Source organism: Streptomyces sp. NBC_00273 (assembly GCF_036178145.1).
In the GTDB taxonomy this organism is placed as follows: domain Bacteria; phylum Actinomycetota; class Actinomycetes; order Streptomycetales; family Streptomycetaceae; genus Streptomyces.
On the sequence record NZ_CP108067.1, the window covers coordinates 8,728,701 to 9,180,039 of the forward strand.

Genomic DNA, 451,339 nt, shown 5'->3' on the forward strand with positions numbered 1-451,339 from the left:
TCTCCTTGGTGGGGTCGGCTTCCACGCGTTCGAAGGAGAAGAGCAGCACCTTGCCCGTCGGCAGCTGGGCCACGTGGACGCCGAAATCGGGCGAGGGGAAGAACTGGGTGAACCGGCCGAACCGGGCCGCGTCGAACGTCGCGTTGACCTTGCGCTGGGACTCCTCCAGGGAGGCCAGGCTCGACGTGCGCTTCGACTGCGGATAGCCCTGATTTCCCTGGGCCGCCTCGCGCAGCCGCGCGTGCGCGCGGGCGTGCTCCTCGCCGAGCACCCCGGCCTCGTCGCCCGCGTGGTGGGCCGCGGCGAAGGCCGGGGCGGCTGCGGTCAGGGCGATGGCCAGGGCGGTGGCGAGCGCCAGCGCGGACATGGCGGTGGGACGCGGTCGTGGTGCGCGGGACGGGCGTGGTGCGCGGGACATGGGACTCCTCACCGCAGGAGGGCCCGGCGCCCCGGCCGGCTCCAGAACCCGCTGATTGCCTCAAGGACCTCGCCGATCTTAGGAAGAACCGCAACGATTGACCGGTGCGACTCGGCGCTGCGCGCCACCTGGGGCCATCCGGCGCAGGGGTTTGAGTAGATTTATCGTTTCTGCGGTGACGGTCCTCGGCCATCGAGGTGAGACCGCGTGCCCGTCGGCCGGCCGGGGCCGCCGCCGACCGCTATTCATGGCGACGTGATCAAGTCCCTCCGCACCGGATTCACCGCAGCCGCCGTGACCGCGACGTTCATCGCGCTCACCCCCGCCGCCGGGGCCTCGTCCTCGGCGCCCTCCGCCCCCACCGACCAGGTCACCGTGGACGTCGCCTCCGTGAACGGATCGGGCTGCCGTCCAGGCAGTGCCGCCGTCTCCGTGTCCCCGGACAACTCGGCCTTCACCGTCACCTACAGCGAATACCTGGCTCAGGCCGGCGGCGGCGTCTCCGCCGTCGAGGGCCGCAAGAACTGCCTCCTCTCCCTCGACGTCCACGTCCCCCAGGGGTACACCTACGCCGTGGCCAAGGTCGACTACCGCGGCTTCGGCAGCCTCGCACCGGGCGCGGTCGGCACGCAGAAGGCCAGCTACTACTTCCAGGGCATGAGCCAGACCGCGTACCGGACCCACAAGTTCAACGGCGAGCTCGTCGACAACTGGCAGGCGACCGACACCACCGGCGTCGAGGCCCTGGTCTTCGCGCCCTGCGGTGAGCAGCGCAACTTCAACATCAACACCGAGCTGCGCGCCGAGGTGGGCACCTCGGACCCGGCGCACACCAGCTTCATGGCGCTCGACTCGACGGACGGCAGCATCAACAGCGTGTACCACTTCTCCTGGAAGAAGTGCCCGGCCCGGCGCTGATCCGGGAACGCCCGCTCCCCGTTCGCAGGGGCCCTCCGTCCCGCGGGCCCCTGCGACGTGTCCGGTGCCGGTCCGGTGCCGGCTCAAGCCGAAGCGCGCCGCACCAGTGCCGTGGCGGTGATCACCGGATCGGGCGCGGTCAGCCGCCCGTCCGGACCGCCGTTCAGGCGGCGCATCAGCAGCCGTGCCATCAGACGGCCCATGCCCTCGATGTCCTGGCGCACGGTCGTCAGCGGCGGGTCGGCGCTCTCGGCCACCGGTTCGGCGTCGTCGAAGCCGACCAGCGCCACGTCCCCGGGCACCGTCCGGCCGCTCTCCCGCAGCACGCGCAGGGCGCCGGTCGCCATCAGGTCGTTCCCGGCGAAGACGGCGTCGATACCGGCGTCCCGGTCCAGCAGTTCCGTCATCGCGCGGGCCCCGCCCGCCGGGGTGAAGTCCCCTTCGGCGAACAGCTCCGGGCCGGCGGCCGCCAGTGCGTCCCGGTAGCCGCTCAGTCGGTCGGCGGCCGAGGTCTGGTCGAGCGGGCCGGCGATGTGCGCGATCCGCCTCCGGCCCTGCGCCAGCAGGTAGCGCACGGCCTCCCGCGCGCCCCCGCGGTTGTCGGCGTCGACGTAGACCACGCCCTCGCCGTCGTCCTCCCCGGTCCCGGTGGTCCAGCCGGGCCGGCCGCCGTAGACCGTGGGCATGCCGATGCGGCGGGTGATGGCGGGCAGCGGGTCGTCGGTGTGCAGGGAGAAGGCCAGGGCCCCGTCGACGTGGCCACCGGCCAGGTAGCGCTCGATCCGGTCGTAGTCGCCGCGGTCCTCGACCAGGAGGAGGACGAGCTGTGCGTCGTGCGCGGTCAACTCCTTGGCGATGCCGCGGACCTGGCGCGAGAAGAAGGGGTCCGAGAAGATCCGGACCTCCGGCTCGGCGATGATCACCGCGACGGCCCCGGTGCGCCGGGTGACCAGGGTGCGGGCCGCGTGGTTGGGGACGTACCCGAGCACGCGGATCGCGGTGCGCACCCGGTCCACCAGATGTGCGCGGACCCCGTCGCCGCCGTTGACCACGCGGGACGCGGTGGCCCGGGACACCCCGGCGTGCGCCGCGACGGCCTCCAGGGTGGGGCGGCTGTCGGGACGCGGCTCGGTCACGGATGCTCCTCCACGGTGTCCACGGGCGGTGGTCTCGACGGGCAGGTTAACCGGTGACCGCCCCCGGTCGCTGCCCCGCAGTCGGGTTACGGCCGCGCGGCGGCCCGCTCCAGCAGCCCCCGCAGGACGCCCTGTTCCTCCGGGGTGAGGCCGGACAGCGGCGAGTCCACGGCGAGCAGCGCGAGGAGGCGCTCGCGCAGCGCGATCCCCCCGGCGGTGAGGACGAGCTGCTTCGCGCGGCGGTCGGTGGGGTGCGGATGGCGCTCGATCAGGCTCTGCTTCTCCAGCTTGTCGACGACGAAGGTGGTGTTGGAGGGCTCGCAGCTCATGCGTTCGGCGAGCTCCCGCATGGTCATCGGCCCGCTCATCTCCCGCAGCGCGGTCGCCTGCGACGCGGTGAGGCCCAGGGCCGCGGCGCGCTCGCGCACGTGCTCGGAGATCCGCTGGGCCAGTCCGTTCACCAGGCCGCACAGCTGTCGCTCGGCGATGGCCTGAAGCTCCGGGGGCGTCGTCATGCCATCACCCTAGCAAGTCCGTGAAGCCGAAATATTTACAGCTTGAATGATTCGAACTTGATGCTTATGGTGATCGTCGCCGCGGCGGACCGCGGCGACCTGATGGCAACTCACGGGAGATGACCCATGGCTGACATGACGATGGCTCAGGGCGAGCGACTGCGCCGTCCGGCGGGAATCCGCTCGATACGGCTGGGCGACACCACGGTGTCCTACGTGCCGGACGGCGACGTACGGCTCCGGCCGCTGTCGCTGCTCCAGGACAGCACCGACGAGGTGTGGGCCGCGCATCCGCAGTACCTGGACCCCGCGGGCCACCTGGTGGGGAGCGTCGGCGGACTGCTCGTGGAGCACGGCGGCCGCGCCCTGCTGATCGACGCGGGCTTCGGCCCGCAGTCGCACGAGGCCCCGGAGGGCCCGCTCGCCACGATCCGGGGCGGCGCGCTCGTGCGCAGCTTGGCCGAACTCGGTCGCAGCCCCGAGGACGTGGCGGCAGTGGCCTTCACCCACCTCCACGCGGACCACCTGGGCTGGGCCTGCCACCCCGCGCCCGGCGCTGACCGGCCGGTGTTCGCCCACGCCGAGTACCTGGTGTCCGAGCCCGAATGGGAGCGGCGCGACCTCCTTGAGGCCCAGGGCATGGCCGAGCAGGTCGCGGCCCTGGCACCGCGCGTACGTACGATCACGGACGGTCAGGAGGTCTTCCCCGGCGTGCGCGTACGGATCACCCCCGGCCACACCGTCGGACACGCCGAGTACGTCATCAGCGGCGGCGGGCGCCGCCTGATCGCCTTCGGGGACGCCGTGCACTCGCCCCTCCAGATCGACCACCCCGCATGGTCCTCGGGCTTCGACCACGACGGCGCCCGCACCGCCGGCCACCGCCGGCGCCTCGTCGCCGAGCTGGCGGAGCCCGGCACCATCGGCTTCGGCGTCCACTTCGCCGACGTGGTGTTCGGACACGTCGTGCAGGACGGGGACGGCCCGGCCTGGCGTCCCCTGGACGCGTGACCCGCAGGTCAGGGGGCGGTCAGAACTCGGGGACGAAGGGGAGGTAGTCCGTTTCGGGCCCGGAGGGGATCACCACGTAACTGCTCTCGGGGAGTTCGTTCCACACGCCGGGCAGGTCTCCGAGCGGTTCGGACACCACGAGGCGGGTCTCGTCCGAGACCTCCCTCAGGTAGGGCACCTCCGGGTGCAGGTGCCGGACGGTCTCGGCCCGGGAACTGTAGAAGAGCGAGCGGGACCTTCCCTGGCTGGAGTAGCGGAAGGCCCACACGTGCACGCCGTCACTCACCGCCACCGTCATCTGGAGCGGTTCCGGTACGCCGTGCTCCTTGCCGAGGCGCTCCACGAACCCCGCCATCCTGGCCACCGCACCCGGGGCGTCCTGGTCGAGACCGAAAGTGACCGCCAGGTAGAACATCACCTCGGAATCGGTGGACCCCTCGATGGACGGGAAGAGCGCCGGGTCGACGGCCATGCACAGGTCGCGCTGGAGCCGGTGGAAGTCCGCGATCGCGCCGTTGTGCATCCACAGCCAGCGTCCGTGGCGGAAGGGGTGACAGTTGGACTGCTGGACGGCCGACCCCGTCGAGGCCCGGACGTGCGCGAAGAACAGCGGCGAACGGACGTGCGCGGCGAGCTCCTGCAGGTTGCGGCTGTTCCAGGCCGGGCCGACGTCCCGGAAGACCGCCGGGGTGCCGTTGCCGTCCGCGCTGTACCAGCCGATGCCGAAACCGTCGCCGTTGGTCGGTTCGGCGCCCATCTTGGCCCGCAGGCTCTGGTTGATCAGGGAGTGCTCGGGGCGGTAGAGCACGGTGTCGAGGAGCATGGGCGAACCCGAGTAGGCGAGCCAGCGACACATGCGCACCATCCCCTTCGCGACCTGCTCCGAGCCTAACCCCGCTCACGTCGGGGTTCTCGCGGGACGGGCCGTCCGCGGCGGCCGCGGGTCACGAGAAGAGCCAGCGCGTCTGGCTGTAGCCGCCCTTGCCGAAACCGAAGGCGGTGCCTGGGCGGACCGCGTAGACCACGGCCTCGCCCGCGTCGGGATTCACGAACACGCCGTCCCCGACCTCGAAATGCCACTCGGCGCCGTACTTGGCCTCCCAGGCGGCGGCGAGCCGGCGCAGCCGGTCGGGATCCGTGACCCGGGCCGCCTCACCCTCGACGACCAGGTCGAATCCCTCGTGGAGGGTATTGGTCCCGGTGGTGAGGACGACGTGCGGGTTGGCGCGGAGGTTCTTGGCCTTGCGCTCCTGGGGCCCGGTGCAGAAGTGCAGCGCGCCGTCCGCCCAGACCCCGATCAGCGGGGTGACGTGCGGCCGTGCGTCGGGGCGTACGGTCGTCAGCCAGTACAGTTCCGCCGCGGCCAGTCGGGTGACGGCTTCCCGCCAGGGCACGGCCGTCGCCCGCTCGTCGCTGTACCGCGCGTCCAGCTCGGCGCGGGGTTCCTCGTCGGGCACGGTCGTCCTCCTGGTGCGGCCTCCGGCTGCGGTCGTTCACCAGCCTGTCCCGGGGCGCGCCGGCCGTCCACCGGAGGCCGCGCCCCACCCCGCTCCCGAGCGCGCCCGGCTCCCGGCGGTCCGGTACGGAGGCCCCCCCACCATCCGTCCTGGCCGTCCGCCCACGGCCGTCACCGCCATCGGTATACCGTGCGATCTCCTGGAAGGAGTCGGCATGGCTGAGCATCAGGGTCCGGACTGGGCGAGAGGCCTCCTGGCCGTAGGTCTGTTGCTGTTGATCGTGGGATTCTTCGTCGGCTTGTGGCTGTCCGTGGTGGGCGGGCTGATGATCCTGTTCGTCGGCGCAGCCACGGCCAGCCAACGGCGCGCGAGCGGCCGGCCGCCGGAGACGCTCCTGCGGCCCGGTGACAGGCCGTGGCGCAAGGGGGAGGAGGACGGCCGCTGACGGCCCTTGGACGTGCAGCCTCACCATCACCGACGCGTCGATCCCCACGGAGCGCACGGGAGCTGCCCACCGATGCGGGAGCGAGCCCGTGGGTGGACGACGAACTGTTCGATGGCTCCCCCCGACGCCCTGTCCGACGGTCAGTCATGATGCCGGGCCCGTCACCGCTGCTGCCGGCGGGTGCGGGTAGTTCGAGGGGACGGGGCCGGAGGACCTTCCGTGCAGCCGACAGACCGAGCGCGATACTTGTGCCCCGGTGGGCAACCGGACCGAGGCGTCGTCGATGCGGGCCGTCCGGAGCGGCGCAAGCGCAGCACCTCGTGTGGTTCGGTCAGGAGGCGTGGCCGGTCAGCGTTTCGTACGGTCCTTCATCGGTGATCGAGCAGCTCCCCGAGGCGATCGACAGCCTGCGGTCGGACCGTTCCGCCGAGATCGACTTCTACGGGCAGGGGATCGAGCGACGCCTGACCTTCGTGCCGGCGGGGGACACCACGGAGAGCCGGTGCAGCTCGGGCACCGCAAGGCGTCCGGATCCGGACGGGACGTCCTGTCGCGTACGGCAGCGCCGGACCTGTTGACCGGCTTGGCCGGTGACGTCGGGGCCGCGCTGCGACGGGCTGCTCCCGAGCTTGCGGTGCGCACGCCATTCGGGACGTGGCGGGCGAGACGGACAGTCGCCGGTGTGCCGTCCCCGCGGAGTCCGCGGGGACGGCGCCGCCGCGCATCAATGGCCGAAGTCGAACCAGTTGACGTTCACGAAGTCGGCCGGCTGGCCGCTGGCGAAGGTCAGGTAGACGTCGTGCGTGCCCGTGACCGCGGTGATGTTCGCCGGCACCGTGCGCCAACTCTGCCAGCCGCCGGTGGAGGCGATCGAGAAGCTGCCGACCGGGGCCGAGGCCGGGTCGTCGAGCCGCACCTCGACCAGTCCGCTGACCCCGCCGGCCGCACCGCTGGCCACGCGCCCGTAGAACTGCTTGGCCGGGGTGGAGCCGAAGTCGACGCCCCGGAACAGTGCCCAGTCGCCGTTCCCGATCGCCGCGAGGTCCTGGCCGCCTCCGCTGTCCGTGCTGCTCTCCTTGATCATGCCCGACTGGCCGTCGTACGACTCGGCCTGGATCGCCGAGTACGCGTCGCGCTGACCGGGCGGCGTGGTGGGCGGTGTCGTCGGGGGAGTGGTGGGCGGGGTGGTGGGAGGCGTGGTGCCGCCGGTGGAGCGCAGGACGGACACGTAGTCCACGACCATCGCGTGTCCGGGCTGGGTACCCGAATCGGGGCCGCCGCCGAAGGCGTCCGGGAAGCCGCCGCCCATGGCGACGTTCAGGATGATGAAGTAGCCGTGGTTCGTGGCGTTGGTCCAGGTTGCCGCGTCGACCTGATTGGCCCGTACCGTATGGAAGTTGAACTCGTCGACGTAGAAGCGCATCTCCTCGACCGCCGTCGAGCGGTCCCACTCGACGGCGTACGTGTGGAAGCCGGCCTGGCAACTGGAGCCGGGGCAGACGCGCTGGCCGCCGATTCCGGACGTCTCGTTGCAGGGGCCGCCCGGACTCGTGCCGCAATGCAGGGTGGCCCAGACGTTGTTGAGGCCCTGGACGTTCTCCAGGATGTCGATCTCGCCGATGCCCGGCCAGTTCCACCAGTTGCCGCGGTAGGGGGCACCGAGCATCCAGAAGGCCGGCCAGTAGCCCTTGGCGGCCGGGCCCGTCACGTTCGGCATCTGGATGCGGGCCTCCGACCGGAGCTTGCCGCCCGCCGGGGGCTCGAAGTCGGCCCGCCGGGTCTCGACGCGGCCGGACGTCCAGTTGCCGGCGGCGTCCCGGCGCGGGGTGATGCGCAGGTTGCCCGTGCCGTCCAGGGAGACGTTGGCGGGGTCGGCGGTCATCGTCTCGATCTCGCCGGTTCCGAAGTTGGCGGGTCCGCCGGGGTAGGAGGTGCCGGTGGTGTACTGCCAGTCGGCCGTGTTCACCCCGGATCCCGCGGGTCCGTCGAAGTCGTCGAGGAACACCCGGGACCAGCCGGCCGGTGCGGGGGGAGCCGCGGCGTTCGCGGGTAGGACCACGGCCGCGGCGGCCGCCGCGACCACGGCGATCGTGCTGAGCGCGGCTAAGACGGCCCGCCGGGCCGTCGGCCGCTTCCTGCCGGATATCTCGTGCATGGGTGCCCTCTCAGAAGCGCGTCGAAGCGCGGTGCGGGGGGAAGGGTCAGTGGGTCGGGCGCCTTGAGAGCGCTCTCAAGCGGTGCCGCTGGACACTGTCCTCCGCGCCCTCACGGGCCGTCAAGAGATTGAACCGGCACGGCATTTGCGGGCAGGGCGAGTTCAATCAGTGAACGCGAGGCAGCCCGGGCCGAGGCGCGGCCGCCGCCGACCGGGGCCCCACCGCCGACCGGGCCGTTCCGCCGCCGGTCGACGGTCGGCGGCGGGACGCTCACCCGTAAGGACCAACTCGCCGTACGTCACACCGGCGGACCGAGCACCTCCTCGGCGCCGGGCAGGTCATGGACGGAGGCCGCCGTCCCGGTCAGCGGCAGCAGGCCGGACAGGGGGCACGGTACGGGCATCTCGTGGTCGACCTCCCACTGCCCGACCGCGGTGCCGGCCGACTTCCCGCCCGCCTTTCCGCCCGCTTTCCCGCCCGCGTGGTCCATGGTGCAGACGGCGTACAGGTTGCCGGCGCAGCCCCGGCACAGCAGCGGCCGGTGGCCGGTCACCACGGCCGGCCCAAAGTGCCGCGCACGGCGCACTCTTGTAGCGTCGGTCGCGACAGGGCTCCCGGTGATCCCACCGGAGTCCGCAGGCCGGTTCGCTCACGCGGAACACGTCCCGTCGGCGCGCCGAGCCACCCGTGTGCCGCCCGCGCCGGAGTCGAGCCGGTCCGCCCCTCGCGATGCGACCGGGCGCACGCGCAGCCCCCGTGAGAGAGGCCGTGCCGATGTCGAAGGATGTCCCGATAGCGAGCCTGCTGCGTGTCGAGAGGGGCGTCGCCGCCCCTGAGGAACTGGCCGCGATCGCGGTCGTCGTCGCGTGTTACGCCGGGCGGACCTCCGGCGGCGGTGACCCGGCCGCCGGCGCCGGACCCGGCCGCCGGCGCACCGCCGTACCGGCCTCCGGCTGCTGGGCAGGTTGCTGGGCCTGCCGCTGAACCGCTTCCGCCGGCCGCACGCACGGCCGGCGGAAACGGGGACGAGGTGGTCACGCCCGGTGCAGCACCGTCGAGAGGACCTCGCGCAGCGTCGCCGGGGCATCGGCCACGGCTCCCTCCGAGCGCCAGGCCACGAACCCGTCCGGCCGTACGAGCACGGCGCCCTCGGCGCTCATCGCGTGCGCCTCCGTCCAGTCCGAGCGCCCCTCCTGGACCAGATCCACACCCGGCCCGGAGCCGATCGTGTAGGCCTCCAGCCGCACCGACAGCCGCTGCGCCACCTGCTGCGCGGCCGCCTGCCACGGCGTCCCCGCGCCGCTGAGCAGCACGAAGGAACGCTCGTAGAGGTCCAGGGTGGAGATCCGCTCACCCGACCGGGTCACCCACATGTGCGGGGCCCGGGTTCCGGTGTCGCCGACCAGCCGCAGGGTCTCCGGGATGACGGGCCGTGCGGGCTCGCCGCCGACGAGCGCGCCCTTCGGGTAGCAGTAGCCCATGGCGGTGGTGAGGACCCCGCTGCCCGGCCCGCCGCCCATGGTGGGCGGCGGCGCGTACCCCGGGTGGCTGTGTTCCGCCGAACGGGCCGACGCCCGCTCGCTGGTGGCCCTGGCCACCGGCAGCCGCTCGGCCTCGTAGGTGTCGAGCAGCTCGATGCCGGCCGAGCCGTCCAGCACCGCGGAGATCTTCCACGCCAGGTTGTGCGCGTCCTGGATCCCCGTGTTGGACCCGAACGCCCCGGTGGGGGACATCTCGTGGGCCGCGTCCCCGGCCAGGAACACCCGACCGGACGAATACCGCTGCGCCACCCGTTCGGCCGCGTGCCACGGGGCCTTGCCGCCGATCTGCACGTCCAGGTCGGGTACGCCGATCGCGTCGCGGATCTGGTCCACGCACCGCTCGTCGGTGAAGTCCTCCAGGGTTTCGCCCTGCTCCGGGTGCCACGGGGCGTGGAAGACCCACTGCGTCTTGTTGTCCACGGGCAGCAGCGCTCCGTCGGCCCCCGGGCGGATCAGGTAGCAGACGATGAAGCGCAGGTCGCCCAGCACCTCGACGAGCTTCTCCGAGCGGAACGTGACGCTCACGTTGTGGAACAGCTCCCCGTTACCCGTCTGGGGGATCCGCAGCTGCTCCCTGACGGGACTGCGCGGCCCGTCCGCGGCGATCAGGAAGTCGGCGCGCACGGAGATGTGCTCGCCCGTCTCCCGGTCCTTCACCACGGCGTTCACCCCCGTGGCGTCCTGGTCGAAGCTCATCAGCTCGGTGGAGAACCGCACGTCGGCGCCCATGCCGCGGCTCTGTTCGGCCAGTACCGGCTCGACGTTGTTCTGGCTGCACAGACACCAGCCGGTCGGGCTGAACCGGGCCAGGGCCCCGGCCGGATCGATCGACTTGACCAGCCAGTTGTGGTCGCCGTCGGTCAGCGAGCGGGCCTGCAGAATGCCCTGGTTTCCCTCCAGTACGGACGCCGCCCGGCGGATCGCGCGCTCCGCCCCTGCCGTGCGGAACAGCTCCATCGTCCGGGCGTTGATGCCACGGCCCCGCGGGTGCGCGGAGGTACCGGAGTGCTTCTCGACCAGCAGGTGCCTCACTCCGTGGCGGCTCAGGAAAAGCGAGGTGGACAGGCCCACGAGGGAGCCGCCCACGACGAGAACCGGTACGCGAACATCGGCGTTGTCTTCCATCAGCTGCGGGCTCCTGTTTTCTGTGTGGGGGAGTGGAGTCTTTATGCCCGCGATCCGGGATCAGGCCCAGTTGATTCGCCGGTTGTCACCCGCTTGATCCGGACATGTAGCGGTACGTCCCTACCCGGATGACGATGAGCGACAGCGGCTCCCCCTGAGACGCGCCGGCCTGCCGTTGCCCCACCGAGGCGGCCGCCGGCCCGGGCGGACGCCACCGGTGACGGACGAGGGGTCCGTACGCGATGGATCTCCACCCCCTCATGAAGGAGTGAGTAGATGACAACCACCCTGTCCGAACGGGTGTCGCAGTCAGCCTTCGACGGCTCCATGCTCCGGGTCGTCCTGCTGATGGACCTCCACGAGGGGACCCAGCAGCAGTTCTTCGAGGCGTACGAACAGCTCCGCCACGACATCGCGTCGGTTCCGGGCCACATCAGCGACCAGCTGTGCCAGTCCTTCGAGAATCCCTCCCAATGGCTCATCACCAGCGAGTGGGAAAGCGCCCCGCAATACCTCGCATGGGTCAACAGCGACCATCACGCCGAACAGGTGAAGCCGCTCGGCGCGTGCGCCCGCGCCATGCGCCCGCTCAAGTTCACCGTCCTGCGGGAGACCGGCCGCGGCTACGGCCAGGAGGCCCGGCCGGCCACGGCGCGCCTGCAACAGACCCCCCGGTTGGGTGCCGGCATCGTGCGCCACGCCCTCACCTTCACCGTCAAGCCGGGAAGCGAGCAGGACGTCGCGTCCATCCTCTCCAGCTACGCCTCCCCGGCGGCCCGGGTCGACGACCACACCCGCTTGTGCCGCACCTCCCTGTTCATGCACGGCAACCGGGTCGTACGGACGGTGGAGGTCCAGGGCGACCTGATGGCGGCCCTGCGGCACGTCTCCGAGCAGCCCGAGGTGCGCGCCGTCGAGGAGGCCATCAACCCCTACCTCGAACAGGACCGGAACCTGAACGACCCGGAGTCCGCGCGCATGTTCTTCATGCGCGCGGCGCTCCCGGCGGTCCACCACATCGCCGCACCCGAGCCCGAGTCCGCCGAGGTCCAGCGGCACGCGCTCTTCTACCCGGCCAAGCCCGGCTGCGGCGTCGCGCTCGCCAAGTTCCTGGCCCGCCAGGACGAGGCGGCCGCACGCCATCCGGGCAGCCCCGTTCGGAGCAGCAGCATCTTCCAGCGTGACGACATCGTCGTCCGGCTCATCGACGTCCGCGGCCCGCTCGACGCCGAGCCCGACACCACCTTCGGCGTCTCGGGACCGCGCAAGGCGGCGGTGCTCGACCGGCTGACGGCCCGGGCCGGCAGGCGGATCCGCACCGCCGGCCACACCATGAACCTGATCACGGACCGCCGGGCACCCGCCGATTCCTGATCCTCCCCGGCCGTCCGGCCCACCCCCCCGTTCCACCCCCGATCCCGACCCATCCGCACCCAGGCTCTCCCCACACGCAGGAGGAACCCGCCATGACCCAACAGCGCCCACGCATCGTGGACCTCAGCGAGACGCCCCCCAACCGCCGGCGCGGCGGAGACCTCAGGGCGGTGCTCACCCCGACCTCCGTGGGTTCCACCAGCGGCTTCATGGGCCTGGCGATCATGGCCCCCGGGGAGTCGATCGCGGAGCACTACCACCCGTACTCCGAGGAGTTCGTGTACGTGGTCAGCGGCCGCCTCGAGGTCGACCTCGACGGCGAGGCCCACCCGCTGCGCACCGACCAGGGACTCCTGGTCCCGCTCAACACGCGCCACCGCTTCCGGAACGTCGGGGACACCGAGGCCCGCATGGTCTTCCACCTCGGCCCGCTGGCCCCGCGCCCCGAACTCGGCCACGTGGACACCGAGCAGGCCCCGCACCCGGAGAGCACCGCGTGGGAGCAGCCGCCGGACCGCACGGGAGCGGTCTCGTGACCCGCCGGCGGGTGGCCGTCACCGGAGTCGGTGTCGTCGCGCCCGGCGGGATCGGCGTCCGCGACTTCTGGGACCTGCTCTCCAACGGCCGTACGGCGACGCGCGGGATCAGCCTCTTCGACCCGGCCGGGTTCCGTTCCCGGATAGCCGCCGAGGTCGACTTCGACCCCGCCGCGCACGGCCTCGAACCGGGCGAGGCGGACCGGGCGGACCGCTACATCCAGTTCGCCCTGGTGGCCGCCCGGGAGGCGGTGAAGGACGCGGGGCTCGACCTCACCACGGACGAGGCCTGGCGGACCGGGGTCTCCCTCGGCACGGCCGTCGGCGGCACCACCCGGCTGGAGCACGACTACGTGGCCGTCAGCCAGTCCGGCTCCTGGTGGGACGTGGACCACAAGCGGGCCGGCCCGTTCCTGCACCGGGCGTTCACCCCCGCCACCCTCGCCTCCGCCGTGGCGGAGCAGACGGGTGCGCGGGGCCCGGTCCAGACGGTCTCCACCGGCTGCACCTCGGGACTCGACGCCATCGGGTACGCCGTGCACTCCATCGCGGAGGGCCGGATGGACGTGTGCATCGCGGGCGCGTCCGACTCACCCATATCGCCCATCACCGTGGCCTGCTTCGACGCCATCAAGGCGACCTCGCCGAACAACGACGACCCGGCCCACGCCTCCCGGCCGTTCGACGCCGACCGGGACGGGTTCGTCCTCGGCGAGGGCGGCGCCGTCCTCGTACTCGAAGAGCTGGAACACGCCCGCGCCCGCGGTGCGACCGTCTACTGCGAGATCGGCGGCTACGCCACCTTCGGCAACGCCCACCACATGACCGGGCTGACCGCAGAGGGCCTGGAGATGGCCCGGGCCATCGAAACGGCCCTCGCCGAGGCCGGCGTCGCCGCCGACGAGATCGACTACGTCAACGCGCACGGCTCCGGCACCAAGCAGAACGACCGTCACGAGACCGCGGCGGTCAAGCGGGTCCTGGGCGACCACGCCTACAAGACGCCGATGACCTCCATCAAATCCATGGTGGGGCACTCCCTCGGCGCGATCGGCGCCATCGAACTGGCGGCCTGCGTACTCGCCATGACCCACCAGGTGGTACCGCCGACGGCGAACTACGAGACGCCCGACCCCGAGTGCGACCTGGACTACGTACCCCGCGTCGCCCGCGGCCGGAAGCTGCGCAGCGTGCTCTCGGTCGGCAGCGGCTTCGGCGGATTCCAGTCCGCCGTGGTCATGACCCGGCCGAAGGAGGAGGTCTCGTGACCAGCCGTACGGTCATCACGGGCATCGGAGTCGTCGCGCCCAACGGCGTGGGCGCCGACGCCTTCTGGAAGGCGACCCAGTCCGGACTCAACGTACTGGACCGGGTCACCAGGGCGGGCTGCGAGCACCTGCCGCTGCGCGTCGCGGGCGAGGTCCGGGGCTTCGACCCGGGCGCCATGGTCGAGGACCGCTTCCTCGTCCAGACCGACCGCTTCACCCACCACGCCCTCGCCGCCGCCGACCTCGCCCTGGAGGACGCCCGGCTCGGCCGGGCCGACTACGAGGGCGACCCCTTCTCCGTGGGCGTCGTCACCGCCGCCGGATCCGGCGGCGGCGAGTTCGGCCAGCGCGAGCTCCAGCACCTCTGGGAGCAGGGGCCGCGCTTCGTGGGCCCGTACCAGTCGATCGCCTGGTTCTACGCCGCGAGCACCGGACAGATCTCCATCCGGCGCGGACTGAAGGGCCCCTGCGGGGTCGTGGCCAGTGACGAGGCGGGCGGACTGGACGCCTTCGCGCACGCCGTCCGCGGGATCCGCCAGGGCAGCCGGGCCATGCTGGTCGGGGCGACGGAGGCACCGCTGGCGCCCTACTCCATCGTCTGCCAACTGGAGTACGAGGGGCTGAGCACGGGGGAGGACCCCGATCGCGCCTACCGGCCGTTCACCGACAAGGCCTGCGGATTCGTCCCCGCCGAGGGCGGCGCGATGTTCGTCGTCGAGGACGAGGACGAGGCCCGCGGCCGCGGCGCCACCGTACGGGCCGTCCTGGCCGGCCACGGCGCGACCTTCACCGGCACCCGGCGACGGGACACGTCCGGCGAGGGACTCGCCCACGCCATCCGCGGCGCCCTGCGGGAAGCCGACTGCGCGCCCGAGGAGATCGACGTGGTCTTCGCCGACGCCATCGGGACCCCGGAGGCCGACGCGGCCGAGGTGGCCGCCCTCGCCGCCGCCCTCGGCGCGTACGGACGGAAGGTGCCGGTCACGGCGCCCAAGTCCGGTACCGGCAGGGCGTACTGCGCGGCTCCCGCCCTCGACACCGCGGCCGCGGTCCTGGCCCTGGAACACGGCATCGTCCCGCCGACCCCGAACGTCTACGACGTGTGCCACGACCTCGACGTGGTGACCGGCAGCGCCCGCGCCGCGGAGTTGCGCACCGCGCTGGTGCTCAGCCGCGGCCGGATGGGGTCGAACTCCGCGCTCGTCGTCCGCAAGGGCTCGTAGGAGGAAGGGAGCACAGAGATGTCCGACCGGCTGACCCTGGAGGAACTGGCGGCCCTCATGAAGAAGGCCGGCATCACCGTCGATCCCACGGAGTTGGCGAGCCGTCCGCACTCGGCCTTCGACGAGTACGGCCTCGATTCGCTGGGCCTGCTCGGGATCGTCGGCGAACTGGAGAACCGGCGGGGGCGGGCCCTGCCCACCCACGCCGACCGCTGCAAGACCCCCGGGGAATTCCTCGACCTCGTCAACCACAGTCTGATGACAGGAGCCTGACATGCCAGGACACACCGAGAACGAGATCACCGTCAACGCGCCCGTGGACCTCGTCTGGGAGATGACCAACGATCTCCCCAGCTGGCCGCAGCTGTTCAGCGAGTACGCCTCCCTTGAGGTCATCGAGGAGCAGGGCGACACCACCCGGTTCCGCCTGACCATGCACCCCGACGAGAACGGCAAGGTGTGGAGCTGGGTTTCGGAGCGGACCGTCGACCGCAAGGGCCTCACCGTCCGTGCCCGACGGGTGGAGACCGGCCCGTTCGCCCACATGGACATCCACTGGCAGTACTTCAAGGTGCCCGGCGGCACCCGGATGAAGTGGACCCAGGACTTCGCGATGAAGCCGGACGCCCCCGTCGACGACGCGTGGATGACCGACAACATCAACCGCAACTCCCCGATCCAGCTGGCGCTCATCCGGGACAAGATCGAGAAGCGTCAGCGCGAGGGCCGCGCCCCCGCCGTCAGCCGAGTCTGAGACGAAAGGCGAACACCCGGATGAACCAGACGCACCGCGCCCTCATCGTCGCCCGGATGGCGCCGGGATCGGCGCCGGACATCGCCGAACTCTTCACGGGTTCGGACGCGGGTGAACTCCCGCACCTGGTGGGGGTCACGCGCCGCAGCCTGTTCCAGTTCGGCGACGTCTACCTGCACCTGATCGAGTCGGACCGGCCGCCCGGCCCGGCCATCGCGAAGGTCACCGAGCACCCGGAATTCCGGGACCTCAGCGAGCGGCTGACCGCCTACATCAGCCCGCACAACCCGGACACCTGGCGCAGCCCGAAGGACGCCATGGCCCACGAGTTCTACCGCTGGGAGAACCCCGGCGCGAAGTGACCCGCGGCCCGGACGGGACCCGCACACCGAAGTGTGCGGGTCCCGCCGCATGTGGCCGATCACCGCAGAGCGCAGGAAGAGAGCAGGAGCAGACGGCATGAACCCGAGCGACACCGACCACTTCCCGGCGGATCCGGCCCGTCCGCACGACGGCGAGCACGCCCGTACCTCCCTGCACGTGCTCGTCCTGTCCGGTTCCTCCCGCACCGGATCGGTCAACGCCCGCCTCGGCTCCCTGGTCGCCGCCCTGGTGTCCCGGGCCGGCGCCACCGCACGGGCCGCCACGCTCGGCGACTTCCCGATGCCGCCGTACGACGGCGACGTGGAGGCCGACGAGGGACTGCCCGAAGGGGCCCTGGCCCTGTGCGCGCGGATCGAGGCCGCGCAGGCGCTGATCATCGCCTCCCCCGAGTACAACGCCTCCGTCCCGGGCGTGCTCAAGAACGCCATCGACTGGGTCTCCCGCTACCGTCCGCAGCCCTTCAAGGACAAGCAGACCCTGCTGGTGTCGGCCTCGCCCTCGATGGTCGGCGGCAACCGCGGGCTGTGGGCCCTGCGGGTGCCGCTGGAGCACCTCGGCGCGCGCGTCTACCCGGACATGTTCAGCCTGGCGGGCGCCCACCAGGCGTTCACCGAGGACGGCGCCCTCACCGACCCGGGCCTCGGCGAGCGCCTCACCAGTACGATCGGCTCCTTCCTCGACCTCGTCGAGGCCGACACCCGTTACCTGTGCCTGCAGCGCCGCTGGTACGAGTTCCTGGGCGACCGCACCGACGCTCCCGTGACCTCACGCGCCCAGGACTGATCATCATCGGCCACAGGGGGTGAGCTATGTTGGAGCGCGAGTGACATCAGTTAGGGAGGCCCTCGAGTGTCATCGGGGCAGCAGGCACGCGCACAAGCGGCTGCGATCACACCAGGGGGTCAGTCGTCCGAAGAGGTCCGTCCTCCGGCCGACCGGCTCCTCGCGCTCTTCGACGGACGCCGCCTGTCACCGGGCCAGCGCCGCATCGCCCAGTACTTGATCGACCACCTCACCGAGGCCGCGTTCCTCTCGATCACCGAACTGGCCGAGCGGGTGGGCGTGAGCCAGCCCTCCGTGACCCGGTTCGCCGCCTCCCTCGGCTTCAGCGGCTACCCCGCCCTGCGGGACGTGCTGCAGCCGATCGCGCTCAGCGCCGTCGCCGGTGCCCCGGACACCCGCGCGCAGATCCGCCGCAACGAGCTGCAGGAAGCCGTCGACGCCGAGATCGAGAACCTGGAGAACGTGCGCAGGCTGCTCGCCGACACCGACCAGGTGCTGGACATCGGCCGCGAGCTGGCCGCCTCCGTGCCGCTGACCGTCCTCGGCCTGCGCATCTCGGTCTCGCTCGCGGAGTACTTCGCCTACGCGGCCCGGCGCATCCACCCCGACGTGCGCCTGGTGACCCGCGGCGGCAGCGTCGCCTTCGACGCGCTGCTGCAGTCCAGGGCGGCCGGCGGGACCTGGGTGCTGGCCTTCGCCATGCCGCGGCACGCCAAGGAGACCCTGGCCGCCATCCGCGCCGCCCGCAGTACGGGGCTGCGCGTGGTCCTGATCACGGACCCCACCCTGGGGCCGCTGGTGGACGAGGCGGACGTGTCCCTGACCGCGGGCACCGGGTCCCGGCTGGTTTTCGACTCGTACGCGGCGCCCGGAATGCTGTCCGCGGCCCTGTTGCAGGCGATGGCCGACGCGGACCCGGAGCGGACCCAGGCCCGACTGGAGGGCTACGAGCACGTGGCCGACCAGCACGGCTTCTTCCTGTAGCCCGTGCCGGCCTGCTTCACCAGGCGATATTCAGCCCTCGACGTGCATGAAATTTTTCATACTCTTGCTTACTCGACGGTATATATGTTTACTGACGAAGGCGCTCCGGATCCACCAGATGCCAAGGAGGACCCCCATGTCCTCCCGAACGTACTCGCGGTACGACGAACCTCCTCAGGTCGCGACCGCGTGTCGGATCCAGGCTTTGGATCCCCGCAGAGCGCCCATGGCGGCCTCGGTCAACCCCTGGGCCGAGGCCGCCCCCCAAGAACGTCTCGATCAGAGTTCGACTCCACTCGGAAGTGACGAGAATGCCTCAGACGGCCACGTACACCCTCAGCCCTGACTGGCCCATGCAGGTCAAGGCACCCGGGACGCACGACTGGGAGCGCAGCGCCGCGCGCTGGCTGCGGGATCTTCTCCCGGCCCGCTACGGCGGCTACCTGACCCTCACTCGCCACCACGCCCTCCTGGCCCGGCACGTCCAGCTCCAGCTGCAGCACGAGATGCGCGCGGTGCGGACGGCCCTGCAGACCAGCCGCGCCGAGCTGCCCACCATGGGCATCGCCGAGTCGGTCATCGAGAACTCGATCAGGATGTACGCCGTCGAGCTGGAGCAGCTGGGCCGGCTCGCCCGCGGCGCACGCCTCGTGTCCGACGCGCTCCTCGTCGGCACCCCCGCCCAGCGCCGGCGCTGACCGCGACGTCCGCAACGTCCTTGGGCCCGCCACGTTCGCTGCGGCCTCCGCGTCGGTCACACCGGTTGCGCCGGCTGCCAGGAGCGGAGCCGGGCGGCCACGTCGAAGACGGTGGCACGCAACATGCGGATGTCGGTGATGAGGTCGCGCCACTGCTCGTAGCTGGCGTCCACCGCCTCGCCGCAGGCCTCGATGTACGCGACGGCGACCCCGTAGGCGAAGTATTCGTTGGAGTCGGGGAGCGGTCGGAGCAGCACGATCGCGTCGAGCAGCGCGGCCGCGCGCCAGTAGGCGTCGGGGTCGTCCACGTCCAGGCTGGGCGTGTTCACCCGGTGCCGGGCCACGGCGGCGACCAGGGCGGAATGGTCGGCCACCGCCACGTCCTTGAACAGCGCCTCCTGCCGCTCCAGCAGCCAGCGGTGATCGATGTGCAGTTCCACGCCTCCGAGTATCCCCGCCCGGGGCCCGGCCGTGGGGCTTTTCCGGTCGGGCGGGGACGCGCGCGGGATTAAGGCTTGGGCAGCACGCAGCCGGGGCGGTTCAGATCGATCTTGTTGCCGGGTGCTATGCAGGGGACGACGATGTACGTCTGCTGTGCGTAGTTGATGCCCTGGCGGACCGTCACGTTGCCGTTCTGGTCGACCTCGCACGGGTTGTTCTCCGTGCAGCGGGCGCCGTCCTCATTGCCCGTGTTGTTGACGGCGACGACCTTGCCGGTCGCCGTGTCGACCACCGGTGACCCGGAAGTGCCGCCGATGGTGTTGCAGGCGGAGGTGTAACGGACCGAGTCCTTCCAGGTCCAGTCGCCCTCCTTGAGGCGGTAGGCGAAGCCGTCCACCTTGCAGCTGTAGATCCGCTTCCAGTAGCCGGAGACCACCTTGATGGCCGAGCCCTGGGTCGGGCGTGCGCCGTCGAGGGTGAGCGCGGTGATGCCGTACTGGCTCTGGATCTGGGCGTAGGTGCGGGTGAGCTGGTAGATCGAGATGTCGGTGTCGGTCATCGTCGCGTACGCGATCTTGCTCGCGCGGAGCGTTCCGACCTTCGATCCCGCCGAGTTGAGCAGCGAGAACGAGCGGCTGGACGGGCGGTCCTTGACGACCTCGCCGGCCGCGGGGAAGCCCGACTCCAGGCAGTGCCCGTTGGACAGGACCAGCGCGAGGTCGTTCGGCTGGGAGCCGGGCGCGCGGACGACGGAACCGGAACAGTTGCTGAGGGCCACGGTGCCCGCGAAGTCGACCGCGACGGCGGTGGCCTCGGGGGCGGTGGGGGCGTTGGCGGTGGGCGAGGCGGGTGCGGGTGTGGTGGTGGGCGCGGCCACGGCGGGGGTGACCGCCGCTCCCAGGAGGAGCAGGGAGAGTAAGGCGCCGGTGAGAGGCTTGTTCATGTGGGGGTTCCCCTCTGCTGACAATGCGACCGAAGATCCTCCGGTTGTCATGCGCATTGTTGGTATCCCGGCTTCAAGTCGCAAGACCGCATGGCGAGTTGACGCCGGTACCGGGAGAGGGGTCCCGGGCGGCACCGAGTGCACATATAACGGACTGCGCACAGGTGTTCCGCACCGGTGGCTTTGCCTCCTACGGTCGGGGCAGCACAGTTCCGGACCAGGAGGCAATGTGAAGCGCGAGATCGACATCGACCAGCTGGTGACGGCGATGAAGGCGGTCGACGAGGCGGGGCGGCTCTTCGAGGAGGCGCGCGCCGTGTACGAGGCGCGCGGCCTCAAGCGGATCAGTGACGACTTCAAAGTGGCGGGCGGCTCCGTCCAGACCCTGCAGGGCGCCGAGGAGATGGCCCTCGGGGCCCGCAAGTACCTCGCCGAACTCGCGCTGATCGCCGGCTACGCGGCCGCCGGTCTCGACGAGCGCGCGGGAGAGAGACCGGAGACCGCCCGGGCCGGCTTCCCCGGCATCTCGGGCGGCGGTGCCCGCATGGGCCGCCCGCTGCTGGATCCGACCCTGGAAGGACTGCGGCTCCTGCTGGCCGTCGACTTCTTCGAGCCCGCCTTCAAGACCGCGATCGAGGAAGTCGTGCAGGCCGAGAAGGCCACCTATCCCGACCCCTCCACGTTCCGCATCCCCAAGCGCGCCGACCGCGCCGCCGGTGTCGGCCGTACCCCCTGAGGTGCCGGGCCGGGCCGACGGGGCGAGGCTGGGGGTATGCATCATGCACCCGTCGTCGTGCACCGGATCTTCCCGTCGGGGGGCCGGCAGGTGACCCTGCGGACCTCGAACGGAGAGGAGGCCCTGGGCCTGGCCCGCTCCGACGAGGACGTCATCGAGTTCCTGCGCCGCGCCGGCATGCCGGACCCCGACGAAGTGGTCCTCGGCGGCACCGAACTACTGGACTGGGAGTGGGACACCCCCCACGTGTACGAGGCCGACCCGCCGACCGACGACCTCTGAGCGGTCTCCGTCGGCCGGTCCGGTCAGCCGTGGTGCACGGCCTCCAGGACGGCCAGATCCTCCTCGGACAGGCGCAGGGCCCCCGCGGCCACGTTCGCGTCGAGGTGAGCCGGGTCACCGGTGCCGGGAATGGCCAGAACGTGCCGCCCCCGCCCGAGCGTCCACGCCAGCCGTACCTGCGCCGGGCTCGCGCCGTGCGCCCGGGCGACGGCCCGCACCGCCTCGTGCTCGGCACCGCTCGCGCCGGCCTGCCGTCCGGTCCCGGCGATGGAGTAGAAGGGGACGAACGCGATGCCCTGCTCACCGCAGGTGCGCACGAACCCGTCGTGCTCGGGCCGCACCCCGATCCCGTACATGTTCTGTACGCAGACCACCGGCGCGATGGCCCGGGCCTCGGCGAGGTGCTCGGGCGTGACGTTGGAGATGCCGAGGTGGCGGACGAGGCCCGCCTCGCGGAGCTCGGCCAGCGCGCCGAAGCGCTCGGCGATGGAACCGGTCCCGACGATGCGCAGGTTCACCACGTCGAGGTGGTCGCGCCCGAGCTGGCGCAGGTTCTCCTCGACCTGGCCGCGCAGCCGCTCCGGGGTGGCGTGGCTCCACACCCCGGAGGGGTCCCGGCCCGGGCCGACCTTGGTGGTGATCACGAGGTCCTCCGGGTAGGGGGACAGCGCGGCGTTGATCAGCTCGTTGGCGGAGCGCAGCGGCGAGAAGTAGAACGCGGCGGTGTCGATGTGGTTAACCCCGAGCTCGACCGCCCGGCGCAGTACGCCGATCGCCCGGCCGCGGTCCCGGGGTACGGCGTCGTCCGCGAACGCCTCGCCGGTCTGGGGCAGGCGCATCGCGCCGAAGCCGATCCGATTGATCTTCAGGTCGCCGAGGTTCCAGGTGCCCGCCGCGTCCGCGGTCGTCGTCTGTGATGTCATGCCCGGATGATCGCCACCCGGTAGGCTGCCAGGCCATTGATTAAGGCATGACTGAATCCTTGGAGTGGCGGTGCGGGCCGAGCTGGCGTTCTCCGTGAGCGACCTCGCGCAGATGCGGTTCGCCGTCTCACCGATGTGGGAGGTCGGGCCCAGCTACCGGCTGCTGGCTTCCGGGACCGCGTCCCCCGTGCACCGGCCCTGGACCCAGCAGGTGCGGCCACGGTTGGCGGCCGCCGGCCTCGACCGGGGCTGGTTGGCCGAACTGATCCCGCCCGCGGGGTACGTACCCGACTTCCTCAATCCGGCGCCCACCGGGCCGGCGCCCTCCCTGGCGGAGGAACTCGTCAGGATCCGGGCCACGCCCACCTCCCGGGTCCGCAAGGACCTCGACCGCCTGCGACAGGAACGAGGAGGCCTCGGCCCGCGCACGCGGACCCTGTACGCCGACCCGCGGGCCCGCCTGGTCCGGGTCGCGGAAGAGATCGGGACCTACTGGGAGCTGGCCCTGGCACCCTACTGGGCACGGATCCGCGCGGTACTCGACGCCGATGTCTTCCACCGGGCCCGGCAGGCCGCCGAGCACGGAGCGGGCCGCCTCTTCAACGACCTCCACCCCTCGGTGAGCTGGGGCGACGACGCGCTCCGGCTCTCCCGCCGGCATCGGCCCCTGTCCCGCGGGACGGCGGGCGCCGGGCTGCTGCTGATCCCCTCGGTCTTCACCGGACCGGTCCCCTTCACCCGTGTGACGCCCCCGGAACCGCCGCAACTCGCCTATCCGGCGCGCGGCACCGGCTCACTGTGGGAACCCCGGCCCGCCGGCCGGACCGAGGCCCTGGCCGCCGTGCTCGGCCGCTCCCGCACCCGGCTGCTGACCGAACTGGAAACCCCGGCCTCCACCACCGAACTGGCCCGCCGTACCGGGCTCTCGGCCGCCGGAGTGTCCCAGTACCTGACCGCGCTGCGCGCAGCGGGCCTGGTCAGCGCCCACCGGGCCGGCCGCTCCGTGCTCTATGCCCGCACCGCCGTCGCCGAGGCCCTCCTCGTTGCCTACACTCCAGGCGTGGAGCGGGGACGATCACAGGGAGGGGCATCGTGAGCGAGCGCCGGTGGAGCCTGGAAGAGCACGTCGTGGTGGACGCCGCCCCCGCGGACGTCCACCGGATGGTGTCCGACCTGCGGAACATGGGCCGTTGGAGCCCCGAATGCCGCCGCGTCTGGGTGCTCCGGCCGCCGGCCCGCTCCGGCACCCGCTTCGTAGGGCTCAACCGGAGAGGCCCGTTCCTCTGGTTCACGGTGGGCCGGATCAAGGCCCTGCGCGCACCGGCGCAGACGCCGGACGGGTCCGGTGAGTTCACCTTCGACGTCGGCATCTTCGGTCTGCCGATCGCACGGTGGGGATACCGGTTCGAGCCGGAGGGCGAGCGCACGCGCGTCACGGAGACCTGGCAGGACCTGCGCACCGGTCGGGGCTCCCGGCTGACCGAGCTGCTCGGCACGGTGTTCGCCGGCACCAGCCCGGACCGGCGCATCGCGGTCAACCGCGCCGGGATGCGCACGACCCTGGCCCGTCTCGCGGCCGCCTTCGGCGGGGTCACGCAGCCCCGTCCTTGAGGGACCGGCCGAACTGCTCGTCCAGGACGGACAGCCGCCGCCAGTACTCCTCCTCGTCGATCTCCCCGGCGGCGAAGCGCCGCCCCAGGATCGCGATCGGCGACCGCTCACCGTAGGCCGGTGCCCCGCGGTGCCCGCGCCGGACGGTACGGCGCAGCACGGTGACTACACCGGCGATGACCGCCGCCCAGATCAGCGGAAGGAACAGGATCCACGGGCCGGGCCCGTCGTAGGCGAGGGTGGTGAAGGTGTCCATCTCGATTCGTCTCCTCGGAAGCACGGACGTTTCGTCTCATCCCGAGACTCCTCTGAAAGCTCCCTCCGGTCGTCGTACGGCCGGCTGCACCCCGGGTACTTCCACGGGAGTACCCGGGGTGCAGCCGTGCGGGCCGGGACGCGCGGGACAGTAGGGGGTAATACGCACATTTCGCGCAATTCCCCGTTCCCCGTACGCAGCCGCGCACGCTCGGTAACGTCTGGATCACAAGCAGTCCGGTGTCGCCAGGAACTGAGCACCGGGCGGAGTCCGTAGAAGGCAAGGGAGCGAATACCGATGGCGAACGTTGAGGTCTCTTTGAAGGAGACGATGACGTCGATCGAGGGCGCGATGGGAGCCGCGTTGGTGGACTACACCAGCGGTATGGCGCTGGGGACCCTCGGCGGTGGCAAGGATCTCGACCTCACGGTCGCCGCCGCGGGCAACACGGACGTGATCCGGGCCAAGGTCCGCACGATGGAGATGCTGGGCCTCAAGGACGAGATCGAGGACGTCCTGATCACCCTCGGCGGCCAGTACCACCTGATCCGGCTGCTCAAGGGTCGGGGGCACAGCGGCCTGTTCCTGTACGTCGTACTGGACAAGTCCCAGTCCAACCTGGCCATGGCCCGTCACCAGCTCAAGCGAGTCGAGGCTGCCCTGGAGCTCTGAGTCCGGCATTTTTGCGCCCACGCATGCCCACGAGTTGAAGAATTCTTCAATCCGGCACATCTGAAACAGGTAATCCCCGGGCGTGCGTGGGCCCGTCCGTACGAATGTATGGGTGGTCGGTCGACTGGAAGCCCCGCGCCCCCAAGCAAGGTCTGAAGCAACAGCAGGAGCAGTCATGGGAATGCAGGTACCCCTCTACCAGGCGAAGGCCGAGTTCTTCCGCATGCTCGGACACCCCGTCCGCATCCGCGTCCTGGAACTCCTGCAGAACGGCCCCGTACCCGTGCGCGACCTCCTCGCCGCGATCGACGTCGAGGCATCGAACCTCTCCCAGCAGTTGGCGGTCCTGCGCCGGTCCGGCATCGTCGTTTCCATCCGCGACGGAGCGACCGTCAGTTACGCCCTGGCCGGCGGCGACGTGGCCGACCTCCTGCGCGCGGCGCGCCGCATCCTGACCGAGCTCCTGACGGGTCAGAGCGAACTCCTGGCCGAACTCAAGCAGTTGGGGCCCCAGTCGGACCGAGCGGACAAGGTCATCGGCCGCTGACCACCCGTACCGGTGCCCCGCCGTCATGGCTTCCGCGCCCCCTCCGGTGGGTACGCATCCTTCTCGGCCGATGCAAATGAAGTCCTCGGCGGATCCGAGAGGTTGAGGCTGGCCGTGCCTGAAGGCACCGGTCATCGGGAAGGGACGAGCCGGATGAAACGCGTTCTGTCACTGATCAGCTCCATGGTTCTGGGCACCTGTCTGGCGGTCGCGGGTGCCACGCCTGCCGCCGCCGATCCGTACGACTGCAGCACTTGGTACAAGTCCAGTACGACCGCTGCGGGAACCTGCACCAACGGAACCGGAGAGTTCCGCGTCTACACGCGGTGCGACAGGTTCCTGGCAAGGGACTACACGGTGTACGACCCGACGTGGCGGCGCGTCGGCACCACGAGCACGGCGATCTGCCACAGTGGTGGCAAGCCGTACGGCGCCGGCATCCAAGTGCGCTGACGAAGGCCCCCTACCCGGTCGCCGCACCGCTTGGTACCTTCCGCGCGCACCCGCGGGACGCCGAACCAGGGGGAATCATGGCCGAGTTGCTGACCAGCGAGGATCCGGAACGGATCGCGGGGTACTGGCTCGCCGCCCGGCTCGGCGCGGGTGGCCGAGGGACGGTGTACGAGGCCTACGACGAGGCCGGGCAGCGCGTCGCCGTCAAGGTACTGCGCCCGGAACTCGTCGCCCGCCCCGACACCGCGGGCCGGTTCGCCAAGGAAGTGCTCGCCGCGCAGCGCGTGGAGTCCTTCTGTACTGCACGGGTCCTGGAGAGCGGAACCGATGGCGAACGACCCTACATCGTCAGCGAGTTCGTCCCCGGCCGGGATCTGCGCAAGGCCGTCCGCGACTCGGGCCCGCTCACCGGCGAAGCGCTGGTGCGGCTGGCCACCGGGGCCGCCACCGCCCTGGCCGCCGTCCACCGCGCGGGTGTCGTCCACCGCGACCTCAAACCGGACAACGTCCTCCTCGGCCCCGACGGCCCCCGCGTCATCGACTTCGGCATCGCCCGCACCACGGACATGTCGCTCACCGACACCGGACGCCTGATGGGCACACCGGGCTACATGGCCCCCGAGGTGCTCACCGGGCGCCGCGCCGACGGCGCCGCCGACGTCTTCGCCTGGGGAGCGGTGATGCTGTTCGCGGCCACCGGACGCGATCCCTTCCGCGGCGAGAACATCGGCGCGGTCGTCGTACGGGTCACCGAACACCATCCGGACCTCACCCCCTTGCCGCCCGCGCTGCGCGAGCTGGTGGGCGAGGCACTGGCCAAGGCCCCGGCGGACCGTCCCACCGCCACCGGGCTCCTGCTGAGGATGCCGGGCGGACCCGCCGATGCGGCCGATCCGGCCCTGCTCGCCGCCGGTCGGGAGAACGCCGGGCGCCTGCGCGACGCCACCGCCGACACGGCCGAGCCGGCTCTGGGCGCCGCCGCGGAGACGACGTACCAGCGCTCGTCGAAGCCGGTCCAGCAGGCCGTACGGGAGATCGCGCTCCGCCTGATCGTCCCCGGCGCCGCCGCCGACGGCTCCCAGGACGCCCTCCGTACCGCCGCCACAGCGGAATGGCTCGACGGCCGCCCGTACGAGGAACGCGGCGCGCTGCGCCACGCGTTCGGCTCCCTCGCCGGGGCCCGGCTCCTCGTCCTCGAGGACGACGCCGCACGCCTCGCCTCCCTCGGCCTGCTGCGCGCCTGGCCGCGGTTGCGCGGCTGGGTGGACCACGACCGCGAAGTCCTGCTCCTGCTGCGCTGGCTCACCGCGGCCGCCGGGCACTGGGACGGGCAGGGCCGGCGGGCCGAGGACCTCCCGGCCGGCAACGCCCCGGCGGCGGCACGCGCCTGCGCGGCCGGGGCGCCGGTCTGGCACCGTGCGAGTCGGTTGGAGGGTGCGTTCCTCGAGGCGTGCCGCCAAGCGGCCGCAGCGCGCCGGAGGCGTACCCGGCGGCTGCGCGCGGGCGCGTCGGCCCTGCCGTCCCTCGCGCTCGTGGCGGGCCTGGTCTCCTGGCAGCAGAAGGGCGTCAGCGACGAACGGGCCCGTCAGGCGTCCGCCCGTACCCCCGAAATGGCCGCCCTGCTCAGCGTCGCGGCCTGGCGGATCGCCCCCGTCGACGACGCGCGGGCCGCCCTGTACGGATCCCCGGGCCAGGCGCGGAGGTCCGGGACGTGGTCAGCGGCAAGCGCACGGGCCGGGCCGACCTGCCCGAGCCCACCCCCCGGCATGCCGCCCGCCGTGGACCCCAGGGGGGCCGTCGTGGCGCCACCCAAGGTCGTTGCGATCGCCCGGGAGGCCGCCTGGGTCGCGGTCACCACCACCGCTCCCGACAAGGGGGTCCTCGTCGACGGCCGTTCCGGCCGGCCGGTGCAGCGCACACCGGGGAACGGCGCCGTCGCCCTGTCCCAGGACGGCGCGACCTACGCCCACGGTCCGCCGGGCAGGCCCGTGCAGCTGTAACGCCTGATCCACACCGGAACCGGCAGCACCTCCTCGCTGTGGGGCGCGTCCTCGCGCACCGCCGTAAGCGAGTTCGACGCGGACAGCCGGCTGCTGCGGTACGCGGCCCGGGACCGTCAGGTCCGTTCGCTGGACCTGACGTACGGACTCTCACGCTCTGGGACGGCGACGGACACCGCCGCTTGGGAGGTCTGTCGAGTACGGCGGCTCCCCGCGGCGACGACTTCGGCGGGCGGGTGGCGGGGCTGCGGTTCTCCCGCGACGGCAAGACCCTGGCCGCGGTCGTCGGCGACGGCCGGATCCAGCTGCGGGTCGTACCCGCCCGGTGCCGTCTCGGCGATCCGTGGCGCGGGTGCTGTGCGAGCGGGTCGGCCGGGACCTCACCCGCGCGCAGTGGGAGCAGAACGCTTCCGACACTGCGGAGCTGCGTTCGCTACGGCCGCGTCGGCCGCGATCTGCCGCACCGGGCGAGTACAAGGGAGGGCGAACCGCAAACCTCAGCGTTCCGACACGAGGAGCACGATGTCGCACGCCCGGCCCGCTCTGCGCCGCCCGGAAGGCAGGCTCGCTCTGGTACTGGCGTTCGCGGCTGCCGCCGCGGTCTTCGTCGCCGTCTTCCTGTTCGGCCGGGCGAACACGCCGGACTACACCGCGACGCTGTTCGGCCAGGCGGACACCGATGCCGTGCGCCTCAAGGCACAGCTCGCCACCGGCGTCCTGGGGCTGGCCGCTCTCCAGCTGCTGCTGGCGCTGTGGATGTACGGCCGGCTGCCCGGGGTGCGCCGGGTGCCGGGCCCGGTGCCGCTCACCCACCGGATCGTCGGTGCGGTCCTGTTCGTTCTCACCGTCCCGATCACGGTGCACTGCATCCAGGCGTACGGCGTGCAGCTGAACGGCTCGCGCGTGGCAGTGCACTCGATCGCGGGCTGCTTCTTCTACGGGGCCTTCGCCGCCAAGGTCCTGCTGGTACGGAGCCGGCACCTGCCGGGCTGGGCCCTGCCGCTGGCGGGGGGCGCGCTGGTGGTCGCGGTGGTGGTCCTCTGGTACACGAGTGCGCTGTGGTACTTCAACGGAAACGACGTGCCACTGCTGTCGCTCGGACACCACCACCTGCCACCGGGGCAGGTGTGATGCGGCCACTGGAGCCTGATCCCGAGGCCGGAGGGCCTGCTCTACGTACCGGCGCCCTCACCGGGCCGCACCGTCCCTGACGCGCCCTCCGCCAACGAAGGCGCCCCGTTCCAGCCCCGGCGCCGGACCGACAGGTGTCCGAGGCCCGTACGGCGGCCGAGCGGGGGCTGTACGACGCGGTTGCGACCGCTCCGGCCCATGATCAGGGCGGTCGCGTGTCCCCGCCTTACCGAATGTGGCGAACTGTCATAATCCGTCCCGTTCTATCAGCCCGGTCGGGAGGATTGCTGTGACTATCTGTCAAAGCGTGAGGGGGGCGGGCGCGCAAGAGGCCCTCCCGTCGTCGGCGCCGCCTGGTCTTCGAGTGCGTCGTTCGTGGTGGGGTGGGTTGCTGCGGGCGCTGGTGGCAGGTCTCGTTCTAGTGGCCGGCCTGGCCCTGCCCGTGGTGGCCCCGCAGCCCGCCCAGGCCGTGCCGCCCGGCACCTACGCCTACGTCGCCAACTTCAACTCTGACACGGTGTCGGTGATCGACACGGCGACGAACACGGTGGTGGTCACGGTTCCCGTCGGCGATGCGCCGTGGGGAGTGGCGGTGTCGCCGGACGGCACCCGCGCCTACGTCACCAACCGCGCCGATGGCACGGTGTCCGTGATCAACACCGCGACCGACGCCGTCGTCGCCACCGTCCCCGTCGGCCTCGAGCCCCTCGGGGTGGCGGTGTCGCCGAACGGCACCCGCGCCTACGTCACCAACTACGGCGCCGACACGGTGTCCGTGATCAACACGAGCACCAACTCGGTGGTCGCCACCATCCCCGTCGGCGATGCTCCCCTCGGGGTGGCGGTGTCGCCGAACGGCACCCGCGCCTACGTCACCAACTCCGACGCCGACACGGTGTCCGTGATCAAAACCGCCACCAACACCGTCGTGGCGACCGTCCCCGTCGGCGACTTCCCGTTCGGGGTGGCGGTGTCGCCGGACAGCACCCGCGCCTACGTCACCAACTACGGCGCCGACACGGTGTCCGTGATCAACACGGCGACGAACACGGTCGTCGCCACCGTCTCCGTCGGCGATGCGCCCCAGGGGGTGGCGGTGTCGCGGGACGGCACCCGCGCCTACGTCGTCAACGCCAACGCCAACACGGTGTCCGTGATCAACACGGCGACGAACACGGTCGTCGCCACCGTCTCCGTCGGCGCTGCGCCCCGAGAGGTGGCGCTGTCGCCGGACGGCACCCGCGCCTACGTCACCAACGCCAACGACGGCACGGTGTCCGTGATTAGAACCGACACCAATATCGTCGTGGCCACCGTCCCCGTCGACTACCTCCCGTTCGGGGTGGCGATCGGGGTCGTGCCCAGGCCGGCTCCGGCGCTGACGCTGATCAAGCTCACCGCCGGCGGGACGTTCACCCAGGGTGGGCAGGGCACCTACACCCTCACCGCCACCAACACCGGCAACCTGCCCACCGACGGCAGCACCGTCACCCTCACGGACACCCTCCCCACCGGCCTGACCCCGGTCAGCTTCTCCGGCACCGGATGGACCTGCACCCTCACCCCGCTGTCCTGCACCCGCAGCGACATCCTCGCCCCCGGCGCCAGTTACCCGCCCCTCACCCTCACCGTCCGGATCGCCCCCCACGCGCCGAAGCAGGTCACCAACACCGCCACCGTCACCGGCGGCGGCGCCGCCGGCACCAGCACCGCCACCTCGACCACCACCGTCGACAGGAAGCAGCAGCCCAAGCCCCCGCACCACGGCCGCCCAGGCCACGGCAAGCCGGGTCACGGCAAGCCGGGCCACGGGAAGCCGGGCCACGACCGGCCCAACCACGGCCACCGCCCCGGCCCCCGGTAACCGCACACCGGCACGGCGAACGCCCCGGCGCCGGCCGCCCACCCTCGGGCCGGCGGCGCCGGGGCATCCCGTGACCGGGCAACGACTGAACCGGCCCGCGACGTACGGTGGAGACGTGGCACGTACCGGTCCGGGCTGCCAGAACGGTGGTTCGGTGGAGTAGGCGCCGCCCGGGCGGGTGTGGTCGGTTCGGTCCTCGGCTGCTGGAGGACTCGTACGGCGTCTTCGATGCGGCCGACGTCGATGAGGCGCCAAGCTCCTCGCCGGTGCCACCCGCACCCTGCAGAAGAGCTAGGTCCTGTCGTCGAAGGGGGGCCGCGACGCATCCAGGTCGCGCCAAGGACCGTCCGGCAGCAGGGCGGCGAGTACGGACAGCAACGTCGGCGGCTCGACCCGATCCAGCAGCGTGTTCAGGTCGGACCAGTCGATCCACGCGTGTGCGTGGAAGTTGACCTGCTCATCCGGGAGGAGGCCGGTCGTGCTCAACGTCGGCCGATCCTCGGCGAACCGGGCCACGAAGAAGTGCTCCGACCCGACGTACCGCTTCCCGTTCCACCGGACGTCCCGTTCGACCGGCACGGACCGGTCAAGGACCGCAGCGGGGTCCAGGCCCGTCTCCTCCGCCAGCTCTCGCCGGGCCGCGATCAGCGGTGTCTCGCCCGGCTCGATGCCGCCACCAGGCGGCTCCCAGAGCATCACGCCGTCGAACGGATCGCGCCAGTGCAGCAGGAGCAGGCGCTGGGCGCCGTCCAGGCAGATCACCCGCACGGCGGGCCGATGTGTCGTCTCCACGGCCCCGACCCTACTGGACCACGCCATGCCCCCCTCAGCCGAGCCAGCCGGGGCGGACCAGGCCGGATTCGTAGGCCAGGACGACCAGCTGGGCGCGATCGCGGGCGCCCAACTTCACCATGGTGCGGCTGACGTGCGTCTTCGCGGTGAGGGGGCTGACGACCAAGCGGCGGGCGATCTCCTCGTTGGACAGGCCCATGCCCACCAGGGCCATCACCTCCCGTTCCCGGTCGGTGAGTCGGCCCAGCCCGGCTGCCGTGGCGGGTTGCTTCGAGCGGGCCGCGAATTCCGCGATCAGGCGGCGGGTGACGCCGGGGGACAGGAGGGCGTCGCCCGCGACCACCGCCCGGACCGCCCGCAGCAGTTCCTCGGGCTCGGTGTCCTTGACGAGGAAGCCGGAGGCGCCCGACCGGATCGCCTCGAAGACGTACTCGTCGAGTTCGAAGGTGGTGAGCATGACCACCCGCACGGCGGCCAGGGATCCGTCCTCGCCGATCCGGCGGGTCGCGGCGAGTCCGTCGAGCACCGGCATCCTGATATCCATCAGCACGACGTCGGGGTGCAGCTCCCGGACCAGCCGAACGGCCTCCTCGCCGTCGGCGGCCTCGCCCGCCACCTCGATGTCGGGCTGGGCGTCGAGCAGGGCCCGGAACCCGGCCCGGACGAGCAGTTGGTCGTCGGCGAGCAGTACGCGGATCACGGGTCCTCCTTGAACGCGTCGGCCTTCGGCGGGAGCACGGCGATCACTCGGAAGCCGCCGTCCGGTCGCGGGCCGGCCTCGACGGTGCCGCCCAGGGCCGAGGCCCGCTCGCGCATCCCGACGAGGCCGTTGCCGCCGCCCGGGGTGCCGCCCGCGGCCGGGCCGTCGTCGTCCACCCGTAGTTCCAGGACGTTCGGCCGCCAGGTGAGGCGGATACGGGCGGCGCGCGACCCGGAGTGGCGCATCACGTTGGTCAGAGCCTCCTGCAGGATGCGGAAGGCGGCGAGGTCCACGCCGGGAGGCAGCGCCCTGGGCTTCCCCTCGACCGAGACCTCCACGGTCAGCCCGGCCGCCGCGGCCTGCCCCACGAGCTCGGGGAGGCGGTCCAGACCGGGCGCGGGGGAGCGCGGCGCCTCGCCGGGGGAGCGCAGGGTGTCGAGGACCTGCCGGACCTCGCCCAGCGCCTCTTTGCTCGCCGCCTTGATGGTGGCGAGCGCCGTACGGGCCTGCTCCGGATCGGAGTCGAGCAGGGCCAGCCCGACCCCCGCCTGGACATTGATCACCGAGATGCTGTGGGCGAGGACGTCGTGCAGTTCCCGCGCGATCCGCAGCCGCTCCTCGTCCACCCGGCGCCTCTCGGCCGCCGCCCGCTCGACCCCTTCCCGGACCCACTGCTCCCGGCGTACGCGCACCAGTTCTGCGACGGCGAGCACCGCGAGCACCCATGCGGTGACGCCGGCTTCCTGCGTCCAGGGCGCCGGGCCGTCCCCGGCGGGCGGGAGCCAGCGGTAGAGCCAGTGCCCGATGAGCAGGTGTCCGGCCCAGAACAGGCCGACGGCGCCCCAGGCGGCCCGGCGGTGGCCGGCGACGACGGCTGCGAAGCAGGCCAGGGCGAGACTGAGGAACACCGGCCCGTACGGGTAGCCGGCACCCACGTAGACCAGGGTGACGACGCTGACCCCGTACGCCACGGCCACCGGGTACCGGTGCCGCACCACGAGCAGAGCGGGCCCGATCAGCAGCAGGAGCCGGGCGAAGCCGTCCAGTGCCAGGTGCCCGCTCTGGGCGTGCGCGGCCCACCCAGCGCCGATCTGCGTGAAGACGGCCACGAGCAGCGCCGAGCGCCAGGCCGGGCTCCGCCCGGTCCGCTCCACCCACCGCCGCCACGGGGGACCCGGGCGCTCGCGCAGCTCTTCCATACGGCCACGCTAGACGGCGTCCGCCGTCACCCGCGTCACCCCGGCGTAGCGTTTCAGGCGTACTCCCCACGTAGTACCTGTACCCGGCTTTTCGGCCTCTCGGACGACGCTACGACCTGCGGCGAAGGGCGACCGGCACCTGCTGGTGAAGGCGGGCGGATCAGGCTAGGTTGCACGGAAGCGGAGGCTGTCGTGGACATCCGCCCCCGGCACCCGCCGGTTGCCCCTCTGCCGTAAATTGTCGAACGGTCCGCCGGGAAGGCGGGGCAAAAGGTACGAGTTTGGGCAGGTGTGGGCAGGACATGGCACGACGCGGACGTATGGAAGCGGACCGAGGTGCCACCCCCGCCGCGCCCGCTGTGCCCGGCTCCGAGATAGCCGCGGCAGCCGACGGCGGGAGCGCGGCCCGGGGCTGGCTCCGACTGGGACGGGACGGGCGGCTCACCGCCTATGCGAGCTGCGCCGAAGGCCTGGTGCGCTGGACCGAGTCCGCGCCCGGCTCCGACGTCTGGCAGGGCCCCGAGCTGTTCCCCGTCGAGGGATGGGCGGGCCGGTTCACACTGGCCCAGGACTCCAACGGGTTCGTCTGGTTCGCCGGCACCCGCTTGCGGGAAGGGGCGCCGGGCGGCCGCGAGCTGATCATCGCCACCCAGTACCAGACCGGTCGCCCGCTCGGCGATTGGCGCGCGGTGGGCAACCCGTTCCCGGAACGCAAGCGGGAGCAGGGACGCGGTTCGGAGCAGCCCCAGGGGCAGGAACAGCCCGAGCCGGGGGCGGAGTCGGGGGCGGATCCGGGGGCGCCCCTGCCCCCGCCCGGAGACCCGATCGTGCTTCCCGACGGCACCGGCGCGCTCCACGTCCTCACCACCCGGTTCGGTGTGGGAGTGCGCGGCCGGACCCGGAGGGCCGATGGCGTATGGGGCAAATGGGCCGACTATCAGGGCAAATGGGTGCGCGGGTCCGTCGTCCCCCTGGTGACCGCCCAGGGCCGGGCCGAATTCCTGGTCACCTTCCGGGGCGGGGCCTCGTACTGGGGCCAGGACGCGCCGGGAAGCGACTTCAGATGGCTCGGGCGCATGAAGGCCGATGCCGTGGAGGGGACCTACAGCTCCCATGAGACGGGTCCCGGCACCGGCACGTACTTCTGGCGTCACCCGGCGGACGGCGGCGTCATCGCCTACCGCCCCCAGGCTCCCGCCGGTCCGTTGCCCGCGCTCATGCCGCTGGGGGGCGCGGGCGGCGTCGGTCCGGTGGGTGTCGCCCGTACGCGCATCGGCGGGTACGACTGCACCGTCCTGCTGCAGCGGGGGGCCGAGGGTTACCCGGAGATCGCCGCCTACCCGACCGAGGGCGAGCAGTACGGCACGTGGTGGGCCCCTGTGGGGGACCGGTGCGCGGGGCTGCCGGCCATCTCGCCCGATGCCCGCGGCTCGGTCACGATCGCGATGATTGACATGGACGGTGGGCTGCTGGTCGCCCGGCAGGATCCGACGGACCCCGGACTCGCCTTCGGCCCGTGGTGTCGGGTGGGGTGATCCACCTCACCCGAATGCCCGTCCTGCGGCGACCGGAGCAATGCTTCCACGTCCCGCACCCTGGGCCTACCGGGAGTTGACCTGCGCCGCGGGTGCGGGAAGTCGCCGCTCATTCGCAAACGTGAAGCTTCGGGCGTGTGAGGCGCTCATGAATACTTGCTCGCCATTAAGTGATTGGCCTACGCTGCGCAGACGCTGTCAAGGTCGTATAAGTGTGCGGTCGACTGCGGTGGGGCTGGTCGAGTGTTCGGGGAGCGGTGGGTGACCAGATTCAGGGGCGGGTCTGGCGGTGCGTCCCGGCAACTTCCGGTGCGCCGTGAGAAGTGTGTCTATCGAGGAGCTTTCTGAGTGGCAGGTATGCCCCGCCTGAGTGTTGTCGTGCCCTTCCAGGACGTTGAGATATACCTCCAGGAATGTCTGGAATCGATAGCCCGGCAGACGTTCTCGGCACTCGAAGTGATCATGGTCGATGACGGCTCGACCGACTCCTCGACGGCCATAGCCGCCGACTTCGCCCGCCGCGACCCCAGGTTCAAGCTCCTGCGCCAGGATTCGATGGGGCCGGGGCATGCCCGTAATGTCGGCATTCGAGCCGCTCATCCGCAGGCCGAATTCCTCGCGTTCGTCGACGGCGACGACGTCATACCCGAGTACGCCTACGAGCTGCTCGTGCAGACCCTCGAAAGCTCCGGTTCCGATTTCGTGTCGGGCAACGTGCAGATGATGAACTCCACCAAGAGGTGGCAGTCCCCCCTGCACAAGGCGCCCATGCAGAAGAGCCGGCGCGGCACGCACATCACCAAGCTGCCGGACCTCATCTACGACCGCACCGTGTGGAACAAGGTGTTCCGCCGGTCCTTCTGGGACTACCACTACATCGCGTTCCCCGAGGGCGTCATGTACGAGGACTCCTGGGTCAACATGTTCGCCCACTTCCGGGCCGCCAAGGTCGACATCCTCACGGACATCGTCTACTTCTGGCGGCGGCGCGAGGGTGGCGCGGCCCCCTCCATCACCCAGCGGCACACCGAGTTCAGCAACCTCCAGGACCGCGTCTCCGCGGTCCAGTCGGTCAGCCGCTTCCTCGCCGGCCACCGTGCCCGGTCCTACTCGGACCACAAGCGCAAGTACGACCTGGCCTGCCTGAAGTCGGACCTGATGCTGCACCTGAAGGTGCTGCCGGACGCCGACGAGGAGTACCAGGACGCCTTCATGCAGTGGGCGAACGAGTTCCTGGACGAGGCCGACGCCGACATCATCCAGGACCTTCCCGCCGACGCCCGGGTCAAGTGGCTCCTGGTGCGCGAGGGGCGCCTGAAGGAACTGCTCGACGTCGTCGAGTTCGAGCGCAAGGGCGGGCCCCTGCCCGTCCAGCGACGCTTCCACCGCTACCTCAACTACCCCTACCTCGGCGACCGTTCGATCGGCCTCGACAAGAGCGCCTACCGGCTCGACAAGGAACTCTCGCTCCACGGCTCGCTGATCCGGGCGGCCTGGGACGACAACGACCACCTGACCCTGGAGGGGTCCGCGTACGTCCGCTTCATCAACGTGCACAAGCGGCACATGTCGATGAAGGCGATCGCGCTGCGCAACAAGAAGCAGGGCCGCGTGGTCGTCGCCAAGGCGAAGACCACCTATTACCCGCAGGCCACCGAGTACTCGAACCAGAACCGCTATTGCTACGACTGGTCCGGCTTCCAGGTCAGCTTCGACACCAGCCGCCTCAAGCGCAAGGGCGAGTGGGTCGAGGGGACCTGGGACGTCGCGGCGGGCGTCCTGAGCCGCGGCCTGTTCCGCTACAAGGGCATAGCCCGGGGCGGCGCCGGCAGCGCCGCCAACCCGCCCTACCGGTACGTGGACAAGAACGTCCGCGTCGTGCCCCTCTTCCTCCAGGGCAAGCTCAAGCTCCGCGTCGAGACGGTCCGTTGCCGCATCACCCGGCACCGCATGGTCGGTGACCACATCGAGCTCGGCGGTGTCTACCTCGGTCCCAAGCTCCCCGAGTGGGCCAAGTTCCGGGTGACCAGCATGAGCGGCGCCGGCCGCCACGACTCGTGGGTCAACTTCACGCCCGGCGGCGAGGGATGGTACCTCTTCGTCACCCGCATCCCGGTCAAGGCGCTCGTTCCCGGACACCGCACCAATTCCTCGGACGGGGTCCCGGAGACCTGGAACACCGGTGCCAACGGCTGGAAGACCACCTTCCACGTCGAGGGACGCAAGGCGGCCATCTACCCCGTCATGGCGGAGGACGCCACCGACGGCCACTACCGGATGCCGGCCGGGCTGCAGACCGAGGGCGGGGACCGCGAGGTCTTCGTGCACCGCAACGGCTCCGGCTACGTGGTGCTGTTCGAACGGGACACCCTGCCGCTGGCCAAGTCCGCCACCTGGCGCGACGACGGCTCGCTGGAGGTCGTCGTCGGCTACGCCGCGCAGGACATGCTCGACGCGTCCGAGTACGCCATGGCGCACGTCGTCGTACGCTCCCGCGCGCACGGCGCCGAACGCGTCGCCCCGATCACCTGGTACGGCGACGAGTTCCGCTTCGTCGTCACCCCCGCCGCGATGCGCACGCTGGCCGGCGACATCCCGCTGGCCTCCGGCCGCTGGGACTTCTTCCTGCGCCGCCAGGACCCCTCCGCGGTCACCCCGGAGAACCGCACCGGCGACCTCATGATCAAGATGACGCAGGATCTGATCCCCACCCTGCCCCGGGACATGGCCAGCAACGAGCGCCGCTACGAGCTGCAGTCGGAGGCCTACGACCGGCTCTCGCTGCTGGTCCACTCGGCGATGCCGGACGAGGCCCGCGGCCCCTACCGGCAGAAGCTGATGCGCACCAAGACGTATCCGGCGGCCCGCCGCAAGCCCGTGATGCAGGCCGTGCTCTTCGACGCCTTCAAGGGGACCCAGTACTCCGACAGCCCGCGCGCGCTGCACGAGGAGATGGTCCGCCGGGGCCTGGACCTCGAACACCTGTGGGTGGTGCGCGACGACCAGGTGGACGTTCCCCCCACCGCACGGCCCGTGCGCATGTGGTCCCCCGACTGGTACGAGGCCATGGCCCGGGCGAAGTACGTCGTGGCCAACAACCACCTGCCGGACTGGTTCGAGAAGCGCGAGGGACAGGTCGTCGTGCAGACCTGGCACGGCACCCCGCTCAAGCGCATCGGACACGACATCGAAGCCGTGCACTTCGCGGACAAGCGGTACCTGGAGCGCGTGGAGAAGGAGGTGCAGAACTGGGACATGCTGGTGTCCCCGAACAGCTTCAGCACCCCGATCCTCAAGCGGGCCTTCCAGTTCCCCGGCGAGATGGTCGAGAGCGGCTACCCGCGCAACGACGTCCTGCGCCGCGCGGACTCCGGGCAGCGGGCGGCCGAAGTGCGCCGCCGCATCGGCCTGCCGCCCGGCAAGAAGGCCATCATGTACGCGCCGACCTGGCGCGACGACCAGTTCTACGCACCCGGAAAGTACAAGCTCGACTTCCGCATCGACCTCGACGAGGCCAAGGCGCAGCTGGGCCACGACCACGTCCTGCTGGTGCGGCGCCACCCCAACGTGGTGGACCCCGTACCGGGCGCCGGCGACGGCTTCGTCTTCGACGTGTCCGACTACCCGGACATGGCGGACCTCTCGCTCATCGCGGACGTGATGATCACGGACTACTCCTCCCTGATGTTCGACTTCGTCAACACCGGGCGGCCGATCCTCTTCTTCACCTACGACCTGGACCACTACCGCGACACCCTGCGCGGCTTCTACTTCGACTTCGAGCAGTCCGCGCCCGGGCCGCTCGTGTACTCCTCCCCGGAGCTGATCGGGGCGATCCGCAACATCGACCGCATCCAGCACGGCTACGCCGCCCGCTACCGCTGGTTCCAGCAGGAGTTCTGCGACCTCGACGACGGCTACGCCTCGGCCAGGCTCACCGACCGCATCCTGATCGCCGGAGGGGACCTCGACCCCGCCCGGGCGCAGGCCCCCGCCGTCGGAGCCGTCCGCGGCCGCGCGACGGGTCCGGCGGGTCCGCAGGGCGGGGCGGGGCAGACGGGTCAGGCAGGTCAGGCAGGTCCCTGGAACGGAGGCACCCTCGGTCAGGTGCCGCGCCAGCCGGCGAGAAGAATGGATTCCGAGCATGTCTAAGACAGCCCAGAGCGCGCGCCGCGTCTTCACCGGCGTGGACTCCTCCGGGGCGGTGCCCATCGAGTACCGGTTCTCCCACGCGCGCAACGGCAACCGCCATCTGGTCGTCGTCTTCGCGAACCGTTACGCGACCAACGAGTACGGCTGGGCCAACGGCAAGCTCGACCTGCTCCGCTCCAACATCCTGTGGGTCCGCGACCTGTTCGACGGCGCCAACACCTACTACCTGTGCAAGGGGATGGACTTCTCCCTGGAGCAGTCCGTCGCCGGGCTCATCTCGCGCGTCATGGGCGCCCTGTCCCTCTCGCCGGACCAAGTGACCATGTTCGGCAGCTCCAAGGGCGGCAGCGCGGCCCTGTTCTTCGGCCTCAAGTACGGCTTCAGGAACATCGTGGCCAGCGTGCCCCAGTTCCAGATCGGCACCCGCGTCGCAGAGGGCAACCCCGAGGCGGTCCGAGTGATGATGGGCGAGGCGACGGAGCACAACGTACGGGTCCTCGACTCGGTCCTCCCCGACCTGGTGCACAGCGGAGCGAACCGCTCCGCCAACATCTACCTGGTCACCTCGCCCCAGGACGAGCAGTACGCGAGCCAGGTGGAGCCGTACGTCAGGCTGTTCCAGGCGCACGAGAACTTCAACTTCGTCTACAACGACTCTCCCCTCATCACCGACCACGGGAAAGTCACCCTGCGCAACCTCCCCACCCTGATAGGGCTGTTGAACCTCCTCGTCGAGGGCATCGCCCCCCGGTTCGGCATGGTCCGCAACGGCTACGAGGAGCCCAAGCGCGACACGTCGGCCATCGACGCGTTCCTGACCCAGACCTCCCTGGTGCAGAAGGACGAGTCCTTCCCCCGGCCGGTGGTGCTCACGCCGACGACGGAGGAGCGGGTCCCCGCGAACATGGTCCGTTTCACCGGCACCGCCGTGGGCGCCGTCCGCGTCAGCTTCTGGCAGGACGGCAAGCACAAGGGCTCCGCGCCCGTCGCCGCGGACGGCACGTGGGTCTGGGAACGCAGCAGCCCCTGGCCCAAGGGGAGGCACGTCGTCAGGCTGTTCGCCGCCGACGCGAACAACTACCAGACCGAGCGCACCGAAGCGGTCTTCACGGCCGTCGAGAACGCGTCCGCGTCCCTGCCCGAGTACGACCCCGCGCCCGCGCCGATGCCCAGGCCGGCGCAGCGCCTCGTGCTGTCGGTGACCGCCCCGGCCGCCCACCAGCAGCTTCCGGGCCCCGCCGTCGGCTTCGCGGGCTACGCCCCGGGCGCCGTCCGCGTGGACTTCCAGGAGGGCGGAGCGGCCCTGGGGACGTGCGAGGTACGGGCCGACGGCAGCTGGATGTGGGAGCCCGGCTGGGCCTGGAACCAGGGCGACCACTTCGTCGAAGCCATCGCGGTGGACGCCGTCGGCAACGCCTCCCCCTGGACGGCCGTCCCCTTCACCCTGATCATGAACTCCTACCCCGTGCCCGCCCAGGGGGCCTTCTTCAGCCCACGGTACTGATCGTGGCCGGGTCCTCGGGACGGGTCACCCGCATCACCAGCGGCCGGTGGTCGGACGCCTTGGTGTCCACCACCTCGCAGGCGGTGCGGGTGAGCTGGGTGAACAAGTAGTCGATCTTCGTGCCGTCCTTGAGGGTGGCGCGTCCCTTCTTCGAGCCGCCCTTCTGGTCGCACTCGCGGTACGTGGTGTACGCCTCCGAGGGCCAGATCCAGGCGGAGGCGTTCCGGTCGCTCACCGGCGGCGGGGTGTTGAAGTCCCCGCCGAAGACCGTGGCGGCGTCCGTCGACGCGGCGGCGACCAGCGAGCTCAGCTGGTCGTCTCGGAAGTCCCAGTCCGGGTGGTCGGCGTCGCTCTCCCGCAGCGAGAGGTGCGCGTTGCACACCCGCAGCCGCTGGGCCGGGACCCGCGCGCACAGGATCCCGCGGTGCAGGCCCACCGTCGGCTGCTCGCTCGGTATCGCCTCCACGTCGGCGAGCGGGGAGCCGGCCAGCAGACCGTAGCCCGCCTGGCCCCGGCCCTGCCCGGTGCAGCCGACGGGCGTACGGCCGCCCGCCGAGTCGACCTCGGCGTACGGCTCGAAGGCCGAGTGCCACTGCGGGCCGAGGCTGCGGGCGAAGGACTGCAGGTCCTCGGAGCACACCTCCTGCAGGAGCAGGACCTGGACGCCGGAATCGCCGATCAGGTCGCGCAGTTGCTGGAGCTTCTCCTTCGGGCCCCCGGTCTTCTCACAGCTCCACTGCCGCACCCCGCACATGTTCCAGGTGGCCACGGAGACCTCGTCGGCCTTCCCGGCACCCATACCGGAGCCCGTGGCCGAATCCGGTGCCTGCGCCGACGTGCACGCCACCGCGGTCAACAGGCTCAGGGTCGCCGCCGTGCGGCCGAACCGGCGGCGGAGCGACCGCCGCCGCGACCACCGCCCGGTCTCCGTGTGTCTCTGCATTCGGACATCATTGGGTATGAGCCGGTCAGACCGTGCATCGGGCCCGGCATGACTCCTTCCGCATCCCTCCGCACGCCGTGCGCTACACGTCGTAGGACCAGGCCAAACGCGCGTGACGCGGAGCGATCGACTGGCGTAGGTTCCTTCCTGGCCCGCCGGTCCGGCGCGTCACCTCGTGTTCTGTTCCCCTGGGGGGTTTCTTCAGCATGTCCGCAGTTCCGGTCGGCCCGCCGCCGCCTTCCCCGTACGTCGCACCCCTTGTGAAGGCCGTACGGCCGCGCCCGCCCGTGGGCCTGGCCATCGCACTGACCGCGCTGTTCGCCCTGGTCATCGGGTTCGACGTCTTCGCCGCGTACGTCGACTGGAACTCCCGCTCGATCTTGGAAAGGCTGTTGGCGGATTCCGCCGCGGTCAGCGATGCCGAGCTGGACCAGGCCGACCGTCTGGCGGCCAGAGCCGGCATGTTCCAGGGCCAAGTCGCCATCGTGACCGGCATCGTCTTCATCATCTGGTTCCACCGGGTCCGCACGAACGCCGAGGCCTTCGCCCCGGGCGCGGACAAGCTCCCGCGGGGCTGGGCCATCGGCGCCTGGTTCATACCGCTCGCCAACCTCGTGCTGCCGTACCGGATCGCCGTCACCACCTGGATGTCGAGCACGCCCTTCGGCGCTGACGGACAGCGCCCGTGGTTCCGGTTGACACTGGTCAACCTCTGGTGGGGCACCTTCGTGCTCTCCAAGGTCCTGGGATGGTACGGAGGCCGCTCCTACGCCAGCGCCGAGACCACCGAGGCCGTGCGCAACGCCGCCACGACGATGCTGGCCGGTGACGTCCTCGACATCGTGGCCGCCGTCCTCGCCCTGCTCTTCGTCCGCAGGCTGACGGCCATGCAGCACGCGAGGGCCGCGCGGGGCCCGGTCGTCGCAGCGGTGTAGCCGCACGTGGGCAGGGCCCGACCCCTACCGCTCCGGCGCGGTCGGGGTCTCGGGCGGGGTCTGCTGGGGCTGTTCCCGCCGGGGGCGGTGGTGCCAGGCGGCGTAGGGCCCGACGGGACTCTGACGACAGGGCCTAGGGTGGGGTGGTGACGAACGCGAGTACGAGACCGAGCGGTGACCGGGTGCTGTACGGGTGCATGGGCCTGGGCGGGAGCTGGGACCCCGACCCGTACGGGCCCGCGGACATCGACGCCGCCGAGGCGGCCGTAGCCGCCGCCCTCGACAGCGGGATCACCACCTTCGACCACGCCGACATCTACCGGCACGGGAAGGCCGAGGCCGTCTTCGGCGAGGTGCTCGCGCGCACGCCCGGGCTGCGCGAGCGCATCACGCTCCAGACCAAGTGCGGGATCCGGCTGGGCGACAAGGACCGCCCGGGGACGTACGACCTGCGCGGGGAGAGCATCGCGCGGCGCGTCGAGGAGAGCCTGATCCGGCTGCGGACCGATGTGATCGACGTCCTCCTGCTGCACCGCCCCGATCCGCTGGCGGACGTGGACTCGATCGCCTCCGCGCTGACCTCCCTGCACCGCCAGGGCCTCGTACGGGGCTTCGGCGTGTCCAACATGGGCGCCGCGCAGATCGCCCACCTCCAGGCCCGGCTCGACGTGCCGTTGGTGGCGAACCAGCTGGAGATGAGCCTGCACAGCCGTGCCTGGGTCGAGGCCGGAGTCCTGCTCAACACACCGGAATCCGCGCAGAACGGGTTCCCGTTCGGCACGCTGGAGCACTGCCGCGACCACGGCATCCGCCTCCAGGCCTGGGGCGCTCTGGCGCAGGGCCGCTTCACCGGACGCGAGGAGACGCCCGCCGAGCGGGCCACCGCGCAACTGCTGGCCGAGCTGGCCCGGCAGAAGGACACCACGCCGGAGTCGGTCCTGCTGTGGTGGCTGATGCGGCACCCCGCCGCCATCGCGCCGGTCATCGGCAGTGCGCGCCCCGAGCGGATCCGTGCCTGCCGCGACGCGGCGCTACGGGAGCCCGAGCTCACGCACGAGGAGTGGTACGAGCTCTGGATCACGGCCCGGGGCGTGCCGCTGCCCTGAGGTGCCGGGGCGCGGGACCGGGGGGTTAGCCCCAGCGCAGCCGACCGGGAAGCCGGATGGGACCCCGCGGTGAGATCAACAAGGCTTGTGCCATGACGACTTACCCGCACAAGGCCCTGCTCCTCGCCCTCGCCACGGCCACCGTGGCGGCCTCTCTGACCGCCACCGCCGCCCCGGCCGTGGCCCGGCCCGCCCCCGCCGCCCCGCAGCTCGACTGGCACCGCTGTACCCATCCGGACGCGCCCGCCGCCCAGGAGTGCGCCGAGCTGCCCGTCCCGCTCGACTACGACGATCCCGACGGCCGGCAGCTCACCGTCGCCGTCTCCCGGATCCGCAGCGACCGCCCCGAGGCGCGGCGCGGCACGCTCGTCGTGATACCCGGCGGACCGGGCGGATCCGGAGTGCAGCGCCTGACGCAGAAGGCCGACGCGCTGCGGCGGGAGCTCGCCGGGGCCTACGACCTCGTCGCCTTCGATCCGCGCGGAGTGGGCGCCAGTACCACCGCGAGCTGCGACCTCGCCCCCGAAGACCGGTACTTGACCAGCCTGCGCTCCTGGCCGGGCCCGAACGGCGAGATCACCGAGAACATCGCCCGGTCCCGGCGCATCGCCGAGGCCTGCGCCCGCAGCGGTGGCCCCGAGCTGCGCAGTTTCACCACGGCCAACCAGGTCCGCGACATGGACCGCTTCCGCGAGGCGCTCGGCGAGCGGAAGCTCTCCGCCTGGGGCACCTCGTACGGGACCTACGTGGGAGCCGTGTACGCGCAGAAGTATCCCCGGCACACCGACCGTTGGGTCCTCGACAGCAGCGGCGACCCCGACCCGAAGCGGGTCGCCCGCGGCTGGCTGGCGAACATGTCGCAGGGCGCGGCGGACCGCTTCCCCGACTTCGCGGCCTGGGCGACCCACCCCGACCGGGACCGGGACGGCCTGCGACTGGCCGCGGCGGCGCAGGAGGTGGAGCCGCTCGTCGTCTCGCTCGCGGCCCGGCTGGACCGCGAACCGAGGACGACGACGACCCCCGGAGTGCCGCTGACCGGCAACGGCCTGCGCCAGGCCCTGCAGAACGCGCTCTACGCCGACGCCGCCTTCGCCCCCTTCGCCCGGCTCGTGCAGGCGGCGCAGGACCCGGCGGGGACCCCGGTGCTCCCCAAGGAGCTCGCCGCGCCCATCCGGAACGAGGACGCCGCGCTCATGGTCAGCGTCATCTGCAACGACGTGGCGTGGCCGGACGCGTCCGTGGGCGCGTACCGGCGGGCGGTCGACGCGGACCGCGCCCGGTACCCGCTGACGGCCGGCATGCCGGTGAACGTACTGCCCTGTTCCTTCTGGCAGACCCCCGTGCAGAAGCCGACCCGGATCACCGACGACGGCCCGTCCAACATCCTCATGCTCCAGAGCCGCCGGGATCCTGCCACCCCGCTCTCCGGGGGCCTGAAGATGCGCGAGGCGCTGGGCGACCGGGCCCGGCTGGTGACCGTCGAGCAGGGCGGCCACGGGCTGTACCTCGGCAACGGCAACGCGTGCGGCGACCGCGCCGTCACCGAGTTCCTCACGAGCGGCCGCCGTCCGGCCCGGGACACGGACTGCGCGAACTGAGCAGGCCGCGCCCGTACCGCTACCGGCTCCCGCGCGCGGGCGCAAGCGGGGGCGCAAGCGAGGGCGCCACGATGGGGCCGCCTGCGGCACCCCCTGGACCAGCTCCTGGGGGGAGGGGCGAGCGCGTTCCCGAGCCGGACCGGAAAGGTTTCGGTCCGCGCCCGTCACCGCCCCGGTCCCGCGCAACCCGTACGACGTCACCCGCCACGCCGGGGTGACGGCGGGACCGGCCGCTCCGCCCCCGCTCCGAGGGCGAACTCCGGTCCGCCGCAAGGGTCCTCGCCGACCGGGGCGGCCGCCCGCGGATGCCTCCCGCTTCCCGTCCCACCGCACTTTCCGTGCGGTCATGGCCCCAGATATCCATCCGTACTTGTGGGTACTGCGGCCGAATGGCGCCGGATTTGATAGTTCTGGACTGGTCCGGTGTGAGAAAGCTGCGGGAAGGACACGGCATGTTCGATCTACTGCGCCCGGAGACCGTCATGTGCCCCTTCTGCAAGGCCACCGCCGCCGACGGAGTGGTGCGGACCCTGCGGACCGGAGCGGGGTCACTGTCCGTGACCTGGCACGCCCTCAACTGCCCGCACTTCGCGGCCGACCGGATCCTCGCCGAGAACGAGGGCTGACCGGAGCCGTCCCGGACCGCTCCGGGGACGGCGACATGCGGGACCGGACCCGTGCGGCGAGGATGAGGAGGGACCGGCGAGGAGGAGCGGCGCATGACCAGTCCAGCTGAGCGGCTCCGGCGCGGACGGGCCGTCCGCAAGATCACCGGCCGTGCCGCGCACGGGCGGTGGACCGCCTCGCCGGACCGGCCCGATCCCGTCGGGGTACTGCAGCGGCAGGCCACCGACCGGGTGCCCGAACTGTTGCCGATCCGCTACGGCCGGATGGCGGCCTCGCCCCTCGCCTTCCTGCGGGGCGCGGCCTCCGTCATGGCCGCCGACCTGGCCACCGCACCGCAGACCGGCCTGACCGTCCAGCTGTGCGGGGACGCACACCTGCTGAACTTCGGCATGTTCGCCTCGCCGGAACGCGCCCTGCTCTTCGATCTCAACGACTTCGACGAGACCTTCCCCGGCCCCTTCGAATGGGACGTCAAACGGCTCGCCGCGAGCGTCGCGGTGGCCGCCCGCGACAACGGGCACGGCGACGACCGCGCCGCGCGAGCGGCCCTCGGCGCTGCCCGGGCCTACCGGGAGACGATCCGGGAGCTCGCCGGACACCGCGAGCTGGACGTCTGGTACCACCGGACCGACACCGCCGACCTGCTGCCCCTCATCCGCAAGCGCGAACTGCGCGACCGGGTGGAGGCCAACCTGGCGCGCGCCCGCCGCCGCACCAGCCTGCGCGCGCTCGGCAAACTCACCGAGGTCCAGGGCGGACGCCGGCGGATCATCCACGACCCGCCGCTGCTGGAGCCCCTCGCCCGGGCGGACTCACGGGAGGTCGACGAGATCTTCGACAAGTACCGCAGCACCCTCCCCGAGGAACGCCGCCTCCTGCTGGACCGCTTCCGGTTCGCCGACGTGGCGCGCAAGGTGGTCGGCGTCGGCAGCGTGGGGACCCGCTGCTTCATCGTGCTGCTCCTCGGACGCGACGCCGACGACCCGCTCTTCCTACAGATCAAGGAAGCCGTGCCGTCCGTCCTGCAGGGCCACCTCCCGGACGACGGGCACGAGCACCAAGGGCACCGGGTGGTCGCGGGCCAGCGCCGCATGCAGGCCGCGGGCGACATCTTCCTCGGCTGGACGACCGGACCCGCCGGGCGCCACTTCTACGGCCGGCAGCTGCGCGACATGAAGGGGTCGGCCGATCTCACCGGCATGCCCCCGGGCCTGCTCGCCCGGTACGCCGAGCTGTGCGCCAGGGCCCTGGCCCGCGCCCACGCCCGCACCGGCGACCGCATCGCCATCGCGGGCTACCTCGGGGGCGCCGACACCTTCGACCGCGCCGTGGCCGGCTTCGCGCTCCGCTACGCGGACCGCACCCGCGCCGATCACGCGCTGCTGACCGCCGCCGTCGCCGACGGGAGGATCACCGCGACCCGCGGTGTCTGAGCCGGTCCCGGCCTCAGGCGGGCGCGCCGGACCGCTCCGCCTCCCGGGCCGCCCGGCGGCGCAGCGCGTCCTCATCGGTGTCGGCGTCGTAGGAGATCAGCTTCGGCAGCAGGGCGGCCAGCACCGCCACCGACGCCACACAGGCCAGCCCGCCGCCCCAGAAGGCCGATCGGGTACCGGTCCAGCCGGCCATCGTGCCCGCCCGGACCTGCCCGAGCTGCGGTCCCACGCTGTACGAGAGCACCTCGATGCCCGCGAGCCGGCCCCGCAGCTCTTCCGGGATCGTCTGGTTCCAGATCGTCGCCCGGCCCAGCCCGCTCGCCATGTCGCCCGCACCCGCCACCGCCAGGCACAGCAGCACGAGCCAGATGCCGGAGGACGCGCCGGCCCCTGCGATCGCCAGGCCCCACACCGCCGCACCGAACACCACCAGCAGCCCGTGCCGGCGTACCCGGGACATCCAGCCGCTGGTCATGCCGAGCACCAGTGAGCCCACCGCCCCGGCCGCGTACATCAGCCCCAGCGCCCAGACCGCGTCGAGCTCGTCCGCGAGGAAGGGGTAGATGGCGTTCGGGAAGGCGAAGAACATCGCCGCCAGGTCGACCGCGTACGTCCCCAGCAGGACGGGCCGGCTCCACGCGTAGCGCGCGCCCTCGGCGATCCCGCGCAACGACGGGCGTTCGGCCCCCTTCACCGGCGGCGCCGGACTGAGCCGCAGGCACAGCAGCACCGAGGCGAGGAAACCGAGCACGGTGACGGCGTACGCCGCGGCGTGACCGGCGAAGGCGACGACCACACCGGCCAGCGCCGGACCGGCGATCGCCCCGAACTGGTAACGCAGCCCGTTGAGCGCCGCGGCGGCCGTCAGCTGCTCGTGCGGCACGATCCGCGCCATCAGCGAGTCCAGGGCCGGCCGCTGGAGCCCGCTCAGCGCGGAGACCCCCGCCGCGACCACGTACAGCGGCCACAGCAGCGGATCCGGCAGCAGCGCGTTGACCAGGAGCACCAGGGCGAGCACCCCGAGCCCGGCCTCGGTCAGCAGGATCATCCGCCGCCGGTCGACCGCGTCGGCGAGGGCGCCCCCGTACAGCCCGAAGACCACCAGCGGAACGAGCTCCACCGCACCCATCGCACCGACCGCCATGGGCGAGTCCGTCAGGTGCTTGATCTGCAGCGGCAGCGCGATCATCGCCATGAACGAACCGAAGTACGTCACCGTGCCCTGGTAGAACAGCAGCCTGAAGTCCCGACCGGAACGGAACGGGGCGAAATCGGGCAGCAGGGCGGTCCATCGGGAAGTGCTCACGAGATGCCATCGTCCGTGGACGTCCCGGCCGGGGCAACGGATTTTCTACGCATCGGCCCCGTACCGATCACGGACGGGCGAATCCGGAGCCCTGCGCGTGGCATCACCGGCCCGGTGTGGCACCCATGGGTCATGCCGCCGGTGTCAGCGTTCCTGCGTACGGCAGCGTCGTACGCCTGGCGCCTGCTGGTGGTCGGCGCCGCCGTCTACGCGGTCTTCGCCGTGCTCGGCCGCTTCCACGAGATCACCGTGGCACTCTTCCTCGCGCTCGTCGTCACCGCCCTGCTGTGGTGGCCCACCCGGCGCCTCGCGCGCGTCCTGCCCCGGTCGGTCGCCGTCGCCGTCACCCTCCTCGGCAGCGCGCTGCTCCTGCTGGGCGTGCTGGCCCTGGTCGGCACGGCGGTGGCCGGGGAGAGCACCACCTTGGCCCGGGAGTTCCGGGAGGGACTCGACAGCATCGAGGAGTACCTGGAGCGACCACCCTTCCGGCTGAACCCGAACGCGCTCACCGACCTCCAGTCCCGCCTCGGCGAGTACCTCTCGAGCCACCGCTCCACGCTGCTCAGCCAGGCGCTCAGCGGAGCCGGGCGCCTGGTGCAGGTCCTGACCGTGCTCGTCCTCGCGGCCTTCTCCTCCTTCTTCTTCCTGCACGGCGGTGACCGGCAGTGGTCCTGGTTCTGCGCGCAGCTGCCCCCGTCGGTGCGCGCCCGCGTGGGCATCGCCGGCGGCGCGGCCTGGCGCACGTTCACCGGCTACACCCGCGGGATCGTCCTCGTCGCGGCGACGAACGCGGTCCTGGTCGGGCTGGCGCTCTACTTCCTCGGGGTCCCGCTGGCCGTGCCGCTGGCCCTGCTGGAGTTCTTCGCCGCGTTCATCCCGCTCGTCGGATCGCCGGTCGCGCTGGCGGTCGCCGCGGTGGTCGCGCTGGCCGCGAAGGGGCCGTTCGTCGCGGGCCTGGTGGTCGCGCTGATCGTGGTCATCGGCCAGATCGAGGGTCATCTGCTGCATCCGCTGGTGATGAGCCGGGCGGTGAGTCTGCACCCGCTGGTGGTGGCGATCTCGGTGGTCGCGGGGGCCATCGCCGCCGGTGTCGTCGGCGCGGTGGTAGCGGTCCCGCTGGTCTCGGTGACCTGGTCGGTGCACACGGCGCTGCGCGACGCCCGCCTCCCGGCCGACCGCCTGACGGCCGACGAGGACGGAGAGGCCGACGAGGGGGGAGGGGCCGACCGCGGCTGAGAGGGGCCGGACGGCGGACACCCGCCCCCGCTTCCTGCACAATCGCCTGATGAGCGATGTAGATCCCTACCTGTGGCTGGAAGACGTATCCGGCGACGCCGCCCTCGCCTGGGTGCGGGAGCGCAATGCCGAGACCGTGGACGAGCTGACCGGTTCACCCGGGTTCAAGGTCCTCGAGCAGGAGCTGCGCGAGGTGCTGGACGACGACGGCCGGATCCCCTACACCGTCCGCCGGGGCGGCCACCTCTACAACTTCTGGCAGGACGCCGACCACGTGCGCGGCCTGTGGCGGAGGACCACGCTGGAGGAGTACCGGACGGACCGGCCGGCCTGGGAGGTGCTCCTGGACCTCGACGCGCTCGCCGAGGCCGAGGGCGAGAAGTGGGCCTGGGCGGGCAGCCGGGTCCTGGCTCCCGAGCACCGGCACGCCCTCGTCCTGCTGTCCCGGGACGGCGCGGACGCCTGCGTGGTGCGCGAGTTCGACCTGGAGACCCTGGAGTTCGTCGAGGACGGGTTCGCCGTCGCCGAGGCCAAGACCCGGATCGGATGGATCGACCACGACCGGGTCTGGATCGGAACGGACTTCGGTGCCGGCTCGATGTCCACGTCCGGCTACCCGCTCCAGGTACGCCGCTGGCGGCGCGGCACGCCCCTCGCGGACGCCGAGCTGGTCTACGAGGGCCGGCCGACGGACCTGTCCGCCTCCGGATGGCACGACGACACCCCCGGCTTCGCACGGGACTTCGTCCACCGGCAGATCGACTTCTGGAACCAGGAGCTCTTCCTGCTCCAGGAGGACGCCGCCGGCCCGCCGCTGAAGATCGACGTCCCGGACGACGCGGGCGCCTCCGTCCACCGCCGGTGGCTGACCGTCACCACCAAGTCCCCGTGGCTCGGCCATGGCGCGGGCAGTCTGCTCGCCTTCGACCTCGACGCCTTCCTGGCGGGGGAGCGCGAGGCCGAGGTGCTGTTCACACCGGACGAGCGCACCGCGCTCGCCGGGTACAGCTGGACCCGCAACCACCTCATCCTCAGCACCCGCGCCGACGTCTCCTCCCGGATGGAGCTCCTCACTCCGGGCGAGGGCGGCTGGCACCGCGCACCGCTGCCGGGGCTGCCGCCGCTGTCCACCGCCTCGGTCACTGACACGGACCCCGACGTCGGCGACGAGTACTTCCACCACGTCACGGGCTTCCTCCAGCCCACCACCCTCTACCGGGGCACGGCCGGCGACGGCAGCGAGAGCGAGGGCCTCAAGCAGGGTCCGGCGCTCTTCGACACCGCCGGTCTCGCCGTGCGCCAGTACTTCGCGACCTCCGCGGACGGCACGAGGGTGCCGTACTTCGTCGTCGGACCCGAAGACCGCCCGGGCCCCGGCCCCACCCTGCTCTACGGGTACGGCGGCTTCGAGATCTCCATGGTCCCGCAGTACAGCGCGGTCACCGGCCGGGCCTGGCTCGCGCGCGGCGGCACGTACGTCGTCGCGGGCATCCGGGGCGGGCACGAGTACGGGCCCGGCTGGCACAAGGCGGCCCTCGGCGCGAACCGGGTCCGGGCCTACGAGGACTTCGCCGCGGTCGCCCGGGACCTCACCGCCCGGGACATCACCACCCCCGCGCAGCTGGGCATCGAGGGCGGCAGCAACGGCGGGCTGCTCATGGGCGCCATGCTCACCCGCGACCCGGAACTGTTCGGCGCGGTCGTCGCGCACGTGCCGCTGCTGGACATGCTGCGCTTCCACAAGCTGCTGGCCGGGGCCAGCTGGATCGCCGAGTACGGGGATCCCGACAGCCCGGCCGACCGGCCGCACCTGGAGCGGATCTCCCCGTACCACCAGATCCGGGCGGACGGGCCCGCGTACCCGCCGCTGCTGCTGCTCACCTCGACCCGCGACGACCGGGTGCATCCCGGCCATGCCCGCAAGATGGCCGCACGGCTGCGCGAGCACGGGCATCCCGTCCTCTTCCACGAGCACCTCGGGGGCGGCCACGCGGGCGCCACCGACCACCGGCAGACGGCCTTCAACGAGGCCCTCGTCCACACCTTCCTGTGGGAGCGGCTGACCCCGCAGAAGTGATCCGACACCGGGCGTAGGTGAACGGCAGGCATCCGTACGGGGGATTTGCGGGGCCAGACGCTGCCGAGGGCCGGGTTGTGCTCCACCATCGGCGGATGCAGCCCCGGCCAGGGAGGACCCCATGAGCACCCCGTACGCGTCCGCCGCCCCGTACTACGCCCGCTACCGGCCCCCGTACCCGGCGGAGCTCCACGCGCTCCTCGCGGACCGGTTCGCGCTCGACGGCTCCCAGACCGTACTGGACCTCGGCGCCGGACCGGGCACGATCAGCCTGCCGCTGGCGCCGCTGGCCGAGCACGTCTACGCCGTCGACCCGGAGCCGGCCATGCTCGCCGAAGGGTGCAGGCTCGCCGAGGAGCAGGGCCGCAGGAACATCTCCTGGCTGCGCGGCGACGCCGCCGGCATCGGCCGGCTGTGCCTGCCCCGGATCGACCTGTGCGTCATCGGCGGGGCGTTCCACCGGATGGACCGGGTACGGGTGCCGGTCGACCTGGACGCCATGCTCGCGCCACGCGGCGGGATCGCCGTCGTCACCTCCGTGGCGGCGGCCTGGCCGGCCGTCGTCGACGAGGTGCGCGCCCGCTTCCTCGGACCCGACCACGGCACGGCGCACGGAGCGGCGACGCGGCCAGCGGCCTCCGAACCGGCGGCCGAACCGAGCGACGAACCGGCGGACATGGAGGAAGTGCGGGACGTGGAGGACCACCTGGCGAAGTCGGCGTTCTCCCGCGTCGAGACCACCACGTGGGAGCGGTCCACGCGCTGCACGGTGGACCAGGTGATCGGCCTGCAGTTCTCCCGCGCCTGCTCCAGTCCGGCCCTGTTCGGCGCACGCAAGGGCGCCTTCGAGTCCGAGCTGCGCCACGCCCTGCTGGACCATTACCCCAGCGGCACCTGTACCCGGACCGTCACCGTCGCGGTCACCGTCGCGACCAGGCCGCGGCGGTGACCACGGTGACGTCCGTGACGGCGGCGACGGTGACGGCGCCGAGGCCACGGTCACCGCGCGCACCGAGGTCGACCCGCTGCTACGGATGCCGGGCTGGTCCACCGCACGGGAGTTGGCGGAACTCTCCCCGGTCCACCGTTCGCTCGTGGCGGCGACCCTCCTGGGCCAGCCGGTGCTGAAGGCGCTGCACCGGCTGGCCCAGGAGGAGGAGTCGGTCCGGCGGTACGGACTGGAGTGAGCCGCCGCCGGTGTCGCGACCTCCGTGGGGAGCGGCGGCCGGCCGCCCCGGTCGATGCGCAGCCGGCTCGCTCGCACCGAAGGCCCGGTGGTCCGCCCGGGCCCCGCGCGGCGTCACTCCGGTGCGTCGGCGAGTGCGGTGAGCAGCTCCCGCTCGCGGGCGGTGCTCAGACCCGCCCGGCGGGGGCGTTCCAGGCCCTCGGCGCGCTCCCACCGCAGGACGTCCTCCAGCATCTCCGTGCGCGGGCGGTCGCGCAGCCCGGCCGCGTGCGCCGCGGCTCCGCTGCGGGCGCAGAAACCGGCCCACTTCGGATCCGGCATCCACATGGCCATCGACTCCGGGCCCATGAACGGCCCGACGCCCTGGTCGAAGAGCCACTGCGGGTCCGCCTCCGCCACCGGTCCGGTGTACCCGGCCACGCCGGCCGACAGGCCGACCCAGTCGTCGAAGGGGACGACGGGACCGACGGCGTCGAAGGTCCCGGTGGTCCCCTCCTGCGCCAGGTCCAGCAGCCAGCCCGCCAGATCGCGCACGTCGATCGCCTGGGTCGGCACCTGGGGGGACCGGGGGAGGAGCACGGGCTGGTCCACGTCCCGCGCGAAGCGTGCCGCCCAGTACCCCGACCGCCCGCTCGCGTCGCCCGGGCCGCCGATCAGGCCGGCCCGGGCGATGACGAGCCGGTCTCCCACCGCGGTGCGCGAAGCCTCCTCGCAGGCGACCTTGGCCTCCCCGTACTCCTCCCGCTCCACGTGGTCGCCCTCGGCCGGCGCGAGCAGCGCGGCCGACTCGTCGGCTCCGACCGTGCTGTGGTCGGCGTAGGCGCTGATGGAGGAGACGTAGGTCCAGTGCCGGGCCCGCCCCGCGAGGGCCGCGAGCGCGCCGCGGACGAAGGCCGGCTGCCAGGACACCTCGATCACGGCGTCCCAGTCGCGGTCGAGGAGTTCCGCGTAGGCGGACTCCTCGTTCCGGTCCGCCGCCACCAGCCGCGCACCGGGCGCGACGGCTCCGCTCTCGCCGCGCGCCAGGCAGGTCACCGCGTGCCCCCGCGCCAGCGCCTGCCGCGTGATCTCACGGCCCAGCCATGCCGTCCCGCCCAGTACAAGAAGATCCATCCGGCAACCTCAGCACATCGCGGGCACCTCCGCGACGCCGGTTCGCGCTCGGCGAAGGCGCGCGGGTGCGTACGCGCACGGATCCGGCCATGACCGTACGGGCGCCGTTGACCGCGTGCGGGGGGCCGTGGAAATCTCGACGCCCGGTCCTGGGAGGGGACTTCCGGCAACGCGGGAGGGGCGGACACATGGCGGTACGTTCGAGCAGGCTTTCGGCGGTCGCGCTGATCGCGGCGGGGGCTCTGCTGGGGGTGGGCGCCGCGGGGCCCGCGCAGGCGGCCGCTGCATTCGGCGGCCACCCGGTCAGCGCAGCCGCCTCCGTCGCTCCCAGCGACCCGACCCCGGAGGAACAGGAGCGGCTGCGGGAGATCGCCGGCTCCATCTGGACCCCGCAACTGGCCGCGGGCTGGAACATGAACGCCGATGTGGCGGACCTCCTGTCGGAGGTGACCGGTGGCATCCTGAAGTGCTCCGAAGCCTTCGCCCTGGTGCCCAGGCCCCCGGGCTTCGTGCCGGGCCTCGGCTACCTGCGCCAGTACTGGAAGCAGATCAGGGACTACTTCCTGGTGGTCAGGGACAACCGCACCTACCGCGCGTGCGTGGTGTCCGCCGCCGCCCACTACCGGTCGATCATCGAAATGGCCTCGGCCGGCGTCTAGAGCGGCGTCGTGGGCGGTCCCGCAAGACCGGCCGACCAACGAAGCGCTACCCCCGTCAGACGGTGCGAGGAACGCCCAGATCGACCCGGGCCTGTTCGTGATAGCGGTTCATCAGGGCTATCAGATCCCCTTCCGCAGGGGTGGCGCCGTCGTTCCTGGTCGCGATTTCCTCCTGCCACAGGGCGAGGTTGACCTCGTGGGCGGCCTCGATCGCTGCTGGCGACGCCAGGAGGACGAGGGTCTCGAACAGCACGGACCGCCTCAGCTCGGCCGTCTCCATCGCGGCGAGGTGCTCCCGCCGGACGTCCGTTCCTGCTGCCGCCTGGCGGGCTCGTTTGGCCGTGCTCGAGATCTCCTTCACGCACGCGGCGTACTCGATGTACGTGTCGAGCTTGCGCTCGTCCCAGCGCGTCGCCATGGACCGTTGGTGTCGGGTGCGCTCGGCCATGGTCGTCGCCAGGAACGAGGTCAGGGCGCCGACGAGGACACCGATGAGCGTCACTATCTGTGTGATCATGACAGCGAACCTTGGCCCGTGCGCGTCATGCTGGCAAGAGCGGTCGCCGGGCCTGAACGATCACGCGCTCATGCGGCGTCCGCCCACTCTTCCCGAAGCATCCCGAAGAGCACGCGGTCGTAGCGCTTGCCTTCCACCAGCGCGGCCGACCGGCGGCGGCCTTCCTCGCGGAAGCCCAAGCCGGCGAAGGCGCGCACGGCACGCTCGTTGCCGCTCCAGGTGTCCAGTTCCAGGCGGCTCAGGCCGTACGCGCCGAACAGGTGGTCCACGAGCAGCCGTGCTGCGTCCCTGCCGTGGCCGCAACCCCAGAACTCCCATTCGCCGATGGTGACCCCCAGCGTGGCCACTCCGGCGTAGGGGTCCAGGTCCCGGTAGTCGGCCATGCCTATCACCCTTCCGGTCGCGAGGTCCTCGACCGTGAACACGGCCGACTCCCTCGGGACCAGGCGCAGCATGGTGTCGAAGCCGAGCCCGACGGCCTCCGCCGTGACCGGGCCGAAGCACGGGTCACCTGCCGCGGCCCAGCGCACCACCTCCGGGTCGTTGCGCCACCGGAGATGGTGCTCCGCGTCCTCCGAGCGCAGCGCACGCAGCCTGACCAACTTTCCTTCGAACATCACGTATCCCCCGTCGAATTGACAACCTTTCCAAGCCTAACGGAACCGATCGTCTGGCCGGTTCCGGGCGGTGTCACAGGTCCCGCCGCATGCAGACGCGGGGCCACCGGTCCAGGCCGTGCGCCGCCTCGCGCTCGCGGATCTCCCGCAGGCCGGGAGCGAGCCCCGCGTCCGCCAGCGGCCGGAAGCCGCAGCGCGCGTAGTACGGGGCGTTCCACGGGACCTCGGTGAAGGTGGTGAGCGTCAGGGCGGGCACGCCCCCGCGCTTCGCGAACTCCGCCAGGTGCTCCAGCAGGCTCCGGCCGAGCCCGCGGCGCGCCCGGTCGGGATGGACGGACACCTGCTCGACGTGCAGGTTGCCGTCGACGTGCTCCGCGATCAGATAGGCGCCGGGGACATCGGCCCCGTCCACCGCCACCCACGCCAGCCCGGCCCGTCGGTAGGCGTCGAGCTCGTCGAGCGCCAGCGGTTCGTCGTCGGCGATCTCCGGCATGCCGATGTCCCGGAAGGAGCGCCCAGCGGCCCTCTCGATGTCCTGGAGGAGGGTCAGCTCGTCCCGTCGTACCGTGCGGATGGTCATGACCGCATTGTCGCGGGAGTGCCGCCCGGAGGCACGCGAGTATCGGGTACGCGTCCGGTCCCCGCTCGTCCGGGGCCGGTTCTGTGCTCCGTACGAGTTCTCTTCGGTGCCGGTTCGGCCGCAGCGCCGCAGGCATGATCATCATTCTGGCGCCACATCGGTTTGATACGGCTATGCCACGAATGCGACGGAGACAACCGACCAAGGCGTGGGGCGCCGTGGCTGTGACGGGGGCCATGCTGGTCGTCGCCGCAGCGCCGGGCCGGGCGCCCGATGCGGACACCTCGGCGCCCGCCCTCGCGGGAGTGCCCCGCGAGGCCGCGGTCACCCTGCTGGTCGGACGGGTGCTGGACGAGGGCCGGGAATCCGACGACGGGCCCTGCACGGTGCGCATGTTCCGGCCCGGACTGTGCAGCGGCTGGCAGGAGCAGCGGGTACGGGCCACCGCGCGCGGCATGGGATCCGTACTGAAGGAACCCTCCCTCGGCGACCCGGCGCGGGACGCGCGGGTGGAGGTCCTCCCGACGGACTCCGGCGGGCCGCTCCAGATCGCCCTCGCGGACGCGGGCCGCCTCACGGACGTGACCGTGCGCGACGGGCGCGGCCGGCACCTGGCCGGCGCCCTCGCCCCGGACAACGGGCGCTGGCTCAACAGCGAGCCGCTGCGGGCGGGGGAGAGCTACACCGTGCAGGTCGGAGCCCTGGACGGGGACGGGACCCCGGTCGGCGTGACCATGGCGTTCCGGACCGCGCCGCCCTCGGACGGGGGCAGGCTGACGGTCGAGTTCGGGCCGGAACCCGGCACGTACGGAGCGGGGGAGATCGTGACGGCGAGCCTCAGCCGTCCGGTGCCCGCCGACGACCTCCCGGCCCGCGCCCGGCTGGAACGGGCCCTACAGGTGACCTCGGAGCCCCAGGTCGAGGGCGCGTGGCACTGGGTCGACGAATCGACCCTGCACTTCCGGCCGCGTACGTACTGGCCCGCCCACGCCGTCGTCCGCGTCCGCAGCGGTCTCGACGGGGTCGAGGTCGGGGACCACGACTACGGCGGCCCCTCCGACGCGGTGCAGTTCACCATCGCGGACCGGATCGAGGCCGTCACCGACTCCGCCACCCACCGGATGACCGTGCGCCGCAACGGGCGGGTCATCAGGACGATCCCGGTCACCACCGGCAAGGAGGGCTTCCGGACCCGCAGCGGCATCAAGGTCGTGCTGCGCAAGGAGTCCAAGGTCCGGATGCGCGGTGACACGGTCGGCATCCAGCGCGGCACCAGCGAGTTCTACGACCTGCCCGTCTCCTACGCGACGCGGGTGACCTGGAGCGGCGAGTACATCCACGCCGCGCCCTGGTCGGTCGAGGCGCAGGGCGAGGAGAACGTGAGCCACGGCTGTACGGGCATGAGCACCGAGGACGCCGCCTGGTTCTTCGAGACCGTCCGCGAAGGGGACATCGTGGAGGTGGTCAACAGCGGCGGTGCGAGGATGGCCCCCTTCGACAACGGGTTCGGCGACTGGAACGTGGACTGGCGGACCTGGCTGGCGGGCAGCGCCCTGGCCGCCATCGACGGGGGTCCGCAGGACTCGCCGACCACCCCCGTCGCAGCCAGGCTGCACCCGACCACCTGAGCGCGCGCCGGCTGCCCCCCGGCGTGCCCGGCCGTCAGACGGCGCCCGCGCCCGGTCGGCGGCGGCTCCGCTCGGACCGGACACGGCCGGACACGACCGGACTACGATCACCACATGATCAAAGGAGTGATGTTCGACTTCTCCGGCACACTGCTGCGCGTCGAGTCGACCGAGGAATGGCTCACCGCCACCCTCGCGGAGACCGGCATTCCGCTGGCCGAGGAGGAGTTCGGCGAGACGGCGCGGCGGCTGACCGAGTACGGCGCACTGCCCGGCGGGCCGTCGCCCCGGCACATGCCGGCGCACCTCGACGCCCTGTGGGGCCAGCGGGACATCAGCGCCGAGCAGCACCGGGCCGCCTACGGCGGCTTGACCCGAGCTGCCGGGATCACGGACCCGGAGCTGGAGCAGGCGCTCTACGACCGCCACAAGACCCCCGCCGCCTGGCGCCCCTACCCGGACACCGTGCCCACCCTGCGCGCACTGCGCCGCCGGGGGCTCCCGGTGGCCGTGGTCAGCAACATCGGATGGGATCTGCGGCCGGTCTTCCGCGCGCACGGGCTCGACGAACTGGTCGACGCCTACGTGCTCTCCTTCGAGCTGGGCGCCCAGAAGCCCGACCCGGTGATCTTCCGAACCGCATGCGACCGGCTGGGCCTGGCCCCCGCCGATGTGCTGATGGTCGGCGACAGCCTCGAGGCGGACGGCGGCGCGCGGGCGCTCGGCTGCCCGTTGCACCTCGTCGAGCACCTCCCGGTCGACCAGCGGCCCGGCGGACTGGCCCCGCTGCTGGACCTGCTCGGGCCCGCGTAGCGGTCGGCTCCCCGAGGGCGGGCGGGGCGTGCCGCCACGGTGGGCGGATCCGGCAGCGGTACCGGGCTGCGCGCACCCGGCCGCGGCGGTCAGGAGCCGGGCCGGGAGCCCGTGGCGCGGTCCCACGCGGAGCGGGTGGCTCCGAAGCCGCTCTCGTGCACCCAGACGTGGGTGCACCCGGGGCATTGGAGGTGGAGCATGCTGCCGGTGTTGGTGAGCAGGTAGCGCCAGTGGGTGGAGCAGGTGCGCCGCTGCTCGCAGGGTTCGCAGCCGCGCGCGTCCGCACACTTCGGGCAGGCCACCCAGGCGCGGCGCCCGGGGTCGGCCTGCGGGTCAAGCGGCAGCACGGCCGTCTCCGCGCGAGGGCAGCACACCGGCCGCCACCAGGTCGTCGTAGAGGCGCTGCTGTTCCGTGTCGAGCCCGGAATAGAGCAGGTCGTAGGCGGCCTCCTCGCCGAGGAGCACCTCCATCGGATCCCAGTCCGGGCCGAGGGCCGCCATCACCTGGGCGCGCCGGAGCACCTCCTGCGAGGTGAGGTCGACGGCGAAATCGACCAGCTCGGACGCGTCGGGGGCACCGGAGGCACCGGAGGCGTCGGACGGCGGGGTGCGGTCGTGGGGGGCCATGACATCGAAGTTAGGTAGCCCTTCCTTCTCTGGTCAAGGGAGGGTGGGCGGAGTCACATTCCGCTGGTCAGGCGGTGTGCGGGCCCGGGTGTGGCGCGCCGGGCGGGGCGGCGGGCCCAGGAGCGGGGCGTGACAAATGTAATGGCCTGTCAAGGTGCTTCTCCTTCTGGAGGTTGATGCCCGGTTCGTCCTGGCGGAGGAGGAAGCGGCGCGGGTCCGGAGCGAAGAATTGAAGGGACCAAGATCGCCGGGCCCCACCGGGCCACCGACGAGGAGCCGCCGTGCCCCACACCCGCCCCGCCGACCGACCCGCACCGCGCCTGCGCCGCGCCGCCTCGGCCACCGCCGTCGCCTTAGCCCTGCTGGCGGGCCTCGCACCGGCCGCGAGCGCCGCCGTCCAGGAAACGCCGAACGCCTACGGCCAGGACGCCGGCCGGCGCCTCGACCGGCCCCAGCTGCAGGCGGGGCTGGACGCGATCCGGGAGGCGGGCGTGTACGGCGTCTACTCCGGGGTCCGCGACGGCCGCGAGCGCTTCGACGGCGCCGCCGGCCTCGCCGACGTCGCCACCGGGCGCAAGGTCCGCCCCGACCTCCGGCACCGCGTCGGCAGCGTCACCAAGACGTTCACCGCCGTGGCCGTCCTCCAGCAGTCCGCGAAGGGCCGGGTGGACCTGGACCGGCCGGTCGGCGACTACGTGCCCGAGCTGCTGCCCGGCGAGCGCGGCCGCAAGGTGACCGTACGCATGCTCCTCAACCACACCAGCGGCATCTACGACTACGTCGGCGATGCCTTCCCCTCCCTCCTGAAGGGGACCACGGAGAGCCTGGACGAGCACCGGTACCGCACGATCAAGCCCGCCGAGCTGATCGGCTACGGGGTGGCCCGGCCGCAGCTGTTCGAGCCCGGCACCGACTGGTCCTACTCCAACACCAACTACGTGCTGCTCGGCGAGGTGCTCCGCAAGGTGACCGGCCAGGACCCGGAGCAGGTGATCACGCGGGACGTGATCCGGCGCGTGGGGCTGCGCGACACCTACTTCCCCGGTACCGACCCGCGCATCCGCGGGGCTCACGCCCGCATGTACGAGAGCTTCTACGGGCTCATCGACCCGCCGCGCGACTACAGCGACTACAACATGACCTGGGCCGGCACCGCCGGGGCCCTCGTCTCCACCCCGCAGGACCTCAACACCTTCTACCGCGCCCTGCTGGGCGGTGACGTCCTGCCGCGCCGCCAGCTGGACCAGATGCGCACCACCGTCGACGTCAAGGACGAGACGGGCGCCGTTGCCATGCGCTACGGCCTCGGCATCTACTCCTTGGACACGCCGTGCGGCCCGGCCTGGGGCCACGACGGCGGAGTCTTCGGCGCCGGCACCTGGGCCCTGTCCAGCCCGGACGGCCGCCGCCAGTTCGCCATCGGGTACAACCTGATGAAGTACCAGCGCCTCAACGCGGCCGGCACGGCCTTCGACCCGCACCCGGCCGACGCCGCGCTGCGGGACTACCGCGACCGGTCCCTGTGCGGCACCACCGCACCGCACACCCCGGACCCGGCCGCGAAGGACCGCTCCGCCGAGCCCCCGTCGGCCCAGGCCCCGTCGGCCGAGGCCCCGGCCGCTCCGCGCGTACTGCCCCCGAGCATGCCGGCGCTCCCCGGACCGCTGTCGGGTCCCGTCCGCTGATCGGACGCGGGTGCGGCGCCGTCCGGGTTCTTACGGATCCGTGACGTGCGGCCCGGTACGCGTCGCGCAGGACCGTGCGCGGCTTAGCGTCGGGGCATGCGCGTACTTGTGACTGGAGGCGCGGGCTTCATCGGCTCGCACATCGTCGCCGAGCTGATCGGCCGCGGCCATGAGCCGGTGGTCTTCGACCTGGCGGAGGACGGGCGGGACGTACGGGACCCGGATGCCGTGGCGCAGGCGCTGGCAGGCGTGGACGCGGTCTGTCACCAGGCGGCCAAAGTGGGGCTCGGGAAGGACTTCGGGGACGCACCCGGCTACGTGTCGGCCAATGACCTGGGCACCGCGGTGCTGCTGGCCGAGATGGCACGGGCACGCGTGCCGCGGCTGCTGCTCGCCGGGTCGATGGTCGTCTACGGGGAGGGACGCTACGAGTGCCCCGCCCACGGCACGGTCCGGCCCGGCCCGCGCGCCGAGAGCGATCTGCGGGCCGGGCGGTTCGAGCCGCGCTGCCCGGTCTGCGGCGCCGACCTGGCGCCGGGGCTGGTCACGGAGGACGCTCCGACGGACCCCCGGAACGTCTACGCCACGACCAAGCTCGCCCAGGAACACCTCGCGTCCTCCTGGGCCAGGGCCACCGGCGGACGCGTCATCTCGCTGCGTTACCACAACGTCTACGGGCCGGGGATGCCCCGCGACACCCCGTACGCGGGGGTGGCCGCGCTGTTCAGGTCCTCGCTCGCGCGGGGCGGGGCGCCGCGCGTCTTCGAGGACGGCGGACAGCGCCGGGACTTCGTCCACGTGCGGGACGTGGCCGCGGCCAACGCGGTGGCGCTGGAGCACCTGGTCCGGGCGGACGCGGACGCCGGAGCCGCGGGCTTCACGGCGTACAACGTCGGCAGCGGCGACCCGCGGACCGTCGGCGACATGGCCGCGGCACTGGCCGCCGCCTGCGGTGGCCCGGCCCCGGTCGTCACCGGCGAGTACCGGCTCGGCGACGTCCGGCACATCACCGCCGACTCGGCGCGCCTGCGCCACGAACTGGGCTGGCGCCCGGCCGTCCCCTTCGCCGCGGGCATGGCCGAACTGGCCACGGGCCAGGCCGTTTTCCTTGCGACGGGACCGTGACACAGGCGTAGCAGACCTTGATCATCCGAGGGGATAGAGTCGCCCTGCCCGGCGGCGCCGAGGGCGCCGCCGGACACCGGAAACAGAGAACCTCGGGGGATTCGCATCGTGTTGACCAATCGTCTGCTCCGCACTGCCGTGCCGATAGCACTGACGGCCCTGGCGCTCACCGCCTGCGGGCCGGAGGACGACGCCGGCCCCGCGGCCACGCAGAAGGGGACGTTCGCCGAGCCGCTCGCCCTGAAGACGTCGGCGGAGGTGTCCGAGACCCACTTCCCGGACCAGGCCAAGACCCAGCTGAGCGTCACCCCGGTCTCGGTCGTCAAGGGGGACAAGGCCGCGGTGGAGAAGCTCGGCGTCGGGCTGCTGGAGGGCAAGACGCCCTACTACGTCACGACCACCTACGCGCACAAGGGCGGTGCACCGGACAGCGGCAGCTTCAACTTCAAGCTGCTCCTGCACGGCACCGACCAGCAGCGCGCGTACTTCTTCGCCCCCGCCTGGGGGGCCACGTTCGAGCCCTGCCAGGAGGTTGCCGAGGTCGAGCTGCCCCTGGCCGCCGGCAAGTCCGTCACCACCTGCGAGATCTACCTGGTCCCGGAGAACGTGCAGCCCACGTTCGTGGGCTTCCAGGGCGACCGCGACAACCGCTCCCCGAGCCACGAGACCGGCACCGCGGCCGAAGTCGTCTGGAAGGTGGGCTGACGGTCCGGGCCCGCCGCACCCGCGCAGGCCCCGGACCGCCGGCCGGGGTCAGCGGAACGAGCCGATGTTCTCGCTCACCCATGCGTCGTACGTGCGCGGGGGGCGGCCGATGACGTCCTGTACGGACGGCCGCTGGTCGAGCGTCCACCGGAGGAGCTCGGCGTACCGGGCGCCGTACACCTCGAGCGCGTGCAGCGTCACGTCGATCGCGCCTTCGGGCCAGCCGAGGGCGCGCCAGGCCGCGCGGCCGTCGTCGGGCGCCAGATCGACCGTGGCGATGTCACGGCCGAGGGCCGCGGCGATGCTCCGTATCCGTGCACGGGTGCTCAGTGGCGGGCCCACCGCCTCCACGACCGTCCCGACGTGGTCGTCGCCGGTCAGGGCAGCGGCCGCCACTGCGGCGAGGTCCTCCTCGTGGATGAAGGGGTAGTGCCCCTCACTGAGGAGGGCCTCCCGGACCACCCCGTCGGCCCGGACGGTGTCGGGCCAGTCCGACCCCGTGGCCGGGTAGGTGCCCTCGATGACGGCGCCCATCACGGCCGACGGCCGGATGTGCGTCCAGGCCATGCCCGAACCCTCCACCGCCCGCTCGATCGCCAGCCAGTACCAGGTCTCCGGCGGGTTGGCCTCCTCGTACTCCGGCCCGTGGGACGACAGCAGGACGACCTTCGCGGCTCCGGCGTCCCGCGCGAGGGCGAGCGCTTCTCGGACCGTCGACGGACGGGCACCGGCGAGGAACACGGACCCGACGCCGTCGAACGCCCGGGCGTACTCCAGCGGTCGGGTGATCGACCCCTCCACGACTTCGACCGCATCGGGCCAGCCGTCGCACTGGTCGGGCTCGGCCAGCACCCGCACGTGCCGGCCCGTGGCGAGCAACTGCCGCGCCAGGCACCGGCCGACGATCCCGGTCGGGCTGTTGCCCTCGTCCTTGCGGGGGCCGACGACGGTCAGCAGACAGCTGCGTTCGCCGGGCGGCGCCTTCTCGTCGTGCTCGAACCTGTCCATGGCAAGACCCTTCCACGCGTTGGCGAAGATCTTGCACCTGGCCCGGACACCGGCCGACCGTAGCCGTATCCCGTGCCGGGGGGACCACGGCTGCGGATCGAGGTCGAGCAGCGTAACAGGCGGCAATGGCCCGGCAACAGGGTGCGGGGTGCCGCTCCGGCAGCCGACGCCGATCGGCCGATGCGGTAGACCTTGCGCGCCTCCGGCCGACACGCCGACCTCGGGGCTAGCACATCGGTGCGGTTGGATACATTCTGCAATCGTCCCGCTACGCTCGGCTATCAAAGCAGGAGGAATGGTATGGCCGACCAGAACGGTGAAATCGCTGCGGATCGAGTCCTTTCCGTGGAGGAAGGGGTGGCGATCAAGCAGCGCATCACCGCGAAGAAGGCACTCAAGACCTGGCGCTGGATGGGCAACTACGGCGACCCCACCCAGGCCGCAGCCGTCGCGAACCAAGACCCACCGTGTCTGGCCGGGGAGGTCATGTTCACCATCAACGGCAGCCTTACCCCGGCCTGGATGTTCTTCTGACCTCGACCTGAAGGGCGGCAGTCCCTAGCCGGTCGCGGCCGGCAGGGTCAGTTCGAAGCGGCAGCCGCCGGACACGTTGTGGACGTCCGCGCGGCCGGCGTGGGCCTCGACGATCCCCCTGACGATCGCGAGGCCCAGGCCCGCGCCCGAGGGAGGAGTACGGGCCGGGGTGCCGCGCCAGCCCGTGTCGAAGACGCGCGGCAGGTCCTCCTCGGGGATGCCTCCGCAGGCGTCGGTGACCGAGAGCACCACGGAGCCCGCGCGGCGTTCGGCGGCGATCGCGACCGTCCCGTCGGCCGGGGTGTGGCGGATGGCGTTGACCAGGAGGTTGGACAGCACCCGGGTCATCTCCTTGCCGTCCACCTCCACCGGGAGCGAGGCGACCCCCTCGCCGACCAGCCGTACGCCGTGCTCGCGGGCGAGCGCGTCGGTGCCGGCCAGGGCGTCGCCCACCAGGTCGTGGAGGGACATCCGGGTCAGGGTGAGGGACAGTGCGCCCGCGTGGATGCGGGAGAGCTCGAACAGGTCACCGACCATGGAGTTGAGGCGGTCGACCTCGGTACGGATCTGCCGGTGGTACCGGGCGGGATCGGCCGCCATGCCGTCCTCCAGCGCCTCCGACATGGCGCGCAGCCCGGCCAGCGGGGTGCGCAGATCGTGCGAGATCCAGGCCACGAGCTCGCGCCGCGAGGCCTCCAGGGCCCGCTCGCGCTCGCGGGAGGCGGCCAACCGTTCGCTGGTGAGGGCCAGCTCGCGGCTCAGCGCCGCGAACTCGGCGGGAGCGGGCACGGCCGGTGCCACGAACGTACCCTCCTCCCCGAAGACCCGGGCCGCGCCGACGAGTTCCCGGCAGCGCCGGACGACCTGACGGCCCAGCAGCAGCGCGGTGGCCATCGAGACGACCGCGGCCGTCGCGACGACCGTGGTCACGACCGCCAGGTCGTGGGAGGACAGGAACATCGCCCAGGCCACGGTGAGCGTCCCGGCGAGCATCGCGGACACCGCGACCGCGGCGACGATCGTGAGGGACACGGCGACGCTGCGCCGGCGCAGCATCCGCAGCGCCGCGGCCCCGAGCAGTCCGGCGGCGCCCGCGCCGAGGAGCGCGTACAGGGCGATCAGCAGAAAGTCATGCATGGCCGTCCTCCGTCCGGAAGGCGTGCTCGACCGCGGTGTCCGGGGCGGGCTCGAAGCGGTAACCGGCGCCCCAGACGGTCCGGATCAGCTGCGGGTTCCCCGGATCGTCCTCGATCTTGCCGCGGAGCCGCCGGACGTGCACGGTGACCGTCGACAGGTCGCCGAAGTCCCAGCCCCAGACCTCGCGCATCAGCCGCTCCCGGTCGCAGACCTGGCCGGGGTGGCGCAGGAAGTAGGCGAGGAGATCGAACTCCCGCAGGGTGAGCGCGAGCTCCCGGCCCTCCTTGTGGACCCGCCGGGCCGCCGGGTCCAGCACCAGGCCGGCCACCGCGAGACGCGGACCGCCCTCCGGACCGCCCTGCGCGGTACCGGCCGGGGCACCGGCCTGCGCCCGGCGCAGTACGGAGCGCACCCGCAGCACGAGCTCCCGCGGGCTGAAGGGCTTGGTCACGTAGTCGTCCGCGCCCACCTCCAGGCCCAGGATCCGGTCGTCCTCGTCGCCGCGCGCGGTGAGCATGATGACGGGGACGGGCCGGCCGCCGTTCTCCCCGGCGCGCAGCCGGCGGCAGACCTCAAGACCGTCCATCCCGGGGAGCATCAGGTCGAGGACCATCAGGTCGGGGCGGAGCTCCTCGGCGGCGCGCAGACCGGCCGGGCCGTCCGCCGCCAGGCGCACCGCGAATCCGGCCCGCTCCAGGTACCCGGCCACGACCTCCGAGACGGTCGGATCGTCGTCGACGACCAGAACGCTGCCCAGGGCACCGGCCCGGGCGGTCCCTTCCGCGCCGATCCGGGCGGTCCCTTCGGTGCCGGGTCCCTCGTTCGTACGGTCCACATCGCTCACTGCCATGACCCCAGGCTGTCACCCGCCCGGGCCCAAGTGTGGAGCGGACCCCCTCCTGCGGGACGGCGTCCGCGTTTCGTAAGGTCTGCGGGCCCCTTTTCCCCGGACCTGATTCCTACGGTGTGGAGGGTGACTTCATCAGCTTGTGCTCCGCCCCGCGCGGACCTCGTACTGCCGTGCCTCGACGAGGCACAGGCCCTGCCCTGGGTGCTGGCACGCGTACCGGCCGGGTGGCGCGCCATCGTCGTCGACAACGGTTCGACCGACGGCTCGGCGGAGATCGCCCGGAGCCTGGGCGCCACCGTCGTGCAAGAGGACCGGCGCGGTTTCGGCGCCGCCTGCCACGCCGGGCTCCTCGCGGCCCGCGCCGACCTGGTCTGCTTCTGCGACTGCGACGCCTCCATGGACCCCGGGCTGCTCGCCGCCATGGCGGCGAGCGTCGCCGCGGGCGAGGCCGACCTGCTGCTCGGCCGCCGCCGCCCGCAGGGGCGCGGCGCCTGGCCGGTACACGCCCGCGCCGGGAACCTCGCGCTCGCCCGCATGCTGCGCCGCCGCACCGGACTGCGACTGCACGACCTCGGACCGATGCGGGTCGCGCGCCGCGAGGCACTGCTCGGCCTGGAACTGACCGACCGGCGCAGCGGCTACCCGCTCCAAATGGTCGTACGGGCCGCCGACGCCGGCTGGCGCGTCGCCGAGACCGACGTCCCGTACCTGCCCCGCTCCGGGAAGTCCAAGGTGACCGGCACCTGGCGGGGCACCTGGCAGGCGGTACGGGACATGCGCAAGGTGCTCGCCGAGCCCCCGGGCATCCGGTCCGATCCCGCCGAGGGGGTGTCGGCATGAGCACCCTGCTCGTCATCGCCAAGGCCCCCGTCGCCGGCCGGGTCAAGACCCGCCTCACCCCGCACTTCACCCCCGAGCAGGCCGCCCGCCTGGCGCGCGCCGCGCTCCAGGACACCCTGGCCGCCGTACTCGACACCCCGGCCCGGCGGCGCGTCCTCGTACTCGACGGAACGCCCGGTCCGTGGCTGCCCCACGGCATCGAGGTCGTGCCGCAGTGCGCCGGCGGGCTCGACGCCAGGCTGGCCGCAGCCTTCGCCCGGGCCGCCGGACCGGCCCTGCTCATCGGCATGGACACCCCGCAGGTCACCCCGGACCTCCTTGCCCGCGGACTCGACTTCGGCGAGGCGGACGCCTGGTTCGGCCCCGCCGACGACGGCGGGTTCTGGGCGCTCGGCCTGGCCGAGCCCGACCCGGCCCTGCTCCTCGGGGTGCCGATGTCCCTGCCGACCACGGGCCAGCTGCAGCGCGCCCGACTGACCGCCTCCGGGCGGGCGGTACGGGACCTGCCCGAGCTGTGCGACGTGGACACCCCGGCCGACGCGGCGCGGGTCGCCGCCGCCGTGCCCGGTACCCGCTTCGCCGCCCTGCACTCGGGCCTGCGCACGGTGACACGATGACGGCCCAGCTCGTCGAACCCGCCCTCGCCTGGCGGGCCGACCCCTACGCCGACGCGCTGCGCGCCGGCCAGGGCCCCCTCTACCTGCGGCGCTCGGACGGCTGGCTCCTGCCGCTGGACGTGGAGCGGTGGTGCGCCGAACCGGACGAGGCCGACGAGGGCGTCCTCGCCCGCTGCACCGGGCCCGTCCTGGACATCGGCTGCGGCCCCGGGCGCCTCGTCGCCACCCTGGCCGCACGCGGGCACCGGGCGCTGGGTGTGGACGTCACCCCCGAGGCCGTGGCCCGTACGACGCGGGCCGGCGGCAGCGCCCTGTGCCGGTCGGTCTTCGATCCGCTGCCCGGCGAGGGACGCTGGGGCACGGTCCTGCTCATCGACGGCAACATCGGCATCGGCGGCGACCCGGCCGCACTGCTCCGCCGCGCTGCCCAACTCGCCGCACCGGACGGCTCCTTGCTGGTCGAGGTGACCACCGCCGACGTCGACGAACGGGTGGAGGTCCACGTCGACGACGGCCGCGGCGGCCACGGGGCGCCCTTCTGGTGGGCCCGGCTCGGCGCCCGCGCCCTCTGCGGCGAAGCCGCGGACGCAGGCTGGACCCGGTCCGCCGGTTGGCAGGCCGCGGGCCGCAGTTTCGTGGACCTGCGGCGCTGACAGGCAAAGGGAAAGGGGGAGTTGGTGCCGCACGGGCTTCAACTCCCCCTTCGTCGTGCCCCTCGTCAGCGCCGCAGGGCCGCGCACCGCCGTCGCGCCCGCGCCCACGCGCGTGCTCCCGCGTACGCGGCCGTGAGCACGCCGATCGCGGCCATCGCCAGCAGCCAGTTCCGTGGATAGTCCAACGGCAGCACCGACGCGTTGGCCACGCCCCCGGGGCGCAGGAGCGGCGGCAGGGCGATCACGGTCAGGGACCCCGCGACGACCAATGCGGCGCGCGGCACCCCGCACAGGCGCAGACCCGCCGCCGCGCACAGCGCCCCGACCGCGATGACCAGCGGGGCGACCAGGCCGTCGTGCACGAGGACCCCGCCCACGAGCCACAGGGCGATCCGCCACGGCTCGGGCTCGCGCACCAGCAGGAAGCCGCCGAAGGCCATGACGGCCAGGCCGAAGCCGCCGATCGCATACCGGAACGCCATCACACCACCTCCAGTCGTCCGACCCATTTGGTCTGGAGCACGCCCGGCCGGTTCGGGGCGATGATCCGCGCAGGGTAGCCGTGGTCCAGGGACAGCACCTCACCGTTCAGGCGCAGCGCCAGCAGGGTGAGCGGGTCCTGCGCGTACAGGTGCCCCATCTCCATCACCCGGTACGCGCCCGCCACTTCCAGCGACACCACCCGGCAGCGTGCGTCCGGGCCCCCGCCGGCCCGCTCCAGCAGGTCCCGTACCCGCACCCCCGTCCACCGGGCGGACTTGCTCCAGCCCTCCACACAGGCGATGGGCAAGGTCACCTCGTGCTGCGGGAGCGCGCGCAGCTCCGCCAGGGTGAGGACGGCCGGGCGCGGCCCGGCCAGGGTCAGCCGCCAGCCGTCCAGCGAGGCCTCGGTGACGCCCGCCGCGGCGGCCGTACGGTTCACCGGAAGCCCCTGCGGACCGTGGGCCGGGCTGCGCGGAGCGAACAGCTCCAGCGGGCCGAGCGCGGTGACGGACTGCCCGACCGTGGTCAGCGTGACCGCGCCGACCCCCGCCGCGACGGCCGCCAGCAGCTGCCGCCGGTCCGGCCCGTCGGCCTCGGGAAGGGCCAGGGTGCCCGCGGAGCGGCGGGTGAAGTGGTCGCGGATCCGCGGCCATTGAACGGCGACGTGCAGCAGCAGCGCCCCCAGCAGGAGCCAGGCGACGGCGTAGTGCACGGGCACGAACGAGAACGGCCAGGGGTACCACTGGAAGGTGTTCAGCAGCCCGGTGAACAGCTGGAAGACCGCGGCGGCGACGAGCACGGCCACCGAGAGGCGTTCCAGCGCGTGCCGCACGGACCGTACCGGCGGCCAGACGAAGAGCCGCGGGTAGACCGTCCACAGCTTGGCGAGCAGCAGCGGGATGGCGGCGACGCCCGAGGCCACGTGCAGGCCCTGGGTGAGCCGGTAGCCCCAGTACGGGCGGCTCGGCAGCCGGTCGGCGAGCCAGACCGGCGGGTGCTGGAGGAAGTGGCTGAGCACACCGGTGGCGAAACAGACGACGACGGCGAGCCCGAGCAGGCGGCCGATCGCCGTTGCGGTACGGGCGTCGTGCAGCCGCGCCGTGAAGGTGATCGGCGGGTTCGGGGGCGGAGTGAAGCGCATGGGCCCATGACACCCCGCCGACGTCCCGATGGGCGGGTGGAACACCTTACGGAATGCGGACGTGCGGGACGGCGCACGCCACGTGCGGCCCCGTTGCTGGGACGCTGCGGGGGTGAAACCGCGCACCGTCCCGCCCGTCCCGACCGCAGTCGCGGCCCTCGTCGCCCTGACCGCCGTCCTCGTCCTCACCATCCGCCACGACGGCTACTTCACCGACGCCGCAGGACTGTTCCTCCGGTACGCGGCCTGCTGGGCGCTGTTCGCCCTCGCCGTGCTCGCACTGCGCCGGGTCCCGGCCGACCGGGCCCGGCCCCTGCTCCTCGCCGGGGCCCTCGCCGTCGCCGCGACCGGGCTGGTGGCCCCGCCCCGTACCAGCACCGACTCCTACCGCTACGCCTGGGACGGGCGGGTCCAGTCGGCCGGCATCTCCCCGTACGACCACGCCCCGCAGGACCCGGGACCGGCCCGGCTGCGCGACCCCTGGCTCTTTCCCACGGGCGCCGACTGCGCGGGCCCGGACCGTGCCCCGCTTCCCGGCGGCGGCCCCGTCCCGCACTGCACCCGCATCAACCGGCCCGCCGTGCACACCATCTACCCGCCCGTCGCCGAGGCGTACTTCCTGGCGGTGGACCGGCTCTCCCCGGCCGGAGCCCGGCACAAGCCGCTCCAGATCGGCGCCGGCCTCCTCTCCCTCGGCGTGACGGGCGCGCTGCTGCTGATCCTGCGCCGCCGGGGCCTGGACCCGCGCAGGGCCGCGTACTGGGCGTGGTGTCCCGCCGTACCGATCGAAGCCGTGAACAACGCCCACGTGGACGTCCTCGGCGTACTGCTCGCGGTGACCGGCCTCGGCCTCGTCGCGGAGCGCGGCCTTCCCCGCCGGGCAGCGGGAGGCCTGGTCCTCGGCGCCGCCGTCGCCACCAAACTCATGCCCGCCGTCGTCCTACCGGGCGCGCTCTCCGGGGTGCGCCGGGTCCGCGACGCGGCCGCCGTCCTGGTCCCGGCCGCCGCCTTCGTCCTGCTCTCCTACCTGCCCTACGTCCTCCTCTCACACGGCTCCGTCCTCGGCTACCTCGGCGGCTACGTGGACGAGGAGGGCTACGACGACCCCTCCGCCGGCTCCCGCTACGCCCTGCTCCGCCTCGTGCTGCCCGACAGCTGGACGTTCCCGGTGCTCCTCGCCGCCATGACGGGCGTGTCCCTGTACGTGATGCGGCGCGGCGACCCCCGGCAGCCGTGGAGCGGCGCCCTCCTGGTCACCGGGTGCGCCTTCGCGCTCCTCACCCCCGGCTACTCCTGGTACGCCCTGCTCCTGATCGCCCTCGTGGCCCTGGACGGACGCTGGGAGTGGCTCGGCCTCGCCCTCGCGGGCGCGGCCGTCTACCTCCTCGCACCGGTCTTCGGCCACCGGCCGGCGCTCGGCGCGAGCGCCTACGGCGCCGCGGTCCTCGTGATCCTGGTGGCCGCGGTGCTCCGGCGGCGGCGGGGGCCCGGCCGGCCGGGCGCCGGGTCCCGCCCCGAGATCGCCGGAGGCGGGCAGCGGCCGTTCGACGGCCGGGTCAGGAACTCGTGAGGATGACGAGCTGCTGCGTCGCCCGGGTCATGGCGACGTAGCGGTCGACCGCTCCTTCGATCCCCGTGCCGAAGGTCTGCGGGTCGACGAGGACGACGAGGTCGAACTCCAGCCCCTTCGACAACCCCGGGGTCAGCGACCGGACCCGGGAGGTCTCCCGGAAGGCGCCGGCCCCGATGTCCTCGGCGCCGATGACACAGGCGACCCCGTCGGCGTGCGCGTCCAGCCAGGCGTCGAGGACCGCGTCCAGATCCGCGACGGAGCCGTGCACGACGGGAACGCCGCTGCTGCGGACCGAGGTCGGCACGTTCGCGTCCGGGAGCGCTTCCCGGACGGCCGGCTCCGCCACCGCCATCACCTCCTCGGGCGTCCGGTAGTTGATGCTCAGGGAAGCCACGTCGATCCGGTCCAACCCGATCCGCTCCAGCCGCTCCCGCCACGACTCCGTGAACCCCTGCCGGGCCTGGGCGCGGTCCCCGACGATGGTGAAGCTGCGGGACGGGCAGCGCAGCAGCAGCATCTGCCACTCCGCGTCGGTCAGTTCCTGGGCCTCGTCGACGACGACGTGCGCGAACGGTCCGGCGAGCAGGTCCGGGTCGGCCCCGGGCAGCGCGCCCTCGTCGATCAGGCTGTCCTGCAGGTCCTTGCCGCGCAGCATCGTCACCGCGCCCTCACCGTCGTCGTCGGCCGCGAGCAGGTCGTCGATGACCCCGGACATGCGCTCGCGTTCGGCCGCCACCGCGGCGCTCCGCCGCCGCAGCCGCCGTGCCGACTCCGGGTCGCCGAGCCGTTGCCGCGCCGCGTCCAGGAGCGGCAGGTCGGACACCGTCCAGGCCCGGGCGTCCGCGCGCTGCAACGCCGCCACGTCCTCGCGGCTGAGCCACGGAGCACACATCCGCAGGTAGGACGGCACCGACCACAGGTCCCCGACGAGGTCGGCCGCATCGATCGTCGGCCACGCGCGGTCGAGCGCCGCGACCAGCTCCTCGTCGTACCGCAGAGATCTGCCCAACAGGTCGGGCGAGAGGTCCTCGTCGTCGAACTTGTCGAGCAGGATCGTCACCAGCTCCTCCCAGATCTGCTCGCGCGCTTCGTTGTGCGCAGTGCCCGCGACGGCCTCGAACGCCTCGGCCCAGTCGTCCGGGCTCAGCCAGACGTCGGACCAGGGGGTCGTGACCGTCATCCCCTCGGTGGGCGGCTCCTCGTAGATCCGGACGGCCTTCTCGATCGCCTTCACCATGTCCGCGGACGACTTCAGGAACGCCACCCGCGGATCGGCCTCGGCCCCGGCCCCCTCGGCGACGAGGTCCCGCACCGTGCAGGTCTGCACGCCCTCTTCGCCGAGGCTGGGCAGCACATCGGCGACGTAGGTCAGGTAGGGCTGGTGCGGACCGACGAACAGCACGCCGCCCCGACGGTGACCGAGGCGGGGGTCGGAGTAGAGGAGGTGCGCGGTGCGGTGCAGCGCCACGACGGTCTTGCCCGTGCCCGGACCGCCGTCGACGACGAGGGCGCCGCGCGAACCGGCGCGGATGATGGCGTCCTGGTCGGACTGGATGGTGGCGAGCACGTCACGCATCCGCGGGGACCGGCTGCCGTCCAGTCCGGCGATGAAGGCGGACTGGTCGTCGAGCGCGGCGTGTCCCTCGAACCCGTCGGCGGTGAACACCTCGTCCCAGTAGTCACCGATCCGGCCGCGGGTCCAGCGGTACCTGCGGCGGCTCGCCAGGCCCATCGGGTCGGCGTGGGTCGCGGCGAAGAACGGCTCGGCCGCGGGCGAGCGCCAGTCGATCAGCAGTCGGCCCCCCGCGCCGTCGGTGAGGCCGAGCCGCCCGACGTACACGGGCTCGGGGTCGTCCTCGCCGACCATCCGTCCGAGGCACAGGTCCAACCCGAAGCGCCGCAGGGCCCGCAGACGACCCGTCAGCCGGTGGATCTCCACGTCCCGGTCCATCGCTTCGCGGCCCAGGCGGCCGGGGGCCCGGCGCAGTGCTTCCAGACGGTCGGACAGCTCGGTGATCGTCTGCTCCAGGCTCTCCGCGACGGCCGCGAAGTGCTTCTCGTCGCGGCCGATCAGCGCCGGATCGGCCTTGGGGGAGAGGCGGGCGGGAAGGTCGAACGCACTGGTGGTGGTAGGGGAAGTCAAATCAGCAGCTCCGATCTGCGGTGGTACACCCGCGAACTCATCGAACGACCCGTCAACCGACAACAGCGCACGCACTATGGGGATCTCCCGTTTTCGCAGGTCCTGGCTTCGAGGAGCGATTCTGCGGTACGAGCGGGGCCTTGCCGCAAGCCCCCCTGTGCGTTATAACTTGAGAGTGGAAAGGAGTGGGTACTCCTCCTTCCCCCGATCGTCCGGTCCCTACGGACGTCCTCCCCGCCGCCTGGCAGCACTCAGCGAGCCCGCGGCCGTTCACCTTCACCGCCCCCCGGCCGTGCCGCGTCGCCCGCCGCATTGATGTCGCCCGCCGCGTTCATTCGTACGGCCGAACTGCAGATGCCGTCCCCGGCGCGCCGGGGCAGGCTGTGGGGCAATGGGGAGCCGCCACCGCCTGCTCCGGTGCAGGTACAGCGTCATCCACCGATCCTCCGGGATCCACGGCTCCCGACCCCGTAGGAGGTCAGCCATGCAGGGTGACGAGAGCGCGGGCGAACTCGCGGCACTGCGGGCCAGGGTCGCCGCCCTGGAATCGGAGGCCGCGCAGCGGACTCCGCCGAAGCACCGGATGAAGTCGCTGTTGTCCGCCCTCCTGATCATCATCGGCTGCGTGCTGGCCCCCCTGGGCATCGTCGCGTCCTGGACGTCCAGCATCGTCGGGAACACCGACCGCTACGTCGCCACGGTCGCCCCGCTGGCTTCCGACCCGGACGTCCAGGCGGCCGCCGCGAACCGCGTCACCGCCGCCCTGATGGAGCACCTCGACCTCGCAACCCTGCTGGAGGACGTGGCCCCCGACCAACGGCCGCTGCTCCAGAAGGCACTGGGCAAGCTCGGCGGTTCGCTGGAGGGCGCGGTCAGCAGCTTCGTGAAGGAGAAGGCGCAGGACGTCATCGCCTCGGACCAGTTCGAGACGATCTGGACCAATGCCAACCGCACCATCCACACCTCGCTCGTCAAAGCCCTGACCGGCAGCGGCGACGGTGCGGTGAAGATCAAGAACGACGCGGTGAGCATCGACCTCGCGCCGGTGATCGAACAGGTGAAGACACGGCTCGTGGACGCCGGCATGGGCGTCGCGGCCAAGATCCCCGAGATCCACACCGACTTCACCGTCGTGCAGTCCAATGACATCGGCCGGGTCAAGACGGGCTTCCGGCTCCTGCAGATCCTCGGCGTGTGGCTGCCGATCATCGCCGTGCTGCTCGTCGCAGCGGGCGTGCTGCTCTCCGCCCACCGGCGCCGCATCCTGGTGACCGCGGCCCTCGCGGTGGCGTTCTCCGTCGCCGTCCTCGGGCTCGGCCTGACCGTCTTCCGCACCGTCTACCTCAACGCGCTCCCGGACACCGTCTCCCAGGCCGCGGCCGGCTCCGTCTACGACGCGATGATCCGCCTGCTGCGCACGACGATCCGCATGGTCGTGGTCCTCGGCATCGTGATCGCCCTCGCCGCCTGGCTCTCCGGTCCCGGCAAGTACGCCACGGCGGCCCGCCAGATCTGGCACTCCGGCATCGTCGCCACGCGTGCCACCGCCGATCGGCTGGGCCTGCGTACCGGCCCGGTCGGCCCGTTCATCCGGCGCCACCGCTCCTGGTTCACCTGGGTCCTGGTGGCCATCGCCGTCCTCGTGTACGTCCTGTGGTCCTACCCCACCGGCTGGGTGGTCGTGGGACTCGCCCTCGCCCTCCTCTTCGCGCTCGCGGTCACGGACTTCCTCGCCGAGGACACGTCCGCCCCCGCCGACGGGACGACCCCTAGCCCGCACCCGTCATGACGGGGCGTCGGCCGGGCCGCGCCCCGCGGCCGGCTGGGCCGCGGGGATGCGCTGGGTGAAGAAGAGGGCGAGCAGGGCCGCCAGAGCGAGGAGGGCGAGTGCGGCCCGCAGACCCTCGATCCGCGCCTTCTCGTTCGCGTCGAGTGCGGCCTGGGCCACCACCGGATCCGTACCCGCGGCTTCGAGGGCTTCACTGAGCTGCTCGTCCGACAGGAAAGGGGCAGTGCCGGCGAGGGCGGTGTGCGCCTGGGTCTTGACGTCGGCCGGGATCGCCGGGTTCTGGTCGATGGAGGTGAGGAACGAGGTCGTCAGCACGGCGATCATGATCGACCCGGCGAGGGCGGTGCCGATCGAGGCGCCGAGGTTGGTGACGGTGTTCTGGATGCCGCCGACCTCGGCGCTCTTCTCGTCCGGTACGGCCGACACGGTGACGGCCCCGAGCTGTGAGGCGAGCAGCCCGATCCCGAGCCCGATGAGCAGCATGGGGACGGTGACGACCTCCGGGCCGGAATCCGGGGTGAGGGCGGCCATGAGAATGACGGCGCCGGCGAACATCGCCAGGATGCCCCGCCGCACGACGCGCCGGGGTGAGGCGTTGGGGCTGAACTTGGGGACCCCGATCGCGGCGGCCAGCAGGGTGATGGAGAGCGGCAGGATCAGCGCGCCCGTGTGGAGGGCGGACAGGCCGAGCGCCACCGACAGGTAGAGCGGGACGACGAAGAACACGCCCATCTGTACGAGGTACTGGAAGAGGAACATCGTCAGCCCGCCGGAGAGCTGCCGGTTCTTCAACAGCTCCGGGTCGACGAGCGGTTCAGCGCCCCGCGTCGCCAGGCGCGCCTCCCAGCGGAAGAACAGCCAGACCAGCATCAGCCCGGCCAGCACCAGCCAGACGACGGGCGAGACGCCGAACCACGAGGGGCCCCCGGCCTTGGGCCGGAACCAGCCCCATTCGCTGGTCCGCAGGATGCCGAACACGAACAGCCCGATGCCCGCCGCGGACAGGACCGCACCGACCACGTCGATCCGCGGCCGGTGCTCCGGGGGCGCGTCGGCGATCCGCCGGGCCAGCAGCAGGATGACGAGGACCATCACGACCTCCCCGGCGAACACCCAACGCCAGGAGAAGAAGGTGGTCGCGAAGCCGCCGATGAGCGGTCCGACCGCGATCGCCACCGCTGCCGCCGCCGCGACCAGGCCGTAGGCGGCGGGCCGTTGCGCCTTGTCGAAGTTCGAGGCGACGAGCGCCACGATCGCGGGCAGGATCAGCGCCGCTCCTACACCCTCCAGGAACGACCAGCCCAACAGCAGGACCGTCAGGTTCGGGGCGAGCGAGGTCGTCAGGGAACCCAGTCCGTAGATGACGCAGCCGATCATGAACGCCCGCTTGCGGCCGATGAGCGCGCCGACCTTGCCACCGCTGATCATGAGCATCGCCATTACCAGCGTGTAGGCCGTGATCGCGCCCTGCATACCGCTCACCGTGGTGCCGATGTCCTCCGCCACCGTGGCGATCGAGACGTTCATCACCGAGCTGTCCAGGGCCATCAGGAACTGCCCGGCCGCAAGGGTCAGCAGGATGAGCTTCGTGTTCCCCGCGTTCCCGGCCGTCCCGGCCGGGCCCGCCTGCGCCGCTGTCATGCGCGCAGAGTGCCACGGCCGCGGGAGGCGGCCGGGCACCTCGCCCACCGTGTCAGCCGACTGGCCGAAGCGCCGGCCCGGTCCGGCTCAGGCCGCGACGGCGGTCACCCGCCCGGAGGCGATGGCGTCCACCAAACGCTGGTGGTCGCGCTCGTTGAGGTCGGCGTAGCTCTCCGCGAACCGCACGAGCGCCTGGTCGAAGACGCCGCTACGGCCCAGGTACGCCGCGATGGCGATCCGGTCGCCGGACCGGGCGTGCGCCCGCGCCAGGGTCACGCCGCACAAGCCGGCGAAGACCCGCATGCCGCGCGGTACCATCCGGGCGGGTTCGGCGATGCCCTTCCAGTCGCGCAGCTGGCGTACGTAGAAGCTCCGTTCGAGGCCGTCGAGCCCGTGCGTCTGCTGCCAGCCGAGGAAGATGTCGCTCGCGGCCTGCATCAGCCGCTGGCCGGCCACGACCCGCTCGCCCCCGGTGGCGTACTCGCTGGGGCCCGCGTACGCGGCGAGCACCGAATCACCGGCCTCCTTGGCCTGCAGGATCAGCGGGTCATCGCCGTCGCGGCCCAGCATCAGGACGATCCAGCAGCGCGTGCCGACACTGCCGACGCCCACCACCTTGCGGGCCATGTCGACGATGGAGTACTGCTGCAGGAGGTGTTTGCGGTCCGTCTGGAGACTGAGCTTGTACCGTCCGACGACCTCCCGGATCTGGTCCTCGACCGAATCCTGGTCCTGACCCGGCAGCAGTTCGGAAGCCGGTGTGATCAGCTGCGGCACGGCGGCGAAGCGGCGCCGGCCGTCGACCACCTCGGTCAGCTTCTCGAACGCCTGCAGGCTGTCGCGACCGCGCGCCTTGCTCAGCGCCTCGGACACGTTCTTGCGGCCGCGGGTGTGGAGCGAGCCCTCCGCCAGCGCCTGGAGGTGCGTCTCGTCCACCCTCGCGTACCAGACGTCGAGGGTGCGCATCCCGGCGAAAGCGCGCATCTGCTCGCGGTAGCTGCGCACCGCCGCCGTCACGATCGACGCGCGCTCGCCGTCGGAGTAGCCGTTCTCCCGGCCGGCGATGACCAGACTGGTCGCCAGCCGCTTGACGTCCCATTCCCACGGCCCGGGCAGCGTCTCGTCGAAGTCGTTGATGTCGAACAGCAGGTTCCGTTCAGGGGAGCCGAGCAGCCGGAAGTTCAGCATGTGCGCGTCGCCGCACAGCTGGGCGCGGATACCCGAGTCGGGTGTGCCGGCCAGGTCACCGGCCATGATCGCGGCGGCGCCCCGATAGAAGCGGAACGGTGATTCAGCCATTCGGCCGTAGCGGATCGGCACCAGCTCCTGCAGCCGGGTGGCGGACTGCCGCTCGATGACGTCCATCGGGTCCGCCCGGTCGGACGACGGCTCGAAGTCCCCGTGGGCGGATCGGGGAGTCGCCGCCCGGGCGGCCCGGCCGTTCACGGCCCGGTCCTCGGCCGAGAGCCCGGGACCCTCTTCCGCCGCGGTCGGGGCCGCGGTCGCCGTCGTGTCGCGCATCGTCATCGTCGGACCTCCCGGCCACCAGGACCCCTGTCTCCCAGCATGGCACTCACCCCACACCGCTGCCCCGCGGGCGCCCGCAGGGTCCCTCAGGGGCTCTCCTGCCGCAGCCCGCCCGGCACCGGGCTGCCCAGCCGCCGTGCCAGGTACGGCTCCTGCGCCAGCGCGGCGCCCAGGGTGATGCCGATGGCGACCGCCACGCACAGCACGATCAGCCACGACAGGACGACGAACACCGAGCCGGTGGACCCGTACGTGGCGAGCGACCGGTTGAGGGCGATCGGCATGTAAAACCGCGCTCCGAGCGACAGCGCGGTCACGGCGGCGGCCGTGATGAGCGCGCCGGGCAGCAGCGGGGGCCACTCGATCACCCCGCCCAGCAGCAGGTGCTGGCTCCACCACCAGGCCGCCGTCTGGAGGAGGAGCGTGAGGGGGATCCCGAGCCACAGGCCGAGTCCGAATCCGTCACGGACCGGCCCCTGGAAGATCAGCAGGACCATCCAGGCGAGGATCCAGGCGAACCAGCGCCAGATCGCGACCCTCGTCCCGCCCCGCGGGATCTGCCAGGCACGCTTGCACAGCCGCTGCATGGCACGGCTCACCGCGGTCGCCGACAGCAGCACGATCACGGCGCCGACCGCTCCGACGGCGTTGCGGATGTCCTCCTCACCGGAGCCGTCCAACATGTCGCCGAGTTGGGCGCTCGCCTGTCCGGTGAGGCCGAACATCGTGCGCACGGAGGAGACCAGCTGGTCGCGCACCCCCTCCGGGGCGAACGAGGCGACGACGAAGAGCAGCGGCACGGCGGTCAGGAAGCACTGGGCGGCCAGTCGGGTGGCCGAGTCGAAGATGTTCACGCCGATCATGCGCTCCGTGACATGGGTGATCACGGGGAACCGGGTCTCGGCCCGCTCCTGCGTCCGTTTGGCGGCCGCGGCCAGCTCCCGGGAGCGCTCGCGCCACCGTGCCTTCCGCTCCGACCACATCAGCGGCCCGCAGCGGCGTACGGCACGGACGGCGGATGCCGGGTCGTCGTCATGGCGGGCCTCCTTCGTCTTGGTCCAGGTTGGTGGACGAAGACGAGGGCGGCATCTCGATGGGCAAAAGGTGTCGGAGCCCGGTCCGGTGCGTAGTGTCGTATGTCGTCGCACGATTGGGGCGCCATGGTCCTCGACCTCATGCTCATCGCGTTGGCCATCGCCCTCTACCCGCTGCCCATGATGGCGTTCATCCTCGTGGTGTCTTCGCCCAGAGGCGTGTGGAAGGGGCTGGCCTTCATCCTGGCGTGGCTGGCCAACCTCGTCGTGGTGATCGCGATCGTGCTGGCGCTGACCGGCGGCCAGCCCCCGTCGCCGCGTTCCCCGCCCGGCGTGGCGGCGCTCGCGCTCAAGCTGGCCATCGGGGTGGGACTGGTGGTCTACGGGGTGCGCCGCTACCGCCGCAGGAAGGAGAAGGCGGCCCGGGCCGCCGCCCCGAAGCCCTCCCACGTGGACGTGGGCTCGGTGTGGGCCGCGGCGGGCCTGGCCGTGCTGATCCAGCCGTGGGGCATGGTCGCGGCGGGCGCGACGACCGTGATCGAGGCCGACACCTCGCACGCGACCACCTTCATCGCACTCTTCGGCTTCTGTCTGCTGGCCAGCTCCAGCCTGCTGGCCGCGGAGCTGTACATGGTGTTCGCACCGGAGGCCGCCCAGGCCCGGCTGCTGCGGATGCGTGCCTGGATGGAGGGCCACAAGGACGAGGCCATCGTGTTCCTCTGCCTGCTGCTCGGCCTGTGGCTGACCGCGCAAAGCATCTACGAGCTGACCAGCTGACCAGCTGACCTGCTGACCGTGCCGGCGGGACCGGCCAGACGTGCGGGGGAGCGGGCAGCGTGCTGGAATGAAAAGACCTTCCCCCCTCTCCGACAGGAGCTGCCATGAGCAGCGAGACCGAGCCGCGAGCCGATTTCGGCGACATCGACGAACTCGGCCCGGTCGACTACATCGTGGTCGAGTTCCCGGGCAACCGTATGACGGGCGAGGGGTTCCCGATCCTCGTCGACCTCGTCGACCGGGGCATCATCCGCATCTTCGACTTCGCCTTCATCCGTAAGGAGGAGGACGGCACGGTGACCGCGCTGGAGCTCCAGGACCTCGGTGGCGGCGAGGTCGACCTCACCGTGTTCGAAGGGGCGTCGTCCGGTCTGCTCGACGGCGGCGACATCCAGGAGGCCGCCGCCGCCCTGGAACCCGGGAGCTCGGCCGGGGTCATCGTGTACGAGAACACCTGGGCGGCCCCTTTCGCCCGTGCCCTGCGGCGCGGCGGAGCGCAGCTCGTGGCCGCCGGACGGATTCCCGTACAGGCCCTGCTGGCGTCGCTGGACGCACTGGAGGAACCGCCCGCCGGAGAGTGAAGCCCACACAGCCTGGAGATGAGCACCATGCCCGGACTCCTTCGCGGGGTCGCCCGCACCGCCGTCATTGCGGGCACCGCCACCGCCGTGTCCAACCGCGTGTCCCGCCGCCAGGGCGGCCGCTGGGCGCAACAGGACGCCCAGCAGCAGGCCGAGATGGAGGCCCAGCAGCAGGCGGCGGCACCGCCGCCCCCGCCGCCCGCCGCGGCACCGCCGGCCGACGACATGACCACCAAGATCGAGCAACTGAAGCAGCTCAGCACCCTCAAGGAACAGGGCGTGCTGACCGAGACGGAGTTCGCCGAGCAGAAGCGCCGACTGCTCGGCTAGACGCCGGAGCGGAGGAGGGGGGTACGGACCGCGGTCCGTACCCCCCTCCTCCGTGGTCTCCGTGGTTCGCCCTTCAGCGGGGCGTGCGGGTCAGGAGCCGGCGTTGACGTTCGCCGAGGCGACCGCCCCCGTGCCCGCACCCCACTTGTCGAGTGCCTTCTTGTACGAACCGTCCTCGATGATCGCCGCCAGTGCCGCTTTGAGGGCGTCGCGCAGTTCGGTCCTGTCTTTGGCCACGGCCATTCCGAAGGGGCCGGCCTCGATCTGGTTGCCGACGATCTCGAAGGCGTTTCCGCCGTCGGTCTTGAGGGCCAGGTAGGCGGCCACCGGGTAGTCGTTGACCCCGGCGACGGCGCCGCCCGCCCGGACGCGGGTCTGGGCCTCGGCGTCGGTCGGGAAGGACTCGATCGAGACGGCCGGCTTCCCGGCCGCCTCGCACTCCTTCGACCGGGTCTTGACCACGTCCTCGAAGGTGGTGCCCCGCTGGACGGCGGTCTTCCTTCCGCACAGGTCGGCGATGGACCTGATCTGCTGGGGGTTGCCCTTCTGGACGTACACCACGGAGCCCGCGACGAAGTAGTCGACGAAATCGACACCGTTGCCGGTCTTCTGGCCCTTGTCGTCCAGGCCCTGCTGGCGGGCCACCGTATCGCTCATCGACGACATCACGATGTCCTGCCGACCCGAGTTGAGGGAGGTGATGAGGCTGTCGAAGGTGCCGCTGGTGAAGACGAACTTCACGCCGAGCTGCTTGCCGAGCGCTTCGGCGACGTCCGGGTCGACGCCGACGATCCTTCCGTTCTCGGTGAACTCCATCGGGGCGTACGTGGCGTCCGTGCCGACCTTGATGACACCGGCCTGCTGGACGTCCGCGGGCAGCTCGGCGAAGAGCGGGGCGTCGCTCTTCGCGCCACCGCCGCTACCGGCACCGCCGGCGGCGGCGCTCCGGCCGGCTTCGGTCTGGTCCCCGCAGGCGCCCAGCAGCAAGGTGGCGGTGGTGGTGGCGAGGACGGCGGCGATCGTCCGTCGGGTCGGTATGCGTGCGGCCATGGCTGTGCTCTCTCTTGGGGACGGTGTGCAGGGGAGAACGTGGGGGCGCTGGGTGGAACGCCGGGCGTGCCCGGTCTCAGGCGACGACGCGCAGGCGCGTCACGCCCGGGTCGAGCGCGCCGCGGACGTGGCCGTTCGGCGCCGCCGCGGTCCGCTGGAGGAACCGGACGGCCTCGGCGGTGATGACTTCGCCCGGCAGGACGTTGGGGATGCCCGGCGGGTACGCCGCCAGGGTGTCCGCGGAGATCCGACCGACGGCCTCCTCCGCGGCCACGACCACGGCCGGGCTCAGGAACGCCCCGCGGGCGGTGAGCTTCGTGGCACCGGGCGCCGGCAGCCGCAGCATGCCGCCGGCCGAGTCGGCCGAGTCGGCCGAGTCGGTGGTGAGCGGGGAGGGCAGGGTGTGCAGCGCTTCCACGAACCGGTCCGTGTCGGGGACGGACCCCGCGCCGATCACGGCGACGATCGCCGCGTCGGTCGCCACTTCGACCATGACCTGATGGTCCCGGAAGAGCCGGCGCCTGGCCTCGTGGCCCGTGATCCCGCCGGCGCGGGTGTCGATCGCGATGCGCAGCGGGTCCGCCCGGACGATGTCGGGGAAGGCGTGGAACCCGTCGCTCACCACCGTGAAGCGGCCCAGCGCGCGAACGGCGCCCCGCACCCGGTCCGCGGCCTCGACCGAGCTGCCCGTCGCGTCGGCGTCGGTGACCAGGTTCCTCCGGGCGAGATCGAGCGACGCGGTCAGCAGCGCACTCGCGCTGGTGGACTGCACGAGCCGGAACGCCCGGTCCACGAGCGGTTCGAGCAGGTCCGCGAAGGGGCCCTCCGCCAGGTGGAGCATCGCCGACTGCGTCAGGCTGCCCGCCAGCTTGTGCGTACTCGAGGTCACCAGGTCGGCGCCCAGGGAGAGGGCGTTCGCGGGGAGGCCGGGGTGGAAGCCGAAGTGCGATCCCCACGCCTCGTCGACGATCAGCGGTACCCCTGCGGCGTGGGCGGCGTCCGCGACGGCGCGTACGTCGGCCACCGCGCCGAAGTAGCTCGGGGACACGACGTACACGGCGGCCGCGTCCGGTGTCCGTTCGAGCGCCGCCGCCACGTCCGCGGCCGTCACACCGTGGGCGATGCCCTGCTCGGGGTCGACGGACGGCTGGACGAAGACGGCGTCCATGCCCGACAGCACCAGCCCGTCGATCACGCTGGAGTGCACGCTGCGCTGCACGACCAGCGTGCGTCCCAGGGCGGGGGCGACCATCGAGGCGATCTGATTGCCCTGCGAGGCGCCGTTCGTCAGGAACCAGGTGCGCCGCGCGCCCCAGGCCTCGGCGGCCAGCGCCAGCGCCCCGTCGAGCGGGGTGTCCCGGCCGAGGTCGATGCTGTCGAGCAGCGGCGGGAAGTCCAGCGCCGTGATCCGCGGGCCGAAGAAGGCGGCGAGGTCCGATCCGGGGGCCGCGGCGTGGCCGGGGACGTTCAGCCTCAGCCAATCCCGTCCCGCATGGCCCAGCACCGCCTCGGCGTACGGGGCACGCAGCTGGCCGACGCCAGGACGGGAGGGCGCGGGGACCGCAGCGGCGAGGACGGAAGCGGGGACGGAAGCGGGGAAGGGGGCGGAGGATGGGGTGGGGGAGGGGGTGCGGTGTTCGGTCGTTCTGATGTTCACCCCCGGAGCGTGACAGCCGTCCAGCCATTGAGGAACGATGGACTTTTCGTTACCCCTCCATACGATGTCTATATGCTCGACGTCAGGCAGCTCCAGGTGCTCCGCTCCATTGCGCAGGAGGGTTCGCTCGCCGCAGCCGGCCGCGCACTGCACTACAGCCAGCCCACGATCACCCACCACCTCGCCGCCCTGGAAGCCCACTTCAACGCCCGGCTCGTCCAGCGCGGACCGCGCGGCGCCACGCTGACCGAGCTCGGCGAAGCCCTGCTGCCGCACGCCGAAGCCGTGCTCGATCGGCTGCGCCACGCGGAGCTGGAGGTGCGCAACCTCGCCGAGCGCGGCACGCGCACCCTGCACATCGGCACGTTCCCCACGGCGGGCGCCCTGCTGCTGGCCCCCGCGGTCAAGCGCCTCCACCGGCAAGGGGTCCACATCTCGCTCACCGAGGGCGAGCTCCCCCTGTTGCTGCGCGGGTTGCGGGCCAGGGAGCTCGACGCCGCCCTCGTCTTCTCACAGCCGGGCGACAGCCTCGACCTCGACGAGGACTTCGAAGTGCACCCGCTGCTGTCCGACCCGCTGCTCCTGGTCATGCCGGAGGACCACCCCTGCGCATCGCGGGACGAGGTGTCACTCGGGGAACTGCGGGACACCGCGTGGGTGGGCGCCGCCGACCCGCACGACCCCTGCGACCGCGTGCTGGCATGGGCGTGCGGCCAGGAGGGGTACGAGCCCCTGCACGTGATGCGCACCGACGACTACGCGGTGGTCCAGGGCCTCGTCGCCGCGGGGACGGGCGTGGCCCTCGTTCCGCGGCTCGCGCTGGGACAGTCCAGGCCCGACCTGGTGGTCCGCCCCCTGGCCCGACCCGATCTCGCCCGGGAGATCAGCGTCGCCGTACTGCGGTCCACCTCGGCCGGCGCTGCCCAGGAACTGATCGAGGCGCTACGGGAGCAGGCCGCGCTGATCGCGGACCGCTGGGCCGCGGCCTGACCGCGCGACGCCCACCCGATGTCGGCTCCGTGCGGCCCTCGGCCACGACGCCGGCCGACCTCACGAAGGCGCCGGCGCCCGCGGGGGCGGGCGGTCATTCTCCGGCGGACGGCTCCCGCCCCGAACGGGCGTCGAGGACCGCGGCGGTGAAGGCCGCCAGCTGGGCCCGGAGCTCCTCGCGGGGTACGCCCTTCTCGCCGGCCAGGTACGCGACCAGGTCGGCCCGGGTGGCCGCGAGCAGGGCGTGGGCGGGGAAGTCGGTGTCGGCCGGACCGGGGACGAGCCGCAGCAGGTCGCGGAGCAGGGTGTGCCACTGCTCGTAGTGCTCCGTCCGGTAGGGGCTGTCCGCGCCGCTCCCCTCCAACGCCAGGGCGAGGTGGCGGTTGTCGAGTTTGAAGCACAGGAGGGCGTCGAGCAGGGCCGGTACGCGCCTGGCCGCCGGTGTGGCCGGCCCCAGGGGCTCAGGGCCCCGTTCGACCGCTTCCCTGATGGGTTCGAGCCGTGCTTCGTAGAGCGCGCGGATCAGTCCGCCCCGGTCACCGAAGGCGCGGAAGAGCGTCGCCTTGCCGACGCCGGCCGCTGCCGCGATGTCGGCCATGGTCACTTCTTCGGGACTCCCGCACCGGGCGAAGAGGGTGTCGGCGGCGGCGAAGACGGCCGCCCGGTTGCGGACCGCGTCCTTGCGCGGCTTGCGTTCGACGGTCATCGGGTTCCCTCCGGTTGCGAAACGGACCAGCGGTCCGTATCTTTCGGGGAGAGAAGCGGACCGACGGTCCGTATCGTACTGGACGGAGAACCGTCGTGCCCGCGACCACCACACCCCCGGATCTGTACCGCCACAGCCTCCGCCTGCTCCTGGACAAGGACATCGCCTCCTGGGTCGGCCTGTGGGCCGAGCACGGCGCCATGGAGTTCCCCTTCGCCCCTCCGGGCTGGCCCAGGAGGCTGGAGGGGCGGGAGGACATCGCCGCCTACATGCGCGACTATCCCGATCACATCGACCTGCACGACTTCCCCGACCTGCGGATCCACGAGACCACCGACCCGGGCACCCTCGTGGTCGAGATGCGCGGAGTGGGCCGGCTGGTCGCCACGGGGAGCCCATTCGACATGACCTACATCGCCGTCGTGACCGTCCAGGACGGGCAGTTCACCTCCTACCGCGACTACTGGAACCCCCTTGCCGTCCACGAACCAGGGGCGGCCTTCATGACGGATCCCACGAGGAGCAGCGCCCGATGACCGCCACCGCCCCCACCGCCCGCACCGCCCCGACCGGCACCACCCTGGTCATCGGCGCCACCGGCACCACCGGCTGCCGCACCACGGCGCACCTCGTCGCCGCCGGTCAGCGCGTCAAGGCCGGCAGCCGCCGGGCCACGCCGCTCCCGGGCGCCGATCCGGTCCGCTTCGACTGGTACGACCCCTCCTGCTTCGGCGACGCCGTCGCCGGGGCCGACCGCGTCTACCTCGTCCCGCCCGTCGGCGACCCGGACCCGGCAGCGGTCATGCTGCCCTTCCTCGAACGGGCCCGCGCCGCCGGTGTGCGCCGCGCCGTACTGCTGAGCTCCTCGGCGATCACCGAGGGCGGTCCGGCGGTCGGACAGGTGCACCGGGCCCTGCCCGGCCTGTTCGACGAATGGGCGGTACTGCGCCCCTCGTGGTTCATGCAGAACTTCACCGGCACGCACGCCCACGCCGACGGCATCCGCGCCGACGGCGTCATCCGGACCGCGGCCGGAACGGGCCGCGTCGGGTTCGTCGACGCCGACGACATCGCTGCCGTCGCGGCCCGCGCCCTCACCGACGACCGCGCGCCCGACACCGACCTGGTCCTCACCGGGCCGCAGGCACTGAGTCACGACGACATCGCCGTACTCCTCACCGAGGTTACCGGCCGCACGGTGGTGCACCACCAGCTCGCCTACGAGGACATGCGCGACCGCCTGGCCGCGGTCGTGCCGTCGGAGTTCGCCACGATGCTGGCCGCGATGGACCGGTCCATCGCCGAAGGCGCCGAGGACCGCACCACGGACACCGTCCACCGGCTCACCGGCCGCCCGCCGCACGACTTCCGTACGGTCGCCGTACGGGAGCTCTTCGGCGGGGCCGCCCCGGCGGGCGCGACCCCGCCGAGCAGCGCCGTCTAGGAACGGCCCGCGGCGGTGTGTTCGAGGACCGCCGCGACGATCGTCGACCAATCGGCTCGCTCGACCCCGTGCCCGGCATCCTCCAGGGCCAACAGCCGTCCCCCGGGGATCCGTTCCGCGAGCACCTGGCCGTGCCGGAGCGGGAACATCGGATCGGCGGTCCCGTGGATCACCAGCGTGGGCACGGCGATCGAGGACAGCGGAGCCTGCGCGATCGTGCCGTCCGTGAGCGCGTCGTGGTTGCGGGCCGCGCCGACATCGTGGGCGCGCTCGACGTCGCGGCGGACCAGGTCGCGGGCGGCGGCCTCGTCGAACGGGCGCCGCCCGCCCGCGAGCACCCGTGCGTAGGCGACCTGGTGCTCCACCACCGCGTCGGCATCCAGCTCCTCGTCGTCGGCTGCCGAGACGAACCGTACGAACTCCTCGGTCGGCGGGGGTAGCTCACGGTCGTCCGGCACGGCGCAGGACGTGCTGATCAGGACGAGCGACCGGACGCGGCCGGCATGACCGAGCGCCAGCAGCTGCGCGAGCGCCCCTCCGGCCGAGACGCCCACGACGTGCGCGGCCGGGACCTCATGGGCGCGCAGCACGCGGACGGCGTCGGCGACCAGGTCCGCGGTCGTGTATCCGGGGCGGCCCGGCGGGTAGGTGACCGACCGGCCGGTGTCGCGGTGGTCGTAGCGGATCACGAAGCGCCCGCCCGCGGCGAGCATCCGGCAGAAGCCCTCCTCCCACCAGAGCATCGAAGCCCCCAGGCCCATGACGAGCAGGACGGGCGGATCCGACGGATCGCCGAACGACTCGGTGCACAGCTCGATGCCGTCCACCTCGATCATGCGCTCAGCCATCGTCGCTCCTCCTCGCCCGTCCCATGATGCCCACGCGTGCGGGTCCGGAAGGCCGGTCGGCGCACGGCCCGGGCGGCCGGTGTTCGCCCGGACGGTCCAACGGGCGCGGGCTCCGGGGGACGCCTACGCTGAAACGGCAACCCGCCGATACGCCCCTGGTCCCGCGGTCGGGGACGGCGCGTCCGGCTCAGTTCAGCACCGAAAGGCGGTTCCGACATGGCCACCAGGTCTGACGCTCCCGTTCTCGACACGCTCGCCGCGATGACCATCGACTCCATCGAACACTGCAGCATGGACGAGAAGACGCTCATCACCACCCGCATCGCCGCCCTCGTCGCCATGGACGCCCCGGCCATCTCCTACTTGGCGCACATCAGCCCCGCGGTCAAGGCCGACTTCACCGTCGAGCAGCTGCAGGACGTGCTCGTCGCGATCGCCCCCGTCGTGGGCACCGCGCGCGTCATGTCGGCCGCGGGCCACATAGCCCAGGCGTTCGGCGTCGCCATAGCCATGCTCGAAAGCGAAGCCGAAGCCATGGCCGCCGCCGAAGAAGAAAGCCGCCACAAGTCCTGATTCGATCCCGACCTGACGTGCGCGCCTGCCGCCCCTGACGCGCCTGCCGCGCCCGGCACCGGGAGACGGCAGGCGCGTCAGTCGGGCGGGGAAGTCCGCGAGTTGCGCATCGTCCTTCGCCGTCCTACGGGGACGTACGGACCTGCCGGCAGCCGGCAGCCAGCACGGCGCGGCGCGCTGCCGGCAGGTCCGCCACGCCCGCCGGTTCCTCCGGACGGCCGATCCCGGCTGGCCCCCCGCGCGGGCCCGGGTGAGTCTTGGCAGGATCGACCCTGTCGACCCGGAGGCCCACTTGAGCGCGATGGATGTTCCCCTTCCGGAGGATCGCCCGCAGGGCGCGCCGACCGAGGCCGCGGCGACCAGGACCGGCACCTCCACCCTCACCTGGGTGACCCTCGCGATGATGACGACGGCCTCCGTCGCCAGCCTCCGCGCGGCGCCCACCATGGCCGTGTACGGCCTGGCCTGCGTGTTCCTCTACCTCGTACCCGCGATCGTGTTCCTGCTGCCGACCTCGCTGGTTTCGGCGGAGCTCGCGTCGGGGTGGTCGGGCGGCGTGTACCGGTGGGTGAGCGAGGGACTGTCGAAGCCGCTCGGGTTCCTCGCCGTGTGGTGCCAGTTCGCCATGACGATCTTCTACTACCCCAGCCTGCTGGCCTTCGTCGCGAGTACGTTGGCGTACGTCATCGATCCGGCCCTGGCCTCCAACGGCGTCTACACGGCCATCGTGATCGTCGTCCTCTACTGGACGGGCGTCTGGGTGTCCGCGCAGGGCACGAAGGCGTTGTCGGGGCTCGCCTCCTGGGGCCTGATCATCGGCACGCTCATCCCGGGCTCCCTGCTGGTGATCCTCGGCATCGTGTTCCTCGGCCAGGGCAACCCGTCCGCGGCCCCGATGGGCCCCGCCAACATCCTCCCCGTCTGGACGGGCCTCGCCAGCCTGGTGCTCATCGTCAACAACTTCCTGAGCTACTCGGGCATGGAGATGAACGCCGTCCACGTCTCGTCGCTGAAGGACCCACCGCGCGAGTTCCCCAAGACGATGTTCCTCGCGATGGGGATGGTGCTGCTGATCTTCATCCTGCCGGCCCTCGCCATCAGCTGGGTGGTCCCGGCCGACCAGCTGTCGCTGACCGCGGGCGTCATGCAGGCCTTCGACGCGTTCTTCTCCTACTTCCACATCGGCTGGCTGACCCCGATCGCCGCGGTGGCCCTGGTGGCCGCCTCCCTGGGCGGGATGCTCACCTGGCTGGCCGGCCCGTCCAAGGGCCTGCTGCTGATCTCGCGTCAAGAGGGCTACCTGCCGCCGTTCCTGCAACAGCTCAACAGCCACGGCGTCCAGCAGAACATCCTCGTCACCCAGGGCATCGTCACCACCGTGATCGCGCTGATGTACGCGCTGATCCCCAACGTGTCCAGCGTCTACTGGATCTTCTCGGTGATCACCACTCAGGTGTACTTGATCATGTACCTGCTGATGTTCCTGGCGGCCATGCGGCTGCGCAAGCTCCAGCCCGACCATCCGCGCGGATACCGCGCCCCGGCCCTGAGCCTGATCTGCGTGGTGGGCTTCCTCGCCTCCGCCGCGGCCATGATCATCGGATTCGTGCCCTCCTCGCAGTTCGGCGGCGGCAGCGTCTGGAGCTACGTCGCCATCGTCGGCGGCGGCCTGCTGCTCCTCGGGGTGGTCATCCCCTGGCTCTGCCTGCGGATGCGCAAGCCCAGCTGGCGCACCGTGGCCGCGGAGTCGACGGGAGAGGTTGCATGAGCCCCACCCGCTTCGCCTCCCAGCACCGGTGGATCTACATCGGCGCGATCGTCCTGCTCGTCGCCTTCGTCGTGGTGGGGCTGATCCAGTACAAGGCCGTACGGTCCACCAACCAGGCCCTGGACAAGGCCAACCAGCTCACGGACGAGCTGGTCGCCGCCGGATTCGCCCGGCCCGATCCCCACACCCTGGCCCGCGCGCTCGGCGAGGACGGGGGCATCGTCTGCCAGGACCCTGCGTCCGCCCTCAAGTCGGCCCTGTGGAAGATCAACCTTTCCAACGGCGCCACCGGACCCGGCCAGCGCCCGGTCATCGCCGACCGCCGGGCCGTCCAGGCGGAGGCGCTCGTGCTGAAGGTCTACTGCCCCGACACCCTGCACCGCATCCAGGACGAGATCGACGACCTGAAGACCGAGCAGACGGTGAGGCGCGACGATGGCTGACCCCGCCCGCGACATGGCCGGCGCCGACCCCGACGCCCGCGCCCTCGCCGAGCGCATCGACGCGTTGATGCCCCGCGCCAAGTCCGACCTGGCCGAACTGGTCGCCATCCGCTCGGTGGCCGACCCCCGGCAGTTCCCTCCCGAGGAATGCGAGCGGGCCGCCCGGTGGGTGGCCGACGCGTTCACCGAGGCGGGCCTGATCGACGTACGCCTGGAGGAGACCCCCGACGGCAGCCACGCCGTACTCGGCCACCGGCCGGGCCCGGAGGGCTCCCCGACCGTGCTGCTGTACTGCCACTACGACGTGCAGCCCCCGCTCGGCGAAGCCGCCTGGACCTCTCCGCCGTTCACGCTCACCGAGCGCGACGGACGCTGGTACGGACGCGGCACCGCCGACTGCAAGGGCAACATCGTCATGCACCTCACCGCACTACGGGCCCTGGGCGACACGCTGCCCGTGGGGCTGAAGTTCGTCGCCGAAGGGTCCGAGGAGCAGGGCACCGGCGGGCTGGAAGAGTACGTGACCGCGCACCCGGGCGAGATCTGCGCCGACGCGCTCCTCATCTGCGACACCGGCAACGCCGCCGTCGGCCGCCCCACCGCCACCACCGCGCTGCGCGGCCTCGCCAACGTCGTCGTCACCGTCACCACCCTCCGCGGCGACCTGCACTCGGGCATGTTCGGCGGTCCCGCCCCCGACGCCCTGGCGGCCCTGATCCAGATGCTCTCCACGCTGCGCGACGCCGACGGAGGCACCCGCATCGACGGCCTGGACTGCACCGGCACCTGGACCGGGGTGCCGTACGAGGAGGAGCAGTTCCGGGCCGACGCCTCCGTCCTGGACGGGGTCCGCCTCACCGGCTCGGGCTCGGTGGCGGACCGGCTCTGGGCGCGTCCGGCCGTGACGGTGCTCGGGATCGACTGCCCGCCCGTGGTCGGCTCCGCCGCCGCCGTACCGGCGAAGGCACGGGCCCGGGTGAGCCTGCGCGTGCCACCGGGGACGGCCTCCGAAGCCGCGCTGGCCGCCCTCACCGCGCACCTGACGGCCGCCGCGCCCTGGGGTGCCCGCGTCTCGGTCGAGAAGGAGGGCACCGGATCGCCGTTCCGCCCGGCCACCGACGGGCCGGCCTACCGGGCCATGGGACGGGCCATGGAGCAGGCGTACGGCCGCCCGATGGAGTTCCTCGGTCAGGGGGGTTCCATCCCCTTGTGCAACGTACTCGCCGGAACCTGCCCGGATGCGGAGATCATCCTCATGGGGGTGGAGGAGCCCCGCTGCCTGATCCACGCGCCCGACGAGAGCGTCGATCCCGGCGAGATCCGCACCATGGCCCTCGTCGAGGCGCTCTTCCTCCTCGGCTACGCGTCGGCGCGCTGACACGGCGGAAGGCCGGAGCCGCGACGTCTCGCGGCTCCGGCAACCGGCCCCGGGGGAAGGGCCGTTCTGGGAGGGCGGTGGGGGATGCTGCAGAGCACGACCGCATCCACGCCCAGGGTCAGCCCGCAGAGCCCTCCAGGGTGGTGTCGGGGATCCAGGAGCCGTGGACGCCGGCGGTGACGCGGTGGGGGAGGTGGACGGTGGCGATGCGATCGAGGCCGGCGGCGTCCAGGACGAGGAGCTGCGAGGCGTTCTGCTTGAGGTCGGAGACGACGGTGAGGAGGTAGCCGTCGTCCTCGCGGGTGGTGCCGCTGGCGGGGACGAAGACCGCTTCGCTGGGCATGCGGGCGTCGCCGATCTGGTGGACGCGGCGGGCGCCGGTGGTGCGGTCGTACTTGACGACGCCGTAGCCGCCGAAGCCCTTCTCGTCGGGGAAGGAGACGGCGTACTGGTAACGGTGTTCGGCGCCGAGGTAGTCCTCGTTGATGGTGGGGAACTCGACGGGGAGGTCGTCGATGATCTGTTCGTCGACGGTGCCGGCGGTCAGGTCGAGGACCCAGCGGCGGGTGTAGGAGTGGGCGAGGGGCTCGCTGCCGCGTCCGGGTGCGCCGACCCACCAGTTCCAGGAGAGTTGGAAACCCTCGCGGTCGACGGTGGGGCCTTCCAGGACGATGCGGCCCTGGCCGTCCTCGTAGGCGTTGGCGACGTGGAGCATGTTGCCGGGCTCGATGGAGAACCAGCGGGTGTGGCGGGCGCCGTCCTCGCCGCGGGGCATGACGCCGATCCGGGAGGGCTGGTCGTCGCTCCAGCTGTAGGGGATGCCGGACTCCTCGGTGTGGTCGAAGGTGACGTTGCCCTCGACGAAGACGACGTGGCGGCGGGTGACGGCGAAGTCGTGCTTGAGGGCGGCGGTCGCTCCGGGTACCTCGGCGCTGTGGGTGATCGCGCCCTTCGCGTCGGAGACGTAGTAGGTCAGGAACGGCGGGAAGGGCGAGGAGGCGAAGAAGTGGAGTTCCCCGGTCACGGGGTCCTCCTTGGGGTGCGCGGTCATGGCGGTGCGCAGTTTGCCGTCGAAGTCGTAGGCGCCGACGGTGTCGAGGTCCGGGGTGAGCTCGAAGGGGAGGTTGGCCTCGCACAGGGCGAGGAGGCGGCCGCCGTGCTCGATGACGTGGGTGCCGGCGACGCTGGCGGTCAGGTCGGGGCCGTGCTCGGTCATGTAGGGGGCGCCGTCGAGGGCGGGGGTGTGGACCCAGCGGTTGCGGTACCACTCGGCGCGCCCGTCCCGCAGCCGGATGCCGTGGACCATGCCGCTGCCCTTGAACCAGTGGGTGGGGGTGACACCGGGCTTCGGGTTGTGCCCGTTGCGCAGCAGCCGGCCCGTCAGCTCGGGCGGCAGCGTGCCCTCGACGGTGAGGCCGGAGGCGGAGACCTCCTCGGCGACGGGGGTGTAGTGGCCGGTCAGGTACGGCGGGGTGGTCGTCATGGCAGAAGTCCCTTTCGTGGATGCGTGGATCTGCAGGTGCACGTGGATGCGTGGACGTGGTGCTCGGTCAGGCGGCCCGCTCGGCACGGTTCTTGAGGTGGGCGAGCCAGCCCTGCAGAGAGTCGTGGAGGGCCTTGCCGAGTTCGTCGGTCTCGGCGTCGACCGGGGCGCCGCTCCAGGACTCCTCGGTGTGGACGACGACACCGGCTTCGGACTCTTCGAAGGCCCATACGTGGATGCCGACGATGCCCTGGACGGTCCCGCCCCAGACGATCCGCTTCCCGGGATCGAGCTCCTGCACGGTGGAGGTGATGTCCAGGCCGTGGGTGAGCCAGCTGAAGGACCTGCCGGGCAGCAGCGGTCCGTCGACCTCCGTCCGATCGATGTCCGTGTTCCATGCGGGCCAGGCCGCGACGTCGGTGTGCAGCGCCCACACGGTCGTGAGCGGCGCGTCGATCACGGTGCTCAGGCGGACGATCACGGGGGCGGTCTCGTCGATGGTGACCATGGCTGTACTTCCTGTCTGGATGAGGTGTGTCGGTGGTGCGGTGGTGGTCTAGCGGTTCGGCCGGGCGGGGGAGAGCGGGGAGGTTCCCGGGTCGGTGGCCGGGCGGGCGGTGCCGGCGGCCGGGGCGGGCGCACCGGTCCGGCGGGTGAGGAACAGTGCGAGGAGTGCGGTGGTGGCGAGGACCGCGGCGGAGGCGGTGAAGGCGGCCCGGTATCCGGCGGTGAGTGCTTGTAGTGGGGGCTGGGTGGTGGCCGTGTGGGTGGTGATGGAGCCGGCCAGGGTGGCGAGGGCGGCGAGTCCGATTGCGCCGCCGATCTGGCGGGTGGTGTTCACCAGTCCGCCGGCGAGTCCGGTGTCCTGCCGGGGTACGCCGTCCACGGCGAGCGCGGTGAGTTGGACGAAGGCGATGCTCAGGCCCAGTCCGACCAGGACGCTCGGTCCGAGGACGTCGACGAGGTAGCTTCCGTCCGCCCGCATCCACGACAACCACAACAGGCCGGCGGCCTCGGTCAGCAGGGCGGCGGTGACGGTCGCCGTGGCACCGATGGCCCGGGCGATGCGCGGGGCGAGAGCGGATCCGATCATGTGGGCTATGGCGAGCGGGAGTTGTCCCACCCCTGTGACCAAGGGGCCTGCTCCGAGGACCTGTTGTTGATAGAGCGGCAGGAAGAAGAACAGGGCGATCCATACGGACCCCAGCAGCGCCATCAGCAGGTTGCCCGCGGCGACGCGGCCGGTCGTGAACAGCCTGGGGGGTACGAGCGCGTTCGGCCGGCGGCGCTCGATCACGCAGAAGGCCGCGAGCAGCACGGCGGCGGCGCCGAGAGAACCCAGCACCCGGGCGTCGGTCCATCCGGCGCCGCGGGCGGTGGTCAGCCCCCACACCAGACAGGTCAGGGCGAGGGTGACGGTGACAGTGCCTAGCAGGTCGAACCGCCCGCGCTGCCGCCCGCCCTGCCGCTCGTCCTTGCGTGCGGCCCCCACCGACGCGTCCCGTGGCACGAGCGCCACCACGGCGGCCAGCACCGCCGCCGCTCCGAGCGCCACCGAGTGGAAGATCCAGGGCCAGCCCCAGGCCTGGGTGAGCGCGCCGCCCAGCAGCACGCCACCCGCCGCTCCGGCGCCGGAGACCGCTCCCCACACGCCCAGGGCCCTGCCGCGCCCCGGGCCGGGCGGGAACCGGTCCATCACCAGGGCGAGCGCGGCCGGGGCGATCGCGGCGGCCCCGACACCCTGCACCGCACGGGCCGTGATCAGCACGCCGGCGGAGGCGGTCAGTCCCGCCGCCACCGAAGCCAGCGCGAACAGCGCGAGCCCGGCGACCAGCACCCGGCGGCGGCCGAGCAGATCGGCGACCCGTCCGCCCGCCAGGAGCAGTGCCCCGAACGCCAGGCCGTAGGCGTTGACCACCCAGGTGGTCCCGCCGTCCGAGAGGCCGGCCCCCGCACGGATCTGCGGCAGCGCCACGTTCACGATCGAGGTGGCGAGCATGACGGTGAACTGGGCCGCGGCGAGCGCGGCGAGCACCGCTCCCGGCCCGGGGGCCCGGCCCGCTGCCCGGCCCGTCTGCGTGAGTGCAACGTTCATGCCGCACAGACTCGGCGCGGACGCTGTCCACTATCCAGGGCTGACAGGGGCGGCCACTGTCCACTCCTGTCCGCACCTGTCCACCTGCTCGAGCCGGGGGCGCGCGTCCGTCACCGCTAACGAGGGTCGTGCAACTCCTGCTGCCACAACGCCTCACAGAGCAGGTCCAGGCCCTGGCGCAGGTGGCGACGGTAGGTTCCGTACGGAAGGCCGAGGCGCCGGGCGGCGGCCTCCTGGGTCGGCGCACCGGAGAAGTGGCCCGCCGTCAGGGCCTCGCGGGCGCGCACCCCGCGCGGGTCGAGCCCGAGGTCGTCGACGGCCCGGCGCAGCAGGGCGCGCAACTCCCCGACAGGATCACCGAAGTCCGCCGCGAGCCGGGTGCGCATCAGGGAGCAGGCGGCGAACGCGTCCGCATCGCGCCAGTGGGCCAGCGCCTCGCGTACGGCCCGGTCGAACGAGCTGCGCGAAACGGGCGACGGGCCGGCCGGGGCCGCGGGCGCCTCGGTGGCCGATATGAAGTGCATGAGCCATGACTCCACCGGCAGTTGACGCCAGTCGACCCCGAACAGCCCGTACGTGTGCTCACCGACCCGCGGCCGCGCCCCCGTGTCCGCCAGGGTGCCCTTGACGCGCTCGGCCCAGGTCTCGGCGTCGCGGAAGACGGCGAAGCCGTACGCGCGCCCGCGGGCGCGGGCCGCCTCCGCCTGGGCCCGGGAACTGCTCAGGTCGATGACGCGCGAGGGCACCTGGTACCGCTCGGGGTAGATCGAGAACCGGCTGACGCCGATGTGCTCACCGGGGCTCACCGGCGCGGTGGCCTCCGTGTACCGCCATGCGGCGGCCACGACGGGATCGGTGGCCAGGTCCTGGGCGTCGGGAGGGGACGACAGGGCCAGCCGCGCCGTGAACGCCACGATCCGGCCCGTGCTCACGAGCCGGTACACGCTGAAGGCCTGCGGCTGGCGCTCGGCCCAGTAGCGGACCAGGTCCGCGGAGGCGGCCCCTTCCGTCTCGGTGGCCATGCGCAGGATGACATCGATGTCGTCCGGGTGCAGCGGACGGTCGTGGACCTCGTCCTCGCGGGACCAGGAGCGCAGCCGGGCCAGCGTCGCACCCTCCCGGAACAGGTAGAAGAGGTCGTCGGTGACGGTCCACACCCGCTCCTCGGGCGCCTCGCGCAGGATGCGCAGGTACTCGTCCGCCAGGCGCTGGCGCATCGCTTCGAAGGCGTTGGGCGCCCGCCAGCGCAGGTCGGCGGCGAGCGTCTCGCGCGCCGCGTCGTGCGGGTACACACCCCGCAGGGTGGACTCCATGAAGGGCAGGTCCCGCAGCCAGGAGAAGAGCGGATGGACGTCCTCCCCGGGGAGGACCGCGGCCAGCAGTTCCTCGGACGTCGAGTGGGCCTGCGCCGCCACCTCCAGCGCGCGGCGGTGGGCCGCCGTGGGCACCTCCCCGATCAGCCCCGCCAGCAGGGTGCGCAGGACGTCCGCCGTCGGCGCCCAGATCTCCTCCCGACCGCAGCCCTCCGATCCGGCCGCGGCCGCCAGCGACAGCGCCAGCGGGTTGCCCCCGGCGAAGCGCAGCACCCGGTCGCGCAGTTCGGGTCGGATCTGCGCCGCCACCAGCAGGCTCCGGGCCTGCTCCGCGGAGAACGGCTCCAGCTCGCTCACGTGCAGGAGTCGGGACCAGGCGGGATCGGCGGCCCACTGCGGCTGCGGAGCCCGCCGGCCGCCCAGGACGACGAGGGTGTCGTCCGCGGCACGCGGCAGGAAGTGGTGCCACAGCCAGCTCTCCAGCCACTGGCAGTGTTCGAAGGAGTCCACGAACAGGACCGTCCCCGGAACGTCCAGGAACGGTCCGGCGGCGTGCTCGAAATCGGCCGGGTCCCGGCTGACGAACCGGCCGTCGAGCTCGACGAGCAGCCGCCCGGCCGCCCGGGCGTGGTCCGCCAGTCGCCGCAGCAGCGTCGACTTCCCGATGCCGCCCGGCCCGTACACGTAGAACGCGAACGGCGCCTGCGGATCACCTGCCAATGCCTCCCCGAAGCGGCCGAGTTCCTCGTCCCGGCCGACGAAGGCCCCTACGCGCGCTCTGCTCAGTCTTTCCCCCACGGACACCATGGCGGGCTCCATCCCTTTGTTCCGGCAGCGGATTGTGATCGCGGTGGTCCGGGACCTTGCGCGGACCACCTGGCTCCGATGTGGCGGAGCCTTCCATGTCACCTGACGAGACCGAGGTTCCCGTCGTCGGCGTGGCCGGCGACCAGGAGGGTGGTCTCTTCGACGCGCTGGAAGCGGCCGTCGGGAGCCAGCTCGGCGAAGAGGTAGACCTCGGTGCGGGAGGTGTGGCCGTCGTGGTGGAGGAGGGTGACGGTGTGCCGGTCTGCGTAGCGCGGTCCGTCGCGCAGTTCGTCGTGGACTTCGACGTGCCCGCTGCGGATCAGGGAGCGCAGGCGCGTCATGTGCCGGACGAAGGAGGCCCGGTCGCTCCACACGCCGTTCGTGCGCTGGCGGTAGTCGGGGCTGAAGTGCCGGTCGACGGCTTCGGTGAGGTCGAGGCCCGGGGTGAACAGCAGATCGTCGATGGCGCGGGTGATGTCGGTCGATGTCATGGTCGTCTTCGCCTGGGGGGAGTGGGGGGTGTACGGAAGGAGTCCGGGCTCCTGGAGCCGCGGAGGACGGTGCCCGGGAGGGCGGGGGAGGGACGGACGCCGCTCATGCACGCCGGCCACGGCCGGTGTGCGTCAGCGGACGGGGGTGAAGTCCAGTGGCAGCGCGAGCGGGCCCCGCGTGTACAGGCCGGCCTCCTGGTACCGGAAGCCGGGGCTGTGGCGGACCTGGTCGAGCAGGGGCAGGAGGACGGCGGCGACGGTTTCGATCTCGGCGCGCGCGAAGGCCGTGCCGACGCACTGGTGGAGTCCGGTACCGAAGGACAGGTGCTCGGCGGCCGCGGTGAAGGAGCGGGCGGTGCCCAGGTCCGGCCGGTGGATGTCGAAGGTGTCCGGAGCGGTGAAGGCGTCCGGGTCCCGGTTGGCCGCGCCGATCATGCAGAAGACGGTGGCACCCGCCGGGACGGTGGTGCCGGCGAACACGGTGTCCTGCTCCACCTGGCGGGGAACGAGTTGGACCGGCGGGGTGTAGCGCAGGGTCTCGGCGATCGCGGCGGCCATCAGGTCCGGGTCCCGACGGACCTGTGCCAGCTGCTCGGGATGGTCGATCAGGTGCTTGAAGAGCAGGGCCAGCGTCTTGTCCGCGGGCTCGGTGGCGGCGGCCAGGACGTTGATGATCAGCGCGGTGACGTCGCGATCGCTCATGGCGATGCCGTCGAACTCGGCGGTGCACAGCTTCGATATCAAGTCCTCGCCGGGGTCGCGGCGCCGCTGTTGGATCACGGGGAGGAGGTGCGCCTCCAACTGCTCGGCGCAATCCGTGCAGTGGCGGCGGCGTTCGGGGGTGAGGGCCAGGCTGGTGATGAACTCGGCCACCCCGCTGTGCCAGGCGGCCACCTGCTGCCAGTCCCTTCGGTCCAGGCCGAGGACGTCGAGCGTCACCTGGATGGCGAAGGGCTTGCCGAAGTCGTTGACCAGGTCCATCCGGCCCAGGGGGAGGAAGGGGGCCACGAGTTCGGCGGCGGTGGCGTGGATGACGCGCATCTGGTCCTGGAGGGCCCGGCCGGTGAAGGCCCGGACCACGATTCTTCGCTTGGCGGTGTGCTCGGCCCCGGTCATCTGGGCGAGGACCGGCCCGCGCATCACCGGCTCCGCACGTACCTGCAGCGTCTCGGTGCTGAACGCCTCGTGGTCGCTCAGCACCCGCTTCACGTCCTCGTAGCGGGAGATGAAGTAGCTGTCGATCGCCGGTTCGTAGTGCACCGGAGCCTGCTCCCGCAGCCGTGCGAAGGACCGGTAGGGGGCGGCGGCGAAGTCCTCGGACAGGACGCTGAAACCGGTATCGAACACGGCCATGGTGAAGACCTCTCGAACTGCGCGACGCGTGGAAGGAACAAGGGACGGGTCGGGGGAGCCCGCGCCCTGGTCCTGGCCGAAGGGGGTTCCGGCCGGGACGCCGCCTGCGCCCCCTCGTGTTCGCGAGAGGGCGAGCAGGCAGGCCGTCCGGCCTGCAAGACGAGGGAACGGCGGCACAGGTTGCGCCAGTTGGGGCGGCTTCACACCCGACCATTGGGCGGAAACCGATGCAAGACACGTAGTTCTCGGCGCCAGGTCGGTCGTGCCGTGGACAGGGCGGGACTCGCCGGCACCAACCCGATCGGGGCTGATCGACCGACGGTTAAGGTGAACTCCGTTCGAACGGAGGGGCGTGCGGCAGCCGCGGCCGCAGCGCCCCCTGTGGCCCTGGCTCCAGTGAACCCGAGAGGACCTGCCTACCGTGAACGCCCCGTCAGGATCGCCGTCCGCCGTCAAGGAGGAGGAGAAGCCGGGATGGGGCCTGCCGTGGACGTTGTTCACGGTGTTGGCCCTCGTGCTCCGCCTGATCGACGTCTGGTCCTGGTGGGCCGTCCTATGGGCGCCGTTGTTCGTGCTCGCCGTCGGCTCCGTGGCGTACGCATGGCGACTGACGGCCCGCACCCGGTGGCGCATGGGCCCCATGGAGTGGGTGCTCCTGGCCGTCACCCACCTCAGTCTGGTCGCCGCACTGGCGAGGATCTTCGGTTTCCTGCCCCGGTGAGGTGACGTCGGAGGGGAACTTCAGTACCGGTCCAGGCGGTGCGCGTACGGCATCGGCAACGACGGTGAGCCCCCTCCGGGGAACCAGACCGCACTCGCCCTCGATGCCGTCGGAGACGAAGGCGGTGTCCACCCGCCGCCCCGGGTACCCCGGGCGCCGGAACTCGGGCAGGCTCTCCACGCCACCGATGCCCGCCGCGGCGACGGCCACCGCACCGAAACGCTGCCGGAAGGACACCGCCGCCAACCCGGCGACCGGTTCGCCCCCGCCCGCGCTCACCAGCACGCCGCCCGCGCCCGTACCGCCCGTCCCCACCGGGCCCCGGGAGCGCGGCCGCTACCACCAGCGGACGGGGTACCGGGCTGCTCCCCGGCGTACGCGGGACGCTGCGAAACCTGCGAGGACGAGGACCACGGTGGCGCCGAGCAACAGGGGGACGAACCGGGCGGGTGCCGGGGTCTGCAGCACGACGACGACGGCGGTGGCGCAGGCGGGCGAGTGCGGGGTCCGGGCGAGGGTCGTCGCGGCGAACGTCAACCCCCCGGCCAGCGCCGCACTCCAGGGGTTGCTCTGCGCCAGCGCGAGGACCAGGTACCCGGCTCCGGCACCCAGCAGGTGCGCGACGACGATGCTCCGGGGCTGGGCCACGGGCAGGGTGGGGGTGCTGTGCAGGACTCCGGCACTGGCGGCGAGGGACGGTATGAGCACCGGTTCGCTGATCACCGCCCCGATGGCCGCGAGCACGAGCAGGGCGGCGGTCACCGCGCCGACGCCGTGGAGGGCCGCGGCCGCGCCGTGCCAGGCGGAGTTCCGGCGCCCGCCCCGCCCCGGGAGCGGTACGTCCTCGCGAGGCGCCCCGGGGCGGGGCGCGCGCAGGTCGGGCAGCACGGAGTCAGCGTTCACGGGGGCGGCTCCTGGAACGGCGGTGCACGGGTCGGCGGAACGACGGGAGGGGTCGCACCGTCAGCCACCCTGCACAGCTGATCTGTCACCGGCCTACAACGCCCGCGTGCGACGGGCGCCGCGCCACCGGGTACGGGCCCGATCGGTTCTCCGAGCAGACCCTGCGGGCCGTCCACGCCTTCCCCGCAGTCCCCGCGGTCCGCGTGTCCCCGCACGGAGCCGCCGGGGAGTCGCGCGGCGTACGGCTGCCGCGTGCCCTTGGATGGGGCCGTACGCGGACGGACCGACCACCAGCTCCCGGAGACCGGTATGAGGAAGATCAAGGCGCAGCTGTTCATCTCGCTCGACGGTGTCGTGGAGGCGCCCGATCAGTGGCACTTCCCCTACTTCAACGAGGAGATGGGGGCCGCCGTCGACGCGACCCTCGGCCAGGCCGACACCCTGCTGCTCGGGCGCCGGACCTACGACAGCTTCGCGGGCGCCTGGCCGGACCGGGAAGCGGCCGGCGGGGAGGACGCGCCGTTCGCCAAGGTGCTCGGTGACGCCCGCAAGATCGTGGTGTCGAACGGTCCGTACGACTTCACCTGGCGGAACTCCGAACCGCTCGTCGGAGACCTTCCCTCCGCGGTTGCCGCACTGAAGAACGAGCCGGGTGCGGACACCCCCGTCTGGATCAGCGGCTCGGTCTCCGTCGTACGTCAGCTGCTGGCCGCCGGGCTCCTGGACGAACTGAACCTCCTGGTGCACCCGATCGCCGTGCGGGGCGGCATGCGCCTGTTCGAGGAGGACGCGCCGTCGATCCCGCTGGAACTGCTGTCCGCCGAGACCTTCCGGACCGGCGTGCTGAACCTCTTCTACGCCGTGGCCACCGCACCCGGAGAAGGGACGTACGAGGACGCCAAGACCTACCTGCCCCAGCACCAGGAATGAGCGGGACCCCGTGCGGCATCCGGTCCGGGCGGCGGGTTCCGGTGGTGCCTGGAACACGCCGACAGGCTGCGCGGTTCGGTCCTCGAGGCGGCCGCCGGGCTGGGGGCGGCGGGCCGACTGGTCCCGGTCCTTCGCCGAGACCCTGACCGCGGACCGGCTGGGGAGCGAACCCATCTACGACACCCTGCGCCGCCGGATGCTGGAACGTGCCGGACGCGAAGGCGTGCCGTGAGGACGTACGGCGGTGTACCCCGGCGGGTCGGCGGCGACCGCAAGGTGGCCGAACCCGCCCCAGGAGGACCGCCGTGGCGAGCACCGTGATCGCGCAGACGCTGGCGTGGGTGGTGAAGGAAACCCCGGCTCCGGTTCGGGCTCCGGGTCGAGCGTCGCGTCGGCGACGCCCCCACCCCGGCGACGTCCCACCCCTGCTGCCAGCGCGAAATACCCGAGCACCGGCGGCAGGCTCGCACTATGGTTGGCCCCATGAACGTCACCGGCCCCAGCACCACCGCGACCGCGCGAGCGACCAGCTCGCCGGTTGCCGCCGCCTGACCTTCCCCCTCTCCCCGGCGACCGGACAACGGTCCGTCGGCTGTGCCGTGGCGCGATTGCCCCCGGTCGGAGACTGAACGGTTCCGTTCTCCGGTGCCCCTTGCGCTCGATGCGAAGGAGTCACCCCGTGAATACCGAGCAGCTGACCAGAACGTTCGTCGAGTACTTCGAAGAGCGCGAGCACCGCCGCATCGTCGGCTCGACGCTGCTGCCACCGCCCGGCGACCCCGTCCTCTTCACCACCTCCGGCATGCACCCCCTCACTCCGTACCTGGAGGGCCGCCCCCACCCGCTGGGCAGGCGGCTGGTCAACGTCCAGCGCTGTCTGCGCACCACGGACCTGGAGGAGGTCGGCGACGCCACCCACCTGACGGTCTTCGAGATGCTCGGCACCTGGTCGCTGGGCGACTACGACGGCCCGCTCAGTCTCGACTGGGGGTACGGGCTCCTCACCGAGGGGCTGGGCGTGGACCGCGACCGGCTGTACGCCACCGTCCACGCCGGCGACGACCGGACCGGGCAGGACACCGCTTCCCTGGAGCTGTGGCAGGGGCTCGGAGTCCCCGTCGAACCCACCGTGGAGGACAACTGGTGGTCCAACGGGCCCGTCGGACCGTGCGGTCCCGACTCGGAGATCTTCCTGTGGAGCGGCGACGGCCCGCCCGAGTCGACGCCCACCCGCGACGGCCGTTGGGTGGAGGTGTGGAACCACGTGACGATGACCCACCGCCGACTCGACGACGGTTCCCTGGTGCCCCTTCCCCAGCGCAACGTGGACACCGGCCTCGGCCTGGAACGGCTCGCCTCCCTGCTCCAGGGCAGGTCGTCCGTGTTCGAGTGCGACGTCTTCGACCCCTGGCGCAGCCTCGTACCGGCCCTGTGGCCCCTGGACGAACGGTCGCTGCGCGTGGTCTGCGACCACCTGCGCTCGGCCATCGTGGTGCTCGGCGACGGCGTGCGCCCGGCCAACACGGGGCGGGGCTACGTGCTGCGGCGCCTGGTGCGCCGGATGCTCACCCTGCTGTGGCGGGAGGACGCCTCGCGGAGCATCGAGGACCTGCCGGACGAACTGGTCCGGCACACCCTGGACCACTTCCGGCAGGACATGGGCCCGGGCGACGTACGCCGGATCCTGAGCGACGAGGAGCGGCGCTTTCGCCGGCTCCTGGAACGCGGGCGGCAGGTGCTCGCCCGCCCCCGGTTCCGGGGTCCGCTGACCCAGGAGGACTTCCACTACCTCCACGACACCCATGGGCTGCCGCGCGAGCTGGTGACGAGTCTGCTGAACGAGTGACGATACGTCAGTTCCGTTGCGGGAGCGCGTGTTCGCCGCCCCCCCGGCGGCGTGCTGGTGGGCCCACCAGCACGCCGCTGACCACGCTGCGGGTCGCCCCTGTCCCGGTGATCGCCAGGCAGGGAAGGCGTGCGTGCTGGCGCGAGGGTGCGAGGCCGCGAGGGGTACGAGGGTGCGGGCGGGCGTCGGAACGGCCGCGCCCGGCTAACGGCGCGAGCGCTGGGCCTCGACGATCTGTCGTACGGACCCGTCGAGGTCCATGCGGCCCTGGATGCGCTCGGCGAACCCGGGGAACTGCCCGGCGACGGCGCTCAGCAGCCGCAGTTCCAGCGGCGCGACGTTGACCTCGCAGCGGTCGCGGCGGACGGCTCGTACGACGCCGTCGGCGACCTGGCCGGGTGTGACGGTCCTGATGCCGTTCGGCGTCGTGGCACCGGTGGCCGCGAACATTCCGGCGTCGCGGACGAAGCCGGGCTGGACCAGGGACACCCCCACCCCCGTGCCCCTGAGCTCCTGGCGCAGGGCGAGCGCGAATCCGCGCAGCCCGAACTTCGTCGCGTTGTACAGGGAGGTCGACTTGGTGGCCGCCTTGCCGGAAATGGAGCCGACCAGCACGATGTGGCCGCGGCCGCGGCCCACCATGTGCTCCGCGAGCAACCGGGAGAGGACGACGGGCGCGCGGAGGTTGACGTCGAGGGCGCGGTCGAGCTGGTCCTCGGCGTAGTCCAGGAGGTCGCCGCTGGCGGGCAGCGCGGCGTTCGCGACGAGGATGTCCGTCTCCGCGCAGCTCTCGGCGAGGTGTACGACATCGGCCCGTACGGCCAGATCGGCGACCACGGTACGGGCGCCGCAGGCGTCGGCGGTGGTCTTGAGGGCATCTTCCCGCCGCCCGGTGACCGTGAGGCGGGCCCCCTGCGCGGTCAGGCGCGCGGCCAGGGCAGAGCCGATGCCCCCGGTGGCGCCCGTGAGGAGAACGTTCGATCCGGATATGTCCACGACCACTCCCGTGCGGCTGGCGAAGTCCTTCAACTGTTCGTTCGAACGAACAGTATGGACGGGCCCGCTCCCTGTCCACACCTCGTCGTCGCCAACTCCCCTGTCCCGCCCGGGCGGTCGAGCCGGCCGATGGGGCAGAATTACGCCATGCCCCATGCTTCCGACACCCGCCAGCGCATCATCGACGCCGTACTGCGGATCATCGGGCAGGACGGCATCGCCGCCGTCACCAACCGGCGGATCGCGAAGGAGGCCGGAGTCTCCCTCGGCTCCGTCACCTACCACTTCGCCACGCAGCACGAGTTGCTGCGCGAGAGCCTGCTGCACTTCGTGGCCGAGGAGACCCGGCACTTCACGGCGCTCGCCGACGACTGCTCCGACGAGCAGTTCGACATCGGGCAGGCGGCCGAGGTGGTGGCGCAGGTGGCGGGCGGCAACGCCTTCGACAGCCGCCACATCGCGCCGTTCGAGCTGTACGTCCAGGCCGGCCGGGACGAACGGCTGCGCGCCGCCGCGGCCGAGTGCTTCGCCGCCTACGACCTGTTGGCCACCCGGATCCTGACCCACCTCGGTGTCCCGGACCCCGAACGCCTGGCCGGCGTGGCCGTGGCCCTGGTCTTCGGCCAGCAGCTGCGCCGCCTGGCGACCGGCGCCCCCGCCGAGGACCTCGTCGACACCCTGCTGGTCCTCACGCAGTTCACCCCGGCGCAGAGCCCGTAGCCGGGGGAGGCCCGCCGGGACCGGGGGAGTGCGGGTCGGGGACCGCCCGTCTCGCCGAGTCCGGTCCGGTCGCTGCCGCTACCGATGTTGACAGCGACCGGAGTCGGGCGTGGAACGTCGCGCGGGGTGCGCGCGGCGACTTCAGTACGTGTACCCCACATGCGCGAGCGCCTGCTTCAGCAGCGCCGCGTGGCCGCCCGGCATCTCGCCCTGGACGGCTGCCGAGAGTGCTTCCTGCGGGCTGAACCAGACCAGGTCCAGGGCGTCTTGACGGGGGCGGCAATCACCCGTGACCGGCACGACGTAGGCGAGCGACACCGCGTGTTGGCGGGGGTCGTGGTAGGGGGTGACGCCCGCCGTGGGGAAGTACTCGGCGACGGTGAAGGGCTGGAGGGAAGCGGGGATGCGGGGCAGGGCCACGGGGCCCAGGTCCTTCTCCAGGTGGCGGAGCAGCGCGTCACGGATCCGCTCGTGGTGCATGACACGGCCGGACACCAGGGCCCGACTGATCGCCCCGTCCGTGCCGATCCGCAGGAGCAGTCCGATGGTGGTGACTTCGCCGGTGTCGTCCACGCGGACGGGGACGGCCTCGACGTAGAGGATCGGCATCTGGGCCCGGGCCATTTCCAGCTCGTCGTTGCTCAGCCAGCCGGGCGTAGTTTCGGTCGTGTCAGACATTCCTTGATCCTACTTTCCAGGGCGGGTTCCGGCCCAGATCACGCGTCCGCCCGGCCCGGAGAGAATGGACCCCGGGGGCGGCCGCGCGACCACGGACGGCCGGAACTCTACGGTGCGCGGGGCTGACGTAACGTTTGAGCATGAGCACGCCGCCCCAGCAATCCCCCGGCCCGTACGGGCCCCCGCAGCCCCCGAATCCCTACGGTGGACAGCCGTACGCCGCACAACCCCCCGCGCACCACCAGCCGTACCCGGGGCAGGCGCATCCGGGGCAGCCGTACCCGGGGCAGCCCGGTCCGCCGCATGCGTACCCCGGTCAGGGGGCGTGGGGGCACCACCCGATGGGCACGCCGCCGCGCAAGAACCGGATCGGCATGGTGATCGGGATCATCGCGGGAGCAGTGCTGTTGCTCAGCGCCATCGGCGCGATCGGAATCAGGTTGAGCGGATCCGGCTTCCCCGAGGCCCGCTACCGGCTCACCGTCCCCAAGACCCTCGTGGACGGCAAGTACGAGCTGGTCCAGGACCATTCGGCCACCGCGGGCAAGGAAGCCCTGGAGGGCGCCTACGACTCGAAGGTCCGCGATCCGAAGCCGGCTGCGGGTCAGTACGCCACCGAGTCCCCCAAGGAGACGGGCGCCCTGGTCGTCTCGGGGATGTACGGGCAGTTCAAGGACACTGCGGGAGCCCGCAAGAAGATGCTGCGCGGCGCCGCGGGCGCCGAAAGCGCGTCCCTGGCGGTCCCCGCGCGGGACATCACGCCCGCCGGCTCCGACATCACCCTGTCCTGCCAGGTGTTGACGGTGCGGCAGAACGGGGTCGAGAGCACCCTGCCGATGTGCGCCTGGGTCGACGAGAACACCGGCGCCACGGTCGGCATCCTCAGCGAGGAGACCGCGCAGCAGAAGCCCGGGTCCGTCGACCTCGCCAAGACCGCCGAGACGACCCTCAAGGTGCGTTCCGAGATGCGCCAACCGATCGGCTGACCGCGGCTTGGGCACCGGCTGCCGCGGCGGCTCTAAACCGTCGCTGAGGTATGCCCAAAAGGTGACTTTCTGGAGTCTGAACCGGTCGGATAGCAATGACCCGGTGCCCGGTACGCCTGCCGATGGTCGGCAGCGATTCCAGGGCGCCCAGGAAGGAACGTCCCGTGATCCGCATCCGTCACGCCGCCGCTCTGGCCACCATGGCCGTCACCGCCCTCGCCATCGCCGTGAGCCCCGCCTCGGCGGCACCCGGCGACACGCTCACCATGTGCTCCAGCACGCTCACCCCGGACGGCTGGGTGGACGCCCAGTGGTGGAACAGCGGCGGGTGCGGCTCCGGCTTCACGCCCAACACCAAGCAGATCAAGGACCTCAGAGGCTACCCGGTCGGCACCGAGGTCGCCGCCTGTGCGTCCACGTGGCCGCCCGCCGGCTGGACCATCACCAACACCTACTACTCGAGCGGCTGTCGCTACTCCGCCGTTCCCAGCTTCAACCCCAACACCTGGACCCTGAAGCGCACCTCCTGACCTCGGGGCGCGGGCGCCGTGGTCGGCCGATGGCACCGGTCGGGTCGGGCGGCGCCGGTCGGGTCGGGCGGGTGGTCCCTACGGCGTGTCCCTCGCCGTAGGGCCGGTCCGGCCCGCCCCGGCTGCCTACCGTGGTCCCATGAGCGCACGTCCAGCAGCGCAGTTGGCCGGGTACGGGATCCGGTTCGCCCGGCCCTCCGAGTCGGGGGCGGTCGCCGCGCTCCTGGCCCGCGCCTTCGCCGACGACCCGGTCATGGCATGGATGATCCCCACCGCCGACCGGGAACGCGGGCTCGCCCGCTACTTCCGGCTGGCCCAGCGGCAGCAACGACCCCGCACCGGTGCCGTCCGGGTCGCCGCGACGGGCGAGGGGCGGCTGCTGGCGGCCGCGCTGTGGTCCGGGCCCGGGCGCTGGAAGCCCTCCGCGGTAGCGGAGTTGGCGGCGTTCCCCCGGTACGCGAGCATCTTCGGCCTTCGCGGCATGCCGCGGGCCGGGGAGGTCCAGAACGCCATGCACGAGGCCCATCCGCAGCCGCCGCACTGGTACCTGCCGTCCGTGGGGACGGACCGGGGCCTCCAGGGGATGGGAGTCGGGTCGGCGCTGCTCGGCCAGCAGCTGGCCGACTGCGACCGGCTCGGGCAACCCGCCTACCTGGAATCCAGCAACGTCACCAACCTTCCCTTCTACGAGAAGCTGGGCTTCCGCATCACCGCAGAGATCCGGCTTCCGGAAGGCGGGCCGACCCTCTGGCCGATGTGGCGGGACCCCGGCCCCACCGCCGCAAGCGCGACCCGCAAGGACGCTTCCCGCGGGTCGTCCGAGCGGCGCGGGCCGACGCGTTGAACTCAGATGCGCTGCGCGGTCAGCCTCTTTCCGTCCGCCCCGAGAACCAGCACGTTCCTGGCGGTACCCTTCCGGCCGTGATCGCCGTCCCACCACTCGAGGAAGCTCCGGGCCAGCGATTCGGATTCGGGCATTCCGGAGCCTGTCGAGTAGTCCGTGCTCAACTCGACGTCGTAGTCGTGTTCGGTGAGTTGGGCTACGGCCAGTCCGCGGGCGTGGTCGACTTGCGGCGCTTCACCCTTGGCGCGGGCCCAGGCGCGGAACCGCTCCAGCATCTCCGCATCCGGGGTCCGCTTGATCACGGGGCCGGTGGGCAACTGCTCGGGGACGTTGGCGACGCCGTGGAGGCAGCCGCGCACCCAAGCGCCACGATCCGTCTCGGCATCGCCGCCCGCCTGCAGGGCCCGGCGCGTACAGCCACCCCATACGGTCTCGCGCACTGCCGCCCCCTTGCCCGAGGAGTCGTAGACGGCCTTGCCCGCGGTGTGTCCGGCACGATAGGCGACCACGTACGCGGGTGCGGCGGACGAGCGGGACTCGGGCGCAGGCCCGTCGGAGGGCTCACTGCTCCCGCAACCGACCAGGCCGGCCAACGCGGCGACAGTCATCACGAGTAACCGGCCTGAGCGCTGATTCACTGTTCCCCCTCGATGCGGACCCGTACCCGATGAGACGGCCGCCCGGGCCCATTGGTCGCACCTGTCGGACATCGTTTCGCTCGCCCCGTGAACCGGCGACCCACAAGAACCCTGACGATCCGGATGGAACGGACACCGCCGCCCGCGATGTCTCACGTACGGCATCTGGTCAGTCACCCGGCGTCAGATCTATCGTGAGGCAATGACGGCACACAGTCCGGGGGCGCCCGGCGGCGTGGAGCGGGGCGAGTCGGGGACGACGGACGTGGTGCTGCGGGCGGGCGGCGCCTCCTGGCTCACCGTGCCGCGCTCGCTGGGGAGCGCCGCGCTGACCGCGCTCGGTACGGGCCTTCTCGGACTCGCCCTCGTCCTGCCGGTGGCGGTGTTCGTGCTCTTCTCCGGCGCCGGCTGGGCCGCGGTGGGGGTGGTGGCCCTCTGGATGGTGTCCGCAGCCGTCGTGGCGGGCTTCGCGGGCGCACTGGCCGTGGCCTGCTTCCGGGTGTACCGGATCAGGTTCTCCGCCGTCGGCGATCCCCCCGCAGTGCGCCTGGTGCGCGGCTTGGGGAGCGGTCCGTGGCGGCCGATGGAGGAGCCGGACCGCCTGCGCCTGGAGCAGGAGATCGAGGAGCCGTACGCCGGGGACCCCCTCCCCGCCACCCGCGTCCTCACGCTGCGCCTGATCCGGGACGACTCCGACGTCTGCAGGGCCGTCCTCCTGCCGGACACCGACGCCCGCCAGCTCCTCGCCGCCTTGGAACAGGCCCTGGGGCCGGCCGTCCTGCTCGAACTCCACGTCAAGCGCACCACCCGCCCCGCACCCCGGCGCCGCCCCCGCAATCGCGGCCGGGGCGGGCCCTCCGGCATCGGCATCAGCGGTGCCGGGGGCTACAGCTGCGGCGGCAGCAGCGGCTGCGGCGGAGGCGGGGGCGGCTAGTTGGCACGGTGTTCCCTCCAGCGGTTTCCATGCGTGCCCACTGGGCGTCAGTCAGAGACACTCCGGTCCAACGATCCGGTGATCCGAAAGGAGCGCCCTAGCGGATACCGGAGCGTACGCGGACCCCGGGGACCGCGGGGGCCTTCGGGACCTCGCGGACCTCAGGGGCCGTCGGGGCCTTGGGGGCCTCGGCAACCGTGCTCGGCAGCGCCCCGGGGCGGTCCTGCTCGAAGGTCCGGAGCAGGTCCGCCGCCACGCTCACCGCGATCGTGGCCGGCTCCTTGCCGGTGATCTCGGTCATACCGATCGGGGTCTTGATCCGGTCGATCGTGGCGGCGTCGTGGCCGCCCTCGGTGGCCAGGCGCTTGCGGAACCGAACCCACTTGGCGGCCGACCCGATCAACCCGATCGAGCCGAGACCGGCAGTGCGCAGGGCGGCGTCGCACAGCGCGGCGTCCTCGGCGTGATCGTGGGTCATGATCAGGACGTGGGCGCCGGGCGGCAGCTCCGCGAGCACCTCCTCCGGAAGCAGCGGCGTGTGGTGCACGTGGATCTGCGCCACCGCATCCGCGAGCACACCGAGTCGTTCCTCGGTGAGCATGTCGGAGCGGGTGTCGATCAGGTGCAGATCGAGGTTGTGGCGGGCCAGGATGCGGGCCAGCTCCAGTCCGACGTGTCCGACGCCGAAGACGGCCACCGCCTGGACCACCGGCAGGGGCTCGAGGAGCAGGCTGACGGCGCCGCCGCAGCACTGCACGCCGTGGGGCCCGATGACCTTGTCGTTGAGGGCGAACTCCATCAGTTCCGGCTCGGGATCGGGCTCGACGTTCAGCTGGCGGGCCCGGTCGATGGCGACGGCCTCGATGTTGCCGCCGCCGATCGACCCCCAGGTCTCGGTCTGTCCCACGACGAGTTTGGCACCGGCCCCACGGGGCGCGTGGCCGCGCACGGTCGCGACGGTCACGAGCACGCCGGGCTCCCGGCGTGCTCGCAACCGCGTGACCGCGGCGATCCAGGTCATGTCAGGCATTGCTCAAAGCACTTGTGTCGCTACGGATCTCGCTGCCGCCCAGAGCGTGGCCGTTGCCGCCCCGCACGTCGTCGTTCTTCTCGCGGGCCGCTTCGATCGCCCAGTAGACCGCTTCCGGGGTCGCGGGGGCGGCGAGCTCCACACTGACCCCGGCGGGCCCGAACGCCGCGGCGGCCTGCCGCAGCGCCTCGCGGACGCAGAACGCCAGCATCAGCGGAGGCTCACCGACCGCCTTGGACCCGTACACCGCGCCCTCTTCGGTGGCGTTCTCCATGAGCGTGACGTTGAACTCGGCGGGCATCTCCGAGAAGCTCGGCAGCTTGTAGGTGCTCGCGGCCTGGGTCAGCAGCCGGCCGCGGTTCGGCCCGTCACTGGCGTCCCAGCGCATGTCCTCCAGCGTCAGCCAGCCCGCGCCCTGCACGAAACCGCCCTCGACCTGACCGATGTCGATCATCGGGGACAGGCTGTCGCCGACGTCGTGCACGATGTCCACCCGGCGGATGCGGTACGCGCCGGTGAAGCCGTCCACCTCCACCTCGGCCGCGGCGGCGCCGTAGGAGAAGTACTTGAACGGCGAGCCCCGGAAGGCCTTCGCGTCCCAGTGCAGCCCCTCGGTCCGGTAGTAGCCGGCCGCCGACAGCTGAACGCGCTGGAAGTACGCGGTGTGCACCAGGTCGTCCCAGGCCAGCTCCTTGTCGCTGCCCAAGGTGCGGGCGACACCGTCGACGATGCGCACGTCCGAGGCGTTCGAACCCAGCTGGCTGGCGGCCACCTGCAGCAGCCGCGCGCGCAGCTGCTCGCACGCGTTCTTCACCGCGCCGCCGTTGAGGTCCGCCCCGGAACTGGCGGCAGTGGCAGAGGTGTTGGGCACCTTGTCGGTGCGCGTGGGGGCCAGCCGCACCTTGTGCAGCGGGATGCCCAGCGTGGTCGCGGCCACCTGCAGCATCTTGGTGTGCAGGCCCTGACCCATCTCGGTGCCGCCGTGGTTGATCAGGACGGAGCCGTCCTTGTAGATCAGCACCAGCGCGCCGGCCTGGTTGAAGGCCGTGAGGTTGAACGAGATGCCGAACTTGATGCCGGTGATCGCGAGAGCCCGCTTGGTGTGCGGGTGCGCGGCGTTGAAGGCCGCGATCTCGCGCTTGCGGTCGGCGACGCCGCCGTCGTCCTCGACCTGCTGCCAGACGCCGGCGATACGTTCCGCCTGCGGGACCGGCTGGCCGTACGGCGTCGACTGACCGAGACCCGGCTGGTAGAAGTTGCGCTTCCGCAGCTCCATCGGGTCCAGGCCGAGCAGCGGCGCGACCCGGCCCAGGATGTCCTCGATCACCAGCATGCCCTGCGGTCCGCCGAAGCCGCGGAAGGCGGTGTTGGAGACCTTGTTGGTCTTGGCGATGCGACCGGCGACCCGCGCGTTGGGGATCCAGTAGGTGTTGTCGATGTGGCACAGCGCACGGGCGCAGACCGGCTCCGACAGGTCCAGGCTCCAGCCGCCGTCCGCGGTCAGCGTGGCGTCCAGCGCCTGGATGCGGCCGTCGGCGTCGAAGCCGATCTTCCAGTCGGCGTGGAACCCGTGCCGCTTGCCCGACATGGTCAGGTCCTGGGTGCGGTTGAGCCGTACCCGGACCGGCCGGCCGGTCAGCTTGGCGCCGAGCGCGGCGACGGCCGCGAAGCCGTGCGGCTGCATCTCCTTGCCTCCGAAGCCGCCGCCCATCCGCAGGCACTGCACGGTCACCTCGTGGCTGTGCAGACCGAGGACGTGCGCGACGATCTCCTGGGTCTCCGAAGGGTGCTGGGTGCTGCTCTGGATGAACACCTGCTCGGCCTCGTCGATGTAGGCCAGCGCGGCGTGCGTCTCCAGGTAGAAGTGCTCCTGGTCGGAGAACTGGAACTCGCCGGTGAACACGTGCGCCGAGTCGGCGAAGCCGGCGTCGACGTCACCGGTCACCATCACGGGCCGGGCACCGTGGAAGCTCTCGGTTGCGATCGCTTCCTTCAACGTGATCACGGAGGGCAGTTCGTCGAGGTCCACCTCGACGGCCGCCGCACCGAGCCGGGCCGCCTCCAGGGTCTCGCCGAGCACCCAGGCGACCGCGTGGCCGTGGAACATGACCTCGTCGGGGAACAGGGGCTCGTCGTGCTTCATGCCGGCGTCGTTGACGCCGGGCACGTCGGCGACGGTCAGCACGCGGACCACACCGGGCACGGCGAGCGCGGGCTCGGTGCGCAGCGCGGTGATCCTGCCCCGGGTCTTCATGACCTGGACCGGGTAGGCGTGCAGCGTGTCCTTGGTGCGGTACACCAGGTCATCGGTGTAGAGCGCGGTACCGGTGACGTGCAGTACGGCACTCTCGTGCGGCATGGAGACGCCGACTACCGGCTTCTCGGGACGCTCGGACAAATGGCTCATGAAGACACCGCCTCGGTGGTGTGCGCGTGCAGCTTCAGCAGGCTCTGGCCGAGCATGGCGGAACGGTAGACGGAACTGGCGCGGTGATCGCTCATCGGCGTGCCCTCACCCCGCAGGACCCGGGCCGCGGCCTCGACGGTCTCCGCCGACCACGGCTTGCCCTCCAGGGCGGCCTCGGTGGCGAGGGCACGGATCGGGGTGGCGGCCACGCCGCCCAGACCGATGCGTGCCTTGCGGACGATTCCGCCCTCGATGTCGAGCGCGAATCCGATCGCCACGCTGGAGATGTCGTCGAAGCGCCGCTTGGCGATCTTGTGGAAGGCCGTGACCGGCGACAGCGGCAGCGGGATGCGCACCGCGCGGATCAGTTCATCGGGGCGGCGCACGCTCTGCCGGTAGCCGGTGAAGTACTCCGCGAGCGGTACGACGCGCTCACCGTCGGCGTCGGCGAGCACCAGCGACGCCTCCAGGGCGAGCAGCACCGGCGGGCTGTCACCGATGGGGGAGCCGGTACCCAGATTGCCGCCGAGGGTGCCGCTGTTGCGGATGAGCCGGGAGGCGAACTGCGGGAACAGCTCGGCCAGTAGCGGGACGTCGCCGTCGAGGCGGCGTTCGATCTCGGTGAGCGTCACCGCCGCCCCGATCTCGATGTGGTCGGATTCGACGCGCAGCTCCCGGAGCTCGGGCAGCCGGTCGATGGCGACCACGTACGCCGCCCGGCGGGAGCGGATGTTCACCTCGACGCCGTAGTCGGTGGAGCCGGCGACCACGACCGCGTCGGGCCGCCCGCGCAGCAGCTGCAGCGTTTCGGCCAGGGTGTCCTTCCGCAGGAACGTGGCGCCGTCCTGGGTGTACTCGGTGGCGACCGGAGCGGGCGGGTCCTGCTCGCGCCGCTGTGCCAGGGGGTCGTCCTCGGCGGGCTCACCGACCGCGAAGGCGGCGTCGCGGATCGGGCGGTAGCCGGTGCAGCGGCACAGGTTGCCGCTCAGCGCGTGCAGATCGAAGCCGTTCGGACCGTGCTCGGCGTGGGCGTCGGCGCCGTCGGCGGGCTCCGCGTGCGCGCAGCGGTCGGGCCGGTAGTACTCGGAGGCCATGCTGCAGATGAACCCCGGTGTGCAGTACCCGCATTGGGAACCGCCGCGGACCGCCATCTCCTCCTGTACCGGGTGCAGCGTGGGTCGTGTACCGGGTTCGCCGACCGTGGCGAGACCTTCGGAGGTGATGATCTCCTGGCCGTCCAGTGCCGCGGCCGGCACCAGACATGCGTTGACGGCCACCCAGTCGGTGGGCTTGTTCACGCCGGGACGGGCCACCAGGACCGAACAGGCGCCGCACTCACCCTCGGCGCAGCCCTCCTTGGTGCCGGTGAGGCCACGCTCGCGCAGGAGATCGAGCACAGTGGTGTGGGGTGCAGCAGGGGAAAGCGGTGTCTCTTTCCCGTTGACGGTGATCCGCGCCGCTACCATGGCACATCCTCATTTCCGCGCATGGTCGAGCTGATTATGCTAGTAGCCATTTCAGGGGCTTTCTATTTCGCTGGCGCAGCCCGGGGAGAATCCGGAGCGCGACTCGGCACGCGACGACGTGCCGCAGGCGGTGTGAGAAATCGAAAGATGCCGGGGCCGCAGAAGGGCACGCCGGAGAAGAGGGCTGTTCAGCAGCCGTGTGCTACGAGACCCGGAGTCCAGGCGACCTGATGGGCGGGGCGGTGCAGTTCGGAGATGATCGACATCCGACTCCGCCTCCTTCCATCAGTTCACGGTCCGGTCCGCTCGAAGTTACGTTGCCGCAGGTCCATCGGTCAAGCGGCCGTGCGGAGACCATTTGGTCCGCCGAAAGCCGGAGCGAGGGCGGGCGGCGGCGCGGCCGTGCTCGACGCGCCAGAGCCGCTCATCACCGTACGGCGATGAGCGGCGCCTCCTCCGCCGGAGAGCCCCTGGCGAGGCAGCGGGTCAGGAGGTCAGCAAGTCAGGAGGTCTGGAGCTTCTCCATGATCCACTCGCCGAGTTCCGCGGTGATGACCGTGTGTCCCTCGTTGTCGCTCGCGCACATGAAGTGGTCGAGCTCGCTGGAGGCGGGGTCGATCTTGCTGTAGAGCGCGTCGCGGTCGTCGATCTCACCGGCCGCCACGGCGCTGACACTCGGTACGAACGTGGTCGCGTTGTACGTGAGTTCTGCCGGCTCGCCTTCGAGGAGTCCGGCCAGCATGGCGGCGGTACCGAAGTTCGCGGGCCGGCCCGGCAGATTCAGGGCCTCGGGGAACAGCCCACCGGGAGCGCCGTCGATGTCGGGCAGACCGCTGGTGGTGATCCGGATCTCGGGGTCTCCGGTCTTCTTCAGGATGGCGACGACCTGCTCTCCCGTGTCCTGCGTGTCGAGGCGGGTGCCCGTCAGCTCCGCACCGGTGGTGCGCATCGCCGTCACGCCGGCCGGGATGTTGTTCCCGGCACCGGTGCCCGTGCCGTTGGCGACCCCGAGCCGCCGCACGCCGGGGGGCCAGCTACCGACCCGCTCCAGCTCTGCGAGGAAGTCGGTGCGGGCCCGGTCCTGGCCGGCCTGCGCGGTGACGGTCTCGATGTGCCAGCGCAGCAACTGCCGGGCGGCCTGGCTGTTGACCATCCGCGAGAAGCTGCTGAGGAGTTCGCCGAATCCGGGGAGGGTGCCCCAGTTGTCCTTCACGAAGTGCGCGAAGGCCTGTACCGAGATGGGCAGCCAGGCTCCGTTGTGCGGGGTGTCGTAGGAGAGGTAGGTCGCGGTCTCGTGCTCGTGACCGTCGTGGTGCATTTTGGCGAGGGCGTACCGGGTGACCAGTCCGCCCATGCTGAATCCGCCGACCGTCAGCTTGGCGGTCCCTTCGCGGTCGGCGATCGCCTTTTCGATGCACTGGATCGCCACGCGGGCGTTGTCGGTGATGGACGCGGACCGCTCGTCGAAGCCCAGGAGCACCAGGTCGAAGCCGGCCTCCTTCAGCTTGGAGACGAAGGGGTACTCGCCGTTCTCCAGGCCGTTCCACAGGGCGTCGGGATCGCTCTTCCCGGACGAGAAGCCGTCGGCGAGGATCACCGGCTTCCTGACACGGGTCTGGCCCGGATTGCTGTAGAACACCCAGGCGGTTCCCCCTGTGAGGGGCCAGACGGTGTCCCACGCGGATGCCCTGGGGTGGTGGGGCTGTGCGCCCGGGATGGTGTTGTCCCAGATGCTCACAACAGGCATGGACATGTAGTCCGGCTCCTCTGATTCGTGGTGGGGTCGGGCCGCGTCACCGGTGAGGCCGCGACTGGCGGCGCGAAACGGGCGCGGGGCGGGCTGCAAGGGACAAGGGCCTCATGCCGTCGTCATGTGCGAACCGGAACCATGATCCCGAAGCCGGTACCCCAAAACCACCGAATCCCGACCAAGTCACTCGTACGTGGAATCCGGTTACCTTGCAGGTCACAGGGGTGGAAGGGAAGAAACGATGATGCTGGCCCGACACGGTCCCGCAGGGATGCGGAGGTGCGTAGGGGCGTTCGGCCGTGCGCCGTGCGCCGTGCGGAGGTGCGCGTGGGCCCGCCCGGTGGTGATGCGGCGTGACCGTAGCCGCTGGTCGTCGACGCGGCGCGACCCGAAGGCGCTGTGGGCGACGCTCTTGATCTCGGCTCCGGGGCCGGGTGACGGCCGAGCCCTCCGCCCGGGTGGGGAACGGCCCCGCAGGCCGGGCGGGTCCGCGCCGTTCCGTCGGCGGTGACCGGCTGTTCCGGCGGCAACGTGGTGTCGTTGGGCGAGCCCGTGGCTCCTGGGCGATCGTATGCTGCACGAACGGGAACGATCATCCAAGCCACGGGCCCGCCGCGTGCGGGGCCCCGCCCCGTGCGGGCCGGCGGAACGTCCCGCTCGCACGGGAAGTCCCGCAGGACCGTGTTCCGGAGGATCAGGCCTGCGGCAGTTCGCCGACGGCCGACCGACGGCCTCCGTAGGAGGTGACCAACGCGTCCGCCACGGCGGCCGCGTCCGTGTCGGCCACGTCCGCCGGGTACTCCGGCAGCAAGTCGTCCCAAACGACCATCCACGAACCGTACAGTTGGGCTTGCCCCTCGGGGCGGGCGAAGAACCAGACGTGCAGATGCGCGCCACCGTCCCCGAGGCGATAGACGTGGGCCCGCGCGATGTGCGGCAGGGCTTGCACATGGCGGGCGATGTGGGTGGTGAGCACACCCAGTTCGGCCGCCAGTTCGTCGGGCAGATCCGCAAGGTCGAAGTGATCGCGTGGATGCAGCATCAGCACCAGCGGCACACCGACCCCCTTGATGCGGGTGAGCCGCCAGCGGTCGTTGAGCCAGATCCCTTCGTCCCGGCTGCGGCACGCGTTGCAGTCCGCCGGGTCCTCGCCGTGGCGCGCGGGTTCGGGCAGGACCGGCGGGTGCAGCGGCGCGACGCGCAGGCCGTCCGGCTCGAACGGACTGATCTCCCACCCCGTCATGCGGGCCAGTGGGAGCCGTTGCTCACCATCCGCAGCGGAACGCGCGTGGGCGTAGAACTCTTCAGGTCGCAAAGCCATGATCGAAGACTACTGTTGTTCGACGGAAACCAGTGCCTAGATATACGCAGCGTCACCATCCGCCGGGCCTGCTAGCACCTTCACATCGCTCACTTCCGAGATCGCGTACGCGTCGCGCACGCGAAATCGGCGGCGCCCTACCAGGGTTAAGAGCAGATCAACTGAACCTTAAACGTGCCTGTGGTCTCCTCGCCCCGCGTCGATCAAGACCAGCGGTATGAGTGCCGCACACCTGTCGACTCCCCTCAGCCTTGGGGTCGTGACCTGCTTCTTTGCGCGTCGTCCCCTGAGTTACGAGCCCCGTGGTGGGGCGCGGCGCAGCGCCCCAAACCTCCTCACGGTCTGTTTCGTAAAAAGGCAACAGGTCTGAACTTGCCCGGGAAGTCGGCCGTATGCAGGACGTCAGGGGGGCAACGTCCATCGGATCGAGGAGTGTCAGGTGTCCAGGAAACGGACCATGAGTCTCAAGAAGAAGTTCGTGCTCTCCGCCGTCGCGGGAGCGCTGGTGATCGGCGGAGTCGCCGCCACGGTGGCGATCGGCAACGCCGCCGTTCCCGACGTCGTCTGCCAGGGGTCGACGGTGACGTTGTCGGGTGAGGCGGGTGCGCCGGCGGCGAGTAGTGGGACGTTCCCGGTGGGGACGAAGTTGAAGGTGACCAATCTGGACAATGGTCAGTCGACGACGGTGGCGGTGAGCGGTCCGTCGGGTAGTTGTGTGCTGTTGAACAATGCGGCGTTCGAGAAGGTGCGGGAGCCGGGGAAGAACTTGATTCGGCGGGCGCGTATCGAGCGGGTGGACGGTGGTGGTGCCGCGGCGGCTCCTGCCGCTCCTGCGGCTCCTGCGGCGGGTGCGTCGGGTGGGGCGGGTGTGAAGGTGCCGCCGGCGACTGGTGAGGTGGTGTGCCAGGGGTCGACGGTGACGTTGTCGGGTGAGGCGGGTGCGCCGGCGGCGAGTAGCGGGACGTTCCCGGTGGGCACGAAGCTGAAGGTGACCAATCTCGACAACGGTCAGTCGACGACCGTGACGGTGAACGGCCCGTCGGGTAGCTGCGTGCTGTTGAACAACGCCGCGTTCGACACGGTGCGGGAGCCGGGCAAGAACCTGATCCGGCGGGCGCGCATCGAACGCGTCGGCTGAGAGACCGGAGCCCGTTCGGGCGACCGAAGCTACGGCGGGGCACGGTGCATGCCGTCCCCGCCGTAGTGCCAGCCGTCGACGACCGCCCCGACGGCGCGGGCTCGTGCACGACGAGTGGACAGGGGCGGACAGGACTGAACCGTCCTCGCCCCCGCCGGGCATGGAGAGTGGACACCGTCCGCGTCGAGTCTGTGCGCCATGAACCTTGGACGTACGAAGGACGGGCCCGCCGCCCCGCCCCGCCAGGGGGCCGTACTCGCGGCCCTGGCCGCAGCGCAGTTCACCGTGATGCTGGCTACCTCGATCGTGAACGTGGCGCTGCCGCAGATCCGGTCCGGAGTGGGCCTGTCGGACGGCGGCACCACCTGGGTGGTCAACGCCTACGGCCTGGCGTTCGGCGCGCTGCTCCTGGCCGGGGGCCGGGCAGGTGACCTGCTCGGTCGCCGCCGGGTGCTGCTCGCCGGCCTCGCGGTGTTCGCGGGGGCCTCGCTGGCCGCGGGGCTGGCCGGCTCTCCGGGCCTGCTGATCGCCGCCCGCGCCGTGCAGGGCGCCGGCGCCGCAGCCGTCGCCCCTGCCGCGCTCGCCCTCGCGATGAACCTGTTCCCGTCCGGCCCGGGCCGGGGCCGGGCCCTGGGCGTGTGGGGCGCCGTCTCCGGCGCCGGAGGAGCGGGTGGCGTGCTGCTGGGCGGCGCGCTCACCCAGGCCTGGGGCTGGCCCTGGATCTTCCACGCCGTCGCGCTCGGGACGGTGCTGGTCCTCTTCGCCGTGGCGACGCTCGTGCCCCGGGCCGCCGACCGTGGATCCGGGCGGTTCGACTTGTTGGGTACCGTCACCGTCACCCTCGCCCTGATCTGTCTGGTGTGGGGGCTGACCACCGCCCGCGGTGCCGGATGGACCGACGCCCGGGTGCTGGGTTCTCTCGGCGCCGCCGCCGTGCTGCTCGCGGCCTTCTGCGTGATCGAGCGCCGCCGGCCGAACGCGCTCGTACCCCCCAGGCTGTTCACGACCGGCCGCGTCGCCGCGGGCAACCTGCTGATGGCGCTGCTGGGGTCCGTATGGATCGCCCTGTTCTTCTTCCTGCCGCTCTACCAACAACAGGTCCTCGGCATGAGCCCGCTGGCCACCGGGGCGGGCCAACTCCCGCTCGCCGTGGCGAACATGCTCGGCGCGGTGGTGGCACCGCGCATCGCCCGGGCCATCGGTGCCACGGCGACCGTCACCGCCGCCCTGCTGACCGAGGCCGCCGGCCTGTTGTGGTTGTCGTGGATGCGGGCGGACGGAAGCTACCTCGTCGACGTCCTCGGACCGAGCGTCCTGGTCGGACTGGGCCTGAGCATCGCCTTCGTCCAACTCACCGCGCTCGCCGTGGACGGCGTACCGCGGCAGGACACCGGACTCGCCGGCGGACTGGTGAACACCACCCGACAGGTCGGCGGCGCGATCGGACTCGCCGCCCTCGCCACCCTGGCCGGCTCCATCACCACCCACACGGCCACCACCCAGCCCCCACTACAAGCACTCACCGCGGGATACCGGGCCGCCTTCACCGCCTCCGCCGCGGTCCTCGCCACCACCGCACTCCTCGCACTGTTCCTCACCCGCGCGAACGGCCGCTCACGCCGCCCCCGCGGTGTAGTCCCGCCCCCTGCGCCCGCATCCCCTGCACCGCCCCAACAGGGCCTGGCGGCCGACCGCGCACCCGCCTCCTGACCCGCACCAAGAACCGACAAGAACCGACAAGAACCGATGGGAAACCGGCAACGGCGTCCGTGCACACCGTCGACCAGAGGTCCGGCGTAGACAGCCAGTCGCTTGCCGGCCCCCCGCCCCAGATGGAGGTCTCCACCTTGTCCAGCCCCGCAACCGTTTCGCCGCCCACCGCCCATGCCCACCCCACCGGTCGCCCGCGCGAGGTCGACAACCGCGCGGCCTACCTCAGCTTCGGACTGGCCTACCTGCTCGGCCACGGCGCCGCCGCAGCCTCCGAGGGCGCCGCCCCCTTGCTCGACCTGCCCGGCTGGCTGCCCACGACGCTCCTCGGGGGCGGGCTCGCGGCCGGCATCGTCCTGAGCACCGCCGCCGCCCTGCGGGCGCAGCGAGGAGCCACCCCACCGGAGATCCTCTCCGGCAAGCTGCTCGGCGCCGCCTGGATCACCGCCTTCACCGCCCTCTCCCTTGCCATCACCGGCCTCACCTCCGTGCTCGACCAGCCGGAACTCCAGTCCGTCCTCTGGCCCGCCGGATCCGGCCTGATCGTCGGCCTGCTCTACCTCGCCGAGGGCGCCGTACGCCGCAACCTGCTGCACTACGGCCTCGGCAGCTGGCTCGCCCTGACCTCCACCGCGGCGCTCTCGCTCACCGCGCCCGGCCCCTACTGGGTCCTGGCCGTCACGGGCGGCGGCGCCTACGCCCTCGCCGCAGCCCTCGAACACCGCCGCCTCCACTCCCTCGCGGGACACCCCCGCGACTGACGCTCGGCCTCTCCGCCCGTCAGGGCCGCAAGCCGGCCCGTCTGAGTGCGATCTCGGAGAGGCCGGCGATGACTTGCTGGTCCCCGCGCCGCCACGCGTCAGCGAGACCGCCCGGAGGCGCGGGGAGCGCCGCGAGGTCGCCCAGGCGGCCGGTGAGTGCGCGCAGGGCGAGCAGGTCGGCACCTCCGGGTGCGTCGAGGAGGCGCCGCATGATGATGCTGCGTCGGATCCAGCGCAGGCGTGCGGGGAGCCACAGCAGCAGTACGACGGCCACCGGGACCACGATCAGGGCCAGTGTGGTCAAGGTGGACACCTGGCTGACGGCGTCCTGGAGCGACTGGCCGGCGTCGGCGATCCCGCTACTGGCGTCGGCAGCGGACTGGAGCGGCTTCTTCAGGAGGTCGCCGACGAACGGCACGTTCGAGGCCGCGTCGCCGGCGTTGTCGAGCTCGGTGGCGAGGCTGTCGCCCGAGCTTTCGACCCGCCGCCCCGGCTCGGCCAGCAGCATGATGGCTCCGTGCACGGCCAGGGCGAACCTCACGGCCAGGGCGATCAGGACCACGGCGATGAGGTCCGCGAGGATCTGGCGGTTCCGACGTGCTGGAGTCTGTGCGTAGAGGCGCATCGGCGGGCTCCCGTTCGGGTCAGACGTCGAGGAGGACCGGCCCCGCCGGGTGAGGCTCGGCCGGTCGATCGACCGTACGCCGGACTCGACCTTCGCACCGGTCTCCGTGGACGAACGTCCGCCACGTGACGCCTGGTCGGCGCACCGGGGCCGGCGATCGGCTTCCGCTTCCCGTCCTCGTGGGGACGAGATGAGCACCGCCGCGGCACCAGTAGACGCGCTCATCGAACCGGAGGCAGCACCCAGGGGACGAAGCGTTGGCCCGGTGCAGCGTCCTCGCGCCAGTACCTCAAGACGGTTTCCCGGACGATTTCGAGTCGCTCGGCGGCGATCGGGCACGAGACAGGCTCCTGCCCGCCGGCGTCGGCGTCGGCCTCGAAGGCGACCACGACCTCGGGCGACGGGGCGCGGAAGGGCCGTAGGCAAGGTCCGGGGGCGGTCCTGCACCGCCCGGTCGGCCTGGTCCGACGACGGTAGGACAGGGCGCACACTCAGGGGCTCGCCTGGCCGGGAGTCCGTGTGGGAGCGACGCGTTCGAAGTCGACCCGGACGGTTCAAGCCTGCTCTACGGTCGGTCGGTCGGACGGGCCCGTGGTGCGCAGCAGGTGCGGTAGCGGGGCCGGCGGCCGGAAGGGCCCCGATGTCGTCCGGGCGGTCGACCGCGAGGGCGCCGGCAGGGCAGACTCTGAGCAGAAGGAAAGGGGCGGGCGATGACCGCACAGCCGATTCACCGGCACGAGCCCGAGCGGGTTCCGCGCAATGCGAGGGGCATCGCCGACGCGCTGACGCCGGAGGCCGCGAAGGAGTTCTACGTCGAACTCCTGGCCGCCCGGCCTGAAGAGGCAAAGGGCGTACTGCTGCGCTGGTGGGGCCGTGCGATGCTCGAATCCGATCCGGGCCGGCAGCGCCGCGTCGAGGCCGCACTCGCGGGAACGATTCCTACGATCGCCGTGCAGGACATGCTCGACCGGCGGCGGGCGGCGGGACTGCCCGTTGAGTGAGGCCTTCGGCGACGGCTCGGGGGGCCTGCCGTGCGTGCTGTCCGAGGACGTCACCGCCTTCATGACCGATCCGACGCTGCCGCCCTGGGCAATGGGCCCGATCGTGGCCGCGATGGTGGAGATCGGTGAGACCCGCGGACTCGTCGCTGCAAGCACAGCGGCCGAAGACTGGCCGGAATGCCGGCTCCTGCCGCTCGGTGAGGACGGGGCGCTGGGCATCGTCGAGTACGTGATCGCCAAGGACTCGGTCCCACCGCAGGTGATCGTCACCCGCATCCTGTTGTACTGAACGACCCCGACCGGGCCCGGCCGGCGATGCGCCGGGCCGGTCGCCTGCGCCCACGAGGACCGGGCCGTCTTCGGCAGCGGCCGGTGGCCTTCCACCCCCACGGCCGGAGCCGCGGCCAGGGTCCGCCCCTGCCGGCGCCGGCGGAACGGCAACGGCCGATGTCTGCGCAGGCGTTCCACGCCCTCGGGCTCCTCGCACTGCCCGTCGGCGCCGATCAGCAGCCCCAAGGCGAGCTCCGGAGGCGGGAGTTCCGGCACCCGCGGCCTCCCCTATAGTGCGGAAGCCATGACGGCACTTTCATCCTTCACCTTCGTGCGCCACATCGACGGGCTCCGCTACCACTTCGAGCGGGACGGCGAGCGCAACGGTCGCCCCGCCTTCCGTCGGACGGACGGGAAGGTGTGGTGCGTCTGGTCGCCGATCGACGGCTGGCATTGCGAGGTGTCCGACGGCCTCGTCACCGCCCGTCCCCTGGGCGGTCACGCCGACGAACCCGAACCCCCGGCCACGGTCTGGCGCAGCTTCAAGAACGACCGCTCGTACCTCTATGACCTCCGGACCCCCGACCCCGCCGCGTGATCTGTCGGACAGCGCCCGCCGGGCGACCCGGTGCGCCCCGACCCTCGACGCCCCGGCGGCTGCGCCGTACGGATGGACTCGGGCCGTACGGCGGCCGGTACGGGGTCTCGCCGCCCGGGGCGGCCTACCTTCGCACTGCTCGACCACCCTCCACGAAAGGCAGTACTCGTGCGATCGATCCGTTGCGCCCTGACCGCTCTCGCCGCCGGTGGCATCCTCTTGGCGGGCGCATCCGCCGCCTCCGCCGACGACGCCTTCACCGTCTACGCGCCGGTCAGCAACACGTACTCGATCGTCTTCGGCGACCTGAGCCAGGTGGCCGGTGACGACGTCTTCAACGCCGGCCACGACAACACCGTCGGTTCCCACAACGGTGCTGCGCCGGCCGGGGACATCGGCATGGCCGCCGTCCCCGGGACCCAGATCCTGAGCAACGAGGCCATGATGCAGCGTGCCGCCGGTCAGTGGACCGGCAAGGTCATCGGCAAGTAGCCGCCGGTGGTTCCCGGGGCGCGGGCCCCACATCCCGGCGGGGTGGCGGCCCGTTCCCGCCCTCCGGGGCGGATCCGGCATCTGTGGCTGCACCGGATCGGCCATTTCCCAAAGAAGTTCTGCAAAAATACTTTTGGAAAGCTTCTGAGGGGCTCTAGCCTCCCCACATGGTCAGCGAAGAGCACAGACGCGTACTCGACCCCGAGCGGGACGCCGCAGCCCTGAAGGCCCTCACGCACCCGTTGCGCATCCGGCTGCTCGGGCTCTTGCGGCAGGACGGCCCGGCCACCGCGAGCGAGCTCGGCGTCAGCACCGGCGAGTCGTCCGCTTCCACCAGCTATCACCTGCGGGTCCTGGCGAAGTACGCGTTCGTCGCCGAGGCCGAGCACCGGGACGGCCGGGAGCGACGCTGGCGGGCGGTGCACGCCGTGACCGCCTGGAGCAACGAGGCGATGGAGTCCTCCCCGGGCAGCCGCGCCTTGCTCAGCATGTCGCGCAGGGCCCAGATCGAGCACCTGGAGGCTTCTCTCGTCCGGCACGAGGCCGACATCGCCGATGGACGGCTGCCACAGGAGTGGGTGGGGCCCTCCGGGATCAGCGACCTGATGCCCCGTCTGACACCCGAATCGCTCACCGAACTCCGGGAAGCGTTCGCCCTCAAGCTCGAAGAACTGACCGCCCGCGACGCGGGGGATCCCTGCGCGGCGCAGGTCGTCCTCCTCATGGCAGGGCTGGCCCTCGCGCCACGCGACCCCGCCGCAGAGCCGCACGTCCAGGGCCCCACGACGACGCCTACGTCCACGTCCACGTCCACACCCACGCCCACGGCGATGGCGACGGACATCGAGGACGCGTCATGACCGGGCCGCTGGACACGCGCACCGCACTCCGCCGCTACGTCACGGTCTGCGCGCTCTTCTGGTTACCGCTGGGCCTGAGCCTCGCCCCCCTGATCCTGCTGCTCACCGAGCGCGGCATGACCATGGCCACGATCGCGGGCCTGTTCGCCGCGCACTCGCTGACGGCCGCAGCACTGGAACTGCCCACCGGAGGACTGGCCGACGTCCTGGGACGACGTGCCGTCCTGGTGGCCGCCGGCCTGCTGAACCTGACCGCCCTGGCCCTCGTAGGGCTCGGCTCCGCGCCCTGGCTGCTCGCGCTGGGCATGGTGCTGATGGGCGCCGGCCGTGCCCTCTCCAGCGGGCCGGCCGAAGCCTGGTACGTCGACACCGTCCACGCGGACTCCGGGCCCGAGGCCGATCTGCGCCCCGGCCTGGCCGGCGGCTCCTCCGCGACCTCCGCCGCACTCGCCGGGGGAACCCTGCTCGGCGGTGCCCTTCCCTGGCTGCTCGGAGTCGGCCCCGACCTCGGCGCCCGGCTGAGCGAAGCCTCGTCCGGGCTGGTGGTGCCCCTTTCCGTCCCGCTGTTGCTGGGCGCGGCGGTCGAGATCGCCTTCGTGCTGTACGTCTTGACCGCGCTGTCCGAGCCGCCCCGACCGCCGGCTTCCCTGAGTGGCGTACTCCGGGGCATCCCGGCCACCGTCGTGGACGGACTGCGTCTGGGCGGCCGGGACGCGCTGGTCCGCCGGGTGTTCCTCAGCGCGGGTGCGGCCGGCAGTGCGCTGGTCGCGATCGAACTGCTCGTGCCGGGACGTGCTGCGGCCGTCACGGGCGCGTCGGAGTCGGGGGCGGTGCTCTTCGCCGTACTGGCCTGCGCCGGATTCATCTGCTCCGGGTTCGGTAGTCATCTCGCGCCGCTGACCGCCCGACTGGCGGGCAGCGGTGAGCGTGCGGTCATGGTGAGCCTCGGCGCCGGCGCAAGCGGGCTGCTCCTGCTCGGCGCCACGGCGACGTCCACCGGAGCGGGCGCCCTGGTGCTCTCGGCCGCCGGCTACGGCCTGGTCTACCTCGGACTCGGCGCGGCGGGACCGAACCAGAACGACATCCTGCACCGCCGTGTCACCCGTGCCGGCCGGGCCACCGCGCTGTCCGTCCAGTCCCTCGCCCTGCAACTGGTGGGAGCGCTCACCGGCCTGGTCATCGGGGCCCTGCAGCCAGGACCGGTCCCCTGGTTGCTGGGAGGTACCGCACTGCTGGCGGGATCCCTCCTGTGGCTGCGCCGCAGTGGTCCCGCACCGTCGACTCCCGAGGCGACGCCGCCGCCACGCGCAGCTGCCCCCTCCACGTCCCGAGAAGTCGCCCCCCGCGAGATCTGACCTGCTGCGCCGGACCGGACCCGTCGCACGACCGCCTCGGGCCGGGGCCGGGGCCGGGGCTCCTTCGTTCCCGCGTCGCCCGGACGGGGTGTGGTCAGGGCGCCGGCCCGGCGGCACACTGGAACTCCACGCCCCGCAGAGCCAGGAGTGACGTGCCCGTCCCGATCATCATCGACTGCGATCCCGGACACGACGACGCCCTCGCGATCATGCTGGCCGCCGGGGACCCGGCGGTGGACCTGCTGGCCGTCACCACGGTCGCGGGCAACCAGACCCTCGAGAAGACCACGCTCAACGCCCGCCGGGTCTGCACGGTCGCCGGGATCACGGACGTCCCCGTCGCAGCCGGTTGCGACCGGCCGCTCGTCCAGCCGCTGGACGTGGCCGCCGACGTGCACGGGGTCACCGGACTGGACGGGCCGAGGTTCCCGGCTCCCACGGTGGACGTGGTCCCGGAGCACGCCGTGGACCTCATCCACCGACTGCTGGCCGAGCACCCCGAGCCCGTCACCCTCGTTCCGACCGCGCCGCTGACCAACATCGCCCTGCTGCTGATGCGGTATCCCGAGGACGCCTCCCGCATCCGCGAGATCGTCCTGATGGGCGGTTCGACGGAGCGGGGCAACCGGACCCCGGCCGCAGAGTTCAACGTCCTCACCGACCCGGAAGCCGCCGACATCGTCTTCCGCTCGGGGGTGCCGGTCACCATGTGCGGGCTCAACGTCACGCACCAGGCACTGGCCACCCCCGACGTGGTGGCCCGCTTCGTGGCCCTGGGCACGCCCCTCGGCCAGACCTGCGCGGACCTACTGACCTATTTCGGGTCCACGTACCGCGAGTTGTGGGGGTTCTCCAGCCCACCGCTACACGACCCCGTGGCAGTGGCCCGGGTCATCGATCCCGGGCTGGTGCACTGCGTGGACGCCCATGTCGCCGTGGAGTTGCACGGCCGGTACACGCGCGGCGCCACCGTGGTGGACCTGCACCGCTCCACGGGCCGCCCGGACAACGCGCGCGTGGCCGTGACCCTGGAGACCGGTCCGTTCTGGGACCGGATGTTGGCCGCCGTCGCGGCCCTCGGCGCGCGCGTCCAAGGGCCGGCGTCCTCCTGACGGCCGGCCCCCTCCCGGCCCCGACCGCCATCGTGGCGGTCAGCGCGGCAGCCGGGCGGAGTCCAGCAAGGCGTGCAGCCGTACGCCCGTCAGCCCCGGGTTGGCCGCCGCGCCTTCGGCCGTCGCCGGGTCCTGGAGCAGCGTCTCCAGGGTGTCCCGGGAGAAGAGCGGGTTGGCCGCGGCCGCCCGGCGGACGTGCTCGTCCGGGTCCGACAGCAGTTCCACGGGGGCCCGCCCGGTCGGGTCGGCGGCCGCCAGCGCCCGTACCTCCGGGTCCTCGTGCCCGAGCAGGTGGGCCAGGCCGGTCCGCGGCAACCGGGACTGCACCAGCAGGTGGGGGCGTTGGTCGGGGCGGGCGACGAAAGCCGCGAGGACGATCGCGGCCGGGGCCAGGGGGTGCCAGGAGGCCAGCCGGTGACGTACCTCCTCGTGCGGGTCCCGCGCCAGCCGTCGTACCAGGTCGGCGGGGAGCGTGGGGCATCGGGCGGCCGCCAGGCGCAGCGCCACCTCCTCGGACATCGCGCACGCCCCGTACCAGTCCGGGTCCGGCGTCTCGTACGGTTCCAGGATCAGGCAGCAACATTCGAGCGGGCCCGCGCCCATTTCGTGGTCGACGGCCTCGCACTGTGCCCGGGTGCGGGGGAGCGGCTGTACCCGGGCACGGGTGCGCACCCGTTCGTCGGAGTCTTCGGCGAGCTCCGCCCACAGCGCGGGATCGAGGTCGGCCCGGGCGGCGACGCGTACGCGGACCGCGGGGTCCACGTCACGGGCGAGCCGGACGAGGGCGTAGCCGGGCGTGTACGGGTTGCCGGCGAGGGACCACCGGCACTCCGGATCGGCCAGGCACGCCTCGACGACGGCCTCCGACAGCGCGTAGTTGTTGAGGATCGACCACCGATGGTGGCAGGCCCTTTCCGGAAGCTCCGCTTCCATGACCGCGGGGTCCGCCGTCCGCACATGGTGCTCGGCGCGCGCCCGGACGTCCGGGTGGGGGTCGGCCAGCAGCGCGCTCCGCTGCTCGGAGGTGAGCCCTGACCAGAGGTCGGTCGCGAGGGCCCGCAGTGCGGGGTGTTCGTGCCCCAGCATCCGGTACCGGAAGGAAGGGGGCATCTGGTACGAGGACACGAGCTCCCACGCGATCTCGTTGGCCGTGAGGTGCCCGGAAGCGCCGCCGTCCTCTGCGGTCAGCAGGAAGACGAGGGCGTCGTCGGGCAGCGGCCGGGGCTGGCGCGGGCGCGGGTGGGGTCCCGAGGCGACCTGCGCGCGGACGAGGGAGTGGGGGTCCTCGACCAGACGGGCGCGCTGGGCCGGTGGGACGTGGGGGTTGCGGGCGAAGGACCGGCGCACCCCGGCGTCCGGGTGCACGATCACCGAGTCCATGACCTCCTGGGGAAGGGAGCGCTTCTCGCACAGGATCCGCCGGGCCTCCCCGCCGGCAGGGTCCAGCAGTCGCAGCAGGACGTCGGCCGGGGCCCCCGCGTTGGCCGCGACCCCGCGCAACCACAGGTCTTCAAGGGCAGGGGTGGAATCGGGCTCGGCCTTCGGGCTCGAGTGCGGCCCGGCGGGGTGGCGCGTCACTGGTCACGGTCCCAACGCAGCGCGGCGAACGTGGCGGGGAACGCGATGAGCGCCCAGATGGCCACCGTCATCGCCGCTGCCGTCCAAGCGTCCCAGATCGTGAGGGAGAGGTACGACACGGCCAGGGGTACGACCACGATGGCCAGCCCCTTCGCCCAGCCGAAGCCCACCCGCGGTGTGACGGGGCGCCCGGTGGCATGGCAGCGGGCCCTGCGGGCACTGCCGAACGCGGCGATGAAGGCCAGCACCGTACTCCAGACGAAGACGAGCGCGAGCCCGACGTACATGGTGGCCTCGTCGGGCAGCCCGGGGAGCGTCTCGCTGGTTCCGCCCTGGCGCACGGAGACCCGGACGTCCCGCCAGACGGTGACCTCCACCTCTCCGCCGGGCTTGACGAGATGCGCCAGGTCACCGTTCGACCGGAGATCGAACGGTTGGTCGGCGGGAGCCGGAACGGGGGCCTGCAGTCGCACCCGGAAGACGTCCACCCCCTTGGGACCGCTCTTGGCGCCCTGAGCGGAGAGGACGGTGGCGCGGATCGTACGCAGACAGTCCTCCGTCCCCCGCACCGCCTCCGCATCGGCACACGGCCGAGCTCCCAGGAACGCCTCCTCATCGGCTATCTGATCCGTGATCAGACTTCCCACCGCAGTGGAGAGCCCCAGCAGTACCAGTCCCAGCAGTGTCCAGCCCAGCGCACGCATTCGCTCGTGCCGGGCCCGGTACCGGGCCCCCTCCGGCTGGTCCGTCATGTCCAGTGCCATGTCGGTCTCCCCCCTTGTCGCGTCCTGGGCCCGTCGACCCACTTCCCCCTGCCCGAACTCCCGTTCGGCGGCGACTTCTCGCCAACGACCCTACGCCGCTCCGCAGCACGGCCCGACCGTCGTGGGGCTCAGCCGAGATTGATGGTGCGGGCCACGAACGCCAGCGACAACCGGGTCCGAACCAGCTCTTCGGTGGTCGCGACCTCGGCGGGCGAGGAACCCTTCTCGACGGCGAAGAGGGGATCGGCTCCGGCCGACTCGTAGAGCGTGACCCACTCCAGGGCCGCTTCGACGGAAGCCTGCCGTTGACCCCCGTGCCGGTCGCACGGACCGCCACCCGTCGCGATCGCGCAGGGCTTGCCCTTGGCGTTCAGTACCCGGCACCGCACCACAGGATCATGGGTGTGGCACAGGCCCGACGGTCGCGCCTCGATCTGGCACCGCCCGCCCTGCTTCGTCGTCGCACGGCACTGATTCATGATCATGAACGCAAGGCTACTGGGCTCGTACTCGCTCCTCGCCGGGGCACCCGGACCCTGCCTCTGCCTCCCGGGGAGGCGCGGCGCCGCGGACCGGGGCCGGTGAGGTGAACCCGTACGTCGGATGGCGGCGGGGCGGGTGGCAGCAGTGGCGGTCCGCCGGGGCGGAGCCGAGGCTCTTTTCCGGAGACAAGAACGAGGAAGGGCAGCAGTCCATGCCGCATGCGAACGAGGAGGGCGTCGCCGCGCGCCCGATCGATACGGTGGACCAGCAACGGAGCCGAGCCGGACACCTGCGGACCGCGATCACGCGGACCAATCTGCTCCCGGCGTTCCTGGTGCTCACGGTCATGATGGTCGCCCTGTGGTTGACGGGCATGCCGTTCCTCCAGGCCCTGACGATCTCCACCGCAGTGAAGATCGCGGTGGCTCTGGTCGAACTCCGTCGCCTGCCCGGCCCCGTCGACGACTGACGCGGGGCGAGCCCTGCCACGGTCCGCCCACCCCCCGCCCGACGCCACCACCGGGCCGGAGGCCACGAGCGAGCGTACGCAGACCTGCAGGACCTCCTGTGGAGCCCGGGGCGGTTCACCGTCGTGCGACGGACCGCGCTGCGGCTGATCGCCGACCGGACCGGGCCCGTGCTGGAGCGGTGGCACGAGGAGCGGGACCTCTCGGTCCGGGTGGCCCTGTTGCTGACACCGGGCCGCGCCACGGCCGACGAGGACCCGTCGCGACGAGTCATCCCGCGCGGGGCGGCTGGTCGAGGGCCTGCGAGAGGTGCTCCGCGCGTGGGGGAGGACCCGCTGCTGCCCGGTGACGTCACGCCGTACCCGCAGCCGTGGGAACCTCCGTTGCCGGAACCGGCGGAGGCGGCGGTGCTGGCTCATGCCGCTGACGGGCAGGGGCAGTTGGAGTTCCCCACCGCCCCCACCGCCCTCGCCGACCCCGCCGGCGCGGGAAGCCCTCACGGCACGAGGAGGCCGCGCACGGGTCGACCGGGTGCTCGCGCTGCCGTAGCGCCGCCGGCGCGGGCTTCCGACGCGTGTCGGGGCCGTTCCTAGGCGGACCTGCGGCGCAGGGCCCGGCGGACCACGTACAGGACGACGAGCAGCACGATGACGACGACCACGACGATCAAGAGCTTCTTGAACAGCCCGCTCTTCTTCTTGCTCTTCTTGCCCTTCTTGCTCCCGGTGGTGGCCCGGACCTGGGACGACGTCGGTGCCTGGAGACCGGTTGCCGTTGCCGCGCGGGCGCCGGCGAGGAGAGCGCTCTGCGGGAGCGCCGCGGCGGCATGAGCCTGCCGGACCGCCGGAGCGGCCGCCGAGGCGCTTGCCCCAGGGCCCAGTAGCAGCCCGGCGACCACGAGGAGCGGGATGAGTGCCGCCGCGGCCATCGGGCGCTTCTTCGGAATGCTGTTCGTGCTGTTCGTGCTGATCGTTGTCACGGTGTCCCCTGTTCTCCCCTGCCCGGCCGGTCCGGTGGGATCCGGAAGGTCGTGGCTTGGAAGCATCGTCGACGAGTTCGACCGCCCCGGCAAGGACTTGGAGACGGCGGGCGCGCTCGTCGGGGTGCCCGTCGTCGGGCCCCGGGCGTGGGCGCAGACTCTGGCACCCTGGGCGCATGGGGACGGGGGACGGTCAGGTGCGGGGTGTGGGGCGGGAGTTGGGGCCGGGATTCGGAGTGGGGGAGGGGTACGCGTGGTACCGGGGGGTGTCGCCCGGAGGGTCCGTCCATCGGCACGCCGCCTTCCAGCTCGTCCTGGCGCCCCGGGGCGAGGCGGCGCTCGTCGGGGCGGACGGCGGGGTCGTGCGGGGAGCGGCGCTGCTCGTCCCGCCCATGACCCCGCACCGGATGCTGTCGGCGGGGGATCTGCTCACCGTCTTCGTCGAGCCCCACTCGGCCTTGGCCGACCGGTTGCGCGGGCAGTGTGGTTCCGGTTCGGGGATCGTGGTGGTGCCCGAGCTGCGCCGGCTCGACGAGGCCGAGCTCGGTCGGGCGGCGGCACTGCCCTCGACCGGGCTGGACCCGCGGCTGCTCGCCGCGGCGGCCTTGCTGGAGGGGTGGGAGGGGCAGGAGGAGCCGGTCCCGATGGAGCTGGTCGCTGCCCGGGTGGGACTGTCGCCCCAACGGCTGCGGGCCCTGGCCCGGCAGCAGCTGGGCATGCCGCTGGCGCGGCGGCGCATCTGGCTGAAGCTGCGCCGGAGCGCGGAGGCTCTGGGAGAGGGGCGCAGCCCGGCCGAGGCCGCAGCCGCCGGAGGCTTCGCAGATCAGGCCCACCTCACCCGCAGGATGCGGGAGATGATCGGGATGACTCCGGCGGCCGTGCTGCGGGTGATGCAGGTGCCGCCGGCGTCAGCCGCCGGCGCGCCGGGCGACGTACACCGAAATGGAACCGGTGACGGTTGAGACGACCTCGGCCTCGCGGACCCGGTCGAATCCGGCCTCGGTGATGAGGGAGGGCAGGATGCCGTCGGCGTTGGGCTGGGTGTCGGCCCGACCGTCGGCGAGCTGGACGACGCGGAAAGCGGTGCGCATCAGACGGGTGCGCTGGAGGCCGTAGTCGGCCAGGACCAGCCGGCCGCCGGGCCGCACCACGGTGTGCAGGGCTGCCAGGATCGCCCGCTTCATCGGCAGCGGGCACTGGTGGAGGACGAGGCTGGAGACGGCGGTGTCCGCGCTGCCCGCGCCGAGTCTGTCCGCCAGTTCGTCGCCCATGCCCTGGCGCCAGTCGATGGGTGCGCCCGCGGCCCGGGCCTTGCGGCGGGCGACGGCGAGGATGCGGGGGTCCGGGTCGATGCCGATGATGTGGGCGGCGGGTTCGATGCGGTGCAGGAGCAGTGCCTGGGAGCCGGTGCCGCAGCCGACGTCGACGATCACCTCTGCCGGCCGCGGAGCCACGTGCATGGCCAGCAGACCGCGCCAGAGCCGCTCGCGCACCAGGGCGGCCACGGGGTCGTAGAGGCTGGTGGGGGCGAAGCGGCCCGCGGCGGGTGTGAACGCGCGGACCGCGTGCGCGGTGTCCCGGGTCCGGGTCCCGACGGGTCCCGGAGGTGCGGGAGGTGCGGAGGGTTGACGGCGGGGGCCGGGGGTTTCGCTGGACTGGGTCATGGCGGCAGTGTCCGGTGGCCTGGCGGCGCCGGTCTTGTACGAACCGCTCGCCGCCGGGCCCCTGCCCGGGGTCGCCCCGGGGAGACCCCGATCGAGTACGAGCTCCGTTCGACGGCGGACCGTGAACGGAGCTCGCGAGCTCATCGCCGGTGTGCGACCGCCGCCAGCGTGTCCTTGACTTCCTGCACCACGCGGGCCGCGTCCTCGGGGTTGTTCACCACGTCCGTGTGGTTCATGTCGATGACGAGGACCTCGCTGGCCGAGTAGTGCTTGTGCACCCAGTCGTCGTAGCCGGACCACAGCGTCCGGTAGTACTCGACGAGGCTCTCGTCCTGTTCGAAGCCGCGACCCCGCAGCCCGATGCGGTGCAGCACCGTCTCGAAGTCCGCCTTGAGGTAGACCATGAGATCGGGTGCCTTGCGGTACGGCAGGCCGTCGATCTCGCGCATCATCTCGCCGAGCAGCCCCTCGTACACCTGCATCTCGAGGGAGCTGATCCGGCCCAGGTCGTGATTGACCTTGGCGAAGTACCAGTCCTCGTAGATGGACCGGTCGAGGACGTTGTCCCCCTGCTTGTACGCCTCCTTGATCGAGGCGAACCGCGTCTGCAGGAAGTAGAGCTGGAGCAGGAAGGGGTAGCGCTTCGCCTGGATCTCTTCGGGGCTCGCCGTGTAGAAGAGCGGGAGGATCGGATTGTCGTCCACGCTCTCGTAGAAGACGTCGCTGCCCAGCTCCTTGGCGAGCAGCTCGGCCACACTCGTCTTGCCGATGCCGATCATGCCTCCGACGCAGATCACTGGCATACCTCACTTCTCCCTGGGGGTCTTCTGTTCGTGGGCGGGTGGGCCGTGCGCCCCACACCACTGAGACGCACGCCGGCGGTCTCGCGATTCCCCGGGATCTTCATGATCAGCGTCATGTGGTCGCCGTCCGGACCAGGGCCCTGAGTCGGGCTGGTCTCCTTGACCGGTCGGCCCGGCCGTTCCGCAGCCGCCGCGCAGAGCGACGAGCCGCAGCCCAACGGCCGCCTTGAATCTTAAAGGACGATCAGCCTCCTGCCGGCCAGGGTGCCGGTCCCTCCGTCGCCCGCTCTCCGCGGTGAAACGATCGTCCTGGGGCGGGGCTGCCCTACCGTTGACGGGATGCGCCTCCTCCTGGCAGGTCCGGCGGCCCTCGCTGCCGTGCTGCTCGTCGCACCCGCCCCGGCCCGGCCCGGGTGCACGCCGCCGTGCCGGCGCCGCCCACGAGTTCGGCCGCGCGCTCGGGCTGTGCCACAAGTCGGGCAGCGGCAAGAACGCGGTGCGGTCCGAGGCCAGGCCGTGGCCGTCGTCGAGGCCGTCGAGAACACCAGCTACTGGGAGGACGGGGGCAGCGCCTACCCGACGACCCGGGTGAAGACCCCGGAACCCCTCAAGGGCGAGTTCGGCGACGTCCTCCAGGCCGCACGGGGCGTGAAGAACGGCGGCACCCCGGGCCGGTACGCCACGGAGGACCCGGACCGCCATGCGGTGCTGGAGCCCGGCCGCCGGTACGTCATCGCGGTCCAGTCCGGATCGACGGCGGGCGCTGCGGGCGCGGCAGGCGCCGAGGCGTGGGCGTGGTACGCCGGGCCGGCCCGACGGGGCGTTGCCGGGGAACGGGAGCACTGGCAGGAGGCCCTGACGGCCAGGACGGCCCGGAGGGTGACGCGGGGTGAAGTGCGGGGCCCCCGCAGGAGCCACTTCTAGGGACATCTATAGTTAGGGCACCCTAACTTTCGGGTCGTGCGAGTGCTCCCCGCCCTCGCCGGTCCTTGCCGACCGAGCAGAAACGGAACCTGTATGAGACCCGAGTCCACCCCCCTCGATTCCCCGCGCGCGGACGTCCTGACCGAGACCGTCGAGGGCTTCGGCACGGTCCGCTTCACCCCGGTCGACCCCGTAGCCGACTCCGCCGTGCTGCACTCCTGGGTCGTCGAGGAACGCGCGCAGTTCTGGGGCATGAACGGCGCCAGCAGGGAACTGGTCCAGGAGATCTACGAGGACGTGGACCGCCGCGACACGCACCACGCGTACATGGTCCGGCTGGACGACGAGCCCGTGGCGCTCTTCCAGACGTACGAGCCGACCGAGGACCGGGTGAGCTACTGCTACGAGGCGCGCGAGGGCGACATCGGCGTCCATCTGATGCTGGCCCCGGCGACGGGCCGGCCCCGGCCCGGATTCAGCAGGACACTGATCGGGTCGCTCATCCGGTTCACCTTCCGCGACCAGGCCGTCCTGCGCGCGGTGGCCGAACCCGACGCCTCCAACGCCAAGGCGCTCGCCCTGCTGAACCGGCTCGGCTTCGTCCGACAGGGCGAGATCACCCTCCCGGAGATCGACCTGCCCGAGGTGTACCTCCCGGAGAAGCGCGCCGTGCTCGCGTTCCTCGACCGCCCCGCCGTACTCCCGGCCGCCGTGGCGGCCGTCCACCACGGCTAGGCCGTCCCGCAGCGGCGCCCCTGACCGGTCGCCCCTACTGGCCCGGGGCGCCCAGCAGGCCCGCCGGCAGGTAGCCGGAGCGCACGTCCAGCTCCCAGCCGTGTGCCTGTACGGCGAGGGCGGCCAGGGCGACGGCCGTGACCGGCAGCAGCGTCCTCGGCGCGGCATCCGGACCGGCGCCGTCGCGGTGTTCGAGGAGACGGTTGGTCAGGGCCTGCTCGAACGCGGGCTGGTCGTCGTCGAGGAGCACGCGCAGCAGCCGCTGGTCGGCGGTCAGCGCGCCCGCCCCGTCGAGCCGCGCGGCGGCCGCGGCGCGCTCCTCCGCGTCGGGTTTGCGCAGGGGCGGCACCCCGGACGCGACCCAGGGCGACCTGGCCGTCTCCACCAGGTGGAGGTAGGCGCAGAGCGTGTCCATCTCGGCGAGCTCAGCCGGGTCGGAGACCGAGCTCAGGGACGAGTGGGGCAGTCCGGCGTGGAACATCGGCGCGTAGTCCGTCTTCAGCAGGGGACCGATCACCCGGGCCTGTTCCCAGACGAGTCCGGTGATCACGCTCAGGGCGAAGGCGTCCACCCAGACCTGCGCCGTGGGCGCCTGGTCGACCGCGTCGCCGAAGGCGAAGTCCTCGCTGCTGAGCTCCTCGCCGATGAGGGGGAAGAAGACCTCGTAGTCCCCGCCGGGGTACGTTCCGAGCGTCAGGACACCGAGCGCGCACTCCGCCGCCGTCCGCAGGACCAACCGGCCCTGTGCGCCCTCCAGTTGCGGATCCTGGAGGGTGAGGGCGCCGACGTGGTCCAGGAGCTCGGCGCCCGTCTCCTGAATGCCCTTGATGGACAGGTTGTCGTAGCGCAGTCTGTGCCAGCGGCCGAAGGTCCGCCCGTCGATGTCCTCCAGGGCTTGACCCGTCCGGTCCTCGCCGACCTCGTGACGCGCTATTTCCCGCACGGTTGACACCTTCCTCGTTGCCGATCTTCAAGACCCATCTTCTCCGATGCGGCGGCCCGTTGTGCGCGGCCGGGGGCGGGTGTCGAACCGAAGGCACCGCCCGAAGGCACCACGACCGCGAACTCCTACGCGACCCAGCAGTAGACGCCCCGGCCCTGACGGCGGCGATCCGCGGCTCGCCGGCTTCGACGAGTTCCTCGAAGCCGCCGCCGGCGAGGAGGCCCTCCCGCTCGACGACGGCCCCCTCGGGATCGACGTTGCCGAAGGAGACCGACTCGAACGCCCGTCCCGGGCCGGTCTGCAGGACCAGAGCGGCCGCGGTGTCGTCCGGTGCCACGAGCAACGTGATGACGGTGCTCGCCCGGGCGTCATGCCGGACCGGCCGATCCCGCGATCGGCCCGCAGGTTCTAGTCCTTCGCCGCGGCCCCGGCATTGCGCCAGACCGTCAGGTCGACGGTGATGAACCGGGTCTCTTCCTTGACGCCCGACCTACCGCGGAAGGTCGCCAGCGTGATGTGACCGGCCTTGCTCAGCACGCAGACCTGCGACCCGTCCGTGAGTTGGTCGAGGCCGATCTTCTCGGTGAAGCGGGTCACGGCGCGGCAGGTTTCCAGCGAGCCCTTCTCGGAGTTGTTCAGCAGGACGAGCTTGCCGTTCGCGGTGCCGAACTTCTCGTCCCCGAACAGGGTGTCCCGGTAGTAGAAGAGGTCGGCGTGCCCGTAGAGCACCCCGGCGCCGGTCGGCTCCTCGGCCGGGCGCGGCGGGTTGTCGGCGAACATCACCTGGTGGTTCTGGGGCACCTCGATGCCCTGGTACGAGACCGGCTGCGGGTCGGGCCGCTTCTGTGAGGCGCCCGACGCCTTGTCGCCGCCGCCCTTGTCGGAGCCGTCAGGCAGCAGGGACCCGAGGACGACCAGCCCGACGACCGCCGCCGCGACCGCCCCGATGACGATCAGTCCCGTCCGCTTGGGGCGCGGTGGGCCGGACGGACCGGGAACGAAGGCCTGGGTGTGGAACGCCGGGGGCGTGCTGTAGCCCGGGGCGTACGAGGGCTGCGGGTACGAAGGCGGCGGGTACGAAGACGGCGCGTACGGGGGCGGCGTCCGGGAACCCGGCGGCACGACACCCGGAGCCGGAGCTGTCTGCGTCGGCGCGGCGGCGGCCACCTCGGTCGGCGTGTACCCGGGCGCACCCGGAGCCGGAGCCGGAGCCGGCAGCCGTAGCCGCTCGGTGAGGGAACCGGCGACGTCCCGCGGCAGCCAGTCCTCGCCCTGGCGCAGCGGGACCTCCGAGGCCGCGTTGCACAGCTCGATGATCTCGGTCAGGGTCGGCCGGTCGCCGGGGTCGCGGCTGAGGCAGCGGGTCACGACCGGCCGCAGCTGCTCCGGCAGGGCGCTGAGGTCGGGGTCCTCGTGCACGATGCGGTAGAGCACCGCGTGCGAGGGCCCGTCGCCGAAGACGGACGCTCCGATCGCCGTGAAGGCCGCGATCTGCCCGAGGGCGAAGACGTCGGTGGCCGGGGTGACGGCGCCGGCCGAGGCCTGTTCGGGCGCCATGAACGCCGGGGTGCCGACGCTGACGCCGGTACTCGTCAGGGCCGTGGAGTCGGCGGCCCGGGCGATGCCGAAGTCGATGACGCGCGGCCCGTCGGAGGCGAGCAGTACGTTGGCGGGCTTCAGGTCCCGGTGGACGATGCCCGCACCGTGGATGACGTGCAGCGCCTCGGCGACCCCGACGGTCAGCAGCAGCACGCTGCGCACCGGCAGCGCGCCGTGCCGGGCCACGGCGTGGGCGAGCGAGGGGCCCGGCACGTAGGCCGTGGCCAGCCAGGGCAGGGCGCCCTCGGTGTCCGAGTCGATGACCGGTGCGGTGTAGAGCCCCTGGACCCGTTCCGCGGCCCGTACCTCCTGCTGGAAGCGCCGCCGGAACTCGGGGTTCTCGCCGAACTCGGGCCGGATCACCTTGAGTGCGATGGGCCGGCCGCCCGGCGTGTACGAGAGGTAGACCTTGCCCATGCCGCCGGAGCCCAGCACGGCCGCCAGGCGGTAGCCGCCCACGACGGCCGGGTCGTCCGCCCGGAGCGGCTGGAAGAAGTCGGCGGAAGGTGCGCTGCCCATGGGGACCCATCTCTGGTTGCGGCGGTCCAGCACCTTCCGGCGCCACGAAGTCAACCGCGAGGGTACCCAATGCCGGGACCGGTCCCGCGCCGGAGCGCTCGGCCGAATACGGGAGTTGACGGCTCGGGCCGAGGCGCCCGGGCCCGGGGCGCCGGGCACCGCGGCGCCGGGGACCGCGAGGGCGCTCCGCTACGGCCCCGGCCGCGGACGTGCCGCTACCAGCCGAAGCGTCGGTTGACCACGGCCGCGAACTCCTCGAACGTCAGCACGCGGTCGCCGTTCTGGTCGGCCGCGTCGAACAGCGCGGACGATTCGTGGGTGTCCCCGACGCCCCAGAAGGGGATGGCTCCCTGCGCCGCGAGGGTCGGGCCCTTGGAGCGCAGGGCACCGATGACCTCGGCGCGGGTCAGGGTGCCGTCCTGGTCGAGGTCGAGGGCGTCGAACAGGCGCCGGGCCTTCTCACTCATCACGTGGTCCTCTCAGCGGTACGCGCACCGTCTCTCGGGCGGAGCGTCCTGTACGTGAGGACGTCGTGGGTCCCCGCGGGGTTGCTCCGCCGGTCCCGGTCCCGGTCCCGGTCTGAGTGTCGGTGTCGGCGGGGGCGGGGCGGAGCAGGGAGCGCTCACGGGTGGCTCCCGGCCCCCCGGCGGTTGAAGGACAGCCTGCCGAGTACGACCGCCATCCCGCAGGTATGGGTGAGCGCGGAGAAGACCAGGCCGCCCCCGATCGCCGCGGACAGCAGCGCGAGGGCGGGGTGGAAGAACAGCCCGAGGGCCAGCCCGAGCAGCACACCGACGCCCGCGGTGAAGCGGACCTGGCGTTCCATCGCCCAGACGGCCCGCTTCCGGGAGCCGTCGGGATACTCGAGGACGTGGCCCTCGGCGGTCCAGGCCTGCGTGCCGCCCGTGAGGCTCGACGCGGGGACGCCACGGGAGACCAGGGTTCCGGCGGCGCTCTCCGAACGGGCACCGGAAGCGCACACCACGAGCAGGGGCCTGTGTTCCGCGGCACTCCGCAGCTCCGGCAGGCTCCGTGCGAGTCGGTCGAGGGGGACGTTGACGGCGTCGGGCAGGTGGCCGGACGCGAACTCGGCCGGAGTGCGGACGTCGACGACGGTCAGCTCGGACAGCCGTGGGTGCGCCTGGCTGACGTCGAGGGGGGTGGGAACACTCATGGCGGACCGGTCCTTGGCGGAGGGGGAGGAAGGCGCGGCGAAGGACGCCGTGGCCATGCCGGGGATGCTAGGTACCGCGGGACGCCCCGACCAGGGGCGCGCGAACCCCGCCACGGGACCGCCACACTCCGGCAACAGCACGCAACAAGCGACCGGGCCCGCCCTCGTCCTGCGCCCGGCGCCGCGTCACCAGGTGACGTACAGGTCCTGCGGTGAGCGGTGGATCAGCGTGGGCCGCATCTGCGGCCGTGGACGGTCCCGGTCCAGTCGTAGCTCCGGCATGCGACGGACGAACAGGTCGAGGGTCAGGCGGAGCTGATCGCGGGCCAGTTGGGAGCCGGGGCAGCCGTGGGTCCCGTACCCGAAGGCGAGGTGCTGCCGGTTCCCGGGCCGGGTGATGTCGAACTCTCCGGCTCGCTCGTACCGTCGCCCATCGCGGTTGGCCGAGCCGAACGCCACCAGTACGGTGGCCGCCGCGGGCAGCTTCGTCCCGGCGAGCGTCACCGGCCGGGTCGTGGTCCGCCGGAAGGCCTGGATGGCGGTGTCGTGGCGGACGGCCTCCTCCACCGCCGCCGGGACCAGGGACGGATCGGCACGGAGCGTCCGCCACTGCCGCCGGTCGCCGAGCAGGTGCAGCAGCATGGTGCCGATGAGGGCGCTCGTGGTGAGGAACCCGGCGATCAGCAGGTTCTGCAGGCTCGTCACCAGCTCGTGGCGCTGTTCGAGGGTGAGCTCGGCGTCACCGGGGGCCAGGGCGGCGACCATGGTCGAGCACATGTCGTCCCGGGGGCGCTCGCGCCGCTCGCGGACGTATCCGTCCAGCAGGTGCTGGAGCGCGACCACGTCCTCGGCGGCGGCCACCTGCCCCTCCGGCGACAGCGGGCGGAACAGCAGCTCCTCGGCCCGGTAGCCGCCGTGCACGGCCGCGGGCACGTCGGCGGGGTCCAGCCCGATCAGCCGTCCGACCACCATCCCGGGCAACCGCCGGGCGTACGCCTCCACCAGTTCCGCGGATCCGTCCGCCGCGAAGCCGTCGACCAGCTCCTCGGCGCAGGTCCGGGCGTACGGCAGGAGCGCTGCCACCCGGGAGGCGGACAGCCCCCGGTTCAGCGGGGCCCGGTGCCGCCGGTGGGCCGCGCCGTCGCTGGACACGACGGTGGGCCGGGGTCCGAACCCGCGCGGGAGGACGCCGAGCGCCGCCTCCGAGAGCGGTACGTCCGGCAGCAGGGAATTCGCCGAGGAGAAGTCCTCCGCGCGCAGCAGCACCTCCCGCACGTCCTGGTCGCGCGCCACCAGCCACGCGTCGAACTCGGGGACGTACATCAGCCCCTCGGTCCGGCGCGCCCGGTCGTAGAGCGGATAGGGGTCGCGGTACAGCTCGTCACGCCGTGCCTGGTCGTCGTGCCAAGCCACTGGGACCTCCGGATCACGGTCGGGACCGGGCGGGGCCACCGCCGTCGGTGACCTCCGGTGCGCCGGGTCATCCTGCCCGAAACCCGCCCGGCCCGGTAGGGCGCCTGCCGGGAGCCCGCCGCTGATCCGTCCCGCCCCTGATCTGTGACGGAAGTCTGACGTCGCCCCGGTTGGCCTGGTGTCCAGCACCCCGGGGTGCTGGAATCGAGGGGTGACGACAGACCACCCCGACTTCGAGGGCACCCCCGTCGGTCGCCGGCTGGTGCTCGGCATGCTCGGGCTCGGCGCCGGGGGCCTCGTCGCCGCACCGTACGTACAGCGCGGGATCGAGTCCTTCCTCGGGGCCGCCTCGGACAAGGACCCGACCGGGCTCACCGGGCTACTCCCCAACGGCGGTGGCTTCCGCTACTACTCGGTCGCCACGTCCGTACCGCGGAAGAACGAGCAGAACTACCGGCTCACCGTGGACGGTCTGGTCGAGCGCCCCGCGACGTACACCCTCGACGCCCTGCGCGCCCTGCCGCAGAACCGGGTCGTGCGGGACGTGCAGTGCGTCACCGGCTGGCGGGTCCCCGAGACGCCCTTCGCGGGCGTCAGGTTGTCCCTGTTGCTGGACGCCGCCGGAGTCAGCCCCGAGGCCAAGGCGGTCCGCTTCACCTGCTTCGACGGCACGTACAGCGAGAGCCTCACCCTCCCGCAGGCCAGGCGCGACGACGTGCTGGTCTGTCTGCAGATGCAGGACGAGCCGGTCAGCCACGCGCACGGCGGCCCGGTCCGGCTCTACGTCGCGCCGATGTACTTCTACAAGTCGGCGAAATGGCTCTCCGGGATCACCGTCACGTCCGAGGTGCGACCCGGCTACTGGGAGGAGCTCGGCTATGACGTCGATGCCTGGGTCGGCGGGTCCAACGGGCGCAGTGACACCCCCACCGTCTGAACCGGCCCGACGGGTTGCCAGGTTCACCCGCGCCGAGCGCTGGGTCCACCGCACGACCGCCGCACTGACCTTGCTGTGCGTGGCGACGGCTGCCGCTCTGTACGTACCGCAGCTCGCCGAACTGGTCGGCCGCAGGCACCTCGTGGTGACGGTCCACGAATGGGCCGGCATCCTGCTGCCCGTGCCGTTCCTCGCCGGTCTCGCCTCGCCCGCCTTCCGGGCCGATCTGCGCAGGCTGAACCGCTTCGGACCACACGACAGGAGGTGGCTGAGCGCGGTGCGCAGGCGCGACCGCCGGCGCGGGTCCCGGCCCGCGGGGAAGTTCAACGCCGGTCAGAAGATCTACGCGTCGTGGATCGCAGGCGCCGTCCTGGTGATGCTGGCGACCGGTCTGCTGATGTGGTTCACCCACCTGACACCGTTGATCTGGCGCACCAGTGCCACCTTCGTGCACGACTGGCTGGCCCTCGCCATAGGGGTGGTACTGGCCGGGCACATCAGGATGGCGCTCGCCGACCCGGAGGCGCGCAGGGGCATGCGTACCGGGTCCGTCGGGCGTCCGTGGGCGGAGCGGGAGCACCCGCTGTGGTTGAAGGACGGGACGAGGGACGAATCATCTTGATTCCAGGCTGAGTTGACAGCGGTCCCGTCCTTGCACCACCCTTTCACTACTTATCTAGTGAAAGGGTGGTGCAAGGCGTGCTGGAATACCGCATCGACCGGCGCAGCGGCATCGCCACGTACGTCCAGATCGTCCAGCAGACCAAACAGGCCCTGCGCCTGGGCCTGCTGAAGCCGGGCGACAAGCTGCCGACGGCGCGGGAGGTCGTGGAGGCCACCGCGATCAACCCGAACACCGTCCTCAAGGCCTACCGCGAACTGGAACGCGAAGGCCTCGTCGAGGCGAAGCGGGGGCTGGGCACCTTCATCCGCAAGTCCCTGGGTAGTGCCCCGGCCGAGTCCCCGCTGCACGGCGAACTCGCCGAATGGGCCCGGCGGGCCCGGGACGCCGGCTTGGAGCGCGACGACGTGGCCGCACTCTTCACATCCGTACTGGAACAACACTTCAAGGGGGACGGCGAAGCATGACAGAAACCGTGATCGAGGCGGAGGGCCTCGGGCTGCGCCACGGACGACGGGGAGGCTGGGCGCTGCGCGACTGCTCCTTCCGCCTCCCCGCAGGCCGGGTGTGCGCGCTCGTCGGGCCCAACGGCGCCGGGAAATCCTCCCTGTTAGGCCTCGTCGCGGGCCTCGCGCTCCCCACGGAGGGCACCGTGCGCACCGTGCCGCGCGAGACGCTCGCGTACGTCGGGCAGAACAAGCCCCTCTACCCGCAGTTCACCGTCGGCGAGACCCTGCGGATGGGACGCGAGCTCAACCCGGGGCGCTGGGACGCGGCGGCGGCGGAGCGGATCGTCGGGGCCGGGGGGCTCGACCCGCGTACCAAGGTCCGTACCCTCTCCGGCGGGCAGCGCACCCGCGTCGCCCTGGCCCTGGCCCTCGGCAAGCGCCCCGACCTGCTGCTCCTCGACGAGCCGATGGCCGACCTCGACCCGCTCGCCCGGCGCGAGCTCATGGGCACCCTGATGGCCGATGCCGCCGACAACGGCACCTCCCTGGTGATGTCCTCGCACATCCTGACCGAGCTGGAGGGTGCCTGCGACCACCTCCTGCTCGTCGACCGCGGCCGGATCCGCCTGAGCGGCTCCATCGACGTGGTGGGCGAGGCCCACCGGCTGCTCACCGGCCCCGCCACCGCCTCCGCCCGACTCGCCGCCCACACCGTCGTCGAGTCCCGTACGACCGGTCGCCGGCTCACCGCCCTCGTGCGGTTGCGGGGGCCCGTCGACGACGGGGTCTGGCAGACGGAACGCCCGACCCTGGAGGAGATCCTGCTCGGCCATCTGCGTTCCCCCGATGCCCCGTCCTTCACCACCGAGGACTCCCTCACCACGACGGGGGTGCGGGCATGAGCGGCACGATGCTGAAGGGCCCGTACTGGGTCGCCGCCCGCCAGCACCGGCGCGCGCTCTGGGCGGTGCCCACCGTCGTGGCCGTCGCCCTCGTCGCCGTGGTCGCCCTGCGCTGCTGGGCCGAGGGCCCGAACTCCGACCAGGCGGGCGAACCGTGGCCGAACAACGGCTACGAGCTGCTGCGCCTCCTCATGGGGCACGCGGGTGCGGGCCTGTTCTTCCTGCCCTTGCTGGTGGGGGCCTTCGTGGCCGGCCCGATGACGGCCCGCGAGCTGGAGAGCGGCACCTGGCGGCTCGCCCTCACCCAGTCGACCACCCCGAGGGCCTGGCTCGGCTCGAAGGTCCTGGTGGCGGCCGTCGTGTCGGTGCTCGGCTCGGTCGCCCTCACCGGGGTCTACCGTCTCGGCTGGGCGCGGGTGGCCGGCACCCACCAGCTCCACTGGGCGGACCGCGGGACGTACGAGGCCTCCGGCCCGGTGCTCGCCGCCTACTGCCTGCTCGGCGTGGCCCTCGGCGTGCTGGTCGGCCAGCTGGTCCGGCGGACGCTGGTGGCCGTGGCGCTCACCGGGATGCTCACCGGCCTGGTGCTGCTGGTCCTCGGTGCGCTGCGATGGTCGCTCCTCCCCGTGCAGTCCGGCACGGGGCCGCTGGAGGGGAACCCGTTGCAGCTCGTGCCGGCCTCCGCCCTGATCATGGACACCGGGCTGCTCACCTCCACGGGTGAGCGCCTGCCCGAGTACGCCTGCTTCGAGCGGACCCACGGTCAGGGCGTCTGCCCGCCGGACCTGGACGTCATCGGCTGGTACGCGGAGTTCCACCCGGTCTCGCACTACTGGCTGACGCAGCTCATCGAGAGCTCGCTGGTCCTGGCCCTGGCCGGCGTCGCCCTGTTCGCCGCCTTCCGGCTGGTGGGCGCCCGGCGCGCCTGAGTCCGCGACGGGCCGGGGCGGTGTGCGGTGTACGGCAGATGGCGGACGGCGCTTGTGGAGCCGTCCTGCGGTCAGCACGCTTGATCCATGACCACACCCGTCCCCGGTCCGGTGCGGCCTCCTGCGACGGTCCGGCCGGACGACGCGCGCCGGGCGCTGGTGGCGGGATCCGTCGGCAACTTCATCGAGTGGTACGAGTTCGGGATCTACGGTTACTTCGCCACCGTCATCGCGGCGCAGTTCTTCACCCCGGAGGGCGGCAGCGAGGTGGAGGGGCTCGTCAAGGCGTACGCGTCGTTCGCCCTGGCGTTCTTCTTCCGGCCGGTCGGGGCCGCGGTGTTCGGGCGGTTCGGCGACCGGGTGGGCCGCCGGCCCGCGCTCGTCGTGGTCGTCTCCCTGATGACCGGTGCCACGGCAATGATCGGTCTGTTGCCGACGTACGCCTCGATCGGCGCGGCCGCGCCGTGGATCCTGACGCTGCTGCGGATCCTGCAAGGGCTGTCGGCCGGAGGGGAGTTCGGCGGGGCGGTCTCGGTCATGACGGAATGCGCACCACCGGGCCGCCGGGGCCGGTACGGGGCCTGGCAGTCGTTCACGGTCGCGCTCGGCCTGCTGGCGGGCGCCGCCGTGGCGGTGCTCCTGGCGAGCGTACTGACCGCGTCGCAGCTGCACGGGTGGGGCTGGCGGGTGCCGTTCCTGCTGACCCTGCCGCTGGGGCTCGTCGCGCTGCGGTTGCGGTTGCGGCTGCCCCCGGACGAGCCGCCCTCGGCGCGACCGCCCGCCCTCGTGCCGGGCGGCCGCGCCGAGGGCGGTGCCGGGCCCGAAGGCGGTCCGCGGCCGCGTCCCGGGGAGACGGCCCGGGCCGTGGTGCTGGGCATCGGGCGGATGATGGGCTGGTCGGCGGCCGGCTACACCTTCCTGGTGGTCATGCCCTCCTACTTGCAGAGCACGCTCGGTACCACCTTCCAGCGGGCACTGCTCGGCACCGTCCTGGCGAACCTGGGGTTCGCCGCGTCGATCCTGCCCGCCGGCGGGCTGAGCGACCGGATCGGGCGGCGGACGGTGATGGTGGCGGGGGCCCTGCTGGTGACCGTGCTCGCGCTCCCTCTCCTGCACCTGGTGCAGGACCCGGGCGCGCCCGGGTACGCGAAGGGAGCGGCGCTGTTCGCCGCGGGCACCGGCGTCGGCCTGATGGCGGGGCCGGGGCCCGCGATGCTGGCCGAGATGTTCCCGGCCAGGGTGCGCTGCACCGGGCTCGGACTGGCGTACGCGCTGTCCAACGCCGTGTTCTCGGGCTGTGCGGGACTGATCATCACCGAGGTGGTCGAGCAGACCGGGAACGTCGACGTCCCCGGGTACTACGCCGCGGCGACCTGCGCGGTCAGCGTCGCCGCGCTGCTGACGCTGCGCGGCGACGACCACGATCGGGCGCTGCGGTGAGCGCGCTGTGCGTGGTCGGGCTGATGTCCGGCACGTCGTACGACGCGATCGACGCGGCCGCCGCCGACCTCTCCCTCGACGGCGACACGCTGGTGCTCACGCCCCTGGGGACGATCAGCACGGCCTACGACGACGATCTGCGGGCGGACCTGGCAGGGGCCCTGCCGCCCGCCCGGGCGGACCTGGCCACGGTGTGCCGGCTCGACACCCGCATCGGACAGGCCTTCGCCGCGGCGGCGGTGCGGGCGGACGAGGAGCTGTGCGGCGGACGGGCCGACCTGGTGGCGTCGCACGGGCAGACGGTCTTCCACTGGGCCGAGGACGGCCGGGTGCACGGCACGCTCCAGATCGGCGAGGCGGCCTGGATCGCCGAGGCGACCGGCCGGCCCGTCGTCTCCGGCTTCCGCCCCCGTGATGTGGCGGCCGGGGGGCAAGGTGCGCCGCTGGTCAGCATCGTCGACGTGATGTGGCTGCGGGGACGGCCCGGGGTGCCGGTCGCACTCAACCTGGGCGGGATCGGGAACGTGACGGTCCTACCGGGCGGGGCGCAGGGGATCGGGGGCGAACCGCTGGCCTTCGACACCGGCCCCGCCAACGCGCTGATCGACGCGGCGGTGCGCGCGCTGGCCGGGCACGACGCCTCGGGCCGGCCGTACGCGATGGACGCGGGAGGGTCGCTCGCCGCGCGGGGCGCGGTGCACCCGCCGCTGCTGCGCAGGCTGCTGGACGACCCGTACTACGCCCTACCCGCACCGAAGACGACGGGCAAGGAACACTTCCACCTGCCGTATCTGCGCTCGGCGCTGGACTCGTGCGGGCCGCTGCCCGCCGAGGACGTCGTCGCCACGCTGACCCGGCTCACGGCCCGGACCGTTGCCGACGCGATCAGACCCTTCGGAGCGACCGAGGTGATCGCGTCGGGCGGGGGAACGCGCAACCCGGTGCTCATGGACTGGCTGCGGGAGGAACTGGGCCCGGCCAGCGAGGTCGGCGCGGACGGCGCGGCTGGCGGGTGCGTGGTGCGGTCCTCGGACGAACTCGGCCTGCCTGCTGGGGCGAAGGAGGCGTACGCCTTCGCCGTTCTGGGCTGGCTCACCGCGCACGGTCTGCCGGGCACCGTCCCCGCGTGTACGGGCGCCCGGCACGCGAGCGTCCTCGGCTCGATCACGCCCGGCGGCCCGGGCCTGTGCCTGCCGCGGCCACCGGCCACGGCGCCGGTCCGCCTGGCCGTCGGCGGACGCACCGGCGAGGCCGGCTCTCGCCTTTCTATGTCCAATCTGCGTTGTTCCTAGAATGGTCGCGTGAAGGATATCGATGCGATCGCGATGTTGCAGGACCCGGTGCGGCGCCGCCTGTACGAGTACGTGGCGGCACAGGGTCGGGAAGTCGGCCGCAACGAGGCCGCCGAGGCCGCCGGGGTGGCGCGCACGCTCGCCGCGCACCACCTGGAAAGGCTGACCGAGGCCGGACTGTTGGAGAGCGGCAGCCGCCGCCTGACGGGTCGCTCGGGTCCGGGGGCCGGCCGTCCGGCCAAGGTGTACACGCGGGCGCGGGCCGAGCGGTCGGTGTCGTTGCCCGCCCGCGACTACCTCACCGCCGCCGAGTTGCTCGCCGAAGCCGCAGAGCAGGCCGGTCTGGACGCGGTGCTGCGCGCGGCCGCGGGTCGCAGGGGCGAGGCCCTGCGGGGTTCGGCGGCACCTTGTGCCGGACTCGAAGAGGCCGTGGAGATGTTGGCCGACCGCGGCTACGAACCGTACGTGGAAGGCGGCGAGGGCACCGAGGGCGCCCAGGACACCGCAGGTGCTGGGGCGGTGACCGGGGCGGGCCCGCGCGTCGTCCGCATGCGCAACTGCCCCTTCCACGCCGTCGCCGAACACTTCCCGCCGCTCGTCTGCGGCATGAACCTCGCCCTGCTGGAAGGGCTGTTCGGTACGGACGGTCCCGTCCGCCCCCGCATGGACGCCCGGCCCGGGGAGTGTTGCGTGGTGATCGAAAGTTCTAAAAACAACGGTGATTGACATAGAAAGGTGGTCGTGCTGGGATGAGGCCATGACCGCATCCGCGCACGCCTCCCACCTCGCCCAACTCAACGTCGCCACGCTCCTCCACCCCTTCGACGACCCGCGCATGGCGCCGTTCGTCGAGATGCTCGATCCGGTCAACGCCGCCGCCGACGGCGCGCCCGGCTTCGTGTGGCGCCTCGTCGAGGAGGGGGCGGCCGACGCCACCGGCCTGCGCCCGGCGGGGGAGGACGTCGTCGTCAACCTGTCGGTGTGGCAGACCCGGGAGGCCCTGTGGGACTTCTCCTACCGCAGCGGGCACCTTGAGGTGATGCGCCGGCGCCGCGAATGGTTCGAGCGGCACGTCCAGGCGCACCTGGTGCTCTGGTGGGTCCCCGCCGGGCACCGGCCGACCGTGGCCGAGGCCCTGGAACGGCTGGCCGACCTGCGGGTGCACGGGCCGTCCCCGCGCGCGTTCACCTTCGCCGCCGCGTACACCGCCGCCGAGGCCGCCCAGCACGCCCAGGCCGTGCCTCCGGCGCAGCCCGAGCGGGCCGCCCGGACCGCGAGCCCGGCTCCGTCCGGGGACACCGCAGCCGTCTAGGCCACCTGTTTCGGATCCTGTTTGCCGGGCGGAGCGGTGGCCGTGACCGGTTCCGCAGCGGGTGGGGCCAGGCGAGGTGGAGCACCTGGGCAGGAGAGGTCGCAGCTACGGGGTGCGCGAGATCGCCTCCTGCAGGGTCGATGCCGTGCACCACCTGCCGATGAGCGCACGTCCGCCTGCCGGGTTCCACTACGCCGCAGCCGGTTGTGGGCGCCCTTCCACGAGCCGAGGTGCTCGGGCAGGTCCATCCACGGCGTCCCGGTGCGGTACTTGAAGGCAATCGCGTCGATCACCTGGCGGTGCATCACGACTCCGTGACGCGCAACCAAAGATCACTTTGACGACAGACCCTCGTCGTCGTGGGCGGGCGCATCGTCCCGCACTGGTGTTGCCGTGCGCCCGACGAACCTCATGGCGACGCACGCCCCGAGGTACAGCAGGGCGGCGACCAGCAGCAACGCCTGATAGCCCGTCACCAGCGCCAGGTACTCCAGCGCGCCCCCGGTCAGTGCGCCCAACAGGTTCGCGCCGAACGCGGAGGTCGGGTCGGGGGCGAGCGCGAGGCGGTCCGAGAAGATGAGGTTGGCAAAGAAGATGGGGGCGAATGCCAGGGCGACGGCCGTGGCCAGCCGTGCGGCGAAGGGCAGCGAGAGCACGGCATCCGCCGGGGCGAGCCAGGCCACCGCGAGGGAGCCGAAGAGCAGGAGCTGCAGCAGTGGCTGTTTGACCCGCGGTAGGCGGCGCCGGACCTCGACCCCCGCGAGGACGGCGAGCAGGACGCCGATGAAGACGAGGGCGTTGACCAGCCAGGTCGTACCGAAGTAGAGCGCGAAGTTGATCACGTTCTTCGTTTCGAGCAGCATGAAGGCCGCACCCAGCAGGAACATGTCGGTGTAGCGGACCGTGTTCCGGAGGCGAACGCCGGCCAGGCGCACCGACGATACGGTCACCAGCAGGATCGCCCCCAGCACGCCCAGGTAGAGGGTGGGAATGTCCCGGCGGAACAGGTACGGGAAGGGGTGGTCATCGCTCGCGGCCGCCGGGACCGCGCCACTGGGCTGCCAGGTCTGCTTGCAGGACTGGTCTGCGGGCGTCATGCCGGCCATCAACACGGCCGCGTTCGTGCCGAACGGCGTCATGCAGGGGGCATGGCCGTAGATGTCTTCGAGGGTGCCGGCGAAGCGGTCGATCAGCCAGCTCGTCCGGTAGTAGTTGTACATGATGAACGCGCCGTTCGGCGCGAGGTGATCGCGCGCGGCTTCGAACGCCTGCCGGGTGAACAGGTAGCTCTCCAGACGTAGATTGCTCGCGCCGGACACCAGCGTCAGCGAGTCCGGCAGCGCCAGGACGACGAGGTCGTACTTGGTGTGCGTCCGCTCCAGGAAGGCCCGCCCGTCGTTGATGTGGACGTGCACCCGCGGGTCGTCGTACGGCTTCGCAGGGTGCAGCTGGGCGCCGATCTGCTGCAGCCGCGGATCGATCTCGACCGCGTCCACGCGTTCCGCTCCGTTGGCCAGTGCCACCGCGACGTCGTTGCCGTTGCCGGCCCCGATGACGAGGACGCGCTTGTGCGGGTTGGCGGGGGTCTGGTCGTAGGCCTGCCGGTAGAGCGAGTTCTCCTGCAACAGCGTGGGAAGCGGCATGATGAGCTGGTGCGGGATGCCGTTGACGGAGATCGAGTCGTCAAAGAGCTGGATCTTGTAGTACGGCGACCAGGAGGTGCCGGCCGTCGTCGTCTCCGAGAACAGGGCGAAGACCATCGCCGTGAGAGGGATGCCGTACCGCAGGATGTTGCGCCGTCCGCCGAGGATCAGCAGGGCCGCGGCGGCGAGTACGCCCCAAACGACCGACGGGGCACGCAGCCATGACAGCAGGGCGAACGACACCGAGCCGGTGAGACTGCCGAGCAGGTCGTAGCGGTAGGCGTCGAGCGGGGGCAGACGGCGGAAGAAGTCGGCGGTGATCTTGCCGATCACCATCATGATCACTGCGGTCAGCAGGAAGATGGCCGGCAGCGTCACCCACTCGGGGAAGCCGGTGGTGTTCACGGAGGTGAAGTAGATGATCTGGCTGCTGCTCTGACGCACCTGCACCGGATACTGGCGGACCAGGACCACGAGGAGCGCGAGCGGGACCGGTGCCCAGCGTTTGAGCCATTGCCCGCGGGCGGCGGGAATCAGGAACCCCAGGCCGACGCCGAGGAACGATCCCAGGAGGATGAAGTTCGAAAAGTAGCTGAGGTGGACGACGTTGGCGCCCGCCCATCTGATCAGCGCCAGCTCGACGAAGAGCATGGTGGCGCTGGCCAGCAGTAGCATCCAGCGTACCGAGTTGTCGGTTTGACTGGTTTTGGTCAGCTTCATGTGTGGTGAGACTGCCACTTCGGGCAGGGGGAGACGGGACGCCTTGCCGATCGGGCCCCGAGTCCGACGGGGCCCCTGCCGCTTCGGCCACGGTCAGGATGACGACGCCGCCGCTTCGGCGGAGCGGTCACGGAATCAGGGGGCGGTCAACGCGTTGACGAGCCGGGCGAACTCCGTACGTTGCCGGTCGGTCAGCGTGGCGTAGAGCGGCGCCTGCATCTCGTCGGTGAGATGCTCCGCACGTTGCAGTCGTGGGACCTGCGTCGCGGTAACGGGACGCGGCTCCTGCCAGCCGTAGTGGGTTGCCCGTTCGACACCGAGGTTGATGACCATGGCCTCCTGGCCGCTCAGCCCGCACAGGCGCACCGCGGCCAGATGGCAGGCGCCACGATGTTCCCGTAGTACGTGTATGCGCTGCATGGCTGCGCCCACCGGGTCGTTGCCGGGGCAGGGTTGCGCGCGCCAGCCGGCGAACAGGGGAAGGGCGTCGGTGTCGGCGTCGTCGATCAGTTGCTGTGCCAGGTGATTGAAGTGCTCCACATCGACGTCGCCGGGGATGTGGGCGCGCCCCCACGTCCGGAGGGCCCGTGCGTAGCAGGCGGCGGCCTCCTCTGCCGGCATCACGGGCCGTCCCGCCAGCCAGCCCGTGGTGACGAGGTGCGGGCCGAGGAAGCCCTGTACCGCTTGGACCACCGAGACCGGCGCCTCGCCGAGCACCCCGAACCGTCCGCGGCAGTAGAAGCCGCGCCCCGGGGCGAACCCGGCGCTCGCGCCGACGGCGGCCGTCGCCTCGTCGGACATGAACTCGTCACCGAAATCGTGGATGGGCCGGGCAACCGCGGAGATGCAGTCGAAGATTTCCATGCACTGAAGGTCACGCACATCGACTCAGCAGGTCAAGAGGATGTTTTCTGATGGAACCCTTTAGTTAATCTATCGGATCATGCTGGATATCCGCCGTCTGCACATGCTCAAGACCGTCGCCGCCCGCGGCTCGATCACCGCGGCCGCCCAGTCGCTGGCGCTGACCGCCGGGGCCGTATCCCAACAGCTGGCCACGCTCCAGCACGACGTGGGAGTCGACCTGCTGCGCCCCGACGGGCGAACCGTGGCACTGACGGAGGCGGGCCGAGTGCTCCTCGAACACGCCGACCGGATCTTCGCCGCCGTAGAGGAAGCCGAATGCGCCATCGCAGCGGCCAAAGGCACGGTCGGTACCACCGCCACGCTGGCCGCATTGCCCTCCACCGTCGCCAGGATCGTGGCCCCCGCGCTCACCGCACTGGGCACGCACCACCCGCAGCTCACCGTGACCTGCCTCGTCACCGACCAGGCGCAACTGCGGGAACTCACGCTCGGCACGGTCGACGTGGTGCTGGGCCAGCGGTATCACCACCTGCCCGACACCGCTCCCCGGGGCATCGACATCTCCCCGCTGCTCGACGATCCGCTGCTCGTCGTCACCGCGGCCGACCAAGCCGGAGAGGGGCCCATCGCCCTGCGCGACCTGGCCACGCACAGCCTCGCCGTACCACCGCCGGCCACGGACTGCGGACAGGCCATCCTGCGCGCCTGCCACCAGGCCGGTTTCACGCCCACGACGCGCTACGTCACCGCCGACATCGCCGCCCAACTCACCCTCGCACGGGCCGGCCTCGCCACCGCGCTCGTCCCCCGAACCGCCATCGACCCGGCCACACCAGGAATCCGCACGGCACCCATCGAGGACCACTCGATCCGGCGCCTCCTGTTCGCCGCGACCCGTCACACCGAGGCCTCGAACCCGACGACCGCGGCCGTCGTCGCGGCGCTGCTCGCAGCCGCGCGACAAGATCTCACCACACACCACCCGCCGGTCTAGGCCGGCTCTTCCGGATCTTGCCGGGCCCACGACGCCCGGCACCGCACCTGGTCCCCCAGACTCCGTCCGGGGGACCCCCGGGTTGTCGGGGCGCCCGAGTGCGTCCAGTACACGGCTCGTCCCTCCGCCTTGCCCTGCTTCCCCCGGGCCCTGGCGGACCTGGGGAGGCCCCGTGGCGCCGGACGCCGCGGGCTCGGCCGACAGGATCCGAAAGGGACGCCCTAGTACTGCAACGGTGTTTGCCGTGACGGTTGGGCAGGTGGATCGTTTGTCAGTTCATGGGTGGGGAACTTGCTGATGCCCGGTTGTGGGCTGGTGAACTGAAGGCTTTGCATGAGCGGTTTGTGCACCGTTTCTCCAGGTCAGAGCCGCGGGAGTCGGCTCTTGCCTATATGCAGGGGCTGATAGCTCCGTTGGAGCGGAAAAACGGTTGGACGCTCGCGGAGGAAGCGGGGCATGCGGGTCCAGATCGAATCCACCGGTTACTGAACCGGATCGACTGGGACGCGGACGAGGTCCTGGACGACGTGCGGGTCTACGTCGTCGAGCACCTCGGCGATCCGGAGGCGGTGCTGATCGTGGACGACACCGGGTTCCTAAAGAAGGGTGTCCGCTCGGCCGGGGTCCAGCGCCAGTACTCCGGAACCGCCGGTCGGACGGAGAACTCCCAGATCGGGGTATTCCTCGCCTATGCCAGCGGCCGGGGCCGCACGTTGATCGACCGGCGTCTGTATCTGCCCACGTCATGGACGGACGATCGGGAACGGTGCCGGGCCGCCGGCATCGATGACGCCATCGCCTTCGAGACGAAGGTGGTGATGGCCAAGGCCATGGTCCGCCGGGCGATCGCCGAGAAGATCCCGTTCCGCTGGGTGACCGCGGACGCCGCCTACGGCTTCTCCAAAGGCTGGCGCACCGAGCTCGAGCGGGCGGATGTCTTCCACGTCATGGCCACCACCCGGCATGACACCGTCGTTTCCCGCTGGGCCCTGGACCATCCCGTCCACGACCTGTTTCCCGGGCTGCCCCGGCAGAAATGGAAACGCCGTTCCTGCGGCGACGGCGCCCACGGCCCGAGGACCTACGACTGGGCCAGGGTGGAGGTCCGGCCCTGGCACCGCAAGGACCGCAAGCACTGGGTGATCGCCCGCCGAAGCATCCGCCGGCCCGAGGAGATCTCCTACTACATCGCCTACTGCCCAGCCGAAACCACACTCGACGACCTCATCCGTGTCGCGGGAAGCCGGTGGGCGGTCGAGGAATGCTTCCAGAGTGCGAAACAGGAGTGCGGCCTGGACGACTACCAGGTCCGCCGTTACGACGGCTGGCACCGCCACATGACCCTCGCGATGGCCGCCCACGCCTGCCTCACCGTCCTGAAGGCCCGCAAGGCTGACACAGGGAAAGCAGAAACGGATCCTCCCAGCTCATACCCCTCACCCTCCCCGAACTCCGACGCCTGATCCACCGCCTCACCCACCGCCGCCCAGCACCCATCGAGCACGTCCTGCACTGGTCAAACTGGCGCCGCAGACGACAGTTCCAAGCCCGCCTCAGCCACTACAAACGACACGGCCACACACCACCAGAACCCAACAAACCATCACTGCAAACACCGTTGCAGTACTAGGCCGTGTCTTCAAATGGTTCTGATGGGGGATCATGTCGGCATGGTGCGTCGTCATGAGCTGACGGATGTGGAGTGGGAAGCGCTGTCCGGGCTGTTGCCGCGGTCGTCCTCGGGGCGGCCGAGGTTGGACGACCGGCGGGTCCTGAACGGGATCGTGTGGAAGCTGCGGACGGGGTCGGCGTGGCGTGATGTGCCGGCACGGTACGGGCCCTGGAGGACTCTGTACACCCGTTTTCGCAGGTGGGCGCTGGACGGGACGTTCACGCGGATGCTGGCCGCGGTCCAGGCGGAGAAGGACGCGACCGGTGACATCGACTGGCTGGTGTCGGTCGACTCCACGGTCACGCGGGCCCATCAGCATGCTGCGGGCGCCCGCAAAAAGGGGCAGGGCAGGGGGACGAAATATGTGATCACGCCCTCGGACGATCCCGAGGCGGACTGACCACGAAAATCCACCTGGCCTGCGACGGCCGCGGCCGGCCGCTCGGCTTCGTCCTCACCGGCGGCAACGCCGCCGACTGCACCCGCTTCGAAGAGGTCATGGACACCATCAAGGTCCGCCGGGCCGGGCCCGGGCGGCCCCGAACCCGCCCGGACCACGTCCTGGGCGACAAGGGCTACAGCTCCCGCAAGATACGCGCCTACCTGCGTAAACGCGGGATCGGCCACACCATCCCCGAACGCCGGGACCAGCGGGCCAACCGATCCCGCCGCGGCCGCGACGGAGGCAGACCACCTGCCTTCGACAAACAGCTCTACAAGAAACGCAACGTCGTCGAACGCTGCTTCAACCGCCTCAAGCAGTACCGCGCGATCGCCACTCGCTATGACAAAACCCGCGAGTCCTACCAGGCAGCCGTCACCATCGCGTCCCTGTTCCTCTGGCTCAGACCCCTTTGAAGACACCGCCTAGTAGCAGTCCATGCGTGAACCGTCGGCTGCCGCCTCGGTGGACCACGTGTACCAGGTCCTGGCGTCCACTCCGAGCAGCTCCGCCGGGTGCGGTTCCGTCCCGGAGGACTCGCGGAGCTCCTCGGGCGAGGTGAAGGAGAGGGTGAGGCTCGGCCGGTCGGCGGATTCGAAGCAGAAGACGACGAACCGGCCGTCCGACCCCATGTCCAGGTCGTCCACCGGACGCCATCCCGCCGCCGACGCCTCCCGGCCGTAGTACTCCAGCACTTCGTTCCTGGTCCCGCCGTACGCGTAGAACCGCTCCGCAGTGAGCCAGGCGCCCGCGGTGTCGTCGACGCAGTGGGCCCCGGACCACGGGACGCCGTCCACGGCCGCGGCCCCCTTCGGACGCAGCTCCAGCGCGGGCAGCCGCTCGAGCTCGGCCAGGGCCGCTCCTGTTCCCCCGCACGTCTCGAAGTGGGGAAGGAAGGCGCACCCGCTCAGGCCGGTTCCCATGAGCAGGGCCGCCAAGAACGCCCGCCCGGCAAGCATGTTCATGGCGAGATTATGACCCTGCCCGGAAGCCGTCCGTCCGACGGGGTCGGCCCGCGCCGGGACCACCCCTGCGGGGGCGGGAAGCAGCTGCCTCGCGCACCTCGCACCGAACGGGCTTCACCCGCCCGTTTCACCGGCCGCGGGCAGGACCTGCCGGGCGACGCCCCACCACGCGCCATCGCCTCCTTGGGCTACCGACTGACGGTCCCCCGACCGCGCACCAGCCGCGTACTCCGCGTATCCACGACGGGCGGCGGTCAGGCTCTCCGATCCGTTCGGCCCGCCCCAGACCTCATCGGCATTCAGGTCATCCTGCCCGTCGTCTTCCCAGCCGCACTCGGGGCAGATGTCCCACGCGCACCGGGCATCGAGAGTCAAGAAGCGGCAGCACGGGCAGGGATAAGGCCCGCCTCCCGGTGGGCAGGCTTCTCGCAACTCGCGTGGTGTCATCATGCGAAGAGTGTGCCCGCCCGCTTCGTGGTCACTACCGGGAACCACACCTGGCGGCGTTCAGCGCGGAGAGCCGGGTACGGCGCGCCACCCGAGTCCGACGGCGACTTACGCGGCCAACCGGGGGGTCTCGGCGCGCGCCTCGGGCGCAGCGGGCCGCGCGGACTGCTACTGCTGGGCCGGGCCGGGCGCCGCCCGCCCCGGCCGTCCCCGCGCAGACCAGGAGCCACGTACATGCCGACCCGTGCCCGCGCCCGCGCTCGTGCCCGCGCCCGCCGAAGCCGCCTCCGCACCGGGCTGTCCGCCGCCGTCCTGACGGCTGCCGCACTCGGAGGGCTCCTGCAGCCCGCACAGGCGGCCGGTGCCCCGGAACCGGGAGACGGCCGCCAGCGCCACGACAAGGGCCTCCAGCGGCAACTCGACCGGCTGGTCGCCCAGGAGGACGGCCCTCCCGGGGCGATCGCCGTGCTCACCCGGGGCGACCGCGCGGAGGTGTACACGGCCGGTGTCGGCGACATCGAGACCGGCCGCCCACCGCACCCCGACGACCACATGCGCATCGCCAGCATCGCCAAGGCGTTCAGCGGGGCCGTTGCCCTCCAGCTCGTCGACCAGGGCCGGCTCTCCCTCGACGACACCATCGGCGAGCGCCTGCCCGACCAGCCCGAGGCCTGGCACGCGGTGACGCTGCGCCAGCTCCTCCAGCACACGAGCGGCCTGCCGGACTACTCGGCCGACCCCGCGTTCCTGGAGATCCTCACCGCCGACCCGCGCCACGTGTTCGACCCGCGCACCCTCCTCGACTACGTGGCCGACGAGCCGCTGCGCTTCGTCCCCGGCTCCCTGTACGAGTACTCCAACTCGGACAACATCGCCGTCGCACTGATGGCCGAGGCCGTCACCCACCGCAGCTACGAGGACCTCCTCAAGGAGCTCGTGTACCGGCCGCTGGGGCTGCGCCGCACCAGCCTGCCCCTGGGCTACCGGCTCCCGCGTCCGTACCTGCACGGCTACGACGCCCAGCCGCCCGCCGAACCGGAGGACATCAGCGAGGCCGTGGGCGCCTCCGGCGTCTGGGCCTCCGGCGGGATCGTCTCCACCCCCAGGGAACTGGGTACCTTCATCCGCGCCTACGGCGGTCCCGGCCTGCTGTCGCCGCAGACCCGCAAGGAGCAACTGACCTTCCGTCCCGGCGACTCCTCCGAGCCGGCCGGCCCCGGCACCAACGCCGCCGGGCTGGCGATCTTCCAGTACACCACCCGCTGCGGAGTGCTCTACGGCCACACCGGCAACTTCCCCGGGTACACCCAGCTCGCCGCCACCACGCCCGACGGCACCCGGTCGCTGACCTTCTCGATCAACACCCAGACCAGCAAGGGCAACAAGCCCGCGCTGCTGGCCCGACTGCGCACCGTGCAGGAGAACTTCGTCTGCGCCCTGCTCAAGGGGCACTGAGCCGCAGCAACGACTCCGGTTGCGGCGACTCTGGTTGTGGCGGTGTGGCGGCGTGGCGCGAAAACGATCACGCTCGCCCGCGCCGCCACCCGTGCTCCCTATGCTGACGCCATGCTCGAGATACCCCTTTCAGCGCTGGAAGTCGCGATGGTGCAAACGGGCACCCGTGCCGCGGACACCCTGCGGGACACCACGGCCTTCGCCCAAGGAGTGGAGGACCTCGGCTACCACCGCATCTGGTACGCGGAGCATCACCACTCTCCTGCGATCGGCGCGTTCCCACCGGTCGTACTGACGGCGCACGCGGCCGCGTCGACCTCGACCATCCGTCTCGGTTCGGGCGGGGTACTGGCCCCCAACCACGCCCCCATCACGCTGGCGGAGCAGTTCGGCACGCTGGCCGCCCTGCACGAGGACCGCATCGACCTGGGCATCGGCCGCGGTCCCGGCACGTTCGACGACGCCACCGCGCGGGCGCTGCGCCGCGGTGCCGACCCGGCGACGGACGCCGAGTACCGGTCCGACGTGGCCGCGATCCTTTCGTTCCTGGTGGACGAGGTGGCACTGGGTCCGCTGCCGGAGCCGTGGCTGCTGGCCTCCAGCACCGCGGGGGCCGCGCTCGCCGCGGAACTCGGCCTGCCGGTCGCCGTGGCGCACCACATCCGGCCGGACAACACCCTTGCGGTTCTGGAGCGATACCGGTCGGCGTTCTCCCCGTCCCGCTGGTGCGAGCGGCCCCGGGTGCTGCTGTGCGTGGAGACGGTGTGCGCGGAGACGGAGGAGGAAGCGGTCCGGCGCGCGGGGCCGATGAACGTCGTCAAGGCCGGGCTCCTGAAGGGGGAGAGCCAGATGCCCTTCCCCACTCCCGCGCAGGCGGCCGCCCACCCCTTCACGGAGCAGGAGCGGCAGGCGCTGGCGGGCTTCCGCGCCCAGCAGGCCGTCGGCACGCCCGAGACCGTCGTGCAGCGACTCGCACACCTGGCCGCCGAGACCGGGGCGGACGAGCTGATGCTGGCCACGCCCGTCTACGACCTCGCTGACCGCATCGCCTCGTACGCGCTCGTCAGGAAGTACTGCGGAGCCGCGGCCGCGCCGTAGGGCCGGGGGCCGCCGCTGCGGGTCGCCGCGCCGCGGGACCGGGAGGAGGTCCGCACGGCCCCGCAGCATCGGCGGGTCGTGACACTGCTCACACGCGGCGCGGCACCACGGAAGCCGCCACAGCCGTTGGTGCTGCGAGGTCGTCGACCCCTCGCCGGGAGATCGGTGTGCGCCGAACCACACAAAACGGGCCATTTGGTCGAGGAGGGGCTCCGAACGGATGACCTAGCCTGGACCGACCAGCGAGATCCGGGGGCTGAGGGCAAAGGAAGAGCACGTCCATGCGCATCACCACCAGTTCCGCACGTCGTCGACGCGCGGGGTACGTCACTGCGGCCGCCCTCCTCGGCCTCCTGGCGGCTGCCGGCACCCCGGCGTACGCCGCCACCGACGGCTCGGTGGTCCGCACGCCGGACGCGCCCCCTTCCGGCCACTCCGCACCGGCCGGAACCGCAGGTGCCGCTCAGGGCACTGCCCACGGTGCCGCTCAGGGCACCGCCCATGGTGTCGCCCAGGGCGCTGCCCACGGTGCCTCCGGGGTCCCGCTGGGGATCTCCAGGCTGGCACAGGGCGCGGGCCGCCAGGTCGCGATCACCATCGATGACGGTCCGGACCCCCGCTGGACGCCCCAGGTCCTGGAGACCCTGCGGAAGAACCACGTCAAGGCCACGTTCTGCATGATCGGCACCAAGGCGCAGAAGTACCCGGAGCTGGTGCGTGCGGTCGCCGCCGACGGTCACCAGCTGTGCGACCACTCCGTCGACCACGACGTCACGATGGACCACAAGCCCGTCGCCTACCAGCGCCAGCAGATCCTCGACGGCAAGGCCATGATCGAGAAGGCCGTTCCCGGGGTCCCGGTCGCCTACTACCGCGCGCCGGGCGGAGCCTTCACCCCGGACAGCCGCGCGATCGCCGCCGCGAGCGGGATGCGGCCGCTGGGTTGGAGCGTCGATCCCCAAGACTGGAGCAGGCCGGGCCTGAAGGCCATCCTCTCCGCAGTGGAGGGCAAGCTTCCCCAGCAGCCGACGGTCCTCTTCCACGACGGAGGCGGCGACCGCAGCGAGACCGTCGCGGCGCTGAAGGAGTACCTGCCCTGGCTCACCGAGCAGGGCTACGGCTTCTCCTTCCCGGCCCGCACCGCCCCTTAAGGGCCGACCGGGCCCGCCCCTGCGCTACGCGGGGAGGCGGAACCCGTTGAAGAGGTCGTCCATGCCGCGCAGGGCCAGCCGGGCCGGGGTGGCGCGGAGGGCGAGATCACGGACGGCCACCACGACCGGATCGCGCAGGACGCCCAGGCGGCCGACGCGGCGGGCACGAAGGCGCACGGCGTCGGTGCGGGTGCGGCGCGCGGCGGTGTACGCGGCGAGGGCGGCCACGACGGCGCCGTCCCCGTCGGCCCCGCCGGCGCCGCGCTCTCCGGCGGGCAACAGATGGGCGAGGACCACCGCGTCCTCGATGGCCTGGCAGCCGCCCTGGCCGAGGTTGGGGGCCATGGCGTGGGCCGCGTCGCCCAGCCACGCGATCCGGCCGTGGTGCAGGGACGGCAGCGGGGCGGCCAGATCGTAGAGGTCGTTCCGCAGGACGTCGGCAGCGTCGAGGCGCCCGACGCGGTCCAGCAGGGCGGGAAGGGGTTCGTGCCACGAGCCGAAGCGCTGCCGCAGTTCGGTGCGCGGGTCCGCGAAGCGGGTGCCCGGCGGGACGACCGCGGTGGCGTAGAGGTAGTAGCGGCCGTCCACGAGCGGGGTCACCCCGAACCGCGCCCCTGGCCCCCACGTCTCGCTCATGGCCGGTATCCGCAGGTCCGGGGCGTCCACGATGGTCCGCCAGGCCGTTTCGCCGAGGTAGTGCAGTCCGGGGTGCGCGGGGAAGTGCGCGCGGCGCAGAGGACTGTGGATGCCGTCGGCGGCGACGACCAGATCGGCGGGAAGGTCCGGGCCCGCCGCCGTGCGGACGGTCGGACGGCCCTCGGCACCGTCGACACCGGTCACCTCGGTGCCGTAACGAAGGGCCGGTGGTGGCAGCGCGGCGGAGAGGGTGGCGGTGAGGGCCCGGCGCGGCACGGCGAGGGGCGCCGTGCCGTAGCGGGCCGCCATGTCCGCGGTGCCGGTCCGGGTGAGCCACCGGCCGTCGGGGCGGCGCACGCCCATCGCCGCGGGTACGGCGCCGCCGATCGCTCGGGAGACATCCACGCCCACGGCGTCGAGCGCGCGCAGGGCGTTGGGGGCGAGGCCGATGCCGGCGCCGGTGACGGGGGGTTCGGGGGAGCGTTCGCAGACGGCGACGTGCCAGCCCCGGCGGTGCAGCGCGACGGCGGCCGTGAGGCCGCCGATTCCGGCGCCGACCACCACCGCGTGACGGTTCGTCATGGCCAACCTCTCCGCTCGGGGTCCCCACTCTAGATCGGTGGGCTGACGGAGCACGCGCCCGTCCCGGACCTCCGCACCCGCGCCCGCGGCCACCTCGCCGCCACCTTGCGGCGGAGGTGGCCGCTGGCGCGTCCGGCAGTAGGGCGCCGACCGCGCCCGACCTCAGCCCTTGGTGTCGGCCTCTGCCTCGGCGAAGAACGCGTCGGCGACGGCGCGGGCACGGTCGACGTCGGTGAGCGGTTCGCCGACGATGCGCCCGGCCAGCTCGGTGGCCAGCCCGAGGACGTGCTCGCGGAGCTCTGCCTCGGCGATCACTCGGTCGGCCTCCAGTTGCACGGCGGCCGCGGCGACCATTTCCTCGCGCGCCCTTTGCCCCTCCGAGCGGACGGCGGCGAGGAGGGCGAGGCCCTCCTCGTGCGCGGCCTGGCGGATCTGCGAGGCCTCGTGACGGGCGGCGCTCAACTCGGCTTGGTACTCGGTCCGAACGCGCTGCGCCTCCCGCTGGACCGTCTCGGCCCGTTCGAGCCTGCCCGTGGTGGCCTCTTCGCGCTCGGCGAGGGTCTTGTTGATCCTCGGAAGGAGGACCTTGGCCAGAGCGGCGAAGACCACGGAGAAGGTGATGAGGCCGACTATGAGTTCAATGAGATTCGGTTTCAAGGGTCCCATGATCGAATCGTAGCGGCGCACTATTGGTCCTGCTTCGAATTGCGGTGACCCCGTGGCTTGAAATCACCTTTCGGGCAGTCGATGTGAGTGGACGTCGGTCATCGGCCATCGGGGCGCCGAGCTCGCCGAACGTCCGGTGACACGTGCACGGAACCCTCCGTGCGCGCGTGCGGTCCTCCTCTGGGAGTAGTTGCCTGGAGACGCCCCGCGTGCTGCCGGGGGAGGAACCTGGCCGAGCCGTGAAAGAATTCAAGACGTTCTTATTGGGGAACGAGGCCGCCACCAAAGACCTCACGGGCCGTCTTCTTCGATGTGTTCGTGCAGGGCTATGACGGTTCGAGGATCACGGCAGCGTCAAAATCTACGACTCCGCAATCGAAACGATGGTCAAGGCCACCTGGTAAATGCGCACGCCGATGCGGAACCGGCCCCGCGGTCGTGATTGCGGGGCCGGACCCGTACCGGCGGGCCGGCACTGACGCTTGCGCTTCCGGTCGCGCCCACGGGAACCTCCGCCGGCGCGGGCCGCGTGCAGGTGCTCGACCGGAACTGGAGGGTGTGCGGGCAGAGCCCGCACCCGGCACGCGCGAGGTGACCACCCGGGTCACGTTCGACACGGTGGAGATCGAGGAAGCGTGCCCGTGACGGATGCGACGGGGCCGCCCGCGCGGAAAGGGCGAGGCCGAGAGGGGGTTTCGCCGTAGCCCCGCGGGAAGGCATGCCCCGCGAGCGGATGCGGGAACGCGCAGCCCGTCGCGAAGGAGGGGCCGGCGCGGGCCGTCGGCGCAAGGTCAGCAGGGTGACCGGAGGGTCCGGCCGGAAGCCGCCCGGTCGGGACGGCCTGCCCGTCGGCCCCGGCCCGGGGGCCGGCCCAGAGCGACTCCGCCCAGTACGAGTGCCAGGCCGCACAGCTGTCGGCCCGTCAGCGCCTCCCCGGCGACCACCGTCCCGAGCAGTACGCCGGTGACCGGGTTGAGCAGCCCTATCAGACCGACCGTCCCGGCGGGCAGACGGCGAAGGCCGGCGAACCAGACCGCGAAGGCCAGCGCGGTGGCGACCAGGCCGACGTAGCAGTACGCGAGGAGGGCCGACGGGGACACCGGTGGCGGGGCGCCCTCCACGGCTACGGCCACCGGCAGCAGGAGCAGGCCTCCAGCGGTGAGCTGCCAAGCGGTTGAGGCGAGCACCCCGCCTCCGGCGGCGCTGGTGTTCCACCGCTTGGCCAGGACGTGGCCGACGGATGACACCAGCACCGCGGCGGCCGAGGCCAGGACGCCCGGCACGCTGATCGCGCCCGCGCTCCCGAGCAGCATGAGGCACACGCCTCCCAGCCCGATCACGGCGCCCGCCAAGTGGGCGATGCTGGGCCGCTCGGCGACCAGGGGCCAGGCGGCGAGCATCATGATCAAGGGGGAGACCGCCATGACGGTCGAGGCCACGCTCGTCGGCAGCAGCTGGGAGGCGGTGAAGACGAGGAAGAAGAACACGCCCACGTTGAGCAGCCCGAGCAGGGCGGACCGCCCCCACCACGCACCGTGCGGCCGTTGGCGGGACAACGCCAGCAGGACCAGGCCGGCCGGCAGCGCTCGTAGGGCGGCTCCGTACAGCGGGTGGTCCGCCGGCAGGAACTCGTGGGTGACGAAGTAATTGGCCCCCCAGGCCACCGGCGCCACTGCCGTCAGCGCCACCCCGCGCATGTTTGCTTCCATGGAAGGTAATATAGCTTCCATGGAAGCAAATGTGTCGTCCGTAGAGCACGGCCCGCCCCCGGACCGGGTGGCTCGGATCCAGGCCGACTGGCGCCGCGAACGGCCTGACCTCGATGTCGGCCCACAGGGCGTGATCGGCCGATTGCACCGCCTCGCCGACCGGCTCGGCGCAGAACTCGACCTCGTCTACGACCGCTACGGCCTCAGCGAGGGGGAGTTCGACGTCCTGTGCGCCCTGCGCCGGGCGGGCGAGCCCTTTGAGCGGGCGCCGGGCGAGCTCGCCGCGCACACCATGGTCACCACCGGTGCGATGACGAAGCGGATCGACCGCCTGGAACGGTCCGGGCTCGTCACCCGGCGGCGCTCCGACGACGATCAGCGCGGCCGGATCGTCGCCCTCACCTCGGCCGGGCGCGACCTCGTGGACCGGGCGTTCACCGACCACATGCGCAACGAACGCCGCCTACTGGACCTCATGACGCCGCAGGACGCGGCGGTGCTCGAAACGCTGCTCACCACCTGGCTGTCCCGACTGGAGGACTGACGCGGGGGAGGGCTTCCCCGACGGCGCGGGCCGGTACTGCGACTCCGGTCGGGACGGCTGCCCGCCCCCGCCGACCCCCACCTCCAACTCGACCTGGAGAATGCCGCGTTATGAACTCTCAGTCACCGTCGGGTCCTCTGGGCGGACTGCTCCGCGCCGTGCGGGGGTACCCGCGCCGCGCGCCGCTGACCCTCGCCTACGTCTGTCTGCTCCTGGCCGGTCACGCCTGGGTCGGGTACGGCCTGTCCGCCGATCGGGCGGCCACCGTGTTGGGCTACCTCAGCACCAACCTGGACAACCTGCGGGACCATCCGTTGCCCGCACTGCTCGGCAGCGCGCTGTTCTTCGACGGTACGCTCACCGACGTCACCTCGACCGACTTCGTGGGCACCTTGATCACCTTGGGTCTGGGGGTCTGCTGCTTCCTGGCCTGGGTGGAGCACCGGTGGGGGAAGGCGCGCGCCGCAGCCGTGTTCCTGGGCGGGCACGTCGCGGCCACCCTGCTCACCGCCGTCGTCATCACCGTTGCGCTGCGGCACGGTTGGTACCCGACGGCCGTCCGGCAGGCCTTGGACTACGGAGTCAGTTACGGAGCCCAGACCGTGCTGGCGATCGCCACGCTCGCCCTGCCGCGCTGGGGCCGCCTCCCTTGGGCCGCCTTCGTTCTCGCATGGCCTCTCGGTGGCGCCGAATGGACTGGTCCGCTGCCGGACTTCACCACCATCGGCCATCTCGTAGCGGCTGCCCTCGGCTTCGGACTGTTGGGCGTCCCGGCCTTCAGACGGCAACGGGTCCGCGCTACCGGGTCGTCCCGCGCTGCGAGCGACCTCGGGCGGCAGCGGGGCTCCGTTGCGGAATCGGCGCCGTCACCGGTGGCAGGAACGGAGCCGCCTGCATCGGTCTGAGCTCCAGCGACGACGGCGGTCGAAGCGGCCGTCGTTCGTAGTGCGGTGCTGCGGCGGTCAGGGTGCTCGACGGAGCTCGGCCCCGCGCAGGGTGACGACGGACGGGACCGGGTCGGTGGGCGGCACCAACTCTCGGGTGACGATGTCCACGAGGTGTGCCGGAGCATCGCCCTGCTGCAAGGCGAGCACGTACTCGACGATCTGATCGTGGGCGAGCGCCGGCACCCTTCGGCGCAGGGTGAGCATGGCGTGGACCGTCCCGCGCCGGTTCGCCGCCGCCCGGATCTCATCGCGTAGATCGTCCGCTGCGGTCCGTGCGGCCTCCCCCCGGATGCGGGCCCGTTCCAGTTCTTCCTCGACCATCCGGACCGCTTCGTCTCGCTCTGTCACCCGGGCAGCATCCCCTACGCACGCCGACGGCGGCCACCGGGTTTCCTGCTCGCTCCACAGCTGAGCGGCCGGGGCGGGGGCGGCTCGGATCGCGGATCCGGCCCCGTCAGGGCGCGAGTTCGGCTCGCCGAAGGTCGCGGAACACCTCCGGCGTCGCCCAGCCCCGCAACACGGCACGAACCGTCGATCGGAACGCGGCTTCGGCCGTGGCGGCGTCGAGGGCCCCGGCCAGTTCGAGCGTCACGAGCCCGTGCAGGGTCCCCCAGATCGAGAGGGCGATCGACCGCGCTTCGCCGGCGAGGACGGACGCGGCCAGGGCGCGGTCGATCGCAGCGAGGAGCGGGCGGATCGGGTCACCGGCACCGACCTGCCCCGACGGGTCGAAGGACTGCACGCCGCCGAACAGCACGGTGTACAGGTGGCTGTGTCCGCGCCCCCAACTGCGGTAGGCGACGGCCAGCGCGTAGAGGTCGGCGAGGGGGTCCGCGGAGGTCTGCACCGCCGAGAGGCCCTGGAACAGGCCGGCGACGGCCCTGTCGCGCACCGCGCCGATCAGGCCGTCCTTGCCCCCGAACAGCGAGTACACCGCCGTCGTCGACGCCTCGGCGGCGGCGGCCACGGCGCGGACCGTCACCGACTCCCGCGGACCGGTGGCGAGCAACTCGGTCGCGCACACCACGAGTCGTTCTTTGACGGCTTCGTCGTTCGTTCTCGGCCTACCCACGATGAGCAGCCTACCGCCTCTGATAACGTCGTTTTGAAACGATGTTCTGAAACTGTCGGAGGTTCGTCGTGCCCCTACCCGCCCCACGTCCCGTCCGCCTCGCCGGACGCTTATTGCTGACCCTGGTCGCCGTCGCGACGCTGGTCCTCGTCTTCATCGCACTGATCGCGCTCACGGACGGGGCGGGCTCGGGGCTCGCCGCATGGTCGACGGCCCTCGGAGCCGGGGCCGGCCTCGCAATGTGGCGCGGCCGGCGCCGCACCGGGCCGGCGCGGCTCCTACCGTTGCTGCCGGTGGTCGTCGCGGCGGCACTCACGGCGACGGTCTGCGTCCCGACCGTGCCGACCGCCCGGCGCCACCCGCCCGCCCTGCCGTTCGTGGCCACGCAGCACTGGAGCCTGGCCACGGGCAGCCGGGTCGCCGTGTACCACTACCCGCCCGCGAACTCCGGCACCCGGCACCCCGTCCCGTTCGTGTACCTCAACGGCGGACCGGTCCGCGGCATCTCGGTGCTCGACCACCGGTTCCTGCAGCTCCTGGCGCGCCAGGGCTACGACGTCTACGCCTACGAACAGGCCGGTGGCGGACGCAGCGACCTGCTCCCCATGGGCCAGTACACGATCTCCAGGTCGGTCCGCGACCTCGCCGCCTTCATCGACCGCCTGGACGCGGGCCAGGTCGACGTCCTCGGATTCTCCTCGGGCGGCGTCGTACTCACCCGCGCCCTGGCCGACCCGAGCGTCGCCGCACGCATGCACCGGGCGATCGTCGCCGAGCCCGGCCCCATGGACGGTCCCACCGCGCGCATCACCGGGCACAAGGGCAGGGAATCCGCACGCGGCCTGGCGCCGGCCGTGACCGGACCGCGGTCCACGCACGTTCCCCGGTACGCCGTGGCCTTCGGCCTCATGCGACTGGGACTCCTCACCCCCGACACCGGACTGATCGGACAGGCCGAGGGCGACAACGCCTTCACGGCCGCCGACCTCGGCAGCGACACCGCATCCGCCTACTGCGCGCGCGACGCGCACCGCATCCCCGCCGAGGACACCGCACAGAACTTCTCCTTCAGCCCCGCCGCCAGCCTCCGCGTCCAGCAGACCGTCAAGGACGCGCCTTCCCTGGCACCGTTGCTGAGACGGTCCCGGACCCCCACGATGCTGATGATCGCCGAGTGTTCCTCCCAGGCCCGCCAATGGGCGACCGCCGTCCTCGCCGATGACCCCGCCGTCCGGCGCACGCAGCTCCTGCCCGGAGTCGGGCACCGCATGTGGAACGGTCTGGACGACAACGACGACCGGGCCGCCGCCGTCATCACCGCGTTCCTTCAGGACGAGCCGGCGCCGCTGCCGAACCACCCGACCCGCGACGAGATCCCGACCTTCCTGCGCGACCGCGAATGAGGCCCCTCCCCGGACGGTCCGTCAGTCGAGCTGCGAGACTTCGGCGATGAGCACAAGGCGCCGCCCCCTCGGGCACGGACCGGTTCCCCTCCACGAGGACCAGGAGCAGCGCGCCGTACGCGGCCGCACGGCTGCCGAGCGGGCCAGTGAGGACCCGACCCCGGCCGCCCCGCCCGAGGCGGAGCCCTCGACGGCCAGGCGAGCACTGGGGTTCGGACTCGGCACCCGCACCTGAGGCGGATCGCCCGCACTGACCATCGGACCCGATCGACCGGACCGGGCGTCGTGCGCCGCGTCCGCGGACGGCCAGTTCACCCGCGGGGAGCCGAGGGACCGCAGATCGGCGGTCCCTCGGCTCCCCGGACCCGCGCCCTCCGCGCTGCGACCCGCAGCTCCCGCCCCTGCGAGCCGGAGCGTGCCGGTGCACGGGCGGTGTGTGAAGGCCGGACGACTGCTGCGGACTACAGTCGTCCCCCGGTCATCCAGATACGTGACATCGCATCGGCCAGGGCGGGGTACCGGGCGGCCTCGCAGAGCATTTCCGAGAGCACGAGCATGCCGTGCGCGGTGCTCCGCGGATCGCGGTTCTGGTGCAGCCGGATGACCGCGTCGCCCAGGGGCCGGCGCCCGAGCAGGATCCCCGAACGCCGGACGGCGGCGGCCCTCTCCAGGTCGGCGCGGCCCCCGCCGAACGGCAGGGCTTCCGTTCGGCGCAGGCCCGGCGGCGCGGCGGAGTCCTGCACGTGGCGGACGTACGCTTCCGGCGGGGCCTGACCGTTCTCGAAGATGTTCCGGAATCCAGCGATCCGGAGGCTCGTATTGCGTGGGCGGAGCTCGATGTAGAGCTCGATGAACAGACCACGCAGTTGGACGTGGAGGGGAAGGTAGGGCATTTCGCCCTCCTTGCGCGCGGCTCCGCCGAAGAATCCCTGCGCATCTTGCGCCTTCGACCGGATGGTCGACGTCAGGGATCGGTATTCGTCGGCAGAGGCGAGCGCGGGGGAAAACAGCATCGGTATCAGCATGGCCGGCCTATCGGGGGAGAGTTCCTGAACTCGGGCTTCCCATGACCCATCTGACCGCAATCGCTTGAATCCTGCTGCATTCACGCATGCACATCACCGCCTTCGCCATATTCCGACGACGGGTTCATCACCCCGTCGGTGCCGGGTTCGGTTCGATGCGGTCCTTTGTAGTCGTCCGGGCGGCAGTCAAGAGAGATATTGACCTCTGATGCTAAGAAATCAGCACACGATCCCGGGAGCCCGGACCGTTGGCCGTATGCCTCAACAGGGCCTACTCGAGGCCGGGTTGCTGGCAGCATCCACGGCCGTGAGCCCCCTGATCAGCCTCTTCCCGTCAGCCCGGCGGTGCCGACCTGTACGCTCAACCACCGGAAGGTTCCACTGACTTCTGCAGTAGAAGCAGCTCAGGCGTCCGCGTCCGAGATGAACGAGGGGAAGGCGAAGCGGTGTTGGTGTCGTTGATGGGCGTACTGCTGCTCCTCGGTGTGTCCACGGCGGGAGCGGGCATCGTGATCGTCGTCCTCCTGCTGAAGAACCCACCCCTGCCTGTGGCCAAACTCTGTGCGGTTCTCGCTCTGACTTTCTCTGCTTCGGCCGTAGTCGTGTACTGCTACGGCTGGTACTCCGTCGCTTTGGGTGGCCCGTTCCCGGTGTTGTGCGAGCGCCGGAACGCCTCCGGCGCCGAATTGGTGAGCAGGCAACAGGAGTACTTGCCCCTGCGTAGCGCCTGTGGCTACTCAGACGGCTCAACGGTGGAGTACGTCGGAATGTCGATCAACGTGCTCGTCTGCGTGCTGGCGAGCCTTGCCGTCGTCCTGACCGGTGCCGCCGCATTCCTGCGCCGGCGCGCCCCGCAATCTCCCCAAAGGAACGCAGTTCACCTCACGTGATCGGGGGAAAGGCGTTCCTCCATGCTCCGGCTCATCGGGTAGACGCGCTCTGCGGGCAGAAACCGTTGAGCCTGCGCGGCGCGTCCGTTCCGGACGAGCGTTGCGGCCTTGCGGACCTGTGGGGTGAAGTCCGTGATGCCGACGACCCAGTCCTCGGCGAACGTGCGGATCAGGTGGCGACCGATACCGACCTGGATGCTGTAGTGGTTCAGAGCCGCTCCACGCACCGAGCGCTCGGGGTCCCACTGAAGGTGCACGGCGGCTCGAGCCACTGCCTTCGGGTCCGATGTCGTACGTACGGCCTGGGACAGAGCCTGCTCCCAGCCTTCGCGCGTCATCCGCACGGCGAGGACCCGCTCCTGCCCCGGTTTGCGCGCCCAGTTGCTGCGATGCATCAACCACAGGAAAGAGGGCTTGATCCACGTCATCCGCTGGAACGAGAACGGCGGGACGAAGCGCCCCGCCCGTAGCGCGGCGTCGGCGATCGCGGACGAGTACGCCTGGTAGACCACGATGGTCCGGGCGTCGTAGTCCGCGCGGATCTGATACTGCGGCGTCATGCACCGCACCTTGTCATCCACCACGCCGTCGTCGCCAACGGATTCCCACCGTTCGAGGACCCGTTCCGAGCCGACGCGCGGGCCAGACCCCCGTCGGTGATCCGCCGGCCGGCCGGCTACGGGCCGGCACGGTCTTGGACGGGGCGGTCGTGACGCGCGGGGTCGCGCCGCCCGCCCCGGGCTCCCCGCCGCCTTCGCCGCAACCGGCGGTCAGCAGCGCACAGGCGGTGGCCAGGACGGGAGTGGCGAGTACGCGACGCAGCCGCGATGCGGGCTCGAGGGTAGGAGCCGGGGCCGGGGCGGTTGGTCCATCGGGTTCCCTCTCGTGGTCGGTGTGCGGGTGATGTCACGCGAGCTCGTAGGGGGCGAGCCGTCACCGCCTGCGGGGCGGCTACGTGATGCGCACGGTCCCGTGCACGGTGACCTGGTCGATGTCGGTGGTGCGCACCGTGATGTCGAGGGTCCACTCGCCGGGCATGGGCACCCGCAGGTCGTAGGCGGCCCAATACCCCTTCTGGTTCGTGAGCTTGGCGTCGAGCGGGCCGATACCCAGCTCGCGCTGGGTGAGCGCGAGGCGGAGTTCGGGGACGGTGGCGAGGCCGCCGTCCGCGCTGAACACCACGGCTTCGACCGTGTTCTCACCGACGCGTCCGGGAGCGAGGGTGATCTGGACCTGGCCGCGGTGGTTGGCCGTCCCCATGTCGAACGGGACGGTGACCACCTTCACCTGCGGCTCCTGCTCGACGGCGACCGATGAGGACTCCGCCGCCGCTGCGCGGCTGGGCTGGGTGCCGGTCAGCAAGGTGGTGATCGCCAGGACCACCACGCCGAGCACGGCTTCGGCCGCGACGGTGCGGCGCAGGCCGCGCCGGTACCGCTCGCTCACCTCGACGGGCGAAGGCCCCGCGCCGTCACCCTGCTGTCCTTCGGCGGGCGCGGCGGGAGCGCCGCGCCCGACCGTCGGCTGCGGGGGACCGGACGCGCCGACCAGCTGTGCCACGCGCACCTCTTCGGTCTCGGGCGTCCCCTGCACCTCCTCGGCGGGGACGGGCTCGTGGAGGAGGCGGGCGGTCCACCGGCGGGAGTACGACGCCACGCACAGCACGAGGACCACGGCGGCGACCTTCACGACGAGGGTCTTGCCGTACGAGGTGGTGGCCAGCGCCTCCCACGACCCGACCTGCCGCCAGGACTGGTACACCCCGGTGCCGACCAGAACGGCGACCGCGCGGAAGGCCAGCGTCGAGAAGAGGCCCACCGCGGGCGCGGGGAGGGGGTGGCCGCCGTCGGGCCCCCGATCTCGTAGGGCGATCACCAGCGTGATCAGGCCGCCCAACCACACGCCCATGGCCACCAGATGGAGCGCGGCCACCGGCATGGCCAAGGGCACCTGGGGCCCGGCGGAGGCGTGTTCGGCAGCGGCCCAGGTGAAGGCCAGCCCCAGGGCGAGCACCGCCCCGGCCACGCGGACCCGGACGCTGAAGTCCGGCGGCTGCGATCCGTCGTCGTCGCGGGCCGGTCGCACGGCCGGGTGCCACCGCATCACCGCGGCGGCCGCGAGCAGCAGTACGAGCCGGGCGGTCAGCGCCACTCCGGGCTTCCCGGTGGCCGTCCGGCCCAGTTGGGCCGGGCCGAACGCCGATGTCAGCGAGCCCGCCGTCTCGTACGGGCCGCGCAGCAGGAACAGGGCTACGGTGGCCACGGCCAGGGCCGCCCACCCGACGACGAGCAGCCGCCGTACCGGGCGAAGCGCGGCCGCCGCCGGCCAGCACACGAGGATGAACGCGGCCGCTCCCACGAGGAGGGCGAGGCCGCTGTAGGCGACGTAGCGGAAGAAGCCGTAGAGGCGGCCGACCGCCGTGTCGTCCGGTGAGTCGGTGGCCACCGTGGCGGCGGTCCCGGAGGGCTTGCCGATGGAGAAGGTGAACGCGCCGGAGATCGGGTGGCCGTCGGCGGAGATGACCCGCCAGGCCACCGTGTAGGTGCCCTCGGGCAGTCCGTCCGACAGCTCGACCCGGGCCGTGTTCCCCTTGCCGTCGGCATGCTGCGCCGGACGGGGGTTCACGCGCTCGTTCGCCGGAGACAGGACCCTGAGCGCGGCATCGGGGAAGCTGATCGACTCGGTGAACGTGAGCGTGACCTGGCGGGGCGGCGCCTGGAGGACGCTTCCGTCGGCGGGATCGGAACCGCTGAGGGCGGTGTGCGCGAGGGCGGGTCCGGCCCCGCCGAACAGCAGGGCGAGTACGGAGGCGACCAGTACCAGGACGGTCAGCGGCTTCCTGGCACGAGGTGATCCTGGTGATCCTGTGTGCATGACGGGCGGTCTCCGGTGAGGCGGTCGTGAGCGGGGGCCATCGCCACCCGGGACTCGATCGTGCGGAGGGGTGGTCGTACGGTGCGGCTCACGGAGGTGACACGACGGACTCCGAAGGGGCTCGAATGGACGACGAGATCCGGACGATAGTGCTGGCGGACGGGGCACCGGGCCGGGTGCGCAACTTCGGCTAAAGCCGGGAACCGGAGGCTCGGATCGGGCGTTCTCCCTGTACATTGCCCCAGCTGATCGGGGTCTGGCTCCGGGGCCCCGACACCGGGCGGCAGGGGCGGGTGCCAAGCGGGAGCCGTGCACCCGCCCCTGCCGCTTCGGTCAGGCCTGGCTGCGGTTCCGGCGCAGCCACCAGAAGGTGCCGGCGGCGGCGAGCACCAAAGCGGCCGCGACCACGCCGAGGACGGCTCCGGTACTGCTTCCCGCCGCCTTCGCGTTCGTCGCCGCCGTGCTCGCGGCAGCAGCGGGGGCCGATGGAGCTGCCACAGACGGCTGTTCGGACGGAGCGGCGCTCGGCGGCGGCGTCGGCGACGGTGACGGGCTCGGGGCGATCGGCTTGGCCCCGGGGGCCGCCGCCTTCAACTCGAGTACGGGTGCCGGGTTGTCGACCTTCTCCCCGTTCGTGGGCACCTCGATCCAGCGGGAGACCTTGCCGTCGCCGTAGGTCTCCAGCGTTTTGAAGGCCAAGGCCTTCTCGTCGGGGAGCTGACGCACCGTGATGCTGTACTCGGCATCGGTGCCGGTGGCCAGGGCCGTGCCACCGATGCTGTACCCGTCCGGGGTGGCCGTCAGCTTCCACCCCTCGGGGGCGTCCTTCAGGGTCACGGCGTCCGGGGTGATGCCCTTCGGGAGCACCACCCGCAGCTCCGCGATGCCTGCGGAGTCCGACTCCGCTTCGGAAGTGAAGGAGACCGTGACGTTCTCGGCGAGGGCGCGGGGGTCGGAGGCGGTGACCTCGGCGTGCGCGGCGGCCGGCCCGGCGGTGAGGCCGAGGACCACCAGGGCGCCGAAGGCGGCCAGCCCCAGTCTGGGCAGACGAGGAAGGCGCTGTGTTCCGGTCATGGGGGAGGAACCTCTCGGTACGAGCGGATCAGGGGAACGTCTCCTGCGTACGCGGCAGGAGGCCCCCGACGCACCACCGTGTGACAGAGCGTCGTCGCGACCGCTTGTCGCACGGCAACACCGCTGCGCGGCACGGGCGCGGTCCGCGGCCGCGGCCTCGGCCAAGGTCGGCACAGGGCACCGAAGCCGGCGGCGGCAGCGGCGACGGCCCTCTGGATCCACCGGTCCACCGTCTCGGGCAGGCGGCTGAGCGCCTGATCCGCGTGGTACATGAGCAGGGCCATCGCACAGGTGGCCACACCGTGGGCCGCCGCCATCGCCCACGTGCCGTGGGCTTCGGCGTGTCCGTGAAACACCGGACGCTGCACGAACAGGGCTCGGTGCAGTACAAGTTGGGCGGCGCCGGTCGCCGCGACCACGTGCCACCAGGGCCGGGACGTCCGCGTGACGAGCCACGACAGGGTGAAGGCGAGCGCCGCGCCGCCCGCCACCCGCTGCCAGGGAATCGGGTCCCCCGAGGCCAGATGATGGCCCACGACGGCCAACACCGAGCTGAGCATCGTGAACACGGCAGCCCGCAGCCACCGTCCGCCCTGCCACTCGGGCTGCGGACACGGGCGCGTCCTTGCACGGGCTCCGACCATGTCCGGTCATCATTCACCGGCTCTGCCGCCGGCAGACCGCAACTGTCAATTGTGGAGTACCTTTCCGGATCGACCCCGCTGCGGCGGGGGTTCACCCGGCCGCGGGGGACGTACCGGACGGGTTCGTCGGCTCAGGGCCAGGCGCCTGCGAAGTCGATCTCCTCGGCCCACTCAGGGTGGTCTATCAGCGGATTGCGGTTGCCTTGCATCTCGGCTATCGCCGCGTTGCGGTGCTGCTCGTAGAGGCCCACCGGATGGTCCCTGTGCCAGTTCAGCAGCGTCTCGAGGCCGGTCCGCTGGAGTTCGCGCGCCTCGTCGCCGATCTTGCCGGGGTAGCGGAGCAAGAAGTAGAGCGTCGCCCTGGCGACCGGCCCCTTGCCGTTCGAGGGCTCGAACTTTCCCGGATCCCGGCGCCCGCAGTCGTGCTGAACGACCTCGTTGAAGTCCGGGAAGTCGAAGTAGGGGATGTTCCCGCGGAAGCTGTTGCACGTCGACTCGCACGCGAAGAGATGGTGCAGGTCCCCACGCATCGGCTCCTTCTCGTTGAACCAGGACTGGGGCACGACGTGTTCGCAGTTGAAGGGCAACGACGCCTCCAGCAGGGCGAGCTCGGCCTCGACCGCCTCCCGGCCGGGTGCACTTTCGTGGAGCATGAACTCCTGCCAGCGTCCGATTCGGGCGGCCTCCACCGCCGCATCGGCCTCCATCAGTTCCTGTGGAGTGAAGCCCTTGTCCGAGTAGATGCTGTGGAGCGTTTCGTCGGGGTGCAGGTCCACCCACGGGTAGAGCAGACGCATCGGCTTGTACGACGGCCGGCGCTCGTGCGTGGACTCCAGATGTTCGGTGAGCGCGAGGCGCAGGCTCGTGGGGTTGCCCACGTGAATGCCCGCGTAGTAGGCCTCGCGTGCCGGCAGGTCCGCGGCCTCGTCGAAGTAGGGGCGGGCACGGAAGGCCGCGAGGTTGACCATGGCGGCTGCCAGGTCCCGAGCGGCGGGCGACTGACCGTCGATGCTTCCGATTCCGGCCGGCAACCCCACGTACGAGGGGGTGGTCGCACGCTGCGCCGGTCCCGCAGCAGGCGATTCGGCCCGGGGTTGCAGGGCGTCGGCGCCGGCGTGGACGTCGGCGCCGACGTCGGGTCCGAGGCTGACGCTGATGTGCAGGGGGACGCTCCAGCGGACCGATCCTGTCGTGGCGTGCTGCTCACCGCTCCCGTCCATCGTTGCGCTCCGGGGCGCGGCACCGTTCGTCCGGTTCGTCAGCGCCGACGGCGGCGGGACTTCCACGGGGTGCAGGGACGAGCCGGCCGCGATCAGCTCCGCGCGGAGCGCTGCGGCGCCGCCGGACAGGGGGAACTGCTGGATCATGCCGAGGATGCGGCTGACCCGCACGCCCTCGTTGGCCTTCCAGTCCACCCGGTGCTCTCCCATGCTCGGAAGCCAGCGGGTTCCGTCGACGGCCAGCACGTTGCCGTCGCGGTCCTTGCGGGGAGCGCCTGCGTGGTGCAGTGCCACGACCTCCCACTGGTCGTTGAAAACCGGAGCGCCCGAGGATCCGTGCGCCGTGTCGGCCGAGTAGTGCACGAAGTCGTCCAGCACGTCCACGATCTGGTTGTCCCGGAGAGCGAGTTGCTTGGGCTCGCCATTGGGGTGCTGGATGATGTTGACGAGTTCCCCGATGACGGCCTTGCCCTGGGCTTCCTTGAGCGGCAGCCTCCCGAAGGCCGCGAGCGGCTGACCGTCCCGGGAACGGTCGGAGACCGCGACCACGGTGAAGTCGAGGTCACGGTGGGTGACGAAGAAGCTCTGCGGATCGAGCTGGAACCCGACCGGAACCAGCGGCTGCCCGTCCAAGCCCGCCTGGAAGTTGAACTCGATCACTCCGGCGGCCGCTTCCTCGGCGGAGCCGAGCACGTGGTTGTTCGTCATGAGCAATGAGGGGGACACCAGGAAACCGGTTCCCTGGTGGGACGACCCGGGACTCCGGACGGTTATGCGGCCGACCGAGCGGGCGGCGAGGAATCCACCTTCGAGGTAGTCGATCCCGATGAGATCGTTGCGGCCCATGAACCGTTCAAGCGTCAACAAGTCGGTGCTGACCAGCTCGTGGTCCAGATCCAGGCTGGTACCGGTCGTGGCGGTCGCCGGTGTCTGCTCGATCGCGGTGGCCATCGCCCAGTCGATGCCCAGACGGCTCAGCCTGCTGTTGACCCGTTCCTGGGTGTCCGCATAGAGGATGCCGTGCTGATTGAGCGCCTCCAGATGGCCGTCACGCTCTCCGGCGCGGCCTGCGTAGCGCCGACCGGCATCCTCCATCTGCTCCAGGAAACCCTTGTCGACTTGTGACAACTGCTCCACTGTCATATCGGCTCGCCTCCTCGGCGGCACGCTTTATGCTCAGATGTTGGAGTTCCTCCCCTCCTTCCAGTATGGGGACAGGGTCTGGGCGCCGCTCAGCCGAACAGAGCGGCGCTCCGGAGTGGTTGTTGCGTCAATCTCTTGCCGGGGTCGGTTCGGGTGGGCGCTTGCACCCCCCGTGTACCGCCGACGAACCCGAGCCCCTCCGCCCTATCGCCCACGGCGATCTGATCAGCCCACCGAGCATTCGGAGCAGCGCGTGCCGGCGGGGACGGGCCCGGTCAGGGGGAGGGTGTGCGCCGAGTGGTGGAGGACCGGCTTGCCGGGGTGCGGGCACTGGTGAAGCATCAGATTTCGGGACGTACCGCCTACGCATCGTGATGCCACGGTGCGCGGCGCGTCGTCTCCACCCGCCTGCTCGACTTCATGAGGAGTGGCCATGGAAGACAACCCGCTGAGCCGTCGACGGCTGTTGTGGGGTGCCGCCGGCGCGGCGGGTGCGGCTCTGGCCGCTGCCGGGCTGCCCCGACTGATGAAGCCCGAGGACAAGGCGAAGTCCGGGTCACCGGGCCCCGCGCGCAAGGCCCCCGTCGCCGCAGGGCCGCCCACGACCCTGCGAAGGGACCCTTCGGTGGACTACGCCCCCGCCGTCTGGGTCGAAGCCTCCGAGTCCAACTACACGGCCTCCGAACGTCCTGAGGCGTATCCCATCGAATACGTCGTCATTCACCTGACAACGGACATCATGCCGATCATGTTCACCAAGTTCAAGGACCCCGCCGAGAGGGTGTCCGCGCACTACATGATCAGCGCAACCGGCACGCGGATCGCCCAGTGCGTGCGCGAGCGCGACGTGGCCTGGCACTCCGGCAGCGTTTGGTACAACCACCGGAGCATCGGCATCGAGCACGAAGGCTGGACCGATCAGCCCTTCTACACCGACAAGATGTACGAGGCGTCCGCCGTGCTCACGGCCACGATCTGCGCGAAGTACGACGTGCCGGTCGACCGGGAGCACATTCTGGGCCACGTCGAGGTTCCGCTGTCGACTCACGACGACCCCGGGACCGTGTGGAACTGGGACAAGTACATGAAGCTCGTCGAGACCGCCCGCCGGCGCATCAGGACCTGACACCGCGTCGACCCCGTCACGCGGGCTTGCCGTCCCCGTAGAGCCACGGGTCCCAGATCGAGTCGAGGTCCCGGCCGGCCCTGGCCTCCACGTACGCGGTGAAGTCGTCCGTGGAGGCGAGGCCGTGGCGGTGGCGCAGGGTCCAGCCCCGCACCAGGGCACGGAAGCCCTCGTCGCCCACGGCCTGGCGGATCTTGTGGATCACCATCGCCCCGCGTACGTACACCGGCTGGCGGGAGATGTCCGCAGCACTCGGCGGCTCGGCAGGCGGGAAGTCCCACTCGTCGTCGTTCGCCGCCTTGGCGTGGTTGCGGTCGAAGTGGTCCTGGGCGCTGGCCCCGCCGTGGTCCTCGGTCCACAGCCACTCCGCATAGGTCGCGAAGCCCTCGTTGAGCCACATGTCCCGCCAGGTCCGCGGGGTGACGGAGTTGCCGAACCACTGGTGGGCCATCTCGTGCACCACGTTGGTGGTGTGGAAGACGCCGGCCGGAATGGTCGGCCTGGTCTGGGTCTCCAGGGCGTAGGGCACGTCGGCGGCCTGGTCGACGATCAGCCCGGCGGCGGAGAAGGGGTAGGGGCCGAACCTTCCCTCCGCCCATTCCATGATCTCGGGGAAGCGGCCGAGGACCTCGCCGTCCTCGTCCACGCCCGCGGTCGTGTCCACCGCCGACACGACCGGCACGCCCGAACGGGTCCGGGAGGTCTTGATGTCGTAGCTGCCGATGGCCACGGTCGCCACGTAGCTGGCCATGGGCTCGGGCTGGTGCCAGTGGAACGTGGCGCGGCCGCCGCTGGTGCGCCGGGAGCGCAGCTGCCCGTTGGAGATCGCCTGCACCTCCTTGGGGACCGTGACGGTGATGTCGTACGAGGCCTTGTCCGAGGGGTGATGGTTGCCCGGGAACCAGGACATCGAGCCCGTCGGCTCACCGAACGCGACCGCTCCGTTGCCCGTCCTCAACCAGCCTTCGCGCCACCCGTGGTCATGGGTGATGGACTCCGGCGTGCCCGCGTAGCGCACGACGCTGCGGAAGGCGGAGCCCTTCCTGAGGTGATCGCGCGGCTGCAGGGTCAACTCCTGACCGTCATGGCGAACCCGCGCCGTGCGGCCGTCGACGGTGGCGCTCAGCACCTCCATGCCGAGGAGGTCGAGATTGAAGGCGCTCAGGTCCTCGGTGGCCTTGGCGGTAATCTCCGCCGTGCCCTCGAGGCGGCCGCTGCCGGGGTCGTAGGCCAGGGTCAGCCCGTAGTGGGTGACGTCGTAGCCGCCGTTGCCGAGTGTCCGGAAGTACGGGTCACCGGCACCTGCGGCAGCGGGGTGCCCGCCCCGGAACACCGTGCCGGCCGCCCCCGTACGAGCGGTGTCCGCGCCGGAACGGGCACCCGCCCTCACGTCCGCGCCGGTAGGGGCCCCCGTCCCACCGCCGCCATGCCGGTCGGACCCCGAGCACGCGGGGAGTGCGGCGAGCAGGCCCGCGACCGCGAAGGCGGCCAGACGTCCGGAGGTCTTCACGCAGCCGATCATGACCCAGCCCCCGAGCGCCCCGACCTCGCCACGCCGTCCCCGTGGTCCCTCCGGCGGGCACGATTCCTCACAACGGCTCGGGCGCCACCGACCGCTCGCGTCGGCTCATCCCGACGGTAGGTTCACGCCACGTTCCAGACGTCTTCGCCGAGCCAACCCTGGGGGTCTCTGAGTTCATCGGGAACATCGAGCGTGGGCGTCACGATGGAATCATTGCTAGAGCGCGCCATGACGGCATAGAGCTTGAACGTGTGCAAAGCGAAACCGTCGAGTTTTGCCTTTAGCGTCGGCCCGACGGCCACGGCGAACGAATTATCGCTCTCGGTCACCTGATGGGTCCACTCGATAATCCACAGGTAGGTTCTCTTTTCGGTGCCGCCCTTGATGAACACATGTCGATCGGCGTGCAATCCGGCCCTGCGCCCCGTGACGGTCCGTGCGGCAGGAAGAAGTTCTTCGGTAACGAATTTGTTGAATTCGTTCTCGTCCGCCTCGGGGCGTAGCGTGATGTAGTGAACGCAGATCGCCATGTCTGCACCCTCCGGGATTCGGCCTGCAAGACGTGCGGGGCCTGGGCGATGCCACTCACCAGAATGATCGCAGCCAATTGCGGAGGGTGCCACTTCGGATTGTCCGCATCTCAATCAATGACGGAACGTGCGGGGCGAAAGGATTTTCTTGCCGAGGTGATCTGCTACTGGCCGGCGCATCAGCCCGTGTCCTGCGCGGTGAGGCGCACGAGTTGTCCGTGGCGGTAGAGGCCGGCGGCGAGGCCGAGAAGGGCCTTGGAGCTGCGGGATACGGGCCGCCCGCGCGGTCCGATCGGGTGCGTGGCGTCAGCGGCGGAGCACCTTGCGGGACACCGCGTTGCCGAGCAGTTGCGCCGACTGCACGAGGGCGATCAGGACGAGCACCGTCACCACCATCACCGACGTGTCGAAGCGCAGGTAGCCGTAGGTCATCGCCAGGTTGCCGACCCCTCCTCCGCCGACCGTGCCGGCCACCGCCGAGAAGTCGATCAGCGCGACGAGCATGAAGGTCAGGCCGAGGACGAGGGGGCCGAGCGCCTCCGGGACGAGGACCGTGAGCAGGATCCGCAGCGGACTCGCGCCCATCGAGCGTGCCGCCTCGATCACGCCGGGTTCGACGGAGAGCAGGTTGGACTCCACGATGCGGGCGACCCCGAACGTCGCGACGACCGTCATCGGGAAGATCGCGGCGTTCGTGCCGATCATCGTGCCGACCACGCCGCGCGTGACCGGAGCGAGCGCGACGATCGCGATGATGAACGGAACGGGCCGGATGACGTTGATGAGGATGCCCAGGACCGTGTGGACGATCCGGTTCGGCAGGACGCCGCCCTTGCGCGTGGCGTACAGGGTGAGCCCCACTGCCAGTCCGCTGACGGTCGACAGCGCCAGGGTGATCAGCACCATGTAGACGGTCTCGCCGGTGGCGTCGAGGACCTTGGGCCAGAAGGTGCTCCAGTCCGCCTTCATCGAGCACCCGCTTCCACGCGGTCGGGGACGCCGAGTCCGGCGACGACCGCCTCGACCGCGGCGGCCTCGCCGCGCAGTTCCAGGGTCACGCTGCCCAGGGGGCGCCCGCGTACTTCAAAGACGCCTCCGTGGACGAACGTGAAGTCGACGCCGTGGACGCGCAGGAGCTCCGAGAGGCCGTCCAGGGCGGGGGTGCCGTCGACGACGGGCAGCGTGACCAGGCGGCCCGGGTGGCGGGCGCGCAAGTGTTCCAGGAGCCCGGTGTCGGGCGCGCTGTGCTGTGCGGAGCGGACGAAGGCGGCGGTGGTCGCGTGGCGGGGCCGCGCGAAGACCTCGTACACCTCGCCGTTCTCGACCACCTTGCCGTCCTCCATGACCGCGACGCGGTCGCACAGGGTCCGTACGACCTCCATCTCGTGGGTGATGAGGAGGATCGTCACGCCCAGCTCGCGGTTGACGCGGCGCAGCAGGGCCAGTACCTCGCCGGTGGTCTGCGGGTCGAGGGCGGAGGTCGCCTCGTCGCACAGGAGGACCTTCGGGCGGGTGGCGAGTGCGCGGGCGATACCGACGCGCTGGCGCTGGCCGCCCGAGAGCTGTTCGGGGTAGCGCTTTCCGTGTCCGGCGAGGCCGACGAAGTCCAGCGTCTCCTCGGCGCGGGCGCGGGCCGCCGCCCTGTCCATCCCGGCGAGGCGCAGCGGGTAGAGCACGTTGCCCAGGACGGTGCGCGAGCGGAAGAGGTTGAACTGCTGGAAGATCATGCCGATCTCGCGTCGGACGGGGCGCAGTTGGCGCTCGCCGAGGGACGAGAGGTCCTGGCCGTCCAGCAGGACGCTGCCCGAAGTCGGCTCCTCCAGGCCATTGACCAGGCGCAACAAGGTGGATTTGCCCGCTCCGCTGTGGCCGACGACGCCGAAGACGGTGCCCGCTTCGACGGAGAGGGTGACGCCGTCGACGGCGCGGGCTCCGCCCGGGAACCGTTTCTCGACGTCGCGCAGTTCCACGGCGGCGGTCATCGCTTCAGCTGCTTCTGGATGCGGGCGACCTCGGCCTGCAGGTCGGCGGCGGGCAGCTCGATGTGGTGGGCGGTGCCGTTGCTGGTGCGGCGGACCTCGTCCTGGACGACCTGGGACGCGTAGAGCTTGATGATCTTCTGATAGTCCGCGTCGTCCTTCTGGTCCGCGCGGGCGGCGATGACATTGAGGTAGGGGACGGACTGCGGGCCGGCGGGGTCGTCCTTGAAGAGCGCGGTGTCGGCCTTGATGCCGGCGAGCTCGGCGACTCCGTCGTTGATGATGGCGGCGTCCGCGTCCTTGAGGGTCCGGGGGGTCTGCTGGGCGTTCACCGGAGTGAGCTTGACGTGCTTGGGGTTGGCGGTGATGTCGTCCGGAGTGGCGAAGAGTCCGGCGTCCTTCCGCAACTCGATGAGCTTCGCCGCTTCGAGCACGCGGAGGCCGCGGCCTTGGTTTGCAGGGTCGTTGGGCAGGGTGATCTCGGCCCGGTCGGGGAGGTCCGCGAGTTGCTCGTGCTTGCCGGAGTAGAGGCCGAGCGGGACCACGGTGGTTGCGGCGATGGGGGCGATGTCGGTCTTGTTCTCGGTGTTCGACTGCGCCAGGAAGACCAGGTGCTGGAAGGCGTTGAGCTCGATGTCGCCCGCGCTGAGGGCCTTGTTGGGCAGCGAGTAGTCGTCGAACACCACCGTCTCCACGGTGAGGCCCTCCTTCTTCGCCTCCTTGGCGAGGACGTCCCATTCCGGGGAGTCGCCGGAGACGCCGACCCTGATGCGGTGGGCGTCTCCTTCTTCGACGCCGCAGCCGGACACGAGCAGCGCGAGGACGGTGGCGGTGGATGCGGCGAGCAGGGTACGTCGACGCGGCAGTGCAGAAATCATCGTGTGATCCATGTGCAGAGGAGAGCCAAACGAAGGGATGCATGGATCGTAGATCGACTTCGCCTTGCAACCTTTGAATGCGAGGTTCTCTTCATGAATTTGCAATGAATGGAAGGGTGGAGTGAAGCACCGTCCCGACATGCGCACGGTCGTGCCCGGCGGATCCGCCAGCCGCTGCGGTTCTCCTGCCGCGGAGGTTCCGCGGCAGGAGAACCGGAAGGGCACCCGTCAGGTGCGGTACGCGTAGTAGTTCGCGTTCGGGTAGGACGCGATGATGCTCGCGAGCGACTTACGGTACGTGTTGGTGGAGTGGTACGTGAGGTACGGCATTCCGGCGCTGCTGCGGTAGGTCACCATCATCGAATGGTCTTTGGACCCGTCCCGGTTGAAGTCCACCTGCAGGATGTCTCCCACGTCCGCCTGGTAGACGTTGGCCAGGTTGGCGGCCCGCTGGTTGGACAGCGTGAACCAGGCCCACTCGTTCACGCCTACCCAGGAGTCGCTCTGGCGGGAGCCGTCGTACCACCAGTTCCGGTAGTCCGACGTGGAACCCGGAACGGCCTTCCAGCCGCCCGCCTTCAACGCCTGGCTGATGAAGTTGGTGCAGTCACCCCCGGCCCCGTTGTACTTGCGGTACGCCGGGTTGTAGTTGCTCCAGTACTTCTCCGCGTACTTCGCCATCGCGGCGTAGTCGTAGGCTCCGCCCGTCTTCGCCTTGGGCTTCGGCGTCGCGGGGTACTTCGTGGACGCGGGCGTGCCGTCCGGGTACTGCTTCCCGTCGTCCTTGACCGCGTTCACCTTGGCCGCCACGGGCTCGTTGACCGCGACGGGGCCGTTCTCCTGGGACGTGATCGAGGTCAGCTCCCAGTCGCCTCCCCGCTTGCTGGTGAGCGTCAGCTGGTAGCGCGTCCCGATGTCGGTCGTCGCCGGCTCGTCCCCGCGGAGCTTCTTGTACGTGAGCGTGGTCTGCTCGGTGACCTGGACGACGGCCTTGCCGCCGGTCACCGTGGCCCGGTCCACGACGACGCGGGTGGCGGCGTCCGTGTAGGCCTCGCCGAGCTCCGCCAGTCGCGTCTTGCGGGACCGCAGCGACTGGAGCGCGGCGTCCTCGTCCTTCTTCAACTGGGCCGACAACCGGGTCTTCGGGCCGGCCTGGCCGGAGCCGTGATGCCCCGGCTGATCCTCGACCAGGGCCTGCGTGCGCTGGGAGAGCACGTCGTTGGCCACGCGGGCGAAGGTGTCGGCGGTGGCACGGTCGGCGTCGCGGGGTCCGGGGACCGCGGTCGCGGAGTACGCGAGCATGCTTCCGGACGCCAGGGCCACGGTCAGGGCCGCGATGGCGGCGGGCCTGAACCTCTTAGGTATCACTCTATTTCCCCTTGTCACCCGGTCCGCACGAACCGGGGGACGGAATCTTCGCACAACTACCCCACACTTTCGTCACGTTCCGCTTCGTCGCCGGCTGCCCCGGCGGAAGTGGTCTCGCGCGTCGCCGATTTGCCTCCGCTTGATCACCGGGGGTCGTCTCCGGGGTGCACGGAGTGATCCCGCCAACCACTGGTACGGCCCCACAGCAAGTGCCTTTAGGGTGTGCGGGAAAGCACGGCAGAGGGGGCATTCGGAGTGGGCGGGAACGATCTGGCTGGTAGGGGGCGATCTCGGGACCGGCGGGCGGCTCCGGAGGGCAGCGGCGGAGCCGCTCCGGGCCGCCGGGGGAGGTCGGGTTCGCGCGCCAAGCCACGGGCGCGTTCCGGCCGGCTCGATGCCCTCGCGCGGGCCCTCGCCCCGACCGTCGCCCTGACGCGCACGCAACTGCGGCGCCTGCGTCCCGACTTCCCGCGGCCGGGCCGCACCGGCTGGCGCCGGTGGATGCCTTCGTGGCGCCAGTGGCTGGGCGCCTGCCTGTACGCGTTCCTGGGCATGGTGACCTTCGTCACGATTGCCTACATGACCACGGACATACCCGACGACCTCAACTCCTTCGCCAAACAGCAAGACAACGTCTACTACTGGGCCGACGGCTCCACGATGGCCCGGACGGGCTGGGTCAGCCGCCAGGAGATGCCGCTGGACAAGGTGCCCGCCAAGGTCCAGGGAGCCGTGCTCGCCGCCGAGAACGCGAGCTTCTACTCGGACCCCGGAGTCTCGCCGTCCGGAGTCCTGCGCGCCGTGGGCGCCGCGCTGACGGGGGGCGAGACCCAGGGCGGGTCCACCATCACGCAGCAGTACGTGAAGAACGCCTATCTGAACCAGGACCGCACCGTCTCCCGGAAGTTCACCGAGCTCATGCTCGCCCTGAAGATGGACAACCAGAAGGGCAAGGACCAGATCCTTCAGGACTACCTCAACACCAGCTGGTTCGGGCGCGGGACCTACGGCATCCAGCGCGCGTCCCAGGCCTACTACGGCAAGGACGTCTCGCAGCTCAATCCCAGCGAGGGCGCCTTCCTGGCCTCCCTCCTCAAGGGTGCGGCCCTCTACGACCCCGCCCTCGGCAAGGCGAACCACGAGCGGGCCGTCGAACGCTGGAGCTGGATCCTGGACCGCATGGTCGAGACCGGCCGGCTCTCGCGCGCCGAGCGCGCCACCTACACGACGTTCCCCGAGCCCTCGGCCTCGTCGCTCGTCGGCATACCCGGCGCGCAGACCGGCTACCTGGTCGAGATGGCCAAGGCGTACGCGATCAAGACCGGCCACATCGAGGAATCCGACTTCGACCTCGGCGGCTACCAGATCTACACCACCTTCGACCAGGCCCGGATGACCGCGCTGACCGCCGCCGTTCAGGAGGCCCAGAAGGGCTTCGACGCCGAGCGGCGTCCCGACACCGACAAACACGCCAAGATCGGCGCGGCGAGCGTCGCTCCCGACGGGCGGCTGCTCGCCGTGTACGGGGGCCCCGACTACCTGAAGCAGGGCTTCAACGAGTCGAACGCGACGACGATCCCGGTCGGCACGGCCTTCACGCCGATCGTCTACGCCGCCGCGCTCGACGAAGGGGTGCTGCGCACGCGGGGCAAGGCCCGTACACCGGTTTCCCCCTCCAGCACCTACGACGGCAATGACCAGGTGACCGTGCAGACGCCCGAGGGGCCGTACTGGGACCGCAGCGGCAAGGTGGTGAAGGGGCGCAACGACGGCGGCCGGAACTGGGGCCAGGTGACCCTGCGCCAGGCCGTGGCCCAATCCGTCAACACGCCCATGCTCCAACTCGGCCTCGATGTCGGCCTCGACCAGGTGGAGGACTTCGCCCAGCGCTCGGGGCTGCTCGAATCGAGCCTCGGCCCGCGGATCCCCACGTTCACCCTCGGGGAGAACTCGACGCCCAGCGCGATCCGGATGGCCGGCGCCTACCAGACCTTCGCCGCCGACGGCATGCACACCGACCCGTACTCGGTGCGCTCGGTCACCCGCAACGGCGCCGCCGTGCCGTTCGACGCGCCGAAGCCGACCCGGGCCGTGACGGCCAAGACCGCCCGCGCGGTGACGGACGCCCTGCAGGACGCCGTCACCGAGGGATCGGCGAAGACGGTGGGCAAGGCCCACCCCGGTACGGCGGGCAAGACCGGTACGACGGCCGCGAACACGGCGGGCTGGTTCGTGGCCAGCACCGAGCAGGAGTCCACGGCGGTCGTGGTCTACCGGATGTCGCTCACCGACCTGGTTCCGCTGCCGCTCACGGGGCTGGGGGGCGACGGCCCGGGCACGCCCGGCAGCGAGCGGGCGGTGCGCCTGTGGGGCGACTACATCAAGGCGGTGAAGTAGACGACCGGGCGGCTGGCGCCGCCCGCCCGTCTACTTGATCAGATGGGTCCAGTCCGGTGCCTGCGCGGGGTCGAGCGTGCGCAGTTGGGCCAGGACCTTGGGGTCCTGGGCGTCGAGCCAGTCCGCCAGTTCCCGGAAGGACACGCAGCGCACGTCCTGGCGCGGGCAGACGTCCTTCATCACGTCCTCGACGGCCTTCATGTAGATGCCGCCGTTCCAGTCCTCGAAGTGGTTCCCGATGAACATGGGCGCCCGACTGCCGTTGTAGACCCGGTTGAAGCCGTTCATGTACGAGCCCCGGGTCTGCGCCTGCCAAGCGGCGAACTTCGACGGGTCGCCCTGGGTGCTGTCGCCCGACTGGTTGAAGAGGAAGTTGAAGTCCATGGAGAGGACCTGCACTTCCTTGCCCTGCAGCGGCATGAGCTGGAGGGGAAAGTTCCAGATGTCGTCCTGCTTGGACGGCCACAGTTGGAAGTCTCCGGAGGAACTCGCGTCATAGCGCCAGCCGTACGGCTTGATCGCGGTCAGGAGGTTCTTCTGGCCCTCGAGGCAGGGCGCGCGGCCGCCGACCACTTCCCGGTCCGGGTCGAAGGGCAGGGGCGCCTCCTTGGTGAAACCGGTGTTCGTCTTCCAGTTCTTGATGAACGAGTACGTCTGGTCTATCTCGCTCTTCCACTCGGTAGGGCTCCAGTCCCCGCCGCCCTTGGGCCCGCAGAAGTGCCCGTTGAAGTGCGAGCCGATCTCGTTGCCGTCGGTCCAGGCGCCGCGCAGCTGCTCCAGGGTGTCCTTCACGTGCGGGACGGTCGGGTACGAGATCGCGGCCGCGCCCTGGCCGTGCTGCGGCGGGTGGTAGAGCGCCTTCTTGCCGTCCGGCAGCAGGTAGATGCCCGTGAGGAAGAACGTCATGTGGGCCTTGTTCTGCTTGGCCACCTGACGGAAGTGCGAGAAGAGGTGGTCGTCGCCTTCCAGTGCGCCGTCCCAGGAGAACACCACGAACTGCGGTGGCTTCTCGCCGGGCTTCAGCCGCTCGGCCTTGAGCTGTCCCGGCTGCGGCCCGGTGTAGGACGTGGAGCCGTCTCCCAGCACCTTCGTCTTGCCGTCCCAGGTCTCCTCCGTGCCCTTCGCGGCGGCGGCCTCCTCGGCCGCAGCGCCCGGGGCCGTCAACTTCGCGTCGCGCGGGGCGGTATCCGAGGAGTCGCCCAGCATGAAGGCGCCCGCGGTTGCGGCGGCCCCGCCCAGAGCGATCACGGCCACGCTCACGCCCAGGCGTTTGCGGTACCGCGCCTTCCTGCGGACCTTGCGCATGTTCCGGGACTCCGTGCGGGTGCTCGGAGCGGCGTCGGTGTCGACCATCTCAGTCGTCCCCCCTCATCACCGCAGTCGGGTCGCGTGCGGATGGTTCATAGGAATATAGAACTTATCTGTACTCCTCCCGAACCCCGGATCCGCATATGCGTCGATTCACAGCCACCCCACAGCCTTGCGCCGGGCAGGGGAGCGGTTGGCCGGATCGGCCGGGGCCGGTCACGGTGAGGATCCGCGTGCGCTCCAGCCGGTAGGTCAGCGCTCGAACGCTCGATGACGGGGGCGCTCCGACCGCGCGCGGGTGCGGACCACCACGACGACACCATCGAGGCGCGACGGCCGGCGGCCAACCCACCTGGCGCAGATCGGCCGGAGCCGGGCTTCCTGTGGGGGACCCGACTCCGGTCCGCTGCCGAGGAGACGGGGTGGCGCGGACCGGTGGCTCGTTCCGCCGCGCGAGCGGGAGGCGTCCTGATACCTCCCGCTCGTACACGCATCGCACGTGACCCCGCCTGTTCCGGCCGCGGCCGGCCCCACTGCCGGTGGGTGGCCTCTGGCCCCGGCCGGCCGGTTCGGTAGAACGCCGGCCCCTGCTGGTAGCGGGCGCAGCCTTCAACTGCGGGCCGAACTCGACTGCACCGGTGCCCCGGTGGGAGGACGGTCCGCGGCACTGCACCACCTTTACCAGGCGGTCCTGCTCGACCAACATCTCCCTGCTCCACCGAGTGCGTCACGAAGCGCCCACCGCAAATACCGGCAGGCCGCCGCACGGGCGGCCCCGGTACGCGGGGCCTGAATGCTCCCGACACCGGGACTCATTCGTTCCGGTGACGGGCCAATCCGCCTGACGGGGGCCGCCGAATGCCGCATGTGAGCAGCTTCCGCACCACCCTCACCCCGGTAGGTCTCGGGGCACTGTCCGGCCTGCTGGCCGGTTTCACCGCGCTGGCGGTGGCCGAGCTGACCGCCGCCCTGGTGCGGCCCGCGGCCGGACCGGTGACGGTGGTCGGGGGTGCGGTCATCGACCGGACCCCGGCCGCGGTGAAGGACTTCGCGATCCGCACGTTCGGCGAGAACGACAAGCTCGTCCTCCAGCTCGGCATCCTCGTCCTGCTGAGCCTGTTCGCGATCGCCCTGGGTGTGCTCGCCCTGCGGTACCGCAGGGCGGGGGCGGCGGGGGTGCTGGCGTTCGGGATCCTCGGTGGGGCAGCCGCCCTGAGTCGGCCCGACAGCGCCGGAGTCGCGGACGTCCTGCCCTCCGTGCTGGGCGCGGCGGCCGGCGCTGCGGTGCTGTGCGTCCTGACGGGCAGAGCCGGACCCGCCGGCTCGCCGACGGGGGGCGAGGGCGCCCGGGGCGGCTGGAGCCGGCGGGGATTCCTCAATGCCGCTGCCGCCACCGCGGCCGCGGCAGCCACCGCCGGAGCGTTGGGCCGGGTACTGGCCGGCGAGCGGGGGCAGGGTGCCGTCGCCTCGCGCGCCGCTCTCGCCCTGCCCCCGCCGGTCTCTCCCGCCCCCGCGCTCGCCGCGGGCGTCCAGCTCGAAGTGGCCGGCATCAGCGGGTTCACCACGCCGAACCGGGACTTCTACCGCGTCGACACGGCCCTCGCCGTACCCAAGGTCGACGCCGGCACCTGGCGGCTGCGGATCCACGGCAAGGGCGTCACCCGGCCCCGTACCTACGCCCTCGACCAGCTCCTGGCCCGCCCGCTGATCGAACGCGACATCACGTTGACCTGCGTGTCGAACGAGGTCGGCGGCCCCTACCTCGGCAACGCCCGCTGGCTCGGCGTACGCCTGGCCGATCTGCTCGCCGAGTGCGGGGTGAAACCACCGTCGAAGGGCGGCAACGCCGATCAGCTGGTGGCCCGTTCCGTGGACGGCATGACGCTCGGCTCCCCGGTCGAGGACGTCATGGACGGACGCGACGCCATGCTCGCGGTCGGGATGAACGGCGAACCGCTTCCCTTCGACCACGGCTTCCCCGTCCGCATGCTCGTCCCGGGCCTCTACGGCTACGTCTCGGCGTGCAAGTGGATCGAGGACATCGAACTCACCACGTTCGACGCCTACGACCCCTACTGGGTCAAGCGCGGGTGGGCCCGCCGTGCGCCGATCAAGATCCAGTCCCGCATCGACACCCCCAAGCCGTTCGCGCGTCCCGCCGCCGGCACTGTCGTGCTCGCCGGCGTCGCGTGGGCCCAGCGCCGCGGGATCACCCGTGTCGAGGTCCGCATCGACGACGGCCCCTGGAAGGACACCGACCTCGCCGTCCAGGCCGGCACCGACACCTGGCGCCAGTGGTCGTACCCCTGGCAGGCGACCCCGGGCGGGCACACGATCACCGTCCGCGCCACCGATGCCACCGGACAGGTGCAGCCCGAACAGCGTGCGCGCACCATGCCCGACGGAGCGAGCGGCTGGCACAGCGTCTTCGTCACCGTCGCCTAGACCACCGGGCGGGCCTACGGCGCGACCCGGCAACACCAACAACCTTTTTGCGAACCCCAGATCGACCGTCCAAGAGTGAACGATCACGAACAGCATGTGGATCCGCCGCACCGCACTCGCCGTCGCCGCCGCCGCGGTGCTGCCCTTCTCGCTGGCCGCGTGCTCGGACTCCGGCAGCGACACGAAGGCAGCCTCCGCCCCGGCCGCCGGCGACGCGTCCAAGACGGGCGAGAGCACCACGGCCAACGGCGCGACGGCTGGCGACAAGCCGTTCGGCGCGGCCTGTGCCGGCGTCCCCGCCGAGGGCGCGGGCTCGTTCGACGGCATGGCCAAGGACCCGGTCGCCACGGCCGCGTCCAACAACCCGGCCCTGTCCACCCTGGTGGCCGCCGTGAAGCGGGCGGGTCTCGTGGACACCCTCAACAACGCCACGGACATCACGGTCTTCGCCCCGACCAACGACGCCTTCGCGAAGATCCCCAAGGCCGACCTCGACAAGGTCCTCGCCGACAAGGCGACGCTGACCAAGATCCTCACCTACCACGTGGTGGGCCAGAAGCTCACCCCGAAGCAGCTGGAGAACGGCTCCTTCGAGACCCTGCAGAAGGGCATGGTCACCACGAAGGGCTCCGGAGAGGCCTACAAGGTCAACGACACCTCGAACGTGGTCTGCGGCAACGTGAAGACCGCCAACGCCAACGCCTACATCGTCGACACCGTCCTCATGCCCCAGTAGCCCCGCAGGCGCCGTCGGCGCCGGCCGGCTCCCCGCGGGAGCGAGCAGCTCTTGGCCGGGTCGAAGTCGACGCCGAAAGCGCTGCCGGCCACGGCGACGGTCAGCTGCGCGGCAGCACTTCGTGCCAGTAGACGACCTGGACCGCATCGGGCTGCCCGGCCATGAGCGGCCGCGTGGTGTCCGCGAAGACAGCCGGTCGCAAACACCTGTCGGCACCAGACCGCGGGCTAGGGACGCCGGGCCGGACGCCGGGCCGGACGACGAGGAGGCCGCCGAGCTGGGCAGCCCCGGTGGAATGTCAGCTGTGGGGTGCGTTGACCTCGCTGACCCGGAAGGTCGCGGGCAGCTTCGCGTTGGCGAGCTGGGCCGCCAGGGTGCGGGCCTGCTGCTCGGAGAAGGAGCCGGAGACGACGACGGTGCCGCCGGTGATCGCCTGAGTGACGCGGGGATCTGAGACGACGGCGCCGTCGATGACGACGGCGAACTGGTTGGCTGGAGGCTGCTGGGCAGCGAGGCGGCCGGTGAGCTCGGCGAACGCCTTGGCACCGCGACCGTTGAAGTTCAGCGTGACCTGCCAGCCGGCGCCCCGCTGGTCGTCGAGTACAGCCTCAGCCTTGGTGATGTCGCTCCCGTCGACGGCGGCCGGACCCAGGGCGAACTTGTACCAGAGGTGCTCCTTCTCCTCCCGGCTACAGGCGACCGCGGGACGGCTCGGCGCGCTCTGGTGGTCGTGGCGCTGGGCGGCGTTCGAGCAGTCGAGGGCGACGAACTGCTGTTGCAGTTCGGACAGGACCGCATCTCCGGTGAAAGCCCCGCTGATGTCGCCCGGGGCTGGTGCCGGGGCCGTCGAGGCGCTGGGCGAGGGAACGGCGGGGCCGGACGCCGCGGGCGTTGCGGAGTGGGTGGCGCTAGCGGCGGAGCCGTTCCCGGCCTGCGCGCTCGGGCGGTCCGGGGGCGGCACCGTGACGCCGCTGGGTGCGTAGGCCGCGACTGGGCGCAGGACCAGCTGCGCAGGATCCGCGAGCCGGGAGAGCGGATCGGCGCCGTCGCCGTCCGCGGATACCGTGATGCCATTGGCGTCGGGCGTCACCTGAACGCCGGTGAGGCCGAGGCCGGCGGCACGTCGGCGCAGGACGTCCGATGCGCCGGAGAGTTCGGCTGCCCCGAGGGCACGGTCGGGCGTGAGCCGCACCGTCGTCCTGTGTCCTGTGCCTGTCGCGTGCTGGTCCTTGGAGTCCTGCGCCGGTGAACGGGGGGTCGCGCTCGTGCAGGCGGCCAGCAGGGTGCCCGCGAGGGCGATGCATGCCGCCGTGGTGACCAGGCGTGCGGGGCGACGTCCCGCAGCGCGAGTCGCCGGAGGTGATGACTTCATGGCGGAGAGTATTCGGCGGCCCGTGTGGCCCTGCTGCCGACTTGACTGAAACGAGACGTTTCGCCGAGACCCTCCTCGCGTACTGGAGGGACCCGGTTCACCTACGGCGGCGGGTAGCCCGAGGGGCGGCAACGGGCACTTCGAACATCGCAGTTGGCCCGTGCCCGTCATCGAGCGCAATCCGCGAGCTGAGCCGGTCTGCCTCGCCACCGCGGCAGTGGCCGCCAAGCTGACCGTCCTAGTGGCCAAGGGGACCCGCAGGTGTGGCCCGGCCCGGCAGCGCACCCCGGTGCGTTCCCCGGTTCCGGGCCGCCGCGGCCTTGATGCGCACGTCGAACACCGTGGTGCAGCGCCCGGGCCGCATCGGTAGCCGGCTCCGTCGTGACCGGCGGTGCCCGGAGCGGGCCCGGGCGTGCCGACTCGCGCTGCGCATCCATCAGGTGAGCCGCCACGACGGCCCCGGCCCCGGCGACTTCGCGGCGTAGCCCGCGCGGACCCGGTTCAGGTGGCAGGGTGGACGGTATGTGCGGCCGATACGCTTCCACCCGCAGCCCCGAGGACCTGTCCGGCCTCTTCCAGGCCACGCCCCCGGATCCGGGGCACGTGCTGGAGCCGAGCTGGAACGTCGCCCCCACCGATGCCGTGTGGGCGGTGCTGGAGCGCGCCGACCGGGAGAGCGGGGTGCTGGAGCGGCAACTGCGCCCCTTGCGGTGGGGGCTGGTGCCCTCGTGGTCGAAGAGCCCCTCCAGTGGCGCGAAGATGATCAATGCGCGGGTGGAGACGGTGCACGAGAAGCCGGCCTACCGGCGCGCCTTCGCCAAGCGCCGGTGCCTGCTGCCCGCCGACGGCTTCTACGAGTGGGATCCCGTGCCCGCTTCCGGTTCCGCGAAGGCCTACAAGCAGCCGTACTTCATCCGTCCCGAGGGTGGCGACGTGATGGCGATGGCCGGGCTGTACGAGTTCTGGCGCGACCCCGCGGTCGCCGCCGACGACGATCCGGCGGCGTGGTGGGCGACCTGCACGATCATCACCACCGAGGCCACCGACGCCGCCGGCCGGGTCCACCCCCGGATGCCGCTCGCACTCGCCCCGGCGGACTACGAGGCCTGGCTCGACCCGTCCCACCAGGACGCGGACGCACTGCGCGCCCTGCTCGCCGCTCCCGCGGGCGGCCGGCTCGACGTCCGCGCCGTGTCGACCGCGGTCAACAACGTGCGCAACAACGGGCCCGAGCTCCTCGAAGCGCCCCCCGCCGCGGGCCGCTGAGCAGCACCGCCTGACTCCTGACTCCTGACGCCTGACTCCCGGCCCCTGACCCCGGCTTCGGCTCCGGCCGGCGGCGCGCCGCCCACCGCGCGGTGAGGTAAAGAAATATTGACATGGTGTCCTGATTCCTTGACACTGCCGATGTCGGGTTTTCTTTACATGGGGAGTGGCAGTGGCAGTCGAGGAGAAACGTGCGTGGATCATGATCGTGGTCACGGTCGCGTCGTACGGGGCGTATTTGGCCGTCGTTCTCGGGCGGTCCGGGAGCGGTCCCCTGACGCAGCAGCCCTACGCGGCCGCGCTGCTGTGGACGGTCGGCGCGGCGATCGTCGCCTCGATCGCGCTCCACATCACCGTGGCACTGCTCTCGCCCGAGGACAGCAAGGTCAAGGACCAGCGCGACCGGGAGATCCACCAGTTCGGTGAGCACATCGGCCAGTCGTTCATCGCGATCGGCGCCGTGACCGGGATGATCCTGGCGATGGCCGAGGCGGACCGGTTCTGGATCGCCAACGCGATCTACCTCGGATTCGTCCTGTCGGCGCTGCTCGCGTCGACCGCGAAGATCGCCTCGTATCGGCTGGGCTTCCACCCGTGGTGAGGCCCACCCGGGTCACCAACAGCATCCGGGCCCTGCGCTTCGCCAACGGCGAGATGACCCAGGCCGAACTGGCCCGCCGGATCGGCGTGACCCGTCAGACGGTCATCGCCATCGAGCAGGGCCGCTACTCGCCTTCCCTGGAGAAGGCGTTCGAGATCGCGCGCGTGTTCGCAGTACCGCTCGACACCGTGTTCCAGTACACATCCACCGAGGGAGACGAAGCATGAAGGCCATGGTCCAGGACGTCTACGGATCGCCCGAGGTCCTGCGCATAGAGGAGATGGACCGGCCGGTTCCGGGCCCGGGCGAGGTCCTCCTACGGGTGCACGCGGCCGGCGTCGACCAGGGCGTCTGGCACCTCATGGCGGGCCTGCCCTACGCGGTCCGCGCCGTGTCGGGCCTGCGCAGACCCAGGACGCGCGTCCGGGGCCTGGACGTCGCGGGGGTGGTCGAGGCCGTCGGCCCGGACGTCACCCGCTTCCGGGAGGGCGACGAGGTGTACGGCAACTGCACGGGGTCGTTCGCCGAGTACGCCCGCGCCAAGGAGAAGGCCCTCGCACCCAAGCCGGCCTCCCTCAGCTTCGAACAGGCCGCGACGGTGCCCGTCTCCGCGTGCACCGCGCTGGGCGCGGTACGGGACAGCGGACGGGTCAAGGCCGGTCAGAGCGTGCTCGTCCTCGGCGCCTCGGGCGGCGTGGGCAGTTTCGCCGTACAGGTGGCCAAGGCCTACGGCGCCCACGTCACCGGAGTGTGCAGCACCGCCAAGGCCGACCTGGTCCGCTCACTCGGTGCCGACGAGGTCCTCGACTACACCCAGCAGGACCCCGTCGACGGCACCCGCCGCTACGACGTGATCCTGGACATCGCGGGGAACCGGCCCATCGCCCGGCTGCGCCGCGCCCTCACCCCCCGCGGGACCCTCGTCATCGTCGGCGGGGAAGGCGGCGGCAAGTGGATCGGCGGCAACCAGCGGCAGCTGGGCGCGATGCTGCTGACGCCCTTCGTCGGCCACCGGCTGCGCGCGCACGGCACCCTGGTGCGCCAGCGCGACCTCGAAGCCCTCACGGAGCTCATCGAGGCCGGCTCGGTGACGCCCGCCGTCGACCGGACCTACCCGCTGGCCGAGTTGCCCGACGCCATTCGCCGCCTGCGGGACGGCCAGGTGCGCGGCAAGATCGCCGTCCGGCTATGAGGCGTCCAGCCTGATGCGGGCGGCGACCGGAAGGTGGTCGCTGCCGGTGGCGGGCAGCGACCACACCTCGGCAGCGGTCGCCGAGCGGGTGAGGACCTGGTCGATCCGGGCGACCGGGACGGCCGCGGGCCAGCTCAGGGCGAGCCCCCGCCGCGGCGCGCTCAACCGGGAGGTCAGCGGGGCGAGCCCCCGGTCGTCCACCGTGCTGTTGAGGTCACCCAGCAGGATCACCCGCTCCAGCGGCTCGGCGGCGACGGCCGCGCCCAGCAGCCGCGCGCTCTCGTCCCGCGGGCCGGAGCCGAAGCCGCTCGCCCGGAAGCGGACCGAGGGCAAGTGCGCCACGTACACCGCGATCTCACCCCGGGGCGTGCGCACACCGCAGCGCAGGCCACGGTTCCAGCCCTCCCCGATGCCCGGGGGCCTGATGTCCACCCGGCGGACGTCGGTCAGCGGATGCCTCGACCAGAGGCCGACCGTGCCCTCGACCGCGTGGTACGGGTACGCGGCCGCCAGCGCCGCCTCGTAGGCCGGCAGCGCGGAGGGCGTCAGCTCCTCCAGGGCGACGAGGTCCGGCGCGGAGGCGATCAGGGCGCGCGCCGTGCCCGTGGGGTCCGGGTTCTCGTCACTCACGTTGTGTTGGACGGCCGTGATGTCGTGCGCGCCGCGGTCCGCCGCCGGCAGCAGCAGCCCGCCGAAGAGGCCCGCCCACGCGGCCGCGGGCAGCAGAGCGGCCACCAGCGCGGTGAACGAGCGGCGCACCAGGGCCGAGACGAGCAGGACCGGGACCACAAGTCCCAGCCAGGGAAGGAAGGCCTCCAGCGCACTGCCCAGTCGGCCCACCGCGTTGGGGACCGCGGAATGGAACACCAGCAGCGCGGCGCCCAGTACGGCGAGCACCGCGAGAGCGCGCCCGCGCGTCCAGGGGGTACGGCCCCGGGCGTCCGTACCCCAGCGCCACCGGGCGGTGCGCCGCGCGCCGCTCCCCGCCGCGTCCACCACCACCAGAGCCCCAACCGTCTGCCTCGGACCGTCTTCCACCTCGGGTACGACGCGTGATCAGGCGGCCGGGTTCCCACCGGGGCGGGTGTGGAAGAGTGATCGTCCGGGCTTGCGGCCGCACCGGGCGGTCGGGGGAGTGAGGGCGGGAGACGCGTATGGGTACGGCGAGGATCGCGGTCGTGACGAGCAAGGGCGGCGCAGACCAGGACGCGGACCTCCCGCTGATCCTGACGGCGTTGCGCGCCGCGGGCCTGTACGCGCAGGCGGTGGCCTGGGACGCGGACACACCGCGCTGGGACGGCTACGACCTCGCGGTCATCCGGTCGACCTGGGACTACGCGGACCGGCTCGCGGAGTTCCTGGCCTGGGCGGACGCGACGGCCGAGGTCACCCGGCTGTGGAATCCGGCGCCGCTGGTGCGCTGGAACAGCGACAAGCGCTATCTACTGGAGCTCGCCGCGCGCGGAGTCCCGGTCGTACCGACCCGGGTCGTCGAACCGGGCGGGGTCTGCGACGCAGCGGACTTCGACGGGCCGCACGGGGTGGTGGTCAAGCCGGCCGTCTCCTCGGGCGCACGGGACACCGCGCGCTACGAGCCGGGCCGCCGGGCGGACGCCGAGCGCCACGCGCGGATGCTGCTGGACCAGGGCCGTACCGCGATCGTCCAGCCGTACCTGCCACTGGTGGAGGAGGGGGAGCGGGCGCTGGTCTTCTTCGGCGGCACCTTCAGCCACGCGATCCGCAAGCAGGCCCTGCTGACGGAGGCGGGGCTGATCGACAACTTCCGGGTGCCGCACCCCGGTGCCGCCCCCTACCAGCCGTCCGAGGCGGAGCTCCGTACGGCACGGGCGGCGCTGGCCGCGGTTCCCGCCCCGGGCGACCTGCTCTTCGCCCGGGTGGACCTGACGCTGAACGAGGCCAGGGAACCGGTGGTCATGGAGCTGGAACTCATCGAACCGAACCTGTTTCTGGGCATCAACCCGCAGGGGCTCGGGCGCTTCGCCGAGGCGGTCGCCGCCGCGGTGGCCACGGGCCGGTAGAACACGGCGCAGGGGGTGTCCCGCCGATCGGGCCCGGCCCGATCGACATGACACCCCCTGGCGCTCCGCCCCCGGTGACCGGGGGCGCCCACGGACCGTACGGACCCGCCCTGACCGGGTCCGGCCGAGACGGTCTAGTTGAGACGGTCGAGCCGCAGGCGCCGGCGGCGGCGGAGCAGGAGACCCACGGCCGCGCCGGCGACGGCGGTCACCGCCACACCCGCCGTCGTCCACCAGACGGCGTACCCCTCGGAGTCGGCGGCCGGTTCCGCGGCCTGCGCCGAAGGGGCGGCCGGGGTCGGGGCCGCGGAGTCCGCCGAGGACACCGGTGCGGCCGACGACGGCACGGGAGCCGCCGCGGAGGCGACCGGGGTGGCAGCGACCGGAGCGGGGTCCACCACGGGGACCGCCACCTCGAGTTCGCCGTGTCCCAGGGCCGGGAAGCCCACGTCGACGCTGACCTTCCACGAACCCGGCGGCAGCGCCTCGGCGGTGGTCCAGCCCGCGGGCTTCGCGGCGGGGTCGCGCACCAGGCGCCAGGGCCCCATGGTGCGGGAGCCGTCGACGCTGGCCGCGTTCACGGTCGCGGCGACGGCCTCGTCGATGGCGTCGCCGTCGTTCTCCCAGGTGACGTCGGCGGTGACATGACCCTCGCGTTGACCGGTCACCACCACCTTCACGGTGTCACCGTGGGCGTGGGCCGCGACGGGGAGCAGGAACATGAGGCCGAGTGCGGCCAGGGCGGCCGAGAAAACGATTCGTATGCGCATCGTCGGGGTGCTCCGGTCAAGATGAGGGGTCGGCGGACGGCCGCGCGGTGCGGCCGTCCGCCGGGGTGGGTTCACGCCGTCAGGGCGTCAGGGTGAGCTGCGCCGTGGCAGTGATCAGCCGGACTTCTGCAGGGTCCAGGCCTGCGTCGCGCGGCCGTCCGCACGCTGGAGGTCGAGCAGCCAGTACCCGTAGTAGGGGCGGTTGCTGACGGTGAGGGCGAAGCCGCCGCTCGGGTCCGTCACGGTCACCGCGCCACCGCGGGACGTCAGCTTCCAGGCCTGCGCGCCGTTGCCGCCCGCGCAGGGCTGCTGGGCGACCCACATGCCCGCGGCGGGGGTGCCGCCCGGCTGGAGGCACTTGCCGGAGGCGGCGGACTTGATGCGCACCTGGCCGTTGCCCGCGTCGTCGAAGTACCACTGCTGCTGGGCGTACCCGTTGGCGCGGCCGCCCACGAGGACGGTGCCGTCGGCGGTGCGGCCGCCCCACAGCTCCGCGGCCATGCCGCTGCTGCCGTTGCCGAGCACGTACTTGGTGCCCGGAGTGGTCGTGCCGCCGCCCGCACCCGTCGTACGGAAGGACGCGGCCTTGCCGGGGCCGCTGTCACGGCCGGCGCTGTCGCGGACCGAGACGGTGACCTTGTAGGCGGTGTTGGGCTGCAGGTTGTAGATGCGCAGCACCTGGGACTGGACCCACGTCAGGTGCTTGCCGTTCAGCTGCACCGCGTACCAGGACGCCCCGTCGACCTTGGGCCAGCTCACGACGACCGAGGTGGACTGGATCTGGCCCGCCGTGACGGCCGGTCCGCCGGAGGGCTTCTTGGTCGGCGTCGGCGAGGGCTTCTTGGTGGGCGTGGGGGAGGGGTTCGGACCGGGGTCCGTGCCGCCACCGCCGCCCTTGCTCTTCATCAGGAACTGGTTGTCCGCGATGTTCCAGTGCGTGGCCAGGTAGCTTCCGGGCTTGGGACTGGTGTGGAAGTAGTCGTCGTGGTTGCAGTCCAGGATGTTCTCGGACGCCTGGTTGGTGCAGATGTTGCGCATCTGCGGGTAGTACGGGGTGTCCGAGTAGCACATGACGTCGTACTCGTCGGTGCAGTGCGCGCCACGGCTGGTGTTCGGGGCGCTGTTGTTGACCGCGCCCAGGTTGTGGCCGAGCTCGTGCGCGGCGGTGTGACCGCCCCAGCAGCCGGAGTCGGTGCGCCCGTAGGAGGGGCCGAAGTTGCTCTGGTTGGCCTGGCCGGGCCGCTCGTCGCCCGCGAAGGTGCCGATGCCGCAGTAGACCTGGGTGTCGGCGAAGATCATGTACTTGCGGTCGCGACGGTCGAGGCCCTTGCCGGCGAGCGCGTTGTTGGTCGCGCTGAACTCGCTGAGGGCCGAGGCCGGGAGCTCGATGTTGAGCACGGTGGGGGTGCAGTCGGCGGCCGTCACATAGCGGATGTGACGTACCCCGCCGGTCTCCTGGGCGCTCGCCGAGTAGATGAGGTCGGCGTCGGCCGCCCACTTGCGGAACGAGGCGACGTACTCGGAGTAGCGGTCCTTGCCCGGTGCGTGGACGTAGACGACCTGCACGCGGTTGCCGGTGCTGCCGTCGCCGTCGCACTGGACGGTCTGGCCGGCGGGGCCGGCTGCGACGTTCTGGCTGCCGGGCGCGGCGGCTGCGGCTGCGGGCTCGGGTGCGGAGGCCTTGGTGGCCGTCGACGCATCGGCCGCGGGCGCGTCCTGAGGACGCCCGTCGCCTTCCTTGCTCGCCGGGTCATCGGCCGCGGGGCGGGCCGGATCGGCCGCCGGAGCGGCCTCCTTGACGGCGGGCGGGATGTCCTTCGTGATGTCGACGCCCTTGGGCGGGGCGTCGGGGCCGTGGGTGCACAGCCCGGTGTCGGTGCGGTAGACACCCACGCACCGGTCGCCCTTCGGCGCGGCCTGGAGGCCGTCGTAGATCATGCCGCTCGCGGTCTCGTTGGCGGGCGCGGCCGAGATCGGATCCGGCTCCTGGTCACGGGCCGGTGCGGCGGCGGGTGCCTCTGCGGCGGCCTCCACCACGGGAGCCGCCGCCTGGGCGCCGTCGCCGATTCCGGAGTAGGCGATGCCTGCGGCTATCAGCCCCGCCGCCGCCGTGGCGGCGGTGACGAGTATCAACCGCCGGGGTTTGCGGCGGTGGTCGGCGGCGGCGGCAGGCCGTCTGCGACGTCCTGTCATGGGCACCTCAAATCGTTGTCGGAAGACTAGGTCCGCGGAAGCCTGCCAGACGAATGCGGAGGAGAATTCGGACAAACGGGGGCGCGCTCCGAGAAATCATTCCGTTACCTGTCGACTGGATTTGACGAACAATCAACTCCCAATAAAGCGGAGCGAGTTACGCGCGTCGCACTCCAATGGTCCAGTCCTTTCCGGACGGGTTGTTATCAAATCGAGATATGAACCGGAGGCTTGTTGACGGGAATTCAGTCAGGAATTCACCTAATTGCTACCTGCTGAATTCTCTTGGTCACGACCTGTGAGGTGCGGTAGGTGGGATGCGCTCCGGAGGGCCGCGGAAGGACGTCCGGGGTGCGGGAGTTCGCCCGGGGAGCGTGCAGAACCCGACGTCGCGCTTCCCCCCACCGGCACCGAGCCCCTGATTCACCGCAGGGACAGCGGGGTCTCCGAAGCGACGCGGGTCAGCTTCTGCGGGTTGCGGACGTAGTAGATGCCGGTGATGCGGGCGTCCTCCAGGCGGATCGCCATGATGCCGTCGAACTCGCCGTCCAGGTGCAGGGCCAGGGCGGGGTTGCCGTTGACCGTGGTGAGGACGCTGGAGAGGGCGGCACCGTTCTTGGCGGTGCCGCCGATGATGAAGCGGGCCACCTTGTCGGCGCTGACGATCGGGCGGGCCGCGGCCTGCTTGACGCCGCCGCCGTCGCCCACGAAGACGGCCTCGGGGGCCAGTACGTCGAGCAGACCCTGGAGGTCCCCGGTTTCCAGGGCGTGCCGGAACGACTCCAGAGCCGCCCGGGTCTGACCCGGGGGGACCACCTCGCGCGGACGGCGGGCATCGACGTGCCGGCGGGCGCGGTGCGCGATCTGACGGACGGCCGCGGGACTCCTGTCGACGGCCGCCGCGATCTCCGCGTAGCCGACGTCGAAGACCTCGCGCAGCACGAAGACGGCGCGCTCCGTCGGCGACAGCGTCTCCAGCACCAGCATCATCGCCATCGACACGCTCTCGGCGAGCTCGGCGTCCTCGGCCACGTCCGGCGCGGTGAGCAGCGGTTCGGGCAGCCAGGGGCCGACGTACGCCTCCTTGCGACGGGTCATGCTGCGCAGCCTGTTGAGCGCCTGCCGGGTCGTGATCCGGACCAGGTAGGCGCGCCGGTCGCGCACCTGCTCCACGTCGACCTCCGCCCAGCGCATCCAGGTCTCCTGGAGAACGTCCTCGGCGTCGGCCGCCGAGCCGAGCACCTCGTAGGCGACGGTGAACAGCAGGTTGCGATGGGCGACGAAGGAATCGGTCGCCGTGTCGGTGTCCCGGCCGCTCACGTCAGACTGGCCGATCGGCGGTGGTCGCCGTCTCACCCAGCTCGGCCCGCAGCCGCCGCCCGCGCTGGTCCCCTCCCGAGATGCGGTGCAAGCCGTACGAACCGGGCTTGCCCGCCTCGTCGGCCAGGTGCTTGACGGTGCCCCTGCACACGAGCTCCTTGACCTTCGCGCCGGGGCGACCGGCGATGTGGAACCACAGCGCCACGTCGTTCTTGTGGGCGAACTGGAAGATGCCGGCGCCCCGGCCCAGGCTGATGCACTGTCCGGCGAACACCTGGTTGAGGGTCGAGGGCCGCTCTCCGTCGATCCGGCTCAGCACCGTGTCGGCCGCCCGCGCGCCCAGCGGCATCGCGGCCTGGCAGCTCATCCGCAGCGGCAGGCCCGACGGCGCCGCCGAGTCCCCGGCGGCGAGGATGCGTACGTCGTCCACGCTCGTCAGCGTCTCGTCCGTGAGCAGGCGGCCCAGGGCGTCCGTGCTCAGCCCGCTGCGCACGGCCAGGTCCGGCACGCCGAAGCCGGCGGTCCAGATGGTCACCCCGCTCGGCACCGCGCGGCCGTCGGCGAGCTCCACCACTTCGCGGGTCACCGCCGTCACCCTCGTCCCGGGGCCGTCGAGCACGGTCACCCCGAGCTTGGCCAGCCGCCCGGCGACCGAGCGGCGGCCCCGGCCGTGCAGGTAGGGGCCGAGCACTCCACCGCAGACCAGGGTCACGCGGCGGCCCCGTTCCGCGAGTTCGGCGGCGGTCTCGATGCCGGTCGGACCCGCCCCGACCACCGTCACCGCCGTCGCGGGGGCGGCGTCGTCGAGGACCGGCCGCAGCCGCTGCGCCTCCTCCAGGGTGGTGATCGGGTACGCGAACTCGGCGGCTCCGGGCACGCTCGGGTCGGCGCTGCCGCTGCCCACCGCGTAGACCAGGTAGTCGTAGCCGACCGGGGCTCCGTCGGTCAGCTCCACGGCGCGCCCGCCCGCGTCGATCCGGGTCACCGTGTCCACGACCAGCCGAACGCCCTCGGCCAGGACCTCGCGGTACTCGACGACCGCGTCGTCGGTCCCGGCCGCCAGCTGGTGCAGGCGGATCCGCTCGACGAACGTCGCGCGCGGGTTGATCAGGGTCACCGCCACGCCGTCCCGCTGCGTCAGGCGGTTCGCCGCCATGACGCCTGCGTATCCGCCGCCGATCACGACCACTTCGGTGTGCTGTGCCATGGTGCGTCTCCTCTGTCTCGAGCGGTTCGACATCAAGACACCGCACCCTCCCGAGTTGTGACAGGGTGTGGGGTGGATCACTCCGGTGGTCGGACGTGGTCGTGCCGGCAGAACGGGCGGGCGAGGCGTACCCGTACCGAGCGCGGCGTACGGAGCCGGGCGGAGCCGGGTTTCGGTGGGCCCGGCTCCGCCCGGTGACTGGCGGCGGCTCAGCCGTCGAGGACGCTCAGGTCTATGCGCGCCAGGCGCTCGGGGTCGGTGAGGATGTCGAGCGCGGTGATCCGGCCGTCCCGGATGGTGAACGCCATGACCGAAAGCGGCCGGCCCTCCGCCATCGCGACGACCCCCGGGACCCCGTTGACCAGTGCTGCGCGGGCGTCCTCGGCGAACCGGGCGAAGGTGATCGCCTGGGAGGCGACCTCGGCCGCGCCGCGCCGGAGCAGCGAGGGACGCAGCGCGCCGCCGTCGGAACGGGCCACCACATCCGGGTCGAGGACCGCGACCAGGGCGTCGAAGTCCCCGCCGCGCGAGGCGACGAGGAAGGCGTCGACGATCGCACGCAGCCGGGTCCGGTCGGGGTCCGGGGCGGGCGCCGCGCCCTGGACGCGGCGGCGGGCCCGGCTGGCGAGCTGCCGGGTCGTGGCGGCGGAACGCCCGAGGACGGGGGCGATCTCGTCGAACGGCACCGCGAACAGGTCGTGCAGGACGAAGGCCAGGCGCTCGGCGGGGGCGAGGGTGTCCAGCACGACCATCAGGGCGATGCCGACCGAGTCGGCCAGCAGGATCTCCTGCTCGGGGTCGAGCCCGTCCGCGCGGCTGACGATCGGGTCGGGAAGGCGGACCTGCCCGTCCTGGTCGTGCAGCGGATCCTCGCGCCGCGTGCCGCGCGAGCGCAGCATGTCCAGGCACACCCGGCCGACCACGGTGGTCAGCCAGCCGCCCAGGTTCTCCACCGCGGCCACGTCGGAGCGGTTCAACTTGAACCAGGCCTCCTGCACCGCGTCCTCCGCCTCGCTGAGCGAGCCCAGCATCCGGTAGGCCACCGCCCGCAGGTGGGAGCGGTGCTCCTCGAAGCGCTGCGCCAGAACTTCCTTCTCGCTCACCCGTCACATCCCCGTGTTCCGATCCGTCAGTGCCGAGTCGGACGATAACCGACCGGGCAACGGGCCCGGTCAGCAGAGGAGTTGAGGAGCCGGAGCTGCCCCTCGCGCCGCGGCGGCCGCGCTTACCGCTTGGCCCGGGCCGCCTTCTCGAGGCGCCGGTAGAGTCGATTGCGATCGCTGAAGAGATCGTGGCCGTCCGACGGTACGAAGGCTCCGTCGATCGCCATGGCGGGGGTTCCCAGGACGGGTGACTTGGCGAGCACCTCGTCGGCGGCTTCGACGAAGTCCCGGTGCTTCGTCTCCAGCACGGCCGCGTCGAACTCCGGGCCGCGCAGGCCCGGAACCATGACGGCCATGGCCAGCAGTCGGTCCCGCGTGAAGCCCCCGGACTTCCGCACAGCCCTCTGCTGGCGGTACAGCAGGTCGTGGTAGTCGGCGAACTTGTTCTGATCCAGGGCGGCGCGCAGGGCGTTCGCCGCGAACTTCGATCCCGGGCCGAGGAAGGACCCCAGCGTGAACTGCAGCTGTAGCGCGCCGTTGCGGGCCGCGCGCTTCAGGTACGGGGCGGTGCCCTCCGTCTCGAACTCGGCGCAGGCCGGGCAGCTCATGTCCTCGTACAGCCGGACGGCGAGAGGAGCGCCGGGGTCGCCGAGCACGATGGTGGTGCCGTCGGCGGCCAGCGATTCCCGGGCCGCGGGCAGATTCGCGCTCGCCGAGACGTCGAGCGGGTCGTCGCTCCTCGCGTCGTTCCTGCTGCGGCAGGCAGCGACGGTCGCCGAGGCGGTGATGGCCGCCGCCGTGACCAGGAAGCCGCGTCTGGATCTGACCTGCATGAATGTCCTCTCCCCGTGATCGACAGGGAGACAGTACGTGGTCGGCGGCCCCGGCGCGCACTGGAATTCCCAGCCGCCGATCAGCCCGCCGAAAAGCCCGCTGAACTGCCCCCCGCCCCGCACTTCCCGCGAAAGGAACGAGGATGACGGCGATCGATACGATCCGGTTGTTGGCGGCGCTCGCCGTGATCTGCGCCGCCGCACACGGATGCGGCTGCCTCTTCGGCGCCCTGCGCCAACCGCCGGTCATCGGCGAGGTCGTCGGAGGCATCCTGCTCGGCCCCTCGCTCCTCGGGCCGGTCGCCCCCGGGGCCAGGTCCGCCCTGTTCCCCGCGGTCGTGTACTTCACCGCCGTCAGTCTGCTGTTCTTCTCCGCCGGCCTGACCCGGGGCGCCCGACTCTTCTCCCGACCGGCCGGTCATCGCGCCGACGTCGTCGCGCGGCAGAGCCCGGTGGCCTTCCGGCTGATCTTCCTGTGCGTCATGGTGCTGCTGTGTCCGGGGCCCGGCATCAACGCGGTGTTCGGCGCGCTGACGGCAGGCATCTGCGCCGTCCTCGGCGATCAAGCGGCCGCCGAGGACGGACCTGCCGCCGTGTCCCTGGTGACCTGCCAGATCGCCGGCCACCGGCTGGCGAAGGCCGCGGACCGCCTCATGACGGCGACCCTCACCGGAGCGCGGCCCCGGCTTCGAGGAACCGGCGCAGGTCGATGACCTCGTAGCCCTCGGCCAGGGCGGCGTCGACGATCAGCGGAAGGGCCTCGGCGTCGAGGACGACGCCGGAGCCGTTGCTGCCGACGTGCATCTGGATGATCGCTCCGGGAGCGAAGGCGTCGACGGCCCGTTCGACGGCCTTGTCCGCACTCATGCCGCCCTGCGGGCCGAGGTAGCCGTTCGTGTCGGTGCTGAACTCGATCGCCGCGTAGCCCAGGTCGTTGACGTCGGCGATGGACTCCGGGGTGGTGGAGCTGTAGGGGAACCGGAAGAACGGCAGGGGCTCGGTCCCGGACGCCGCCCGGATGGCCGCGTCGGCCTCGCGCACCTCGTCCGCCCGCTCGGCGGTGCTGAGGTCGTCGAAGGAGGGGTGGCTGTACGAGTGGTTTCCGAGGCCGTGTCCGGCGTCGGCGATGGAGCGCACCGCCGCGGGGTGGGTCTCGGCGAACTCCCCGGTCGGGAAGAAGGTGGCGGGCAGCTTTCGCCGGCGCAGTTCGGCCAGCACCGTGTCGATCCCGTCGACGTCCCAGGCGGCGTTGAAGGTGAGGGCCAGTGCCTTGCGGGAGGTGGGCAGCCGGCGGATCTCCTCGCCCAGCAGCGCGGCCGGCGGGCGGGGACCGGCGGCGGCCCGGGCGGTGCGCCCCGGCGCGGCCGCGGCAGGCGCGGGGGGCACGAACCCGGTGACCCCCGCGCACCCCGCGCACAGCAGGCCCGCCAGCGCGGAGCGTCGTCCCACATCCATCACGGTCACTCCCCACGGTCACGGCCTTCGGCTCCGGCCTGCCACCGACTATGCGACGGCGCGGTCCGCAGCACCCGCAGCCCGTGCCGGGGCACCCGGGTGATCTCCGCAGCCGCCACCTACGACGGGCGCCGCCGCAGGTGCGTCGTGAGGTGGTGCTGTAGGGGTTGTCCCACGGCGGCCATGTCGTGGACGACCGTCATCCCGTCGTCCTCGACGGTGTAGTGCCGCCGTGTGCCGGTGACCTCCTTGGCCAGCGGGGTCAGCGCCACGTCCTTGGTCTCGATCTCGATCTCCGTACCGGACACCCGCCCGACGTACGTCTCCACGACGCCCGTCGGGTGGGCGAGCACGACCTCCAGAGCGGCGTCGGGAGTCACCCGCCACCACCCGGCCTCACGGCTCGCGGGCCGCACCGGCGACCCGGACCCGTCGATCAGCCACGCGCGTGCCTCGTAGCGCAGGAAGGGGCGGCCGTCGTGGCTGAAGGTGATCTCCTGCTCGTAGCGGAAATCCGTCTCGAGGGTCGGGTACTCGCCCTGCCCCCGGCCGTGCCAGCGTCCCAGCAGGGGTAGTACGGGCCGCAGCAGCGGGTGCGGCTCGGGACCCTCGCCGAGGACGTGGCTGTCAGGGTAGGGATTCTCCTGCACCGACTCGAACATGTTCACCTTGTCTGTCTGCGAGTACTGCCGATTCCCGCAGCTTAAGGGCTGCGCCCGATCAGGAGCAGTTGCAGCCCGTGCCGTAGAACAGCAGGAAGACGGCCGTCCCTGCGGCCAGGGTGAAGCCGGCCGTGGTCAGGGCGGCGAGGCCCCGACGACGACCCTCCGTGGGGGTGCGGAAGGTCTGCCAGGCGCCGTGGGCGAGGAAGAGGCTGAGCAGTCCGGCCCCTGCGATGGTCAAGCGCGGGCTGAAGGACCAGCTCAGATGGGCGATCAGAACGAGGCAGGCGAGCAGGGCGCAGGCGAGCAGGGTGAGGATCGCCTCGCCGAGGGTTTCTCCCACCGCCTCGATCAGGAACTCGCCGACGCTCTTCACTGCTCTGCGGACCCTCATGGTGCTGCTCCACCCCCCGACTGCGGCGCACCCGCGCGGGGGCCTCCTTCCGAGGACCCGCGCGGGGCCCGAATGGTTGCCGAGACGCTCAGGAGCGGCCAACTACAGCGCATGGACAACGTAGTTGTGGCTGATTCTGCTGGTCCCGAAGGAACGACTCCGGCGGGTGTGCGTTCCGCATCCGCCGACGAGCGCCTGATCGCCGTGCCGCGGCGGTGTGCTGGGCCCGCGCCGCTGCGACGCACGACTCGTCAGAAGCGGAACACGCCGAGGTCCCGCACGGTGTCGGCCAGGGCGCGGATGAGGTCGTTCTCGGCCTCGGTGCGCCAGACCAGGGCGAATTGCATGGTCGCCATGTCGGGGAGGGGAAGCCAACGGATGTTCGACATGCCCCAGTGCCGGGTGACATGGCCGGGGAAGGCGTGGATGATCTCGCCCATGCCGACGTGGCTGATCAGCTCATCGGCGTTGTCCGAGGCCGCGGACATGATGCGTTCGATCCTGCGGCCTCGTGGGGTGTGGAAGGGCAGGTAGCTGTCCTCCCAGTAGTCCGGCAGGCCGTGTGCAGTGCCGTGCGGGAAGTCGGCGAGCAGCTCCAGCGGTACCGAGTCCCGTTCCGCGAGCCGGTGGTCGCGGGCCACGGCGAGGATCCGCGAGTCGGTGCACAGGGTCGGGCCGACGGTGAAGTCCGGCTCTTCCACCGGCAGCCAGACGACCACGACGTCCATGGCACCGTTGCGGAGCTGACCGAACACATCGGTGAAGGTCGCCTGGCGGACCTGGAGACCCCAGTGCGGGTACCGCGCGCGGAACGCCTTCCAATAGGGGTACAGATCGGCGACGTTGAAGGGCATCAGGCTGACGCGGAGCTGTGCGGTGATGCCACGGGCCGCCAGTTGGGCGCGTTCCAGGGATTCGTGCAGGCCTGCGTAGACCGGTTGCAGATCGTCGCGGAACTGGCGGCCGACCTCCGTCAGGCGCACCGTGCGGCTGGTACGGGCGAACAGCTCGGCGCCGATGCGCCGTTCCTGCTTCTTGATGGCCTGGCTGACGCGAGCCTGGGAGATGTGCAACCGCTGTGCCGTCCGGCCGAAATGCAACTCCTCGGCCAGCACCAGGAAGATCTCGATGTCCCGCAGCTCCACCGGTCCACGGCCCTTCGTCGATAACCTGGCGGTTATCGAACCGCGCACAACTGTTCCTTGATCATACGGGCGAGCCGCAAGATCTTTGAGGCATGCAGTCACGCGTGCAAGAACCCCCGCCCGTACGGTCGGACGCGGTGCGGCGTCGCTCCGCCAGCGCCTCCGCCCCGTCGTCGGTGCGTCTCGCCTCCAGCCACGTGAACCCTGTGCTCGGCGAGCACGCCGGAACGTTCTCGAACCGCCCATGAGCGACGCCATCGACCTGACCGCGATGTACGCGATGCATGATGCCCTGCGCCGGGAACTGGCCCATCTGGACCGGCTCACCACCGCTGCGGACCATGATCCGCGGCAGGTGCTGGCCACCGCTGCCGGATGGACGCTGTTCAAGAAGGCCCTCCACGCCCACCACGCGGCCGAGGACGACGCGCTGTGGCCGTCGCTGCGGCGGAACCTGGCCGGCCGGCCGAGGGACCTGGCGCTGCTGGAGGTGATGGAGGCCGAACACGCCGCCATCGGCACGGTGATCCGGGCCATCGACGGCGCGCTGGCCGACCCCGGTGCCGGCTCGCTGCGGTTGGGGCAGCTCGCCGACGCGCTGGCCCGCGGCCTGGCAGGCCACCTCGAGCACGAGGAGGAGGCGGTGCTCCCGCTGGTCCAGGGGGTGCTGACGGCCGAGCAGTGGGGCCACTTCGGCCGGGTCCAAGCCCAGTACGTCGATCAGGACGCACCGCTGCTGCTGCCGTGGCTGCTGGACGGTGCCGACGAACGGACGGCGGAGCGGCTCCTCGCCCGGCTGCCCGCACCCGCGTACGCCGCCTGCACCGCCCGATGGATCCCGGCGTACGCCGCCCTCGACCGCTGGACTCCGGGAATCACCGCCTGACGGCACCACGGCCCGACGGCACCACGGCCTGACACAGCCCGATCAGCCGCCGCCGCGAGCACGCCCTCGCGGCATCCCGAAGAACGACCGACTCGACCACGAAAGCGATCACCTTGTCCGAATCCGTACGTGTCTTACCGCTCCAGCGCGTCTCGGCCGCCGAGGCCGCCGCGTGGCACGAGGTCGTCGTGGCCTCGATGGCCCACGACCTGCCGGGAGTACCGCCACCGGGACCCGGACAGGTCACGGCCCAGCTCACCCGGCCCGCTCTGGGCAGCCGCCGTCTGACCTGGCTGGCCACGGGGGCGGACGGCGTCCCCGTCGGCGTCGCCGGCCTGCGGGTGTTCACCTCCGCGGGGAGGGACCACCTGGCCGAACTGGAACTCCATGTCGACCCCGCGCACCGGCGCCTGGGGGCCGGCTCCCGCCTGCTGTCCGCGGTGGTGGCGGCCTGCCGCACCGAGAACCGGCGCAGCCTCGTCGCGGCGGCCGCGGACGGCAGCCCGGGCGAAGCCTTCGGTGAACGGCTGGGTTTCCACCGGGTGCTCACCCTGGACCACCTCATCCTGCGCCTCGACGAGCTGCCCGAGGCCGACCTGCTGCGGATCGTCGGTACCGCACCTCCCGGCTACCGGCTGACCGGTTGGACCGGAACGGTCCCCGACGAGCTCGCCGCCGCCTTCGCCGAGGCCAAGAACGCGATGAACGACATGCCGATGGGGGACATGGACTACGGCAGCGTCGCGTGGGACGGCGACCGCGTCCGCGCCATGGCGAAGGTCATCGCCGACCGCGGGGACACCCTGCTGACCATCGCCGCCGTCCACGAGGACGGCACCATGGCCGGCTACACCGAGATCCTGCTCCCGCAGGGCTCCGGGCCCCGTGCCCAGCAGTACGACACGGCGGTCGTCCCCGCACACCGCGGCCACGGGCTGGGGCTGTGGGTCAAGGCCGCCATGGTGCGGCATCTGCGCGCCGAGCACCCCGGCGTCGTCGAGATCGAGACGGACAACGCCGACGACAACGCGCACATGCTGGCCGTCAACCACCGGCTGGGATTCCGCTCCTACCGGCGCACGCACGAGTTCCAGCTCGACGTGCCCGCGACCTGACCCCGACCACGGGCCCTTCCCGTGCGGACGAATCCAGAGAACAGAATCCAACGAAATGAGAATCACCACATGCGCGTGTTGTTGATGGCGTACGGGTCGCGCGGGGACGTCGAGCCGATGGCGGGACTCGGAGTGCAGCTGAAGGCGCTCGGCGCGGAAGTACGGGTGTGCGCTCCGCCGGACTTCGCCGACTTCCTCGACGGCGTCGGCCTGCCGCTGGTGCCGATCGGCTCGCCGGTGCGCGAGATCGTGAAGGGGGCGGTGACCGGCACGACGCCGATGCCGGCGGAGGGACTGCCCGAGCGCGCGGCCGCGCTGCTCGCCATGACGTACGAAGCGGTCGCCCCGGCGGCCGAGGGATGCGACGTGATGGTGGCGACCGGCCTGCTCCCGGCCGCGGCCGGCGCGCGGCTGGCAGCCGAGGAACTGGGCATCCCCTACAGGTTCGTGGCCTACTTCCCGACCTATCTGCCGTCGCCGCACCATGCCCCGTTCGAACGGCCGGGCCGGCCGTTCCCGCCGGACGTGACCGACAACCAGGCGCTGTGGGACCTGGACGTCGAGAACATGAACGTACTGTTCGGCGTGGGGCTCAACACCCACCGGGCGGCGATCGGCCTGCCCCCGGTGGACCACTTCCGCGACTACGTCCTCACCGACCGGCCGTGGCTGGCGGCGGACCCGGTCCTGAGCCCGTGGCAGGAGCCGGCGGACCTCGATGTGGTGCAGACCGGCGCGTGGATACGACCGGACGAACGCCCGCTCCCGGCCGACCTGGAGGCGTTCCTGGACGCCGGCACGCCACCGGTGTACGTGGGCTTCGGCAGCATTCCCGTGCGCGACGCACAGGACGTCGCCCGGGCCGCCATCGAAGCGGTCCGCGCGCAGGGCCGCCGCGTACTCGTCGGGCGGGGCTGGGCGGACCTGGCCCTGATCGACGACCGGGACGACTGTTTCGCCATCGGCGAGGTCAACCAGCAGGCACTGTTCCGCCGGGTCGCCGCCGTCGTGCACCACGGCGGCGCGGGCACCACGACGACGGCCGCCCGGGCGGGCGCCCCCCAGGTGGTGGTACCCCAGATGGCGGACCAGCCGTACTGGGCCGGCCGCGTGGCCGCGCTGGGCATCGGCGCGGCACACGACGGTCCGACCCCGACCTTCGAGTCCCTGTCGGCCGCACTCGAGACGGCCCTGACCCCCGAGACGGGGGCACGGGCGAAGGCCGTCGCCGACACGATCCGCACCGACGGGACGGAGGTGGCCGCGAAACTGCTCCTCGACGCGGGGCACGCCGCGCCGATGAGCCGTGAACAGATCTCCGCGATCGCCCATGCCGACCACCCGATCAAGTCTCCGCTCGCCGACGACTCGGTCAGCCGGCTGCTCGAACGCGGCCTGCCGCGGGGCGACGAGCGCGTGCTCGACCTCGGATGCGGCACGGCGGAGTGGCTGCTGCGCGCCCTGGAGACGCGCCCGCACCTGCACGCCGAGGGCGTCGACGTCTCCGAAGTCGCCCTGGCGCAGGCCCGCCGGTCAGCGAGCGAACGCGGAGTCGACGCGCGCCTGGTCCTCCACCAGCAGGAAGCCGCGGACTTCGTCTCCCCACAGCGGTTCGACCTGGTGATCAGCGTCGGCGCCGCACATGCCTTCGGCGGTCTTCTCCCCACCCTCAAGGCGGCCCGCACACACCTGGCTCCCGGCGGCCGCGTTCTGATCGGCGAGTCGTTCTGGGACCGCGCCCCCTCACCGGAGGCCGTCGAGATGTTCGGTGACCTCGCCGACCTGGCGACCACGGTGGACCTCGTCGTCGCCGACGGATGGACCCCCGTCCACGGCCATGTCAGCACGCGCAGTGAGCTGGACGCCTACGAGTGGGCCTGCTGGGGTTCGCTGGCCGGATGGGCTCTGGAGCACCCCGACGATCCCGCCGCCGCTCAGGCGTTGGAGACGGCCACCGCCGCGCGCACGGAGTGGTTGCACGGCTACCGGGACAGCTTCGGCTTCCTCTGCCTGGTGCTGCGCCGCACCTCGGACTGATCACGCAGGGCGGCTGGCGAGCGGCCCGTTCGCCCAGCAGGTTCCATGCCCGACAGGGCCCCATGGCCGCCGCGGAACCGCGGCGGCCGGAAAGAGAGGACACCGATGCAACCGACGTTCGTACTGGTCCACGGAGCCTTCGCGAACTCCTTCTCCTTCGCGCCCCTCCAGGCCGAACTCGGTCTCCTCGGGCACCGATCGGTCGCCGTCGACCTGCCCGGTCACGGCTTCCGGGCGACCTTCACCCGCGCCTATCAGTCACCGCAGGACCCCGAGGGGCTCGCCACCGCGCCCGGCTCGATCAAGGGCATCACCCTCGCCGACAACGTCGCGCACCTGATCGGGATCCTCGAACGGGCCAAGCGGAACGGCCCCGTCATCCTCGTCGGTCACAGCCGGGGCGGCCTCACGATCACGGCCGCGGCCAACGCACGCCCGGACCTGATCGACCGCATCGTCTACGTCTCGGCCTGGTGCCCGGTCCGTCTCGACGTCAACGACTACTACGCCGAGCCGGAGATGGCCGGGGTCGACCCCGCTGCCTTCGCTTCGGCGCTGGTCGGGAACCCCGCCGAGCTCGGTCTGCTGCGCGTCAACTTCCGCACGGCGAAACCGGACTCGCTCGCCGCGTTCAAGGAGGCCTTCTTCGCCGACGGCACCGACGAGCAGTTCCTGACCTTCCTGAACACCTTCCAGCCGGACGAGAACCTGGACGTCGGCGGCTCCGCCGACCGGGCGCAGGCCGCCACCTGGGGCCGCGTCCCGAAGACCTACGTCCGCCTGGTCGACGACGCGGGCCTGCCCCTCGCCCTACAGGACCGGCTGATCCGCGAGGGCAACGAGCTGACACCGGACAACGCCTACGACGTCCGCACGCTGGCGGGCAGCCACTTGAAGTGGCTGGTCGATCCGGCGCCGGCGGCGCGCGCCCTGGGCGAACTCGCCACGCTGCCGGCCCCGTCCGCCCGGGCGTGACCGGAACCGGGTGACCGGTTCGGCGGACCCTCGATGCGGTTCGCCCGGGCGGCTGCCCCGCCCCCGACAAACGGGGGTGGGGCGGGGCAGCCGCCCGGCGCTCACCCGGCGGTCTCAACGGACCGGCAGGGCTCCCGCGACCGACGCCGGGACCGGTGCGAGACCGGCCGGCCGGGTGGTGAAGGTGCCCCGACCCTGTGTCCGGCCGCGCAGCCGGGACGCGTAGCCGAACAGCTCGGCCAGCGGCACGGCCGCCGTGATCACCGCGGTCCCGGCCTCGGCCGTGGAACCCGAGACCCGGCCGCGGCGGGCCGCGAGATCACCCAGCACACCCCCGACGCCGTCCTCCGGAACCGTCACCGTGACCTCGACGAGCGGCTCCAGGAGCTCCATCGTGCTCAGGCGCAGGGCCTCGCGCAGCCCGAACCGACCCGCCGCGCGGAACGCCATCTCCGAGGAGTCCTTGGAGTGGGTCGCCCCGTCGGTGAGCGTGACCCGCAGCCCCGTCACCGGGAACCCGCCGAGCGGGCCCTCGGCGAGCGCGTCCCGGCAACCGGCCTCCACGGCGCGCGCGTACTCCTGCGGTACGCGTCCGCCGACGACCGTCGACCGGAACTCGAAGCACGGCTCCTCCAGTGGTTCGACGTCGAGGACGACGTGCGCGAACTGGCCGGCCCCACCGTCCTGTTTGACGTGCCGGTGGACGAGGCCGCTGACCCCGCGCACGACGGTCTCCCGGTAGGAGACCTGCGGCCGGCCGACGACGACCTCCACCCCGTGGCCGCTGCGGATCTTCTCCACCGCCACTTCCAGGTGCAGCTCGCCCATCCCCGACAGCACGGTCTGGCCGCTCTCCGCGTCGGACCGCACCACCAGCGACGGGTCCTCCTCGGCCAGCCGCGCCAGCGCCGCCGAGAGCCGGCCCGTGTCGCTGTTGCGCCGGGCCTCGACCGCGACCGACACCACCGGCTCGGCCACCGAAGGCGGTTCGAGGACCAGCGGGGCGCCCGGCGCGCACAGGGTCGTGCCCGCCCGGGCGGCCTTCAGCCCGATCACCGCGACGATGTCACCGGCCACCGCCTCCTCCCGTTCCTCGTGCCGGTCGGCCTGGACCCGCAGGATCCGGCCGACCCGCTCCGTACGGCCCGTGGCCGCGTCCACTACCGTCGCGCCCTTGCGCAGGGTGCCCGCGTAGACCCGCAGGTACGTGAGCCGCCCGGTCGCCGTCGCCGTCACCTTGAAGGCGAGGGCCGTGAACGGCTCCGCCGGGTCGGGGGCGCGCTCCTGCTCCACACCGTCCGCCACCAGCCCCCGTACCGCGGGCATCTCGGCGGGCGAGGGCAGGTACGCGAGGACGGCGTCCAGCAGCGGCTCGATCCCGCGGTTGCGGTACGCGGATCCGCACAGCACCACCACACCGTCACCACGCAGCGTCAGCTCCCGCAGGGCACGGACCAGGGTCCGCTCCGTCAGGGCCGAGGCCGAGCAGAACTCCTCCAGGGCGTCGGCGTGCAGCTCCGCCACCGTCTCCTCCAGGAGCCGGCGGCGCCGGGCCGCCTCCTCCCGCAGCGCCTCGGGGACGGGGCCCTCCTGGTAGCCGTCGGAGCCGGTCAGCCAGTGCAGCGAGCGCATCGCCAGGAGGTCGACGACGCCGGAGAACGAGTCCTCCGCTCCGATGGGGAGCTGTACCACCAGCGGAACGACGCCCAGGCGCTCGCGGATCGACGCGACCGCCGCGTCGAGGTCGGCGCCCGGCCGGTCGAGCTTGTTGACGAACGCGATCCGCGGCACACCGTGCCGGTCGGCCTGCCGCCACACCGTTTCGCTCTGCGGTTCGACGCCGGCGACGGCGTCGAACACCGCGACCGCCCCGTCCAGCACCCGCAGGGAACGCTCGACCTCGTCGGAGAAGTCGACGTGACCCGGGGTGTCGATCAGGTTGACGCGATGACCGTCCCAGGCGCAGCTCACGGCCGCGGCGAAGATGGTGATGCCGCGATCGCGTTCCTGGGGGTCGTAGTCGGTGACGGTGGTGCCGTGATGGACCTCGCCGCGCTTGTGGATGGAGCCGGTCGCGAAGAGGATCCGCTCGGTGATGGTGGTCTTGCCGGCGTCCACGTGGGCGAGGATGCCCAGGTTGCGGACGGCGGTGGGGGAAGAGGTGGTGCGGGGCTGCCTGTTGGCGCGCATGGCCCGAGGCCTTTCGTACGTGCGGAGGAAGAGGGCGGCGCGATTCCCGGAAGCCGGCCCCGGTCCTCCCGGGCGGCCGCAGCGCACGGCGGCGTCGCCGTCCCGTCCGGAAGGAGTCCGGGCAGGAGGGCGTACGGGCTCGCGGGCTGGCGGGCGTACGGAAGGCAGGAGGGGACGGAACCCTAGAAGTGGGTCACGGGCATACGGTGACGGCCGCGCAGCCGGCACCGCGCGCTGCGAGACACCGGGATCACGTCGTACCGGGTCGGGGGAGCGAAGGCGGCGGTGCGGTACGTGCACATGGCGCGGCTCCCCTTCTCTTCACTCGGCATGAGGCGCGCGGTGCCCCGTCGGCAGCGCGCACGGCGAGTCTAGTGATCGAGTCCTGCCGCGGCACCGGGTTTTCCTGCGCTTCCGCGGGACCGTGACGTGTACCGTGAGTGACGTACTGCTACTGAAAGTGATCGTTCGGTTGCGTCCGTGGGAGTCGTCGTGTCCATGTTGCTGATCAGAGGGTCGTTCCGGGTGAACGGCGGAGCCAGGCCGGACGGGGACACCGTCCCCTTCACCCCGGACGACGTGGCGGACTGGAAACTCGTGCCGGGGTGCACCGGGGTCCTGCCCAAGGCGGACGGTCGCGTCTCCGTACGCCTGGAGGGCATCGACGCACTGGAGACCCACTACACGAACGGCAGCTACGGGTCGGAGCGGCGCCAGCCGATCGAGTACGCGCGCAAGGCCGCCCATGCCCTGCTGACCTGGCTCCGCTTCACCAGCATCGAGTGGCACGACGACGGGACGGTCACCACCGAACCCGACAGGGTGCCCGGCTACATCCTCACCAGCGGTACCGACATGTTCGGCCGCTGCCTGGCACTGGTCGGCCGAGACACCCCACCCGCGTACAGCGGCTATCGGATCGACGTCGACAAGAAGCGGCTGGAGCGGACCGCCAACCATCACCTGCTCTCGATCGGTCTGGCCTACCCGACCTTCTACGAGGGCCTGCCCGTGGACCTGCGGGACGGGCTCAAGGCCGCCGCCCGGGCGGCGAAGGAGGACACACCGCCGCGGGGGCTGTGGGCGAAGGACGTGACCGTCGATGGGGCGAAGATCGACGGCATCCGCTCGATCACGGACGACGACACCGGAGCGGTGATCCTCCCCAAGCTCTTCCGCCGGCTGAAGGACTACTTCGACTTCGACCCCGATAACTGCTCACTGGCCGGCTTCCCCGCCTTCCTGGCCGGGTCCGAGGACAAGTTCCGCATCCTGCCCGGCGACGAGGTCCTCACCGGCTTCCACCGGCTGGTCGAGATCACGGACGCTCAGATCCTGCGGATGACCCACCCCAGCGAGGACATCCTCTTCGTGAACGGGTGAGCGCGGGCCACCCCGGCCGCCCCGTCACCCCGGCCGCCCCCGTCGCCCGGCGCCGTCAGGGCCGGGGCGTCGTCGGCAGGCGCAGCACCAGCCGCGCGCCCCCGGCCCCGCCCGCACCCCCCTCGGCCGTGAGCGTTCCCCCGTGGTGGGTGCTCAGGTCGCGGGCGATGGCGAGCCCCAGTCCGGCTCCGCCGTGGTCGCGGCTGCGCGAATCGTCGAGGCGGGTGAAGCGCTCGAAGATCCGCTCCCGGTCGGCGGTCGGGATCCCGGGGCCGTCGTCGACCACCTCCAGCACGGCGCTGCCCGGCCGGGTGGGGTGCCCGGTCGTGCGCAGGGTGACGTCCACGCGCGCGTCCGCGTAGCGCTGCGCGTTGTCGACGAGGTTGGTGACGATGCGGCCGAGCCACAGCGCGCCGGCGGTGACCCCGACATCGGGTTCCAGCCGCAGCCGTACGGGGACGCGGTCGCCGAGCCGGCCCTCCACCACCTCGCGCACCAGCGCGGTCAGGTCCAGCGGAGCGGCGGCCACCGGCTGGGCCGCGTCGATCCGGGCGAGCAACAGCAGGTCGGCCGTGAGGTGCTGGAGCCGTTCGATGTCCTCCAGCGCCCCGGAGATCAGCTCGGGCCACAGTTCCGGGTCCTGGACGGCCAGCGCCACTTCCAACTGGGTGCGCAGGACGGTGATGGGGCTGCGCAGTTCGTGGGAGGCGTCGGCGATGAACTGTCGCTGGCGCATCCCGGAGGCCTCCAGCCGGTCCAGGGTGGCGTTCATGGTCTCGGCCAGCCGGGCGACCTCGTCGTGGGTGGCCGGCACCGGAACCCGGCGGTGCAGGCCCCGGTCGGAGATCTCGGCGACCTCGGCCCGGATCTCCTCCACCGGCCGCAGCGCATGGCCGGTGACCCGCCAGGTCACCAGGGCGACGGTGGCCAGCAGCAGGGGCATGCCGATGACGAGGGCGGCGGTGGTCGTGTCGTCCGCCGCGTCCGCGTCCCGCAGGGAGGCGCCGGCGTAGACGGTGGCCATGCCGTCCGGGGTCTGCGTGACGACCTGGACGACCCGCTGCCGGTACTCACCGTCCACCGGCCGGACCCGCCACGTGTGGAACCGGGTTCCCGGAGCGCCGGGACCGGGCGGTGGGAAGGCGGGCGCGCCGGCCAGGTTCGGGCTGGCGAACAGGACGCGTCCGTCGGCGCCCACCACCTGGACGAAGTCGATGCCGCGGGCCGGCGGCCGGACGCGGCCCAGCTTCCCGGCGGACGCGAGCTGCGCCACGGTCTCGGCCTGGCGCCGGGCGTCGTTCTCCGCGTTGCGGATCAGGTTCGCCTCCAGCAGCCCGAGCAGGGCGAACGAGGCGAGCGCCAGGGCCGCGGCCACCACCACGCTCGCGCCCACGGTGGCCCGTGCCCGTACCGTGGTCGGCCACAGCCGGCGCAGCACCGGCCACCGGCGCAGGGCCGCGCCCGGGACCGCGTGCAGGGCGGCCCGCACGCGTCCGCGCCGGCCGGGACGCTCGGCCTCAGCCACCGTCGGCCGCCAGCCGGTACCCCGCTCCGCGCACGGTCTCCACCGCGGTGCGGCCGAACGGTGCGTCGATCTTGCGGCGGAGGGCGCTGACGTGGACCTCGACCACATTGGGATCGCCGTCGAAGGCGCTGTCCCACACCTGTTCCAGGATGTCCCGCTTGGGCACCACCTCGCCCGAGCGCCGGGCCAGGTACTCCAGGACCGCGAACTCCCGCGCGGTCAGCCGTATCTCCGTGCCGCCGCGGGAGCAGGAGTGACGGGCGGGGTCGAGCAGCAGGTCGCCGAAGCGCATCACCTGGGGCCGCCGACGGCCCGTACGCCGGCCGAGCGCGCGCAGCCGGGCGACCAGGACGAGGTAGGAGAACGGCTTGGACAGGAAGTCGTCGGCGCCGGTGTCGAGCGCCTCCGCCTCGTCGTACTCGCCGTCCTTCGCCGTGAGCATCAAGATCCCCGACTCGTTGCCGGCCGCGCGCAGCCTCGCGCACACCCGGTACCCGTTCAGCCCGGGCAGCATGATGTCCAGCACGATGAGGTCGTAGTCGTGCTCCGCGGCCATCCACAGGCCCTGGTTCCCGTCGTGGGCCAGGTCCACCGAGAACCCCTCCGACTGAAGCCCTCGCTGCAGGGCCACGGCGAGCCGCCGTTCGTCCTCCACCACCAGTACGCGCATGCCGGACAGGATCTCAGGCCCTCCCCGCCGCCACCTGAAGAGGTCTTCAGGTGGCTTCAGCGGGGCTTCAGCTTCCGCTCAGCATGCTCTGGAACGAGCCGCGCACCGCGCCCGGTTGTCCTGAGGAGTGCCTGTATGTCTGATTCCGTCCCGCCGTCCGAGCCGGCCGAGACCGCCGCCGTGAACGCGCCGGCGACCGCCCCGGTGACCGCTCCCGAGACGAAGGCCCGCAAGTCCGCGGCCCCGGGCCGCCTCGTCCCCCGTGGCAAGCGCGCCCGTTGGGTGGCGGCGGGCGCGGTCGCGGTGGTGGTCGTCGGTGGAGCAGCGGTGGCCGCGGCCGGACACCACGACCACCACATGCGCGTCGAGCGGGGCCCGCACATGGCCTGGGCCGGACCGGGACCCGAGGGCGGCCTGCGGGGCGGCCCGCACGCCGCCGAACCGCGGCACGAGCGGGAGCAGGGCGAGCCCGGCCGCCCCGCGGGCCCCAAGGCACCCGGGGAGCAGGACCGACCCGGAGGCGCCGACGGGCGCGCAGGCTCCGCCAGGAACGCCCCGGCGCCCGCGCCCATCCCCTCCCTGGCCATCGGCGAGGCGGCCGAGAAGGCCGCCGCGGCCGTGCCGGGCGGGAAGGTCGCGGGCCTGCGCGCGGTTGCCCAGGAGGGCGGCGGCAGCGCCTGGCTGGCCGTGGTCATCGGTTCCGACGGCGTCCGGCACGCGGTCACCGTGTCCGGCACGGACGGCACGATCACCAGCAACACCACCAAGGACCACTAGGGACCGCTATGGGCCACCAAGGCCTACGGCGTCATGGCGCGGCCCCCGATGCCGGGGGCCCCGCCGAGCTGGCCCCGCCACCAGGCCTCCATCTCCCCGCCGTCCATGCCCGCCCACGCCGGGGTCCGCTCGACCTGGGCGCGGCCCAGCCGGCGGGCCAGTGCCACCAGCTCCCGTCCGGCGGCGCCGCGGGTCTCCTCGTATCCGCGCAGCAGCTCCTCGAAGGACCCGCAGCGGCGCCAGCCGTCGGCGAGGGCGGTGGCGTCCTGGAGCGCCTTGGCGGCGCCGCTCGTGTTGTGCGGGCGTACGACGCTCGCCGCGTCCCCCGCGAGCAGCAGCCGACCGGCGGCGGTGCGCGTGGTCTCCATGTCGTAGATCGGCTGGACGAAGGTGTCCGCCGGGTCGGTCAGCGCGAGCGCCCGCGCCCAGTACGGCGGGAACTCGCGATCGAGCAGCGCCGCCAGATGCCCCGCGAGCTCGGGGGTGAGGCCGCCCGGCGGGAAGCTCGTCGGATCGCCCCGGCGCAGCTGCCCGTCCTGCGGCGGAGAGCCGTACAGCACCCAGTTCACCCGCGGTCCGTCCGGCCCGGGAATCCGGTAGATGACGCAGGAACCGCCCGGGAAGCAGACCGTGGTCCCCGCCTCCGGCACCGAGTCCGCCACGCTGCCGAGCCCCGCGAGCAGCGCCGCGTCGAAGTTGCCCCGCCAGCAGACGTAGCCGGCGTACTGCGGCCGGGAGTCCGGGCAGAGCGCGGTGCGCACCACCGACCGGTACCCGTCGGCACCGACCACCAGGTCGTACCGCTCGACGGACCCGCCCGCGAGCCGCACCCGCGCGCCCGCGGTCCCGGTCTCCTCGACCCCCGTCACCGCCTCCCCCTGCCGGTAGACCACCGACTGCGGAACGGACTCCCGAAGGCCGTGCCAGAGCAGGCCCCAGTGGTAGGAGTGGAAGGGGAACGGCTGCTCCCAGATCACCCGGCCGCCCGGCCCGTGGGCATCGTCGCGGACCACCCAGCGGCGCTGCTCCAGCCGGTGCGCGGCGATCCCACCGGGCAGCGCGCCGCTCGCGCCGAGCTCGGCGGCCCGCTCGTCGTGGATGCACAGGCCGACGCCCCGGTCCTGCAACCGCCCGCCCGTGCGCTCCAGCACCACCACCTCATCGGCGCCCGCCCGCGCCGCCGCCGTCGCGACGGCGCACCCCGCGATGCTCCCGCCGACCACCGCGATCGTTCCACCGCGCATAACCGCCTCCGCCTCCTGTCGATGTACAGCACGTCAGTGACCCTCACAGGGCCGGTCATCGCACGGAAGGCCGCGTCGCCGGGGGAGTGGGCCGCACCGCACCCTGGAGGGCCAGTGCGGTGAGCACGACCAGCGAGTCCGTCCAGCCCAAGGGCGCCACGGCGGACGGCAGCCCGGCACCGTTCACCGTTTCCGGGAGCTCGCCCAGCCCGTTCCGTTTCGACAGCACCCAGTCGAGCACCGCGCCCGCCTTCGCCGGCTCACCGGTACCGGCCCAGGCGAGGGCGAAGAAGGAAGTGCTGGCCGTCCACGCGTACGAACCCCAGCTGAAGGAGGGGTCGTTGCCGGGCGAGACCCCGCCGTTCGGCAGCAGCAGCGCCCGGTAGGTGGAGTCCAGCGCTTCACCGAGACCGGCCGGGGCGGCGTTGAACGGGGGCGCCATGAACGCCACCGCGCTGTCCCGGCCGTGCTCGCCGTCGACGGTCCGCTGGTACCCCAGCGGGGCGAAGGAGGTGGCGATCGCGGCCGACAGCCGCCGGGCCGCCTCCCCCCAGCGCTCCGCGTCCGCGCCCAGGCCCAGTCCCGAGGCCAGGTCGGCCGCGGAGTTGAGCCCGGCCAGCAGGGGAGCGGCGGTACCGATGTTGGCCGTGGTCGTGTCCAGCTCCCAGTAGTCCGGGGACGCCGGAGGCAGCCCGTCCGGTCCGAGGGAGCGGGCGGCGTGGTCGGCCGCCTTGCGGACCATCGGGTAGAGCGCGCGCAGCCGTTCGTCCCGCCCGCCGGGCGGCGCCGCCCGGTACCACTGCCACGTGGCCCAGGGCACCCAACCGTTGGCGTCCAACTGCCACTTGCGCGCGTCCGGCGGCCCGCTGCCGTCCAGCAGGGTACGGGCCTCCCAGGTCCCGTCGGCCCGCTGGGTGAGCGCGTCGTAGCCCAGGATCCGGTAGGCCTCCTCGTCGTGCCCGGTGGCGGCGAAGGCCACTGCCGCGAACGCGCCGTCGCGCGGCCAGGAGTACTCCCACGGCGGCGCCCACGCCGCCGCGAACGCGCCATTGGGCCTCAGCAGCGCCCGCATCGACAGCAGGGCGCGCTGCGACGCGGCCCGCCGTTCGGCGGTGGTCCCCGGCACCGCGCCCGCCGCCAGCCACGCGCGGCTCTCCTCGACCTGCGCCAGGGCGCCCGGATCGTCCGCATCGACCACCACCGACGCCGAGGCCCCGTCCGGCAGGTACCGCCACCGGCCCGACGGCAGGCGCAGCACGTTGCTCCCGTCGACGTAGGAGGCGCCCACGGCGAAGGAGGGCAGGACGGCTTCGGCGGCGACCCGGTTGGTCAGCAGGCCCGACGTGCGGGCGGCGAGCGACGAGGCGGGCACGTAGCAGGGCTCGGTCTCCCCGCAGCGCTCGCTGCCGGTGGGATTGACGTGGAAGGCGAGCCGGGAGCCGTAGGCGTGCCAGCCGCCCCAGTACGCCCTGTCGTAGTTCCAGCTGGTCAGCGAGCCGGGCACCGACCGCGTGGTGCCGTACCAGGCGATCGGCCCGCTCTCCGCGGTGCTCGCCTGGAGGAACAGGTGGTACGTGGTGCCCGCGGTGACGGTGGCGTTCAGCGGGAACTCGACCCAGCCGGCGCCGGCGCCGCCGAGCGCCGCGAGGTCCAGGGTCGTCGAGGCGATCACCGACCCCGCGTCCTCGCGGACCCGGCGGACCTGCGCGGTCACGGTGCCCGTCGCCGCCCCGCTGCCCAGCCAGACGCTCACCCGGGACAGCCGGGTGCCGTCCACCGTGAACTCCTGGGCCGCGGCGTTGTTCGTGGCCTTCACGCTGAACAGCGCGCTCTCGTGGCCGACCTGGCCGTCGTAGGGCGCGGCAGCCGCGGCGTGCGGGAGCGCGGCGGGCACCCCGGTGAGTGCCAGGCAGAGCACGGCGGGCAGCAAGGTCCTCGCGAACGCCATCTGTACAGCCCCTTCCTACTCGACGGGCGCGCGGGGCGCAGGGGCCGGGGCGCCGAAAGCTGGACCCACCATGCAGGTACGGGGCACCGGGGCGGGGGGAGTCGGGACGTGTCCCACCGGATGGGGCCGCAGTGACATCCGATCGTGTGACGGGAACAGCGGAAGGGGCCCCGGTCGGGCGCGTGTCGGTGGAGGCGCTCGGCAGGCACGCCGGGGCGCGCGCGAGCGGACGGGGGCGCGCGAAGAAGCGGATGCGCTTGCTTCGGAAGATTTTCAGGGACCGGCTTGCACGATCGGGCTCGCTTTCCGATGGGGTGGTGAATAGGAGCGCCTCTTGCTCCACGGCAGCCGGTTCGGGGGGTAGGCGTGCCGGTTGCTCATGATCCACTTGAAAGGTTCCGCGCCGACGTGAATGTTGCCGAGACGACCGCCCTCGCGCTGTTAGCCACCAGTGCCCGTTGTCGCGTCATCGATGTGTTCAGGGCGCCGATGCGCCTGCCGGGTGCGGGGGTGCGGACGGGAACCGGTGGACCATCCGCCGGCCACCGCCGTGCCGCTCCCCGCGCCCGCCACCGTGAGGTCCCCGCCGCCCCGGAGCGCGGCGACGAGCAGCTGCTGTGGGGGAGCGTATGAGCGAAGGCGATTTCGATCCATCGGGGGACCAGGCGGTCTCCAGCGAACTGGCCGGCGTGCTGCCGGTGGACTTCACCGCGTTCCACTCCCAACAGCACCGTGCCTACCTGCGCTACGCCCACCTGCAGCTGGGAAACCCCAAGGACGCCGAGGAAGTCGTCGACGACGTGTTCACCTTCTTGCTGAAGGTGTGGCGCCAGGCCCTGAAGGAGGCGAGCCTCCACGGTTTCGCGTGGGCGGTGCTGCGCGAGCACGTCGAAAGGCGGCTGGCGGCCCTGGGCCGGCAGGTGGCGATGGTGGAGACGGCGTGGTTCGCAGCGCTGCGCCGCTCCTCCAGAGAGCGGCTGGAACTGCTGGAGTCGAAGCTCGGGCTGTACGCGGCGATCGCGGGCCTGTCCGAGCGGCAGTACGACGTGGTGCTGCTGGCCTTCCTCCTGGGCAACGACTCCGACACGGTCGCCCGGATGATGGGGATCACCCCCGCGACGGTCCGCTCGCACATCCGCGGCGCACGCCGAACCCTGTCCCGCAAGCTCGGGGTGGAATGGATCCCCGGAGAGGAGAAGGACTAGTGAGCGACATGCCCCGCCACCGCGACATGCCGCTGTGCGAACTGGACGCGGCCCTTGCGGACGCGACGGTATTCGCGGAGGAGTACGCCGGATACGACGAGGGCGCGGCCCGCCGTCGCATCGCCCGCCGGATCGTCGCCGACCGCGCCCGCTCGGCGATCGGCACCACCGGCCCCCCCGGTGCTGCCACCCCGCCGCCGCGGGGACCGGCCGCATCCGCATCCGCCTGCGCCTCCGCATTCGCCACAGCAGCCGACGACCTCATCCTCGACGCCGCCTGTCACGTGCGCGCCGCCCGGGGTCTGGACGACCTCACCTGGTGCCTCGTGGAGAGCCGGCCCTTCGCCGAACTCGCCCTCGACGCCGACTCCTGGCCGCACGGCGTGGACTCGGCCCTGCTGTTCGGCTGCCTGCTCCACCTGGCCGACCGGATGGAGGACGCGCAGTTCTGGTTCCAGTACGCGGCCGGGGCGGGCTCGCAGACCGCCGCCCACTGCCTCTACCTCCTGCACCTCGCCCGGGCCGAGGTCGCGACCGCCCGCCACTGGAGGGGCCAGGCCCAGACCCTGCCCCCGGAAGAGCACCTGCCGCCCCTGCCACCGCTCCCGGAACACCTCGAAGGGGCCCTCGGCGCCTCGGTCATCTGGACCACCCCGCCCATCACCACCCAGGACCTCAGCGCCCTCACCACCGGACCCGGACGGGCCGGCCGGTCCCCGTGCCGGCTCCCCGCACGACTGCGCCAGGCGGTCACGGCCCGCCCCCGCAAGGAGCACCCCGATCTGGGGGAGGTCGTCACCCCCGGCCCGCAGGTGGCGGTCGCCGTCGCGCAGAACGCCCGGCTCAACACCCTGCACCTGACGGACCAGGCGAACTCCTGGGCCCTCGAAGCACTGAAACGCCCCCGGCCGACCCACGCCGCCCGGAAGCCCCCCGAAGGGAGCCCCGCCCCCGCCGCACTGGAATCCGCCCACCAGGCACTGCGCGTCCTGGAAGTCATCAACCGCTACTCGGGCGGCGTGAACCTGACCCAGATCGCCCGTGAAACGGCACTGCCGCAACTGGTCCTCGCCCGGGCCATGGAGCAGCTGATCCGCGCGAACCTCGCCACCCCGACCGGACCGGACGCGTACGTCGCCGGCAGCGCCCTCCTGCTGGCCGAATCGGCGAACGGAGACGGACGCGGGCACCTGCACGAGACCCTCGCCTGGGTGCGGGACGCCGTCGGCGCCGCCGTCTACGTCGCCCGCTACACCGACGGCGAGGTCTCCATCACCCAGTACGCCGACGGACCTGCCGCACCCGTGGTTGAGGAGTGGGTCGACTTCCGCGTCGCCGCCCACGCCTCCGCCGTGGGCAAGGCGCTGCTGACCCAACTCGACCACGACGACCGGAAGGACCACCTGGCCCGCCACCGGCTCACCCGGTTCACGCCCCACACCCTCACCAGCCAACAGGACCTGTTCCACCAGCTCGACGACCGCCCGCCGAACACCCCCCTCCTCGACCTGCAGGAGTACGCGGTCGGCACGGTGTGCGCGGCGGTGCCGATCACCGCGGGCCCGAAGGCGGAATGCGTGGCCCTGTCCATCCCGGTCCCCGACCCCAGCCGGTTGAAGCAGGCCGCCCGGCTCCTGCAGAGCGAGGCGGCCGCGGTCTTACTCGCCCTGATCGTCGCCGGTAGCACCCCGCCCACGGCACGGCGGCCGGAGTGCATCATCCTGTCGCCGACGGCCTGAGAGCGGCCACAGCGGCGGACGGGCCCGACGCGCCCCGGGTGCGGCGGGCCCGTCCGCCGTCCCCCGGGCGCGCCGGCGCGTGAGATGCGGGCCTGCGCCCCGCGTGGGATAACGGCACCATGAACGAGCTCCCGACGGCCACGGCCGCGGAAATCAAGATCAGCTTCGCCGGGGCGGAGGCGAAGGCAGCCTTCGACGCCCTGGAGCTCGACCGGGACGAGGGGAGCCGCCGCTTGATCCATTTCTGGGACAGACCGCAGTGGGCGGCAGACGGCACGGTGACCCTGCCCCTGCTGGATCGGGGCATCATCCTGCGTCGGCGCCGGGACGACGAGGGGCCCGAGTCCGAGCGGGAGACCGACCTGACCGTCAAACTGCGTCCCTGCCCCCCGCTGCCGGAGCGCTGGCGGGAGGATCGGGAGGGCGAGGGCTGGAAGTTCAAGATCGAGGACGACCGGACGGGCCCGGAGTTCACGCCGATGGTGTCGGCTTCGTTGGAGGCCGAGGGCGGCCCGCCCGAGCTGTTGCTCATCGAGCAACAGCGGGAACTCCTGGGCGTGGCCAGGCTCACCGAGGCCGATCTCGCCGACCTGACCGGGCTGGGCCCCGTACGCGCCGTGAAGTGGAAGGACGACTGGGACGAGCTGCCCGGCAAGGTGGCGATCGAGGAATGGCGCACCGACAACGGCCTGCGCTTCCTGGAAGTGTCGGTGCGGTCGGACATCGCCGATGCCGCCGAGGTCCAGGCGCAGCTCGAACAGGCCCTGCGGGACCGCGACATCACCCCGCCGCCGTTCGGCGAGCGCAAGACCGAGGCCGTCATGACGGCCCTCGCCCGCGACGCGCACCTCTGACCAGGCCGCCGAGGGTCACCCCGAGACGATGAGGCCGGGCAGTTCGCGCATGTCGCGGAAGACGACGGTGCCGGCGCCTTCGAGCCGTTCGGCCGGGGTCAGTCCCCCCGCGTAGCCGAAGGACCGCATGCCTGCGGCGCGGGCTGCCTCGACACCGGGGCGGCTGTCCTCGACCACCGCGCACGCCGCCGGGTCGACGCCCATCCGCTGAGCCGCGTACAGGAACAGGTCGGGGGCGGGCTTGCCGCGGCTGACCTCGGTGGCGCTGTAGATGCGGCCCTCGAAGTGCTCGTAGAGGCCGGTGCGACCGAGGGTGTGGCGCATCTTCTCGTGCGAGCCGCTGGAGGCGACGCAGGTCGGCAGGGTGATCGTACCGAGTGCCTGCGGCAGTCCCTCGACGGCGGACAACCCGGCGTCCACCGCCACGCGGTGGCGCTGTTCGAACAGCTCCCGCCAGAGGCCGGCCGTCTCGTCGCCGAGCCGGCCGGCGATGTCCTTGTGGATGGAGGCGCTGGAGCGCCCGATGAAGCGGTCCATGACCTCTTCCTCGGTCAGCGGCCAGCCCAGCTCCGCTCCCAACGCGACCTGGAGGGGCAGCGCGATGCGCTCGGTGTCGACGAGCACTCCGTCGCAGTCGAATATCACGAGTTCAATCGGCTTGATCATTCCCGCAGCATAGGGGCCGATCCGGGGCGCGACGCAGGTCGGTCCCGGCCCTGGTGGGTGCCGTCAGGGGGTGACGATGGCGAAGTCCGGGTCGGGGGAGTCGAGGTAGGAGAAGAGTTCGGCGACGACCGAGGGGTCACCGTCGAGGGCCACCCCCTCGTGCCGCAGGAGGTCGTCCAGCGGCACGGCGCCGAGCAGGAGCCCGCGCAGGAGCGGTTCGCCGAGGACGAGGACGGCGTGCGGGCGGCCGGCCGCGGGGTTGTCCCCGCGGACGCCGGTCAGTACGCCGTTGCCCAGGCGCAGCGTCAGCGGGTCCGAGCCGGGCAGGACGAACCGTACGGCGACGTCCGCGTGCCAGGCCCGGGGCCCGTCGATCCGTACGGCGAGGGAGTCCACCAGCTGGTCCAGGCTCAGGGCGGCGAGTACGTCCGGGGACGCGGCGGTGGCCGGTGTCCCGATCTGCTCGCCGCGCAGTTCCTGGGCGCCGGTGAGGTAGAAGTTGCGCCAGGTGCCGTTCTCGGCGCCGTAGCCGAGCTGCTCCAGGGCATCGGCCTGGAGCTCCCGGGCCTCTGCGTTCGACGGATCGGCGAAGACGACGTGGTCGACCACCTGGGCCACCCAGCGGAAGTCGCCCTGCTCGAAGGAGGTCCGGGCACGGCGCAGGACCTCTGCCGCACCGCCCATGAACTCGACGTAGCGGCGGGCGGATTCCTCCGGCGGGTGCTGCCACAAGAGCGCCGGGTTCCCTTCGAACCAGCCCATGTACCGCTGGTAGACGGCCTTGACGTTGTGGCTGACGGACCCGTAGTAGCCGTGGGTGTGCCAGGCGGCCTCCAGCGCCGGCGGCATGCGCAGCGTTTCGGCGATCTCGGTGCCCGTGTACCCCTGGTTGAGCAGGCGGACCGTCTGGTCGTGGAGGTACGCGTACAGGTCCCGCTGCTGCGCCAGGTACGACATGGCCCGCTCGCGGCCCCACGTGGGCCAGTGGTGGGAAGCGAAGACGACGTCGCACCGGTCGCCGAACAGCGCGATGGACTCGGTGAGGTACGCGGCCCAGGCGTGCGGGTCGCGTACCAGGGCGCCGCGCAGGGTCAGCAGGTTGTGCAGGGTGTGGGTGGCGTTCTCGGCCATGCACAGGGCCCGGTGGTCGGGCAGTAGCAGGTTGAACTCCGCCGGGGCCTCGGTGCCCGGGGTCAGTTGGAAGACCATGCGCACGCCGTCGACGGTCTCCTCCTGGCCGGTACGGGTGATGTCGACGGTCGGCGGGATCAGCGTCACCCGGCCGGTGGAGGTGGTTTGGCCCAGGCCCGCACCGACCTGGCCGCGCGGGCCCTTGGGCAGACCGGCCCCGTACATGTATCCCGCGCGGCGGGCCATCGCGGTGCCGGCGTAGACGTTCTCGCTGGCCGCGTGTTCGAGGCAGCCCTCGGGCGCCAGGACCGGGACCCGGCCCGCGTCGACTTCGGCCTGGGTGGTGACGCCCTTGACGCCGCCGAAGTGGTCGGCGTGGCTGTGGGTGTAGAGGACGCCCGTGACCGGACGGTCCCCGCGGTGGGCCCGGTACAGGGCGAGGGCCGCGGCCGCCGTCTCCTCGCAGATCAGCGGGTCGATCACGACGACGCCGTGTTCGCCCTCGACGAGGGTCATGTTCGACAGGTCCAGGCCGCGCACCTGGTACACGCCTTCCACGACCTGGAAGAGGCCTTGGAGGGCGACGAGGCGGCTCTGGCGCCACAAGCTGGGATGGACGGTGTCCGGACGGTCCCCGTTGAGGAAGGCGTAGGCGTCGCCGTCCCAGACGACGCTCCCGTCCTCGGCCCTGATCACGCAGGGCTCCAGGGCGGCGACGAAGCCGCGGGTGGCGTCGTCGAAGTCGGCGCGGTCGGCGAAGGCGGCGTTGCCGCGCGCCGCGCGGTGAGCGGCGCCGATCGATTCGCAAGCGTCGTGTCCGGGGCCGTTCTCCATCGGGTGAGCCTCCTCGGGCGGTGCCTGACCGGCCCCGGCCGGGCCGGGCGAGGGGCCCACGGCGGGCGCCGCCGCTCCACCCCAGCCTCACCCGGCCGCACCCCGCACGCCCGGCGCGTTCCGCCGTCCGGGTGGTGGGGGAGGGGCCGGGCGGCCCCGGGCCACCGTGTTGCTCGCCCCCGTCCTCGGGGGGCGTACCGAAACGTGTCCCGTTCGCTTGACCACAGGGCTCTACTTCTCGGTAACTTGATGTCGTCCAGGAGAGGGTCGTCAAAAGGAGCGGGGCGCGTGGCAGACCACGACCTGAGCGGGTTCGAGAAGAGCACGTTCACCCATGACGGCGCCACCCGCCGGATCCTGCGCCGGGGCACGGGCCCCGCGGTGATCGTCATGGCGGAGATCCCGGGCATCACCCCCAAGGTCATCGAGTTCGCCGAGCACGTCGCGGCGTCCGGCTGCACGGCCGTACTTCCGGTGCTCTTCGGGGAGCCCGGCCGTGATGCGGATCCCGGCACGGTCGGTCGGTCGAGTGCCGGCCGCTACATGGCCTCGTCGCTGTGGCGGGTGTGCGTGAGCCGCGAGTTCACGCTGCTGGCCACGGGGCGCAGTTCGCGCGTCGTGCAATGGCTGCGCGCCCTGGCGGCCGCCGAACACGAGCGCTGCGGCGGTCCAGGAGTCGGCGCCGTAGGGATGTGCCTGACGGGCGGATTCGCCCTGGCGATGGCCACGGACGAGCGCCTCGTCGCCCCGGTGCTCTCCCAGCCTTCGCTCCCGCTGGCCTGCACCGCGGGCCGCGCGGGCACCATCGACATCAGCCCCGAGGACCTCGCGGTCGTCCGCGGACGCTGCGAACGCGAGGGGCTCCAGGTGCTCGGACTGCGCTTCCGGGGCGACCGGCTCGTCCCCGGCGACCGGTTCGCCCACCTCCGGCGGGAACTCGGGGACGCCTTCGTCGCCATCGAGCTGGACGCGAGCGCGGCGAACCCGCAGAGCGCCCTCGCACCGCACTCCGTCCTGACGGAACACCTCATCGACGAACCGGGACAGCCCACCCGGCAGGCGCTCGACACCGTCCTCGACCTGTTCCGCACCCGGCTGCTCGGGGAACGGCCCGCTCCTGCCGTGTGACGGGTTCGTCCGACGGGGGCCGGACCCCTCAGGCCCCTTCCCGGGTGATGACCGCGTCGACCTCCACCTCGACGAGCCAGCCGGGGTCGATGAAGCGGGACACCTCGACGAAGGTGGTGACGGGCCGCACGGAGGCGAACCGCGCACCGTGCGCCCGCGCGGCCTCCTGCCACCGCGTCACGTCGGTGAGCATGACGCGGGTCCGCACGACGTCCTCCAGTGACGCCCCGACCTCCCGCAGGGCCCCTTCGGCGATGTCCAGGCACCGTACGGTCTGGGCGTGGACGTCGCCTGGGCCGACGGTGGAACCGTCGTCCGCGAGGGGAGCGGTCCCCGCGACGGCGACGTACTGTCCTGCGCGCACCGCCCGGGAGAAGCCGATCCGAGGCTCCAGCGGCGATCCCGAGCCGACCTTCCGATGTATGTCTGCCATCTCTTCATGCTGCCAGAGGCGCGGCTGACGAGGCGTCACGCCGCCGGGCGCGTTGCGTGGACCCGTGGGTCATCGAATGGCAACCTGGGTGATATCGCCGTAAATGTCCAATCTCGTGAACTGTTCGGGCGTGCGTCGCGCCGCACCTTCCGCTTCTCTGGATAGTCCAGTGATTTGTATATGTCGGTAGCCGACGTATGGTGGGTTCTGAAGATCCTTCCCGGCGGCAGCCGCTCCTGCCCGCCGCCGGGGATTCACGTTGCGATGGAGACGGAGTGCTCATGGCCACCAGGAAGAACCTCACCGCGAACCGGGAATCCCTCGTCCACAAGGTCCGCTACGCCGCGAGCCGTCCCCACCGCATCGCCCCGTACCTGAAGCGGGCCGCCCGCGACCGGTGGCTGGCCTTCAAGCACCCCGACCACGTCAGCTACTACCGGGCCGTGATGGCCTCGGACACCCGCCGAAACCCCGAGGCCGCGGTCGGCAGCCAGAGCCACGAACGCTGGCTCGCGCTCGGACAGATGCAGTTCGACTACCTCATCGGGCACGGCCTGAAGCCCGGGGCGCGCATGCTGGACATCGGCTGCGGCAACCTCCGCGCCGGCTGGCGGTTCATCGACCACCTCGACGCGGGCCACTACTACGGCATCGACATCTCGCCCGACATCCTCATCGCCGCGAAGCGGACCCTGACCGAGCGGGGGCTCCAGGCCAAGGTCCCGCACCTGACCCTCACCAAGAACCTGACGCTGGACTTCCTGCCCGACGGCTACTTCGACGTCGTCCACGCCCACAGCGTCTTCTCGCACTCACCGCTCGACGTCATCGACGAGTGCTTCGCCCACGTGGGTCGGGTCCTGGCGCCCGGGGGCCACTTCGACTTCACCTTCGACCGCACCACCGGCACCGAACACCAGGTGCTGCGCGAGGACTTCTACTACCGCACCGAGACCCTCATCGACCTCGCCGCCGGACACGGGCTCTCCGCGCGCTTCATGGAGGACTGGGAGGAACTCGGCCACGGCCAGTCCAAGATCCGCGTCAGCGTCGCCGGATCCGACGTCGACGCCGAGGTCTGACTCCGTCGGCTCAGGCGTGGCCGGCCGTGTCCGAGTGCCTACGGCGCCACAGGCGCACGGCAAGGCCCGCGGAGGCGAGCAGGACCAGGCACGGCAGCGCGGTGTCCTCGCCCACCACACCCGCGAAATGCCCCAGGACGAGGAACGGGGTCGCGGCCAGGGCGAACTGACCGACCGTACGGATCCCCGACAGCGCGGGGCGACCCGCCAGGGCCAGGGCGGCGGTCACCGAAACGGCGAAGCGCCACAGCACGATCATGCCGAACCCGCCCGCGTCCAGCAGGCCCAGGAGCACCACGGACAGCGGGGCCCAGAGCATCAGCGCCACCAGCCCCGTCGTGGTCCTGATCCGGCGGGGCGGGTGCAGGTCCGGGGGACAGAGCAGCGGGAGCGCGGCGATCGCCAGGGGCGGGGCCAGGTAGGCCAGGTGCTCCAGCGGCATCTCCAGGGCGCCGGGAAGCACCGCGATGACGAAGCACGCCGTGTTTCCCGCGACGCCGGCGAACGTGGTCCGCGCGCCGGCGGCGAAGCGCCCGCTCAGCGCCACCACGGCGCCGATGAGGGTCAGTACGGAGAAGCCGCTCATCACGTACCCGAACGGGGTCTCGACGTCGGCACGGCCGGTGACGTACGCACGGTTGAGGGTCGAGGCGAGCAGGAAAGCGGCATGCGCGCCCGTGGCGGCCAGCGCGAAGGGGGCCGCCGCCGCGAAGAGGCGCCCGCCGCGCTGCGCCGAACCCACCCCCAGGCGGAGCCGCAGCGCGTGCGCCACGATGTCCCCGGCTTCCCGCAGCCGGGTGAGCGGCCCGGCATCCGCGGTCGCCTCCCGGTAGGCCTCGGCCATCTCGTCGCCGAAGGCGCGGCGGAAACCCGCGGGATACAGGCGCAGCAGAAGGGGGTTCACGCCGTGGCCGCCCCTCCGGAGACGCCGAGGCGGCGCGCCGCCTCGCGCGCGGTGGCGGCGAGCCGTTGCGCCTCGGCGGCCAGGCCCTGCCGGCCCTCGGCGGTGAGGCGGTAGGTGCGGCGCAGCCGGCTGTCGACGATCTGCTCCTCGTGGACCTCGATCAGCCCCTGACCCAGCAGCCGCTCCAGGGCTCCGTACAGGGTGCCGGTCCGCATCTTGACGCGTCCGCCCGAGATCGACTCCACCTCGCGCGCGATCGCGTACCCGTGGCGGGGCTCGTCCGCGAGCGCGGTCAGGAGGAGGAGGGTCGGTTCCTGCATCGCACGATCACTCATGCCTGCATGGTAGGTCACCCACCGGCATATGCCGCCCGATGGGACGCGCCCCGCCGCGGCTCGGCGGAGAGCGCCCCCGGGACCGGAACCTTTGGTGGCGGTCAGCCGCGGAAGGCCTCCGGGCGGGTGGGCGAGGCCTCGGCGAGGGCCTTGGTGACCGCGTCGACGCCTTCTCGCAGTCCGTAGACGGGCGTGTCGGGCTGCTGGCGCCAGGAGTCGTCGAGGCCGCCCGCGTCGACCGTGTCGAAGCCGAGTTGCTCGATCAGGGCGCGTACGGTCTTCTTCGCCGCGGCGTCGTCGCCCGCGACGGGCAGCGCCATCCGGTCCGCGGCGCCCGCCGGGCGGTGCCGGTCGAGGATGTCCTGGGCGTAGGTGCCGTTGAAGGCCTTGATGACGGGGTGTCCGAGGTGCCGTTCGGTCCAACGGCTCTCGGTGAGACCCTCGTCCTCGACGCCGGCGATCCGGCCGTCGCGCTGGCGCGGGTAGTAGTTGCCGGTGTCGATGACCGCGAAGCCCTCGGCGGCCCCGTCGAAGAGGCCGGCCGGCAGGTCCGGCACCTTCTTGAAGGGGATCGTGACCACGACGATCTCGGCACCGCGCGCCGCCTGCGCCACGGTGACGGGGGTGGCGCCGGTCTCCTCGGTCAGCGCGGCCAGGGTCTCGGGGCCGCGTGAGTTCGCCACGGAGACCTCGTGACCGAGGGCGGTGAGCCGACGGGTGAGGTTGCCGCCGATGTTGCCCGCGCCGATGATGCCGATCTTCATGAGCTCTCCAGTGCGTCCGGGATCAGTGTTGCGTCCGCACCAACCCCCGCCCCGGCTACGGCATTCCGCCCCGCGGCGATCGTCGCCCGGTCGAAGGACGCGATCGCGCCGCCGTACGACGCCGATCGGCACGCGGGCGGGCCGCTGACCGGCCCGGTGCGGCCGCAGGCATGACCTTTCGGCCGTTCCTCCCTCGCGGAGCCGCTCCGGACGGAGTTGGGGAAGCGGGAGGAGGCGGACTCAGGAGATCGCGTACCACTGGCTGGCCCAGCCGGTGTTGATGGTGCTCGTGGACTGCTCGGCGAGGTTCACGGTGGGCGGCAGCGAGGTCTGACCGGTCAGCAGGGTGCTGTACCGGAGGTTCGGCGGCGTCAGACCCGCGTTGACCGAGATGCCGGCGCCCGTGGACTTCAGGGTGAGGCCGTTGGTCGCCCAAGTGCCGTTGAGCAGCAGCGCGATGAAGTAGGTCCCGGGGGCGGCGGTGAACGGCTTGCCGAGGGCGAACGGCTTGGCGATCGCGTCGGTCATCAGCTGGGGGGAAATGTCCGGGGTGGTCGCGACGAGGGCGCCCTTGGCGTCGTACACGCCGAGGTAGCAGTTGGCGAGCTGGGCGTTGGGGTCGATGCCGGCCAGGCCCAGCCAGACGTTCGACCAGGTGATCTGCTCGCGCAGGACGATCCGTACCAGGGTGACCCGACCGCCGACCCCGGCCGGCGACTGGGCGGTGACGTGCCCCGCGTCATTGGGGTCCCCGGTCCACGCCAGCAGGTTCTGGTCCTGCGGCCGCGGGCCCTCGAAGCCGGACCCGCCGCCGCTCTGCGCGGGCACGGTGGCCACGGAGCTCGACGCCGCGGGCTTGCTGTCCCCCGGCGCGGTACAGCCTGCGAGGGCGAGCAGCGCGGCGAGCGCGGTCACGAGACCGGTCGTGGCGGTGGTGGTGCGGGTGCGCATGGTCCCCCCATGAGGTGCGGATCTGTCGACGGACATGATCACACGCCGCCGGTGCGCGCCCGCCCGCGGCGGAACCCCGAGCCCAGGACGAGTTGTACGCGCTGTGACGTGCGGCGAACCCTACGCACGGGCGCTCGGCGCGGGTTCGCCGAGGGTTCGTCACCGGTTCGTCGGGTCCGTATCGACCGAACGACGGGGGAGTGCCCCGGTTCGTCCCCTGAACCGACCCTGCGGGCTTCCTTAAGAGAACTTGAAGAACCCCTCCAGCGTGCGGATTTCACTGATCACGAGCCTAGGCTCGATCGCACCCCACCCCCTTTCCCTCTGTGAGGTGCTACAGGCATGAGCAGCCGAACTCCCGCAACGCCGTCCCGCGTCGAGGCGCGGCGGAAGAAGGCGGTGCGCACGCGCATCGTCCTGTCCCTCACCGCGGCCGCCGCGGCGGTGGCGGTAGGCGTCGCCGTTGCCGATACCGGCGGCGGTACGCAGGTGGACCAGCGGGCCGACGGCGCCTCCGGACCGAAGGCCGGGACGCCGACCCCCGCGGACACCGCCGGGACGGCGAGCCCCACCGCTCCGCTGCCTGAGGTCACGGCCGACGCCGCGGCCGCCACGGGCTCGCTGCCGCCCGAGACGCCGGCCGCCGAAGGGACGGAGTCTGCGGCTCCGGCGAAGCCCGCGGCGAAGGAGGACAGCGCGGCCAAGTCCGCCCCGGCCGGCAAGCCCCCGCGTACGTCCGGCGGGAGCACCGGCGGCGGCTCCGGTACGTCCGGTGGGTCGGGCGGGTCCGGTGGCTCGTCCGGCGGCTCTTCCGGTGGTTCGTCCGGCGGTTCCGGCAGCTCCTCCAGCGACGCCGAATCCGCGGTCCTCGCCCTGGTCAACAAGGAGCGGGCCACGGCCGGCTGCGGCCCCCTGACCGTGAACTCCAAGCTGAGCGCCGCGGCGCGCGCGTACAGCGACACCATGGCCCGCAGCGGCGTCATGTCCCACACCGGACCCGACGGGTCCACCATGACCAGCCGCGTGGAGGCCGCCGGCTACGCGTGGTCCCGCCTCGGCGAGAACATAGCCCGCGGCCAGTCGGACGCCGACGCGGTCATGAAGGCCTGGATGAACAGCTCCGGCCACCGGGCCAACATCCTCAACTGCTCCTTCAAGGAGATCGGCATAGGCGTCCACAAGGGTGACGGCGGCCCGTGGTGGACGCAGGACTTCGGGACGTCGAAGTAGGAACCCTCCCCCTCCCCCCGGTTCCTCCCTCCGGTCCCTCCCTCCGGCCCCTGGCAACGGTCACCCCCCACCGGCTGCCGGGCCGCACACGTCCTCCGACCCGTACGCGGGTCGGAGGACGTCCGTGTTCGTGCCCGTGGCACCACGGGGCGGCGGCGTTCCGTCGTGCCGTGCGGGGGAGCGGGTAACGCGCGGCCCGGTCCGTCGGCCACTATGGGGCCGTGCCTCGATTTCCGCGCTACCTGTTCATATGGCTGTCGTGCACGGCCACCAGCGTGACGGCCGTGCTCGGCACGGTCCAGTTCGTGGTCGGCTCCACCCGCCATACGCCGCCGGTGGCCCGCTCCGCCCCCATGGTCTTCGACTCGCCGCCGGCGTGGCTGGCGCAGGAACCGTCGCCGGGCCCGCCGTCCCCGACCGCTTCCGCGTCCCCGAGTCCCTCGCCCACCGTGACCGAGGCTCCGACCCCCTCGGCCCCGTCCTCCCCGCCCGCGAAGCCCTCGCCGGCCGCCCGGACCCCCTCGCCCAAACCCCGAGTCGACTGCGAGAACGGCGGGCCGGGTCTGCACACCGTCCCTTCGCAGGGCGGCAAGGTCACGGTGCGGTACGGGAGCCGCGGCGTGTGCCTGATCTCCGCGGTCCCGAGCCGCGGCTTCAAGGCCACCACGGCACAGACCGACGACGACACCCTGACGGTCACGTTCAGCGGCTCGGACCACCGGTCGGTCATCACGGCGACGATCGACCCGATGGCCAAGGCCAGCGTCCGCGAGACGTCGTTCTGAGGACTGCCCGGCCGGGCGGCCGGGCAGTCGGTCGGTGGTCGGGTCGGCTGATCGGCCGGACGGCAGCGGCGTGACCGCTTCGGCCGGTCCGCACCACTCGGCACCACTCGGCCCCTCTTGCTCGCTTTCGCGGGATTCCCCTCCCCGTATGCGCTCATCGGAGGGGGCCCGGTGAAGCGGAAGGTGAGCTGTTCCTTAGGGGAACCTCAAGATCGCGCCCAGCCGGTTCGCAGGGCCCGCCGCGGTCCTATGCTCACGTCAGCCGACCGGCCTCCGGCGCCCGGGCACACCGCCCCGGCGAACCGCAGGACCGCCGGCTTCATCGAGTCGGGAGGCTGCTCGCCCTTCCCGTAGTCCTCAGCGCGCCTTGGGGTGTCTTCGTCATGACTTCTCGCACACTTCGACCCGTCCGTGCCGGCCACGCCGCGCGGCCCCGCTCCGCCGCGCCCCGGGCCGCCCGACTGCCGTTCGTCGCCGCTGCCGTGGTCGCGGCGGGTCTGTGCGCCGCCTGCGGACCGTCCTCCGAGACCGTCGGCTCCGCATCGCCCACCACGGTCGGTGCGTCCACCCAGGCCCTCGCCGCCACGCCGTCGGCCTCCGCGTCCACGGAGGCATCCCCGAGCGCTTCGGCCTCGCCGTCGGCGTCCGCCACCGCGCAGGCCTCCTCCTCGCCGACCCCCTCCCGGACCCAGAGCGGTTCGGCCGCCCCCAAGCCGGCCCGTACGTCCGCCGCGCCCGCGCCGGCCCGGGTCCCCGGGCCCGGCTACGACAGCTCGGCCGACGCGCAGAAGCAGATCGACGCAGCACTGGCCGCGGCCAAGTCCGACGGGAGGACGGTGCTGCTCGACTTCGGGGCCAACTGGTGCGGCAACTGCAAGGCCGCCGACAAGGTGTTCGCCCAGCCGCAGACGGCGGCGATCCTCGGAGCCTCGTACCACCTGGTCAAGATAGACATCGGCGGCAACAGCTCCGCCAACTCCGCGCTCCTGCGCAAGTACAGCCCCTCGGGCGGCACCTACACGATGCCCGTGCTGGTCGTCGTGAACTCGTCCGGCAAGGTGCGCACCGACACCCACGCCACGGGCAACCCCTCCCTCACGGCGGAGGGGATCAACGCCTTCCTGCGCAAGTGGGCCTCGTGAGACCAGCGGACCCGCGCCGGTTCCGGGTGCGTACCGCGGCCCTGGCCGCAGCCGCCCTCGCGGCGGCCGTGGCCGGCTGCGTATTCGCCGCCGTCGGTACGGTCGCCGCCGACGGCAGCCGCGCGGAGGCGGCGGCCGGACCGGCGACCGCGGTCAGGGCCGCGGTCGGAACCGCGGCCGGGGCCACGGTCATCGACCCCGCCGACCGACCTGCCGCGCCCGCGCTGGCGGGCGACGACCTCGACGGGAAGCGGGTCGCCCTCGACGGGTTCCGGGGGCACGTCGTCGTGCTCAACGTCTGGGGTTCCTGGTGCGGCCCCTGTCGGGCGGAAGCCGACGACCTGGTGCGGATCGACCGGGAGACCCGGGACCAAGGCGTCCGGTTCCTCGGGATCAACACCCGCGACCCGGACCGCGCTGCGGCCCGGTCCTTCGTACGCGCGCACAGCATCGACTTCCCCAGCCTCCACGACCCCACCGGCGAGCTCCTGCTCTGCTTTCCCCCCGCCCTCCTCAACCCGCAGGCGATCCCTTCGACCCTCGTGATCGACCGCCGCGGACGCATCGCCGTCAGCATCGGCGGAGCGGTCACCGGGGACGAACTCGGTCCGCTGCTCTCGCGCGTGCTGGAGGAGGCGTCATGACGGCGTTCCCGGTGCTCGCCGCCGCGGACACCCCCTCCCTCCTGCACGGGACCCTGGCCGTCGCCGCCCCGGTGGCCTTCCTGGCGGGACTCGTCTCCTTCCTCTCGCCCTGCGTGCTGCCGCTCGTACCGGGCTACCTCAGCTACGTGACCAGCCTGTCGGTCTCCGACCTGGCCGAGGCCCGCGGCGGGCGCCGCAGCCGGATGGCGGCCGGCGCGCTTCTCTTCGTCCTCGGCTTCACGGCGGTCCTCGTCTCCGGCGGAGCGCTGTTCGGGTACTTCGGCCGCACCCTGCTGGCCCACCAGGAGGTGGTCACCCAGGTGCTCGGTGTCTTCACCGTGCTCATGGGGCTGTCCTTCATGGGGTTCCTGCCGGGTTTCACCCAGCGGGAGTTCCGCAGCCACCGGCGGCCCGCCCTCGGACTGGCCGGAGCCCCCGTGCTGGGCGCGGTGTTCGCCGTCGGCTGGACGCCCTGCATCGGCCCGACGCTGGCCGCCGTACAGGCGCTGGCCTGGAGCGAGGCCAGCGCGGCCCGCGGGGCGCTGCTCATGGCGGCGTACTGTCTCGGCCTGGGGCTGCCGTTCGTCCTGGCCGCGCTGGCCTTCAGGCGGGCCCTGGGCGCCTTCGGCCTGGTCAAACGCCACTACCCGTGGGTCCTGCGGATCGGCGGCGGGATGCTCGTGCTCGTCGGCGTACTGCTGGCCACCGGGGTGTGGAACGACCTGGTGTACCGGCTGCAGTTGTGGAGCGCGGACTTCACCACCGCCGTGTGAGCGGCTCCCCGTACGGGCCCGACCCGAAGACCCGAGAACCGATCCGTTCTCCCGACCCAAGAGGCACAGAGACCAAGATGAACGTTTCCTCGCGTACGAGGCGCACGAGGCGCACGACGCATAACCGGACGGCCCGGACCGTGGTCGCCCTCCTCACCCTGGCCGCGCTCACGGCCTGCGGCGGCCAGTCCGCCGAGGACGACGCGGCCGCGGGCGCAGCGCCGCCGCCCACCACCGGCTTCACCGAGAACGGGGTCACCGTCACCCTCTCGGTGTCCGACTGGCACGCGCCGAAGGGCACGCTGACCGCCGTCTTCACCCCCGAGAAGAAGGGCTTCCACCTGTACAGCACCGAACTGCCGCCCACCGGTGTGGAAGGCGTGGGCCGGCCGACCGCGATGGACGTCACCGGGGTCCTCAAGGCCGACGGGAAGCTGACGGCCGGCGCCGACGTACGGTCCATCAGCGTGCCCGGCGTCGACGCCCCGATGCCCGTCTACCCGGACGGCCCCGTCACCACCACCCTGCCCGTCCGCGCCGACGGCAACGGGGACGCGACCGTGCTGCTCGGATACGCGAGCTGCAGCGCGAAGGAGGGCTGCACCATTCCGGTCGCCGACCACCCCGTGCACCTGCGCCTCACGGACGACGGTCCGACGTTCGCCGCCCACTAGGAGGGCCCCCGGAACGAACCCCTAAGGTGTGCCCATGCCCAGCGTCCTGGTCGTGGAAGACGACCCCAGCATCCGCCAGTCACTCATCGAAGTCCTGGCGGAGCACGGGTATGCCGTACGCAGCGTGGGCGACGGGTTCGGCGCCCTGCGCGAGGTCACCCAGACGCCCGTCGACGCGGTGGTCCTCGACCTCGGCCTGCCCGACCTGGACGGGGGAGACGCACTGCGCATGATCCGGGGGATATCCTCCGTCCCCGTCCTGGTGGCCACCGCCCGCGACGACGAGACCGAAATCATCAAGCTCCTCAACGCCGGCGCCGACGACTACCTGGTCAAGCCCTTCTCCGGAGGACAGCTCATAGCCCGCCTCTCCGCCGTACTGCGGCGCACCAGCCACGTGCCCCCCGCGGGCGCCGCCCACACCGGGCCGGGTGCACGGCCGGCGCCGGCCGCCGACCCGCTGGGCGCCACCACCGTGGGCGAGCTGGCGGTGGACCCCGGCGCCCGTACCGCGTACCTGGCCGGCCGGGAGCTCCACCTCACCCGGCGGGAGTTCGACCTGCTGGCCTTCCTCGCCCACCACACCGGCCAGGTCGTCTCCAAACGCAGGCTGCTGACCGAGGTCTGGCGCGAGCCGTACGTCGACGACCAGACCGTCGACGTGCACCTGTCGTCGCTGCGCCGCAAGCTCGGCGAACGCGCGGCGGCCCCGCGCTACCTGCTGACGGTCCGCGGCGTCGGCATCAAACTCGTGGCCCCGCGGTGAGACGCTCACTGGCGGGAGTCGCGCTCGCCGTGACGTCCATGGTCGCCCTCTCCTTCCTCATACCCCTGGGCGCACTGGTGATGTCGCTGGTCAAGGAGCAGAGCGTCACCGCGGCCGAGCAGCGCGCCGCAGCCCTCGCACCCGTCCTCACGCTCACCACGGATCCGTCCGCGCTGCGGGAATCCGCCGCCGGACTCGACGCGGCCGAGCACCTGGTCATCCATCTCCCCGACGCGCAGAGCCTCGGCGACTCCCAGGCTCCCGTGAAACTGCTCGAACGGGCCCAGCAGGGACGCGAGTCCATCTCCCAGAAGACCCCCGGCGGATGGATCTGCCTGCAGCCCGTGGTGCTCCCCGGCGACCGGGTCGCCGTCATCGAGAACTTCGTCCCCGACGAGGAACTGACCCGCGGGGTCAAGGCCTCCTGGGCGGTCATGCTCCTGCTCGCGGTCGGCCTGGTCGGCGGCTCGGTGCTGGTCGCCGACCGGCTCGGGGCCAAGGTCGTCCGGTCCTCCAAGAAGCTCGCCCAGGCCTCGCACACCCTCGGTCAGGGCAATCTGGACACCCGGGTGGAGCCCATGGGCCCCAAGGAACTGCGCGACGCCGGCGTCGCCTTCAACGCCATGGCCCACCGCATGACCGAACTGCTCGCCATCGAGCGCGAACTGGTCGCCGATCTGTCCCACCGGCTGCGCACCCCGCTGACCGCCCTGCACCTGGCATCGGAGCGAATGGCCGGCACACCGGAGTCGGCCAGGGTCGAGGCGGCGGTCCACGCGCTGGAGTCGGAACTCCAGGCCATCATCGCCACGGCGCGGACACCGCTCGCCGTGGGCCCGATGGGCCACGGCATGCGCAGCGCGGAGACGAACACGGGTCGGCAGACGACCGGGGCGGGGCCGTCGCCCGAGTGCCCCCGGTCCGAGGCCGCCGAGGTCGTGCGGCGCCGGACCGCCTTCTGGTCGGTCCTGGCGGAGCAACAGGACCGACCCTGTTCCCTGGACCTCACCCAGGAGCCCACGGCCGTCAGCCTCAGCGACGACGACATCGCCGCGGTGGTGGACGCGCTCATCGGCAACGTCTTCAGCCACACCCCGGCCGGCACCGCGTTCGGGGTCCGCGTCGCCCGCACCGCCCAGGCCGTGGAACTGGTGGTGGAGGACTCCGGGCCCGGCATTCCGGAACCGGACCGGGCCCTCTCCCGCGGGAGCAGCACGGGCTCCTCGGGGCTCGGGCTCGACATCGCCCGCAGGGCCGCGGCCGTCACCGGCGGCACGATGCGCATCGCACACGGCCCGCAGGGAGGCGCGCACATCACCGTGGTCTTCGCCCTGGCACCGCCCGCGCCGCCCGAGCGCGGACCGCGCGGCTCGCGCAGGCGGGCGCGGTGGTGGCCGCGCACGCGATGACCGTGCACGGGCCCACCGGGGCGATGGTGGACGGGGAGAGCCGCGGGAGCCGTGGCAGGATGCCGTGATGATCTCCAACTCGCCGATACCGCACGTCGTTCCCGCAGGTCGCATGGCCCGGTCGGAACAGCCCGTGCTCGCGCTGACCGGTGGGTGGGAGCTGCGCCCCTGGCACCCGGACGACGCGGACGCGTTGTGCGCCGCCGGCCAGGACCGGGCCGTACGCCTCTGGAACCGGCTGACGGTGAGCTCCCCGGAAGAGGCGCGTCAGCGCATCGAGCGCATGCACCGGCGCTGGCGGGCCGAGCTCGGCGCGATCTGGGCCGTCGCCCGGCCGGACGGTCCGGCCGTGGGCCTGATCGGCTGGAACGACGTCGACCTCCAGGGCGGCAGCGCCGAGATCGTCTACTGGCTGCTGCCCGCGGCACGTGGCGGGGGCGTCGCCGCCGAGGCGACACGGCGGGTCAGCCGGTGGGCACTGGACGACCTCGGCCTGCACCGTCTGCGGTTGTGCCACTCGGTGGCGAACCCGGCGTCGTGCCGCGTGGCGGACCAGGCCGGATACACCTTCGAAGGCACCATGCGCGGCGCACTGCTGCACGCCGACGGGTGGCACGACCAGCACCTGCACGCCCTGGTCCGGGGGGATGTCTGATCCCACGACGGTCAGCGACCGCACGGGGCGCCGCAAGGAGTGCGGCCGTCAGCTGCAGTCCCACATGAACCGGCCCTCGAGGTGGTCGGAGCTGACGAAGACGAAGCCGCTTCCGTATCCGAAGTTCAGGAAGAACGGATCATCTGCCGCCTCACCTCGGTCCTCGAACTGGCAGAGGAACAGCCAGGAGGGGTCGATGCCGAAGGCCTGGTAGTTGGGGTAGACGGCCTCACCCCCAAGGAAGTCCGCGGGCCAGTCCTCTTCGGGATGTTCGGCCTCTGGGCCCTCGCCCCGCAGGTACCGGGAGCACGCGGCGGCCTGGTTCGCTGCTTCGTCGAGTTCTGGCGGTACCGGAGTCAGCTCGGTCAGCCATTCGACGGGGACCTCCGTGTGTTCCGGACCCCACCGCCACAGGGTGCGCCCCTGCGTGCCGGGGGAGCCGATCGACGCGAAGGGCGGTATTCGTCCACCGGGCTGGACCAGGACGACGGCCTCGCCGTCGTCCGGAGTGTTACCGCCCATGACCACGTCATCCTCGTGCAGGAACAGGTACGCGAGGCGCACCTCGTCTCCCGGCACCCGGAACTGGCCTATGAACACCAGGGCCTCGCCCGTACGCGGATGCACCGGCCAGGCCGGTCCGTCCAGCCAGACCGGCTGCCCGCCGAACTTCGACACCGGTTCCGTGACCGGCTCGCGCGCAGCCCGGAAGGACATCCGCAGCCGCGGCAGGAAGGCGGCGTCGTAGGGGCCCGCGGCACGGCCCGTCGGCTCGGAGATCATGCCTCCGACGCTACGCCACCCCACTGACAGCACCCGGCCCTGGGCCGTCTCTAGTCGACGGCGGAGGCCAGCGGCAGCAGTGCGGGGCGTTTCGCGGTGCGGCCGTCGCCGGAGGAGCGGCCGCGGAGGCGGCGGCCCAGCCAGGGGCCGAGGAACGCGGCCGCCCAGCGCAGCTCGGCCGCCACGGTCGAGCCCCCCGGGGCGGTCGGCCGCGGTGGCAGCGGATGCGTCCAGGTGTCGTCGCTGCCGGGCAGGCCGACGGCGTGGGCGAGGGCCGCGGCGATCCGTTCGTGGCCGACGGGGCTGGCGTGCAGGCGGTCGTCGGTCCACATCCGCGGGTCGGTCACGGCGGCCGGCCGGGCCGTCTCGGCGACGGCGACCCCGTGGCGGGCGGCCGCCGCGCGGATGCGGTCGTTGAGGTCGGCTATGCGCGGTGCGGCAGGTCGGGCGAGGGGCACGAGCACGCTGAGGTCGGGGAAGGTCACCGTCGCCACGCGGGCCCCGGCGGCCGTGAGCGCGGCGAACATCTCCTCCAGGTGCCCGGCGACCTCCGCGGCGTCGAACCGGGGCCGGAGGATGTCGTTGACCCCGGCGACGACGGTGGCCAGGTCGGGGCGCAGGGCCAGGGCGGGGCCCAGTTGTTCGGCGCGCACCTGGCCGGCGAGACGTCCCCGGACGGCCAGATTGGCGTACTGGAGGCCGGGATTGACGGCGGCGAGGTGTTCGGCGAACCGGTCGGCGAAGCCGCGCAGGCCCACGGAGTCGTCCCCGTCGCCGAGGCCTTCGGTCTGACTGTCGCCCAGGGCGACGTAGCGCAGGTACTCACCGTTCGGCACGGGCCAGCCTCTCCTTCAGGATCGCCGCGCTCCGGCGGCACCAGTCGCGGTGTCCCTGCTCGAAGGCGAGGCCGCGCAGACCGGTCAGGTATCCGCCGATCCGCTCGCCGTGGAGCAGGAACTCGTCCTCGTCCATGTCGCCGCGCATCTTGCGCAGCACCTTGCCGATCAGCTCGATCTTGGCGTCGGCGGCGGCCGCGCGCGCTTCGAGCTGCGCGATCACCGGTCCGATGCCGATCCGGTCGGCGGTCTGGACCTTGACGAGGAGGTCGTCACGGATGACGGAGGACTTGAGCGGGGCCGCGGCGAACTCCTCCAGTTCGGTGCGGCCGGCCTCGGTGACCTGGAAGAGACGTTTGTTGGGCCGGGCCTCCTGGACCACCTCGCGGCCCTCGACCAGCCCCTCCTTCTCCAGCTTGGCCAGCTCGGCGTACAGCTGCTGGGGCAGGGCGTGCCAGAAGTTCGCGACGCCGATGTCGAAGGACTTCGCCAGTTCGTATCCGCTGAACTCGCCGTCCAGCAGCGCCGCCAGTACGGCATGTCGCAGAGCCATCGCGCTCGCCCCTTCCCCTTCCTCGCCGACCCCTGCATCATACTCATGAAAGTGACTAGTCAGATTCATGAGTATGAATGCCAGGAGGGGTCATGGAGACTGCCGAACGCTTCCGCGCCGCCGTGGAGAAGCGGGATCTCACTGCGTTGGAGGGCCTGTTCACCGAGGACGTCCGGTTCTACAGCCCGGTGAAGTTCACGCCCTTCGAGGGTCGGCCCATGGTCCTCGGACTCTTCGGGGTCCTGATGCGCGTCTTCGAGGACTTCCGCTACGTCGGCGACTTCGAGGGCGCGGCCGAGACCAGCGCCGGCGGCCAGGAGCTCCCGGCGGAGGTCCTGCTCTTCCGGGCGGCGGTGGACGGCCGGGAGATCCACGGGATCGACATGCTCCACTTCGACGAGGCGGGCCGGATCAAGGAGTTCACCGTGATGGTCCGCCCGCAGTCCGCCGTGCAGGCCCTGGGGCAGGCGGTCCTGGCCGGCCTGGTCGCCGACGGTCTCGCCTAGGAGGTCGGGCGCAGGACCAGGGAGACGAAGCCGAAGCTGTCCCGGTAGCCGTGCAGCCATTCCGCACGCCGGATGGTGGCCGTCCGCAGTACCTCGGCGGCGTCCGGATCGGCGGGGTGGTCGAGGGCCCATGAGGCCAGCGATCCCAAGCACGACCACTCGTACGCGTCCAGCTCCTCGCGCGTGCTGACGTGTGCGTGTACGGGAGCCCACCCGTCGTCGACGACGAGGTCCACGGTGGTCGCGAGGTCGTCGAGCTCACCGAAGATCTCGACGGCCTCCCGGGAGGGCGCGCGGTCCCAGAAGCTCTCGCCGAGCAGCACGCGGCCGCCGGGAGCCAGGTGCTCCCGGGCCGCCGCGAGGGTCGGCAGCAGGCCGCCGAAGGCGTGGGTGGCCCCGACGCTGAGCACCAGGTCGAAGGGCCGGTCGGAGACGAAGTCCGCGGCCTTCTGCTGGTGCACGACCAGACGGTCCTGGACGCCGAGCAGGCCCGCCGACCGGCGGGCCTGCGTCACGGACTCCTCCGAGGTGTCCACGCCCTCGGCGTGCAGACGGGGGTGCGTGGCCAGGGCGCGCAGAAGCCATTCCGCAGTACCGCACCCCAGGTCGAGCACCCGCTCGCCGTCGCGCGGTGCGCCGTGTTCGAGCAGGCGGCGTACCGATGCGTCACCGAGCGGGGCCTTGATGGGGTGGTCGGCGTGGGCGATCCTGGAGATCTGTTCATGATTCACCGGGGCAGCTTGCCAACGCCGTAGCCCGTGCGCACCCCATTTCCGTCCGAGTGCCGGACAGGCCACCTAGCAGTCGGCGGACCGCCCCTCCCAGGCCCGCGCGAACACCTCGTGCAGGGGCTCTGTCGGCAGCACCCGGCCGAAGGGGGCGCGGACCGAGTCGTTCCACAGCGGGCGCACCTGGTGGGTCGCCAGCTTCACCGTCTCCAGCGGCAGGTTAGGGGCCTTCAACTCGGTCCATTCCCCGGGCAGGAACACGGTCCGGCCCGCCCGCGCCCGCTTGGCCTCCATGACCGCGCCGGTGGCGAGGAGTTCCGCTTGGACCTCCTTGTGCCGCTTGGCGGACCAGCCGTTCCACCGGCGTACGTTCCGGTCGGTGGGGGCGGCCAGCGCCGCCACCTGGAGGTACAGCGCCGCCGCGTCCGCGCCGACGCCGAGCTCACCCGCCACCCGCGTGACCAGCTCCGGGCAGGACCGCTGCGGATCCGCCTCGTACGCACCGGCCGGCACCGGTCCGGAGCGGGCCCGGAGCATCATCCGCTCCAGCCCGCCACCGGCCAGCAGCGGCGCCGCCCGGTCCAACTCCTCCGCGAGGTCGGTGACCTCGCGGACCCGCCGCCAGGCCTCGGGGTCGGCGACCGCCGCGGGCCGCAGGAACGAGGCGCCGCCGGGCGCGCACACCACCAGGGAGCCGGAGTCGTACGCGGTCACCGGAACCGGGCCTTCCGCCTTGCCGTCGGCCATCGCCACCGGCAGCAGCCCGGGCCCGAACCGCTCCGCGATCCGCGCCGAGGTGTCCTGGACCCGGCCCCCGGGCAGCGCCAGCAGCAGCTCCGGACGCGCCAGTTCGGCGCGCAGCCGCTCGTACACGTCCATGGCGCCGGCCACCGCCGGATCCCCGACGGGCCGGTCCGTCCAGGCCCACACCAGCGCGCTCGCCACCCCGAGGAGGTCGAGTCCCACCGCGGTGCGGTGCGGCAGCTCGGGACCGGCCGGGGGCACGGCCCGGACCTCCACCCCGATGCCGTACCGGGTCGCAGCCAGCTCCCAGCCGGCCGCCTCCACGGGCGCGTTCACGCTCGTCTCCGTGGCGGCCTCCCAGCCACCCGCCAGCCGCCGGGCCCATGCCTCGCCGAGTCCCAGGTCGGCCTCCAGGGCGTCCGCCGCCTCGTCGTGCACGGCGGGCAGCGCCCCGAGCAGCTCCCGCCACACCCCGGCCATCCGCTCCGCCGCCGCGTCGACCCCGCCCGGCCGCCACAGCTCGGCCGGGTCCTCGGGCAGGGCCGCGGCCAGGACGGCCCGCTGCCCGGCGCCCCCGAGCCGCGCGCGCAGTTCCTCGTACGCCCCGGCCGTCAGCGCGGTCGCCCGGTACGGGGCCTTGCCCACCAGGGCGCGGTCCTCGTCCCGGTGGGCCCGGCCGACCAGACCGGCCACCACGAGCCGGGCCACGGCCCGCCGGACACCGGTCAGTTCCGCGAAGCGTGCGGCTGCCGACTCGGGCACCGGGACCGGCCCGTGCGCCTCGACCGCAGCCACCAGGGCCCGCAGCCGGGTGGCGTCGTCCCGCTGCACCCGGACCGGGCGGGCCTGTGCGAGCGCGGCCGGCACCGGGTCGCCGTCCGGATCCCCGACGGCGGGCGCCACGAACCAGCACGCCGACCCGTCGGACCGCAGTGCGCCGGACCGCAGCGCGGCGGACGCTACGGCGGTCCCGCCCGCCCGCAGCCCGTCCAGGTCCGCGGAGCCCGGCGTCCGGCCCACCCACCACCGGCTGCCGGCACGGGCGAACGGCTGGTCGGCCCAGGTGTCCAGCAGCGCGAGCAGGGCGGCCCGATCCGCGTCCGGGGTCGGTGCCACCGCCGCCCGCCACGCCACGGCGTCGATCGAACCCAGCAGCTGCGACCAGTCGTGCGGCGGCGCGGGCGGCGACAGCCGCCGCACCTCCTCCACGATCGTCCCGGCCAGGCAGGCGCCGTCGGCGGCCAGCGCGCCGAGCGTCGCCGGCAGGGCCACGTCCTGGGTCCGACCGCGCGCGTCCTCCTCCCCGCCCGAGACCAGCCCGAACAGCGCGGGCAGCAGCTCGGTGTCCCGCGCGGACCGGCGCAGCACGACCGGCGGGGCCTCGGCGAGCAAGGACACGCGCCGGTGCAGGGCACGCCGTCGCTCCTCCACCCGGGCCGCCCGCCCGGCCACCGTCACGACCGCCTCGACCAGTACCGGGTCGGTGACCTCAGGCAACTCCCGGGCCACGAGCGCGCGCAGCGCCTCCCCGCCGGCGAGGGCGGCCGCCAGCAGCGCCCGTGCCGTCCGCCGGTCCACGCTCCGCAGCGCCCGGGACCCGGCCGCGTCACGCGTGCGCAGCAGGTACCAGAAGGCGGGCGGCAGGGCCACGCCCGCCGACACGGTGAGCTGCCGGGGCGGCCCCACCCGCGGGTGCTTGGGGGAGTGGTGCCCGTCCAACTCCCAGAGCAGGACGCCGTCTGCGGTGTACGCGCGCACACCCGTACGGGTCTGCGCCTCGGCCAGCACCACGTCCTCCACCGCGCCCTCCGGCGCGGCCCACAGCCCCCAGGGCTCCTGCCCCGGCCGGTCGATGTCGAAGCGGGCCGTACGTCCGTCCACGCTCTCGACCAGGTAGTGGTCGGGCGCGTGGTCGCGGTGCCGGGTGCGGAACAGCACCCGGGTCCCGACCAGTCCGTCCCGGCTGCCGAGCGGGGATTCGGACAGCCCGGCGGGCAGCGGTGCCAGCTGCAGCGCCTCCGAGTCCAGGCTCATTCCCACCTCGGACGGCTCCGCGGCAGGATCGGCGCCCGGTGCGCGGCCGGGGAAGTCCGGCAGCGCCGCGGCTCCCCGCCGCACTCCGGTGACCGGGTCCACCACCTCCCACGGCTTCCGCCCGTAGATCGTGTTGGTCCAGATCCGGGAGCCGTCGCCGAGCAACAGCTCCTCGCCGTCGATGCCTTCGGTGTCCCCCGGACGCAGCATGCGCAGGCCGCTGTGGCGACCGCCCCCGTCGGCGCTCTCGAACTGGAAGCCGTACGCCCCGTCCAGGCTGCCGCCGAACGGCACCATCCCGCCCAACTCGGCGGGCTCGAAGGGTTCCTCGGGGCGGTCGGCCCAGATCGCGGTGTCGCAGAAGTGCGGGTTCGGCTTGAGGGTCCAGCTCACCAGGAAGGAGCCGCCCACGTAGTGCACGGCGAACAGGGTCGCGTCCTCGGGAACCGTGAACCGGCAGGAGCCCCGCTCCCCGTCCGGGGCGACGGCGACCGCCCGGTCCCGCCCGAACACCGTCAGCACCGGCCAGGTACAGGTCACCCCGGCGACGCCCGGCAGCGGCGGGTTCACCGCGGACACGGTGGTGGCGGACGGCTCGGCGGACGCGGACGGCTCGGCCGACGCCGCGAACCCCGCGTACACCGACTCGAGGGCCGGCCAGGCCAGTTCCTCCGGCAGGCCGGCCGCCAGCGAGCGCCGCAGCGTGTCCGCCGTGCCCGCCCCGGCGAGGGCGTCGACGATCCCGCCGAGGGCCGTCACCGTCGGCCGGTCCAGCAGGGTCTCCAGCTCTGCCAGGGCCTCCTCGGCCCCCGCCATGCCGCCGCCCCCGACCGTGCCGACGAGCTTGCCGACCCGCCCGGCCACCTCGTGGGCGATGCCCTCGTTGCCCGGCAGCAGCGTCACCGCGGACCCGGTGCGGCGCCCGCGCGCGGTCCAGTGGTCCGGGAGCAGATCGGCGTGGACCGTCCCTTCCAGGCGGGGGCCGAACACCGGGTCCGCGGCCAGCGCGACGAGGTCCCGCCGGGACCGCTCCCCCCAGAACCGCATCCGGACCTCCACGCCCGGGTCGACCACCGCGGCCCCGGCCGCCAGGCAGGCGTCCAGCACGTCGGCGTCGAAGCCCTGGTAGTGGTACCGGGTGGTGTGCACCGCGACGGGGGTGCCCGCCGCCCGCAGCCGCGGGCCCAACCGGACGACCAGGTCGAGGAATTCCGCCGGCAGCGGCTGCCGGGAGACCCCGCCGCCGGACTGCAGCGCGTACTGGTACATGCGGACGAACTGTCCGACCCAGTGCGCCAGCCCGCCCTCCGGCACCAACCGCCCGGCCGCCATCGCCTCCGTCGCGCCGCAGCCGATCAGCACCCGCAGCCAGGACCCGCCGTCGGTGACCCCGGCCGGGAAGACCTCGACCAGTCCGGCCAGGACGGCGTCCGCCGGCGGATGCGCCGTCAGGACGGCCCCCGCGGCGGTCAGCAGTGCTTCGGGCACCGACTTCCCGCGGGTGACCGACAGGATCGCGCCCACCATCCGCGCGGCCTCGCCGTCACCGTGCCCGGCCGCCTTGGCCGAAGCCCGTACCCGGCGCACCAGGTCTGCCGGCAGGTCCGCCCGCGAGCCGGCCCACGCGGTCAGGAACGCCTCCAGGGCGGTGTGCGCCGCCGCCGGATCGAGCGTCTCGGCGAGGAAGCGCTGATGGGCCCCGAACTCCTTGGCCGGCATGGCTCCACCCGCCGCGAACAGCAGGGCGTTGGCCCGGCGGTAGCCTGCATCCACCGGCAGCCCGTGCTCGGCCTCGGCGGCGCGCGCCGCCGCGTAGGCCCGCCCGCCCGGCCGGCTCCCGTACCCGATCAGGCGATGGCCCACCGTGTCCCAGAACCAGGGCAGGTGGGCCGGCGGCAGCCGCCGCGCCCACGCCGTCATCGTGTCGACGAACCGGCCGGGCTTCTCGTGGGACCGGCCGAGCTCGGTGTACATGTCCTCGATCAGGTCCCGCGCGACCCCGGCCGCACCCGGGTCGTGGGCGGCGACCCAGTCGGCGTACGTGGTGGAGGCGTGAAGACGCGAAGCGGGCAACAGGGCATCGAGCGAGACGATCATGCTTCGCATCGTCGCACGGGCCACTGATACGACCCGGCCGGGGCGGAGCGGCCCCGCCCACGGCCTTCCGGCCCCGGCCCCTGCCACGACCACGGCTTCCGGGCCCCGGCCTCCGGGCCATGGTCTCCCGGCCTTCCTCTAGAGTGCTTCCGTCCCGTACACGTGACTGTGACCCCGGCCGGGCGGCGCGTGCCGACCCGCGCACGGGCCCGAGCGAGGAGCAACCGTGACCGACCTGGCGTCCATATCCCTGCAGCAGGAGATCGCCCGCGATCTCCAGGTGAGCGCGTCCTTCGACGTCCGGCAGGAGATCGAGCGCCGAGTGGCATTCCTCGCTGAGCGGCTGACCTCCACGGGCCTGCGCGCACTGGTCCTGGGCATCAGCGGCGGCGTGGACTCCACGACCGCGGGCCGCCTGTGCCAGCTCGCCGTCGAGCGGGTGCGCGCCGCCGGGCACGAGGCGACGTTCTTCGCGATGCGCCTGCCCTACGGAACCCAGGCCGACGAGAAGGACGCGCAGCTGGCGCTGGACTTCATCCGGGCCGACCGGGTCCTGACCGTGGACGTGAAGTCGGCGAGCGACGCCGCCCTGGAAGCGGCACTGGCCGGCGGCACGGTCTTCCGCGACGCGCACCACCAGGACTTCGTGCACGGCAACATCAAGGCCCGACAGCGCATGATTGCCCAGTACGCGGTGGCGGGCGCGCACGAGGGCCTGGTGGTCGGCACCGACCACGCTGCCGAGGCGGTCTCCGGCTTCTTCACCAAGTTCGGCGACGGCGCGGCCGACGTCGTCCCGCTCACCGGCCTCACCAAGCGCCGGGTGCGCGCCCTCTCGGAGGAGCTCGGCGCGCCCGCCGAGCTGGTGCACAAGACCCCGACCGCGGACCTGGAGACCCTCGACCCGGGCAAGCCCGACGAGGACGCGCTCGGCGTCACCTACGACGACATCGACGACCTGCTGGAGGGCAAGCCCGTCGCGGGGACCGCCTTCGCGGCCATCGTCACCCGCTACCGCCTCACCGAGCACAAGCGACAGCTGCCGATCGCCCCCTGAGCCGCCCCGCGTCGGCCCGGCATTGAGCCGAACGGCTCAATGCCGGGCCGACGACGGGCCCGCCCCGCACGCCCGCGCCTATCGTGGAAACGACCTCATGACCGGCGGTGGCGCGCGGACAGGTGGATGTGGACGGATCAGGGATCGACTATCACGCGGTCTTCCACGCCCTTCCGGGCGCGGTCGCACTGCTGACCCCTGATCTGGTGTACCTGGACGTCAACGACTCGTTCCTGGAGACGTCCGGCCGCACCCGCGAGCAGATCATCGACCGCTACCTCTTCGACGTCTTCCCCGACAACCCCAACGATCCGGCGGCGAACGGCATGCGCAACCTGCGCGCCTCCCTGGAACGGGTCGCGGCCACCGGGGAGCCCGACAGCATGGCCGTCCAGCGCTACGACGTCGAGTACCCCGATGGGTCCGGGGTCTGGCACGAGCGCTACTGGAGCCCCGTCAACGTGCCCGTCCTCGCCCCCGACGGCGCCGTGGCCCTGCTCCTGCACCGCGTGGAAGAGGTCACCGAGCTCATCCGGGCCAGCTCCCGCGGCGGGGGAGACCACGCCCAGGTGCTGCAGGCCGAGATCTACACCCGTGGCCGGGAGCTCCAGGAGCTCAACGAACGCCTGCGCCGCTCCCACGCCCACGAGCGCGAGGTGGCCCTCCACCTCCAGGAGGCCCTGCTGCCCGCGCCGCGCCCGCTCGGCCACCACCGGGCCGCCGTCCGCTACCGGCCCGCCACCGTGGCCCTGAACGTCTGCGGCGACTGGTACGACCTCGTCGACCGGCCCGGCCGCACCGCCGTGTCCGTCGGCGACGTCGTCGGCCACGGACTCGGGGCGGCCGGCGTCATGGGCCAGCTCCGCAGCGCTCTGTCGGCCGCCTCCCACGTCGCCGAGGGCCCGGCCCAGGCCCTGGAGGTCCTCGGCCTGTACGCCCGCGCCGTCGACGGCGCCGAGTCCACCACCGCCGTGTCCGTCTTCATCGACTGGCACAGCCGCACCCTCACCTACAGCAGCGCCGGCCACCCCCCGCCCCTGCTCTGCCACCCCGACGGCACGGTCACCTTCCTCGACCGGGCCACCGACCCCCCGCTCGGCGCCCGGCCCGAACACGCCCCCCGTCCCCAGGAGCAGATCGTCTTCGCCGAAGGCTCCACCCTCGTCCTCTACACCGACGGGCTCATCGAACGCCGCCGCGAGGACATCGACGTCGGCCTGGGCCGGCTCGCCGACGCCCTCGTACGGCATCGTGCCGCCGACCCCGACGTCCTCGCCGACGCCCTGCTGGCCGATCTCATCCCAGCCGTCGGCATCACCGACGACACCGCGCTCGTCGTCCTCCGGCTGTGACGGCCACCCCGAGGAGAATTCGAAGGCGTCCACGACCCCCGGCCGCATAGGCTCGGCCCATGTCGAGCCCCGCACTCCAGCGCGTCAACGCCTTCCTCTCGGACTTCGCCCGCCGCCAGGCCTCGCGCGCCACGGCCCTTCCCGGTGGGTTCGCCGTGTACGACGACGCGTTCGCGCAGTCCTACGCCAACAACCAGGTCGTCATCGACGCGGCCGTCGACCCCGAGGCGCTGCCCGCCCTCGCGGAGGAAGCCCTGGGGCACCTGCCGCACCGGCTGATCTCCGTACTCGACGACGAGACCGGCCGGGCGTGCGCGGGGCCGCTGATCCGGGCCGGATACACCCACTCCACCTACCTCGTCATGCTGCACACGGGCCCGGTGCCGGACGCCGGACCCGCGCAGGAGGTGGACCTCGACGCACTGCGCGTGCCGCTGACCCGGCGCTGGCGGGGATTCCTCCCGGACGCCGACGACGAGGTCCTGCGCCAGCTCGTCGACCGGCGTGAGGCCCGACGGCGCGGGGCGGACGTCGTCCAGTTCATCGGTGCCCGTACGGAGGCGGGCGAGGTCGCCTCATGGGCCGATCTCTACGTCGACCGGGCGACCGGCACGGCCCAGATCGAGGACCTGATCACCTCGGAGGCCCACCTCGGACGCGGCTACGCCGACGCCGTCCTGGCGGGCGCCCTGCGCCTGGCCGCCGCCCACGGCAGCGAGTTCCGCTTCCTGACCGCCGATGCCACGGATTGGCCGCGCCACTGGTACGAGCGCCGCGGCTTCGCCGTCATCGGCCACGCGCACGGCTTCGAACGCAGCTGACGCGTGCGCGCCGGCCGCGCCGTGCGCCGCCCGTGACCGGCCCTCAGGGGCGGGGGTGCAGGGGGACCGGGACGCGGGGCAGGTCGATGCCGAAGTGGGTGCGGTAGGCAGCCAGGACCTCGGCGTCGTCGGCCAGGGTCCGCTCGGTCCGTTCCCCGTCGGCCGTGACCGTCAGTACGCGGTCGCTGAGGGTGGTCCGGCCGGTCTCCGTCAGCAGCGAGCACACGGGCTTGCGGGTGAAACCGGACGCGGGCGAGGTGCTGTGCCACCAGGCGCCGGTCACGAAGTCGGACAGGACCCGGGGGCGCGTTTCCAGCCGGTACTGGGGCACGCCGTTCTGAAGGACGTCGAGATCCCCCTCCGGGCCACCGGTCAGCACGATCCGGAACACGCCGCCCGGGTCGGTCTGCTCCCCGCGCTCGTCGAAGGCCAGCGGGAAGTGGCTGTGGTCGCCGAAGCCCACGTCCACCAGCCACGGGCGGCCGTCCTCGCACTCCACGCGCAGCGCCATGTGGTCGTAGGGCACGCCCTGCCCGCCGTCGGCCGAGTGCACCCGGGCCTGCAGCAGCTCCACCCGGTAGCCCAGGGAGTGCAGCAGCAGCGCGAACGCACCGTTCAGTTCGTAACAGAATCCGCCGCGGCCGCCGTGCAGCAGCTTGTCGAGCAGTGCCTCCCCCTCCAGCACGATCTCCTGTCCCAGGTGGATGGACAGGCTCTCGAAGGGGACGGTCCGCAGGTGCCGCAGGTGCAGGTCGCGCAGGGCGGCCGCACTCGCCGCCCCGGGCCGCTCCGCCCCGATCCGCCGCAGGTACGCGTCAACGCGTGACGCGGGAAGCTCTTCCATCCCGGCAGTCTCGCAACCTGTCTCCGCCCCTGCCATACGCGGTTGGACCTAGGTCCGACCGTCAGCTGTTTCACGAGTGGCTGCCGGAAGCAGGAGCGGGGTGGTCAGGACGAGCAGTCCCGCGGCCGTGAGGGCGGTGCGCGGGCCGGTGACGTCGGCGAGGAGACCGGCGAGCGCGGTGAGGACGGCGACGGACGCCTGCTGGCCGATCGACCAGGCCGACAGGGTGCGGGCGACGAGATGCGCGGGGGTGTGTTCGAGCCGGTAGGTGGCGAGCACCGGGGTGTACAGGCTCATGTTGATGACGATCGCCAGCTGGACCGCCATCACGGTGAGGAGGCCGACGACGCCGGGGCGGACGAAGACCAGGCCGATCAGCCAGACGGCCCGCAGGGCGCCGACGGTCCGGATGACCCGGTGCCGGCCGTGGCGGGCCACGGTACGGCCGGCCAGCCGCGACCCGATGAGTCCGCCGATGCAGGGAGCGGCGAAGGCGAGGGCGTACTGCCAGGGCGGGAAGCCGAGCCGGCGCAGCAGGAGCACGGCCAGCAGCGGCTCCGTGGCCATGATCAGGCCGGAGACGAGCATGTTGTTGAGGTAGAGCGCCCGCAGACCGGGATGGCCCATGATGTGCCGCCAGCCGTCGAGCAGCCCGCCCGCCCGGACCGTGCCCTTGCCGGTGGGGTGCGGCGCCCCTTCCCGGCCTCGGATCGAGGTGAGGCACAGCGCGGAGAACAGGTAGCTGAGCGCATCGGCCACCACGGTGGTGACCGGCCCGAACAGGCCGATCGCCGCCCCGCCCAGCGGCGGCCCGACCGCGAGGGAGCTCCAGTTCGTGGACTCGAAGCGTGCGTTGGCCACGAGCAGGTCGTCCGGCGGGACGAGGGCCTTGAGGTAGGCGCCGCCGGCCGCGCCGAAAGCGATCTTGGCCGCCGCGACCACGGCCGAGACCACGAGCAGTTGGACGAAGCCCAGCCGTCCGAGGAAGTAGGCGACCGGGACCGTCGCCATGACCGCGAACCGCGTCAGGTCCATCGCGATCATGACCGGACGCTTGTGCCGGAACTCCACCCACGGCGCGAGCGGCACCGCGATCAACGCGCCCACCGCGGGCCCCACCGCGGACAGCGCGGACACCTCGGCGGGACCGGCGTGCAACGCCAGCACGGCGATCAGCGGCAATGCGCCGAACCCCAGTCCGGACCCGTAGGCGCTCACCGCATACGCCGTCCACAGCCAGCCGAACCGCCGGCCCAACCGTCTCCTGCCCACCCCGCTCAGCTCCCCACCGAACAAACCGACGTTGACCGGGAGAGCTAACCGAGCAGCACAGCAGCAGGTCAAACAACTGCACGGCCAGCTGTCCACAACCATCCGTTGTTCACTAAGGTGGATCGACGTGGATCTCGAAGCAGTACGCACCTTCGTCGCCGTTGCGGAAGCGGGCCAGTTCCAGAAGGCCGCCGTCGACCTGTCGATCACCCAGCAGGCCGTCTCCAAACGCATCGCCGCACTGGAACGCAGCCTCGGCGTGCGGCTGTTCACCCGCGCGCCCCGTGGCGTCGAGCCGACCATCGACGGTCAGGCGTTCCTGCCCCATGCGCGGGAGCTGCTGCGCGTCGCCGAGCGTGCGGTCACGTCCGTACGCCCCGGCCGCCGTCCGCTACGCGTCGACGTGATCGCTTCGCGCGGCGCGCAGGCGGGCCTGATGCGCGGCTTCCACCGCGCGTACCCGGAGGTCGACCTCGACGTGGTGATGCTGTTCGAGATCGAGACGGCCCTCGCCGCGATCCGGTCCGGTGCGATCGACGCGTCGTTCCGCGCCGTCGCCGCCCCCGGCCGGCCCCTTCCCGAGGACATCGAGTCCGTCCGGGTGCTCGACGAGCCGCTCCAGCTCCTCACCGGCCCCGCCCATGCGTTGGCCGGCGCCCGGTCGGTGACCGTCGCCCAGCTCGCCGGGCACCGGATCTGGATGCCCGGCATCGTCCCCGGCACCGAGTGGGGCGCCTACTACGACGACCTCGTCGCCGAGTTCGGCCTCACCATCGAGGCGACCGGCCCCAACTTCGGCTCCGACGCGCTCCTGGACACCATCGCCGACACCCCGGCCCTGGCCACCTTCATGGGCGAGCACACCCGCCTCATCTGGCCCGCCGACCACGGCCTGCGCCGCATCCCGGTGACCGACCCGACGCCCGTCTACCCGCACTCGCTCCTGTGGCACCGCGACAACCCCCACCCGGCCCTGGTCACCCTCCGCGCCCATCTGGCCGCCACGGCGGCCGGCCGCGCCGCCGCCGGGACCTGGGCGCCGGGCTGGGTCATTCCGCGCTGAACGACCCCGCCCAGCGCGGCGATGCTCAGGGGAGTGCGCTGGTCACGCCGTCGACGACCATCATCCACAGGGGCTGGGCACCCGTGCCGAAGGCCGAGGCCAGGGCGTAGCCGATCGCCGCGTCCGCCGGCCGGACCTCGCGGTCCTCCCGCCATTCGGCGATGACCGTCTCGTCGCCGTCCGAGGAGAAGTCGCCCAGGTGCACGCCGTCGCGGGTCAGGCGGCTGCTGGGGACGGAGTCCGGGACCAGGCGGTATTCCGCTCCGTCGTACGTCACGTCCACCCGGTACGAGTGCCTGCTCAGGCGGCCCTTCGCCGGCAGCAGCACGACCACCGCGCCGTCGACCCGCATGGTGAGGTGTGCCGGTTCACGGGTGCCGATGGCGATCTGCGGGTCCGCCTCGGCCGCCGGGTCGCGCTCCAGGCTCACGCGGGGGATCGCCTCGCCGTCGACCTCAAGGCGGTCCTGGCCGTCCTGGCGGACGGTGATCGCGCCGAAGAGGACGTCTTCGATGGGGGCTCGGTCTGTCTCGTTCACAGGTGTGCGTCGCTTCGGTGTGTGGGGTGTGGCGTGTGCGGTGAACCGGTGGAAGGCATAAGGGACTTTCCGTATCACCTTACCGGTACTGATCATGGTGCGGGCCGGAGGTGATCGACGGCTGCCCGGCGGGTACCGGTCTGGTCCTGTGGGTCTGATCCTCAGAAGACACCGATGAAGCGGTGCCACCAGCGCAGACCAGGGCCAGTGAGCCGAACTTACTCACGCAGACGACGATTCGGGTTCCGCATGCAGTCGCGTCCCCGGGTACGACGACGCGTCCGTACTCGCTGGAGTCCTGAGCGTCTTGCTCGGCCGGGCAGCGAGCTGCGAAGTCACTCTCGAGACGGGTCACCAGACGACCGAAGAGTGCTGCGGTCTCACCGCGGTCGTAGTGCCGCGGCCACTCCAGCCGCTCCGGATCATCGAGCTCGCTCAGCAACGCCAGCAGATCCGCTTCGCTCCCGATCATGGTCGGGTTAACCCTTCATCGAATGATGGAATAGATGCAAGAAAGCGGGATCCCAAGTGTGAGGATCGGGTACCGCCGGATGGCCAGAGGGGCCATTTACGCGGCAGCGTTCGCCTTCATCCTGCTCAGGACCGACGGCGCGATGAGGTGGGACGCGTCACCGCCCGAGTCCATGACCTCCTTGACGAGGGTGGACGAGAAATTGTACTGATGACTCGTCATCATGAATACGGTCTCCACGCCGGCGAGACCGTAATTCATCTGGGCCAGCTGCATCTCACCCTCGAAGTCCCTGACCGTTCGTAGTCCCCGGACGACCGTCGTGGACTTCTCCCTGCGGCAGTAGTCCACGAGCAGGCCGCTGGACGATTCCACACGCACGTTGTCCAGGTCCGCGGTCACTTCGCGGAGCATGTCCACGCGTTCTTCGACGGTGAAGCGGTACTTCTTGTTTATGTTGACCATAACGCCGACCACTACTTGGTCATATATGGCGCCGATGCGCCTAATGACGTCAAGGTGTCCATTTGTAACCGGGTCGAAAGAGCCTGGGTATATTACGCGCGTCATGGTGGGGATGTTATCGAACGAACGTGGGCACTCCCACCCTGTACCAACACGCCTTCCCGCAGGAGACGGATGGAGCGGCGGACGCACGTCCGTACGCGGCGGTGCACGACCAGGTCGCTCGAGACGCAGCGTGTTCACCGGTACGTCCCCCTCCCCGGGGAGGGGGACGTACCGGGTCGACCTCGAGGGTCAGTGACTGGTCAGGTATCCGCCCATGGTCGTGAAGTAGTCGGTGGCGGGCATCTCTTCGCCCTCCTCGGTCCGCACCCGGGTGATGGCGAGGCCGTGGTTGCGGCCGGTGCGGGCGTCGGCTCCGGACACGATCACGACGCCTTCGCCCTCGCGGTAGAACACGCGGCCGGGCGTGCCCCCGTAGCGGCCCTCGGAGACGACGGCGGCCAGCACTTCCAGACGCTTGCCGCGGTGGAAGGTGAAGGCTGCCGGATAGGGGGCCGACTGGGCGCGGACGAGGCGCTGGAGGTCCTCGGCCGGCCAGTTCCAGTCGATGCGGATGTCCTCGGCCGACCGCTTGTGGAAGAAGCTGGCCTGTGACCGGTCCTGGCGGGTGAAGTCGGTCTCGCCGGCGGCGATCCGGCCGAGCGCGCCCACGGTGACCGGCGCGATCAGGTCGACCGTCTTGTGGAACAGGTCGGTGGCGGTGTCCGTCGGGCCGACCGGTACGGCGCGCTGGACCACGATGTCGCCGGCGTCGAGCTCGTCGTTCATCAGGTGGGCGGTGACGCCCACTTCGGGCTCGTTGTTGATCAGCGCCCAGATCAGCGGGGAGAAGCCGGCGTACTTGGGCAGCAGGGAGTCGTGCACGTTGAGGGTGCCGTGGCGGGGCAGGTTGAAGATGCGCGGGGGGATCCACGTGCGCCAGTTGTTCGCCACGATGATGTCCGGTTCCGCCTCCCTCAGCCGGGTGAACAGTTCCTCGTCGTCGGGGCGGTTGCGGATGAGCACCGGGACGCCGTGGTCGTTGGCGAGGTCGGCGACCGAGTCGCTCCAGATCTTCTCGTACGCGTGCTCGCTCTTCGGGTGCGTCACGACCAGAACGACATCGTGTTCGGACTCCAGCAGGGCCTGCAGGGTGCGGTGCCCCCACGTCTGATAGCCGAACATGACGACCCGCATGGGGTTCCTCCTTGGAGCGGCGACAGATTTCACAACGAGTAAAGCAAGCCTTACCTAACTGTGCAACATCCCTTGTTTTGAAGAGAGTTCAGCTCGCCGTCGATGAAGGCTCGATCTGATTTGCCCATCGACAGCACCACGTTGTCAGGTTAGCCTTCCCTAAGTTCTCCTCGGGCTCTGCTCCTTCGGCGTGCCCTGCCCCCGGTTCCCCCACGCACGGCAATCGGCTGCCCCCCGCACGATTGGGAGTGACATGTCACAGGATCTGTCCGATGATGCGCCACTGATCCACGACCTCATCGGCATCGGCTTCGGCCCCTCGAACGTGGCCATGGCGATCGCGCTCAGCGAACACAACGCCGGTGTCGGACCGCAGGAGGCGGTCACCGCCCACTTCTTCGAGCAGCAGCCCCGCTTCGGCTGGCACCGCGGCATGCTCATCGACGACGCCACGATGCAGGTGTCCTTCCTCAAGGACCTGGTGACACTGCGCAATCCGGCGAGCGAGTACAGCTTCCTCTGCTACCTCCAGAGCAGGGGCCGCCTGATCGACTTCGTCAACCACAAGAGCCTGTTCCCCCTGCGCGTGGAGTTCCACGACTACTTCGAGTGGGCAGCGGCCAAGGTCGACGACATGGTCTCCTACGGGTCCGAGGTCGTCGCCGTACGTCCCGTCCTGCGCGACGGGGCGATCGAGTACGTGGACGTGACCGCCCGCTCCGGCTCCGAGCTCGTGGTCCACCGGGCGCGCAACCTGGTGATCGGCACCGGCCTGCGGCCGCAGTTGCCGGAAGGCGTGGACCGCACCGAGCGGATCTGGCACACCTCGGAACTGCTCACGCGGGTCGCCGCGTTGGGGGGCGCGGACCCCTCCCGGTTCGTCGTCGTCGGCGCCGGCCAGAGCGCCGCGGAGAACGTGGCCTTCCTGCACCGCACCTTCCCCCGGGCCGAGGTGTGCGCCGTCTTCTCCCGCTACGGCTACAGCCCCGCCGACGACAGCGGCTTCGCCAACCGGATCTTCGACCCTTCGGCGGTCGACGAGTACTTCACCGCCCCCGAGGAGATCAAGCGCAAGCTGATCGAGTACCACGCCAACACCAACTACTCCGTGGTGGACATCGACCTCATCGACGACCTCTACCGGCAGGAGTACCAGGAGAAGGTCCTCGGCACCGAGCGGCTGCGCTTCCTGAAGGTGTCACGGCTCGCGGACGTCACCGAGACCCCCGACCACGTGCGCGTCACCGTCGAGTCGCTGGTCACGGGGGAGAAGGAGGCCCTGGCGGCCGACGCGCTGGTCTACGCGACCGGATACCGCTCGGCGGACGGCCTCGGACTGCTCGGGGACGTCGAGAAGTACTGCCGGCGCGACGGACTCGGCCGCGTCCGCGTGGCACGCGACTACCGTGTCGAGAGCGAGCCCGAACTGCGCTGCGGCATCTACCTCCAGGGAGGAACGGAGCACACGCACGGCATCACGTCCTCCCTGCTGTCGAACACCGCCGTCAGGGTCGGCGAGATCCTCCAGTCCATCGTCGCCCACGGCCGCGTCCCGGTACCGGCCTCCCGTACGGCGCCCACCCCCTGAGGACCAGCACCCATGCTCTGCACCAGGCTGACGAACGCCACCTTCCTCACCATGGACCCCGACCACCCCGTCGCCCACGACCTGGGCATCTGGCACGGCCGGATCGTCGGCCTGGACGAGGCCGTCACCTCGCTGCCCGCCCGTGAGGTCGTCGACCTCCAAGGCGCCACCGTGCTGCCCGGATTCATCGACTCCCACGTGCACCTGGCCTGGACCGGGCTCAAGGCGACCACCCCCAGCGTGGCGCCCTGCGAACGCGTCGACGACGTGCTCGCCGTCGTCGCGGAGGCGGTCGCCCGGAAACCGCGCGGCGCATGGGTGGACGTCGGGGGCTACGACCAGCGGGCCCTCGGCCGCCACCTCACCGCCGCCGAACTCGACAAGGTCAGCGACGGCCGCAAGGTGTTCATGCTGCACGACTCGGGACACGGCTGCGTCGTCAACACCACCGTCCTCGACCTGCTCCCCGGCGAACTCGCCCACGGCGAGGGCTTCCTCGCCGAGAGCGCCATGACCGCCGCCCGCCGGCTGCGCCTGCCCTACGCGCAGGAGGAGATCGCCGACGCCATCGAGCACGCCGGCCGCACCTGCCTCGCCGAAGGCGTCACCGCTTGCGCCGAGGCGGGCATCGGCGGCGGCCTGCTCGGCCACAGCCCGGTCGAGCTCGGCGCCTACCAACTCCTGCGCGACCAGGGGCGGCTGCCGCTGCGGGTCCAGCTCATGGCGGCCGCCGACACCCTGCGGCCCGTGGCCGCGCACGCCTCGGACGGGATCCCCCGCGCGCTCGGCCTCGGCCTGCGCACCGGCTTCGGCGACGACTGGCTCTCCCTCGGCGCGCTCAAGGTCTACACCGACGGCGGGATGATGGCCCGTACGGCCGCACTCACCCGCCCCTACGAAGGGAGCGACCACACGGGGGAGTTCCAGGACGACCCCGAGCGGATCGCCGACACCATCGTCGACGGTCACCTGGCCGGCTGGCAGCTCGCCGTGCACGCCATCGGGGACCGCGCCGCCGACCTGGCCCTGGACGCCATCGAACGCGCCCAACGGCTGCGGCCCCGCCCCACCGCCCGGCACCGCATCGAACATGCCGGCCTGGTCCGGCCCGACCAGCTGGCGCGCTTCGCCCGCCTCGGCGTGAGCGCAGTGGTCCAGCCGCACTTCCTGCGCTCCTTCGGCGACGACTACGCGGCCGTGCTGGGCCCGGACCGGGCTCCCTGGATGTACCGGGGCCGGGGTTTCCTGGACCACGGAGTCACCCTGGTGGGCAGCTCCGACCGCCCCGTCACCGACGGGTCGCCGTTGCGGGCCGTCCAGTTCATGGTGGAACGGGCCTCCGCCTCCGGGGCCCTCATCGGTCCCGACGAGGGCATCACCGTGGACGAGGCCCTGCACGCCTACACCGTGGCGGGCGCCTACGCCTCCCACTGGGACGACAGCGCGGGCACCCTCGCCCCGGGTCGGCGCGCGGACCTGGCCGTACTGGGCGACGACCCGAGGCGGGTCGAGCCCTCGCGGATCGGAGCCATCGAGGTCGTCGCCACGTACGTCGACGGCAGGCCCGCCCGAGGCGTCAGGCGGGCTGCGGCGTGAGCCGCTTGAGGCCCTTGCGGTCGTAGTAGGCGGTCATGGCGAAACCGAACAGGAGGGCCAGTACGGTGCCGACCGCGATCATGATCCAGGAGCGGCTGAGCCCCGCGTCGCCGCGGGCGTCGAAGTACAGGATCGCGCGCACGCCGTCGCTGAGCTGACGCATCGGTTCGAAGTGGGAGAGGAAGCGGTAGAAGCCGGGGACCGCCTGCAGCGGGACGGTCGCACCCGACGACGGCAGACCCAGCACGATGAACACGAACATCGACACGAGCTGGCCGATCCCGCCGAAGGCGGCGTTGATGGCCTGCACGCCCAGGCCGACGGCGAGGGCCGCGCAGTAGGAGTAGATCCACAGGAGGGGCAGGTGGGAGGCGTCCATCCCCAGGATGCCGATGCAGGCCAGCATCACCAGGGAAACGCTGACCAGCGTGATGCCCGCGGTCATCAGCATCTTGAGGAGCAGCGTCTGGGTGCGGTCGATCGGCACCGTCGGGCGGCGGGTGTGCCAGGGGCCGATCTCGTTGTCGGCGTAGCCGAGGGCGGTGTCGACGCCGTTGCTGATGACGTTGCCGCCCATGAACCCGGCCAGCACCAGCAACAGGGTGTAGTAGAAGGCCGTCAGACCGAGGCCGCTGTGCGCGCCGATCGGGTGGCCGACCCGGGTGACGACGTCGATCGGATCGGCCAGCAGCAGCTTCGCGGTGGCGCTCGCCCGGCCGCCGGCCGCGGCCGTGAGCTGTTCGCCGACGGCGCCGGACGCGCGGTGGGCGGCCTGCGTCGTGATCTGGCTCGCCAACGAGGACCCGAGGCTGCCCTTGCCGGGGTTGGTGAGCACCGTGATGGTCGGCCGCTTCGTGGCGCCGGACGTGGGGAGCGCCGTGACGGAGTCCGTGAAGCCGGCCGGGACCACCAGCGCGCCGTAGACCTGACCGGAGTCGAGCTGGTCCTGGGCCTGGGCGAGGCTCAGTTCCCGCCAGTCCGCCTTGCCGCCCGCGGGGTCCGAGGCGATGGCGGCGGTGATCTGCGTACCCAGGTTCTGCTGCTGCCCCGGCGGCGGCTGGCCCGTGTCCTCGTTGACCAGGGCGATGGGCAGGTCGCGCAGTTCGGCGTTGGGATTGACGATGCCGCCCATGTAGAGCAGCGACAGCAGCAGGGCGAGCAGCCCCGTCAGGATCGTGGGGACCAGCCACAGCTGGGGGCGGCGGACCAGGGCCGCGGCAGTGGCTTCGGGGGCGACGGTCGGGGACATCGGTCTCCGTAGCTTCCCGGCGGGCCGGGATCGAGGGGCGGGGGCAGCGGCGGGGCCGCACGGCACCCTCAGGATGGTCTCCGCACCGGGGAAGGCCGCCGTACCCCTCGCGCTCCGGCGGCGAACCCGCTTACGGGACCACCGGAACGGCCCACCCCGGCATTGGGCCACCAGGTCCAGCGGAAGCCGGCGGCCGCGCGTTCCGGCGCCGGGACGAACCGGTGGACCGAGCCGTCCGGGGCGGGGGCGACCGGCGTCTCGCCGAGGAGCGTGCCGTCACGGTGGTGGTCCCAGGTCGCCCACCGGACGCGGGCCGGTCGCGGCGCCTCCTACTCCAGCGGGGCCGGGAACTCCGGGGGTCGGCGACGACCGCGACGACGGCACGGCCCCCACGTCCTACGAGACGGCCGCGTTCGCCCCGCCCTAGCGGCGACTCGGCGCTCGGGAGACCCCTGCCGTCCCGGACCTCCCCCCGTCCAAGGGGACGCACCGCATCGACGTGTTGGCTGAGGGGACTTGGGGCGCACTCGCCACCACCTCCGGCTTCCGGGACGTCGCCACCTGGCCGGCTCCTACGACCGGGGCCGGAGCCGGTGGCCGCCGGTGAAGACGGCGCCCGGGGGTGTGTAGCGTCGTGAACATGAAACCGCTGACCGGTACGACCACCACCGACCAGGCGCCGGCCGATCCGGCCGCCACCGACGAGATGCTGGCCACCCAGCCCATCGGGTACTGGAGCGGCCTGGCCCACACGGCGGTCACCCGGCAGTTGCGGGACGCCATGGCCAGGATCGACGTGACCCAGCCGCAGTACTGGGTGCTCAACCGGGTGAACAGTGGACTTCCCGCGCCCGGCCGTGAGGAAGTGGTCGCCCAGTTGACACCGCTCGCGGAAGGACCGCACGAGATCGCCCGGGTCGTGGACCAGCTGCTCCACCGTGGCTGGCTCGCGACCGACGACAGGCAGCTCCTCCACCTCACCGAGGCCGGGGAGACCGCCCGGGCGCGACTGCGGCAGCTGGTGACCGAGCAGCGCGCCGTGATTCACCGGGGCATCGGAGACGAGGAGTACGTGGCCGCCCTCAAGGTGCTGCGCAGGATGATCGCCAACGTCGAGGCGGCCGAGACCCAGGCAACGTGACGGTCCCGAACGCCGGCGCCGGCCGGGCCCGTGCGGGATTCAGCTGGTGCAGGTGATCCTGAAGGGGACCGGGTTCGAGGTGGTGCGGACGGGGCTCTGGAGTTCCACGGCCATGCCGGTCGCCAGGGTGCCGCTCTTCGCATAGGTCGTCAGGCTCACGGTGTCGCGTCCCGTCGGGTCGGTCTTCTCCCCGATCGACAGGGTGCGCCAGTGCGGATCCACCACCGAGCCGTCGCCGGACACCCAGCGGTAGGAGATCAGCGTCGGCTCGGACGCGGTGAACGTCGCGGTGAACGACGGGGCCCGGCCCTCGGGGATCGGGCATTTGCCGGTGTAGGCCGTGTTCGAGCCCGCCACCGACACCTGTACGCCCGAACCGGGAGCGGTGTTCCAGTCGTTGCTGGCGAGTGCGTAGGCGATCCCGCCGCCGATCAGTACGCAGGCGGCCGTGCCGGCCGCGACGAAGGCCGCCGTACGGCGCTTGCGGGGCGGGGCGGTGACCGTGGAGGTCTCGGCGGGCGCCTCGGCCGCGGCCCCTTCCGCAGGGGTCGGCAGGACGCGGGCCGCGGCGGCGGTCGTGGCGTCCGGTACGTGGGCGATGCCCCGTAGGGCCTCGGCGGCTTCGGCGGCCGGGGTCCGCTGCTCGGGCTCCTTGCGGAGCAGTCCGGCGATCACCGGGGCGAGCGGCCCGGCGCGCGTCGTTGCCGGCGGTTCCTCCTCCACGACGGACCGCAGGGTGTTCAGCGCGCTGTCCTGCCGGAACGGGGAGACCCCCTCGACGGCGGCGTACAGCATCACGCCGAGGGACCACAGGTCCGACTCGGGGCCCGAGGGGCGACCCAGCGCGCGCTCCGGCGGCAGGTACTCGGGGGAGCCGACCACTTCGCCGGTCATGGTGAGATGGGTGCTGCCCTCGACCATCGCGATCCCGAAGTCGCTGAGCACCACCCGTCCGTCGTCGGCGAGCAGCACGTTCGCCGGCTTGACGTCCCGGTGCTCCACCCCGACGGCATGGGCGGCGCGCAGCGCGCCCAGTACCTCCGCGCCGATGTGCGCGGCGTACCGAGGGGTGAGCGACCCCTCGGCCCGCAACAGATCGGCCAACGACTGCCCGCGGATCAGCTCCATCACGATCCAGGGCCGGTCGTCCTCCATGACCACGTCGTGGACCGTGACCACATTCCGGTCGGGTATCCGGGCCGCCGCCCACGCCTCCCGCTGCAGCCGGCCGTACATGCGGGCGATGTCATCGCTCCCGAGACCGGCCGGGGCCCGCACCTCCTTGACGGCGACCTCCCGGTACAGGGTCTCGTCGAGGGCCCGCCACACGGTGCCCATACCGCCTTCGCCCAGCCTGGACAACAGCCGGTAACGGCCCGCGATCAGCGGTTCCCCGCCCACCGGACCCGTTGCCGGGGTGGTGGCCGCGAGCGCGGTCTCCGTCACGGTCTCGGTTTCCTCGTCGTACATGGGGGTGGTTCTCCTCTTATCGCCGGCCGACGCGAGCATCACGTACCGACCGGGCCCCCGGTTCAGCAGGACTCAAAAGATTCCAAGAAATGGTTGAACCGAACACGTTCTCGACGGCGTGTTCTTGTCGTACGAGTCAGCAGCAGTGTCGTTTTCCAAGGGGTGTGCAGTGCCATCGGTCATCGTCGGGCGCACGGGTCCGTTCACCGGGCAGAGCGTGGTTCTGGGCAGCGAGCCCCTCAGCTTCGGGCGCAAGAACGACAACGGCGTCGTGATCGTGAGTCCCAGCGCCTCCCGGCTGCACGCCGAGATCCTCACGGAGGCGCCGGGGTTCGTCCTCTACGACCGGGACAGCCGGAACGGCACGTTCGTCAACGACCAGCGCGTCACCCGGCACGTGCTGCGCCCGAACGACTGCATCCGGATCGGTGACGAAACGTTCCTCTATGAGGCGCAGGACGCCATGGAAACGGTCATGGACCTCTCCCTCCTGGACGTCCCCCGGATCGGTGCCGCGGACCCCGGCACGCTACGGGTCACCATCACCGGAGGCGGCCCGGTGGGCCTCGCCTTCGCCCTGGCGCTCGACGAGATGCTGCCCGGCAGGACCGCCATCACCCTCTACGACGGGCGCTGGACCAGAAGGGGCTCCGCGGTCGTCTGGAAGGACGAGACCCAGGGCAACTTCCGCCGCCAGCAGGTGGTGACCGTCCAGAGCCGGCAGTACCTCGCCCTGTCCGAAGAGGTCCTCGGCGCGCTGTTCGACGACGGCGGCTCCTATTCCGAGATGTGGCCCGTCGGCCCGGACTCGGTCGACGGCCGTCCGCCCCGCAACATCCGGATCGCCCACATCGAGGACCGACTGCTGGACCTGGCGAACCGGCGGACGGCGATCCGCCTCGTCCCCAGACGCTTCGACGTGACGGAACAGCAGAACCGGCTCACCCAGGAACACGTCCTCGTGATCTGCGAGGGCGGCCGCTCCCGCACCCGCGAGCACTACGCCGACCGCTTCGGCGCGGCCGACGCCTCGATCTACTCCCTCGACGGCGAACACCTTCAGGACGTCGTGCTGGGGCTGCGGGTCACGTCGAAGCTGCCCGACCCGATGAGCGTGCTGCTCACCGTGTCGCAGAACCGCTTCCTGCTCAACTCGCTGCGCGGCGAGGGCTTCCTGAACATGCGGCTCACCCGGGAGGAGGCCAAGAACGTCATCGGCATCGACCCGGTGCGCCACGTCTTCGAAGAGTGCATCGCCACCCGCCCCTGCCTGATGAGCCGGCAGGAGGAGGACAACGAGTTCCGCTGCCCCACCCACGGCACGCTCTTCCTGCCCGCCCTGCTGCGCAGCTCCCCGCTGTGGAAGGAGATCCGGCAGGGCCTGCGCCTGTTCGGCGTGGCCGAAGAGGACCTGTCGGCGATCACCTCGTTCCGGCTGGACATGGTGCAGCGTCCGCGGTTCACGGCGCAGCTGCACCGGCCGACCGCGACCAGCCCCGGCACCTTCGGCTTCCTGCTGGGCGACGCCGCCAACGCCATCCACTTCTGGCCGGGCCGCGGCCTCAACAGCGGCCTCGCCTCGGCCACTTCGCTGGCCCGTTCGCTCAGCCGCGCCTGGCAGGGCAAGCCGCTGCGGGACGTCGACTTCATCCGGCACGAGGCCGCCATGTCCATGCTCCAGTACCGGCACAAGAGCCGGGCCTGGAACGCCATGGTGACCACCGACGACCAGGGCGTCACCCGCGCCATCAAGGACATCATCGCGCGCAGCGCGGAGGCCGGCGGCGCCAGTACCCGTGCGGGGGCGAGTGCCGGGGCCGCGGACGGGAGCGACCTGGACGCACTGCTGGACCGGATGGCCGGTATCCGCGACCGGCTGGGATCCCGGCTGCCCGGCCTGCCCACGGACGGGGAACTCCGCTCCCACCTCGCCCCGATCGCCCCCGCGACCCTGCGCACCCTGCGGGAGAGCGGCGCCTGGGACACCCTGATCGTCGGCGGCGAGGAGGCCGACATCGACCTCTTCTACCAATCGGACTCCCCGGTCTTCGTACCCCGCCCGGCCGACCCGCGGAGCCTCCCCCTGACGAAGGTCTAGAGCCGGCGCGTTAGCCTCGGCGGATGACTCCTGAGCAGCCTCCGAAGGCCATCGCGCGGCACCGCGACGGGGAGATCCACGCCTACGCGGTGGTCCCCGGCGCCTTCGGGACGCTGGAGCCCGCCGCGGTCTTCCGGCCGCGCGCCGGCGACGAGGTCGCGGAGTCCGTGGTCCGGCCCCGATCTGGAGCGGGTCGTGTACGCGACGCCGAACGGAGTCGTCTGCCTCGCGCGCCCCGGTGACGTGGTGTGGGCGTCGTCCTTCGAGCCGCACTCCGACGTCCGCCACGGCCACCGGACCGGCGTTTCGCTGTCCCTGGACGGCCGCACGGTGTGGGTCTAGCGGCCGGACGTGATGGCGGGGCGCGGGCGCGCGGACCGGTGGGTCGTGTACGACGCCGACACCGGGGAGCTCCTCGCCGATCGGGAGTTGGAGACCGTCGGGCACGGCGGCTCCCACTGCGTGCACCCGGTGGACGGCAGCGTGTACCTCAGCATCGGCGAGGGTCAGGACGGGTCCGTCGTCCTCAGGGGTGTGACCGGCGCCGACGGCGTACCGCAGTGCGTGACGTACCCGTGGCCGGACCGCTGCCTCATCGACCTGGCGCCGGGCGGGCAGCAGTTCATGACCGTCGACCACGGGCAGGAGGACGTCGCCTTCCACCACCACCCCGGCGGGGAGGTGCTGTTCACCCTGTCCGTCGATGCCTTCGGGTACGACCCGCAGGACACCTTCGTGGAATGGAGCGGCGGTTACCTGACTCCGGACACGGCCGTGGTCACTTTGGGCGGTGAACGCCCGGACGCGGAGGAATGGTTCCGCCATCACCTCGTCGACGTGCGCACGGGCACGCTCGGCGGCGAGATCGCCCTCGGCGTGACCCACCCGTACGAGGGGGTCCCCCTGGGCGACGGCTCCTGGCTCGCCGAAGCCCCCGACGGCCGCCCCGCCCGCCGGTCCCGCACCGACGGGCGGTGGTGAGGGGAGGGGCCGTCCAGGGGCCGGAGGGGCGTCGGGCACGCGCGAAGACGGCGTCGGTCAGTCCTGGTTCGAGCGGGACAGGGCTTCGGTGACCATGCGGGTGGCGAAGTCGTGGTCTCCGGTCAGCCGGTTGATGTGCTCCGCGAGCAGCAGGGCCGTGGCTTCCAGGGAGTTCATCTCGTCGCCGGTCCAATCTCCGTACTGCTTGCGCCAGAGGTTGGGGCTGAGGCCGGTGGCGGCCGCGACGACCAGGCCGACCATGGTGGGGATGACCTCGGGGCGGACGCTCTTGGGCATCATGCGCAGCGAGGCCACGAAGCTGGGCACCACGTACTCGATGACGTCGCTGTCCTGCTCCTCGTGGGCCATCCGCAGCCACTGCACGAACATGTAGATGAGCGTGCACGCGCCGTCCACCAGGTCTTCGGCCTCCTCGGGGCCCAGTGACGCGGTGAACTGGTCGATCAGCTGCTGCTGTTCGGGGTCGGTCCCGGCCTTGCCGGAGTAGATGGCCTTGAGCCGTGAGTCGATCATCATGAGCGCCGCACCCACATCGCCGACGGCAGCGTGCTTGGAGTCACAGGGCGATGGCACAGGATTCCTCCTCGGGTGACCGTGTGCAACTCGTCGTGCTCGTACAGTAGCCCCCCGAGGGGAGGGCGGTCAGTGGAATCCCGTGCGTCCGCACGAGCCGGTGACATGCTCCGGTCCGGGGTGGAGAATCGGACGCACTGGGGTGGGGCCGAGGGGCGGGGGCGCTGATGGGTCGGGCACTGCGCGTGGGGATCGTGGTTCTGCCGGTGGGGTTCGTACTCTGGTACGCCTCCTACTACACCACCATCGCGGTCTGGGAGTTGCGCAAGCTCTTCGCCTGGTTCGCGCTGCCCCTGCTGGCCGCGGCGGCCACCGCGGTGGCCGCGCTGGTGGTCGGTTGGCTGCGGCGGCGTGCGGGGCACGGGGCGGGCGCCGGGAACGCGGCCGTCGCCCTCGGGTGCCTGGGCGCCGTCGTCGGGCTGGGCCTCACCATCGGCTGGCTGGTGTACGGCTCGTACCTGCAGGACCGTGCCTACATGGCCACCGCGCAGGTCGTGACCGAGCCCGTACCCGCTCTGGCGGCCCGGGTGCCGTACGTGGCCGGCAAGGCGCAGGCCGCCCCGCACCTCGGCGATGTCACCGGCGAGATCTCCGACATCACCTACCTGCCCGACTCGGACCGGTTCGCCACCTTGGTCGAGCGGCGCGGCTGGCTGGCCGGGTACGAGGTCGGCCTCGTGCAGGACGTCCCCCTCGGCGGCGAGAGCCGCAGCCAAGAGCGCTGCCCCTTCGACGTGTCCGAGGCGGACGCGCGGATCAGCGGCTGGTTCACCCACAACCTCGGCAGGAAGATCTCCGCCGAGAAGCGCTGGGTCCGGTTCGAGGCCGACGACGCCTACGTGACCTGCTCGCAGGGCACGCCGGTCGTGGTGGTCCCGCTCAAGCGGCAGACCGGGATCCTCGTGGTGACCGAGCGCCCGGCCGGTGTCGCGCTCTACGACGGGCGGACCGGGAAGCTCACCGTCACCACCGACACCTCCGCCGTTCCCGGCCCGTCCTATCCGATCAGCCTCGCGGCCCGCCAGCGGGAAGGAACGGCCGCGGTGGGCGGCTTCAGCGACTGGTGGTTCGAGCGCAGCGGGTGGGACGCCTCCGAGGACGGCGCCAACGAGGGCAACGAGTCCGAGTTCACCATGCGGTACGCCGCAGAAGCCGGGCGCAGCGCGTACGTCACTCCGCTCACCCCGCAGGGGGAGGCCAGTTCGGTCGTGGCCGTGTCGACGGTGCCCACCCGCCACCAGGGCGGCGGGCTCGCCCCGATGACCGTCCATCGCCTCGATCCGGCGTGGTCGTCCCCGAAGGCGCTCGTCGCCCTGATCAAGGCGGAGTACCGGGACGTCTGCTGCTACAACGACGACCAGGTGTTCGAGGTCGTGCCCACCGGGGGCGGAACGTGGACGGCCACCGTCGGCAGCGAGCAGAACGTCCGCTACCGGGTGGAGGGGAAGGGCCAGGTGGGCGGCCGTGAGGCGACCTGTCTGAAGGCCGCCGACGGCGGACTCATCCGGTGCGCCTACGCGGTGCCCGGATCGCCCGAGGAGCAGGAGCTCAAACGCCGGGAGCAGCAGAAACAGCAGCAGGAGGGCGCGAAGAACCCGGGGGACCCCGGCGACCTGACGGGCTACACGAACGAGCAGTTGGCCGAACTCCAGCGCCGCATGACCGAGGAGATCGGCCGCCGTCTGAAGGCCGGTTGACCGGACCGGTTGACCGGACCGGGTGACCGGAGCGGGCGCGCGGAAGCCGGCTCGCCGTCAGGCGGTTCACCCGGTAGCCGAACGGTCCGCGGACCGTCCGGGCCCGCGCGCGGGCTCGTCACCGCATCGATCCGGTCACCCTGGTGGGCCGTTCGGCGCACCGTGCGCGGCCGCCACCTGGGCCGCAGGTGCGGGAGGTCGCGTCACGCCGGTCGACGCACCGCGCTTCTGCGTGGCGCGGGCCTGCGGGCACCCGGCGGGAGCTGCGGGAACGTCCCTCGAGTCTCCGACATCCGAACGGACTGTCCGTAATTCGACCGCCCATGTGCGGAGGTCCTTCACGCCTGGCAGGCTCAGGCTCGCTTGAGCGCTACATGGAAGTTCTAGCGCCCCCAACAGCCTTCGATCCGAAAGTGGGCCTTGTCATGCGCCACCGCTTAGCCGCCGTCTCCGCCGCCACTCTCCTCTGCCTCGCCGGCACCGCGGGCCTGGCGGAGGCGAGCCCCGCGAGCCCGCACGGACCCTCCGCGATGGTCCTCACCGTCATGCAGGGGGACGACGTCGCCACGGGCACGGTCCTGCGGGCGGTGGTCCTCAGCTGTGGCTACACCGCCGAGGGCACGCACCCCGCCCCCCGGGCCGCGTGCGACGCCCTCAACGCCACCGAAGGCGAGCTCGACCGCCTGCTGGCCGCTCCGGATCCGGGCCGGGCGTGCTCGAGGCGCCAGGACCCCGTCACCATCACCGCGGACGGCGCATGGGGTGACGGCCGCGTCGCATGGAAGCACACCTTCCGCAATGCGTGCGTGATGTCCGCGACCCTGAACGGCAACGCCCTCTACGCGTTCTGACGCTCCCGCCTCCCGCCTCCCGGCTCCTGCCTCTCGCCTCTCGCCTTTCCGCCCCGGTCTACGGGTTGAGGTGCCAGATGGCCGCGTTGAGCGCCGTCGCGTAGGCCACCCACAGCAGGTACGGCAGGAGCAGCACGGCGGCGGCGCGGTGCAGGGGCCGGAAGCGGGCCGCCGTGACGCCGATGGCGACCAGGAGCAGGAGGATGTCGGCCAGGGCGAAGCCGTACCTGTGGACACCGAAGAACAGCGGTGTCCACAGGAGGTTCAGGAGGAGTTGGGCGGACCACCAGGTGAGGGCCCGCCGTACGCGCGGGCGGTCCGGACGGCGCCAGACCAGCCAGGCGGCGATTGCGATCGTGGCGTACAGCACGGTCCAGACCGGGCCGAAGACCCAGGCGGGCGGTGCCCACGACGGCAGCTCCAGCGAACGGTAGACCGTGCCCGCGTCGGCCGAGGCGAGGGCGCCGGCGAACGCGACGCCGTACGTCACGGCGAGGAACGCGACGAGAGACCGTCGGCTTCCGGTTCTGTGCGGTGGCGGTGCAGGTGTTGCGGACGATGTCACGTCCGGCCTCCCCGTGGTCTCGACGTCACCCGGCGCGGGGAGGGCCCGGAACCCGGGATCGACCGGCCGCCTCCCGTGCCCTCTCTTCCGCCCGCGCGCGGCTCCCGGATGCGGGCGGCGCCGATCGGATGCGGCGGGCGCGGCGCGGGGCCGGCGGCCACCTCGGGTGGCGGCCGGCCCCGGCGGGTCGGAGGTCGGGCACGGGGGGTCGGGGTGGGGCCGCCGTGCCAGGGACACCCCCGTCACGGGCGTACCGCTCTCTCCCTGGGCGCGGCGGGTGGCGGCCCGCCGGGGGTGCGCGGGTCAGTTCTGCCAGGGCGTCCAGCTGCCGCTGTTCAGGCGGTGGCGGGACCAGCGCTCACCGTCCATGCCGACGATCGAGATGGTCGGGTTCCAGGTGTTGTTGCCTTCGATGCGGACCCCACTGCGCACCGTCCCGCCCATGGAGGTCCAGTCGCTCCACGAGCCCCCGGCGTACTGCCAGCGGGTCCACACCGCGAAGTCGGTGCCGACGATGAAGACCTGACGGTTTCCGGCCGGGTACGTCATCCAGGCCTCGCCGTACTCGCAGATGTAGTCACCGCCGAGCCCGGACACGTGACAGAAGCCGGCAGCGGCGGCGGGCGCCGCCGCCTGCGCCGGGGCGGCGGTGACGCCGGCGAGGGCGGCCCCGGAGAGCGCGAGCGTGGTGACCGCGAGGGCGGAGCGGCGGAGGATGGCCAAGGTCATGTGGGTACTCCCCAATCGGGATGACGGAACGACTTGACGCCCCGAACACTTCCACCGGCCGCAAACGATGCTCTAACGGTCCGCTAACGCTCCGCCGATGCCGCATCGACCCCCTGTGCATTCGAGAGCGGAACATGCGTTCCATGTTTGGCCGAGGGCGTACTCATGTCGCCGGAACAATCCGACTTATCCTCGGGCGGGGGCCGTCATTACGTGAACAGAACGGTACGAAGCAGTACGGATCGACAAGGGTGGGGTCTGTGCAGTTCCGTGTGTTGGGGCCGGTCTCCGTAACGACGGCGAACGGAGGTCCGCTCCCGCTCGGCCCTGCCAAACGACGGAGCCTGCTGGCCATGTTGCTGGCCCACCCGAACGCGCCGGTCGGTGTCGAGCGGCTCACCGAGGCCCTGTGGGACGAGGAGCCGCCGCGACACGCGCGCACCGTGCTCCAGGGGCACGTCTCCCGGCTCCGGGCGGTCTTCGCGCAGTACGACGCCGCCGCGCACGGCGTGGAACTCCTCACCCAGGGCGCGGCGTACCGGCTGCGCCTGCCGGAGACGCTCGTGGACGCCCACCGTTTCGAGGAGTCGCTCCGGCTCGTCCGGCGGAGCTCGGACCCGCGGGAGGTCGTGGCGGTCCTCCGCGAGGCGCTCGGGCTGTGGCAGGGGCCGGCGTTCGCCGGGACCGTGCACAGTGCACCGCTGGAGGCACCCGCGCAGGCGTTGGAGGAGCTGCGGCTGACGGCAGTGGAGGCGTTGGCGCGCGCGTACGGGCAGCTGGGCGACCACGGCGCGGCCGCTGCCGTGCTGCGCACCGAGGCCGCTGCGCACCCCCTGCGCGAGCCGCTCGTGGCGCAACTGATGCTGGCGCTGGCCCGGGCGGGCCGGCAGGCGGACGCGCTGGACCGGTTCCACCGCACGCGGAAGCTGCTCGCCGAGGAGATCGGCGTCGACCCCGCACCGGTGCTCATCGACGCGTACCACGCCCTCCTGCGCACGGACGCACACGCCCGGGCCCACCCCGACACCGACGCGGACGCCGATGCCCACGCCCATGCCCACGCGGACGTCGACAACGGGACCGCCCTGCCGCCCGCCGCCATGGCCCACGCGGCCGCCGCGGGGCCCGCCACCACGCCCCAGCTGCTGCCCCGCCGGCCACGGGGCTTCATCGCACGGCAGGACGAACTCGCCGCCCTCGATCGCATCACGAGCGCGGCGCCGGGCTCCATCGTCACCCTCACGGGCAGCGCCGGCGTCGGAAAGACCGCGCTCGCCGTGCACTGGTCGCACCGACGACGAGCCGACTTCCCCGACGGCACGCTCTTCGCCGACCTGTGCGGCTTCAGCCCCACCCCGGCCCGCGACACCCGCGCCGTGCTCCGCGAGTTCCTGCTCGCGCTCGGCGTCCCGGTCGAGCGGATGCCGGGGTCGCCCGCCGCCCTCGGGGCCCGCTACCGCGAACTGACCGCCGGGCGCCGACTACTGGTCGTACTGGACAACGCCGTCGACTCCGAGCAGATCCGCCCGTTGCTGCCCGGCGGGGACGAGTGCGTCACCCTCGTCACCAGTCGCGACCGGCTCGACGGGCTGGTGGCCACCGACGCCGCCCGCCCGGTGAAGGTCGGCGCGTTGCCCGCCGCCGACTCGACGGCGCTGCTGGCCGCCGTGCTGGGCCCGGAACCGGTGGCCGCCGAACCGGAAGCCGCCGCGCGGTTGGCCGGCCTGTGCGACGGACTGCCGCTCGCGCTGCGCGTCGCCGCGGCCCGGCTCGCCACCCGTCCGCACCGGGGACTCGCCTCCTTCGCCGGTGAACTCGCCGACGAGCAGCACCGGCTGGACCTGCTCCGGGCGGAGGACACCGGCGTCGCCGCCGCGCTCGGCCTCAGCCTGCGGCACCTGCCCGAACCGGCACGATGGTTGTTCCACCACCTCGGCCCGCACACCGGTGCCACGCTCGACACCTGCACCGCGGCCGCGCTCGCCGACTGTCCGCCGCTCCAGGCCGCCCGGGCGCTGGACCAGTTGGCCGCGGCCCAGCTGGTCGTCGAGACGGGCCCCCGGTCCTACGTGCTGCACGATCTGGTGCGCCTCTTCGCCCGCAGCCTGGCACCCGATCACGAACCCGCCGGGCTGCTCCGCCTGCTCGACCACTGGGTGCAGACCCTGCTCGCGGCGTGCGCGGCCGCGGAGCCCGGCGGCGAGCCGTGCTGCGCCCTCCCGCCCGGCGCCCGGCGCTCGGCCGAGATCCGCCGGTTCGCCAACCGAACGGCAGCCCTGGCCTGGTACTCCGCCGAACGCGGCACCCTGCGGGCGGCGGTCGAGGCCGCCGTCGCGGCGGGCCTCCACGACCGGGCCTGGCGGCTCGTCCTGCTCCAGTGGCCGCTCATCGTGTGGCAGGTCCGCGACGGTTGGGTGCCGCTGCTCGAACAGGGCCTGGCCTCCGCGGAACTCGACGGCGATCCGGCGGCCCAGTCCCGGGCGTCGGCGCTGCTCGGCTGGGTGCTGTCCGAGGAGGGCCGGCCCGAGGAAGCCCTGACGCGATTGGAGCGCGCCCCCGATCTCGCCGTCCGGGCCGGGGACTTCGCCGGGGAGGCGGTCGCCCGGATCAACCTGGCCGTCGCCCTCATGCGGTACGGGGACCGCGAGCGGCCCGGCGGCCTGTTGGCCGACGCGCTCGCCCTGGCCGAGCGGGAAGGCCTCACCGAGACCGTCACCCTGGCGCACCAACACCTCGCCCAGCACCTGCTGTCGGTCGGCGCCCCGGCCGAAGCCGCCGAACACGCGGCCCGGGGGCTGGCCCTCGCCGCGCCTTTGCTGGCGGCCCCGCGCCGGGTGGTCCTGCGCACCCTGCACGGTGAGGCGCTGGCCGCCCTCGGGCGGACCGGCGAGGCCGTACGGCAGCTCCACGAGGCCGTCCGTGAGGCCCGGGCCAACGCCTACGAGGAGGGCGAGGTAGCCGCACGGTCGGCACTCGACGGGCTACCGGAGCCGGAGTGGGAGCGGGGGCCGGAGCCGGTGTGGAGCGCGGGCGCGCGCGGGCGTTCCCCGCTCGGCGAGTAACGCTCCGGACCACGACCCGGCGGATCACCGCGACCGTGCGGTCCGGGGCCGCGCCCGTGGTCGGCCTCGGCGGCCGGAGTCGGCGGACGGTGCCGGACCGGCCGTAGGCGCACGCCCGGATGTCCCGGGGGCCCTCCCGCAAACCGCCGACCGGCCCGTCCGCTGACCGGCCCGTCCGCTGACGGCTCGGCGGCCCGATGGCTTTGCGTGCGCCGGAGAGCGCGTCCGCCTCCGCACGCCCGGAGCGCACCACCGGCCGACTGCGGAAACCGGTACCTGCCCCCGTCACCCCGGGTGGGAACATCCATGGCGATTGTCACTCTATTCCCGCCTAAGGATGGTTCAGGTAGGTCTGTGGATCTTCACGTGCTTATGCTTCACCCGCTATGACGGAAAGTAACGCCTCACGCACGTTACGTGAATCGGCCGACGTGGTCGTCCTCGGTGCAGGCCCCGCAGGACTCGTCCTCGGAATCCTGCTGCACGCCGCCGGGATCGACTGCGTCATCCTGGAACGTGCCTCCCGCACCCATGTTCAGACCCGGGCCCGCGCCGGGTTCCTCGCCCCGAACACCGTGCGGATCCTGGACCGCCACGGCCTCGCCGACGGCCTGCACCGGCACGGTCGACGCCACGGAACGTGCGAGTTCCGCACGGAGGACGGCCGGTTCCGCCTCGACTACGGAGCCCTCGGCCAGGGCGGGCAGCATCACGTGTACCCGCAACAGAACCTGGTCACGGACCTCCTGAACCACTACCTCGACCTCGGCGGACGCATCTGCTTCCGCACCGAGGCGCTCGCCGTGCAGGACACCGACGGCACCCGGCCGTCCGTCACGACGAGCGGGCCCGACGGCCGTTCCACCCGGTGGAGCGCCCGGTACGTCGCCGGCTGCGACGGTCGGTACGGGGCGGCCCGCCGCTCACTGCCACCGGGCGCCGCCCGGCACCACCAGTACGACCACGGGGTGACCTGGCTCGGCCTGCTCGCCGAGACCCCTGCGAGTCTGGACGCCGTCGGCTACGCCGTCCACGACCGCGGCTTCGCCGGGCACATGGCCCGCACGTCGCACGTCACCCGCTACTACCTCCAGTGGCAGCGCGGCACGCCCGCCGACGCCTGGCCCGAGCAGCGGATCTGGGACGAGCTCGACGTCCGGATGCGCGCCGCGGACCACGGCCCGCTCCGACGGGGCAGACTCCTGGAACGCGGGGTCTTCGACCTCGCGTGCGACGTCGTCGAACCGCTGCGTCACGGCGCGCTCTTCCTGGCGGGCGACGCGGCGAGCCTGCTCGCCCCGGCCGCCGCGAAGGGCGCCAACCTCGCGGTGCTGGAGGCCGAGATCCTGGCCGAAGCCCTCGTCGACGCCCTCACCCGGGGCGACACCACAGGACTCGACGGGTACTCGGACCGGTGCCTGACACACATCTGGCGGGCACAGGAGTTCACCGGGTGGATGACCCGGCTCCTGCACGCGACCCCCGACCGGGACCAGGATGCCGGAGCGCCCTTCCAGGCCGCCCTGCGGCGTTCCCGGCTCGCTTCGCTGCGCACCTCGCGCATCCACCAGGACTGGTTCGCCGAGAACTACGTCGGCGTGTGACCGCTGCGGCACCCCGCTCCCGTACCGCTCGCTCCACCCCGCACCAACCGGGCCACCCGCCCACCGCTTCACCCTGCCCCGCTCAGCCCCGTACCGGCCCGAGGACACCTCCACGATGACGACGACCCTCCCCGACGAAACGTTGCTCCTGGACGACACGGCCTGCCTGCGCGCGGCGGCCCGGTTCGTCCGCGAGCACGACAGCGCCGCCCTGCTCCCCCTCCTCCTGCCCGGCCTCGACGGCCCGGACCTGCGGGCGCTGGCCGGGCACTGCCGGTTCGCCCACGCGGGGTTGCTGCTCTTCCCGCCGGACGCGGACGGCCTGCGGACCCAACTCGCCGCCTGCGGACTGGCCGTGGACACTCCCTCCCACCCCAGCGTGGTGGTCCGGGAACGCCTCGCCCGGCGCCACCGGCGCGACCCGGCCGAGCTCGACGTGCAGATCCTGCGCCCGCAGGTGCCCGGCGCCATCGGCGAACGGCGCGCGGTCGAGGTGTTCGCCCTGACCGTGCCCCCGCACTCCGACCTGGAACCGATCGCCGCCCATGAACGCACTCACCGGCACGAGGCGCACCTCGCCTTCGAGATCGAGCGCCCCGAACCACTGGCCCTGCGCGGCCTGTGCGCGATCCTCGTCCGCCACGGCGCGCGGCCCGACGGCGGCGGCTACAACCCGCACGAGGACGGCACCGTCCTCTACTTCACCCTCCCTGCCGACGCGGCCTGCGACTACCAGCGGCTGGAGCTCTACGCACGGGGCGACCACCGGGACACCCTCGCCGCCCACCTGGACCACCCCGAGCAGCACCACCGACCCGGCCACGACGCACGGCAGCCCGCCGAAACGCTCCTTCACCTCCTCACCGGTGCGTGGACGACACAGGCGCTCGCCGCCTCCGCGCGGCTGGGCCTGCCCGACGCCATGGACACCCGTACCGCGCACCGCACCGAGGACCTCGCCCGGCTGACCGGAACCCACCCCCGGAGTCTCGCCACGCTCCTGCGCTACCTCGCCATGCTCGGCGTCGTCACGCCGGGTTCCGTTCCCGCCGTGGACTCGGCACCCGCCCCGGAGCCCGCAGGATTCCGCCTGACCGAGCTCGGCGCCCTGCTGCGCGGGGACGCGCCCGGGTCGATGCGACCGCTGGCCCTGATGTACGGAGGCCCGTTCTACCGCTCCTTCGGCGGCCTCGACCACGCCGTGCGGACCGGCCGGCCGGCCTTCGACCACCTCTTCGGCGAGAACCACTTCGACCACTTCGCCCGCGACCCCGAACTCGCCGCGCTCTTCGACCTGTCCATGGCCGCGAGCTCACGGATGTTCGAGCCGCTCCCCGCCCACCCGGTCATCACCGCCGCGGCCCAGGCACCCGCGGCCGCGACCGTCGTGGACGTCGCCGGAGGCAACGGGGAGCTCCTCGGCCGCATCCTCACCGCGCACCCGCGCCTGCGCGGTGTCCTCCTCGAACGGCCGCACGCCGTCGAGGCCGCCCGCCGGCTGCTGGACGCCGCGGGCTGCGGCGCGCGCTGCGACTACCGCGCGGGCGACTTCGCCGACGTACCGCCCGGCGGCGACGTCTACGTCCTGTCCCGCGTCCTGCACGACTGGGACGACGACCGCTGCCGCGAGATCCTGCGCACCTGCGTCCGCGCGATGCCCGCCCACGCGGACCTGCTCGTCGTGGAACGCCTCCTGCCCGTCGACGGTTCCCCCTCGCTGGCCACCGCCTGGGACCTGCACATGCTGTGCAACGTCGGTGGCCGCGAACGCCGGGCCGACCACTACGCGCGCCTGTTCGCCGACGCGGGCCTCCAGCTCGTCGGCCACGAGCCCCTGCCCCTGGACGCGCACGTGCTGCACGCCCGCAGGGCGGGCGCACCGGACCCCGCCGCCGGACGGAGCTGAACCGGAGCCCGGACGTCCGTCATCGGTACGGGGTGCGCGGGGGAGGCGGGAGCGCCCGGTGGATCACGCGGAGGACGAAGGAATCCGGGGGCTGCCAGACGGTCCGGTCGGCGAACGACCAGGCGTAGACCGGGGATCCGTCGCGGACGCAGTCGAGCAGGCCGGGCGCCGCGAGTTCGTGGGCCGACCACTCGTACAGCTGCTGCAGTCTCGGCGCGATCACGCCGAAGTCGAGGAGGCGGCCGAAGCCGATCTCCCGGTCGAGGTGGGACCGCACCGAGTCGTGGAGCGGGTACGCGTCGGGGAGCACACGGGACAGCTGCAAGAAGATCCCGGTCATCTCCACTCTCGGATCGCCGAGGAAGGGGGCGAGCGGACGCAGCCGGCCGAGGGCGATACGAGGCGCCGCAACGAGGGCGTGGGCGTAGAGGACGCGGCAGAGGACGACGTTCATGAAGAACCGCTCGGTCTCGTTCTCCGCCTCCGCGAGGTCGCGGTGCTCCAGGTAGGCGGCGACCACGCTCCCGTTGTGCGCCCTGTACCAGGCCCGGGCCGTGGGGTGGTCGGCGAAGGACAGCCAGTGGTCGACGGTCCGCGAGGAGGCGGGCCCGGCGAGCCCGCCGCTCAGGCCCACCGCCTCGCAGCCGTCACGAAGGATCCGTTCGTTCACCGCCCGCCACCACGGACTGCCGGGCCGGTCGGCGAACGCCGGCTGCAGCACGCCCCGCCGCACCTGCCAGCGCATGAACGACATCGCCGCCCGGCGGAACGGCAGGTGCCGGGGCGCCTTGCCGAACGGACCGGAGTAGCACCGCTCCATCAGGGCCATCCGCCCGGCGGGGTCATCGCGGACCGCGGCGACCTGCTGCCCGGCCCAGGCCGTGGCCGTGACCTCAGACATCATGAGCACAGAGTGGCACAAACCGGATGGATCGCTACCGTGCCCGGCCGGGCGGCACGCCGCGTCCGGGGTCAGGCGGTCGGCGCGAGCACCCACAGGCGGTGGTCCCAGCCGACGTCACGGCAGGCGCGCACCGCGAGCCCGGCCCGCTCCGCCAGCACGGTCACGTCCTTCACCGAACGCAGCCCGGAGCCGAACGCCGCCGTGAGCCGCAGGTGGTGCAGGGCCGCGTCGATGTCGTCCGGGTCGGCCGCCTCGACCTGCTCGACCAGCACCAGGACGCCGTCGGCCGGCAGCGCGGCCGCGGCCTCCGTCAGCGTCAGCACCGCGTCCTCGTCCGGCAGCCACTCCAGCAGCCGGCACAGCAGCAGCGTCCCCGCACCCGACGGCACCGGGTGGGTCTGCGCGACGAGTTCCACCCGGGGCAGCACCTCCGGATCGAGGATCTGCCCGCCCAGGACGCCCAGCACCGACGGCAGGGCGGCGAGCCGCACCCGCAGTCCGGGGAACTCCTTGACGAGCGCGTTCACGACCGTGCCGGCGCCGTTGCCCGACGCACCGAGGACGTCCACCGCCGACCAGTCGTAGGCGCCGGCCACCCCGGTCGAGACCCAGCGCGCCTCGTCCTCGATCGCGGTACGGGCCGAACCGCCGAGGCGCACGTCGGTGCGCAGCGCCTCCGCCAGGGTCTCACCGGACGCCGTCCGGCAGCCGTTCGCGCCCGAACGCAGCCGCTCGGCGAGCCCCGCCAGCGACAGGTCGAAGGCGGCCTGCGCGCCGCGCAGGTCGTACTCCTCCAACGAGTGGTCGTCCTCGACCAGTTCCTCGCCCACCGGCGTCAGCCGGTAGCCGTCCTCGGCCTGCTCGAACACCTCGATCTCCACGAGGTACTTCAGCAGCGCGCCCAGCGAGCGCGGCTCGGTCCCGCTGCGCCGCGCCAGCTCCCCGGGCTCCCGTACGCCCTGGTAGACCAGGTCGACCAGGCCCAGGGTGACGGCCACGCGGATCGCCAGCCCCGGTGCCAGGTCGGTCAGTTCGTGGAGCCGGCCGTGCGCGTCCTCGCCCTCCAGGACATCGGGGTCGGCGGGCTCGGCGAGGCCGGGCGCGACCTCGGCCCGCCGCCAGTACCCGGTGATGTGCGTCTGCTCGCGCGGAACACCCCGCTCCACCGACAGGTGCCGCCGGATGCCCTTGAGGGTGACGGCCTCCCCGGCCGCCCAGACGAACACCGTGCCCGGCAGCCACTCCATGTCGCGCACCGCGCGCTCCAGCAGATCGCTGCGCCCGGCCGGCGTGCCCGCGCGCACCAGCCAGGTGACCTCGGCCTCCGCGCGCGTCGGCAGCTCCTGGCGGTGGCTCTCCTCGCCGACCTCGACGAACACCCGGGCCCGGGTCCCTTCGGGCATCTCGTCGAGCCAGCGGCCGATCGCGGGCAGCGCCGTCTCGTCGCCGATCACCAGCAGCCAGTCCGCGCCCTCGGGGTGGCCGTGCGACATCTTCGGCCCGGCGATCCAGGTCACCTGGCCCGGAACGGCCTGCTGCGCCCACGACGATGCGATCCCGCCGTCGTGCCGGACGAAGTCGAAGTCGATCTCCCCGGCCACCGGGTCGAACCGCACCGGCGTGTAGTCCTTGGAGATCGGCCGTCCGTCCGAAGGCCAGTCCAGGCTGCTGACGTTCTGCCGGGGCAGCACCGGATCCCGGCCCTCCTCCGCGAAGAAGAACTTCACGTGGTCGTCGAAGCCCTCCGTGCGCAGCGGCGGCAGGGACAGGCCCGCGTGCTCGAAGGCGTGCAGCTGAGGCCCGCCCAGGGTCACCCGCCGCATCCCGGGCGTGACGTCCGAGACGCGCAGCACCGTCAGCTCCCTGAGCACGATGGGGAAGGTGACGACCGAGCGGGGACTACGGGTGGACATCCGACTTGCTCCTTCACATCCGTCCGGCAGATCCGGCATGCGGCCACGCTACGGCGCTGCGCGCGCCCCGCATCCAACCCGCGGACCACGGCACTGCCACCCCGCGCGCAATCCGGACGCCCGCTTCCACGATCCGGTGCGCAGGCTTCGACGCCGGTGCCGGACGCGCTCCTAGCGTGGCCACGGTGTCCCCCTCACCCACCCCACCGCCCGCCCTGCTGCGCCCCGGGGCGGGAAGAAGCGGTTGAGGAGGAGCAGGGCGGGCTGACGGGCGTGGAGTTCTCCTACGGGTGCCGGGGCGACCGGCCGCCCGTCGTTGCCGGGCTGTCCCTGACGGTGCCCGCGGGCGATCGTCTGGTCATCGTGGGGGGAGACGGGATCCGGCAAGTCCACCCTGGGCCGGCTGCTGGCCGGGCTCTACCCGCCGGACCGGGGCACGGTGGCCTTCGCCGGACACGACCTGGCCGGCTTGGACCCGGCCCGGCTGCGGTCCCGCGTCGCGCTGGTCCCGCAGGAGGTCGCCCTGGTCGACGGCACCCTCGCCGAGAACCTCGGGATGACCGCCGTACCCCCGGACCGTGCCCGCATGGAGGAGACGGTGGCCGGGCTCGGCCTCATGGGTTGGATCCGCTCCCTCCCCGAGGGCCTCGATACCCGCGTGGGCACCCGTACGCTGTCGGCCGGTGAGCGTCAACTGGTGGCCATCGCCCGGGCGGCGCCGGCCGATCCGGCGGTCCTCGTCCTCGACGAGGCCACGGCCGGGGTCGACCAGGACACGGCGGGCCGGATCGAGGAGGCCCTGTCGGCGGCGGCCGCGGACCGGACCCTCATCGTGATCGCGCACCGCGCGGACACCATCGCCCGCGGCCACCGGCTCCTCACGATGCCCTCCGGCGAGCTCACCGTCCGGCTCCCCGCACCGACCCGACCCTGAGGGCTGGACCTCAAGCGCGCTCGAGCTCCTACGGTGTCGTGCGCAGACGATCTCGAAGTGAGCGAACGGAGCGGATCCGCCATGGAGTACTCGCACGACGATGCCGAACTGGTCCGGCAGCCCATCGGTTACTGGAGCTGGGCCGCCTCGGACGCGGTGGTCACCCGCATCAGGGCCGTCCTCGCCGGAATCGGCACCACTCAGCCGCAGGCATGGATCCTGGCCCAGATCGCGAATGCCGAGGTGCCGCCGACCCGCGACGGGGTGACCGGCGTGCTGAGCGGCTACGCAGCCGTGGGCATCGACGACCTCGACGAGGAGATCGACGCCACCGTCGGCCGCGGCTGGGTCACGCAGGACGCGGACGGACACCTCGAACTCACGGCCGCGGGAACGGACTTCCACGCCCGGGTGGCCGCGACGCAGGCGGAGCTGTGGCAGGAGCGGCACCGGGGGATCCCGGACGAGGAGTACGTCATCACGCTCAAGGTCCTCCAGCGGTTCATCCACAACACGGGAGGCCACGCCTGGCACCACTGAGTGCAGGTTCGTCTCCCGTGGTCGGTGGCAGCACGTCGTCCACCCCGGTGTGCACGACGGGGTGCTCGGCCGGAACCGCCGCGGCGGGCCCGGCTCCTCGAGGAGCCGGGCCCGCCCGCGGGCCGCGTGAGCGCGGGTGTCACTGGCCGGCGACGGCCTTCGCGAGGAGCGGGGCGAGCTGCTCGACCACCCACGGGGCGCTCAGCGGGTCCGGGTAGGCGATGGCCGAGGAGAGCGAGTTGTCCGACGGGATGACCGTGAAGTGCTTGGTCTTCACCGCGTTCAGCGACTGGAACAGCTTGTTGGACTCCAGCTCGGTCGCGCCGATCACACCGCGGTCACCGAAGGGGTAGGTGACGAGGAGGACGTCGGCGTCGAGCTGGTCCAGGTTCTCCAGGCTCACGGCGTTCTTGTTCGGCGCGTAGTTCTTCGCCTTGTCGGTCTTGGTGAAGCCGAGCTTCTCGAAGACGCCCGGGTCCTGGTCGGCGTAGGACATGAAGCTGACCTGCTCGGGGTGGACGACCGCGTAGGTGTACGCCTTGCCCTTGAACTCGGGGTGCGCGGCGGCGGCTTCCGTCGTGGCCTTCTCGTTCGCCGCGATGACCTCGTCCGCCTTGGCGCTCAGACCGAGGGCCTTAGCGGCCGTCTTCAGCCGGTCCTGCCAGGTGAGGGTGTCGGCGTGGGCCTTGTCGGTGAAGGTGACCACCGGAGCGATCGGCTGCAGCTTGGCGTAGTCCGCGTCCATCTCCCAGGTGTTCATGCCGAGGATGATGTCGGGGGCCTCGGCCGCGATGGCCTCGTAGGCGGTGCCGTCGCTGTCGTCGTACGTCTTCAGCTTGCCGGCGCCGAGCTTGTCGATGGCGCGCTGCTTGTACTCGGGCACCTTGGCGCCGTCCTCCACGTCCGGGGTGATCACCGGGACGATACCGAGGGCCAGCGCGATGGCGGTGTCTCCGTCGGAGACCGTAGCGACCTTCACCGGCTTCTTCTTGACCTCGGTCTTGCCCCACGCGTTGGTGAGGGAGACGGGGAAGGCGGCGGACGCGTCGGCTCCGGCGGCGGCCGGCTTGTCCTTGGCGGCGGTCGAATCCCCGCCGCCGCACGCGGTGAGCAGGCCGAGACAGGCGGCGGCCGCGGTGAGGGCGGCGAGGGCGCGGACCGGGCGACGGCGCGTTCTGTGCAGAACGGACATGATGGTGGTGTCTCCTATGCGGGGATTCGACGGCCCAGGGGGAAGATCTGGGGCCGCTCTGAGCGGGGATGGGGGACGACGAGACAGTCCAGGCCGAACACTTCGGCCACGGTCTCCTCGGTGAGCACCTCTTCGGGAGTGCCCCGGCGCACGATCCGGCCGTCGCGCATGGCGACGATCGTCGAGGCGTACAGGGCCGCCTGGTTGAGGTCGTGGGACACCAGCACGATCGTCTTGCCGGCCTGCTCGTTGAGGTCGGCGAGGAGGTCCATGACCTCGATCTGGTGCGCGATGTCCAAGTAGGTGGTGGGCTCGTCCAGGAGCAGCGTCGGCGTGTCCTGGGCGAGCGCGAGGGCGATCCACACGCGCTGGCGCTGGCCGCCGGACAGCTGGTCGACCGGACGGTCGACCAGCTCGGCGGTACCGGTCGCCAGCAGGGCGTCCGCGATGACCACGTCGTCGGCGGCGGTGCGCCGCTGCCCGAACCGACGGTGCGGATGGCGGCCGCGCCAGACGAGGTCGCCGACGGTGATGGACTCCGGGGCGATCGGCGACTGCGGCAGGATGCCCAGGCGCCGGGCCACCTCGCGGGTGGACAGGGCGTGGATGTCCTGGCCTTCGAGGAGGACCGAGCCGGCCGCGACGGGCAGCAGCCGGGCGATGGACTTCAACAGGGTCGACTTGCCGCAGGCGTTCGGGCCGACCAGCGCGGTGATCTTGCCGGGCTCGATCCCGAGGGACAGCTCCTCGATGATCGGCTTGCGCTCGTACCCGGCGCTGATGCCGCGGGCTTCGAGCCGGAAGCCGGCGTCGGGGGAGGCGGGTGCGGGTCGTGCGCTCATGCGGGGGCTCCTTGCCTGCGCCGGAGGATCAGCCAGACGAAGTAGGGGGCGCCGAGCAGTGCAGTGAGGACGCCCGTCGGTACCGGGCTGATCACAGGGCCGTGCTGGGCGAGGACGTCGGCGCCGAGGACGATGACGGCGCCGATCGGGACGGCCAGGGCGACCGACCGGTCCGCGCCGACCAGCCGGATCGCGATGGGACCGCTGATCAGCGAGACGAATCCGATCGGGCCCGTGACGCTGGTGGCGAGCGCGGCGGCCGCGGCCCCGACCAGCAGCGTCGCGATCCGGACGGCGCCCACCCGGGTGCCGAGCCCGAGGGCGAGCTGGTCACCGAGGGCCATGCCACCCAGGGAGCGGCCCAGCAGCGCGGCGCAGAGCCCGCACACGGCGAGCGCGCCCGCCAGCGTGGACACCCCTTCCCAGGTGGCATCGTTGACGCTGCCGACCAACCAGCGCATCACCTGCGCGATCCCGTGCTGACCGGCCACCGTGAACAGGTAGTTCACGTACGCGGTGCACACGGCGCTCAGGCCGATGCCCACGAGGACCAGGCGGTACGTGTCCACGCCCCCGCCGCGCCCGCTCAGCGCGAGCACCGTCGCCACCAGGGCGAAGGCACCGCCGAGGCCGGCCAGGGAGGTCCCGAAGGGAACCGCCGGGGCGAACAGCAGCATCGTGGTGGCGCCGGCCCCGGCGCCCGCCGAGATGCCGACGATGTCCGGGGTGGCCAACGGGTTGCGGATGAGCCGCTGGTACAGGGCGCCGGAGAGACCGAAGAGGGCTCCGGCGAGCAGCGCCGCCAGTGCGCGCGGCATCCGGATGCGGAAGATCACGTAGTCGGCCAGTCCGGTGCGCAGCCCGAAGGCGGCGGGCAGGACGTCGCCCGCCGGGATCCGCTTGACCCCGCCGAGCAGCAGCGAGGCGGCGAGCAGACCGAGCAGCATCAGGACGAGTACGCAGACGACGAGGCGGGCCCTGCGGACCCCCGCCCGGTGGGCACCGCGCAGCCGGGCCGCGGTGGCGGCCCTGAGCTCGGCCGCGGTGTCCCGGGAGGCCCGTCCGAGGTCCCGGGCCCCGTCCGTACGGGGCGCGTGTGTCTGTGGCATGTCACTCACATCCGGACCAGGTCGCGGCGTCGCGCGAGCCACACGAAGAAGGGAGTGCCGAGGAGGGCGGTCATCACCGACACCTGGATCTCACCGTGGTCGATCACCAGGCGTCCCGCGGTGTCGGCGCCGACGAGCAGGACGGCTCCGCACACCATGGACAGCGGCAGCGACCAGCGGTGGTCCGCGCCCACCAGCATCCGGGCGGTGTGTGCGGCGACCAGTCCGACGAAGGCCACCGGCCCCACGGCCGCGGTGGCGGCGGCGCACAGCAGCACCGCCACGGCCGCACTCGCGAGCCGGGCCCGCTCCACCCGGATGCCGAGCCCGCGGGCGGTCTCGTCACCGAGGCTCAGCAGGTTCAGGGTGCGCCCCAGGGGAAGCGCCAGCAGCAGGCCGGTGAGCGCGAACGGGAGCACCTGGCCCAGGAACTGGCCCCGGCCGGTGAGTTGGCCGACGGACCAGAAGCGCAGGTGGGCGTAGACGGCCTCGTCGCGCACCACGAGCAGGGTGATGAGCGAGGACATCACCGCGGCGACGGCGACGCCCGCGAGGACCAGTCCGATCGTGCTGCTGCCCGCGTTGGTGCGGGTCCCGATCAGGAAGACGAGGACCGCGGTCACCGCCGAGCCCGTCAGCGCCATCCAGAAGTAGCCGTGCACGCCGGACGTGTCGAGGAAGAGGATGCCGAGTACGACGAACACGGCCGCGCCCTGCTCCACGCCGAGGACGCCCGGCTCCGCCAGCGGGTTCATCGTCAGCGCCTGCATGATGAGCCCAGAGGCGCCGAGGGCGGCCCCGACGGTCAGGCCCAGGAGCGTGCGGGGTATCCGCTCCGTCCACAGGACGTCGCCGTTGTAGCCCTCCGCGCCGGGGTGCAGCAGGATCCGCACGATTTCCAGCGGGGATATGTCACGCGCACCGAGGCCGATGCTCGCGATGGTCACGGCGGCCAGCATCAGGCCGGCGAGCACCACGACCACCGCTGCGCGCGGGGCACGGGGCCGCGCGGGCGTCGGGGTCGGTGGTGCGGCCGGCGAAGCCGATTGCTTCATGGGTCTTCGGGTACTCCTCACCTGCTCAAGCTCGAAGTTAGGTTAGCCTTACCGAAGCGGGGCCCGGTCCAATGCCGGAGTCGAACCGCTCACAATCAGGGGTCAAGAATGCGGACCCTGCGGTAGGGGAGGATGTTGTGGCCGAGACGGGACTGCGCAGCGTGCGGGCCGAGGAGACCCGTGCGGAGGACGCGATCGTGGCCGATGACGATTTCATCGCCGAAGGCGGACACCCGCTGCACGTCCACGAGTTCCACCAGTTCCTGCACGTGCCGGTCGGCCGGATCGTGGTCACCGCCCTCGGCCGGGACTACGAACTGTCCGCCTCGGTGGCCCTGTGGATCCCGGCGGGCATCGCACACAGCGCACGGTTCGGAGCCGACTCCGTCATCGCGGTCGAGTCCTTCGACGCGGATCGGTTCGAACTGCCGTACCGGGACGTCACCACCATCAACGTCACCGACGCCCAGCGCAGACTCGTCCTCGGGCGGATGCGCAGCACCTGCGCCCAGGAGGAGGACCCGGAGGTCTTCGCCGCGCTGTCCGCGGGGCACCGCAACTGCCTGCCGCTGCCCCAGCCCACCAGCCACACCGCCGGCGCCGTGGCGCGGGAGTTGGCCCGGACGCCGAGCGACCCGCGCACCGCGACGGAGTGGGCGGAGAACCTCTACACGAGCTCGACCAGCCTGCGCCGGGCCTTCCGCGCGGAGACCGGGATGGCCTTCTCCGAATGGCGCACCCGGCTCCGGCTCAACCATTCGCTGGGCCTGCTGGAGCAGGGCCAGTTGGTCAGTTCCGTGGCCGCCCGGGTGGGGTTCGTCAGCACCAACGGCTACATCCTGGCCTTCCGCCGCCACTTCGGGCAGACCCCGGGCGCGTACGTGCGCAGCTCGCTGGACCGGTCCGCCTGACCGGGCCGGGCCGGGCCCGAAACTGACCTGCCCCGTACCCGGGGTCACGACCCGGGTACGGGGCAGTCGGCATTCGGGTGTCCGGCTCAGCCGCCCTGGCCGGCGCTCCCCACCGGGCCGACCTTCACCGGGGCGCCGCCGCCCTCCGTGACCGGCAGTGTGCCGGTGCCCGGCCAGGCGAGGGTGACCGACCTGGTCTCGTCCGGCGGGGTCACCACCAGCCCCGTGACGCGGACGCCCGAGCCGCCCGAGGTGTTGAGCGGGTAGCTGATGCCGAAGTAGGTCGACTCGCCCTTCTTGAGGACGGCCGTGTCGGCCTGCCGCCCCGTACGCTGCGCGGACAGCGAGCCCGAGTCGGTCTTCAGGTCGACACCCGCGTACCCGGAGATCGTGCAGTCCCGGGTACCGCGGTTCTTCAGCGTCACCGCGACCGTGCCGTCCTTGTCGCCGCCGATGGTGCGTTCCGCGGCGGTGATCGCCAGCTCGTCGGTCCGGCACTTGCCGACCTTGCCGCTCGCGTCGGAGCCGGTCCCGGCGCCGGTCGTACCCTTGCCGTCGGCGCCCGTCCCCTGCGAGGGCTTCCCGCCGCCCTGAGTCGAACCGCCCCCCGAAGGCGAGGCGGTGGACGGGGCGGACGCGGTGGACGAAGCCGACGGGGTGCTCCGCGCCGCCCCGTCGTCGCCGTTCTGGCAGGCCGTGAGCGAAAGGCTCGCGGCGACGGCCACGGCGGCGAGGGTCAGCTGGTGAACGCGCATCGTTTCTTCCTCAGGATCGATCGGACGGAGGTGCGGGCGGTCGGTGCGGTGCGGATCGGTTCGGGAGGGTGTCTTCGACCAACAGGAGTCGCCCGACCCGCGCCGCCGTTCCACCCGACCGCCCACCCGTACCTTCCTGTTACACGTATCGTCGAACCCGACGCGCCCGCAGTGGTGCGGGGACGCCTCCAACCGGCCGGTACGGCGGTTTGCGTCGCTCCCGGGCACCCGTACGAGGTCTTCGTGCGCCGGGACAGACCCGTGACCCGGCAGATCTTGACCCCAACGGTCGGCATGCCTTCCCAACTCGCCTTCGCCCGGGCGACCGCTGCGCACCCCGGCGGTTGGTGCGGACACCTACCGAAGTGATCTCATGGGCGAACACGAGGTCGGTAGAGCGGCCGAACACGCGGGAAGGACATGGGGTGGTCGAGCGGGAAGCCGTGGGTGTCACGGTCACGGGATTGGTCGAGGCCGCCGCGGACGGCCAGGGCGGCGCCCTGTGGCGACTACGGCACAAGGGCCGACAACTCGACGCGAATCTGGTGCGCGTGCTGCCCGGCGCCGAGATCGCCGTGCACCGGGAACCCGAGGTGGACGTCCTGCTCACCGTCGTACAGGGCGGCGGTTCCCTGACCCTGGACGGTGCCGTGGTGGAGGTCGTGCCCGGCTCCCTCACCCTGCTGCCGCGCGGCTCCGCCCGCTCGCTCCGCGCAGGCCCCGAGGGACTGGTGTTCCTCACCGCGCACCGCAGACGGGCCGGCATGGCCATCGGCCGGCCGCCCCGCACCGAACCCCGCACACCGCAGTGCCCGCTCCACCTCGTCTGCGAGCAGTGCCACCGGCACGCCATCGAGGCCGACGCCCGGTACTGCAGCTGGTGCGGCACCCGCCTCATCCCCCGGGCCACCACGGGCTGACCCCCGAAGCGCTGGACCCCTACGGGAATCGGGCCAGGGGGGCGTCCTGGGCGAAGAAGGTCTTGGCGCGGAGCATCGCCCGCTCGTCGTCCCGCACCTGGCCCGGCCGGGAGCCGTTGCCGAGCAGCACCCCGCCGAACCCCATCCGCAGGTAGGCCGCGGTGTGGTGAAGGCTGGTCACCAGCCCCTCGGCGCGGACCTCGTCGTGGTCCGCCATGGCCGTCACGCCCCACAGGGTCCGGCCCGCCATCCGCTGCTTGAAGTCCGAGCCGGGGGTCGTGAGCCAGCCCGACCAGTAGTCGAGGTAGCGCTTGGCGTGCGCGGAGAGCGCGTACCAGTACAGGGGCGAGGCGATGACGACGTCGGTCCCCTCCAGCGTGGCCAGCCGCAGGGCCTCCTCGCTCGCCGAGGGCGTCCAATCCTCGGCCTCGTGCCGCCCGTCCTGGAAGTCGGGCAACGCCGCCCCGGCCAGGTCGACCCACCGCTGCCGGACACCGGCCGGCAACTGTTCGGCGGCCGCCCTCGCGAGCATCTCGGTGTTCCCGTCCGAACGGGAGCTGCCGAGGACGAAGAGGAACGAGCGGTCGGACATGAACATCACTCCAGCGGAGTGCGGTCGGGCCGGCGGAATGCCCGCCGGTGGGGCCGACGTTAGACGTTGACATCAATGTGAAGGTCAACCGGATGCAGAGGTACGGCACATGCTGATCGGCGAACTGTCCCGGCGCACCGGGGTCAGCTCCCGGCTGCTGCGCTACTACGAGGCGCAGGGGCTGCTCGACGCGGAGCGCGGCCCGAACGGGTACCGCGACTACACGGCGGACTCCGTGGCCGCCGTGCGCAAGGTGCGCGCCCTGCTCGCGGCCGGCCTGTCCACCGAGGTGATCCGCGCGGTGCTGCCGTGCGTGCGCGGCGAGGGGGTGCGCTTCGCCTGGTGCGAGGAGATCCGGTCCGTCCTCGACGGCGAACTGGCCGCCATGGACGCGCGCATCGAGGGCCTGCGGCACAGCCGCGCCGCCCTGGCCGGCTACCTGGAACAGCCCTGAGCGCCCCTGAGCAGCTCTGAGCCCCGCCCCCGGGGGAATCGGGGCGGGGCTCAGGGAGCGTGGGGGCGGGGCTCAGGCGGCGGCCGGCCGGCGCCGCTGCTCGCTCTCCGCGGCCCGGTTCCCTCGGGCGGGCAGGAAGCGGTCCAGGGCGAAGGCGCCCGGGCCGGTGAAGACGAGCAGCAGGAAGGCCCAGCAGTACATCGCGGAGGACTCGCCGCTGTTCTGGATCGGGAAGAGGGCGTCCGGCTGGTGGGCCGTGAAGTAGGCGTACGCCATCGAGCCGGAGGCGAGGAAGGCCGCGCTGCGGGTTCCGGCGCCGAGCAGCACCAGGGCGCCGGCGACGAGCTGGATCACCGCCGCGTACCAGCCCGGCCAGGCCCCGAGGGGGACCGTGCCGCCGCCGTGCGCGCCGCCGAGGACGCCGAAGAGGGAAGCGGCGCCGTGGCAGGCGAACAGGAGGCCGGTGACGATCCGGTAGAGGCCCAGGGCATAGGGCCGGGCGGCGTTCAGACGTTCCGTCATGGGGAGATCCTTCGTCGGGTAACGGGCACGTGGGGCGGGGGAGCGGGGGTGAGCGGGGGGAGGACCGTCAGCCGGTCCAGAGGGCCAGGGCGGCGGCCCCGCCGGCGGGCACCGGCAGGTCGTACACCCGGTGTTCGGTGGTGTGCGCCGGGTTCCGCGGCCGTGCCCACGTAGGGCTGGCGCGTGCCGTGCGCCAGGCCCTGCCCGGTGGACTTCAGCACGGCCTCCTTGCGCGTCCAGCAGCGGGCGAAGGCGGCCGCCCGGGCGGGCCGGGGCAGGGCCAGCAGTTCGGCGCGTTCGTCCTCGTGCAGGCCGGCCATGGTCTCGTGCACCAGGGCGTCCGACGGCAGGTCCTCGACGTCGACGCCCACCGGTACGGGGGCCACCGCGAGCAGGACCAGGTCGCCCGCGTGCGCCAGGGAGAAGTGGACGGGGCGGCCCGGCAGGTAGGGGCGCCCGTGCGGACCGCCGCACGCGGCGCACGGCTCCCGGTCGATGATGAGGCGGGCCGGCGGTGTTCCGAGCACCGTGCCCAGGACGTCCCGCCGGCAGACGTGCGCGACCAGGAAGCGGTCCACGTCCGCGAACCGCCGGAAACGGTCCGCCCGCAGGGACTCGGTACGGTCGAGCTCGCCCCGCCGGGCCGTGGCGGCCGCCGCGTTCTCCGCCACCGATGCCGCCCACACGCGGGTCTGCCCGGGCAGGGCCACCGGCAGCGGCACGGGATACACGGGGGGTACGTGAGCGGCGGCCGGCCGCGGTCGGGCCCGGAGCGGGGCCGGTCTCACAGCTGTGCGCAGACCAGGTCGGCCGTGGTGACCACGGCGCAGCGGCCCGCCGCCCACTCCAGGGCCATCCGGTGCTCACGCTCGGAGAAGTCGGCGACGGCATCGGCGACCACGAACGCCCGGACGTCCTGCATCCAGGCGTCGCAGGCCGTCATCAGGACGCCGATGTGGGCGTACACGCCGGTGATCACCAGCTGGTCCCGGCCCATCGCGCGCAGCCGTTCCAGGAGGTCGGTCCGGACGAAGGCGCTGTACTTCCACTTCGTGAGCACCGTGTCGTCCGGGCCGGGCGCCACGGCGGCGGGGATCGCGGCGGCCGTCGGGTCGGCGGGCAGACCGGGCCCCCAGAAGTCCTGCTGGAGCCCGCGCTCGGCCGGACTCTGGCCGCCGGGCTGCGCGGTGTAGAACACGGGCACCCCGGCCCGGCCCGCCTCCTTCTTCAGCCGCGCGACCTGCTGGAGCATGCCGGTGACGGGCTGGGCGTCCGTGTCGAAGGCCGACAGGAAGTAGTTCTGCAGGTCGTGGACGAGCAGGACCGCGCGGTCCGGATCCACCGTCCAGTCGACGCGGTTGGCCGGCAGCTCCGCGGCGGTCGGCAGCGGGTAGGGGGCGATGGCGGGCAGGGCCATGGGTTCATCCGTTCAGTGCTGATGGGGCGGTACGGGGACGGGGGCGGCAGCGGGTGCGGCGGGTGTGGCGGCGGGTGTGGCGGCGGGTGTGGCGGCGGGTGTGGCGGTGCGCAGGTCGCGTTTGGAGACCTTGCCCACGCCGGTCTTGGGGAAGGCGGCGACGAACTCCACCCGGTCCGGAACCTTGTAGGCCGCGAGGCCGCGCTCCCGCACGAACTTCTTCACGGCGGCGGGCCGCAGTTCTGCGGCGCCCTCGCGCAGGATCACGTAGGCACAGGTGCGTTCGCCGAGATAGGGGTCCGGTTCGCCCACCACGTTGGCGTCGTGGACGGCCGGATGCGCCAGGATGTGGTTCTCCACATCCTCCGCCGCGATCTTCTCCCCGCCCCGGTTGATCTGGTCCTTGGCGCGTCCCTCGACGACCAGGTGCCCGGTGGGCGTCATCCGGACGATGTCCCCGGTCCGGTAGAAACCGTCCGCGGTGAACGACCGGGCGTTGTGCTCGGGCGCGTTCCAGTACCCGCGGATGGTGTAGGGGCCGCGGGTCAGCAGGTGGCCGGACTCGCCGGGGAGCACCTCGCGGTCCTCGGCGTCGACGATCAAGATCTCGTCGCCCGGGGAGATCGGCCGGCCCTGGGTGGTGACGACGGTCTCCTCGGGGTCGTCGAGGCGGGTGTAGTTCACCAGCCCCTCCGCCATCCCGAACACCTGCTGGAGGGTGCAGCCCAGGCCCGGCCGGACCCGGCGGGCGGCCTCCTCGCTGAACTTGGCGCCGCCCACCAGCAGGACGTCCAGGCTGCCGAGGTCCCGGTCGGTGCGCGCGGCGGCCTCCGTCCAGAGCAGGGCCAGCGGAGGGACCAGGCCGGTGATCGTCACGCCCTCGGACTCGATCAGCGGGAAGGCGACGTCGGGCACCGGCTGCGGGCACAGCACCACCCGGCCCCCCGCGTACAGGGCGCCCAGCGAACCGGGCGAGGACAGCGGGAAGTTGTGGGCGGCGGGCAGGGCCACCAAGTACACCGAGTCCGCGTCCACCGCGCAGATCTCGTTCGAGGCCCACAGCGAGTAGATGTAGTCGTCGTGGGTGCGCGGGATCAGCTTGGGCACGCCGGTGCTGCCGCCGGAGAGCTGCAGGAAGGCGAGGTCGTGCGGGGCGGGCCCGGGGCCGAGCCCTGCGGCGGGTACGTCCAGCGGGACCTCGGCCAGCGCGGTGAAATCACCCGGGTCGGCGTCCGCGACGAACACCTCGCGCAGTCCCGGGACTTCGGCGCGGACGGCGGCGGCGAGCTCGCGGTAGTCGTAGCCGCCGTGCACCGCGGGGATCACGTACGCCGCCGCCCCGGTGAAGGAACAGAAGTAGGAGATCTCGGTGCGGCGGTGCGCCGGCAGGGCGAAGACGGGCAGGGCGCCGATCCGGAACAGCGCGAAGACGACCTCGAAGAACTCGGCCGTGTTCGGCAGTTGTACGACCACCTTGTCGCCGGGGACGATGCCGCGCGCCGTGAGGCCCGCGGCCATCCGGTCGGCCCGCGCGTCGAGTTCGCCGTAGCTCCAGGTGCGCCGGCCGCCGTCCGGGCCGCCGGCCGGGTCCACGACGGCGATCCGGTCGGGGTGGGCCGCGGCCCGCTCCCGCAGGACGGATCCGAAGGTCTCGCCCCGCCACCAGCCGGCCGCCCGGTAACGCTCGGCGAACTCGGCGGGCCAGGGCCGCCAGGCGGCGGCGGAGCCGTGGTCGTGGCGGGGGTCGCGGGGGTCGCGGGGGTCGCTCACAGTTCGGCTCCGACGGCCTGCAGGAAGGTGCGGAACTTCGCCGCGGTCTCCGCGGTCTCGGCATCGGGCTCGGAAGCGGAGACGATCCCCGCCCCGGCGTACAGGCGCAGCCGGTTGTCCTCGGCCTCGGCGCAGCGGATCGTGACGACCCACTCGCCGTCGCCGGTGCCGTCCTCCCAGCCGATCATGCCGGTGAAGAAGCCGCGGTCGAAGGGCTCGGTCTCTTCGATCACCCTGCGGGCCACGTCGGTCGGACTGCCGCAGACGGCCGGGGTCGGGTGCAGGCTGGAGGCGATCTCCAGAGCGGAGACGTCGGGCCGCGCGAGCACTCCGGTCACGGTGGTGGACAGGTGCCACATGGTGGCCGTACGGAGCAGGGTGGGCCGCTCCGGGACGTCGAGGGAGGTGCAGTACGGGGCCATGGCCTGGTGCACCGCGTCGACGACGACGGCGTGCTCGTGCAGGTCCTTGGCGGACTGGAGCAGGGCGGCGGCCCGGCGGACGTCCTCGGCGAGGTCCGCGCTGCGCGGGGTCGACCCGGCCAGCGGATTGGAGATGAGCCGGTCGCCCCGGCGGGACAGCAGGAGCTCGGGGCTGGCGCCGAGCAGGTTGCGGCCGGGGCCGGTGGGGAGCGCGAAGGTGTAGCCGGAGGGGTCACGGCGGGCGAGCCGCTGGACCATGGCGGGTATGTCCAGTGGTCCGTCGGAGGCGAGTTCCAGGGTCCGGGCCAGTACGACCTTGCTGAACTCCCCCTGCCACATCCGGTCCACGGCCGAGGACACGCCCTTGGCGTAGACGTCCGGCTCGGGGACGGAGGCGATGGCCCAGTCGGCGGGCGCCGGTCCGGCGGCGGGCAGGGCGATCAGCGGGTCGGAGGCCAGCGGCGGGCCGCTGCGCAGCGACTCCGGCACGACGAGGGCGGCGCGCGCGTCCGGGGCGAAGGGGATCGCGCCGATCACCACGGGGTAGGGGTGCCCGGCCCGCCGGGCCTCGGCCAGGGCCTGGGCGACGCGGTGCGGCAGGGGTTCGGCACAGTGGGCGACCTCCTGGCGGATGCCCCGGGCCAGCAGCGTCCGGGTGGGCGTCGCGAGGAACCGGGCCCCGGGGCGGTAGGCGTCGAGCAGCGTGGTGGCGGCACCGACGGAGGGGTGCACCGGATCGGCCGGTGCGGGGGGCGTGGCGACTTGGTGGACCGTCGGCACGGTGACTCCTCTTCAGGGTGGGGGCAGGTGCGGGCAGGTGGGTGCGGCCGGGCGGTCGCCGGCTGCGGGGTGGTGCGCAGGTGCGGGGAGGTGCGCGTGGCGCGGGTGGTACGCGTGTTGCGGGGATCGCGCGGAGTGCGCGGGGCAGGACGGGGGCGGCCGCGGGGTCAGCGCAGGGTGGCTCCGCCGTCCACGTAGAGGTCCTGCATGGTGATGTGGCGCGCCTGGTCCGAGGCGAGGAACGCGACGGCGTCCGCGATGTCCTGCGGGTCGGCGATCCGGCCCAGCGGGATTCCCGTCCGGTAGCTGGCGAGGTCCCCGTCCAGCACGCGGGCGGGCGCCTGCGGGTCGGTCCAGAGCCCCCACTGCATCGGGGTGTCGGTGGAGCCGGGCGCCACGATGTTGCAGCGCACCCCGCTGCGGGCGTACTCCAGTCCCAGACACTTGGTGAACATGACGGCCGCGGCCTTCGAGGCGGCGTACGCGGCCATGCCGGTGCGCGGGATCCCGGCGGCGTTCGAGGCGACGGTGACCACGCTGCCGCAGCCGCGGGCCGCCATGCCGGGGACGACGGCGCGGGAGGTGAAGAAGACGCCCTGGACGTTGACCGCGAAGGTGGCCGCCCAGTCCTCGTCGGTCAGTTCTGCGACCGGTGCGGTGCGCAGGACCCCGGCCACGTTCACCAGGACGTCGATCGGGCCGAGTTCCCGCCCGATCCGCCCGACGGCGCGGTCGACGGCCGCCGGGTCGGTGACGTCGAGTTCGTAGGCGCGGACGGCCCCGTCGCCGGCGTCCGGCGCGCGTCCGGCCTCCGGGTCCAGTTCGGCCGCCAGCGCGGTGACGGCCTTCGCCGAGACGTCCGTCGCCGCAACGGTGGCGCCGAGGCGGAACAGCGTACGGACGACGGCCTCGCCGATGCCCTGGCCCGCGCCGGTGACGAGCGCGACCTTGCCGGTGAATCCGCTGGTCCCGGGGATGCCGGGCACACGGTGGTCGGACATGCCGCCCCCTTCTCGGTTCTTAGGTAAGCCTAACCTAATTAAATGCTGAACGGCACTACGCGGCAGGTGCGTTGTCCGCCGGGGACGCGTCCCCGTCCTCGTCGCCCTGGGGCTCGTGGTGGTCGAGGCCGACGACACCGCGCTTCCAGAAGCCGTCCACGTCCGTGTACTCCCGGGTGATGACGGTCTCTCTTCCTCGGAGGGGAGGGGGCGGGCGGGGGCGCTGTACAGCGCCCCCGCCCGGCGGGTCAGTCCCGGGCGGCCGGCCCGCCCGACGCCAGCGCACGCGCCAGCACCGGGCCGATCTGCGCCAGGACGGCGGGCGACATCAGGTCGTCGTGCGAGCAGTCCAGGACGTGCTCCTCGATCCGACCGTCCAGGTGCGCGGGCCAGACCAGACCCGGCGCCTCCTCGGCCGGAGTGGACCGGGACGCGGTGAAGAACAGCACGTCACCGCGGTAGCGGAGGGTGCGGCTGCGCGACAGCAGCCGTACGCAGTGCACGTTCGTGTCGACGATCGCCCCCAACAGAGCCTCGTCGAAGCCGGCCAGCAGGCCCTGGCTGTCGCGGATCGCGCCGACCGCCTCCGCCCGGTCCACCGGAGCGTCCGTCTCTGGTTGGTTGAGCCCGGCCACCGAGAGCAGGAAGCCGCTCTCCTCGCGCTCCAGCCGCTCGCGCCAGTCCGGGGCGTCGATGTACGACCAGTCCTCGATCTCCGGCGGGTACGCGTCCAGCAGCCCCAGGAAGGCCACTTCCTCCCCGCGCTCCTGGAGCAGCGCGGCCAGCGTCTGCGCCACGGTCCCGCCGAAGGAATAGCCGAGGAAGTGGTACGGACCCTGGGGCTGCACCGTACGGATCTCCTCCAGGTACAGCTCCGCGAGGGCGGCCACGTCGGCGACCTCGGGCTGTTCTCCCGCGAGCCCCGGCGACTGGAGCCCGTACACCGGCCGGTCCGCGTCCAGGTGACGCAGCAGGCCCGTGTACTGCCAGGCGAAACCGGACGCGGGGTGGAAGCAGAACAGCGGTGCGGCCGTGCCCCGTTCGCGCAGCGGCATCAGCACCCGCAGCGCGTCCCGGCGGGCGTCCGAGCCGATCCGGGCGGCCAGGTCGGCCACCGTCGGCGCGGCCATCACGGCACCGACCTGGACCGGGGTGCCGAGCGATGCGCGGATCCGGCCGACGAGCCGCATCGCCAACAGCGAATGGCCCCCGAGCTCGAAGAAGTTGTCCTCGGCGCCGACCCGCTCCAGGCCCAGCACGTCCGCGAAGATCGCGCACAGCAGCTCCTCGCGCGCGTCCTTCGGCGCCCGGCCGCCGCCCGCGTCCCCGAAGTCGGGGGCGGGCAGCGCCGCCCGGTCCACCTTGCCGTTCACCGTCAGCGGCAGCGCCGACAGCTCCACGAAGGCCGACGGAACCATGTACTCCGGCAGCGCGGCCGACAGCCGGGCCCGCAGGGCGGCCGGCTCGGGCGCGTCCGAAGCCGACGCCACCGTGTAGGCGACCAGCCGCTTGACCCCGGTCGGCCCGGTGTGGACGACCACGGCCGCCGCGGCGATGCCCGGCTCGGCCGCGACGGCCGACTCGACCTCGCCGAGCTCGATGCGGAACCCGCGGATCTTGACCTGGTCGTCGGCGCGCCCGAGGTAGTCGATCTGTGCGTCCCCGCGCCAGCGCACCAGGTCGCCCGTGCGGTACATCAGCGTCCCCGGCTCGCCGAACGGGTCGGCGACGAACCGCTCCGCCGTCAGCGACGGCCGCCCGAAGTAGCCGCGGGCCAGGCCCGCCCCCGCGAGGTACAGCTCACCGGCCACACCCGCCGGTACCGGCCGCAGCGCACTGTCGAGCACGTAGGCCCGGGTGTTGTAGATCGGCCGCCCGACGCACGAGCTGATGCTGTCGTCGACATCGGCGCCCAGCGCGTTGATCGTGTACTCGGTCGGGCCGTACAGGTTGTAGCCCATGGTGCCCTCGGTGCGCTTCAGCAGCTCCCAGAGCCCGTCCGGCACCGCCTCGCCGCCCAGCAGGAAGAGCGTGGGCCGGTGCCGGTCCGCGTCCAGCAGGCCCGCCTCGACCAGCTGGAGCCCGTAGGACGGCGTCACGTTGACCACGTCGATGCCCACACGGTCGTAGTGCGCGGTCAGGGCCGTCGGGTCGAGTCGCAGCTCCTCGCCGATGACGTGCACCTCGTGCCCGTCGACCAGCCAGAAGAACTCCTCCCAGGACATGTCGAAGGCGAAGGACACGGTGTGCGCCACCTTCATCCGGCGCCCGCCCGCGAGCGCCACCGCCGGAGCGAAGATCCGCTCGCGGTGGTTGAGGAGCATGTTGGTCAGACCCGAGTAGGGGACCACGACCCCCTTGGGCCGCCCGGTGGAGCCCGAGGTGTAGATGACGTACGCCGGGTGCCGGCCGTCCCGGACGCCCTTCAGCTCCGACTCCGCCAGCGGCCCGTCAGGCTGTCCGGCCAGCTCGGTCAGCACCGCCGGATCGTCCAGCAGCAGCGCCGGTACGCCCTCCACCACCGGCACCCGGTCCGTCACCGGGGAGGTCGTGACCAAGCACAGCGGGGCGGCGTCCGCCACCATCGCGCCCAGCCGGTCCACGGGGTGGTCCAGGTCCAGCGGCAGATAGGCCGCGCCGGTCTTCAGTACGGCGAACAGCGCGACCACGAAGTCGGCCGACCGGGGCAGCCCGAGGGCCACCACGGCCTCCGGCCCCGCACCCCGCGCCACCAGGGCCCGGGCCAGCCGGTTCGCGCGGGAGTCGAGCTCCGCGTAACTGAGCCGCTGGTCCTCGAAGACCAGCGCGGTCTGCGCGGGCGTCCGCGCGGCCTGCTCGGCGAACAGGTCGATCACCGTGGTGTCCGGGACGGCGTGGCCCGTGTCGTCGCCGGTCGCCAGCAGTTCGGCCCGGTCCACCGCGTCCAGGGTGACCAGCCGGCCCACCGGGACCGACCCGCCGTCGGCGAGCTGCTCCACCAGCAGCGCGAGCCGGCCCGCCAGGTGCCGGGCGGTGCCCTCGTCGTACAGGTCGGGCCGGTAGCCGAGGCTCAGCTCCAGCGCCGGGCCGGGGGTGACGGCGAGGGTCAGCGGGTAGTGGGTGCCGTCGACGCTGTGCGTCCAGCCGATCGCGTGCGCCGCCACCGCCTCCTCGCGGGCGGCGTCGTTCAGCGGCGTGTTGCGGAACACGTACAGGGTGTCGAAGAGCTGGCCGAGGCCGGTCAGCTGCTGGATCGGGCCGAGTCCCACGTAGTGGTGCGGCAGCAGCGCCGCGTGCTCGCCCTGCACCCGTACCATCAGCTCGCGCAGCGGCTCGTCGGGGCGCAGGGCGACCCGGAACGGCAGCGTGTTCATGAACATGCCGATCATCTGGTCGACGCCGGCGAGGTCCGCGGGACGGCCGGAGACGGTGGCACCGAACACCACGTCGTCGCGGCCCGTCATCCCGGCCAGTGCCATAGCCCAGGCCGTGCTGAGCACGGTGTTCAGGGTGACCCCGCAGCCGCGGGCGAAGGACCGCAGCCGGTCGCTGGTCGACTCGTCCAGGGACAGGTCCACCACCTCGGCGGTCACCGGCTGCCGGTCCGGATCGGCCCGGGCCACCAGCGTGGCCTGGTCCAGCCCGGACAAGTGGGTGCGCCAGGCCTGCTCGGCGGCCTCCCGGTCCACGGCCGCCAGCCAGCGCAGGTAGTCCCGGTAGGGGGTGACGGGCGCCAGCACGTCCGCCGAGCCGCCGTGCCCGTACAGGGCGAACAGTTCCTCGAAGAACAGCGACTCCGACCAGCCGTCGGTGAGGATGTGGTGCTGCGTCACGCACAGCATCCAGCGCTCCGCCGAGAAGCGGATCAGGGCCACGCGCAGCAGCGGCGGAGCCGCGAGGTCGAACCGGGCCGCCGCGTCGGCGAGGGAGAACTCCCGCAGCGCCTCGTCCTGCGCCGCCCGGTCGAGATGGCTGAGGTCGATCTCCCGCCACGGCAGCTCCCACTCGCCCGGGACCACCTGCACCGGGCCGTCCAGGCCCTCGTGCCAGAAACCGGACCGCAGGTTGGGGTGGCGGCGCAGCAGCGTGTCGAAGGCGGCGCGCAGGGCGGGCCCGTCGACGGCGTGCAGCAGCTCGACGAAGTTCTGCATCAGGTAGACGTCGAGGGCCCGGTCGTCGTAGACGGCGTGGAAGTACAGGCCCTCCTGCAGCGGCGCCAGCGGCAGCACCTCCTCGACGTGCGGGAACACCGCAGCCAGCGCGGCCTCCTGCCCGGCGTCGAGGGTGACGAGCGGACCGGCCGAGGCCAGGTAACCGCCCTCTTGGTCGCCGGCGTTGCGGGCCGCCGCGGCCATCCGCTCCACGGTCCGCTGCTCGAAGACGTCGCGCGGGGTGAGGACCAGGCCGGCCTTGCGGGCCCGGGTCACCAGCTGGATGGAGACGATGCTGTCCCCGCCCAGTGCGAAGAAGTCGTCGTCGATCCCCGCCGAGGCGAGCCCCAGCACCTGCGCGAAGACGGCGCACAACGCCTCCTCGCGGGCGTCGCGCGGCGGCCGCGACAGCTGCGCCGCACCCAGCTCGGGCGCGGGCAGCGCGCCCCGGTCCAGCTTGCCGCTGACGTTCGTCGGGAGGGAGCCGAGGACCACCACGGCGGCCGGGACCATGTAGTCCGGCAGTACGGAGGCCAGAGCCTCGCGCAGCGCCGACCCTTCGACCGGGCCGGTCACGTAGCCGACGAGCCGCTTCACGCCGGGGGTGTCCTCGCGGACCACCACGGCGGCGGACCCGACCCCGGGCAGCGCGGACAGGGCCGACTCCACCTCGCCGAGCTCGATCCGGTAGCCGCGGACCTTCACCTGGTCGTCGGCCCGCCCCAGGAACTCCAACTGCCCGTCGCCGCGCAGCCGTACGAGGTCGCCCGTACGGTACATCCGCGAGCCCGCCGGGCCGTACGGATCGGCCACGAACCGCTCGGCGGTCAGCGCGAACCGGCCCAGGTACCCCCGGGCCAGTCCGTGGCCCGCCAGGTACAGCTCGCCGGGGGTCCCGGCCGGCGCGGGCCGCAGGGCGGAGTCCAGCACGCGGGCGCAGGTGTTGCCGATGGGTCGGCCCACGATCGGGGTGGTCGAGTCGGCCAGGTCGGCGCCGAGGGCGTCCACCGTGTACTCGGTGGGTCCGTACAGGTTCACCGACATGACCCCGGGCGCCGCCCGGACCTCGGTCCACAGCGCCTCGGGAACGGCCTCGCCGCCCAGCAGCAGCAGCCCCGGCCGGTGGTGCGAACGGCTCAGCAGCCCCCACTCCAGCAGGGCGCCGGCGTAGGTGGGCGTCACGTCCATGGCGTCGATCCGGTGCTCGCGGACGTAGCCGACCGTGAACTCGGCGTCGCGGCGGCCGATCTCGTCCAGGACGTGCAGCTCGTGGCCCGAGACCAGCCAGAACAGCTGCTCCCACGAGGTGTCGAAGCTGAAGGAGGCGGTGTGCAGGGCCCGCAGCGGCCGCCCGCCGGCCGCCGCGACGGCGGGGGCGAAGACGTCCGCGATGTGGTTGGCGTACAGGTTCGACAGACCGCCGTGGGTCAGGACGACGCCCTTGGGGCGGCCCGTGGACCCGGAGGTGTAGATCACGTAGGCCGGGTGCCCGGACTCCGTGCGAGGCGGCCGGAAACCCCCGCCGAGCGAGGCGAGTTCCGCGGTCGTCCGCGCCGCGTCCAAGACGATCCGGGCCGGTCCGCCCGCCGCCGCGGCGGGCAGCAGTGCGAGCGCCGCCTCTGTGGTCAGCACGCACACCGGCGCCGCGTCGTCCAGCATCAGGGCGATCCGCTCGGCGGGGTAGTCCAGGTCCAGCGGCAGGTAGGCGGCCCCCGACTTCAGGACGGCCAGGACGGCCACCACCGACGCGGCCGAGCGCGGTACGGCCAGCGCCACCACCGACTCGGGTCCGGCGCCGCGCGCGGCCAGCAGCGCGGCCAGTCGGTCCACCCGGTCGTCGAGTTCCGCGAAGGTCAGCCGGTCGGGTCCCGCAACCACGGCGCACGCGTCCGGCGTCGCGGCGGCCTGCGCGGCGAACCGGTCGGCGACCTTACCGTCGGCCACGTCCCGCGCGGCGCCCGCTTCCGCGGTACGCAGCTCCGCGCGGTCGGCGGCGGTCAGCGGCTCCAGCGTGCCCACCGGGCGGCCCGGGTCGCCGGCGACCTGGTCCAGCAGGGCGGTGAACCGCTCGGCCACCCGGGCGGCGGTCCGGGCGTCGAAGAGGTCCGGCCGGTACTCCAGGGCCAGTTCGGCCCGCTCGTCCAGGGACACGGACAGGGTGAGCGGGTAGTGCGTGCCGTCCCGGGCCTCGACGCCCGTCACCCGCACCCCGTCGGACAGCGCCGGGCGGGCGGAGGGGTCCACCGGATAGTTCTCGATGACGACGAGGGTGTCGAACAGCTCGCCGCCGCCCGCCTGCTTCTGGATCAGGCGCAGGCCCAAGTGGTGTTGGGCGAGCAGGGCGTTCTGCTCGTCCCGGAACCGTCTCAGCAGGTCCGCGACGCTCTCCCACGGCCGCGCCGTGAGCCGCACCGGGACGGTGGTGATGAACAGTCCGACCATCGACTCGACGCCGGGGATCTCCTCGGGCCGGCCCGCGACCGTCAGCCCGAAGACCACGTCCCGGCGGCCCGTCAGGCTGCCGAGCAGCAGCCCCCAGGCCGCCTGGATCACCGTACTGGGCGTGGTGCCCAGCGAGCGCGCCGCCGCCGTCAGCCGGGCGGTGGCCGCCTCGGACAGCTCCACGCGGTGCACACCGGGCCGCACCGCCGTACGGGAGGCGTCGGCCGGGGCCACCAGCACGGCCTCGTCCAGCCCGGCCAGCGAGGTCCGCCAGGCGCCCTCGGCGGCCGGCACGTCCTGCGCCTTCAGCCACTTGAGGTAGTCGCGGTAGGGGCGCACCGGCTGCTGGGCCGAGGAATCGCCGTCGTTCTCGTACAGCGCGAGGAGGTCCCCGACGAGCAGCGGCATCGACCAGCCGTCGACCAGGATGTGGTGCACGGTGACCACCAGGAGGTGGTCGCCTCGGCCCCGGCGCACCAGCAGCAGCCGCAGCAGCGGCGGCCGGTGCAGCTCGAACCGGCGGTCCAGCTCGGCCCGTTCCACCCGCCGCACGGCGGCCTGGGAGGGGTCCGCCGACAGGTCCGCCCGGCCGAGCACGAAGGTCACCTCGGCCGGCACGAACTGCACCGGCTGCGGCACCCCCTCGTGCCAGAAGCCGGCCCGCAGGTTGGGGTGGCGGCGCAGCAGCGCCGCGCCCGCCCGCTCCATCCGGTCCGCGTCGACGGGGCCGGCCAGCGACACGGAGACCTGCACCGTGTACACGTCCGGCGCGCTCGCGTCGTAGACGGAATGGAACAGCATGCCCTGCTGCAAGGGGGACAGCGGAAGCATGTCCTCGATTCGAGCCTGCGTCACTGCTGGGCCCTCCACATTTCTTCGAGCATGGTGATCTGGTCCTGGTCGAGATCGACCAGGTCGAGGTCCGAGGGGGTGTGCCCCGCGGACGTGCCGCCGTCGGCCCAGGCGGCGAGGGCGTCCACGGCGGCCGTCCAGCCGTCCGCGAGCTGCCCCACGGTGTCCTGGGAGAGCGCCTCGCCCGCCCAGGTGAAGTGCGCGGTGAGTTCCGGCCCGCCGTCCCCGTCGGTGATCTCCGCGGTGATCTCCAGTACGTGGGAGAGCGGCATCGCCGGGTCGGGGCGGGCGGACAGGGCGTCCGCCTCCGGGGCCGGGCCCCAGGCGGAATCGGCCCGGCCGGTCTGCCGGCCCAGGTAGTTCCACAGGATCTCGGCCCGGGCCGTCGGGTCGAACAGGCGTGCCGTGGCCGGGTTGTTGTACCGGAGCAGGCCGGCGCCGAGCCCGCCGTCGGGCACGGCCCGCAGCAGCTCCTTGACCTCCTTGAGCAGCGCCCCGGCGTCCGTGCGTCCGGCGGCGACCGCCGCCGGGTCGTACGCGCCCACCGGCAACCGCAGCGGGTGGATGCTGGTCAGCCAGCCCACCGTGCGGGTGAGGTCGGCGCCCGGCAGCAGTTCCTGCTCCCGGCCGTGACCCTCCAGGTCCACCGTGAACCCGTCCGGCCGGGGCCGGCCCGAGCGGGTCGCCCAGTCGCCGACCGCCAGCACCAGCGCGCTCAGCAGGGTGTCCCCGACCGTGCCGTGGAAGGCGGCCGGAACGGCCTGGAGCAGCGGTGCCGTGCGCTCGGCGGAGATCCGTACGGACAGCCGGCGCGCGGTGGCCGCCGTGTCGGTGCCCGGGTCCAGCGGACGTCCGGCGAGCAGCGGCCCACCCGGGGCGGCGGCCAGCCAGCGGTCCAGCTCGGCGGTGCGGCGCGGGCTCTGCGCCTCGGCCAGCAGGTGCGTGGTCCAGGCCCGCAGCGGGGTCCCGACCGGCTCCAGGGCCGGTGTCCGGCCCGCGGCGGCGCCCTCGTGGGCCGCCTGGAGGTCGGGCAGCAGGATCTGCCAGGACACCTCGTCCACCGCGAGGTGGTGGGCGACCAGCAGGAGCCGGCCCGGCTCGGCCGGACCCCGGTCGAGGTGCACGGCGCGCACCAGCGCCCCCGATTCGGGATCCAGCAGCCGCCAGACGCGCTCGGACTCGGCGGTGACCAGCTGGCGCAGGGCGGCCTCCGACAGGCCCGCCGCGTCCACGCCCTCCAGGACGGCGGCGGCGTCCACCGCACCCACCGGGCGGATCTCCGCACTCCACACCCCGGGGCGGGGCACGGTCAGCAGCTGGCGCAGCCCGTCGTGGTGGTCCAGTACGGCCTGCAGCGCGGCGGTGAGGTGCGGGCGCCGGACCCCGGCGGGCAGCCGGACCAGCCGGGCCTGCGCGAACGAGGCGAACGGGCCGCCCCGTTCGGCCAGCCAGGCGGCCACCGGGGGCAGCGGCAGCGGGCCGGGGCCCGCGCCGGCCGTACGGGCGGCGGGTGCGGCCGCACCTTCGGGCACCGTGGCCACCGAGGCCAGTGCGGCCGGGGTCGGGTGCGTGAAGACCTGCCGGGCGGAGACGGTCAGCCCGGCCTTGCGGGCCAGCCCCACCAGCCGGATGGAGACGATGCTGTCGCCGCCGAGCTCGAAGAAGTTGGCGTCGGGGCCCACCTCGGGCAGGCCCAGCACCTCGCCCATCAGGGCGCACAGGATCTGCTCGGGGGTCCCGGCGGGGACCTGAGCGGCCTGCGGGAGCGGTGCGGCCGGTACGGCGATCACCGGCGCGGGCAGCGCCCGTCGGTCCAGCTTGCCGTTGGCCGACAGCGGCAGCTGCTCCAGCACGGTGAACACGGCCGGGACCATGTACTCGGGTAGGCGGGCGGCGGCCAGGGTGCGCAGGGCCGCAGGGTCAACGGTCGCGCCGGGCGCCGGGACCGCGTAGGCCACCAGGCGGCGTACGCCGGGCTGGTCCTCCCGGACCACGACCGCGGCCCGGTCCACCTCCCGCGCGCCGGTCAGGACCGCCTCGATCTCTCCGAGTTCGATGCGGAACCCGCGCAGCTTGACCTGGTCGTCGGTGCGGCCGAGGTAGTCGAGCCGGCCGTCGGCGAGGCGGCGTACGAGGTCGCCCGTGCGGTACATCCGGGTGCCGGGGGCGCCGTACGGGTCGGCGACGAAGCGTTCGCCGGTCAGCGCGGGGCGGCCGAGGTAGCCGCGGGCCAGCTGGACGCCGGCCAGGTACAGCTCGCCGGGGACCCCGACGGGCACCGGCCGCAGCCGCTCGTCGAGCACGTACACGCGGGTGTTCCACACCGGCAGGCCGATGGAGGCCGAGGCCCGTCCTTCGGCGGCGGTGAGCTCCGTGCAGGCACCGGAGGTGACGTCGACGGCCGCCTCCGTGGGGCCGTAGAGGTTCTCCAGTGCCACCGGGGCGCCGGCGGCCGAGGCGTGGAAGCGGGTGACGAGCTCGCTGGGCAGCGCCTCGCCGCTGCACACGACCAGGCGCAGTGCGGGGCAGTCGGCGATGGCGCTCTCCCCGAGGAAGGCGGCGAGCATCGAGGGGACGAAGTGCAGGACCGACACGCGCTGTGCGCGGATCAGCTCGGCGAGGTACAGCGGGTCCTTGTGCCCGTCAGGACGGGCGATGACCAGCGGGACGCCCTCGGCGAGCGGCCAGAAGAACTCCCACACCGACACGTCGAAGCTCGCCGGGGTCTTCTGGAGCACCCGGTCTCCCCGGCGCAGGCCGTAGGCGCCCTGCATCCACTGCAGCCGGTTGACGATCCCCGCGTGCTCGACCAGCACGCCCTTGGGCATACCGGTGGAGCCGGAGGTGAAGATCACGTAAGCGGGATGGTGGGGCAGCAGGGGCGCGCGCCGCTCCGCCTCGGCCAGGTCCGAGCCGTCCAGCGCGGCCAGGCGGGACCGGACGCGGGGGGAGTCCAACAGGACCCGCTCCCTGCCCACTTCGGGGGAGAGCAGAGTTCCCGACAGGGTGTCGGTAAGTATCAGGACGGGCTGGGCGGTACGGGTCATGTACGCCAGGCGCTCGGTCGGCAGGCCGAGGTCGAGCGGCAGGTAGGCGCCGCCGGCCCGGACCACCGCGTGCAGGGCGACCACCAGGTCGAAGGAGCGCGGCAGGGCCACGGCCACCACCGACTCGGGTCCGACCCCGGAGCCGATCAGCAGCCGCGCCAGCCGGTTCACCCGCTCCTCGAAGTCGGCGCGCGACAGCTCCCGCCCCTCGAAGACCAGTGCGGGGCCGGTCTCCTCCTTCGCTCCCGCCGCCACCAGAGCGGCCAGCGTCCGCGGTCCGCCCGGGGCACGGTCGGTGTCGTTCCAGCCGTTCAGCGCGAGCTCCCGCTCCGCCGGGTCGAGCACCTCGACCGCCGAGACCGGCCGGTCCGGCGCCTCCACGACCGCGTCCAGCAGCAACAGCAGCCGCCGGGCCAGCAGTTCGACGGTCGTACGGTCGAAGAGGTCGGTCGCGAAGCGGATGCCGCCCGCGATCGCCCCGTGCTCCTGGGAGGCCCCGAAGGCGATCTCCAGGTCGAACTTGGCGCCGCCGGTCTCCACCGTGAACTCCCGCGCCGGCAGCCCGAACAGCTCCGGAACCGCACCGTCCGTGGAGTGGTAGGTCACCATCGTCTGGAACAGCGGGTTGCGCGAACGGGAGCGCTCCGGATCCACCGCCTCGACCACCGCCTCCAGCGGCAGATCGCCGTGGGCGAAGGCCGCCAGCCCGGTGTCCCGCACCCGCGCCACCAGCTCGGCGAAGCTCGGGTCCCCGGACAGATCGGCGCGCAGCACCAGCGTGTTGAGGAAGTAGCCGACGAGCCCGTCGAGCTCCTCGCCCTCCCGTGCCGACACCGGACTGCCCAGCGGGACGTCCTCACCCGCGCCCAGCCGGTGCAGCAGCGCCGCGACGGCCGCGTGCGCCACCATGAACAGCGTCGCCCCGCCCTCCCGGGCGATCCGCGCCAGCCCCGCCCCGGTCCGCGCCGGGACCTCGAAGGTCACCACGTCCCCCTCGTACGCGGGGACCGCCGGCCGCGGCCGGTCGGCGGGCAGCGCCAGCTCCGCGGGGGCGCCGGCCAGCGCCCGCCGCCAGTACGCGGCCTGCCGGCCCGCCACCGACTCCGGGTCGCCGGCGTCGCCGAGCAACTCCCGCTGCCACAGCGCGAAGTCGGCGTACTGCACCGGCAGCGGGGCGAGAACGGGCTCCGCGCCCGCCGACCGGGCGGCGTACGCCCGGTCCAGGTCCGCCAGCAGGGGGCCGGCCGAACCCTCGTCCGTCGCGATGTGGTGCACCAGCACCACCAGCAGGTGGTCGTCGGCAGCGGCCCGCAGCAGCGTCACCCGCACCGGCGGCTCGGCGGCCAGGTCGAAGACGTGCCCGCCGGCGCGGACCGCCTCCTCCTCAAGCCGCTCCGCCGCCACCTCGCGCACGGTCAGCGCCGCACCGGCCCGCTCGGCCGGCAGGACCACCTGGTACGGCTCGCCCTCGTGCTCACGGAACACGGTCCGCAAGCTCTCGTGGCGGGCGACCAGATCGCCCACCGCCGCCTCCAGGGCCGCCGCGTCCACCGGACCGCGCAGCCGCACCGCGAGCGGCACGTTGTAGGTGGTGCTCGGACCGCGCACGCTGTCCAGCAGCCACAACCTGCGCTGCGCGAAGGACAACGGCAGCCGCTCGGGCCTCGCGGCGGCCGCCGCGAGGCGCGGGCGCCCCCCGCCGGTGCGCTCCGCGAGGAGGGCGGACAGCGCGGCGACCGTCCGCGTCTCGAAGAGGTCGCGGATGGCGCAGTCCACGTCCAAGGCGGCCCGGAAGCGACTCACGGCGCGGGCGGCGAGCAGCGAATGGCCGCCGAGCGCGAAGAAGTCGTCCTCCACACCGACCGAGTCCAGGCCCAGTACGTCGGCCAGGATCCCCGCGAGGATCTCCTCGCGGGCGTCGCGCGGCGCCCGCGAGGCACCCGTGACCGGTGCGGCCGGCGCGGGCAGCGCCCGCCGGTCCAGCTTGCCGTTGGCCGTCGTCGGCAGCGCCTCGAGCGGCACCACCACGGACGGGACCATGTACTCGGGCAGCCGGGCGGCGGCCAGGGTGCGCAGGGCCGCAGGGTCGACGGTGGCGCCGGGCGCGGGTACCGCGTAGGCCACCAGGCGGGGCACGCCGGGCTGGTCCTCACGGACGACGACGGCTGCCTGCGCGACGCCCGGGGAGCCGCCGAGCACGGCCTGGATCTCACCCAGTTCGATGCGGAACCCGCGCAGCTTGACCTGGTCGTCGGTGCGACCGAGGTACTCCAGCCTCCCGTCCCGGCTCCAGCGCACCACGTCGCCCGTGCGGTACATCCGGGTGCCGGGGGCGCCGTACGGGTCGGCGACGAAGCGTTCGCCGGTCAGCGCGGGGCGGCCCAGGTAGCCGCGGGCCAGCTGGACGCCGGCCAGGTACAGCTCGCCGGGGACCCCGACGGGCACCGGCCGCAGCCGGGCGTCCAGGACGTACACCCGGGTGTTCCACACGGGGCTGCCGATGGAGGCGGAAGCGGCATCCGCCCCCGCTCCGGCCGCCGGGCAGTCCGCGGCGGTGACGTCGACGGCCGCCTCGGTGGGGCCGTACAGGTTGGCCAGGCGGGTCGCGCCACTGGGAGCGGAGGCGTGGAAGCGGGCGACGAGCTCGCTGGGCAGCGCCTCACCGCTGCACACGACCAGGCGCAGGGACGGGCAGTCGGCGACCTCGGCCTCGCCCAGGAAGGCGGCGAGCATCGACGGGACGAAGTGCAGCACGGACACGCGCTGTTCGCGGATCAGCTCGGCCAGGTAGCCCGGGTCCTTGTGGCCTTCGGGACGGGCGATGACCAGCGGGACGCCCTCGGCGAGCGGCCAGAAGAACTCCCACACCGACACGTCGAAGCTCGCCGGGGTCTTCTGGAGCACCCGGTCGGTGGAGTCCAGACCGTACGCGTCCTGCATCCAGCGCAGCCGGTTGACGATCGCCGCATGCTCGACCAGCACCCCCTTGGGCATACCGGTGGAGCCGGAGGTGAAGATCACGTAGGCGGGGTGGCGGGGGAGCAGGGGCGCGCGCCGCTCCGCGTCCGCGACCGGACCGCCCGGCAGCGCGGCGAGCTCGGCCGCCCGCTCCGGCGCGTCCAGGACGAGGATCTCGGTGTCGGGCAGCCCCGGCAGCGCCCCCAGCGAGGGCAGGTCCGTCAGCAGGCAGACCGGAGCGGCCGTTTCCGCCATGTACGCCAGGCGCTCGGTCGGCAGGCCGAGGTCGAGCGGCAGGTAGGCGCCGCCGGCCCGGACCACCGCGTGCAGGGCGACCACCAGGTCGAAGGAGCGCGGCAGGGCCACGGCCACCACCGACTCGGGTCCGACCCCGGAGCCGATCAGCAGCCGCGCCAGCCGGTTCACCCGCTCCTCGAAGTCGGCGCGCGACAGCTCCCGCCCCTCGAAGACGAGGGCCGTGGCCAGCGGATCGCGCCGGGAGCCGGCCGCGGCCAGCGAGTCCAGGGTCTGCGGAGCCACCGGTCGGGCGGTGTCGTTCCACCCGTCCAGCACCTGGGCGCGCTCGGCGGGGTCCAGCAGTTCCAGCGCGGCCAGCGGGACTTCCGGGGTCGCCGCGGCCGCGCCGAGCAGCCGCAGCAGCCGGGCCAACAGGGACCGTACGGTCTCCGCGTCGAACAGGTCGGTCGCGTACCGCACCCCGCAGGTCATCGCAGCGGGCGAGCCGGCGGTGCCCGCGGTGCGGCGGAAGAGGATCTCCAGGTCGAACTTGGCGTCTCCCGCCGCGACCGGGAACTCCTCGGCCGCCAGGGAGCCGAGGGCGCGCAGCGGCTCGGCGCCGCCGTCCTCGTAGGCCACCATCGTCTGGAACAGCGGGTGGCGCGACAGCGAGCGCTCCGGGTTGACCGCCTCGACGACCGCGTCGAAGGGCAGGTCGGCGTGGGCGAGGGCGGCCGCTCCGAAGGCGGCGGTCCGGCGCAGCAGTTCGGCGAAGGAGGGCTCGCCCGCCAGGTCGGCCCGGATGACCAGGGTGTTCACGAAGAACCCGACCAGCTCGTCCAGGGCCTCCTCGCCGCGCCCCGCCACCGGACTGCCCAGCGGGACGTCCTCACCCGCGCCGAGCCGGTGCAGCAGCGCCGCGACGGCGGCGGTCACCACCGTGTACATCGTGGTGCCCCGCTCCCCGGCCAGGGCCTCCAGCTCCGCCACGAGTTCGGGCGGCAGGGCCGCGGTCACGGTCCGGCCCTCGTGCGTGGGGCGGGCCGGGCGCGGTCGGTCGAGCGGCAGCGTCAGCTCCTGCGGCAGCCCCGCCAGGGCCTCCCGCCAGAACTCCGCCTGACCGTGCGCCACCGACCCGGCAGCGGCGGGGTCGCCCAGCAGCTCGCGCTGCCAGAGGGCGTAGTCCGCGTACTGGACCGCGGGCGGCGCGGTCTCCAGGACCTCGCCCGCGCACCGGGCCGCGTAGGCGGCGGCCAGATCGGCGAGCAGCGGGCCGGCCGACCACTCGTCACCGGCGATGTGGTGCAGCAGCAGGAGCAGCACCTGCTCGTCGGCGGCGGTGCGCAGCACGGTCACCCGCAGCGGCGTCTCGGTCTCGAGGTCGAAGGCGTGACCGGCCGCCGCGTCGAGGCTCCGGCCCAGATCGGCCGGCTCGACATCGGCCACCGTGAAGGGCACGACCGCCTCCGAAGGCTCCAACACCCGCTGGTACGGGCCCTCGGCATCCTCCGCGAACACGGTGCGCAGTGCCTCGTGCCGGGCCGTCACCTCCCGCACGGCCGCCTCCAGCGCGGCCGGGTCCAGCTCCCCGCGCAGCCGCAGGGCCAGCGGGATGTTGTACGTCGCGTTCGCGCCTTCCATCCGGTGCAGGAACCACAGCCGGGCCTGGGCGTGCGACAGGGGCAGCCGCTCCGGGCGCGGACCCGATGCGAGCACCGGACGGACCGCCGCGCGGCGGCCGGCCAGTCGCTCGGCGAGCGCCGCGACCGTGCGCAGCTCGAAGACGTCCCGCACCGAGCACTCGGTGCCCAGCGCCGTTCGGATCCGGGCCACCACGCGGGTGGCCAACAAGGAGTGCCCGCCGAGCCGGAAGAAGTCCTCGTCGGCGCCGACCCGGGGGACGCCCAGCACCTGGGCGAAGACCTCGGCGAGCCGCTCCTCGGCGGCCCCGCGCGGGGCCCGCCCGGAGGTGTCGGCCGCCACGACCGGAACCGGCAGCGCCGCCTTGTCGAGCTTGCCGTTCACGTTGGTCGGCAGCACCGGCAGCACCATCACGGCGGCCGGAACCAGGTGTTCGGGCAGCCGCGCGGACAGCTCGGCGCGCAGCCGGACCGGATCGGCCGGGCCCGTGACGTAGCCGACGAGCCGCGGCAGGCCCGGGGTGTCCTCGCGGACCACCACGGCGGCCGAGGTGACCCCGTCCAGGGCGGCGAGTTCGGCCTCCACCTCGGCCGGCTCCACCCGGAAGCCACGGATCTTGACCTGGTCGTCGACCCAGCCGAGGAACTCCAGCAGGCCGTCGGCCCGCCACCGTACGAGATCGCCCGTACGGTACATCCGGGCGCCCGGGGAACCGAACGGATCTGCGACGAAACGTTCCGCCGTGAGGGCGGACCGGCCCAAGTAGCCACGGGCGCTCTGCTCACCCGCCAGGTACAGCTCACCCGGTACGCCCACGGGCACCGACCGCAGCCGGCCGTCCAGCACGTGCGCCCGGCTGTTGTCGAGCGGCCGGCCCACCACGGGCGAGGCGCAGTCGTCCACCCGCGCCACCAGCGCGTCCACCGTGAACTCGGTGGGCCCGTAGTAGTTGACGACCTCCACCCCCGAGGCGGCGCGCAGCTCCTCCCACAACGCGGGCGGCACCGCCTCGCCGCCCAGCAGGAACAGCGGCGGCCGCCACTCGCCCGCCAGCAGGCCGGCGTCGACCAGCTGCCGGCCGTACGAGGGGGTGACGTCGAGCGCGTCGATCCGCTGCGCGCGCACGTACGCCACGACCGCGTCGGCGTCCCGGCGCCCGTACTCGTCCAGGACGTGCAGCTCGTGCCCGGCCACCAGCCACAGCAACTGCTCCCACGAGGAGTCGAAGGAGAAGGAAGCAGTGTGCAGCGCCCGTACCCGGCGCCCGAGCCGCTCGGCGACCGGCAGGTACAACTCCCGCTCGTGGTCGCGGAAGAGCCGGGTCAGACCGGCGTGCCGGAGCACGACCCCCTTGGGGCGGCCGGTGGAACCGGAGGTGTAGATGACGTACGCGGCGTGCTCGGGGTCCACGGTGACGTCCGCCCCGGGCACGGCGGCGGCCAGCGCCTCCACCGTCGCCGGCTCGTCCAGCACCACCAGGTCCACGCCGGGCAGCCGGTCCGCGACCGCCCGGGTGGTCACCGCGCACACGGGGTCGGCGTCGCCGAGCATGAACGCGATCCGCTCGGCCGGGTGGTCCAGGTCCAGCGGCAGGTAGGCACCGCCCGCCTTCAGGACGGCGAGCGTGGCCACCACGGTGTCGGCGGAGCGCGGGACGGCCAGGGCCACCACCGCGTCCGGGCCGACACCGCGCTCGGCCAGGACGGCCGCCAGCCGGCCCGCGCGGTCCCCCAGTTCGGCGAAGGTGAGGCGCTGCTCCCCGGCGACCACGGCCACCGCGTCGGGGGCCGCGGCCGCCCGGGCCGCGAACACCTCCGTCACCGCACCCGGCTCCACCGGCCGGTCCGTGTCGTTCCAGCGGGCCAGCCGGGCCCGCTCGGCCTCGTCCCGCAGCTCCCACCAGGACACCGGGTCCGCCGGGGCCGCCACCGCAGCGGCGAGGGCGCGCAGCAGGCGCCGGACGAAGGTGTCCACGGTCGCGCGGTCGAACAGCGCGGTCGCGTAGAACACCTCCAGTTCGAGGTCCTCGCCGTGGGCCGCGTCCGAGAAGGTGATGTCGAGGTCGAACTTGGTCACCCCGGGATCCACCCGGTCCACCCGGGCCGGCTGCCCGAACAGGTTCGCCACGTCCTGGGTCACGGTGCTGTGCGAGACCATCGTCTGGAACAGCGGGTGGCGGGCGAGCGAGCGCTGTGGGTTGACCTCCTCCACCACCGTGTCGAAGGGCAGGTCGGCGTGGTCGAGCGCGGCCAGGTCGGCCGTGCGCACCCGGTCCAGCAGCTCCGTGAAGGACGGGTCGCCGGACAGGTCCGTGCGCAGCACCACCGTGTTGACGAAGAAGCCGACGAGCTCGTCGAGCGCGCTGTCGCTCCGCCCGGCGACCGGGCTGCCGAGCACGATGTCCTCGCCCGCGCCGAGCCGGTGCAGCACCGCGGCCACGGCCGCGTGCACGACCATGAACACGCTGGTGCCGGTTTCGCGGGCCAGCGAGCGCACCGCGGCCGCCAGCTCGCGCGGCACCGCCTTGAAGACCACGGCACCGGCCGGGTCGGCCACCGCCGGGCGCACCCGGTCGGCCGGCAGCCCGGCCTCCGGCGGCAGCTCCGCCAGGGCCCCGCGCCAGTACGCCGCCTGCATCGCGGCGAGCGAACCGTCGGTCCGCGTCCGGCCCAGCAGCTCCCGCTGCCACAGCGCGAAGTCGCCGTACTGCACGGCCGGGACCCCGAGCTCCGGGTCCTCGCCGGTGCACCGGGCCGCGTACGCCCGCTCCAGGTCGCGCAGGAACGGCCCCATCGACCACTCGTCGCTCGCGATGTGGTGCAGCAGGACCACCAGGGCGTGTTCCCCGCTCGCCCCGTCGCGCACCAGCGTCACCCGCAGCGGGGCCTCCCCGGACAGGTCGAAGAGGTGACCCAGCGCGTCCCGCACGGCGGCCTCGAACGCGTCGGCGGCCACGTCGTTGACGTGCAGCCGCACCCCGGCATCCGCCAGGTCCAGCACCCGCTGGTACGGCTCTCCGTCCCGCTCCCCGAACACGGTGCGCAGGGTCTCGTGGCGGCCGGCCACGTCGCGCAGGGCCGCGTCCAGGGCGTCCGCGTCGAGCGCCGTGTCGAACCGCACCACGAACGGGATGTTGTAGGTGGCGCTCGCGCCCTCCACCTGGTGCACGAACCACAGGCGCTGCTGGGCGTACGAGAGCGGCAGCGGATCGGGGCGCGGACCCGCGACGGGCGCCGGACGGGCGGCGGCCGTGCGCCCGGCCAGCAGCGCGGCGAGCGCGGCCACGGTGCGCGCCTCGAACACGTCCCGGATTCCGCACTCGGTGCCCAGGGCCGTACGCACCCGGGCGATCACCCGCGCGGCGAGCAGCGAATGGCCGCCGAGGGTGAAGAAGTCGTCGTCGGGGCCCACGGTTTCCAGTCCGAGCACGTCGGCGAAGACCCCGCAGAGGATCTCCTCGCGGGCGCCCCGCGGGGCGCGCGACCCGCTGCCGGCCAGCGCCGCGAGGTCGGGGGCGGGCAGGGAGCGGCGGTCGATCTTCCCGTTGGCGGTCAGCGGGAAGGCGTCGAGGACGACCACGGCGGACGGGACCATGTACTCGGGCAGCCGCTCGGCCAGCGCCCGGCGCAGGCCCGCCGCGTCGGGGGCGGGGCCCTGGGCGGCCGGGGTGACGTAGCCGACGAGGTGCGGGAAGCCGGGGAGGTCCTCGCGGACCAGGGCGACGGCCCGGTCGACTCCCTCGCCGGTGGTCAGCGCGCTCTCGATCTCGCCGAGTTCGATGCGGAAGCCGCGCAGCTTGACCTGGTCGTCGACGCGGCCGAGGAAGGCGATCCGGCCGTCCGCGCGGCGGCGTACGAGGTCGCCGGTGCGGTACATCCGGCTGCCGGCCGGCCCGTACGGGTCGGCGACGAAACGTTCCGCCGTCAGCGCGTGCCGGCCGAGGTACCCCCGGGCCAGCTGGTCCCCGGCGAGGTACAGCTCCCCGGGACGGCCGACGCCGACCGGGCGCAGGGCCCCGTCGAGGACATGGGCGCGGGTGTTCCAGAACGGCACCCCGATGTCCGGGACCCCGAGGTGCGCGGGGTCGAGCCGGCTGGAGGTCGCCCAGACGGTGACCTCGGTCGGGCCGTACACGTTGGTGACCGAGCGCGCGGTGCGCGCGAGGCGTTCGGCGAGCGCGGCGGGCAGCGCCTCGCCGCCGACGAGCACCCGGGTGCCGCCGAGCGAGGCCGGCCGGCCGTCCTCCAGCAGGGCGTGCCACAGCGACGGCGTGGCCTGCATGACGGAGGGGCGGTGGGCATCGACGAGCGTGGCCAGCGCGGCCGGGTCCCGTACGGTGTCGCGGTCGGCCAGGACCACCGTGGCGCCGCTGATCAGCGGGGTGTGGATCTCCAGGGCGGCGATGTCGAAGGAGATGGTGGTGACCGCGACGAGCCGCTGTGAGGCGGCCAGTTCGAGTGCGCGGGCCTGCATGTGCAGGAAGTTGGCCAGGGCCGCGTGCGGGACGACGACCCCCTTGGGGCGGCCCGTGGACCCGGAGGTGTAGATCACGTACGCGGGGTGGTCACCGGTCAGCGGCGCGGTGCGGTCGGCGTCCGCGGGGGCGCAGGCGGCGGCGTCGGCGAGCTCGGTGAGGGCGTCGGGGGCGTCGAGGACGACGGTTTCGACCCCGTCCACGACCGGGGCGGCGGCCGCGTGGTCCAAGGTGGTCAGGACGCACAGCGGGCGGGCGTCCTCGACCATGAACTCCAGCCGGTCGGCGGGGTAGTCGAGGTCGAGCGGAAGATAGGCGGCGCCCGACTTCAACACGGCGAGCAGGGCCACCACGAGGTCGGCGGTCCGGGGCAGGGCGAGGCCGACGATGCTCTCCGGGCCGGCGCCCCGGCCGATGAGCAGCCGGGCGAGCCGGTTGGCGCGCTCGTCCAGGGCGGCGTAGTCCAGGGTGTCGGCGCCCGCGATCACGGCGGGAACCTCGGGGTGCAGCCGGGCGGCGTGCTCGAAGGCGTCGACGACGGTGCCGGCCGGTACCGGGTGGTCGGTGTCGTTCCAGTCGAGCAGCAGCGCGTCACGGGCGGCCGGCGCGAGCAGGTCCGGGCGCCCGACGGGCGCCTGCGGCCCGGCCGCGGCGGCCTCGCGCAGGAAGTGCGAGAACTCGGAGCGGCGCGCGGCCAGCGTCCCGGCGTCGTACGCCTGCGGGTTGGCGTCGAGCTCGAAGCGGATCCGGCCCTCGGCGGCGTCGTGGTGGACGCCGAGCGTCAGGTCGTCCACCGGGCCGGCGGCCACGTTGTGCACGGAGCCGGCCGATCCGGCGAAGTCGAGGGAGTTGTCGAAGGCCTTGATGTTGACCATGGGCCCCAACAGGCCCTGCTCGCGACCGGACAGTCCGAGGTCGCGGCGGATGTCCTCGGCGCGGTAGCGCTGGTGGCGGCGCAGGTCGCGGACGTCGGCCGCGACCGCGGCGACCAGCTCCGCCAAGGGGGTCTGCGGGCGGACGGCGACGCGCAGCGGCAGCACGTTGACGACCATGGACGGAACCTTGAGGGCCGCCGAGCCGAGCCGCGCCATGGCGGGCACGGACAGCAGCACGTCCCGGCTGCCGGTTGCCCGGTGCAGGTAGGCGGCGAACGCGGCGGTCATCACGTCGGCCCAACTGGCCTTGGCCGCGCGGGCGATGGCGAGCAACCCCGCCGTCTCCTGCTGGGTCAGCACGGCGCCGTCGCGCAGGAACGCGTGCGCCGCGGGGAAGCGGGCACCGCTCAGCGGTTCCGGCTCGGGGTGGTCGGCGAGCCGCTCCAGCCAGTAGGCGCGGTCCTCCGTGAAGCGCGGGGAGGAGCGGTAGGCGTGCTCCTCGGCGAGGATCGCCTCGAGCCCGCCGAAGGCGTCGGGCGTGGGCTCCGCGCCCCCGGCGAGAGCCGTGTAGACCTCGGCGGTGCGGCGCGAGAGCAGGGAGAACCCGAAGGCGTCCAGCACGATGTGATGGGCCCGCTGGTACCAGAGGGTGCGGTCCGGGCCGACCTTGTGCAGCGTGAACACGTACAGGGAGTCCCGGACCGGGTCCACCGGGCGGGCCATGTCGGTGCGCATGAGGGACAGCGCGGTGCCGTACGGGTCGTCCTGGCCGGTGTGGTCGAGCACGGCGACCAGCGGTCCGGCGGCCGGGCCGCTCCGGGCGACCTGGTACGGCTCGCCGTCGGGGTCCTCCGCGAAACGCGCCGTGAGCGCCTCGCTCTCGGCGACCGTCCGCCGCAGCGCCGTCACGAACAGACCGGCGTCCAGCGGGCCGTCGATCTCGACGTACTGGCCGACGTTGTAGACCGGGGAGTCGGGGTCGAGCCGCTGGCCGTACCAGACACCGGTCTGGGCCCCGGTGAGGGGGAGGCGCTGGGAAGGACGCTCGGTCATGGACATCGTGCTCCAGATTCGCTGCGGGTCCCCGTCCGGTGGCGGGACCGGCGGGGGAGGTCGACGGGATGCGGGGGCCTGCGGGCAGGCGGGGGAGAACCCGTTAGACGGCGGGGGCCGCGGGTGCGGCGGGCTTCAGACCGGCGGTGTCGGGGCCGGGGCCGGGCCCGTCGTCGTGGCCGTCCTCCGCGTCCCGCTCCTCGCGGGGAAGGGTGGCCCTGCGCAGGCCGGGTACGGCGATGGCCACGGCGACGGCGGCCACGGCGCAGATCGCGCCGTTGACGACGGCCGCCCCGCCGGGGCTGAACCAACGGGCGAGGGCGGCGACCTCGACGTCGCCGACGACGCCTCCGGTGGTGCCCTGCGTGGTGATGACGCTGACGATGCGGCCGCGCAGCCGGTCGGGGGTGCTGTGCTGGACGAGCGCGTACTCGAGGATCTCGTACACCGTGCCGGCGGCGCCGCCCACGGCGAGCAGCGCGAAGGCGACCCAGATGTTGCCGCTGAGGCCGAAGCCCACGGCGGACAGACCGCCCGTGAAGGCCGCGACGATCAGCAGCCGGCCGGGCCGGGCGGCCCGGGTCAGCCATCCGCTCGTGGCGGAGACGGCGACCGCGCCGACGGCGGGGGCGGTGTAGAGGAGGCCGAGCATGACCTCGCCGCCGTGGAACTGGCGGTCGACCATCTCGGGGAAGAGCACGACCGGGAGGTTGAAGAGGGCCATCACGCCGCCGAGGACGAGCAGGCCGCCGACGACGCGGTTGCGGACGGCGTACGTGAAGGCGACCAGCAGCGATCCGCTGTCGGCGCCGTACTCGTCCTCGTCCTCCTCGTCGTCCTTGACCGGGGGCAGGGGCCGGATCCGGGAGATCAGGAGGGTGGTGACGGCCGTGGTGACGGCGGTGAAGGCGAAGACCGGGCCGGGCCCCCACAGGGCGAGGAGCAAGCCGCCCAGGAAGGGCGCGCTGATGGAGCCGATCTCACCGGTCAGCGAGATGAGGGCGCCCGCGGCCGGGAGTTGGTCGGGGCGCACGAGCGTCGGGGCGACGGCCATCAGGGCCGTCACGCTGACGCCCGTGGCCAGGCCGTCCCAGGCGACGCACACGTAGATGCCCCACAGGGTCGGGTCGGGCAGCATCGCGTTCACGGCGAGGCCGGCGAAGGCGAGGGCGGCGGCGCCGCGGGCGCACACGATCAGCCGCCGGCGGTCGGTCCGGTCGGCCATGACGCCGCCCCAGAGCGAGCCGAGCAGCACGGTGACGCTCATGATCATGCTGGCGACGGCGACGTTGAAGGTGGACCGGGTCAGTCCGTACACCTGGGCGGACAGGGCCACCGTCGCCATGCCGAGGCCGAACAGGGACACCACGCGGGCGATGAAGATGGCGCGGAAGTCCCTGCTGGCGCGCAGGGGTTCGATGTCTATGACGAAGTCACGCAGAGGCACGGCAGGCTCCGGGGCGGGCAGGTGTGGGGGAGGGCGGGATCAGGGGGCTGCGGTGAGCAGCTCGGCCCACTGGCGCAGGGTCGGCCGTTCGGCGAGGTCCACGAAGCTGATGCGGGCGCCTTCGGCCCGCCATTTCTCGACGAGCGACATCAGCCGGATGGAGTCGAGGCCCTGGTCCAGCAGGTCCTCTTCCAGGGAGACGTCGGCGGGCTCCGTGTAGAGCACGTCGGCGACGTCGCGGACCAGCCGGTCGAGCGTGAAGGGCGGGGAAGCGGACATGGAGGGACTCTCTCCTCGGGAAATCGGCGGAGGGCGGAACGAAGGCAGCACTTCAGCGTTCTATTAGGTAAGGCTTACCTAACTAGTCACGAAGGTGCACGTCAAGCCGGGTGCGGTGAAGTGGTGACCGCCGCTTTGATGAACTGGCCTCTGGGTGTGATGTGTTGGATCGAGAGGCGAATTGCGGCTCAACTTAGGGAAGGCTAGCCTAAGTTCGTGATTACTGCCGCCACCCCCCGTCCCCCGCTGTACGGCACGGACGGTCTCCCGCCGTTGGTCCGGCGGGCGCGTCTGCACGACGCCCCCGCCCTGCACGCCCTCTCGCTGGCCTTCATCCGCTCCGGTGCCCTGCGGCCCCGCAGCATCGACCACTACCTGGCGCACGCCGGGGAGTTCCTCCTCGTGACCGGTCGCGGCCGCACGTCGGTCCTGGGCTGCCTCGCCCTGAGCGACGAGGGGGAGGGGGCCGCCGTGCTCTACAACTTCTGCGTCGCCCGGGGGAACCAGGGCCAAGGGCTGGGCGCCGCGCTGCTGCGCGCCGCGCTCGCCGACGCCCGGAGCCGCCTCGTGCGGGAGGTCTTCACGGCGACCACGAGCGGCGCGGCCTTCTTCCGGCGGCACGGCTTCGTGCAGGCCGGCCCGGGGCGGGCGCCCGGGGCCTGGGCCGGGGCGCTGGACCCCGCACGCGGCTCGGAGGTGCTCTCCAGGAGGCTGTGAACCACGCGACCGGGGCCGGACCGGAGCACGTGCTCCGGTCCGGCCCCGCGCGCGGGCTACGGGGCCGGTTGGCCCCCGGGATCAGCTCTTCGCGACCAGGCTGGCGGGCCGCATGTCGGTCCAGTGCGTCTCCGTGTACGCGGCGCAGCCCTCCCGGCTGTCCTCACCGTGCACGACGGTCCAGCCCGCGGGAACCTCCGCGAAGGCGGGCCAGAGCGAGTGCTGGTTCTCGGCGTTCACGAGCACGAAGTAGCGGGCGTCGTCGTCCTCGAAGGGGTTGGTGGCCATGGTGTCTCTCCTTTGGGTGATGACCGGGACGGTCGGTTCGGGAAGGGGATCAGTGGTGGACGGGGGAGGCCTGCAAGGAGGCGACCGGAACGTCGGGGGCGCGGCAGAGCGCCGCCAGGTCCTCGGTGAACAGGCGGGCGAACCGCGCCGGTTCGGCCTCCTCGTAGAGCACCGGGTTCGCGTCGAAGTCCAGGCGCAGCCGCCCGTCGGGGCCCGCCGCGGCGGACACCGACAGGTCGTCGACCGGCCCCGAGGCGAGGCTGACGACCCGGCCGCGGATCGCGCCGAAGTCCAACTCGGTCTCGAACGGTCGCAGGTTGACCAGCGGCCCGGGGACGCGGCCGCCCCCGTACTCCGGCCACACCTCGCGCGCCAGTTCCTCGCCGCGCAGCCGCTGGTGGCGGCGGAGCAGGGTCAGCTCGCCGGCCGCCGTGCCCAGCAGCGACCGGAAGGTGTCCGCCCCCCGGACGGGCAGCCGCACCGGCAGGACGTTCACGGCCGTCGCGGGCACCCGTAGCGTCCCCGGGGCGGTCCGTGCCGCCGCGTACACGGCGAGGACCGCCTCGCGCGCGCCGACCTGCGCGGTCACCCGCACCGCGGTCGCGGCGAGGACGACCTCGGCCCAGGTGACGCGCGCGGAACGGGCGGTGGCCCGGACGGCCGCGCTGTCCGCCGCGTCGAGGTGCACGGTGTGCCGCCGCGCGGTGTCCTGGGCCGGTGCCGCCCGTCCGGCGGGGGACGCGGGAGCGGGGCGGTCGGCGTACCGCCCCGTCCAGTACCGCCGGTCCGCGGCCTGCGCCGCCGAGCCGGTGTAGGCGCGGTCCGCGTCGGTCAGTACGGAGACCGGCGCGAAGGGAGTGGGTCCGGGCGGGCGGCCGTGCACCAGGGCCGTGTAGACCTCGGCGATCCGCCGGCTCAGCAGCGCCACCCCGTACCCGTCGACCGCCAGCAGGTGGAAGTACTGCACCAGCAGGTGGTGTTCGGGGCCGACCGTGACGAGCAGGGCTCCGGTGAGGTCGGGCGCGAGGCCGGTGCCCGCCGGGGCGGTGAGCAGCTCGGGCCGGGGCGGACAGGCGAGCTGGCCGCGTACCAGGTCGACGGCGGCGCCCACCGGGTCGGCCGCCGCGGAAGTGTCCAGGCGCGGCAGGCCGCCTCCGGTCATCAGCCGCGAGCGGAGCCAGGGGGCCTCGTCGAGGGTGCGCAGCACGGCCTGGTCGAGCGCCGCCGTGTCGAGCGGGCCCACGAGCTCGATGTACTGGCCCACGTTGTGGCCGGCGTACGAGGGATCCGCGCTCTGCGTCGCCAGGACGTGCGCCTGCGCCGCCGTGAGTCCGGCCGGCCCGGCCGCCCCCGGGGGTTCGGTGCGCGGCACGGCCGCTCAGCCCCGGTGGGCGGGGACGCCGTCGGCGACGGCCGCCGCCCTGGTCGCCAGTGCGGCCCGCACCTCGCGCTCGGCGACGCGCAGCAGCAGGGAGTCGCAGATCTCGCCCGAGCGCACGGCCAGCGTGGACAGCAGGGAGGCGGTGATGCCGTGGGTGTGCTCGGCGGCCGCTCCCTGGACGTAGATGCCGGCGCGGACGCGGTCGGTGGTCTCCACCCGGTGGTCGCGGCCCACGCGCAGCCTGCCCTGACCGTCCGTGAGGCACTCCCCGGCCAGGTCGCCGAGCAGCTCGGCCGGCTCGGTGGGCCGGTATCCGGTGGCCAGCACCACCGCGTCGCAGTCGAGGGAGAGGGTCTCTCCCGTGGTGAGGGAGCGCACCACGGCCCGGGCCCCGTCGGGGAGTTCCTCCACGGTGGTCAGGGCGGTCGCGTTCAGGATGCGCAGCCGTTCGGTGCCGGCGACCTTCTCCTGGTAGACGGTCCGGTACAACTGCTCGATCAGTTCGCCGTCCACCACCGCGTAGTTGGTGTTGGCGTGGTAGCCGATGAGCTGCTGCTTGACCTCCTCCGGGGCGCTGAAGAACTCGTCGACGGCGGCCGGGTCGAAGATCCGGTTGGCGAACGGGCTGTCGTCGGCCGGGCTGTACCCGTACCGGGTGAACACGGCGCAGACCTCGGCGTCCGGGAACGTGCGGTGCAGGTGGTCGGCGGTCTCGGCGGCGGACTGTCCGGCGCCGACGACGACGAACCGGCGGTGGGGACGGACCGTCAGTTGCGGTGCGCGGTGCAGCAGGTCGCGGTTGTGCCAGACGTGCGGTCCGGTGCTGATCCCGTCCGGGACGCGGGGGCGCAGCCCGGTCCCGAGTACGAGGTTGCGGGTGCGGGTGGCGCGCTGCGGCCCGGTGCCGGACGTGGGCCGGGTGATGACGTCCAGGACGTCCGCGGCGCCGTCCGGACCCGCCGGGCGTACCTCGACGGCCTCGGTGGCGTAGTCGACCAGTTCGTTGAAGGAGGCGGCGCACCAGCGGAAGTAGTCGTGGAATTCGAGGCGGGTGGGGAAGAAGGACTTCTGGTTGATGAAGTCGGCCAGCCGGTCCCGCTCCTGCAGGTAGTGCAGGAAGCTGAAGGAGCTTCCCGGATTGCGCATCGTCACCAGGTCCTTCAGGAAGGAGACCTGCATGGTGGCCCCTTCGAGGAGCATGCCCTGGTGCCATCCGAAGTCGTCCTGGCGCTCGATGAACGAGGCCCGGATCGCCTCGCCGGGGGCGCGTCGGCCGTTGTGCTCCCGGATCGCTATCGCCAGGGCCAGGTTGGCCGGCCCGAAGCCGATGCCCACCAGGTCCCTGATGTCCGGGAGAGCGTCCCCGGGTGTGGAGCTCGCGTGCGGTGCGGACATGCCCATCCTTCCTCGGTCCTACCCTATTTGGTTAGGTAAGGCTGGCCTAACATCTCTGACAGGCCGGAAGCTGTCAAGTTGGACCGAGGTGCCGTCTCGATCTGCGCCAACCAGGTTTACTGCCAGCAGAGTTGGGCACGCGGAAGACCCCGGAGCCGTAACGGCTCCGGGGTGGGGCGGGAGAGGGCCGGGGCAGGTCGACCCTCCCCCGGTTCAGTGGGGGAGGTGCTCCCCGTGCGGCGAACCGTGCGGCGACCCGTTCGGCGAATCTTCCGGAGGTCCGTCCGGCGGATCGTCGGGCACGACCGTGGTGCCGGTGTGCTCGTCGGCGAAGACCTCCAGGACCAGGGCGTGCGGAACCCTGCCGTCCAGCACGTGCGCCATCCGCACCCCGGAGCGCACCGCACGCAGGCAGCCCTCCATCTTGGGCACCATGCCGCCCGCCATCGAGGGCAGCAGTTCCGCCAGTTCACCGGCCGTGAGCCGGTCGATGATCTCCGTGCTGTGCGGCCAGTCCGCGTAGAGGCCCGCGACGTCGGTGAGCATCACCAGCTTCTCGGCGTCCAGGGCTTCGGCGAGGGCGGCGGCCGCGAGGTCCGCATTGATGTTGTAGACGTTGTCGTCGTGCGCTCCCCGGGCGATGGGGGAGATCACGGGGATGCGCCCCCGCTCCAGGAGGCCCCGTACGGTGTCGGGGTCGACGTGCACGATGTCGCCCACCAGGCCGATGTCCACCTCGGCGCCGTCCACGACGGCCGGCCGCCGGACGGCGGACAGGGTGCGGGCGTCCTCACCGGTCATCCCCACGGCGAAGGCTCCGTGACGGTTGATCAGTCCGACGATGTCCCGTTGGACCTGACCGGCCAGCACCATGCGGACGACTTCCATCACCGCGGGGGTCGTCACCCGTAGCCCCGCCGCGAACCGGACCTCCAGCGCGAGCTGTTCGAGCATCGCGCTGATCTGGGGGCCGCCGCCGTGCACGACGACCGGCCGGAGCCCCGCGTAGCGCAGGGAGACCACGTCCTGGGCGAAGGCCGCCTTCAGTTCCTCGTTCACCATGGCGTTGCCGCCGAACTTGACCACGACCGTGCGTCCTTGGAACCGCTCCAACCACGGCAGGGCCTCGATGAGTGTGCGCGCCCGTGGCGCCGCCCGTCCGCTCATGGGGTGGGGTGTGCGGTCGTCATTCTCAGGCTTCCAGTTCGTCGATGAGGGTCGTGGTGGTGTGCACGACGGCGCCCCGTGCGGCCGTCCAGCGCAGGGCCAGCGCGTGCTCCTCCGCGGAGGTGTCCGCCACCGCGTCGGCGACGACGAACGGCTGGATGTCGTTCATGAACGCGTCCGCCGCGGTGAGCAGTACGCCGGCGTGGGCGAACACACCGCACAGGATCAACTGGTCCCGGCCCGTGGTGCGCAGGATGCGCTCCAAGTGGCTGCGCAGGAAGGCGTTGTGCCGCGCGTTGGTGATCACGTGCTCTCCCCGGCGGGGGGTCAGTTCCTCGGTGATCGTCACGTCTCGGTCCGCCGCCGGTTCGGTTTCCATCTCGGCCGCGAGGCCCCGCTGTTCGGGGCGCTCGCCCGCCGGTACGGCACTGAAGACGACCGGGAGGCCGAGCCGTCGTGCGGACCTGCGGAGGTCGGTGATGTTGCCGATCAGGTCCACGAGGGGTGAGTGATCGCGGGGGAAGGGCCGCAGCAGATGGTTCTGCATGTTGTGTATCAACAGGGCGGCCCGGTCGGGGTCGACGGACCAAGGTGCCACGGAGCGCGGCACGAGGTCCTGGGTGGGCATGGGATATGGGTCGATGGTCACAGGGCCCACGGCTGGATCTCCTTGTCACCGGCGCTGCGCGGAGAGCCGGTGGTGAACGGGCGCGCGGAGCTCGACGAGGGGTGGAGGGCGCCCTCTCGACCCCTCATCTCGTAGTTAGCTTAGCCTAACCTAAGTCACCTGTGTGCGGGGTGAGCGACGCCCTTTGGATTCGTTCCTCGTGTGATCGGGCGTTCAGTCCCGGCGCGACGCGCGGTCGCTCAACCCGCCCGAGGGGTCGTCCGGTTGACTGTCCGGGGACAGGAGGGGGTCGTCGAGCTGCACGATCCGGTACCCGACGCGCCGGCTCGCTGCCTTGGGGGGTCTGCGCCGCCGGCCCGCACCGGCCTGCATCGAGCGCGCCCGCTGGGCCGCCGCGATCAGTGCCCCCACCGGTGGCGCCTCGGCGCGCAGGCGGTTGAACCCGCGCACGGAGATGCCCACGAGGGTCGCCGCCGCCGGCCAGGCGGCCCCTTTGCGGATCGCGTTCAGCATCAGCTGTAACGCGGCCGGGGTGGGCGTCGCCCCCGGGTTCAGCCCGTGTGCCTCGGCCAGTGCGTGCGCGGCGCGGAGCGCCGCGGCGAAGCTGGCGTCGATCTCCAGCCACTCGCACAGAATGCGCTCGGGGACGCCGGCCGCCGCCGCGCACCCGGGGACGGTCAGCCCCTGGGCCGCCCCGCGGAGGGCGTCCGCCATCCGGGCGATCGTTTCCTCCCGTTGACTGGGCGTGCGGCGCAGTGCGTCGCGCAATGCCCGGTCCATCTCTTCCTGGGAGCCCATCCAGGCCAGCACCTCGTCGGCCCACTCGTCCTGCTGCGCTTGGTCTCGCGCGTTGTCCTGCATCCCCGCACCCCCACTCTTAGGTAAGCCTAACCTAATAGTGGAGTGCAGGGGGAGGGGTCCGGTCGCAGTCGTGGGATTCCCGGGGCGCGCCGGCTCCGTCCCAACCCGGCCGGACCGTGCGGAAGTTGAACGGTGAACCGGCTTTGTCGGCCGGTGTGTGCGTCACTCATGGCCGAACAGTGTGCCGCAGACCACGGGCGACGGTGCGCGGATCGGCAGTCCCGCCCGATAAGTGGCTGCAACCGGCCAAAGGCCGCAGCGCGGATCGCCGGATCGGAGGGGCGCCGCCGAGCGCCAGGGGCACGTCCGCGCGGAGGCCGGGGAGGTCGAACTCGGCTACATGTTCCTCCCCGAGGCGTGGGGGTGCGGGTACGTCGCCGAGGCGTGCGCGGCGGCTCTCGACTGGTTCGCCGACGCGCATCCGGGCGAGCCGGTGGTCCTCTGTACCCAGACCGCCAATGACCGTGCGATGCGCCTCGCGGCGAAGCTGGGCTTCACCGAGGTGGAGAGGTTCGAGGAGTACGGCGCCGAGCAGTGGTTCGGCGTACGGCCGAGGCACAGCGGTCCGGTGCCGGAGCAGGATCCCGTACGGTCGCGCAGGCCCTGATCCGCGGCGGCCTCACACGTGGCCGAGAACTCCGGGATCGGCCGGCCCCAGCTGCCGGGCGAAGTCGGCCGCCGCCCCGAGGACCTCGCGCATCGGCACCGGCCGCCGACTCGTGGCCCCGAGATCCGCACGGGCCTCCTCGGACCACAGGAACGGGTAGACGGTGATCCCCTGCGACAGGGCGAGGGCGGTGGCCTCCTCCCGCCAACCGGGCCAGCGCAGCCCTTCGTAGAACGTCTCCAGGTCGCCCGAGAGCAGCCAGGACACCCATGCGGAATGGCCCATCTCCAGCGCCTCCCACGCGAGCGTGTCGGGAGCGAAGTAGGTCATCTGTCCGGGTGCCCCCGGGCGGCCCGAAGCCGCAGGATCACGGCCGTTCAGCGCGAAGACCCCACCGACGACATCGTGCCCCACGACGAGTGCGGTCCCGGGATTCCAAGCGGGATCGAAAGCCGTGGGAAAACCGTTGACCTGCCCCAGGCTCGGCAGGCCGCCGTCGACGGACGAACCGCCGCCGAACACCCGCACCCATCCGTCGTCCAAGAGCAACCCGCCGGTGTTCAGCGCGAGAGCACCGAGCGTCGACCGCGCGGTGACCTGCATCTGCACGAGGCACCGGCGCCCCTCGTCGAAGTCGACGGGAAGCACCAGCGCGGGCACGGAAGCCTCAGCGAGCATGTCCTGAAGCCCAGGCCAAGCCGGATCGTCCACATCGGCCAACTCGTCGATTCCTCGCATCCGAGGATGATCGCAGCAACCCGCCCGACCTCGGCCATCGGGTTGGAGCACGAGTGGAGCTCCCGGCCCAGGGGCTGATCCGACCGGCGCAGGCCCCCGCGCCGGTCGGATCAGGCGACGGCGGTCCCCTCGAGCTCGACCATCTGGCCGGGGATCGCCAGTCGGGTCACCCCGAGCATCGTGGTGGTCGGTGCCACCCGAGCAGCGCCCAACCGCGCCGCCAGCCCGCCGTAGTGCTTGAAGAGCAGATCGACATCGGTCGTGTAGACGTTGAGCCGCACGAGGTTCGCGAGGGACATGCCGGCCTCACCGAGCACGGCCTCCAGGTTGTCGATGCTCAGCGTCAACTGCGCCGCCATGTCACCTTCGTGCCGGGGCGTACCGTCGTCGCCCATCGCGGTCTGCCCCGAGACGTACAGGGTCCGTGCGTGCCCGGAGACCACCTCACCCTGGTTGAACCCCAGCTCCACCGACCAGGTCACCGGGTTGACCGCCGTTCGTTCCATCGCCACGTCAGCTCCATTCGATCCATCGGGAGTACGTACGTCCACCGGCTCGGCAGCCACCGGCCTCGACGTCGTGTGCACGAGCCTCCCAGCCCATCACGACACCCTTGGTCAGGTATTCCGTTACGGTTCCCGTATGCGCGCCGATCGGCTGGTCTCACTGGTGCTGCTGCTGCGCCAACGCGGTCGGTTGACCGCGGACACGCTGGCCCGCGAGCTGCAGGTGTCCACCCGCACCGTGCTGCGCGACATCGAGGCGCTGTCGGCGGCCGGCGTCCCGGTCTACGCCGAACGCGGGCGGCACGGAGGGTTCGAGTTGTTGCCCGGTTTCCGGACCGAGCTCACCGGACTGAACCACGACGAGGCCCTGGCCCTGCTGGCCACCGGATCGGGGCGCGGCGAGCGGGCGTTCGGCCTCGGCCCGGCGCTCGCTTCGGCCCTGCGCAAGGTGGTCGACGCGCTGCCCGACAGTCACCGGGCCACCGCGAGCGACGCGGCCCGCCGTTTTCTCGTGGAGCCCGAGGTCGACCTGCTCTCACGCCGGCTGGTCGCGGACGAGGTACCCGGCACCACGATGATCGTGGTCCGGCGCGCGGTGCTCGCCGGACACAAGCTGCGCATCCACTACGCGGCCACCGGCCGGCCCCCGCAGTGGCGCACGGTGGACCCGATCGGCCTGGTCACCGTACGCGACCGGGTCTACCTGCTGGCCACGCGATCCGGCGCGGACCGTACCTACCGGCTATCCCGGGTCCTGGCCGCCGAGGAGCTCCCCGAAACCGCCCAGCGGCCGGACCGGGTCGATCTGGACCGGATCTGGCGGGAACGCGCCGCGCGGTTCCTGAGCGAGGACCACATCACCGTGCAGGTACGGGTGAACCCGGCGCGGCGGGAGGAGCTGCTGGACACCGCGCTGGCCGTCCGCGCCGAAGAACCCGACCCGGACGGCCGGCTGCGGCTGGAGCTGACCTTCCAGGATTCACGACATGCCGAATGGGCGCTGTGGCAGCTCGGCACGGACGCGGAAGCCCTGGCCCCGCAGTCCTTGCGCACCTCCCTGCGCGACCGTGCCGCCGCCCTCGCCGCCCGCTACGCAGACCCGTACTGAGCGCTACCGCGTGGCGCGCAGCCGGGCCGCGGAGTAGGCCGGGGCGCCGAGGGCCAGCAGGCGGAACAGACCCGCGGCCGCGCGGTGGCCGATGCTGATGCGCTCCATCACCCGGTGGTCACCGATCCACTCCCAGGCGGGTGCCACGGCGGCGAGCCCGCGGCCGCCCCGGGCGCCGGAGCGGAACTGCGCCCCCGTCGCCTTGACGATGGGGTGCCGGCCGCTGAGCGCGACCTTCGGGTGGAAGAAGTCCGCCACCAGCTCGGCGGCGGGAAACGCGGACCGGCAGGAGGTCAGGAAGGCCTTCAAGCCGGCCGGGTCCAGGTACATCAGGACGCCCTCGGCCAGGACCAGTACGTCGCGCCGCTCCCCGACGAGGGGCAGCAGCTGATCCGCCCAGTCGGGTTCGGTGATCGAGGCGGCGAACACGCGGGAGTGGTCCCCCGGGAGCAGCTCCGTCCGCAACCGTACGACCTCGGGCACGTCGACGCCGAGCCAGGTGACGGAGGCGGGCAGGGCGCCCGCGAGCCGCTCGGCGCGGGTGTCGAGGCCGATGCCCACCGAGACGACCACCGCGTCGGGGTGGGCCCGGCAGAAGGCGGCGGTCAACTCGTCGAAGACGATGGCCCGGTGGACCGAGCCGAGCGCATTGCTCCGGTCGGTCAGGACCTCGGGCGCGCGGTATCCGGTCGAGGCCAGCACGGAGGCGGCCGCCGGGTCGCGGAACGCCGTGCCCGGGAGGAGCTCGACCGCGTGGGCACGGCCGTACAGGGGGGTCAGCAGGGTCATGGCCACGCCGCTCAGGCCATGGGCGGCGCCGCCGCCCTCGGAGGTGTTCGACATGCGCGTTGGACTCCTCGGTTCGACTTGGAACGGTGCCGATCGGTGCGGATCGATCGCTCGGATCGGCCTTCGGGAGAACGGGGCGGGTACGGGGGCGCCCGCCGGAACGGGTGGGCGCCCCCGTGCACGGCGTCAGCTGCGGTGGAACACGACCTCCGGGTCGGCCGCCGTCGGACCGTCCAGGCGCGGTGCCGGCTTCCCGCGCAGCTGCAGGTCGAAGAAGTCGCCGACGTACGCCCGGGTGATCTGCTGGGAGCGGGTGCCCGACAGGGGTGTTTCCGGGTGCGGGTACCCGACCTGGTCGCCCAGCACGGGCCAGTCGGTGAAACCGGGATGTCCCGCGCCCGTGACGGTCAGCCAGCGCTTCCAGCCGTCCAGCCGGGGCCAGGTGTCCTCCCAGGAGGTGTCGGGGAAGTCGGGCGGCAGCAGGGCGGGGTCACCGGCGAGCATCAGGAAGGGCCGCCCGCCGAGACCGGCCTGGGGTACGGGTGTGAAGAAGGTGCCGTCCATGTTGACCCCGGCGTCCACGCGCGCGTCGACGGCCATGGTGGCCGATGCGGCCGCACCGCCGATCGAATGCCCGGCCATGCCGATGTGCCGGGGGTCGATCAGCCAGGAGTACCGCCACGCCGGGTGCGGGCCGGTCAACCGGTCCAGGACGAACGGGACGTCACGGGCCCGGCCGTCGGAGACCCGGTGCAGCGACCCGTCGGGGAACACCTGCTCGCACGCCTTGCAGGTGAGCATCCGGCCGCCGGGGAAGACGGTGCCGTCCGACTCGTACGCGTGGTCCACCGCCGCGACGACGTACCCGCGGCTGGCGAGGTCCTCCGCCAGGGAGGTCAGCGAGGAGCGGGGCATGGTGAAGCCGGGGGAGAGCACGATCAGCGGGTAGCGGGTCGCGGCGGGCCGGGGCAGCGCGTCCGTCCGCGCGTTCGTGCGGGTGGCCGCGAGGCGTTCGGGGGTGACGTACTCACCCAACTGCCCCCGGTCGGTCAGCAGCGCCTTGGCCTCGGGAGCGCTCATGTAGGGAGCGGGACTTCCGGTGTGCGCGAGCGCCGGGTAGTAGAGCGACAGGAGTAATTCGCGGTCGGCCGTGGGAACCCAGGGGTCCTTGCGCTCCCGGTCCACGAGGTGGAGGGTGTCGCGTCCCACGGCGAAGCCGCCGGTGGGGCGCGGGAGTTCGAGTCTGGTGACGCCGGCCGGGGCGGACGCGGCCGCGGCGGGCGTGGCGAGCGTGCCGGGCGCGGCGAGGACCAGACCGGTCGCCACCGCCGTCAGCACGCGGATGATCTTCTTCATGCCGACATCGTAAGGCATCTTTAGGTAAGGCTTACCTAACTCTACTGGGATGTCGTGGAGTTGGGCCGTCCGGACACGTCACTCTCGGGGCTTAAGCGTGCGCATTCGGTCAAGCTGAGTGACCGTCGGGTGAACCGTGCGCGGCCGGTAGCAGGTCAGGGAGGGGTCGCGCCGCACGTCGCGGGCGGCGCGACCGGCGCAGGGGTGCGGCAGTGGAGCGGATGCGACCCCCGTGAGCTGCCCGAACGCCCCATCGTTCCCCGATATACGGACGCCCTGTCCGTAAATCGGTCATGGATGTGCGGCGTGGCTTCATGTCAGACAGTCTGAAGCCGCAACGACGCGATATCGAAACCAAATATCGCGTTCAACCTTTGAATCGAAAGAGAGTTTCGTCGTGCGTCACCGCATCGCAGCTGCCTCCGCCGCCACGCTCCTCTGTCTGGTCGGCGCCACCGGCATGGCAGCCGCCCAACCCTCCAGCCTGTACGCCCCGTCCGCCCTGGTGTTCACCGTCGCGCAGGGCGACGACGTAGCCACCTCCACCATCGTCCGGGCCTCCACCCTCAGCTGCGCCCCGACCGCGCAGGGCACCCACCCGGACCCGCAGGCCGCCTGCGCCGCCCTCAACTCCACCGGCGGAGCGCTGGACCGCCTGCTGGCCTCGCCGAACCCGGACCGCGCCTGCCCGATGCACTACGCCCCGGTCACCGTCACCGCTGACGGTGTGTGGAAGGGCAGTCGCGTCGCCTGGAAGCACACCTTCTCCAACACCTGCGTGATGTCCGCGACCCTCAACGGGAACGCCGTCTTCGCGTTCTGATCCCGCGTCGGACCTGTGCCGCGCAGGCGCCGGGCGTGCTCCGGGTTTCCCGAGGAGCGCGCCCCGCTCACGGACCGTCGACCGGCCCGGAGCGAGGCGCTCCCCCCGCCACGGGTCTGTACCCCTCCGTGTCTACGTGGTCCGCCCCCGGGTGGAGACGGTCACGTGGTCCACCCGCATCGCATGGCCCGGCTCGGTGGCCGGACCCGCGCTCGCGCCGTCGGCGAGCGGCAGGTTGCCACCGATCGCCACGTTGAGGATCAGGAACAGCCCGTGCTCCACGGCCGCCTTCCACGTCCCGGGGTCCATCCGGTCGGCGGTCACCCGGTGGTGCACGCGCCCGTCCAGGTACCAGCGCACCTCCTGCGCGCCGGGTGCGAGATCGACCTCGACGGCGTACGAGTGGAACGCCGTACGGCAACCGGCGCACGGCTGCGGACCTGAGGTCAGGCCGGCGGGCTCCCGGCACGGACCCCCTTCCAGGACACCGCAGTGCATCGTGGCGAAGACGGTGTCCCGGCCGTTCACGGACTCCATGACGTCGAGCTCCCCGACGCCCGGCCACCCCGTGTACCCGTCGCGCAGCGGCGCCCCCAGGGTCCAGAAGGCCGGCCAGTATCCCGCCGCCTTCTCCCCGGTCACGTCCGGCAGGGCGATCGACGCCTCGATCCGCAGCACCCCGCCGGGCGGGGGCGCGAAGTCGGAGCGCCGCGTCTCGATCCGCCCCGAACTCCACCGCCCGTCCTTGAGGGTGGGCACGATCTCCAGTGCACCCTTCCCGTCGAGGCGGACGTTCTCGGTCGAGTCGGTCATGGTCTCGACCTCACCGGTGCCCCACTGCGGCGCGGGGCAGCCCGGGTAGCAGGTGCCGATGTCGTGGATCCAGTCGGTGGCGGACGGAGGGGTACCCGCCGGGCCGTCGAAGTCGTCGCGCAGCAGCCGGGTCCACCCGTCCGCCCCCGGCGCCGCCCCTGGTGTCCCCGGTGCCGCTCCACCCGCTGCGGGCAGCAACCCGCCCTCCGTGAGCAGCCGCTCCAGCCGGTTGGTCAGGACCACGGCCGCCGCGTTGGTCAGGTGGGCGTCGTCCCGGTAGAGCAGGATCCGGTCGAGCACGGCCGGGCAGGTCGGCCCGTCGCCCGGGCACAGGACCTGGTTCACGCCGACGCTCCGTACGCCGGGCAGGGCTCCGGACGCGATCCGCTGCGCCAGCGGATCCGGCCACTGGGCGTCCGCGCGGCTGAACGCGCAGTCGGCCGGCGATCCCGGACTGCCGGACACGCACGCCGGGATGTCCCGGCCGGGTACGGGCGTGTCCTCAATGTAGACGATCGGCGCCCCCAGGGCCCGGAGCGGCGTCAGCGTCTTCTCCCAGGCCTCGGCCAGCAGCTTCGCGTCGTCGGTGTACCGGTTGAGCGAGGAGATCACGATGAGGCGCGGCTTCGGCTGCTGCCGCAGCCGCTCCAGGGAGTCCGCCCGCCAGGTGTCGCACTCCCGGTAGGCGCGCCCGAGCTGGGGGCTGTCCACGGCCAGCTCCGGCAGCGGGCAGCCCTGCTTCACCAGCTCCTGCAGTGCCCAGCCCCGCTGCGAGGCCAGCGCCAGCATCGGGGAGAACCACTGCCCGGCGTGCGAGTCGCCCAGCAGCACGATCCGGTCCGGGCCGTCCACCGCGCCGAACAGGCAGTCCGGGCTGCGCGTCGCGGCCGGGGCGACCTCGCAGGCCCCGTCCGGCGGGAAGTCCCCCCGTGCCTGGGCGGTACTGGGTACCACCGGCCCGTCGACGAGCGGCGTACCGGCCGTGCGGGCCAGGAGGGTGGGGCCCGAGGCGGCGCCCGGGGGAAGCCCCTGGGTGTCGACCGGGCCGGCCGGGCCCAGCACGCGCAGCGTCGTCGTACCCACCACCAGCGCGAGGACCACCGGCAGCACGATCGCCGACACGCCCACCGACAGTCCGCGGCGGGGGAGTTCGGAGACCGTACGGCTGCGGCGCAGCGGCTGCTCGACCCAGCGCATGGTGGCCAGGGCCGGCAGTACGGCGGCCAGCGTCAGCGCGGTCTTCGCGGGCCAGCCGAGCGTGCCGAGCCGGGCCTCGGCGAGGACGAGCACCGGCCAGTGCCACAGGTACAGGGTGTAGGAGAGCCGCCCGACGGCCCGGGGAGCCCGCCCCGCCAGCAGCCGCCCCACGTCCCACGGCCCTTGCGCGTGGCGTTCGCCCCGGCCGGGTATCGCGGCGAGGATGACGGCGGCGGTGGCCAGGGTCGGCACGAGCGCCGCGTAACCGGGGTACGGGGTCCCGGCGTCGTACGACACGACGCACCAGCCGATCGCCGCGGCCCCGGCCCAGCCGCACAGCAGCCGCAGCGGGCGCGGACCGCGCATCAGGTGCCAGGGCAGCAGGGCGAGCAGGGCCCCTACGCCGAACTGCCAGACCCGCGACGGAGTTCCGAGGTACGCGAGCGATACGGAGTGCTCGGTCCAGTACACCGCCAGCGCGAACGAGGCCAGCGTGAGCGGGGCGGCGGCCAGCACCACGAGGAGCCGTACGGCCCGGCCCCGGCGGACCGCCCGGGCCGCGCACAGCACCAGCACCGCCAGCAGCGGGGCCCAGAACAGGTAGAACTGTTCCTCGACGGCGAGGGACCAGAAGTGCAGCAGCGGACTCTGGTCGTGCCCTGCGGCGAGGTAGTCGGTCCGCTGCGCCACGAACCGCCAGTTGGCGAAGGACAGGGCCGCCGCGACGACGTCGTGCTCCATGTCGGTGCGGCGCAGCGGTACGGTCAGCCAGGCGCCGGCGAGGGCCACCGCGGCGAGCACCACGGCGGCGGAGGGCAGCAGTCGCCGGGCCCGCCGGGAGAAGAAGTCACCGAGGCGGATCCGGCCGGTGGTGATCGCCTCCCGGACCAGCAGGCCGGTGATGAGGTAGCCGGAGATGACGAAGAAGACGTCCACGCCGACGAAACCGCCGGTCGCCCAGGGGAGGCCGGCGTGGAAGGCGAGCACCGCGAGGACGGCGACCGCGCGCAGGCCCTCGATGTCGGGCCGGAAGGCGGACCGGTGCGGGCTCGGCCCGGACTCGTTGCCGGAGCGGGAGCCGGACGGCAGCTCTCCGGCCCCGGGAGCAGCGCTCCCGCGGGGCAGGTGCCGGCCGGGTGTGACGAGGAAGGACATGCGGATGGTGCCTTTCAACTCAGCCAGGGAAGCATCGGGTCGACCCACCCCGATGCCAGCAGGCCGGTCAGCAGGAGGACCGCGGAAGCGGCGACGGTCTCGGGCCAGCGGCGCGGCAGCACGCCGCCGCGCGAGCGCAGCGCGGCCCGCACCCGGGCGCGCACCGGCCCCGCCTCCGGGTGCAGCTCGGCCACCAGGTCCCGGATCAGGGGGACGTTGATCTGGCACTGCACCAGGAGGTAGAGGAGCAGCCCCCAGTTGGGCTCCCAGCCGTTGCGGGCCACGGCCAGCGCGAGACCGGTGGCCGCGGCGCCGTTGGAGAGGACGAGCCAGGCGAGCGAGACGGCCACCACCCGGCGGGCCATCCCGCCCGGAGCCCCCGCACTCCGCGCGCCGGTGGGCACCCAGGCGGCGGTGCGCCCCCGCAGCGTGTGCACGAACGCGGTCGCGGCGGCCACGCTGGTCAGGACGTTCGCCCGGATGACCTCCACCCGCCAGCGGGTGCGGCTGATCCGCGGCAGCAGCACGTGCCACAGCCACAGCGGGGCGAGCAGGGGCAGCACGTGCCAGGGCCGGATGTGGTCCGGGAACCAGAACATCATCACCAGCGGCGGCAACGGCGCCGCGAAGGTGTTCACCGCGGTGGTCAGATAGCCGACGATGCCCTCGTAGAAGCACAGCCGCATCCGCCAGGGCGCGCGCATCCGCCGCAGCACGGGCGTGCCGAGCAGGTGGAGGTTGCCCATCGCCCACCGGTACTGCTGGTTGACGAAGGAGGTGATCCGGTCGGGCGAGGTGCCCTTGGCGACCAGCACCGGTACGTACAGGGTGCGGAACCCCTGCTCGTGCAGGGCGAGCCCGGTGTACAGGTCCTCGCTGTGGTCGAGCCGGGCGAAGCCGCCGGCCAGGTCGATCGCGCTGCGCCGGTACACGGCGTTGCTGCCGCAGCAGATGGCGGCGTCGCTCGCGTCCCGGGACGGCTGGATCCAGCGGAAGAACCATTCCTGCGCGGAGCCGGCGGCCCGCTGGATCCATCCCATGGTCTCGTCGGTGTCGAAGCACTGCGGGCTCTGTACGATGCCGACGGCCGGGTCGGCCAGGTAGGGCACGAGGTGGCGCAGGAAGTCGGGCCGCGGGGCGAAGTCCGCGTCCAGGATCGCGATGAACTCGGCGCTGCTCAGGGTGAGCGCGTGGTTGAGGTTGCCGGCCTTCTTCAGGTGCCCCCGGTCGGGCCGTACGACGTACGCGTAGCCGTACGAGGCGGCCAGCGCGGCGACTTCCGGCCGGTCGGCGTCGTCCAGGATCCAGACGGTCAGCGCTCCGGGCCAGTCGACGGCCGCGACCGCGCGGTAGGCGTTGCCCAGGACGTCGAGCGGTTCGCCGCAGGTGGGCAGGTACAGATCGACGTCCGGCAGGGCGGCGGGCCGCCAGGCCTGGATGAGCACCTCGTGCGACTGCCGGGTGAGCCGGCGCTGGCGCAGGCTGTTGACGCAGGACAGGACGAGGGCGACGAGGTTGAGGCCGAGGACGGCGAGGAACGCCCACAGGGCCGGTGTCCGCAGGGCGAAGGCGAACATGGTCGCCGCCGTGAACACGAAGGCGAGCGACGTACTGATGAGGACCCAGCGGCGCTGCGGACCGAAGTACCAGTAGAGCTCTTCGTCGGATGGTGGTTGCGGAAGATGATGAAAGGTCATAAAGCCCCCCACGGCTGTGCATGTACCCGTTTCAGGTGGCCCATCCTAATGTCAAAGGTATAGACCAGTTGTTGCGAGAGTGTGGCACCGGAGCCAATGCGCCACGGATTGGCGCGACTTCAATGGTCCAGACCTCTTGGTCGCCATTCGAGCGGCCGTGCCCGGTAGGTCCGGGAAGGTGCGGGTCACGTGGGGGTGAACAGTCCTGGAACTCGCCGGGGCGGCCGGGCCGGCGCCGGTCGGGGGTGGGGTCGGGGGGAGTGCTGGGGGTGGAGGTCAGGCGGTGGTGAAGATCCGGTCGAGATGGTGGTGGAGCACCGCGACGGCCGACTCGGGCTTCCGCTGGCCCACCAGGATGCTCGTGCCCATGGTCGCCGTCATGGCGAGCAGGCTGATCGCCTCGATGCGCGCGTCGACGCCCGGATCGGCCAGGCCGCTCTCCTGTGCCTGTTGGAGCAGGCCGGTGATGGCGTTCTCCGCGGTGTCGGGGCTGTCGATGAACGGCTGGGCGGCGAGCGCCTCGTCGGTCACGGACAGGATCGAGTACGAGCTGTAGAGGAGGTGGAAGGTGCGGCCCTCGTCGTCGGTGGGGAGGGAGGCCAGGAGCAGTGCCTCGATGGTCGCGCGCGGGCCCGGGTTCGGGCCGACGGCGCGCAGGCGCTCGCCCACGCGTGCGGTGAAGCGGTCCGTGAGGTGCTGGAGTCCGTAGAAGAGCAGCTTCTCCTTGGTCTCGAAGTAGTACTGCACGAGTCGCAGCGACACCCCCGCCTCTGCCGCGACGTCGCGCATGCCCACGGCGTGCAGTCCGCGTCGTCCGGCCACCTGGATGAGCGCTTCGGCGATCTGGGCGCGCCGTTCCTCGTGGTCCACGCGCTTCGGCATGTGTCCTGTCTCCGCCCGTCGGTGGTGCGTTCGCGGTCCGGGCCGCCCGGACCCTTTCATGGTACCGCTGTACCAGTCTTGTGGTGCGTTCGCATGACGAAGGGTGGATCTTCGGAGGCCGGAGGTGCCCGCGCTCGAGAACGCCGCCCCGACCCGTCCGCGCCGCGGCATCGGCCGCCATGTGAGCGACGAGCTGTGCGACCGGTACTTCGCCGCGGGCGACGCGCTCCAGGCGCTCGGCGGGGCCGGTGACGCCGGCCGCAGCATCCACCGCGAAGCCATGTGGCAGCCCGAGCGTGCGACCCGGTGGCTCGACGCGGCGCTGGACGAGCCGGGCGGCCTGGAGAAGGTGGGCCTGCGCTTCTCCGCCCGGGTCTTCGTCAGCCTCTTCGTCAGCTTCGCCTCGCCAAGTGGTCGGAGCGGACGGTCATCGTCGTGCCCGAGCTGCGCAAGTGGGCCCGGCTGGGTGCCCGGGCCTTCCGGATCGGACGCCCGGCGCCCGAGCCCGGCCCGGCGCCTCCGGAGTCCGTGCACAGGTCCGGAAGTGACGTGTCGCTTGTCCGGATCGTTGCTGTTCATCCCGGTCCGGCGGGGCAAGGATGTCTCCCTGCGGTTCGGCTTTCCACGTGACGTGATCCGGGGGGATTCATGACAACGAGAACGCGACGCACCAGAAGCGCGAGGGGCGCAGGACGTACGAGGCGTACGGGCTTCGCCGTGACGGGCAGTTTCCTCGCCGCCCTCGGCATGACGGCTCCCGCGCAGGCGGCCGCGGGGGCCACGGCTGCATCCTGCAAGCCGTCCGTCCAGGTCCTTCAGAAGCTGCCCGCCACCGACGATCCGCATCCGAGCCCCTGGGTGCGCCACACCCAGGTCTCGGCCATCGCACCGGGGCGCTCGCGCCTGGCGGTCGGCATGTCCGGCATGAAGCCGGCGTACTGGATCGGGGAACAGGTGTACGCGGTGCCGGTGCCCGAGGGCTCCAGCACGGGCCGGGTCAACGACGTCAACCGGTCCGGCCTCATGGTCGGGCAGGTGACCACCGACGAGGGCAGCAAGGCGTTCAGCTACCGGCACGGCGATCCCGCCGTCACCATACTGCCCGGCGGGGGCGAGGCGAGCGGGGTCAACGACCTCGGCGTCATCATCGGCAGTGTCCGGGACGCCGCCCAGAACCGGACCATCGGCGTGGAATGGTCGCACGGCAGGCCGCGCCGCGAACTGCCCCCGCCCGCGGGATACGTGCTCTCCATGATGTCCGGCCTCAACAACGCCGGGCAGGTGTCGGGCAACGCCTGGGAGCTGGAACGGCGCCCCGGCCGCCAGTTCCTCGCCGTCCCGGGGCTCTACTGGCCCGCGTACCCGGACTCGACGCCCTCGGTACTGGCGCCCTTCGACGACACGGGGGACCACCACGTCACCCGGGGGATCGACGACTCGGGCCGGATCGTCGGCTACGCGCGGCGGGGCCAGGGGCCCGACAGCGCGGAGTACGCCGTGGTGTGGAACCGACCCGACGGCCCTGCGGTGTACGCGCCCCGGGCGCCCGGAGCGATCGGCGGAACGTTCGACGCGATCAGCCCGAACACCGGCGTCGCGGTCGGCCTGGCCGAGTTCACCTATGCGTCGCCGCGCCCGCCGGACAGCCCGCCGGCCCGGGCGCAGTACTGGACCGGCAAGGGGTCGATGCGCGTCCTGCCGGGGCTGGGCCCCTCCTTGTTCACCGCCGCCTTCGCCGTCACGGACGACGACCGGGTCGGCGGAGCCGCGTTGGACGCGCAGAACCGGGTCCAGCCGGTGATCTGGACCTGTGCGTCCAAGCAGGCGTACGTCCTGGAGGGTCCCCGGCCGTAGGGCCGGGTCGGTTCGTTCGGGGCAGGGCGGTCTCGGGCACGCCGTGGCGAGCACCCCCGTGGTTCGCCACGGCGTGTGCGGGGCCGTCCTGCGTCAGTGGGTGGGGGAGGGCGGGGCCGTCTCGGGCGTGCCCGTGGGGTGGAAACGGGTGATGCGCTGCGGGGGGACGATCGTGGGGAGGAGGAAGTTCCACAGGTCGGTGACGCGCGTGTGGAGGTCTTCGCGGCGGGTGCGGACGTGCGAGGTGACCTGGATGCCGGTGAAGGCTCCGACGAGCAGGGTCGAGAGGTCCTTGACGTCGAGCGACGGGTTTATGTCGCCGCGCTGCTGAGCGGGGGTCAGGCAGCTGCGGCAGGTGTCGATCCAGGCGTCGTACGGGGTCGGGTCGGGGTGGGTGAAGGAGCCGAACTCGATGACCAGGCGGATACCGGCGCGGATGCGGACGTCGGTGCGCAGGCCGTGGGCCATCTGGTGGGTGAGGTCGATGACGGTCTGCAGGCCCGGGTTCTCGACGGTGGGGACGCGTTCGGAGACCTGGAACTGCTCGTCCATCAGGGTGCGGGCGAGCGCTTCCTTGGACGGGAAGTGGAAGTAGAGGGCGCCCTTGGTGACTCCGGCGTGCTTGACGACGTCGCTGAGGCTGGTGCCCTCGAACCCGCTGAGGTCGAATGCGGTCGCCGCGCCGTCGAGTATGGCTTGGCGGGTGATCTCGGCCCGCTCCTGTCTGGCCCTCGCCACGTTCTGCTCGTCCCCTTGGTCACTGCCCGAGCGGTGTTCGCCGCGGTGTCCCGTCAATCTAGTCGGGCGATGCGAAAGGAAACCAGTCGGCAGGTACTTTTTCGCGGAGGCGGGGAGCGGTTCGGGGAGTTGTGTGGCCCTTTGCGTGATTCTTTTTCGGCGGCGAGTGTGTGCGGACGTCAATGGGCCTGCTTCGAAGGCGAGTTGACCGGACGGTCCGGGTAGTCGGGGAGTGCGAGTGCGGTGGCGTCCTTCGCCGCCTTGAGCATCCAGGAGAGGATGCGGGGTTTGCCGAGCAGGGTGTTGCGCAGGTGCAGGCCCAGCTTCGACGAGGGGGCGAGGAAGCGGCCCGTGCGGTCCCCGCCCTTCTGGCGGTCCTGGGCGTAGCCGCGCAGGAGGGATTCGTAGCGGGTGAAGGCGGTCCGGTGGTCCCCGGGCGAGCGGGAGAGTTCGCCGGCCAGGACGTACGCACCCAGGACGGCGGTGCCGGTGCCCATCCCGCCGATGGTCGCGCCGCAGGCGGCGTCCCCGAGGAGGGCGATCCGGCCGGCGGACCAGGCGGGGGCGTCGGCGCGGCTGATCGAGTCGAAGTAGAGGTCGTCGGCGGTGTCGAGGGAGTCGAGGAGGCGGTCCACCTTCCAGGGCAGGCCCGCGAACGCCCGGCGCAGGAGGCGTTTGTGGGCCTCGGGGTCGTGGCGGTCGTACGCGAGCTCGGGGGAAGCGAAGACGAGGAACGCCCGGGCCCGGGCGGGGTCGGTGTGGTCCGCGGCGACACTGGCGAGGCGCCCGGGGGTGTTGTGGCCGACGGAGCCGGCGCCGGGGCGCAGGTCCAGGTCCAGGCCCGAGTGGCGGGGCAGGCTCCAGGTGGCGGCGTAGTGGCCGAGGTGGGTGACGTGGTCGGCATCCGGGCCGAAGGCCAGGCGGCGGACGTTCGAGTGGAGGCCGTCGGCGCCGATGACGAGGTCGAAGGTGCGGGGCGGGGCCTGGCGGAAGGTGACGTCGACGCCGGTGGTCGTCTCGGTGAGGGAGGTGAGGGAGTCCCCGAAGACGTACTCGGCGCCGGCCTCGAGCGAGGCCTCGTAGAGGATCCGGGAGAGGTCGCCGCGCAGGACCTCGATGTCGCCACCCGCGAACTCGGCGGGCAAGTACAGGAGTTCGCGGCCGTCGGCGTCGACGAAGGTCATCGGGCTGCCACCCGTCCGGACGCGGTGGAGCTCGTCGAAGATCCCCATCTGCCGCAGGACGCGGAGCTGGGTCCCGCCGCGGAAGTCGACGGCCTGGCCGCCCGGGCGCAGTGCGGGGGCGATCTCGACGACGGTGGGCCGCAGGCCGTGGCGGGCGAGCCGGTGGGCGAGGGCCGGGCCCGCGACGCCGGCGCCCGAGATGAGGACGGTGCGGGCCGCGGGGCGCGGGCCGTCGGTACGCGGGCTGGCGGTCCGCTCGAACGGTGCGGTCATGGAGGACTCCTGGCCTGGAAGTTAACTGTGTCCAGCGGACACAGATTCGATACCGTGTACGGTAGACGCAGTTTTGGTACGAGCGCAAGGTGATGGCGATGACGAGCGATCAGTGGGGACCGGCCGTCAGGTTGTTGTGGTGGCCGCCGCCGGCCGGGCCCGCGCGCGGACCGAAGCGGGGGCTCACGCTGGAGGGGATCGCCCGGGCGGGTATCGAGATCGCCGACGCGGAGGGCCTGGGCGGCGCGTCGATGCAGCGGGTGGCCGCGGAGCTGGCCGTCACCAAGATGGCCCTGTACCGGTACGTGCCGGGCAAGGCCGAACTGGTCGCGCTGATGGTGGAGGGCGCGATGCCCGCGGCGGCGGCGCAGTCGCCGGGCGGCCCGTGGCGGGAGCGGCTCGAGGAATGGGCGCGGGGGCTGCTGGAGGGCCTTCGGCTCCACCCGTGGCTGTTGGAAGCGACCGTCGGCGTACGGGTCATGGGCCCGCGGGAGCTGGAGTGGATGGAGCGGGCCCTCGCCGCGCTCGACGGGTGCGGGCTGACCGGGGCCGAGGCGATGGACGCGGTGGTGCTGCTCGCCGGGCACGTACGCGGCATCGCGGAGCAGGAGCGGGCCGCCGGCGCGGGACCCGGGTCCGGGGCCGCGGGGGAGGGGCCGGACGCCCAGCTCGCGGCGGTGCTGGGCGAGGTGATGCGCACGCACGGGGAACGGTTCCCCGCACTCGGGGCGGCGCTGGCCTCGGCGGCGGAACACGGCGGGCGGGACCAGGCCCTGGAGTTCGGGCTGGGTCGCATCCTGGACGGGCTCGAACTGCTGATGACCCGCCGCGCGGACGGGAACTGACGTCACGCACGGGCCCGCCGGGACGGTGCGGCACCCCCGGAAGAGACGGCTTAGCATGCGCGGCATGAGTGATCTTGACGAGCGGATGCACCGGTTCCGGGTCGATGTGGGTCAGGGGGAGCTGGACGACCTGCGGGAGCGGCTGGGCCGGGTGCGGTGGCCCGACGAGCTGCCCGGAGTCGGCCGGGCGTACGGGATGCCGCTCGCCCAGATGCGGGAGCTGGTCGACTACTGGCGCGAGGAGTACGAATGGCGGGCGGCCGAGGCGCGGCTGAACGAATGGCCGCAGTTCACCACGGTCATCGACGGCGCGCGGGTGCACTTCGCGCACGTCCGCTCGCCCGAGCCGGCCGCGACCCCGCTGCTGATGACCCACGGCTGGCCGGGCTCGCCGGTGGAGTTCCAGCGCGTCGTGGGCCCGCTCACGGATCCCCGGGCGCACGGCGGCGACCCGGCGGACGCCTTCCACCTGGTGCTGCCGAGCATCCCCGGCTTCGGCCTCTCGGGACCCACGACCGAGACGGGCTGGGAGTTCAAGCGGGTGGCCCGGGCCTTCGGCGTGCTGATGGACCGCCTCGGGCACCGGACCTACGGGGTGCAGGGCGGCGACTGGGGCGCCGCGATCTCGCGGGAACTCGGGCTGATCCGGCCGGACCGCGTGATCGGAGTGCACCTGAACCTGCTGCCCGGGGGCGGGGCCACCGCCGAACCCCGGCCGCAGGAACTGGCCGCGCTGTCCCCCGCCGAACGGGAGCGGACGCTGGCCTCCTGGGAGCGGTACCGGATGTGGGCGCGAGAGCGGCAGGGGTACGCCGACATCCAGGCGACCCGGCCGCAGACCCTCGCGTACGGGCTCAACGACTCGCCGGTCGGGCTGCTCGCCTGGATCGCGGAGAAGTTCACCGAGTGGAGCGATCCCGCGTGCCCGGTGGACCGGGACCAGATGCTGACCAACGTGACGCTGTACTGGCTCACCGGAACGGCCGGCAGCGCGGCCCGCATCTACTACGAGCGCGCCCACGCCGCGTACGCCGGCCGGCCGCCCGAGGTGTCGCGCACCCCGACCGCACTGGCCGACTTCCCCCGGGACAACTTCATCCCGCTGCGCCACGTCGCCGCGCGCACCGACAACATCGTGCGCTGGACCTCGTACGACCGGGGCGGCCACTTCCCCGCCATGGAGGTGCCCGATCTGCTCGTGGGCGACATCCGCGCCTTCTTCCGGCAACTGCGCTGACCAGCATGTGAGAACGCATGGCCGCGGTCCGGGCCGGATGTGATGATCGCCCGGTGATCGACGAACAGCGGACCCGGCCCGTGCTGACGGGCGACGAGCGCGCCACCTTGACCAGCGTCCTGCAGGGCCAGCGGGACACCCTGATGATGAAGTGCGCGGGGCTGAGCGAGCAGCAGCTGCGGACGAGGGCGGTCGCCCCGTCCCGGCTGAGCCTGCTGGGGTTGGTGCGGCACCTCGCGGAGGTCGAGCGCGGATGGTTCCGCAACGTCCTGGGCGGGGAGGACGTAGCGGGCTACTTCCCGGAGAACGAGGCGGGGGAGCGGACGGAGTTCCTCGTCGAGGACGCGGACGCGGCGGACTCGTTCAGGATCTGGGAGGAGACGTGCGAGCGGTCGCGCGCGATCGTGGACGCCGCCGAGTCCCTCGACGTCACGGGGCACTTCGGCGACCAGTCGTACTCGCTGCACTACATCCTGGCCCACATGATCGAGGAATACGCCCGCCACAACGGGCACGCGGACCTGCTGCGCGAGGCCATCGACGGGACGACCGGGGAATGACCGCGCCCTGACCCCGCCGCGGTCCCGCCCGTGACCCCGCCCGTGACCCGGAAAATTGCCGGGCGACGGCGGGGCCGGCACGGTACGGTCCGAAGCCATGCGCATCACGAAGTACACCCATGCATGTGTCCGCATCGAGCAGGACGGCCGGGTCCTCGTCATCGATCCCGGTACGTGGAGCGAACCGGCCGCCCTGGCCGGCGCGGACGCCGTGCTGGTGACCCACGAGCACATCGACCACGTCGACGTACTGCGCCTGGCGGGGCTCGGCGTACCGGTCTACGCCCCCGCCGAGGCGGACATCCCGAAGCTGGACGTCATCGGGGTCTCCTCCGGTACGGAGTTCACCGCCGCGGGCTTCAGCATACGGGCGGTCGGTGGCCGCCACGCCTTCATCTACGGCGGCCAACCCGACTGCGCGAACCTCGGCTACGTCGTCGACGACGCCGTCTACCACCCGGGTGACTCGCTGCACGTGCCCGAGCAGGACATCGAGACGCTGCTGGTGCCGGCGCAGGGGTCGTGGCTGAAGATGGCGGAGGTGATCGATTTCGTCAAGGCCGTGGGACCGCAGCGGGCGTTCGCCATCCACGACGCGCAGATCAACGACCGCGGTCTCAGCAGCGTCAACGGCTGGCTCGGTGAGGAGACCTCGCACGGCTACCGCTATCTGCGGCCCGGCGAATCGCTCTGAGGCGCAGGCCCCTCCTTGCCCGCCCCTGGCTCCGCCACCTGCACGGGAGCAGGTTAGTCTCCGTCGAATGGTTCGACACGGGTCCCTCTCCACGCTGCGGCACAAGCCGTTCAGATTATTCCTCCTTGCACGTCTGATCTCGATGAGCGGAACGGCGATGGCCCCCGTGGCCCTCGCCTTCGCCGTGTTCGGATTCGACAGCAGCCCGGCCTCCCTGGCGATCGTCCTCGCCGCCAATACCGCCCCGCAGCTCGTCCTGCTCCTCGTCGGAGGAGTGCTCGCGGACCGGTTCTCCCGGCAACGGGTCATCGTCATCGGCAACGTGCTGCCTGCCGTCACCCAGGGCTGTGTCGCACTGCTCGTGGCGACGGGAACGGCCACCACCGGGCGGATCGCGCTGTTCGCGGCCTTGGCGGGCTGTGCGTCGGCACTGACCCAGCCCGCCATGAACAGCCTGCTGCCGCAGCTCGTCGATCCCGGCGAGCTGCAGCAGGCGAACGCGCTGATGCGGTTGCCCCTCAATCTCATCCGCATCCTCGCGCCGGCTGTCGGCGGCGCCCTCGTCGCCTTCGTCGGCCCGGAACTGACCCTGGGCTGGGACGCCGTCAGTTTCGCGGTCGCGGCCTTCCTCTGCAGCCGTCTCGACGTGTCCGGACCAGCCAAGACCGCGGCTTCAGTCTTCCGTGACTTCAAGGACGGCTGGAAGGAGTTCTCCCGTCTCTTCTGGATCTGGTCCTACACGTTGTCCGGCACCGTGGTCGTCGCCCTCTGGCTCGGCGGCTATCAGCTCCTCGGCCCGGTGATGGCCCAGAACAGTCATCTGGGTGCTCCTTCCTGGGGAATCGTCCAGGGGGCGTTCGCGGTGGGCCTGCTCCTGGGTGGGATCGTGTCACTCAAATGGAAGCCGTCCAGGCTCATGGTCGTGTGCGTGTGCGCCAACCTGCCTCTCGCGCTGCCGTTCCTCGCGCTCGCCTGGGGCGCGCCGCTCGCCGTGCTGGCCGGGGCGAGCGCCATGGCGGGCATCGGCCTCGACATCGCGATCGTGTGCTGGAACACCGCCGTGCAGGAACAGCTTCCGTCCGAGGTGCTCGGTCGGGTCAGCTCCCTGAGCTCGGCCGGTGAGCTCATGTCCGTGCCGCTGGGCTACCTCGTCGTGGGCGCCGCCGCCACGTCCCTCGGTACGGAGTCCGTCCTTCTCTGGAGTGCCGCACTGATGGTCCTGGCGAGCCTGGTGCTACTGCTCGCCCCGAGCGTACGGGCGGTACGCAGGCTGCCCGCGGACCCGGGTCCGGCCGCCGTCGCGGCGGGAGACCAGGACCGAGGGGCCCGGACCGGCCGGGCGCCCGATCAGGTGGCGCGCCCGTAGCGGACCGCTGAGCTCCAGATCCGCTCCAGGCGCACCCGGGTGCCGGGACGTGGAGCGTGCCAGATGCGGTCGTCGCCGGCGTAGATCCCGACGTGGGTCATGGTCGCGCCGCTGGGGAAGAAGACCAGGTCCCCGGCCGCGCGATCGGCCTCGGGAATGTGCAGGGTGTGCTCGTACTGCTGCTCGGCGGTGCGGGGCAGTCGTTTGCCCGCCTTCTTGAAGGCATAGAGGGTCAGGCCCGAGCAGTCGAAGCGTTTGGGTCCAGTGGCGCCGTAGGCATACGGCGAGCCCTGTTTGGAGGCGGCCACCGCGACGGCTCTGGCGCCATAGGGGGCGGCGGCATGCGCCGGGGCCGGGGGGCCGGTCGTTACGGCGGCCGTCAGCAGCAGCAAGGAGAGTATGGCGCGGGCTCTGGAGCAACAACACGTGGTGAGAAGGCCCTTGGGGGCCTTTCGGAAGTCGGTCCTCAAGCAGGACATCGTGATACCTCCGCAGTCGGTTGGCGGGCAACAGTCAGATCAGTGGTCGGGGTCCTGTTCTCCGTCGGATACGTCATGGCTCTGACGGCGGACCAGTTTTCTCCGACGGGATCCGCCGAACAACGCGGGACACAGTCTCATTTGTCTCGATTTTGCATTCGATTCGAGATCATAGGTCTGAACGATCGTCATATGGGCACGCCCGACACGCCGGTCCACTGCGCCGTTGCGGGCTCGCCCCGGATAATCGATGCGAGGTCGGATCCGCCGACTTCTATGATCATCGGATGGAGAATCCCCGCTATCCCGTGAAGCCCCGACCCGGAGACCTGGTCGCCGTGCTCTCGCCCTCGTCCGGCCTCCCCGGCCTGTTCCCGCAGCCCTACGAGTTGGGGCTGCGCAGACTCCAGGACGACTTCGGGCTGAAGGCGGTGGAGTATCCGACGACCCGGACGATGGGTGCGACGCCCGAGGCGCGGGCCGCGGACATCCACGCTGCCTTCGCGGACCCCGAGATCAAGGCGGTGATCGCCAGCATCGGCGGCGACGACCAGATCACCGTCCTTCCCCACCTCGACCGCGACCTCCTGCGCGCCAACCCCAAGCCGTTCTTCGGCTACAGCGACAACACCAACCTGTTGCTGTTCCTGCGGGACTTGGGCATCGTCGGCTACCACGGCGGGTCGGTCATGGTCGGGTTGGGACGGCCCGGTGCGATGCACCCGTCGACCGCCGACTCCCTCCGGGCCGCGCTGTTCACCTCGGGCGCGTACGAACTCACCGCGGCGAGCGCCTGCGGGGACACCGACAGGCCCTGGGACGACCCGCTGACCTTCGATTCCGAGCCGGACATGGAACCCGCAGACGGCTGGTCCTGGCACAACGCCGACCGGGTCGTCGAGGGCATCAGCTGGGGCGGCAACCTGGAGATCATCTCCTGGCTGTCGATGGCCGACCGCGTGGCGGGGCCGGTCGACTCCTACGCCGGCAACGTGCTGTTCCTGGAGACCGACGAGGAAATGATGCCCGCCGAAGGGGTCTACCGGATCCTGCGCGGCATGGGCGAACGCGGGCTGCTGCGGCAGTTCCCCGCGCTGCTCATGGGTAGGGCCAAGAGCTGGTCGTTCGAGAACCGGCTCGACGCCGGGGCGAAGGTCGAGTTCCGCCGGCAACAGCGCGAGGCCGTCCTCCGGGCCCTGCGCCAGTACGCCCCCGACATCATGGCGGTGTTCGACGTCGACCTCGGCCACACCGACCCGCAGGTCGTGATCCCCGTCGGAGGCCGCATCCGGGTGGACGGCCCGGCACGCCGGATCGTCGTCACGTACTGAGTCACGTACCGGGCGCGGGCTCCGGGCGGTCCTACGAGGCCCCGCAGGCGGCCGGAGCGGCCGCCCGGGGGGCGATCCGCATCCGGTCCCCCGCGTACTCCACGGTCTCGCCCGGCAGGATCAGCAGCCCGGGTTCCCCGTCCTGACCCGCCCCGCCGATCGGCTGCACCTGTACGGCCGGGCCCAGTCCGCCGGCCATGAACACCGTCGGGTCGACCTCCCAGCCGTGCGCGGCGAGCCACGATTCCAGCGCCGCCGTGTCCCGTGCCTCCGCGCCGCGCGGCCACTCGAACGTCGTGCTCCCCATCCCTGCCCCCTGTAGGTGGTCGGATCACCGCCGATGATCCTGCCACCCCCCTCTGACAGTTGCAGCCCGATATCGGCGCGCGCCCGCACCCCCGCCGTGCGGGGAGTGCGGGCGCGCGTCAGGCCGGTGACCCGTCCGGGTCAGCCGTTGCGGTGGTGCCGGCGGCCGTTCCAGGAGTCGGTGTCGAGGACGTTGCCACGGTTGTCGCGCAGGGTGGCGGTGTCGCGCTCGTCCCAGATCTGGTGGCGGCGGTCCTGGTAGACGTCGTGGCGGGTGTCGCGACCCTGGCCGGTGTGGACCCGCACGCTGGACCCCCCGTCCAGACGGAAGTCGCCGAAGCGGTAGCGGTTGCCCTGCCGGTCGGTGAGGGTGAAGCCGCGCAGGTTGACGCTCCTGCGCCCGGTGTTCTCGACCTCGACCCACTCCCGGTTCAGCGCACGGTCGGAGCGGTCGCGGTCGCGGCCGCCGCTGCCGTACTGGACGTCGCTGATGACGATCGAGGAGTGCGGAGCCCGGTGGTCGCGGTCGCGCCGGTGGTCGTCGGCGGAGGCCGGGAGGGCGGCGGCGCCGACGAGGGCGCCCGCGGCCAGGAACGCGGCGACGAACCGGCGGGTGGCGAGAGAAGCAGACATGAAGATGACCCCTTCAACAGACAGCAGCCCGGTCCCGCCTCGTGTGCGGCAGGTGGGCCTGGAACCGTTCTCGGCGTCCTGCCGAGGAGCCACACTCTGACCCCCAACCGCCATCAAAAGCCACCAATTCGGGGCGTGTTGCGAAATGCGGATGTATCGGTGACTCTCCCGTGTATCGGACACATGTCAATGCCGTGCTGACGCGAACGGTGGGAGCGCACCGAACGTGCCTTGGCGGGCCCGGAGAGAGGGGCACTTCCGCACGGACGTCCCGCCCCATGACCCCCTCCCGCTCTGCGCCGAACGGGTTCAGGGGCCTGTAACGAGTGCTCCAACCGTTTCTTCGGACACCCGCACGCGAGTGGTTCTGGTGTTCTGTCGCCCTGACTTCCCGGTGGGCCCCGGGGGGCGTGCTGCCGGCATCAGGATGCGCAGCGGCCGATCGAATCGAGGAGCTGCAGCTCCTGCGGCGTGAGTCGGAGCGCCCCCGCCGCCACGTTGTCGGCGAGGTGGTCCGGGTTGCCCGTCCCGGGGATGGCCAGAACGTGGTCGCCCTGCCCCAGGATCCAGGCGAGCCTCACCTGCGCCGGTGATGCTCCGTGCGCCCGGGCGACGGCGAGGACCGCGTCGTGCTCGGTCCGGACGGCGCCGGCCTCGGCCCCCTCTCCCGCGATGGAGAAGAAGGGCACGAAGGCGATGCCGCGCGCCGCGCAGGCGCGGAGCATCCCGGCCCGGTCGGGCGCGTCGATTCCGAAGCGGTTCTGGACGCACACCACCGGTGCGATCGCCTCGGCCTGGGTCAGGTGCTCCGGGCGGGCGTTGGAGAGGCCGAGGTGGCGGACCAGCCCGGCGTCGCGCAGCTCGGACAGGGCTCCGAAGTGCTCGCTGACGGACTCTTGGCCCATGACGCGGAGGTTCACCACGTCGAGGTGGTCCCGGCCGAGTTGGCGCAGGTTCTCCTCGACCTGGCCGCGCAGCTGGTCGGGCCGGGCCGACTCGGCCCACCCGCCGCAGGCGTCCCGGGCGGGGCCGACCTTGGTGGCGATGACGAGGTCGTCCGCGTAGGGCGCCAGTGCCGAGTTGATCAGCTCATTGGCCGAGCGCAGCCGCGAGAAGTAGAACGCGGCGGTGTCGATGTGGTCCACGCCGAGCTCGACCGCCCGGCGCAGTACGGCGATCGCCCGGCCGCGGTCGCTGTGAGTGCCCTCGTGGAAGGCCGCGCTGCCGGTCAGGCGCATGGCGCCGAAGCCGATCCGGTTGACCGTGAGATCACCGAGCACCCATGTGCCCGAAGCTGCCGCGGCAACCGTGTGCGACGTCATTTGATTGATCAACTCCATCCGATCGGCCATCGACTCCCGATGGTTCGGGGCGAGGCGGGTCCTGGAGTATGCGCAGGTGGAAGCCGTGCCGGAAAGGCGTGCAGGGGTGGCGGAAGATCACATCGCGAGCCGGAATCCAGAGGGTGCGCGGGGCGTTGTTCCTGCTGAAGCTTCCTCCCCGCAGCCCGTGTCCGGGAGCGCGCAGTCGAGTCGCTCTGCCCGATAATGGGGGCGACGGGGTATTCGTACGCAAGGAGGCCGGAATGGTACGGGACAGCAGGTACGAACTGGTATTCGCCGCCCCTGACCATGCCGTACCGGGTGGCGAGGAATCGGTCCTCGTGCACCGCACCGATCGGACCGGCCCCGGCGGCCATCCGATCTACGCCGACGAGACCGGAATCGTGCAGGCGGAGATCAGCGACCAGGGCGACGTACGCATGATCGCGAGCGGCGGCCACCAGGAACCCGCATCGCGGGTGAGCGTGCGGGCCGTGCCGAGCGTGTGACACGGGGTGGTCCGCCGGCGCGGGTGCGCCACCGGGTCGCCGCCGTCATCCGGGAACGCGGATCCCGGGCGGGCACGGAACCTCGCACCAGACGCGCTTGCCGTCCACCCCCGGTTCGGAGCCCCATTCCCGGGCCAGACGTTCCACGATCAGCAGTCCGTGACCGACCGGTCCGCCCCGGTCGCCCGGCCTGCGCGCCGGCACCCGCACCGGCGGGGCCGGGTTGCAGTCCGTGACCTCGATCCGCAGTCGCTCGGCCGAGCAGTCGAGGACGAGCGCGCGGGGTCCGCCGCCGTGCAGGCAGGCATTGGCCACCACCTCCGACACCAGCAGGAGCACGTCCTCGGCGCTCTCGCGGTCGACTTCTCCCGTCCCCGGGAGCCAGCGCCAGGCGGTGAGTGCCTGGCGGGCGAAGTCACGGCTGCGCGAGACGACATCGGTGGTTCCGGACAGCATCAGGCTCCAGATCCGGTCGGACGGCCCGCGCTGTTCCATGATGCTCAGGTCCCTCCGCCGTGTGGCGTCCTCAGGGCCTCCGTCACATCGGCGTGGACGGGGAACACGCCGTCCGCACCGGTGATGCGGAACATCCGGGCGACAGGCCCGTGCAGACCGGCCAGTTCGAGGCCGGCTCCCGCCTCCTGTGCCGCGAGACGCGTGTTCAGCAGCACGTTCAGCCCGGTGGAATCGCAGAATCCGAGGCCGGCCATATCGACCAGCAGCCGACGGCCCGGCGCGAGTTCCCGGTCGAGCGCGTCCCGCAGCGGCTGCGCCGTGTCGTGGTCCAGTTCCCCCGCGAGCGTGAGGACGACTGCTCCGTCCACGGTCTTCACCGCGACGGTGAAGCGTTCATTCTCCGCTTCCGGCACCATCCGGCATCACCCTTCCCGTCGTGCACTTCTGCACCTGCCCGGGTTCCGGCGGGCTATGCCCGTCCGCGGCGTACGGAAGGGGGCGCCTCATGCCGACTCGGTCGGGGGTTCCTCCGCGAGCAGCCCCTCCCGCAGCCGGCCCAGGATGCGGCCCAGCAGCCGGGAGACGTGCATCTGCGACATGCCCAGGCGCTCGCCGATCTCGGCCTGGGTCAACTCCTCCCCGAAACGCAGGGTGAGTATCGTCCGGTCCCGTTCGGACAGCTCGCCCAAGAGCGGCCTCAACGATTCCAGGTCCTCGACCGTCTCGAAGCGGCTCTCCTCGATGCCCAGGCTCCGGGACGACACGCCGGGGGCCTCGTCGTCCTCCGCCGTCACCGGGACGTCGAGGGACAGGCTGGTGAAGCCGTTGGCCGCGAGCCGGCCCTCGCGGACCTCCTCCACGGTGATGTCCAGCCGCTCGGCGAGCTCGCGCGCACCCGGAACGTGGCCCAGCTCCTGCTCCAGGGCGTCACTCGCCTTGGCCAGGTCGATGCGCAGCTCCTGCAGCCGGCGCGGTACGCGGACGGCCCAGCTCGTGTCCCGGAAGTACCGCTTGATCTCCCCCACGATGGTGGGCAGGGCGAACGACATGAACTCGAACCCGAGCTCCGGATCGAACCTGTTGATGGCCTTGATCAGACCGATGGTGCCGACCTGCAAGACGTCTTCCCACGGCGCGCCGACGTGCCGGACGCGCGTGGCCGCGTACTTCACCATGCTCAGGTTCAGCTCGACCAAGGTGTTGCGCACGTACGAGTACTCTGCGGTCCCCTCGTCCAGTTCGTGCAGCCGCCGGAAGAGCGTGACCGACAGGTCGTGGGCATCGGCGGTGCTCACGGACCGCGGATCGCGCATCTCACGGGGATCCTGCGGCGCGGAGCCGGGCTGGCTACGGAGAGTGGCAGGCATGGAGCCTCCTCGGGGAGTTCCCTCAAAGCCCCATACCCGCTCACGAGGGCTTGAAGCTGTGCGGGCCGTGGCCGTGCGTCACTCTTCGTGTGCGGGCGGGCGCCCCAGGGCGCGATAGCGGTCGAACGCCTCCCGGGCGTCCGGTATGAACGCGCGGCTGCGGACGAGCTCGTCGAGCTCGGGCTCGGTCAGCCAGTCGAACCAGGCGACTTCCGTGGGGTCGGGCCGGACCGGCGCGGTGATCACGACTTCGTGAAGACCCAGCCAGTAGGGACTGATCGCCCCGTCGCACAGGAACTTGAGCACGAAGCGGGGAACGGCGTGGACCCCGAGCTCCTCCGCCAGCTCCCTGGCCGCGGCCTCCTCGTACGACTCGCCGACGTCGACGGCGCCACCGAGCATCCAGTTGAACTGCCCGGGAAACCGTGACGCGTCGTCCGGGCGACGGTGCACGAGGATCCGGCCGTCGTCGTCGCGGCACACGATCGTCGCGACGCGGTGCGGCCAGTGCTCCCGGATCGCCTCCGCCCGGTCCACGACGGCCACGACGTGATCCTGCTCATCGACCCGCTCCACCAGTTCGCCCATGGGGCACATGATCGCAGGGGCCTCGCCCGACATCCCGTACGGTGTCCGCCCGGTCACGGGACCGGGCGGACACCCGACAGCCGGTCAGCTACCGGGCCGGACCACCACCGCCATCACCTCGACCGGCGCGCTGTAGCGGAAGTGGAGGACGAACGGCACCATGTCGCCGGCCTCCCAGCGGGTCTCCTTCGTCAGCGTCGTGACGCTCAGGTCCAAGGGGGACATGGTGACGGTGCCGCCCGCGGGCACCCGCACCGGAGCCGCGCTCCGTACGACGTCGGGCCCGAGCCCGGAGCTCACCCGCCGGCTGAGCAGCGTCTTCTCGACGCCGGACGACGTCACCTCGGTCAACTGGTCGTCCGCGCCCCCGATGTTGGTGATGTCGAAGAAGGCGGCCGTGTCCCGGCCCCTGCCGTCGGGCAGGAGCACGCGGCCGTTCCCGGCGGCGATCTGCGGCGGGGTGCCCGCGGCGCCGGCCGAGGTCCACGCCGTGAGACCCGCCAGCGCGAGCGCACACGCGACCACGGGGACGAGCGCGGCGCGCAGCCCCTCGCGCACGCGTCGATCGATCGGCAGCCGGCCGCCCGGGGTCCGCTCCGAAGGTGAATGCGTCATCGTCCCGTACCCCCCGTCCGGCTGCTCGTACCCGCCCGGCGTACGTGCGGTGCCGGCTGCCAGGTGCGCAACCGGAGGCTGTGGGCCACCACCATCAGGGAACTCACCGACATCGCCGCGGCAGCGACCATCGGGTTGAGCAGCCCCACCGCGGCGAGCGGCAGGGTGACGACGTTGTAGCCGAAGGCCCAGACGAGGTTGGCCCGGATCGTCCTGAGGGTCCGCCTGGCCAGCTCGACGGCGTCGGCGACCGCCTCGATGTCGCCGCGCACCAGCGTGACGTCGGCCGCGCCGATGGCCACGTCCGTTCCGCTCCCCATGGCGATGCCGAGGTCGGCCCCGGCCAGGGCGCCGGCGTCGTTCACCCCGTCGCCGATCACCGCGACCCGTCGCCCCTGACCGCGTAACTCCCTGACGAGCCGCGCCTTGTCCTCGGGCGAGCAGTGCGCGTGCACGTCCCGGATCCCCAGCGCGGCGGCGACCCGGGCCGCGGTGGCCCCGCGGTCACCGGTGGCCAGTACCGGCTCCACCCCCAGCCGTCGCAGCCGGTCGACGGCCCGGTAGCTGCCGGGGCGCAGGACGTCCCCGAGGGCGATCAGGGCCTGGTCGGCGCCGTCCACCCGGACCAGGACCGGCGTGTGCGCCGCCGCCTCCGCCTCGGCCAGGGCACGGTCCAGCGACGGATGCAGATCCGCACCGGCGGCGCAGACCTCCACGCGGTGCCCCTCCACCACTCCCGTCACGCCGATGCCCGCAGTGGCCCGGAATTCGGTCACCTCGGCCAGCGGGCCACGCTGCGGATCCTGCAGGGAGTGCGCGACCACGGCGCGGCCCAGCGGGTGCTCGGAACCCTGCTCCACCGCCGCGGCCAGCCACAGGGCCCGCTCCCGGCCCGTCCCGTCGGGCACGGCCGTCACGCGCGCGACGGTCATCCGGCCGGTCGTCAGCGTGCCGGTCTTGTCCAGGACCACGGTGTCGACGTGCCGCAGGGTCTCCAGCGCCCGCGGGCCGCTGACCAGCAGACCCAGCTGTGCGCCCCGGCCGGTCGCCGCCAGCAGGGCGGTGGGGGTCGCCAGCCCCAGCGCGCAGGGACAGGCCACGACCAGGACGGCCACACAGGCCGTGACGGCTGCCTGCGGCTCGGCCCCGGCACCGAGCCAGAAGCCGAGAACGGTGACGGCCAGGGCCAGCACCACCGGGACGAAGACCCCCGCCACCGCATCGGCCAGGCGCTGGGCCCGGGCCTTGCCGGACTGCGCCTCGGCGACCATGCGGGTGATCCGGGCGAGCTGGGTGTCCGCGCCGACAGCGGTGGCCCGGACGGTCAGCAGACCGCCCGCGTTGACCGCACCGCCGACCACGGCCCGGCCGGGGCCCACCTCGACGGGCTCGCTCTCGCCGGTGACCAGGGAAAGGTCGACGGCCGAACCGCCGGAGGCCACCACCCCGTCCGTCGCCACCCGCTCGCCCGGCCGCACGACGAACTCCTGCCCCACCCGCAACTGCCCGATCGGGACGAGCCGCTCGCGGCCGTCCTCCCGCACGGTCACGTCCTTGGCGGCCAGACCGGCGAGCGAGCGCAGTGCCTCACCCGTGCCGCGGCGGGCCCGGGATTCGAGGAAACGCCCGGTCAGCACGAACAGCGGGACCCCGACCGCGGCCTCGAGGTAGATGTGCGCCACGTCTCCGCCGGCCGAAGGCAGCAGACTGAACGGCATCCGCATCCCCGGATCGCCCGCCCCGCCCAGGAACAGTGCGTACGCCGACCAGGAGAAGGAAGCGACGACGCCCAGCGACACCAGGGTGTCCATCGTCGCCGCCGCGTGCCGCAGCCCCCGTAACGCCCGGGTGTGGAACGGCAGAGAACCCCAGACGGCGACCGGCGCGGCCAGCACGAAGCACAGCCACTGCCAGTTGCGGAACTGAAGGGCGGGCGCCATCGACAGCGCCAGAACCGGAACGGACAGCAGGGCGGTGATCAGCAGCCGCTGCACCTCCTCACCGCCCGGGGAACCCTCCGTGCCCGCCGCCGGCGGCGTCGTCCGGTCCTCCGCGGGCTCGGGCGGCGCCGGCACCTCGGCGCTGTAGCCCGCCCGCTCGACCGCCGACACGAGGTCTGCCACCGTCACGTGCGACGGATGCAGCACCCGGGCCCGCCCGGTGGCGAGGTTGACCGTGGCGCTCACACCCTCGATCCTGGCCAGCCGCTTCTCGACACGGTTCACACAGGCCGCGCAGGTCATCCCGCCGACGACCAGATCGGTGGTGCCCACCACCACTTCCGTCCGCTCGGCCGTCACCGCGTGCCGCCCGTACCGCCGCTGTGCCCGTGCGGCCGTCCCAGGTCCCCGACGAAGGCCGGACTCTCGACTTCGGTGGACTGCATGCCGGGCGCCACCGGGCCGGCGCCCGCTCCCACCGCGTACGCCGCGCCGAACATCACTATGAGCAGCGCCACGAAGCCGGCGAGAGCGGGCGGCGGCGCCCAGCGCTTCAGCGCGGTGATCGCCAGGGTCGGGTACTCAAGCCGGTCCGTCATCGTCTCTCCGGATTCTTGTACTCGGTTCCAGACGGACGAGGTGCCGATCGGGCCGTGCCGGAGCCGGGACGGCACTTCCTCCGGCGAGGTAGTCGCAGAGGAGCGGAAGGAAGTTCCCGCACCTTCCGATTTCGTGTGTCCGCCCCCACGAGCATCGGGAGCGAGGTCACAGGGTTGGGCCCTTATGGACCTCTTGCTCCGTATGTCACTCTGGCCGGGCGCGTCGGGCCACCCGCCCGTCGGACGCACCCGCGCGCCCACCGCACGCACCCGCCGCATGCCCGGCCGCCCGCCCGACCGACAGGGAAAACGCCCATGTCCTTGCCGTTCCCGTACCGAGCCGTCCCGGCCGTGCTGGCCGGTGCCGTGACCGCCCTGCTGGCGGCGTGCACCCCCTCGACCGCCGCCGGCGCCGCGGTACCGGCTTCCGTCCCGACTGCCACGCCCCCGGCGGTCGTCACCCCCGCCGCTGCGCCTGCGCCTGCACCCGCCGCCCCCGCGCCCGTGGCCTCCACGCTGTCCATACCCGCCGCCGGTGTCACCGGGCTGCGCGTGGTCCCGTACGAGGGCACCACCGACGACGTGGCGGGAACCCGTATCCAGGACCTCGGCGCGGCGGCCAGCCCGTACGGGAAGCGGGGCGGGGTCGGGCCGGGCCAGGTGGGCAACTTCCTGGTCACCGCGCACCGCATGTCGGCCGGTGGCCCGCTGGGGGACCTGCCCGCCGTCGGGCCGGGCGACACGGTCCTCGTGACCGTGGGCGAGGTGGTGTACACCTACGAGATCACCACGACCCGCAAGACGTCCTTCCGGTCGGAGCGCTCGCTGAGCGAACAGCGCGCCGCCGTGCCCGGGGCGCCCGGGGCCGCCCCCACCCAGGCCAGGATCACGATCTCGACCTGTGCCACGCCGGAGGACCACGCCCAGGGCAACTTCTGGAAGGACGCCCAGGGCAACCCCGAGCACCGCATCGACAAGATAGGCGTGCTGCGCACGACCTCAGCAGCCGTGCCCGCCGGCTGACGCACGGCATCGGGGGCCGCCGCGCTCCTACGGCGTGAGCCGCCGGTGCGCGGCGCGCGCGTGGAGGAGGCGGGCGATGACGGTTCCCGTGCCTGCCGAGGCGAGCAGGCAGACGAGGCGCACCAGGTCGTAGGGGGTCTCCCAGCTGAGCTCGCCCACGGGCGCGGTCGCGAAGACGTTGAGGACGAGCCAGCAGAGCAGGGCGGTCCCCGGGGCGGCGGTGAGGCGGGCTCCGGTGCTCACCGCGGCCACGGCGAGGGAGAGCGCCATGAGGTCGACGGTGGGGTCGTCGGGCCCGTCGAGGAGGTTGAGCAGGGCGACCAGGATGACGGCCAGGGCGGCTGCCGCGGCCCAGACCGAGGTGGTCGCGGCAGGGCTGGGTACGGGACGAATGCCCGAACTGATCCGTTTCCACTCGACCATGCGACGCCTCCTCCGCGCGATGCCCCGCCGTCGGGGCTCTCGGAGATGATGCACCACCGGGGGAGGACACCCGGGGCCGTGAGCGGGCCCGTTCCGCTGCACGGTTCGCTCCGGGACGCCCGAACGACGCGTCGTCAAAGTGGTTGCCGGGGTGGAGACTTCGCGGCTCCCTTCCCTCGGTCACCGCACACACCGGGGGTTTCCCGAGTCCGCTCCGCGTCCGAGCAGAACACCGCTGCAGGGCATGGGCGTCCGCTACGACCTGACCACGCGTGAGCACCGTTGCATCTCGGTGGTGGCCCACCGCGACGGGACGCGGACCCCGTGCGCGCACCACCGTGAAGATCCCGACGATCGAGCTGTCCGCGCATTCCCGGTGGAACGGGAGGGCGTTGGGGGAGACGCGGATGCGCACCGAGACCGGCGCGTCCGTCGTCGCCGTGCTGCGGCGTGCCGCGGCGGTCCCGTCGCCGCCGCGGAGATCCTCGGCCCGGAGCGGGCGCAGGCACGGCCGTGCGCCGGTCATGCGGTAAAGTTCTTTACCGAGCCATTACGTTCCGCCCGGCGGACAAGTGCTCTTTCTTGAGGGCTTCTTGTCGTCCGGTCAGGACGTCGGTGCGAACGGGGGGACACGACATGGGTCGAGACGTCCATGCCCCGGAGCTGCCCGCGGCCCAGTCGCCGAACCGGCGGCCCGTACGCCCCGCGAGGGCGGCCCGCATAGACAACGCGGCCCGCGACAGCGTGCCTGAACCCGGCCGCACCGCTCCGCGCGTCTGACGACGCGCGACCACGCGCTGCGTGGTCCCTTCCTCGGCGGCCCCAACGGCCGTCGTCGACCGCCCGGTTCCGGTGCGCCCGCCAACAGCGAGCCGATGCCTTCCGGTTCGCCCACCCTGCCCGGGACCGGGCCGTGAACGGTGCGCCGTTCCCTTCGCCCACCCGTATCGACCACCCGTACGCCGAGACCGGCCCGGTCATGCCTTCGCCGACCGGCCGACCGGCCGACCGACCGACCGGTCGCGCACGCCTGCCGTGCCGGGCGGCACGGCACGCACCGGGCACCGGCCACCCACCCGGTGCGCCTCTCGGCCGCCGACCAGAGGGAACGGATCCGCGCCCTTTCAAGGGCCTGCTCACCGACCTCGGGCACGACGCCCCGGAGTCCGCCGCCGGTGCGCTGCTGATGCTCTACGACCGGGCCATGGCCGCGGGATGTCTGGACGACGCTGCGGCCGCGCACGAGACGCTGCTGAGCGCGGTACGGCTGATCCGGTGCGCGGGGAATACTGGCTCAATGCGTCAGACGCCGCCGCCCGCCGTGGCCCCGGAGCCGATCACGGCCGACCCGCCGCACCCGGTGGACCGCCCCCTGCTCACCCAGTCCTGGCTCGACCTGGCGTTCCTGCACTGGGCTGTCGACCCGGCCCGGGTCGCCCCGCTGCTGCCGGCCGGCACCGTGCCGGACACCCTGGACGGGGTCACCTACGTCGGCCTGGTGGCCTTCCGCATGCACGAGGTCGGCTGGTTCCGCCTTCCCGGCGTCCCCTACCTGGGTTCCTTCCCCGAGACCAACGTCCGCCTCTACTCGGTCGACGCCCGGGGCCGCCGGGCCGTGGTCTTCCGTTCGCTGGACGCCTCCCGGCTGATCCCGGTGGCCGTCGGTCGGGCAGCGTTCCGACTGCCGTACGTCTGGTCCCGGATGACGGTCCGTCATGACGGCGACACCGTCACGTACACCAGTGGTCGACGTCTGCCCGGTCCGCGCGGCGCGCACAGCCGGATCGCCGTACGCGTGGGCGGGCGCATCGCGGAGCCGACCGCCCTGGAGCACTTCCTCACCGCCCGCTGGGGCATGCACGCGGAGCTCTTCGGTCGGCCGCTGTACGTCCCGAACGCGCATCCGCGCTGGCCGCTGCACCGCGCGGAGCTCCTCGACTGCGACGAGGACCTGGTGGTCGCGGCGGGTCTGCCGGCTCCGGCCGGGCCGCCCGTGAGCGTGCTCTACTCGCCGGGGGTCCCCGTACGGTTCGGGCGGCCCTCTCTGGGGCGCTCCTGACGCGGGCGTGTCGCCCGCCGGGGGTCTACGCCGTCGTTCGGGGCTCGCCGTGGCCGGGTGTGTCGTTCGCCACCTCGGCGGACGGCGCCACCTCGGGCGACGGCGTGCTCAGTGGGCCGGCGAGGTAGGCCAGCAGGCCGGCGATCTCGTGGCCGGCCTCCGCCGGGTGGCGGAAGCGGGCGCCGGGGGCGACGACGTAGCGGTTGCGCCGGCCGTCCCGGGTCTTGTTGAGGTACCCGTCCGCCTGCAGGTCCGTGACGATCGCCTGCACGGTGCGTTCGGTCAGGCCGCAGTCCGCCGCGATGTCGCGCAGCCGGATGCCGGGGTCGCGCGCGATGGCGATGAGAACCCGGGCATGGTTCGTCAGGAAGGTCCAGCCGTTGCGTCGGGTCCCTGTGTGCTCGCTCTCCACGTCGCCATTCTTGAGGGATGACTCACGAAAAGCAATTCCAGAACCAGTTTTCCGGTATTACTTGACGTGCGTCCCCGGCCCCGACAGGGTTCGGGGGAAGCGGAAGCAGAGTTCCGCGTGACCAGAGCTAACGAGCGACGCACCGCACCGCAAGCACACGTGCCCAAGGAGCGAAGACGATGACCTTCACGGCCACGGCCGAGGCCATGACCCCGACGACGATCCCGACGACGGCCACCCCCAGCGGTGGCACCGGCGAAGCCCCCGCACTGGGCGGGCTGCCGGACGTCCCCTGCCCACGGGAACTGTCGACCCGCGACGCCCGGGAGCTGACCCGTGTCTTCTTCGAACGGCTGCAGAGCCTCGAAGAGGGCACCCGCGAGTACCAGTACGTGCGCAACACGCTGATCGAGATGAACATCTCATTGGTGCAGTTCGCCGCCCGGCCGTTCCGCGACCGCCCCGGCGGTCCCGAGAACGAGGACATCGTCCAGGTCGGCATCATCGGACTGATCAAGGCGATCGACCGCTACGACCCCGAGCGCAACACGCAGCTCACCACGCTCGCCCTGCCCTACATCACGGGCGAGATCAAGCGCCACTTCCGGGACACCACCTGGGCCGTGCGGGTGCCGCGCCGCCTCCAGGAGCTGCGCCTGGAGCTCGCGAAGGCCACGGAGGAGCTGACCGCCGAGACCGACCACGCGCCCACCCCCTCGGAACTCGCCGAGCGGCTGGACCTCACCGAGGACGAGGTCCGCCAGGGCCTGGTCGCGGCCAACGGTTACTCCACGCAGTCCCTCGACGTGCCCCAGGACGGTGCCGCCGGCGGCACCCAGGCGTCCGCCGCCGCACGGACCACGCGCAGCCTCGCCGAGACCATGGGTGACATCGACCCCGCCCTGGAGGCGGTCGAGGACCGGCACGCCCTCGCGCCCCTGCTCGCCGACCTGGACGAGCGCTCCATCCAGATCCTGGAGCTGCGCTTCGGCCAGGAGATGACCCAGGCGGAGATCGGCGAGGAGATCGGCCTCTCCCAGATGCAGGTCTCCCGCCTGCTCACCCGCACGCTGGGCTCCCTGCGCGAGGAGCTGCTGCACGCCTGAACGGCACGCCCGACCCGGGCGCGCCCGAACCCGAACCCGCCGGGCCGGCCCGGCGGGTTCAGGCACGCCCGGGTCGGCCCGTCCGCAGGCGCTCGGCGTCGAACTCGGCCCAGACGACCTTGCCGTGCCCGATCGCCTGGACGCCCCAGCGGTCGGCGAGCAGGTGCACCAGGCGCAGACCGTGCCCGCCCGGTCGGCCCGGTCGGCCCGGACGCAGAGCGGGTAGCGGTCGCGGGAGCACTCCGTACCCGTCGTACACCTCGACGCGGAACGCGTCCCCGGCGCGGAGCATGAGCTCGTGGCAGCCGCCGGCGTGCAGCGTGGCGTTGGTGACGAGTTCGGACACGACCAGGACCGCGTCCTCAGCGGTCTCCTGACCGTCCCACCCCCAGTCCTCCAGCGCCTCGCGGGTGAACCGGCGGCCGCGCGCCACCTGTCGGAGGGCGTCGCGCAGCGCGAGTCGACGGAGCTGTGGGAAGGCCGGCCCCCGCGCGTCCGGTACGGGCCCGCCGGTGTCCGGTCCGATGGTCTGCACTGCGCACTCACCTCGTCCTCGGCTGTCGTGTCGTGGTCGCTTGTACCCGCCTTTACGGAACGGACGCCCCGTTTGTCCGGGCGAGGGCCGGGCACGCGCGACGGGACCCGTTCCCCAGACCCATCCAGAGGAGTCATGAACAGCCTCGTGCACGTACTGGCCGTCGTGGGCGGCTCGATCCTGCTCACCTTCGCCGCGGGCAGGGTCACCGACCTGCTGCTGCGGCGCGCGGATGCCCGACACCCCGAAACACCGCTCTGGAACATGCTGCGCCGCTGCCGAACCTCGGTACGGGTGCTGCTGTTCGCCGCGGTGCTGCGCGCCGTGTACCGGCAGATCGCGTGGGAGCCGCTCCAGGAGCACGAGGCGGCCGTGGGCAGGGTCCTGACACTGGTGCTCATCGGGGCGAGCGCGTGGTGCGTCGTCCTCGTCACCTCCGCCGTGGTCGAGTCCTCCTACGCCCGCTACGCGCTCGGCACGCGCGACCCGTCACGCGTACGCAGGGTCCGTACCCAGGTGACGCTGATCATGAGGATCGTCACCGCCGTGGTCGCCGTGGTGGCCGCGGCCGCGATGCTGCTGACCTTCCCCGACCTCCGTGCCGTCGGGACCTCGCTGCTGGCCTCGGCCGGGATCATCGGCATCGTCGCGGGCGTGGCCGCCCAGTCCACCCTCGGCAACCTCTTCGCCGGATTCCAGATCGCCTTCGGCGACATGGTGCGGATCGGCGACACGGTCGTGGTGGCCGGCGAGTGGGGAGTGGTGGAGGAGATCACGCTCACCTTCCTGGCCGTGCGGACCTGGGACGAACGCCGGATCACCATGCCCGTCTCGTACTTCACCGGGCGCCCCTTCGAGAACTGGTCGCGCGGCGGGGTCCAGATGACCGGCACGGTCTTCCTGCACTGCGACCACACCACCCCCGTCGCCCTGATGCGCGAGAAGCTCCAGGAGATCCTGGAGGGCTGCGAGGCGTGGGACGGCCGGGGCTGGGACCTGGCGGTCACCGACACGACGCCCAGCGCCATCGTGGTGCGGGCGATCGTCACCGCGAAGGACGCGGACGACCTGTGGACCGCCCGCTGTGCGGTGCGCGAACAGCTCGTCGCCTGGCTGGCCGAGAAGCACCCGTACGCCCTGCCGCGGGTCTCCACGTCCGCGGCCGCCGTCCCGTCGGCGTACGCGGACGGCGTTTCGAAACGGGCACCCGGGTCAGACGCGTGAGCAAGGAGTCGAAAGACGTGAGCAAGGCGCAGGAGAGGAGTCGGGACATGTCGAAGGTGGCACGCCTGCCGGGCCGTGCGGAGCACCTGTGGGAGTGGCAGGAGGACGCGGCGTGCCGGGAGCTCGGTACGGACCGGTTCTTCCACCCGGCGGGGGAGCGCGGTGAGGAGCGCTCCGCGCGGGAGCAGGAGGCCAAGGAGGTCTGCGCACGGTGCCCGGTGCGGACGGAATGCCTGGGCCACGCGCTGCGCGTGCAGGAGCCGTACGGGGTGTGGGGCGGACTGACCGAGGACGAGCGACGGGCGCTGGGCGCGCGCAAGGCGGGCTGACCGACCGGGTGCGCCGTGCCGCGCCGTAGGCGGCGGTCCACCCGGCCGGCAGGCCGACGGGCGCGTTCAGCGGCGCGCGCCCAGTTCCGCGACGATCGAGGCGGGTGTGTGGCCGCTTCCGTCCGACAGGCGGTGGAAGTCGACGGAGACGTAGTTCGGGTCGCGGCCCCCGGTGGCCGACCGGCACTGCTGGGCGATGCGGTCCCGCAGCTTGGCGCCGTTGTCCAGGGCCGCCGTGAGGACGGTGGGTACGTTGCGGTGGTGGCTCATCGTGAACAGGCGCCGGAATCCGGGCTCCTGGCGGTCGAGCGGCACGTCGGACCAGCGGCTGACGCACGAGAGGTCGTTGCCCAGGTCCCCGAGGTTCCAGAAGTTGCTCACGGTCCAGGACTTGTCGTACATGACGCCCAGGTGTTCCCGGTCGGAGCGGTCGGAGAAGATCAGCAACCGCTTGCCGGAGGTGACGAGGTCGGCGACCTTGGGCCAGCCGTGCTGCCGCACGCCCCACTGGTCGGGCCGGAACACCATGTCCTGCAGCCCGCTGACCCGGCCGAGGGAGGCTTGCAGCTGATCGGCGCCGACGTAGTCCTCCAGGAAGACGGTCACGACCTCCTGCGGATGGGCGGCGAGGAAGTCCACCACGGTCTGCATCGTGCCGTGGAAGGTCTGCCGCGGCAGGGCGTACGTGGCTCCGGCGAAGGTCTTGCAGTCGCCGTGGCACAGGTACACGTCGCTGGGGTAGCAGTCGCTGCCGAAGCTGATGATGCACAGCCAGGTGCTGCGTTCGTACCAGTGCGTGTCCAGGCTCAGACCGCGCACGCCGCCCTCGAGCTGGGCGCGTACGGACTCGGACTGGTTCACCGAGCTCCAGCGGGAGTCCTCGTAGTTGGTGAAGGCGTTGTGGGTGGTCAGGAAGGCGACCTCGTCGAGCCGCCGGTCGCCCCAGCGGGCCGCCGCCGCGGAGGCGGTGCTCGAGGTGGCCGCAGGGGCCTTCTCGGCCGTCGGCGTGGTCGTGGTCGTGGCCGTGAGGGGAGCCGGGGCCGCGGTCCGGGGTGAGGCGGCCGCGGTGGTCACCGTGCCCAGGAGTGCCAGTAGGAGGAGGCACACCAGGGCGCGCGACCGCACCCGTAAGCGCATGTCCATGTCAATCAGCATGGCGCGGAGGATAGCGCGCGGGCCGTGGATCCGCCCCCCTGCGGACGACTGCGGCCGTGGTCCGGCCGGCGGCCCGGCTCGCGCGCGTCGGCGAAAAGGGGTTTGGTTGAACCATGAGCAAGCGGCGCGTGCCGGTGCGAGGGCGCCGGCCGCCGCACCACGCCCCCGACGTGCCGGAGGAGGGCGGACCATGCCCGGACCTGGAGCCGCACCCGCACCTGTACCTCGACCCGCGCCCCGCCCGATGTCCGGTCGCCGCCGGTGCGCGGCAGCGCTCGCCGTCGCGGCGGTCTGCTCCTCGATGCTCGTCGCCCCGGAACTCGCCGCGGCCCGCGCGGAGCCGTCGCCCTCGCAGACCGTCCCCCGGCTGGACTGGAGCCCCTGCAAACCCGACAGCCCGTACGACTGCGCGACCGCTCGGGTGCCTCTGGACCACGCGGCGCCCGCCGGCCGCACCATCGACCTGGCCGTCATCCGCCGCACGGCTGGCGACCCCGCGAAACGCCTGGGCACGCTGTTCGTCAACCCCGGCGGCCCCGGCGGCCCCGGAACGGTGCAGGTGCCGCAGAACTACGACTCCTTCCCGAAGGACCTGCGCGAACGGTTCGACATCGTCAGCTGGGACCCCAGGGGCATCGGCAACAGCACGGCGGTGAACTGCTTCGACAGCCCCGAAGAGGCCCGGGCCTGGGGTGCGTCCAAGCCCGGCGGCTTCCCGGTCGGCGAGAAGGAGCGCACGACCTGGATCGATGCGTACGAGGACCTGGGCCGCCGCTGCGAGAAGCGCGACCCCGACCTCCTGCGCCACGTCTCGACCACCGACACCGCCCAGGACCTCGACCTGCTCCGCCGGGCCGTGGGGGAGCCGCAGCTCAACTACTTGGGCGTCTCCTACGGCACGATCCTCGGTGCCACCTACGCCAACCTGTTCCCCGACAAGGTCCGCGCCATGGTCCTCGACAGCAACATCGACCCGCTGGCCTGGACGAACAACGCCTCGACGAGCGAACCCCGGACCACGACCCTCCTGCGCATGGGCTCGGACCGCACCGCGGCGACGACCCTGAACAAGTTCCTCGACCTCTGCGGATCGGCCACCACCGCCCACTGCGCCTTCTCGGCCGGCAGCCCGCAAGCCACCCGCGACAAGTTCGACCAGCTGATGGGGCGCCTGCGCGAGCACCCGGTGGGACCGTGGACGTACGCCAACACCGTTGCCAACGCGGTCAGCAGCCTCTACATCGTCCGCCCCGGCTGGACCGATCTCGCCGCCCGGCTCCAGGAGCTCTGGCAGGGCCGCGCCCCGAAGCCGGCCCAGTACCCGCCCCCACCCCCGGTCGCGAACCCGAATCCGTACCTGGGCGAGGAACAGGCGGGAGCCGTGTGGTGCGGCGACAGCCCCAACCCGCGCGACCCGGCCGTTTACCACGGTCTGGAGGAGGACAGCGCCAAGCGGGCCGGCGACGCCGGACGCTACTGGACCTGGTCCGGTGAGCCGTGCGCCACCTGGCCGGCCCGGGCCGCCAACCGGTACGAAGGCCCCTGGAACAAGCCCACGGCCAACCCCGTCCTGGTGATCGGCACCACGTACGACCCCTCGACGCCCCACTCGGACGCCCAGGCCATGGCCGAGGAACTGGCCGACGCCCGGCTGCTCACGAACAACGGGTTCGGCCACACCGCACTCTTCAACAACAACAGCACCTGCATCAACGCCCACGAGAGCCGCTACTTCATCGACGGCACGCTCCCGCCGCCCGGCACGACCTGCCAGCCGGACCGGCTGCCCTTCTCCTGAAGCGACCGGCGACGCGGTGACCGGCGACCGGGTCACGGGACGAGGACGACCTTCCCGGCGACCGTGCCGGACTCGGCGAGGCGCATCGCCTCGGCGGCGCGCGCCAGCGGGATCTCGGCCGCGACCTTGGCGGTGATCTCGCCGTGCTGCAGGGCGGCGAACACCTGCGAGAGGTCGGCGCGCAGGCGCGCCCGGAAGCGGTCCTTGGCGTAGGCGCGCCCGGCCCACACGTTGTAGAAGTACGCGCGGCGGCCGCCCGGCAGCGCGTTCCACACCCACACCCGGCCCAGCAGCTTGAGCACCGGCCACGAGCCGGAGCCCTCGTCGTCGCGGGTGGCGGCGCTGCCGTAGGAGACGAGCGTGCCGCCGGGGGCCAGGAGCCGCCAGGATTCGACGATGCCGTCGCCGCCCACGTGGTCGAACACCGCGTCCACTCCGCCGGGCGCGAGGGCCCGTACCCGTGCGGGGACGTTCCCGGAGCGGTAGTCGATCGGGGTCACCCCGAGAGCGCGCAGCGCCTCGTGGTGGCGGGTGGAGGCGGTGCCGATCACGTGGGCGCCCGCGGCCAGCGCCAGCTGGACCAGGATCGAGCCGACCCCGCCGTTGGCGCCGTGGACGAGGACGGTCTGGCCGGCGCGCACCCGGGCCTTGCGGTGGAGCATCTGCCAGGCGGTGATGCCGTTGACCACCGCGGTCTCCGCGTCCACCGGGGTGACGCCGTCGGGTACCTCCACCACGTCGGCGGCGGTGAGCGCGACGTGGCTCGCCCAGCCCCCGGTCTTGGTCAGGGCGGCGACCCGCTTGCCGAGCAGTGCCGAGCCGACGCCCTCACCCACCGCGAGCACCGTGCCCACCAGGTCGTACCCGGGGACGAAGGGGAACGGCGGCTGGTCGTAGTACCGGCCGCGCCGCATCTGCTGCTCGGCGAAGGACACGCCCGTCGCCTCCATGGCGACGACCACCTGGCCGGCCGCCGGTACCGGAACGGGGCCGCGGTGGAACTGCAGCCCTTCCGGCTCGACCTTGCCCGGCAGGACGACCTCGACCCGCTCGACGGTGTTCGTCATGACGACCTCCAGTTGAGTTCCTGCTTCTCGTGTTCGTTAGAAGCTGTAACTAGAGTGATTGGCTATCTCGTCGATGTCAAGAGAGTGGCTCGTCCGATCGGGATGGGCTCTGCTGATAGTGATAGCCTCTAACTCATCTGGTGGTGCAGGTCGAGCAGGTGAGAGGCGGCGGGCATGACGGGCAGCACGAAGACCCCCCGGGAGCGGTACCGGCAGCAGGTGCGCGAGGAGGTCAAGGAGAAGGCCCGGCAGCAGATCGCCGGCTCCGGCGCCTCGGCGCTCTCCCTCAATGCGATCGCCAAGCAGATGGGCATGAGCGGCCCGGCGCTGTACCGGTACTTCGCCAACCGCGACGAGCTGATCACCGAACTCATCCGCGACGCCTACCGCAGCCTCGCCGACGCCTTCGTCGCCGCCGGCGGCGACGGGGGAGCGGGCCGGCCCGGCCTCGCCGGGCTGGCACGGGTGCTGCGCACCTGGGCCCTCGCGGACCCGCACCGCTACTTCCTCGTCTACGGCACACCGGTGCCCGGCTACCACGCGCCGCCGGACGTCACCGTGATCGCCTCGGAACTGATGTCGGTCCTGCTGGACGCCTGCGCCGCCGCCGTACCCACCACGACCCCGGACGCGGAGCCGCACGACGTGGCGGACCACCTGGCCGCGCACCGCACATGGGCGGGCAGCCACCCGGACGCCCCGCCGTCGGCGCTGCACCTGGCCCTGACCTTCTGGAGCCGTCTGCACGGCGTGCTGTCCCTGGAACTGGCGGGCCACTTCACCGGCATGGGCCTCGACCCGGCCCTGCTCTTCGCCGCCGAGGTCGACCGCCTCGTGACGCCCTGAGCGGCGTCAGATCCAGAAGAAGGACCGGTCGAGCCAACACCTCGCGTGGGGGCGGAGGTTCAGCACGCCGTCGTGGCCGCCCCCAGCCGTCCGGGGCGGCCGTCGGTCACGGGTACCGTCCCGCTCACAGCCCGGTGACCTTGGCGCTCGCCGACAGCTCGTAGACCAGGGTGACCGTCCGCCGGCCGCCCGGCGCGAGCGGGACGTCCCAGCGGGCGATGCCTTCGGGATCGACCGAGTCCGGCGCCGGCGAGCAGGCCTCCTTGCGCAGGCGCACCTCCACCGCCGAGACCTCGGAGACCGGGATCCGCTCCCGGACGACGACCACCCGTTCGCCGTGGTCTCCGGGGGCGGAGAACCGGGACAGGTGCAGCCGGACCGTACGGGTGACCACCGTCCGCTGGGTGAATCCGGCCGAGTCGCGGGACTCCTCGGCGTACCGGACCACCCGGTGGTCGTCGCAACTGCCGAAGGCGAGCTCGACCGGGGCGCCCGGGGCGGTGAAGTCCAGCGTGCCGCGGCCGCTGAACCCGCTGCCGCGGACCAGGTCCACGGGACCGGCCAGCAGCGCGTGACCGGACCGGTTGCCGAAGGACACCACCCGGGTGACCAGCGGGGACAGCTCGGGGGAGCAGGCGTACTCGCTGCTCGCGGCCGTGCTGAAAGCGGAGAGCGGCACCCGGTGGGCACGGCCGTCCGCGCGTACGGAGACCGGTACGGGGGAGTGCAGCACCCGCGCCTCGCCCCCGTCGTCCACCCCGGGCAGGCCGAGCACCTGGGCCGCCGGACCGAGGTCCCCGATCTCCTCCTCGCGCAGTTCGACGTCGACCGTGCGGCGCTCCGCCGCCGTGCGGTCACCCAGCGTGAGGCGGTCCTCGCCCAGCCGCGGCGGTTCGGTGGCCAGCGCCGACCGGGCGGTCGACAGGGTCAGCCGTACGTCGGACCAGTCCTCGCCGGTGCGCTGCCAGACCATCGCGTCGGTCTCCAGCGTCAGCGAGTCCCCGTCCAGGACGGCCCGGTAGGCGGGCCGCCACAGCGCGCACGGGGTGAGGTGGCTCAGGCGCAGCCGGACCGGACCGGCGGCCGCGCTGTCCACGGTCAGTTCGACGTGACCGACCAGCGCGGCGGGCTCGGTCTCGGCACGGTCCATGGCCTGCCGGGTCTCCCCGAGCTCGACGGCGAGGGCGGCCAACCGGGCGTCCACGGAACGCAGTCGCTCGCCGTACGCATCGCGCTCGCCGTCCACCCGGTCCATCTCGCGGGCCCAGCGGGGCCCGTCGGTCTCCCCGGAGCCGGAGCCCTCGCCGATCTCCCGCAGCAGATCGGCGGCGAGGCGGCCGAGCACGTCGAGTCGGGCGAGCAGCCGGTCGCGCTGCTGTCCCAGGGCGATCTGCTCCTCTTCGAGGACGTGCACGCGGTGGCGCAGGGCGGAGTCCTCGTCGGCGGACGGCAGCGGTCCGCGCGGCTCCCAGCTACGGACGATCCGTACGTCGAGCACGGTGGCCCGGTGTTCGGCGGCCAGCTCGGCGTGCAGGGTGCGGTCGACGGCCAGCGCGCTGACCGGACCGAGCCGTAGCCGCTGGACCCCCGCCTCCAGGTCCAGTACGGCGGAGCGCTCGATGTGGGCGCGGTCCTCCAGGCAGGTGACGGCGGTGACGGGAAGGGCGATCGGCTTCGGGGCCGTGGACATGATGGGTGTCAGCTCCTGCGGTTGCCGCCGACCAGGGCCTTGCCGGCCGGGATGCGGATCTCGTAGCCGCCGTCGAGGGCGGTGGTCCCCCCGGCGGGCAGGTCCACCCGCCAGACGCGGGTGCCCGGGGCGTGCCGTTCCGGCCCGGCGCCGTCCTCGGGCGTCGTCCAGCCGGCGCGTTCCTCGATCCGGACATCCTGATCGGAGGTGACGGGAACCCGCTCGTGGACCTCGACGGTGACGGGTCCGGCGAGCCGGTTGGCCAGTTCCACGTGGACCTGGTGGTCGAGCACCGTGATGTTGTTGCGCAGGCCCGCGGTCGACTCGCGCAGGTTCGTACGACGGGTGACCCGGACGCCCTCGGCGGGTCCGAGCCCCACCCGGCGGACCCCACCGGGGGCGAGCGTGGGCAGGGCGGCGGTCAGCAGGAAGTCCTCACCGACGGTGACCTCCACCGGGCCGGCCAGCAGCGCCTGGTCGGTGGCGTTGGAGAGCACCAGCGTCGCGTACACGGTCTGCTCCACGGACGGCACGCAGACGTATTCCGTCCGCAGACCGACCGGGATCTCCCCGACGGTGACGGTGTGCCAGGTGCCGTCCGACGGAACGTCGGCGCGGGCGGCGGCGTCGAAGCGGTGGTCGAAGGAACCCGCCGACTCCCGGGGCCGCACGGCGTGTCCGGGCAGCGGCAGCCCGCCCACCGCCTCGGCGCGGCGGCGGTGTTCGGCCGCCACCGGGTCGGCGGGGGAGTCGGCGAACAGCCGGCCCCTGCGACCGCCCTGCTCGTCGGGGCCGCACAGGACGAGGGCGGCGTAGTCGAGCTCGGCGCCGCTCGGCTGGGGCGGACCGGCCACCGGCTCCGGCACCGGAGCCGGCGCGGGCGACGGCGGAGCGGCCCGGCCGGGGGCCGCGGGAGCCGCGGGGGCCGGTGCCCCGCCGAAGGCCGCACCGCCGCCCCGCGGCCTGCCGGCCGGCCGCGGGCGGGCCGGCTGGGCGAGGGCGGGCATCGCGCCGGCGAAATCGGGGGAGGCGTCGTACGCGCCGCCGGGCACCGGGAGCGCGCCGTACGCCTGCGGCGCGGGAGCGGCCGCGACTGCGGGGGCGGGTGGCGGCGGGGGCGGCGGTACGGGCCCGGCTGCGGAGCCGACCCTGACGGACGGCGGCACGACGGTCGGAGCCGGGCGGCGGCGATCGGCCGCCTCATAGCCGGCGAACAGGTCTGCGAGACCGGCCGGAGGCTCGCGCCAGCCGGACGGCGCGGGGGCGGGCTGCCGGCGCCCGATCCGGACCGAACGGAGCTTCGGCAGGTCGGTGCGGCGCCGGAGGTCGGCGGTGGCCAGGGCGATGCGCACACCGGTCCAGTCCTCGCCGGTGCGCTGGGCGACCGAGGCGCGCAGCACCAGCCGGCCGTCGCCGTCGCCCTGACGGTGCGTGAGCCGGTACGCCGGCACCCAGACGGCTCCCGGAACCCCGTACTCCAGCTCCAGCTCGACGTCCCCGGCAGCGCCCTCCGCGTCTCCCGTGGCGTCGAGGGTCAGGAGTGCGGAGACCGTGGTCTCCACGTGCGCCTGCGGAGCGTCGGTGGAGGCGCGGGCGAGCCGGTCCGCGGCCACACCGAGCTCGTGCCCGGCGAGGCGCAGCGCGTCCTCCAGCTCGACGAGGCGGGCGTGCAGCCCCGTCAGCCGCTCCTCGGCGAAGTCGGCGAGCTCCAGCCACGCATCGACCGGGGTGCGGCGGTGCGGGGCCTCGGGGTCGGGGGCCGGGGGCACCGGCCGCAGGGCCCTGACCTCGTCGACCAGCACCCGTTGCCGGTCCCGGCGGCCCTGCGCCGCCGCGTACGCGTCGCGCAGCCGTTCGACCTCGCGCCGCAAGTCATCGGATGCGCCGGTGGCGCGCGGCTCGGCCTCGACCTCCACCCGGGCCTCGGTCACGCGCACCCCGGGGGCGCCCAGCACGCTCGCCCGCAGCGACCCCGGGTCCAGCGAGCGGGGCAGCCCCGTCACGCGCACCCGTCCGTCCGCCGGCACGCTGCCCCGGACCAGCCGGCGGCAGACCGCGCCCTGGGCGTACACCACGACCGAATCGAGGGTCGAAACCCACCGCTGTGCCGTATCCGCCGTCATGTACCCCGCCCCCCGATGCGTCCGTGCCGGTCGAAGCCTACGCCCGAGCGGTCCGCGCGTCCGTGCCGAGGCCCGATGAAGCTCCTATTGGCTGTCAAGCAGTGGTGAGCCAGTCGCGGTAGGCGTTGGCGAGGTTGTCGTCGCGGCGGGTGCCGCGTTCGATGCATGAGATGACCGATGGCCAGACGCCGAAGTGGTGGGCGACGGCGGTGAGGGTGATGTTCTTGGCCTGGCGTGTGGGCCGCAGGTCCGCGACCTCGGGGACGGCGACCGTCGTGGTGAGGTAGCGGAACACTTCCCGGGCGATGGCCCGTTTGAGGAGGCGGATGATCTCCTTCTTGGTCCGGCCGGCCGCGGTCTGGCGGGCCACGTAGTCGCGGGTGCGCTGGTCGCTGGCCATGCGGACGAGGGCTATCCGGTAGAGGGCCGCGTTGGCGGCGCGATCGCCGCCTCGGGAGAGGCGGTGACGGTTGGTCTTCCCGCTGGAGGCAGGAACGGGGGCGACCCCGCACAGGGCCGCGAAGGAAGCTTCGGTGCGGAGACGGTCGGAGTTGCCGCCTGCGGTGATCAGGAGCTGGGCCGCGGTGTCGGGGCCGACGCCGTAGGCGCCCCGCAGGCCCGGATTGTGTTCGGTGACCACACTGTCGAGTGTTGCTGTGAGCTCGTCGTGTTCAGCGGTCAGGGCCTGGACGCGTCGGGCGAGGCTCTTCAAAGCGCTCAGCACGGCGGTGTGGACGGCGTCTGTCGTTGCCGTGAGCCGCAGTCGTGCCAGGGCATCCATGAGCGGCTTTCCCCGCAGGGCCCGATAGCGGGCGCGGATGGTTTCGGGGGCGCTGACGAGGATGTGCCCGATCTGGTTCATGGCGGCGGTGCGGGCTTTGACCGTGGACCGGGCGGCGTTGTGGAGGGCGCGTATGCCAGTGACGGTCTCGTCCTTGGGCGCGCTGGAGGCGCGTCCGGAGAGTGCGGCGCGGGCGGCGGCGTAGGCGTCGATGGGGTCGGACTTGCCGCTGCGGCGGCGTTCGGCGCGGTCGGGGCGGTTGACTTCGAGCACGCTCAGGCCATCGGCGACGGCGGCGCGGGTGAACCCGGTTCCGTAGGACGCGGTGCCTTCCACGCCGATCGCGATCACGTCCCCGTGGGCGCAGAGGAAGGCCAGGGCTGCCGTGTATCCGGCGGTGGTGGTGGGGAACTCTGCGTCGGCGAGGTGGCCGCCGTTGTCGGTGATGACCGCGACGTGGATGGTGTCGGCGTGCGAGTCCACACCGCCGAACACCCACTGGCCGCTCGTGCCCGCTGTGTCCGCTGCTGTCATGCTGGAGGCGCCTTCCTAGCCGGAGGTGACACCGGCCAGGTGGGACAGACAGGACATTGAGGGGGCTTCTGACCAAGCTCCTATCAGGTCATGTTCCACCTGGCCGGAGCCATGAAGAACGGGCCCGGCAGCCGGACGGTACAGCGGGAAGACAGCCCAGCAGGGCGTCAGTCAGTGGCAGAGCCACGACCACCGGAACCCGCTACGAGTATCAATGTCAGTGGCCTGTCGTACGGTCAGGGTGTGTGCACGTCCGACGAAGTCCGTGAAATCGCCCTCGCCCTCCCGGAGACGACCGAGAAGGAAGCCTGGGCCATGCCCACCTTCCGGGTCGCCGGAAAGATGTTCCTGACGCTGCCCGACGACGAGACGTCGCTGGCCGTCCGCTGCCCCAAGGAGGAACGCGACGAGCTCGTCCGCGCCGAGCCCGAGAAGTTCTGGGTCGCGGACCACGAGGCGTCCTTCGCCTGGGTACGGGCGCGCCTGGCGGCCCTCGACGACAGCGACGAGCTCCGTGCCATCGTCGTCGACTCCTGGCGCCAGGCCGCCCCGCCCGGCCTGCTCAAGGACCACCCCGACCTAGGGCCCCCGGGACCGGCCTGAGGCCCCGGGCGGGGCCGAAGAGGGCTCGTACGGGCTCGCCGGGACGGGCGGGTACCGACGGGAAGGGGGATATGGAGAGACCATGGTCAGGTGCGAAACGTTCCCGGGCGTGATCAGCAGGCCCACCGGCGTGCGCTGAGAGAGGCACTGGTCGGGGCCTGTGCCGATGCGGGAGCGTCCATCGGCATGCTCTACCTGCCCGACCCCGACCCCACCCGGCGCGTACTGCACCTGACACTGGCCTCCGGGCTCTCCCGCGAGTTCGCGGCGCCCTGGTCTCGGGTCGCCCTGGACGACCCCATTCCAGTGGCCGACGCGGTCCGTGAGGGCCGGCTCGTCTGGCTCGGCGGCCAGGAGGACACGGCCCGCCGCTATCCGCGCCTCGGCCTCGTCCTCCCGTACGACTTCGCGCTCGCCGCCGTCCCCCTGACCGGGGAAGCCGCAGGTAGGGCCACCGAGCCCACCGGGGCGGGCCTGCTGTTCCTGTGGCCGGGCTCGCACGGGCCCGAGCTCGACGAGCGGGAACGCAAGGCCCTGGAATCGGCCCGCGGCCTCCTGACGCGCATCCTGCTGCGCGCCGCCGCCGACGGCCTGCCGCTGCGGCCGACACCGCATCCGACCATCCTGCGGCCGCTCCCCGCACCCACACCGGGCCCGGCCGAGGCGGCGGCCACCATGGCCTTCGTCCGGCGCCTCCCCGGAGGCAACTGCGCACTCGACCTGAACGGCACCATCACCTTCATCACCCAGGAGGCGGCCGACCTGCTCGGCGCGCCCGTCTCCGGCCTGCTCGGAGCCCTGCCCTGGGAGGCCCTTCCCTGGATGGACACCCCCGCCATCGAGAACCACTACCGGGCCACCGCGATGAGCCGGCTGCCCCGGAGCTTCACCGCCGGACGTCCCACCGGACAGCAGCTGTGCTTCGAGCTCTACCCGGACAACACCGGCATCAGCGTCCGCATCACCCCGGTCGGCGATCGGGCCGCCTCACCGGCCCCCCTCGTCCCGGCGGACCCCGAGCAGACCGCACCCAGCCGGGCCACCGCGCTCTACCCGCTGATGATGCTGGCCGTCACCCTCACCGAGGCCGCCCACGCGCAGGACGTCGTGGAGAAGGCCGCGGACCAGATCGTTCCCTCCCTGGGAGCGCACGCCCTGGCCATGCTGGCCGAGCAGGACGGGCGGGTGCGGATCGTCGGTCACCGCGGGTACTCCGCCGAACACCTGGCGGAGCTCGACGGCACCCCCGTCTCGGCCGACACCGCCATCACCCACATCCTGCGCACCTCCACCCCCCTGTTCTTCGGCGACGTGGGCGAGCTCCTGGCCGCCCACCCGGACGCGGTGGTCGAGGAGGGCATGGCCGCCTGGGCGTTCCTGCCGCTGATCGCCTCCAACCGCCCCATCGGCTCCCTCGTCCTCGCCTACGCACACCCCCGAGTCTTCGCCCCCGGCGAGCGCGCCGTCCTGACCTCGATCGCCGGGCTCATCGCGCAGGCCCTCGACCGCGCCCGCCTCTACGACGCCACCCACCAGCTGGCCCGCAGCCTGCAGACCGGCCTCCTGCCCCACACCCTGGCGCGCGTCCCCCGCCTCGACGTGGCCGCCCGCTACCTCCCGGCCGCGTACGGCCTCGACATCGGCGGCGACTTCTACGACCTCATCCGCATCGACGACACCACCGTCGCGGCCGCCATCGGTGACGTACAGGGCCACAACGTGAATGCAGCCGCCCTCATGGGCCAGGTCCGCACCGCCGTCCACGCGGGCGCCGGCGCACCCCCGGAAGAGGTCCTCGCCCGCACCAACCGGCTCCTGACCGACCTCGAACCCGGACTGTTCACCAGCTGCCTGTACGCCCACATCGACCTCGTGGGCCATACCGTCCGCCTGGCCTCCGCCGGCCATCCGCCGCCGCTGCTGCGCCACCCCGGCGGGACGACCGAGATGCTGGACCTGCCGGCCGGACTCCTCCTGGGCATCGAGCCCGGGGCCTCGTACACCGCTGTCGAGATTCCCTTCAGCCCCGGAACCCTCCTCGCCCTCTACACCGACGGGCTCGTCGAGGCCCCCGGCCGGGACATCGAGGACGCCATCGGCGCGGTCGCGGGCCTCATCGGCGATGCCCCCGAGGACCATCCGCTCGCCGACCTGGCGGACGAACTCATCGAGCACGCCCACCGCGACGGGCCCCGCCGCGACGACATCGCCCTCCTCTTGCTGCGCACCGAGGGCCCGGGCCCCTCCGCCGCTGCGCACCGCATCTGAACCGCCGCCGGCACGTCGGGGGCCCGCCCGGGGCGGCGGCGCTCAGCGGCCGGCGCCCAGTGGTCCGGGCTCAGTGGTCCGGGCCCAGCCGGACCAGCATCTTCCCGGTGTTGGCGCCGCTCAGCACTCCGAGAAAGGCGTCGGCCGCCCGCTCGATCCCGTCGGCGACGGTCTGCTCCGTGCGCAGGGTCCCGTCGGCCAGCCAGCCGGCCGCCTTGCCGATCCACTCGGGGAACAGGTCGAAGTGGCTGGAGACCAGCATCCCCCGCAGGGTCACCTCCTGGGCCGCGGCCCGGAAGAGGTTGTCGGGACCAGGTGCCGGCCGCACGGCGTTGTAGCCGCTGATCGCGCCGACCATGGCGATCCGCCCACCGGGACGGATCGCGCCGATGGCCGCCTGGAGGTGGTCGCCGCCGACGGCGTCCAGGTAGACGTCGATGCCTTCGGGGGCGGCCTCGGCGAGCTGTCCGGGGAGATCGCCCCGGCGGTAGTCGACGGCCGCGTCGTAGCCGAACGCGTCCAGCAGCTTCTTGGTCTTGTGCGGGCCGCCGGCCGAGCCGACGACCCGGGACGCGCCCAACTGCCGTGCCAGCTGCCCGGCGACGCTGCCCACCGCCCCGGCCGCCGCGGAGACGAAGACGACATCGCCCTCCTCGACCGGCGCGGTTCGGGTCAGCGCGACGTACGCGGTCAGGCCCGTCGCGCCCAGCGCGCCGAGGTAGGCGGTCGGCGGGGCGATCGAGGTGTCGACGACGGTGGCGGCGCCGGCGTCCAGGGCCGCGTACTCCCGCCAGCCGAGGAAGTGGGAGACGGTCGCCCCGACCGGAACCGAGGCGGACCGGGAAGCGACCACCTCGCCGACCGCGCTGCCTTCGAGGGCGGAGCCGAGGGCGAACGGCGGCATGTAGGAGGGGGCGTCGTCCATCCGGCCCCGCATGTACGGGTCCACCGACATCCATGTGTTGCGCACCAGGATCTGCCCCTCGCCCAGCTCCGGGAACGGGGTGGCGACGAGCTGGAAGTTCTCGGGCTTCGGGGTACCGGTGGGGCGGGAGGCGAGGCGGATCTCACGGGAGACGGTCATGGCGCGTTCCTTCCGGTGCGGTTGAGGACCGCTCGTTCGCGGTCACAGGAACACCTTGCAAGGGGCCGCGCACGGGCGACGCACGGATGACGCACGGGCCGCGCACGCGCTGCGGACGCGCGGGGTTCCGGGGCCACCGGCGTTCTGCCCGCGGCCTGTTGACGAGGAAGAAGTAACGTTGCGGCATGCGTTTCGAGGTGCTGGGACCACTGACCGTACGAACCGACGAGGGGACCCCCGTCCCCGTGCCCGAGGCGAAGGTCCGGGCGCTGCTGGGCGCTCTGCTCGTGCGGTACGGGCGGCCCGTGCCCGTGGACCGGCTGATCGACGAGCTGTGGGGCGAGGACCTGCCGGGCAACCCGGGGAACACCCTGCAGACCAAGGTCTCCCAGCTGCGGCGCATCCTGGCACGGGCCGAGGAGGGCGGCCGGGCCCTGGTCGGGTTCGGTCCGGCGGGTTATGCGCTCCGGGTGGCCGACGAAGCGGTGGACGCGGGCCGGTTCACCGAACTGACCGCGCTCGCCCGCAAGGAGGACGGGGCGCGGGCGCGGGCCGCGCTGCTGTCGGAGGCACTCGGGCTGTGGCGGGGTCCCGCCTACGCCGACTTCCCGGACGCCGCCTTCGTACGGACCGAGGCCGTCCGGCTGGAGGAGCGGCGGATCACCGCGCAGGAGGACCTCGCCGAGGCACGGCTGGAGTTGGGCGAACACGTCGTACTGGCCGACGAACTGGGCACGCTGATCACGGAGCATCCGCTCCGGCAGCGGCTGTACGCGGCCCGGATGCGGGCGCTCTACGGTGCGGGGCGGCAGAACGAGGCGCTCGCGGCCTACCGGGAGTTGACGAAACGGTTCGCGGAGGAACTGGGCGTCGACCCTGGCCCCGAACTCGGCGCGCTGCACGAGGCGATCCTGCGGCAGGATCCGGAACTCACGGCCGGGCCGGTGCCGGTGCCGGTGTCAGTGTCAGTGCCGGAACCAGCGCCGGTGCCGGTGCCGGTGCCCGCCGTCGTGGAGGCGCGGCCGTTCCGGCCCGGGACGAACCTGCCCACTCCGGTCAGTTCGCTCGTCGGGCGCGAGGAGGCCGTCGCCCGGGTGTGCGCGGCGGTCGAGGCCGGCCGCCTGGTGACGCTGACCGGCCCCGGTGGCGTCGGCAAGACCCGCCTCGCGCTCGCCGCCGCGGCCCGCCTCGCCGCCGCCGGGTCGGGTCCGTTTCCCGACGGCGTCCGCTTCGTCGAACTCGCGGGCGCGCGGGGCGGCGTGGCCGCGGTGATCGCGGCAGCCCTCGGCGTGCGCGAGGACGCCGACGGCGGCGCCGGCACCGGCACCGGCACCGGCGCCGGCACCGGTTCGGGAGGCGAGGCCGCCGCCCGGGACCGGCTGGCCACGGCGCTCGGAACGCGCCGGCTGCTCCTCGTGCTCGACAACTGCGAGCACGTCGTCGCATCCGTGGCCGCTCTGACCGGGCAGCTCCTGCGGCAGGCCCCCGGGCTGCGTGTCCTCGTCACCAGTCAGGAGCCGCTCGCCCTCGCCGGCGAGACACTGGAAACCGTCGCCCCGCTCGAGGGGGCCGAGGCGATGGAGCTCTTCGCCGCCCGCGCCGCCGCCGGCACGCCCGGGTTCACCCTGGGCCCGCACAACGCCGAGGCCGTGGCCCTGGTGTGCCGCCGCCTCGACGGACTCCCGCTCGCCCTCGAACTCGCCGCCACCCGGGTCAGGGCGCTCGGCGTGCACGCGCTCGCCGAGCGGCTGCACGACCGGTTCCGGCTGCTCAACCAGGTGCGACGGGACGCGCCGGCCCGGCAGCGGACCCTGCGGGCGGTGATCGACTGGAGCTGGGAGCTGCTCGCCCCGGCCGAGCAGACGGCGCTGAGCCGACTGGCCGTGTTCTCGGGCGGGTTCACCCTTGAGTCGGCGGAGGCGGTGTGCGCCGCGGGCGACACCGCCGCCGAGGACGTCCTGGACCTGGTCACGCGGCTGGTGGACTGCTCCCTGGTCGTCGCCCCCTACGCTGGCGGCGGCGATGCGGGGGCGCCGCGCTACCGGATGCTGGAATCGGTGACCGCGTACGGCCTGGAGCGGCTCGAGGGGGCGGGCGAGGCCGCGGCCGCACGGCTGCGGCACGCCGAGCACTTCGCCGACCTCGCCGAGCGGGCCGCGGCCCACCTGCACGGTCCCGAACAGCGCGGATGGCTGCGCCGTCTCGACTCCGAGGGCCTCAACCTGCGTGCCGCGCTGGACGCGGCGGTCGAGGCGGGAGCGGCCGGTGCGACCGGTGCGGCACTGCGGCTGGTCAACGCGTCGGCCTGGTACTGGTTCCTGCGCGGCCGGATCGGCGAGGCGCGTACGGCGTTGGGGTCCGCGCTGGCGTGCGCGGCCGCTGCGGGAGGGCAGGACGGGCCGGCCGTCGCCGGTGCGCGGGCCCGGCTGGCCGCCTTCGCCGTGCTCGCCGGGGACGACGGCCTGCTCGGCGGCGACTTCGACGGCGCCGACCCGCGGGGGAGGTGGTTGCTGGAGTTCGCCCGGATCGGTTTCACGAACGGGTCCGATGTCGATGCCGCTCCCGGCGTCGCCGCCGCAGCCGGGGACGACGACGTCCTCGAAGGGCTGCCGGCGGTGTTCCGGGGCCTCGGCGACCGCTGGGGCGAGGCCGCCGCGCTCAGTGGCCTCGCCACCCGGGCCCTGTACCGGGGCGACCTCACGGAGCTGCGCCACAACGCCGAGGCCGGGGCACGGCTGTTCGCGGAACTCGGCGACCAGTGGGGCCGGCTACAGGCTTCGGAGCAGCTGGGCGTCCTCGCCGAGATCAGCGGCGACTACGCACGGGCCGCCCGGCTGCACGAGGACGGCGTACGGAGCGCGCGGGAACTGGAGCTCTTCACCCAGGTCTCCTTCCGGCTGGCACAGCAGGGCCGCATCGCCCTGCTGACGGGGGACACCGCACGGGCCGCGGACCTCCACGAGCAGGCCCGGCGGCTGGCCGACGAACAGTCGCACCGGCCGGCCCAGCAGTTCGCGGAGATCGGCCTGGCCCTCGGGGCCCGCCGGGACGGCGACCTGGACGCCGCCGAAGCGTGGTTGCGGCCGTGGCTCGATTGGAGCCGCAGGCTCGGGGTGGACATCAGCGTCGCGCTGATCCTGGCGCAGCTGGGGTACGTGGCCGAATTGCGCGGTGACGCCCCGCTCGCGGAGGCCCTGCACCGGGACGGCCTCGCGGCGGCCCGCCGGTCGGGTGACCCGCGCGCCCTCGCGCTGGCCTTCGAGGGGCTGGCGGGGGCCGGGTCCGTGGCCGCCGCCCCGGGGGACCGGGCCGCCGCGGCTGCGGCGCTCCTCGGTACGGCCGCCGCGCTGCGGGAGTCCCTCGGTACCCCGCTGCCGCCGGCGGAACGGCACGACGTGGACCGGGCTGCGGCCCGCCTCCGCGCGCGGCTGGGCGACGACGGCTTCGCCACCGCGTTCGCGCGCGGCCGCGCCCTGTCGCCGCAGGCGCAGGCCGCCGCGCTGATCGAGCGCGCCGGGCCGTGACCGCGTCAGAGTTCGGCGGTCCAGACCCCCACGGGGTGGTCGTCGGGCGCTAGCCACAGCCGGGGCTGCGACGCCCGGTGGACCTCGCCCGCCCGCTCCTCCCAGTGGAAGCGCCCACCCGCGTCGGGCCACGTGACCTGCAGGAAGGGGAGCGGGGGCCGCCGGTAGAACCCGATGGCCCGGCCGAAGAAGGTCCGGCACCAACGCATGTCGACGCTTCGGAGTCGCACCGGCCCGCCGTCCACCACGCCCTCGTGTTCCTGCCCGTCCGCCGCCGCGGCGCCCGTGGCGGCCAGCTCGCCGAGCACGTTGAGCATGCGGTGCATCTCGTGGACATCACGTCCGAACGTGCACAGTTCGGGGGCGCCGTGCGTGTGGGCGAGACCGATCGTGTAGGCGAACCCGGGCCCGATCTCGTCCTCGGGGACCATGACCACGTGCCAGCCGTGCCGTCGCACGTCGGCGATGATGCGCCCGCCCACCCGGTCCGCCTCGGCGCGGTCGCCGTAGTCGTGGCAGAGGACGCAGCGGCATTCGAAACGATCACGGAGCATGCGGCGAGGCTACGGGGCCCGCGGGGTGTGCGACTCGGCAGGGTCGACGGCTCGGCATTTTCGGCCATTTCTCGGTATCACGCTGACATGCTCCTGACAGTTCAGGGTGGCTGTGGGACTCTCCCGGCACGCACTCCGCACACTCTGTGAGGCCCCACGCCTCGCCCACCCCCACCAGTACGTGGCATGGAGGAGCGAACCATGAGGCACAGCACCCACGGCACCCGCATCTCACGCTTCGCCGGTATCGCGACGCTGGTCGTCGCGGCGGCGTTCACCGGCACCGGCACCGCCCTCGCGCACAGCACCGGCTCCTCGGCCGTCGACCAGAAGGTCGACGGCGTGATGGTGGTCGCCGGCAACAGCTGTAGCTGGACCAACGCGAGCACCAGCGCCGTCCCCCCGAACGCGCTCACCGTCGACCGCACGACGATCAACACCCCGGGCGGCAACCTGGCCTGTGGCGGCGGCATCGCCGCCACGCTCAACAACAACCCCGCCTTCACCTTCGACGACGCCGCCGGCACGGCACGGACCGACCTGATCGACATCACCGGCAGGCAGAGCTTCATCTCCTGCCGCTACAAGGCGACGGGCATCGTGTGGGACCGCGACGCGACGAGCCGGAAGTACGTCAACCGGGCCTTCACCGCCGCCAAGACCTCTGGCAGCTTCCTGTGCCCGGGATCGGTCACCACCCCGGCCGGGGACGCCTCCATGCTGTTCCACTGAACCGGAGCCCGGCCGCAGCCCGGACGGGGCCGGGCGGACGGGTCCGGTCCCCCGGCCCCGTCCGCCCGACCCTCGAGAACGGGCACATGCCCCGTCTTCTCCACCTCGACCGCACCCTCGACGAGCTCGACGGACCGCCGTGGCCCCCGCCGCCCTCGCCCGCCACCACCCTGGTCACGAAGGTCCACGCCCTGCGCCGCAAACGCCTCGGCGACCTGACCCCGGCCGACCTGCGCACGCTGATCACGCAAGAGGTGGGCCTCCCTTACGCATTGCCCCTCGCGGTACGCCTGCTCCTCGAAGACCCGCTGCTGGACGCGTACTTCTACCCCGGGGACCTGCTGCTCGGCGCCCTGGGCCGACCGGAATCGGCCCGGGCGCTCTTCCCGGACCCGCTCCAGCAACGCCGACCGCCCGTCCGGGCCACCTGCCACGATCGCCCGCGGGCCCGCCGGAACTCCAGCAGCCCCTCGTCCGATCGGGTCTTCCGACCCGACCCCGGCCCACACCGGGCAGCGAATGCGCGCCGCCTCGTCCGGTCGGCCCGTGGTCAGTGCGTTGACCGTCCCGATCGCGCGCAGGTTGACGCCGTCGCGCCCGAGTTCCAGCCCGACGGCGCCCCCGGTGCCGTAGCCGACGGCGGCGATCCGGTCGGGTCGGTCCGCGGTTCGGTGCGCAACACGTCGAGCGCCGCATGGCCGATGCCCCGCATCCGGTCGGGATCGGCGAGCAGCGGCAGGCAACGGGCCAGCATCTCCTCGGGGTCGCCCAAATGGCGCCCGTCGTGAAGGTCGAAGGCAAGCGCTACGTATCCCAGTTCGGCGAGACCATCGGCCCGGCGGCGCTCGACGTCGCTGAGCCCCGTGCCTTCTGGTCCGAGCGCAGTGATCGTCGAGCCCGGTCCGGCTGCTGTTCTGCCGCTGGCAGAACAGCGCGGGCATCCCTCTGAAATGCGGCGAGGGCTCACGAGAACCGTCACGAACCGATCGACGGGTTCAACGCTGGCGTGGACTCCTGCCAGCGGGTCCAGAGGTTCGACACCCACGTAGAAGATCCCTCGGCCGCGCTCAACGCGGCTGGCACGGTGCACTCGATGGCGGCCGTGAGCCCCGATCCAGAGATACATAGACGATTCATATAAAGTTGCTATGCTTCTGGCATGAGTCGCCGAGACGCCGCGCACGGCGCTTCCGATGCCATCGGGTCAGCCCTCTACGGTCTGGCCACCAGGGCCGTGAGACGCCTTCCCCGCGACATGAGCCTGACGTCCGCCGCCACCTTGGCCACCCTGGACAAGACCGGCCCGCGACGGATCACCGATCTGGCGGTGGCCGAGGGCGTCACCCAGCCCGCGATGACCGTCCTGGTCCGGGTGATGGAGGAATCCGGGCTGGTCGAGCGGAAGGGCGATCCGTCCGACAAGCGGGTCACGCTGGTGTGCCTGACCGAGGCCGGCGCGTCGTACGTCCGGTCGCGACGCCAGGCGGGCGTCGACGCGTACGCGCGGTTGATCGACGAACTCACCGCTGACGAGGTCGAGGCCTTGGCCGCAGCCCTTCCGGCGCTGCTGCATCTGGCGGAGCTCGAAAGCCGCGCCCGAGAGGAGTCGGAGCGGTGACCGCGGCCCAGGCTCATGACCAGCCCATGAGCCCTGCCCTGATACGTTCCGAAGCACGTCTACTGGTCCCCGCCCTGATGTTCATCGCCCTGGTCGTGGCGGCGGTCGCCAGCCTCGGGACGCCGCTCATCACCAGTGTGGCGACCACGTTCCACGTCTCCCTCGGCAGTGCGCAGTGGACGCTGACCATCGCCCTGCTCAGCGGCGCCGTCGCCACACCCGTCCTCGGCCGGCTCGGGGCCGGTCCGCACCGGCGGGCCACGATTCACGCCACACTGGCGATCGTCGTCGTCGGCAGCGCGCTCACCGTGCTGCCGCTGCCGTTCGCCTGGCTGCTCGTGGGCAGAGCGGCCCAAGGCGTCGGGCTCGGTCTCACGGCGCTGTTGATGGGCGTGGCCCGCGACCATCTTCCCGAGGAGCGCAGCGCGGCCACGATCGCCCTGATCTCGGTGGTCTCCATCATCGGAGCCGGCGTCGGCTACCCGCTGGCCGCGCTGCTCGCCGAGTTCGGCGGACTGCGGGCCGCCTACGGCCTCGGCCTGCTCGTCACCGCCATCGCGTTCGTGACCGCGTGGCGCTCCGTGCCCGCAGCTCCCGAAGGCCGCTCCGCTCACGTGAACGTGGCCGGTGCGCTCGTCCTGGCGGGTGGACTGCTCCTCGTCCTGTTCCTGGCCGGCGAGAGGAGCCTGTGGAGCCGACACCTCGCCGTGGCGGTGACCCTTGCCGTCGCCGCCGTACTCCTGCTCTGCGTCTGGACCGTTTCCGAACTGCGAACCGAGACGCCCCTGGTCGACGTCCGGGCGGTCCGGCACCCGGCGGTCGCCGGGGCGAACATCGCCATGTTCGTCGGCGGGAGCGGCATGTACCTCCTGCTCACGCTCATCACCCGCTACGCGCAGACGCCGCACGCCGCCGGCTACGGCTTCGGACTGACCACCTTCGCGGCGGGGCTGGTCCTCATCCCGTTCTCCGTGCTGGGGTTCGTCGCCGGCAAGCTCACGCCGCGGGTCCGCGAACGGATCGACGGCCCTCTGCTCCTGGCCGGCAGCGCCGCCATCGTCGGCGGCGGGTTCGTCCTGTTCGCCACGGCCCGGTCCAACCCAGCCGAACTGCTCGCGGCCATGGGCGTGCTGGGCTTCGGCGTCGGCAGCTTCTCGGCCGCCATGCCCGGCGTCATCCTGGCCGTCACCCCCAAGAACGAGACGTCGAGCGCCATGAGCTTCAACTACGTCGTCCGCAGCGTAGGGTACTCCCTGGGCAGCGCCATCGGCGGTCTGGTCCTGGCCGCCGGCACCGCCACGGGCCGCCTCTTCCCGAACGAAGACGCCTACACGACCGCGGCGCTGGTCGGCGTCGCCGCGATGGCGATCACGACGATGGTCAGCCTCGCCCTCGCCCGCCGACGCTCACCCGGGACCAGTCGAACCGGAAGCTGAGGATCGAAGCCGTCCGACTCCGACGTCGTCTCCGTCGGCTCGCTGACCCACGGCGCGCCCATGAATCTGAGCATGACATGTTTCTGAGCATCAATTCCGAACACAGGAGGTACCGTGGCCAAGGGCTACTGGGTCAGCGTCTACCGCACCATCGCAGACCCCGAGAGGCTTGCTGCCTACGACGAGCTGGCCAGTCCAGCCGTCAGGGCCGCGGGCGGGCGGCTGCTCTCCCGCGGTAGCCGGGTCGTCGCACACGACGCCGGAATCGCCGAGCGCACCATCCTGGTCGAGTTCGACAGCTTCGAACAGGCGGTCGCCGCACGCGCGAGTGCGGCCTACCAGGAGGCGCTGGCCGCACTTGCTGACGGCGTCGAGCGCGACTTCCGCATCATCGAAGGCCTCGACTGACGATCGAGGCTGCGTCGGCGACGAACACGAAGCCGACTGCGGGGATCACCCCGGCTCGTCAGCGCGCCGCACCGTCGCGAACAGCGTCAGGCCACTGGCATCGGCGGTGATGTCCAGTCCGGCGACGGTTCCCGGCGGCACGGCGGCGCGCCGGCGCGCCGGCACGGACGTCGGCCTCGATGTCGGGGGTGGTGCGTTCGACGAGGTTCCAGCGGCCGATGTGGGTCAGGAACCCCGTCCCCACGGCAGAGCCATCGGATCGCCCGCCCAGGCCACGGTGTTGGAGGCTGACCCGCGCAGCAGGATTCTGGGGTATGCCGGCTCGCTCCTGGCAGCGCCAGCAGATGCTCAGCGCGGTCCGTTCAATCGATGTCACAACCCACCCCCGGGCCCCGGACGACGCTCAACATCACCACCAACGACACTGAGCCGAATGGTGACGGCCGACGGGCGCTCAAGGCTTCAAGATCATCCCGTTGCCCCTTTGGCGCGCATCTCGGTCACACCCCCGGCTCCGACGGTCGAACCGGATGGCGGGGGTCCTCGTGTGAGGGTCATGAACACGCCTTCTGCCGGCCTCCGTGCGAGAGCCTCCGAGTACGCACTCCTCCCGCTGCGCCTCTTCCTCGGCGTCACCTTCGTCTACGCCGGTCTGGACAAGCTGACCGACCCGGCGTTCCTGTCCGCCACTGGCGACGGCTCGATCGGCCAGCAGATGGAAGCGGTGCGGGACGCCGCCGGCATTCCTGCGCTGATCGACCTCTCCCTGACCAGACCGGTCGCCTTCGGCATCGCGATCGCCGCCGGCGAGCTGGCCGTCGGACTGGGCGCCCTGGCCGGTCTGCTGACCCGGATCGCGGCTCTCGGCGGTGCCCTGATCTCACTCAGCCTGTGGCTGACCATGAGCTGGTCGACCACCCCGTACTACTTCGGTGCGGACGTGATCTACCTGCTGGCCTGGACCCCGCTGATCCTCGCCGGCGCGCCGGTCCTGTCCCTCGACGCGCTGCTCCACCGGCGACGCGGTTCCGCCGCCCGGGCACGTACCGACTCCGGCCCGACCCCGACGCCCGTCGGATCCCGCGCCGGTGCCCGGCGGGCCCGCGGCCGGGGCCGGGCCCGGGCGCGGGTCAGTCCGTGATCCGCTCCAGCGGCCGGACCGCCTCCGTCCGAACATGACGGAGCCCCCGCTCCAACCGTCCGGGAGAGGGGGCTCCACTCGATCAGGAACGGCTCAGAGGACGCTCTTCGACGCGCTGTCGACGACGCACTCCTTGTACTCGCTGCCGTCGCCCTTACCGGTGTACGCCGTGGTCGCATCGGCCTGCTTCGACGCACCCGCCTTGACCGTGAGCGCGGCGACCTTGGCCTGGGCGGGGGTCGCCGCCGAGGCGGCGCTCCCGCGGAACTTCATCGTGATGTTGTACGTGTAGTCCACCGAGCCGCTGTTGGTGACGGTGATCTTGGCCACGAGGTTCTTGCCCGAGGCGTCCATCTTGCACGCGTCGATCTTGATGTCGCGCTCGGCCTTGTTGTTGCTGGACCCGCCGGTGACCGAGGAACTGCCCGAGCTGCTGCCGGTGCTGCCGCTCGTGCTGTCGGTGCCGTTGCTGCCGCTGCTGGTGCCGCCGCTGGAGCTGCTGGAACCGCCGGAGCTCGAGCTGGAACTGTGGCTGCTGCCACCGCAGCTGCCGCCGTGGGAGCCACGGGCTCCGGTGAGTGCGAAGATTGCGATACCGAATACGGCTACCGCGCGGACATGGCGAAGCTTCACGTCAACCCCGTTGAAATATCAGTATGCGAGAGCCCGACTTGATGGGCGCATGACACCTTAGCAGCGGATGCGGGCCCCCCGTCCCACCCGCATGCCGCGTGTCCCGTACGCCGCAATCCGCGCCCCATCACCTGGGTGTGGTCTGCAACTACTTGGGTGTGACCCGGGTCCGGCGCCCTTGCGTGTGCACCGTAACAGGGCGGTACGACAATGCCGTTGACGCTCGCGTCCACTGGCAGCGGCGAGCGTACGGCTCGAAGTCTCCCGGACGGTCCGCACCTTGGCGCCCAGGGATCTACGCCGCGCCGCAGACCCGTTGCAGTCGTACAGGCGGATCCCCTGATCCCGGCATGGCGCGGGGCGGAGCCGGTGCGGGGTGGGGAGCCGTCCTAGCCGGCGACTCCGCCGGCCGGCGCCGCTTTCGGGACGGCGGATCGGACCGCACGCCAAGGCGCTCCGGGACGGACGGGCCTGCCCAACGGCGAACCACCGCCCTGGGTACCTCCCGGAGCAGGTCGGCGGATGCGATCCCTGCGCGGTCCGCCAGCCCGAGCATGGCCACGCCGACCCCGCCCGTGACGGCGGTGACGCCCGGGTCCTCCCGCTGGCCCGGCGCACGGGCGGCCGTGACCGCGACAGGCCCCGTGACGGCGGACTTCCGGCTCAGCTCCGGCCAGGCCGGCCTCGGTCCGTCGACGACTCGTGGGACCACCCCGTGCCCGTTCCCCGTCCGCCGCTGGGCTCGATCGTCTACCCGGGCTGAGGAGGGCCGGACCGGCGCAGTAGTCCGTCGTGGAGCAGACGGCCGGCGAGTGCGCCACCGAAGATGACGACGCCGACGCCGACGAGCCAGGTCTGGATGACGAGGACGGTTCCGAAGGGGCCGTACGTGACGGCGTTGGAAGCGATCAGCGGCGAGAAGACGAGCCGGGAGAAGATCCGCAGCCCGAGCAGCGCGAGCATGGTGGCGACCGCCCCGGGCAGGAGAGCGGTCCATGCCACCCGGCCGCCGAGCAACAATCGCTGTGACCACCAGAAGAAGAGGGTGCCGATGGCCACCGTGACGAACCCGCGGGCCGGAGACTCACGCCAGGGCGGTGTGATGGCCGACAAGTACAAGACGCCGACCAGCACGCCGAGCCAGACCACGTGCCGCCATTTGGCCCACCAGCGGGCCGGGGGCAGGTCCCAGATCCTTTCGTAGCCGCTCTGCAGCATGGTCCCGAAGGACAGCCCGAACACGGTGAGCACGGCGAGGCCGAATGCCGTCGTGGTCCGCCATGCCTGGCCGGGCAGCGCGAACAGCCGGTCGAGTTCCGCCCTGGCGGCCGGCGACACACCGAGCCCGTCCCCCAGCCATTGCGCGAAGCCCTGTCCGGTGGCGGTGTCCGCTGCAGATACGACGATCAGTAGCGGTACCAGCGTCAGGAACCCCAGTGCCGAGAACCCCAGGGAGCGCTGCCACAGTTCGACGTCCTGGATGCGCCCCCAGTGGTGTCCGGCCCGCACACGGCGTATCGCGCTGCGCATCCGTCCGACGGGCGACAGCCGACCGGGCCCGCCCGACCCGGTCATATCGCCGGGTCACGCCCGGACGGGTCGTGGCGACCGCTGTTCCGTGACCGGGAGCGATGGGCCGGGGGTGAAGTGACGAGCATGGCCGCTCCAGGTGTCGCTCCCACGATAGAACTCTCCTGTCGGGGAATCCATCGGCACGGCCTTCGCCCTGGTCGAGCAGGTCAGGGCGGTCAATCCTGCGGTGTCACCACGGTGAAGAGCGCCCCCTCGGGATCGGCGAGGACGATCGACCTGCTCACGCTGGACGTCTGTACGGGTGATGCGGTCCTGCCGCCCAGCCGGATCGCGGCCTCGACCACCGCCTCCAGGTCGGGCACGCGGAAGTGGACGTGCCATCGGGGACGGACCTCGGGGTCCGGTGCCTCTTCGAGCGCGCCGCCGCTGATGCGGGCCACGGTGTCGTGGCCGTGGCGCAGGACGACGTGGGCGTGCTCGTAGGAGACCGCGCAGCAGCCGGGACGCGAACCGGCCCAGTCGAGGACCTCCCCGTAGAAGATGGCGGCCGCGAACGCGTCCCGCGTCCGCAGTTCCAGCCAGGCGGGTGCACTCCCGCGGCCGACCGACCAGTCGGGTACGACCTCGCCCTGCCAGAAGCCGAAAACGGCCCCGGCGGGGTCCGCCGCCAGGGCGATGCGGCCGGTGCCGAAGGCCACGGGTCCGACCGCCATGGTGGCGCCGCGTTCGAGGATCCGGGAGGCGGTCACGTCGGCGTCCTCGACCGCGAAGTACGGCGTCCACAGCACCGGCGCGCCGGCGCTCCCGGCGAGTGCGCCGATGCCCGCCACGGGCGCCCCGTCGCGGAAGGCGACCATGATGCCCCCGCCGAGGTGGGTGGGGCGGAAGTCCCAGCCGAGCACCCCGGCGTAGAACCGCTGTGTGGATTCGAGATCCCGGGCCAGCAGGCTGACCCAGCACGGGGAACCGAAGATCTCGTGGCTCGAAGTCGACACAGCTGTCAGCCTCATTTGCCGTTGGCGGGGGACGGGACCCTTCCACCGTAGACCGGGCGGCGGCGCTGGGCCGCGAGGCGCGGTTCGAACCGGGCGATGTCCCTCTTCGGCCGTGTGGCGGGCCCCGGGCTGCCCGCTCCGGTGTTTGGCCGACGGCAGGGCGGGCAGCCGCGTGAACACGTAGGGCCCCACGACGGAGGTCCGGCGTGTCGCGGTGCGTCCGTGACCGGTCGGTCGGGAACGCGACGCGACGGGTCACACCTACCGGGAGGAGTTGTTTCGCGTGACCGAGCATGTGTGGAGCTTCCGGCCGGCATCGGGCCACCTGACCTGGGCCGATCTCACCGGGTACAAGGTCGAGGCGACCGACGGTCACATCGGGAAGGTCGACAAGCACTCCTACGACGTGGGTGATGCCTACCTGGTCGTCGACACCGGTGTGTGGATCTTCGGCAAGGAGGTGCTCCTCCCCGCGAGCACCGTGTCCCGGATCGACCTGGAGGAGGAGAAGGTCTACGTGAACGCCGACAAGGACCGGATCAAGAACGCCCCCGAGTTCCACCGGGAGAAGCACCTCCAGGACCCCGGCTACCGCGAGGAAGTAGGCAGCTACTACGGCATCACGTGGCTGCCCGGCGAAGGCCCGGTGGGCAGCCACCGCGGATGAGTAACGCGCCCTCGACGCGCCGGGATTTCCCGTCACTGAAAATTGGTGGGCATCGAACCGATAGAAGTGGATTTCGAGGGTAGACGCCTCATAGAAGCCCCGGCGGATCCAACTGTTCCGCCGAATTCCGAAGCGGGAACGAGGAAATCATGATTGTTGTCGGGCTTATTCTACTGCTCGTCGGATTTCTGACCGGGATCTCCATCCTGTGGACCATCGGGATCATCCTGCTCGTGGTCGGTGCGGTGCTGTGGATCTTGGGCTCGGTCGGGCACGCGGTCGGCGGCCGGCGCCACTACTACTAGTCGGTCGGCCCTACGCCGTACGAGCGATGCCGGGGCTCTGACTTCGGCCATCGAAATTCCGGCCGGATGAAAGACGCAGTAAGACGCACGCAGTCCCCATTTCGGTTCGATTCCCCAGGGAGTGATCAGCTGTGTCGGACAAGGAGAAGAGCCGCGCCAAGGCCGAGCAGGCCAAGGGAAAGCTCAAAGAGACAGCAGGGCGCGCGGTGGGCAATGAACGCCTGACCACGGAGGGCCGTGCCGAAAAGGCCAAGGGCGACGCCCGCCAGGCCAAGGAGAAGATGAAGGATGTCTTCAAGCGCTGACGCGCACCAGCCTCTCCGCCGAGGTCCCGCACCCACCACGGGTGCGGGACCTCGGCACGTCCACGGCGGTACCGTCCGTGACGGCGGATGCACGCGACCGCGATACGTGTGAACGTGAGACGGCAAGGTTTCCGCGGGTGCGTGCGGCATCGGGGCGCTCACCTCGAACGCGGCCACCTGTATCGATCTGAACCAGGGAGCGATGGGCGGCGGCGGAATGCGAAGCGTGGGCGTGGAAGAAGAGCTGTTGCTGGTGGACGCTGCCACCGGTGAGCCGCTGGCCGTCTCGGGCGCGGTCCTGGCGGCGGCGGACCACTGCACGGGGGAGTGTTCCAAGGGCGGGGGAGCGAAGGAGCACGTCTTCGAGAAGGAGCTCCAGAGGGAGCAGGTGGAGTTCGGCACCAAGCCCGTGACGGAGATGGGCGAGCTCCGGGAGGAGATCGTCCGGTGGCGTACGGAGGCGGCCCGGCACGCGGCGTCCGCCGGAGCCCTCGTGGCGGCCCTCGGCACGTCACCCCTGCCCGTGCGGCCCTCGCGCAGCGCCGGCCAGCGGTACGAGTGGATCGCCGAGCAGTTCGGTCTGACCGCGCAGGAGCAGCTCACCTGCGGATGCCACGTCCACGTCTCGGTCGAGTCGGACGAGGAGGGCGTGGCCGTCCTGGACAGGATCCGCCCCTGGCTCGCCGTACTGATCGCGATGAGCGCGAATTCCCCCTTTTGGCAGGGCACGGACAGCGGATACGGAAGCTACCGGAGCCGGGTGTGGAACCGGTTGCCCTCGGCCGGGCCGGTGGACGTCTTCGGGTCCGCCGACCGCTACCACGAGCAGGTCCGCACGATGGTGGACACGGGCGTGCTGCACGACGAAAGAATGATCTACTTCGACGCGCGCCTGTCGGCCGTCTACCCCACGGTGGAGATCCGGGTCGCGGACGTGTGCCTGGAGGCGGGGACGACGGTGCTCCTGGCCGCTCTCGTCCGCGCGCTGGTCGAAACGGCCGCCCGGGCCTGGCGGGCCGGGGAGCCGCCCGCCCGGGTCGATACGGGCCTGCTGCGACTGGCCGGCTGGCGGGCCGGGCGGTCAGGGCTGGACGGACCGCTGCTGCATCCCCTGACGATGCGGGAGACCGCTCCCGCCGACGCCGTACGGGCCCTCCAGGAGCACGTCCGCCAGGCGCTCGTCGATCACGGCGACCAGGAACGGGTGAGTGCGGAGATCGCCACCCTGCTGGAACGGGGCAACGGAGCCCGCGTCCAACGCGCGTTGCTGGCCGAGCGAGGTGATCTTGCCGGCGTGGTCCTGGGCTGCGCCGACACGACGACGGCCGCACCCGCTTTCTGAGGCCGTCCGCCGCTCAGTCGGCTGCGGTGTAGCGAACGCGCGCCCAGAGGGGGAGGACGAACCAGCACAGGAGGTACCAGGCCAGTACTCCCGCGACCAGCCACGGCACGACGGCGTCGTCGGTGGCCACCCGCAACACCAGGAGCAGGGCGGACGTGCAGGTGGCCAGGAGCAGGATGAGTCCGGTGAAGGTCAGCCGAGAGGCCCATGCGACCGCCTCGGGTTTGATCTGGCGGCCCGAGACGATGCGGTGGAAGGAGACCGGGCCGATCAGCGCCCCCGTCGCCAGTGCGCCCAGCACCACGGTCACGATGTAGATCACCTTGTCGGTCTGGGGCAGGGCCTGGAAGTGCGGGGTGAAGGCGACGGTCAGCAGGAAGCCGAAGAGGATCTGCACGCCCGTCTGCGCAACGCGGATCTCCTGGATGAGCTCCTGCCACTGCCGGTCCGCGCGTTCCTCCGCGCTCTCGCTCCGCCCGTTTCGGGCATCGTGTGCCATGAAGCCTCCTCGTGTCCGTCGGGGCCGTCGTGCATGCGGGGAGACTGCCGTGCGGTCGTGCCGGACTGCCGGCGGACCACGCGTATGCAGCGGCCGACAGGGTAAACGTGCCCGCATGACATGGAGGTACGCACGACGGCGTGGTGAGGCACCGGAGGAATTCGAGGGACCCGAGAACACCGGAAAGTCCGGGGAAGGAGCAGCGGAGGCCGGCGCGCGGCAACGCCGTCCGGCGCACCCGGCGGTCCGGGCGCTGGCCATGGTGATCGCATTCGTCGGGACCGTCCTGTTCGGCGCGGTCCTGGCACGGCTGACGCTCGAACCGTCCGCCGCGTCGGAGGCCCTCGTACACAGCAATGTCCGACCCGGTCATTCGATCGGTGCCTATCTGGACGGGACGTCGACGATCGAGGCGGTGCGCCAGCTGGGCGGGAACCTGCTGCTGGGGCTGCCGTTCGGGGTGCTCCTGCCGGTCCTGCTGCCCCCGGCACGGGGACTGGTGCGGGTCGGCGTGGTGACGGTCGCCCTGATGACCCTGGTGGAGCTCACCCAGGGAGCCCTGATCACCGGACGCGTCTTCGACATCGACGACGTCATCCTCAACACGGCCGGAGCGCTCATCGGGTACGTGTTCATCGGTCTGCGGCTGGGGCGGGCCGTACACCCTCGCCGCAGGCACTGGTGGCACCGCTGAGCCCGGACGGGTCGTGCAGCGGCCCGCCCGCCCGGGATCAGACCTCGCGCCACCGGGCCATCGCCCAGGAGAACGCCCCGAAGAGCATCAGCCCGAGGGCGACCGCGACCAGCAGCCACGGCCCCGCCGGCGTCAGGGCGAAGGACCTCAGGGTGTCGTCGGTGCCCTTCGCCTGTGCCGGGTCGAAGCGCACGGCGGCGTACACGACGAAACCGCCGACCGCCGCGAACAGGGCGCCCCGGGCCAGGCCGCCGGTCACCCCGAGAAAGCCGACGGCCGCGCGCCAACGCGCCGAGACCCCGCCCATGGCGAGGTGCTTGCGGAAGCTGCGCCGCGCCGCCTGCACCGCGATGACCGCGCCCGCGAGGGCGATCCCGAGCCCGGCCGCACCCACCAGCCACTGGCCGGCGGGCAGGTCCAGCGCCCGCGCCGTCACGTCACGGGACTGCTGGTCTCCGGATCGCCCGCCCCCGCCCGCCGCGAACGACAGGACGGAGAAGGCGACCGCGGCGTAGCAGACGGTCCGGCCCGCCGCGGCCAGCCGCTTCACCGGCTCGTTCCCCTCGGGCCCGGCCGCGCCGAACACCGCCTCCGACAGGCGCCACAGCACCATGCCGACGAGCCCGATGCCCACGGCCCAGACGAGGACGCCGCCGAAGGGCTTTCCCACGAGCTCCTCGAGGGCGCCCTGGCGGTCGGCCTCCTTGCCCCCGCCCCCGGGATCACCCGTGGCCACGCGCAGGGCCAGCATTCCGACCAGTGCGTACAGCACCCCGCGGGCCAGCAGCCCGCAGCGCGCCGTGACCTCGCGGCCCCCGCCACCGCGGGACGCGGCCCGGACGCCGCTGCGTGCGCGGCCGTTCCCCATCGGGGTCAGACCTCGCCCCGCCAGGCGCCCGTCTCGGCTCCGCGGGACTCGATGAACTGCTTGAACCGCTTCAGGTCCCCGGCGACCTGGCGCTTGACGAAGCCGAGCTTGTCGGCGGCGCTCTCGGCCAACCCCTCGGGCACCCAGTTCATGTGCAGGACGACCTTGGTGGTGGTCGCGTCGATCGGCTGGAAGGTCACCAACCCGGCCTGGCGCGTCTCCCCGCCCACCGTCATCCACGCGACGCGGCGGTCCGGGAACTGCTCGGTGATCTGCGCGTCGAACTCACGCCGCACGCCGTTCACGTTCGTCACCCAGTGGGTGAGCGTGTCCGTGCGCTGTTCGATGCGTTCGACCCCCTCCATGAAAGCGGGGAACTCCTCGAACTGCGTCCACTGGTTGTAAGCCGTCCGTGCCGGAACGTTGACCTCGACGTACTCCTCGACGTGCGACATGCGTACCCCTTCCGTGTCGTCGGCGGCCCCGCCCCGCGTCCCGCGATGCCGGTCACCGCCGCCAGGACCCTGTAGGACCGCGGCCGCACGCGGTGCCCGGGGGGAGGGGGCACCGGCGTGCGGCCGCGGATCTCGGCGGGTCGCCGCCCCGCTCGAAACGGCGACCCGCCGACATCTACGCGTCTGGCCCCGAATCGGGGGCTCAAACAGGACCGGGGGAAAGAATTCGTGCCGTGCCGCCCCGGCCTGCTCGCCCGCGCCCGCCGCATGGTCGGGCCACCGCTCCGCAGACGCCTACCGGTGCCGGGCCAGGCTGTGGAGCAGGACGAGGAGGGCGAACGCGATGACGGCCAGATGGAGCCAGGCGGGGCCGGGCGCCGGGGTCAGGGCCAGGGAGTCGAGCGCGTGGGATGTCATACCGCGCGCCTGCCCCCGTCACGCGCAACGAAGCGGGTACGGGGACGAGTACGCGGGGGCGGCCCGGCCCGGCGGCACGGGCGGCCCCGCGCGGCCCGGCCGGGTCACAGCCCCGTGGACCTGCCCGAGGTCAGCCGTGACGCCTCGATCTCGGCCCAGACGGCCTTGCCGTGCTCATGGGTGTGCGTGCCCCAGCGATCGGAGACGCGCTCCACGATGTAGAGGCCGTGGCCGCCCGGCAGGGCACGCTGCGGGGACGGGTGGCGGCGGGGCGGCGTCGTCGTGCCGTCGAAGACCTCGATCCGCAGGACCTCACCGGCCGAGAGCGCGAGCTCGATGCAACCCCCCGCATGCAGTGACGCGTTGGTCAGCAGCTCGGACACCAGGAGCAAGGCGTCCTCGGACGTCTCGGTCCCGCTCCAGCCCCAGTCGAGCAGGGCCTGGCGCGTGAAGTCGCGGCCCTTGGCCACGGGCCCGCGTACGCCCGCCAGGGCGAGCCGACGGCGCTGCCCCGCGACGGAAAACCCGGCAGGCCTACGATCGCCGGTTTCCGGCCCGATCGTTTCCACTGTGGTCTTTCACCCCCACCGTTGACATTGGTCTCTGTTCGCGGGAACGAACAGGCCCCGTGGGGCCGAGGACACCCGAGTACGCGAGTGACAGTCTAAGGGGACCGCCGGTCGCTCAGAAGATTGTCATGTGCAGTCTCAGAGTGAAGCCGCCGTCCGAGGCGCGGATCTCCACCAAGTCGCACAGCTGGTGGATCATCCACAGGCCCCGGCCGCCGTCGACCGACGCCAGGGAGGGGCGGCGGCGGCCCGCCAACGGGTCGGCGAGGTGACCGCCGTCGCGGATCTCCGCCACGACCTCGGCACCCGCACCCGTACCGGATCCGGCGGTGCTCCACAGCCGGAGCGCGCCGCTCCCGCCCCCGTGGGCGAGGGAGTTGGCGGCGGCCTCGCCGACCGCCAGGACGAGGTCGCCGCGCCGCGCCGCGCTCAGGGCCGCGCCCCGGGCGAAGGCCTCGGCGTACGCACGCACCTCGCCCAGCTGCCCGCGGGTGTAGGCGAGCCAGGGCGCAGCGCCGTCGGGCTCGGGCAGGGGGTCGTCGCAGTCGGCGCAGACCGACGCGGCGTCCGCGTAGTCCGGGCTCGTCAGGGTCGTGCCGTCCTCCAGCAGCGTGGGATGCGTACGCCGGGCATCGGACACCACGGCGGCCGGCAGGCCGAGGACGTCGTACGGGCACAGGACGGCGGCCTGCCGCCCCGCGAAGGCGGTGTTGATGAGCGCCTCGTGACGCGTGGCCTCCAGCACCTCGGCCCGCGAGCGACCGGGCCAGATCGGCTCGCCCACGATCCGGGCCGGCCGGCCCGCGTGCAGGTCGGCGAACTCCTGCAGGGCGGCCAGGATGCGGCCGGGATTGCGGCCCAGGTGCGTCATGTCCGTCCAGGTGACCCCGGTCGCGGCGGTGCCGAGGTCTTCGCGCAGGGCGTCCAGCCGCGGGCCGGGCACGGCCACGAGCACCGGCTCGTCGGCCGCGAGGGCGGCCCGTACGAACCCGCCCACGCCTGCCAGGTAGTCCGCCTCACCCCGGTAGAAGAGGGCGGGGTGGACGAAGGCCCCGGAGGCGCCGGACGCAGGAAGACGGATCATGCTGCGACCTCCAGCGCGGCGCATTCGTCCGGGAACATCTCCACGAGCTTGCGGAGCGAGTATGGCGGGTGGTGGAGCAGCAGGCGACGCCCCTGGCCGGTAACGGTGGCGTTGGCCTGCACCAGGGCGGCCACTGCGGCCGTGTCCAGGAAGGGCACGGCGGAGAGGTCGAGATGGACGACCGGGCCGGGGATCCGGGTGACGACGCCGAGCGCCGCGCCCAGGATCGCCCGGGTGTCGAGGTCGCAGCTGCCGCTCAGCAGGGCACCGGGGCGGTCGCGCAACGGCCGGGCGGTCAGCGTCGCCGCCGTACCCGTCGAGGCGTTGGCGCTCCGCACGACCGCGTCCGCCCACGTCCCGTCGTCGTAGAGCGCCTGCGCGCCGACGGGCGGGACGAGGGGGACGGGCGGGACGGATCCGTCGTTCCGGTGGGGTGAGGGCATGCCCGCTGCCTACACCGAGAGCATTCCGGCGCGCAGCCGGGCCAGGGTCCGCGACAGCAGGCGCGAGACCTGCATCTGTGAGATGCCCAGTTCCGCGCCGATCTCCGCCTGCGTCCTGTCCTCGCCGAAGCGCAGCCGCAGGATCGTCCGGTCACGTTCGTCCAGTTGCTCCAGCAGGGGCGCCAGGGTGTGGAACTCCTCGAAGAGCTCCATGGCGGGATCGACCTCACCGAGCCGGTCCGCCAGCGGACGCGTCGTCCGGCTCGTCGTCGTCGACGGCTCGTCGCCCTCGGCGCAGGTGTCCAGGGAACCGCTCGTGTAGCCGTTCGCGGCGACCAGCCCTTCGACGACCTGTTCCTCGGTCAGTTCGAGGTGCTGGGCGACCTCCTTGACCGTGGGGGACCGCCCCAGCAGCTCGGTCAGGGCCTCCTGGGCCCTGGCGAGCTCCGTACGCCGTTCCTGCAAACGGCGCGGGACGTGCACCGCCCAGGTGGTGTCACGGAAGTAGCGCTTGATCTCGCCGGTGATGTAGGGGAGGGCCAGGGTGGAGAACTCGACCTCGCGTTCGGGCTCGTAGCGGTCGATGGCCTTGATGAGACCGATGGTCCCCACCTGGATGATGTCGTCCATGTCCAGACCCCCGCCCAACACGCGGGAGCGGAAGCGCCGCGCGGCGAACTGAACCAGCGACAGGTTCATCTCGATCAGGGTGTTGCGGGCGTACTGGTACTCGCGCGTGCCCTCTTCCAGGGCGCCGAGCTGCAAGAAGAAGAGCTTCGACAGCTCGCGCGCGTCGGCGGGCGCCATCTCCCGGGCGTTCTGCACCTCCGGCAGTTCCACGTCCTGCCGTGGGGCCTCCACGGCGCCGGGCACAGCGGGCGTCAGGTACGCGTCTGTTGCACGAATGGGGCCTGCGACGGTGGCCGAGCGAGACATGGTGGCCGTTCCCTCCCGATTGACTGACGGCTGCTGGGGCGCTTGTGCCCGCACTTCACGCCCTTACACGCCCCTCGCGAACAATCTTTCTCCGCGGCTGCCGCCGAAGAGGTGGCGCCGACCTCCGGATGCGAGTGCCGCGGGGCTCGGCACCCTCGATCGGCCGGCGAGCAGGCATACTCCCTTGCGGAAGCCGTACAGGTGACGATCCGGGGAGGCGGACATGACCGGAGCAGGGGACGCGAACCACCAAGGCGTCGTCGGGGACAGCTACCTGGCCGGAGCCGGGTGGGTGGTGGCGGCGCACGGGGAGCTCGACCAGGACACGCTGGCCCCGCTCCAGGAGGCGCTCGCCTCTGCCGCGGACCAGCACGGGCTGGTGGTCCTGGACGCGGGCTCCATCACCTTCGGAGACTCCTCGTTCCTGAACCTGCTGCTGCGGATGCACCACCTCACTACGCTGCGCATCGCCGCCCCGGGCGAGCAACTCCGCCGTCTCTTCGCCCTGACGGGCGCCGATACGGTCCTCTCCCTCCACCCGAGCGTCGAGGACGCCGTCGGCGGGTCGTGACCGGCCGGGCCGCCGTCCCCCACCGTCTCCGTGACCGGGTGATCAGGTGTGCTTCCGTCGACGATAACCTTCATCACCGGTCGTGCGGCGATCGCGGATCCCCATCACGTCCTGTCCACCGTGCCGGCACGGTCGTTGTCTAAAGTGAGGTTGGCGGATGGCTGAGCGGGCGGGCACCGAGGCGCCGGGCGGGTCACCGGAGTTCCCCGGCGAGGACGGGATCGGCGAATCGGAACTGCGCCAACTCCTGGCCGGCCTGACGGCCGTACGGGACGGGGACTTCCGTACCCGGCTGCCCGATACGGCGGACGGGCTGCTCGGCGAGATCGCCACCGTGTTCAACGGGATGGCCGACCAACTGTCGCTGTTCACGTCCGAGGTGACCCGCGTGGCCCGCGAGGTGGGCACCGAGGGAACGCTCGGCGGCCAGGCGGACGTACCGGGAGTCGGGGGCGCCTGGCTGGACCTCACGGATTCGGTCAACTTCATGGCCGGAAACCTCACGGCCCAGGTGCGCTCCATCGCCCAGGTCGCCACGGCCGTGGCCGAGGGCGACCTCTCGCAGAAGATCAACGTCACCGCGCGCGGGGAGATCCTGGAGCTGAAGGAGACCATCAACACGATGGTCGACCAGCTGTCCGCCTTCGCCGGAGAGGTCACCCGGGTCGCCCGGGAGGTCGGCACCGAGGGTCGGCTCGGCGGTCAGGCGGACGTCAAGGACGTGTCCGGCACCTGGAAGGACCTCACCGAGTCGGTCAACGTCATGGCCGACAACCTGACCGCCCAGGTGCGCTCGATCGCCGAGGTCACCACCGCGGTGGCCCAGGGCGATCTGACGCAGAAGATCCGGGTGGACGCGCGGGGCGAGATCCTGGAGCTGAAGACCACCATCAACACGATGGTCGACCAGCTCTCCGCGTTCGCCGACGAGGTGACCCGGGTGGCCCGCGAGGTCGGCACCGAGGGCAACCTGGGTGGCCAGGCCACGGTCCGCGGGGTCTCCGGCACGTGGAAGGACCTCACCGACAACGTCAACGTCATGGCGTCCAACCTGACGGGCCAGGTACGTTCCATCGCCCAGGTGGCCACCGCCGTCGCCCGCGGCGACCTCTCTCAGAAGATCATGGTGGAGGCGAAGGGCGAGGTCGCCGCGCTGGCCGGCGTCATCAACACGATGGTCGACACGCTGTCCGCGTTCGCCGACGAGGTGACCCGGGTGGCCCGGGAGGTCGGCACCGAGGGCCGGCTCGGCGGCCAGGCACAGGTTCCCCACGTCGCGGGCACGTGGAAGGACCTCACCGACAACGTCAACTCCATGGCGAACAACCTCACCGGCCAGGTCCGCAACATCGCGCTCGTCACGACGGCCGTCGCCAACGGCGACCTGTCCAAGAAGATCGACGTGGACGCGCGGGGCGAGATCCTCGAGCTGAAGACCACCATCAACACGATGGTCGACCAGCTGTCCTCCTTCGCCGCCGAGGTCACCCGCGTCGCCCGCGAGGTCGGCAGCGAGGGCCGGCTCGGCGGCCAGGCCGAGGTCGAGGGCGTCTCCGGCACGTGGAAGCGGCTGACCGAGAACGTCAACGAGCTCGCCGGCAACCTCACCCGCCAGGTCCGGGCCATCGCCGAGGTCGCCAGCGCGGTCGCCGAGGGCGACCTGACCCGCTCGATCACCGTCGACGCCTCGGGCGAGGTCGCCGAGCTCAAGGACAACATCAACTCCATGGTCGGTTCGCTGCGGGAGAGCACCCGGGCCAACCAGGAGCAGGACTGGCTCAAGTCCAACCTGGCCCGGATCTCCGGCCTGATGCAGGGCCACCGGGACCTCGCCGCCGTCGCGGAACTCGTCATGGACGAACTGACGCCGCTCGTCGCCGCCCAGTACGGGGCCTTCTACCTCGCCGAGGACGGCCCCGCCGGCCCCCTGCTCATCCTGGTCGGCTCCTACGGCCGCCCCGCGGGCACCGGCGAGGGCACCGGCTTCGCCCTCGGGGAGTCCCTCGTGGGGCAGGCCGCGCGCAGCCACCGGATCATCGCCACCGACCAGGTCCCCGCCGGCTACGTCATCTCCTCGGGGCTCGGCCACACCACCCCGGGCAGCCTGATCATCCTGCCCATCGTCGTGGAGGACCAGGTCCTCGGGGTGATCGAGCTCGCCTCCTTCTCCGCCTTCACCCCCGTGCACCGGGACTTCCTCGGCCAGTTGATGGAGACCATCGGGGTCAACCTCAACACCATCGTCGCCAACGCCCGTACCGACGAACTCCTGGAGGAGTCCCAGCGGCTGACCGGGGAGCTCCAGGCACGTTCCGAGGAACTCCAGGTCCAGCAGGTGGAACTGCAGCGCTCCAACGCCGAGCTGGAGGAGAAGGCGGCCCTCCTCGCCAGCCAGAACAGCGACATCGAGGCCAAGAACCTGGAGATCGAACAGGCCCGGCAGGAACTGGAGGACCGCGCCCGGCAGCTGTCGCGCGCCTCCACCTACAAGTCCGAGTTCCTGGCCAACATGAGCCACGAGCTGCGGACCCCGCTCAACAGCCTCCTCATCCTCGCCCAGCTGCTCGCCCAGAACCCGACCCGCAACCTCTCCCCGAAGCAGGTCGAGTACGCGGGCATCATCCACTCGGCGGGCTCGGACCTGTTGCAGCTGATCAACGACATCCTCGACCTCTCGAAGGTCGAGGCGGGGAAGATGGACGTCAACCCCGAGCGGGTGGACCTGCCGCAGCTGCTGGAGTACGTCGACGCCACCTTCCGCCCGCTGACCACGCAGAAGAGCCTCGACTTCACCGTCACCACCGCCCCCGACGCCCCGGCCGACCTGCTCACCGACGACGCGCGCCTGCGCCAGATCCTGCGCAACCTGCTCTCCAACGCGGTCAAGTTCACCGAGCGCGGCGGCGTCGAGCTGCGGATCGAACCCGCGGCGCCGGCCGAGGTTCCCTCCGGGCTCCCCGGCCGCGCGCCCCTGCTCGCCTTCCGGGTGCGGGACACGGGCATCGGCATCCCGGAGCAGCAGTTGGAGTCCGTCTTCGGCGCCTTCCAACAGGCCGACGGCACCACCAGCCGCAAGTACGGCGGCACCGGGCTCGGGCTCTCCATCAGCCGCGAGATCGCCCAACTCCTCGGTGGTGCCGTCATCGCGGAGAGCACACCGGGCCAGGGCAGCACCTTCACCCTCTACCTGCCGGTCAGCCGGGCGGACTACGAGGAGGAACCCCTCCCCGAGGACGCCGCGGCGGCCCGGCACGCTGCCGCCGCCGGACGTCCCGTACCGGCCGGCGCCGTCGGCGCGACCGCTCCGGTACCGCAGCAGCGGCGGCCCCGCCGTCTTCTGGTGATCGAGGAGCGTCCCCGAGGCCTGCTCTCCCTCGTCGCCGAGAGCGCCGACCGGGACCTCACCCCCGACCACCTGCCGCCGGCGGGCCAGCGCGAGGGCGTCCAGGTGGTCAACGCCACGAGCTCGCGGGAAGCCGCCGCCGCCCTGGCCTCGCACTCCTTCCACTGCGTCGTCCTCGAACTCGACATGCCCGGCGGCGAGGCCCTGCGCTTCCTCGACGCGCTCGACGGAGACCCGGCGCTCTCCTCCCTCCCGGTCCTCGCGCACAACAACCCCCGCCTGAAGACAGGGCAGGACCGGGCGCTGCGGGACCGGGCCGCGTCGCGCCGGCTGGAACTGCTGTCGAGCCTGGACGAGCTCCGAGAACGCATCGTGCTGCACCTGTCCGCAGAGCGGCCGGGGGACGTGCTGCCCCTCGTCCACGAGGAGGCGCAGGACCGGCAGAACGCCCATCCCGTCGACGACGACCTGGCCGGCCGCACCGTCCTCGTCGTCGACGACGACGCGCGCAACCTGTTCGCGCTCAGCGGGGTGCTGGAACTGCACGGTGTTCGCGTCCTCCACGCGGAGGACGGCCGCAAGGGGATCGACACCCTCATCCGCAACGAGGGCGTCGACCTGATCCTGATGGACGTGATGATGCCGGAACTGGACGGCTACGCGGCGACGGCCGAGATCCGGCGGATGCCCGCCTATGCGGGGCTGCCCATCATCGCGGTCACCGCCAAGGCGATGCCGGGCGACCGCGAGAAGAGTCTCGCCGCCGGAGCCAGCGACTACGTGACCAAGCCGGTCGACGCCGACGACCTCATCGCCCGCGTCCGGCATTGGCTCACCGGATGACCCCCGGCACACGGCGCCACGACGACGCCCGCCCGCCGGGAACGGGCGCGGGAACGGTCCCGGTCACGGCTGCGGGAACGGCTGCGGGAACGGCCCCCGGAACGGCCGCCGAGGAGCCGTCCTCGAACCCGGCCCCGCACCCTGCGCCGACACCCCTGGGGCGCCTGGTCGCCACCGTCGAACGGCTCCGCCGCGAGGTGCGGGCGGCGCACGCTGCTGCGGACGGCAGGGCCCTGATCGAGCTGGCCAAGGGCATCCTGATCGGACAGCTGAGCTGCACCCCCGCCGCGGCGGCCCGCCAGCTCGACGACCTGTCCCGCGAGACCGGGCTGTCCGCGCTCGAACTCGCCGCCGACATCGTCAACCAGGCTTCCCGCGACCACGTCAGCGAGGTCGCCGCGGCGTTCGCCCGGCGCACCGGCGCGCCGGAACCGGCCGAGGCCACCACGGTCTCCGTGCGGCTCCGCACGGCCGAAAGCGGGGTACTGGCCGCCGCCGACGACACCCAGGCGGTGGCCGAGTCCCTCCTGACAAACGCCCTCGGACCGCTGGGCGCGGACGCCGTCGCCGTCTGGAGCGCGGCACCCGACGGCTCCCTGGCCCTCGCCGGCCACGCCGGGTTCCCGCCCGGGGAAGCCGCGCGCTGGCGCCACGTACCCCCGGGCGTCTCCACCGTCGCCCGCCTCGCACTGCACGAGCGCCGACTGGTCACCCTCACCCGGCTCCAGCAGAACGGACCTCCCTCGATCGGCCAACTCCAGCGGCCCGACGGCGGGCGGATGGCCGTACCGGCCGGGACCGGCGGACGGATCCACGGCGTCCTCGAAATCTGCTGGCCGCAGCCCCTGGCGCCGCAGCCCCCGCAGATCGAGCGTCAGGTCGAGGCCCTCGCCGAACTGTGCGCCCGCACCATGGACGCCGCGCCCACCGGCGATCCCGGCACGCTCGACGCGGTGCTCCCGGACGTCGCGGAGCTCATCGACCTCTCCGAAGGCCTGCACGACCCCGCCGTGGTCCTCACCCCGGTACTCGACCACGAGGGCCGGCTGATCGACTTCCGCATCCGCCACGCCAGCAGCCGGTTCGTCGATCCCGCCGGGCGGCCGCGCGGCGACGTGAACGGCGCGCTGCTGCTGGAGGCCTATCCGATGGCCGGGGGCGAGAGCGGGCTCTTCGACATCGTCGAGCACGTGCACGCGACGGGCGAGCCCTTCCGCGCCGAACGCATGAGCCTGACCGCGCTCGTCGACCAGATCCCCCTCACCTCGGTCGCGGACATCAGCGTCAGCCGCCACGGGGCAGCCGTCCTGCTGATCTGGCGCGTCGAGGACGAAACGGCACGATTGGCCGACCTCCTCCAGCACGCCCAGCGCCTGGGCCGGATCGGCGGCTTCGAGGAGAACCTCGTCACCGGCGGGATCACCTGGAACGCGCAGCTCTACGCGCTGCACGGACTGCCGACCACCGCCGCGCCCGTGCGGCTGCGGGAACTGCCCGGCTACGCCCACCCCGACGACTCCGCCGCCCTGGACCGCTTCCTGCGGGCCGTGCTGCGCTACCGCCGTCCGTCCTCCGTCAACCTGCGCCTGCGCAGGCCGGACGGCATCACCCGGCACATCCGCGTCGTCGCCGAGCCCGTCCTCGACGCCGACCAGCGGCTCCACGCCGTCCGCGGCGCCTACCAGGACATCTCCGCACAGCACTGGACCGAGGTCGCCCTGGCCGCGACCCGGGACCAACTCGCCCACACCGAGGCCGAATCCGCCGAACGCAACCGCCTCGCCCTACAGCTCCAGCACGCGATCATGCCCCCCACCCCGCCGGCCGTCGAAGCACCCGGACTGCGCGTCGCCGTCCGCTACCGGCCGGCGGAGACCGAGTCCCTCGTCGGCGGCGACTGGTACGACACCGTGGTCCTGCCCTCCGGACTGGTCCTGCTCTCCGTGGGCGACGTCGCCGGACACGGCATCGAGGCGGCCACCGGCATGGTCGTCCTCCGCAACGCGCTCCGCGGCCTCGCCGTGACCGGAGCGGGCCCCGCCCAGTTGCTGTCCTGGCTCAACACGGTCACCCACCACCTCGCCAAGCACGTAACGGCCACCGCGGTCTGCGGGATCTTCGACCCCCGAACCAGGGTGCTGCGATGGGCACGAGCCGGGCATCTGCCTCCCGTACTCGTCCGCGGCGGCGAGGCCGAAGCCTTCCCGCTCATCGGAGGCCTGCTCCTCGGCGCGCTCCCCGAAGTGACCTACGCCGAGCGGGAGGTACTGCTCGAACCGGACGACACCCTGCTGATGTACACGGACGGGCTGGTGGAGCGGCGGGACTCCTCGGTGCAGGACTCGCTCGGCCACCTCATGAACGCGGCGGCCGCCGGCGCCGGAGACCTGGACCGGCAGTTGGACCGCCTGCTCGCCGAGAGCCGGTCCGACACGGACGACGACACCTGCGTCATCGGAATCCAGGTCGGCTGAATCGCGACCCGGAGCCTGGACCTCCGCCACGACGCCGGCCGCTGGACCGCGGACGGTGCGCACCACCCCGACCCGGTGACGGGTGCTAGCGTGCGGGCATGCGCGCTCCCCTCGGGTCCTTCGACAACGCGGTGCCGGCTCCGGACTGCCTCGCGGAACTCACCGCGCCCGTCGCCGAAGCGGTCCGCGGCTGGGCCGGAGACGTGCCCGCCGACCAGATCGTCTACGTGGACACCGACCCCGCGATCGCCGACACCGGTGCCTTCGTCGCCCACTACGGGCCGGAGCTCCTCGACCGGTCGGCGAACTGCGTGGTCGTCGCCGCCAAGCGCGGCGGCGCGGTCACCCTTGCCGCCTGCCTCGTGCCCTCCGCCGGCCGGGTCGACGTCAACGGCGCCGTCCGGCGCCATCTGGGCGCGCGCAAGGTGTCGTTCGCGCCGATGGAGACGGCCGTGGAGCTGACGGGCATGGAGTACGGGGGCATCACCCCGCTCGGCCTGCCGGAGGGATGGCCGCTCCTGGTGGACGCGGCGGTCGCCGACATGTCGTACGTACTCGTCGGCAGCGGACGTCGACGCGGCAAGCTGATCGCCCCCGGGAAGCTGTTCGCGCAGATCCCCGGGGCCGAACTGATCGAGGGCCTCGCGCTCCTCTGATGCTCAGGCGATCCCCACGGTGTACGCGGCGCGGTAGCCGTCCCCGTCGGGAACGAGGGCCAGCGTCATCGCGGCCCCGGAAGCGCGGTAGCGGCTGTCGCGGGCGTTGGGGTGCTGCGGCGCGCGGCGCTCCGCGTACGGCGGGCGCGCGTACACCCGCACCAGGAGGTCCTCGGGGAAGAAGAACTGCGAGGTCGTCTCGGTGCGGCGGTCGGGACGCACTTTGAAGTGGATGTGCGGCGCCAGCCCCGCGTACCAGCCGGGCACGATCGTGCGGAACGTACTGCGGCCGGCTCCGTCCGTGACCTGCGTACCCCGCAGGAAGGTGGCTCCGCCGGTGGAGTAGGCGCCCGAGGCGTCGGCGTGCCAGATGTCGACCGCGGCGTCCGTGACCGGCCGACAGCCCGCCGAGGCCCGTACCACGGTGAGGTCCAGCCGGAACGGCACGCCCTTGCGGCCCTCGGTGATGTCGGAGCGGACCCGGTCCAGGTCCAGGTAGTACGGGCCGGCGCCGGCCTCCACGGCGAGGACGCAGGCCGGGCTGCTGCCACCGGGGGAGGGCGCGGGGGACGGTGACGCGGACGGCTGCCCTGCAGCTCCCCGCGTCCCGGTCGGGCCGGAGCAGGCCGCCGCGAGGGCCGCGGCCCCGGCCGATCCGGCGGCCAGCAGGAGGGTACGGCGGCTGGTCGGGGAACTGCCGTTCTCGGTCATGCGAACCTCTCCCGCGCGCTGCGCGACCGACGCACGGGCGCACGGGTGCACGGGCGCACGACGGCCACCGATCGCGCCCACCGTGCCGGACGGAAGGCGTCCCGGCCACCACCGACACACCCGGCCGGGCAGACCGCACCGCCGTGGGGGATCGGAGCGGGAACGAGGACAAGATCTGACCTCGTTCACGCCTACGGTGGTGGTGTCACGAGGAGCGACAGGAGAGGGAGAGGCCGATGGACCAGTTCGCCCCCGAGGGGTACACCAGCGTCGCGCCGTGGGTCGTCACCGACGACACGGGCGCGCTGCTCGACTTCATCACCGCGGCGTTCGAAGGCGAGGAGATCGCCCGGGTCGCGGTCGCGGACGGCAGCATCGGCCACGGAGAGATCCGGGTCGGCGACACGGTCGTGCTGGCCTTCGACCGGCGGCCCGACTGGCCGGTGACGCCCTCCATGCTGCGGATCTACGTGCGCGACGCGGACGCCGCCATGGCCGCAGCCGTCGCCCACGGAGCGCGCGTGGTCACCGAGGCCGCCGACAGCGCGTGGGGAGACCGCGGGGGCCGGGTGAGGGACCCGTTCGGCAACATCTGGTGGGTGATGAGCCGGGTCGAGGAGGTCGCACCGGACGAGGCCTGGCGGCGCATGTCCGAGCCGAAGTACGCCGCAGCCATGCGCACGGCCCAACAGACCCTGGACGCCGAACTCAGCGGCCGCCCCACCGGCGTGGCCAGCACCCCGCGGCGCCCGACCGGCTAGGAGGCCCAGTACGCGGCCCGCACCTCCCCCTCCGCGAAGTCCCGGCGCGGCAGACGCAGGCCGAGGGACTCCTCCAAGGCGTGGAAGTACAGCTCGAACGTGCTAGTCAGTTCGGGGTGGTCCAGCTCTGCACGACGCACGGCACGGTTGAGGAAGTCCAGCTCGCCGCCCCTCAGGTAGGGGGCACGGCCGCGCTCGTACCAGATCAGCTCCAGCACGCCCCAGTCGTCGTCGACGCGGCGACCGTCCCTCATGTAGTCGAAGGTGTAGATGGCCTTCGCGGAGGTGGCAGTCAGCCATACGCTCTCCTTGATCCCGAGCGCCGCGTACGCCTCCTTGTCGGCGAAGGACCCGGGCGGCGTGTCGTGGTGGAGCAGGAACGTCCACCCGCCTGCCCGCCCGAAACAGCAGCTCTCCCACTGGCGGTCCCAGTGGGCCCGACCGCTGTCCACGGCCTGCAGGTCCTTCAGGCGCGTACCGGCCGCGACCTGCGCGGGATCGGCCCCGTACAGCAGTGCCAGCCGCTCGGCGTCAATGGTTCGCCCGGGCGCCGAGCGGAAGAAGGCAAGGGTCGTGTACGGGGCCTGCTCACGCCAGGACCCGGCTATCCAGGCGAGCCCCTCCAGCGGGTCGCGGCCGCACGCCTCGACCGTCCCCGTGTCGTCCAGGCCGCCACTGCGGAACCGTCTGCCCCATACCGGATCGATCCGGTCCAGCGCGTCGGCCACCTCCTCGAGGCTGCCGCCGTGCCGACGCATCGCGGCCTCGGCGATCAGGTAAAGCGCCTGTTCGAGGTCGCGGGTGGCAAAGACCTCCTGGTAGGGACCGTGACGGCCGCGCACCGTGCCGTCTTCGTGTAGCAGCAGGCACAGGCCGTCGTCCTCCGTCTCCTCGGCGCGCCCGGCGCACTCCTCCAGCTCGTCGTCCGAGAGCGCCACGGGCGGCAGCCCGACCCCATCGAGCAGGGCGTGTCCGGCGGCCACCCGCTGCCAGGCCTCCGCAAGTGTCCGCTTGGTGATCTCCATGGCGTCAGCATAGGAAGGGTCACTGACAACCGGCCGACCCCCGCAGCCGGCTCGACACCCGGCCGCTCAGGACGCCCGCCCCGTCCTCGGCACCAGGCCTCGATGTTCTGGACCGAAGGCCCCACCCATCCCACTTGATCACGACTCAATACACCTAGGTCCTGTCGTCAAAGTGGCGTCGCGGGCCCGACGGGACTTTGACGACAGGGCCTAGGGGCGGAGCATGTCGGTCATGGGCGACTGGGGCGGGATCAAGCCCGGCAGCAGCCAGGGCTGGAAGAGGCTCAGTACCGCGAGCACGAGGAAGGCGGCCCCGACGACCTGCGAGAAGACGGGGCCCAGCCGCCAGAGCTTCTCCACGAAGATCACCACGGCCACCGCGGCCATGGCCAGGACGTTCATGACGCCCAGCGGGACGAGCACGACCATCAGCCCCCAGCAGCAGCCGACGCAGTACGCCCCGTGGTGCGCCCCGACCCGCAGGTCGCGCGCCCGGGGCCGGAAGCCCGCGTAGTGCACGAGCTGGCCCATCGGGCTCCGGCAGTGCCGTAGGCAGAGGTCCTTCCACGGGCCGAACTGGTACAGCCCGGCGATCAGGAAGGCTCCGGCGCCGATCCAGCGCCCGGCGCCCGGGCGCTCGTCCACCAGGGCCCCGGTCCCGGCGAGGAGCCCGTAGGCGATCAGGCCGAAGGCCGTCCAGGCCAGCAGGTACCCGCCGACGAACTGGGCGGTACGAGCCGCCCGCACGACTCCCGTGGGCGACTGGCGCCCGATCGCCCGCGCCCAGGTGACGGCCACCGGGGCCACCGACGGGAACATCATGGCGATCATCATGACCAGCCACAGCAGCAGGAACAGCGGGACGCCCATGCCCATGGTTCCCGGCTCGACCCCCATGCCACGGGCCTGGTCGACCACGAGCACCCACGCGAGGAGGGCGATCGACGCCATCACGGACCAGGCGAACGCGAGCTGCCGGGCCGACAGCAGGTTCGTCGGACGCAGAGGGGGTGACAGGGCCTTCCGGTCGAGGCGCACACCTCCAGCACATCACGGCGGACCTGCGCGTGCGCGCGGGAACACGTGTACGCGGAAAGCATCCGCTCCGCGTGACCCTGCGGTGGGACAATCGGAGTGGATACCCGTACGACCCGGGCGTGGGCCGGCGATGGTTCCCGGGGGCTTTGCCGTCCTACCGAGACCGACGTCCCGGCACGGTCACGAGGAGGCACGGAGATGTCCGAGACGACGGCGACCGTTCCCCGGTGGCACGCTGCGGGCGACTGGTTCGACACCTGCAAGTGCAACGTGCCCTGCCCCTGCTCGTTCGCACAGCTGCCCACCCACGGAGATTGCGACGGCATCCTGGCCTGGCACATCCGCGAGGGCCGTTACGGTGACGTACGGCTGGACGGCCTGAACGTGCTGATGCTGGCCTCGTTCGTCGGCAACATCTGGGCCGAGCACACGGACGCGTACGCCGCGGTCTTCGTCGACGAGCGCGCCGACGACGCCCAGCGCGAGGCGCTTCAGATGATCTTCGGCGGTCAGGCGGGCAGTTGGCCCGCCGAGATGGTGAGCATGATGGGCGCCGAAATGCGCGGCATGGAGTTCGCCCCCATCGAGGTCGAGGTCGCCGACGACCTCGCGAGCTGGCGGGCCGTGGTACCGGGCCGGGTCGAGGCGAGCGCGGCCGCGCTCACGGGACCGACGACCCCTGAGGGTGCGCGCGTCCAGTCGACCAACCTGCCGGGTGCGGAGACCGGACCGGGCCAGGTCGCGACCTGGGGTCGCTCGACGGTGGACCGCGCCGATGCCCACGGCTTCCTCTGGAGCCGCGAAGGCCGCTCCAGCAAGCACATCACCTTCGACTGGGCCGGACCCGACTAGCCAGGTCGTCTCCTCTTTCGGATGCGCCGCGAGGCGCGGTGCCGGCCTCGAAGCTGCGCGGCGCTGTTGACCCGCGGCCCGGTGGGGCTACCGTTGACGCTGTTGCCAGGGGACGGCGAAGGGGGAGCTTCATGCTGGACGAGGCGATGGTCGCATTGGCGGCTTCGGTCGGTTCGGGCGTCGTGCAGGCCGCCGGAACGGACGCCTGGTCGGCGTTGCGGAACCGGTTGGCCCGGCTGTTCGGCCGCGGGGACCGGCAGCAGGAGACCGTGCAGCTGGAACGCCTGGACCGGACCGCGGCCGAGCTGACGGCGGTCGGACAGGACGGCAACGGGCCGGAGGGGAACGGGAACGAGGAGCGGAGCAGGCACGGCGCGGCCTGGCGGACCCGTACCGAGGACTTGTTGGAGGGGCTGGATCCGGACGCACGGACCGCAGCCGCGGCGGAGCTCCGGGCACTGCTCGACGAGGCCGCACAGGCGGCGCGCCCGGCCGCCGGCGGAGCGGGGTTCACGGGGAACGTGTTCCTCGGCCCGACGGCGGCGCAGTCCGGGCACGGCAACATCCAGGTGAACCGGTTCCACTCCCGCCCGTGAGCGGGGCGGAGCCCGACGGGGGCGACGGCGGGCGCGGTGACGGCCGCCGCGGCGATACCTACCGGGGCCCGACCGGGGTACAGCGCGGCAGCGGGAACCTCCAGGTCAACTTCCACGAGCACCGCGCCGGCATCCTGTCGGCCTGCGCGGTCGCCCTGGTGTGCGTGGCCACCGTGATCGCCGTCCGGGTGGGCGGCGCGGACCCGGACACCGGGGCCGTCACCCCGCCCGCCAAGAGCACGGCCTCGTCCCCGGCACCGCGTCCGGGTTCGGGTACGGGTACGGGTACGGCGGATCCGTCGGTCCTCACCGGGCGGCTGGTCAACCACGACAGCAAGCTGTGCTTGCGGGTCCCCGGCACCGACGACGGCCTCGTCCCCGTGCAGGACACCTGCACCGACGCCGCCGACCGGACCTGGACGCTCGCCCTGCAGGACGGCGGCGGTGACACCCGCACGCTGCGCAACGCGCACAGCGGCCGGTGTCTGGCCGTGACGGGCTCGGAGAACTTCGCCCCGGCCCGTCAGTTCGCCTGCACCGCCGCCCGGAACGACGGGCAGCACTGGGAACTGCAGTGGGGGAGGGGCGACCGGGCCGACCAGTTCGTGCTGCGCAATGCCGTCAACGCCAAGTGCCTGACGGTCCAGGGCCGCGAGGCGGCCCGGCCCGCGGCGCAGACGTCCTGCGGCGACCACTACGACGACCAGTGGTGGCAGCTCGCCCCCTAGGGAACGTCTTGTCGGCGCAGAGGCACTCGAGCCCCTCGAGCCCCTCGAGCCGCGGGCCGAGCAGCGGCGTCGCCTCGGGCACGGGGCTCGGCGGTGCGGGCGTGCGGGCGGACGAGCGTCCGTAGCATCGCCGCGCCCGCCACCACCGCGCACCCGTGCAGCACCACCGCGACGGCGAGGTTCTCGGGCGGGCGTGCGCCGACCGGTTCGGCCCAGGCCACGTACAGGGTGATGGGCAACTTCCATCCGCTCCACGCGAACAGCGAACCCGACCCGACCCAGCCGAACACCAGGGGCAGCAGGCGCGGCAAGCGCGCAGGGCGTGCCCGGGCGATCATTCCGACGGCGGCGGAGGCGGCCAGCGCCCAGAATCCGGAGACCGCCCCCAGCACGTACCAGTCGGCGTTCCGTTCGACCGGGTGCGCGATGCCCGCCGTGCCGCCGGCCGCCCAGTAGAGCCAGAGCAGACCGACCGCCGCACCGACGACGGCCGCCCAGGGCAGGGCCGTGCGCGGGCCCCCGCCGATGCGCCCGGCGAACACGTCCGGCCAGCGGAGCCGCAGGTACGCGGGGACCGCGAGGGTCAGCCCCAGCCCCATCCCCACGAAGCCGAACTGGACCAGTAAGCCCTCCCAGACCGGCATGGCCGGATCGGTTGGATCGGCCGGACTCCCGGCCCCGCCGCCCTGTGTGTCGGCGCCCGTGTCCAGGAGCGCGCCGAGCACGCCGAACGGGAGTATCGAGACGAGGAACCCCGACCCCACCCACGCGCAGAACGCGACCGGCGCCCCCGGTATCCGCATGCCCCACGGCCGCACCAGCGCGAGCGCCAGTGCGATTCCGATCGCGGCCATGCCGACGGTGACGGTGTTGAGCACCACCCACTCCGCCTTGCCGAACCCGTTGCCGACCGGCAGCAGCCCCAAGAGCGAACCCACCACCCAGGACACCTTGATCAGCAGGTACGGCAGCAGCGCCAGTGCCGCCCCGTACGCGGCTCGCCGCCCGACCCGATCCCACCGTTCCACCCGAACTCCCCTTCCACCAGATGGAATCCCATCTTCGAGGTTGGCCCCGAGCGGTCGCATCCCCCGCCTGTCGCACTCGCCTCCCCCGTCCGAGGGAGGCGCCGGGATACCACAGGACCACCGGGTCGGGCCGGGCGAGGACGGCGAGCACGAAAATTTCACAACTCGGGTCGGACCGTGCGCAGTACGCGGCCACGGTGCTCCCGCGGGGTCGCCACCGTCGGCCGCGGCCGGCTCCGGCAGACGGCCGCAGCCCCGGATCCGCGTGCGTGCGCGCGCCCCGGCCCCGCACGGCGGGCTCGGCACGAGGCGTTCCCGTTTGGCGTGAACCCGCCCGGTCGGCGGCGCGGTCGAGGTGGGCCACTCCTCCGGGGCCACCGGGAACGTCCCAGGCCGCGGCGGCCCGGCCCCGTACTGCGGCAGCGAGTTCGATCCCCGCGGCCGGTCCGGGCAGCACGGCCGGGTCCGGCGGGAAATCGTGGTCGCGGGCGGACCGCGCACCGGGCAAGGCCGGGGTGTCGTCCGCGGGGCGGCACGCCTGCCCGCCCCGGGGCCGGTCCGACCGGTCCGTGCCTACGTCATGTGCGGAGCGCCTTTGCTCAATCATGACCGGGGCATGGCAGGAATGTTACGCATCCGTGGGCCTCTTGTGGGTGCGACAGGGCTGGGTCAACCTTTCGTAGGCGATAGCCGGTCGGGCTTCGCATTGTCATGGTCATGCCTAAATCCATGGCTCCGTCAGGTCGCTGCTCCACCCCGCAGCGTCCACCCAGAGGAGGACCCCCCACATGTCCGTGATGCGTCACACCCGCCGGAGGCTCGCCGGCATCAGCGCGACCGCAGTCGCCGCCCTCGCGCTCGGCGCGGCCGCCGCGTTACCCGCCTCGGCGGCCGACACCGGCGTGCAGGGCGTGATCGAGAACGCCGGTGCCGCCGGAACCGTCTCCGGCAGCTACATCGTGACCCTGAAGGACTCCGCCGCCCGCTCCACCGCCGACAGCGGCAAGGCGGTCGCGAAGCGGTACGGAGCGAGGATCGACAAGACCTACAGCGCCGCCCTCAACGGCTACTCCGTCGAGGTCTCCGAGGCCCAGGCGAAGAAGCTCGCCGCCGACCCGGCGGTCAAGTCCGTCGTGCAGAACCGCGTCTTCACCGTCGACGCGACCCAGCCCAACCCGCCGTCGTGGGGCCTGGACCGCATCGACCAGCGCGCGCTCCCGCTCAACCAGAGCTACACCTACCCGGACAAGGCCGGCGAGGGCGTCACCGCCTACATCATCGACACCGGTGTCCGCATCACGCACCAGGACTTCGGCAGCCGCGCCTCCTACGGCTACGACGCCATCGACAACGACAACACCGCCCAGGACGGCCACGGTCACGGCACGCACGTCGCCGGAACCGTCGCGGGCGGCGCGTACGGCGTGGCCAAGAAGGCCAAGATCGTCGGCGTCCGCGTGCTCGACAACAACGGCAGCGGTACGACGGCCCAGGTCGTCGCGGGCATCGACTGGGTGACCCGCAACGCGGTCAAGCCGGCGGTGGCCAACATGTCGCTCGGCGGCGGAGCGGACTCCGCGCTCGACACGGCCGTGCGCAACTCCATCGCCTCCGGCATCACCTACGGCGTCGCCGCGGGCAACGAGTCCACCAACGCCTCGACGAAGTCCCCGGCGCGCGTGGCCGAGGCCATCACGGTCGGCGCCACCACCAACACCGACGCCAAGGCCAGCTACTCCAACTACGGCACCGTCCTCGACATCTTCGCGCCGGGCTCCTCCATCACCTCCTCGTGGGGCACCGGCGACACGGCCACCAACACCATCTCCGGCACCTCGATGGCCACCCCGCACGTGGTCGGCGCGGCGGCGCTGTACCTGGCGCAGAACCCGGCCAGCACGCCCGCCCAGGTCCGCGACGGCCTGGTGGGCGCAGCGACCCCGAACGTGGTGACCAGCCCCGGCACGGGCTCCCCGAACCTGCTGCTCAACGTGGGTGAGGGCGGCACCGTCCCGCCCGGCAAGCGGTTCGAGAACACCGCCGACTACGCGATCAACGACAACGCCACCGTCGATTCGCCCGTCACCGTCGCCGGGGTCGCGGGCAACGCCCCGGCGTCACTGGCCGTCGCAGTCGACATCAAGCACACCTACATCGGTGACCTCAAGGTGGACCTGGTCGCACCCGACGGCACCGTCTACACCCTGCACAACCGCACCGGCGGCAGCGCGGACAACATCATCAAGACCTTCACGGTCAACGCCTCTTCCGAGGTCGCCAACGGGGTGTGGAAGCTCCGCGTGAACGACAACGCGAACGTCGACACCGGCAAGATCGACTCGTGGGCGCTCCAGTTCTGACACCGTGGAACGGCACGTGACTTCTGAGCCGCGATGAACGGGCGGGGGCGACCACAGGGCGGTCGCCCCCGCTGCGTTGCGTTCGGCAAAAAGAAAGGGCAAGGAGGTTACGCACTCCTTGCCACTTTCAAGATATAGCGCACGGGGGGCCTTGCGGCAAGACCCGGGTCGTGGAGCAGAATCTCCGATCGAAGCCAGAACCTGCCGTAATCAGGGATTCGCGAAGTGCGTACGGCCATGCCGACGTACGGGCCCGCGGGACGCGGGGCGGCTGGCGAGACGCAACCTGGGCGAATGGGGGATCTTGATGATTGACGTGATCGTCGTCGGCGGCGGGCCGACCGGTCTGATGCTGGCCTGCGAGTTGAGGCTGCACGGTGTGCACGTGCTCGTGCTGGAGAAGGAGACGGAGCCGACCCCGTACGTCCGCGCACTCGGCCTCCACGTGCGCAGCATCGAGGTGATGGCCCAGCGCGGCCTGCTCGACCGGTTCCTCGCGCACGGCCGGCGCTACGAGGTCGGCGGCTTCTTCGCCGGCCTCGGTACGTCGTGGCCCGAGCGGATGGACACTGCCCACTCGTACGTCCTCGGCATCCCGCAGACGATCACCGATCGCCTGCTGGCCGAGCGCGCCGCCGAGCTCGGCGCCGAGGTCCGGCGCGGCTGCGAACTGGTCGGGCTGAGCCAGGACGAGGACGGGGTGGGCGTCGAGCTGGCCGACGGTACGCGGCTGCGCTCGCGCCACCTCGTCGGCTGCGACGGCGGCCGCAGTACGGTGCGCAAGTTGCTCGGCGTCGGCTTCCCCGGCGAGCCCTCCCGGGTCGAGACGCTGCTGGGCGAGATGGAGTTGACCGCGGAGCCCGAAACGCTGGCCGCCGTGATGGCAGAAGTGCGCAAGACGCAGCTGCGGTTCGGCGCGGCGCCCTTCGGGAACGGGGTGTACCGCGTCGTCGTGCCTGCCGAAGGGTTGGCGCAGGACCGGGCCGTCCCGCCGACCTTCGAGGAGTTCAAGCAACGGCTGCGGGCCGTCGGCGGCACCGACTTCGGCGCGCACTCACCGCGCTGGCTGTCGCGGTTCGGCGACGCCACCCGGCAGGCAGAGCGCTACCGGGTCGGCCGGGTGCTACTGGCCGGCGACGCGGCGCACATCCATCCGCCGACCGGCGGTCAGGGCCTCAACCTCGGCGTCCAGGACGCCTTCAACCTCGGCTGGAAACTCGCCGCCGAGGTGGGCGGCTGGGCGCCGGAGGGGCTGCTGGACAGCTACGAGGCAGAACGGCACCCGGTGGCCGCCGACGTGCTGGACAACACCCGCGCGCAGATGGAGCTGATGTCCACGGAGCCCGGCGCCAGGGCGGTGCGCCGGCTGCTGTCCGAGCTGATGGAGTTCGAGGACGTCAACCGGTACCTGATCGAGAAGATCACCGCCATCGGGCTCCGCTACGACTTCGGCGGGGGCCACGACCTGCTCGGCCGGCGGATGCGGGACGTCGCGCTGAAGGGCGGGAGCCTGTACGAGCTGATGCACGAGGGGCGCGGACTGCTGCTGGACCAGACGGGCCGGCTCTCGGTGGCGGGCTGGGCGGACCGCGTCGACCACGTCGTCGACGTCAGCGAGGAACTGGACGTGCCCGCGGTGCTGCTGAGGCCGGACGGCCATGTGGCGTGGGTCGGTGACGATCAGCAGGACCTGCTCGACCGGCTGCCCACGTGGTTCGGCGCTGCCGCGGACTAGTACTGCAACGGTGTTTGCAGTGATGGTTTGTTGGGTTCTGGTGGTGTGTGGCCGTGTCGTTTGTAGTGGCTGAGGCGGGCTTGGAACTGTCGTCTGCGGCGCCAGTTTGACCAGTGCAGGACGTGCTCGATGGGTGCTGGGCGGCGGTGGGTGAGGCGGTGGATCAGGCGTCGGAGTTCGGGGAGGGTGAGGGGTATGAGCTGGGAGGATCCGTTTCTGCTTTCCCTGTGTCAGCCTCGCGGGCCTTCAGGACGGTGAGGCAGGCGTGGGCGGCCATCGCGAGGGTCATGTGGCGGTGCCAGCCGTCGTAGCGGCGGACCTGGTAGTCGTCCAGGCCGCACTCCTGTTTCGCACTCTGGAAGCATTCCTCGACCGCCCACCGGCTTCCCGCGACACGGATGAGGTCGTCGAGTGTGGTTTCGGCTGGGCAGTAGGTGATGTAGTAGGAGATCTCCTCGGGCCGGCGGATGCTTCGGCGGGCGATCACCCAGTGCTTGCGGTCCTTGCGGTGCCAGGGCCGGACCTCCACCCTGGCCCAGTCGTAGGTCCTCGGGCCGTGGGCGCCGTCGCCGCAGGAACGGCGTTTCCATTTCTGCCGGGGCAGCCCGGGAAACAGGTCGTGGACGGGATGGTCCAGGGCCCAGCGGGAAACGACGGTGTCATGCCGGGTGGTGGCCATGACGTGGAAGACATCCGCCCGCTCGAGCTCGGTGCGCCAGCCTTTGGAGAAGCCGTAGGCGGCGTCCGCGGTCACCCAGCGGAACGGGATCTTCTCGGCGATCGCCCGGCGGACCATGGCCTTGGCCATCACCACCTTCGTCTCGAAGGCGATGGCGTCATCGATGCCGGCGGCCCGGCACCGTTCCCGATCGTCCGTCCATGACGTGGGCAGATACAGACGCCGGTCGATCAACGTGCGGCCCCGGCCGCTGGCATAGGCGAGGAATACCCCGATCTGGGAGTTCTCCGTCCGACCGGCGGTTCCGGAGTACTGGCGCTGGACCCCGGCCGAGCGGACACCCTTCTTTAGGAACCCGGTGTCGTCCACGATCAGCACCGCCTCCGGATCGCCGAGGTGCTCGACGACGTAGACCCGCACGTCGTCCAGGACCTCGTCCGCGTCCCAGTCGATCCGGTTCAGTAACCGGTGGATTCGATCTGGACCCGCATGCCCCGCTTCCTCCGCGAGCGTCCAACCGTTTTTCCGCTCCAACGGAGCTATCAGCCCCTGCATATAGGCAAGAGCCGACTCCCGCGGCTCTGACCTGGAGAAACGGTGCACAAACCGCTCATGCAAAGCCTTCAGTTCACCAGCCCACAACCGGGCATCAGCAAGTTCCCCACCCATGAACTGACAAACGATCCACCTGCCCAACCGTCACGGCAAACACCGTTGCAGTACTAGGTTCTGATGCGGACTGGTCATTTTCGGCCGTGCGCGCCGAGAATGACCGTCCGAGAGCAACCGTCCCGACACCCGGGCGTCCCGACATCCCACGGAGAAGTGCATGGCAGCGCACGAGAGGGCGCGCCCCGGCCGGCAGCTGCCCGTCGCCTGGGCCCTCACCCTCGCCTTCGATGTCCTGGCCACTGTCCTGGCGTCAATCGGACTGTGCGGTCTCGGTCTCCTGCTGCCCGGGGTCGAGGAGGACTACGGTCCCGCCACCGGGCCCACCTCGCCCACGGCTCTCGCCCTCTTCGCGGCCGCCCTCGGGCTGATCGCGTCCCTGGCCGTGACGGCGACCCTGCTGTCACGGGCCGGGGCCGAACGGGCCCGACGCCTCCCGCTGTGGCTTTCCGCCGGCCGCCTCGCACTGCTGCTGCTCACCGCGGCGACGTTCGTCGCGTACGGCATCCTCGTGATCGAGCCGTGAGGGAGGGAGCGAGCGCGAGGGAGCGGGAGCTGATCCGTCCGACGCCGCCGACCTGCGAGAACGTAGAGCGATGCGCGCCGTTGCTTGCACGATCCTCGCACTCCCGGGAGATGTGAACGCAAAGGGTGCTGCAATGGGGGCATGTGCCTCGAAGAGCTCCGCACCCTGCTGGCGCGGCACGCCCGCCCCGACTGGACCACTGCCGTCGACGGCGTCCTGATCTCGAAGGTCGACCGGCCGGATCCGCCCGCGCCCTCCATGTCGGGCACCGTCCTGGCCGTCATCGCCCAGGGAGCCAAACGCATCGCGCTGGGCGAACGGGTCTACGAGTACGGAGCGGGGCAGTACCTGGTGGCATCCGTCGACCTGCCCGTCACCGGGCAGTTCACCCAGGCCGCCCCCGACCGGCCGGCCCTCGGCTTCGGCCTGGTGCTCGACCCGTCCGCCGTCGCCGAACTGCTGCTCCAGGCCGGTCCCGGGGACACCCCCCGGACCGCCTCGGGCGCCGCGCCGTCGGGGATGGCCGTCAGCGACGCCCCGCCGGCCCTGCTCGACGCGGTGGTCCGGTTGCTGCGCCTGCTCGACGAGCCCCGCGACCGGGCCGTGCTGGCCCCGCTGGTCAAGCGGGAGATCCTGTGGCGTCTGATCACCGGCGAGCAGGGGGCGGCCGTGCGCCAGCTCGGCCTCGCCGACAGCGGCCTCAGCCACGTGTCCCGGGCCGTGCGCTGGATCCGCGAGCACTACGCCGAGCCCTTCCGGGTCGAGGACGTGGCGCGGCTGTCCGGCATGAGCGTCTCAGCGTTCTACCGGCACTTCCAAGCGGTGACCGCGATGAGCCCCATCCAGTTCCAGAAGCAGATCCGGCTCCAGGAGGCCCGGCTGCTGCTCGCCACGCACCCGGGTGACGTCACGGGGGTCGGCCACCGCGTCGGCTACGACAACCCGTCGCAGTTCAGTCGCGAGTACCGCCGCCAGTTCGGCGCACCCCCGAGCCGGGACGCGGCCCGCCTGCGCAGCACCGTACGCGCCCCGGTCCCCGTCAGTGCCCTGCCCTGATCGAGGCCGGTGACCGGGGAGGATCGTGCAAGGAGAGGCGAGGATAGGTCTACTGTTCGTGCAGGTCAGAGCGATTCAATGGGATCAGAAGTTCTTCCGGGGAGCAGGAAAATGCCTGTCTGCCCGCGGATCCCTACCCATCGCAAGGGGCACACCATGAAGACCGTTCTGATCACCGGTACCTCCTCCGGCTACGGCCGGGAGACCGCACGCTACTTCCACGAGCAGGGGTGGAACGTCATCGCCACCATGCGGACGCCGCGTACGGGCGTCCTGCCCGAGTCGGACCGGCTCCGCGTCGTCGAGCTCGACGTGACCGAGCCCGCGAGCATCAGTGCCGCGCTCGATGCGGCGGGGCCCGTCGACGCCCTGGTCAACAACGCGGGCGTCCCCTCGATCGGAGTGTTCGAGGACACCCCCATGGCCCGGGTGCGGGAGGTCTTCGAGACCAACACATTCGGCGTGATGGCGATGACACAGGCGGTACTGCCCCGGTTCCGCGAGCGCGGATCCGGCGTGGTCGTCAACGTGACCTCCAGCGTGGTGCTGGGCCACATGCCGCTCTCGGCCGTCTACAAGGCGAGCAAGATGGCCGTCGAGGGGTTCACCGCGTCCCTCGCACTCGAACTCGCGCCCTTCGGCGTACGGGCCAAGACGGTCGAGCCGGGTGCCTGCCTGACGACGAACTTCGGGCGCAGGGCGACGAACGGCGAGTCGCCGGCCGAACTGGTTCCGGCGCCCTACGCGGCCTTCGCGAAGAAGGCCATGGAGGAATTCATGGGCCAGGACCTCTACACCAGGGAGAGCGACGTCGCCGAGACCGTGTGGCGGGCCGTCCACGACACGACCGGCCAGCTGCGATTCCCGGCCGGTGCGGACGCGGTGCGGCTCGCCCAGGCGAAGTGACCGACCGGCACCTGGCGGCCGGTGCCGGCACCCCGCCGCCGCGGGGTCGATCAGGGAGCCGGCGCGCGCGGGACCCGGCGGGCTTCCTCCGGCAGGTCCTGAGGGACCGTGGCGGCCCCGTCGGCGCGTACGGCGTCCACGACGGTCTGATGCAGGAGGCGGCTGAACTCCTCGGACTCGCAGCGCACGGGACTGCCGGTCACGGTGAACCAGTCCGAGCCGCCGCTGTACTGCACCGCCACGTGGGCCTCCGGGTCCGACCAGGTGGTGTGCACGGTCAAGTCGCCCGTGAGGACTCCCGCCTCGTCGGTGCGTACTCCGCCCCGTCCGGCGAAGACTCCTGTCGTCGTCCACGAAGCCCAGGTCATGGCGCATCGCCCCTCACCGCGGAGTGCCTCTGATGCTTCCACGCTACGGCGGCTCCGGGAATCTCGCGTCCCCGCGGCAGCGCGGGACGGCCGGGCGGCCCGGTGGCGGCGATCAGTGGCCCGCGGCGGCCTTGACCAGGGCGACCGCGGTGCCGATGGCCGCGTCCAGGGTGCCGGCCAGCAGGGCCAGGCCCGTGCCGCCGCCCATGCGGATGCCGCCGTACCACCCCCAGGTGAACAGTCCGGCGACGCTCACCCCGGCCGAGACCAGCAGGGCGGTGTCCACCGCCATCAGCCCGAGCGCCGCCGCACCGATCAGGACCAGTGGTCCCGCGGCGGACAGCAGCAGGGGGCTGCTGACGGACAGCATGCGGCGCAGCTCGTGGCCGGTCGCCAGACGGCCGTGGACGACGCGGTGGGCCTGCTGGTCCGCGACCAGCGCGGCCAGCCAGAGGCCCAGCGCGGTGGTCACGACGGTCGCGGCGGCTCCGGTGACGCTGACGTGATCGGAGGCCGCGAGCCCGAGGGCCACAGAGATCATGGTGATGGTCGCGTACAGCCGCTCCTTCAGCCGCGCGGCCGCGAAGTGCGGATCGCGATCGAAGGCCCGCTCGTCGTCGGCGCCGGGGATGGCACCGCCGGGGGACCCGGCCGGGGGCGTCTCGTCAGGGGCCATGCCGCCTACGGTAGGGCCGGCCGACGGCCCCGCCCCGCAGGCGGGCGGACAGCGCGCCGTCATGGGGTCGATCTGGTCACGGACCGGGCCAGCGGGCCACGGCTTTGCGGGGCGGGCTCCCCGGACGTGCCGGCCGGGTCCGGGCGACCGGTGCGGCGCAGGGCGGCGGGCGTGGTGCCGTACCAGCGCAGAACCGCCCGGCGCAGGGCGCGCGCGTCGGCGTAGCCGCTGCGGGCGGCGATCGCGTCGATGCTGAGGTCGGTGCTGTGGAGCAGCCGTGTGATGTGGTCCCGGCGCGCGGCCTCCACCTCGTTGCTCCACGTGGTGTCGTGTTCGTCGAGGCGGCGCTGGAGGGTCCGCGGGCTGACGGCCATGCGTCGTGCCACCGCCAGCAGCGTCGGAACGGTCTCGTCGTGGACGGAGGCCAGCGCGGTGCGGAAGAGGTCCAGCCAGCTGTGCAGCGGGATCGCGGTGGCCAGGGTCTGGTCGGCGTGTCTGCGCAGCACGGTGGACAGGCCGGGCTGCGCGTGCGGTGTCGGCCCGGTCAGGTCGGCGGCGAGGAACGTGAGGGAGCTGCTCGGGGCCTCGAACTCGATGTTGCGGGTGCCGTACAGCTCGATCAGGGCGTCGTGCCGGCGGGGTGTCCCGGCGGCCAGGGTGACCCGGAGGGGGACGAGGCGGCGCTGTGCGGCAGCGCTGAGGCGCCGTTGGTACAGGCCGAGCGCAAAGGCGCGGATGGCGCAGGCAGGCTCGTAGCCCTGATCCGCCTCGTTGACGTGGCTGATCACGATCTGCCCGCCGTCCTCGGTGATCCGCAAGGTGTCGGTGCCGGGGTCGGCGACGATCGAGAGGTAGGCGGCGGCGTCCCGGATCCCCTCGAGCGGAGTGGGCGCCGAGGTGATCAGGTAGTCCCAGACGCCGAGGGTGCCGATGCTCGACTGCTCGGCCAGCAGGAGGGACAACTCGGTCCAGGGCACGCGGACGGTCGTCAGTTCGGCGATGCGGATGCCCGTGGCCGCGGGCGTCCGGCACAGGTCGTCGTTGAGGTGCTCGGGCGCCAGGCCCAGCAGGTGTGCGTACCCGTGCGCGGGTATGTCGAACAGGCGCGCCGCGGTGATGCTCAGCCGGGTGATGGCGGAGGAGGTGGTTCCGTGGTGTGCTCGCGTGATCACAGGGGCCGAGCATAGACGAGCAGGAACGTCCAGGTCATCAGCCCGGACCGGCGCAGGACGTCCCCAACTCGGCCCGTGGAGACTCACCGTGGCGCGGACGGTCCCCTGGCTGGCGTGAGCTGCCCTGGCCCGACGGTTCGCGCGGCCATAGCGTGGTGATCGTTCTCGCGGGGTGCGGACGGCCGGCCCGCCGGCCAGGTGCACCGCGCCGAAGAGCCGCTGCCCGAAAGCGCTTTCCGCGTCCGAGGGCCTGCCAATGATCCGTTCTACGAGGAGTGTCCGTGGAGTTGACCCGAAACGACGTCGCGCTGGCCGCTTTGGTTCCGGCCCCGGCGGCCGCACACGACACCGTCACCGTGTCCGTCACGACGGCGCCGCGCCCGGCGTGACGTCGGCCGGGCGCCCGGCGAACGCACTGCCCCGGACGGGGGTCTGGGCAGTGCGGGGGACCGACGAGGGCCGAGCACGGCCGTCGGCCCGCGCCGGGTCCGTCCGGACGCACTGACCCGCACGGGGGTGGGGTCAGTGCGGAATGCTGTCGATCAGTTCTCGGGCACCCTGCCGGAGGAGGGCGACGGCTACGGACGTGCCGAGGGTGGCCGGGTCGAGGCGGCCCGCCCACTCGTGCGCGTTCAGCACCTCCTTGCCGTCCGGCGAGAACACGCAGGCGCGCAGGGAGAGGTCCCCTCCGCGTTCCGCCCGCGCGTACCCCGCGATCGGGCTGTTGCAGTGGCCCTGGAGGACGTGGAGGAGCATCCGCTCGGCGACCGTCTCGCGATGCGTGTCCGGGTGACCGAGGGCGCTGACGGTGTCGATGAGCTCGGCGTCGTCCTCCCGGCACTGCAGCGCGAGGACGCCGGCGCCGATCGGCGGCATCAGGGTGTCCACGGCGATGATCTCCGTGATGGCGTCCGCGCGGCCGATGCGGTGGAGTCCGGCGACGGCCAGGAGGAGCGCGTCCGCCTCACCGGCGGCGAGCTTCTCCAGGCGCCTGTTGGCGTTCCCGCGCATCGGCACGCACTCCACGTGCGGGTACGCGGCGGCGAGCTGGGCGATCCGGCGCACGGAGGAGGTCCCGATGCGGGTGCCGGGCGGGAGCCGATCGAGGGTGAGCCCCTGCGGGTGGATCAGGGCGTCGCGGATGTCGTCGCGTTCCAGGAACGCGGCGAAGACGGTTCCGGCGGGCAGCGGACGGTCGGCCGGGACGTCCTTGACGCAGTGCACGGCGAGGTCGGCCTCACCAGCGAGGATCGCGGCGTCGACCTCCTTGGTGAACGCGCCCTTGCCCTCGACCTGTGAGAGGTCTCCCATCCACTTGTCGCCGGTGGTCTTCACCGGCAGGACGGTGGTCCTGATCCCCGGGTGGAGTGCGGCGAGCTCGGCGCGGACGCGCTCCACCTGGGCGAGGGCCATCGGTGAATCGCGGGAGACGATACGGATCAGATCAGCGGGCATGCGGGCACGATACGCCCTCGCGCCCGGCCGGCGGGCATCGGCGCCGGGGGCCATCGGCCGTGCGGGGTAAGCGAGTTGGCTGTCTCGGTAACGTGTTCGAGGGACCCGGTGTGCGGCGCCCGGTCCCCCGGAACGCGGGCGGCCCACGGAGTCGATCGACCCCGCCCCGTGAGCCCGGAGGCCCGCGGGGCGCGGCGTGCGTGCCCGTGACCGGTACTCCTGCTGGAATGGCTGCTTCGGCGGTCCGTGGCGAGGAGGTCCGTTGCCGGAGCGTGGCGGGGGGCCCACCGGGTCCGCGGGTGGGCCCGAGGGGCTGTGGGCACGTGTCCGGGCGGCCGAGGCCGCCGTCGGACAGATCGGTACGACCCTCGACGCGGTGACCACCTGCCGGGAACTGGCCGTTTCCTGTCCCGGAACGTGTGCGACGCGGTCGCCGTGGACCTCATGGCGGAGGACGGTGGTTCCCACCGCGCGGCGACGGCGGGAGCCGTCGGGCTGCTGACGGCAAGCGTGGACGCACCGCCCGCGGTACGGGCGTCGGACGGCGGACACCAGCTCTCCGAGTGGGCGACGGTCGCCGACGGCGTTCCGGTCCATGTCCTCTCCGTCCCGCTGCCGGACGGGGAACGGGTCCACGGAATGCTGACCGCCGTACGGGCCCGGGCGGGGTTCGGCGACCACGAGGCGGCGACGGTCCACTTCGCTGCCCGGCTGGCGGCGGTGCACCTGGGGCACGCGCGGCAGCTGGCCGCCACCGAGGACACCGTCTCGCACCTCCAGCGGGCGCTCGTATCGGAACCGGGCCGCCCGCACCCCAACCTGGAGGTGGCCAGCCGCTATCTGCCGGCCGGCCCCCGGGCGCTGGTGGGAGGCGACTGGTTCGAGACGATCCGCCTCCACTACGGGCGCACCCTCCTCGTCGTCGGAGACGTGATGGGCCACGGGCTCGACGCGGCCGTGGACATGAACGCGTACCGCTCCACCCTGCGGGACGTGGCCTCGACGGACCTCGCCCCGCACCGCGTCCTGCGCCAGCTCGACGCCCTGGCCGCCGGCGACGCGACCCGCAGGCCGGCGACCTGCCTGCTCGTACGCGTCGATCCCGCGCGCGGCGTCGCGATGTTCGCCGGTGCCGGCCACCTGCCACCGGCGGTCTTCGGGGCCGACGGTTCGGCCTCGCTGGTCGACGTCCCGGTCGGCCCGCCGCTGGGCACCGGCATCGGCGGCTACGAAGCCGTCACGCGCGCGATCACACCCCAGGAAACCCTGCTGATGTTCACCGACGGGCTGGTGGAGCGGCGGGGCGAGGACATCGACGTCTCGCTGGCCCGGCTGGTGGCGGTGCGGCCCCCGGTGGGGGCGGGAGCGGACGCGGTGGTGGACGCCGTCGTGGAGGGCCTCGACGCCCAGCACGCGGAGGACGACGTCGCCGTACTCGCCGCCCGCGCCCGTCCCCGCCCGCCCACGGACCTCGGAGCCGTCCCCTCCGGCATGCCCGGAGGGCCGGGCCAACCTACGGTGGAACGGTGAGCCATCGCCTCGCCTGCGTGGCCCTGACCGGCACCCTCTGCGCGACGGCGTTGTCATGCACAGGGGCATTGCCCGAGGCGCACTTCCAGGTCGCGCGCCAGCCCGCGGTGAAGACGCTGTCCGCGCACGTCACGGCCGTCCCCCCGGAGAAGCTGGCCGCCACCCACCACCCCGGCTGTCCCGTGTCGCCGGGGCAGCTCCGGCTCGTCCGGATGAACCACTGGGGCTTCGACGGCAAGGTGCACCGGGGCGAACTGGTGGTCCACGAGGACGTGGTCGCCCCGGTGCTGCGGGCCTTCGGGAAGGCCTTCGCCGCCCGCTTCCCGATCCGCCGGATGCGGGTGATGTCCGAGTACGGCGGCAGCGACGCCGCGGCGATGGCCGACGACAACACCTCCGCCTTCAACTGCCGGCAGGTCACCGGAGACCCGAGCCGGATGTCCCGGCACTCCTGGGGCGACGCCATCGACATCAACCCGGTCGAGAACCCGTACGTCGACGTCCGGGGCACCACCCATCCGCCCAACGGCCGCAGCCATCTCGACCGCGGCCGCACCAGCCCCGGGACGATCACCCCCGACGGGGTCGTGACCCGGGCCTTCCGGGAGGTCGGCTGGTACTGGGGCGGTCGCTGGAGCCCGCCGGACTACCAGCACTTCTCCGAGGACGGCGGCTGAGGCCGCCCGGGGGCGGCCGGCCTCAGCCGCCCGGGGTGAAGGTCACCGGCAGGCTCTCGGGTCCGCGCAGTCCGCCGGGGCGCCGGCGGATCCCGTCCGGGTCCGCGGCGAGGGCCAGCCCGGGGAGCCGGCGCAGGACCGTGCCGATGGCGATCTGACCCTCCAGCCGGGCCAGGGGAGCTCCCAGGCAGTAGTGGATGCCGTGCCCGAACGCGAGGTGGGCATTGTCCTGCCGGGTGATGTCGAGGCGGTCGGGGTCGGGGAACCGCTCGGGGTCGCGGTCGGCGACGGCCGAGCCGATCAGGACGGTCGCACCGCGCGGGACGGCCACCCCGGCGATCTCGACGTCCTCGCGCGCGAACCGCGCGATGCCGGGACTGACCGGGCCGTCGTAGCGGAGGAACTCCTCGATCGCGCCCGGCAGCAGGTCGGGGTCGCAGCGCAGCAGCTCGAGCTGGTCCGGGTGGGCCAGCAGCGTGGCGATGCCCGTGCCGATCAGGTTGACCGTGGTGATGTAACCGGCGACGAGCAGCAGGAACACCATGGCGATCAACTCGGCCTCGCTCAGCCGCTGCTGCGCATCGCGGGCGGTGACGAGGTCGCTGAGCAGGTCGTCGCCGGGTTGCGCCCGTTTGGCGTGGACGAGCCCCGTCAGGTAGGCGCGCATGTGCTGCCACGCCTCGTTCACCACGGCGGGATCGGGCGGCTCCGCACCCCGCCTGAGCATCCGGTCGGTCCAGTGCTGGAAGTCGTGGCGTTCGTCCACCGGGACGCCGAGCAGTTCGCTGATCACCGTGACCGGGAGCGGCAGCGCGAAGTCCGCCACCAGGTCGGCGCGGCCGGCCGGGGCGACCGCGTCCAGCAGGCCGTCGGTGATGGCCTGGATCCGTGGCCGCATCTGCGCCACACGGCGGGCGGTGAACGCCTTGGACACCAGGCGGCGCAGACGGGTGTGGTCGGGCGGGTCGCTGCGGAGCATGTTGCTCAGCATCGAATCGCGTTCCGTATCGGGCAGTTGCCGCAGGATCCGGCTGTCCGAGGCATCGCGTACGTCACTGCTGAGGCGGGCGTCGGACAGGGCCGCGAGACCGTCCTCGTAGCGGGTGACGAGCCAGGCGTCCAGGCCGCCCGCGACGACGACGCGGCGCACGGGGCCCTCCTCGCGCAGCTGCTGGTACAAGGGGAACGGATCCGCGACGAAGGCGGGGTCGGCGTAGGGCAGAAGGGTCGGCTGCTGCTCGCTCATGAGGCCTCCCGGAGCGTGTCGTCCTCGCTGTGGTAGCGAGGTTATCCGCCTGACCATCCCGATACGTCGCTTTTCGGCCTCGGGCGAGGTGGGGCCGAGGCGGGGCCGAGTCGGGACGGGCCGGGGCGGACCGGGTCGAGGTCAGCGGAGCGATTCCCCCGGGGGCCGCTCGCGCAGGGCTCCGTAGGCGAGGAAGTAGGCCGGCAGCCGGTTCAGCCGGCGCGAGTCGGTGAGGAGTTCGGTCAGCCGCTTCGCCCGCCGGGGATCTCCGAACGCCGAACGGCCGGCCAACAGCGGCCCGATGACCTTGGCGTGCGCGAGGCGCTGGAGCCCCTGGGTCGCCACGGTGGTGGGCAGACGCCGCCACTGCACGCGGCGTACGTCCCGCAGCCCCACGGTGCCCTCGCGCAACGGGCCCACGAGGTGGCGGGCCGCGGCCACCGCGTCCTGCACGGCGAGGTTGATGCCGATGCCGAACACCGGCGACATGGCGTGGGCGGCGTCCCCGATGCACAACAGCCCCGGTCGGTGCCAGCGGCGCAGCCGGTCGAGCCGTACGTCGAGCAGTTTGACCTCGTCCCAGGAGGTGACGGCACCGGCCCGGTCGGCCAGCCAGGGGACGGCGTCCGCGAACTGCGCCATGAACGACTCCAGGCCCTCGGCGCGGCGCCCGGCGTCGGACCCCTTGGGGATGAGCCCCGCACACTGCCAGTAGTCGCCGCGGTCGATGAGGGCGACGAACAGCCGGTCCCCGAGGCCGCCGACGAGCCCGCTGGGGTCCTCCTCGCGCCGAGGCACCCGGAACCACCAGGCGTCCATGGGGCACGGGAACTCCTCCAACCCCAGCTCGGGCAGGGTTCTGGCCAGCGAGCCGCGTCCGTCGCAGGCCACGGTCAGCGAGGCCCTGAGCTCACCGGTGCCACCGTCCGAGGTCCGGTACCGCACGCCCGTGACCCGTCCGCGCTCGATCAGGAAGGACGTCGCCTCGGTGTTCATGCGCAGGTGGAAGGAGGGCTCCCGGCCCGCTTCGTCGGCGAGCAGGTCGAGCAGGTCCCACTGCGGCACCATCGCGATGTAGTTGTACTTCCCCCGCAGCGCCCCGATGTCCCCGACCGTGACGAGGGACCGGTCGGGTGCGATGGGCAGCTGCACCGTGCTGACCCGTCGCTGGGGCAGCCGGGCGAAGCGCTCCGCCAGGCCGATGTCGTCCAGCAGCGACAGGGTGGACGGGTGCACGGTGTCGCCGCGGAAGTCGCGCAGGAAGTCGCCGTGCTTCTCGAGCACGGTCACTTCGACCCCGGCCCGGGCCAGCAACAGGGCCAGCACCATCCCGGCGGGCCCTCCTCCCACCACACAGCAGGTGGTCCGTTCCATGCAACCCACTCCCTTCGCCGGCATCGGGTCACCCCGGAGGACATATACCGCACCCGGGGCGCCGCCGACGGTAGCGGCGAGGAGCCATCCGGGTTCCATGAGATGGCCTGGCCTGGCCGGGCGTGGGCCGCCGGCGTCGCTGTACCGAGGAAGGAACGGTCACCGGAGGCCAGGACGCGTGCCGACCCCGTCTCCGACGTCGCTGACCCAGACGCTCAAGGGGACCTCCGGCTCGAACTCGGCCTGTTCCGCCTCGTTGTTCACGTCCTCCGGGTCCGACCATGGGACGAAGCCGGAGTCCTCGTCGGTCAGGTACTCCGCGACGATCGCGTCGAGATCGTCGGAGGCCGCGTAGAGGCCGCCGAACGGCAGGGCCTGCGGGGACACGGAGCCGGTCGAGCACCGCAGTTGCCCGGCCTGTGCGTCGTGCCATACGTAGAAGGTGGCCACCCCGCGATGGCCCGTCTCGCGGACGCGGCCGCGGATGGCAGCGGCAGTGCGGTGGAAGGCGGCCACCACCTCGGTGACGCTCAACGACGCGCGGCCCTCCTCGTCCGCGCTGAGCAGCCAGGTGTTGGTCTCCACCTCCGTGCGCCGATCAGCCGGGTTCAGCGTCAAGGGCTCTTGCGCCACTTCGGATATCCATGTCAACAGCACCACAGAAGTATCACCGCAACGTTCGGGGAGATGTGGTGAAGAGGCCCGGCGAATCGGGGCGTTGCCGTCCGCGCCGGCGCCCGGACGAGGACGATGGGAGACGAACGGGGACGAAGAGGAGGATCCGCATGAGGGCACGTCACTTGCGCACGCTGTTGGTCGTCGGCGCGGCGGCGCTGGTCTCACTCACTTCCGTACCACCCGCCCAGGCCCTGCCCGCGTGCCCGGCCAACGCGATCTGTCTGTGGCGGTACCAGGACGGGACCGGGGACCTCTACGTCTGGCGCGGCGGCTACGTGGACCTCCCCAGCAGGTTCGTGAACCACGTCGGGTCGTTCCGGGCCAACAGGAGCGGGGCCTTCATCGACTGGGCGACCGGCAAGGAGTGCCGACCGGTCCGCAGCGGCGACTACGCGAGCAACTACGGCGGCCGCTTCGGCTCGAAGATCGATGCGGTGGGCGACAACTGCTGACTCCGGAGGCGCGCAGCGCAGCCGGATGCGGTCCGGGTTTCAGTAGCGCAGGGCCGAACCGTTCTGCGCCGAGACCGTGCCCGACAGTTTGTGCGTGCTGCGGGCCGTTCCCTGCCCCGTGCCCTTCCCGGCGACGTCCGTGATCGTCACGACCACGGTGTCGACGAGATTGCCGCTCTCGTCCTTGAACTCGACCTGCACCGCGAAGGACTTCGTCGCGTCGTCGGTGTTCCGTGCGGTCACGGGGACCGTCGTGTATCCGTCGCCGTCGGTGGTCACCGCCCCCAGGGACACCTGGTCCTTGGCGTTCACCCCGTCCTTCACCCCGTCGAGCTTGTCCTTCGCTACGGCGGCCGCCGATTCGGCGGCCTTCGAGGCCTCGGCCGCGGCCGACGAGACCGCCTCGCCGGCGGACTTCACCGCCGACGCGGCGCTCGACACGGCGCCGGCCGGGTTGCCGTCACCGTCCGAACAGCCCGCGGCGCCGAGCGCCACTACCGACAGCACCACCGCACCTGCCGCACCACGCATCCACGCGACCGTCGTCACCATGCCTCCACGGGTGTTCCGGACCTACGGACCTCCCAGTCAAAGGCCCGGCTCACCCGGATGCCCGATGGGCGGGGCATCCGGGTGACCGCGGACGGACAGGGCCACGAGGGCCTCAGGGGCGTCCCGCGGCGAGGCGGTGTTCGTGGACGCGCAGCTGGAGGGCGGCGAGGTCCAGCAGGGGAGTGGCCACCCCCAGCGCGCGGGCGCGGAGGGTGAGGTCGGTCAGGACGTGGTCGGCCTCCGTCGGCGCCCCGGCGACGAGGTCGCGGTACAGGGACGGGGTGAGCGGGGAGCCGGTGCTCGTGAGCGTCGACGTGGTGAAGGCGCGCTCCGCCTCGGTCAGCGGGTGGCCCGCGGCCTCCGCCACCGCGGAGGTTTCGCAGATCAGCGCCGCGGCCAGGTCCGCGCCCCCCGGAACGGCGTTCACCTCTCCGACCGTGCCGCGCATCAGGCAGGTCAGGGCGACGAGAGCGGAGATGAAGACCCACTTGTGCCACATGGCCGCGACGATGTCCCCGGTCGCCGGTGAGTCGATGCCGGCCTCGGCCAGTACGCCGCGGATCGCGTCTACCCGGGCCGACGGGCGCGCGTCGAGCTCGCCGGTCAGGATGACCGCCGGCGGAGCCATGCGGAGGATGTCGCCGTCGTCGGTCAAGGTGGTGACCACCTTCGCGACGCCTCCCAGGACCGCTCCGGCCCCCAGGCGTGCGACGAGCGCGTGGAGGTGCGCGACCCCGTTCAGCAGGGGCACGACGGCGGTGTCGGAGCCGACCGCGGGCTCGATGTCCGCCAGGGCCGTGTGCAGGGCGGTCGCCTTCACCGAGAGCAGGACCAGGTCGTACGGTCCGTCCACGGTGCCGGCCGTCACCAGCTTCGGCGTGAGGCGGAGTTCCTCCCCCTGTCCCGCCACGCGCAGGCCGCGGGCCTCCAGGGCCTTCGCGCGGGCCGGTCGGACCAGGAAGGAGACGTCCTGGCCCGCCGTGGCGAGCCGGGCGCCGAAGAAGCCGCCGACGGCGCCGGCGCCGACCGTGAGGATCCGCATGAAGGGGTTCCTTTCGAGGGAGGGGAGGGGAGGAGACGGGGACGGGTCAGGTCCGGCCCGCACCGAGCGGGCTGTCCCCGACGGGAGTCCGCGAGGCGCGCGGCGCGTACCGGGAGACGGCCACACCCGCCAGGCAGAGCGCTCCGCCGAGGAGGGTCAGCCAAGCCGGTACCTCGCCCAGGAGGACCCAACTCAGCAGCACGACGATGGCCGGTACGGCGTACGTGGTCGCCCCCAGCTTGCCGGCGGGCATGCGGGCCAGGGCGTAGGTCCACGTGGTGAAGGCCAGGGCGGTCGGTACCACACCCAGGTAGACCATGTTCAGGGTCGCGGACGCCGGAGCCTCGGGCAGTTCCGCGATCAGCCGGCCCGAGAAGGGCAGGCAGGCCACCGTTCCCGTGAGGCAGGCGAAGGTGGTGACCTGCAGCGGAGTGCCGTAGGAGAGCGCGGGCTTCTGGGCGATGACACCGGATGCGTAGGCCACCGCCGCGAGCAGGCAGAGCACGACCCCGAGCACCGAGGTGGAGCCGCCGTTCCCGGACGACATGGACAGGCCCACGACCACCGCTCCGGCGAAGGAGACGGCCATGCCCACCAGGAGCCGCGGGGGCAGCGCCTCGCCGAGGAGGCGGGCCGCGAGGAGCGCCATGAGGATGGGCCCGGTGTTCACGAGCAGCGACGCCGTGCCCGCGTCGACCAGCCGTTCACCCCAGTTCAGGACGATCGTGTAGCCGCAGAACCAGACCACGCCGGACACCAGGATGCCGCGCCAGGCCTCGCGCGGCGGCAGGCCCTGGCGGCTGATCAGGAGCAGCACCACGAGCACCAGCGAGGCGGCCAGTAGTCGGCCGAGGGCCAGGGCGCCGGGCGAGTACGCGGCACCCGCGCTGCGGATGGAGACGAAGGCGGAGGCCCAGGCGAACACCGTGAAGGTGACGGCGCCGACCGTGAGGACGCCGGGCGGGATCGAGCTCGAGCGGAACGTCATGCGCCCACCCTAAGGCCGCAACATTTCGGTGTCGACCGAATTGACGGCCGTTCGTGTGGGGTGATGCGGATCAGCTCCACGCCTCCGGTGCGAGCCCCAGCAGATCTCCGAAGGCCCGCTCCCCTGCGCCGGTCACCTCCAGGGCCCGCCCGCCGCCCGCCGGGCGCACCACCCACTCCTCCTCGAAGGCCCGCGCGCACAGCCGCGCCCCGGCGAGGCCCCCCAGGTGGCGGCGCCGTTCGGTCCAGTCCAGGCAGGAGCTCGCCAGCGGTCTACGACCTTCCCCGGCCAGGCCGATGCCCGCTTCGGCGCACCAGGCCCGGCCGGCCTCCGTCAGCTCGAAGGCGTCCTGCGTGCGCAGCAGGCCCCGCCGCTCCATCGCGTCGGTCACCGCCATGCCGAGCCGCCCTGCGAAGTGGTCGTAGCAGGTCCGGGCGCGGGCCAGCGGGTCCGGCGCGGCGACCACGGGCACGGCGTGCGCCGCGTCCCGGTCGGGAATGGCGTGCGAGGCGAGCTCGTCGAGCAGGCGGGCGGTCGCGCCGTCGGCGATGCGCACGTAGCTGTGGCGGCCCTGCCGTTCGGTCACGCAGATGCCCGCGTCGAGCAGTCGGGTCAGATGGCCGCTGATGGTGGAGGGCGCCACCGCGGTGATCCGGGCCAGCTCGCCCGCGGTCCAGGCGCGCCCCTCCAGCAGCGTCATGCAGATCGCGGCCCGCGTCTCGTCGGCCAGAGCCGCGGCGAAGGCGGCCAGCAGGGCCGCGGGGGCCGCCGCGCCCGCGGACGTCGATTCGGGATGCGTCTCGTTCATGCGTCCAGGATGCCTGATGATTTCGGTAATCAGCGAACGATTCGTACGGGCCGCCACTCCCTCGTGATCGCCGCCGGCCCGTAGTCCGGACGGTTCCGGTGTCGGTGGCCCCGCCTATCCTTCCGGCATGTCAGTGAACATCGATCTTGCCTTCACCGTCACCCGGGTCGCCGACGAGCCGCAGGCCTGGGCGATCGTCCGCGCCCTGCAGGAGCTGATGTACGAGGAGGACATAGCGAACCAGGTCAGCATCGGCGTAGCGGTGGACGATGCCGGCGCGCACTTCGTCTCCGGGGACTCGGACTTCCCGCTCGGCATCTCCCGCTTCTACCTGTGGCAACCGCACTTCGAAGGGGTCTTCGCGGCGGCGGTCGCCGCGGTGGCGGCAGGAGCCGAGCCGGAGATCCGTTGGGGTTACCCGGACGAGGAGTACTGAGAGGCCCGCCCTCAGCCCGGCGGGGGCGGCGGGGGAGCCGGCGGCAGCGCCCAGCGGATCGCGCGGGTCACGGCCCGGCCGCCGGCGCGAGCGGCGAGGGGCGGCATCCGGGCGGCCGCGGGCACCTCGGCGGCCACGGCCGCCTTCGCCCAGGGCGGCAGCAGGTCCACGGCCGCCGCCGTCAGCAGCGCGTACGGCAACCGGGCGGCCCCCGGCAGCGGGGGATCGGTCAGCAGGAACCGCGCGGTGTCCCGGGAGGCCGCAGTCGGCCGCAGGGCGGGCCGGTACCGCGCCATCCGCAGAGCCAGCTCGTGCCGGCTCTCCGGCGGCCGGTCCGCGCCCAGCGCGCGGGCCACGCGGGCCGTGTCGGCGAGGTACGCGTCGCAGCCCGCGGGATCCAACGGGCTTCTGCCGTACCGCTGGTGGGCCCGCAGGAAGCAGTCCGCCTCGGCGACGTGCACCCAGGTCAGCAGCTCCGGATCGTCGGCCCGGTACGGGATGCCGTCGGCCGTCCGCCCCCGGATGCGCGCGTGCACCTCCCGTACGCGGGCCACCGCCGCCTCGGCGTCGGAGCTCGTCCCGAACGTGGTGACGGCCAGGAAGGTACTGGTGCGGTGCAGCCGCCCCCACGGGTCCCCCCGGTAACCCGAGTGCGCCGCCACGGCGGCCATCGCGAGGGGGTGCAGGGACTGGAGCAACAGGGCGGCCAGCCCGCCGACGAACATCGACGCGTCCCCGTGGACCCGCCGCACCGGCCGTTCCGGTGCGAACCACCGGGGTCCGGGCGTCGTGTGGATCCGCGCTCTGTTCCGGGGCCCGTCCGGCCCGGCCACGCGCAGGAAGACCGCCTCGCCGGCGTGCCGCCTGATCCGCTGGACCGTCGTCGCCCTTGCCATGTGTCCAGTATGTGCCGCGACCCGGTCCGGGCGGCGCGGCACGCCCTCCGGCCGTGGATCACAGCCAGCGCGGCGGGATGATGCCGTAGTAACCGCCCAGCAGCTGCCGGTAGTCAGTGCTCTCCAGGTGCTCGTCCCGGATGAACTCCGGGGCGTCCTTGACCTGTTCCCTGGTCAGCCCGACGCGGATCCGCTTCTCCTCCACGTCGATGCCGGTGATGGTGCTCGCGGGGAGGAGGACCTCCTTGCCGAAGATCCACGGGCCGGTGTCCACGACCAGATAGGCCGATCCCGCCTCGTCGGAATGCTTGTCGACCTTGCCGATGCTGCCGTCGGCCGCTTCCACCTTGTAGCCGTACAGGTCCACGTCCGTGATGCGGTCAACGGTGACGCGGTAGGCCCAGACGTTCTCAGACATGAGCGGAACAGCTCCCTCGATCGATCCGTTTCGTCACCGCGCGCCTGCCCGGTGCGGCCGCGGTTACACGCCCGCCCCCGATCCGGGCTGATGCCCCGTGAGGCGCGGCCGGGGCAGGGTCGGGGCAAGGCCTGGTGGGGGCGAACTCCGGCCCCGGCCCCGGGCTCGGGGATACGCTCCGCAGATGGAACGCGCCGAGGTACTCAAGCGAGTGATCGCCATCCTCACCGACGCCCAGGACATCCGCCGGGCCGCCGAGGCCGGGGAGGGCGACGGGAGCGGCGAGGCCGGGGAGAGCGGGGGGATCGGGGAAGACGGCGCCGGGTCGCCGCCGACGGCCGGTGTGGCCACCCTGCTCCTGAACGAGATGCTGCCGTCGATCAGGGTGCCGGCGGACGCGTCTCCGCAGGAGGTGGCCGCCCTGGTGGCGGAGGCGCTCGGGCCGGCCCTGCACACCATGGTCTCGGGCTTCAGCCTGGCGTTCACCAGCCTCGCGATGGTGCACGACAGCGGGCGGACGGACATCTCCTCGATCGGGGTGCTCCAGGAGCTCGCCCTGGAGATCGAGGCAGGGACCTACGACGAGGGCCCGTAGGACCTCGCCGTCGTTCCCTGCCCCGCGGCCGTCCAGCCGCTCAGTCGTCTGGACGGCCGGACGGCCGGCCCGGCGCCGTTACTCCGCGTCGTCGTCGCTCGTACGGGTCGTCTTGCGCTCCTGCCGCCGCCTCAGTTCCTCCGGGCTCTTGCCCTCGACCCGCTTGCTGGCCTCGGGGTGTACCGGGTCCGGACCGGGGTGCTCCTGTGCCTGCTCCGCACGCCCCTCTCCCGACTTCTTGCGCTTGTCCTCCGTACCCGCCATGGCTTTCTCTCCCTCGTACTCGTGGATCTCGGTGACCGGGGCTGCCCCGGATGCCCACCTCCTGCCCGCGAACGGCCGGGTCGCCCTCCTCGTACGGCCCATCCTCGGCCGATCGGGACCGAGCGGCCACGCCATGCGTCATCCGGCCCAGCAGCGGGAAGGCGCCCCGCATGCCGGAAACGATCAGCAGCCTCGCCACCCGTGTCGCACGTCGCCGCCGTGATCCGGTCGCCGTCCAGGCCCTGCGTTCCACCGCCGCCGCCGTGATCAGCTACGTCGTCGCGCTCCGCCTGAGCAGCGAGCCCCTTCCGCTGACCGCGCCACTGACCGCCCTGCTCGTCGTCCAGGTCACCCTGTACTCCACCCTCACCACCAGCATCCGCCGGGTGAACTCCGTGGTCGTCGGCGTGCTGATCGCGATCGGCTTCAGCGCCCTGGTGGGTCTGACCTGGTGGAGCCTCGGGCTGCTGATCCTCGCCTCGCTGGTGGTGGGCCACCTGGTGCGCGTGGACGAGTTCGTGCCCGAGGTCGCGATCAGCGCCATGCTCGTCCTCGGCGTCACCCAGGTCACGGACACCGCTTGGGACCGGGTCTTGGAAACGATCATCGGTGCGGTGGTCGGACTGCTGGTCAACCTGCTCGTGGCACCACCCCTTTGGGTCGGCCCGGCCGGCGCCGCGATCACCGACCTCGCCCGGCGCATGAGCCGGCTGCTCGACCACCTCGGCGAGGAACCCTCCGGACCGACCAGGTTCGAGCAGGCCGCGGCCCGGCTGCACGAGGCGCGCCGCCTCGACAACGACATCGCCCAGGTCGACGCCGCCCTCCGGCAGGCCGAGGACAGCCTCCGGCTCAATCCGCGGGTCAAGGAGGGGCTGCTCTTCAGGCTGGTGCTGCGGACCGGCCTGGACACCCTGGAGATCTGCGCGGTCGTGCTCCGCGTGGCCTGCCGGACGCTGACCGACCTGGCCCGGGCCCGCCCCGACGGTCCGCTGTTCGACCCCGCGACCGCGACCGCGCTGCGGCAGGTGCTCCGCCACACGGCCATCGCGGTGGAAAGCTTCGCCCAGCTGATCACCGCACAGGTCAGCGCCAACGCGGAAGAGGCGGAGGCCCGGCTGACCGGCGAACTGGCCGTCGCCCGGGCCCACCGGGATCGACTCGCGGTCCTGCTGCTGGCCTCCGCCCGCGAGGACCCGGCACACTGGCAGCTGAGCGGGGCGCTGCTCGCCGAGATCGACCGGGTCCTGGACGAGCTGGGCGTGGACAAGCGCTCCCAGCGCCTGCTGGAGGAACTCGACCAGCACACCCGCTCGCGGCGCAGGCGCTGGAAGTCGCTGAAGCGGCCGCGGCAAGGCCGTGGGTGAGGGAAGGCAGGGGCCATGGTGCACGTACTGGGCAGCAGGGTTCTGTTGCGTCCCACGGACCCCGAACGCTCGCGCGCCTTCTACGGCGACACCCTCGGGCTCGCCGTCCACCGCGAGTTCGGCACCGGCCCCGACCGCGGCACCGTCTACTTCCTCGGCGGCGGCTTCCTCGAACTGTCCGGCCGTGCCGAGGCACCGCCCGCGCCTGGCCTGCGGTTGTGGCTCCAGGTCGCGGACGTGCAGGCGGCGTACGAGGAACTGCAGGGCCGGGGCGCCGAGGTGGTGCGGCCTCCCGAGCGTGAACCCTGGGGTCTGATCGAGATGTGGATCGTCGACCCCGACGGCGTCCGGATCGCCGTGGTGGAGGTCCCCTCCGACCACCCCTTGCGCTTCCGCCCCTGACCCGAGGCCGCCCGACAGGGTCTAGCGGGCGCTGCCGAGATCGCGGTCGGACTCGGATCCTTCGAGCATCAAGGTGGTCTCCTCGATGCGGCTGAAGCGGCCGTCGGGCGCGAACTCGCCGAACAGGTAGACCTCGGTGCGCACCGTCGAACCGTCCGTCTTCGTGACGTGGACGGTGTGCCGGTCGGCGTACTTGCGGCCGTCGTACAGCTCCTCGTGGACCTCGACGCGGCCGTGGTCGACGACGGTGCGCAGGTGGGCGATGTGCTCGATGAAGCCGGCCCGGTCCGCCCACTCGCCGTCCGTGCGCTGACGGTATTCCGGGGCGAAGTGGCGGTCGGCGGCCTCCTGAACGGTGAGGTCGCGGTTGAGGAGCAGGTCGGTGAGGGCGGCGGTGATTCCGGTGCGGGTCATGGGACTGCCTTTCGAGGTGGAGCGGATCGGCGATGCGTGCGTCGCGCACGCTCTTCGCTCACCGTAGCAGTGATGCGTGCGCGGCGCACGCTATTCTTTTCGTCGTGGACAACGAGATCGGACATGAGATCGCAGACGCGCTGGGCATCCTGCTCAAGCGCACGACCCGTACGCACCTGCACCAGCGGCTCACGGAAGGCATGGGCGAGGCCGTGGACGACGTGACCTACCCCGTGCTCAGCACCCTGGCCCGGACCGGCTCCCGCAGCGCGGCGGACCTCGCCCACGACGTGGGGATCGACCGCTCCGGCGTGACCCGCCGCGCCTCCCGGCTGGAGGCCGCGGGCCTCGTCCGCCGCGAACCGGACCCCACGGACCGGCGCGCACACCTCCTCGTCCTGACCGAAGAGGGGCGGCTCGTCGTCGCAGAGCTGCGTGCGCGCCTGGCGGACCACATCGCGGCGAGCCTGTCCGACTGGCCCCCGGGCGAGGCCGAGACGTTCGCCCGCCACCTGCGCCGCTTCACGGCCGAAGGCCCGTTTGCCTAGGAGTCGCGAACGGCGCAGGTGTTAGCTTTCCCCCGTGATGGAACACCAGGACGTGACCAGGGCGGCCTACGACGGGGTCGTCGAGCTCTATGCGTCGATGTTCGCGGACCGGCTGGAGACGCAGCCGTTCGCGCGGGCCATGGTCGCCACCTTCGCCGAGCTGGTGCGCGCGACGGGGAACCGGCGGACCGCCGACGTCGGGTGCGGGCCCGGGCACCTGACGGCCCTGCTGCACGACCTGGAGCTGGACGCCTTCGGCATCGACCTCTCCCCGGGCATGGTCGACCATGCCCGCCGGGCCCATCCGGAACTGCGGTTCGCCGAGGCGCGGATGGAAGCCCTGCCCGTCGAGGACCGCGCGCTCGGCGGCGTGCTGGCCCACTACTCGATGATCCACACCCCGCCCGGGGAGCTGCCCGCACTCCTGGCCGAGCAGGCACGCGTCCTGGCGCGAGGGGGCCTGCTCCTCGTCTCGTTCTTCGCCACCGACGGACCGGAACCGGTCCGCTTCGACCACAAGGTGGCGCCCGCCTACAGCTGGCCGGCGGACCGCTTCGCCGAGTTGCTGGCCGGGGCCGGGCTCACCACCTTCGCCCGGCTGCTCCACGACCCGGCCTCCGAACGGGGCTTCCTCGAAGCCCATGTGCTGGCCCGCCTCGAACCGGACCCGGCAGCGGATCCCGGACGGGTCGCGCCCCGGCGCAGATGAGGCTGCGGGCAGGGATCCTAGGCCGAAGGCCGCCCCGTGCGGTGCCGCTCCGGCGCGGTCCGCACGTGGTACGACCAGGTGGCCGGTACCAGCCCGGCCACCCAGGCGAGGATGACCGCCATGGTTCCGGCGCCGGCCCACGCGTCGAAGACGAGGTCATCCCGGTCTGCGAAGAGGAAGTACAGCGCGAGTCCGGTGCCCCACAGGCCGTAGACCGCCAGCAGCGCGGAGCCGGCGACGGCCGGCCAGAGCACCAGCTTCCGCGGCACCGGCCGGCCGGCCAGCACGGGCAGCCAGCGGGGGACGCGGTGTCCGCACGGATGGACCAGGGCCACCGCCAGCGCGGAGCCCAGCAGGGCCAGGACGCAGAGCAGCCCCAGGTAGGGGCCGCCGCCATCCGCGTACCAGGCGTCGAACTCCTCCTCGTACGCCCACACGGGAACTCCGAAGGCCCACAACGCATGTAACGGAACGAAGCCGATCAGCGGTGCCAGACAGGCTGCACAGCCCGCTCCGGTGGCCCACTTCGGCGGGGTTGCCGTCTCGGTCCGCTGTGTCATGTAACCCTCGCTCGCTCGCCCGCATCGTCATGGCGTACACGACGGTGCCGCACGATCCGGGCCGGCCACGTCGGTCGGGAGGACGATCGTGCTCCCCCGGCCGGGGGAGCACGGACGAAGGAGACGATGCGTCAGCCGTGGAGCCCCGCACCGACCGGTCGCGTCAGCCGTTCCAGCTCCTCCAGGCGCTCCCGCGTCCGCTGGTCCAGCGGTACGTACGTCACGAGCCTCGGCCCGGTCCGCGGCCCGAGCCACAGGTTGGTGTGCTCCAGGTGCAGCAGGCCCACGTGAGCGTTGCGGATGTACTTCGACTTCGCGAGCTGCCCGCCCACCACCTCGTGGCGGGCCCACACCTCCCGGAACTCCGCCGACGCCCCCTCCAGCCGGGCCAGCAGCGTCTTCCACGCGGGCTCCCCCAGGTGCTCGGCCATCGCCGCCCGGAACCTCGCCGCCATGAGTCGGTGCGTACTCGGCAGGTCGACCACCGACTCCCGCCACTCCGGGTCGGTGAAGGCGAGCCACATGCAGTTGCGGTCTTCCGGCCGCTTGCCGTTCAAGTCGCCGAGCAGCCGCCCGTACGTGGCGTTGTACGCGACGATGTCGTACCTGCTGTTCTGGACGCACGCCGGGATGTGGCCCAGCTGGTCGAGCATGGCCCGCACGGCCGGCGTCACGCTGGGACAGGCCGCCGGCGGCGCCGGGTCCAGGCTCCCGGCCAGCGCGAACAAGTGCTCCCGTTCGCTCACGTCGAGCAGCAGCGCCCGCGCGACCGCGTCCAGCACCTGTGCCGACACCTGGATGTCGCGCGCCTGCTCCAGCCACGTGTACCAGGTCACGCCCACCGACGACAGGTGCGCGACCTCCTCGCGGCGCAGCCCCGGGGTCCGCCGGCGCGGCCCGCGCACCAGTCCCACCTGCTCGGGAGCGATCCGCTCGCGGCGGGTGCGCAGGAACTCGGCCAGTTCGTTCCGGCGGACATCGCTTCCAGGAGCCATAGTGGTCATGCTCCCAGCCTGCCGCACCGCCCATCCCGTTGCCAGGTACTCCTGGTACCCGGATAAGGACACTCTGGTACCCGTCTGACGGTCGGGAGATCGTCGGAGGGTGACTCAGATCCCCGTACGCAGCAACCCCGTACGCAGCGACCCCGTACGTACCGGCCCCGTGCACACCAACCCCGTGCACAGCGCTCCCGCGCCCGCCGCGCCCCACCTGGGCGGCCTCGGCCTGTTCACCGTGCTCCTCGGCGCGGCCCTGCCCCTGATCGACTTCTTCATCGTCAACGTCGCACTGCCGTCCATCGAGCACGACCTCGCCGCCGGCCCCGCCCTCCTGGAACTCGTCGTCGGCGGCTACGGCGTCGCGTACGCCGTCCTGCTGGTCCTCGGCGGGCGCGTCGGCGACAGCCTCGGCCGCCGCCGGCTCTTCCTCATCGGCATGGCCGCCTTCGGGATCACCTCGCTCGCCTGCGGCCTCGCCCCGAACGCCTGGACCCTCGTCGCCGCCCGCGTCGCCCAGGGCGCGGCCTCCGCCCTCATGCTGCCGCAGGTGCTCGCCACCATCCAGGCCACGACCGAGGGCCCGCGCCGGGCCCGGGCCATGAGCCTGTACGGGGCCACCGGGGGCCTGTCCATGGTCGCCGGGCAGATCCTCGGCGGCGTCCTGGTCGCCGCGGACCTCGGCGGAACCGGCTGGCGAGCGGTGTTCCTGGTCAACGTACCCGTGGTGGTCCTCGGACTGGTCCTCGCGGTGCGCACCGTCCCGGACACCCGGGCCGGCCGGCCCGCGGCCGTGGACGTGCCCGGCACCCTGCTGCTCGCACTGTCGCTGGTCTCGCTGCTGCTGCCGCTGACCGAGGGGCGGGCCGCCGGCTGGCCGCTGTGGACCTGGATCTCGCTCGGCGTGTTCCCCGTCGCCGCCGCGGCGTTCTACGTCACCGAGCGCCGGGCCGACCGGCGGGGCCGCACGCCGCTGGTGCCGCCGAGCCTGCTGAGGCTGGAGTCGCTGCGGCGCGGCTTGGTGCTCCTGCTGCCGTTCTCCGTCGGCTTCAGCGGCTTCATGTTCGTCCTCGCCGTGACCTTCCAACAGGGCCTGGACATGGACCCGGTGACGGCCGGCCTGGCTCTGGTGCCGATGGCCGTGGCCTTCTTCGGGGCCGCGCTGGCCGGGCCGCGCCTGGTCTCCCGCTTCGGTAGCCGGATCGTCACCGCCGGAGGCGTCGTCCAGGCGGTCGGGATCGCCCTCCTGCTGGCCACGCTCCGCCACGGCTGGCCGGACCTCGGCGTGGCCGAACTCGCTCCGGGCGTCGCCCTGGCCGGACTGGGCCAGGGCCTCCAACTGCCCGTGCTGATGCGCCTGATGCTGTCGGATGTCCCCGCCGAACGGGCCGGGGTGGGCGGCGGCGTCATGATCACCGCCCAGCAGTCCGCCCTGGCGCTCGGCGTCGCCACGCTCGGAAGCCTCTTCCTGGCCCTGGTCCCGACGGCCGGCCTGCGCGCGGCGGTGTCCACCACCCTGCTCGTCCAACTCGGCCTGATCGCGCTGACCGTACTGCTCAGCCTCCGCCTTCCGCGCATGCGCTGAGCGGGCCGCAGGAGTACGGAGCACGTACGGAGCGCCGGGTGCGGCCGGGCGGAAAGGCCGAAGCGCCCGCGCGCGGCCGGTCCGGTTCACCGGGATCGATGAACCGGACCTACCGTGCGCGGGCGCCGTGCCCGCCCCCACCGGGGACCGCTGTCGGGTCAGCCCGCGGCGAGGAGCGTGAGCGTGTCGATCACGCGGTTCGAGAAGCCCCACTCGTTGTCGTACCAGGCGACCACCTTGACGTGGCGGCCGTCGACGCGGGTGAGCTCCGAGTCGAAGATCGACGAGGCGGGGTTGCCCGTGATGTCGGAGGACACGAGCGGGTCATCGGAGTACTCCAGCACGCCGGCCAGCGGGCCCTGCGCAGCGGCCCGGTAGGCCTCCAGGATCTCCTCGCGCGTCACGTCGCGGGCGACGGTGGTGTTGAGCTCGACGATCGAGCCCACCGGGACCGGCACGCGGATCGAGTCGCCCGACAGCTTGCCGTCGAGCTGCGGCAGGACGAGGCCGATCGCCTTCGCCGCACCGGTCGAGGTCGGCACGATGTTGACGCCGGCGGCGCGGGCACGGCGGGGGTCGCGGTGCGGGCCGTCCTGCAGGTTCTGCTCCTGCGTGTAGGCGTGCACGGTGGTCATGAACCCGTGCTCGATGCCCGCGAGCTCGTCGAGCACGGCGGCCAGCGGGGCGAGCGCGTTGGTGGTGCAGGACGCGTTCGAGACGATCGTGTGCAGGGCGGGGTCGTAGGCGTCGGTGTTGACACCGTACGCGAGCGTGACGTCGGCGCCGTCGGACGGAGCGCTGACGAGCACCTTGCGCGCACCGGCCTTGAGGTGGCCGCGGGCGGCCTCCGCCGAGGTGAAGCGACCGGTCGCCTCCAGCACGAGGTCGACTTCGAGCTCGGCCCAGGGCAGCTGCTCGGGCTCGCGCTCGGCCAGCACCGTGATCCGGTGTCCGTCGACGACGAGAACGTTGCCCTCGACGGTCACCGGGCGGCCGAGCCGGCCGGACGTGGTGTCGTACGCGAGCAGCCGCGCGAGGGTGGCGGGCTCCGTCAGGTCGTTGACGGCCACGACCTCGAGGGCGGTGTCGCGCTCGAGGAGCGCACGCAGCACGTTGCGTCCGATGCGGCCGAATCCGTTGATGGCAATGCGAGTCATGACGATGTCCCTTTCGTTCGCCATCAGGTTCGCTTCCGGTCACCGTCCGCGACAGCGGCGAGATCGCCATGGTTCGTAAGGATCTCGCCACGCGACGGCCCCGGGCTACTCGCCCTGGGTGAAGGTGCGCCGGTACTCGGTCGGGGTGGTGCCCAGGATGCGGTGGAAGTGCAGGCGGAGATTGGCGCCGGTGCCGAGGCCGACATCGTCCGCGATCTGTTCGACACTGCGCTCCGAACGCTCCAGCAACTCGCGTGCCACGTCGATCCGGGCCCGCATGACCCACTGCATCGGCGTGTATCCGGTGTCCTCGGCGAAGCGCCGCGAGAAGGTCCGCGCCGAGACCCCCGCGTGCTGCGCCAGCGCCTCCAGGGTGAGCGGTTCGCCCAGCTGGTGCAGGGCCCACTCACGGGTGGCGGCGAACCGCTCGCCGAGCGGCTCGGGCACGCTGCGCGGCACGTACTGCGCCTGGCCGCCGCTGCGGTAGGGAGCCGCGACCAGGCGCCGGGCCGCATGGTTGGAGGCGGCCACGCCGAGGTCGCGGCGCAGGATGTGCAGGCACAGGTCGATGCCGGAGGCGGCGCCGGCCGAGGTGAGCACGCTGCCCTCGTCGACGAACAGGACGTTCTCGTCGAGCCGGACGAGCGGATGCTTCGCGGCGAGGGCCCGCGCGTAGTGCCAGTGGGTCGTGGCGCGCTTGCCGTCGAGCAGACCGGTGGCGGCGAGCGCGAACGCGCCCGTCGAGATGGCGGCCAGCCGCGCCCCCCGGCCGTGGGCGGCGACCAGCGCGTCGATGACCGCCTGCGGCGGGTCCTCGCGGTCGGGGAAGCGGTAGCCGGGGACGAAGACGATGTCGGCCCACGCGAGCGCGTCGAGCCCGTGGGTGACGTGGTACGACAGGCCGTCGCCGCCCGTGACGAGGCCGGGAGCCGCCCCGCAGACCCGTACCTCGTACGGCATGCTCGCGCGGGTCGTGAACACTTGCGCGGGGATGCCCACGTCGAGGGGCTTCGCGCCCTCGA

The 451,339-nt window shown here is 72.4% G+C and carries 421 protein-coding genes and 8 pseudogenes (2 of these 429 only partly in view); 213 read left to right on the top strand and 216 right to left on the bottom strand.

All coding sequences use genetic code 11. The annotated features are described in order from the left end of the window. On the bottom strand, nt 1-418 hold the beginning of the coding sequence (locus OG386_RS39040; protein ID WP_328792059.1) for a galactose oxidase-like domain-containing protein. 1,415 nt of this gene lie to the left of the window's left edge; only the first 418 of its 1,833 coding nucleotides appear in the window; its start codon is at nt 416-418; its stop codon lies off the left edge, out of view. A gap of 255 nt (nt 419-673) precedes the next feature. On the opposite strand from OG386_RS39040, the gene OG386_RS39045 reads away from it, so the two are divergent. Beyond that, entirely contained in the window at nt 674-1,336 is a 663-nt protein-coding gene (locus OG386_RS39045; RefSeq protein WP_328792060.1) for a DUF4360 domain-containing protein, read from the top strand. Nucleotides 1,337-1,419: 83 nt separating this feature from the next. Here OG386_RS39045 and OG386_RS39050 read toward each other — a convergent pair whose 3' ends face one another. Further along, a complete protein-coding gene (locus OG386_RS39050; RefSeq protein ID WP_328792061.1) occupies nt 1,420-2,472 on the bottom strand; it encodes a LacI family DNA-binding transcriptional regulator in 1,053 nt (350 codons plus the stop codon). Nucleotides 2,473-2,558: 86 nt separating this feature from the next. Continuing rightward, entirely contained in the window at nt 2,559-2,987 is a 429-nt protein-coding gene (locus OG386_RS39055) for a MarR family winged helix-turn-helix transcriptional regulator (protein WP_328792062.1), read from the bottom strand. Between the two features lie 126 nt (nt 2,988-3,113). On the opposite strand from OG386_RS39055, the gene OG386_RS39060 reads away from it, so the two are divergent. Then, the gene (locus OG386_RS39060) at nt 3,114-3,998 is read left to right on the top strand and encodes an MBL fold metallo-hydrolase (RefSeq protein WP_328792063.1); all 885 of its coding nucleotides are present in this window, start codon (nt 3,114-3,116) and stop codon (nt 3,996-3,998) included. 19 nt (nt 3,999-4,017) lie between these two features. Here OG386_RS39060 and OG386_RS39065 read toward each other — a convergent pair whose 3' ends face one another. Both OG386_RS39065 and OG386_RS39070 read right to left on the bottom strand, forming a co-directional pair. Beyond that, nucleotides 4,018-4,854 carry a class II glutamine amidotransferase gene (locus OG386_RS39065; RefSeq protein WP_328792064.1) on the bottom strand — a complete coding sequence of 279 codons (837 nt, stop codon included), beginning with the start codon at nt 4,852-4,854 and terminating at the stop codon, nt 4,018-4,020. 88 nt (nt 4,855-4,942) lie between these two features. Continuing rightward, complete coding sequence (locus OG386_RS39070) at nt 4,943-5,455, bottom strand: pyridoxamine 5'-phosphate oxidase family protein (protein WP_328792065.1); 513 nt, start codon at nt 5,453-5,455, stop codon at nt 4,943-4,945. Nucleotides 5,456-5,669: 214 nt separating this feature from the next. Here OG386_RS39070 and OG386_RS39075 point away from each other — a divergent pair, with 214 nt between their 5' ends. Both OG386_RS39075 and OG386_RS39080 read left to right on the top strand, forming a co-directional pair. Continuing rightward, on the top strand, nt 5,670-5,900 hold the full coding sequence (locus OG386_RS39075) for a hypothetical protein (protein WP_328792066.1): 231 nt from the start codon (nt 5,670-5,672) through the stop codon (nt 5,898-5,900). A 374-nt stretch (nt 5,901-6,274) separates the two neighbouring features. Continuing rightward, on the top strand, nt 6,275-6,478 hold the full coding sequence (locus OG386_RS39080; protein ID WP_328792067.1) for a hypothetical protein: 204 nt from the start codon (nt 6,275-6,277) through the stop codon (nt 6,476-6,478). A 146-nt stretch (nt 6,479-6,624) separates the two neighbouring features. Here the strand turns inward: OG386_RS39080 and OG386_RS39085 are convergent, their stop codons facing one another. Together OG386_RS39085 and OG386_RS39090 are read right to left on the bottom strand one after the other, a co-directional pair. Continuing rightward, entirely contained in the window at nt 6,625-8,055 is a 1,431-nt protein-coding gene (locus tag OG386_RS39085) for a glycoside hydrolase family 16 protein (protein ID WP_328792068.1), read from the bottom strand. 299 nt (nt 8,056-8,354) lie between these two features. Continuing rightward, on the bottom strand, nt 8,355-8,642 hold the full coding sequence (locus OG386_RS39090) for a hypothetical protein (protein ID WP_328792069.1): 288 nt from the start codon (nt 8,640-8,642) through the stop codon (nt 8,355-8,357). Between the two features lie 188 nt (nt 8,643-8,830). On the opposite strand from OG386_RS39090, the gene OG386_RS39095 reads away from it, so the two are divergent. After that, entirely contained in the window at nt 8,831-9,040 is a 210-nt protein-coding gene (locus OG386_RS39095; protein ID WP_328792070.1) for an acyl-CoA carboxylase epsilon subunit, read from the top strand. Between the two features lie 50 nt (nt 9,041-9,090). Here the strand turns inward: OG386_RS39095 and OG386_RS39100 are convergent, their stop codons facing one another. Next, a complete protein-coding gene (locus tag OG386_RS39100) occupies nt 9,091-10,722 on the bottom strand; it encodes an FAD-dependent oxidoreductase (protein ID WP_328792071.1) in 1,632 nt (543 codons plus the stop codon). Nucleotides 10,723-10,998: 276 nt separating this feature from the next. On the opposite strand from OG386_RS39100, the gene OG386_RS39105 reads away from it, so the two are divergent. The 10 genes from OG386_RS39105 to OG386_RS39150 all read left to right on the top strand — a co-directional run bounded on the left by OG386_RS39105 (nt 10,999) and on the right by OG386_RS39150 (nt 18,726). Next, nucleotides 10,999-12,096 carry a SchA/CurD-like domain-containing protein gene (locus OG386_RS39105; protein WP_328792072.1) on the top strand — a complete coding sequence of 366 codons (1,098 nt, stop codon included), beginning with the start codon at nt 10,999-11,001 and terminating at the stop codon, nt 12,094-12,096. A 92-nt stretch (nt 12,097-12,188) separates the two neighbouring features. Continuing rightward, the gene (locus OG386_RS39110) at nt 12,189-12,632 is read left to right on the top strand and encodes a cupin domain-containing protein (protein ID WP_266600549.1); all 444 of its coding nucleotides are present in this window, start codon (nt 12,189-12,191) and stop codon (nt 12,630-12,632) included. Then, nucleotides 12,629-13,900 carry a beta-ketoacyl-[acyl-carrier-protein] synthase family protein gene (locus tag OG386_RS39115; protein WP_327387297.1) on the top strand — a complete coding sequence of 424 codons (1,272 nt, stop codon included), beginning with the start codon at nt 12,629-12,631 and terminating at the stop codon, nt 13,898-13,900. The genes OG386_RS39110 and OG386_RS39115 overlap by 4 nt, the downstream gene beginning before the upstream one ends. After that, on the top strand, nt 13,897-15,123 hold the full coding sequence (locus OG386_RS39120) for a beta-ketoacyl synthase N-terminal-like domain-containing protein (protein WP_328792073.1): 1,227 nt from the start codon (nt 13,897-13,899) through the stop codon (nt 15,121-15,123). The genes OG386_RS39115 and OG386_RS39120 overlap by 4 nt, the downstream gene beginning before the upstream one ends. A gap of 18 nt (nt 15,124-15,141) precedes the next feature. After that, a complete protein-coding gene (locus tag OG386_RS39125) occupies nt 15,142-15,396 on the top strand; it encodes an acyl carrier protein (RefSeq protein WP_030725715.1) in 255 nt (84 codons plus the stop codon). A gap of 1 nt (nt 15,397) precedes the next feature. Beyond that, complete coding sequence (locus OG386_RS39130; protein ID WP_327387300.1) at nt 15,398-15,877, top strand: SRPBCC family protein; 480 nt, start codon at nt 15,398-15,400, stop codon at nt 15,875-15,877. A 20-nt stretch (nt 15,878-15,897) separates the two neighbouring features. Continuing rightward, nucleotides 15,898-16,239 carry a TcmI family type II polyketide cyclase gene (locus OG386_RS39135; protein WP_266600559.1) on the top strand — a complete coding sequence of 114 codons (342 nt, stop codon included), beginning with the start codon at nt 15,898-15,900 and terminating at the stop codon, nt 16,237-16,239. 97 nt (nt 16,240-16,336) lie between these two features. Further along, nucleotides 16,337-17,044 carry an NADPH-dependent FMN reductase gene (locus OG386_RS39140; RefSeq protein WP_384827740.1) on the top strand — a complete coding sequence of 236 codons (708 nt, stop codon included), beginning with the start codon at nt 16,337-16,339 and terminating at the stop codon, nt 17,042-17,044. A 66-nt stretch (nt 17,045-17,110) separates the two neighbouring features. After that, on the top strand, nt 17,111-18,028 hold the full coding sequence (locus OG386_RS39145) for a MurR/RpiR family transcriptional regulator (protein WP_327387302.1): 918 nt from the start codon (nt 17,111-17,113) through the stop codon (nt 18,026-18,028). 311 nt (nt 18,029-18,339) lie between these two features. After that, nucleotides 18,340-18,726: a hypothetical protein gene (locus tag OG386_RS39150; protein ID WP_327387303.1), complete on the top strand. Its 387-nt coding sequence runs from the start codon at nt 18,340-18,342 to the stop codon at nt 18,724-18,726. Nucleotides 18,727-18,782: 56 nt separating this feature from the next. Here the strand turns inward: OG386_RS39150 and OG386_RS39155 are convergent, their stop codons facing one another. Then, on the bottom strand, nt 18,783-19,166 hold the full coding sequence (locus OG386_RS39155; protein ID WP_328792074.1) for a toxin Doc: 384 nt from the start codon (nt 19,164-19,166) through the stop codon (nt 18,783-18,785). Between the two features lie 68 nt (nt 19,167-19,234). Beyond that, nucleotides 19,235-20,110 (bottom strand): S1 family peptidase, encoded by an 876-nt coding sequence (locus tag OG386_RS39160; protein ID WP_328792075.1) that lies wholly within the window; start codon nt 20,108-20,110, stop codon nt 19,235-19,237. Between the two features lie 229 nt (nt 20,111-20,339). Here OG386_RS39160 and OG386_RS39165 point away from each other — a divergent pair, with 229 nt between their 5' ends. Then, the gene (locus OG386_RS39165) at nt 20,340-20,846 is read left to right on the top strand and encodes a hypothetical protein (protein WP_328792076.1); all 507 of its coding nucleotides are present in this window, start codon (nt 20,340-20,342) and stop codon (nt 20,844-20,846) included. 36 nt (nt 20,847-20,882) lie between these two features. Further along, a complete protein-coding gene (locus OG386_RS39170) occupies nt 20,883-21,128 on the top strand; it encodes a hypothetical protein (RefSeq protein ID WP_266600571.1) in 246 nt (81 codons plus the stop codon). Nucleotides 21,129-21,151: 23 nt separating this feature from the next. Here the strand turns inward: OG386_RS39170 and OG386_RS39175 are convergent, their stop codons facing one another. Further along, complete coding sequence (locus tag OG386_RS39175) at nt 21,152-22,051, bottom strand: aldo/keto reductase (protein ID WP_328792077.1); 900 nt, start codon at nt 22,049-22,051, stop codon at nt 21,152-21,154. Between the two features lie 70 nt (nt 22,052-22,121). On the opposite strand from OG386_RS39175, the gene OG386_RS39180 reads away from it, so the two are divergent. Both OG386_RS39180 and OG386_RS39185 read left to right on the top strand, forming a co-directional pair. Beyond that, complete coding sequence (locus tag OG386_RS39180; RefSeq protein WP_328792078.1) at nt 22,122-23,147, top strand: ArsR/SmtB family transcription factor; 1,026 nt, start codon at nt 22,122-22,124, stop codon at nt 23,145-23,147. Then, nucleotides 23,144-23,662: an SRPBCC family protein gene (locus OG386_RS39185; RefSeq protein WP_328792079.1), complete on the top strand. Its 519-nt coding sequence runs from the start codon at nt 23,144-23,146 to the stop codon at nt 23,660-23,662. The genes OG386_RS39180 and OG386_RS39185 overlap by 4 nt, the downstream gene beginning before the upstream one ends. Here OG386_RS39185 and OG386_RS39190 read toward each other — a convergent pair. After that, on the bottom strand, nt 23,643-23,918 hold the full coding sequence (locus OG386_RS39190) for an SHOCT domain-containing protein (RefSeq protein ID WP_328792080.1): 276 nt from the start codon (nt 23,916-23,918) through the stop codon (nt 23,643-23,645). The genes OG386_RS39185 and OG386_RS39190 overlap by 20 nt on opposite strands. A gap of 297 nt (nt 23,919-24,215) precedes the next feature. On the opposite strand from OG386_RS39190, the gene OG386_RS39195 reads away from it, so the two are divergent. The 6 genes from OG386_RS39195 to OG386_RS39220 all read left to right on the top strand — a co-directional run bounded on the left by OG386_RS39195 (nt 24,216) and on the right by OG386_RS39220 (nt 30,585). After that, the gene (locus OG386_RS39195; RefSeq protein ID WP_189742363.1) at nt 24,216-24,590 is read left to right on the top strand and encodes a hypothetical protein; all 375 of its coding nucleotides are present in this window, start codon (nt 24,216-24,218) and stop codon (nt 24,588-24,590) included. A 181-nt stretch (nt 24,591-24,771) separates the two neighbouring features. Continuing rightward, nucleotides 24,772-25,137 (top strand): ArsR/SmtB family transcription factor, encoded by a 366-nt coding sequence (locus OG386_RS39200; protein ID WP_189742766.1) that lies wholly within the window; start codon nt 24,772-24,774, stop codon nt 25,135-25,137. 153 nt (nt 25,138-25,290) lie between these two features. After that, on the top strand, nt 25,291-25,590 hold the full coding sequence (locus OG386_RS39205) for a hypothetical protein (protein WP_328792081.1): 300 nt from the start codon (nt 25,291-25,293) through the stop codon (nt 25,588-25,590). 77 nt (nt 25,591-25,667) lie between these two features. Further along, nucleotides 25,668-27,590 carry a serine/threonine-protein kinase gene (locus OG386_RS39210; RefSeq protein ID WP_328792082.1) on the top strand — a complete coding sequence of 641 codons (1,923 nt, stop codon included), beginning with the start codon at nt 25,668-25,670 and terminating at the stop codon, nt 27,588-27,590. A 522-nt stretch (nt 27,591-28,112) separates the two neighbouring features. Further along, nucleotides 28,113-28,721, top strand: coding sequence for a DUF6529 family protein (locus tag OG386_RS39215; RefSeq protein WP_328792083.1), 609 nt, complete (start codon nt 28,113-28,115; stop codon nt 28,719-28,721). 364 nt (nt 28,722-29,085) lie between these two features. After that, a complete protein-coding gene (locus OG386_RS39220) occupies nt 29,086-30,585 on the top strand; it encodes a beta-propeller fold lactonase family protein (RefSeq protein WP_328792084.1) in 1,500 nt (499 codons plus the stop codon). Nucleotides 30,586-30,876: 291 nt separating this feature from the next. On the opposite strand, the gene OG386_RS39225 is transcribed toward OG386_RS39220, so the two are convergent. The 3 genes from OG386_RS39225 to OG386_RS39235 are packed head-to-tail and all read right to left on the bottom strand — an operon-like array spanning nt 30,877 to nt 33,276. Continuing rightward, nucleotides 30,877-31,377: an NUDIX hydrolase gene (locus OG386_RS39225; RefSeq protein WP_328792085.1), complete on the bottom strand. Its 501-nt coding sequence runs from the start codon at nt 31,375-31,377 to the stop codon at nt 30,877-30,879. Nucleotides 31,378-31,411: 34 nt separating this feature from the next. After that, complete coding sequence (locus OG386_RS39230) at nt 31,412-32,077, bottom strand: response regulator transcription factor (RefSeq protein WP_328792086.1); 666 nt, start codon at nt 32,075-32,077, stop codon at nt 31,412-31,414. Further along, entirely contained in the window at nt 32,074-33,276 is a 1,203-nt protein-coding gene (locus tag OG386_RS39235; RefSeq protein ID WP_328792087.1) for a sensor histidine kinase, read from the bottom strand. The genes OG386_RS39230 and OG386_RS39235 overlap by 4 nt, the downstream gene beginning before the upstream one ends. Nucleotides 33,277-33,578: 302 nt before the next feature. Between OG386_RS39235 and OG386_RS39240 the strand changes: the two genes are divergently transcribed. From OG386_RS39240 to OG386_RS39250, 3 genes are all read left to right on the top strand, one after another. Further along, entirely contained in the window at nt 33,579-34,811 is a 1,233-nt protein-coding gene (locus OG386_RS39240) for a hypothetical protein (protein ID WP_328792088.1), read from the top strand. Between the two features lie 357 nt (nt 34,812-35,168). Next, nucleotides 35,169-38,963, top strand: a complete 3,795-nt coding sequence (locus OG386_RS39245) for a bifunctional glycosyltransferase/CDP-glycerol:glycerophosphate glycerophosphotransferase (RefSeq protein WP_328793517.1) — start codon at nt 35,169-35,171, stop codon at nt 38,961-38,963. Further along, nucleotides 38,956-40,467: a hypothetical protein gene (locus tag OG386_RS39250; RefSeq protein WP_328792089.1), complete on the top strand. Its 1,512-nt coding sequence runs from the start codon at nt 38,956-38,958 to the stop codon at nt 40,465-40,467. Before OG386_RS39245 ends, OG386_RS39250 begins: the two co-directional genes overlap by 8 nt. On the opposite strand, the gene OG386_RS39255 is transcribed toward OG386_RS39250, so the two are convergent. Then, a complete protein-coding gene (locus OG386_RS39255; protein ID WP_328792090.1) occupies nt 40,451-41,410 on the bottom strand; it encodes an endonuclease/exonuclease/phosphatase family protein in 960 nt (319 codons plus the stop codon). The genes OG386_RS39250 and OG386_RS39255 overlap by 17 nt on opposite strands. 206 nt (nt 41,411-41,616) lie before the next feature. Here OG386_RS39255 and OG386_RS39260 point away from each other — a divergent pair, with 206 nt between their 5' ends. From OG386_RS39260 to OG386_RS39280, 5 genes are all read left to right on the top strand, one after another. Continuing rightward, complete coding sequence (locus OG386_RS39260) at nt 41,617-42,345, top strand: DUF4328 domain-containing protein (RefSeq protein WP_328792092.1); 729 nt, start codon at nt 41,617-41,619, stop codon at nt 42,343-42,345. A 146-nt stretch (nt 42,346-42,491) separates the two neighbouring features. Then, nucleotides 42,492-43,451: an aldo/keto reductase gene (locus OG386_RS39265; RefSeq protein ID WP_328792093.1), complete on the top strand. Its 960-nt coding sequence runs from the start codon at nt 42,492-42,494 to the stop codon at nt 43,449-43,451. A 92-nt stretch (nt 43,452-43,543) separates the two neighbouring features. Further along, nucleotides 43,544-45,049: an alpha/beta hydrolase gene (locus tag OG386_RS39270; protein ID WP_328792094.1), complete on the top strand. Its 1,506-nt coding sequence runs from the start codon at nt 43,544-43,546 to the stop codon at nt 45,047-45,049. Between the two features lie 452 nt (nt 45,050-45,501). Then, nucleotides 45,502-45,675: a hypothetical protein gene (locus tag OG386_RS39275; RefSeq protein ID WP_328792095.1), complete on the top strand. Its 174-nt coding sequence runs from the start codon at nt 45,502-45,504 to the stop codon at nt 45,673-45,675. 93 nt (nt 45,676-45,768) lie between these two features. Continuing rightward, entirely contained in the window at nt 45,769-47,109 is a 1,341-nt protein-coding gene (locus OG386_RS39280) for a DUF2252 domain-containing protein (RefSeq protein ID WP_328792096.1), read from the top strand. A gap of 13 nt (nt 47,110-47,122) precedes the next feature. Here the strand turns inward: OG386_RS39280 and OG386_RS39285 are convergent, their stop codons facing one another. Then, entirely contained in the window at nt 47,123-48,415 is a 1,293-nt protein-coding gene (locus tag OG386_RS39285; protein WP_328792097.1) for an MFS transporter, read from the bottom strand. 132 nt (nt 48,416-48,547) lie between these two features. Between OG386_RS39285 and OG386_RS39290 the strand changes: the two genes are divergently transcribed. From OG386_RS39290 to OG386_RS39305, 4 genes and pseudogenes are all read left to right on the top strand, one after another. Next, a complete protein-coding gene (locus OG386_RS39290; protein ID WP_328792098.1) occupies nt 48,548-49,651 on the top strand; it encodes an AI-2E family transporter in 1,104 nt (367 codons plus the stop codon). Between the two features lie 49 nt (nt 49,652-49,700). Further along, on the top strand, nt 49,701-51,728 hold the full coding sequence (locus OG386_RS39295; RefSeq protein ID WP_328792099.1) for a prolyl oligopeptidase family serine peptidase: 2,028 nt from the start codon (nt 49,701-49,703) through the stop codon (nt 51,726-51,728). 121 nt (nt 51,729-51,849) lie between these two features. Beyond that, on the top strand, nt 51,850-52,677 hold the full coding sequence (locus OG386_RS39300; protein ID WP_328792100.1) for a class I SAM-dependent methyltransferase: 828 nt from the start codon (nt 51,850-51,852) through the stop codon (nt 52,675-52,677). 31 nt (nt 52,678-52,708) lie between these two features. Then, nucleotides 52,709-52,915, top strand: a pseudogene (locus OG386_RS39305) (MerR family transcriptional regulator); the annotation flags it as partial. A gap of 113 nt (nt 52,916-53,028) precedes the next feature. On the opposite strand, the gene OG386_RS39310 reads toward OG386_RS39305, so the two are convergent. Beyond that, nucleotides 53,029-54,027: an NAD-dependent epimerase/dehydratase family protein gene (locus OG386_RS39310; RefSeq protein ID WP_328792101.1), complete on the bottom strand. Its 999-nt coding sequence runs from the start codon at nt 54,025-54,027 to the stop codon at nt 53,029-53,031. A gap of 188 nt (nt 54,028-54,215) precedes the next feature. Here OG386_RS39310 and OG386_RS39315 point away from each other — a divergent pair, with 188 nt between their 5' ends. Continuing rightward, nucleotides 54,216-54,686: a hypothetical protein gene (locus tag OG386_RS39315; protein ID WP_328792102.1), complete on the top strand. Its 471-nt coding sequence runs from the start codon at nt 54,216-54,218 to the stop codon at nt 54,684-54,686. A 55-nt stretch (nt 54,687-54,741) separates the two neighbouring features. Here OG386_RS39315 and OG386_RS39320 read toward each other — a convergent pair whose 3' ends face one another. The 3 genes from OG386_RS39320 to OG386_RS39330 all read right to left on the bottom strand — a co-directional run bounded on the left by OG386_RS39320 (nt 54,742) and on the right by OG386_RS39330 (nt 56,400). Further along, the gene (locus OG386_RS39320) at nt 54,742-55,203 is read right to left on the bottom strand and encodes a hypothetical protein (RefSeq protein WP_328792103.1); all 462 of its coding nucleotides are present in this window, start codon (nt 55,201-55,203) and stop codon (nt 54,742-54,744) included. Between the two features lie 68 nt (nt 55,204-55,271). Further along, complete coding sequence (locus OG386_RS39325) at nt 55,272-55,820, bottom strand: GNAT family N-acetyltransferase (RefSeq protein WP_328792104.1); 549 nt, start codon at nt 55,818-55,820, stop codon at nt 55,272-55,274. Between the two features lie 73 nt (nt 55,821-55,893). Then, a complete protein-coding gene (locus OG386_RS39330) occupies nt 55,894-56,400 on the bottom strand; it encodes a GNAT family N-acetyltransferase (RefSeq protein ID WP_328792105.1) in 507 nt (168 codons plus the stop codon). Nucleotides 56,401-56,618: 218 nt separating this feature from the next. Here OG386_RS39330 and OG386_RS39335 point away from each other — a divergent pair, with 218 nt between their 5' ends. Both OG386_RS39335 and OG386_RS39340 read left to right on the top strand, forming a co-directional pair. After that, a complete protein-coding gene (locus OG386_RS39335; protein ID WP_328792106.1) occupies nt 56,619-58,028 on the top strand; it encodes a L,D-transpeptidase in 1,410 nt (469 codons plus the stop codon). Between the two features lie 114 nt (nt 58,029-58,142). Further along, a complete protein-coding gene (locus OG386_RS39340) occupies nt 58,143-58,841 on the top strand; it encodes an HAD family hydrolase (protein WP_328792107.1) in 699 nt (232 codons plus the stop codon). Between the two features lie 89 nt (nt 58,842-58,930). Here OG386_RS39340 and OG386_RS39345 read toward each other — a convergent pair whose 3' ends face one another. After that, on the bottom strand, nt 58,931-59,188 hold the full coding sequence (locus OG386_RS39345; protein WP_328792108.1) for a hypothetical protein: 258 nt from the start codon (nt 59,186-59,188) through the stop codon (nt 58,931-58,933). After that, the gene (locus OG386_RS39350; RefSeq protein ID WP_328792109.1) at nt 59,175-59,468 is read right to left on the bottom strand and encodes a DUF6400 family protein; all 294 of its coding nucleotides are present in this window, start codon (nt 59,466-59,468) and stop codon (nt 59,175-59,177) included. Before OG386_RS39350 ends, OG386_RS39345 begins: the two co-directional genes overlap by 14 nt. A gap of 281 nt (nt 59,469-59,749) precedes the next feature. Here OG386_RS39350 and OG386_RS39355 point away from each other — a divergent pair, with 281 nt between their 5' ends. The 3 genes from OG386_RS39355 (at nt 59,750) to OG386_RS39365 (ending at nt 62,983) form a co-directional block, all read left to right on the top strand. Next, nucleotides 59,750-61,153 (top strand): serine hydrolase domain-containing protein, encoded by a 1,404-nt coding sequence (locus OG386_RS39355; protein WP_328792110.1) that lies wholly within the window; start codon nt 59,750-59,752, stop codon nt 61,151-61,153. Nucleotides 61,154-61,249: 96 nt separating this feature from the next. Continuing rightward, a complete protein-coding gene (locus tag OG386_RS39360) occupies nt 61,250-62,278 on the top strand; it encodes an NAD-dependent epimerase/dehydratase family protein (RefSeq protein WP_328792111.1) in 1,029 nt (342 codons plus the stop codon). A gap of 108 nt (nt 62,279-62,386) precedes the next feature. Continuing rightward, on the top strand, nt 62,387-62,983 hold the full coding sequence (locus OG386_RS39365; RefSeq protein WP_328792112.1) for a hypothetical protein: 597 nt from the start codon (nt 62,387-62,389) through the stop codon (nt 62,981-62,983). A 48-nt stretch (nt 62,984-63,031) separates the two neighbouring features. Here OG386_RS39365 and OG386_RS39370 read toward each other — a convergent pair whose 3' ends face one another. Then, nucleotides 63,032-63,991 carry an NAD(P)H-binding protein gene (locus OG386_RS39370; RefSeq protein WP_328792113.1) on the bottom strand — a complete coding sequence of 320 codons (960 nt, stop codon included), beginning with the start codon at nt 63,989-63,991 and terminating at the stop codon, nt 63,032-63,034. 300 nt (nt 63,992-64,291) lie between these two features. Here OG386_RS39370 and OG386_RS39375 point away from each other — a divergent pair, with 300 nt between their 5' ends. Then, entirely contained in the window at nt 64,292-64,525 is a 234-nt protein-coding gene (locus OG386_RS39375; protein WP_328792114.1) for a hypothetical protein, read from the top strand. Nucleotides 64,526-64,549: 24 nt separating this feature from the next. Here the strand turns inward: OG386_RS39375 and OG386_RS39380 are convergent, their stop codons facing one another. Continuing rightward, complete coding sequence (locus OG386_RS39380) at nt 64,550-65,662, bottom strand: sensor histidine kinase (protein ID WP_328792115.1); 1,113 nt, start codon at nt 65,660-65,662, stop codon at nt 64,550-64,552. Then, complete coding sequence (locus OG386_RS39385; RefSeq protein ID WP_328792116.1) at nt 65,655-66,512, bottom strand: response regulator transcription factor; 858 nt, start codon at nt 66,510-66,512, stop codon at nt 65,655-65,657. Before OG386_RS39385 ends, OG386_RS39380 begins: the two co-directional genes overlap by 8 nt. 123 nt (nt 66,513-66,635) lie before the next feature. Between OG386_RS39385 and OG386_RS39390 the strand changes: the two genes are divergently transcribed. The 3 genes from OG386_RS39390 to OG386_RS39400 are packed head-to-tail and all read left to right on the top strand — an operon-like array spanning nt 66,636 to nt 68,622. Beyond that, a complete protein-coding gene (locus OG386_RS39390; protein WP_328792118.1) occupies nt 66,636-67,352 on the top strand; it encodes a glycosyltransferase family 2 protein in 717 nt (238 codons plus the stop codon). Next, nucleotides 67,349-67,969 (top strand): TIGR04282 family arsenosugar biosynthesis glycosyltransferase, encoded by a 621-nt coding sequence (locus tag OG386_RS39395; RefSeq protein ID WP_328792119.1) that lies wholly within the window; start codon nt 67,349-67,351, stop codon nt 67,967-67,969. Before OG386_RS39390 ends, OG386_RS39395 begins: the two co-directional genes overlap by 4 nt. Next, nucleotides 67,966-68,622: a class I SAM-dependent methyltransferase gene (locus OG386_RS39400; RefSeq protein WP_328792120.1), complete on the top strand. Its 657-nt coding sequence runs from the start codon at nt 67,966-67,968 to the stop codon at nt 68,620-68,622. Before OG386_RS39395 ends, OG386_RS39400 begins: the two co-directional genes overlap by 4 nt. A 65-nt stretch (nt 68,623-68,687) precedes the next feature. On the opposite strand, the gene OG386_RS39405 is transcribed toward OG386_RS39400, so the two are convergent. Together OG386_RS39405 and OG386_RS39410 are read right to left on the bottom strand one after the other, a co-directional pair. Then, entirely contained in the window at nt 68,688-69,104 is a 417-nt protein-coding gene (locus tag OG386_RS39405) for a hypothetical protein (RefSeq protein WP_328792121.1), read from the bottom strand. Next, a complete protein-coding gene (locus OG386_RS39410) occupies nt 69,104-70,246 on the bottom strand; it encodes a molybdopterin-dependent oxidoreductase (RefSeq protein WP_328792122.1) in 1,143 nt (380 codons plus the stop codon). Before OG386_RS39410 ends, OG386_RS39405 begins: the two co-directional genes overlap by 1 nt. Before the next feature lie 112 nt (nt 70,247-70,358). Here OG386_RS39410 and OG386_RS39415 point away from each other — a divergent pair, with 112 nt between their 5' ends. Beyond that, nucleotides 70,359-71,816, top strand: a complete 1,458-nt coding sequence (locus OG386_RS39415) for a glycosyltransferase 87 family protein (RefSeq protein WP_328792123.1) — start codon at nt 70,359-70,361, stop codon at nt 71,814-71,816. Here the strand turns inward: OG386_RS39415 and helR are convergent. Next, entirely contained in the window at nt 71,803-73,962 is a 2,160-nt protein-coding gene (gene helR / locus OG386_RS39420) for an RNA polymerase recycling motor ATPase HelR (protein ID WP_328792124.1), read from the bottom strand. The genes OG386_RS39415 and helR overlap by 14 nt on opposite strands. 484 nt (nt 73,963-74,446) lie before the next feature. Here helR and OG386_RS39425 point away from each other — a divergent pair, with 484 nt between their 5' ends. Continuing rightward, on the top strand, nt 74,447-75,751 hold the full coding sequence (locus OG386_RS39425) for a hypothetical protein (RefSeq protein ID WP_328792125.1): 1,305 nt from the start codon (nt 74,447-74,449) through the stop codon (nt 75,749-75,751). Here OG386_RS39425 and OG386_RS39430 read toward each other — a convergent pair. The 3 genes from OG386_RS39430 to OG386_RS39440 form a co-directional block, all read right to left on the bottom strand. Continuing rightward, a complete protein-coding gene (locus tag OG386_RS39430; RefSeq protein ID WP_328792126.1) occupies nt 75,746-77,392 on the bottom strand; it encodes an MFS transporter in 1,647 nt (548 codons plus the stop codon). The two genes, OG386_RS39425 and OG386_RS39430, sit on opposite strands and share 6 nt — an antisense overlap. 87 nt (nt 77,393-77,479) lie before the next feature. Next, nucleotides 77,480-78,919, bottom strand: coding sequence for a DUF2252 domain-containing protein (locus tag OG386_RS39435; protein WP_328792127.1), 1,440 nt, complete (start codon nt 78,917-78,919; stop codon nt 77,480-77,482). Between the two features lie 86 nt (nt 78,920-79,005). Beyond that, the gene (locus OG386_RS39440) at nt 79,006-79,902 is read right to left on the bottom strand and encodes a YhjD/YihY/BrkB family envelope integrity protein (protein WP_328792128.1); all 897 of its coding nucleotides are present in this window, start codon (nt 79,900-79,902) and stop codon (nt 79,006-79,008) included. A gap of 177 nt (nt 79,903-80,079) precedes the next feature. On the opposite strand from OG386_RS39440, the gene OG386_RS39445 reads away from it, so the two are divergent. From OG386_RS39445 to OG386_RS39455, 3 genes are all read left to right on the top strand, one after another. Then, nucleotides 80,080-80,730 (top strand): GAP family protein, encoded by a 651-nt coding sequence (locus OG386_RS39445; RefSeq protein WP_328793518.1) that lies wholly within the window; start codon nt 80,080-80,082, stop codon nt 80,728-80,730. A gap of 104 nt (nt 80,731-80,834) precedes the next feature. Further along, nucleotides 80,835-81,311: a DUF6325 family protein gene (locus OG386_RS39450; RefSeq protein ID WP_327387368.1), complete on the top strand. Its 477-nt coding sequence runs from the start codon at nt 80,835-80,837 to the stop codon at nt 81,309-81,311. A 27-nt stretch (nt 81,312-81,338) separates the two neighbouring features. Further along, nucleotides 81,339-81,641 carry an SHOCT domain-containing protein gene (locus OG386_RS39455; protein ID WP_328793519.1) on the top strand — a complete coding sequence of 101 codons (303 nt, stop codon included), beginning with the start codon at nt 81,339-81,341 and terminating at the stop codon, nt 81,639-81,641. 90 nt (nt 81,642-81,731) lie between these two features. Here OG386_RS39455 and OG386_RS39460 read toward each other — a convergent pair whose 3' ends face one another. Then, the gene (locus OG386_RS39460; protein WP_328792130.1) at nt 81,732-82,691 is read right to left on the bottom strand and encodes an ABC transporter substrate-binding protein; all 960 of its coding nucleotides are present in this window, start codon (nt 82,689-82,691) and stop codon (nt 81,732-81,734) included. A gap of 76 nt (nt 82,692-82,767) precedes the next feature. Then, nucleotides 82,768-84,348, bottom strand: coding sequence for an aminotransferase class I/II-fold pyridoxal phosphate-dependent enzyme (locus tag OG386_RS39465; protein ID WP_328792131.1), 1,581 nt, complete (start codon nt 84,346-84,348; stop codon nt 82,768-82,770). A 72-nt stretch (nt 84,349-84,420) separates the two neighbouring features. Between OG386_RS39465 and OG386_RS39470 the strand changes: the two genes are divergently transcribed. Beyond that, nucleotides 84,421-85,338: a LysR family transcriptional regulator gene (locus OG386_RS39470; protein WP_328792132.1), complete on the top strand. Its 918-nt coding sequence runs from the start codon at nt 84,421-84,423 to the stop codon at nt 85,336-85,338. A 94-nt stretch (nt 85,339-85,432) separates the two neighbouring features. Here OG386_RS39470 and OG386_RS39475 read toward each other — a convergent pair whose 3' ends face one another. Further along, nucleotides 85,433-86,044 (bottom strand): TetR/AcrR family transcriptional regulator, encoded by a 612-nt coding sequence (locus OG386_RS39475; RefSeq protein WP_328792133.1) that lies wholly within the window; start codon nt 86,042-86,044, stop codon nt 85,433-85,435. 95 nt (nt 86,045-86,139) lie between these two features. Between OG386_RS39475 and OG386_RS39480 the strand changes: the two genes are divergently transcribed. Beyond that, nucleotides 86,140-86,580: a nuclear transport factor 2 family protein gene (locus tag OG386_RS39480; protein WP_328792134.1), complete on the top strand. Its 441-nt coding sequence runs from the start codon at nt 86,140-86,142 to the stop codon at nt 86,578-86,580. Continuing rightward, a complete protein-coding gene (locus OG386_RS39485) occupies nt 86,577-87,488 on the top strand; it encodes an NAD(P)H-binding protein (protein ID WP_328792135.1) in 912 nt (303 codons plus the stop codon). Before OG386_RS39480 ends, OG386_RS39485 begins: the two co-directional genes overlap by 4 nt. Here the strand turns inward: OG386_RS39485 and OG386_RS39490 are convergent. Then, complete coding sequence (locus OG386_RS39490) at nt 87,485-88,336, bottom strand: alpha/beta fold hydrolase (protein ID WP_328792136.1); 852 nt, start codon at nt 88,334-88,336, stop codon at nt 87,485-87,487. The genes OG386_RS39485 and OG386_RS39490 overlap by 4 nt on opposite strands. Before the next feature lie 216 nt (nt 88,337-88,552). On the opposite strand from OG386_RS39490, the gene OG386_RS39495 reads away from it, so the two are divergent. From OG386_RS39495 to OG386_RS39510, 4 genes are all read left to right on the top strand, one after another. After that, on the top strand, nt 88,553-88,909 hold the full coding sequence (locus OG386_RS39495; RefSeq protein WP_266600693.1) for a carboxymuconolactone decarboxylase: 357 nt from the start codon (nt 88,553-88,555) through the stop codon (nt 88,907-88,909). A gap of 292 nt (nt 88,910-89,201) precedes the next feature. Continuing rightward, entirely contained in the window at nt 89,202-90,677 is a 1,476-nt protein-coding gene (locus OG386_RS39500; RefSeq protein WP_328792137.1) for an APC family permease, read from the top strand. Then, nucleotides 90,674-91,120, top strand: a complete 447-nt coding sequence (locus OG386_RS39505; protein ID WP_328792139.1) for a hypothetical protein — start codon at nt 90,674-90,676, stop codon at nt 91,118-91,120. Before OG386_RS39500 ends, OG386_RS39505 begins: the two co-directional genes overlap by 4 nt. Next, entirely contained in the window at nt 91,113-92,498 is a 1,386-nt protein-coding gene (locus OG386_RS39510) for a dipeptidase (protein ID WP_328792141.1), read from the top strand. The genes OG386_RS39505 and OG386_RS39510 overlap by 8 nt, the downstream gene beginning before the upstream one ends. Nucleotides 92,499-92,616: 118 nt before the next feature. Here OG386_RS39510 and OG386_RS39515 read toward each other — a convergent pair whose 3' ends face one another. From OG386_RS39515 to OG386_RS39540, 6 genes are all read right to left on the bottom strand, one after another. Next, complete coding sequence (locus tag OG386_RS39515) at nt 92,617-93,981, bottom strand: carotenoid oxygenase family protein (protein WP_328792142.1); 1,365 nt, start codon at nt 93,979-93,981, stop codon at nt 92,617-92,619. Between the two features lie 67 nt (nt 93,982-94,048). After that, nucleotides 94,049-94,489, bottom strand: coding sequence for an SRPBCC family protein (locus tag OG386_RS39520; protein ID WP_328792143.1), 441 nt, complete (start codon nt 94,487-94,489; stop codon nt 94,049-94,051). Between the two features lie 48 nt (nt 94,490-94,537). Then, the gene (locus tag OG386_RS39525; RefSeq protein ID WP_328792144.1) at nt 94,538-96,076 is read right to left on the bottom strand and encodes an MFS transporter; all 1,539 of its coding nucleotides are present in this window, start codon (nt 96,074-96,076) and stop codon (nt 94,538-94,540) included. Nucleotides 96,077-96,192: 116 nt separating this feature from the next. Then, nucleotides 96,193-98,196 carry an ATP-binding protein gene (locus OG386_RS39530; protein WP_328792145.1) on the bottom strand — a complete coding sequence of 668 codons (2,004 nt, stop codon included), beginning with the start codon at nt 98,194-98,196 and terminating at the stop codon, nt 96,193-96,195. Nucleotides 98,197-98,294: 98 nt separating this feature from the next. Continuing rightward, nucleotides 98,295-98,687 carry a nuclear transport factor 2 family protein gene (locus tag OG386_RS39535; protein ID WP_328792146.1) on the bottom strand — a complete coding sequence of 131 codons (393 nt, stop codon included), beginning with the start codon at nt 98,685-98,687 and terminating at the stop codon, nt 98,295-98,297. Nucleotides 98,688-98,819: 132 nt separating this feature from the next. Then, a complete protein-coding gene (locus OG386_RS39540) occupies nt 98,820-100,040 on the bottom strand; it encodes a cytochrome P450, cyclodipeptide synthase-associated (protein ID WP_328792147.1) in 1,221 nt (406 codons plus the stop codon). Nucleotides 100,041-100,461: 421 nt separating this feature from the next. On the opposite strand from OG386_RS39540, the gene OG386_RS39545 reads away from it, so the two are divergent. Further along, complete coding sequence (locus OG386_RS39545; protein ID WP_328792148.1) at nt 100,462-100,761, top strand: hypothetical protein; 300 nt, start codon at nt 100,462-100,464, stop codon at nt 100,759-100,761. Between the two features lie 336 nt (nt 100,762-101,097). Here OG386_RS39545 and OG386_RS39550 read toward each other — a convergent pair whose 3' ends face one another. Next, nucleotides 101,098-101,664, bottom strand: a complete 567-nt coding sequence (locus OG386_RS39550; RefSeq protein ID WP_328792149.1) for an HPP family protein — start codon at nt 101,662-101,664, stop codon at nt 101,098-101,100. Nucleotides 101,665-101,973: 309 nt separating this feature from the next. On the opposite strand from OG386_RS39550, the gene OG386_RS39555 reads away from it, so the two are divergent. From OG386_RS39555 to OG386_RS39565, 3 genes are all read left to right on the top strand, one after another. Beyond that, nucleotides 101,974-102,594, top strand: coding sequence for a dihydrofolate reductase family protein (locus OG386_RS39555; protein WP_328792150.1), 621 nt, complete (start codon nt 101,974-101,976; stop codon nt 102,592-102,594). A gap of 10 nt (nt 102,595-102,604) precedes the next feature. Further along, complete coding sequence (locus tag OG386_RS39560) at nt 102,605-102,826, top strand: hypothetical protein (protein WP_328792151.1); 222 nt, start codon at nt 102,605-102,607, stop codon at nt 102,824-102,826. A 447-nt stretch (nt 102,827-103,273) separates the two neighbouring features. After that, a complete protein-coding gene (locus OG386_RS39565) occupies nt 103,274-104,440 on the top strand; it encodes an alanine--tRNA ligase-related protein (protein ID WP_328792152.1) in 1,167 nt (388 codons plus the stop codon). A 204-nt stretch (nt 104,441-104,644) separates the two neighbouring features. Here OG386_RS39565 and OG386_RS39570 read toward each other — a convergent pair whose 3' ends face one another. Then, nucleotides 104,645-105,436 carry an SDR family NAD(P)-dependent oxidoreductase gene (locus OG386_RS39570; RefSeq protein WP_328792153.1) on the bottom strand — a complete coding sequence of 264 codons (792 nt, stop codon included), beginning with the start codon at nt 105,434-105,436 and terminating at the stop codon, nt 104,645-104,647. A gap of 147 nt (nt 105,437-105,583) precedes the next feature. On the opposite strand from OG386_RS39570, the gene OG386_RS39575 reads away from it, so the two are divergent. Continuing rightward, entirely contained in the window at nt 105,584-106,156 is a 573-nt protein-coding gene (locus OG386_RS39575; RefSeq protein ID WP_328792154.1) for a TetR/AcrR family transcriptional regulator, read from the top strand. A gap of 141 nt (nt 106,157-106,297) precedes the next feature. Here OG386_RS39575 and OG386_RS39580 read toward each other — a convergent pair whose 3' ends face one another. Further along, nucleotides 106,298-106,834 carry an NUDIX hydrolase family protein gene (locus OG386_RS39580; RefSeq protein ID WP_328792155.1) on the bottom strand — a complete coding sequence of 179 codons (537 nt, stop codon included), beginning with the start codon at nt 106,832-106,834 and terminating at the stop codon, nt 106,298-106,300. Between the two features lie 140 nt (nt 106,835-106,974). On the opposite strand from OG386_RS39580, the gene OG386_RS39585 reads away from it, so the two are divergent. From OG386_RS39585 to OG386_RS39595, 3 genes are all read left to right on the top strand, one after another. Next, nucleotides 106,975-107,820: a hypothetical protein gene (locus OG386_RS39585; protein ID WP_328792156.1), complete on the top strand. Its 846-nt coding sequence runs from the start codon at nt 106,975-106,977 to the stop codon at nt 107,818-107,820. 164 nt (nt 107,821-107,984) lie between these two features. Further along, the gene (locus OG386_RS39590) at nt 107,985-108,350 is read left to right on the top strand and encodes a hypothetical protein (RefSeq protein ID WP_327387400.1); all 366 of its coding nucleotides are present in this window, start codon (nt 107,985-107,987) and stop codon (nt 108,348-108,350) included. Nucleotides 108,351-108,489: 139 nt separating this feature from the next. Next, complete coding sequence (locus OG386_RS39595; protein ID WP_328792157.1) at nt 108,490-109,194, top strand: GNAT family N-acetyltransferase; 705 nt, start codon at nt 108,490-108,492, stop codon at nt 109,192-109,194. Between the two features lie 2 nt (nt 109,195-109,196). On the opposite strand, the gene OG386_RS39600 is transcribed toward OG386_RS39595, so the two are convergent. Next, a complete protein-coding gene (locus OG386_RS39600) occupies nt 109,197-109,802 on the bottom strand; it encodes a hypothetical protein (RefSeq protein WP_328792158.1) in 606 nt (201 codons plus the stop codon). A 232-nt stretch (nt 109,803-110,034) separates the two neighbouring features. On the opposite strand from OG386_RS39600, the gene OG386_RS39605 reads away from it, so the two are divergent. After that, nucleotides 110,035-110,766 carry a hypothetical protein gene (locus OG386_RS39605; protein WP_328792159.1) on the top strand — a complete coding sequence of 244 codons (732 nt, stop codon included), beginning with the start codon at nt 110,035-110,037 and terminating at the stop codon, nt 110,764-110,766. A gap of 97 nt (nt 110,767-110,863) precedes the next feature. Here OG386_RS39605 and xdhC read toward each other — a convergent pair whose 3' ends face one another. From xdhC to OG386_RS39630, 5 genes are all read right to left on the bottom strand, one after another. After that, a complete protein-coding gene (gene xdhC / locus OG386_RS39610) occupies nt 110,864-111,787 on the bottom strand; it encodes a xanthine dehydrogenase accessory protein XdhC (protein WP_328792160.1) in 924 nt (307 codons plus the stop codon). 1 nt (nt 111,788) lies between these two features. Beyond that, on the bottom strand, nt 111,789-114,203 hold the full coding sequence (gene xdhB, locus OG386_RS39615) for a xanthine dehydrogenase molybdopterin binding subunit (protein WP_328792161.1): 2,415 nt from the start codon (nt 114,201-114,203) through the stop codon (nt 111,789-111,791). Then, entirely contained in the window at nt 114,200-115,669 is a 1,470-nt protein-coding gene (locus OG386_RS39620; RefSeq protein WP_328792162.1) for a xanthine dehydrogenase small subunit, read from the bottom strand. Before OG386_RS39620 ends, xdhB begins: the two co-directional genes overlap by 4 nt. A 502-nt stretch (nt 115,670-116,171) precedes the next feature. Continuing rightward, complete coding sequence (locus OG386_RS39625) at nt 116,172-117,422, bottom strand: esterase/lipase family protein (protein WP_328792163.1); 1,251 nt, start codon at nt 117,420-117,422, stop codon at nt 116,172-116,174. A gap of 691 nt (nt 117,423-118,113) precedes the next feature. Next, the gene (locus OG386_RS39630) at nt 118,114-118,740 is read right to left on the bottom strand and encodes a hypothetical protein (protein ID WP_328792164.1); all 627 of its coding nucleotides are present in this window, start codon (nt 118,738-118,740) and stop codon (nt 118,114-118,116) included. Nucleotides 118,741-119,197: 457 nt separating this feature from the next. Here OG386_RS39630 and OG386_RS39635 point away from each other — a divergent pair, with 457 nt between their 5' ends. The 3 genes from OG386_RS39635 to OG386_RS39645 all read left to right on the top strand — a co-directional run bounded on the left by OG386_RS39635 (nt 119,198) and on the right by OG386_RS39645 (nt 122,349). Then, the gene (locus tag OG386_RS39635; RefSeq protein WP_328792165.1) at nt 119,198-119,878 is read left to right on the top strand and encodes a hypothetical protein; all 681 of its coding nucleotides are present in this window, start codon (nt 119,198-119,200) and stop codon (nt 119,876-119,878) included. A 198-nt stretch (nt 119,879-120,076) separates the two neighbouring features. After that, nucleotides 120,077-121,588, top strand: a complete 1,512-nt coding sequence (locus tag OG386_RS39640; protein WP_328792166.1) for an MFS transporter — start codon at nt 120,077-120,079, stop codon at nt 121,586-121,588. A 137-nt stretch (nt 121,589-121,725) separates the two neighbouring features. Beyond that, a complete protein-coding gene (locus tag OG386_RS39645; RefSeq protein WP_328792167.1) occupies nt 121,726-122,349 on the top strand; it encodes an ABC transporter permease in 624 nt (207 codons plus the stop codon). A gap of 19 nt (nt 122,350-122,368) precedes the next feature. Here the strand turns inward: OG386_RS39645 and OG386_RS39650 are convergent, their stop codons facing one another. Next, nucleotides 122,369-122,974, bottom strand: coding sequence for a hypothetical protein (locus OG386_RS39650; protein WP_328792168.1), 606 nt, complete (start codon nt 122,972-122,974; stop codon nt 122,369-122,371). Nucleotides 122,975-123,684: 710 nt separating this feature from the next. On the opposite strand from OG386_RS39650, the gene OG386_RS39655 reads away from it, so the two are divergent. From OG386_RS39655 to OG386_RS39685, 7 genes are all read left to right on the top strand, one after another. Beyond that, on the top strand, nt 123,685-123,975 hold the full coding sequence (locus OG386_RS39655; protein ID WP_328792169.1) for a hypothetical protein: 291 nt from the start codon (nt 123,685-123,687) through the stop codon (nt 123,973-123,975). Further along, nucleotides 123,968-124,264 carry a hypothetical protein gene (locus OG386_RS39660; RefSeq protein WP_328792170.1) on the top strand — a complete coding sequence of 99 codons (297 nt, stop codon included), beginning with the start codon at nt 123,968-123,970 and terminating at the stop codon, nt 124,262-124,264. The genes OG386_RS39655 and OG386_RS39660 overlap by 8 nt, the downstream gene beginning before the upstream one ends. Before the next feature lie 285 nt (nt 124,265-124,549). Next, nucleotides 124,550-124,843, top strand: coding sequence for a hypothetical protein (locus OG386_RS39665; RefSeq protein WP_328792171.1), 294 nt, complete (start codon nt 124,550-124,552; stop codon nt 124,841-124,843). Nucleotides 124,844-125,011: 168 nt separating this feature from the next. Beyond that, nucleotides 125,012-125,335: a hypothetical protein gene (locus OG386_RS39670; RefSeq protein ID WP_328792172.1), complete on the top strand. Its 324-nt coding sequence runs from the start codon at nt 125,012-125,014 to the stop codon at nt 125,333-125,335. Between the two features lie 167 nt (nt 125,336-125,502). Continuing rightward, nucleotides 125,503-126,195, top strand: coding sequence for a helix-turn-helix domain-containing protein (locus OG386_RS39675; protein WP_328792173.1), 693 nt, complete (start codon nt 125,503-125,505; stop codon nt 126,193-126,195). 122 nt (nt 126,196-126,317) lie between these two features. After that, complete coding sequence (locus OG386_RS39680) at nt 126,318-127,550, top strand: MFS transporter (RefSeq protein WP_443053331.1); 1,233 nt, start codon at nt 126,318-126,320, stop codon at nt 127,548-127,550. 152 nt (nt 127,551-127,702) lie between these two features. Then, the gene (locus OG386_RS39685) at nt 127,703-128,662 is read left to right on the top strand and encodes a nucleoside hydrolase (RefSeq protein WP_328792176.1); all 960 of its coding nucleotides are present in this window, start codon (nt 127,703-127,705) and stop codon (nt 128,660-128,662) included. A gap of 39 nt (nt 128,663-128,701) precedes the next feature. On the opposite strand, the gene OG386_RS39690 is transcribed toward OG386_RS39685, so the two are convergent. The 3 genes from OG386_RS39690 to OG386_RS39700 form a co-directional block, all read right to left on the bottom strand. Further along, entirely contained in the window at nt 128,702-130,240 is a 1,539-nt protein-coding gene (locus OG386_RS39690) for a hypothetical protein (protein WP_328792177.1), read from the bottom strand. Beyond that, nucleotides 130,237-131,004 carry a hypothetical protein gene (locus OG386_RS39695; protein ID WP_328792178.1) on the bottom strand — a complete coding sequence of 256 codons (768 nt, stop codon included), beginning with the start codon at nt 131,002-131,004 and terminating at the stop codon, nt 130,237-130,239. The genes OG386_RS39690 and OG386_RS39695 overlap by 4 nt, the downstream gene beginning before the upstream one ends. 128 nt (nt 131,005-131,132) lie before the next feature. Further along, nucleotides 131,133-131,489: a DUF5763 domain-containing protein gene (locus OG386_RS39700; protein WP_328792179.1), complete on the bottom strand. Its 357-nt coding sequence runs from the start codon at nt 131,487-131,489 to the stop codon at nt 131,133-131,135. Nucleotides 131,490-131,698: 209 nt separating this feature from the next. Between OG386_RS39700 and OG386_RS39705 the strand changes: the two genes are divergently transcribed. Next, nucleotides 131,699-131,956, top strand: coding sequence for a hypothetical protein (locus OG386_RS39705; protein WP_328792180.1), 258 nt, complete (start codon nt 131,699-131,701; stop codon nt 131,954-131,956). A gap of 587 nt (nt 131,957-132,543) precedes the next feature. Here the strand turns inward: OG386_RS39705 and OG386_RS39710 are convergent. Then, on the bottom strand, nt 132,544-132,933 hold the full coding sequence (locus OG386_RS39710) for a hypothetical protein (RefSeq protein WP_328792181.1): 390 nt from the start codon (nt 132,931-132,933) through the stop codon (nt 132,544-132,546). Nucleotides 132,934-133,109: 176 nt separating this feature from the next. Between OG386_RS39710 and OG386_RS39715 the strand changes: the two genes are divergently transcribed. Next, nucleotides 133,110-133,895 (top strand): helix-turn-helix domain-containing protein, encoded by a 786-nt coding sequence (locus OG386_RS39715; RefSeq protein WP_328792182.1) that lies wholly within the window; start codon nt 133,110-133,112, stop codon nt 133,893-133,895. On the opposite strand, the gene OG386_RS39720 is transcribed toward OG386_RS39715, so the two are convergent. Next, entirely contained in the window at nt 133,842-134,597 is a 756-nt protein-coding gene (locus tag OG386_RS39720; protein WP_328792183.1) for a class I SAM-dependent methyltransferase, read from the bottom strand. The genes OG386_RS39715 and OG386_RS39720 overlap by 54 nt on opposite strands. Before the next feature lie 140 nt (nt 134,598-134,737). Then, nucleotides 134,738-135,400: a deoxynucleoside kinase gene (locus tag OG386_RS39725; protein ID WP_189746788.1), complete on the bottom strand. Its 663-nt coding sequence runs from the start codon at nt 135,398-135,400 to the stop codon at nt 134,738-134,740. 516 nt (nt 135,401-135,916) lie between these two features. Between OG386_RS39725 and OG386_RS39730 the strand changes: the two genes are divergently transcribed. Both OG386_RS39730 and OG386_RS39735 read left to right on the top strand, forming a co-directional pair. Beyond that, entirely contained in the window at nt 135,917-136,324 is a 408-nt protein-coding gene (locus OG386_RS39730; RefSeq protein ID WP_328792184.1) for a hypothetical protein, read from the top strand. 93 nt (nt 136,325-136,417) lie between these two features. Continuing rightward, nucleotides 136,418-137,059, top strand: a complete 642-nt coding sequence (locus tag OG386_RS39735; protein WP_328792185.1) for a GNAT family N-acetyltransferase — start codon at nt 136,418-136,420, stop codon at nt 137,057-137,059. Nucleotides 137,060-137,093: 34 nt separating this feature from the next. On the opposite strand, the gene OG386_RS39740 is transcribed toward OG386_RS39735, so the two are convergent. The 5 genes from OG386_RS39740 to OG386_RS39760 all read right to left on the bottom strand — a co-directional run bounded on the left by OG386_RS39740 (nt 137,094) and on the right by OG386_RS39760 (nt 142,707). After that, complete coding sequence (locus OG386_RS39740) at nt 137,094-138,002, bottom strand: Imm49 family immunity protein (RefSeq protein WP_328792186.1); 909 nt, start codon at nt 138,000-138,002, stop codon at nt 137,094-137,096. 408 nt (nt 138,003-138,410) lie between these two features. Beyond that, nucleotides 138,411-140,120, bottom strand: a complete 1,710-nt coding sequence (locus OG386_RS39745) for a serine/threonine-protein kinase (protein WP_328792187.1) — start codon at nt 140,118-140,120, stop codon at nt 138,411-138,413. Between the two features lie 215 nt (nt 140,121-140,335). Further along, nucleotides 140,336-140,587: an EF-hand domain-containing protein gene (locus OG386_RS39750; protein ID WP_030387800.1), complete on the bottom strand. Its 252-nt coding sequence runs from the start codon at nt 140,585-140,587 to the stop codon at nt 140,336-140,338. Between the two features lie 155 nt (nt 140,588-140,742). Next, nucleotides 140,743-141,294 (bottom strand): rhodanese-like domain-containing protein, encoded by a 552-nt coding sequence (locus OG386_RS39755; RefSeq protein WP_328793520.1) that lies wholly within the window; start codon nt 141,292-141,294, stop codon nt 140,743-140,745. Nucleotides 141,295-141,480: 186 nt separating this feature from the next. Continuing rightward, on the bottom strand, nt 141,481-142,707 hold the full coding sequence (locus tag OG386_RS39760; RefSeq protein ID WP_328792188.1) for a cytochrome P450: 1,227 nt from the start codon (nt 142,705-142,707) through the stop codon (nt 141,481-141,483). A 271-nt stretch (nt 142,708-142,978) separates the two neighbouring features. Here OG386_RS39760 and OG386_RS39765 point away from each other — a divergent pair, with 271 nt between their 5' ends. From OG386_RS39765 to OG386_RS39805, 9 genes are all read left to right on the top strand, one after another. Further along, complete coding sequence (locus tag OG386_RS39765) at nt 142,979-143,644, top strand: molybdopterin-dependent oxidoreductase (RefSeq protein WP_327388769.1); 666 nt, start codon at nt 142,979-142,981, stop codon at nt 143,642-143,644. Next, nucleotides 143,586-144,266, top strand: a complete 681-nt coding sequence (locus OG386_RS39770; protein ID WP_328792189.1) for a cytochrome b/b6 domain-containing protein — start codon at nt 143,586-143,588, stop codon at nt 144,264-144,266. The genes OG386_RS39765 and OG386_RS39770 overlap by 59 nt, the downstream gene beginning before the upstream one ends. Nucleotides 144,267-144,343: 77 nt before the next feature. Continuing rightward, nucleotides 144,344-144,733 carry a GntR family transcriptional regulator gene (locus OG386_RS39775; RefSeq protein WP_328792190.1) on the top strand — a complete coding sequence of 130 codons (390 nt, stop codon included), beginning with the start codon at nt 144,344-144,346 and terminating at the stop codon, nt 144,731-144,733. Continuing rightward, nucleotides 144,730-145,617 carry an ABC transporter ATP-binding protein gene (locus tag OG386_RS39780; protein WP_328792191.1) on the top strand — a complete coding sequence of 296 codons (888 nt, stop codon included), beginning with the start codon at nt 144,730-144,732 and terminating at the stop codon, nt 145,615-145,617. Before OG386_RS39775 ends, OG386_RS39780 begins: the two co-directional genes overlap by 4 nt. After that, entirely contained in the window at nt 145,614-146,546 is a 933-nt protein-coding gene (locus OG386_RS39785) for an ABC transporter permease (protein WP_328792192.1), read from the top strand. Before OG386_RS39780 ends, OG386_RS39785 begins: the two co-directional genes overlap by 4 nt. A gap of 87 nt (nt 146,547-146,633) precedes the next feature. Beyond that, nucleotides 146,634-147,986: an MFS transporter gene (locus OG386_RS39790; protein ID WP_328792193.1), complete on the top strand. Its 1,353-nt coding sequence runs from the start codon at nt 146,634-146,636 to the stop codon at nt 147,984-147,986. Nucleotides 147,987-147,991: 5 nt separating this feature from the next. Next, the gene (locus OG386_RS39795) at nt 147,992-149,278 is read left to right on the top strand and encodes an anhydro-N-acetylmuramic acid kinase (RefSeq protein WP_328793521.1); all 1,287 of its coding nucleotides are present in this window, start codon (nt 147,992-147,994) and stop codon (nt 149,276-149,278) included. Between the two features lie 9 nt (nt 149,279-149,287). Further along, nucleotides 149,288-150,004 (top strand): helix-turn-helix transcriptional regulator, encoded by a 717-nt coding sequence (locus tag OG386_RS39800; protein WP_328792194.1) that lies wholly within the window; start codon nt 149,288-149,290, stop codon nt 150,002-150,004. A 31-nt stretch (nt 150,005-150,035) separates the two neighbouring features. Further along, nucleotides 150,036-150,590: a DUF3291 domain-containing protein gene (locus OG386_RS39805; RefSeq protein WP_328792195.1), complete on the top strand. Its 555-nt coding sequence runs from the start codon at nt 150,036-150,038 to the stop codon at nt 150,588-150,590. On the opposite strand, the gene OG386_RS47070 is transcribed toward OG386_RS39805, so the two are convergent. The 3 genes from OG386_RS47070 to OG386_RS39820 form a co-directional block, all read right to left on the bottom strand. Next, nucleotides 150,587-150,895: a transposase gene (locus OG386_RS47070; protein ID WP_443053270.1), complete on the bottom strand. Its 309-nt coding sequence runs from the start codon at nt 150,893-150,895 to the stop codon at nt 150,587-150,589. The genes OG386_RS39805 and OG386_RS47070 overlap by 4 nt on opposite strands. A 27-nt stretch (nt 150,896-150,922) precedes the next feature. Next, nucleotides 150,923-152,953: a spermidine synthase gene (locus OG386_RS39815; RefSeq protein WP_328792196.1), complete on the bottom strand. Its 2,031-nt coding sequence runs from the start codon at nt 152,951-152,953 to the stop codon at nt 150,923-150,925. A gap of 135 nt (nt 152,954-153,088) precedes the next feature. Continuing rightward, nucleotides 153,089-153,817 (bottom strand): SCO6745 family protein, encoded by a 729-nt coding sequence (locus tag OG386_RS39820; protein WP_328792197.1) that lies wholly within the window; start codon nt 153,815-153,817, stop codon nt 153,089-153,091. A 79-nt stretch (nt 153,818-153,896) separates the two neighbouring features. On the opposite strand from OG386_RS39820, the gene OG386_RS39825 reads away from it, so the two are divergent. From OG386_RS39825 to OG386_RS39835, 3 genes are all read left to right on the top strand, one after another. After that, the gene (locus OG386_RS39825) at nt 153,897-154,814 is read left to right on the top strand and encodes a LysR substrate-binding domain-containing protein (RefSeq protein ID WP_328792198.1); all 918 of its coding nucleotides are present in this window, start codon (nt 153,897-153,899) and stop codon (nt 154,812-154,814) included. 278 nt (nt 154,815-155,092) lie between these two features. After that, complete coding sequence (locus tag OG386_RS39830) at nt 155,093-156,277, top strand: IS701 family transposase (protein ID WP_328793132.1); 1,185 nt, start codon at nt 155,093-155,095, stop codon at nt 156,275-156,277. Nucleotides 156,278-156,484: 207 nt separating this feature from the next. Beyond that, a protein-coding gene (locus tag OG386_RS39835) for an IS5 family transposase (protein WP_328793131.1) occupies nt 156,485-157,344 on the top strand; the annotation gives its coding sequence in 2 pieces (ribosomal slippage) (nt 156,485-156,833 and nt 156,833-157,344; 861 coding nt in all). A 9-nt stretch (nt 157,345-157,353) separates the two neighbouring features. On the opposite strand, the gene OG386_RS39840 is transcribed toward OG386_RS39835, so the two are convergent. Both OG386_RS39840 and OG386_RS39845 read right to left on the bottom strand, forming a co-directional pair. Continuing rightward, entirely contained in the window at nt 157,354-157,893 is a 540-nt protein-coding gene (locus OG386_RS39840) for a hypothetical protein (RefSeq protein ID WP_328792200.1), read from the bottom strand. Nucleotides 157,894-158,007: 114 nt separating this feature from the next. Continuing rightward, complete coding sequence (locus tag OG386_RS39845) at nt 158,008-158,343, bottom strand: CPCC family cysteine-rich protein (protein WP_328792201.1); 336 nt, start codon at nt 158,341-158,343, stop codon at nt 158,008-158,010. Between the two features lie 231 nt (nt 158,344-158,574). Between OG386_RS39845 and OG386_RS39850 the strand changes: the two genes are divergently transcribed. The 3 genes from OG386_RS39850 to OG386_RS39860 all read left to right on the top strand — a co-directional run bounded on the left by OG386_RS39850 (nt 158,575) and on the right by OG386_RS39860 (nt 162,044). Beyond that, nucleotides 158,575-159,795, top strand: a complete 1,221-nt coding sequence (locus tag OG386_RS39850) for a serine hydrolase domain-containing protein (protein ID WP_328792202.1) — start codon at nt 158,575-158,577, stop codon at nt 159,793-159,795. A 111-nt stretch (nt 159,796-159,906) separates the two neighbouring features. Further along, entirely contained in the window at nt 159,907-160,893 is a 987-nt protein-coding gene (locus OG386_RS39855) for an LLM class flavin-dependent oxidoreductase (RefSeq protein ID WP_328792203.1), read from the top strand. A gap of 281 nt (nt 160,894-161,174) precedes the next feature. Continuing rightward, the gene (locus OG386_RS39860; RefSeq protein ID WP_328792204.1) at nt 161,175-162,044 is read left to right on the top strand and encodes a polysaccharide deacetylase family protein; all 870 of its coding nucleotides are present in this window, start codon (nt 161,175-161,177) and stop codon (nt 162,042-162,044) included. A 24-nt stretch (nt 162,045-162,068) separates the two neighbouring features. Here the strand turns inward: OG386_RS39860 and OG386_RS39865 are convergent, their stop codons facing one another. The 3 genes from OG386_RS39865 to OG386_RS39875 form a co-directional block, all read right to left on the bottom strand. Further along, nucleotides 162,069-163,262 (bottom strand): FAD-dependent monooxygenase, encoded by a 1,194-nt coding sequence (locus tag OG386_RS39865; RefSeq protein WP_328792205.1) that lies wholly within the window; start codon nt 163,260-163,262, stop codon nt 162,069-162,071. 162 nt (nt 163,263-163,424) lie between these two features. After that, nucleotides 163,425-163,928, bottom strand: a complete 504-nt coding sequence (locus tag OG386_RS39870) for a F0F1 ATP synthase subunit B family protein (protein WP_328792206.1) — start codon at nt 163,926-163,928, stop codon at nt 163,425-163,427. Nucleotides 163,929-164,719: 791 nt separating this feature from the next. After that, a complete protein-coding gene (locus OG386_RS39875; RefSeq protein WP_328792207.1) occupies nt 164,720-165,637 on the bottom strand; it encodes an EamA family transporter in 918 nt (305 codons plus the stop codon). A 19-nt stretch (nt 165,638-165,656) separates the two neighbouring features. Between OG386_RS39875 and OG386_RS39880 the strand changes: the two genes are divergently transcribed. Both OG386_RS39880 and OG386_RS39885 read left to right on the top strand, forming a co-directional pair. After that, a complete protein-coding gene (locus OG386_RS39880) occupies nt 165,657-166,181 on the top strand; it encodes a MarR family winged helix-turn-helix transcriptional regulator (RefSeq protein WP_328792208.1) in 525 nt (174 codons plus the stop codon). A 110-nt stretch (nt 166,182-166,291) separates the two neighbouring features. Beyond that, a complete protein-coding gene (locus OG386_RS39885) occupies nt 166,292-167,086 on the top strand; it encodes a rhomboid-like protein (protein WP_328792209.1) in 795 nt (264 codons plus the stop codon). Between the two features lie 57 nt (nt 167,087-167,143). Here OG386_RS39885 and OG386_RS39890 read toward each other — a convergent pair whose 3' ends face one another. Continuing rightward, a complete protein-coding gene (locus OG386_RS39890) occupies nt 167,144-167,476 on the bottom strand; it encodes a hypothetical protein (protein WP_328792210.1) in 333 nt (110 codons plus the stop codon). Between the two features lie 106 nt (nt 167,477-167,582). After that, entirely contained in the window at nt 167,583-168,200 is a 618-nt protein-coding gene (locus OG386_RS39895; protein WP_328792211.1) for a TetR/AcrR family transcriptional regulator, read from the bottom strand. Nucleotides 168,201-168,313: 113 nt separating this feature from the next. On the opposite strand from OG386_RS39895, the gene OG386_RS39900 reads away from it, so the two are divergent. Together OG386_RS39900 and OG386_RS39905 are read left to right on the top strand one after the other, a co-directional pair. Then, nucleotides 168,314-169,603 carry an alpha/beta hydrolase gene (locus OG386_RS39900; protein WP_328792212.1) on the top strand — a complete coding sequence of 430 codons (1,290 nt, stop codon included), beginning with the start codon at nt 168,314-168,316 and terminating at the stop codon, nt 169,601-169,603. 46 nt (nt 169,604-169,649) lie between these two features. After that, nucleotides 169,650-169,838: a hypothetical protein gene (locus OG386_RS39905; protein WP_328792213.1), complete on the top strand. Its 189-nt coding sequence runs from the start codon at nt 169,650-169,652 to the stop codon at nt 169,836-169,838. A gap of 226 nt (nt 169,839-170,064) precedes the next feature. Here the strand turns inward: OG386_RS39905 and OG386_RS39910 are convergent, their stop codons facing one another. After that, nucleotides 170,065-170,628: a ribosome-inactivating family protein gene (locus OG386_RS39910; RefSeq protein ID WP_328792214.1), complete on the bottom strand. Its 564-nt coding sequence runs from the start codon at nt 170,626-170,628 to the stop codon at nt 170,065-170,067. A gap of 461 nt (nt 170,629-171,089) precedes the next feature. Here OG386_RS39910 and OG386_RS39915 point away from each other — a divergent pair, with 461 nt between their 5' ends. Beyond that, nucleotides 171,090-171,518: a hypothetical protein gene (locus OG386_RS39915; protein WP_328792215.1), complete on the top strand. Its 429-nt coding sequence runs from the start codon at nt 171,090-171,092 to the stop codon at nt 171,516-171,518. Here the strand turns inward: OG386_RS39915 and OG386_RS39920 are convergent. The 5 genes from OG386_RS39920 to OG386_RS39940 form a co-directional block, all read right to left on the bottom strand. Beyond that, nucleotides 171,506-172,078 carry a DUF4291 domain-containing protein gene (locus tag OG386_RS39920; protein WP_328793522.1) on the bottom strand — a complete coding sequence of 191 codons (573 nt, stop codon included), beginning with the start codon at nt 172,076-172,078 and terminating at the stop codon, nt 171,506-171,508. The genes OG386_RS39915 and OG386_RS39920 overlap by 13 nt on opposite strands. A 391-nt stretch (nt 172,079-172,469) precedes the next feature. After that, on the bottom strand, nt 172,470-174,392 hold the full coding sequence (locus tag OG386_RS39925; protein ID WP_328792216.1) for a copper resistance CopC/CopD family protein: 1,923 nt from the start codon (nt 174,390-174,392) through the stop codon (nt 172,470-172,472). A 333-nt stretch (nt 174,393-174,725) separates the two neighbouring features. Then, complete coding sequence (locus OG386_RS39930) at nt 174,726-175,466, bottom strand: DUF1775 domain-containing protein (RefSeq protein ID WP_328792217.1); 741 nt, start codon at nt 175,464-175,466, stop codon at nt 174,726-174,728. Next, the gene (locus OG386_RS39935; protein WP_328792218.1) at nt 175,463-176,026 is read right to left on the bottom strand and encodes a hypothetical protein; all 564 of its coding nucleotides are present in this window, start codon (nt 176,024-176,026) and stop codon (nt 175,463-175,465) included. The genes OG386_RS39930 and OG386_RS39935 overlap by 4 nt, the downstream gene beginning before the upstream one ends. A gap of 215 nt (nt 176,027-176,241) precedes the next feature. Continuing rightward, nucleotides 176,242-178,473, bottom strand: coding sequence for an endonuclease (locus OG386_RS39940; RefSeq protein ID WP_328792220.1), 2,232 nt, complete (start codon nt 178,471-178,473; stop codon nt 176,242-176,244). A gap of 433 nt (nt 178,474-178,906) precedes the next feature. Between OG386_RS39940 and OG386_RS39945 the strand changes: the two genes are divergently transcribed. Then, nucleotides 178,907-179,599: an N-acetylmuramoyl-L-alanine amidase gene (locus OG386_RS39945; protein ID WP_328792221.1), complete on the top strand. Its 693-nt coding sequence runs from the start codon at nt 178,907-178,909 to the stop codon at nt 179,597-179,599. Nucleotides 179,600-179,615: 16 nt separating this feature from the next. On the opposite strand, the gene OG386_RS39950 is transcribed toward OG386_RS39945, so the two are convergent. The 6 genes from OG386_RS39950 to OG386_RS39975 form a co-directional block, all read right to left on the bottom strand. Continuing rightward, nucleotides 179,616-181,121 carry a M1 family metallopeptidase gene (locus OG386_RS39950; protein WP_443053271.1) on the bottom strand — a complete coding sequence of 502 codons (1,506 nt, stop codon included), beginning with the start codon at nt 181,119-181,121 and terminating at the stop codon, nt 179,616-179,618. Between the two features lie 122 nt (nt 181,122-181,243). Further along, nucleotides 181,244-181,651, bottom strand: a complete 408-nt coding sequence (locus OG386_RS39955) for a hypothetical protein (protein WP_328792222.1) — start codon at nt 181,649-181,651, stop codon at nt 181,244-181,246. A gap of 306 nt (nt 181,652-181,957) precedes the next feature. Next, nucleotides 181,958-182,620, bottom strand: coding sequence for a methionine ABC transporter permease (locus tag OG386_RS39960; protein ID WP_266794328.1), 663 nt, complete (start codon nt 182,618-182,620; stop codon nt 181,958-181,960). Then, complete coding sequence (locus OG386_RS39965; protein ID WP_328792223.1) at nt 182,617-183,633, bottom strand: methionine ABC transporter ATP-binding protein; 1,017 nt, start codon at nt 183,631-183,633, stop codon at nt 182,617-182,619. The genes OG386_RS39960 and OG386_RS39965 overlap by 4 nt, the downstream gene beginning before the upstream one ends. Further along, the gene (locus tag OG386_RS39970; protein WP_328792224.1) at nt 183,630-184,508 is read right to left on the bottom strand and encodes a MetQ/NlpA family ABC transporter substrate-binding protein; all 879 of its coding nucleotides are present in this window, start codon (nt 184,506-184,508) and stop codon (nt 183,630-183,632) included. The genes OG386_RS39965 and OG386_RS39970 overlap by 4 nt, the downstream gene beginning before the upstream one ends. Nucleotides 184,509-184,736: 228 nt before the next feature. Beyond that, nucleotides 184,737-185,876 carry an amidase domain-containing protein gene (locus tag OG386_RS39975; protein WP_328792225.1) on the bottom strand — a complete coding sequence of 380 codons (1,140 nt, stop codon included), beginning with the start codon at nt 185,874-185,876 and terminating at the stop codon, nt 184,737-184,739. 501 nt (nt 185,877-186,377) lie between these two features. Between OG386_RS39975 and OG386_RS39980 the strand changes: the two genes are divergently transcribed. Beyond that, complete coding sequence (locus OG386_RS39980) at nt 186,378-188,273, top strand: transglycosylase domain-containing protein (RefSeq protein WP_328792226.1); 1,896 nt, start codon at nt 186,378-186,380, stop codon at nt 188,271-188,273. 30 nt (nt 188,274-188,303) lie between these two features. Here the strand turns inward: OG386_RS39980 and OG386_RS39985 are convergent, their stop codons facing one another. Next, a complete protein-coding gene (locus OG386_RS39985; protein ID WP_328793524.1) occupies nt 188,304-189,578 on the bottom strand; it encodes a hypothetical protein in 1,275 nt (424 codons plus the stop codon). An 861-nt stretch (nt 189,579-190,439) separates the two neighbouring features. Between OG386_RS39985 and OG386_RS39990 the strand changes: the two genes are divergently transcribed. Next, nucleotides 190,440-192,026: a molybdopterin-dependent oxidoreductase gene (locus tag OG386_RS39990; protein WP_328792227.1), complete on the top strand. Its 1,587-nt coding sequence runs from the start codon at nt 190,440-190,442 to the stop codon at nt 192,024-192,026. A 94-nt stretch (nt 192,027-192,120) separates the two neighbouring features. Next, entirely contained in the window at nt 192,121-192,762 is a 642-nt protein-coding gene (locus tag OG386_RS39995; RefSeq protein ID WP_328792228.1) for a fasciclin domain-containing protein, read from the top strand. A 298-nt stretch (nt 192,763-193,060) separates the two neighbouring features. Here the strand turns inward: OG386_RS39995 and OG386_RS40000 are convergent, their stop codons facing one another. Beyond that, entirely contained in the window at nt 193,061-194,134 is a 1,074-nt protein-coding gene (locus OG386_RS40000; protein ID WP_328792229.1) for a SecDF P1 head subdomain-containing protein, read from the bottom strand. Between the two features lie 522 nt (nt 194,135-194,656). On the opposite strand from OG386_RS40000, the gene OG386_RS40005 reads away from it, so the two are divergent. The 4 genes from OG386_RS40005 (at nt 194,657) to OG386_RS40020 (ending at nt 197,193) form a co-directional block, all read left to right on the top strand. Next, the gene (locus OG386_RS40005) at nt 194,657-195,400 is read left to right on the top strand and encodes an SOS response-associated peptidase (protein WP_328792230.1); all 744 of its coding nucleotides are present in this window, start codon (nt 194,657-194,659) and stop codon (nt 195,398-195,400) included. 172 nt (nt 195,401-195,572) lie between these two features. Beyond that, the gene (locus OG386_RS40010; RefSeq protein ID WP_328792231.1) at nt 195,573-196,001 is read left to right on the top strand and encodes a hypothetical protein; all 429 of its coding nucleotides are present in this window, start codon (nt 195,573-195,575) and stop codon (nt 195,999-196,001) included. Continuing rightward, the gene (locus tag OG386_RS40015; RefSeq protein ID WP_266600893.1) at nt 195,995-196,228 is read left to right on the top strand and encodes a helix-turn-helix transcriptional regulator; all 234 of its coding nucleotides are present in this window, start codon (nt 195,995-195,997) and stop codon (nt 196,226-196,228) included. The genes OG386_RS40010 and OG386_RS40015 overlap by 7 nt, the downstream gene beginning before the upstream one ends. Continuing rightward, nucleotides 196,225-197,193, top strand: a complete 969-nt coding sequence (locus OG386_RS40020; RefSeq protein ID WP_328792232.1) for an NAD(P)-dependent alcohol dehydrogenase — start codon at nt 196,225-196,227, stop codon at nt 197,191-197,193. The genes OG386_RS40015 and OG386_RS40020 overlap by 4 nt, the downstream gene beginning before the upstream one ends. Here the strand turns inward: OG386_RS40020 and OG386_RS40025 are convergent. Beyond that, a complete protein-coding gene (locus OG386_RS40025) occupies nt 197,188-198,090 on the bottom strand; it encodes an endonuclease/exonuclease/phosphatase family protein (protein WP_328793525.1) in 903 nt (300 codons plus the stop codon). The genes OG386_RS40020 and OG386_RS40025 overlap by 6 nt on opposite strands. 257 nt (nt 198,091-198,347) lie before the next feature. Between OG386_RS40025 and OG386_RS40030 the strand changes: the two genes are divergently transcribed. After that, the gene (locus tag OG386_RS40030) at nt 198,348-199,232 is read left to right on the top strand and encodes an ATP-grasp domain-containing protein (RefSeq protein ID WP_328792233.1); all 885 of its coding nucleotides are present in this window, start codon (nt 198,348-198,350) and stop codon (nt 199,230-199,232) included. A 134-nt stretch (nt 199,233-199,366) separates the two neighbouring features. Here OG386_RS40030 and OG386_RS40035 read toward each other — a convergent pair whose 3' ends face one another. The 6 genes from OG386_RS40035 to OG386_RS40060 form a co-directional block, all read right to left on the bottom strand. Further along, nucleotides 199,367-200,002 carry a hypothetical protein gene (locus OG386_RS40035; RefSeq protein ID WP_328792234.1) on the bottom strand — a complete coding sequence of 212 codons (636 nt, stop codon included), beginning with the start codon at nt 200,000-200,002 and terminating at the stop codon, nt 199,367-199,369. A 114-nt stretch (nt 200,003-200,116) separates the two neighbouring features. Continuing rightward, nucleotides 200,117-202,195, bottom strand: a complete 2,079-nt coding sequence (locus OG386_RS40040) for an RICIN domain-containing protein (RefSeq protein WP_328792235.1) — start codon at nt 202,193-202,195, stop codon at nt 200,117-200,119. 423 nt (nt 202,196-202,618) lie between these two features. Continuing rightward, on the bottom strand, nt 202,619-203,515 hold the full coding sequence (locus tag OG386_RS40045) for an RNA polymerase sigma-70 factor (RefSeq protein WP_328792236.1): 897 nt from the start codon (nt 203,513-203,515) through the stop codon (nt 202,619-202,621). Between the two features lies 1 nt (nt 203,516). Further along, nucleotides 203,517-204,722, bottom strand: a complete 1,206-nt coding sequence (locus tag OG386_RS40050; protein WP_328792237.1) for an NAD(P)/FAD-dependent oxidoreductase — start codon at nt 204,720-204,722, stop codon at nt 203,517-203,519. A 209-nt stretch (nt 204,723-204,931) separates the two neighbouring features. Then, on the bottom strand, nt 204,932-205,825 hold the full coding sequence (locus OG386_RS40055; protein ID WP_328792238.1) for a sigma-70 family RNA polymerase sigma factor: 894 nt from the start codon (nt 205,823-205,825) through the stop codon (nt 204,932-204,934). 122 nt (nt 205,826-205,947) lie between these two features. Next, the gene (locus tag OG386_RS40060) at nt 205,948-206,658 is read right to left on the bottom strand and encodes a DsbA family protein (RefSeq protein ID WP_328792239.1); all 711 of its coding nucleotides are present in this window, start codon (nt 206,656-206,658) and stop codon (nt 205,948-205,950) included. A 143-nt stretch (nt 206,659-206,801) separates the two neighbouring features. On the opposite strand from OG386_RS40060, the gene OG386_RS40065 reads away from it, so the two are divergent. Then, nucleotides 206,802-207,371 carry a hypothetical protein gene (locus OG386_RS40065; RefSeq protein WP_328792240.1) on the top strand — a complete coding sequence of 190 codons (570 nt, stop codon included), beginning with the start codon at nt 206,802-206,804 and terminating at the stop codon, nt 207,369-207,371. On the opposite strand, the gene OG386_RS40070 is transcribed toward OG386_RS40065, so the two are convergent. The 4 genes from OG386_RS40070 to OG386_RS40085 all read right to left on the bottom strand — a co-directional run bounded on the left by OG386_RS40070 (nt 207,325) and on the right by OG386_RS40085 (nt 210,314). Beyond that, the gene (locus tag OG386_RS40070) at nt 207,325-208,113 is read right to left on the bottom strand and encodes a polysaccharide deacetylase family protein (protein WP_328792241.1); all 789 of its coding nucleotides are present in this window, start codon (nt 208,111-208,113) and stop codon (nt 207,325-207,327) included. The two genes, OG386_RS40065 and OG386_RS40070, sit on opposite strands and share 47 nt — an antisense overlap. A 119-nt stretch (nt 208,114-208,232) precedes the next feature. Next, nucleotides 208,233-208,775 (bottom strand): FABP family protein, encoded by a 543-nt coding sequence (locus tag OG386_RS40075; RefSeq protein WP_328792242.1) that lies wholly within the window; start codon nt 208,773-208,775, stop codon nt 208,233-208,235. Between the two features lie 58 nt (nt 208,776-208,833). Beyond that, entirely contained in the window at nt 208,834-209,169 is a 336-nt protein-coding gene (locus tag OG386_RS40080; protein ID WP_328792243.1) for a lysine transporter LysE, read from the bottom strand. A 251-nt stretch (nt 209,170-209,420) separates the two neighbouring features. After that, nucleotides 209,421-210,314: a LysR family transcriptional regulator gene (locus OG386_RS40085; protein ID WP_328792244.1), complete on the bottom strand. Its 894-nt coding sequence runs from the start codon at nt 210,312-210,314 to the stop codon at nt 209,421-209,423. A gap of 244 nt (nt 210,315-210,558) precedes the next feature. Between OG386_RS40085 and OG386_RS40090 the strand changes: the two genes are divergently transcribed. From OG386_RS40090 to OG386_RS40110, 5 genes and pseudogenes are all read left to right on the top strand, one after another. Next, nucleotides 210,559-211,200 (top strand): hemerythrin domain-containing protein, encoded by a 642-nt coding sequence (locus tag OG386_RS40090; RefSeq protein ID WP_328792245.1) that lies wholly within the window; start codon nt 210,559-210,561, stop codon nt 211,198-211,200. 113 nt (nt 211,201-211,313) lie between these two features. Beyond that, nucleotides 211,314-212,315, top strand: a complete 1,002-nt coding sequence (locus OG386_RS40095) for a GNAT family N-acetyltransferase (RefSeq protein WP_328792246.1) — start codon at nt 211,314-211,316, stop codon at nt 212,313-212,315. Between the two features lie 69 nt (nt 212,316-212,384). Further along, nucleotides 212,385-213,596 (top strand): annotated as a pseudogene (locus OG386_RS40100) (glycosyltransferase); the annotation flags it as partial. 18 nt (nt 213,597-213,614) lie between these two features. Beyond that, nucleotides 213,615-214,352 carry an SAM-dependent methyltransferase gene (locus OG386_RS40105; RefSeq protein WP_328793526.1) on the top strand — a complete coding sequence of 246 codons (738 nt, stop codon included), beginning with the start codon at nt 213,615-213,617 and terminating at the stop codon, nt 214,350-214,352. Nucleotides 214,353-214,457: 105 nt separating this feature from the next. Next, nucleotides 214,458-215,327 carry an alpha/beta fold hydrolase gene (locus OG386_RS40110; RefSeq protein WP_328792247.1) on the top strand — a complete coding sequence of 290 codons (870 nt, stop codon included), beginning with the start codon at nt 214,458-214,460 and terminating at the stop codon, nt 215,325-215,327. Nucleotides 215,328-215,441: 114 nt separating this feature from the next. Here the strand turns inward: OG386_RS40110 and fusA are convergent, their stop codons facing one another. Then, a complete protein-coding gene (gene fusA, locus OG386_RS40115; protein WP_328792248.1) occupies nt 215,442-217,517 on the bottom strand; it encodes an elongation factor G in 2,076 nt (691 codons plus the stop codon). Between the two features lie 498 nt (nt 217,518-218,015). Between fusA and OG386_RS40120 the strand changes: the two genes are divergently transcribed. Then, nucleotides 218,016-218,900 (top strand): thermonuclease family protein, encoded by an 885-nt coding sequence (locus tag OG386_RS40120; RefSeq protein ID WP_328792249.1) that lies wholly within the window; start codon nt 218,016-218,018, stop codon nt 218,898-218,900. A 55-nt stretch (nt 218,901-218,955) separates the two neighbouring features. Here the strand turns inward: OG386_RS40120 and OG386_RS40125 are convergent, their stop codons facing one another. Continuing rightward, nucleotides 218,956-220,335: a sensor histidine kinase gene (locus tag OG386_RS40125; protein ID WP_405790591.1), complete on the bottom strand. Its 1,380-nt coding sequence runs from the start codon at nt 220,333-220,335 to the stop codon at nt 218,956-218,958. A gap of 82 nt (nt 220,336-220,417) precedes the next feature. After that, nucleotides 220,418-221,095: a response regulator transcription factor gene (locus OG386_RS40130; protein WP_328792251.1), complete on the bottom strand. Its 678-nt coding sequence runs from the start codon at nt 221,093-221,095 to the stop codon at nt 220,418-220,420. Between the two features lie 135 nt (nt 221,096-221,230). On the opposite strand from OG386_RS40130, the gene OG386_RS40135 reads away from it, so the two are divergent. After that, complete coding sequence (locus OG386_RS40135; RefSeq protein WP_328792252.1) at nt 221,231-221,872, top strand: hypothetical protein; 642 nt, start codon at nt 221,231-221,233, stop codon at nt 221,870-221,872. Between the two features lie 23 nt (nt 221,873-221,895). On the opposite strand, the gene OG386_RS40140 is transcribed toward OG386_RS40135, so the two are convergent. After that, nucleotides 221,896-223,116 (bottom strand): FAD-dependent monooxygenase, encoded by a 1,221-nt coding sequence (locus tag OG386_RS40140; protein ID WP_328792253.1) that lies wholly within the window; start codon nt 223,114-223,116, stop codon nt 221,896-221,898. A gap of 55 nt (nt 223,117-223,171) precedes the next feature. Then, nucleotides 223,172-225,064: a hypothetical protein gene (locus OG386_RS40145; protein WP_328792254.1), complete on the bottom strand. Its 1,893-nt coding sequence runs from the start codon at nt 225,062-225,064 to the stop codon at nt 223,172-223,174. A 629-nt stretch (nt 225,065-225,693) separates the two neighbouring features. Between OG386_RS40145 and OG386_RS40150 the strand changes: the two genes are divergently transcribed. From OG386_RS40150 to OG386_RS40160, 3 genes are all read left to right on the top strand, one after another. Continuing rightward, the gene (locus OG386_RS40150; RefSeq protein ID WP_266600937.1) at nt 225,694-226,269 is read left to right on the top strand and encodes an RNA polymerase sigma factor; all 576 of its coding nucleotides are present in this window, start codon (nt 225,694-225,696) and stop codon (nt 226,267-226,269) included. Between the two features lie 893 nt (nt 226,270-227,162). Next, nucleotides 227,163-228,008 (top strand): IclR family transcriptional regulator, encoded by an 846-nt coding sequence (locus OG386_RS40155; RefSeq protein WP_384835444.1) that lies wholly within the window; start codon nt 227,163-227,165, stop codon nt 228,006-228,008. 119 nt (nt 228,009-228,127) lie between these two features. Then, nucleotides 228,128-228,862, top strand: a complete 735-nt coding sequence (locus OG386_RS40160; RefSeq protein WP_328792255.1) for a hypothetical protein — start codon at nt 228,128-228,130, stop codon at nt 228,860-228,862. 15 nt (nt 228,863-228,877) lie between these two features. Here OG386_RS40160 and OG386_RS40165 read toward each other — a convergent pair whose 3' ends face one another. Beyond that, on the bottom strand, nt 228,878-229,528 hold the full coding sequence (locus tag OG386_RS40165; RefSeq protein WP_328792256.1) for an HAD family hydrolase: 651 nt from the start codon (nt 229,526-229,528) through the stop codon (nt 228,878-228,880). A 63-nt stretch (nt 229,529-229,591) separates the two neighbouring features. Continuing rightward, entirely contained in the window at nt 229,592-231,493 is a 1,902-nt protein-coding gene (locus OG386_RS40170) for an alkyl/aryl-sulfatase (protein WP_328792257.1), read from the bottom strand. Between the two features lie 288 nt (nt 231,494-231,781). On the opposite strand from OG386_RS40170, the gene OG386_RS40175 reads away from it, so the two are divergent. Next, complete coding sequence (locus tag OG386_RS40175) at nt 231,782-232,621, top strand: dienelactone hydrolase family protein (protein ID WP_328792258.1); 840 nt, start codon at nt 231,782-231,784, stop codon at nt 232,619-232,621. 28 nt (nt 232,622-232,649) lie between these two features. Here the strand turns inward: OG386_RS40175 and OG386_RS40180 are convergent, their stop codons facing one another. Next, complete coding sequence (locus OG386_RS40180) at nt 232,650-233,054, bottom strand: RidA family protein (protein WP_328792259.1); 405 nt, start codon at nt 233,052-233,054, stop codon at nt 232,650-232,652. Between the two features lie 281 nt (nt 233,055-233,335). Between OG386_RS40180 and OG386_RS40185 the strand changes: the two genes are divergently transcribed. Continuing rightward, entirely contained in the window at nt 233,336-234,136 is an 801-nt protein-coding gene (locus tag OG386_RS40185) for a class I SAM-dependent methyltransferase (protein ID WP_328792260.1), read from the top strand. Nucleotides 234,137-234,146: 10 nt separating this feature from the next. Here OG386_RS40185 and OG386_RS40190 read toward each other — a convergent pair whose 3' ends face one another. From OG386_RS40190 to OG386_RS40205, 4 genes are all read right to left on the bottom strand, one after another. Beyond that, the gene (locus tag OG386_RS40190) at nt 234,147-235,040 is read right to left on the bottom strand and encodes a hypothetical protein (RefSeq protein ID WP_328792261.1); all 894 of its coding nucleotides are present in this window, start codon (nt 235,038-235,040) and stop codon (nt 234,147-234,149) included. Beyond that, complete coding sequence (locus OG386_RS40195) at nt 235,037-235,375, bottom strand: PadR family transcriptional regulator (RefSeq protein WP_328792262.1); 339 nt, start codon at nt 235,373-235,375, stop codon at nt 235,037-235,039. The genes OG386_RS40190 and OG386_RS40195 overlap by 4 nt, the downstream gene beginning before the upstream one ends. A 101-nt stretch (nt 235,376-235,476) precedes the next feature. Next, entirely contained in the window at nt 235,477-236,271 is a 795-nt protein-coding gene (locus tag OG386_RS40200) for an NADPH-dependent F420 reductase (RefSeq protein ID WP_328792263.1), read from the bottom strand. A 108-nt stretch (nt 236,272-236,379) separates the two neighbouring features. Continuing rightward, nucleotides 236,380-237,090 (bottom strand): hypothetical protein, encoded by a 711-nt coding sequence (locus OG386_RS40205; protein ID WP_328792264.1) that lies wholly within the window; start codon nt 237,088-237,090, stop codon nt 236,380-236,382. Between the two features lie 342 nt (nt 237,091-237,432). Between OG386_RS40205 and OG386_RS40210 the strand changes: the two genes are divergently transcribed. The 9 genes from OG386_RS40210 (at nt 237,433) to OG386_RS40250 (ending at nt 245,168) form a co-directional block, all read left to right on the top strand. After that, nucleotides 237,433-238,320 (top strand): CAP domain-containing protein, encoded by an 888-nt coding sequence (locus OG386_RS40210; protein ID WP_328792265.1) that lies wholly within the window; start codon nt 237,433-237,435, stop codon nt 238,318-238,320. Nucleotides 238,321-238,541: 221 nt separating this feature from the next. Continuing rightward, nucleotides 238,542-239,105: a hypothetical protein gene (locus OG386_RS40215; RefSeq protein WP_328792266.1), complete on the top strand. Its 564-nt coding sequence runs from the start codon at nt 238,542-238,544 to the stop codon at nt 239,103-239,105. 383 nt (nt 239,106-239,488) lie between these two features. Then, nucleotides 239,489-240,247, top strand: a complete 759-nt coding sequence (locus tag OG386_RS40220; RefSeq protein ID WP_328792267.1) for a thioredoxin family protein — start codon at nt 239,489-239,491, stop codon at nt 240,245-240,247. After that, complete coding sequence (locus OG386_RS40225) at nt 240,244-240,891, top strand: TlpA disulfide reductase family protein (protein ID WP_328792269.1); 648 nt, start codon at nt 240,244-240,246, stop codon at nt 240,889-240,891. The genes OG386_RS40220 and OG386_RS40225 overlap by 4 nt, the downstream gene beginning before the upstream one ends. Further along, nucleotides 240,888-241,664, top strand: a complete 777-nt coding sequence (locus tag OG386_RS40230; protein ID WP_328792270.1) for a cytochrome c biogenesis CcdA family protein — start codon at nt 240,888-240,890, stop codon at nt 241,662-241,664. Before OG386_RS40225 ends, OG386_RS40230 begins: the two co-directional genes overlap by 4 nt. A gap of 140 nt (nt 241,665-241,804) precedes the next feature. Beyond that, on the top strand, nt 241,805-242,338 hold the full coding sequence (locus OG386_RS40235) for a hypothetical protein (protein WP_328792271.1): 534 nt from the start codon (nt 241,805-241,807) through the stop codon (nt 242,336-242,338). A 34-nt stretch (nt 242,339-242,372) separates the two neighbouring features. Continuing rightward, nucleotides 242,373-243,104 (top strand): response regulator transcription factor, encoded by a 732-nt coding sequence (locus OG386_RS40240; RefSeq protein WP_328792272.1) that lies wholly within the window; start codon nt 242,373-242,375, stop codon nt 243,102-243,104. Further along, nucleotides 243,101-244,513, top strand: a complete 1,413-nt coding sequence (locus tag OG386_RS40245; protein ID WP_328792273.1) for a HAMP domain-containing sensor histidine kinase — start codon at nt 243,101-243,103, stop codon at nt 244,511-244,513. Before OG386_RS40240 ends, OG386_RS40245 begins: the two co-directional genes overlap by 4 nt. A 67-nt stretch (nt 244,514-244,580) precedes the next feature. Continuing rightward, nucleotides 244,581-245,168 carry a GNAT family N-acetyltransferase gene (locus tag OG386_RS40250; protein WP_328792274.1) on the top strand — a complete coding sequence of 196 codons (588 nt, stop codon included), beginning with the start codon at nt 244,581-244,583 and terminating at the stop codon, nt 245,166-245,168. Nucleotides 245,169-245,216: 48 nt separating this feature from the next. On the opposite strand, the gene OG386_RS40255 is transcribed toward OG386_RS40250, so the two are convergent. Genes OG386_RS40255 through OG386_RS40265 form a run of 3 tightly spaced genes read right to left on the bottom strand, consistent with a single transcriptional unit; the run spans nt 245,217 to nt 247,340 of the window. Further along, complete coding sequence (locus OG386_RS40255) at nt 245,217-245,951, bottom strand: hypothetical protein (protein WP_328792275.1); 735 nt, start codon at nt 245,949-245,951, stop codon at nt 245,217-245,219. 50 nt (nt 245,952-246,001) lie between these two features. Further along, nucleotides 246,002-246,787 carry an SGNH/GDSL hydrolase family protein gene (locus OG386_RS40260; RefSeq protein WP_328792276.1) on the bottom strand — a complete coding sequence of 262 codons (786 nt, stop codon included), beginning with the start codon at nt 246,785-246,787 and terminating at the stop codon, nt 246,002-246,004. Then, nucleotides 246,774-247,340 carry a PadR family transcriptional regulator gene (locus tag OG386_RS40265; protein ID WP_328792277.1) on the bottom strand — a complete coding sequence of 189 codons (567 nt, stop codon included), beginning with the start codon at nt 247,338-247,340 and terminating at the stop codon, nt 246,774-246,776. Before OG386_RS40265 ends, OG386_RS40260 begins: the two co-directional genes overlap by 14 nt. Before the next feature lie 92 nt (nt 247,341-247,432). On the opposite strand from OG386_RS40265, the gene OG386_RS40270 reads away from it, so the two are divergent. Then, complete coding sequence (locus tag OG386_RS40270; RefSeq protein WP_328792278.1) at nt 247,433-247,846, top strand: nuclear transport factor 2 family protein; 414 nt, start codon at nt 247,433-247,435, stop codon at nt 247,844-247,846. On the opposite strand, the gene OG386_RS40275 is transcribed toward OG386_RS40270, so the two are convergent. After that, entirely contained in the window at nt 247,843-248,577 is a 735-nt protein-coding gene (locus OG386_RS40275; RefSeq protein WP_328792279.1) for an SAM-dependent methyltransferase, read from the bottom strand. The genes OG386_RS40270 and OG386_RS40275 overlap by 4 nt on opposite strands. 66 nt (nt 248,578-248,643) lie before the next feature. Further along, on the bottom strand, nt 248,644-253,449 hold the full coding sequence (locus OG386_RS40280) for a hypothetical protein (protein ID WP_328792280.1): 4,806 nt from the start codon (nt 253,447-253,449) through the stop codon (nt 248,644-248,646). Nucleotides 253,450-253,675: 226 nt separating this feature from the next. Here OG386_RS40280 and nadE point away from each other — a divergent pair, with 226 nt between their 5' ends. The 3 genes from nadE (at nt 253,676) to OG386_RS40295 (ending at nt 256,679) form a co-directional block, all read left to right on the top strand. Next, nucleotides 253,676-254,506 carry an ammonia-dependent NAD(+) synthetase gene (gene nadE / locus OG386_RS40285; RefSeq protein WP_328792281.1) on the top strand — a complete coding sequence of 277 codons (831 nt, stop codon included), beginning with the start codon at nt 253,676-253,678 and terminating at the stop codon, nt 254,504-254,506. A 128-nt stretch (nt 254,507-254,634) separates the two neighbouring features. Then, a complete protein-coding gene (locus OG386_RS40290; RefSeq protein WP_328792282.1) occupies nt 254,635-255,858 on the top strand; it encodes a PP2C family protein-serine/threonine phosphatase in 1,224 nt (407 codons plus the stop codon). A 59-nt stretch (nt 255,859-255,917) separates the two neighbouring features. After that, the gene (locus OG386_RS40295) at nt 255,918-256,679 is read left to right on the top strand and encodes a GNAT family N-acetyltransferase (protein WP_328792283.1); all 762 of its coding nucleotides are present in this window, start codon (nt 255,918-255,920) and stop codon (nt 256,677-256,679) included. A gap of 43 nt (nt 256,680-256,722) precedes the next feature. Here the strand turns inward: OG386_RS40295 and OG386_RS40300 are convergent, their stop codons facing one another. Beyond that, complete coding sequence (locus OG386_RS40300; RefSeq protein ID WP_328792284.1) at nt 256,723-257,523, bottom strand: arylamine N-acetyltransferase family protein; 801 nt, start codon at nt 257,521-257,523, stop codon at nt 256,723-256,725. A 48-nt stretch (nt 257,524-257,571) separates the two neighbouring features. Further along, a complete protein-coding gene (locus OG386_RS40305) occupies nt 257,572-258,795 on the bottom strand; it encodes an MFS transporter (protein ID WP_328792285.1) in 1,224 nt (407 codons plus the stop codon). 127 nt (nt 258,796-258,922) lie between these two features. Between OG386_RS40305 and OG386_RS40310 the strand changes: the two genes are divergently transcribed. Next, on the top strand, nt 258,923-259,858 hold the full coding sequence (locus OG386_RS40310) for a LysR family transcriptional regulator (protein WP_328792286.1): 936 nt from the start codon (nt 258,923-258,925) through the stop codon (nt 259,856-259,858). A gap of 25 nt (nt 259,859-259,883) precedes the next feature. On the opposite strand, the gene OG386_RS40315 is transcribed toward OG386_RS40310, so the two are convergent. From OG386_RS40315 to OG386_RS40325, 3 genes are all read right to left on the bottom strand, one after another. Next, the gene (locus OG386_RS40315) at nt 259,884-260,396 is read right to left on the bottom strand and encodes a hypothetical protein (RefSeq protein ID WP_328792287.1); all 513 of its coding nucleotides are present in this window, start codon (nt 260,394-260,396) and stop codon (nt 259,884-259,886) included. Nucleotides 260,397-260,964: 568 nt separating this feature from the next. Beyond that, a complete protein-coding gene (gene coaD, locus OG386_RS40320; protein ID WP_328792288.1) occupies nt 260,965-261,438 on the bottom strand; it encodes a pantetheine-phosphate adenylyltransferase in 474 nt (157 codons plus the stop codon). A gap of 189 nt (nt 261,439-261,627) precedes the next feature. Beyond that, nucleotides 261,628-262,572 carry a methionyl-tRNA formyltransferase gene (locus OG386_RS40325; RefSeq protein ID WP_328792289.1) on the bottom strand — a complete coding sequence of 315 codons (945 nt, stop codon included), beginning with the start codon at nt 262,570-262,572 and terminating at the stop codon, nt 261,628-261,630. A 253-nt stretch (nt 262,573-262,825) separates the two neighbouring features. On the opposite strand from OG386_RS40325, the gene OG386_RS40330 reads away from it, so the two are divergent. Beyond that, nucleotides 262,826-264,160: a lysine N(6)-hydroxylase/L-ornithine N(5)-oxygenase family protein gene (locus OG386_RS40330; protein ID WP_328792290.1), complete on the top strand. Its 1,335-nt coding sequence runs from the start codon at nt 262,826-262,828 to the stop codon at nt 264,158-264,160. Nucleotides 264,161-264,172: 12 nt separating this feature from the next. After that, entirely contained in the window at nt 264,173-265,756 is a 1,584-nt protein-coding gene (locus tag OG386_RS40335) for an amidohydrolase (RefSeq protein ID WP_328792291.1), read from the top strand. Here OG386_RS40335 and OG386_RS40340 read toward each other — a convergent pair. After that, the gene (locus tag OG386_RS40340; protein WP_328792292.1) at nt 265,737-267,005 is read right to left on the bottom strand and encodes a YhgE/Pip domain-containing protein; all 1,269 of its coding nucleotides are present in this window, start codon (nt 267,003-267,005) and stop codon (nt 265,737-265,739) included. The genes OG386_RS40335 and OG386_RS40340 overlap by 20 nt on opposite strands. A gap of 640 nt (nt 267,006-267,645) precedes the next feature. On the opposite strand from OG386_RS40340, the gene OG386_RS40345 reads away from it, so the two are divergent. Further along, a complete protein-coding gene (locus tag OG386_RS40345; protein WP_328792293.1) occupies nt 267,646-268,146 on the top strand; it encodes a MarR family winged helix-turn-helix transcriptional regulator in 501 nt (166 codons plus the stop codon). A 39-nt stretch (nt 268,147-268,185) separates the two neighbouring features. On the opposite strand, the gene OG386_RS40350 is transcribed toward OG386_RS40345, so the two are convergent. Beyond that, nucleotides 268,186-269,532 carry a serine/threonine-protein kinase gene (locus OG386_RS40350; protein WP_405790589.1) on the bottom strand — a complete coding sequence of 449 codons (1,347 nt, stop codon included), beginning with the start codon at nt 269,530-269,532 and terminating at the stop codon, nt 268,186-268,188. 253 nt (nt 269,533-269,785) lie between these two features. On the opposite strand from OG386_RS40350, the gene OG386_RS40355 reads away from it, so the two are divergent. The 3 genes from OG386_RS40355 to OG386_RS40365 all read left to right on the top strand — a co-directional run bounded on the left by OG386_RS40355 (nt 269,786) and on the right by OG386_RS40365 (nt 272,695). Further along, on the top strand, nt 269,786-271,714 hold the full coding sequence (locus OG386_RS40355; protein ID WP_328792294.1) for an FHA domain-containing protein: 1,929 nt from the start codon (nt 269,786-269,788) through the stop codon (nt 271,712-271,714). 23 nt (nt 271,715-271,737) lie between these two features. Further along, on the top strand, nt 271,738-271,956 hold the full coding sequence (locus tag OG386_RS40360) for a hypothetical protein (RefSeq protein WP_328792295.1): 219 nt from the start codon (nt 271,738-271,740) through the stop codon (nt 271,954-271,956). A gap of 145 nt (nt 271,957-272,101) precedes the next feature. Beyond that, a complete protein-coding gene (locus OG386_RS40365; protein ID WP_328792296.1) occupies nt 272,102-272,695 on the top strand; it encodes a hypothetical protein in 594 nt (197 codons plus the stop codon). A gap of 57 nt (nt 272,696-272,752) precedes the next feature. On the opposite strand, the gene OG386_RS40370 is transcribed toward OG386_RS40365, so the two are convergent. Next, nucleotides 272,753-273,289, bottom strand: coding sequence for a hypothetical protein (locus OG386_RS40370; RefSeq protein ID WP_328792297.1), 537 nt, complete (start codon nt 273,287-273,289; stop codon nt 272,753-272,755). A gap of 206 nt (nt 273,290-273,495) precedes the next feature. Between OG386_RS40370 and OG386_RS40375 the strand changes: the two genes are divergently transcribed. After that, on the top strand, nt 273,496-274,986 hold the full coding sequence (locus tag OG386_RS40375) for a hypothetical protein (protein ID WP_328792298.1): 1,491 nt from the start codon (nt 273,496-273,498) through the stop codon (nt 274,984-274,986). Between the two features lie 425 nt (nt 274,987-275,411). After that, nucleotides 275,412-275,837, top strand: a complete 426-nt coding sequence (locus OG386_RS40380) for an SSI family serine proteinase inhibitor (protein ID WP_328792299.1) — start codon at nt 275,412-275,414, stop codon at nt 275,835-275,837. Nucleotides 275,838-275,895: 58 nt separating this feature from the next. Here the strand turns inward: OG386_RS40380 and OG386_RS40385 are convergent, their stop codons facing one another. Both OG386_RS40385 and OG386_RS40390 read right to left on the bottom strand, forming a co-directional pair. After that, entirely contained in the window at nt 275,896-276,327 is a 432-nt protein-coding gene (locus OG386_RS40385; RefSeq protein WP_328792300.1) for a TspO/MBR family protein, read from the bottom strand. Nucleotides 276,328-276,705: 378 nt separating this feature from the next. Beyond that, the gene (locus tag OG386_RS40390; protein ID WP_266601036.1) at nt 276,706-277,131 is read right to left on the bottom strand and encodes a hypothetical protein; all 426 of its coding nucleotides are present in this window, start codon (nt 277,129-277,131) and stop codon (nt 276,706-276,708) included. A gap of 272 nt (nt 277,132-277,403) precedes the next feature. Between OG386_RS40390 and OG386_RS40395 the strand changes: the two genes are divergently transcribed. From OG386_RS40395 to OG386_RS40405, 3 genes are all read left to right on the top strand, one after another. Beyond that, the gene (locus OG386_RS40395; RefSeq protein ID WP_328793529.1) at nt 277,404-280,193 is read left to right on the top strand and encodes an AfsR/SARP family transcriptional regulator; all 2,790 of its coding nucleotides are present in this window, start codon (nt 277,404-277,406) and stop codon (nt 280,191-280,193) included. 386 nt (nt 280,194-280,579) lie between these two features. Continuing rightward, a complete protein-coding gene (locus OG386_RS40400) occupies nt 280,580-281,797 on the top strand; it encodes a 4-hydroxybenzoate 3-monooxygenase (RefSeq protein ID WP_328792302.1) in 1,218 nt (405 codons plus the stop codon). Between the two features lie 115 nt (nt 281,798-281,912). Then, the gene (locus tag OG386_RS40405) at nt 281,913-283,703 is read left to right on the top strand and encodes a methyltransferase (protein WP_328792303.1); all 1,791 of its coding nucleotides are present in this window, start codon (nt 281,913-281,915) and stop codon (nt 283,701-283,703) included. Between the two features lie 19 nt (nt 283,704-283,722). Here OG386_RS40405 and OG386_RS40410 read toward each other — a convergent pair whose 3' ends face one another. Beyond that, entirely contained in the window at nt 283,723-284,607 is an 885-nt protein-coding gene (locus OG386_RS40410) for a hypothetical protein (RefSeq protein ID WP_328792304.1), read from the bottom strand. Nucleotides 284,608-284,675: 68 nt separating this feature from the next. Next, nucleotides 284,676-286,520, bottom strand: coding sequence for a siderophore-interacting protein (locus OG386_RS40415; RefSeq protein WP_328792305.1), 1,845 nt, complete (start codon nt 286,518-286,520; stop codon nt 284,676-284,678). A gap of 406 nt (nt 286,521-286,926) precedes the next feature. Here OG386_RS40415 and OG386_RS40420 point away from each other — a divergent pair, with 406 nt between their 5' ends. Both OG386_RS40420 and OG386_RS40425 read left to right on the top strand, forming a co-directional pair. Continuing rightward, entirely contained in the window at nt 286,927-287,454 is a 528-nt protein-coding gene (locus OG386_RS40420; protein WP_328793530.1) for an ABC transporter ATP-binding protein, read from the top strand. A gap of 81 nt (nt 287,455-287,535) precedes the next feature. Next, nucleotides 287,536-287,994 carry a MarR family transcriptional regulator gene (locus tag OG386_RS40425; RefSeq protein ID WP_328793531.1) on the top strand — a complete coding sequence of 153 codons (459 nt, stop codon included), beginning with the start codon at nt 287,536-287,538 and terminating at the stop codon, nt 287,992-287,994. A gap of 139 nt (nt 287,995-288,133) precedes the next feature. Here the strand turns inward: OG386_RS40425 and OG386_RS40430 are convergent, their stop codons facing one another. The 4 genes from OG386_RS40430 to OG386_RS40445 are packed head-to-tail and all read right to left on the bottom strand — an operon-like array spanning nt 288,134 to nt 292,192. Further along, entirely contained in the window at nt 288,134-289,186 is a 1,053-nt protein-coding gene (locus tag OG386_RS40430; protein WP_328792306.1) for an ABC transporter substrate-binding protein, read from the bottom strand. Nucleotides 289,187-289,200: 14 nt separating this feature from the next. Then, nucleotides 289,201-290,028, bottom strand: a complete 828-nt coding sequence (locus tag OG386_RS40435) for an ABC transporter ATP-binding protein (RefSeq protein ID WP_328792307.1) — start codon at nt 290,026-290,028, stop codon at nt 289,201-289,203. Continuing rightward, nucleotides 290,025-291,137, bottom strand: a complete 1,113-nt coding sequence (locus OG386_RS40440) for a FecCD family ABC transporter permease (protein WP_328792308.1) — start codon at nt 291,135-291,137, stop codon at nt 290,025-290,027. The genes OG386_RS40435 and OG386_RS40440 overlap by 4 nt, the downstream gene beginning before the upstream one ends. A gap of 5 nt (nt 291,138-291,142) precedes the next feature. Then, nucleotides 291,143-292,192 (bottom strand): FecCD family ABC transporter permease, encoded by a 1,050-nt coding sequence (locus OG386_RS40445; RefSeq protein WP_328792309.1) that lies wholly within the window; start codon nt 292,190-292,192, stop codon nt 291,143-291,145. 137 nt (nt 292,193-292,329) lie between these two features. Here OG386_RS40445 and OG386_RS40450 point away from each other — a divergent pair, with 137 nt between their 5' ends. After that, a complete protein-coding gene (locus OG386_RS40450) occupies nt 292,330-293,103 on the top strand; it encodes a helix-turn-helix transcriptional regulator (protein ID WP_328792310.1) in 774 nt (257 codons plus the stop codon). 86 nt (nt 293,104-293,189) lie between these two features. Here OG386_RS40450 and OG386_RS40455 read toward each other — a convergent pair whose 3' ends face one another. After that, nucleotides 293,190-293,858 carry a DUF4232 domain-containing protein gene (locus OG386_RS40455; protein WP_328792311.1) on the bottom strand — a complete coding sequence of 223 codons (669 nt, stop codon included), beginning with the start codon at nt 293,856-293,858 and terminating at the stop codon, nt 293,190-293,192. 425 nt (nt 293,859-294,283) lie between these two features. On the opposite strand from OG386_RS40455, the gene OG386_RS40460 reads away from it, so the two are divergent. Beyond that, entirely contained in the window at nt 294,284-294,778 is a 495-nt protein-coding gene (locus OG386_RS40460) for a hypothetical protein (protein WP_328792312.1), read from the top strand. Nucleotides 294,779-294,797: 19 nt separating this feature from the next. On the opposite strand, the gene OG386_RS40465 is transcribed toward OG386_RS40460, so the two are convergent. Beyond that, on the bottom strand, nt 294,798-295,370 hold the full coding sequence (locus tag OG386_RS40465; RefSeq protein ID WP_328792313.1) for a flavodoxin family protein: 573 nt from the start codon (nt 295,368-295,370) through the stop codon (nt 294,798-294,800). 109 nt (nt 295,371-295,479) lie between these two features. On the opposite strand from OG386_RS40465, the gene OG386_RS40470 reads away from it, so the two are divergent. Continuing rightward, a complete protein-coding gene (locus OG386_RS40470) occupies nt 295,480-295,824 on the top strand; it encodes a MerR family transcriptional regulator (RefSeq protein WP_266601067.1) in 345 nt (114 codons plus the stop codon). A gap of 72 nt (nt 295,825-295,896) precedes the next feature. Here OG386_RS40470 and OG386_RS40475 read toward each other — a convergent pair whose 3' ends face one another. The 10 genes from OG386_RS40475 to OG386_RS40520 all read right to left on the bottom strand — a co-directional run bounded on the left by OG386_RS40475 (nt 295,897) and on the right by OG386_RS40520 (nt 325,171). After that, nucleotides 295,897-296,346: a DoxX family protein gene (locus OG386_RS40475; RefSeq protein WP_328792314.1), complete on the bottom strand. Its 450-nt coding sequence runs from the start codon at nt 296,344-296,346 to the stop codon at nt 295,897-295,899. Next, nucleotides 296,343-297,077 (bottom strand): 4'-phosphopantetheinyl transferase family protein, encoded by a 735-nt coding sequence (locus tag OG386_RS40480; RefSeq protein ID WP_328792315.1) that lies wholly within the window; start codon nt 297,075-297,077, stop codon nt 296,343-296,345. The genes OG386_RS40475 and OG386_RS40480 overlap by 4 nt, the downstream gene beginning before the upstream one ends. 53 nt (nt 297,078-297,130) lie before the next feature. Then, nucleotides 297,131-297,763, bottom strand: a complete 633-nt coding sequence (locus OG386_RS40485) for an isochorismatase family protein (RefSeq protein WP_328792316.1) — start codon at nt 297,761-297,763, stop codon at nt 297,131-297,133. 12 nt (nt 297,764-297,775) lie between these two features. Further along, on the bottom strand, nt 297,776-299,533 hold the full coding sequence (locus tag OG386_RS40490; RefSeq protein WP_328792317.1) for a (2,3-dihydroxybenzoyl)adenylate synthase: 1,758 nt from the start codon (nt 299,531-299,533) through the stop codon (nt 297,776-297,778). Next, a complete protein-coding gene (gene dhbC / locus OG386_RS40495; protein ID WP_328792318.1) occupies nt 299,530-300,735 on the bottom strand; it encodes an isochorismate synthase DhbC in 1,206 nt (401 codons plus the stop codon). Before dhbC ends, OG386_RS40490 begins: the two co-directional genes overlap by 4 nt. Nucleotides 300,736-300,902: 167 nt before the next feature. Beyond that, on the bottom strand, nt 300,903-301,736 hold the full coding sequence (locus tag OG386_RS40500) for a 2,3-dihydro-2,3-dihydroxybenzoate dehydrogenase (protein WP_328792319.1): 834 nt from the start codon (nt 301,734-301,736) through the stop codon (nt 300,903-300,905). Nucleotides 301,737-301,984: 248 nt separating this feature from the next. Further along, nucleotides 301,985-309,139 carry an amino acid adenylation domain-containing protein gene (locus OG386_RS40505; RefSeq protein ID WP_405790585.1) on the bottom strand — a complete coding sequence of 2,385 codons (7,155 nt, stop codon included), beginning with the start codon at nt 309,137-309,139 and terminating at the stop codon, nt 301,985-301,987. Between the two features lie 20 nt (nt 309,140-309,159). Continuing rightward, entirely contained in the window at nt 309,160-323,445 is a 14,286-nt protein-coding gene (locus OG386_RS40510; RefSeq protein WP_328792321.1) for a non-ribosomal peptide synthetase, read from the bottom strand. Between the two features lie 103 nt (nt 323,446-323,548). Next, nucleotides 323,549-324,892: an enterobactin transporter EntS gene (gene entS / locus OG386_RS40515; RefSeq protein WP_328792322.1), complete on the bottom strand. Its 1,344-nt coding sequence runs from the start codon at nt 324,890-324,892 to the stop codon at nt 323,549-323,551. 39 nt (nt 324,893-324,931) lie between these two features. After that, on the bottom strand, nt 324,932-325,171 hold the full coding sequence (locus OG386_RS40520) for a phosphopantetheine-binding protein (protein WP_266601089.1): 240 nt from the start codon (nt 325,169-325,171) through the stop codon (nt 324,932-324,934). A 216-nt stretch (nt 325,172-325,387) separates the two neighbouring features. Between OG386_RS40520 and OG386_RS40525 the strand changes: the two genes are divergently transcribed. Then, nucleotides 325,388-325,888 (top strand): GNAT family N-acetyltransferase, encoded by a 501-nt coding sequence (locus OG386_RS40525; RefSeq protein ID WP_328792323.1) that lies wholly within the window; start codon nt 325,388-325,390, stop codon nt 325,886-325,888. Between the two features lie 81 nt (nt 325,889-325,969). Here the strand turns inward: OG386_RS40525 and OG386_RS40530 are convergent, their stop codons facing one another. The 6 genes from OG386_RS40530 to OG386_RS40555 form a co-directional block, all read right to left on the bottom strand. After that, nucleotides 325,970-326,176, bottom strand: a complete 207-nt coding sequence (locus OG386_RS40530; protein WP_266601093.1) for an MbtH family protein — start codon at nt 326,174-326,176, stop codon at nt 325,970-325,972. 49 nt (nt 326,177-326,225) lie between these two features. Next, on the bottom strand, nt 326,226-327,548 hold the full coding sequence (locus tag OG386_RS40535) for a condensation domain-containing protein (RefSeq protein WP_328792324.1): 1,323 nt from the start codon (nt 327,546-327,548) through the stop codon (nt 326,226-326,228). Between the two features lie 6 nt (nt 327,549-327,554). Then, nucleotides 327,555-328,952: a lysine N(6)-hydroxylase/L-ornithine N(5)-oxygenase family protein gene (locus tag OG386_RS40540; RefSeq protein ID WP_328792325.1), complete on the bottom strand. Its 1,398-nt coding sequence runs from the start codon at nt 328,950-328,952 to the stop codon at nt 327,555-327,557. A 213-nt stretch (nt 328,953-329,165) separates the two neighbouring features. Further along, a complete protein-coding gene (argB, locus tag OG386_RS40545) occupies nt 329,166-330,119 on the bottom strand; it encodes an acetylglutamate kinase (RefSeq protein ID WP_328792326.1) in 954 nt (317 codons plus the stop codon). Nucleotides 330,120-330,144: 25 nt separating this feature from the next. Beyond that, entirely contained in the window at nt 330,145-330,777 is a 633-nt protein-coding gene (locus OG386_RS40550; RefSeq protein ID WP_328792327.1) for an isochorismatase family protein, read from the bottom strand. Between the two features lie 183 nt (nt 330,778-330,960). Next, nucleotides 330,961-331,608 (bottom strand): hypothetical protein, encoded by a 648-nt coding sequence (locus OG386_RS40555; protein WP_328792328.1) that lies wholly within the window; start codon nt 331,606-331,608, stop codon nt 330,961-330,963. Between the two features lie 271 nt (nt 331,609-331,879). Between OG386_RS40555 and OG386_RS40560 the strand changes: the two are divergent. Beyond that, nucleotides 331,880-332,215: pseudogene (locus OG386_RS40560) on the top strand (GNAT family N-acetyltransferase); the annotation flags it as partial. A gap of 12 nt (nt 332,216-332,227) precedes the next feature. Here OG386_RS40560 and OG386_RS40565 read toward each other — a convergent pair. Both OG386_RS40565 and OG386_RS40570 read right to left on the bottom strand, forming a co-directional pair. After that, nucleotides 332,228-332,953 (bottom strand): DUF2625 family protein, encoded by a 726-nt coding sequence (locus OG386_RS40565; protein WP_328792329.1) that lies wholly within the window; start codon nt 332,951-332,953, stop codon nt 332,228-332,230. 110 nt (nt 332,954-333,063) lie between these two features. Further along, nucleotides 333,064-333,459, bottom strand: a complete 396-nt coding sequence (locus OG386_RS40570; RefSeq protein WP_327388780.1) for a RidA family protein — start codon at nt 333,457-333,459, stop codon at nt 333,064-333,066. Between the two features lie 136 nt (nt 333,460-333,595). On the opposite strand from OG386_RS40570, the gene OG386_RS40575 reads away from it, so the two are divergent. Beyond that, nucleotides 333,596-334,567 carry a helix-turn-helix transcriptional regulator gene (locus OG386_RS40575; protein WP_328792330.1) on the top strand — a complete coding sequence of 324 codons (972 nt, stop codon included), beginning with the start codon at nt 333,596-333,598 and terminating at the stop codon, nt 334,565-334,567. A gap of 3 nt (nt 334,568-334,570) precedes the next feature. Here OG386_RS40575 and OG386_RS40580 read toward each other — a convergent pair whose 3' ends face one another. After that, nucleotides 334,571-335,410, bottom strand: a complete 840-nt coding sequence (locus tag OG386_RS40580; protein ID WP_328792331.1) for a class I SAM-dependent methyltransferase — start codon at nt 335,408-335,410, stop codon at nt 334,571-334,573. 132 nt (nt 335,411-335,542) lie between these two features. Further along, nucleotides 335,543-336,712, bottom strand: coding sequence for an alpha/beta hydrolase family protein (locus OG386_RS40585; RefSeq protein ID WP_328792332.1), 1,170 nt, complete (start codon nt 336,710-336,712; stop codon nt 335,543-335,545). Nucleotides 336,713-337,172: 460 nt separating this feature from the next. Between OG386_RS40585 and OG386_RS40590 the strand changes: the two genes are divergently transcribed. After that, the gene (locus tag OG386_RS40590; RefSeq protein ID WP_376103776.1) at nt 337,173-337,535 is read left to right on the top strand and encodes a subtilase-type protease inhibitor; all 363 of its coding nucleotides are present in this window, start codon (nt 337,173-337,175) and stop codon (nt 337,533-337,535) included. 132 nt (nt 337,536-337,667) lie between these two features. On the opposite strand, the gene OG386_RS40595 is transcribed toward OG386_RS40590, so the two are convergent. The 3 genes from OG386_RS40595 to OG386_RS40605 all read right to left on the bottom strand — a co-directional run bounded on the left by OG386_RS40595 (nt 337,668) and on the right by OG386_RS40605 (nt 343,279). Then, nucleotides 337,668-340,700 (bottom strand): acyltransferase family protein, encoded by a 3,033-nt coding sequence (locus OG386_RS40595; protein WP_328793532.1) that lies wholly within the window; start codon nt 340,698-340,700, stop codon nt 337,668-337,670. 14 nt (nt 340,701-340,714) lie between these two features. Next, the gene (locus OG386_RS40600) at nt 340,715-342,397 is read right to left on the bottom strand and encodes a glycosyltransferase family 2 protein (RefSeq protein WP_328792333.1); all 1,683 of its coding nucleotides are present in this window, start codon (nt 342,395-342,397) and stop codon (nt 340,715-340,717) included. Nucleotides 342,398-342,673: 276 nt separating this feature from the next. Next, nucleotides 342,674-343,279, bottom strand: coding sequence for a TetR/AcrR family transcriptional regulator (locus OG386_RS40605; RefSeq protein WP_328792334.1), 606 nt, complete (start codon nt 343,277-343,279; stop codon nt 342,674-342,676). Nucleotides 343,280-343,403: 124 nt separating this feature from the next. Between OG386_RS40605 and OG386_RS40610 the strand changes: the two genes are divergently transcribed. Both OG386_RS40610 and OG386_RS40615 read left to right on the top strand, forming a co-directional pair. Further along, nucleotides 343,404-343,931, top strand: coding sequence for a hypothetical protein (locus OG386_RS40610; protein ID WP_328792335.1), 528 nt, complete (start codon nt 343,404-343,406; stop codon nt 343,929-343,931). A 65-nt stretch (nt 343,932-343,996) separates the two neighbouring features. Then, the gene (locus OG386_RS40615; RefSeq protein WP_328792336.1) at nt 343,997-345,133 is read left to right on the top strand and encodes a hypothetical protein; all 1,137 of its coding nucleotides are present in this window, start codon (nt 343,997-343,999) and stop codon (nt 345,131-345,133) included. Nucleotides 345,134-345,226: 93 nt separating this feature from the next. Here OG386_RS40615 and OG386_RS40620 read toward each other — a convergent pair whose 3' ends face one another. Together OG386_RS40620 and OG386_RS40625 are read right to left on the bottom strand one after the other, a co-directional pair. After that, entirely contained in the window at nt 345,227-345,871 is a 645-nt protein-coding gene (locus tag OG386_RS40620; protein ID WP_328792337.1) for a ScbR family autoregulator-binding transcription factor, read from the bottom strand. Between the two features lie 179 nt (nt 345,872-346,050). Further along, the gene (locus OG386_RS40625; protein ID WP_328792338.1) at nt 346,051-347,328 is read right to left on the bottom strand and encodes an FAD-dependent monooxygenase; all 1,278 of its coding nucleotides are present in this window, start codon (nt 347,326-347,328) and stop codon (nt 346,051-346,053) included. Nucleotides 347,329-347,426: 98 nt separating this feature from the next. On the opposite strand from OG386_RS40625, the gene OG386_RS40630 reads away from it, so the two are divergent. From OG386_RS40630 to OG386_RS40650, 5 genes are all read left to right on the top strand, one after another. Further along, on the top strand, nt 347,427-348,173 hold the full coding sequence (locus OG386_RS40630; protein ID WP_328792339.1) for a TetR/AcrR family transcriptional regulator: 747 nt from the start codon (nt 347,427-347,429) through the stop codon (nt 348,171-348,173). A gap of 64 nt (nt 348,174-348,237) precedes the next feature. Continuing rightward, complete coding sequence (locus OG386_RS40635; RefSeq protein ID WP_328792340.1) at nt 348,238-349,410, top strand: epoxide hydrolase family protein; 1,173 nt, start codon at nt 348,238-348,240, stop codon at nt 349,408-349,410. 53 nt (nt 349,411-349,463) lie between these two features. Next, nucleotides 349,464-349,970 carry a DinB family protein gene (locus OG386_RS40640; RefSeq protein ID WP_328792341.1) on the top strand — a complete coding sequence of 169 codons (507 nt, stop codon included), beginning with the start codon at nt 349,464-349,466 and terminating at the stop codon, nt 349,968-349,970. 97 nt (nt 349,971-350,067) lie between these two features. Beyond that, a complete protein-coding gene (locus OG386_RS40645) occupies nt 350,068-350,664 on the top strand; it encodes an MBL fold metallo-hydrolase (RefSeq protein ID WP_328792342.1) in 597 nt (198 codons plus the stop codon). Next, nucleotides 350,612-352,030, top strand: a complete 1,419-nt coding sequence (locus OG386_RS40650; protein ID WP_328792343.1) for an MFS transporter — start codon at nt 350,612-350,614, stop codon at nt 352,028-352,030. The genes OG386_RS40645 and OG386_RS40650 overlap by 53 nt, the downstream gene beginning before the upstream one ends. On the opposite strand, the gene OG386_RS40655 is transcribed toward OG386_RS40650, so the two are convergent. Beyond that, complete coding sequence (locus OG386_RS40655; protein ID WP_328792344.1) at nt 352,012-352,422, bottom strand: C40 family peptidase; 411 nt, start codon at nt 352,420-352,422, stop codon at nt 352,012-352,014. The genes OG386_RS40650 and OG386_RS40655 overlap by 19 nt on opposite strands. 374 nt (nt 352,423-352,796) lie before the next feature. Here OG386_RS40655 and OG386_RS40660 point away from each other — a divergent pair, with 374 nt between their 5' ends. Continuing rightward, the gene (locus OG386_RS40660; protein ID WP_328792346.1) at nt 352,797-353,840 is read left to right on the top strand and encodes a S66 family peptidase; all 1,044 of its coding nucleotides are present in this window, start codon (nt 352,797-352,799) and stop codon (nt 353,838-353,840) included. A gap of 31 nt (nt 353,841-353,871) precedes the next feature. On the opposite strand, the gene OG386_RS40665 is transcribed toward OG386_RS40660, so the two are convergent. From OG386_RS40665 to OG386_RS40675, 3 genes are all read right to left on the bottom strand, one after another. Next, on the bottom strand, nt 353,872-354,147 hold the full coding sequence (locus OG386_RS40665) for a hypothetical protein (protein WP_328792347.1): 276 nt from the start codon (nt 354,145-354,147) through the stop codon (nt 353,872-353,874). 140 nt (nt 354,148-354,287) lie between these two features. Further along, entirely contained in the window at nt 354,288-354,779 is a 492-nt protein-coding gene (locus tag OG386_RS40670; protein ID WP_328792348.1) for a lamin tail domain-containing protein, read from the bottom strand. A gap of 422 nt (nt 354,780-355,201) precedes the next feature. Continuing rightward, nucleotides 355,202-356,101, bottom strand: a complete 900-nt coding sequence (locus OG386_RS40675; RefSeq protein WP_328792349.1) for an aldo/keto reductase — start codon at nt 356,099-356,101, stop codon at nt 355,202-355,204. 263 nt (nt 356,102-356,364) lie between these two features. Between OG386_RS40675 and OG386_RS40680 the strand changes: the two genes are divergently transcribed. Next, entirely contained in the window at nt 356,365-356,610 is a 246-nt protein-coding gene (locus OG386_RS40680) for a DUF6296 family protein (RefSeq protein WP_328792350.1), read from the top strand. Nucleotides 356,611-356,655: 45 nt separating this feature from the next. Here OG386_RS40680 and OG386_RS40685 read toward each other — a convergent pair whose 3' ends face one another. The 7 genes from OG386_RS40685 to OG386_RS40715 form a co-directional block, all read right to left on the bottom strand. Then, nucleotides 356,656-357,105 (bottom strand): ATP-binding protein, encoded by a 450-nt coding sequence (locus OG386_RS40685; protein WP_328792351.1) that lies wholly within the window; start codon nt 357,103-357,105, stop codon nt 356,656-356,658. A 5-nt stretch (nt 357,106-357,110) separates the two neighbouring features. Then, nucleotides 357,111-357,482, bottom strand: coding sequence for an STAS domain-containing protein (locus OG386_RS40690; RefSeq protein WP_328792352.1), 372 nt, complete (start codon nt 357,480-357,482; stop codon nt 357,111-357,113). An 87-nt stretch (nt 357,483-357,569) separates the two neighbouring features. Beyond that, nucleotides 357,570-358,433 carry a SigB/SigF/SigG family RNA polymerase sigma factor gene (locus tag OG386_RS40695; RefSeq protein ID WP_405786150.1) on the bottom strand — a complete coding sequence of 288 codons (864 nt, stop codon included), beginning with the start codon at nt 358,431-358,433 and terminating at the stop codon, nt 357,570-357,572. Between the two features lie 78 nt (nt 358,434-358,511). Then, nucleotides 358,512-359,021, bottom strand: a complete 510-nt coding sequence (locus tag OG386_RS40700; protein WP_328792353.1) for an NUDIX hydrolase — start codon at nt 359,019-359,021, stop codon at nt 358,512-358,514. Nucleotides 359,022-359,105: 84 nt separating this feature from the next. Beyond that, nucleotides 359,106-359,636: a copper chaperone PCu(A)C gene (locus OG386_RS40705; RefSeq protein WP_328792354.1), complete on the bottom strand. Its 531-nt coding sequence runs from the start codon at nt 359,634-359,636 to the stop codon at nt 359,106-359,108. Then, the gene (locus OG386_RS40710; protein WP_328793534.1) at nt 359,633-361,879 is read right to left on the bottom strand and encodes a heavy metal translocating P-type ATPase; all 2,247 of its coding nucleotides are present in this window, start codon (nt 361,877-361,879) and stop codon (nt 359,633-359,635) included. Before OG386_RS40710 ends, OG386_RS40705 begins: the two co-directional genes overlap by 4 nt. A gap of 53 nt (nt 361,880-361,932) precedes the next feature. Further along, nucleotides 361,933-362,175, bottom strand: a complete 243-nt coding sequence (locus OG386_RS40715; protein WP_327387596.1) for a hypothetical protein — start codon at nt 362,173-362,175, stop codon at nt 361,933-361,935. 315 nt (nt 362,176-362,490) lie between these two features. On the opposite strand from OG386_RS40715, the gene OG386_RS40720 reads away from it, so the two are divergent. Beyond that, nucleotides 362,491-363,198, top strand: a complete 708-nt coding sequence (locus OG386_RS40720) for a sortase domain-containing protein (RefSeq protein ID WP_328792355.1) — start codon at nt 362,491-362,493, stop codon at nt 363,196-363,198. Nucleotides 363,199-363,225: 27 nt separating this feature from the next. On the opposite strand, the gene OG386_RS40725 is transcribed toward OG386_RS40720, so the two are convergent. Further along, complete coding sequence (locus tag OG386_RS40725) at nt 363,226-363,621, bottom strand: DUF4118 domain-containing protein (protein WP_327387598.1); 396 nt, start codon at nt 363,619-363,621, stop codon at nt 363,226-363,228. A 244-nt stretch (nt 363,622-363,865) separates the two neighbouring features. Here OG386_RS40725 and OG386_RS40730 point away from each other — a divergent pair. Then, nucleotides 363,866-364,094, top strand: a pseudogene (locus OG386_RS40730) (cation:proton antiporter regulatory subunit); the annotation flags it as partial. Nucleotides 364,095-364,918: 824 nt separating this feature from the next. After that, nucleotides 364,919-365,680 carry a YqjF family protein gene (locus OG386_RS40735; protein ID WP_328792356.1) on the top strand — a complete coding sequence of 254 codons (762 nt, stop codon included), beginning with the start codon at nt 364,919-364,921 and terminating at the stop codon, nt 365,678-365,680. A gap of 25 nt (nt 365,681-365,705) precedes the next feature. Here OG386_RS40735 and OG386_RS40740 read toward each other — a convergent pair whose 3' ends face one another. Continuing rightward, on the bottom strand, nt 365,706-366,092 hold the full coding sequence (locus tag OG386_RS40740; protein WP_328792358.1) for a helix-turn-helix transcriptional regulator: 387 nt from the start codon (nt 366,090-366,092) through the stop codon (nt 365,706-365,708). 179 nt (nt 366,093-366,271) lie between these two features. Here OG386_RS40740 and OG386_RS40745 point away from each other — a divergent pair, with 179 nt between their 5' ends. Further along, nucleotides 366,272-367,198, top strand: a complete 927-nt coding sequence (locus tag OG386_RS40745; RefSeq protein ID WP_328792359.1) for a SigB/SigF/SigG family RNA polymerase sigma factor — start codon at nt 366,272-366,274, stop codon at nt 367,196-367,198. Between the two features lie 58 nt (nt 367,199-367,256). Here OG386_RS40745 and OG386_RS40750 read toward each other — a convergent pair whose 3' ends face one another. Next, entirely contained in the window at nt 367,257-367,733 is a 477-nt protein-coding gene (locus OG386_RS40750; RefSeq protein ID WP_328792360.1) for an ATP-binding protein, read from the bottom strand. Between the two features lie 135 nt (nt 367,734-367,868). Here OG386_RS40750 and OG386_RS40755 point away from each other — a divergent pair, with 135 nt between their 5' ends. Beyond that, nucleotides 367,869-368,957 carry a mechanosensitive ion channel family protein gene (locus OG386_RS40755; RefSeq protein WP_328792361.1) on the top strand — a complete coding sequence of 363 codons (1,089 nt, stop codon included), beginning with the start codon at nt 367,869-367,871 and terminating at the stop codon, nt 368,955-368,957. Nucleotides 368,958-369,004: 47 nt separating this feature from the next. Further along, the gene (locus OG386_RS40760) at nt 369,005-369,286 is read left to right on the top strand and encodes a WhiB family transcriptional regulator (protein ID WP_328792362.1); all 282 of its coding nucleotides are present in this window, start codon (nt 369,005-369,007) and stop codon (nt 369,284-369,286) included. 66 nt (nt 369,287-369,352) lie between these two features. On the opposite strand, the gene OG386_RS40765 is transcribed toward OG386_RS40760, so the two are convergent. After that, nucleotides 369,353-370,441 (bottom strand): PI-PLC domain-containing protein, encoded by a 1,089-nt coding sequence (locus tag OG386_RS40765; protein ID WP_328792364.1) that lies wholly within the window; start codon nt 370,439-370,441, stop codon nt 369,353-369,355. A gap of 190 nt (nt 370,442-370,631) precedes the next feature. On the opposite strand from OG386_RS40765, the gene OG386_RS40770 reads away from it, so the two are divergent. After that, entirely contained in the window at nt 370,632-372,239 is a 1,608-nt protein-coding gene (locus tag OG386_RS40770; RefSeq protein ID WP_328792365.1) for an alpha/beta hydrolase, read from the top strand. A 32-nt stretch (nt 372,240-372,271) separates the two neighbouring features. Here OG386_RS40770 and OG386_RS40775 read toward each other — a convergent pair whose 3' ends face one another. After that, nucleotides 372,272-373,306, bottom strand: coding sequence for a medium chain dehydrogenase/reductase family protein (locus tag OG386_RS40775; protein ID WP_328792366.1), 1,035 nt, complete (start codon nt 373,304-373,306; stop codon nt 372,272-372,274). Between the two features lie 174 nt (nt 373,307-373,480). Here OG386_RS40775 and OG386_RS40780 point away from each other — a divergent pair, with 174 nt between their 5' ends. Further along, nucleotides 373,481-374,152: a TetR/AcrR family transcriptional regulator gene (locus OG386_RS40780; protein ID WP_328792367.1), complete on the top strand. Its 672-nt coding sequence runs from the start codon at nt 373,481-373,483 to the stop codon at nt 374,150-374,152. A gap of 124 nt (nt 374,153-374,276) precedes the next feature. Here OG386_RS40780 and OG386_RS40785 read toward each other — a convergent pair whose 3' ends face one another. The 3 genes from OG386_RS40785 to OG386_RS40795 form a co-directional block, all read right to left on the bottom strand. Then, nucleotides 374,277-375,842: a mucoidy inhibitor MuiA family protein gene (locus tag OG386_RS40785; protein ID WP_328792368.1), complete on the bottom strand. Its 1,566-nt coding sequence runs from the start codon at nt 375,840-375,842 to the stop codon at nt 374,277-374,279. 8 nt (nt 375,843-375,850) lie between these two features. Then, nucleotides 375,851-377,965: a DUF4139 domain-containing protein gene (locus tag OG386_RS40790; RefSeq protein WP_328792369.1), complete on the bottom strand. Its 2,115-nt coding sequence runs from the start codon at nt 377,963-377,965 to the stop codon at nt 375,851-375,853. Nucleotides 377,966-378,059: 94 nt separating this feature from the next. Beyond that, nucleotides 378,060-379,280 (bottom strand): IS110 family transposase, encoded by a 1,221-nt coding sequence (locus OG386_RS40795; RefSeq protein WP_328787263.1) that lies wholly within the window; start codon nt 379,278-379,280, stop codon nt 378,060-378,062. A gap of 243 nt (nt 379,281-379,523) precedes the next feature. Between OG386_RS40795 and OG386_RS40800 the strand changes: the two genes are divergently transcribed. After that, on the top strand, nt 379,524-379,883 hold the full coding sequence (locus tag OG386_RS40800) for an MmcQ/YjbR family DNA-binding protein (RefSeq protein WP_328792370.1): 360 nt from the start codon (nt 379,524-379,526) through the stop codon (nt 379,881-379,883). Between the two features lie 186 nt (nt 379,884-380,069). Next, nucleotides 380,070-382,151: a PP2C family protein-serine/threonine phosphatase gene (locus OG386_RS40805; RefSeq protein WP_328792371.1), complete on the top strand. Its 2,082-nt coding sequence runs from the start codon at nt 380,070-380,072 to the stop codon at nt 382,149-382,151. Between the two features lie 70 nt (nt 382,152-382,221). Here the strand turns inward: OG386_RS40805 and OG386_RS40810 are convergent, their stop codons facing one another. Further along, nucleotides 382,222-383,235 (bottom strand): NADP-dependent oxidoreductase, encoded by a 1,014-nt coding sequence (locus OG386_RS40810; RefSeq protein WP_328792372.1) that lies wholly within the window; start codon nt 383,233-383,235, stop codon nt 382,222-382,224. 185 nt (nt 383,236-383,420) lie between these two features. Here OG386_RS40810 and OG386_RS40815 point away from each other — a divergent pair, with 185 nt between their 5' ends. Then, nucleotides 383,421-386,759, top strand: a complete 3,339-nt coding sequence (locus OG386_RS40815) for a BTAD domain-containing putative transcriptional regulator (RefSeq protein ID WP_328792373.1) — start codon at nt 383,421-383,423, stop codon at nt 386,757-386,759. Nucleotides 386,760-386,764: 5 nt separating this feature from the next. On the opposite strand, the gene OG386_RS40820 is transcribed toward OG386_RS40815, so the two are convergent. Continuing rightward, nucleotides 386,765-387,313 carry a DUF4262 domain-containing protein gene (locus OG386_RS40820; protein WP_328792374.1) on the bottom strand — a complete coding sequence of 183 codons (549 nt, stop codon included), beginning with the start codon at nt 387,311-387,313 and terminating at the stop codon, nt 386,765-386,767. A 201-nt stretch (nt 387,314-387,514) separates the two neighbouring features. Here OG386_RS40820 and OG386_RS40825 point away from each other — a divergent pair, with 201 nt between their 5' ends. After that, nucleotides 387,515-388,045, top strand: a complete 531-nt coding sequence (locus tag OG386_RS40825) for a hypothetical protein (RefSeq protein WP_328792376.1) — start codon at nt 387,515-387,517, stop codon at nt 388,043-388,045. 86 nt (nt 388,046-388,131) lie between these two features. Then, nucleotides 388,132-388,374: pseudogene (locus OG386_RS40830) on the top strand (contact-dependent growth inhibition system immunity protein); the annotation flags it as partial. Between the two features lie 147 nt (nt 388,375-388,521). Here OG386_RS40830 and OG386_RS40835 read toward each other — a convergent pair. Further along, a pseudogene (locus OG386_RS40835) lies at nt 388,522-388,934 on the bottom strand (dienelactone hydrolase family protein); the annotation flags it as partial. A 270-nt stretch (nt 388,935-389,204) separates the two neighbouring features. On the opposite strand from OG386_RS40835, the gene OG386_RS40840 reads away from it, so the two are divergent. The 4 genes and pseudogenes from OG386_RS40840 to OG386_RS40855 form a co-directional block, all read left to right on the top strand. After that, the gene (locus tag OG386_RS40840) at nt 389,205-389,663 is read left to right on the top strand and encodes a MarR family winged helix-turn-helix transcriptional regulator (protein WP_328792377.1); all 459 of its coding nucleotides are present in this window, start codon (nt 389,205-389,207) and stop codon (nt 389,661-389,663) included. A 26-nt stretch (nt 389,664-389,689) separates the two neighbouring features. Beyond that, a complete protein-coding gene (locus OG386_RS40845; RefSeq protein ID WP_328792379.1) occupies nt 389,690-391,099 on the top strand; it encodes an MFS transporter in 1,410 nt (469 codons plus the stop codon). A gap of 114 nt (nt 391,100-391,213) precedes the next feature. Then, nucleotides 391,214-391,507: a DUF1330 domain-containing protein gene (locus OG386_RS40850; protein WP_328792380.1), complete on the top strand. Its 294-nt coding sequence runs from the start codon at nt 391,214-391,216 to the stop codon at nt 391,505-391,507. Between the two features lie 556 nt (nt 391,508-392,063). Next, a pseudogene (locus OG386_RS40855) lies at nt 392,064-392,531 on the top strand (DoxX family protein); the annotation flags it as partial. Nucleotides 392,532-392,741: 210 nt separating this feature from the next. Here OG386_RS40855 and OG386_RS40860 read toward each other — a convergent pair. Next, the gene (locus OG386_RS40860) at nt 392,742-393,002 is read right to left on the bottom strand and encodes a hypothetical protein (RefSeq protein ID WP_328792381.1); all 261 of its coding nucleotides are present in this window, start codon (nt 393,000-393,002) and stop codon (nt 392,742-392,744) included. Between the two features lies 1 nt (nt 393,003). Here OG386_RS40860 and OG386_RS40865 point away from each other — a divergent pair, with 1 nt between their 5' ends. After that, nucleotides 393,004-393,342: a hypothetical protein gene (locus tag OG386_RS40865; protein ID WP_328792382.1), complete on the top strand. Its 339-nt coding sequence runs from the start codon at nt 393,004-393,006 to the stop codon at nt 393,340-393,342. A gap of 480 nt (nt 393,343-393,822) precedes the next feature. Here OG386_RS40865 and OG386_RS40870 read toward each other — a convergent pair. The 3 genes and pseudogenes from OG386_RS40870 to OG386_RS40880 all read right to left on the bottom strand — a co-directional run. Then, nucleotides 393,823-393,915, bottom strand: a pseudogene (locus tag OG386_RS40870) (DUF2975 domain-containing protein); the annotation flags it as partial. 116 nt (nt 393,916-394,031) lie between these two features. Beyond that, nucleotides 394,032-394,811 (bottom strand): ribonuclease BN, encoded by a 780-nt coding sequence (locus OG386_RS40875; RefSeq protein WP_328792383.1) that lies wholly within the window; start codon nt 394,809-394,811, stop codon nt 394,032-394,034. 218 nt (nt 394,812-395,029) lie between these two features. Then, nucleotides 395,030-395,758, bottom strand: coding sequence for a VOC family protein (locus tag OG386_RS40880; RefSeq protein ID WP_328793535.1), 729 nt, complete (start codon nt 395,756-395,758; stop codon nt 395,030-395,032). A 334-nt stretch (nt 395,759-396,092) separates the two neighbouring features. On the opposite strand from OG386_RS40880, the gene OG386_RS40885 reads away from it, so the two are divergent. The 4 genes from OG386_RS40885 (at nt 396,093) to OG386_RS40900 (ending at nt 398,428) form a co-directional block, all read left to right on the top strand. Further along, complete coding sequence (locus OG386_RS40885) at nt 396,093-396,476, top strand: PRC-barrel domain-containing protein (RefSeq protein ID WP_328792384.1); 384 nt, start codon at nt 396,093-396,095, stop codon at nt 396,474-396,476. 149 nt (nt 396,477-396,625) lie between these two features. Further along, on the top strand, nt 396,626-396,781 hold the full coding sequence (locus tag OG386_RS40890) for a DUF6131 family protein (protein ID WP_266601219.1): 156 nt from the start codon (nt 396,626-396,628) through the stop codon (nt 396,779-396,781). Between the two features lie 131 nt (nt 396,782-396,912). After that, nucleotides 396,913-397,086 carry a CsbD family protein gene (locus OG386_RS40895; RefSeq protein WP_078909548.1) on the top strand — a complete coding sequence of 58 codons (174 nt, stop codon included), beginning with the start codon at nt 396,913-396,915 and terminating at the stop codon, nt 397,084-397,086. Nucleotides 397,087-397,303: 217 nt separating this feature from the next. Further along, nucleotides 397,304-398,428, top strand: coding sequence for a glutamate--cysteine ligase (locus tag OG386_RS40900; protein WP_328792385.1), 1,125 nt, complete (start codon nt 397,304-397,306; stop codon nt 398,426-398,428). 13 nt (nt 398,429-398,441) lie between these two features. Here the strand turns inward: OG386_RS40900 and OG386_RS40905 are convergent, their stop codons facing one another. Beyond that, a complete protein-coding gene (locus OG386_RS40905; protein WP_327387638.1) occupies nt 398,442-398,927 on the bottom strand; it encodes a DUF6328 family protein in 486 nt (161 codons plus the stop codon). Nucleotides 398,928-399,042: 115 nt separating this feature from the next. Between OG386_RS40905 and OG386_RS40910 the strand changes: the two genes are divergently transcribed. Then, the gene (locus OG386_RS40910) at nt 399,043-399,621 is read left to right on the top strand and encodes a VanZ family protein (RefSeq protein ID WP_328792386.1); all 579 of its coding nucleotides are present in this window, start codon (nt 399,043-399,045) and stop codon (nt 399,619-399,621) included. A gap of 37 nt (nt 399,622-399,658) precedes the next feature. On the opposite strand, the gene OG386_RS40915 is transcribed toward OG386_RS40910, so the two are convergent. The 7 genes from OG386_RS40915 to OG386_RS40945 all read right to left on the bottom strand — a co-directional run bounded on the left by OG386_RS40915 (nt 399,659) and on the right by OG386_RS40945 (nt 404,393). Beyond that, on the bottom strand, nt 399,659-400,489 hold the full coding sequence (locus OG386_RS40915) for a DUF1206 domain-containing protein (RefSeq protein ID WP_328792387.1): 831 nt from the start codon (nt 400,487-400,489) through the stop codon (nt 399,659-399,661). Between the two features lie 5 nt (nt 400,490-400,494). Further along, a complete protein-coding gene (locus OG386_RS40920; protein ID WP_266601228.1) occupies nt 400,495-400,944 on the bottom strand; it encodes an SRPBCC family protein in 450 nt (149 codons plus the stop codon). Nucleotides 400,945-401,238: 294 nt separating this feature from the next. After that, nucleotides 401,239-401,361: a hypothetical protein gene (locus OG386_RS40925; protein ID WP_266601230.1), complete on the bottom strand. Its 123-nt coding sequence runs from the start codon at nt 401,359-401,361 to the stop codon at nt 401,239-401,241. Nucleotides 401,362-401,465: 104 nt separating this feature from the next. Then, complete coding sequence (locus OG386_RS40930) at nt 401,466-401,831, bottom strand: ATP-binding protein (RefSeq protein WP_328792388.1); 366 nt, start codon at nt 401,829-401,831, stop codon at nt 401,466-401,468. Between the two features lie 214 nt (nt 401,832-402,045). Next, the gene (locus OG386_RS40935) at nt 402,046-403,014 is read right to left on the bottom strand and encodes a sensor histidine kinase (RefSeq protein WP_328792389.1); all 969 of its coding nucleotides are present in this window, start codon (nt 403,012-403,014) and stop codon (nt 402,046-402,048) included. Further along, nucleotides 403,011-403,457 carry an STAS domain-containing protein gene (locus OG386_RS40940; protein ID WP_328792390.1) on the bottom strand — a complete coding sequence of 149 codons (447 nt, stop codon included), beginning with the start codon at nt 403,455-403,457 and terminating at the stop codon, nt 403,011-403,013. Before OG386_RS40940 ends, OG386_RS40935 begins: the two co-directional genes overlap by 4 nt. Nucleotides 403,458-403,466: 9 nt before the next feature. After that, on the bottom strand, nt 403,467-404,393 hold the full coding sequence (locus tag OG386_RS40945) for a SigB/SigF/SigG family RNA polymerase sigma factor (protein WP_328792391.1): 927 nt from the start codon (nt 404,391-404,393) through the stop codon (nt 403,467-403,469). A 223-nt stretch (nt 404,394-404,616) separates the two neighbouring features. Between OG386_RS40945 and OG386_RS40950 the strand changes: the two genes are divergently transcribed. The 4 genes from OG386_RS40950 to OG386_RS40965 all read left to right on the top strand — a co-directional run bounded on the left by OG386_RS40950 (nt 404,617) and on the right by OG386_RS40965 (nt 412,280). Next, entirely contained in the window at nt 404,617-404,964 is a 348-nt protein-coding gene (locus OG386_RS40950) for an STAS domain-containing protein (RefSeq protein WP_327387646.1), read from the top strand. Nucleotides 404,965-405,121: 157 nt separating this feature from the next. Next, the gene (locus tag OG386_RS40955; RefSeq protein ID WP_328792392.1) at nt 405,122-409,150 is read left to right on the top strand and encodes a HAMP domain-containing protein; all 4,029 of its coding nucleotides are present in this window, start codon (nt 405,122-405,124) and stop codon (nt 409,148-409,150) included. Beyond that, nucleotides 409,147-411,624, top strand: a complete 2,478-nt coding sequence (locus OG386_RS40960) for a SpoIIE family protein phosphatase (protein WP_328792393.1) — start codon at nt 409,147-409,149, stop codon at nt 411,622-411,624. Before OG386_RS40955 ends, OG386_RS40960 begins: the two co-directional genes overlap by 4 nt. Nucleotides 411,625-411,722: 98 nt before the next feature. Further along, complete coding sequence (locus OG386_RS40965; protein ID WP_328792394.1) at nt 411,723-412,280, top strand: YbaK/EbsC family protein; 558 nt, start codon at nt 411,723-411,725, stop codon at nt 412,278-412,280. A gap of 3 nt (nt 412,281-412,283) precedes the next feature. Here OG386_RS40965 and OG386_RS40970 read toward each other — a convergent pair whose 3' ends face one another. Then, entirely contained in the window at nt 412,284-412,991 is a 708-nt protein-coding gene (locus tag OG386_RS40970) for an intradiol ring-cleavage dioxygenase (protein ID WP_328792395.1), read from the bottom strand. A gap of 236 nt (nt 412,992-413,227) precedes the next feature. On the opposite strand from OG386_RS40970, the gene OG386_RS40975 reads away from it, so the two are divergent. Beyond that, nucleotides 413,228-413,752 (top strand): VOC family protein, encoded by a 525-nt coding sequence (locus OG386_RS40975; protein ID WP_328792396.1) that lies wholly within the window; start codon nt 413,228-413,230, stop codon nt 413,750-413,752. Here the strand turns inward: OG386_RS40975 and OG386_RS40980 are convergent. Both OG386_RS40980 and OG386_RS40985 read right to left on the bottom strand, forming a co-directional pair. Then, complete coding sequence (locus tag OG386_RS40980) at nt 413,749-414,777, bottom strand: hypothetical protein (RefSeq protein WP_328792398.1); 1,029 nt, start codon at nt 414,775-414,777, stop codon at nt 413,749-413,751. The two genes, OG386_RS40975 and OG386_RS40980, sit on opposite strands and share 4 nt — an antisense overlap. A gap of 210 nt (nt 414,778-414,987) precedes the next feature. Further along, nucleotides 414,988-415,815, bottom strand: a complete 828-nt coding sequence (locus OG386_RS40985; protein ID WP_328792399.1) for a DUF2182 domain-containing protein — start codon at nt 415,813-415,815, stop codon at nt 414,988-414,990. Nucleotides 415,816-416,013: 198 nt separating this feature from the next. On the opposite strand from OG386_RS40985, the gene OG386_RS40990 reads away from it, so the two are divergent. From OG386_RS40990 to OG386_RS41000, 3 genes are all read left to right on the top strand, one after another. Next, the gene (locus OG386_RS40990; protein WP_327387654.1) at nt 416,014-416,667 is read left to right on the top strand and encodes a DUF1326 domain-containing protein; all 654 of its coding nucleotides are present in this window, start codon (nt 416,014-416,016) and stop codon (nt 416,665-416,667) included. 131 nt (nt 416,668-416,798) lie between these two features. Further along, nucleotides 416,799-417,263 (top strand): hypothetical protein, encoded by a 465-nt coding sequence (locus tag OG386_RS40995; protein ID WP_328792400.1) that lies wholly within the window; start codon nt 416,799-416,801, stop codon nt 417,261-417,263. Then, nucleotides 417,260-417,991, top strand: a complete 732-nt coding sequence (locus OG386_RS41000; RefSeq protein ID WP_328792401.1) for an RICIN domain-containing protein — start codon at nt 417,260-417,262, stop codon at nt 417,989-417,991. Before OG386_RS40995 ends, OG386_RS41000 begins: the two co-directional genes overlap by 4 nt. Here OG386_RS41000 and OG386_RS41005 read toward each other — a convergent pair. Further along, nucleotides 417,988-419,019: a hypothetical protein gene (locus OG386_RS41005; protein ID WP_328792402.1), complete on the bottom strand. Its 1,032-nt coding sequence runs from the start codon at nt 419,017-419,019 to the stop codon at nt 417,988-417,990. The genes OG386_RS41000 and OG386_RS41005 overlap by 4 nt on opposite strands. Nucleotides 419,020-419,807: 788 nt before the next feature. Between OG386_RS41005 and OG386_RS41010 the strand changes: the two genes are divergently transcribed. Then, entirely contained in the window at nt 419,808-421,379 is a 1,572-nt protein-coding gene (locus OG386_RS41010) for a S8 family peptidase (protein WP_328792403.1), read from the top strand. 307 nt (nt 421,380-421,686) lie between these two features. Then, on the top strand, nt 421,687-423,114 hold the full coding sequence (rox, locus tag OG386_RS41015; RefSeq protein ID WP_328792404.1) for a rifampin monooxygenase: 1,428 nt from the start codon (nt 421,687-421,689) through the stop codon (nt 423,112-423,114). Between the two features lie 163 nt (nt 423,115-423,277). Here the strand turns inward: rox and OG386_RS41020 are convergent, their stop codons facing one another. Continuing rightward, the gene (locus OG386_RS41020) at nt 423,278-424,462 is read right to left on the bottom strand and encodes an IS701 family transposase (RefSeq protein ID WP_328793536.1); all 1,185 of its coding nucleotides are present in this window, start codon (nt 424,460-424,462) and stop codon (nt 423,278-423,280) included. 160 nt (nt 424,463-424,622) lie between these two features. Between OG386_RS41020 and OG386_RS41025 the strand changes: the two genes are divergently transcribed. The 3 genes from OG386_RS41025 (at nt 424,623) to OG386_RS41035 (ending at nt 426,950) form a co-directional block, all read left to right on the top strand. Then, nucleotides 424,623-424,988, top strand: coding sequence for a hypothetical protein (locus tag OG386_RS41025; RefSeq protein ID WP_328792405.1), 366 nt, complete (start codon nt 424,623-424,625; stop codon nt 424,986-424,988). 141 nt (nt 424,989-425,129) lie between these two features. Then, nucleotides 425,130-426,044, top strand: coding sequence for an AraC family transcriptional regulator (locus tag OG386_RS41030; protein ID WP_328792406.1), 915 nt, complete (start codon nt 425,130-425,132; stop codon nt 426,042-426,044). 156 nt (nt 426,045-426,200) lie between these two features. After that, a complete protein-coding gene (locus OG386_RS41035; RefSeq protein WP_328792407.1) occupies nt 426,201-426,950 on the top strand; it encodes an SDR family oxidoreductase in 750 nt (249 codons plus the stop codon). A 50-nt stretch (nt 426,951-427,000) separates the two neighbouring features. On the opposite strand, the gene OG386_RS41040 is transcribed toward OG386_RS41035, so the two are convergent. The 4 genes from OG386_RS41040 to hemC all read right to left on the bottom strand — a co-directional run bounded on the left by OG386_RS41040 (nt 427,001) and on the right by hemC (nt 430,621). Then, nucleotides 427,001-427,318 carry a hypothetical protein gene (locus OG386_RS41040; RefSeq protein ID WP_327387663.1) on the bottom strand — a complete coding sequence of 106 codons (318 nt, stop codon included), beginning with the start codon at nt 427,316-427,318 and terminating at the stop codon, nt 427,001-427,003. 112 nt (nt 427,319-427,430) lie between these two features. Continuing rightward, the gene (locus OG386_RS41045; RefSeq protein WP_327387664.1) at nt 427,431-427,994 is read right to left on the bottom strand and encodes a hypothetical protein; all 564 of its coding nucleotides are present in this window, start codon (nt 427,992-427,994) and stop codon (nt 427,431-427,433) included. Between the two features lie 59 nt (nt 427,995-428,053). After that, nucleotides 428,054-429,166: a helix-turn-helix domain-containing protein gene (locus tag OG386_RS41050; RefSeq protein WP_328792408.1), complete on the bottom strand. Its 1,113-nt coding sequence runs from the start codon at nt 429,164-429,166 to the stop codon at nt 428,054-428,056. A 522-nt stretch (nt 429,167-429,688) separates the two neighbouring features. Continuing rightward, the gene (hemC, locus tag OG386_RS41055; protein WP_328792409.1) at nt 429,689-430,621 is read right to left on the bottom strand and encodes a hydroxymethylbilane synthase; all 933 of its coding nucleotides are present in this window, start codon (nt 430,619-430,621) and stop codon (nt 429,689-429,691) included. 417 nt (nt 430,622-431,038) lie between these two features. On the opposite strand from hemC, the gene OG386_RS41060 reads away from it, so the two are divergent. Together OG386_RS41060 and OG386_RS41065 are read left to right on the top strand one after the other, a co-directional pair. Next, nucleotides 431,039-432,151: a PP2C family protein-serine/threonine phosphatase gene (locus tag OG386_RS41060; RefSeq protein ID WP_328792410.1), complete on the top strand. Its 1,113-nt coding sequence runs from the start codon at nt 431,039-431,041 to the stop codon at nt 432,149-432,151. Next, nucleotides 432,148-432,828 carry a M15 family metallopeptidase gene (locus OG386_RS41065; RefSeq protein WP_328792411.1) on the top strand — a complete coding sequence of 227 codons (681 nt, stop codon included), beginning with the start codon at nt 432,148-432,150 and terminating at the stop codon, nt 432,826-432,828. Before OG386_RS41060 ends, OG386_RS41065 begins: the two co-directional genes overlap by 4 nt. A gap of 22 nt (nt 432,829-432,850) precedes the next feature. Here OG386_RS41065 and OG386_RS41070 read toward each other — a convergent pair whose 3' ends face one another. The 3 genes from OG386_RS41070 to OG386_RS41080 form a co-directional block, all read right to left on the bottom strand. Continuing rightward, nucleotides 432,851-434,074 carry a cytochrome P450 family protein gene (locus tag OG386_RS41070; protein ID WP_328792412.1) on the bottom strand — a complete coding sequence of 408 codons (1,224 nt, stop codon included), beginning with the start codon at nt 434,072-434,074 and terminating at the stop codon, nt 432,851-432,853. Nucleotides 434,075-434,215: 141 nt separating this feature from the next. Further along, complete coding sequence (locus OG386_RS41075; protein WP_328792413.1) at nt 434,216-435,448, bottom strand: FAD-dependent oxidoreductase; 1,233 nt, start codon at nt 435,446-435,448, stop codon at nt 434,216-434,218. A 159-nt stretch (nt 435,449-435,607) separates the two neighbouring features. Next, a complete protein-coding gene (locus tag OG386_RS41080; protein WP_328792414.1) occupies nt 435,608-436,081 on the bottom strand; it encodes a hypothetical protein in 474 nt (157 codons plus the stop codon). 152 nt (nt 436,082-436,233) lie between these two features. Here OG386_RS41080 and OG386_RS41085 point away from each other — a divergent pair, with 152 nt between their 5' ends. Beyond that, nucleotides 436,234-436,578, top strand: a complete 345-nt coding sequence (locus OG386_RS41085) for a peptidase inhibitor family I36 protein (RefSeq protein WP_328792415.1) — start codon at nt 436,234-436,236, stop codon at nt 436,576-436,578. 39 nt (nt 436,579-436,617) lie between these two features. On the opposite strand, the gene OG386_RS41090 is transcribed toward OG386_RS41085, so the two are convergent. The 4 genes from OG386_RS41090 to OG386_RS41105 all read right to left on the bottom strand — a co-directional run bounded on the left by OG386_RS41090 (nt 436,618) and on the right by OG386_RS41105 (nt 439,968). Further along, nucleotides 436,618-437,130 carry a hypothetical protein gene (locus OG386_RS41090; protein ID WP_328792416.1) on the bottom strand — a complete coding sequence of 171 codons (513 nt, stop codon included), beginning with the start codon at nt 437,128-437,130 and terminating at the stop codon, nt 436,618-436,620. A gap of 112 nt (nt 437,131-437,242) precedes the next feature. Then, nucleotides 437,243-438,172: a 2-dehydropantoate 2-reductase gene (locus tag OG386_RS41095; protein WP_328792417.1), complete on the bottom strand. Its 930-nt coding sequence runs from the start codon at nt 438,170-438,172 to the stop codon at nt 437,243-437,245. A gap of 46 nt (nt 438,173-438,218) precedes the next feature. Then, the gene (locus OG386_RS41100; RefSeq protein ID WP_328792418.1) at nt 438,219-439,160 is read right to left on the bottom strand and encodes a DMT family transporter; all 942 of its coding nucleotides are present in this window, start codon (nt 439,158-439,160) and stop codon (nt 438,219-438,221) included. A 70-nt stretch (nt 439,161-439,230) separates the two neighbouring features. After that, the gene (locus tag OG386_RS41105) at nt 439,231-439,968 is read right to left on the bottom strand and encodes an ArsR/SmtB family transcription factor (protein ID WP_328792419.1); all 738 of its coding nucleotides are present in this window, start codon (nt 439,966-439,968) and stop codon (nt 439,231-439,233) included. A 127-nt stretch (nt 439,969-440,095) separates the two neighbouring features. On the opposite strand from OG386_RS41105, the gene OG386_RS41110 reads away from it, so the two are divergent. Then, a complete protein-coding gene (locus OG386_RS41110; protein WP_328792420.1) occupies nt 440,096-440,404 on the top strand; it encodes a hypothetical protein in 309 nt (102 codons plus the stop codon). A gap of 11 nt (nt 440,405-440,415) precedes the next feature. On the opposite strand, the gene OG386_RS41115 is transcribed toward OG386_RS41110, so the two are convergent. Together OG386_RS41115 and OG386_RS41120 are read right to left on the bottom strand one after the other, a co-directional pair. After that, complete coding sequence (locus tag OG386_RS41115; protein ID WP_328792421.1) at nt 440,416-441,300, bottom strand: oxygenase MpaB family protein; 885 nt, start codon at nt 441,298-441,300, stop codon at nt 440,416-440,418. A gap of 58 nt (nt 441,301-441,358) precedes the next feature. Beyond that, a complete protein-coding gene (locus OG386_RS41120) occupies nt 441,359-441,718 on the bottom strand; it encodes a PRC-barrel domain containing protein (protein ID WP_328792422.1) in 360 nt (119 codons plus the stop codon). Between the two features lie 184 nt (nt 441,719-441,902). On the opposite strand from OG386_RS41120, the gene OG386_RS41125 reads away from it, so the two are divergent. Then, the gene (locus OG386_RS41125) at nt 441,903-442,313 is read left to right on the top strand and encodes a hypothetical protein (protein ID WP_328792423.1); all 411 of its coding nucleotides are present in this window, start codon (nt 441,903-441,905) and stop codon (nt 442,311-442,313) included. Nucleotides 442,314-442,391: 78 nt separating this feature from the next. Here OG386_RS41125 and OG386_RS41130 read toward each other — a convergent pair whose 3' ends face one another. Further along, a complete protein-coding gene (locus OG386_RS41130) occupies nt 442,392-442,577 on the bottom strand; it encodes a hypothetical protein (RefSeq protein WP_327387681.1) in 186 nt (61 codons plus the stop codon). Nucleotides 442,578-442,747: 170 nt separating this feature from the next. Between OG386_RS41130 and OG386_RS41135 the strand changes: the two genes are divergently transcribed. After that, nucleotides 442,748-443,944, top strand: coding sequence for an FUSC family protein (locus OG386_RS41135; RefSeq protein WP_328792424.1), 1,197 nt, complete (start codon nt 442,748-442,750; stop codon nt 443,942-443,944). Nucleotides 443,945-443,959: 15 nt separating this feature from the next. Further along, complete coding sequence (locus OG386_RS41140) at nt 443,960-444,346, top strand: VOC family protein (protein ID WP_327387683.1); 387 nt, start codon at nt 443,960-443,962, stop codon at nt 444,344-444,346. 21 nt (nt 444,347-444,367) lie between these two features. On the opposite strand, the gene OG386_RS41145 is transcribed toward OG386_RS41140, so the two are convergent. Further along, nucleotides 444,368-444,760: a nuclear transport factor 2 family protein gene (locus OG386_RS41145; protein WP_328792425.1), complete on the bottom strand. Its 393-nt coding sequence runs from the start codon at nt 444,758-444,760 to the stop codon at nt 444,368-444,370. A gap of 104 nt (nt 444,761-444,864) precedes the next feature. Between OG386_RS41145 and OG386_RS41150 the strand changes: the two genes are divergently transcribed. Then, a complete protein-coding gene (locus OG386_RS41150) occupies nt 444,865-445,308 on the top strand; it encodes a MarR family winged helix-turn-helix transcriptional regulator (protein ID WP_328792426.1) in 444 nt (147 codons plus the stop codon). Nucleotides 445,309-445,342: 34 nt separating this feature from the next. Beyond that, on the top strand, nt 445,343-446,017 hold the full coding sequence (locus OG386_RS41155; protein ID WP_328792427.1) for a class I SAM-dependent methyltransferase: 675 nt from the start codon (nt 445,343-445,345) through the stop codon (nt 446,015-446,017). A gap of 17 nt (nt 446,018-446,034) precedes the next feature. Here the strand turns inward: OG386_RS41155 and OG386_RS41160 are convergent, their stop codons facing one another. Next, a complete protein-coding gene (locus tag OG386_RS41160) occupies nt 446,035-446,454 on the bottom strand; it encodes a hypothetical protein (protein WP_328792428.1) in 420 nt (139 codons plus the stop codon). A gap of 254 nt (nt 446,455-446,708) precedes the next feature. Continuing rightward, nucleotides 446,709-447,581, bottom strand: a complete 873-nt coding sequence (locus tag OG386_RS41165; RefSeq protein WP_328792429.1) for a helix-turn-helix transcriptional regulator — start codon at nt 447,579-447,581, stop codon at nt 446,709-446,711. Between the two features lie 160 nt (nt 447,582-447,741). Here OG386_RS41165 and OG386_RS41170 point away from each other — a divergent pair, with 160 nt between their 5' ends. Continuing rightward, the gene (locus OG386_RS41170) at nt 447,742-449,160 is read left to right on the top strand and encodes an MFS transporter (protein WP_328793537.1); all 1,419 of its coding nucleotides are present in this window, start codon (nt 447,742-447,744) and stop codon (nt 449,158-449,160) included. Nucleotides 449,161-449,318: 158 nt separating this feature from the next. Here the strand turns inward: OG386_RS41170 and gap are convergent, their stop codons facing one another. Both gap and OG386_RS41180 read right to left on the bottom strand, forming a co-directional pair. After that, nucleotides 449,319-450,317, bottom strand: a complete 999-nt coding sequence (gene gap / locus OG386_RS41175; RefSeq protein ID WP_328792430.1) for a type I glyceraldehyde-3-phosphate dehydrogenase — start codon at nt 450,315-450,317, stop codon at nt 449,319-449,321. 105 nt (nt 450,318-450,422) lie between these two features. Next, nucleotides 450,423-451,339: the 3' portion of a GlxA family transcriptional regulator gene (locus OG386_RS41180; RefSeq protein ID WP_328792431.1), read on the bottom strand. It continues 40 nt past the right edge of the window; 917 of the gene's 957 nt are visible here — the last part of the coding sequence; the start codon falls outside the window, past its right edge; it ends in the stop codon at nt 450,423-450,425.

What these genes read in the sequence shown, in the direction of transcription:
- OG386_RS40360 (WP_328792295.1), top strand. Translation starts at nt 271,738, where the DNA reads ATGACTCCTGAGCAGCCTCCGAAGGCCATCGCGCGGCACCGCGACGGG.
- OG386_RS39950 (WP_443053271.1), bottom strand. Translation starts at nt 181,121, where the DNA reads ATGATCGGCTGCGTGAAGACCTCCGGACGTCTGGCCGCCTTCGCGGTC.
- OG386_RS40280 (WP_328792280.1), bottom strand. Translation starts at nt 253,449, where the DNA reads ATGATCGTCTCGCTCGATGCCCTGTTGCCCGCTTCGCGTCTTCACGCC.
- OG386_RS40485 (WP_328792316.1), bottom strand. Translation starts at nt 297,763, where the DNA reads ATGGCCCTGCCCGCCATCGCCCCCTACCCGCTGCCGACCGCCGCGGAG.
- OG386_RS39330 (WP_328792105.1), bottom strand. Translation starts at nt 56,400, where the DNA reads ATGACCATCCGCACGGTACGACGGGACGAGCTGACCCTCCTCCAGGAC.
- OG386_RS40390 (WP_266601036.1), bottom strand. Translation starts at nt 277,131, where the DNA reads ATGACCTTGGCCATCCTCCGCCGCTCCGCCCTCGCGGTCACCACGCTC.
- OG386_RS39085 (WP_328792068.1), bottom strand. Translation starts at nt 8,055, where the DNA reads ATGCACGAGATATCCGGCAGGAAGCGGCCGACGGCCCGGCGGGCCGTC.
- OG386_RS40240 (WP_328792272.1), top strand. Translation starts at nt 242,373, where the DNA reads ATGCCCAGCGTCCTGGTCGTGGAAGACGACCCCAGCATCCGCCAGTCA.
- OG386_RS39720 (WP_328792183.1), bottom strand. Translation starts at nt 134,597, where the DNA reads ATGACCCAGTCCAGCGAAACCCCCGGCCCCCGCCGTCAACCCTCCGCA.
- OG386_RS39915 (WP_328792215.1), top strand. Translation starts at nt 171,090, where the DNA reads ATGGGCGTACTGCTGCTCCTCGGTGTGTCCACGGCGGGAGCGGGCATC.
- OG386_RS39985 (WP_328793524.1), bottom strand. Translation starts at nt 189,578, where the DNA reads ATGCGCAAGGTCCGCAGGAAGGCGCGGTACCGCAAACGCCTGGGCGTG.
- OG386_RS40920 (WP_266601228.1), bottom strand. Translation starts at nt 400,944, where the DNA reads ATGTCGCACGTCGAGGAGTACGTCGAGGTCAACGTTCCGGCACGGACG.
- OG386_RS39075 (WP_328792066.1), top strand. Translation starts at nt 5,670, where the DNA reads ATGGCTGAGCATCAGGGTCCGGACTGGGCGAGAGGCCTCCTGGCCGTA.
- OG386_RS41070 (WP_328792412.1), bottom strand. Translation starts at nt 434,074, where the DNA reads ATGAGCGAGCAGCAGCCGACCCTTCTGCCCTACGCCGACCCCGCCTTC.
- OG386_RS39310 (WP_328792101.1), bottom strand. Translation starts at nt 54,027, where the DNA reads ATGGATCTTCTTGTACTGGGCGGGACGGCATGGCTGGGCCGTGAGATC.
- OG386_RS40230 (WP_328792270.1), top strand. Translation starts at nt 240,888, where the DNA reads ATGACGGCGTTCCCGGTGCTCGCCGCCGCGGACACCCCCTCCCTCCTG.
- OG386_RS40925 (WP_266601230.1), bottom strand. Translation starts at nt 401,361, where the DNA reads ATGACATCCCACGCGCTCGACTCCCTGGCCCTGACCCCGGCGCCCGGC.
- OG386_RS41095 (WP_328792417.1), bottom strand. Translation starts at nt 438,172, where the DNA reads ATGCGGATCCTCACGGTCGGCGCCGGCGCCGTCGGCGGCTTCTTCGGC.
- OG386_RS40630 (WP_328792339.1), top strand. Translation starts at nt 347,427, where the DNA reads ATGACGAGCGATCAGTGGGGACCGGCCGTCAGGTTGTTGTGGTGGCCG.
- OG386_RS40860 (WP_328792381.1), bottom strand. Translation starts at nt 393,002, where the DNA reads ATGGACGCCTCGGGCAAGAACCTCGTGGCCAAGATCACCGTCACCAAC.
- OG386_RS39840 (WP_328792200.1), bottom strand. Translation starts at nt 157,893, where the DNA reads ATGAACATGCTTGCCGGGCGGGCGTTCTTGGCGGCCCTGCTCATGGGA.
- OG386_RS39270 (WP_328792094.1), top strand. Translation starts at nt 43,544, where the DNA reads ATGACGACTTACCCGCACAAGGCCCTGCTCCTCGCCCTCGCCACGGCC.
- OG386_RS40000 (WP_328792229.1), bottom strand. Translation starts at nt 194,134, where the DNA reads ATGAAGTCATCACCTCCGGCGACTCGCGCTGCGGGACGTCGCCCCGCA.
- OG386_RS39485 (WP_328792135.1), top strand. Translation starts at nt 86,577, where the DNA reads ATGACCGCCACCGCCCCCACCGCCCGCACCGCCCCGACCGGCACCACC.
- OG386_RS40915 (WP_328792387.1), bottom strand. Translation starts at nt 400,489, where the DNA reads ATGGGGAACGGCCGCGCACGCAGCGGCGTCCGGGCCGCGTCCCGCGGT.
- OG386_RS40340 (WP_328792292.1), bottom strand. Translation starts at nt 267,005, where the DNA reads ATGTCCCCGACCGTCGCCCCCGAAGCCACTGCCGCGGCCCTGGTCCGC.
- OG386_RS40660 (WP_328792346.1), top strand. Translation starts at nt 352,797, where the DNA reads ATGGAGAATCCCCGCTATCCCGTGAAGCCCCGACCCGGAGACCTGGTC.
- OG386_RS40505 (WP_405790585.1), bottom strand. Translation starts at nt 309,139, where the DNA reads ATGCTTCCGCTGTCCCCCTTGCAGCAGGGCATGCTGTTCCATTCCGTC.
- OG386_RS40400 (WP_328792302.1), top strand. Translation starts at nt 280,580, where the DNA reads ATGACGGAAAGTAACGCCTCACGCACGTTACGTGAATCGGCCGACGTG.
- argB (WP_328792326.1), bottom strand. Translation starts at nt 330,119, where the DNA reads ATGAGCGGACGGGCGGCGCCACGGGCGCGCACACTCATCGAGGCCCTG.
- OG386_RS39595 (WP_328792157.1), top strand. Translation starts at nt 108,490, where the DNA reads ATGAGCGCACGTCCAGCAGCGCAGTTGGCCGGGTACGGGATCCGGTTC.
- OG386_RS39395 (WP_328792119.1), top strand. Translation starts at nt 67,349, where the DNA reads ATGAGCACCCTGCTCGTCATCGCCAAGGCCCCCGTCGCCGGCCGGGTC.
- OG386_RS40445 (WP_328792309.1), bottom strand. Translation starts at nt 292,192, where the DNA reads ATGAAGCAATCGGCTTCGCCGGCCGCACCACCGACCCCGACGCCCGCG.
- OG386_RS39195 (WP_189742363.1), top strand. Translation starts at nt 24,216, where the DNA reads ATGGCGAACGTTGAGGTCTCTTTGAAGGAGACGATGACGTCGATCGAG.
- OG386_RS40415 (WP_328792305.1), bottom strand. Translation starts at nt 286,520, where the DNA reads ATGTCCACCCGTAGTCCCCGCTCGGTCGTCACCTTCCCCATCGTGCTC.
- OG386_RS39105 (WP_328792072.1), top strand. Translation starts at nt 10,999, where the DNA reads ATGACAACCACCCTGTCCGAACGGGTGTCGCAGTCAGCCTTCGACGGC.
- OG386_RS39530 (WP_328792145.1), bottom strand. Translation starts at nt 98,196, where the DNA reads ATGGTGTCCGTGGGGGAAAGACTGAGCAGAGCGCGCGTAGGGGCCTTC.
- OG386_RS40425 (WP_328793531.1), top strand. Translation starts at nt 287,536, where the DNA reads ATGGAGTACTCGCACGACGATGCCGAACTGGTCCGGCAGCCCATCGGT.
- OG386_RS39540 (WP_328792147.1), bottom strand. Translation starts at nt 100,040, where the DNA reads ATGGCCGTGTTCGATACCGGTTTCAGCGTCCTGTCCGAGGACTTCGCC.
- OG386_RS40195 (WP_328792262.1), bottom strand. Translation starts at nt 235,375, where the DNA reads ATGAGTGATCGTGCGATGCAGGAACCGACCCTCCTCCTCCTGACCGCG.
- OG386_RS40295 (WP_328792283.1), top strand. Translation starts at nt 255,918, where the DNA reads ATGTCGAGCCCCGCACTCCAGCGCGTCAACGCCTTCCTCTCGGACTTC.
- OG386_RS40940 (WP_328792390.1), bottom strand. Translation starts at nt 403,457, where the DNA reads ATGCCCTCACCCCACCGGAACGACGGATCCGTCCCGCCCGTCCCCCTC.
- OG386_RS40720 (WP_328792355.1), top strand. Translation starts at nt 362,491, where the DNA reads ATGTCCTTGCCGTTCCCGTACCGAGCCGTCCCGGCCGTGCTGGCCGGT.
- OG386_RS39130 (WP_327387300.1), top strand. Translation starts at nt 15,398, where the DNA reads ATGCCAGGACACACCGAGAACGAGATCACCGTCAACGCGCCCGTGGAC.
- OG386_RS39240 (WP_328792088.1), top strand. Translation starts at nt 33,579, where the DNA reads ATGGCACGACGCGGACGTATGGAAGCGGACCGAGGTGCCACCCCCGCC.
- OG386_RS39325 (WP_328792104.1), bottom strand. Translation starts at nt 55,820, where the DNA reads ATGTTCGAAGGAAAGTTGGTCAGGCTGCGTGCGCTGCGCTCGGAGGAC.
- OG386_RS40700 (WP_328792353.1), bottom strand. Translation starts at nt 359,021, where the DNA reads ATGGGCGAACTGGTGGAGCGGGTCGATGAGCAGGATCACGTCGTGGCC.
- OG386_RS39175 (WP_328792077.1), bottom strand. Translation starts at nt 22,051, where the DNA reads ATGACATCACAGACGACGACCGCGGACGCGGCGGGCACCTGGAACCTC.
- OG386_RS40435 (WP_328792307.1), bottom strand. Translation starts at nt 290,028, where the DNA reads ATGAGCGCACGACCCGCACCCGCCTCCCCCGACGCCGGCTTCCGGCTC.
- OG386_RS39150 (WP_327387303.1), top strand. Translation starts at nt 18,340, where the DNA reads ATGCCTCAGACGGCCACGTACACCCTCAGCCCTGACTGGCCCATGCAG.
- OG386_RS39860 (WP_328792204.1), top strand. Translation starts at nt 161,175, where the DNA reads ATGCGCATCACCACCAGTTCCGCACGTCGTCGACGCGCGGGGTACGTC.
- OG386_RS40325 (WP_328792289.1), bottom strand. Translation starts at nt 262,572, where the DNA reads ATGCGGGTCGTCATGTTCGGCTATCAGACGTGGGGGCACCGCACCCTG.
- OG386_RS39715 (WP_328792182.1), top strand. Translation starts at nt 133,110, where the DNA reads ATGGGGACGGGGGACGGTCAGGTGCGGGGTGTGGGGCGGGAGTTGGGG.
- OG386_RS47070 (WP_443053270.1), bottom strand. Translation starts at nt 150,895, where the DNA reads ATGCACCGCCAGGTGATCGACGCGATTGCCTTCAAGTACCGCACCGGG.
- OG386_RS39845 (WP_328792201.1), bottom strand. Translation starts at nt 158,343, where the DNA reads ATGATGACACCACGCGAGTTGCGAGAAGCCTGCCCACCGGGAGGCGGG.
- OG386_RS39700 (WP_328792179.1), bottom strand. Translation starts at nt 131,489, where the DNA reads ATGATCATGAATCAGTGCCGTGCGACGACGAAGCAGGGCGGGCGGTGC.
- OG386_RS39705 (WP_328792180.1), top strand. Translation starts at nt 131,699, where the DNA reads ATGCCGCATGCGAACGAGGAGGGCGTCGCCGCGCGCCCGATCGATACG.
- OG386_RS39430 (WP_328792126.1), bottom strand. Translation starts at nt 77,392, where the DNA reads ATGACAGCGGCGCAGGCGGGCCCGGCCGGGACGGCCGGGAACGCGGGG.
- OG386_RS40980 (WP_328792398.1), bottom strand. Translation starts at nt 414,777, where the DNA reads ATGGAGATCACCAAGCGGACACTTGCGGAGGCCTGGCAGCGGGTGGCC.
- OG386_RS39245 (WP_328793517.1), top strand. Translation starts at nt 35,169, where the DNA reads ATGCCCCGCCTGAGTGTTGTCGTGCCCTTCCAGGACGTTGAGATATAC.
- OG386_RS40705 (WP_328792354.1), bottom strand. Translation starts at nt 359,636, where the DNA reads ATGACGCATTCACCTTCGGAGCGGACCCCGGGCGGCCGGCTGCCGATC.
- OG386_RS39865 (WP_328792205.1), bottom strand. Translation starts at nt 163,262, where the DNA reads ATGACGAACCGTCACGCGGTGGTGGTCGGCGCCGGAATCGGCGGCCTC.
- OG386_RS39805 (WP_328792195.1), top strand. Translation starts at nt 150,036, where the DNA reads ATGACCGCATCCGCGCACGCCTCCCACCTCGCCCAACTCAACGTCGCC.
- OG386_RS39235 (WP_328792087.1), bottom strand. Translation starts at nt 33,276, where the DNA reads ATGGAAGAGCTGCGCGAGCGCCCGGGTCCCCCGTGGCGGCGGTGGGTG.
- OG386_RS39205 (WP_328792081.1), top strand. Translation starts at nt 25,291, where the DNA reads ATGAAACGCGTTCTGTCACTGATCAGCTCCATGGTTCTGGGCACCTGT.
- OG386_RS39460 (WP_328792130.1), bottom strand. Translation starts at nt 82,691, where the DNA reads ATGGCCGCACGCATACCGACCCGACGGACGATCGCCGCCGTCCTCGCC.
- OG386_RS40335 (WP_328792291.1), top strand. Translation starts at nt 264,173, where the DNA reads ATGCTCTGCACCAGGCTGACGAACGCCACCTTCCTCACCATGGACCCC.
- OG386_RS40555 (WP_328792328.1), bottom strand. Translation starts at nt 331,608, where the DNA reads ATGCAGGACAACGCGCGAGACCAAGCGCAGCAGGACGAGTGGGCCGAC.
- OG386_RS41100 (WP_328792418.1), bottom strand. Translation starts at nt 439,160, where the DNA reads ATGACGTTCCGCTCGAGCTCGATCCCGCCCGGCGTCCTCACGGTCGGC.
- OG386_RS39620 (WP_328792162.1), bottom strand. Translation starts at nt 115,669, where the DNA reads ATGGTAGCGGCGCGGATCACCGTCAACGGGAAAGAGACACCGCTTTCC.
- OG386_RS40130 (WP_328792251.1), bottom strand. Translation starts at nt 221,095, where the DNA reads ATGCGCGTACTGGTGGTGGAGGACGAACGGCGGCTCGCCGTGGCCCTG.
- OG386_RS40220 (WP_328792267.1), top strand. Translation starts at nt 239,489, where the DNA reads ATGACTTCTCGCACACTTCGACCCGTCCGTGCCGGCCACGCCGCGCGG.
- OG386_RS39055 (WP_328792062.1), bottom strand. Translation starts at nt 2,987, where the DNA reads ATGACGACGCCCCCGGAGCTTCAGGCCATCGCCGAGCGACAGCTGTGC.
- OG386_RS39665 (WP_328792171.1), top strand. Translation starts at nt 124,550, where the DNA reads ATGACGGCACTTTCATCCTTCACCTTCGTGCGCCACATCGACGGGCTC.
- OG386_RS39695 (WP_328792178.1), bottom strand. Translation starts at nt 131,004, where the DNA reads ATGGCACTGGACATGACGGACCAGCCGGAGGGGGCCCGGTACCGGGCC.
- OG386_RS39750 (WP_030387800.1), bottom strand. Translation starts at nt 140,587, where the DNA reads ATGAGTGAGAAGGCCCGGCGCCTGTTCGACGCCCTCGACCTCGACCAG.
- OG386_RS40035 (WP_328792234.1), bottom strand. Translation starts at nt 200,002, where the DNA reads ATGCGCATACGAATCGTTTTCTCGGCCGCCCTGGCCGCACTCGGCCTC.
- OG386_RS40675 (WP_328792349.1), bottom strand. Translation starts at nt 356,101, where the DNA reads ATGACGTCGCACACGGTTGCCGCGGCAGCTTCGGGCACATGGGTGCTC.
- OG386_RS39650 (WP_328792168.1), bottom strand. Translation starts at nt 122,974, where the DNA reads ATGCGCCTCTACGCACAGACTCCAGCACGTCGGAACCGCCAGATCCTC.
- OG386_RS40875 (WP_328792383.1), bottom strand. Translation starts at nt 394,811, where the DNA reads ATGCGCAGCGCGATACGCCGTGTGCGGGCCGGACACCACTGGGGGCGC.
- OG386_RS41090 (WP_328792416.1), bottom strand. Translation starts at nt 437,130, where the DNA reads ATGGTGACGACGGTCGCGTGGATGCGTGGTGCGGCAGGTGCGGTGGTG.
- OG386_RS40250 (WP_328792274.1), top strand. Translation starts at nt 244,581, where the DNA reads ATGATCTCCAACTCGCCGATACCGCACGTCGTTCCCGCAGGTCGCATG.
- OG386_RS39935 (WP_328792218.1), bottom strand. Translation starts at nt 176,026, where the DNA reads ATGCTCAGCTCGGTGTTGGCCGTCGTGGGCCATCATCTGGCCTCGGGG.
- OG386_RS39375 (WP_328792114.1), top strand. Translation starts at nt 64,292, where the DNA reads ATGGCCGACCAGAACGGTGAAATCGCTGCGGATCGAGTCCTTTCCGTG.
- OG386_RS39490 (WP_328792136.1), bottom strand. Translation starts at nt 88,336, where the DNA reads ATGGCTGAGCGCATGATCGAGGTGGACGGCATCGAGCTGTGCACCGAG.
- OG386_RS39260 (WP_328792092.1), top strand. Translation starts at nt 41,617, where the DNA reads ATGTCCGCAGTTCCGGTCGGCCCGCCGCCGCCTTCCCCGTACGTCGCA.
- OG386_RS39385 (WP_328792116.1), bottom strand. Translation starts at nt 66,512, where the DNA reads ATGGCAGTGAGCGATGTGGACCGTACGAACGAGGGACCCGGCACCGAA.
- OG386_RS39635 (WP_328792165.1), top strand. Translation starts at nt 119,198, where the DNA reads ATGAGTCTCAAGAAGAAGTTCGTGCTCTCCGCCGTCGCGGGAGCGCTG.
- OG386_RS39640 (WP_328792166.1), top strand. Translation starts at nt 120,077, where the DNA reads ATGAACCTTGGACGTACGAAGGACGGGCCCGCCGCCCCGCCCCGCCAG.
- OG386_RS39190 (WP_328792080.1), bottom strand. Translation starts at nt 23,918, where the DNA reads ATGGACACCTTCACCACCCTCGCCTACGACGGGCCCGGCCCGTGGATC.
- OG386_RS39965 (WP_328792223.1), bottom strand. Translation starts at nt 183,633, where the DNA reads ATGACCGCCGCCGTGGAACTGCGCGACGTCGAGAAACGGTTCCCGGGC.
- OG386_RS39100 (WP_328792071.1), bottom strand. Translation starts at nt 10,722, where the DNA reads ATGGAAGACAACGCCGATGTTCGCGTACCGGTTCTCGTCGTGGGCGGC.
- OG386_RS40205 (WP_328792264.1), bottom strand. Translation starts at nt 237,090, where the DNA reads ATGCGCACCCGCACCACCACCGCCACGACCGGTCTCGTGACCGCGCTC.
- OG386_RS41075 (WP_328792413.1), bottom strand. Translation starts at nt 435,448, where the DNA reads ATGGAACGGACCACCTGCTGTGTGGTGGGAGGAGGGCCCGCCGGGATG.
- OG386_RS39275 (WP_328792095.1), top strand. Translation starts at nt 45,502, where the DNA reads ATGTTCGATCTACTGCGCCCGGAGACCGTCATGTGCCCCTTCTGCAAG.
- OG386_RS39515 (WP_328792142.1), bottom strand. Translation starts at nt 93,981, where the DNA reads ATGACGACCACCCCGCCGTACCTGACCGGCCACTACACCCCCGTCGCC.
- OG386_RS40680 (WP_328792350.1), top strand. Translation starts at nt 356,365, where the DNA reads ATGGTACGGGACAGCAGGTACGAACTGGTATTCGCCGCCCCTGACCAT.
- OG386_RS39960 (WP_266794328.1), bottom strand. Translation starts at nt 182,620, where the DNA reads ATGAAGGCGGACTGGAGCACCTTCTGGCCCAAGGTCCTCGACGCCACC.
- OG386_RS39765 (WP_327388769.1), top strand. Translation starts at nt 142,979, where the DNA reads ATGCTCGGGCTCGGCGCCGGGGGCCTCGTCGCCGCACCGTACGTACAG.
- OG386_RS39215 (WP_328792083.1), top strand. Translation starts at nt 28,113, where the DNA reads ATGTCGCACGCCCGGCCCGCTCTGCGCCGCCCGGAAGGCAGGCTCGCT.
- OG386_RS40270 (WP_328792278.1), top strand. Translation starts at nt 247,433, where the DNA reads ATGGAGACTGCCGAACGCTTCCGCGCCGCCGTGGAGAAGCGGGATCTC.
- OG386_RS39135 (WP_266600559.1), top strand. Translation starts at nt 15,898, where the DNA reads ATGAACCAGACGCACCGCGCCCTCATCGTCGCCCGGATGGCGCCGGGA.
- OG386_RS39405 (WP_328792121.1), bottom strand. Translation starts at nt 69,104, where the DNA reads ATGGCGTTCCGGTATGCGATCGGCGGCTTCGGCCTGGCCGTCATGGCC.
- OG386_RS39095 (WP_328792070.1), top strand. Translation starts at nt 8,831, where the DNA reads ATGTCGAAGGATGTCCCGATAGCGAGCCTGCTGCGTGTCGAGAGGGGC.
- OG386_RS41035 (WP_328792407.1), top strand. Translation starts at nt 426,201, where the DNA reads ATGAAGACCGTTCTGATCACCGGTACCTCCTCCGGCTACGGCCGGGAG.
- OG386_RS40145 (WP_328792254.1), bottom strand. Translation starts at nt 225,064, where the DNA reads ATGGCGTTCGCGAGGACCTTGCTGCCCGCCGTGCTCTGCCTGGCACTC.
- OG386_RS39880 (WP_328792208.1), top strand. Translation starts at nt 165,657, where the DNA reads ATGGAAGCAAATGTGTCGTCCGTAGAGCACGGCCCGCCCCCGGACCGG.
- OG386_RS40960 (WP_328792393.1), top strand. Translation starts at nt 409,147, where the DNA reads ATGACCCCCGGCACACGGCGCCACGACGACGCCCGCCCGCCGGGAACG.
- OG386_RS41130 (WP_327387681.1), bottom strand. Translation starts at nt 442,577, where the DNA reads ATGGCGGGTACGGAGGACAAGCGCAAGAAGTCGGGAGAGGGGCGTGCG.
- OG386_RS39350 (WP_328792109.1), bottom strand. Translation starts at nt 59,468, where the DNA reads ATGGCCCCCCACGACCGCACCCCGCCGTCCGACGCCTCCGGTGCCTCC.
- OG386_RS40080 (WP_328792243.1), bottom strand. Translation starts at nt 209,169, where the DNA reads ATGAGGGTCCGCAGAGCAGTGAAGAGCGTCGGCGAGTTCCTGATCGAG.
- OG386_RS39455 (WP_328793519.1), top strand. Translation starts at nt 81,339, where the DNA reads ATGCCCGGACTCCTTCGCGGGGTCGCCCGCACCGCCGTCATTGCGGGC.
- OG386_RS39675 (WP_328792173.1), top strand. Translation starts at nt 125,503, where the DNA reads ATGGTCAGCGAAGAGCACAGACGCGTACTCGACCCCGAGCGGGACGCC.
- OG386_RS39400 (WP_328792120.1), top strand. Translation starts at nt 67,966, where the DNA reads ATGACGGCCCAGCTCGTCGAACCCGCCCTCGCCTGGCGGGCCGACCCC.
- OG386_RS39525 (WP_328792144.1), bottom strand. Translation starts at nt 96,076, where the DNA reads ATGAACGTTGCACTCACGCAGACGGGCCGGGCAGCGGGCCGGGCCCCC.
- OG386_RS40075 (WP_328792242.1), bottom strand. Translation starts at nt 208,775, where the DNA reads ATGTTCGAGTCGGTGCAGGAGAATCCCTACCCTGACAGCCACGTCCTC.
- OG386_RS39930 (WP_328792217.1), bottom strand. Translation starts at nt 175,466, where the DNA reads ATGACCGGAACACAGCGCCTTCCTCGTCTGCCCAGACTGGGGCTGGCC.
- OG386_RS41115 (WP_328792421.1), bottom strand. Translation starts at nt 441,300, where the DNA reads ATGGCAAGGGCGACGACGGTCCAGCGGATCAGGCGGCACGCCGGCGAG.
- OG386_RS40950 (WP_327387646.1), top strand. Translation starts at nt 404,617, where the DNA reads ATGACCGGAGCAGGGGACGCGAACCACCAAGGCGTCGTCGGGGACAGC.
- OG386_RS40990 (WP_327387654.1), top strand. Translation starts at nt 416,014, where the DNA reads ATGTCCGAGACGACGGCGACCGTTCCCCGGTGGCACGCTGCGGGCGAC.
- OG386_RS39435 (WP_328792127.1), bottom strand. Translation starts at nt 78,919, where the DNA reads ATGACGATGCGCGACACGACGGCGACCGCGGCCCCGACCGCGGCGGAA.
- OG386_RS41040 (WP_327387663.1), bottom strand. Translation starts at nt 427,318, where the DNA reads ATGACCTGGGCTTCGTGGACGACGACAGGAGTCTTCGCCGGACGGGGC.
- OG386_RS40780 (WP_328792367.1), top strand. Translation starts at nt 373,481, where the DNA reads ATGACGGGCAGCACGAAGACCCCCCGGGAGCGGTACCGGCAGCAGGTG.
- OG386_RS39785 (WP_328792192.1), top strand. Translation starts at nt 145,614, where the DNA reads ATGAGCGGCACGATGCTGAAGGGCCCGTACTGGGTCGCCGCCCGCCAG.
- OG386_RS40185 (WP_328792260.1), top strand. Translation starts at nt 233,336, where the DNA reads ATGGCCACCAGGAAGAACCTCACCGCGAACCGGGAATCCCTCGTCCAC.
- OG386_RS40635 (WP_328792340.1), top strand. Translation starts at nt 348,238, where the DNA reads ATGAGTGATCTTGACGAGCGGATGCACCGGTTCCGGGTCGATGTGGGT.
- OG386_RS39125 (WP_030725715.1), top strand. Translation starts at nt 15,142, where the DNA reads ATGTCCGACCGGCTGACCCTGGAGGAACTGGCGGCCCTCATGAAGAAG.
- OG386_RS41010 (WP_328792403.1), top strand. Translation starts at nt 419,808, where the DNA reads ATGTCCGTGATGCGTCACACCCGCCGGAGGCTCGCCGGCATCAGCGCG.
- OG386_RS40120 (WP_328792249.1), top strand. Translation starts at nt 218,016, where the DNA reads ATGTTGCTGATCAGAGGGTCGTTCCGGGTGAACGGCGGAGCCAGGCCG.
- OG386_RS40755 (WP_328792361.1), top strand. Translation starts at nt 367,869, where the DNA reads ATGAACAGCCTCGTGCACGTACTGGCCGTCGTGGGCGGCTCGATCCTG.
- OG386_RS40140 (WP_328792253.1), bottom strand. Translation starts at nt 223,116, where the DNA reads ATGCGCGGTGGAACGATCGCGGTGGTCGGCGGGAGCATCGCGGGGTGC.
- OG386_RS39555 (WP_328792150.1), top strand. Translation starts at nt 101,974, where the DNA reads ATGAGGAAGATCAAGGCGCAGCTGTTCATCTCGCTCGACGGTGTCGTG.
- OG386_RS40165 (WP_328792256.1), bottom strand. Translation starts at nt 229,528, where the DNA reads ATGATCAAGCCGATTGAACTCGTGATATTCGACTGCGACGGAGTGCTC.
- OG386_RS40725 (WP_327387598.1), bottom strand. Translation starts at nt 363,621, where the DNA reads ATGGTCGAGTGGAAACGGATCAGTTCGGGCATTCGTCCCGTACCCAGC.
- OG386_RS40300 (WP_328792284.1), bottom strand. Translation starts at nt 257,523, where the DNA reads ATGGAAGAGCTTCCCGCGTCACGCGTTGACGCGTACCTGCGGCGGATC.
- OG386_RS40170 (WP_328792257.1), bottom strand. Translation starts at nt 231,493, where the DNA reads ATGGAGAACGGCCCCGGACACGACGCTTGCGAATCGATCGGCGCCGCT.
- OG386_RS39200 (WP_189742766.1), top strand. Translation starts at nt 24,772, where the DNA reads ATGCAGGTACCCCTCTACCAGGCGAAGGCCGAGTTCTTCCGCATGCTC.
- OG386_RS40745 (WP_328792359.1), top strand. Translation starts at nt 366,272, where the DNA reads ATGACCTTCACGGCCACGGCCGAGGCCATGACCCCGACGACGATCCCG.
- OG386_RS40690 (WP_328792352.1), bottom strand. Translation starts at nt 357,482, where the DNA reads ATGGTGCCGGAAGCGGAGAATGAACGCTTCACCGTCGCGGTGAAGACC.
- OG386_RS39370 (WP_328792113.1), bottom strand. Translation starts at nt 63,991, where the DNA reads ATGGACAGGTTCGAGCACGACGAGAAGGCGCCGCCCGGCGAACGCAGC.
- OG386_RS40070 (WP_328792241.1), bottom strand. Translation starts at nt 208,113, where the DNA reads ATGGATGTGGGACGACGCTCCGCGCTGGCGGGCCTGCTGTGCGCGGGG.
- OG386_RS41085 (WP_328792415.1), top strand. Translation starts at nt 436,234, where the DNA reads ATGAGGGCACGTCACTTGCGCACGCTGTTGGTCGTCGGCGCGGCGGCG.
- OG386_RS40575 (WP_328792330.1), top strand. Translation starts at nt 333,596, where the DNA reads ATGCGCGCCGATCGGCTGGTCTCACTGGTGCTGCTGCTGCGCCAACGC.
- OG386_RS40890 (WP_266601219.1), top strand. Translation starts at nt 396,626, where the DNA reads ATGATTGTTGTCGGGCTTATTCTACTGCTCGTCGGATTTCTGACCGGG.
- OG386_RS39755 (WP_328793520.1), bottom strand. Translation starts at nt 141,294, where the DNA reads ATGAGTGTTCCCACCCCCCTCGACGTCAGCCAGGCGCACCCACGGCTG.
- OG386_RS40995 (WP_328792400.1), top strand. Translation starts at nt 416,799, where the DNA reads ATGCTGGACGAGGCGATGGTCGCATTGGCGGCTTCGGTCGGTTCGGGC.
- OG386_RS39475 (WP_328792133.1), bottom strand. Translation starts at nt 86,044, where the DNA reads ATGACCGTCGAACGCAAGCCGCGCAAGGACGCGGTCCGCAACCGGGCG.
- OG386_RS39060 (WP_328792063.1), top strand. Translation starts at nt 3,114, where the DNA reads ATGGCTGACATGACGATGGCTCAGGGCGAGCGACTGCGCCGTCCGGCG.
- OG386_RS40820 (WP_328792374.1), bottom strand. Translation starts at nt 387,313, where the DNA reads ATGCTCCGTGATCGTTTCGAATGCCGCTGCGTCCTCTGCCACGACTAC.
- OG386_RS40210 (WP_328792265.1), top strand. Translation starts at nt 237,433, where the DNA reads ATGAGCAGCCGAACTCCCGCAACGCCGTCCCGCGTCGAGGCGCGGCGG.
- OG386_RS40475 (WP_328792314.1), bottom strand. Translation starts at nt 296,346, where the DNA reads ATGACGGAACGTCTGAACGCCGCCCGGCCCTATGCCCTGGGCCTCTAC.
- OG386_RS39655 (WP_328792169.1), top strand. Translation starts at nt 123,685, where the DNA reads ATGACCGCACAGCCGATTCACCGGCACGAGCCCGAGCGGGTTCCGCGC.
- OG386_RS40685 (WP_328792351.1), bottom strand. Translation starts at nt 357,105, where the DNA reads ATGGAACAGCGCGGGCCGTCCGACCGGATCTGGAGCCTGATGCTGTCC.
- OG386_RS40770 (WP_328792365.1), top strand. Translation starts at nt 370,632, where the DNA reads ATGCCCGGACCTGGAGCCGCACCCGCACCTGTACCTCGACCCGCGCCC.
- OG386_RS39450 (WP_327387368.1), top strand. Translation starts at nt 80,835, where the DNA reads ATGAGCAGCGAGACCGAGCCGCGAGCCGATTTCGGCGACATCGACGAA.
- OG386_RS39885 (WP_328792209.1), top strand. Translation starts at nt 166,292, where the DNA reads ATGAACTCTCAGTCACCGTCGGGTCCTCTGGGCGGACTGCTCCGCGCC.
- xdhC (WP_328792160.1), bottom strand. Translation starts at nt 111,787, where the DNA reads ATGACCTGGATCGCCGCGGTCACGCGGTTGCGAGCACGCCGGGAGCCC.
- OG386_RS40945 (WP_328792391.1), bottom strand. Translation starts at nt 404,393, where the DNA reads ATGTCTCGCTCGGCCACCGTCGCAGGCCCCATTCGTGCAACAGACGCG.
- OG386_RS40030 (WP_328792233.1), top strand. Translation starts at nt 198,348, where the DNA reads ATGGGTACGGCGAGGATCGCGGTCGTGACGAGCAAGGGCGGCGCAGAC.
- OG386_RS39600 (WP_328792158.1), bottom strand. Translation starts at nt 109,802, where the DNA reads ATGACTGTCGCCGCGTTGGCCGGCCTGGTCGGTTGCGGGAGCAGTGAG.
- OG386_RS40825 (WP_328792376.1), top strand. Translation starts at nt 387,515, where the DNA reads ATGAGGCACAGCACCCACGGCACCCGCATCTCACGCTTCGCCGGTATC.
- OG386_RS40020 (WP_328792232.1), top strand. Translation starts at nt 196,225, where the DNA reads ATGAAGGCCATGGTCCAGGACGTCTACGGATCGCCCGAGGTCCTGCGC.
- OG386_RS40150 (WP_266600937.1), top strand. Translation starts at nt 225,694, where the DNA reads ATGAGCGAAGGCGATTTCGATCCATCGGGGGACCAGGCGGTCTCCAGC.
- OG386_RS40380 (WP_328792299.1), top strand. Translation starts at nt 275,412, where the DNA reads ATGCGCCACCGCTTAGCCGCCGTCTCCGCCGCCACTCTCCTCTGCCTC.
- OG386_RS40625 (WP_328792338.1), bottom strand. Translation starts at nt 347,328, where the DNA reads ATGACCGCACCGTTCGAGCGGACCGCCAGCCCGCGTACCGACGGCCCG.
- OG386_RS40465 (WP_328792313.1), bottom strand. Translation starts at nt 295,370, where the DNA reads ATGTCCGACCGCTCGTTCCTCTTCGTCCTCGGCAGCTCCCGTTCGGAC.
- OG386_RS40810 (WP_328792372.1), bottom strand. Translation starts at nt 383,235, where the DNA reads ATGACCGTCTCCCGTGAGATCCGCCTCGCCTCCCGCCCCACCGGTACC.
- OG386_RS40265 (WP_328792277.1), bottom strand. Translation starts at nt 247,340, where the DNA reads ATGGCTCTGCGACATGCCGTACTGGCGGCGCTGCTGGACGGCGAGTTC.
- OG386_RS41020 (WP_328793536.1), bottom strand. Translation starts at nt 424,462, where the DNA reads ATGGGTGGGGAACTTGCTGATGCCCGGTTGTGGGCTGGTGAACTGAAG.
- OG386_RS41110 (WP_328792420.1), top strand. Translation starts at nt 440,096, where the DNA reads ATGTCAGTGAACATCGATCTTGCCTTCACCGTCACCCGGGTCGCCGAC.
- OG386_RS40405 (WP_328792303.1), top strand. Translation starts at nt 281,913, where the DNA reads ATGACGACGACCCTCCCCGACGAAACGTTGCTCCTGGACGACACGGCC.
- OG386_RS39315 (WP_328792102.1), top strand. Translation starts at nt 54,216, where the DNA reads ATGGCGGTACGTTCGAGCAGGCTTTCGGCGGTCGCGCTGATCGCGGCG.
- OG386_RS39210 (WP_328792082.1), top strand. Translation starts at nt 25,668, where the DNA reads ATGGCCGAGTTGCTGACCAGCGAGGATCCGGAACGGATCGCGGGGTAC.
- OG386_RS39295 (WP_328792099.1), top strand. Translation starts at nt 49,701, where the DNA reads ATGAGCGATGTAGATCCCTACCTGTGGCTGGAAGACGTATCCGGCGAC.
- OG386_RS40330 (WP_328792290.1), top strand. Translation starts at nt 262,826, where the DNA reads ATGTCACAGGATCTGTCCGATGATGCGCCACTGATCCACGACCTCATC.
- OG386_RS39630 (WP_328792164.1), bottom strand. Translation starts at nt 118,740, where the DNA reads ATGGCTTTGCGACCTGAAGAGTTCTACGCCCACGCGCGTTCCGCTGCG.
- OG386_RS40540 (WP_328792325.1), bottom strand. Translation starts at nt 328,952, where the DNA reads ATGTCCGCACCGCACGCGAGCTCCACACCCGGGGACGCTCTCCCGGAC.
- OG386_RS40605 (WP_328792334.1), bottom strand. Translation starts at nt 343,279, where the DNA reads ATGCCGAAGCGCGTGGACCACGAGGAACGGCGCGCCCAGATCGCCGAA.
- OG386_RS40585 (WP_328792332.1), bottom strand. Translation starts at nt 336,712, where the DNA reads ATGAAGAAGATCATCCGCGTGCTGACGGCGGTGGCGACCGGTCTGGTC.
- OG386_RS39745 (WP_328792187.1), bottom strand. Translation starts at nt 140,120, where the DNA reads ATGGGCAGCGCACCTTCCGCCGACTTCTTCCAGCCGCTCCGGGCGGAC.
- OG386_RS39870 (WP_328792206.1), bottom strand. Translation starts at nt 163,928, where the DNA reads ATGGGACCCTTGAAACCGAATCTCATTGAACTCATAGTCGGCCTCATC.
- OG386_RS39780 (WP_328792191.1), top strand. Translation starts at nt 144,730, where the DNA reads ATGACAGAAACCGTGATCGAGGCGGAGGGCCTCGGGCTGCGCCACGGA.
- OG386_RS39980 (WP_328792226.1), top strand. Translation starts at nt 186,378, where the DNA reads ATGCCTTCGTGGCGCCAGTGGCTGGGCGCCTGCCTGTACGCGTTCCTG.
- OG386_RS39440 (WP_328792128.1), bottom strand. Translation starts at nt 79,902, where the DNA reads ATGTGGTCGGAGCGGAAGGCACGGTGGCGCGAGCGCTCCCGGGAGCTG.
- OG386_RS40455 (WP_328792311.1), bottom strand. Translation starts at nt 293,858, where the DNA reads ATGCGCGTTCACCAGCTGACCCTCGCCGCCGTGGCCGTCGCCGCGAGC.
- OG386_RS39940 (WP_328792220.1), bottom strand. Translation starts at nt 178,473, where the DNA reads ATGACAGTGGAGCAGTTGTCACAAGTCGACAAGGGTTTCCTGGAGCAG.
- OG386_RS40345 (WP_328792293.1), top strand. Translation starts at nt 267,646, where the DNA reads ATGAAACCGCTGACCGGTACGACCACCACCGACCAGGCGCCGGCCGAT.
- OG386_RS41030 (WP_328792406.1), top strand. Translation starts at nt 425,130, where the DNA reads ATGTGCCTCGAAGAGCTCCGCACCCTGCTGGCGCGGCACGCCCGCCCC.
- OG386_RS39820 (WP_328792197.1), bottom strand. Translation starts at nt 153,817, where the DNA reads ATGGAAATCTTCGACTGCATCTCCGCGGTTGCCCGGCCCATCCACGAT.
- OG386_RS39850 (WP_328792202.1), top strand. Translation starts at nt 158,575, where the DNA reads ATGCCGACCCGTGCCCGCGCCCGCGCTCGTGCCCGCGCCCGCCGAAGC.
- OG386_RS40910 (WP_328792386.1), top strand. Translation starts at nt 399,043, where the DNA reads ATGACATGGAGGTACGCACGACGGCGTGGTGAGGCACCGGAGGAATTC.
- OG386_RS40975 (WP_328792396.1), top strand. Translation starts at nt 413,228, where the DNA reads ATGGACCAGTTCGCCCCCGAGGGGTACACCAGCGTCGCGCCGTGGGTC.
- OG386_RS40935 (WP_328792389.1), bottom strand. Translation starts at nt 403,014, where the DNA reads ATGATCCGTCTTCCTGCGTCCGGCGCCTCCGGGGCCTTCGTCCACCCC.
- OG386_RS40580 (WP_328792331.1), bottom strand. Translation starts at nt 335,410, where the DNA reads ATGTCGAACACCTCCGAGGGCGGCGGCGCCGCCCATGGCCTGAGCGGC.
- OG386_RS40040 (WP_328792235.1), bottom strand. Translation starts at nt 202,195, where the DNA reads ATGACAGGACGTCGCAGACGGCCTGCCGCCGCCGCCGACCACCGCCGC.
- OG386_RS41145 (WP_328792425.1), bottom strand. Translation starts at nt 444,760, where the DNA reads ATGACCCGCACCGGAATCACCGCCGCCCTCACCGACCTGCTCCTCAAC.
- OG386_RS40710 (WP_328793534.1), bottom strand. Translation starts at nt 361,879, where the DNA reads ATGACCTGCGCGGCCTGTGTGAACCGTGTCGAGAAGCGGCTGGCCAGG.
- OG386_RS39725 (WP_189746788.1), bottom strand. Translation starts at nt 135,400, where the DNA reads ATGCCAGTGATCTGCGTCGGAGGCATGATCGGCATCGGCAAGACGAGT.
- OG386_RS39510 (WP_328792141.1), top strand. Translation starts at nt 91,113, where the DNA reads ATGGCTGACCCCGCCCGCGACATGGCCGGCGCCGACCCCGACGCCCGC.
- OG386_RS39680 (WP_443053331.1), top strand. Translation starts at nt 126,318, where the DNA reads ATGGCCACGATCGCGGGCCTGTTCGCCGCGCACTCGCTGACGGCCGCA.
- OG386_RS39380 (WP_328792115.1), bottom strand. Translation starts at nt 65,662, where the DNA reads ATGCATGACTTTCTGCTGATCGCCCTGTACGCGCTCCTCGGCGCGGGC.
- OG386_RS39815 (WP_328792196.1), bottom strand. Translation starts at nt 152,953, where the DNA reads ATGAAGCTGACCAAAACCAGTCAAACCGACAACTCGGTACGCTGGATG.
- OG386_RS39445 (WP_328793518.1), top strand. Translation starts at nt 80,080, where the DNA reads ATGGTCCTCGACCTCATGCTCATCGCGTTGGCCATCGCCCTCTACCCG.
- OG386_RS40785 (WP_328792368.1), bottom strand. Translation starts at nt 375,842, where the DNA reads ATGTCCACGGCCCCGAAGCCGATCGCCCTTCCCGTCACCGCCGTCACC.
- OG386_RS40595 (WP_328793532.1), bottom strand. Translation starts at nt 340,700, where the DNA reads ATGTCCTTCCTCGTCACACCCGGCCGGCACCTGCCCCGCGGGAGCGCT.
- OG386_RS39735 (WP_328792185.1), top strand. Translation starts at nt 136,418, where the DNA reads ATGAGACCCGAGTCCACCCCCCTCGATTCCCCGCGCGCGGACGTCCTG.
- OG386_RS39920 (WP_328793522.1), bottom strand. Translation starts at nt 172,078, where the DNA reads ATGACGCCGCAGTATCAGATCCGCGCGGACTACGACGCCCGGACCATC.
- OG386_RS39160 (WP_328792075.1), bottom strand. Translation starts at nt 20,110, where the DNA reads ATGAACAAGCCTCTCACCGGCGCCTTACTCTCCCTGCTCCTCCTGGGA.
- OG386_RS40430 (WP_328792306.1), bottom strand. Translation starts at nt 289,186, where the DNA reads ATGTCCGTTCTGCACAGAACGCGCCGTCGCCCGGTCCGCGCCCTCGCC.
- OG386_RS39505 (WP_328792139.1), top strand. Translation starts at nt 90,674, where the DNA reads ATGAGCCCCACCCGCTTCGCCTCCCAGCACCGGTGGATCTACATCGGC.
- OG386_RS40110 (WP_328792247.1), top strand. Translation starts at nt 214,458, where the DNA reads ATGCAACCGACGTTCGTACTGGTCCACGGAGCCTTCGCGAACTCCTTC.
- OG386_RS40135 (WP_328792252.1), top strand. Translation starts at nt 221,231, where the DNA reads ATGTCTGATTCCGTCCCGCCGTCCGAGCCGGCCGAGACCGCCGCCGTG.
- OG386_RS41045 (WP_327387664.1), bottom strand. Translation starts at nt 427,994, where the DNA reads ATGGCCCCTGACGAGACGCCCCCGGCCGGGTCCCCCGGCGGTGCCATC.
- OG386_RS39110 (WP_266600549.1), top strand. Translation starts at nt 12,189, where the DNA reads ATGACCCAACAGCGCCCACGCATCGTGGACCTCAGCGAGACGCCCCCC.
- OG386_RS39875 (WP_328792207.1), bottom strand. Translation starts at nt 165,637, where the DNA reads ATGGAAGCAAACATGCGCGGGGTGGCGCTGACGGCAGTGGCGCCGGTG.
- OG386_RS40840 (WP_328792377.1), top strand. Translation starts at nt 389,205, where the DNA reads ATGAGTCGCCGAGACGCCGCGCACGGCGCTTCCGATGCCATCGGGTCA.
- OG386_RS39575 (WP_328792154.1), top strand. Translation starts at nt 105,584, where the DNA reads ATGCCCCATGCTTCCGACACCCGCCAGCGCATCATCGACGCCGTACTG.
- OG386_RS39580 (WP_328792155.1), bottom strand. Translation starts at nt 106,834, where the DNA reads ATGTCTGACACGACCGAAACTACGCCCGGCTGGCTGAGCAACGACGAG.
- OG386_RS40735 (WP_328792356.1), top strand. Translation starts at nt 364,919, where the DNA reads ATGCGTCAGACGCCGCCGCCCGCCGTGGCCCCGGAGCCGATCACGGCC.
- OG386_RS40090 (WP_328792245.1), top strand. Translation starts at nt 210,559, where the DNA reads ATGAGCGACGCCATCGACCTGACCGCGATGTACGCGATGCATGATGCC.
- OG386_RS39065 (WP_328792064.1), bottom strand. Translation starts at nt 4,854, where the DNA reads ATGTGTCGCTGGCTCGCCTACTCGGGTTCGCCCATGCTCCTCGACACC.
- OG386_RS39625 (WP_328792163.1), bottom strand. Translation starts at nt 117,422, where the DNA reads ATGTCCATGCCTGTTGTGAGCATCTGGGACAACACCATCCCGGGCGCA.
- OG386_RS39250 (WP_328792089.1), top strand. Translation starts at nt 38,956, where the DNA reads ATGTCTAAGACAGCCCAGAGCGCGCGCCGCGTCTTCACCGGCGTGGAC.
- OG386_RS39140 (WP_384827740.1), top strand. Translation starts at nt 16,337, where the DNA reads ATGAACCCGAGCGACACCGACCACTTCCCGGCGGATCCGGCCCGTCCG.
- OG386_RS39300 (WP_328792100.1), top strand. Translation starts at nt 51,850, where the DNA reads ATGAGCACCCCGTACGCGTCCGCCGCCCCGTACTACGCCCGCTACCGG.
- OG386_RS41025 (WP_328792405.1), top strand. Translation starts at nt 424,623, where the DNA reads ATGGCAGCGCACGAGAGGGCGCGCCCCGGCCGGCAGCTGCCCGTCGCC.
- OG386_RS41135 (WP_328792424.1), top strand. Translation starts at nt 442,748, where the DNA reads ATGCCGGAAACGATCAGCAGCCTCGCCACCCGTGTCGCACGTCGCCGC.
- OG386_RS40955 (WP_328792392.1), top strand. Translation starts at nt 405,122, where the DNA reads ATGGCTGAGCGGGCGGGCACCGAGGCGCCGGGCGGGTCACCGGAGTTC.
- OG386_RS41120 (WP_328792422.1), bottom strand. Translation starts at nt 441,718, where the DNA reads ATGTCTGAGAACGTCTGGGCCTACCGCGTCACCGTTGACCGCATCACG.
- OG386_RS40600 (WP_328792333.1), bottom strand. Translation starts at nt 342,397, where the DNA reads ATGACCTTTCATCATCTTCCGCAACCACCATCCGACGAAGAGCTCTAC.
- OG386_RS39520 (WP_328792143.1), bottom strand. Translation starts at nt 94,489, where the DNA reads ATGGTCACCATCGACGAGACCGCCCCCGTGATCGTCCGCCTGAGCACC.
- OG386_RS39905 (WP_328792213.1), top strand. Translation starts at nt 169,650, where the DNA reads ATGAGCACAAGGCGCCGCCCCCTCGGGCACGGACCGGTTCCCCTCCAC.
- OG386_RS39470 (WP_328792132.1), top strand. Translation starts at nt 84,421, where the DNA reads ATGCTCGACGTCAGGCAGCTCCAGGTGCTCCGCTCCATTGCGCAGGAG.
- OG386_RS40470 (WP_266601067.1), top strand. Translation starts at nt 295,480, where the DNA reads ATGCTGATCGGCGAACTGTCCCGGCGCACCGGGGTCAGCTCCCGGCTG.
- OG386_RS40645 (WP_328792342.1), top strand. Translation starts at nt 350,068, where the DNA reads ATGCGCATCACGAAGTACACCCATGCATGTGTCCGCATCGAGCAGGAC.
- OG386_RS39290 (WP_328792098.1), top strand. Translation starts at nt 48,548, where the DNA reads ATGCCGCCGGTGTCAGCGTTCCTGCGTACGGCAGCGTCGTACGCCTGG.
- hemC (WP_328792409.1), bottom strand. Translation starts at nt 430,621, where the DNA reads ATGCCCGCTGATCTGATCCGTATCGTCTCCCGCGATTCACCGATGGCC.
- OG386_RS40530 (WP_266601093.1), bottom strand. Translation starts at nt 326,176, where the DNA reads ATGGCCACCAACCCCTTCGAGGACGACGACGCCCGCTACTTCGTGCTC.
- OG386_RS40500 (WP_328792319.1), bottom strand. Translation starts at nt 301,736, where the DNA reads ATGTCCGACCACCGTGTGCCCGGCATCCCCGGGACCAGCGGATTCACC.
- fusA (WP_328792248.1), bottom strand. Translation starts at nt 217,517, where the DNA reads ATGCGCGCCAACAGGCAGCCCCGCACCACCTCTTCCCCCACCGCCGTC.
- OG386_RS40005 (WP_328792230.1), top strand. Translation starts at nt 194,657, where the DNA reads ATGTGCGGCCGATACGCTTCCACCCGCAGCCCCGAGGACCTGTCCGGC.
- OG386_RS39830 (WP_328793132.1), top strand. Translation starts at nt 155,093, where the DNA reads ATGGGTGGGGAACTTGCTGATGCCCGGTTGTGGGCTGGTGAACTGAAG.
- OG386_RS39605 (WP_328792159.1), top strand. Translation starts at nt 110,035, where the DNA reads ATGACGGCACACAGTCCGGGGGCGCCCGGCGGCGTGGAGCGGGGCGAG.
- OG386_RS40845 (WP_328792379.1), top strand. Translation starts at nt 389,690, where the DNA reads ATGAGCCCTGCCCTGATACGTTCCGAAGCACGTCTACTGGTCCCCGCC.
- OG386_RS40715 (WP_327387596.1), bottom strand. Translation starts at nt 362,175, where the DNA reads ATGACGGACCGGCTTGAGTACCCGACCCTGGCGATCACCGCGCTGAAG.
- coaD (WP_328792288.1), bottom strand. Translation starts at nt 261,438, where the DNA reads ATGACGCGCGTAATATACCCAGGCTCTTTCGACCCGGTTACAAATGGA.
- OG386_RS39955 (WP_328792222.1), bottom strand. Translation starts at nt 181,651, where the DNA reads ATGGCGATCTGCGTTCACTACATCACGCTACGCCCCGAGGCGGACGAG.
- OG386_RS40795 (WP_328787263.1), bottom strand. Translation starts at nt 379,280, where the DNA reads ATGACAGCAGCGGACACAGCGGGCACGAGCGGCCAGTGGGTGTTCGGC.
- OG386_RS39360 (WP_328792111.1), top strand. Translation starts at nt 61,250, where the DNA reads ATGCGCGTACTTGTGACTGGAGGCGCGGGCTTCATCGGCTCGCACATC.
- OG386_RS40665 (WP_328792347.1), bottom strand. Translation starts at nt 354,147, where the DNA reads ATGGGGAGCACGACGTTCGAGTGGCCGCGCGGCGCGGAGGCACGGGAC.
- OG386_RS40970 (WP_328792395.1), bottom strand. Translation starts at nt 412,991, where the DNA reads ATGACCGAGAACGGCAGTTCCCCGACCAGCCGCCGTACCCTCCTGCTG.
- OG386_RS39425 (WP_328792125.1), top strand. Translation starts at nt 74,447, where the DNA reads ATGCAGGGTGACGAGAGCGCGGGCGAACTCGCGGCACTGCGGGCCAGG.
- OG386_RS40060 (WP_328792239.1), bottom strand. Translation starts at nt 206,658, where the DNA reads ATGCAGGTCAGATCCAGACGCGGCTTCCTGGTCACGGCGGCGGCCATC.
- OG386_RS39855 (WP_328792203.1), top strand. Translation starts at nt 159,907, where the DNA reads ATGCTCGAGATACCCCTTTCAGCGCTGGAAGTCGCGATGGTGCAAACG.
- OG386_RS40065 (WP_328792240.1), top strand. Translation starts at nt 206,802, where the DNA reads ATGACGGCGATCGATACGATCCGGTTGTTGGCGGCGCTCGCCGTGATC.
- OG386_RS39170 (WP_266600571.1), top strand. Translation starts at nt 20,883, where the DNA reads ATGCATCATGCACCCGTCGTCGTGCACCGGATCTTCCCGTCGGGGGGC.
- OG386_RS40570 (WP_327388780.1), bottom strand. Translation starts at nt 333,459, where the DNA reads ATGGAACGAACGGCGGTCAACCCGGTGACCTGGTCGGTGGAGCTGGGG.
- OG386_RS41140 (WP_327387683.1), top strand. Translation starts at nt 443,960, where the DNA reads ATGGTGCACGTACTGGGCAGCAGGGTTCTGTTGCGTCCCACGGACCCC.
- OG386_RS41165 (WP_328792429.1), bottom strand. Translation starts at nt 447,581, where the DNA reads ATGACCACTATGGCTCCTGGAAGCGATGTCCGCCGGAACGAACTGGCC.
- OG386_RS40805 (WP_328792371.1), top strand. Translation starts at nt 380,070, where the DNA reads ATGCTCTACCTGCCCGACCCCGACCCCACCCGGCGCGTACTGCACCTG.
- OG386_RS39910 (WP_328792214.1), bottom strand. Translation starts at nt 170,628, where the DNA reads ATGCTGATACCGATGCTGTTTTCCCCCGCGCTCGCCTCTGCCGACGAA.
- OG386_RS40520 (WP_266601089.1), bottom strand. Translation starts at nt 325,171, where the DNA reads ATGTCCGCTTCCCCGCCCTTCACGCTCGACCGGCTGGTCCGCGACGTC.
- OG386_RS39790 (WP_328792193.1), top strand. Translation starts at nt 146,634, where the DNA reads ATGACCACACCCGTCCCCGGTCCGGTGCGGCCTCCTGCGACGGTCCGG.
- OG386_RS40790 (WP_328792369.1), bottom strand. Translation starts at nt 377,965, where the DNA reads ATGACGGCGGATACGGCACAGCGGTGGGTTTCGACCCTCGATTCGGTC.
- OG386_RS40900 (WP_328792385.1), top strand. Translation starts at nt 397,304, where the DNA reads ATGCGAAGCGTGGGCGTGGAAGAAGAGCTGTTGCTGGTGGACGCTGCC.
- OG386_RS40160 (WP_328792255.1), top strand. Translation starts at nt 228,128, where the DNA reads ATGAACGAGCTCCCGACGGCCACGGCCGCGGAAATCAAGATCAGCTTC.
- OG386_RS40815 (WP_328792373.1), top strand. Translation starts at nt 383,421, where the DNA reads ATGCGTTTCGAGGTGCTGGGACCACTGACCGTACGAACCGACGAGGGG.
- OG386_RS41125 (WP_328792423.1), top strand. Translation starts at nt 441,903, where the DNA reads ATGGAACGCGCCGAGGTACTCAAGCGAGTGATCGCCATCCTCACCGAC.
- OG386_RS40695 (WP_405786150.1), bottom strand. Translation starts at nt 358,433, where the DNA reads ATGCCTGCCACTCTCCGTAGCCAGCCCGGCTCCGCGCCGCAGGATCCC.
- rox (WP_328792404.1), top strand. Translation starts at nt 421,687, where the DNA reads ATGATTGACGTGATCGTCGTCGGCGGCGGGCCGACCGGTCTGATGCTG.
- OG386_RS40775 (WP_328792366.1), bottom strand. Translation starts at nt 373,306, where the DNA reads ATGACGAACACCGTCGAGCGGGTCGAGGTCGTCCTGCCGGGCAAGGTC.
- OG386_RS39945 (WP_328792221.1), top strand. Translation starts at nt 178,907, where the DNA reads ATGGAAGACAACCCGCTGAGCCGTCGACGGCTGTTGTGGGGTGCCGCC.
- OG386_RS40760 (WP_328792362.1), top strand. Translation starts at nt 369,005, where the DNA reads ATGTCGAAGGTGGCACGCCTGCCGGGCCGTGCGGAGCACCTGTGGGAG.
- OG386_RS39255 (WP_328792090.1), bottom strand. Translation starts at nt 41,410, where the DNA reads ATGCAGAGACACACGGAGACCGGGCGGTGGTCGCGGCGGCGGTCGCTC.
- OG386_RS40105 (WP_328793526.1), top strand. Translation starts at nt 213,615, where the DNA reads ATGAGCCGTGAACAGATCTCCGCGATCGCCCATGCCGACCACCCGATC.
- OG386_RS40180 (WP_328792259.1), bottom strand. Translation starts at nt 233,054, where the DNA reads ATGGCAGACATACATCGGAAGGTCGGCTCGGGATCGCCGCTGGAGCCT.
- OG386_RS39340 (WP_328792107.1), top strand. Translation starts at nt 58,143, where the DNA reads ATGATCAAAGGAGTGATGTTCGACTTCTCCGGCACACTGCTGCGCGTC.
- OG386_RS41105 (WP_328792419.1), bottom strand. Translation starts at nt 439,968, where the DNA reads ATGAACGAGACGCATCCCGAATCGACGTCCGCGGGCGCGGCGGCCCCC.
- OG386_RS39535 (WP_328792146.1), bottom strand. Translation starts at nt 98,687, where the DNA reads ATGACATCGACCGACATCACCCGCGCCATCGACGATCTGCTGTTCACC.
- OG386_RS39585 (WP_328792156.1), top strand. Translation starts at nt 106,975, where the DNA reads ATGAGCACGCCGCCCCAGCAATCCCCCGGCCCGTACGGGCCCCCGCAG.
- OG386_RS39410 (WP_328792122.1), bottom strand. Translation starts at nt 70,246, where the DNA reads ATGCGCTTCACTCCGCCCCCGAACCCGCCGATCACCTTCACGGCGCGG.
- OG386_RS40965 (WP_328792394.1), top strand. Translation starts at nt 411,723, where the DNA reads ATGCGCGCTCCCCTCGGGTCCTTCGACAACGCGGTGCCGGCTCCGGAC.
- OG386_RS40765 (WP_328792364.1), bottom strand. Translation starts at nt 370,441, where the DNA reads ATGCTGATTGACATGGACATGCGCTTACGGGTGCGGTCGCGCGCCCTG.
- OG386_RS39990 (WP_328792227.1), top strand. Translation starts at nt 190,440, where the DNA reads ATGCCGCATGTGAGCAGCTTCCGCACCACCCTCACCCCGGTAGGTCTC.
- OG386_RS40440 (WP_328792308.1), bottom strand. Translation starts at nt 291,137, where the DNA reads ATGCCACAGACACACGCGCCCCGTACGGACGGGGCCCGGGACCTCGGA.
- OG386_RS40905 (WP_327387638.1), bottom strand. Translation starts at nt 398,927, where the DNA reads ATGGCACACGATGCCCGAAACGGGCGGAGCGAGAGCGCGGAGGAACGC.
- gap (WP_328792430.1), bottom strand. Translation starts at nt 450,317, where the DNA reads ATGACTCGCATTGCCATCAACGGATTCGGCCGCATCGGACGCAACGTG.
- OG386_RS40670 (WP_328792348.1), bottom strand. Translation starts at nt 354,779, where the DNA reads ATGTCTGCTTCTCTCGCCACCCGCCGGTTCGTCGCCGCGTTCCTGGCC.
- OG386_RS39320 (WP_328792103.1), bottom strand. Translation starts at nt 55,203, where the DNA reads ATGATCACACAGATAGTGACGCTCATCGGTGTCCTCGTCGGCGCCCTG.
- OG386_RS40050 (WP_328792237.1), bottom strand. Translation starts at nt 204,722, where the DNA reads ATGGCACAGCACACCGAAGTGGTCGTGATCGGCGGCGGATACGCAGGC.
- OG386_RS40410 (WP_328792304.1), bottom strand. Translation starts at nt 284,607, where the DNA reads ATGATGTCTGAGGTCACGGCCACGGCCTGGGCCGGGCAGCAGGTCGCC.
- OG386_RS39825 (WP_328792198.1), top strand. Translation starts at nt 153,897, where the DNA reads ATGCTGGATATCCGCCGTCTGCACATGCTCAAGACCGTCGCCGCCCGC.
- OG386_RS39280 (WP_328792096.1), top strand. Translation starts at nt 45,769, where the DNA reads ATGACCAGTCCAGCTGAGCGGCTCCGGCGCGGACGGGCCGTCCGCAAG.
- xdhB (WP_328792161.1), bottom strand. Translation starts at nt 114,203, where the DNA reads ATGAGCCATTTGTCCGAGCGTCCCGAGAAGCCGGTAGTCGGCGTCTCC.
- OG386_RS40255 (WP_328792275.1), bottom strand. Translation starts at nt 245,951, where the DNA reads ATGATCTCCGAGCCGACGGGCCGTGCCGCGGGCCCCTACGACGCCGCC.
- OG386_RS40565 (WP_328792329.1), bottom strand. Translation starts at nt 332,953, where the DNA reads ATGCGAGGAATCGACGAGTTGGCCGATGTGGACGATCCGGCTTGGCCT.
- OG386_RS39495 (WP_266600693.1), top strand. Translation starts at nt 88,553, where the DNA reads ATGGCCACCAGGTCTGACGCTCCCGTTCTCGACACGCTCGCCGCGATG.
- OG386_RS40510 (WP_328792321.1), bottom strand. Translation starts at nt 323,445, where the DNA reads ATGACCGAGCGTCCTTCCCAGCGCCTCCCCCTCACCGGGGCCCAGACC.
- OG386_RS39995 (WP_328792228.1), top strand. Translation starts at nt 192,121, where the DNA reads ATGTGGATCCGCCGCACCGCACTCGCCGTCGCCGCCGCCGCGGTGCTG.
- OG386_RS39970 (WP_328792224.1), bottom strand. Translation starts at nt 184,508, where the DNA reads ATGATTTCTGCACTGCCGCGTCGACGTACCCTGCTCGCCGCATCCACC.
- OG386_RS39770 (WP_328792189.1), top strand. Translation starts at nt 143,586, where the DNA reads ATGACGTCGATGCCTGGGTCGGCGGGTCCAACGGGCGCAGTGACACCC.
- OG386_RS39925 (WP_328792216.1), bottom strand. Translation starts at nt 174,392, where the DNA reads ATGCACACAGGATCACCAGGATCACCTCGTGCCAGGAAGCCGCTGACC.
- OG386_RS40590 (WP_376103776.1), top strand. Translation starts at nt 337,173, where the DNA reads ATGGCAGCCGCCCAACCCTCCAGCCTGTACGCCCCGTCCGCCCTGGTG.